The 369,297-nt window shown below is 43.5% G+C and carries 326 protein-coding genes and 2 tRNA genes (1 of these 328 running past the window's edge); 296 read left to right on the plus strand and 32 right to left on the minus strand.

Annotation, left to right across the window (positions count from 1 at the left end):
- The 3 genes from DW025_RS04805 to DW025_RS04810 all read right to left on the minus strand — a co-directional run.
- Window positions 1–1,661 carry the 5' portion of a hypothetical protein gene (locus DW025_RS04805; protein WP_119998986.1) on the minus strand. The gene continues 280 nt to the left of window position 1, outside the view, so 1,661 of the gene's 1,941 nt are visible here — the first part of the coding sequence; its start codon is at window positions 1,659–1,661; the stop codon falls past the left edge of the window.
- 92 nt (window positions 1,662–1,753) lie between these two features.
- Window positions 1,754–1,921 carry a hypothetical protein gene (locus tag DW025_RS14775; protein ID WP_165854747.1) on the minus strand — a complete coding sequence of 56 codons (168 nt, stop codon included), beginning with the start codon at window positions 1,919–1,921 and terminating at the stop codon, window positions 1,754–1,756.
- Window positions 1,922–1,969: 48 nt separating this feature from the next.
- The gene (locus tag DW025_RS04810) at window positions 1,970–2,254 is read right to left on the minus strand and encodes a hypothetical protein (RefSeq protein WP_119998988.1); all 285 of its coding nucleotides are present in this window, start codon (window positions 2,252–2,254) and stop codon (window positions 1,970–1,972) included.
- A gap of 385 nt (window positions 2,255–2,639) precedes the next feature.
- Here DW025_RS04810 and DW025_RS04815 point away from each other — a divergent pair, with 385 nt between their 5' ends.
- Both DW025_RS04815 and DW025_RS04820 read left to right on the plus strand, forming a co-directional pair.
- The gene (locus tag DW025_RS04815; RefSeq protein WP_119998990.1) at window positions 2,640–3,902 is read left to right on the plus strand and encodes a hypothetical protein; all 1,263 of its coding nucleotides are present in this window, start codon (window positions 2,640–2,642) and stop codon (window positions 3,900–3,902) included.
- A gap of 129 nt (window positions 3,903–4,031) precedes the next feature.
- Window positions 4,032–5,729, plus strand: a complete 1,698-nt coding sequence (locus DW025_RS04820) for a hypothetical protein (RefSeq protein WP_119998991.1) — start codon at window positions 4,032–4,034, stop codon at window positions 5,727–5,729.
- 353 nt (window positions 5,730–6,082) lie between these two features.
- Here DW025_RS04820 and DW025_RS15465 read toward each other — a convergent pair whose 3' ends face one another.
- On the minus strand, window positions 6,083–6,319 hold the full coding sequence (locus DW025_RS15465; RefSeq protein WP_442872060.1) for a helix-turn-helix domain-containing protein: 237 nt from the start codon (window positions 6,317–6,319) through the stop codon (window positions 6,083–6,085).
- A 101-nt stretch (window positions 6,320–6,420) separates the two neighbouring features.
- Between DW025_RS15465 and DW025_RS04830 the strand changes: the two genes are divergently transcribed.
- Genes DW025_RS04830 through DW025_RS15085 form a run of 3 tightly spaced genes read left to right on the plus strand, consistent with a single transcriptional unit; the run spans window position 6,421 to window position 8,569 of the window.
- Window positions 6,421–7,320, plus strand: a complete 900-nt coding sequence (locus DW025_RS04830; RefSeq protein ID WP_119998995.1) for a zinc ribbon domain-containing protein — start codon at window positions 6,421–6,423, stop codon at window positions 7,318–7,320.
- 24 nt (window positions 7,321–7,344) lie between these two features.
- Window positions 7,345–7,833: a zinc-ribbon domain-containing protein gene (locus tag DW025_RS04835; RefSeq protein ID WP_119998996.1), complete on the plus strand. Its 489-nt coding sequence runs from the start codon at window positions 7,345–7,347 to the stop codon at window positions 7,831–7,833.
- The gene (locus DW025_RS15085) at window positions 7,811–8,569 is read left to right on the plus strand and encodes an Ltp family lipoprotein (RefSeq protein ID WP_243104900.1); all 759 of its coding nucleotides are present in this window, start codon (window positions 7,811–7,813) and stop codon (window positions 8,567–8,569) included. Before DW025_RS04835 ends, DW025_RS15085 begins: the two co-directional genes overlap by 23 nt.
- Window positions 8,570–8,808: 239 nt before the next feature.
- Here DW025_RS15085 and DW025_RS14780 read toward each other — a convergent pair whose 3' ends face one another.
- On the minus strand, window positions 8,809–8,970 hold the full coding sequence (locus DW025_RS14780; RefSeq protein WP_165854748.1) for a hypothetical protein: 162 nt from the start codon (window positions 8,968–8,970) through the stop codon (window positions 8,809–8,811).
- Between the two features lie 62 nt (window positions 8,971–9,032).
- Window positions 9,033–9,545 carry a J domain-containing protein gene (locus DW025_RS04845; protein WP_119998998.1) on the minus strand — a complete coding sequence of 171 codons (513 nt, stop codon included), beginning with the start codon at window positions 9,543–9,545 and terminating at the stop codon, window positions 9,033–9,035.
- Window positions 9,546–9,923: 378 nt separating this feature from the next.
- Between DW025_RS04845 and DW025_RS04850 the strand changes: the two genes are divergently transcribed.
- The 61 genes from DW025_RS04850 to DW025_RS05130 all read left to right on the plus strand — a co-directional run bounded on the left by DW025_RS04850 (window position 9,924) and on the right by DW025_RS05130 (window position 71,980).
- Window positions 9,924–10,241, plus strand: a complete 318-nt coding sequence (locus DW025_RS04850; protein WP_119999000.1) for a hypothetical protein — start codon at window positions 9,924–9,926, stop codon at window positions 10,239–10,241.
- Window positions 10,242–10,320: 79 nt separating this feature from the next.
- On the plus strand, window positions 10,321–10,464 hold the full coding sequence (locus DW025_RS14785) for a hypothetical protein (RefSeq protein WP_165854749.1): 144 nt from the start codon (window positions 10,321–10,323) through the stop codon (window positions 10,462–10,464).
- Between the two features lie 95 nt (window positions 10,465–10,559).
- Window positions 10,560–11,132: a sigma-70 family RNA polymerase sigma factor gene (locus tag DW025_RS04855; RefSeq protein ID WP_165854750.1), complete on the plus strand. Its 573-nt coding sequence runs from the start codon at window positions 10,560–10,562 to the stop codon at window positions 11,130–11,132.
- A gap of 12 nt (window positions 11,133–11,144) precedes the next feature.
- On the plus strand, window positions 11,145–12,242 hold the full coding sequence (locus DW025_RS04860; RefSeq protein ID WP_119999004.1) for a DUF262 domain-containing protein: 1,098 nt from the start codon (window positions 11,145–11,147) through the stop codon (window positions 12,240–12,242).
- A 57-nt stretch (window positions 12,243–12,299) separates the two neighbouring features.
- Window positions 12,300–12,653, plus strand: a complete 354-nt coding sequence (locus tag DW025_RS04865; RefSeq protein ID WP_133302875.1) for a hypothetical protein — start codon at window positions 12,300–12,302, stop codon at window positions 12,651–12,653.
- Entirely contained in the window at window positions 12,654–12,980 is a 327-nt protein-coding gene (locus DW025_RS04870) for a hypothetical protein (protein ID WP_119999008.1), read from the plus strand.
- Window positions 12,981–13,149: 169 nt separating this feature from the next.
- Window positions 13,150–13,467, plus strand: coding sequence for a helix-turn-helix domain-containing protein (locus DW025_RS04875; protein ID WP_165854751.1), 318 nt, complete (start codon window positions 13,150–13,152; stop codon window positions 13,465–13,467).
- An 864-nt stretch (window positions 13,468–14,331) separates the two neighbouring features.
- On the plus strand, window positions 14,332–15,003 hold the full coding sequence (locus DW025_RS04885; RefSeq protein WP_119999013.1) for a recombinase family protein: 672 nt from the start codon (window positions 14,332–14,334) through the stop codon (window positions 15,001–15,003).
- Between the two features lie 32 nt (window positions 15,004–15,035).
- Window positions 15,036–15,218: a hypothetical protein gene (locus DW025_RS04890; RefSeq protein ID WP_133302876.1), complete on the plus strand. Its 183-nt coding sequence runs from the start codon at window positions 15,036–15,038 to the stop codon at window positions 15,216–15,218.
- Window positions 15,219–15,236: 18 nt separating this feature from the next.
- Window positions 15,237–15,401 (plus strand): hypothetical protein, encoded by a 165-nt coding sequence (locus DW025_RS14790; protein WP_165854752.1) that lies wholly within the window; start codon window positions 15,237–15,239, stop codon window positions 15,399–15,401.
- An 11-nt stretch (window positions 15,402–15,412) separates the two neighbouring features.
- Window positions 15,413–15,664: a hypothetical protein gene (locus tag DW025_RS04895; RefSeq protein WP_119999016.1), complete on the plus strand. Its 252-nt coding sequence runs from the start codon at window positions 15,413–15,415 to the stop codon at window positions 15,662–15,664.
- Between the two features lie 416 nt (window positions 15,665–16,080).
- Window positions 16,081–16,236, plus strand: a complete 156-nt coding sequence (locus DW025_RS14795) for a hypothetical protein (protein ID WP_165854753.1) — start codon at window positions 16,081–16,083, stop codon at window positions 16,234–16,236.
- A 516-nt stretch (window positions 16,237–16,752) separates the two neighbouring features.
- Window positions 16,753–17,265, plus strand: coding sequence for a hypothetical protein (locus DW025_RS04900; protein ID WP_119999018.1), 513 nt, complete (start codon window positions 16,753–16,755; stop codon window positions 17,263–17,265).
- A gap of 47 nt (window positions 17,266–17,312) precedes the next feature.
- Window positions 17,313–17,579 (plus strand): hypothetical protein, encoded by a 267-nt coding sequence (locus DW025_RS14945; RefSeq protein ID WP_207666801.1) that lies wholly within the window; start codon window positions 17,313–17,315, stop codon window positions 17,577–17,579.
- A gap of 82 nt (window positions 17,580–17,661) precedes the next feature.
- Window positions 17,662–17,940 carry a hypothetical protein gene (locus DW025_RS04910; RefSeq protein ID WP_133302877.1) on the plus strand — a complete coding sequence of 93 codons (279 nt, stop codon included), beginning with the start codon at window positions 17,662–17,664 and terminating at the stop codon, window positions 17,938–17,940.
- Between the two features lie 134 nt (window positions 17,941–18,074).
- Entirely contained in the window at window positions 18,075–18,983 is a 909-nt protein-coding gene (locus tag DW025_RS04915) for a hypothetical protein (protein ID WP_119999021.1), read from the plus strand.
- Window positions 18,984–19,069: 86 nt separating this feature from the next.
- Window positions 19,070–19,429 carry a hypothetical protein gene (locus DW025_RS04920; protein ID WP_119999023.1) on the plus strand — a complete coding sequence of 120 codons (360 nt, stop codon included), beginning with the start codon at window positions 19,070–19,072 and terminating at the stop codon, window positions 19,427–19,429.
- A gap of 104 nt (window positions 19,430–19,533) precedes the next feature.
- Window positions 19,534–20,049, plus strand: coding sequence for a hypothetical protein (locus tag DW025_RS04925; RefSeq protein WP_119999025.1), 516 nt, complete (start codon window positions 19,534–19,536; stop codon window positions 20,047–20,049).
- Window positions 20,050–20,544: 495 nt separating this feature from the next.
- A complete protein-coding gene (locus tag DW025_RS04930) occupies window positions 20,545–21,738 on the plus strand; it encodes a hypothetical protein (RefSeq protein ID WP_133302878.1) in 1,194 nt (397 codons plus the stop codon).
- A 646-nt stretch (window positions 21,739–22,384) separates the two neighbouring features.
- A complete protein-coding gene (locus DW025_RS04935; RefSeq protein WP_119999028.1) occupies window positions 22,385–22,960 on the plus strand; it encodes a hypothetical protein in 576 nt (191 codons plus the stop codon).
- The gene (locus DW025_RS04940; protein WP_119999030.1) at window positions 22,899–23,363 is read left to right on the plus strand and encodes a YkgJ family cysteine cluster protein; all 465 of its coding nucleotides are present in this window, start codon (window positions 22,899–22,901) and stop codon (window positions 23,361–23,363) included. The genes DW025_RS04935 and DW025_RS04940 overlap by 62 nt, the downstream gene beginning before the upstream one ends.
- Before the next feature lie 428 nt (window positions 23,364–23,791).
- The gene (locus DW025_RS04945; protein WP_119999032.1) at window positions 23,792–24,040 is read left to right on the plus strand and encodes a hypothetical protein; all 249 of its coding nucleotides are present in this window, start codon (window positions 23,792–23,794) and stop codon (window positions 24,038–24,040) included.
- 185 nt (window positions 24,041–24,225) lie between these two features.
- Complete coding sequence (locus tag DW025_RS04950; protein WP_243104902.1) at window positions 24,226–27,033, plus strand: hypothetical protein; 2,808 nt, start codon at window positions 24,226–24,228, stop codon at window positions 27,031–27,033.
- Window positions 27,034–27,345: 312 nt separating this feature from the next.
- Window positions 27,346–27,522: a hypothetical protein gene (locus DW025_RS14800; protein WP_165854755.1), complete on the plus strand. Its 177-nt coding sequence runs from the start codon at window positions 27,346–27,348 to the stop codon at window positions 27,520–27,522.
- Between the two features lie 79 nt (window positions 27,523–27,601).
- Entirely contained in the window at window positions 27,602–27,787 is a 186-nt protein-coding gene (locus tag DW025_RS04955; RefSeq protein WP_119999034.1) for a hypothetical protein, read from the plus strand.
- Entirely contained in the window at window positions 27,777–28,280 is a 504-nt protein-coding gene (locus tag DW025_RS04960) for a hypothetical protein (RefSeq protein ID WP_119999036.1), read from the plus strand. Before DW025_RS04955 ends, DW025_RS04960 begins: the two co-directional genes overlap by 11 nt.
- A 10-nt stretch (window positions 28,281–28,290) precedes the next feature.
- A complete protein-coding gene (locus tag DW025_RS04965) occupies window positions 28,291–35,802 on the plus strand; it encodes a phage tail tape measure protein (protein WP_119999038.1) in 7,512 nt (2,503 codons plus the stop codon).
- A 92-nt stretch (window positions 35,803–35,894) separates the two neighbouring features.
- Entirely contained in the window at window positions 35,895–36,104 is a 210-nt protein-coding gene (locus DW025_RS04970; RefSeq protein ID WP_119999215.1) for an excisionase, read from the plus strand.
- Between the two features lie 63 nt (window positions 36,105–36,167).
- On the plus strand, window positions 36,168–37,331 hold the full coding sequence (locus tag DW025_RS04975; RefSeq protein ID WP_119999040.1) for a tyrosine-type recombinase/integrase: 1,164 nt from the start codon (window positions 36,168–36,170) through the stop codon (window positions 37,329–37,331).
- A 76-nt stretch (window positions 37,332–37,407) separates the two neighbouring features.
- On the plus strand, window positions 37,408–38,505 hold the full coding sequence (gene ychF, locus DW025_RS04980) for a redox-regulated ATPase YchF (protein WP_055223899.1): 1,098 nt from the start codon (window positions 37,408–37,410) through the stop codon (window positions 38,503–38,505).
- Between the two features lie 85 nt (window positions 38,506–38,590).
- Window positions 38,591–39,700 carry a prolipoprotein diacylglyceryl transferase gene (gene lgt, locus DW025_RS04985; RefSeq protein WP_119999042.1) on the plus strand — a complete coding sequence of 370 codons (1,110 nt, stop codon included), beginning with the start codon at window positions 38,591–38,593 and terminating at the stop codon, window positions 39,698–39,700.
- 318 nt (window positions 39,701–40,018) lie between these two features.
- Window positions 40,019–40,471, plus strand: a complete 453-nt coding sequence (gene mraZ, locus DW025_RS04990; RefSeq protein WP_015533171.1) for a division/cell wall cluster transcriptional repressor MraZ — start codon at window positions 40,019–40,021, stop codon at window positions 40,469–40,471.
- Between the two features lie 19 nt (window positions 40,472–40,490).
- The gene (gene rsmH, locus DW025_RS04995) at window positions 40,491–41,426 is read left to right on the plus strand and encodes a 16S rRNA (cytosine(1402)-N(4))-methyltransferase RsmH (protein ID WP_015533170.1); all 936 of its coding nucleotides are present in this window, start codon (window positions 40,491–40,493) and stop codon (window positions 41,424–41,426) included.
- 27 nt (window positions 41,427–41,453) lie between these two features.
- A complete protein-coding gene (locus tag DW025_RS05000) occupies window positions 41,454–42,029 on the plus strand; it encodes a hypothetical protein (RefSeq protein WP_015533169.1) in 576 nt (191 codons plus the stop codon).
- A gap of 37 nt (window positions 42,030–42,066) precedes the next feature.
- Window positions 42,067–44,364 (plus strand): peptidoglycan D,D-transpeptidase FtsI family protein, encoded by a 2,298-nt coding sequence (locus tag DW025_RS05005; protein ID WP_119999043.1) that lies wholly within the window; start codon window positions 42,067–42,069, stop codon window positions 44,362–44,364.
- 189 nt (window positions 44,365–44,553) lie between these two features.
- Complete coding sequence (locus tag DW025_RS05010; RefSeq protein WP_119999217.1) at window positions 44,554–46,299, plus strand: peptidoglycan D,D-transpeptidase FtsI family protein; 1,746 nt, start codon at window positions 44,554–44,556, stop codon at window positions 46,297–46,299.
- 70 nt (window positions 46,300–46,369) lie between these two features.
- The gene (gene mraY / locus DW025_RS05015; RefSeq protein ID WP_022217211.1) at window positions 46,370–47,329 is read left to right on the plus strand and encodes a phospho-N-acetylmuramoyl-pentapeptide-transferase; all 960 of its coding nucleotides are present in this window, start codon (window positions 46,370–46,372) and stop codon (window positions 47,327–47,329) included.
- Window positions 47,330–47,375: 46 nt separating this feature from the next.
- A complete protein-coding gene (gene murD, locus DW025_RS05020; protein WP_119999045.1) occupies window positions 47,376–48,737 on the plus strand; it encodes a UDP-N-acetylmuramoyl-L-alanine--D-glutamate ligase in 1,362 nt (453 codons plus the stop codon).
- A 38-nt stretch (window positions 48,738–48,775) separates the two neighbouring features.
- Window positions 48,776–49,888 (plus strand): FtsW/RodA/SpoVE family cell cycle protein, encoded by a 1,113-nt coding sequence (locus DW025_RS05025; protein ID WP_242992592.1) that lies wholly within the window; start codon window positions 48,776–48,778, stop codon window positions 49,886–49,888.
- Window positions 49,889–49,912: 24 nt separating this feature from the next.
- On the plus strand, window positions 49,913–51,364 hold the full coding sequence (locus DW025_RS05030; RefSeq protein WP_119999047.1) for a cell division protein FtsQ/DivIB: 1,452 nt from the start codon (window positions 49,913–49,915) through the stop codon (window positions 51,362–51,364).
- Between the two features lie 125 nt (window positions 51,365–51,489).
- Complete coding sequence (gene ftsZ / locus DW025_RS05035; RefSeq protein WP_022217215.1) at window positions 51,490–52,779, plus strand: cell division protein FtsZ; 1,290 nt, start codon at window positions 51,490–51,492, stop codon at window positions 52,777–52,779.
- Window positions 52,780–52,867: 88 nt separating this feature from the next.
- Window positions 52,868–54,388, plus strand: a complete 1,521-nt coding sequence (locus DW025_RS05040) for an NAD(P)H-hydrate dehydratase (protein ID WP_119999049.1) — start codon at window positions 52,868–52,870, stop codon at window positions 54,386–54,388.
- Window positions 54,372–55,544 carry an alanine racemase gene (alr, locus tag DW025_RS05045; protein WP_330416291.1) on the plus strand — a complete coding sequence of 391 codons (1,173 nt, stop codon included), beginning with the start codon at window positions 54,372–54,374 and terminating at the stop codon, window positions 55,542–55,544. The genes DW025_RS05040 and alr overlap by 17 nt, the downstream gene beginning before the upstream one ends.
- Before the next feature lie 103 nt (window positions 55,545–55,647).
- A complete protein-coding gene (locus tag DW025_RS05050; protein WP_055144003.1) occupies window positions 55,648–55,992 on the plus strand; it encodes a type II toxin-antitoxin system PemK/MazF family toxin in 345 nt (114 codons plus the stop codon).
- A 30-nt stretch (window positions 55,993–56,022) separates the two neighbouring features.
- Window positions 56,023–56,823, plus strand: a complete 801-nt coding sequence (locus DW025_RS05055) for a hemolysin family protein (protein ID WP_117548715.1) — start codon at window positions 56,023–56,025, stop codon at window positions 56,821–56,823.
- Window positions 56,824–56,869: 46 nt separating this feature from the next.
- A complete protein-coding gene (locus DW025_RS05060) occupies window positions 56,870–57,619 on the plus strand; it encodes a YebC/PmpR family DNA-binding transcriptional regulator (RefSeq protein ID WP_015533161.1) in 750 nt (249 codons plus the stop codon).
- Between the two features lie 187 nt (window positions 57,620–57,806).
- Window positions 57,807–59,543, plus strand: coding sequence for an ABC transporter ATP-binding protein (locus DW025_RS05065; protein ID WP_119999051.1), 1,737 nt, complete (start codon window positions 57,807–57,809; stop codon window positions 59,541–59,543).
- Window positions 59,536–61,296, plus strand: coding sequence for an ABC transporter ATP-binding protein (locus tag DW025_RS05070; protein ID WP_117874700.1), 1,761 nt, complete (start codon window positions 59,536–59,538; stop codon window positions 61,294–61,296). Before DW025_RS05065 ends, DW025_RS05070 begins: the two co-directional genes overlap by 8 nt.
- Window positions 61,297–61,699: 403 nt before the next feature.
- Window positions 61,700–62,920 carry an aspartate aminotransferase family protein gene (locus DW025_RS05075; RefSeq protein ID WP_015533159.1) on the plus strand — a complete coding sequence of 407 codons (1,221 nt, stop codon included), beginning with the start codon at window positions 61,700–61,702 and terminating at the stop codon, window positions 62,918–62,920.
- Between the two features lie 59 nt (window positions 62,921–62,979).
- On the plus strand, window positions 62,980–63,474 hold the full coding sequence (gene queF / locus DW025_RS05080) for a preQ(1) synthase (RefSeq protein WP_015533158.1): 495 nt from the start codon (window positions 62,980–62,982) through the stop codon (window positions 63,472–63,474).
- 45 nt (window positions 63,475–63,519) lie between these two features.
- Window positions 63,520–64,818 carry a bifunctional folylpolyglutamate synthase/dihydrofolate synthase gene (locus tag DW025_RS05085; protein WP_015533157.1) on the plus strand — a complete coding sequence of 433 codons (1,299 nt, stop codon included), beginning with the start codon at window positions 63,520–63,522 and terminating at the stop codon, window positions 64,816–64,818.
- Window positions 64,805–64,951, plus strand: a complete 147-nt coding sequence (locus tag DW025_RS14805; RefSeq protein WP_015533156.1) for a hypothetical protein — start codon at window positions 64,805–64,807, stop codon at window positions 64,949–64,951. Before DW025_RS05085 ends, DW025_RS14805 begins: the two co-directional genes overlap by 14 nt.
- Window positions 64,952–64,980: 29 nt before the next feature.
- On the plus strand, window positions 64,981–66,591 hold the full coding sequence (locus DW025_RS05090; protein WP_119999053.1) for a tetratricopeptide repeat protein: 1,611 nt from the start codon (window positions 64,981–64,983) through the stop codon (window positions 66,589–66,591).
- 104 nt (window positions 66,592–66,695) lie between these two features.
- On the plus strand, window positions 66,696–67,043 hold the full coding sequence (locus DW025_RS05095) for an anti-sigma factor antagonist (protein ID WP_015533154.1): 348 nt from the start codon (window positions 66,696–66,698) through the stop codon (window positions 67,041–67,043).
- A 17-nt stretch (window positions 67,044–67,060) separates the two neighbouring features.
- Window positions 67,061–67,498 carry an anti-sigma F factor gene (spoIIAB, locus tag DW025_RS05100; protein ID WP_015533153.1) on the plus strand — a complete coding sequence of 146 codons (438 nt, stop codon included), beginning with the start codon at window positions 67,061–67,063 and terminating at the stop codon, window positions 67,496–67,498.
- Window positions 67,498–68,181 carry a sigma-70 family RNA polymerase sigma factor gene (locus DW025_RS05105; protein ID WP_119999055.1) on the plus strand — a complete coding sequence of 228 codons (684 nt, stop codon included), beginning with the start codon at window positions 67,498–67,500 and terminating at the stop codon, window positions 68,179–68,181. Before spoIIAB ends, DW025_RS05105 begins: the two co-directional genes overlap by 1 nt.
- Window positions 68,182–68,238: 57 nt before the next feature.
- Complete coding sequence (locus tag DW025_RS05110; protein WP_118649249.1) at window positions 68,239–68,862, plus strand: stage V sporulation protein AA; 624 nt, start codon at window positions 68,239–68,241, stop codon at window positions 68,860–68,862.
- On the plus strand, window positions 68,852–69,268 hold the full coding sequence (locus tag DW025_RS05115) for a stage V sporulation protein AB (RefSeq protein ID WP_119999057.1): 417 nt from the start codon (window positions 68,852–68,854) through the stop codon (window positions 69,266–69,268). Before DW025_RS05110 ends, DW025_RS05115 begins: the two co-directional genes overlap by 11 nt.
- A 40-nt stretch (window positions 69,269–69,308) precedes the next feature.
- A complete protein-coding gene (locus tag DW025_RS05120; RefSeq protein ID WP_117548724.1) occupies window positions 69,309–69,758 on the plus strand; it encodes a SpoVA/SpoVAEb family sporulation membrane protein in 450 nt (149 codons plus the stop codon).
- Window positions 69,759–69,877: 119 nt separating this feature from the next.
- A complete protein-coding gene (locus tag DW025_RS05125) occupies window positions 69,878–70,258 on the plus strand; it encodes a DUF3783 domain-containing protein (RefSeq protein ID WP_118016692.1) in 381 nt (126 codons plus the stop codon).
- Window positions 70,259–71,980 (plus strand): VanW family protein, encoded by a 1,722-nt coding sequence (locus DW025_RS05130; protein ID WP_119999059.1) that lies wholly within the window; start codon window positions 70,259–70,261, stop codon window positions 71,978–71,980.
- A gap of 26 nt (window positions 71,981–72,006) precedes the next feature.
- Here DW025_RS05130 and DW025_RS05135 read toward each other — a convergent pair whose 3' ends face one another.
- Window positions 72,007–73,362, minus strand: coding sequence for a chloride channel protein (locus DW025_RS05135; protein ID WP_330521922.1), 1,356 nt, complete (start codon window positions 73,360–73,362; stop codon window positions 72,007–72,009).
- Window positions 73,363–73,527: 165 nt separating this feature from the next.
- Between DW025_RS05135 and spoVAD the strand changes: the two genes are divergently transcribed.
- Together spoVAD and spoVAE are read left to right on the plus strand one after the other, a co-directional pair.
- A complete protein-coding gene (gene spoVAD, locus DW025_RS05140; protein ID WP_119999061.1) occupies window positions 73,528–74,553 on the plus strand; it encodes a stage V sporulation protein AD in 1,026 nt (341 codons plus the stop codon).
- Between the two features lie 6 nt (window positions 74,554–74,559).
- Window positions 74,560–74,916 carry a stage V sporulation protein AE gene (gene spoVAE / locus DW025_RS05145; protein ID WP_118016689.1) on the plus strand — a complete coding sequence of 119 codons (357 nt, stop codon included), beginning with the start codon at window positions 74,560–74,562 and terminating at the stop codon, window positions 74,914–74,916.
- 65 nt (window positions 74,917–74,981) lie between these two features.
- Here the strand turns inward: spoVAE and DW025_RS05150 are convergent, their stop codons facing one another.
- Window positions 74,982–77,705, minus strand: coding sequence for a transglycosylase domain-containing protein (locus DW025_RS05150; protein WP_119999063.1), 2,724 nt, complete (start codon window positions 77,703–77,705; stop codon window positions 74,982–74,984).
- Between the two features lie 261 nt (window positions 77,706–77,966).
- On the opposite strand from DW025_RS05150, the gene DW025_RS05155 reads away from it, so the two are divergent.
- From DW025_RS05155 to thiI, 13 genes are all read left to right on the plus strand, one after another.
- Window positions 77,967–78,278: a hypothetical protein gene (locus DW025_RS05155; RefSeq protein ID WP_015533142.1), complete on the plus strand. Its 312-nt coding sequence runs from the start codon at window positions 77,967–77,969 to the stop codon at window positions 78,276–78,278.
- A gap of 92 nt (window positions 78,279–78,370) precedes the next feature.
- Entirely contained in the window at window positions 78,371–79,273 is a 903-nt protein-coding gene (gene gpr, locus DW025_RS05160; RefSeq protein ID WP_118016688.1) for a GPR endopeptidase, read from the plus strand.
- Between the two features lie 92 nt (window positions 79,274–79,365).
- Complete coding sequence (locus tag DW025_RS05165; protein ID WP_118016687.1) at window positions 79,366–80,526, plus strand: stage II sporulation protein P; 1,161 nt, start codon at window positions 79,366–79,368, stop codon at window positions 80,524–80,526.
- 135 nt (window positions 80,527–80,661) lie between these two features.
- The gene (lepA, locus tag DW025_RS05170) at window positions 80,662–82,476 is read left to right on the plus strand and encodes a translation elongation factor 4 (protein WP_022217229.1); all 1,815 of its coding nucleotides are present in this window, start codon (window positions 80,662–80,664) and stop codon (window positions 82,474–82,476) included.
- 151 nt (window positions 82,477–82,627) lie between these two features.
- A complete protein-coding gene (hemW, locus tag DW025_RS05175) occupies window positions 82,628–83,926 on the plus strand; it encodes a radical SAM family heme chaperone HemW (RefSeq protein WP_119999065.1) in 1,299 nt (432 codons plus the stop codon).
- 153 nt (window positions 83,927–84,079) lie between these two features.
- Window positions 84,080–85,120, plus strand: a complete 1,041-nt coding sequence (hrcA, locus tag DW025_RS05180) for a heat-inducible transcriptional repressor HrcA (protein WP_117548732.1) — start codon at window positions 84,080–84,082, stop codon at window positions 85,118–85,120.
- Window positions 85,121–85,157: 37 nt separating this feature from the next.
- Window positions 85,158–85,823, plus strand: a complete 666-nt coding sequence (grpE, locus tag DW025_RS05185) for a nucleotide exchange factor GrpE (protein WP_119999066.1) — start codon at window positions 85,158–85,160, stop codon at window positions 85,821–85,823.
- A gap of 36 nt (window positions 85,824–85,859) precedes the next feature.
- On the plus strand, window positions 85,860–87,707 hold the full coding sequence (dnaK, locus tag DW025_RS05190) for a molecular chaperone DnaK (RefSeq protein WP_015533135.1): 1,848 nt from the start codon (window positions 85,860–85,862) through the stop codon (window positions 87,705–87,707).
- 26 nt (window positions 87,708–87,733) lie between these two features.
- Window positions 87,734–88,891 carry a molecular chaperone DnaJ gene (dnaJ, locus tag DW025_RS05195; protein WP_055144029.1) on the plus strand — a complete coding sequence of 386 codons (1,158 nt, stop codon included), beginning with the start codon at window positions 87,734–87,736 and terminating at the stop codon, window positions 88,889–88,891.
- Between the two features lie 11 nt (window positions 88,892–88,902).
- Complete coding sequence (gene prmA / locus DW025_RS05200; RefSeq protein ID WP_022217233.1) at window positions 88,903–89,865, plus strand: 50S ribosomal protein L11 methyltransferase; 963 nt, start codon at window positions 88,903–88,905, stop codon at window positions 89,863–89,865.
- A 28-nt stretch (window positions 89,866–89,893) separates the two neighbouring features.
- Complete coding sequence (locus tag DW025_RS05205; RefSeq protein ID WP_119999068.1) at window positions 89,894–90,652, plus strand: 16S rRNA (uracil(1498)-N(3))-methyltransferase; 759 nt, start codon at window positions 89,894–89,896, stop codon at window positions 90,650–90,652.
- A 77-nt stretch (window positions 90,653–90,729) separates the two neighbouring features.
- Window positions 90,730–91,875 carry a cysteine desulfurase family protein gene (locus DW025_RS05210; RefSeq protein ID WP_119999070.1) on the plus strand — a complete coding sequence of 382 codons (1,146 nt, stop codon included), beginning with the start codon at window positions 90,730–90,732 and terminating at the stop codon, window positions 91,873–91,875.
- 8 nt (window positions 91,876–91,883) lie between these two features.
- Window positions 91,884–93,071, plus strand: coding sequence for a tRNA uracil 4-sulfurtransferase ThiI (gene thiI / locus DW025_RS05215; protein ID WP_022217236.1), 1,188 nt, complete (start codon window positions 91,884–91,886; stop codon window positions 93,069–93,071).
- 101 nt (window positions 93,072–93,172) lie between these two features.
- Here thiI and DW025_RS05220 read toward each other — a convergent pair whose 3' ends face one another.
- Window positions 93,173–93,406 (minus strand): HPr family phosphocarrier protein, encoded by a 234-nt coding sequence (locus tag DW025_RS05220; RefSeq protein WP_015533130.1) that lies wholly within the window; start codon window positions 93,404–93,406, stop codon window positions 93,173–93,175.
- A 92-nt stretch (window positions 93,407–93,498) separates the two neighbouring features.
- Here DW025_RS05220 and mtaB point away from each other — a divergent pair, with 92 nt between their 5' ends.
- The 9 genes from mtaB to DW025_RS05265 all read left to right on the plus strand — a co-directional run bounded on the left by mtaB (window position 93,499) and on the right by DW025_RS05265 (window position 100,411).
- A complete protein-coding gene (gene mtaB, locus DW025_RS05225; RefSeq protein WP_022217237.1) occupies window positions 93,499–94,857 on the plus strand; it encodes a tRNA (N(6)-L-threonylcarbamoyladenosine(37)-C(2))-methylthiotransferase MtaB in 1,359 nt (452 codons plus the stop codon).
- A gap of 66 nt (window positions 94,858–94,923) precedes the next feature.
- On the plus strand, window positions 94,924–95,181 hold the full coding sequence (locus DW025_RS05230; RefSeq protein ID WP_022217238.1) for an IreB family regulatory phosphoprotein: 258 nt from the start codon (window positions 94,924–94,926) through the stop codon (window positions 95,179–95,181).
- Between the two features lie 14 nt (window positions 95,182–95,195).
- Window positions 95,196–95,645 carry a Holliday junction resolvase RuvX gene (gene ruvX, locus DW025_RS05235; protein ID WP_015533127.1) on the plus strand — a complete coding sequence of 150 codons (450 nt, stop codon included), beginning with the start codon at window positions 95,196–95,198 and terminating at the stop codon, window positions 95,643–95,645.
- A gap of 59 nt (window positions 95,646–95,704) precedes the next feature.
- The gene (locus tag DW025_RS05240; protein WP_015533126.1) at window positions 95,705–95,983 is read left to right on the plus strand and encodes a DUF1292 domain-containing protein; all 279 of its coding nucleotides are present in this window, start codon (window positions 95,705–95,707) and stop codon (window positions 95,981–95,983) included.
- Between the two features lie 5 nt (window positions 95,984–95,988).
- Window positions 95,989–97,653, plus strand: coding sequence for a ribonuclease J (locus DW025_RS05245; RefSeq protein WP_022217240.1), 1,665 nt, complete (start codon window positions 95,989–95,991; stop codon window positions 97,651–97,653).
- A gap of 12 nt (window positions 97,654–97,665) precedes the next feature.
- The gene (locus DW025_RS05250) at window positions 97,666–98,013 is read left to right on the plus strand and encodes a YlbF family regulator (RefSeq protein WP_015533125.1); all 348 of its coding nucleotides are present in this window, start codon (window positions 97,666–97,668) and stop codon (window positions 98,011–98,013) included.
- 45 nt (window positions 98,014–98,058) lie between these two features.
- Window positions 98,059–98,499: an endolytic transglycosylase MltG gene (locus DW025_RS05255; protein WP_022217242.1), complete on the plus strand. Its 441-nt coding sequence runs from the start codon at window positions 98,059–98,061 to the stop codon at window positions 98,497–98,499.
- 15 nt (window positions 98,500–98,514) lie between these two features.
- A complete protein-coding gene (locus DW025_RS05260; protein ID WP_117874710.1) occupies window positions 98,515–99,156 on the plus strand; it encodes an O-methyltransferase in 642 nt (213 codons plus the stop codon).
- Between the two features lie 25 nt (window positions 99,157–99,181).
- Entirely contained in the window at window positions 99,182–100,411 is a 1,230-nt protein-coding gene (locus tag DW025_RS05265; protein WP_022217244.1) for a peptidase U32 family protein, read from the plus strand.
- Window positions 100,412–100,430: 19 nt separating this feature from the next.
- Here DW025_RS05265 and sigK read toward each other — a convergent pair whose 3' ends face one another.
- On the minus strand, window positions 100,431–101,051 hold the full coding sequence (gene sigK, locus DW025_RS05270) for an RNA polymerase sporulation sigma factor SigK (protein ID WP_119999072.1): 621 nt from the start codon (window positions 101,049–101,051) through the stop codon (window positions 100,431–100,433).
- A 284-nt stretch (window positions 101,052–101,335) separates the two neighbouring features.
- On the opposite strand from sigK, the gene DW025_RS05275 reads away from it, so the two are divergent.
- From DW025_RS05275 to DW025_RS05480, 42 genes are all read left to right on the plus strand, one after another.
- The gene (locus DW025_RS05275) at window positions 101,336–103,078 is read left to right on the plus strand and encodes a GspE/PulE family protein (protein WP_119999073.1); all 1,743 of its coding nucleotides are present in this window, start codon (window positions 101,336–101,338) and stop codon (window positions 103,076–103,078) included.
- Between the two features lie 74 nt (window positions 103,079–103,152).
- Window positions 103,153–104,214 (plus strand): type IV pilus twitching motility protein PilT, encoded by a 1,062-nt coding sequence (locus DW025_RS05280; protein ID WP_117548741.1) that lies wholly within the window; start codon window positions 103,153–103,155, stop codon window positions 104,212–104,214.
- 220 nt (window positions 104,215–104,434) lie between these two features.
- Entirely contained in the window at window positions 104,435–105,643 is a 1,209-nt protein-coding gene (locus DW025_RS05285) for a type II secretion system F family protein (protein ID WP_119999075.1), read from the plus strand.
- Window positions 105,644–105,878: 235 nt separating this feature from the next.
- Window positions 105,879–106,298: a prepilin-type N-terminal cleavage/methylation domain-containing protein gene (locus DW025_RS05290; RefSeq protein ID WP_119999077.1), complete on the plus strand. Its 420-nt coding sequence runs from the start codon at window positions 105,879–105,881 to the stop codon at window positions 106,296–106,298.
- Window positions 106,299–106,836: 538 nt separating this feature from the next.
- A complete protein-coding gene (pilM, locus tag DW025_RS05295) occupies window positions 106,837–108,450 on the plus strand; it encodes a type IV pilus assembly protein PilM (protein ID WP_119999079.1) in 1,614 nt (537 codons plus the stop codon).
- A gap of 12 nt (window positions 108,451–108,462) precedes the next feature.
- Window positions 108,463–109,227, plus strand: a complete 765-nt coding sequence (locus DW025_RS05300) for a hypothetical protein (RefSeq protein WP_119999081.1) — start codon at window positions 108,463–108,465, stop codon at window positions 109,225–109,227.
- 31 nt (window positions 109,228–109,258) lie between these two features.
- The gene (locus DW025_RS05305) at window positions 109,259–110,581 is read left to right on the plus strand and encodes a prepilin-type N-terminal cleavage/methylation domain-containing protein (RefSeq protein WP_119999083.1); all 1,323 of its coding nucleotides are present in this window, start codon (window positions 109,259–109,261) and stop codon (window positions 110,579–110,581) included.
- 3 nt (window positions 110,582–110,584) lie between these two features.
- A complete protein-coding gene (locus tag DW025_RS05310; RefSeq protein WP_119999085.1) occupies window positions 110,585–113,401 on the plus strand; it encodes a hypothetical protein in 2,817 nt (938 codons plus the stop codon).
- 12 nt (window positions 113,402–113,413) lie between these two features.
- Window positions 113,414–113,938, plus strand: a complete 525-nt coding sequence (locus DW025_RS05315; RefSeq protein WP_119999087.1) for a prepilin-type N-terminal cleavage/methylation domain-containing protein — start codon at window positions 113,414–113,416, stop codon at window positions 113,936–113,938.
- A 12-nt stretch (window positions 113,939–113,950) separates the two neighbouring features.
- Window positions 113,951–114,823, plus strand: a complete 873-nt coding sequence (locus tag DW025_RS05320) for a prepilin-type N-terminal cleavage/methylation domain-containing protein (protein ID WP_119999088.1) — start codon at window positions 113,951–113,953, stop codon at window positions 114,821–114,823.
- Window positions 114,824–114,840: 17 nt separating this feature from the next.
- On the plus strand, window positions 114,841–121,134 hold the full coding sequence (locus DW025_RS05325) for a DUF5057 domain-containing protein (RefSeq protein ID WP_119999090.1): 6,294 nt from the start codon (window positions 114,841–114,843) through the stop codon (window positions 121,132–121,134).
- A gap of 119 nt (window positions 121,135–121,253) precedes the next feature.
- A complete protein-coding gene (locus tag DW025_RS05330) occupies window positions 121,254–122,639 on the plus strand; it encodes a shikimate kinase (protein WP_119999219.1) in 1,386 nt (461 codons plus the stop codon).
- Window positions 122,639–123,730 carry a M24 family metallopeptidase gene (locus DW025_RS05335; protein ID WP_118757625.1) on the plus strand — a complete coding sequence of 364 codons (1,092 nt, stop codon included), beginning with the start codon at window positions 122,639–122,641 and terminating at the stop codon, window positions 123,728–123,730. The genes DW025_RS05330 and DW025_RS05335 overlap by 1 nt, the downstream gene beginning before the upstream one ends.
- A 250-nt stretch (window positions 123,731–123,980) precedes the next feature.
- Entirely contained in the window at window positions 123,981–124,538 is a 558-nt protein-coding gene (gene efp / locus DW025_RS05340) for an elongation factor P (RefSeq protein WP_055144922.1), read from the plus strand.
- A gap of 195 nt (window positions 124,539–124,733) precedes the next feature.
- The gene (gene spoIIIAA, locus DW025_RS05345; RefSeq protein WP_119999092.1) at window positions 124,734–125,666 is read left to right on the plus strand and encodes a stage III sporulation protein AA; all 933 of its coding nucleotides are present in this window, start codon (window positions 124,734–124,736) and stop codon (window positions 125,664–125,666) included.
- A 14-nt stretch (window positions 125,667–125,680) separates the two neighbouring features.
- Window positions 125,681–126,199 (plus strand): stage III sporulation protein AB, encoded by a 519-nt coding sequence (locus DW025_RS05350; RefSeq protein ID WP_055272703.1) that lies wholly within the window; start codon window positions 125,681–125,683, stop codon window positions 126,197–126,199.
- A gap of 17 nt (window positions 126,200–126,216) precedes the next feature.
- The gene (gene spoIIIAC / locus DW025_RS05355; RefSeq protein WP_015533564.1) at window positions 126,217–126,417 is read left to right on the plus strand and encodes a stage III sporulation protein AC; all 201 of its coding nucleotides are present in this window, start codon (window positions 126,217–126,219) and stop codon (window positions 126,415–126,417) included.
- A 22-nt stretch (window positions 126,418–126,439) separates the two neighbouring features.
- Complete coding sequence (spoIIIAD, locus tag DW025_RS05360; protein WP_082418022.1) at window positions 126,440–126,832, plus strand: stage III sporulation protein AD; 393 nt, start codon at window positions 126,440–126,442, stop codon at window positions 126,830–126,832.
- Window positions 126,822–128,030 carry a stage III sporulation protein AE gene (locus tag DW025_RS05365; RefSeq protein WP_133302879.1) on the plus strand — a complete coding sequence of 403 codons (1,209 nt, stop codon included), beginning with the start codon at window positions 126,822–126,824 and terminating at the stop codon, window positions 128,028–128,030. Before spoIIIAD ends, DW025_RS05365 begins: the two co-directional genes overlap by 11 nt.
- Window positions 128,031–128,048: 18 nt before the next feature.
- Complete coding sequence (locus DW025_RS05370) at window positions 128,049–128,522, plus strand: stage III sporulation protein AF (protein WP_158547566.1); 474 nt, start codon at window positions 128,049–128,051, stop codon at window positions 128,520–128,522.
- Window positions 128,522–129,130, plus strand: coding sequence for a hypothetical protein (locus DW025_RS05375; protein ID WP_117548751.1), 609 nt, complete (start codon window positions 128,522–128,524; stop codon window positions 129,128–129,130). Before DW025_RS05370 ends, DW025_RS05375 begins: the two co-directional genes overlap by 1 nt.
- Before the next feature lie 12 nt (window positions 129,131–129,142).
- Window positions 129,143–129,775, plus strand: a complete 633-nt coding sequence (locus DW025_RS05380; protein WP_117548752.1) for a SpoIIIAH-like family protein — start codon at window positions 129,143–129,145, stop codon at window positions 129,773–129,775.
- A 100-nt stretch (window positions 129,776–129,875) separates the two neighbouring features.
- Complete coding sequence (locus DW025_RS05385; protein WP_015533560.1) at window positions 129,876–130,295, plus strand: Asp23/Gls24 family envelope stress response protein; 420 nt, start codon at window positions 129,876–129,878, stop codon at window positions 130,293–130,295.
- A 36-nt stretch (window positions 130,296–130,331) separates the two neighbouring features.
- Window positions 130,332–130,811 (plus strand): transcription antitermination factor NusB, encoded by a 480-nt coding sequence (gene nusB, locus DW025_RS05390; protein ID WP_117548753.1) that lies wholly within the window; start codon window positions 130,332–130,334, stop codon window positions 130,809–130,811.
- Window positions 130,795–132,075: an exodeoxyribonuclease VII large subunit gene (xseA, locus tag DW025_RS05395; RefSeq protein ID WP_158564570.1), complete on the plus strand. Its 1,281-nt coding sequence runs from the start codon at window positions 130,795–130,797 to the stop codon at window positions 132,073–132,075. The genes nusB and xseA overlap by 17 nt, the downstream gene beginning before the upstream one ends.
- A 2-nt stretch (window positions 132,076–132,077) precedes the next feature.
- Window positions 132,078–132,311, plus strand: a complete 234-nt coding sequence (gene xseB, locus DW025_RS05400; protein ID WP_015533558.1) for an exodeoxyribonuclease VII small subunit — start codon at window positions 132,078–132,080, stop codon at window positions 132,309–132,311.
- Complete coding sequence (locus tag DW025_RS05405; RefSeq protein ID WP_015533557.1) at window positions 132,308–133,192, plus strand: polyprenyl synthetase family protein; 885 nt, start codon at window positions 132,308–132,310, stop codon at window positions 133,190–133,192. The genes xseB and DW025_RS05405 overlap by 4 nt, the downstream gene beginning before the upstream one ends.
- Before the next feature lie 21 nt (window positions 133,193–133,213).
- Window positions 133,214–135,091: a 1-deoxy-D-xylulose-5-phosphate synthase gene (gene dxs / locus DW025_RS05410; RefSeq protein WP_117548756.1), complete on the plus strand. Its 1,878-nt coding sequence runs from the start codon at window positions 133,214–133,216 to the stop codon at window positions 135,089–135,091.
- 11 nt (window positions 135,092–135,102) lie between these two features.
- A complete protein-coding gene (locus DW025_RS05415; protein ID WP_119999094.1) occupies window positions 135,103–135,906 on the plus strand; it encodes a TlyA family RNA methyltransferase in 804 nt (267 codons plus the stop codon).
- A 10-nt stretch (window positions 135,907–135,916) separates the two neighbouring features.
- A complete protein-coding gene (locus DW025_RS05420) occupies window positions 135,917–136,771 on the plus strand; it encodes an NAD(+)/NADH kinase (RefSeq protein ID WP_117548757.1) in 855 nt (284 codons plus the stop codon).
- Window position 136,772: 1 nt separating this feature from the next.
- A complete protein-coding gene (locus DW025_RS05425) occupies window positions 136,773–137,222 on the plus strand; it encodes an arginine repressor (RefSeq protein ID WP_117548758.1) in 450 nt (149 codons plus the stop codon).
- A gap of 57 nt (window positions 137,223–137,279) precedes the next feature.
- Complete coding sequence (gene recN / locus DW025_RS05430; protein ID WP_119999096.1) at window positions 137,280–138,965, plus strand: DNA repair protein RecN; 1,686 nt, start codon at window positions 137,280–137,282, stop codon at window positions 138,963–138,965.
- A gap of 105 nt (window positions 138,966–139,070) precedes the next feature.
- Window positions 139,071–140,183, plus strand: coding sequence for a SpoIVB peptidase S55 domain-containing protein (locus DW025_RS05435; RefSeq protein ID WP_119999098.1), 1,113 nt, complete (start codon window positions 139,071–139,073; stop codon window positions 140,181–140,183).
- A 152-nt stretch (window positions 140,184–140,335) separates the two neighbouring features.
- A complete protein-coding gene (locus DW025_RS05440; RefSeq protein WP_201858974.1) occupies window positions 140,336–142,411 on the plus strand; it encodes a SulP family inorganic anion transporter in 2,076 nt (691 codons plus the stop codon).
- Window positions 142,412–142,656: 245 nt separating this feature from the next.
- The gene (gene spo0A / locus DW025_RS05445) at window positions 142,657–143,460 is read left to right on the plus strand and encodes a sporulation transcription factor Spo0A (RefSeq protein WP_015533551.1); all 804 of its coding nucleotides are present in this window, start codon (window positions 142,657–142,659) and stop codon (window positions 143,458–143,460) included.
- A 143-nt stretch (window positions 143,461–143,603) separates the two neighbouring features.
- Window positions 143,604–144,416 (plus strand): sporulation transcription factor Spo0A, encoded by an 813-nt coding sequence (spo0A, locus tag DW025_RS05450; protein WP_015533550.1) that lies wholly within the window; start codon window positions 143,604–143,606, stop codon window positions 144,414–144,416.
- 160 nt (window positions 144,417–144,576) lie between these two features.
- Window positions 144,577–145,515, plus strand: coding sequence for a M14 family metallopeptidase (locus DW025_RS05455; RefSeq protein ID WP_022216686.1), 939 nt, complete (start codon window positions 144,577–144,579; stop codon window positions 145,513–145,515).
- Entirely contained in the window at window positions 145,508–146,446 is a 939-nt protein-coding gene (locus DW025_RS05460; protein WP_015533548.1) for a M14 family metallopeptidase, read from the plus strand. Before DW025_RS05455 ends, DW025_RS05460 begins: the two co-directional genes overlap by 8 nt.
- A gap of 169 nt (window positions 146,447–146,615) precedes the next feature.
- Entirely contained in the window at window positions 146,616–150,368 is a 3,753-nt protein-coding gene (locus tag DW025_RS05465) for a phosphoribosylformylglycinamidine synthase (protein WP_015533547.1), read from the plus strand.
- Between the two features lie 208 nt (window positions 150,369–150,576).
- Window positions 150,577–152,241, plus strand: a complete 1,665-nt coding sequence (locus DW025_RS05470; protein ID WP_119999100.1) for a DUF6541 family protein — start codon at window positions 150,577–150,579, stop codon at window positions 152,239–152,241.
- A gap of 10 nt (window positions 152,242–152,251) precedes the next feature.
- Entirely contained in the window at window positions 152,252–154,942 is a 2,691-nt protein-coding gene (locus DW025_RS05475; protein ID WP_165854756.1) for a YfhO family protein, read from the plus strand.
- Between the two features lie 82 nt (window positions 154,943–155,024).
- Entirely contained in the window at window positions 155,025–157,592 is a 2,568-nt protein-coding gene (locus tag DW025_RS05480; protein WP_243104914.1) for a YfhO family protein, read from the plus strand.
- On the opposite strand, the gene DW025_RS05485 is transcribed toward DW025_RS05480, so the two are convergent.
- Window positions 157,570–158,667, minus strand: coding sequence for a LysR family transcriptional regulator (locus tag DW025_RS05485; protein ID WP_117548768.1), 1,098 nt, complete (start codon window positions 158,665–158,667; stop codon window positions 157,570–157,572). The genes DW025_RS05480 and DW025_RS05485 overlap by 23 nt on opposite strands.
- Window positions 158,668–158,785: 118 nt before the next feature.
- Between DW025_RS05485 and leuC the strand changes: the two genes are divergently transcribed.
- From leuC to DW025_RS05655, 32 genes are all read left to right on the plus strand, one after another.
- Window positions 158,786–160,051, plus strand: a complete 1,266-nt coding sequence (leuC, locus tag DW025_RS05490; RefSeq protein ID WP_022216079.1) for a 3-isopropylmalate dehydratase large subunit — start codon at window positions 158,786–158,788, stop codon at window positions 160,049–160,051.
- Between the two features lie 21 nt (window positions 160,052–160,072).
- Window positions 160,073–160,564 carry a 3-isopropylmalate dehydratase small subunit gene (gene leuD / locus DW025_RS05495; protein WP_022216080.1) on the plus strand — a complete coding sequence of 164 codons (492 nt, stop codon included), beginning with the start codon at window positions 160,073–160,075 and terminating at the stop codon, window positions 160,562–160,564.
- A 64-nt stretch (window positions 160,565–160,628) separates the two neighbouring features.
- Window positions 160,629–161,711 carry a 3-isopropylmalate dehydrogenase gene (gene leuB / locus DW025_RS05500; protein ID WP_119999106.1) on the plus strand — a complete coding sequence of 361 codons (1,083 nt, stop codon included), beginning with the start codon at window positions 160,629–160,631 and terminating at the stop codon, window positions 161,709–161,711.
- Between the two features lie 328 nt (window positions 161,712–162,039).
- Window positions 162,040–163,710 carry a dihydroxy-acid dehydratase gene (gene ilvD, locus DW025_RS05505; RefSeq protein WP_015533540.1) on the plus strand — a complete coding sequence of 557 codons (1,671 nt, stop codon included), beginning with the start codon at window positions 162,040–162,042 and terminating at the stop codon, window positions 163,708–163,710.
- Window positions 163,711–163,743: 33 nt separating this feature from the next.
- Window positions 163,744–165,417 carry a biosynthetic-type acetolactate synthase large subunit gene (ilvB, locus tag DW025_RS05510; protein WP_022216081.1) on the plus strand — a complete coding sequence of 558 codons (1,674 nt, stop codon included), beginning with the start codon at window positions 163,744–163,746 and terminating at the stop codon, window positions 165,415–165,417.
- 516 nt (window positions 165,418–165,933) lie between these two features.
- Window positions 165,934–167,016 carry a 3-phosphoserine/phosphohydroxythreonine transaminase gene (serC, locus tag DW025_RS05515; protein ID WP_119999108.1) on the plus strand — a complete coding sequence of 361 codons (1,083 nt, stop codon included), beginning with the start codon at window positions 165,934–165,936 and terminating at the stop codon, window positions 167,014–167,016.
- A gap of 30 nt (window positions 167,017–167,046) precedes the next feature.
- Window positions 167,047–168,213 carry a phosphoglycerate dehydrogenase gene (locus DW025_RS05520; RefSeq protein ID WP_015533538.1) on the plus strand — a complete coding sequence of 389 codons (1,167 nt, stop codon included), beginning with the start codon at window positions 167,047–167,049 and terminating at the stop codon, window positions 168,211–168,213.
- 26 nt (window positions 168,214–168,239) lie between these two features.
- Complete coding sequence (gene asd, locus DW025_RS05525) at window positions 168,240–169,331, plus strand: aspartate-semialdehyde dehydrogenase (protein WP_015533537.1); 1,092 nt, start codon at window positions 168,240–168,242, stop codon at window positions 169,329–169,331.
- Window positions 169,332–169,552: 221 nt separating this feature from the next.
- Complete coding sequence (locus DW025_RS05530) at window positions 169,553–173,812, plus strand: Ig-like domain-containing protein (RefSeq protein ID WP_119999110.1); 4,260 nt, start codon at window positions 169,553–169,555, stop codon at window positions 173,810–173,812.
- A gap of 192 nt (window positions 173,813–174,004) precedes the next feature.
- The gene (locus DW025_RS05535; RefSeq protein ID WP_015533536.1) at window positions 174,005–174,571 is read left to right on the plus strand and encodes an AAA family ATPase; all 567 of its coding nucleotides are present in this window, start codon (window positions 174,005–174,007) and stop codon (window positions 174,569–174,571) included.
- Window positions 174,572–174,612: 41 nt separating this feature from the next.
- Window positions 174,613–175,848 carry a DUF1015 domain-containing protein gene (locus DW025_RS05540; RefSeq protein ID WP_055223949.1) on the plus strand — a complete coding sequence of 412 codons (1,236 nt, stop codon included), beginning with the start codon at window positions 174,613–174,615 and terminating at the stop codon, window positions 175,846–175,848.
- Window positions 175,849–175,867: 19 nt separating this feature from the next.
- Window positions 175,868–177,751 (plus strand): GlgB N-terminal domain-containing protein, encoded by a 1,884-nt coding sequence (locus DW025_RS05545; protein ID WP_119999112.1) that lies wholly within the window; start codon window positions 175,868–175,870, stop codon window positions 177,749–177,751.
- Window positions 177,752–177,766: 15 nt separating this feature from the next.
- Window positions 177,767–178,678 carry a mechanosensitive ion channel family protein gene (locus DW025_RS05550; RefSeq protein WP_117548774.1) on the plus strand — a complete coding sequence of 304 codons (912 nt, stop codon included), beginning with the start codon at window positions 177,767–177,769 and terminating at the stop codon, window positions 178,676–178,678.
- Between the two features lie 134 nt (window positions 178,679–178,812).
- A complete protein-coding gene (locus DW025_RS05555; protein WP_119999114.1) occupies window positions 178,813–179,958 on the plus strand; it encodes a CobW family GTP-binding protein in 1,146 nt (381 codons plus the stop codon).
- 28 nt (window positions 179,959–179,986) lie between these two features.
- A complete protein-coding gene (locus DW025_RS05560; RefSeq protein WP_119999116.1) occupies window positions 179,987–180,949 on the plus strand; it encodes a TIGR03943 family putative permease subunit in 963 nt (320 codons plus the stop codon).
- Between the two features lie 180 nt (window positions 180,950–181,129).
- Window positions 181,130–183,439 carry a hypothetical protein gene (locus tag DW025_RS05565; protein WP_119999118.1) on the plus strand — a complete coding sequence of 770 codons (2,310 nt, stop codon included), beginning with the start codon at window positions 181,130–181,132 and terminating at the stop codon, window positions 183,437–183,439.
- Entirely contained in the window at window positions 183,439–184,404 is a 966-nt protein-coding gene (locus DW025_RS05570) for an ABC transporter ATP-binding protein (RefSeq protein ID WP_117548777.1), read from the plus strand. Before DW025_RS05565 ends, DW025_RS05570 begins: the two co-directional genes overlap by 1 nt.
- Window positions 184,382–185,272, plus strand: coding sequence for an ABC transporter permease (locus tag DW025_RS05575; RefSeq protein WP_119999120.1), 891 nt, complete (start codon window positions 184,382–184,384; stop codon window positions 185,270–185,272). The genes DW025_RS05570 and DW025_RS05575 overlap by 23 nt, the downstream gene beginning before the upstream one ends.
- Window positions 185,273–185,392: 120 nt before the next feature.
- Entirely contained in the window at window positions 185,393–186,925 is a 1,533-nt protein-coding gene (locus tag DW025_RS05580) for a YifB family Mg chelatase-like AAA ATPase (RefSeq protein ID WP_055279882.1), read from the plus strand.
- A 1-nt stretch (window position 186,926) separates the two neighbouring features.
- Window positions 186,927–188,006, plus strand: a complete 1,080-nt coding sequence (dprA, locus tag DW025_RS05585) for a DNA-processing protein DprA (protein ID WP_118757639.1) — start codon at window positions 186,927–186,929, stop codon at window positions 188,004–188,006.
- A gap of 77 nt (window positions 188,007–188,083) precedes the next feature.
- Entirely contained in the window at window positions 188,084–190,168 is a 2,085-nt protein-coding gene (topA, locus tag DW025_RS05590; protein ID WP_117549412.1) for a type I DNA topoisomerase, read from the plus strand.
- Between the two features lie 321 nt (window positions 190,169–190,489).
- Window positions 190,490–191,254, plus strand: coding sequence for a GTP-sensing pleiotropic transcriptional regulator CodY (gene codY / locus DW025_RS05595; protein WP_022216094.1), 765 nt, complete (start codon window positions 190,490–190,492; stop codon window positions 191,252–191,254).
- Window positions 191,255–191,292: 38 nt separating this feature from the next.
- Entirely contained in the window at window positions 191,293–192,447 is a 1,155-nt protein-coding gene (locus tag DW025_RS05600) for a DUF6115 domain-containing protein (RefSeq protein ID WP_119999122.1), read from the plus strand.
- Between the two features lie 19 nt (window positions 192,448–192,466).
- Window positions 192,467–193,213: a hypothetical protein gene (locus DW025_RS05605; RefSeq protein ID WP_119999124.1), complete on the plus strand. Its 747-nt coding sequence runs from the start codon at window positions 192,467–192,469 to the stop codon at window positions 193,211–193,213.
- Window positions 193,214–193,243: 30 nt separating this feature from the next.
- Entirely contained in the window at window positions 193,244–194,059 is an 816-nt protein-coding gene (locus DW025_RS05610) for a hypothetical protein (RefSeq protein ID WP_119999126.1), read from the plus strand.
- A gap of 208 nt (window positions 194,060–194,267) precedes the next feature.
- On the plus strand, window positions 194,268–195,002 hold the full coding sequence (gene rpsB / locus DW025_RS05615) for a 30S ribosomal protein S2 (protein ID WP_055144098.1): 735 nt from the start codon (window positions 194,268–194,270) through the stop codon (window positions 195,000–195,002).
- Window positions 195,003–195,032: 30 nt separating this feature from the next.
- Complete coding sequence (gene tsf / locus DW025_RS05620) at window positions 195,033–196,112, plus strand: translation elongation factor Ts (protein WP_022216097.1); 1,080 nt, start codon at window positions 195,033–195,035, stop codon at window positions 196,110–196,112.
- A gap of 72 nt (window positions 196,113–196,184) precedes the next feature.
- On the plus strand, window positions 196,185–196,964 hold the full coding sequence (locus tag DW025_RS05625; protein WP_119999128.1) for a sensor histidine kinase: 780 nt from the start codon (window positions 196,185–196,187) through the stop codon (window positions 196,962–196,964).
- 400 nt (window positions 196,965–197,364) lie between these two features.
- Entirely contained in the window at window positions 197,365–200,580 is a 3,216-nt protein-coding gene (locus tag DW025_RS15295) for a glycosyl hydrolase 53 family protein (RefSeq protein ID WP_165854757.1), read from the plus strand.
- A 198-nt stretch (window positions 200,581–200,778) separates the two neighbouring features.
- The gene (locus tag DW025_RS05645; RefSeq protein ID WP_117548786.1) at window positions 200,779–202,236 is read left to right on the plus strand and encodes an NCS2 family permease; all 1,458 of its coding nucleotides are present in this window, start codon (window positions 200,779–200,781) and stop codon (window positions 202,234–202,236) included.
- Between the two features lie 101 nt (window positions 202,237–202,337).
- A tRNA-Arg gene (locus tag DW025_RS05650) sits at window positions 202,338–202,409 on the plus strand.
- 47 nt (window positions 202,410–202,456) lie between these two features.
- Window positions 202,457–203,509, plus strand: a complete 1,053-nt coding sequence (locus tag DW025_RS05655; RefSeq protein ID WP_118649226.1) for a hypothetical protein — start codon at window positions 202,457–202,459, stop codon at window positions 203,507–203,509.
- A 48-nt stretch (window positions 203,510–203,557) separates the two neighbouring features.
- Here DW025_RS05655 and DW025_RS05660 read toward each other — a convergent pair whose 3' ends face one another.
- Window positions 203,558–204,022 (minus strand): Lrp/AsnC family transcriptional regulator, encoded by a 465-nt coding sequence (locus DW025_RS05660; RefSeq protein WP_118016656.1) that lies wholly within the window; start codon window positions 204,020–204,022, stop codon window positions 203,558–203,560.
- A 314-nt stretch (window positions 204,023–204,336) separates the two neighbouring features.
- On the opposite strand from DW025_RS05660, the gene DW025_RS05665 reads away from it, so the two are divergent.
- The 3 genes from DW025_RS05665 to metA all read left to right on the plus strand — a co-directional run bounded on the left by DW025_RS05665 (window position 204,337) and on the right by metA (window position 208,101).
- On the plus strand, window positions 204,337–205,041 hold the full coding sequence (locus DW025_RS05665; protein WP_022216102.1) for a pseudouridine synthase: 705 nt from the start codon (window positions 204,337–204,339) through the stop codon (window positions 205,039–205,041).
- 35 nt (window positions 205,042–205,076) lie between these two features.
- The gene (ligA, locus tag DW025_RS05670; RefSeq protein ID WP_119999130.1) at window positions 205,077–207,113 is read left to right on the plus strand and encodes an NAD-dependent DNA ligase LigA; all 2,037 of its coding nucleotides are present in this window, start codon (window positions 205,077–205,079) and stop codon (window positions 207,111–207,113) included.
- 79 nt (window positions 207,114–207,192) lie between these two features.
- Window positions 207,193–208,101, plus strand: coding sequence for a homoserine O-acetyltransferase MetA (metA, locus tag DW025_RS05675; RefSeq protein ID WP_055223972.1), 909 nt, complete (start codon window positions 207,193–207,195; stop codon window positions 208,099–208,101).
- 1,063 nt (window positions 208,102–209,164) lie between these two features.
- Here the strand turns inward: metA and DW025_RS05685 are convergent.
- Window positions 209,165–209,959: a helix-turn-helix domain-containing protein gene (locus DW025_RS05685; protein ID WP_055272761.1), complete on the minus strand. Its 795-nt coding sequence runs from the start codon at window positions 209,957–209,959 to the stop codon at window positions 209,165–209,167.
- 114 nt (window positions 209,960–210,073) lie between these two features.
- Between DW025_RS05685 and DW025_RS05690 the strand changes: the two genes are divergently transcribed.
- The 5 genes from DW025_RS05690 to DW025_RS05705 all read left to right on the plus strand — a co-directional run bounded on the left by DW025_RS05690 (window position 210,074) and on the right by DW025_RS05705 (window position 213,924).
- Window positions 210,074–211,543, plus strand: a complete 1,470-nt coding sequence (locus DW025_RS05690) for an alpha-N-arabinofuranosidase (RefSeq protein ID WP_119999132.1) — start codon at window positions 210,074–210,076, stop codon at window positions 211,541–211,543.
- Window positions 211,544–211,655: 112 nt separating this feature from the next.
- A complete protein-coding gene (locus DW025_RS14815; RefSeq protein ID WP_165854743.1) occupies window positions 211,656–211,814 on the plus strand; it encodes a hypothetical protein in 159 nt (52 codons plus the stop codon).
- Complete coding sequence (locus tag DW025_RS05695) at window positions 211,804–212,031, plus strand: hypothetical protein (protein ID WP_119999134.1); 228 nt, start codon at window positions 211,804–211,806, stop codon at window positions 212,029–212,031. The genes DW025_RS14815 and DW025_RS05695 overlap by 11 nt, the downstream gene beginning before the upstream one ends.
- 632 nt (window positions 212,032–212,663) lie before the next feature.
- Window positions 212,664–213,044: a DUF6674 family protein gene (locus DW025_RS05700; protein ID WP_119999136.1), complete on the plus strand. Its 381-nt coding sequence runs from the start codon at window positions 212,664–212,666 to the stop codon at window positions 213,042–213,044.
- Window positions 213,045–213,147: 103 nt separating this feature from the next.
- The gene (locus DW025_RS05705; RefSeq protein WP_119999137.1) at window positions 213,148–213,924 is read left to right on the plus strand and encodes a hypothetical protein; all 777 of its coding nucleotides are present in this window, start codon (window positions 213,148–213,150) and stop codon (window positions 213,922–213,924) included.
- Window positions 213,925–214,521: 597 nt separating this feature from the next.
- Here the strand turns inward: DW025_RS05705 and DW025_RS05710 are convergent.
- Window positions 214,522–214,980 carry a hypothetical protein gene (locus tag DW025_RS05710; protein ID WP_117483095.1) on the minus strand — a complete coding sequence of 153 codons (459 nt, stop codon included), beginning with the start codon at window positions 214,978–214,980 and terminating at the stop codon, window positions 214,522–214,524.
- Between the two features lie 203 nt (window positions 214,981–215,183).
- On the opposite strand from DW025_RS05710, the gene DW025_RS05715 reads away from it, so the two are divergent.
- Window positions 215,184–218,906 carry an AAA domain-containing protein gene (locus DW025_RS05715; RefSeq protein ID WP_119999139.1) on the plus strand — a complete coding sequence of 1,241 codons (3,723 nt, stop codon included), beginning with the start codon at window positions 215,184–215,186 and terminating at the stop codon, window positions 218,904–218,906.
- Between the two features lie 159 nt (window positions 218,907–219,065).
- Window positions 219,066–219,638 carry a helix-turn-helix domain-containing protein gene (locus DW025_RS05720; RefSeq protein WP_119999141.1) on the plus strand — a complete coding sequence of 191 codons (573 nt, stop codon included), beginning with the start codon at window positions 219,066–219,068 and terminating at the stop codon, window positions 219,636–219,638.
- Between the two features lie 56 nt (window positions 219,639–219,694).
- Here DW025_RS05720 and DW025_RS05725 read toward each other — a convergent pair whose 3' ends face one another.
- From DW025_RS05725 to DW025_RS05740, 4 genes are all read right to left on the minus strand, one after another.
- Entirely contained in the window at window positions 219,695–220,273 is a 579-nt protein-coding gene (locus tag DW025_RS05725) for a TetR/AcrR family transcriptional regulator (protein WP_119999142.1), read from the minus strand.
- Between the two features lie 94 nt (window positions 220,274–220,367).
- Window positions 220,368–221,927 (minus strand): AMP-binding protein, encoded by a 1,560-nt coding sequence (locus tag DW025_RS05730; protein ID WP_119999143.1) that lies wholly within the window; start codon window positions 221,925–221,927, stop codon window positions 220,368–220,370.
- 68 nt (window positions 221,928–221,995) lie between these two features.
- A complete protein-coding gene (locus DW025_RS05735; protein ID WP_015534183.1) occupies window positions 221,996–222,244 on the minus strand; it encodes an acyl carrier protein in 249 nt (82 codons plus the stop codon).
- 59 nt (window positions 222,245–222,303) lie between these two features.
- Entirely contained in the window at window positions 222,304–223,695 is a 1,392-nt protein-coding gene (locus DW025_RS05740) for a condensation domain-containing protein (RefSeq protein ID WP_119999145.1), read from the minus strand.
- A 745-nt stretch (window positions 223,696–224,440) separates the two neighbouring features.
- Here DW025_RS05740 and DW025_RS05745 point away from each other — a divergent pair.
- From DW025_RS05745 to DW025_RS05765, 5 genes are all read left to right on the plus strand, one after another.
- Window positions 224,441–224,887 (plus strand): LytTR family DNA-binding domain-containing protein, encoded by a 447-nt coding sequence (locus DW025_RS05745; protein ID WP_004853256.1) that lies wholly within the window; start codon window positions 224,441–224,443, stop codon window positions 224,885–224,887.
- A gap of 11 nt (window positions 224,888–224,898) precedes the next feature.
- Window positions 224,899–225,354: a DUF3021 domain-containing protein gene (locus DW025_RS05750; protein WP_004853253.1), complete on the plus strand. Its 456-nt coding sequence runs from the start codon at window positions 224,899–224,901 to the stop codon at window positions 225,352–225,354.
- A gap of 261 nt (window positions 225,355–225,615) precedes the next feature.
- On the plus strand, window positions 225,616–225,846 hold the full coding sequence (locus tag DW025_RS05755) for a type III toxin-antitoxin system ToxN/AbiQ family toxin (protein ID WP_015534180.1): 231 nt from the start codon (window positions 225,616–225,618) through the stop codon (window positions 225,844–225,846).
- Between the two features lie 185 nt (window positions 225,847–226,031).
- Complete coding sequence (locus DW025_RS05760) at window positions 226,032–226,592, plus strand: RNA polymerase sigma factor (RefSeq protein ID WP_044998344.1); 561 nt, start codon at window positions 226,032–226,034, stop codon at window positions 226,590–226,592.
- Window positions 226,589–227,281, plus strand: coding sequence for a hypothetical protein (locus tag DW025_RS05765; protein WP_004853247.1), 693 nt, complete (start codon window positions 226,589–226,591; stop codon window positions 227,279–227,281). Before DW025_RS05760 ends, DW025_RS05765 begins: the two co-directional genes overlap by 4 nt.
- Window positions 227,282–227,365: 84 nt before the next feature.
- Here DW025_RS05765 and DW025_RS05770 read toward each other — a convergent pair whose 3' ends face one another.
- Genes DW025_RS05770 through DW025_RS05790 form a run of 5 tightly spaced genes read right to left on the minus strand, consistent with a single transcriptional unit; the run spans window position 227,366 to window position 231,637 of the window.
- The gene (locus DW025_RS05770) at window positions 227,366–228,448 is read right to left on the minus strand and encodes an NTP transferase domain-containing protein (protein ID WP_242992594.1); all 1,083 of its coding nucleotides are present in this window, start codon (window positions 228,446–228,448) and stop codon (window positions 227,366–227,368) included.
- Window positions 228,381–228,716, minus strand: a complete 336-nt coding sequence (locus tag DW025_RS05775; RefSeq protein WP_022216050.1) for a winged helix-turn-helix domain-containing protein — start codon at window positions 228,714–228,716, stop codon at window positions 228,381–228,383. The genes DW025_RS05770 and DW025_RS05775 overlap by 68 nt, the downstream gene beginning before the upstream one ends.
- Complete coding sequence (locus DW025_RS05780) at window positions 228,713–229,537, minus strand: ABC transporter ATP-binding protein (protein ID WP_118757652.1); 825 nt, start codon at window positions 229,535–229,537, stop codon at window positions 228,713–228,715. Before DW025_RS05780 ends, DW025_RS05775 begins: the two co-directional genes overlap by 4 nt.
- Window positions 229,534–230,535 carry a FecCD family ABC transporter permease gene (locus DW025_RS05785; protein ID WP_119999147.1) on the minus strand — a complete coding sequence of 334 codons (1,002 nt, stop codon included), beginning with the start codon at window positions 230,533–230,535 and terminating at the stop codon, window positions 229,534–229,536. Before DW025_RS05785 ends, DW025_RS05780 begins: the two co-directional genes overlap by 4 nt.
- A complete protein-coding gene (locus DW025_RS05790) occupies window positions 230,519–231,637 on the minus strand; it encodes an ABC transporter substrate-binding protein (protein ID WP_119999149.1) in 1,119 nt (372 codons plus the stop codon). The genes DW025_RS05785 and DW025_RS05790 overlap by 17 nt, the downstream gene beginning before the upstream one ends.
- A 129-nt stretch (window positions 231,638–231,766) precedes the next feature.
- Here DW025_RS05790 and DW025_RS05795 point away from each other — a divergent pair, with 129 nt between their 5' ends.
- The 24 genes from DW025_RS05795 (at window position 231,767) to yihA (ending at window position 262,501) form a co-directional block, all read left to right on the plus strand.
- Complete coding sequence (locus DW025_RS05795) at window positions 231,767–232,567, plus strand: FAD binding domain-containing protein (protein WP_165852745.1); 801 nt, start codon at window positions 231,767–231,769, stop codon at window positions 232,565–232,567.
- The gene (locus tag DW025_RS05800) at window positions 232,558–233,028 is read left to right on the plus strand and encodes a (2Fe-2S)-binding protein (RefSeq protein ID WP_117548803.1); all 471 of its coding nucleotides are present in this window, start codon (window positions 232,558–232,560) and stop codon (window positions 233,026–233,028) included. The genes DW025_RS05795 and DW025_RS05800 overlap by 10 nt, the downstream gene beginning before the upstream one ends.
- Before the next feature lie 12 nt (window positions 233,029–233,040).
- A complete protein-coding gene (locus DW025_RS05805) occupies window positions 233,041–235,335 on the plus strand; it encodes a xanthine dehydrogenase family protein molybdopterin-binding subunit (RefSeq protein ID WP_117548804.1) in 2,295 nt (764 codons plus the stop codon).
- Window positions 235,336–235,404: 69 nt separating this feature from the next.
- Window positions 235,405–236,796 carry a uracil-xanthine permease family protein gene (locus tag DW025_RS05810; RefSeq protein WP_117548805.1) on the plus strand — a complete coding sequence of 464 codons (1,392 nt, stop codon included), beginning with the start codon at window positions 235,405–235,407 and terminating at the stop codon, window positions 236,794–236,796.
- 233 nt (window positions 236,797–237,029) lie between these two features.
- Window positions 237,030–238,025, plus strand: a complete 996-nt coding sequence (locus DW025_RS05815) for an ROK family protein (RefSeq protein WP_117548806.1) — start codon at window positions 237,030–237,032, stop codon at window positions 238,023–238,025.
- A 25-nt stretch (window positions 238,026–238,050) separates the two neighbouring features.
- Window positions 238,051–239,556 (plus strand): MATE family efflux transporter, encoded by a 1,506-nt coding sequence (locus tag DW025_RS05820; protein ID WP_119999151.1) that lies wholly within the window; start codon window positions 238,051–238,053, stop codon window positions 239,554–239,556.
- A 73-nt stretch (window positions 239,557–239,629) separates the two neighbouring features.
- Window positions 239,630–241,165: a Y-family DNA polymerase gene (locus DW025_RS05825; RefSeq protein ID WP_117548808.1), complete on the plus strand. Its 1,536-nt coding sequence runs from the start codon at window positions 239,630–239,632 to the stop codon at window positions 241,163–241,165.
- 9 nt (window positions 241,166–241,174) lie between these two features.
- Window positions 241,175–241,603: a hypothetical protein gene (locus DW025_RS05830; protein ID WP_117548809.1), complete on the plus strand. Its 429-nt coding sequence runs from the start codon at window positions 241,175–241,177 to the stop codon at window positions 241,601–241,603.
- Window positions 241,596–242,288: a glycerophosphodiester phosphodiesterase gene (locus DW025_RS05835; RefSeq protein ID WP_117548810.1), complete on the plus strand. Its 693-nt coding sequence runs from the start codon at window positions 241,596–241,598 to the stop codon at window positions 242,286–242,288. The genes DW025_RS05830 and DW025_RS05835 overlap by 8 nt, the downstream gene beginning before the upstream one ends.
- A 62-nt stretch (window positions 242,289–242,350) precedes the next feature.
- A complete protein-coding gene (locus DW025_RS05840; RefSeq protein ID WP_119999153.1) occupies window positions 242,351–244,279 on the plus strand; it encodes an EAL domain-containing protein in 1,929 nt (642 codons plus the stop codon).
- Between the two features lie 15 nt (window positions 244,280–244,294).
- Window positions 244,295–245,221 (plus strand): AAA family ATPase, encoded by a 927-nt coding sequence (locus tag DW025_RS05845; RefSeq protein ID WP_119999155.1) that lies wholly within the window; start codon window positions 244,295–244,297, stop codon window positions 245,219–245,221.
- Between the two features lie 41 nt (window positions 245,222–245,262).
- A complete protein-coding gene (locus tag DW025_RS05850; protein WP_119999157.1) occupies window positions 245,263–246,324 on the plus strand; it encodes a DUF58 domain-containing protein in 1,062 nt (353 codons plus the stop codon).
- Complete coding sequence (locus DW025_RS05855) at window positions 246,317–248,677, plus strand: transglutaminase-like domain-containing protein (protein ID WP_119999159.1); 2,361 nt, start codon at window positions 246,317–246,319, stop codon at window positions 248,675–248,677. The genes DW025_RS05850 and DW025_RS05855 overlap by 8 nt, the downstream gene beginning before the upstream one ends.
- 40 nt (window positions 248,678–248,717) lie before the next feature.
- A complete protein-coding gene (locus tag DW025_RS05860) occupies window positions 248,718–249,419 on the plus strand; it encodes a 5'-methylthioadenosine/adenosylhomocysteine nucleosidase (RefSeq protein ID WP_119999161.1) in 702 nt (233 codons plus the stop codon).
- Between the two features lie 2 nt (window positions 249,420–249,421).
- Complete coding sequence (locus DW025_RS05865) at window positions 249,422–249,904, plus strand: S-ribosylhomocysteine lyase (protein WP_015534167.1); 483 nt, start codon at window positions 249,422–249,424, stop codon at window positions 249,902–249,904.
- Window positions 249,905–250,139: 235 nt separating this feature from the next.
- On the plus strand, window positions 250,140–253,379 hold the full coding sequence (locus tag DW025_RS05870; protein ID WP_119999163.1) for a SpaA isopeptide-forming pilin-related protein: 3,240 nt from the start codon (window positions 250,140–250,142) through the stop codon (window positions 253,377–253,379).
- 103 nt (window positions 253,380–253,482) lie between these two features.
- Entirely contained in the window at window positions 253,483–254,403 is a 921-nt protein-coding gene (gene ptb, locus DW025_RS05875) for a phosphate butyryltransferase (protein ID WP_022216032.1), read from the plus strand.
- Between the two features lie 33 nt (window positions 254,404–254,436).
- The gene (gene buk / locus DW025_RS05880) at window positions 254,437–255,504 is read left to right on the plus strand and encodes a butyrate kinase (protein WP_015534166.1); all 1,068 of its coding nucleotides are present in this window, start codon (window positions 254,437–254,439) and stop codon (window positions 255,502–255,504) included.
- A 132-nt stretch (window positions 255,505–255,636) separates the two neighbouring features.
- Window positions 255,637–255,843: an alpha/beta-type small acid-soluble spore protein gene (locus DW025_RS05885; protein WP_015534165.1), complete on the plus strand. Its 207-nt coding sequence runs from the start codon at window positions 255,637–255,639 to the stop codon at window positions 255,841–255,843.
- Between the two features lie 267 nt (window positions 255,844–256,110).
- On the plus strand, window positions 256,111–257,397 hold the full coding sequence (tig, locus tag DW025_RS05890) for a trigger factor (protein ID WP_015534164.1): 1,287 nt from the start codon (window positions 256,111–256,113) through the stop codon (window positions 257,395–257,397).
- A 46-nt stretch (window positions 257,398–257,443) separates the two neighbouring features.
- Window positions 257,444–258,025: an ATP-dependent Clp endopeptidase proteolytic subunit ClpP gene (clpP, locus tag DW025_RS05895; RefSeq protein ID WP_015534163.1), complete on the plus strand. Its 582-nt coding sequence runs from the start codon at window positions 257,444–257,446 to the stop codon at window positions 258,023–258,025.
- Between the two features lie 136 nt (window positions 258,026–258,161).
- Complete coding sequence (clpX, locus tag DW025_RS05900; RefSeq protein WP_022216030.1) at window positions 258,162–259,472, plus strand: ATP-dependent Clp protease ATP-binding subunit ClpX; 1,311 nt, start codon at window positions 258,162–258,164, stop codon at window positions 259,470–259,472.
- Between the two features lie 118 nt (window positions 259,473–259,590).
- Complete coding sequence (gene lon, locus DW025_RS05905) at window positions 259,591–261,894, plus strand: endopeptidase La (protein WP_119999164.1); 2,304 nt, start codon at window positions 259,591–259,593, stop codon at window positions 261,892–261,894.
- Window positions 261,895–261,904: 10 nt separating this feature from the next.
- Window positions 261,905–262,501, plus strand: a complete 597-nt coding sequence (gene yihA / locus DW025_RS05910) for a ribosome biogenesis GTP-binding protein YihA/YsxC (protein WP_015534161.1) — start codon at window positions 261,905–261,907, stop codon at window positions 262,499–262,501.
- Window positions 262,502–262,602: 101 nt separating this feature from the next.
- On the opposite strand, the gene DW025_RS05915 is transcribed toward yihA, so the two are convergent.
- Complete coding sequence (locus DW025_RS05915; RefSeq protein ID WP_015534160.1) at window positions 262,603–263,136, minus strand: DUF4364 family protein; 534 nt, start codon at window positions 263,134–263,136, stop codon at window positions 262,603–262,605.
- Between the two features lie 277 nt (window positions 263,137–263,413).
- Between DW025_RS05915 and rho the strand changes: the two genes are divergently transcribed.
- From rho to DW025_RS05980, 13 genes are all read left to right on the plus strand, one after another.
- On the plus strand, window positions 263,414–264,988 hold the full coding sequence (gene rho, locus DW025_RS05920; protein ID WP_117548818.1) for a transcription termination factor Rho: 1,575 nt from the start codon (window positions 263,414–263,416) through the stop codon (window positions 264,986–264,988).
- A gap of 153 nt (window positions 264,989–265,141) precedes the next feature.
- On the plus strand, window positions 265,142–265,348 hold the full coding sequence (gene rpmE, locus DW025_RS05925; protein ID WP_004853176.1) for a 50S ribosomal protein L31: 207 nt from the start codon (window positions 265,142–265,144) through the stop codon (window positions 265,346–265,348).
- A gap of 87 nt (window positions 265,349–265,435) precedes the next feature.
- Window positions 265,436–266,392 (plus strand): DUF1385 domain-containing protein, encoded by a 957-nt coding sequence (locus tag DW025_RS05930; RefSeq protein ID WP_022216026.1) that lies wholly within the window; start codon window positions 265,436–265,438, stop codon window positions 266,390–266,392.
- Between the two features lie 15 nt (window positions 266,393–266,407).
- The gene (prmC, locus tag DW025_RS05935) at window positions 266,408–267,271 is read left to right on the plus strand and encodes a peptide chain release factor N(5)-glutamine methyltransferase (RefSeq protein ID WP_118016626.1); all 864 of its coding nucleotides are present in this window, start codon (window positions 266,408–266,410) and stop codon (window positions 267,269–267,271) included.
- A gap of 52 nt (window positions 267,272–267,323) precedes the next feature.
- On the plus strand, window positions 267,324–268,400 hold the full coding sequence (prfA, locus tag DW025_RS05940) for a peptide chain release factor 1 (protein ID WP_015534158.1): 1,077 nt from the start codon (window positions 267,324–267,326) through the stop codon (window positions 268,398–268,400).
- A 1-nt stretch (window position 268,401) separates the two neighbouring features.
- Complete coding sequence (gene hisC / locus DW025_RS05945) at window positions 268,402–269,457, plus strand: histidinol-phosphate transaminase (protein ID WP_118016625.1); 1,056 nt, start codon at window positions 268,402–268,404, stop codon at window positions 269,455–269,457.
- A gap of 213 nt (window positions 269,458–269,670) precedes the next feature.
- A complete protein-coding gene (locus DW025_RS05950) occupies window positions 269,671–270,570 on the plus strand; it encodes a DUF5688 family protein (RefSeq protein WP_117548820.1) in 900 nt (299 codons plus the stop codon).
- Window positions 270,571–270,653: 83 nt separating this feature from the next.
- Window positions 270,654–271,241 carry a TetR/AcrR family transcriptional regulator gene (locus DW025_RS05955; RefSeq protein ID WP_117548821.1) on the plus strand — a complete coding sequence of 196 codons (588 nt, stop codon included), beginning with the start codon at window positions 270,654–270,656 and terminating at the stop codon, window positions 271,239–271,241.
- Window positions 271,242–271,259: 18 nt separating this feature from the next.
- Entirely contained in the window at window positions 271,260–271,655 is a 396-nt protein-coding gene (locus tag DW025_RS05960) for a response regulator (RefSeq protein WP_015534155.1), read from the plus strand.
- Between the two features lie 96 nt (window positions 271,656–271,751).
- Window positions 271,752–273,068, plus strand: a complete 1,317-nt coding sequence (locus DW025_RS05965) for a replication-associated recombination protein A (protein WP_118016624.1) — start codon at window positions 271,752–271,754, stop codon at window positions 273,066–273,068.
- A gap of 1 nt (window position 273,069) precedes the next feature.
- Window positions 273,070–273,282, plus strand: a complete 213-nt coding sequence (locus tag DW025_RS05970; protein ID WP_015534154.1) for a hypothetical protein — start codon at window positions 273,070–273,072, stop codon at window positions 273,280–273,282.
- 81 nt (window positions 273,283–273,363) lie between these two features.
- Window positions 273,364–273,867, plus strand: a complete 504-nt coding sequence (locus tag DW025_RS05975; RefSeq protein ID WP_055144187.1) for an SEC-C metal-binding domain-containing protein — start codon at window positions 273,364–273,366, stop codon at window positions 273,865–273,867.
- 96 nt (window positions 273,868–273,963) lie between these two features.
- On the plus strand, window positions 273,964–275,961 hold the full coding sequence (locus tag DW025_RS05980) for an ATP-dependent helicase (protein ID WP_118016623.1): 1,998 nt from the start codon (window positions 273,964–273,966) through the stop codon (window positions 275,959–275,961).
- A gap of 11 nt (window positions 275,962–275,972) precedes the next feature.
- On the opposite strand, the gene DW025_RS05985 is transcribed toward DW025_RS05980, so the two are convergent.
- The gene (locus tag DW025_RS05985) at window positions 275,973–276,275 is read right to left on the minus strand and encodes a DUF1292 domain-containing protein (RefSeq protein WP_015534151.1); all 303 of its coding nucleotides are present in this window, start codon (window positions 276,273–276,275) and stop codon (window positions 275,973–275,975) included.
- A gap of 276 nt (window positions 276,276–276,551) precedes the next feature.
- On the opposite strand from DW025_RS05985, the gene cysS reads away from it, so the two are divergent.
- From cysS to DW025_RS06005, 4 genes are read left to right on the plus strand one after another with little or no spacing between them, the layout of a single operon-like run.
- Window positions 276,552–277,943, plus strand: a complete 1,392-nt coding sequence (gene cysS, locus DW025_RS05990) for a cysteine--tRNA ligase (protein WP_118016622.1) — start codon at window positions 276,552–276,554, stop codon at window positions 277,941–277,943.
- The gene (locus tag DW025_RS05995; protein ID WP_015534149.1) at window positions 277,928–278,485 is read left to right on the plus strand and encodes a Mini-ribonuclease 3; all 558 of its coding nucleotides are present in this window, start codon (window positions 277,928–277,930) and stop codon (window positions 278,483–278,485) included. The genes cysS and DW025_RS05995 overlap by 16 nt, the downstream gene beginning before the upstream one ends.
- The gene (gene rlmB, locus DW025_RS06000) at window positions 278,475–279,257 is read left to right on the plus strand and encodes a 23S rRNA (guanosine(2251)-2'-O)-methyltransferase RlmB (RefSeq protein WP_015534148.1); all 783 of its coding nucleotides are present in this window, start codon (window positions 278,475–278,477) and stop codon (window positions 279,255–279,257) included. Before DW025_RS05995 ends, rlmB begins: the two co-directional genes overlap by 11 nt.
- 11 nt (window positions 279,258–279,268) lie before the next feature.
- The gene (locus tag DW025_RS06005; RefSeq protein WP_117548824.1) at window positions 279,269–279,859 is read left to right on the plus strand and encodes a sigma-70 family RNA polymerase sigma factor; all 591 of its coding nucleotides are present in this window, start codon (window positions 279,269–279,271) and stop codon (window positions 279,857–279,859) included.
- 279 nt (window positions 279,860–280,138) lie between these two features.
- On the opposite strand, the gene DW025_RS06010 is transcribed toward DW025_RS06005, so the two are convergent.
- A tRNA-Thr gene (locus DW025_RS06010) sits at window positions 280,139–280,211 on the minus strand.
- A gap of 201 nt (window positions 280,212–280,412) precedes the next feature.
- On the opposite strand from DW025_RS06010, the gene DW025_RS06015 reads away from it, so the two are divergent.
- Complete coding sequence (locus tag DW025_RS06015) at window positions 280,413–282,089, plus strand: glutamine--tRNA ligase/YqeY domain fusion protein (RefSeq protein WP_055144198.1); 1,677 nt, start codon at window positions 280,413–280,415, stop codon at window positions 282,087–282,089.
- Between the two features lie 96 nt (window positions 282,090–282,185).
- The gene (locus DW025_RS06020; RefSeq protein WP_118016621.1) at window positions 282,186–282,833 is read left to right on the plus strand and encodes a hypothetical protein; all 648 of its coding nucleotides are present in this window, start codon (window positions 282,186–282,188) and stop codon (window positions 282,831–282,833) included.
- 54 nt (window positions 282,834–282,887) lie between these two features.
- Here the strand turns inward: DW025_RS06020 and DW025_RS06025 are convergent, their stop codons facing one another.
- Window positions 282,888–283,607, minus strand: coding sequence for a DUF6062 family protein (locus tag DW025_RS06025; protein WP_015534143.1), 720 nt, complete (start codon window positions 283,605–283,607; stop codon window positions 282,888–282,890).
- 147 nt (window positions 283,608–283,754) lie between these two features.
- Here DW025_RS06025 and DW025_RS06030 point away from each other — a divergent pair, with 147 nt between their 5' ends.
- The 8 genes from DW025_RS06030 (at window position 283,755) to recO (ending at window position 293,237) form a co-directional block, all read left to right on the plus strand.
- Window positions 283,755–284,630: a DNA-3-methyladenine glycosylase family protein gene (locus tag DW025_RS06030; RefSeq protein WP_118016620.1), complete on the plus strand. Its 876-nt coding sequence runs from the start codon at window positions 283,755–283,757 to the stop codon at window positions 284,628–284,630.
- 168 nt (window positions 284,631–284,798) lie between these two features.
- Window positions 284,799–285,086, plus strand: a complete 288-nt coding sequence (locus DW025_RS06035) for a co-chaperone GroES (RefSeq protein ID WP_118016619.1) — start codon at window positions 284,799–284,801, stop codon at window positions 285,084–285,086.
- Between the two features lie 90 nt (window positions 285,087–285,176).
- Window positions 285,177–286,808, plus strand: a complete 1,632-nt coding sequence (gene groL / locus DW025_RS06040) for a chaperonin GroEL (RefSeq protein WP_117548828.1) — start codon at window positions 285,177–285,179, stop codon at window positions 286,806–286,808.
- Window positions 286,809–286,971: 163 nt separating this feature from the next.
- Complete coding sequence (locus tag DW025_RS15300) at window positions 286,972–287,649, plus strand: DUF4190 domain-containing protein (RefSeq protein ID WP_270227137.1); 678 nt, start codon at window positions 286,972–286,974, stop codon at window positions 287,647–287,649.
- A gap of 185 nt (window positions 287,650–287,834) precedes the next feature.
- Window positions 287,835–288,338 carry a cytidine deaminase gene (locus tag DW025_RS06050; RefSeq protein WP_118016618.1) on the plus strand — a complete coding sequence of 168 codons (504 nt, stop codon included), beginning with the start codon at window positions 287,835–287,837 and terminating at the stop codon, window positions 288,336–288,338.
- Between the two features lie 108 nt (window positions 288,339–288,446).
- Window positions 288,447–291,356 carry an insulinase family protein gene (locus tag DW025_RS06055; RefSeq protein ID WP_119999166.1) on the plus strand — a complete coding sequence of 970 codons (2,910 nt, stop codon included), beginning with the start codon at window positions 288,447–288,449 and terminating at the stop codon, window positions 291,354–291,356.
- A 140-nt stretch (window positions 291,357–291,496) separates the two neighbouring features.
- Window positions 291,497–292,396 carry a GTPase Era gene (era, locus tag DW025_RS06060; protein WP_015534137.1) on the plus strand — a complete coding sequence of 300 codons (900 nt, stop codon included), beginning with the start codon at window positions 291,497–291,499 and terminating at the stop codon, window positions 292,394–292,396.
- Between the two features lie 97 nt (window positions 292,397–292,493).
- Window positions 292,494–293,237: a DNA repair protein RecO gene (gene recO / locus DW025_RS06065; protein WP_119999168.1), complete on the plus strand. Its 744-nt coding sequence runs from the start codon at window positions 292,494–292,496 to the stop codon at window positions 293,235–293,237.
- Window positions 293,238–293,327: 90 nt separating this feature from the next.
- Here recO and pdxR read toward each other — a convergent pair whose 3' ends face one another.
- Window positions 293,328–294,734, minus strand: coding sequence for a MocR-like pyridoxine biosynthesis transcription factor PdxR (pdxR, locus tag DW025_RS06070; RefSeq protein WP_119999170.1), 1,407 nt, complete (start codon window positions 294,732–294,734; stop codon window positions 293,328–293,330).
- 273 nt (window positions 294,735–295,007) lie between these two features.
- Here pdxR and DW025_RS06075 point away from each other — a divergent pair, with 273 nt between their 5' ends.
- From DW025_RS06075 to DW025_RS06225, 31 genes are all read left to right on the plus strand, one after another.
- Complete coding sequence (locus tag DW025_RS06075; RefSeq protein ID WP_119999171.1) at window positions 295,008–296,405, plus strand: glycine--tRNA ligase; 1,398 nt, start codon at window positions 295,008–295,010, stop codon at window positions 296,403–296,405.
- Window positions 296,406–296,458: 53 nt separating this feature from the next.
- Window positions 296,459–297,703: an aspartate aminotransferase family protein gene (locus tag DW025_RS06080; RefSeq protein WP_117548834.1), complete on the plus strand. Its 1,245-nt coding sequence runs from the start codon at window positions 296,459–296,461 to the stop codon at window positions 297,701–297,703.
- 436 nt (window positions 297,704–298,139) lie between these two features.
- Window positions 298,140–300,776 carry a pyruvate, phosphate dikinase gene (gene ppdK, locus DW025_RS06085; protein ID WP_119999173.1) on the plus strand — a complete coding sequence of 879 codons (2,637 nt, stop codon included), beginning with the start codon at window positions 298,140–298,142 and terminating at the stop codon, window positions 300,774–300,776.
- A gap of 252 nt (window positions 300,777–301,028) precedes the next feature.
- A complete protein-coding gene (locus tag DW025_RS06090) occupies window positions 301,029–301,208 on the plus strand; it encodes a hypothetical protein (RefSeq protein ID WP_025577639.1) in 180 nt (59 codons plus the stop codon).
- A gap of 125 nt (window positions 301,209–301,333) precedes the next feature.
- The gene (locus DW025_RS06095; RefSeq protein ID WP_025577641.1) at window positions 301,334–302,161 is read left to right on the plus strand and encodes a ParA family protein; all 828 of its coding nucleotides are present in this window, start codon (window positions 301,334–301,336) and stop codon (window positions 302,159–302,161) included.
- Window positions 302,115–303,062, plus strand: coding sequence for a ParB/RepB/Spo0J family partition protein (locus tag DW025_RS06100; protein WP_117822742.1), 948 nt, complete (start codon window positions 302,115–302,117; stop codon window positions 303,060–303,062). Before DW025_RS06095 ends, DW025_RS06100 begins: the two co-directional genes overlap by 47 nt.
- Window positions 303,063–303,251: 189 nt before the next feature.
- The gene (locus tag DW025_RS06105) at window positions 303,252–307,394 is read left to right on the plus strand and encodes a SpaA isopeptide-forming pilin-related protein (RefSeq protein ID WP_119999175.1); all 4,143 of its coding nucleotides are present in this window, start codon (window positions 303,252–303,254) and stop codon (window positions 307,392–307,394) included.
- Window positions 307,395–307,539: 145 nt separating this feature from the next.
- Complete coding sequence (locus DW025_RS06110) at window positions 307,540–307,842, plus strand: hypothetical protein (RefSeq protein ID WP_055156401.1); 303 nt, start codon at window positions 307,540–307,542, stop codon at window positions 307,840–307,842.
- A gap of 10 nt (window positions 307,843–307,852) precedes the next feature.
- A complete protein-coding gene (locus tag DW025_RS06115) occupies window positions 307,853–308,125 on the plus strand; it encodes a hypothetical protein (RefSeq protein WP_117889558.1) in 273 nt (90 codons plus the stop codon).
- A gap of 128 nt (window positions 308,126–308,253) precedes the next feature.
- On the plus strand, window positions 308,254–308,961 hold the full coding sequence (locus DW025_RS06125) for a hypothetical protein (protein ID WP_117889554.1): 708 nt from the start codon (window positions 308,254–308,256) through the stop codon (window positions 308,959–308,961).
- A 14-nt stretch (window positions 308,962–308,975) separates the two neighbouring features.
- Entirely contained in the window at window positions 308,976–309,182 is a 207-nt protein-coding gene (locus DW025_RS06130; protein WP_015560125.1) for a hypothetical protein, read from the plus strand.
- A gap of 885 nt (window positions 309,183–310,067) precedes the next feature.
- A complete protein-coding gene (locus DW025_RS15105; protein WP_243104907.1) occupies window positions 310,068–310,421 on the plus strand; it encodes a TnpV protein in 354 nt (117 codons plus the stop codon).
- 656 nt (window positions 310,422–311,077) lie between these two features.
- Window positions 311,078–316,993, plus strand: coding sequence for an LPD25 domain-containing protein (locus DW025_RS06135; protein WP_243104916.1), 5,916 nt, complete (start codon window positions 311,078–311,080; stop codon window positions 316,991–316,993).
- 77 nt (window positions 316,994–317,070) lie between these two features.
- The gene (locus tag DW025_RS06140; protein ID WP_025577656.1) at window positions 317,071–317,400 is read left to right on the plus strand and encodes a DUF6664 family protein; all 330 of its coding nucleotides are present in this window, start codon (window positions 317,071–317,073) and stop codon (window positions 317,398–317,400) included.
- Between the two features lie 112 nt (window positions 317,401–317,512).
- Entirely contained in the window at window positions 317,513–318,100 is a 588-nt protein-coding gene (locus DW025_RS06145) for a proteasome subunit (RefSeq protein ID WP_015560128.1), read from the plus strand.
- An 84-nt stretch (window positions 318,101–318,184) separates the two neighbouring features.
- A complete protein-coding gene (locus DW025_RS06150; protein ID WP_025577659.1) occupies window positions 318,185–319,174 on the plus strand; it encodes a DUF3991 and TOPRIM domain-containing protein in 990 nt (329 codons plus the stop codon).
- Window positions 319,175–319,248: 74 nt separating this feature from the next.
- The gene (locus tag DW025_RS06155) at window positions 319,249–319,542 is read left to right on the plus strand and encodes a hypothetical protein (RefSeq protein ID WP_025577661.1); all 294 of its coding nucleotides are present in this window, start codon (window positions 319,249–319,251) and stop codon (window positions 319,540–319,542) included.
- A 91-nt stretch (window positions 319,543–319,633) separates the two neighbouring features.
- Window positions 319,634–319,786, plus strand: coding sequence for a DUF3789 domain-containing protein (locus DW025_RS06160; protein WP_081703190.1), 153 nt, complete (start codon window positions 319,634–319,636; stop codon window positions 319,784–319,786).
- Complete coding sequence (locus DW025_RS06165) at window positions 319,746–320,075, plus strand: plasmid mobilization protein (protein ID WP_008703437.1); 330 nt, start codon at window positions 319,746–319,748, stop codon at window positions 320,073–320,075. Before DW025_RS06160 ends, DW025_RS06165 begins: the two co-directional genes overlap by 41 nt.
- The gene (locus DW025_RS06170) at window positions 320,075–321,481 is read left to right on the plus strand and encodes a relaxase/mobilization nuclease domain-containing protein (RefSeq protein ID WP_025577665.1); all 1,407 of its coding nucleotides are present in this window, start codon (window positions 320,075–320,077) and stop codon (window positions 321,479–321,481) included. Before DW025_RS06165 ends, DW025_RS06170 begins: the two co-directional genes overlap by 1 nt.
- Window positions 321,423–322,235, plus strand: coding sequence for a PcfB family protein (locus DW025_RS06175; protein ID WP_029676847.1), 813 nt, complete (start codon window positions 321,423–321,425; stop codon window positions 322,233–322,235). The genes DW025_RS06170 and DW025_RS06175 overlap by 59 nt, the downstream gene beginning before the upstream one ends.
- Window positions 322,236–322,241: 6 nt before the next feature.
- Window positions 322,242–323,105, plus strand: a complete 864-nt coding sequence (locus tag DW025_RS06180; protein ID WP_025577671.1) for a hypothetical protein — start codon at window positions 322,242–322,244, stop codon at window positions 323,103–323,105.
- A 15-nt stretch (window positions 323,106–323,120) separates the two neighbouring features.
- Complete coding sequence (locus DW025_RS06185; protein WP_025577673.1) at window positions 323,121–323,318, plus strand: hypothetical protein; 198 nt, start codon at window positions 323,121–323,123, stop codon at window positions 323,316–323,318.
- Window positions 323,305–325,095, plus strand: coding sequence for a VirD4-like conjugal transfer protein, CD1115 family (locus DW025_RS06190; protein WP_119999179.1), 1,791 nt, complete (start codon window positions 323,305–323,307; stop codon window positions 325,093–325,095). Before DW025_RS06185 ends, DW025_RS06190 begins: the two co-directional genes overlap by 14 nt.
- Window positions 325,096–325,109: 14 nt before the next feature.
- Complete coding sequence (locus tag DW025_RS06195; protein WP_015560134.1) at window positions 325,110–325,466, plus strand: hypothetical protein; 357 nt, start codon at window positions 325,110–325,112, stop codon at window positions 325,464–325,466.
- 91 nt (window positions 325,467–325,557) lie between these two features.
- Window positions 325,558–326,394 (plus strand): hypothetical protein, encoded by an 837-nt coding sequence (locus tag DW025_RS06200; RefSeq protein WP_008703427.1) that lies wholly within the window; start codon window positions 325,558–325,560, stop codon window positions 326,392–326,394.
- Window positions 326,395–326,408: 14 nt separating this feature from the next.
- Window positions 326,409–326,861: a PrgI family protein gene (locus DW025_RS06205; protein WP_119999181.1), complete on the plus strand. Its 453-nt coding sequence runs from the start codon at window positions 326,409–326,411 to the stop codon at window positions 326,859–326,861.
- Window positions 326,845–329,178, plus strand: a complete 2,334-nt coding sequence (locus DW025_RS06210) for a VirB4-like conjugal transfer ATPase, CD1110 family (protein ID WP_119999183.1) — start codon at window positions 326,845–326,847, stop codon at window positions 329,176–329,178. The genes DW025_RS06205 and DW025_RS06210 overlap by 17 nt, the downstream gene beginning before the upstream one ends.
- Window positions 329,179–329,193: 15 nt before the next feature.
- Window positions 329,194–329,598, plus strand: a complete 405-nt coding sequence (locus tag DW025_RS06215) for a DUF6075 family protein (protein WP_015560136.1) — start codon at window positions 329,194–329,196, stop codon at window positions 329,596–329,598.
- Between the two features lie 14 nt (window positions 329,599–329,612).
- Complete coding sequence (srtB, locus tag DW025_RS06220; RefSeq protein WP_117867392.1) at window positions 329,613–330,386, plus strand: class B sortase; 774 nt, start codon at window positions 329,613–329,615, stop codon at window positions 330,384–330,386.
- 35 nt (window positions 330,387–330,421) lie between these two features.
- Entirely contained in the window at window positions 330,422–332,197 is a 1,776-nt protein-coding gene (locus DW025_RS06225) for a lysozyme family protein (protein WP_119999185.1), read from the plus strand.
- Window positions 332,198–332,223: 26 nt separating this feature from the next.
- On the opposite strand, the gene DW025_RS06230 is transcribed toward DW025_RS06225, so the two are convergent.
- Window positions 332,224–332,583 carry a helix-turn-helix transcriptional regulator gene (locus tag DW025_RS06230; protein WP_119999187.1) on the minus strand — a complete coding sequence of 120 codons (360 nt, stop codon included), beginning with the start codon at window positions 332,581–332,583 and terminating at the stop codon, window positions 332,224–332,226.
- Window positions 332,584–332,831: 248 nt separating this feature from the next.
- Here DW025_RS06230 and DW025_RS06235 point away from each other — a divergent pair, with 248 nt between their 5' ends.
- From DW025_RS06235 to DW025_RS06245, 3 genes are read left to right on the plus strand one after another with little or no spacing between them, the layout of a single operon-like run.
- Window positions 332,832–333,698 carry an AraC family transcriptional regulator gene (locus DW025_RS06235; RefSeq protein ID WP_025577687.1) on the plus strand — a complete coding sequence of 289 codons (867 nt, stop codon included), beginning with the start codon at window positions 332,832–332,834 and terminating at the stop codon, window positions 333,696–333,698.
- A gap of 2 nt (window positions 333,699–333,700) precedes the next feature.
- Window positions 333,701–334,750 (plus strand): acyl-CoA--6-aminopenicillanic acid acyl-transferase, encoded by a 1,050-nt coding sequence (locus tag DW025_RS06240; RefSeq protein WP_025577688.1) that lies wholly within the window; start codon window positions 333,701–333,703, stop codon window positions 334,748–334,750.
- A gap of 1 nt (window position 334,751) precedes the next feature.
- Complete coding sequence (locus DW025_RS06245; protein ID WP_081703188.1) at window positions 334,752–334,946, plus strand: cysteine-rich KTR domain-containing protein; 195 nt, start codon at window positions 334,752–334,754, stop codon at window positions 334,944–334,946.
- A gap of 54 nt (window positions 334,947–335,000) precedes the next feature.
- Here DW025_RS06245 and DW025_RS06250 read toward each other — a convergent pair whose 3' ends face one another.
- Window positions 335,001–336,392 (minus strand): MATE family efflux transporter, encoded by a 1,392-nt coding sequence (locus DW025_RS06250; protein ID WP_025577690.1) that lies wholly within the window; start codon window positions 336,390–336,392, stop codon window positions 335,001–335,003.
- Window positions 336,393–336,520: 128 nt separating this feature from the next.
- Here DW025_RS06250 and DW025_RS06255 point away from each other — a divergent pair, with 128 nt between their 5' ends.
- From DW025_RS06255 to DW025_RS06320, 13 genes are all read left to right on the plus strand, one after another.
- A complete protein-coding gene (locus DW025_RS06255) occupies window positions 336,521–337,051 on the plus strand; it encodes a PadR family transcriptional regulator (RefSeq protein WP_009320282.1) in 531 nt (176 codons plus the stop codon).
- Between the two features lie 120 nt (window positions 337,052–337,171).
- A complete protein-coding gene (locus DW025_RS06260; RefSeq protein WP_009243486.1) occupies window positions 337,172–337,858 on the plus strand; it encodes an ABC transporter ATP-binding protein in 687 nt (228 codons plus the stop codon).
- Window positions 337,848–340,409 (plus strand): ABC transporter permease, encoded by a 2,562-nt coding sequence (locus DW025_RS06265; RefSeq protein ID WP_117824869.1) that lies wholly within the window; start codon window positions 337,848–337,850, stop codon window positions 340,407–340,409. Before DW025_RS06260 ends, DW025_RS06265 begins: the two co-directional genes overlap by 11 nt.
- 82 nt (window positions 340,410–340,491) lie before the next feature.
- Complete coding sequence (locus tag DW025_RS06270; protein WP_025577695.1) at window positions 340,492–341,157, plus strand: response regulator transcription factor; 666 nt, start codon at window positions 340,492–340,494, stop codon at window positions 341,155–341,157.
- A 2-nt stretch (window positions 341,158–341,159) separates the two neighbouring features.
- Window positions 341,160–342,176, plus strand: a complete 1,017-nt coding sequence (locus DW025_RS06275; protein ID WP_025577697.1) for a sensor histidine kinase — start codon at window positions 341,160–341,162, stop codon at window positions 342,174–342,176.
- A 104-nt stretch (window positions 342,177–342,280) separates the two neighbouring features.
- Entirely contained in the window at window positions 342,281–342,451 is a 171-nt protein-coding gene (locus tag DW025_RS06280) for a cysteine-rich KTR domain-containing protein (RefSeq protein ID WP_011527997.1), read from the plus strand.
- 490 nt (window positions 342,452–342,941) lie between these two features.
- Window positions 342,942–343,418: an RNA polymerase sigma factor gene (locus DW025_RS06290; RefSeq protein ID WP_025577699.1), complete on the plus strand. Its 477-nt coding sequence runs from the start codon at window positions 342,942–342,944 to the stop codon at window positions 343,416–343,418.
- Window positions 343,419–344,008: 590 nt separating this feature from the next.
- Window positions 344,009–344,374, plus strand: coding sequence for a type II toxin-antitoxin system PemK/MazF family toxin (locus DW025_RS06300; RefSeq protein WP_025577701.1), 366 nt, complete (start codon window positions 344,009–344,011; stop codon window positions 344,372–344,374).
- Window positions 344,367–344,504, plus strand: coding sequence for a hypothetical protein (locus DW025_RS14820; protein WP_158563395.1), 138 nt, complete (start codon window positions 344,367–344,369; stop codon window positions 344,502–344,504). The genes DW025_RS06300 and DW025_RS14820 overlap by 8 nt, the downstream gene beginning before the upstream one ends.
- A 45-nt stretch (window positions 344,505–344,549) precedes the next feature.
- Window positions 344,550–346,385: a recombinase family protein gene (locus tag DW025_RS06305; RefSeq protein ID WP_243104908.1), complete on the plus strand. Its 1,836-nt coding sequence runs from the start codon at window positions 344,550–344,552 to the stop codon at window positions 346,383–346,385.
- A gap of 171 nt (window positions 346,386–346,556) precedes the next feature.
- Entirely contained in the window at window positions 346,557–347,504 is a 948-nt protein-coding gene (locus DW025_RS06310) for a cation diffusion facilitator family transporter (protein ID WP_119202640.1), read from the plus strand.
- 48 nt (window positions 347,505–347,552) lie between these two features.
- On the plus strand, window positions 347,553–348,320 hold the full coding sequence (locus DW025_RS06315; RefSeq protein WP_022216329.1) for an alpha/beta fold hydrolase: 768 nt from the start codon (window positions 347,553–347,555) through the stop codon (window positions 348,318–348,320).
- A 75-nt stretch (window positions 348,321–348,395) separates the two neighbouring features.
- Window positions 348,396–348,953, plus strand: coding sequence for an HD domain-containing protein (locus DW025_RS06320; RefSeq protein ID WP_119999189.1), 558 nt, complete (start codon window positions 348,396–348,398; stop codon window positions 348,951–348,953).
- Between the two features lie 109 nt (window positions 348,954–349,062).
- On the opposite strand, the gene DW025_RS15305 is transcribed toward DW025_RS06320, so the two are convergent.
- Complete coding sequence (locus DW025_RS15305) at window positions 349,063–349,188, minus strand: hypothetical protein (RefSeq protein ID WP_279221685.1); 126 nt, start codon at window positions 349,186–349,188, stop codon at window positions 349,063–349,065.
- 125 nt (window positions 349,189–349,313) lie between these two features.
- On the opposite strand from DW025_RS15305, the gene DW025_RS06325 reads away from it, so the two are divergent.
- From DW025_RS06325 to ftsH, 5 genes are all read left to right on the plus strand, one after another.
- Window positions 349,314–350,168 (plus strand): hypothetical protein, encoded by an 855-nt coding sequence (locus DW025_RS06325; protein WP_119999191.1) that lies wholly within the window; start codon window positions 349,314–349,316, stop codon window positions 350,166–350,168.
- A gap of 21 nt (window positions 350,169–350,189) precedes the next feature.
- Window positions 350,190–350,411, plus strand: a complete 222-nt coding sequence (locus DW025_RS06330) for a helix-turn-helix domain-containing protein (protein WP_055222763.1) — start codon at window positions 350,190–350,192, stop codon at window positions 350,409–350,411.
- Between the two features lie 16 nt (window positions 350,412–350,427).
- A complete protein-coding gene (locus tag DW025_RS06335; RefSeq protein ID WP_119999193.1) occupies window positions 350,428–351,384 on the plus strand; it encodes a hypothetical protein in 957 nt (318 codons plus the stop codon).
- 167 nt (window positions 351,385–351,551) lie between these two features.
- A complete protein-coding gene (locus DW025_RS06340) occupies window positions 351,552–352,397 on the plus strand; it encodes a TIGR02452 family protein (RefSeq protein WP_118016608.1) in 846 nt (281 codons plus the stop codon).
- A gap of 274 nt (window positions 352,398–352,671) precedes the next feature.
- Entirely contained in the window at window positions 352,672–354,492 is a 1,821-nt protein-coding gene (gene ftsH, locus DW025_RS06345) for an ATP-dependent zinc metalloprotease FtsH (protein ID WP_119999195.1), read from the plus strand.
- A gap of 98 nt (window positions 354,493–354,590) precedes the next feature.
- Here ftsH and DW025_RS06350 read toward each other — a convergent pair whose 3' ends face one another.
- Complete coding sequence (locus DW025_RS06350; RefSeq protein ID WP_055222757.1) at window positions 354,591–355,286, minus strand: Crp/Fnr family transcriptional regulator; 696 nt, start codon at window positions 355,284–355,286, stop codon at window positions 354,591–354,593.
- Between the two features lie 403 nt (window positions 355,287–355,689).
- Between DW025_RS06350 and pflB the strand changes: the two genes are divergently transcribed.
- The 14 genes from pflB to DW025_RS14950 all read left to right on the plus strand — a co-directional run.
- The gene (gene pflB / locus DW025_RS06355; RefSeq protein ID WP_117548842.1) at window positions 355,690–357,966 is read left to right on the plus strand and encodes a formate C-acetyltransferase; all 2,277 of its coding nucleotides are present in this window, start codon (window positions 355,690–355,692) and stop codon (window positions 357,964–357,966) included.
- A gap of 210 nt (window positions 357,967–358,176) precedes the next feature.
- The gene (locus DW025_RS06360) at window positions 358,177–359,019 is read left to right on the plus strand and encodes a radical SAM protein (RefSeq protein WP_004854109.1); all 843 of its coding nucleotides are present in this window, start codon (window positions 358,177–358,179) and stop codon (window positions 359,017–359,019) included.
- A gap of 284 nt (window positions 359,020–359,303) precedes the next feature.
- Entirely contained in the window at window positions 359,304–360,521 is a 1,218-nt protein-coding gene (locus DW025_RS06365; RefSeq protein ID WP_119999196.1) for a 2-hydroxyacyl-CoA dehydratase, read from the plus strand.
- 235 nt (window positions 360,522–360,756) lie between these two features.
- A complete protein-coding gene (locus DW025_RS06370) occupies window positions 360,757–361,419 on the plus strand; it encodes a response regulator transcription factor (RefSeq protein ID WP_119999198.1) in 663 nt (220 codons plus the stop codon).
- Window positions 361,420–361,477: 58 nt separating this feature from the next.
- The gene (locus DW025_RS06375; protein WP_119999200.1) at window positions 361,478–362,503 is read left to right on the plus strand and encodes a sensor histidine kinase; all 1,026 of its coding nucleotides are present in this window, start codon (window positions 361,478–361,480) and stop codon (window positions 362,501–362,503) included.
- 211 nt (window positions 362,504–362,714) lie between these two features.
- Window positions 362,715–363,482: an ABC transporter ATP-binding protein gene (locus tag DW025_RS06380; protein ID WP_119999221.1), complete on the plus strand. Its 768-nt coding sequence runs from the start codon at window positions 362,715–362,717 to the stop codon at window positions 363,480–363,482.
- Entirely contained in the window at window positions 363,469–364,125 is a 657-nt protein-coding gene (locus DW025_RS15110; protein ID WP_243104909.1) for an FtsX-like permease family protein, read from the plus strand. The genes DW025_RS06380 and DW025_RS15110 overlap by 14 nt, the downstream gene beginning before the upstream one ends.
- Window positions 364,126–364,161: 36 nt before the next feature.
- The gene (locus DW025_RS06385) at window positions 364,162–365,559 is read left to right on the plus strand and encodes a hypothetical protein (RefSeq protein WP_243104911.1); all 1,398 of its coding nucleotides are present in this window, start codon (window positions 364,162–364,164) and stop codon (window positions 365,557–365,559) included.
- 260 nt (window positions 365,560–365,819) lie between these two features.
- Window positions 365,820–366,215, plus strand: a complete 396-nt coding sequence (locus DW025_RS06390; protein ID WP_119999202.1) for a C-GCAxxG-C-C family protein — start codon at window positions 365,820–365,822, stop codon at window positions 366,213–366,215.
- Window positions 366,208–366,447, plus strand: a complete 240-nt coding sequence (locus tag DW025_RS06395) for a GNAT family N-acetyltransferase (RefSeq protein ID WP_330521953.1) — start codon at window positions 366,208–366,210, stop codon at window positions 366,445–366,447. The genes DW025_RS06390 and DW025_RS06395 overlap by 8 nt, the downstream gene beginning before the upstream one ends.
- Window positions 366,448–366,654: 207 nt before the next feature.
- Window positions 366,655–367,086, plus strand: coding sequence for a hypothetical protein (locus DW025_RS06405; RefSeq protein ID WP_119999204.1), 432 nt, complete (start codon window positions 366,655–366,657; stop codon window positions 367,084–367,086).
- Between the two features lie 19 nt (window positions 367,087–367,105).
- Complete coding sequence (locus DW025_RS06410) at window positions 367,106–367,411, plus strand: TnpV protein (protein ID WP_119999206.1); 306 nt, start codon at window positions 367,106–367,108, stop codon at window positions 367,409–367,411.
- Between the two features lie 129 nt (window positions 367,412–367,540).
- Window positions 367,541–368,245, plus strand: a complete 705-nt coding sequence (locus DW025_RS06415) for a TetR/AcrR family transcriptional regulator (protein ID WP_243104912.1) — start codon at window positions 367,541–367,543, stop codon at window positions 368,243–368,245.
- The coding region (locus tag DW025_RS14950; protein ID WP_207666802.1) for a hypothetical protein at window positions 368,242–369,297 on the plus strand (1,056 nt) is incomplete at its 3' end. The genes DW025_RS06415 and DW025_RS14950, both read left to right, overlap by 4 nt.

The following is a 369,297-nucleotide window of genomic DNA, read 5'->3' on the forward strand; positions in this document are numbered from 1 at the left end:
TTACCGCCGTTACCGCCGTTACCGCCAGAGCCACCATTACCACCAGTTACATTAACTGTTATATTTATTACAGTCTTACCATCATCATTAGTCACTACCGATGAAACCCTTTTATCTTCTCCATCACCTGTAGTAGTGACCTTGGGAGATAACTCAGTTTTCTTCATAGTGCTAAAGTCCCATTTATATTGTTTAAAATCAGAAGAATACTCTGTCTCAGAACTAACTTTACGCAAACGTATATCCGCATAAATATAACAAGAGTCAACACTGGATAATTCACCAATATCAACACCTTTTAATGCAACAATATATTCAAGAACATTACTGTATACCAAAGTAGCAATTCTTCCGCTGGTAGAAGTTTGACCACTGCCACCATTTGACGGTTGGAATTTAATTTCATCACCCCGAATACTAAAACCGCTTTTATAATCATTCAAATTATAAAACATATAATTAGTACTCCAACTATCTTCTTGAATAACAGACGACCTCATTCTATATACAGTTCTCATCGTAAACTGAACAACTATTTGATAATTTTCAGGACTATACACCATCTTAGGAAATGTATCATAAGAATATTTTGCAGAAAAAATATACACATCCTTAGAATTATCGCCAGTTCCATCTTTACCAGGCAACAACGAACAATCAAAAGAAGTCCAACCAAAACTGTCACACCCCTCACCAGCTTCAGGAGTATTACCACCTACCGTATAACTCCCACTAGGATCTCCCACAAAAGCACTATCTTGATTGAGTGCCATGGAATCATCACCGCCAATGAAATCTCTTACATTCTCAAAATCATCATCATATTGACAGAGTGGGATATTAGTAAAACCCAGTGTACAAGTTCTTTTACCACCTGATAAACTATCAATAACTAACGAGCCATTACCATTTCCAATTGTTTTGTCATCAGTCCAGCCATATTTTTTATAACCTCTATTCCAATATCCCATTCCGCCGACTTCACCACTATAACCAGCACCCGAGTTATAACAACAATAATCTTTTGGTTGATTTGCATATTTACCAGTTTCGTACTTATACGAAAGACAGAAAACAGGGCAACCATCTTTTTCAGTTTTAAAAAAAACTGGAATTGTAGCTCCCGAATTAGATTGACCAAAGGTATCAATCTTTTTACAATTTAAATCTTTAGTAACAGTACATAACCGTGTTTTTTTAGGACAGATAAAATAATATGACCTTGTTCCAGTTCTAACATCTGGATTTGATGTATTCTCATTGTCATAAGTCCAGTTATCAATATACACATATACATCAAAATACTCATTGAATTTTGTCACCCTATAATCAGGGTAATATTTTTTAAATTCAACTATATAATTCGCAAAAGTAGTAGCAATACTAGAACTTCCATTATAAATATACTGCTCATTCATTTGCGCAAATGACGATGGTTGACAAGTTTCAAGGCAACCTATTTCCCACTCACCTGTACCAGCCCAAAAACCTGAACGATGAATCGCACGCCCCATATGTAAACCGCTATAATCTATAGCCCCAGACGAATTGACAGAAGATGAATCAGCCGCCCAGGACGTAAGCGGTATTAAAAAGCAGAGCAGTAATACCATGCACAGCACCACGGGCATGATTTTTTTAATATTTTTCCTAAATTTCATTAGTTCACCTCACATTTTAAATTTGGGTATAAAAAATAGGATGCATGCCCACACCCTAATTTTTTATTTACGAAAAACAACAAAGTGATCTGTTAGCCCTTAGCAGCCTTTACAAGCTTCTTGAATACGTATGCACCCGCTGCGATTACAGGACAAGCAAGAAGCACCATGAGAAGCGGATTGCCAGCGATTGTGTCAAGAACTGTAGACACAACAGAACCCATGTTTGTGATCGCAGTTGTTACTGCTGAAAACTCCATATCATTCACCCCCTTTACTTCATATTTATAAAACCCGCAAAGAGGGGATTATACATTACCTGTCTTTTCACTGGACTTACCAACCGAACCAGTAGCAGAAACAGCGTCCACCGCCTTCAGCTTCTTATCCACTATATCGAAGTACACTTTGCACTTCTGAAAGACACCGATAGTTACCAGATTGTTTTTCTCTCCACATGTCACATCGAAAGACTTACAGCCATTCGATAAACCAACAACATAGTATTTACTATCAGCCTCACCATTTTTACCTTTAATTATCCTCTCTTCCTGAGAAGTCTTAACAAGATCTAAGATAAACAAATAAGCCATAACAGCTACCTCCATATTTATAATGAACAACCAGTTATTTCCTATAGGCTCATGAGCATCTGAGCCTATAGGGTACAAACGAATGAGAGGGGAAGTACAAACTGCCTTTTGCACTTTTTACGAACACCCGTTTGTTACATTATTATTGTAAATTAACAAAACAGACAGGAAGTAAAAGAAAGTCTGTATCAGAGTTCAAGAAATATGTTAAAATATCATTTTCCCCTTTGTTCTGAAGGGTGTCTATTGTGCGGTTCAGCACATATTCCCAGTATATAAATATAAATCAACTGCTGCCTAAAGGTAGTAACAGTATATCAAGGTACGTCTAGTTTGGACGTGCCTTTTCTTGTCCTCTGATATAGCAAAATGGAGGACAGTAAATATGAGTAAAGAAGAAACACAAGTATGTAAATGGTGTGGGAGAGAATTTTCCATATTTGAATATGGAATTAGCAGCTACAATCAGAAAAGAAGGACAGTTTGTAAAGCGTGTTACAGTGAACGTAGAAGAGAAAAACAATTACAATTAAAACTTGCAGATGGATTAGAAAAATACAATAATGGTGAATTGGTAAAGATACGGAGAAAATACAAGAAGCCATATCATTTTCAAATATTATATAGGTCAGAATCAAGTATTGATTCTATTGCAAAAGATGAAGTATTTGTACGATTATTGGATTATAAATCCGCATGGATCTCAAATTATGGTAGATTGATTCAACAGTTGGATGACGGCACATATCAACTTGTAAAAGGGGTGCGTTCAAGAACGACAAAGGAATTAACTTATACACTTAACAGGAATGTTTATTTTAAATCCAAGGATAGGTGGGGATATAAGAAAGAGAGAGTTAATGCTTGTGATCTTGTAATTCAGATGTTCGTTGTCAATTATGATATGAAACATAATACGATGGTGTGGCATAAAAACAATGATACAAATGATAATTACTACAAGCATTTGTTCCCAGTAACAGATAAACAATACAGAGAGAGTTTGAGAGTACATGAACAGGATGGAGCAGTAACGAGTAAGCAGATTATAAATATTGTAAATGCTGTGGAGTTTAAGCCTGATGACTGGAAACCTTGGCACAATAAAAGAACCTATGAGGGTGTTGGTTATGTCGGTGCAGAGTCTTCAGATATAGATAGTGAATCATGTTCATTTATCAAGTGGAAGAATATGATTCAGAGGTGCTATAACAAAAAGGTTCACAAATTAAAGCCGTATTATATGGATAAAAATGTATGCGTGGAATGGCAGAACTACCAGAATTTCAAGATATGGTTTGATGCACATTACATTCCTGGAACTAAGGTTGATCTTGATAAAGATCTGCTCTGTAAGGAAAGTAATATGTACAGTCCAGAAACTTGTTCTTTTTTGACACATTATATAAATACTGTGTTTGAGGAGAGAGGGATAAAAAGTAGTATTACCCCAAATGGTAATAACATATATTCGGTGTCTATCTCAATATTGGATAAGAAGATAGATTTAGGAATATATGATACAGAAGAATCAGCAAAACAGGGATTGATTGACGGTAAAATCAAGTATATTAAGGAATTAGCAGAGAGTTGCAAGGGCAAAGTACAGGATTATGTATATGAGGCTATGCTAAGATATGAGATATAGTGATGTAATAGGGTATATTAGGTAGAAAATTATCTAATATACCCTATTTTTTACCCTTCACAAGTCTTATATGGTAAAATAGAGAAAGAATACTATAGGCATGTGCAATACAGTATTGGAGGAACGAAGATGAAATTAAATGAGGAACAGCGAAAAATCGGTATTAAATATAACGTTATGCAGTTGCTGATGACAGATATTCACAACAAACGATATGATGAGTTGCAAAAAATATATGAGGCTTTGAATTTGCGAAGCAATAATCAACTTGTGAATAAGTTATTAGAAGAAAGAAATGTTGGTGAATTATTTACACATACTGTTTATGCTGATGCGTTACTTGTAGTTGCGGATTATTTAGATAACAGATTAGAAGTAATAGATTTAGTCGATTTGCTGTATTCTAAGAGGTGTCCACGGATTAAGAATATGTTTACTGACTGGGAACATCAATACAAAAGTACCGGTACAATAAAAAACGCAAAGAAATTTGAAATGTCATATACTGAAAATTATTATTTGCATTTTTTATTTTATAGATCAGATGTATTTGAAGAACCAGATAAGGTTTTAAAAGGATTTGATTTTGAACAAGATAGATATATGCTGAATTATTGTTTTTATATGACAGATAAAAACCAGTTTGATAATGCACTTATATTTTGTACTACTAGTGAAGAATCAGAGGATTATTTGAAAGGTGTCAATAGAGAGAATAAAGAATATGTGCTGATGTCTAAATTCTTTGACAGATACCTTACAAAAAGAAGGATTGAGTTAGCAGATTATTTACATATAGAGGTGAATAAATTAGCTGAATATATCCACTCTGAAATGAAATCACAGAGTAAGAATGGTGAAGCACCTATTAGAGCTGGAATAGTTGGACAAATTGAGTTGTTTACAAAAGATATTATAGCGGATCACAATGGTGGGACATCTTGGTATAATGCTATGACAACAACAGCTAATGAAAAGTGGTATGGACAATCAGTTATGTATGTTCCAGATGTGGATAGATTGATAAGAAATTATTTTAAATCATTCGTTACAACAAAATATATTGAAATGGTTATGGAGAAGAAACAAGGATTTACGAAACTTACATTGTCGAGAGAGTGTATTCCAGACAATTATGAAATTGTATATCGGACAATTCTTTGTATGTATGAAATGGATGTATTATACAAGATGTTTGCAATTATGCAGAAACAATATTATACAGATTTTTCATGGGAAAAAATTACCAATCAAGACTTAGCCACACGATATGAGGATATTATATCTAATCTGGAACAGAATATTGTAGATAAAGAAAACAAAATAAATAGCTTATTACAAAAAAACAGAACATTATCATTACAAATTACAGCAGATAATTCTAAGCAGACAGCACCATTAGTAGCCGAAAATAATAAACTGTTAAAGGCTATAGAAAATAAGAATTCTGAAATTAACGATTTGAAGAAACAAATAGAATATCAAGAACAGTTTATTTCAGAATTGAATAAAACAGACAATGAAGGTACAAGCAATACATATGACTTAGAATTACTGCAAAATAAGAGATTTTTATTTGTGGGACATATAAGTGATGTATTACCAGAGATAAAGCATAAATTCCCTAATAGCATATTTATGGAATCGGAGACAAATAATATATCTGGAATAGAAGTTGACGCAGTTGTAATGCTTATAAAGTGGATGTCGCACAGTATGTTTTATAAGGTAAAATCGACAAGTGCATTATCACAGAAAAAAATAGTAATGTGTAATACGAAGAATATAGATACTATACTTCAAAAGGTGTATGAAGAAGTAATTTAGTTGTAGTCATAGTTTAACATACCCCCCCCTGCTGCCTTATCGTACATAATATCGTGGCAGTGAAAAAACGTTGATTTTGTGTTGATTTACATAATATTAAATCTGTATTGTGACGAAAAACTGAGTATTGTGCTATATCGTAAAAACGTAAGAAAATAAGGAATATCTGGGAATTGTATGCATTTTTTAAAAAATAGACACAATTTCAAACTGGACGGTGATACAAGGGCAAAATTTAGATTGTTTTTGGGGGATGTAGGTAATAGATGTTATCGTGAATATTATGTAACTACAAAACTACAATAGTATTTTCTCGAAAATAATTAGAGCAGGAGATCAGTTCTCTTGCTCTTTTATAATATCTGGTCATCATCCGATTTAACATATCTTACTATATCGCAAATATCACAGCCGAGAATACGGCACAAATCATTGAGTGTCTTGGTTGATACATCCATATTATGTTTTAGTCTATGCAGTGTGCTATGTGACATATGGTATTTGTTTGTGAGTGTATACCAGTTCTCACTTGATTTTTCAAGAGTATTCCAGAAAGGGGAATAATCAATCATCATAGCACCTCCATTCATAGCTTATGAATAAAGGATAAAAGATATTCTTATGATTGAATATCTTCGTTAAAACGAATATAATAGAAACATAATATTATTCATACAGAGGAGGAGAAGGTATGGCTATGATTAAGTGTCCTGAGTGTGGACAGGAAATTTCAGACAAGGCAAAGAAGTGTGTACACTGTGGAAAGATATTAATTGAGGATAAGCCAGATACTAAAATATGTAGCGACTGCGGAAAAGAAAATCCAATTGATGCTACAGAATGCGTACATTGTGGATGTCCATTTGAAGAAACTACTGTGGAGATACCAGTACAAACAGCAATAGCAGAAAAACCAAAGAAAAATCTGAAAAAGATTATAATTCCTGTTGTCGCAGCAGTTGTTGTAATTGTTGTAGGCTTGATTATTTATAATGTAAAAGTGGTTAAGCCGAAAAATACATACAATGAAGCTATGACACTTTTGGAAAAAGGTAAATATGATGAAGCTGATAAGTTGCTGGATTCTATTAGTGGATATAAAGATGTGGCAACGATTCAGGAACAGTTGAAATATGAATCCTATGCATATTCAACTATAAACGATTTAAAGAATTATCTTAAAAATCCAGATTCTTTTCAGCCATATGACATAACATTTTATGCTTCAATGGGTGGAGAAGAAGATTCAGAAAGTTCAGAAACAGAGGATAGCACAGAAGAAGTATCAGACAAGCATCCAGCTTGTATTATCCATTATGGAGCACAGAATGGTTTTGGAGGTAATACAACAAGTTATGTGCTAGGATATTATAATACTGAGGATAAGGCATATAAGGTTTTAGGTTCTTGTAACTCATTAGATGAGGATGATTATGATTCAGACGATGAAGACGATCTGTATGATTTGTTAATATGTAAATTAGTAAATCTTTATATTGATGGCGAAGATAAAGTAGGTGATGTTGATTTGGCAAGATTAAAAACAGTCCTTAAAAATGATGCGTATTCAACAATCAAGATTATCGAATAGATAATAACAAATGGGAGGGATTCGATGAAATGTCCTGAATGTGGAACTGAGGTAGCAGATAATGTAACTGTATGTCCTAGTTGTGGATATGAAATAGTTCAATCTGAAACTGAAGCAGTAGAAGATATCATAAATACAACAGCGACAGTGCCGGTATATAAGAACAAAAAATATATTGGAATTGCTCTTTGCGTGGTGGCTTGTATCATGCTGATTGTTGCCTTTACTAGAATTAACAATGATACATATTCTTTTTACAAACAGCACTATAAAGAGTGCATGGAAGGATATGCAGAAAATAGTGCGGATGCAAGAAATTATGGATCATGGTTTAGTGGTACATATAGATATATTGCATCTGAATATGAGGATATGGCAAAAGATGATAATAAGAAAATATGGGAATATCGCATACAAGCTATTGTATTATGTTTAGGTGGCATTGCCTGTGGAGTTGTAGGCTGTAAGTTTATCAAAGGGGAGAAAACAAATGGCATTAGTAAAGTGTCCTGAATGTGGCAGAGAAAATGTATCAAGTACAGCTAAGTCTTGCCCTGGATGTGGCTATAATGTAAAAGCATATTATGAAGCAGAACAGCAAAAAGAGGTTGTTCCAAATACTGCTGTACCAGCAAACAAAATCAATGTAAAGGCTATTATTGGTGTAGTTGTAGCATGTATTGTAATATTCTGGATATATTATTTTTCAACCAGATGTGCCTTTGATGGATGCACAGAAAAGAGAACAGATAATAGCAAATATTGTGCGTATCATTCCTTGTCATACTCTTATGGTTCAAGCTATGATTATACACCAAAGACAGGTAATGCTGGTGCAAAAGCAAAAGCAGAATCGTATCTTAATAGCTCTGCATTTTCCTATACTGGGTTAATACATCAATTAGAGTATGAAGGTTTTTCTACATCTGAAGCAACGTATGGAGCTGATAATTGTGGTGCTAATTGGAAAGAACAGGCATTGAAAAAGGCTAAGTCATATTTGAATAGTTCTGCGTTTTCATATAGTGGGCTACAACATCAACTTGAATATGAAGGGTTCACAGATGATGAAGTTCAATATGGAGTGGATAATTGCAATGCAGATTGGAACGATCAAGCATATAAAAAAGCAAAGTCTTATTTACATTCTTCACCAGATATGGGAAGAGATAGACTACTCCACCAGTTACAGTATGAAGGATTTAGCTATGAACAGGCAATGTATGGAGTAGATCAAGTGGGCTTGTAGTTTGAGTCAGTGTATAGATGTACCAGATACACCCCATAGCAGAAAATAAAACATGTTTTTTAGTTTTTGCCACCTCCCCCTAGTTCGTTGCTTGGTTCCTGGGCTGTATCGTGTGAATGGTACAGATACACCCACAGATGGACAGATGACAATATCACAAGATGTATACATACCCCTATGGGTATAATGAAAGGCTAGAGATTAAACACCTCTAGCCTATTTTTACACTATTTTATTGACTACATTCTATTAAGAATTTGCATTTTCTCCATTTCATAGAGCCATGAATAAAAGGTTGTGCCGTTTGCCTTTTGCTCATCATCAACGGCGATTGTGTAAAGCCTGTATACTTTTCTGGCTGATAGGGTTTCTATTTTCCCATTTTCATAATAATTAAACATGATAACCACCTCTTGTTATTCAGGGTATACCCACTTTGTATTAGTGGCTATACCCTTTTATATTAAGCCATTTTGAGCCGTTTCTTTTCGTCTGTCTTTACCTCTGTACTTCCATATAAATTTCTTATATCGTCCATAGATAACGATTTATGACTTCTTTTTCTGAATGCTTCAGTGTGAAAATACCACTTCTTTTTTTCTCTTGCCCATCTGAAGCCGAGACCCTTTAAAATGTCCTTGTGTGCGTATGTGTCACCATCAACCCAGATCCAACAACCTACAATTTCAATATTGATATTGTCCAGTGTGATAATATTCTGTATAACCTCTCTGAGCCTTATATCTTCTGTATAGTCATATTTCATATTGTTATATGATGCTTTATCCTCTGAATCGGTTGTTGCTCTGTTTTCGTGTCTGTTCTTTAATATATTGAACAGGCTTTCATATTCTGCATTGATTGACTGTGTGGCTTCTGTTGAGCCGTTGGGGTTGTCTGGATGAAACCTCTTTAATAATTCCTTATACTGTTTTCTTAATTCCTCTAATGATTCAACATTCTTGAAATATGTCATAATGTCCACCCCTTTTCTAATCTGTAACAAGTTCAACTCTTATATCGTCACAGTTGTTAATCTCTCTTACTTCCTCTGTACTGAATGTTTCAATACCTATTAACTGACCTTCAAAATAAATTTTGTACATTTTCATTACTGAAAACCTCCTTGATTGAATTGTTTTTGATTGATTTGTTATCTATAATATACACAAAAATGCGTGCATAGTCAATAAAAATATGCACATAAAAGCGTGTACATATTACACAAAAATGTTCACACATATTTGTGCATACTGCGAATAGACTATACACGTAAATTTGTGTATCATATAGGCATAGTCAACCGAATGACTTACAACAAATCAATCAAGTATCATTCAAGGAGGTAATTATTATGTGTATGACAGTTAAAGAAATGAATGAAGCAATGGAGCAGATTCAAGAGTGGAAAAGAATCAAGGAAGAAGCAGAGGACAACATCACAACTTTAAATTCAAAGGTTATGGAATTTCTTAATGAAACAGAAGAATGTGAAGCAGTTGATAACAAGGGTAAGCCAATCCGTAGATTTATCGGTAACATTTTCAAAGCTACACTTTCAAGTGTTGAGCGTGAAACAGTCAACAAAGATGAAGTAAAGAAATTACTTAGTAAAGATGATTATGCAAAGGTTAGTATGGTTAGCAAATATCAGTCTTTAAGAATCAACTAACAACAAACAATCAACAGGGCAGAGGGTGAGACAATCACCCAAAGCCGAGGTGATAAATAAATATATCGGAGGTTTAAACATGGATAAACAGACAACAGAGTTCTACATAAAGAAGTGCAACAATGAAATTGTAAGAGTTGGCAAAGGTGTTATAAACAAGCCAAAAATTGAATACAACGGCAAGGTTACAAAGTGGGCAGATGATAAGTACATAAAAAAGTGATAATTCAGGCGGTGACGGTTTAGCCGTGGGAGATTCAGTTCTCCGCTTGCCTATTCGGTAATATACCATAATCCAGCATGAAAGAAGGTGAGAAAATGACAGGCGCACAACTAAATGTAGAAGTGTTAGAGCCGTATTGTAAAAATAATATGCAGTTACTGAAGAAAATTTCAAGATCAATTTTTTTGAAACTGGGTGAGACGTTGTCAGAAACCGACTATGACGATTTTTACAGTATTGCAAATATGACATTATGGCAGGCTTACAACTCTTATAACTCAGATATGGGTATCAGTTTTGATATATTTCTTCATGGATGTATTAAGAGGAAATTCAAAACAGAGATAAGAGACAGACACAGAGCTAAAAGGGTTATCAATCAATTTACCTCATCATTAGATGATTCTGATGATAACGGCAATGATATATATAACCTCATACCATCCGACTTTGACACATTCGAGGAAGCAACAAACAACAATCAATTTCAGGACAAAGCACAACAGTATATTTCAAAATTATCTAGTCAACAGGTGAATATACTCAATCTTTTAATGGATGGGTACGAACCCAAAGATATACGGCAAATTTTAGAAATTTCATCAAAAGAATATGCCGAAAATATAAAGATTATGAGAAGTTTTGAAAATGTAAAGATTTTATTCTAGGAGGTAATCACCATGAAGAACATCAGAAAGCAGACGTACACATTAGAGCAGTATTTAAAGGACATGAAAGCGGAGAAAATCAGAACAGACCAGGAATGTCAGAGAAGATCAGGACAGTGGAATCCAAACATGGTAAACGAGCTTATAGCTTCAGTATTATCAGATGATTATATCCCACCCATTATTTTAGGTGAGGAAACCACAGCAAACGGAATTACCAGACAGTGGATAATTGATGGATTACAGCGAAGCAGTACATTGTCATTATTCAGATATGGAAACGCAAAAATAACAAAGAACCTTGATGAATATATGGTCACTTATCAGCGAAAAGTAACAGATGAAAATGGAAATATAAAGCGAGACGAACATGGCGAGGCTATTTGGAAAAATATAGAGTGTGATATTCGTAATAAAACTTATGAGCAGTTACCAGAGGAATTAAAAGAGAGATTCAATGGGTATCAGTTGGAGGTTGTAGTTCATCAGAATTGTGATACAACGCAAATATCTAAATTAGTACGCAAATTGAATAATTGCAAGCCTATGAACCAGGCTCAGAAAGCATTTACATATATTGATGCATTTGCTAGTGAAATAAGGGAAATTACAGAAAACAGATTCTTCAAGGATATGTACTCTTGCAATAACAGAGACAGAATCAACGGCACATTTGAGAGAACCATTGGAGATATGGCAATATTGTGTAACTATCCGGAACAGTACAGGAAAGATACAAAGGTAGGCTTCAAATGGTTAAATGAGAACGCAACCATATTTGATTTTAACAACTTGGATAATTTACTAACTAGGCTGGTTGATTCAACGGAAATAACAAGCGAAATTAGGAAGTTATTTAATAGGAAGAATGGGTATATATTTGTTGCAACATTCAAGGCATTTACAGAACTTGGAAGAAACGACAAAGATTTTGGAGAGTTCCTTCACTGGCTAATAGCTGATGGAAAATATACAGAGATAAATGGAAAAACATGGATAGATCTGGATATAGACAGATCAACAAGGGATAGTGGAACAGTACATGGAAAACTTGATTACCTTACAGCACTTGTTAAACAGTATTTTACAGTAATCAAGAATGTTGCATAAAGGAAACAGGGGGAGGAAAATCCTCCTCCTGGTATAAGAGAAATCGAGGTGATACAGATGTACACAATATCAGATATTCTAACAGATATTAACAGAGGATGCCTTGCTAATAATATGATAGAGGACTGTTTTACATACAGGATTATATACTTTGTGAATGACGGAAATAACGGCAGAAAATTTTATATAGATTGCTCATACAGAGATCTGAGAAAGTCACTGGAAAATATTATAAGAGGCAAGTTGACATTGACTAATAATATCGTCATAGCAGAAACAACAGTTATAAAAAATGGAAAATGTACTTGCTTACAGAGCAGATCATATTCATTCAGTTTGGAAGAGTATTTCAGAAGAGTAAAGGGAGAATGTAACAGCAGGAATAATCAGTATTGCAGGAATGCAGGATAGATGGAAAGGATGAAAAACATGGTAACATCAAAATTTTTCGATATGGGACAGATAGTTGTAACAAAGGGAATTAACGATATAATGGCAGCCAATAAAAAGTTTGCTACAGAGATTATGGTGTCATTGCAGAGATATGCAGTTAAAGATTGGGGTTGTCTTGATAATGAGGATAAAAAGACAAATGATGAAGCCTTGGACTACCCAGAAGATTTATATATTCTGGGTGCATATAAAACATCCAAAGGGAAAATATGGATCATAACCAACAGAATTTCAGAGGATTCGGGAATAAATGCAACAACAGTATGTTTCCCTGATGAACGATAGAGAAATAAGGAAATACATAGTGAAAGGACAGGGAAAATATCTCTGTCCTTATTAAAACTATAAAGGAAATTTTATAAAATTTTGCAAAAAAATGAAGATTACTTGAAATGAAAAAAATCATAAAATATAATATATGGAAAGGTCTAAAATAAAAATAATGGAGATTAAGATGATAAATTACAACAAGTTAATGGAAAAATTAAAAGAGAAAAAAATAACGACATATACAATACGTCAAAAATCATTGATTCCACAGGGAACACTAACAAAAATTAAAATGTGTACAGGGGATTCGATGGAAGAGATAGAGCAAAAACTTCAGGAATACAAAGACAAACATAATGGAAAAGAGTTTGTGTGCGATGTATCAACAAAAACGATTGAGGATTTATGTCAGCTTTTACAATGCCAGCCACGAGATATAATAGATTGGGAAATAGATTTGAAACCTGAATTATCTTATGAAAATAGGTTCAAACAGGAATAAATGAAAATGTGGTATTAAAAAGGGCACTTGAAAAAACAAATGCCCTAGTATATAATCTAATTAGAAAGGTAATCGGATGTAACTCCGATTTGCCCTCAGTAAAATGTAAACGTAAAGAATAGCATCTACTTTTGGACGAGTGGGATGCTATTTCTTTTTATTATTTATGATGATCTATGTAAGACAGAGCCGCAAAAATTACCAGCACCAAAGTTAAAACTTCAAGTGTGTTCATAGGGCATTCCCTCCTTTGTAAACTAGAGGGCATCTAATAATCGGAAATTACATCCTGCTTTCTATTAAATTATACTATATCAGTATATCATATTGAGAACATATGTTCAATGAATAAGAGCGAAATTTGTAAGATAATAGAATAAATAAAAGCAGTCAATCACCTATGGAAATAATTCTATAGGTGATTATTTTTTTGCTTGATGGAATCAACGGCATTGTTGAGATTTGCAGATCTCCATTTGTTCTGAATTATCTGATGTTGCAATTCTGAAATACGTTTATCCGTGTATCTGTTGAGCCAGCTAATCAATATAGATGGCAGCAGTTTATCAGGTAATCTCTGAATAATGGAAAATACAAAATCTTCGAGTTTTGAAAAAGTCTTCTTGAATATGTCTCTAAAGTGGTTTGGCTTCTGTATCTCTATATTTATATGTATCAACTCCCTTCATATTTAGTATATCGGTTAATTGGCGATGGAACAAGAGGTTTGGAAAACTGTCTATAAAGGTGTCATTTTACGGAGAATAGTTATTCTGTAAGGGAATGTATTTGTAAAGGTGTCAATTCTATTTACAGATATATTCATAAAGTGGCAGGTGTTTTACAGACAGAAAGGACGGAAAAATGGAAAACAATGAAGTATGGGGATATGCAAGAGTATCAACAACAGAGCAAAATCTTGCGAGACAGCTTGAGCAGTTAAAAGAGTTTAATATTCCAGACAGGAATATAAGATGTGATAAGGTAAGTGGAAAAACATTCAACAGAAGAGAGTACAACGCATTGGTTGGAACGACTGAGACGGCACCATTATTAAGGAAGGGAGATTTGCTGGTCATAGTCAGCCTTGACAGACTGGGAAGAAATTACACAGAAATCAGAGAACAATGGAACTATATCATCAATGACATTGGAGCAGATATTGTTGTGCTGGATATGCCTTTGCTTGATACAAGACAGTCTGATGATAATTTGGACAAGAAATTTATTGCAGACCTGGTATTGCAGATTCTTTCTTATGTTGCACAAAAAGAACTGGAAAACACAAGACGTAGGCAAAAACAGGGTATGGATGTTATGCCAGTTATAAATGGAAAGAAAACATCATTAAAGACAGGTAAGCCAGTAGGCAGACCTAACGCACAATTTCCTGATAAATGGAAAGAATACTATGAAAAATGGAGATGTGGAGAAGTCACAGCAGTTAAGTGCATGGATAGATTGAATTTAAAACGTTCAACATTTTACAAACTGGTGAAGATCTATGAAAAAGACATGGACAAAAGGGAGAATTAATATGCAAAGGAAAAATGATGGAGGTGGAAATTTTGAACAGTGAGCAGAAAGCAGATATTTTTTGTCTTGGTGTGATAACTGGAATCAATCTATATCAGCAAAAGGTTATTGCAGCACAGCAACATAATAAAGCACTCAGAATAAATGGAGAATTATATTATGTACAGAGTGCAAGGGAAAGATTACAGGATATGATGGATAAAATTTGTAGGTAGAAAGAGGGGTACAGCCAAATGACGCAGCCACAGTATAAATTGGAAGAATTGAAAATATTTGAAGATACTAAGGAGACAGTTGAAACATATTCAAATATATATGATGATGGAACTTTAGGAATATTTCTGAATAATGTTTCTGCAATGCCAGCATGTATCAAGGAATATGCGAGAACAGCATAAATAACTCACTCATGGAAAATTATAAGACAACAGGCAAGGTATATACAAAGGATAACTTTGAAATATCAATGACCATAGATTTGAATTTAAACAATGGTATACTAACAATCTGTACATATGTAGGTTACTGGGATTTGGATTTATCAGATATCATAAGTATTATAGATCATGATTGCTACGAGGAAATAAAAGAATTTTTCTTCTCTGAACTGAACAGGATTACAACAGAGCGATTAAATGAGATAAAAAGCAAGATGGCATAGAGAATTATAATATAGGGATTACATAGATACTCAATTTAATTCTGATAGATAAAATGGTTTGGGTATGTTATAATAATTGATGTTAAGGGCGTGATGAACCCTTAATATACAGTTTCAAGTTTGTAGGCTGATTACCTATAGATTGGAATTGATTGATTTGTTGCGAGAAAGTCATGGCTGTAATGGTCATGGCTTTTTTGTTACAATATGGTATTGACAACAAATAACAATATGTGATATAAAGAGAGTGTAAACGACAGGAAAATTTACAATATCCTTTTTGTTTGCATTATATTACACAAGATAAATTTAAAAACTACTTATTTTACCAAAGACAAACAGCTTATAAAAAGCGTATTTGAATATGTGGTAAAATAGGTAGTTTTTTTTAGTTTAGAAAGATAGGAGGTGAATATATGAAGTATGAATTTCTACATACGTTACTGCTTAAAGACAATCGTATGGTAATTGTTTTAGATGGAAAAGACGATAAATATTTAGTTTGTGAATTAGATAATGAAGAGAACATGTTTGGAATTACAGAAGATGACGTATTCATGGAAGTATTATAGTATGAATCATGAATTCAGATAAACCTTAACCAGTCATCCTTGGATGCTGCAATGTTTATTCAAGGAGGCTGGTTATTGATCTAGTTTGGTATTAAGTTCGGTAAAGTGAGCATTTACTTGATATTGCTGGATAGAGTCCCTTATACATACCAGTTCGAGAGTAGTTTCGTTATATTGAGAATTTTACAGCGTTATGTAAACTAAAACAAAGGCGATTTAACACTTTAACACAATAAAAGCAAAACTGCCGAACATAGGACATAATAAGCCTTATATATCCTACAAAATATGAGATTGTTAGGCGGTAATATACTATGTGTTCGGACGTTTGAAAAATAGCTGGCGTGTGAAGAGAAAAGTATTTATAATAGGTATTACATAGAAACACTCTAAATTTTTTTAGGAAAGGATATATATGTAATACCTATGTAGCGTTGATTAGTATACGCTTGATCTAAATTCGATGTAGAGGTTAGATTAGTATAATAGATATATGTATTACATATAAATGATATTATGATCAAGAATAAGATATCAGATTCACAGAAAGCAGCACAAAAAAGATATGATCAAAAAACAAAAATGGTATCAATAAAATATAATCTTTCTGAGATGGAAGAATACAAACAATTAAAATCATATCTGGAAAAAACAGATCAGAGTATGAATGGATTTGTAAAAGGTTTGATAAGAGATTATTTTGAAACAGGCGAAGGTAAAAACTTTGAAACTTCTATTGAGAATAAGTTGCACAATAAAAATAAATATAAAATTTTTGAAAATATTGATATAGATGACTTACAAACTTTTTCAGAATATTTCAGTAGAATGTTTACTTTAAGGTTACTGTCAAAATATGAAATATTGCTTGAAAATTTAGTCAATAATTCAAGAGAGAATTATGAAATTAAATTACTTATATTTATGGATGAATTAGAAAAACGAGCCAAGCAAGGGGAATTTGATGAGTTGGATGGGATAGAGAAATGGCATATAGTCGGCGATGAATTGGAACAATTATTTGAATAAATATGATATAGGTATTACATATAAGCGTTATATGAGGATTTTAAGATATGGATCTTCATATAACGCTTTTTATTTGCATAAAAACTTCAAATCCGAAAGTTTCGGAGTCTAAAAATCAAGAAGAACTAGCAAAAATGATTGGAATTTCAGTAGATACTCTTAATAATTACAAAAAACTCACAGAACTTATTCCTGAATTAGAGGATAAAGAAATTTTGCAAAAACTCATCTCAAAAATGGGGAATAAGTATATACAAGGCAGAAATGCTTATATATTTTTTCTCACAAGTAGCAATGTCAGATATATACCATGACAACAACACGTATATGTTTGGCGACATTCTAACCTGTATTAGAACAATGCTACCACATTATATGAAGAAAGGATTGGTTAAATTGAACAGAGAGACACAGTTGAATCGAATGGAATTTATCTTATTAGATACGCTTTATGCAAATGAGTGCAAAGACAGATTCCACTCAATGACATTATCTGAGATCAGCGAGGATAACGATGATTCCCTAGGTGTGGGGACAACACTTTATAGGAAGATGAAGAAGTTGGTCAAGCTTGGATATGTCAAGAAGGGATGTTTGGACAATCATGCAGACACATTTTATTTGACAGAAGAAGGAATAAGCGTTGTGGAGGAATGCAAGGAGGTAGACAGATGAATTTGAAGGACAAAGTTATATTTATAGGTATTGGTTGCTATTGAGGTAAACAGGTTAAAGAATTTGTTGAGAACTATGGATATAAAGGCATAGCAGTGAATGGTAGTGAACAGGACTTAAGAGCATTGGGCGGTATGAACAAGTATTACCTAAAAAATTTTGATGGGTTTGGCGGTCACAGGGAGAGAGCTTTAGAGTGTTTGGAACAAAATCCTGATTTTCTGGACTACATAAGCAGTATTGAGGAAGAGATTATTTTCCTTGTATTTGGCGGTGGTGGTTCTACTGGTTCAGGTAATGCCACCATAATAGCAGAAATGTTATTACAGGAAGATTCGGCAAATAAAAAAATTGTATGCCCTGTTATAGCGTTACCTTCATCAAGTGAGCCACTTATAAAGCACAGCAACGCATATTCAGCAGTTCAGGAACTTCAGGAATTACAGGATCTCGGACTAGGTGTGACTTTCTTCATTAATAATAATGTAGATAGTACATATAGTTGTATCAATAGCGCATTTGCAAAATTTCTTGATACGTTTCTTACAAATGATTCATATGGCGAGTTAAATAATTTTGATGAAGCTGAAAGAATAGAAATGCTGAAAGATAGTGGAGCTATGACAATGAGCCTTATGAAAGGTGGAACTGATTCGACGGTTATGTTGGACAAGCTGGCTAGAAATGGCATATTTGCACCTATAGAGAACAAGGTGTGTGAGCATGTGGCTATTATTCATGCTGGAAACGATAACAGAGATATTGAGGTAAGTTTAGTAATCTCAGAAGTGGGAAAACCGCAAAATGTATTTGAAGGGTACAACGGTAGAAGTACATTGATTGCTTGCAGTGGTCTTGATTATCCAGTTGAATACGTTACCAAACTTGCAGAGATGGCTAAAACAGCATTTGAGGAGCGTAAGAGGGAACGTAAGCAGGTTAAAAAGTTGGATGCGTTGGTATTATCTGATGAAAAAGAGGAAATTAAGCCTGTAAGAAAAACATCGAAGTTTGAGGTATTAAAAAAGAGAATGAATAGATAGGTACATATCATGCAACATCAAGACTATATCAAATATACATAAAATATATGTCTTGATAGAGACAAATACAAAGGGGAATAAACAATATGATGGAAAGATCGACAACAGCAAAAGACCTTCAGAAGCTTTTTAATGAGTATATGGTCATAGTAACAAGTGTAACAGTGACAAACAAGGACACCAATCAGAAAAACGAGGTAACACCTGAACAGTTTATGAATGATTTTGAGTGGTACATGGAATCTGGAATTTTTGCGGATTCGTTGGATTTTAAGTATGAGTTGGCTGGTAATAACAATATCAAGTTATTTATTGGATATGTAAGTGGGTATTGTGACAACTGTATTGATGTTGTGTTGCAATTTGCAAATGGGGCGACATTAGATCAGGTTGTAGATGGATTAAATGCAACATATACAGCATTTCTAGCATCATTATCAGCATAAAGAGAGAATGTATATATAGGTCGATTAGTCTAATCGGTAAAGAAAATTATAAGGATATACTTTGTTTCTACCTATTACATAATATTTTTAGGAGGAAAGAACAAATGGCAAAAGAAATCAAGAAAGAATGGCAGAAGTATTTATTGAACGAAAACAAGGAGTACACAACAGAAGAGTTGACTGAGAATTTTAAGAAAGCAGTGGATTATCTATTCTCAAAGCATGTTAGGCTTAGCTCAGATATGTTGGTTAATCCTCAGAGAGCAAGTGAGCAGTATCATTTATCAGAACAGGATCGGGCAGTCTATTTGGGAAAATTCCATCATGCGGGGTATGCAGTGAACGACAGTGAGAAGATGGTAGAGGTTATGGATGTATTGTACCATGTACTGAATATATCAAAGGATGAAGCAGGTGAATTTACTTTATATATTACTGAAAATCACATGACATTAACAGATGCTATCGAGAAGAGGTATGGAGTTTCTATGGATGATGTTTCTCAGTATATTGAGATGGTTTTAACACCATATGCTGATTATGCTATGAAAATGGCAATTAGAACAGGTAAAGAGTTATTAAGTATCTTATCAGAAGTATTTTCTGAAAGCGAGGTATAAGACAATGCACGCAGGCGGTGGAATGGCATTTCGAGTAAATTTGCCTACATAAAGGAGAATGATATATTACAGAGATATTTGTTATAGAATTATTTAGATTGATGTTTGTCTTTTGCAACCATGCGAGTAACACATTGAACTTTTTTAGATAGTTTAGGATGTTTACAAATTAGTATGCAGTGAGATGATGCAACCGACTGTTGAAGCGAACAGTTATTTTCAGAACGGATAGAAGTTTCCCCTTTCCTATGTAACTTTTCATATATTTATCAGTGAAGTTGCTGATTATACATAGTACGGAATAACAGGCACATTACCTTTATTGGTGATGTGCCTACATTAAATTGAAAGCGAGGTACGAAAATTGATTCAGATTGACAATATTGTAGATTATGAATCGACACAGCAGCAGTGTGACAGATGGAACGAAGAAGGATATGGGTTTTAAGATTGGAGGAATGAGTTATTAGTAAAATTACAGTGGTAGATTCCATTATGGGATCAGGAAAAACTAGTTGGAGCATCCAACATATTAACAGAGAGAAGTTTGATAATTTCCTTTATATAACACCATTTTTAGATGAGGTGGAACGTATTATTGAAAATACGAACAGAGAATTTAAGCAACCGATAAATAAGGGGAATGGTAAATTGGGAGCAATCAATGAGATGTTAGCTTGTCAGGACGATATAGCTTCAACACATGAGCTGTTCAAACACCTTGATGAAGAAAGTCGGGAAAATATCCAAAATGGTCACTATACATTGATCTTGGATGAGGTCTTAAATGTTGTTGAACCATATGACAATATCCGAAATGATGATATGAAACTACTGAAAGATAGTGGCTGTGTAACAGTGGACGAAGATGGTTTTGTTGTATGGAATAAAGAAAAGTTGAATTATGATACAAAATATAATGACATAAAAATTCTTGCGGACAATAGAAGCCTTATATATATTAATCAAAAATTGCTTTTATGGAGATATCCACCAGAAATATTTGAATTATTTGATAAGGTGTATATACTTACATATTTGTTTGAAGCAAGCATTTTGAAAAATTATTTTGACTTGTATAAAATTGATTATGAGCAAAAGAGTATTTTGGAAAATGATGGACAGTATGAGCTTACGAACTATTACATTCCAGATACATCAGTTTTTTTAGATAAGATTAATATTTATGATGGTAAACTGAATGATAATATATATCAAAAAATCAATGGTTTATCGGTCACTTGGTTTAAGGCAAGAATAAATCAAGATGGTATCAAGCAAATCAAAAAAAATCTATATAATTATTTCTCCAATATTGTCAATGCAAAATCGGATAACATTATGTGGACTACATTTAAAGACTATAAAGCAAAACTGAAGGGCAAGGGGTATTCAAGTCAATTTGTGAGTTATAATTGCCGTTCAACAAATAAATATGTAGATACATACAATTTGGCATATTGCGTAAATGTATATTTGCATCCAGGGATAACTCAATTTTTCCTGCAAAGAGGAATTAGCATAAATGAAGATTTATATGGATTATCAGAAATGATTCAGTGGATATGGAGAAGTAGAATACGAAAAGGGGAATCCATTAATATTTATATCCCAAGTATGCGAATGAGAAATTTGTTGATTGATTGGATGAATATGAATTTGCAATATCAGCATAAGAAGGTAAGTTAGGAAGTTGACCTTCCTAAAATTGGGAAAGAATGTAGTAAAATCAAGGCTTTAAGGGGTGTCTCCGTTAAAAGAAAATATGTAATAAAAAGAGATGATTTTTGCTTTGTTGGACTGGCATATTGCGAGCTGTGCGAAGCAATTGACAGGACACACAAGTGAAAAAGGCGGACAGGTTAGATTGACGCCCTTCTGGGCGGCAAGATAAGCTGGCTGACTAACAGGGGGTGGGATGTTCCCACTAATATATCCTACTTTCTTTGAAACCAACCTTTTCTACTAAGCTTCACGACGCAATCAAAGATTGCTGTTCCGCTAAGTGAAAAGCCTGCGCCAAAGAAAGATAGCAAAGAAAGCGCATGAATATGGAAATGCTATATAAAATCTCGATGTGTGTGTAGATAATATTATTTTAAATTTAAAAATATAGACTATCATTCATACGACAAAGAGAGTATAAATATGATTTATTATGAGGAAAATGCACATTGAAAATTGAAAATTGACGGTTAGTGTGTTACATTATTTTAAAACGAAAGGAGGAATTGGATGGCAGGAGCAGGATCACCAGAATATTTGGAGGATATTATAATAAGTATGTTGGAAGAAATTCGTTTAGAAAACAAAGAACAAAAAACAGAGGATTCTAATGAATGAAATAGTCAAAGAAATATTCAATGGCATTGTAGTTGCGTTTATAATATGGATATTAAAACAATTAGCACAAAAAATTATTGATAGTATATCAATACGTAGTCAAGGATTAGATTTGACAGGGTGTTGGTTTGCAGTGCATGGCAGTTATATTAATAAAAATATAGAAGCTATAGAAATAATATATATATGGCAGCAGGGCGAAAAGATTAAGTATCGTATGGAACAATATGTCAATTTTGAAGATATTAGAAGAGTCTTTGGTGGCAAAGGACTGATAAGAGCTGGTGTGATTTCATCATATTATTATGCAGTTGATAAAGCATCAAAACTGATAGGATGTATGAATCTGCAAATAAAAACCAAAAGTGCATCGAATATTTATTTGAGTGGTACATTTTATGAGATTGACGAACGAAAGAAAGGTTATTCTTTTGAGAACTATCCAGAAGATTATTACAAACTATATCGAATGGAACTTGATTCAAAAAGAAAAATACGTTTAAAATATGGGAAAAACGTATTTTGTTCTTTTATGGAGGTTGAAAAATACATTGAGCAATATAAATAATTTATTTCGATGTTATAAATGCGGAATATGTTGCGAAAATTTATTCCCTAATTCAATTGTTATATTTCCCTCTGACGTAATTAGAATTTGTGATGGAATGAATATGGAAAAAAAGGTGTTCCTAGCAAAATATTGTGTAGGTAAAGATATTCCATGTGGTGATAGTTCAATAAAAGTTTATTTTATGAAAGTAGGAAAAGATAGAAAGTGCGTATTTCTTAACAATAGCTTATGTACAATTTATAATATTAGACCAACACAATGTAAAAAAACACCATATGATTTTTTCGCTTATAAAAAATTATGGGGATATATGCCTTGCGTTAAAAGGGAGTATTATTCTGAACGAAAATCATATGATGAAGATATGGAATTGCTAAAAGAACTGTTACATGGGTATTAGCCAACCGTTGATATAAGACGGTTGGTTTTTTTATACCACAATTAGTATGGAGATATAAATTATAAAGACACTATTTTATTATAAGAACATAAGTAAGCGCTCCACAGTGAGTACCCCCACTATAATTAGCCGCTCGTCTGAGCGGTTTGAATCAGTAGTAATACTGGTCCTTTGATATGTTATTTCAGCAAGCTAATCCTTTGGTTTCATGCCGCTGTTCCTGCATTTCTGAATAATCGTAGTCCAAGTCTCTAGTTGTTTTTTCGAATAGCAAGGCGTGTTACCATAATAAACCTCCCGAATATTTGGATTTTTTGCTCTTATTTTCTAACTAGTTGAGTTAGTTATGGCAAAATGGGGGTAAGATGGGGAGGTATTGGCTATGGAGCATTTACGAATATAATGTAGAAATATAGGAGAAAGTAAAGATGGCAGAGAACATAACAGATATATCGTACCTGATGATATTAGACAAGATTTATACAGTAACAAATATATCATTTGCGGACATGACTATTACGGCTGAAGATGAGGGAATAAATAAAAAGGATATTCCTGAATGTGAAATATTTGGAATAGAGGATGTTGAAGAATTTAGCATTAAGCTGGTGAATAGGATTAACCCGGCTGAGATTATCGACTTTTTAGCATGGAAAATGAAAAAGAATGTCCAATGAAACTATCATTTCCTACTTGCCTAAAAGTGGTGTATACAAAGGCTTTAAATGCACGAAAACAGACCTATTTTGAACGATAGATATTAGACGATAATTTATACCTATGATGGGATAGAATTGGATTTGATATCAAGAATCGCATTGTAGTTACAACAAATGACATATAAATAAACATAGGATGGAGGTTGTTTTTAATAAAATATACAGATTCAAAGATTATAAAAGTAAGAAGTGTTCAGGCAGCAAGTGTCTACAGGGTAGCACATGGATATAAATTTTTAGTAAAAGATAAGAGTAGCATATCAGAGAAGTACGTTAATTCATTTGTAGACTATAAATCTGCAGTTATCAATAGGAGTATGTTTTCTGCCTATTTGCTGAAGCATGGTGTTACTCTGAGTAAAAAAGGTAATAGTTTAGATCTCATACTAATGAAGTTTGATTATGGTGTTGATGCGGATGGTTCAACTGGTGATGATTCAAGACCATCTGTATCAGCAAATGAGCTGAGAAAGTATTTTTATGAGAATAATGCAACTATTACATGGGTAACTTTTGATAAGAACAAGAAAGAAGTTCCAGAACTGACGAAAACTATCACGTATAAAATGCTGTGCAGGAATCCTGGTAAGGCTAAAAAGGGTGAGTGTTTCTTCATCAGAGAAGAATTATATACTAACGTCATAAGGTATATTACTATGGGACTTATTGATAAAATTCCTGATGGCAAAGGAGCCAAGATCGTTGAGTTATCAGCTTATGCACCATTGATAACTGCTACGGCAATGGACTTTATTCATATACCACTTAACAATATATTGGTTCTAAAGGATGAAAAGGCTTCATGTAGAAAACAGGCTTGTATTGTTGGTGTAGAGCAGCAGAAAAAGAAGGTACGAGACTTCAAGGCATTTGAGAAAATCTTGAATCCTATGGGGTATACAACATATAAGACAATATCAGAAGATTATCCTGAATATCGGTTGATAGGTAGGACAAAAAGAGAGCTGTTAGAACATGGTATAGATATAAATGATTGCCCAATTAAAGAAACTGATTTTTCTGATGGTAAGATTCATAACAAGTGTGTTGTAAAAAGAGACGAGAAAGAAATATCTAACATTCTATGGGATGGTATGGGTTTGATAGATTCGTCAATATTCCCGTCTGATATGAATGGTTTCATATATTGTAGAAGCCATTTTTTCAAGAGTTGCTTATTTAAGGGTAACATCCAGCAGTTTTTCCAAGATTATTACAGAGATGACTATGATAGTGCTTACATTGCCAGTGGAGTTGATATGTTTGGACGCAAGATGAAGGTGTCTGACATAAAGGTTATAGTCACTGACAATTCGCTGAAGTGGCTGAAGTTTACAGATTACATGAGTGAATCAGGTACACCCCAAGCTGCTTTTAAGGCATATAAAAAGATCATGAAGAATGATGGCTATACTTTTCAGATAGTGAAGACAGCGCATAGCAGCAAGTATGGTGATTTGCAGAGAACATCGTTTCAGATGAATAATACCTTGCTAACAACTGATGAAAATATATTGGAGAAGATAGCTTCTACCAGTATTGATTTTTGCAATAATTTGAAGCTTGATGATGGCGCATTCATAGACTATCTACAGGCTACATCAACAGAGAAGTACAGTATAAATAAGGTGATGGTGGCTTTGTACAATTGGAATAAAGATATTATCAATACGGAGTATTTCAAGAAGAAAAGGCGAGAGATGATTAGCAGTTTGAAGAGAGAAAGGTTACTCATTGGTAAACTGTTCCAAAATGGGGATAATTTAACCATCTGTGGAAACCCTATTGCCATGTTGATGAAGGTAACTGGACAGGATTTTTTACATGAAGGGTGTTTCTGTACACATGATGACAGGATAGAGTGTTACACAAAGAGATTCGCTGAAGGTGAGAGGTTGGCTGGTTTCAGGAATCCCCACAATTCACCCAACAATATAGTTTGTCTTGAAAATGTTTACCCCGAAGAGTTGGTAAAGTATTTCCCTGATCTTGGCAAAGAAATAATAGTTATCAATGGTATAGGTACAGATGTACAGGACAGACTTAATTCACAAGACCTTGACAGCGATACAATATATGCTACTAATCAGCCAGAAATGGCAGAACTGGCTCAAAAAGCGTATCTTGAATATCCTACGATAGTAAATGACATACCCAAAAGCACAAACAGCGATTATGATAAAAGTATGGTGTCATTCGCCGTCATGGACAATAAGATTGCAAATGCTCAGTCAGATACAGGTGTATCAAGTAACATTGCACAGTTGGCATTAAGTTACTGGTTTGATGGTGGCTGTGAGAGTACAGAACTGGAAGACATATTTATAATATGCTCAGTGCTTGCGCAGTGCAGTATTGATAGTGCGAAGAGAAATTTTGACATTGCGGTTGGTAAAGAACTATCCAGGATTCAAAAGCTGGAATGTATGAATCCACAGAAAAAATATCCGAAGTTCTATGCTGATGTACAAGAATTGAAGGACAGGAAGAAGAAAAGCAAAAAGAAAGAGATCGACACTAAAGAAGTAAAGTTATTCAATTGTCCTATGGATATACTGTATCAGATTATAGATGAGGGCATAATTGATCTCAGAGAGAACAAATATAAAGCATTTAGGGGTAAAGGAACAAGTTTGAGAAACTTTTTGATACCATTGAGCAAGGAAGATAGAAACAAGGCTAATAGGAAACAGCAGAATAGTATAATTGAGATAGTTGAGACTTATGATAAAGAAGTTAAGGGACTGGAAAAGGGTTCAGAGCATTACAGTAGTGACAAACAGGATATTTATGATGAATGTATGAGAAAGCTATCAGGAAGAAAGATCAACGAGTATACCATGCGTGCGTTGATTGGAAAAGCATTTGATAACCCTAAGATTAAGGATAGTTTATTTGTGACGTTGTATGACAGTAATCCAGAATTGTTTTTAAAAATGTTCAAAAATTAGCAAAATTGTCACACAGAACTAGGAAAAACACCTAGAAAATAATGCAAATTGTTTATTTGCCTATGAAGAGATGAAAGAACCGTAGGTCTAGTAGTCTCTTCATAATTGCTTTTTGCTGATTCAAACTAGGTGAAAAGTAATAGTATCGAGTGCGATATTCAAAATATGGTTGGTATAGGTGGACAGACTGCATCAAACACGGTCTGTCCATTTATGTCAAAAATCTTTAGCGGTAGTCTCCGCATTTTCCATATTATTTTTATAAGAAATATTGTTATTTCAATAAATATTAAGCAAAAAAGGAGGGCATATATGACACAGCAGGAATTAAGAGAACTTTACATTGATAGGCTTGAGAGAGAAAAGCAGGTATATATCTCTAAGACCACAGGGATAAGCACATCTATATTATCAAATTTCAAGAATGGTAAAATTGAGTTATATCCGCATCTTTTCGTTAAGCTGGAAAAGTATCTAACAAATTCATAATATTTTCTATTATTTATTCTAGGCTCAATGCCGTAGGTTGTTATTCAACATGAAAAATCCATAAAAAAGAAGTGATTACATGAAATTAAACATGGGAGATCTCATCAAGTATGATGGGGCAATTTATGAAGTGGTGGCTGTAGTATGGTCAACGCTTTATTTGCGTACTGTCAATTCAGACAGATACGATTACAAAATTGATAATTTAGGTAAGTTGTACAGGGACATTGAGTTCCTGGGAAAGGAAAAAATTTATGATATTTAATTACACATTAGAAGATCTAGCTAGGGCAATAGCCGGTCTTGAAGAACATGAACAGAATGTCATTATAGGTAATAATTTGATTAATATGCAATATTTGTTGAAACTGATGAATGACGATGACACTTGTAAAGACACAATCGAAAAGTTAGACGAGGGCATAGAGCAGTTGAATAATACTATAGAGCAGTATGAAAGACTTGCCGATGCGATACTGAGTTTGAAAGTGTCTATAAGTGAAAAGTGGGCTACACCAGACTCTGTTGTAGAAGATTATGCAGAACTAGACGAGGAAGAACAGAGAAAAGCAGTTGTTGACCTTCTTAATACAAATGGATTCCAGCAGAAATGTTCAGAGGTTCTAGTTGATGACTTGAAGAGAATCGTTGCTGATGATCCAACATTGCAGTTCATTGACAAAACATTCAATATCACAAATATACTAGGTGACATGATAACTCAGGGTATTGGTTGCGATCACCATTATAGAGGGTAGGTGAAATGTAATGGGTTCAATGAATGAGTTTTGGGTTAAAGTTCAAGCGCAACTTGAAGATACCAAATTCAAAAAGCAGATGGAACAGTTATCCAAAAAGAAATATAAGGTCGATGTAGATGTTTCAAATTCTGGCTCCAAGAAAGCAACTAGAGACTTGGAGCAGTTAGCTTACGAAGCCACTCATACACAGACAGTATTTGGTAAGCTAAAGAAGTCTGTAGGTGAGACGTTTTCAGGTAATAAGATGGCAGTAACGGCGTATCTTGCCACATTGAAAGCTGTTAAGAGTGCTGCAAGTGATGCAAAAACTGCTATTGTTGATATGGATAAGGCGGTCACCGATTTATCAGTTGCACAAGGACAGGGAAGAGATACAGCAGCTAATTATTTGAAACAATTGAATCTTCAAGCTCAGAGTATAGGTGCAACAACAAAAGAAGTTGCTCAGTCTGCTGATTCATGGCTCAGACAGGGCAAGTCAGTAAAAGAGACTGGTGATCTTGTATATGATTCAATGATACTGTCTAAACTTGGACAGATAGAGAGTGCAAAAGCCAGTGAATATTTAACATCTGCTCTTAACGGCTATAAGAAGAGTGCTTCTGAGGCTATTGATATAGTCGATAAATTAACAGCGGTTGACATGGAATCCGCTTCAGATGCTGGTGGTCTGGCTGAGTCAATGTCAAGAACCGCATCTGCTGCCTCAATGGCAGGAGTGAGCATGGACAAGCTTATTGGTATGATAAGTACAGTAAAAGAGGTAACTCAGGCAAGTGATGAGTCTGTCGGAAATATGTTTAAATCTGTTTTTTCTCGTATGAACCAGATTAAAGCTGGTAAATTCATTGACGAGGAAACAGGAGAAAGTCTAAATGATACCGAAAAAGTTTTAAATAAAATCGGTATATCTATGAGAGATACAAATGGTCAATTTCTAAGTAGTGAGAAAATCCTTGATGAAGTTGGTAGTAAGTGGAAGTCGTTTGATGGAGTAACACAAAGGGCTGTGGCTACTGCAATGGCAGGTACATATCAGTACAACAAATTGATTTCTCTTTTCGATAATTATTCCAAAGCATTACAATATACAGAGGTTTCAGCAAATAGTGCTGGAACTGCAATAGACAAGTTCAATAATTCATATAAGGAAAGTCTTGAAGCAAAAACAAATACTCTTCAAGCTTCGTTTGAGTCGATGGTGCTTGATTCAGACATGAGCAAAGTGTACAGCAGCATCATTGAAGCAACAACAGCACTTGTTAAATTCATAGACAAGACAGGAGCGTTAAAAGGTACACTATCTGGTCTTGGGGCTGTTATGGGTATAAAAGCCTTTGTGACTTTTAAGACAGGTATACATGAGGCGTATATTGAACTGAACAAGTTCAAGAACGCTATGGATATTGTGGGAAAAAGCAGAGTATCGGTCAAGAATTTTGACAAGCTATTACTTCTCACAAATGGATTATCCAAGAGTCAACTGAAAATGGTCGTGTCGTCCAAAGCATTGACTCAGGCGCAAAGACAGCAGTTATTGATGGCAAGTGGACTTTCACAAAAAGAAGCTGAATTGCAGTTAAAGACGTGGGGGCTTGCAAGGTCTACAACTGGTCTAACAGCATCAACAACGTCTGCAAAGAATGCGTTAGGTGGTCTATGGACAATTATCAAATCTAATCCTATAGGAATGATAGGGACTGCTGTATCTGCTGGTATGATGATATGGCAGAAATATAAGTCATCCGTGGAAGAACATGAGCAGAAGATGAAAGAAGCTTCTGAAGAATTAAATCAAACATGGAATGATGAAAAATCAGCTATTGATGATGCTATATCAAAATACGATGAATACAATAAAAAGTTACAGGATAATACATTATCAATATCTGAGGTTAATGATGTTAAATCTCAATTAAAAGATATTCAGGATAAGTTAATAGAGACATTTGGCAATGAAGCTGAAGGTATTGATCTTGTTAATGGCAAGTACGATGAACAGATTTCAAAGCTTGAAACAATATCTAAGCGTAAGGCTGAAGAGTACATTGCTAAACAAGCAAACAATGTTGAATCAGATAAGAATTATCTAAATGAGAAATTAACAGACTATGTGAGCTTTGGTGCAACACATAAGCCATGGGGAACTGGAAAAGCTGATTTGAATGATGGTGATATAGCTAACTCTAAGATTCCTGAATTATTGAAGAAATATGATAAATTGAATCTGATAGATGGTGATACATTTGGAATTCAGTTTAATCAGGGAACGAGAGAGGAGATATATAATCAGCTTGTAGATTTTTATACAGATCTTTCAAAAATAAAAGATGATCCAGCAGTCGAAAAATTCAAAGATGGTATTACAGAAACTATAAATTCTGATGATTTATTCGACCAGGATAAAATAGACAAAGCAAAAGAGAGTATCAAGAACTATACAGAGGCAGAAATACTCAAAGATGATAACACCAGAAAAGCATATAGTGATCTTACTGATGCAGTAGACAAATATAATCAAGCACTTGAAGATGGTACTGGCGTTGAGGGCGCTGAAAAAGATCTATTGACTGCGAAAAAGTCAGCCGAAGATTCAGCAGAAGGAATATCAAACGCTGGTGATGTATTCCAAGATGTATATAATCAGATAAGCGGTTCTGCTCCGATAGAGATAAGAGTGAAATTTGGCACGATTTCTGATGAAGAATTACAGCAGTATCAAGATGATATAAATGCTTTAAAGGAGCGATTAGGGTACAAATTAAACCCTTCAGGTGCAGAAGATGCAAAGAAAAATTCTACAGTGGATTCATTTGTCAATGGATTAAGTGACGATGATAGAACACTTCTAATTAACGCTAAACTTCCTGACGATGTGAAGACGTACACAAAGGAACAGTTAGCAGATCTATTAACTCAGTTACAAAATCAAGCTGATGAAAATTCCATAGATATAATACCAACCACCCTATCATCAGCATGGGAACAGCTCAAAGCGTCAACAGATGATGCGACAAAGGGTGTAGCAGATGACCTTCAAGACCTTGCAGATAAAGGCGAATTAACCATAGATACATTCAAAGCTACTGATGGTGCGGAGAATTACTTTGATGGACTAGGTGTTTCAGCAGAAAATGCCGTGAAGTACATCAATAGTTTGTCTGATAAAAACTCACAGCTTGGTGCAATGTCCAAAAATATCAAGTCAATAACTGATGCACTTGGTACAAAGGCTTCTGATGGATTAGTAAGCGTAGATGATTTATCAGGTTTTGACGCAACAATCAAAGGACTAAACACATGGGAGAAATTTTCTACTATTCTTGGCGATGCTTCATCATCAATGGAAGACTGCCAGAAAGTTGCCAATGAATTAGCCACGGAATACGTCAATAGTGAATCCGTGCTGTCTAATCTCAACGAGACAAATAGAGCATATTATGAGTCACAGCTTGATAACATGGGAGTGACTAATTCTGCCGCCGTTGTCGAAGCTGCTCTTGCAAAGAATTTGGGCGAAGAAAAGATAGCTACAGAGGAAGCTGTTAAGGCTGGTCTTAGTTTACATGGCACAAAGATTGATACTACCAATGCTACAGAATTATTCTCAAATGCGACTGCTGGTGAGATAATTCAGCTTGCAAACGAAGCAAATCAGTCAGGCGTAAGTTCACAGGCTCTTGCTTTACTTGCAGTGAAGAAATTAAATAACCCTACTCTTACAACTGATGGTGATATTAAGAACTTAATGGATTTGTGTAAAGGACTTGATCTTGCAACACAGGCTATTAAGACATTCCAGAGTATAAAAAATAGTGTAATGAATCCTGATGGTACATTTAAAGCTACAGGAACTGCGGGAGCTCAACAGTCAGAGGCTTTAAATAATGCATTTAATGCCATGAAGAGCCTTGTCAAAACTTCCGTTGGCGGTGCATCTGTTAATTCGCATGGTAGTTCAGGTGGTGGAACTTCAGGTGGTGGAGGTGGAGGCAGTTCATCCACTGCAAAGACTGCATTCGATAAACTCTCCGATTATGCATCTAAATTCTTCGATTGGATTGAAGTTCGCCTAGACAGACTCCAAAAGAAAATCGACTCCAATATATCCAAAGCGGAATCAAAACTAAATGATAAGCGATACTCTTCTGCTACAGTTAACTATATGTCTGCTGTGGGTAATACATACACAAAGATGTATACAGAGCAGAAAGGTAGAGATAAGTATCTTAATACGGCAAATAGTTATCTCAACAAAGCAATCAGTCTTGGTGCAATAAACAAGAAACTTGCCAAAGAGATTAAGACTCGTGTTTCTGATGGTTCAATCAATATTTCAAGATACAGCTCTGATATTCAGACAGTTATATCGACCTATAAAGATTGGATAGATAAGGCGAAAGACTGCACTACTGCTATGCAGACACTTCATGACTCTCTCAGAACATACGCTGAAGATCTCAAAAAGGTATCTGATGCACAGAGAGATGCTACAGTGTCTATCGCCGAGACAAAGCAGACTATTGCCACAGGCGGTGTACAAAATACGGCTACAGCCAAGAACTCATCGCTTGGATATAACAATTCTGTCCTAAATACAAAGAACAGTGCATATTATACGGCTGCCAAGTTAGCGAACAGTAATGTCAATAAATTTGCTAAGAGTGCTACTTCTGCCTTGAACAAGGGCAAGATTAAGAAGAATACAAAGTACAATGCTACACTTAACTCTATCAAGGGTTATATTAAGAAGCGTGTTGCTATTCCAGATTCATTACTTGCTATTGTGGCAAAGAAGAACTCTACTCTTTATAACAGACTGTACATGTATAATCTCAGCATTGAGAACCTTCAGACTGCTAGAGAAGAGTACACTACAGCATTTGCTGCAAATAATGCTGAAAAGTACAACAATATAGCAGATAAGTACAAAAATCTTGATGATGCTACAAATGATGCTATGGACTTTAATAGTACCAAGTCATCCAATGCAGTTTCGGCAAAGGATAAGAATAGCTATCTCGACAAGCAGAAGTCGGGATATGGTACTATTGTTACTCATGACAAAAATGAGCAAGACGCATATGATAAGGCTAGAAAATCAGCTAGAAGTAGTATGTCCAAGTCTGCTAAGGGCACAAGCTATAACAGTTTGTCTACAAAGAATCGTGCAACTGTAAACAAATATGTTAATGACGCAAGATCTTCGGCAAAAAACGGTAAGATTATAGCGGCTTCTACTATTGCTAAGTTATCAGAGTATTATAAGAAGGGTTATATTACTAGAACTTTCCTTGATTCTTGTATTAACTATAATAATGCTCTTGAATCATATAACCAGACTAAGGCACAAGCTGAGATAGATAAGCAGACACAGATTGCTCAGAGAGCAGAAATTGCTTCACAGAAGTTTTCTAACATCTCAACCGAGTATGACAATAAGCGTCATCAGTATGACCAGACTGCAACTGAGCTGAATAATAATATGTCTATACTTGAGGAACGTGGCAATGGTGCTTCTGCTACTTGGTATAGTAAATTAGTAAAGAATGAAGAGTCAAGTAGAAGTAATTTGATTCAGAAACGTACAGATCTCGTCAAGGAATTAAATAATGCAGTTAAGAATGGTGATGTTGCCTATAAGAGCGAAAAATGGTACGAAATGAGATCACAGATAGACGATGTGACCAATTCCATTGACGAAGCAACTAAATCGCTTGCTGAATATAATAATCAAATTATGCAAGTACACTGGGATAGAATTGATGAACAGGCAAATAAGGTTCAGAACCTGATAGATGAGAATAACTTCATTATTGATGAATTATCTCGTAGAGATTTGACTTCTGATGATACTGGTGGATTAACCTCTGAGGGTAATGCTGTCGCTGGACTTCATATATCCAACTACGAAGCATATAAGAAAAATGCGGAAACGTATTATGCCGAGATTGAGAGTATCAACAAGAAGTTGGCTAATGATCCATACAATCAGAAGCTAATTGACCAGAAAGAGAAATTGGTCAAGTCTTATCAGGACTGTGTGAAGGGTGCTGAAGACGAAAAGTGGGCGACCATTGATTTGATGAAATCGGGTTACGATGCCTTGAAAAATCACATCTCAGACCTTATTGATAAATTTAATGACCTTCTGGATTCAGAAAAAGATGCTTACGATTATGCAAATAATATTTCTGAAAAGACTAAGACTCTTTCAGATCTTCGTAAACAGTTGGTTGCTCTTTCAGGCGATACATCTGAAGAGACTAGAGCAAAAGCCCAGGAGCTTAACCAGTCTCTCAAGGATGCTGAAAAGGATCTCAAAGATACACAGTATGATAAGCTCATATCTTCAACGAAGGATATGCTCTCTGATTTCCAGACTGATTTGGATGACAGTATTCAGGATATAATCAAGAATTTGGACGATAATTTCAGCCAACTTATAGAAAACATTGATAGTCACTGGAACAATGAGACAATCACAAGTCTCATGGAAAAGATACAGTATGTCGCAACTGATTCATTCAACAATGTATCTGCTGATGGTAAAATATCTGAGAGCACTGGTAATGTTGTAAGTGATATTCAGAGTTTTATGGAGAGGGCTTGGGCTAAATACGATCGTGACGCTGAAACTACACAGCAGGACAAGATAGATGAAGCGACAAAAGAAGAAGTTAAGAATAATATTCTGAACAATTCTAATAGCGGTTCATCTTCTGGATCTTCTACAGATGTGAAAATTGATGCCAATAAATTAATTAGTCGAATTGATAATCCAACCAATAAGATTTCTCCTGCATACAATAATACCACAACCAATAAAAACAGCACAGCTCCTGTCGGTAAAGTATTATCAACTTCACAGAAAAAGTGGGTTAATGACTTTTTGAAGAAGAACATTGTTGTTGCGAAACAGGATGTTAGCAAGTATGGTAATTTGAATAAGGTACTCTACCGCAATTGGGGTAAGAAGATTCTTCCTACATCTAAGTGGACAGAGTTAGCTAAGAAGATTGGATTTAGTAACTTCTCATCTGCTACAAATTCTGCTTTTTATCAGACACTTCACAGGTCAGGTATCAAGGGGTTCAAGAAGGGTTCTGATAGTATTCCTTATGACATGATTGCCAACTTAGGTGAAAATGGTACAGAGTTACAGTATGATGTGTCTAAGGGTGTTCTGAAATCTGTTGGACAAGGTGATATGATATTCACTGCTGAACAGGCTAAAACTCTGATGGAATTTGCCCAAAATCCTATGGCATATAAGAATATGTATACTGGTACAGCGTTTAGTATGCCGAGTGTGCCTGTAAATAACAAGATGGATAATGATGTGAATATCTCTATTGGTGATATTAAGCTTGAGGGTGTTCAAGATCCAAAACAGCTTGCTAATGGAATAAAAGATATCATAAAAAACAATACAGGTGGAGTTCGTAGTATGATTAAGGAAGATACCATTGGTAGTCTCAGTAAGGGATATAACTCTCAGAGCGTGAAGAGATGGTAATTGGATAGATAATACATAGTAAAGATCAGGAAGATTTTATATCTGCCTGGTCTTTTCTTATGTTTCAAATAAATATAGGGGTAAAAAAATATATGACAAATGAAAAAAATTTAAAAATGCCATTTTGGCTAAAACTTAATATGACAATTAAAGAGGCAGCAGCATATTCAAATATAGGAATTAACAGAATTGAAGAGTTATTAAAACAACCGAAGTGCAATTTTGTACTTTATGTAGGAAATAAAAAATTGGTAAAGAGAAAAGAGTTTGAGCAGTATATATCAAAGAGCATTGAATTATAAAAATTTTGGTAGTTTCAAAATTGCAGAACTTATGATATAATAATAGATTGTATCAAACTCTTTATGCTTACACAGCAGAAAGGAGTTGATTTTACGGGCAAAGATTTAAAAGGAAGAGAGCTTGGTGTAGGAATATGCCAGCGAAAAGACGGATTATACACAGCTAGATTTGTCAGCAAACGTACAGGAAAATCCGTTCAGAGATATTTTCTAAAGTTACAAGAATGCCGTAATTGGTATGCAGACGCTAGGTTCGAGGATGAACATGGTGGAATCAATGCTTGTGGTGATATGACAGTCACAGCTTGGTTTGAGTATTGGCTTGAAAATATAAAAGGTGATAGTATCAGACCTAACACAATAAGAAATTATAGAGAAAGGTTTGAACACAACATTAAAGACTGTATAGGAAATATGATTTTATCAGATGTAAAACCGATGCATTGTCAAAATGTTCTGAATCAGATGAAGGATAATTATAGGACTTCAACAATCTATCAGACAAGAATTGCGTTGTATTGTATGTTTTCAGATGCAGTTGAGAACGATGTTATACTAAAGAACCCAGTAACAAAAGCAGTCAAGTACAATATTGGTAAAGAACCAAAGAAAGTAAGGGCGTTGACAGTAGAAGAACAGAAGAAGTTCTTGGAAGTAGCGAAAGACTGTAGCAATTACAATCAGTTTGCATTTGTATTACAGACTGGATTAAGAACAGGAGAAATGATTGGTCTTAAATGGTCTGATATTGATTTTGAGAAAAAGGTAGTACATATTCAAAGATCAATGGAGTATCGGCATTCTGTAGGTGAGTGGAGAATAGGTGAGCCAAAGAGCAAGTCTGGGTATCGAGATGTACCTTTGACAGAAGAAGCAATCCGATTATTAAAAGCACAGAAAGAAAAAGTGAGAAGTCTTAAAGTTATCAATATGGATTTTTCAGAGTTTGTGTTTTTGAATCGAAAAAGCGAACCTACAAAAAATTCCGCATATGATACCACACTATTTAAGTTATGTGATAAAGCTGGTATTCCTCGTTTCTCAATGCACGTATTAAGGCACACAATGGCTACAAGGTGTATCGAGGCGAATATGCGTCCTAAAACCTTGCAAGTAATATTAGGGCATTCTAATGTAGGAATTACCATGAATTTATATGTCCATGTGACAGAAGATGAAAAGGTAAAGGAAGTCGAAAAGATAGAAAAAGCCTTAAAAATTGTGTAGTAAATTGTGTAGTAAAATAACATAGAAAGGCGAAAACCCTTGAAAACAAAGGATTTTCGAATAGGTATATTAAGATATGAAATTAGGTATCGTAGGACTCCCAAACGTGGGAAAAAGTACACTTTTCAATTCACTTACAAAGGCAGGAGCGGAATCAGCTAACTATCCGTTCTGTACAATAGATCCAAACGTAGGAATCGTTGCAGTGCCGGATGAGAGGCTGGACAAGCTCACAGAGATGTACAACTCAGCCAAGACAACACCTGCTGTTATAGAATTTGTAGATATAGCGGGCCTTGTAAAGGGTGCATCAAAGGGTGAAGGACTTGGAAACCAGTTCCTTGCAAATATCAGAGAGGTTGATGCCATAGTTCACGTTGTAAGATGCTTTGAGGATACAAATGTCATCCACGTTGACGGTTCCGTAGACCCGATCAGAGATATAGAGACCATCAATCTGGAACTGATCTTCTCAGATATAGAGGTGCTCGACAGAAGGATCGCCAAGACCATCAGAGGTGCAAGAAATGACAAGATGCTTGCGAAGGAGCTTGACTTCCAGCAGAGGATCAAGGCTCACCTTGAGGATGGTAAGCTTGCAAAGACCATAGAGGTCGCAGATGAGGACGAGCAGGCGTGGATAGAGGAATATAACCTTCTCACATGGAAGCCTGTAATATTTGCCGCAAATGTAGGCGAGGAAGACATTGCGGACGATGGCGCTTCAAATGAGAACGTGCAGAAGGTAAAGGAATACGCAAAGGACTTCGATGCAGAGGTATTTGTAGTATGTGCACAGATAGAACAGGAGCTGGCAGAGCTTGATGATGAGGAGAAGAAGATGTTTCTCGAGGATCTTGGAGTAAAAGAGTCTGGTCTTGACAAGCTTATCAAGGCAAGCTACTCACTTCTTGGTCTTATCAGTTATCTGACAGCCGGAGAGACAGAGTCAAGGGCATGGACCATCAAGAAGGGAACGAAGGCACCTGGAGCAGCTGGCAAGATTCACTCAGACTTTGAGAGAGGATTTATCAAGGCGGAGGTTGTCAGCTACAAGGATCTCATGGACTGCGGAAGCATGCTTGCTGCCAAGGAGAAGGGCCTTGTAAGACAGGAAGGCAAGGAATATGTGGTTGAGGATGGAGATGTTATACTCTTCAAGTTTAATGTATAAAATAATCTTTGTGATGACACAGATGTAGTGCGGATAAGATCAGATTGCATCTGCTTCACAATAGAATATAGGAGGATGTAATAATATGTCTCAGATATCAGAATATTTTAGAAGCATATTCTTTCCGAACCTTGGGATAACCCTCAGAAACATAGGTGACCACATCAATATAGGAAGCTTTGAGGTGAGGTTCTACGGGATCATCATCATGATAGGATTCCTGCTGGCATATGTACTTGTCACCAACGAGGCAAAGAGAACAAGACAGAATCCGGAAATGTATCTGGATTTTATACTTATACTTATCATTCCGGCCATACTTGGAGCAAGACTTTACTACATTTTGTTCAGACTTGATCAGTATATAGTGCAGGGTGATGTGGGAGCCACTATCAAAGCCATGCTGAACATCAGAGGCGGTGGACTTGCCATATATGGTGGAATCATAGCGGGAGTCATCACGGCGGTAATATTCTGCAAGGTGAGAAAAGTCAGCTTTGTACTCATGGCGGATACAGCCACTTTTGGAATACTGATCGGACAGATACTTGGAAGATTTGGAAACTTCTTCAACAGAGAAGCATTTGGCGCATATACGAACAGTAAGATGGCCATGGCGATTCCGCTTGATTACTACAGATCTGATGGCAATCTTGACTATCTGGAGAGAACCGGTGTCATCACACAGAAGATGCTGGATAATGTGGTGAATATAGACGGCATGGATTGCATAACGGTCCATCCGACATTCCTGTATGAGTCCTTATGGAATCTTATGCTGCTTGTGTTCTTATTTATATATAGAAAGCACAAGAAATTCAAAGGAGAGTTCGCTCTTATATATGTGGGAGGATACGGACTCGGAAGATTTATCGTCGAAGGTCTCAGAAGTGATTCCCTGATGATCGGCAATACAGGGATCAAGGTATCCCAGGCGCTTGCACTTGTATGCTTTGTAACTGCCGTGGTACTGCTTGTCATAAATTATGTAAGATGTGCCAAGCGTGGCTGGCCTGCTGCAGTGATGGGAGACGCCGCTGGCACAGAAGTGAAGATTAGTGGCGAATGTGATCCTGCGGATACAGAAGTGGAGACCAGTGGTGAAGCAGACGCTGCCGGTACAGAAGTGGAGACCAGTGGTGGATCAGATGACGCTGGAGAAAAAAAGAAAGATGACAAAGATGCCACAAAATAGCATTTCAGCGCAGAAAAAGTGGCAATAAAAATAATATAACAGGGAGACAATACAGATAAATACCCACAAGGTGGAGATATCCCCCACGAAATGGGAAAAAACTGGGATTTGTCTCCACCATAAAAAGCCTGTAGGTTTGACAGTGAAAACTGTTAGATCTACAGGCTTTTTTGCGTATTTGCACACACTTTTTTCATATAACAGGGTTGCAATTTGGGGGGCTATAGTATAGAATAGTGGTTACAAGTGGCATTACTGTGCAACAAAGTGGTGGAAAGTGGTGATTGAACCGGAGTTATACGAAAGGAGGAGATCGGGATGTCCAGATGCTTATCAGGTGAATATGAACATAAGCTTGATGCAAAAGGAAGACTGATCATGCCATTAAAACTTCGTTCGGAACTCGGGGAGTCATTCATGGTAACCAAAGGAATCGACTGCTGTCTCTATGTATATGGAATGACAGAGTGGGAGGAGTTCGTTGAGAAGCTGAACAAGCTTCCTATGACCAACAGAACGGCCAGAGCCTTCAAGAGAGGTTTTCTTGCCGGAGCGGTCAAGTGTGAGCCGGATGCACAGGGAAGAATACTTCTATCTCCGAAGCAGAGAGAATATGCTCATATAGACAAGGATGTGTATGTCATCGGTAACGGTGAGAAAGCGGAGATCTGGAGCAAGGAAGAGTGGGATGGCCCTGAGAACATGAGTGATAATCAGGCCAGCATGGACGAGCTTGCAGATGAGCTTGATGCACTTGATTTTAGTTTTTAGAAGAGAATGGTAATTGATTATGGAATTTGCGCACAAGTCGGTCTTGCTTGAGGAGACCATCGACAACCTGAATATCAAGCCGGATGGCATCTATGTGGATGGCACATTAGGGGGAGCCGGACACTCAGAGCAGATTGTGAAGAGGCTTGGTGAGGGCGGCAGGCTTATAGGTATCGACCAGGATGAGGATGCCATAGCTGCAGCGTCGAAGAGACTTGAGCCGTATGGGGATAAGGTGACCATAGTCAGGGATAATTACCAGAATTTCAGAAGAATATTGGATGAACTGAACATACAGAAGGTGGACGGGATACTCCTTGATCTGGGAGTGTCTTCATATCAACTCGATAATGCGGATAGAGGATTCACATATCGGGTTGATGCTCCACTGGATATGAGGATGGACAACAGGCAGACAAAGACTGCAAAGGATATAGTCAATGATTATTCCGAGGCTGAGCTGTTCCGTATACTTAAGGATTACGGAGAGGAGAGATATGCAAAGAGTATTGCATACCACATTTGCAAGTACCGTGAGAACAAGGTGATAGAGACCACCGAAGAGCTCAACGATATAATCCGTGGCTCCATACCGGCAAAGGCGAGGAATGGACAGGGACATCCGTCCAAGCAGACATTTCAGGCGATCAGGATAGAGCTTAACAGAGAGCTTGATGTGCTCAGGGATTCAATAGACGGCATGATAGCAAGCCTGAATCCGGGAGGAAGATTGTGTATCATCACATTCCATTCCCTTGAGGACCGGATAGTGAAGCTAGCATTCAGGAAAAATGAAAATCCATGCATTTGTCCACCGAACTTTCCGGTGTGCACATGCGGAAGAAAGCCTCTCGGCAAGGTGATAACGAGGAAACCGATCATACCGGGAGAAAGGGAGCTTGAGGAGAATTCCAGATCAAAGAGCTCAAAGCTCAGAGTGTTTGAGGCAATTTGACAGATATAAATGAAAGAGGCGATATAGATGGCAGATAGAAGATACTACACAGAGGGTAGTTCTGCAAGACAACTGAATTATGATGACCGGGCTGGACGTAACAGATCCCGCGAAGCTGTAGTCAGAGGCTCAGCCGCTCCGGCGAGAAGACCACAGCCTTCAGTGAGACCTGAGAGAGCTCCACAGCCGGCGCGAAGAAAGAAACAGGGATCATCTCATCTGACTGACAGAGAGAGACGAGAGCTTGCAGCCAGAAAGGCACAGAGAAAGGCAGTTACAAATGCACAAATAAGATATACGGCGGGCATGGTTGCTGCGATAATCGTTGCGGTGGCGCTGTGCTGTTATCTTCTGAAACTTACATCAGATGTCAAGTCACAGAAGGAGTCAGTGGCAACGCTGAAGAGCCAGGTGGCAACACAGCTTGACGAGAATGCAAGCTACAGCGCAGGACTTGATTCCATGACAGATCTGGATGAGATATATAATATTGCAACTACTAAGCTCGGCATGGTATACTCACAGCCGGGACAAACATTATACTATTCACAGAATAATGATGATTACGTAGTACAGTACAAGGATGTCCCTAAGGCCAAGTAGTCTTAGGGATATTTAATTTTTAAGGTGGAAAGATAAAATGTCAAAGAGATCAAAGCTATTTTTAAAAGGAATGAGAAGAAAGACCAAGATCGCATATTTGCTGGTGGTGGGAGTTCTGGTGGCACTCACCATAAGAGTTGTGTACATCAACGTGGCAAATGGAAAGGAGTATTCGGAGGCTGTGGTTCTGCAGATGGACTACAATTCCACGGATATTCCGTATGAGAGAGGCGAGATACTGGACAGAAATGGAAATGTCCTTGCAAACAGTGAGAAGACCTACAGCCTGATACTTGAGCCTGTGAATATTCTGATCACGGAGAAGGGAAAGGCGGCAACAAGAGCTGCGGTGCTGGAGTATTTCGATGTGTCAGGAGACGATTTTGACAAGCACATTGCAAATGAGGATTCTTATTATGAGGTAGTCCTCAAGGATCTTCCATATACAAAGGTTAAGGCATTTGAGGATTACTGTAAGACCGATGAGGGCGCAGATGTCATAGGAGTGAGATTCGAGACGGTGTATAAGAGAAATTACCCAAATGGATCTCTGGCGTGTCACCTGCTCGGATACACCGCCAGCGGAAATGTTGGACAGGGTGGTATTGAGGGCTATTATAATGACTACTTAAACGGTGTGGATGGCAAGACTTACAGATATATGTCGGGATTAGGCGGCGTTGACTCGGAGACTGTGGCAGCCCAGAATGGTGAGACAGTAGTATCCACCATAGATATGAATATACAGAAGATTATAGAGGACAACATCACTGAGTATATGCAGAATACAGGTGCTAAGCAGATAGGTATCATAGCAATGGATCCAAACAATGGCGAGATACTTGGAATGGCAAGCTCACGTACCTACGATCCAAATGACCCGATGAACACACAGGCGCTCAGGAACATGACAGTCACCGTCACCCAGGAGGTTGAGATCGAGGGTGCAGATGAGAATGCGGACAGCCTGATAAGCGTTGAGAGTGCAAAGAAAAATACAACAGCAACAACGGAGAGCAGCGAGGATGGCACTACCACAGAATCATCCACAGAAGCGACCACCGAACAGAAGAATGTAAAGACTGAGGAAGTGGAATACGATTTCTCAAAGATGTCGGATGAAGAGTTCCATAGCACGATAGATGGATTTACATCAGACCAGTTATATGAGGCACTCAACTATGTATGGCAGAATTACTGTATAAGTGATGTGTTTGAGCCGGGTTCAACATACAAGGCATTTACCATAGCGGGAGCCATGGAGGATGGAGTGATCTCAGACGGAGATGAATTCCTCTGTGATGGTTCACAGGTCGTAGTCGAGGGAGAGAGCCCTATTTACTGTAGTTACAGAGCAGGACACGGAATGGTAGACGTCAAGAGAGCTCTGGCTGTTTCATGTAATGATGCATTGATGCAGATAGCGGACAAGGAGGGACCAGAGACATTTGACAAATATCAGGTGATATTTAACATTGGTTCCAAGACAGGAATAGATCTCGAAGGTGAGACGACAGGTATTAAGTACGATGTGGAGAATCTTAATCCTACAGAGCTTGCGACATCTTCATTTGGACAGGGTGTTACAACATCCATGATCCAGATGGCAGCGGGATTCTGTTCTGTAATAAACGGCGGAAATTATTATGTGCCACATGTTGTCAAGAGACTTCTGGATTCAGACGGAAATGTGGTTGAGAATATGGATCCGGTGCTTGTCAGAAAGACCATATCCAAGGAAGTGTCGGATTACATGAAGACATACCTCCAGGCGGTTGTTGAGGAAGGTACAGGATATGCGGCTGGAATAGAGGGCTACACCATCGGTGGTAAGACAGGTACAGCCGAGAAGCTTCCTCGAGGAAATGGAAAATACGTACTGTCATTCATAGGATTCACCCCTGTTGAGAATCCTCAGATCATGCTTTACGTTGTAGTTGATGAGCCTCATGTTGAGGATCAGTCAGGATCAGGAGCAGGAGCAAAGCTGTTCAATCAGGTTATGCAGGATCTCCTTCCATACCTGAATGTATACTCAACAAACGGAGATGATGTGGCTTATGACGGAACGGAGGAACCGCTATCATCAGCATTTGACACGGATACAGAGACTGCAGATACAGAGGCGGCAACAGAGGATGCGGCTGCTGAGGACACATCAGCGGAAGATACATCAGCGGATGATACATCGACCGACGACACATCGGCGGATGACACGTCGTATGACGATACGGCAGACGACAGTTATACGGCGGACGATACATGGGAGGATGACAGCGGAACAGGCTATGACACGGATACGTGGAGCGGTGACGAGGACTATTCCGGCGAATGATAATTTACACAGTAAACCAAAGCATCGAAGGTGCAGATACACCTCCGGTGCTTTTTTAATGCAGAGATGGATTTGTACACGAATAGGCGAATACATGAGGCATCCGGCTAATATGATAATAAAAAAGTCCGGGATCAAGAGTTGAAGGTATACAGTTATAACAGGCGGAGGATAAAGTTTGTGTTCGTTATGGCGGCCCTAGCGCTGGGAGTTATAGTTGGCCGTCTTGCATACATAATGCTCTACAGGGGAGAATACTATAGTGAGAAAGCAGATTCCCTGCATGAGAGGGAGAGAAGCATAAAAGCTCCCAGGGGAAGGATATACGACAGAAATGGCAATATCATAGCGGACAACAAGGCGGTGTGTTCAATATCCGTGATACACAGCCAGATAGAGGATGAGGCGGAGGTCACAGAGCTTCTTACAAGATATCTGGATAAGGATCCGGCAGACATCAGGAAGAAGGTGGAGAAGGTATCCTCAAGGGAGCTCATAGCGACAAATGTAGACAAGGAGACCGGAAAAAAGATCAAGGCGGCTGCTGTTCCGGGGATCAAGGTGGACGAGGATTACAAGCGCAGCTATCCATATGATACCCTTGCATCGAAGGTTATAGGCTTCACCGGTGCTGACAATCAGGGAATACTGGGCCTTGAGGTGACATATGACAGTGTGCTCACAGGGACAAATGGAAGCATAAATGCGGTCACGGATGCAAGGGGAATAGAGCTTGCGGAATATTCAGAAACCAGGACAGAGCCCATTTCCGGAAATGATCTCGTGACAACACTGGATCTCAATATACAGAGATATGTGACACAGGCTGCAGAGAAAGTCCTGATCGAGAAAAAAGCAAACAGGGTGTGTGCAATAACGATCAATCCCCAAAATGGCGAGGTATATGCCATGGTGGATGTGCCGGAATACAATCTGAACGAACCGTTCAAACTGGTTAAGCCAGAGAACGGTGGAGAGACAGACACAAGGGAAGATGCAGAGAGAAATAACAGCGCATCCGGGACATCCATGTTGCTGCCTACAGCCGGTAATATGGATGAGCTGAACAATATGTGGAGAAATTATCTGATAAGCGACACATATGAGCCGGGATCAACCGCCAAGATAATAACACTGACGGCAGCACTCGAGAAAGGAGCGGTCGACAGCAACTCAAACTTTTTCTGCCCGGGATATAAGATAGTTGAGGACAGAAGGATAAGGTGCAGCAAGACCACGGGCCATGGAAGCCAGAGCCTTAAGGAGGCGCTCATGAATTCCTGCAATCCGGCGTTTATGGAGATAGGAGAGAGAACAGGTGTGGATGGCATGTACGAGTATTATCACAAGCTGGGATTGTTCAGTCAGAGCGGAATAGACCTTCCCGGAGAGGCAAACTCCATCATGCATAAGAAGGAAAATGTCGGGCCGGTAGAGCTTGCCACCATGTCGTTTGGACAGTCATTCCAGGTGACTCCGATACAGTTCATATCTGCAGTGTGCACGGTTGTGAATGGAGGGCATACGGTAACTCCACATTTGGGAAAAAGGATAATAGACAGCAGTAAAGAAACTATTACAGCCATTGAATTTGACGAGCAGAGACAGGTTATAGATGAGGGGACATCACAGAAGATGCGGGAGATGCTTGAGGCAGTCGTTGCCGAGGGCGGCGGATCAAAGTGTGCCATAGAGGGCTGCAGGATAGGCGGAAAGACCGCCACGAGCGAGAAACTTCCCAGAGGAACAGGCAGATACATATCTTCTTTTATAGGATTTGCGCCGGCGGATGATCCTCAAGTCCTGACGGTCGTGCTAATAGATGAGCCCGAGGGCACATATTATGGAGGAACCATAGCGGCCCCTGTTGTGAGAGATATTTTTTTGAATATTCTTCCCTATTTGGGAATTGACAAAGCCACAAATGAGTATTAAATTTATCTCAGTCTGAAAACAGTTTAAGAAATACATAGTCCGCGGTGTGCGGGCAGGTAAGGAGTACAAAATGAATTTAGATTTAAAGATTGTTTTACCGGTAGTGATAGCATTCTGTATCAGCGTGGTGCTGTGCCCTATAGTTATACCGTTCCTGAAGAAGCTCAAGTTCGGTCAGTTTGTCAGGGATGACGGCCCACAGGCACATTTGAAGAAGGCCGGAACACCAACCATGGGTGGACTTATAATCCTTCTGTCACTTACGATCACGACGCTTATCTATATGAAGAAATATCCGGATGTCCTTCCGGTGCTTTTTGTGACACTTGGATTTGGACTTATCGGATTTATCGATGATTACATCAAAGTTGTTATGAAGAGATCAATGGGACTTCACGCATGGCAGAAGATGCTCGGACAGATTGTCGTTACGGGAGTATTTGCATATTATGTAGAGAAGTATTCAGATATCAACAATGAGCTTATAATACCATTCCTTGGCAAGACGGTTCAGCTCAACAGCACACTCTATGTGATACTGTTGTTCTTCATCGTGCTTGGAACAGTTAATGGTGCGAACTTCACAGATGGACTTGACGGACTTGCGTCATCAGTCACGGTTCTCATAGCCACATTCTTTGCGGTTGTAGCAGTGGGAACAGACTCAGGTGTTGCTCCGGTTGCCTGCGCAGCGGTTGGATGTCTTCTTGGCTTCCTTGTGTACAATGTGTACCCTGCAAAGGTATTCATGGGAGACACAGGTTCTCTGGCACTCGGTGGATTTGTTGCATCAACAGCGTATATGCTCAAGATGCCTATATTCATAGTTATAATAGCTTTCATATACTTCATTGAAGTATTATCAGTTATAATACAGGTTGTTTCATTCAAGCTTACAGGCAAGAGAGTGTTCAGAATGGCACCTATACATCATCATTTTGAGCTCGGGGGATGGCCTGAGTCAAAGGTCGTTGCTATATTTTCTATAGTGACTGCAGTCCTCTGTGTGGTAGGTTTACTGGCTCTGTAATGTAGAAAGGAGAAAATGGTGCAGTGGTGCACCATGGTGAAATGATATGGAGATCAATACAGCGATAGTAGCAGGAACAGGAAAGAGTGGAATCAGTGCAACCAAGCTTCTGGTAAATCATGGAGTAAAGGTTTATCTGTTCGATGAGAACAAGGACAGAGATATAGAGGCGATAAAGGAGAAGACAGGCGATTCAGAGCTTGTTCAGATAGAACTCGGTGAGCTTGGAGAGGATGCCCTCTCATCATCACAGCTCATGGTCATCAGTCCGGGAATCCCTGTTGATGCGCCATTTACAGATGTGGTGAGAAATGCGGGAATACCTATCTGGAGTGAGATAGAGCTGGCATACCATTATGGTAAGGGTAAGATAGCAGCCATAACAGGAACAAACGGCAAGACTACAACTACAGCCCTTGTGGGAGAGATAGTCAAGGCACACAATGCCAAGACCATCGTTGTGGGAAATATTGGAATACCTTACACAGAGCTGTGCGACACAACAGACGATGATTCAGATACAGTTGCAGAGATAAGCAGTTTCCAGCTTGAGACGGTTATAGATTTTCATCCGAATGTCAGTGCAATACTCAACCTGACTCCGGATCATCTGAACAGGCACTATACATTTGAGAATTATGGAAATGTAAAGTTTTCAATAACAAAGAATCAGACCATGGATGATGTGACAGTCATCAACTATGATGATGAGCATACACGCGCCATGGGAGAGAAGGCAAAGGATCATTGCCATGTAGTATATTTCAGCAGACTGGAGAAGCCGGCCGGTGGAGTATATGTAGAGGATGGGGATATCACCCTCGAGGATGGCGATAAGAAGATCAATGTACTTGCCATTAAGGATCTTAAGCTCATGGGAGCTCACAATGTTGAGAATGTTCTGGCAGCAGTTGGAATATCATATTATATGGGAGTCCCTGTTGATGTTATCAGAGATGTTGCAACATCATTCAAGGCTGTTGCTCATAGAATAGAATATGTTGACACCGTCGATGGTGTCGCATACTACAATGATTCAAAGGGAACAAACCCTGATGCAGCCATAAAGGGAATACAGGCCATGGTGGCTCCTACATTCCTCATAGGTGGAGGCTACGACAAGGGTTCTGAGTACGACGAGTGGATAGAGGCGTTTGACGGCAAGGTAAAGTGGCTTGTTCTCATAGGCCAGACTGCGCAGAAGATAGCTGACTGTGCAAAGAGACATGGATTTAACTCAATTATATTTGAGGAGAATCTTCAGGATGCGGTAGCATATTGCCATGAGAATGCGGTTGACGGAGATGCGGTGCTTCTCTCACCTGCATGTGCAAGCTGGGGACAGTTTGACAACTACGAGCAGAGAGGCGATATGTTCAAGGAGTATGTAAGAAGCTATAAGGAGTGATCTGATTGCATGGAGGTCCTGAGGTTTCAGAAGATAGAGTGAGAGATGCACGAAAACGGTGTCCGGGAGGATATGTGGATGTGACCATGCTCCTGGCGCTGGGGATGATTCTGATATTTGGGCTTGCCATGATATACAGTACGAGCAGTTACAGGGCGTACGACCTGTACGGAGATCAGATGTACTTTTTTAAAAGACAGGCACTTTATATGTTGCTGGCGATCCTCGCCATGTACATAGTGTCAAGATATGACTACAGGCGACTGCTCAGGCTGTCTGCGGTCATTTTGCTGTCATCACTTGTTCTTCAGGTGGTGGTGCTGATAATAGGAACGGCCAGCCATGGGTCAGCAAGATGGATATATATTGGACCTATAGGATTTCAGCCATCAGAATATGCCAAGACGGCGATCATAATCTACACCTCGGCGAGGACTGCCGTGGAGAGCAAAAATCTGTGCAGACCGGGCTGCCTTATAAAGGTAATGATCCTGCCCGTGATCACCATAGCCCTGATCGGTGTGGAGAATCTCAGCACGGCTATAATCTGTTTTGCAATCCTTTTTGTAATATTGTTTGTGGGAAGCCCCAGGGTCAGACATTTTGTTCTGATCGGTATATTTGGTGTTGTCGGGAGTGTGCTTTTCATAATGTTCGCAGGCTACAGGGCGAACAGAGTCAAGATATGGCTTGATCCTGAGAATTACGCAGATGGCTATCAGACGGTTCAGTCGTTATATGCCGTTGGTTCCGGTGGACTGTTTGGAGTGGGCTTTGGGAGAAGTGTCCAAAAGATGGGGTTTATTCCGGAGTCACATAATGATATGATATTCTCAGTTGTGTGTGAGGAGCTCGGAATTGTCGGAGCGGCATTTATACTTATCATTTTTCTTATATTACTTAGGCGGATGGCTGTGACGGCCATGAATGCCAGAGACAGATTTGGAAGCATGCTCACAGCGGGAGTGATGGCACATGTGGCGGTCCAACTGCTGATAAATGTGAGTGTTGTCACGAATACCATTCCGCCGACAGGTGTGCCGATGCCATTTGTCAGTTATGGCGGAAGTTCGATAATTTTCATTCTGATGGAGATGGGGATAGTGATGTCCGTATCCAGAGGAATTTCGTATGACGAAACAGACATATGACAGATCCTTTAAAGGAAGATTTGAATGGAAAACAACAATAGACGAAATGTTAATAAAAATAGAATGAGCAGAAATGTTGATGTTGCGCAGACCAGACGTGAAAGCGGCTATGTGGATGTCATGACCGGAAAACGCCTCGACGGAAGGGTGAAGGTTCCGGTTGATAAGAGAAGACAGCAGACAGACAGCCGCAATGGACAGCGGAGAGCAGACGGAGATATGCGCCGCAGGACGGATGAGCAGACACGAAGAAGGCCTGATGGGGAGCACCACAGAACAGGCGAACAGGCGCGCAGAAGACCAGACGGAGAGCGTCGCAGATCTGACGAGCAGGTGCGCAGAAGACCAGACGGAGAGCGCCGCAGATCTGACGAACAGGTGCGCAGGAGACCAGACGGAGAGCGCCGCAGATCTGACAAACAGGTGCGCAGGAGACCAGATGGAGAGCACCGCAGATCTGATGAGCAGGTGCGCAGGAGACCAGATGGAGAGCGTCGTAGATCTGATGAGCAGGTGCGCAGGAGACAGGATGGAGAGCGTCGCAGACCGGATGACCGGATGCGCAGAGAGGATGCAGAAAACCGCAGATCCGAGGAGAGACGCAGGCGTAAGCAAGATCAGGCGGTTGCTGCAAAAAAGAAGAACAAGAAAAAACGCAAAAAAGAGGGCAGAAAGCTTACCCCGGAGGAGATAGAGAGAAAGAAGAAGCTGCAGGCGGAGAAACTTGCCAGAAGAAAGGCGAGACGTGAGAAGGCGGCAAGGATATTCAAGATAGTTCTCAAGATACTTCTCATTCTGGTGGTGCTGTGTGCTATAGCGTTTGTATACATACGTACATGTTATAAATTGAAGTCCATAAAAGTGACCGGAACTGATCACTACACTGACCAACAGATGGTCGATATCGTGACCGGCGGTAAGGATTATGGCAATACGCTGCTGTTTATACTTGAGAGCAGACTGAATCCTGCCCAGGATGTAACCTTTATAGATAAGATAGACGTCACATATGTGAACAGGAATTCAGTAGAGATCACGGTGTACGAGAAGGCCATGGCGGGCTGCATAAAGTACAACGATCAGTATGCATATTTTGATGGCGATGGTATCGTGCTCGAGATATCCGATGCAAAGCTTGATGATGTTCCTTGTATAGAGGGACTTACAAGTGACAGCGTGGAGCAGGGAAAGAAGCTTGATGTCGGTGATTCGGGATTCTTCCAGGAGATACTGACTATGACACAGCTCATTTACAAGAGCGGAATACAGATAGACAAGATTACTTATGACACAGATCAGAATCTCATACTTCACAAGGATGGAATAAAGATCAGGATCGGCGACGGTGAAAACCTGGAGACGAAATTCATGAATCTTGAGAGCATACTTGAGAGCGTGAAGGGTAAAAAGGGAACTCTTGATATGTCGAATTACAGTGAATCGCAGAGGAACGTTATCTTTAAAGAAAATAAATAAAAAATTTCTTGCGTAATGATATAAAAAATCGTATTATATAGGTACTAATGCGATAAAACGGTCAGCTTTTGAGCAGATGACAATGATTGATGGATAAAGAATAAGTATATAAGGAGGATGCAACCGTGCTTGAGATAAAATCAAATGACGAGAGAACACCGGCAAGGATTCTTGTAATTGGTGTCGGCGGTGCAGGTAACAATGCTGTTAACAGAATGATCGATGAGAATGTTGAGGGAGTGGAACTTATCGCTATCAATACAGATAAGCAGGCTCTTTCACTCAGCAGAGCTACAACAAAGATCCAGATAGGTGAGAAACTTACCAAGGGTCTTGGTGCTGGTGCAAAGCCTGAGATCGGTGCCAGCGCTGTAGAGGAGAATAGAGAAGAGATCGTAGACATCATCAAGGACGCCAACATGGTATTCGTAACATGTGGTATGGGTGGTGGAACAGGAACAGGCGCTGCCCCTGTCGTTGCAGAGATGGCACGTAACCTTGGTATCCTCACAGTCGGAGTTGTCACAAAGCCATTTGGTTTTGAGGGCAAGCCTCGTATGAGAAACGCAATCGAAGGTATAGAGAGACTTAAGGAGAATGTGGATACACTTATTGTTATCCCTAACGACAAGCTCCTTCAGATCTGTGATAAGAGAACAAGTATTCCTGATGCGCTGAAGAAGGCAGATCAGGTACTGCAGCAGGGTGTTCAGGGTGTTACAGACCTTATCAATAAGCCGGGTCTTATCAACCTTGACTTTGCAGATATACAGACAGTTATGAGAGATAAGGGTATCGCTCATATCGGTATAGGTTCAGCAAGCGGAGAGAACAAGGCTGTTGACGCCATCAAGGAGGCTATGGATTCACCACTTCTTGAGACAACCGTTTCGGGTGCAACAGATATCATCGTAAACTTCTCAGGTAACATTGGTATCGTTGAGGCTTATGATGCTGTTACATATCTTACAGAGCAGGCTGGAGATGGAGTCAACATCATCTTCGGTACAGTTGACAATGACAACATGGGTGAGGATATAAGCATCACGATCATTGCTACAGGTCTTGAGAGATCAGGCGAGAGCGATGTCACCGCAAGATATGCAGGTACTGCATCTCCTATGGGAACAATGACCACACCTAAGCCAGCAGTTACAACAACACCTGCTGCAGAGCCAAAGACTGCTACATATGCAGGCCAGAGCCTTGGAACACACAGCACTCAGACAAGCACAAGACCATCGTTCCTCGGCGGTCAGACAACTGAGACTGCTCCGGCAGCAAAGCCAGCATACACAGCACCTGTGACACCAGCACAGCAGACACCTGTAACATCAACACCAGTTGAGCCGGCACATGTGTCAAGACCAAAGACAGAGAGTATCAAGATTCCTGATTTCCTCAAGAAGAGATAAGGAAGAGATCGGAAGATTTTTATAGGTAAGTATAAAACGGGTAATTTCGAGAGAAATTATCCGTTTTCTTCAATAAGGAGGCAGAAATATGTTTTATGTTGCAGACCGAACAGAGATGCAGGAGATAGACAGGCTGACCATAGAGGAAAAGGGTGTGCCAGGGATCCTGCTTATGGAGAGAGCTGCGATCACCGTGCTGGAGGAGATAAATTCCAGACTGAAGTCTATAAACGCGGACAGAAAATTAAAGTGCCTTGTGGTTGTTGAAGGCGGCAATAACGGCGGGGACGGACTGGCTCTTGCGAGACTTCTGTACCAGCAGGGAGATATGGTCCATGTCTGTTATATAAATGGAATATCGAGAGTAAGCGACAGCTTTTCATATCAGCTTGAAATAGCGAAAAAAATCGGCATACAGGTGACGGATCACATCATTGACAGTGATTACGATGTGGTTGTGGACGGAATATTTGGCGTCGGACTCAAGCGTGATGTGGCGGGAATATGGAGAGAGACCATAGAGACGATGAACGGACTTGTCGGCTTTAAGGTTGCCATAGATACCCCGTCAGGTGTGGATGCCAGCACGGGGCAGATCATGGGATGTGCATTCAGGGCAGGCATGACGGTCACATTTGGACTGAATAAAAGAGGGCTGATATTTTATCCCGGCTGCGAGATAAGCGGAGAGGTCGTTGTGAGAGACATAGGATTTGCACAGGCTGAAGTGGACAGAGTACACCCGGTGGCATATTCCTACAACAGAGACGATCTGTGCATGCTTCCGGGACGGAGTGATTCATCAAATAAGGGAACATATGGAAAGCTTGCGGTGATAGCTGGAAGCAGAGACATGTCCGGTGCCATGACATTTGCGGCGGAGGCTGCATACAGGATGGGAACAGGGCTTGTGAAGATATACACACATATCGACAACAAGGAGATAGCAGGAGTAAGAATTCCTGAGGCAGTGCTTATGTGCTATAGCAACAAAGATGAAGCGGAGCAGTGTGCAAGGGATGCCGTGGAGTGGTCGGATGCCATACTGATCGGTCCTGGTATAGGAAAAGGCGATGCGGCAAGGAGCATGGTGGAATATATTATGTGCGAGGCCGTGCAGACCGTGATCGCGGATGCGGATGCCTTGAACATAATATCCGAAAAGCCCGATATTCTTGGAAGACACAGAGGACCGGTGATCGTAACACCACATATAGGAGAGGTGTCAAGACTTACAGGCGTCGCCATACCGGATATAAAAAAGAATATATTAGAGGTGTGCAAAGACTTTTCGATGGAGTATAATGTTGTAAGTGCGCTGAAAGATGCCAGAACATGCGTAAGTGACGGCAGGGATGTGTACATAAACACATCCGGTAATAACGGTATGTCAACTGCGGGGGCAGGGGATGTGCTTGCCGGGATAATAGCTGGGCTTGTCTGCACCGGACTTGGTGCGTATGAGGCTGCGAAGCTGGGAGTATATATACATGGGTTGGCAGGAGATATGGCGGCAGAGCACAGAGGAAGAAATGCAATGATAGCCAGGGATATAGTGAGCGCTATATCGGAGGTTATAAAAGGAGCAGAACATGATGGACAACAGTAACTTTAACAGAGTGCAGGCTGTGATAAATCTTGACAATATAAGGGATAATATCACGGCTATGAAAAGGCTTATAGACGGTGATAAGAAGATGCTGGCGGTCATAAAGGCAGACGCCTATGGACACGGCGCTGTCGAGGTGGCAGAGGCACTTGATGATCTGGTGGATTTCTTTGCAGTGGCATTCATCGATGAGGCTTTGGAGCTCAGAAGAGCAAATATAGATAAGCCCATATTGATACTGGGCTACACAGATCCCTCGGATTACGAACTGATTATCAGATATGATGTTAGACCTGCCATGTATGAGGTGGACGATGCACAGAAGCTCTCGGATTTGGCGGTGAGCATGAATACAAAGGCAAAGATCCATATCAAGGTCGATACAGGCATGGGAAGAATCGGATTCACATGTGATGAAGATGGCGTGAAGAACATAGAAAAGATCAGTCAGATGCCGGGCATAGAGATAGAGGGGATATTTACCCATTACGCAAAGGCTGATGAACTCGACAAGACCGCTGCAAATGGTCAGCTTGAGAAGTTCAGGTGGATAAACAGCCAGCTTGAGGCACTTGGAATACACATACCTGTAAGGCATATATCTAACAGTGCGGGTATCATGGAGATGGACAATTCGGATTTTGATATGGTCAGATCGGGAATAGTCACATACGGACTTTATCCATCAGATGAAGTAGATAAGAATATAGCGGCTTTGAAACCTGCTATGAGACTTATGTCCAAGGTTATATTTGTGAAGGACGTAAAAGCCGGAACAGGTATAGGATATGGATGGTCCTATATAGCGGATCATGATATAAAGGTTGCGACGGTGTCGGCAGGATATGCCGATGGATACCCAAGAGCACAGTCCAATATAGGCAGAGTTATCATCCATGGAGAGTATGCTCCGATCATCGGAAGGGTGTGCATGGATCAGTTCATGGTTGACGTGAGCCACATTGATGGTGTAAAAGTAAGAGATGACGTAACTCTCATCGGACAGGATGGAGACAGAGAGGTAACTGTCGAGGAGGTGGCAGCGCCTGCCAACAGCTTTAATTACGAGCTGGTATGTAACATATCAAGACGAGTTCCGAGAACATACATAAGGGACGGCAGAGAGCTTGGACAGGTAAACTATCTTCTGGATTAACGAATAACCGGTACTGTCATGGGCAATACTTTTTTTAGAGTGGAATACATACTATATAAGTATATAGCCACATTCAATGAAAGTATTTGTGGGGTGAACAGAATTGGTGATCAGACGTGGGGATATTTATTACGCGGATCTAAGACCGGTGGTTGGATCGGAGCAGGGAGGCATACGACCTGTTATAGTAGTTCAGAATGAGGCTGGGAACAGACACAGTTCCACGGTCATAATAGCTGCGATAACCAGCAAGATGAAGAGGCCAAAACTTCCAACACATATCATGCTTGATTCTTCAAGCTGTGATATAGCGAAGGATTCCGTCATATTGTTGGAACAGCTCAGGACTATAGACAAACAGCGCCTGAAAGAAAAGGTGTGTCACGTTGACGCTGATGTGCTGAGGCGCGTTGATGAAGCTCTGAAGATAAGTCTTGAACTGGCATAAAATAATATATGAGGTGATACAGACAATTATATGAAGATTTTTAACAAAAAATCAGAAGAGGAAAAGGTAGAAGAAGAGATCATATCCATGGTGAACGAGGGAAATGAGCAGGGACTTATAGAGGACTCTGAGGCCCAGTTTATTACAAACATATTTGAGTTCACTGACAAGGAGAGCAGAGATGTGATGACGGCCAGATTGAACGTCATGGCTATAGACAAGAACTCTGATCTGGACGAAGTCATGGAGATAATGATAGAGAATAACTATTCAAGATATCCGGTGTATGACGGTGATCTTGACAACGTAGTTGGAATAATCTATTTCAAGGATTTTGTGAAGGAATATCTGCGAGATAAGACGAAATCACTGGCTGAGATCATGGTTGAGGCTACATTTGTACATCCTACGTACAACATAGCAAAATTGTTCCGCAGGATGCAGACAGCAAAGATACATATGGTCATAGTTGTGGATGAGTATGGTCAGACAGAGGGAATTGTGACCATGGAGGATATTCTGGAAGAGATAGTCGGTAACATACTTGACGAGTACGATGACGCCAGCGAGGATATCAAGAAGCGTGGCGATATGTACATAGTCAGTGGTAAGGCTGAACTGGATGAGCTGAGTGACGTTCTGGGGATAGAATTCCCGGACGAGGACTTCCAGACGCTGAACGGATTTCTGCTGTATGAGCTGGGAAGACTTCCATATGCGGATGAGGAGATAGAGATAGTGTATCAGAACTACAGATTCACTTCCCTGTCGGTAAATAACAACATGATCGGTGAGGTAAAGATCACAAAGGTTGAAAAAACACCGCAATAGTGATAATATACGTAACTAGTAATCAAGAGAAAGAGGAGAATTAACGATGTCAGGACATTCAAAATTTGCGAACATCAAGCACAAGAAGGAAAAGAACGATGCAGCAAAGGGTAAGATCTTCACAATCATTGGTAAGGAGATCGTGGTAGCAGTAAAGGAAGGCGGAGCAAATCCTGAGAACAACAGTAAGCTTCGTGATGTAATCGCCAAGGCAAAGGCAAACAACATGCCTAACGATACTATCAAGCGTGGTATCGAGAGAGCGGCAGGAGATGCAAACTCAGTAAACTATGTAGTGAATACATATGAAGGCTACGGTCCTAACGGTACCGCCATCATAGTAGACACTCTTACGGACAATAAGAACAGAACAGCAGCCAATGTGCGTAACTGCTTCACAAAGGGTGGCGGTAACGTAGGTACAACAGGCTGTGTATCATATATGTTTGATCACAAGGGACAGATCATCATTGCAAAGGAAGACTGTGATATAGATGCAGATGACCTCATGATGATGGCACTGGATGCAGGAGCTGAGGATTTCTCAGACGAGGATGACAGCTACGAGATCATCACAGCACCTGAGGATTTCTCGCAGGTAAGAGAGAGCCTTGAGAAGGAAGGCATAAAGATGGCTGAGGCTGAGCTCACAATGATACCTCAGAACTATGTTGATATAGACGATCCTGAGGTTGTCAAGAAGTTCACAAGGATTATAGATATGCTTGAGGAGGACGATGACGTTCAGGCAGTATATCACAATGCAAATCTTCCGGAAGAGGACGATGAGGACTGATATATAATTGCAAGGGATATGATAACATTGGTAACAGACAATTACTCAGATAATCAGCACCATTGCAGCATAGCTTGAAATAGAACTTCCGCACCTTATATATGGTGTGGAAGTTCTATTTGAGTAATGACGACATGGATGGTATCTGTGTCTGTTATATACGGAATGAGTATTGTTAGGAGAAGAGATGAAGGGAATACTTAGATATCTTAAGGACTATAAGAAAGAGTCCATACTTGCCCCGCTTTTTAAGATGTTGGAGGCAACATTTGAATTGCTTATCCCGATCGTCATGGCAAATGTAATCGATGTCGGTATAGCAGGGCGTGACATAAGCTACGTTGTGAAGATGTGTCTCGTCATGATACTTTTGGGAATTATCGGTCTGGTGTGTTCTATCACCGCCCAGTATTTTTCGGCAAAGGCTGCTACAGGATTTGGAACAGCACTTCGAAATGATCTGTTCAGGCATATTACATCACTTTCATACACAGAGATCGACAGCATAGGAACATCCACACTGCTCACGAGAATGACCAGTGACACGAACCAGGTACAGACAGGAGTCAACATGGTGCTCAGACTGTTCCTCCGTTCACCGTTCATAGTGTTCGGTGCCATGATCATGTCATTCACCATCGACGTGAAGTCGGCCATGACATTTGTGGTGACCATACCGGCACTTTCAATTGTTGTGTTCGGTGTTATGGCACTCAGCATACCTCTGTTCAAGAAGGTGCAGAACAGACTGGACAGAGTCACACTGCTCACCCGTGAGGGACTTGAGGGCGCGAGAGTTATCAGAGCCTTCAACAGACAGGACAAGGAATTTGAGGAGTTTGACAAGTCCACGGATGACCTGATGAAGTTCCAGCTCCTTGCAGGACGTATATCAGCGTTCATGAATCCTGTCACTTATGTGATAATCAATCTCTCAACCGCAGCTATAATCTGGATCGCAGCGGGACAGACAGATGCGGGAATCATCACACAGGGAAAGGTCGTCGCACTTGTCAACTATATGTCACAGATACTCGTCGAGCTCATCAAGCTCGCAAACCTTATCGTGACGATCACCAAGGCTGTTGCCTGCGCAAAGAGAATAAATGCGGTCATGGATCAGCAACCATCGATAACAGACGGAACAGGCAAGGCAGCAGGATCACCGGCAAATGCTGTAAAGGTAAGCTTTAGGGATGCAAATCTCAGATATGCTGGGGCCGGAGCAGATTCCCTGTCAGATATAACATTTGACGTGGCACCGGGCGAGACTGTGGGAATCATAGGCGGTACGGGTTCAGGAAAGAGTTCTCTTGTAAACATGATCCCAAGATTTTACGATGCCAGCCAGGGAAGCGTGTGCATAGACGGAGTTGACGTAAAGGACTACACCCTGGACGAGCTCAGGCATAAGGTCGGAGTGGTACCGCAGAAGGCTGTATTGTTTGCCGGAACAATAGCAGACAATATCAGGTGGGGCAAGCAGGATGCGACTGAAGCAGAGATAGACGAGGCGCTTGAGATAGCCCAGGCCAAGGAGTTTGTAGACGGCAAGGAGAATGGAATATACTTCAAGATCACCCAGGGGGGCAAGAACCTGTCGGGTGGACAGAAGCAGAGGCTTACCATAGCCAGAGCGGTCGTCAGAAAGCCTGAGATACTGATACTGGATGACAGCGCATCGGCGCTAGATTTTGCAACTGATGCGGCTCTCAGAAAAGCAATCAGGGAGAAGACAAAGGGCATGACTGTATTCCTTGTGTCACAGAGAGCGTCGACCATCATGAATTCGGATAAGATCATCGTCATGGATGATGGTCAGATAGCTGGGATAGGAACCCACAGACAGCTGCTTTCTAACTGTGAGATATACAGGGAGATATGTCAGTCACAGCTTTCGGAGGAGGAACTGTCTCATGAGTAAAGATAAAGGGAATAAATCAGTAAATAAAAAGACGATACTCAGAATACTGAAGTATATCAAGAGATACAGGTTCCTCGTGGTTCTGTCTCTCATATGTGCAGCCATATCGGTCGTGCTCACACTGTATGCACCTATCATCATGGGACATGCAGTTGACAGGGTCGTTGGACCGGGAAAAGTAGATTTTACAGGACTTAAAGGAATGCTTGCAAAGCTTGTGATTGTGGTAGTTATAACGGCTGTTGCACAGTGGGTCATGAACGTGCTCAACAACATGATCACATACAGGGTGGTTAATGATGTAAGAACAAAGGCATATGAGAAGCTTGGCAGCCTGCCGCTCTCATATGTGGATTCACATACACACGGAGACATAGTCAGCAGGATCATAGCTGACGTAGACCAGTTCTCAGACGGACTTTTGATGGGATTTACACAGCTATTTACAGGAGTTATGACTATAGTAGGAACACTGTGCTTCATGCTGTCGATCAACTGGATCATAGCCATTGTGGTCGTATGTATCACTCCGGTATCACTCTTTGTTGCGTCATTCATAGCAAAGAGAACATACAGTATGTTCAGGAAGCAGGCTGAGATCAAGGGTGAGCTCACATCCCTTGTAAATGAGATGGTTGAGAACCAGAAGGTAGTCACAGCATTCTCCATGGAGGATGAGACCTGCGACAGATTCCAGGAGGTCAATGGAAGACTTAATGTGGCAGGACTTCAGGCTACATTCTTCTCATCGATAACAAATCCTAGTACAAGATTTGTCAACAGCCTCGTGTACACAGGCGTTGGAATCATAGGTGCCATAACAGCTATAAAGGGCTTTATATCAGTTGGACAGCTCACAAGTTTCCTGAGCTATGCAAATCAGTATACAAAGCCGTTCAATGAGATATCAGGCGTTGTCACAGAGCTTCAGAACGCGCTGGCATCCGCTGCCAGAGTGTTTGAGCTTATAGACGAGGACCCAGAGGCTGCAGAGCCTGCTGGCGCACACGAGCTCACAGACGTTCACGGTGAGGTGGACCTTAAGAATGTTGACTTCTCATACAACAAAGATGTGGAGCTCATCAAGAACCTCAATCTGAACGTGAAGAACGGACAGAGAATAGCAATAGTGGGACCTACAGGCTGTGGTAAGAGTACAGTCATCAACCTGCTCATGAGATTCTACGATGTGGATGCTGGAAGCATATCCGTGGATGGATATGACATAAGAGAGGTCACAAGAAAGAGCCTCCGCGGCAACTACGGAATGGTGCTCCAGGAGACCTGGCTCAAGAGCGGTACGATAAGGGACAACATAGCATACGGAAGACCTGATGCCACAGACGAGGAGATCATCGAAGCTGCAAAGCAGTCTCATGCTCACAGCTTCATCAAGCGACTTCCTGACGGCTACAACACATATATAACCGAGGACGGAGGAAACCTGTCACAGGGACAGAAGCAGCTCCTCTGTATAACCAGAGTAATGCTGGATCTTCCACCTATGCTCATACTGGATGAGGCAACATCATCCATAGATACAAGAACTGAGATAAGGATACAGAGAGCATTTGCTAAGATGATGAAGGGCAGAACAAGCTTCGTGGTTGCACACAGACTGTCAACCATCAAGGAGTCAGATGTCATCCTAGTCATGAAGGACGGGCACATCATCGAACAGGGAAATCACGAGACACTGCTTGCAAAGGGCGGCTTCTACACGAATCTGTACAATTCCCAGTTTGCAAGATAATACAGAGAAATGCATAAATATAAAAGGGCTGTGCTTTGAGGTATACCTCACGGTACAGTCCTTTTTAACGGTGGTTAAAGCATTTATCTGTTATATTTCACGAACGCTTGCCAGTGGCGGGCTTTGTGTATATAATGTATGCGTGCGAGATGCGATACTCAGTGAAGTAGATTATAGGCAATTGCGAAATTCAAGAATTGAACATGCAAGAGGTGTTTAGCCGTACCAGATCAGGGGAATACGAAGTCGCCGGTACTTAGATGGCGCGTCAGCGGCATCTTTAGTACCGTTGCAGACTGAGTTAAGTGGAAACGACCCCTGATTGGTATGCTAAAGCACCTCTGCATATGTAATCATGTTTCGCAATTGCCTATAAAGTAGATAAAGGCAAAAGGAGAGAAAGATGAAGGTTAGTGAATCAGGTTATACAAGAGAAGAACTTTTAGAGATAGTAGATACATATCTGGCAGAGCAGTCCAGAAGATGGGAATTCATAGAGGAGAAGGGCGATGGCATGTATGTGTACGCTGAGAACGGCGACAGATACCTCGACTTCTTCGCAGGAATAGCGGTAAGCAGCGCAGGAAATGCCAACAAGAAGGTTGCAAAGGCCATAGCTGACCAGGCTGCAAATGTAATACATGCATCCAACTATGCATATACACTTCCAATGATACTCCTTGCAAAGAAGGTGTGTGACACCATAGGCATGGAGAAGATCGTGTTCCAGAACTCAGGAACAGAGGCAAATGAAGCCATGATCAAGATGGCTAGAAAGTACGGCGTGGACAATTACGGACCGGACAGATATAAGATCGTGACAGCGAAGAACAGCTTCCACGGAAGAACATACGGTGCACTGTCGGCAACAGGCCAGCCTGATTCGGCCTGCCACAAGGGATTTGCACCACTCCTTCCGGGATTCACATATGCAGAGTATAACAACCTTGAGGACTTCAAGAGCAAATGCGATGAGAACACCATAGGAATCATGGTAGAGCCTGTACAGGGCGAGGGTGGTGTATACCCTGCAGACCCTGAGTTCCTTAAAGGACTTCGTGAGTTCTGTGATGAGAAGAACATGCTCCTCATGTTCGACGAGGTTCAGACCGGATGGGGAAGAACCGGAGACATCATGGCATATATGACATATGGCGTAAAGCCTGACATGGTATCCATGGCAAAGGCCATCGGGGGCGGTATGCCTATAGGCGCGATGTGTACAAGCACCAAGATAGCAGCAGCATTTACACCTGGTGCCCACGGTTCAACATACGCAGCCAACCCTGTGTGTTGTGCAGCGGCGCTTGCAGAGATAGATGAGATACTGGATAACAAGCTCTACGAGAATGCAAAGGAAGTAGGAGCATACTTCATGGAGGAACTCAAGGCACTTCCTTGTGTCAAGGAGATCAGAGGACGTGGTCTTCTTATAGGCGTTGAGTTCAACAAGCCTATCGCATTTGAAGTAAAGCACAGAGCGTTTGAGAACAAGCTCCTCATAACAGCTGTAAGAGACAGCATCATAAGGATCGCACCTCCACTTATCGTTAAGAAGGAGCACTGTGACGAGGCTGTTAAGCTGCTCATCAAGTCTGTGACAGAAGCACTGCAGGAGCAGTAATACAGCGTGATCATATAGCAGAATAAGCATGAATCATAAAAGTAATATAGGAGACCATAATGGGAAGAAGTAAAGAAGAGATGGAGGGTGTGACCCTCCTTGGAAATAAAGACGTAAAGTACAGCATGGACTATGCACCTGAGATGCTCCAGACATTTGACAACAAGCATCCGGACAACGACTACTTTGTAAAGTTCAACTGTCCTGAGTTCACAAGCCTCTGTCCGATCACCGGACAGCCTGACTTCGCAACGGTGTACATATCATATGTGCCGGGCGAGAAGATGGTGGAGAGCAAGTCGCTGAAACTGTATCTGTTCAGCTTCAGAAATCACGGAGACTTCCATGAGGACTGTATGAACATCATCATGAAGGATCTCATAAAACTGATGGATCCAAAGTACATCGAGGTGTGGGGCAAGTTCACACCGAGGGGAGGAATCTCCATAGACCCGTACTGCAATTACGGCAGACCGGGAACAAAGTGGGAGGAGGTTGCCTGGAACCGTCTGGCAAACCACGACCTCTACCCTGAGAAAGTTGACAATAGATAATTGGGTCTGAGCAGCACGCACGGACGGATAGATAGGAGAATCATAATGGCGGATTACAGAGAGACTGTGGATTATATATTGGGTATTCCGCTTTTTGCACAGAAGATTGGCAAGGAGAACCTTTCCAGTCTTTTGTGCCGTTTGGGGAACCCTGAGAAGGCTGTTCCTGCGATACATGTGGCGGGAACCAACGGCAAGGGCAGCACATGCCGCGCTCTGGCGCAGATGCTTGCAGCCCGGGGATACAGAGTGGGATTGTTCATATCACCCCATCTCGTGTCCATAAACGAGAGAATACAGATAAATGGTACAAATATATCCGATGACGATTTTGTGTCGGCATTTGAGACCGTAAAGGGGCAGTTCATGGAGCACCCTTCGTTCTTCGAGGTCATGTTTGCCATGGCGGCGGTGTATTTCAGACAGCAGAAGTGTGACTTTGCCGTATACGAGACAGGAATGGGCGGAAGACTGGATGCGACAAATGTCCTGACGCCGGAGCTTACGATCATCACGTCGGTGGGAATGGATCACATGGAGTATCTTGGCGACACGATAGAGAAGATAGCTTATGAGAAGGCAGGCATCATCAAGCCGGGTGTTCCGGTGATATATTTCAGGCGGGATGAGGCGGCTGCGCGGGTCATAGAAGATACTGCCAAAGAGCGTGGAGCGGACATAATTCCGGTCGAAAAATCAGATTATATAATAAATCATTTGGGGAACAAAACCATTGATTTTTCATTGCATAATCGGTATTATAGTTATTGCAATTTACAGATACAGAAGACATCACTGTACCAGGTGGAGAATGTCAGCCTTGCCGTGACAGCATTCAGGATGCTCATGGAGAGGCGGAATGTACCGGAACAGGATATAGAGAAGACCGTGAGGAATGCACTCCTGCAGTTCTACTGGGAGGGCAGGATGGAGGAGATAGCTCCCCATATATATGTGGATGGTGCCCACAATGTGGAGGCTGTAAATGCATATATAGAGACCATGAACAGGCTTCATGGGGAATATGACAAGATACTGGTATTTGCGGCGGTGAAGGATAAGGAGTATGACTCCATGATACATTTGCTTGCCGGAAATATTACGTTTGGCAGGATAATAGTCACAAGCGTTGACAGCAGCAGAAAGGCGGATTCCGCAAAGCTGGCGGAGATATTCTCGGCGTGTACGGATACTCCGGTCATGGTCAGCGATGAGATTGACGATGCCATGGATATGGCAGTGGAGCTCAGAGGAGACAGAGAGAATACCAACATATACTGCGTTGGTTCCCTGTATCTGGTGGGCGGTGTCAAGAGATGGAGGAACAGACATGATCAATTTTGATGAAGAGATAAAGAGGTTTAAGCCGGCACTTGAACTTGACCAGGCAGAGGATGCAATATACAACAATGATCTCAAGGACATCATGGATGTCATGCAGGAGATGATGAGGGTTGCAAAGGAAGCAGAGAAGTAAAGAACACAGATTGGTCGGGAGATTAAGATATGGCAGATGTACTGAATTGTAAGCACTGCGGTGGAGCGATAGCCGTCACAGGCTACTGTACCAGGTGCGGACTGAAGATAGATTACGTGAACAAGGCTCTCAACTCGTCAAAGTACTATTACAACATAGGGCTTGATAAGGCGAGGGTCAGGGATATGTCAGGTGCGGAGGAGGCGCTCAAGCTGTCTCTGAAGTATGACAAGATGAATATAGATGCCCGGAACCTTCTTGGACTGGTGTACTATGAGACCGGAGAGATAGTTCAGGCGCTCAGCCACTGGGTAGTGAGTGTGAATTATTTTGACGGCAAGAATGTCGCCAAGAGATACATCAAGGAGATAAAATCCAACCCACACAGGCTGGAGGCGGTGAACAATGTAACCAGAAAGTATAATCAGGCGCTGGTATATGCGAAGCAGGGCAGCAAGGATCTTGCCTTTATACAGCTCAGAAAGGTACTTTCCGACAACAGCAGATTTATACAGGGATACCTGCTCCTTGCACTTCTGTTCATCGACGAGGGAAGATATGACAAGGCTCGCAAGGCACTCAAGCGTGTCATCAAGATAGACAGGACAAATCCAGTGGCGGTCAGATATTTCAATGAGATGGGCCACACTGATGAGGAGATCATGAACTTCAGGGATTATCCGCAGGAGGACTACGATGTGGATTCTCTGTTCGTGGATGACCAGAAGAAGCTCATAGCCGGCAACAGCGAGGTGGATTTTGATGGGGATCCGATTCCGGTTGGAAGATACAAGGACATCAATTTCTACAAATATTCCATCGCTTATATCATAGCGGGAGTTGTTCTGGGACTTGCGGCTATGTGGACGCTCATCATCCCGCACAGGGATAAGGTGGCTGACAATTCAGAGAGAGACCTGAAGGTTACATTCAGTCAGGAGATAGCGGATAAGAATGTGGCCATATCGGAGCTCCAGTCACAGGTGGACAGCATGACCACCAAGCTCACAAATGCTGAGACTGAGGCGAAGAACCTTCGGACACAGATAGATAAGTATGGCGATTACGCTTCACAGGTTCTGTCGGATGACAATAAGGCAAGGGTACAGTCAGCGATCTATAAGTACGAGGCCATGACATATGAGGCTGCCATAGATGATCTGAACAGAGTCCTTCAGGATACACCTAACAGCGATGTGGCACTGTTCTACAAGGCGATGTGTTATCTGAAGCTTTCTGATGATAACAATGCCACACTGGTATTTAACCAGCTTGTTGAGAACTGTCCGAACTCCGTATACTACACGGTTGCGTGTGATTATGCGGATGAAGATGCCATACAGGCGGGACTTGAAAAGAAAAATTCTGCAAGTACAGCCAGCACGAACACGGGCGACGGAACAGATACAACCGACAGCGCAAGCACAGGTGACGAAACAGGTACGACCGACAGCACGGACACAGGTGACGGAACAGATACAACCGACAGCTCGTATACAGGTGATGGAACGGATACGACCGACAACACGTATACGGATGATGGAACAGGCACCATCGACAATACGTATACAGGTGACGGAACAGACACGACCGACAGTTCGTATACAGGCGATGGAACAGATACAACTGACGGACAGTAACGAAAGACATATAAAAAGATTATAATTTATAGAAGGCACAAAAGAGACGGATAAGGATTAACCGTTTCTTTTGTGCCTTTTATTTTGTGACAGGGGGATTGAAGATGAATATCTACGAGAAAATGGGGGATACTATAATCGTATATATGCCCAGAGAGGTGGATGATTATGCGGCGGTGAAGATGACAGCAGGGATAGACGGAGTATTTGCCGAGGAGGTGGTGAGACATGCCATATTTGATTTTGGCAGGACAACGTTCATGGACAGCTCGGGGATAGGACTTATAACGAGAAGGTACAGACAGCTCCACGACAGAGGGGGAAGCGTTGGGGTGATAAATGTAAATGCGAGAATGGACAGGATACTGCTCATGTCCGGTATATACAGGATCGCGACAAGGCTGGACAGCGGTGTCCGGGATGAGGCTGAGGATTGGACAGATAAAATATAGATAACGAGGAGAATGGTATGGATAAGAACAGATTGATCATGGAATTTGGCTGTGATGCCCGGAATGAGGCTGTGGCGAGAGTCGTGGTGGCGGCTATGCTGACGAGGACAAATCCGACACTCAGTGAGGTGGAGGATGTCAAGACGGCGGTTTCGGAGGCTGTCACGAATTCGATAATACACGGATATGGATCCGGGGAGGGAAGCATAATCCTGGAGGCATACATAGAGGAGCGCACTCTGTACATAACGATCACAGATCACGGCTGCGGCATAGAGAATGTCGACAGGGCCATGGAGCCGCTTTACACCACTGTCACGGACGGAAGCAGATCGGGCATGGGATTTTCATTTATGGAGGCTTTCATGGATGAGCTAAAGGTAGAATCCCGCGTGGGTGAGGGAACCGTGGTAAATATGAAGAAGATAATAGGAAAAAGTCAGGAGATATATTGATGGCGGATAATCATCGTTTGCTTGAACTTGCAAAAGATGGAGACAGAGATGCCAGAGATAAACTTGTGACGGACAATATGGGACTGGTGGTCAGCGTTGCCAGAAGATATGTGGGGAGAGGACAGGAACTTGAGGACCTTATACAGATAGGGCTTATAGGCCTTGTAAAGGCCATAGACAGGTTTGATATGGACTATGAGGTAAAACTGTCAACGTATGCGGTTCCGCTCATTCAGGGGGAGATTAGACGCTTTCTCAGGGATGACGGAATGGTGAAGGTCAGCAGAAATCTTAAAACGATATACTACAGGGCAGACAGATACAGACATGAGGTCGAAAAAAACAGAGGGACTGAGCCGGGAATGGAGGAGATATGTGAGGCTATAGGAGCGACACCTGAAGAGCTTGTGATGGCGATGGACGCGGCATCGGATGTGACATGCATAGATGATCTTCACGCAGAGATATGCGGCACGGAAGATGGAGACCGCATCGTGGACAGGCTGTGTGTATCGCAGCTCCTGGACACGCTCACGCCGGACGAGAGAAAACTTGTGGTGCTGAGGTATTTTCAGGACAAGACGCAGGGACAGACAGGTCAGATCCTTGGCATGAGCCAGGTGCAGGTGAGCCGGCTTGAGAAAAAGATACTCGGAAGACTCAGATGGAAAATATTGGAGTAATATCAGCCATATACATGGACAGACTATTCTTAGAATATAAGAACAGGGGACATGTATATGGCTGAACTTTTGTATTTGAAACTGTCGGAGAGCTGCCTGGCGGAGAAGAGAAAGGTCAAAATAAAGGATGTGGCGACGGTGCTGAGTCCGAATCCCGATATAAAATACGGCGTTGAGAAGCTGGAGCTCATGAGCTTTTCCGGCAGCAGGGAGCAGCAGGTCATATCGGTGATGTACATTCTGCAGGTGATACAGGAGCACTACCCGGACTGCCAGACACAGACCATAGGGGCAACGGACGTGGTTGTGTATTACAGGACATATGACACCAGCGACAAAGTAAAGCAGTTCTTCAAATTTCTGATGATATGCTTCATCGCATTTTTCGGAGCAGGCTTTTCCATCATGTCGTACAACTCGGATGTCAATATGGTTGGACAGCTTGACGTCATGCACAACATATTTGTGGGGCAGGGCAGGGATGCCTATCCTGTGGCGGGAATAGCATATTCCCTGGGGCTCTTCATCGGTATAATCGTATTTTTCAATCACGGTGCAAAGAAAAAATTCTCAGATGATCCTACACCGCTTCAGGTTCAGATGAGACAGTATGAACAGGAGGTCAACCAGACAGTCATAACGGATGCCTCCAGAAAGAAGGCGGAGAGAGATGCTGATTAGATACGCTATGCTTGCCATCGCCTGCTTTGCCAGCGGTGTGGCCATATCGGGCGGGTATTTTGCATTTATATCCATGATAGGAATATTCCCCAAGCTCCTTGAGAATGTAAAGGGGGCAAGGCATTATCTGCTCATAGAGTGTCTGCTGGCATATGGTGCGGCACTGGCAAATCTGATATATGTATTCAAAATATCGGTTCCGGTGACATGGGTGGGATATACCATCATATGTCTGTTCGGAGGGATATTTGTGGGATGCCTGGCGGGGGCACTTACGGAGGTGTTGAATGTCATACCGATCGCGGCCAGAAGATTCAGTGTGAGAAGGAATCTCCCTTATGTCATATACGGCCTTGCTGCGGGAAAACTGGTGGGCTCGGTGCTGAGTGTCGTTTTGGGCATGTGATAAAGTCAAAATTATTTTGTGTGAAATGGAGGTATTTGCTATGAAATTTGAACCTACAGAGAGCGATTACAATGAATATGTGGAGCTTGTGACACCTACATCAAGCGTTCCGAGAAATTGCCTGTGGGCGTTTCTTGTGGGCGGTGTGATCTGTACGATAGGGCAGGGGATATTTGACCTGCTGGTACACTTTGATGTGAAGGAGGATGAGGCGTATGCGTATGTATCGCTGATACTCGTCCTCGCAAGTGTCATCCTCACAAGTCTGAATCTCTACAAGAAGATAGCAAAGTACGGCGGTGCCGGAGCACTTGTGCCGATCACAGGATTTGCAAATGGTGTGTGTGCGCCCATAGTGGAATTCCAGACTGAGGGTGAAGTGTTCGGAAAGGGCGTGAAGGCGTTCACCATAGCGGGGCCTGTTATACTGTACGGTATATTTACAAGCTGGCTGCTCGGTGTTATATATTGGATAGTCTCAATATGGTGAAATGGGGTTTATTAAATTAAAAATCAACATATTTTCCCCACATCGGTTGACAATATTTGAAAAAATAACATAATGGGTATAGATTTGGACAAAAGAAGAAAGACAGGAGAAATGCTGACATGAAGAGGCTTATGACAGTCAATCTGGCACCTGAGCAGAAGAGTGCAGTACAGGATATATGCAGTGCCATAGGTGCGGAGTGCGTTGACATTCAGAGAAAGCATTATGGTATGAAGGTCGGAAGTCTGTGCGACACGGCTGACATATCTGGCTGTGGAGATGAGACCGGACAGACGGAAGATCTCAGTATGGATATGCTCATATTTGACGGAGTGAGCAGCAAAGAACTTGATATATTTCTTGAAAGGTATAAGAAGACCGGGCTTCCGGCAGTAAGGCTGAAGTCGGTCGTGACACGGAGCAACAGGGAGTGGACTGTACAGCAGCTATACTCGGAGCTTGCAAAGGAATATCTATTCTACAGGATGAGGGGAATGTAGATGGCAGACGAAAGAAGAAACGGACATACAACTGAAAAGAGACTTGCGCAGAACAGGCAGAGAGCTTCAGGACGTTCAGGACGGCGTGCATCTGAGCAGCGTGGGAAGAGACAGCAGCGATACAGAGTGATAAGCTGGATACTCACGGCGGTGTTCATGGTGATATTTTATGCGCTAATATGTGCGTGTGTGGGTAACAGAAAGCTGTACAAAAAGACCACCATAAACGGATTAGACGTTGGCGGAATGAAAACTGCGGAGGCGGCAAAGAGCATAAATGACCAGTTCAGACGCGATTACAGCAGTGTGGGCATACAGGTGAAGCTGGATGATAAGATTTACACCCTGGATGTGTCGGCGGCGCTGGATATGGATTCTGAGAAGTCTGTGCAGAAGATACAGGATGACTCACACAGCTTCTGGAGAAGAGGCTATGGGCTTCTGGAATCATGGACACTTGGAAGCAGCTATGATATTTATCCATATATAGGCGACAGCGGCATCATAACGACCGCCATCGAGAGCAGTGATATGATGAAGGTTGATCTGGATATAGAGGATGGATACAGGATAGAGGACAAGAACCTCATTGTGACAAAGGGAAAGGGCAGCTACAGGATAGACACAGACAAGCTGGTAACCCGCATAAAGAAGCAGATAGCAAAAGGAGACTATGGCACTGTGGTGGAATGTCCTGTCGTGTCTGCTGACGTGGATCTGGACGAGGTATACAAAAAGGTACATTGTGAGCCGCAGAATCCAACGCTTGACCCGGACAAGAACTACGAGGTAGTTGAGGCCAAGGACGGTGTGGACTTTGATCTGGAGGCGGCAAAGAAGAGCCTTGAATCTGCCAAGAAGGGAACGGATGTGAGCATCCCGCTCACATACACCCCGGCGGATATGAGTACGGAAGGATACAGGAAGCTGCTGTTCAGAGACGAGATGAGTTCATACAGCACAGAGGTTGAGGGTTCGGAGAACAGAAAGACAAATGTCAAGCTGGCGGCGCAGTATTGCGATGGAACCATACTCATGCCGGGAGAGTCATTTTCATATAACCTCGGAGTCGGAGAGCTCACCGAGGAGAGAGGCTTCCTTCCGGGCCCATCATATGCTGACGGACAGTCAGTCATGGATATGGGCGGTGGAATATGTCAGGTGTCATCCACCATGTACATGGCGTGCCTGTATGCGAATCTCGAGATAGATGAGAGACATTGTCATCCATACCCTTCATCGTATGTTCCTGCGGGACTTGACGCCACTGTGGCGTGGGGCGGATGTGACTTTGTATTTACAAATGACACGGATTACCCGATAAAGATAAGCACAAGCTACGATGGATATTCCACATCATGTACGATATGGGGCACCATCACGGAGCCGTTCAGCGTGGAGCTCTACACGGAGACCGTTGAGACAGAGCCATATGAGACCAAGTATGAGCTGGACAAGAGTCTTGGCAAGGATGAGCAGGTGCTTGACACAGTGGGAATAGAGGGCCTTACAGTGCAGTCCTACAGAAGAGTGTATGACGGCGATGGAAATGTCCTATCGGACAATCCTGAGGCGATAAGCGTGTACTCTAAGCGTGACGAGGTGTACAAGGTAGGAAAGCTTCCAAAGGACAAGGACAAGGATAAAGACAAAGATAAGGATCAGAACAAAGATAAGAGTGACAGCTCAGACACAGATAAGAAGACGACTGAGTCTGAGTAAGATACTCAGGAAGAGTAGCCTGCCGGCTACTCCTCAATGTCGTCTGAGTCGTCCTCCCTGATCCTTATAAGGCCTTCCAGAAATCCCGGTTCCTTGGTCTTTATCTCCTGGTTGGTGTAGAGATTGACATAGTGAGGGCGGAGCTTGGAGTAGATGATCTTCTGCTCGTTGTACAGGCTGTAATAGCCGGACAGCATGTAGCTGACGGCACATCCTATGGTGAACAGAAGTATTCCGTGCGCTCCGAACAGCTCTATGCTCAGGAACAGAGATGTAAGAGGACAGTTTACCACGCCACAGAAGAAGCACACCATTCCGAGGGCAGCGGCAAAGCCCGGGTCGAGTCCCATGAGTCCACCCATGACGCATCCAAATGTGGCACCGACGAAGAACGATGGAACGATCTCACCGCCTCGGAATCCACAGCCTATTGTTATGGCGGTGAACAGCGCCTTGAGAAGGAAAGCCGTTGGTTTTGCCTCTCCGTTGAGCGCCTGGGCGATGATGTTCATACCGGTTCCGTTGTAGTCGGTGGTGTTGAGTATTATGTTGAGCAGGACGAGCATCACGCCTCCTGCGAATACGCGCACATACTGGTTCTTGAAATATTTGCGGAAAAGCTTGTGCACAATGTTCATGAATATACAGAACAGACTGCTGAGCACTGCGCACAGGATAGCCAGACCGATGACCTTGATCACCAAAGGCACATCCACGGATGTCGGCATGCCGGCTATATTGTAGTGGTCGTGTACAACGTGAAGCTTTTTCGTTATTGCGTATGCGATGACTGACGAGAACAGACAAGGCACAAATGCGCAGTAGTAGAGGATACCGATGCTTATGACCTCCATACTGAACAGCGCGGCAGTAATTGGGGTTCCAAACAGTGCTGAGAAGACAGCGCTCATGCCGCAAAGTGTGAGTATATGCTTGTCGCTGTCATCCAGCTTGAACAGCTTGCCTATAGAGACACCGATGCTTCCACCTATCTGAAGGGCGGCGCCCTCCCTTCCTGAGGAACCTCCGAAGAGATGTGTGATGACCGTCGATATAAAGATCAGTGGTGCCATACGGGAGGGAATCTCATCCTCCACGCTTCTTATGGAACCGATGACAAGATTGGTTCCCTTGGAATGTCTTATTCCACAGATCCTGTATATAAATACGATCACGATTCCCGCAAGCGGCAGAAAATATATTATCATATGATTGTTCTCACGGAAGCCGGTGGCGTACTCTACGCATATATGAAAAGCTGTTCCGACAAGCCCGCATATCGTTCCCATTATCAGTGAAAAAACTATCCATTTGAAAAAAGTCGTAGCATATCTGACACATCTGCTAAAACAGTTTATCCAGTATTCCTTTGTAAATTCCACGGCGATTCTCCATTCCTTTTTCTTTGTAAAGCAGCTTTAGTAATGTTAAAGCAAATAAATGAATTTGTCCAGTGCTGATGTTAACAAATACTACCATTATAATCTGCGGTGCATAAGGGAATTATAGTAACAGTTACATTTATCCATATAAGGGAGTTGCATGATATGAATGAGAAAAAAGGTAAACAGAGCATAAAATTTGGCAATCCCCCATATATACTGGGGGCAGCAGCGGTGGCGGGGCCGAAGGAGATAGACGGCCCCATGGCGAGATATTTTGACAGAGTGAGTGAGGATGCAACCTTCGGCAAGGATTCCTGGGAGGAAGGCGAGAGCGAGATGGTGCGTCAGGCCGTGAACCTTGCCATACAGAAGGCGGGAATAGTCAAGCAGGATATAAGGTATATATTTGCCGGGGATCTGCTGGGACAGCTCATAGCGTCGACATTTGGAATCAAGGATATGGAGATACCGGTGTTCGGTCTGTACGGCGCGTGCTCGACGTGCGGAGAAGCGCTGTCACTTGCATCCATGACTGTGGCGGCGGGATATGCGGACAACGTTATCGCAGAGGCGTCAAGCCACTATGGAAGTGCAGAGAAGCAGTTTCGTTTTCCCTTGGAATATGGAAATCAGCGTCCCCTGTCGGCTACCTGGACGGTTACGGGAAGTGGTGCCTTTGTGGTGTCAGACAGAGAGTCAGATGTGTGTATCCAGGGAGTAACCACAGGGCAGATAGTAGATTACGGAGTGAAGGATTCTCTCAATATGGGAGCGTGTATGGCACCCGCTGCGGCTGCTGTCATATATCAGAATCTTCAGGACTTTGGCATAAAGCCATCATACTATGACAGGATAATAACCGGTGATCTTGGCAAGGTAGGCAAGAAGATACTGGAGGATCTGCTGGGCATGAACAATGTGGATATATCCGCAAATCATATGGACTGCGGTATAGAGATATTTGACAATGAGGAGCAGGATACCCACTCTGGCGGTTCGGGCTGTGGCTGTTCAGCAACTGTTCTTGCCGGATATATATTGAAGAAGGTCAGCTCTGGAGAGTGGAAGAGAGTGCTGTTTGTTCCAACGGGAGCGCTGCTATCAACTGTGAGCTACAACGAGGGGCAGACCATACCCGGAATCGCCCATGCGGTCATGATAGAGCATCATGGCAGGAAAGGAGAGTAGATGTAAATGGATTATGTAAAAGCGTTTGTGGTTGGCGGAATAATATGTGTTCTTGCCCAGATATTGATGGACAAGACAAAGCTTCTTCCGGGAAGAATAATGGTCATACTTGTATGCACAGGTGTTGTACTTGGAGCGCTTGGAATATATAAGCCGCTTCTGGACTTCGCGCAGTGCGGAGCGTCGGTGCCGCTCACGGGATTTGGATATAATCTGTGGAAGGGCATAACTGAGGCGGTTGATAAGGATGGATTTATCGGACTGTTCCGCGGAGGCTTCCAGATGGCGGCGGTTGGAAGCTCGGCCGCACTGATATTTGGATATCTTGCATCGTTGATATTCAAGCCGAAGATGACAAAATAGAAATAGAAGACAGGCAGGATATAAAAAGCCCCATCATACATTGAATTGTATGATGGGGCTTTCCGTCATTGAGTTGTATCGGTTGAATCATCCGAGCTTGGTTCCTCGGTTGTGGTTATCTCCGTTGAAGAGGTAGGTTCCTCTGACGTAGGTTCCTCAGTTGTAGGTTCCTCAGTCGTTGTAGGCTCCTCGGTTGTTGTATCTTCTGATGTATCCTCCGATGTATCTTCGGTTGTCGTGGTTGCTTTGGTAGTCTTCTTTGTATCCTTCTTCTTGCCGTGGATGTTACAATGCTCCTTCAGAAGCGATTCATCCCAGGTGTATCCCTCAAGGACATACTCACCGTCATCGTTCAGCTTGTAGATGAAGGTTGTTGTCTCAGGACATTCCTTGTTGGCAAGCATGTGTGATTCGTTACATACCACTACCTTCTTGACACCTGGACAATACTTTGTAGGTATCTTTGTCGCATCGAAGTAATCCGTAACTGTTGGACATCCGTTCGATGGAAGAAGTCCGGTATCTGAACATACAGTTGCCTGAACGATTCCGTCCGGCATCTCAAATGTAGCCGATGTGTCAAGTCCCTTCTTCTCGATGACCTGATCCATGATATCTCTCCACATATAGCACTTGATAGAACCAGGGCTGTATGTGATGTTCGCATCATTTCCAAGCCATATAGAAGCTGTGTAGTATGGGTTATAACCACAGAACCAGTTATCAAAGTCTCCTGATGTGGTACCCGTCTTACCTGCTGTATACATACCTGTGTAAGAATTGGCACCTGAACCGGTACCTCCTGTTACAACGTCGTGCATGGCACTTGTGAGAAGCCATGCTGTCTGCTCTGATATGACACGTGTCTTCTCAGGCTTCCTGTTGTCTATCAGAAGATTGCCTTCATGGTCGTAAACTTCTGAGTAGAACACAGGCTTTATATAATTACCACCGTTGGCGATGGTTGCATATGCAGCTGTGATCTCCAGGTTGGTAATACCATTTGTCAGACCACCAAGTGCAAGTGACTGGTTGATATCTGACAGGATGAGACCATCGCTGTCTGTCTTTCTCTCAACAAGAGTTGTAAATCCAAGCTTCAGCAGATAGTCATATGCGAGCTGCGGAGTTACGTCTGTGATACACTTTACAGCTATGATATTCATAGACTCCATGATAGCATATCTTATAGTTTTAGGTCCCCAGTATCCGCCGTACCAGTTAAATACCTGATTACCATTCTCATAGTAGTAAGGTGCATCATCGTATACGGTGGCAAGAGACATGTTGCACGCTTCCAGTGCAGGAAGGTATGTGGCAACTATCTTGAAGCATGAACCAGGCTGTCTGGTCGCCTCAGTTGCACGGTTGAATGATCTGTTCTCAGTTTTCTCTCCACGGCCTCCGACAAGTGCCTTGACCTGACCGGTGTTCTGGTCCATGAGAGTGAATGATACCTGTGGCTGGATGACAAGCTTGAATGTCTCCATGAAGACTTCGTCGCCGGTCTCGGCAACCATGGCATCCTTGAACTCGTCAGCCGCTGCACGGGCTTCATCCTCACTGTAATATCTTGCACTATAATCGTAGCCCTGCTGTTCAGCAAACCAGCTCTCGAGATTCTCTACACTGTAGTTTGTCTGGACCTTTGTCTCCTTGTCAGCAAGAGTGAGAGCGTAGTTGAGCTGATATACAGGCTCAGGCCAGTAATCTGCATTGTTGACAACAGAATCCGCAATCTCCTGGATCTCAGGATCCTGACATACGATGACCTTGAGTCCGCCTGACCAGATCATGGCCTCGGCTTCGTCCTCAGAGTAACCCTTGGCGACGAGATCGGACTGAAGCTGATTGATAACCTCATCAGTGTAGTAGGAGTTGACCTCTGTCTTCTGCTGCTTTTCTTCCTTCTTAGATACGGAAGCGATACGCTTGTAAACGTTATCGTTTATAGCCTCGTCATACTGGGCCTGTGTTATATACTCAAGATCCAGCATGTATTTGAGAACCTGGGCCCTTCTGGTCTTGTTGTCGTCAGGATAGACAAGAGGATCAAATTTCGTAGGGTTCTGAGGAATTGCTGCGAGCACAGCGCACTCTGAAACTGTCAGCTGACTGAGCTCCTTACCGAAGTAAGTCTGGGCTGCGGTCTCAACTCCATAACATCCCTGACCGAGATATATGGTGTTCAGGTAATACTCAACGATTGACTTCTTGTCGATCTTTTTCTCCATATCAACTGCAAGATACTGCTCTTGAACCTTACGCTCAAGCCTGTCAAGGAAAGTTGTCTCATCAAGACCAACATTGAACACGTTGTTCTTGATAAGCTGCTGTGTAAGAGTGGAAGCACCCTCATCGAAGTCTCTGCTTTTGAGACCCTTTATAAATGCTCTGGCGATACCCTGTACATCGATTCCGTTGTGCTCCCAGAAACGTCTGTCCTCTATAGCGACAAATGCATTCACAAGATCCTCAGGAATAGAGTCGTAATACACATACTCTCGGTTGGAGTTGGAATTGGCAAGTGTCGTGATCTCCTTTCCATTCTGGTATACAAGAGTTGTCTTGTATCCCTTAGGTATGAGAGCGTCAGCGTTGATGTTCGGTGTGTCATCCAGAATACCCTTGAGGGCTCCAAATCCGGCTCCGACACCGACTATCACAATGGCGAGCACCAGCACCAGTATAGTCTTAAACACAGAAATGTTAAGCTTACGCCGGTTTCTTGGAAGCTTGGATACGAGCTCCTTCTGAGCTTTCACCGCTCCCTTCTTAGTAAAATCCATAAAAAGACCTCCTTAAAACTTGGGGGATAGATCCCCGCTATTTAATTGTAAAAGTAAATTCTAAATAAGGGCAGACTACTGCCGTTAATATACACTTCAAATCAGTATATCAAATAACAGTATAATAATAAAGAAAAAAATATTGCAACAAAACAAAAATTAATAAACGTGAACGAAAAAATCAGAAAGAGTAAATTGACAACGGCATGATTCAAAAGCATAATAAATAAGAAAAAGTGCAGAATAAACAGGAGAAGATATATGTTTGCATCAATAGACGAAGCGGTTGAATACTGGAAGGACGAGCTGTCATATGTGGACGACGCAAAGGTGACAGGATATGTGGGAGGATACCCGGTGGTGGAATTTACCATCAACAAAGCCGCCTGGGGACTTGTTAAGGACAAGAAGAAATTTGGAAGGATCGTAAGATCATCAGAGATGGAGGGCGGAATAGAAGTCGGTGTGTCGACATGCTTTTATCAGACGGCATCCCTGGAGTGGGAGCCACCTGTCCTCAGGGTGTGCGGATATCCTGAAGTGATCAACAGAATACTTGGCAAGGTAATGTAAGATTTACCATGGAATGCCCCGGCGGATACATAAAAATGCATCCGCCGGGGTATTTTATTATACATGTAATGGGTTATGTAAGGAGGACGCATATGAACAGGGAGATACGTACGGATCTTGCGATAGAGCTCAGAGAAAATGTAGCCGACAGGAGAAATATGCCTGGGGTAAAGGTGAAGACGGTGGTGAATGAGGACAGGAGCATCAAGACTACCACCATAAATGTGCTGGATGAGATAGGGGAGAAAAATCTTGGAAAGGCAAAGGGACAATATATAACGATAGAGTGTTCCAAGCTTAAGGAATATGAGGAGTCCATACATGAACCTCTGAGGGCGGAGCTTGAGGGCAGACTCAGGGAGCTCATGGGGCATGCGGGAAATATACTGGTGGTCGGACTTGGCAACAGGCAGGTCACCCCGGATTCCATAGGCCCGCTGGTCATAGACAATCTGTATGTGACAAGGCACCTGGACACTCCGGGAAAGCCAGATCTGGTCATGAGTGCCATATGTCCGGGAGTCATGGCACAGACCGGAATAGAGACTGTGGATATAGTCAGGGGAATATGCGATGAGATAGACGTGGAGATCGTGGTTGCAATAGACGCTCTGGCGGCCAGAAGCAGCAAGAGACTCGGATGCACCATCCAGCTCACGGATACAGGTATAAGCCCCGGCTCCGGTGTCGGCAACAACAGAAAGACACTGAGCTCAGACAACCTTGGCAGACGCGTGATCGCAGTCGGTGTTCCGACAGTCATCTCCGTTCCATCCATCATAGACGATTCGCTGGATGAGGTGGCTGATGCATTTAACGAGACCTACGGGCGCAGGATCATGAGGGAGTTCACGGAGAAGCAGAGATACCAGATAGCGTGCAATCTCCTGGACGAGGATATGGCGGATATGTTTGTGACCCCGAAAAATATAGACGAGCTAGTGCGCCGCATCAGCTTTACGATATCTGAGGCGATAAATGCCATAGCGATGTAGAGAAAAATACAGGGAATCATTTGGCACGTACACTCATATATTTGAATAATGGATAACAGAGGCCATAGCATATTCAAAAGGGGTGGAAATGTATGTCAGACAGAAAACTTCATGTGAAGACTGTGTATATACTGGCGTGGGTGATTCTGGTGTGTGCGGGTATACTGATAAGGACAGGGATAGCTGATGATGTGTGGAAGCTGGTGTACCGTGGGATATATGGTAGCTCTTCAGGAGATGCAGGCGGGAGCATATACAGCCCCGGTGCGGCTGAGCCGGATGTGTACTGTTACATGGATTATTGGGAATCCCAGGTCAGGGAGGTGTGCGAGGAGGGCAGGACATACCAGACGGAGGATGCGGATTCAGAAGGCGAGGCATCATCGCAGGCGGAGACTTCAGAGACTTCTGCGCCTGCCAGCACTGAGACCACAGAAGCTGCGCAGAGATCCGCTGATGCCAGGACTGTGTCGGCCATGGCGGATATAAAGAGCTCTTATATAGGTATGGACGCAGATACACTCCTTTCATATTGTTATAACGCCACATACCCTAAGTGCGTCAAAAAAGACGAGCTGGATGCGGAAAATCTGCTCGGCAAAGATCTGTCGCTGGATATGGACACGGGCGGATACAAAGTTCTGATATATCACACCCACGGCTCTGAGGCATTTGCGGACTCAAGACCGGGCGAGGTGGACGACACGGTGATAGGACTTGGCAACCGCCTGGCGGAGATACTCACGGATACATATGGCATACCGGTGTACCACGACACCACGGCATATGACATGATGACAGGGGTTCTTGACAGGAACGCTTCCTATGATTATTCGAGGGAAGGTGTGTCACAGATACTTAAAGACAATCCTGAGATAGAGGTCATCATAGATCTCCACAGGGATGGTGTGCCGGATGACACACATCTGGTTACAGATGTGGATGGAAAGCCCACAGCACAGATCATGCTGTTAAATGGCATGTGCCGTGACGAGGAAGGCAACGATGTGGACTATTGGAGCAATGACAACAAGGTCGACAACATGGCATTTGCACTTCAGACTTATCTGGCGGGCAGGGCAAATTACGGCGACATGATGCGCAAGATATACATAAGCACGAGCCGGTACAACATGGATCTCATGCCGCACGCCATGCTGGCTGAGATAGGCGCACAGACTAACACGGTGGAGGAGGAATACAACGCCATCGAACCATTTGCCGCAATGCTTGCAAAGGTGCTCCTGAAGTGAGGATTAAGTGGCATATTGCCACTTGCAGTTATATGCTCATACATGTTATATTAACGTCAAATGCGAGTAAGACAAGTATAAGAATAAAAGAGCCTGCACATACAAGGCGCGGGACATAGATAAGGATGTGAAGACATGGAGCATTTAGACCAGTCAAAGATAAGAAATTTCTGTATAATAGCGCATATAGACCACGGTAAATCAACACTTGCCGACAGGATCATAGAGAAGACCGGAACTCTGACCAGCAGGGAGATGCAGAATCAGGTTCTTGACAATATGGATCTTGAGAGGGAGCGTGGAATCACCATCAAGGCACAGTGTGTCAGGATCGTGTACAATGCCAATGATGGACAGGAGTACATATTCAATCTCATAGACACTCCGGGACATGTGGATTTCAATTATGAGGTATCTCGAAGTCTGGCAGCCTGTGAGGGAGCCATACTTGTGGTTGATGCCGCACAGGGCATAGAAGCGCAGACCCTGGCGAATGTATACCTGGCGCTGGATCATGACCTTGATGTCATGCCAGTCATCAACAAGATAGACCTCCCGTCAGCAGATCCGGAGAGGGTCGTGAACGAGATCGAGGATGTAATTGGAATAGAGGCACAGGATGCCCCAAGGATATCGGCAAAGAATGGAATTAATATAGAAGAAGTGCTTGAACAGATCGTGAAGAAGGTGCCGGCACCGCACGGTGACCCTGAGGCTCCACTCAAGGCACTTATATTCGACAGTCTGTATGACTCCTACAAGGGAGTTATCATATTCTGCCGATTATTTGACGGCTGCGTGAAGAAGGGAACCACCATAAGGATGATGGCCACCGGAGCTGAGGCTGAGGTGGTTGAGGTCGGAATATTTGGAGCGGGAAGATTTGTCCCATGTGATGAGCTGTCAGCCGGTATGGTTGGTTACATAACAGCCAGCCTTAAGAATGTACAGGATACCACAGTGGGAGATACAGTCACACAGGCGGACAGGCCATGTGACGAGGCACTTCCTGGATACAAGAAGGCACAGCCTATGGTATACTGCGGACTCTATCCTGCGGATGGAGCAAAGTATCCGGATCTCAGGGATGCCCTTGAGAAACTTCAGTTAAATGATGCGGCGCTCAGCTTTGAGCCGGAGACATCCATAGCACTGGGCTTTGGTTTCCGATGTGGTTTCCTTGGACTGCTTCACCTTGAGATAGTTCAGGAGCGACTGGAGAGGGAGTTCAATCTTGATCTGGTAACCACAGCGCCAGGCGTTGTATATAAGGTACATACCACAGATGGGAATGTGATAGAGCTCACCAATCCGTCGAATCTGCCGGATCCATCCACCATAGAGTACATGGAGGAGCCATTTGTCGATGCGGAGATCATGGTCACAACAGAGTATGTGGGTGCCATCATGCAGCTCTGCCAGGAGAGACGAGGCGTGTACAAGAGCATGGAGTACATGGAGGAGACAAGAGCGCTTCTCAAGTACGACCTCCCACTGAACGAGATCATATACGATTTCTTTGATGCACTTAAGTCGCGTTCAAGGGGCTATGCTTCATTTGACTATGAGATGAAGGGCTATGTCCGCTCAGAGCTTGTGAAGCTGGACATCCTTATCAATAAGGAAGAGGTCGATGCACTCTCATTTATCATACACAAGGATACAGCGTATGAAAGGGGCAGAAAGATGTGCGAGAAGCTCAAGGATGAGATCCCGAGACATCTGTTCGAGATCCCGATCCAGGCGGCCATAGGCGGCAAGGTAATAGCCCGCGAGACAGTCAAGGCCATGAGAAAGGATGTCCTTGCCAAGTGCTACGGCGGAGATATATCCAGAAAGAGAAAGCTCCTTGAAAAGCAGAAGGAAGGAAAGAAGCGAATGAGACAGGTGGGCAATGTGGAGATACCACAGAAGGCATTTATGTCTGTCCTGAAGCTTGATGAGGAATAGAAAAGACCGGGAACACAGTGACACGGTTATATCAAATAAGAAATAATAGAATCGTAGAAAAGCCGTTAATGAGAGCATTCTGACAGGAGCATTCTTAGTAGCGGCTTTTTTCATGCGGTGATGATATTTGAAATAAAAAGGAAGGATACTAATGATAGATATAATAAATACCGAAAATTCAGATCGGGATTTCGGCGATGCAAATAATGACGAAGTTTTAGAGTCATATGAGAAGAAGCCGCTCAGCATATACATACATATCCCATTCTGTGTGAAGAAATGTGCATACTGCGACTTCCTGTCATTTCCGGTGGGGGCAGCCTGCATGTCGGGATATGGAGTGTACCGTGAGAAATACATCGAAGCCCTGTGCGAGGAGCTGAAAAGCTACTCGTATTTGGCAGAGACCCACAAGGTCAGGACAATATACATAGGAGGCGGAACCCCATCCATACTGGAGCCGGACGAGATCACACTTGTAATGACGACGGTGAGGAAGCTGTTCGATGTCGCAGAGGATGCGGAGATAAGCATAGAGGTAAATCCGGGCACCCTGACCAGCCGTAAGGCAGCAGAGTATATAGCAAATGGAATAAACAGGATGAGCATAGGCCTTCAGTCCGCACAGAAAAATGAGCTGGAAGCTCTGGGCAGGATACACAATTATGACCAGTTCCTCGCCGCATTTGACATGGCTAGGGAGGCCGGATTTCGCAATATAAATATAGACCTGATGTCAGACATACCGGGACAGACCATGAGGTCATATCTGGACACCCTTGACAAGGTATTAAGGTGTAAGCCGGAGCACATATCGTCCTACAGCCTCATAGTGGAGGACGGAACTCCTCTGGCAGCAGATGAGAACCTGCTGTCACAGATCCCGGATGAGGACGTGGACAGGCAGATGTACGACATAACAAATAAGCTCTTAGGCACCGGCGGCTACCACAGATACGAGATATCCAATTACGCCAAAGCTGGCTACGAGTGCAGACATAACATAGTCTACTGGACCCTCGGGGAATACATAGGAATCGGAATCGGAGCAGCGTCCTTCCTGTACGGCAGACGCTACACCAACACATCCAGTCTGGAAGACTACATAGACGGCATGGCAAGACACAGGGAGCTCATGACATTCGGAGATCACGTCGCAAATTCGGGTAAGGCAAGAGATATAATAGAACACATGCGCAATGTGGAAGAAGAACTTGACGCAGACAGGCTGATGGAGGAATATATGTTCCTCGGACTGCGTATGATATCCGGTGTGAGTGCAGAAAAATTCAACGACTACTTTGGACACTCCATCTACGACATATACGGCCCCGTCATAGATAAATACAAGTCCACCGGCCACCTCGAAGATGACCACGGCCTGATCCGCCTCACAAAAAAAGGCATCGACGTAAGCAACACGATCCTGGCGGACTTCTTAATAGAATAATACTGGCACGACCGTCCTTCAAAACATAAAAAAAACACAAAAACATTCGTTATTTTGTTGACAAAAGGGGGCGGCGGTGTTAGATTATGTTTAGTGGTTAGCACTCGGATATGTTGAGTGCTAATAAAACTAAATGCAAAAAGGAATGAGAGTATGGAACTTGACGAGAGAAAAGTCAGAATTCTAAAAGCGATCGTTTCGAATTACCTGGAGACTGGAGAGCCCGTTGGATCGAGAACCATTTCCAAGTTGGCCGACATGAATGTCAGCCCGGCTACCATAAGAAATGAGATGTCAGATCTTGAGGATATGGGTTATATATGCCAGCCACATGCATCGGCAGGAAGAGTCCCAACAGATGCAGGTTACAGGTTTTATGTTGACAGCATCATGGCAGACAGGGATGAAGAGAAAGCAGAGGATCAGACAGAGCGAGAGAATCTGCTGAATAGAGTTGATAAGCTCGAGAAGCTTCTCAAGCAGGTGGCAAAGGTGCTTGCGGCGAACACACAGTACGCAACACTGGTTACGATGCCACAGTACAACAACACAGTAAAGTTCATCCAGTTGTCACAGGTTGATGAGGCCACATTGCTGGCGGTCATCATGGTTGATGGCAATATAGTCAAGAATAAGCTGATCAAGACGACGTACAGCCTGAAGAATGAAGATATTTTAAAATTTAATATTCTGCTAAATACCTTCCTTCAGGGCGCGGCACTTCAGGATATCAATCTTGAACTTATACAGACCATGAAGGTTCAGGCAGGTGAATATGCAGAGATCCTTGAGACGATATTTCAGGGAATCATGGAGGCGATCCATGAGGCCGATGATCTCAAGGTTTATACCAGTGGAGCAACGAATGTACTCAAGTACCCTGAGCTGGCGAACACGTCATCCGCAGAGAAGCTGCTCGGAACACTGGAAGACATAGAGGACAAAGAAGAATTTGCAAAACATGTGGAGGATGTGATCCAGCAGGACAGCGACATACAGATCCTGATAGGACAGGAGAACAGCGATGAAAACCTGAAGGATTGCTCCCTTGTAACAGCAACATACAAGATGCCGGAGGGCGCAAAAGGAACGATAGGAATAATCGGACCGAAGAGGATGGATTACAAGAAAGTTGTGAGCATGCTCAAGGAACTCACCGGGGAGCTTGATGACATATTTAACAACAATGGATAGACAGATAAGATTATAACGATGAATAGGAGGATATGTAATGGCTGATAGCAATAACAGTACTGCATCCGACAAGAAGGTTAAGACAGAGCAGACAGCAGCCGAGACCATAGTTGGAGATGCTTCAGCAGAGATAAAGGATGACGTTGAGTCAGAAGTCAAGGTCGGTGAGACCATTGACGTTCCGGAGGAGCAGGCAGAGGCTGCAAAGCCACAGCATGTTGCAAAGGAGAACAGACGTGGAGGCAAGGCTCTCCGTGAGGAGAACGAGAAGCTCAAGGAACGCTGCAAGGATGCAGAGACAAAGTACACAAGACTTCTTGCGGAGTGTGAGAACATCCGCCAGAGAAATGAAAAAGAGTCAGGCAAATTGTACGACATAGGTGCAAAGGGAGTTCTTGAGAAGCTCCTTCCTGTGGTAGACAATTTTGAGAGAGCAATGGCAGCCATTCCTGATGAGGATAAGGACAGACCATTCGAGTCGGGAGTTGCAAATATATATAAGCAGCTTATGACGTCATTGGAAAGCATAGGTGTAAAGCCTATGGATTGCGCCGGGGAACAGTTTGATCCTACATTCCACAATGCAGTGATGCATGTAGAGGATGACAACTACGAAGAGAATGTAATCGTTGAAGAGATGCAGAAGGGTTACATGTACAAGGATCAGGTGCTGAGATTCAGCATGGTAAAGGTTGCAAATTAAATCAATCATGAAATTTTTTTCTAGGAGGAAAAGACAATGGGTAAGATTATAGGTATTGACTTAGGTACAACAAATTCATGTGTAGCAGTTATGGAAGGTGGTAAGCCTGTAGTTATAGCTAACTCAGAGGGTATGAGAACAACACCTTCAGTAGTAGGATTCCTGAAGACAGGAGAGAGAGTAGTAGGTGAGCCTGCAAAGCGTCAGGCAGTTACAAACGCAGATAAGACAATTTCATCTATCAAGCGTCACATGGGATCAGATTACAGAGTAGAGATAGATGGCAAGAAGTATTCACCACAGGAGATTTCAGCAATGATCCTTCAGAAGCTGAAGTCAGATGCAGAGGGATACTTAGGAGAGAAGGTTACAGAGGCAGTTATCACAGTTCCTGCTTACTTCTCAGATGGACAGAGACAGGCAACAAAGGATGCCGGTAAGATCGCAGGTCTTGATGTAAAGCGTATCATCAACGAGCCTACAGCAGCAGCTCTTTCATATGGTCTTGACAACGAGCAGGAGCAGAGAATCATGGTTTACGATTTAGGTGGTGGTACATTCGATGTATCTATCATTGAGATCGGTGAGGGTGTCATCGAGGTTCTTGCAACAGCCGGCGATAACAAGCTCGGTGGTGATGACTTCGATAACGCAATTACACAGTATATGCTTGATGAATTCAAGAAGGCAGAGGGCATCGACCTTTCAGGCGATAAGATGGCTATGCAGAGATTAAAGGAAGCAGCAGAGAAGGCAAAGAAGGAGCTGTCATCAGCTACAACAACCAATATCAACCTTCCTTTCATCACAGCAAACCAGGATGGACCAAAGCATTTCGATATGAACCTTACAAGAGCTAAGTTCGATGAGCTTACAGCAGATCTTGTAGACAGAACAAAGGGCCCTGTTAACACAGCACTTGCTGATGCAGGACTTACAGCAGCAGACCTTGACAAGGTACTTCTTGTCGGTGGTTCAACCCGTATCATAGCAGTACAGGAAGAGGTTAAGAGACTTACAGGTAAGGAGCCATTCAAGGGAATCAACCCTGATGAGTGTGTTGCTATCGGTGCTTGTATCCAGGGTGGTAAGCTTGCCGGAGATGCCGGTGCAGGCGAGATCCTTCTTCTGGATGTTACACCACTTACACTTTCAATCGAGACAATGGGTGGTATAGCTACTCACCTTATCGAGAGAAATACAACAATCCCTACAAAGAAGAGCCAGATTTTCTCAACAGCACAGGATAATCAGGATGCAGTTGATATCAACGTAGTACAGGGTGAGAGACAGTTCGCAAAGGACAATAAGAGCCTTGGCAGATTCAGACTTGATGGTATCGCTCCAGCAAGACGTGGTGTTCCACAGATTGAGGTTACATTCGATATCGATGCAAATGGTATCGTAAATGTATCAGCAAAGGATCTCGGAACAGGAAGAGAGCAGCACATCACTATCACATCAGGAACATCACTTTCAGATGATGATATCGATAGAGCAGTTAAGGAAGCAGCAGAGTACGAGGCTCAGGATAAGAAGCGTAAGGAAGGCATCGAGGCAAGAAATGAGGCAGATGCACTTGCATTCCAGACAGAGAAGGCACTCGGCGAGGTAGGAGATAAGCTTTCAGATTCTGACAAGGCTGGCGTAAAGGCAGATCTTGACTCCTTAAGAGCAGCGATAGACAGCACAGATGCAGAGAACATGAGCGATGCAGATGTAGATAAGATCAAGGCAGCTAAGGATAAGCTGATGGAGAGCGCACAGAACCTGTTCTCAAAGCTCTATGAGCAGAACGGTCCTGGAGCAAACGCAGGAACAGGCGCAGGCACACCTGATTACTCAGATGGCGATGTTGTAGATGGAGATTTCACAGAGGTTTAATATATAGAGGATGAAAGGTAAAGGCTATGGCAGAGACAAAGACCGATTATTATGAAGTCCTTGGTGTAACCAAGGGAGCCTCTGAAGCCGAGATCAAAAGGGCATACCGAGTGGTAGCAAAAAAATACCACCCGGATATGAACCCTGGTGATGAAGAGGCTGCAGAGAAATTCAAAGAAGCAGCTGAAGCTTATTCAGTCCTCAGTGACCCTGAGAAACGTGCAAAGTATGATCAGTTTGGCCATGCAGCATTCGACCAGAACGGCGGCGGTGCCGGCGGATTTGGTGGATTTGACTTCGCGGACATGGGAGATATCTTTGGAGATATATTTGGAGATATGTTCGGTGGCGCAAGCCGTCAGAGAAATACAAATGGTCCTATGAAGGGCGCAAACATCAAGACAACCATCAGAGTAGCCTTTGAGGAGGCTATATTCGGAACCCAGAAGGAGCTTGAGCTCCCACTGAAGGATGAGTGTGATGTATGTAAGGGAACCGGTTCACAGCCGGGACACCAGCCTGAGGTCTGCGGCAAGTGCGGCGGTAAGGGCCAGATAGTGACAACACAGCAGTCACTTTTTGGAGTTGTACGTAATGTTCAGACATGTCCTGATTGTAGTGGATCTGGTAAGATCATCAGATACAAGTGCAGCAACTGTGCAGGAACAGGATATGTAAAGAGCAGAAAGAAGATACAGATAGCTATTCCACCAGGAGTAGACAATGGTACTAACATCCGAATCAAAGGAAAGGGTGAGCCTGGTATCAACGGTGGTGAGAGAGGAGATCTTACAGTTACCATACTTGTTGATCGTCATCCAAACTTCCAGAGACAGGAGTACAATCTGTATTCATCAGAGCCTATCACATTTACACAGGCAGCACTTGGTGGAGTTATCAAGATCAACACCATCGAAGGAGAGGTTGATTACACCATACCACCAGGAACACAGACAGATACACGTATAAAGCTGAAGGGCAAAGGAGTACCTAACCTCAAGAACCCAACTCAGCGAGGCGATCACTATGTAACACTTGTTGTACAGGTGCCGGAGAAGCTCACAGAGGAGCAGAAGAAGATCCTAAACCAGTATGAGCAGGCAACACTTGTAGAGACAAGACCTGCAACAGATTCAGCAGGACCATTTACATTTGGCGATCACAAGAGAAGAAAGAAAAAGTAGGTATAAAATATATGAAATGGACGAAGCTCACAATAGATACAACATGTGAAGCTGAAGACCTCATAAGCGCCTTCCTCGAAGAGGAAGGCGTTTTGGGTGTTCAGATAGAAGATAATATTCCCCTCACTGAGGAGGAGATGGAGACGATGTTTGTCGATCTCCTGCCGGATGATATGCCGGAAAATGATGGAACTGCAAAGGTGTCCTGTTTCCTTGACGATACATTTGACGTGCAGGAGATAAAGGATAAGGTGGCTGCAGAGATCAGGAGACTGTCAGAGTTCCTTCCTGTCGGAACGGGCAAGATAACCGAGAGTGAGACGAAGGAAGAGGACTGGAGAGACAACTGGAAGGCCTACTTCAAGCCATTCAGACTGTATGACAATATTATCATCAAGCCAACCTGGGAGGAAGTGCCGGAGGATGCAACGGACGAGGATATAGTTATTGAGATAGATCCCGGAACAGCATTTGGAACAGGTTCCCATGAGACAACGAGACTGTGCATAGGCCAGCTCAAGAAGTACATGAAGGATGGAGATGAGATACTCGATGCCGGAAGCGGAAGCGGTATCCTGTCATTTGTTTGCAATAAGCTGGGTGCAAAGCATGTTCTCGGTATAGACATAGATCCGATCGCTGTTGATGTGGCGGGAGAGAACAGAGATGTGAACCATATTCCTGCCGAGGCTGTGGAATTCAAGTGCGGAAATGTCCTTGAAGACCAGAAACTGGTAGAGTCAATAGGCGCAAATTATGATATAGTAGTTGCAAATATCCTTGCAGACGTTATAATTCCAATGTCGGCTGTAGTTCAGAAGTTTATGAAGGATGATGGTATTTTTATATCATCGGGCATTATAAACATAAAAGAGGATGAGGTCAGACAGGCTCTTCTTGACAATAACTTCGATATCGTAGATACTGTCTACATGAATGACTGGGTAAGCTTTGTCGCAAAAAAGCATGTATGAACCAGCGTGTGAGAGGAAATAATCATATATGAACAGATTCTTTGTAGACGTAGATGGCAGAGATATAGGAACAGATATAAGCATAACAGGCGGAGACGTTAACCATATAAAGAACGTTCTCCGCCTTAAAGTGGGTCAGGAGATAACTGTCAGTAACGGCAGAGGAAGAGATTATACGTGCAGTATATCGGAGCTTGGCAGAGACGAGGTTCTGTGCCGCGTCGAGGATGTGAATGATAACTTTGCAGAGCTTCCGGTGGAGGTTACCCTGTTTCAGGGATATCCGAAGTCGGATAAGATGGATCTTATAGTACAGAAGATGGTGGAGCTCGGTGTCTGCCGGATAGTTCCGGTATTCACTGCGCGCACCATAGTGAAGCTTGATGCGAAGAAGGCTGCAAAGAAGACCGAGAGATGCCGGATCATAGCGGAGTCTGCTGCAAAACAGTCCGGAAGGGGAATCGTCCCTGAGATCACGGAGCCGGTAACATTTGCACAGGCGATAGAGATGGCAAAGACTCTTGATATGAATATAATTCCATATGAGGAGGCGAAGGGACTTGCAAAGTCCAGACAGATCATCGCTGATGTGACAGCACCGTCCTCTGCCCGCAGAAGTCTGGGGGTATTCATAGGCCCGGAGGGTGGCTTTGCCAGGGAAGAAGTGGAACAGGCAATGGCGGCCGGGGCGGAATGTATAACTCTTGGACACAGGATACTGCGCACTGAGACGGCCGGACTGGCGGTTATGTCGATCATCATGTTCAGTGCCGACAGGGACAATTAGAACAATATTGTAGAGATTAGTGAAAGAAAGAAGCTTGAAGCCGGACGTATATCGGTTTCGGAATGGTGGAAGACAACATGGAAGCATATTTTGACAATTCAGCGACTACCCCGGTTTACCCGGAGGTGAGAGATCTTGTGGTAAAGCTAATGGAACAGGACTACGGCAATCCGTCATCACTGCACCAGAAGGGTGTGGATGCGGCCAGATACGTGAGCGATGCCAGGGATAAGATAGCCAGGCTGCTCAAGGTTCAGTCGAAGGAGATCGTGTTCACATCGGGAGGAACAGAATCCAACAACATGGCTCTGATAGGAGGAGCACTTGCCAACAGGAGAGCGGGCAACAAGATCATCACAACTGTAGTCGAGCATGCGTCAGTCGGCAGTCCGCTGACATTCCTTGAGGATATGGGCTTTGATGTTGTCAGGATCCCGACCGGAAGTGATGGCGTGGTAGATGTTGACCGGTTGGTAGATGAGGTAGATGACGATACGATCATAGTGTCAGTCATGTACGTCAACAATGAGATAGGTGCTGTCATGCCGGTGGAGGATATTGCCAGACGCATAAAGGAGAAGAATCCGAATGTACTCTTCCATGTGGATGCCATACAGGCATTTGGCAAATATGTGATATACCCGAAGCGTATGGGAATAGACATGATGTCCATAAGCAGCCATAAATTCCACGGACCAAAGGGCGTTGGAGCACTGTTCATAAAGGACAGAGTCAAGGTCAAGCCTGTGATATACGGCGGAGGCCAGCAGGGCGGAATGCGGTCAGGAACAGAGAATGTACCGGGAATAGCAGGAATGGCACTGGCTGCCGAGATGACCTACAGAGATCTCGATGCAAATGTAGCGCACATGAGAGAACTCAGGGAACATCTTATAGATGAACTCACACAGATAGACGATGTGTACAGTAATTCCGGGGATGCGCCCCATATAGCCAGCATAACCTTCAAGGGAGTGCGAAGTGAGGTCATGCTTCATGCTCTGGAAGAGAAGGGTATATATGTCTCATCCGGTTCAGCATGTTCATCGAATAAACATTCCACAAGCAACACGCTGAAAGCCATAGGCCTGCCGCCTGAGAAGCTTGAGTCCACGCTGAGATTTAGTTTTTCACCGGAGAATACAATGGAACAGATAGATTATGCAGTCGAGTGCTGCAAGGAGCTTTTACCGATACTCAGAAGATATGTGAGGAAGAAATAGGAGGAAATATGCAGTACAAGGCATTTATGATAAAGTATGCCGAGATAGGCACAAAGGGAAAGAACAGATATATATTTGAAGACATACTCTGCAAGAACATCAACAGAAAGCTGAAGCCTTACGGAGATTTCTATATCCGCAAGGAGCAGGGAAGAATATTTGTTGAGTGCAAGTCGGATTACGACTATGAGGATGTGGTAAATGCCCTTGGAAAGGTGTTTGGTATCGTTGGAATATGTCCTGTTGTGGTTGAGGAGAACACAGAGTTTGAGAACCTCAAGCAGAAGGTAATAGATTATGTTGAAAAGGCATACGACAGAAAAAACTTCACATTCAAGGTGTTCACCAGAAGAAATGACAAGACATATCCTATGACTTCCATGGAGGTAAGCGCCGAGCTTGGACATTTCCTCCTTGAGGCGTTCCCTGATCTTGCAGTGGATGTGCACTCACCTCAGGAGATAATCAATGTGGAGATCAGAAAGGTAGCATATATCTATTCGATCACCATACCTGGCCCGGGAGGACTGCCGGTTGGAACGAACGGCAGAGGAATGGCACTTCTGTCAGGCGGTATAGACAGCCCTGTTGCGGCGTATATGATAGCCAAGAGAGGAGTTGTTGTGGAGGCAGTATATTTCCACGCACCTCCGTTCACAAGCGAGAGAGCAAAGCAGAAGGTTATAGATCTGGCATGTCTTGTGGCCGACTACTCAGGAGCCATCAGACTCCATGTTGTCAACTTTGCCGATGTACAGATGGCAATATACGACAACTGTCCTCATGAGGAGCTTACGATCATCATGAAGAGATACATGATCAAGATAGCGGAGGAACTGGCTGAGAAGAATGACTGTCAGTGTACGATAACAGGAGAGAGCATAGGCCAGGTTTCAAGCCAGACTGTGTTCAGCCTGAACGTTATCAACCAGGTCAGCACCATGCCGGTGTTCAGACCATGTATAGGTATGGATAAGCAGGAGATAGTAGACATATCAGAGAAGATCGGAACATACGAGACATCTATACTGCCATACGAGGATTGCTGTACGACATTTGTTGCAAAGCATCCGGTTACACATCCGGTTCTCTCTGCGATAGAGAAGTCGGAGGCAAAGCTCACAGGAATCATCGAGCCATTGTACCGCAAGGCTGTAGATACGGCAGAGGTCGTTATGTGTCGCGCAAAGCAGTAAAACAATATAAAACAGTGATAAAAGACAACAAAAAAGAGATGCTTCATAATAAGCATCTCTTTGATTATCAGATCCATATAACATACGGGGCAGAATAGATATTATTCTGCGAGGTATGGCTTCAGAGTAGCCATGATCTCATCGATACCGCTCTCTGCATGAATGTTAAGTTCGATAGGCTTTGAGATATCAAGACTGAAAATACCCATGATTGACTTTGCATCAATTACGTAACGTCCTGATACGAGGTCGAATTCTGCGTCAAATTTTGCAATGTCATTGCAAAAGCTCTTGACCTTATCGATTGAGTTTAAAGAAATCTTAACTGCTGTCATAAATAGTCCTCCTAACCCTTGTAAGTTTTTTATGTACTGTCATTATTATATTTTTATAGAATACAAAAGTCAATATAAGGAGTGTAAAATACATGCTAAAAGGAATGTCTGTGGCTGCCACAACACTTGGCTGCAAAGTCAATCAGGCGGAGACTGACAGCATGCTCGACATGCTGAAGGCTGCCGGTGCAAATATAGTGGAATTTGACGAAAAAGCAGATATATATATAGTAAATACCTGTTCTGTGACCAATATTGCGGACAAAAAATCAAGGCAGATGCTTCACAGAGCCAGAAAGATGAATCCTGATGGAATAGTGATAGCCGCAGGATGCTATGTGCAGTCAGCCAGAGAGATTCTCGAGCAGGATGAAGCTATAGATATAGTAATAAGCAACAATAAGAAGAAAAGTATCACAGAAATAGTTAATGATTATATTAATGTGAGAAACAATGGAAAAAATGCCCCGGGTAAGGATCATGAAGCCATGGAATACTTCGTGGATATATCCAGAGAGACTGAGTACGAGGAGATGGGCGGCCATGTCCCTGTGGGACACACAAGGGCATATGTCAAGATCCAGGACGGCTGCAATCAGTTCTGCTCATACTGCATAATCCCGTATGTAAGAGGAAGGATAAGAAGCAGAAGCCAGGAGGCGATCCTTGCAGAAGTATCAGAGCTTGCGGAGGCAGGAATAAAAGAAGTTGTGCTTACCGGTATACACATATCGTCATATGGCAAAGATAAGAATAATGAGGGAGCACTTATAGAGCTTATAGAGGCTATCTCAAAAATCAAAGGAATCAAGAGAATAAGGCTTGGTTCACTTGAGCCGGGGATAATAACAGAGGAGTTTGTGGAGAGAATTTCATCCAATTCGAAAGTATGTCCACACTTCCATCTGAGCCTGCAGAGTGGCTGTGATTCAGTGCTCAAGAGAATGAACAGAAAGTATACTTGCAAGCAATACTTTGAAAAATGTGACATGCTGAGAAAGGCGTATAAGTCCCCAGCGCTCACCACGGATGTGATAGTGGGCTTCCCGGGAGAGACTGAGGAAGAATTTGCAGAGACTGTAAGATATCTGACGGAGCTCAATCTGTATGAGATGCATATATTCAAGTATTCTCCGAGAAAGGGAACAGTCGCTGCCGCCATGAAAGAGCAGGTTGCCCCTGAGATAAAGAATGAGCGAAGCGATGTGCTGCTTAAGCTTGCCCATGACAACAAGACCGCATATGAAGCCCAGTTTGAGGGCTGTGAGCTTGAAGTTCTGGTGGAAGAGGTTGTAAAAAAGGACAATAAGACATATCTCAGGGGACATACGGAGAGATACATGGATATACTCATAGATGTGGGCGACATATCCATGCCGGAGAGTTTTGTGAACAGCTTTGTGTATGTGACATATACCCAAAATGGGGGAAACCTTCCTTTACTTTTGTAGTTTTTTATATTAGAATAGGAATGTTAATTGGCTCATGAGATAATAACAAGATGAGGACGTGATTTGATGAATAACGAAAGTACACAGAATATTGTTCCAATCAAGGACGCGACAGTGGACGTACGCGAGATAATTGGAGAAGTATACGATGCACTTACCGAGAAAGGATATAATCCGGTAAGCCAGGTTGTTGGGTACATAATGAGCGGTGACCCGACATATATCACAAGCTACAAGAATGCGCGAAGCCTGATCATGAAGGTGGAGAGAGACGAGATCATTGAGGTTTTACTTGAGGACTACATCAAGAATAACCTCGTGTAAAGGAAAAGAATAGTATGAGAATATTGGGACTTGACTATGGAACCAAGACGGTGGGAGTTGCCGTGAGCGATCCGCTCAAGATGACTGCCCAGCCGCTGGAGACGATAGAGAGAAAGTCGGCGAACAAGCTGAGACAGACACTTGCCCGCATAGAGGCCATACTTGAAGAGTATGGAGCGGCAGGAGAGCGCGACCGCATAGAGCTGATAGTGCTTGGCTACCCGAAGAACATGAACAATTCAGAGGGAGACAGATGCGAGGCCACCCAGGCATTCAAGGAGGATCTTGAGCGCAGAACAGGACTTGAGGTTGTTCTGTGGGATGAGCGCCTTACCACTGTGGAGGCAGAGCGGATCCTTATGGACAGCGGAGTGAGAAGAGAGAACAGGAAGACGTACATAGACAAGATGGCGGCTGCGGTCATACTGCAGAACTATCTTGATGCGAAGTGCAGCAGTCTGTGATAGACACAGACCTTCTGCCTTTGTTTTGTGTACGCCTGAAGAAGTATTAAGAGGTTTATATGGCAGAGAACAGGAAGACGGACAACAGTATCATATTTGAAGCAGAAGATGGAACAGAAGTGGAATTCTCGGTTGTGGAGCAGACCACACTTGGCGGCGTGAATTATCTGTTCGTTATAGACAAGGCGGATGATGAATCATTCCTTATCCTTCGCGAGAACAACGGAGCTGATACGGAAGAGATGGCAGCATACGATATTGTGGAAGATGAAAATGAATTAGAGGCGGTCATCAAGATATTTGACGAGCTGCTTGAGGACGTAAATTTGGAGGTATAAGAAAATTGAATAAGAATAATAAAGAGACAGTGAAAATCATTCCTTTGGGCGGTCTGGAACAGATTGGAATGAATATCACTGCGATAGAGTATGAGGACTCTATCATAGTCATTGACTGCGGACTGGCATTCCCTGAGGACGACATGTTAGGAATCGATCTGGTAATTCCTGATGTCACCTATCTCAAGGAAAACGCGGACAAGGTCAGGGGACTCGTGGTTACCCATGGACATGAGGATCACATAGGAGCCATACCGTACATTGAGAAAGAATTAAACATGCCGATCTATGCGACCAAGCTGACCATGGGTCTTATAGAGAACAAACTGAAGGAACACAACCTTATGAACAACACCAGAAGAAAGGTTGTAAAGTATGGTCAGAATATAAATCTTGGGGCATTTAGAGTGGAATTCATCAGAACAAACCACTCCATAGCAGATTCGGCGGCCCTTGCCATATACACACCGGCCGGACTTATTGTCCACACCGGAGATTTCAAGATAGACTACACACCGGTATTTGGTGGAACCATAGATCTTCAGAGATTTGCTGAGCTCGGCAAGAAGGGTGTGCTTGCACTCATGGCTGACTCGACAAATGCTGAGAAGGAGGGCTTCACACAGTCAGAGAAGACAGTGGGAAGAACATTTGACAACCTGTTCAACGACAACAAGGATCACAGGATCATCATAGCGACATTTGCATCCAACGTTGACAGAGTACAGCAGATCATCAATTCAGCTTACAAGTATGGCAGAAAGGCTGTCATAGAGGGACGAAGCATGGTGAACATCATCACCACGGCGTCCGAGCTTGGATATATCAACATACCGGATAACACACTCATAGATATAAGCGAGATGAAGAACTACCCGGATGAGAAGGTTGTTCTCATCACCACGGGAAGTCAGGGAGAGAACATGGCTGCGCTGTCACGTATAGCTGCATCCATACACAATAAAGTAGCCATAAAGCCTGGTGATGTGGTCATTTTCAGCTCACATCCTATACCGGGAAATGAAAAGGCGGTATTCAAGGTTATAAATGAGCTCGAGGCGAAGGGGGCACACGTTATATTTGAGGATACACACGTATCCGGCCATGCCTGCCGTGAGGAGCTCAAGCTTATATATGCGCTCACAAGACCGAAATATGCAATACCTGTCCACGGTGAGTATAGACACCTCAAGAGACATGCAGAGCTTGCAGTTGAGATGGGAATCCCTAAGGAGAATGTCAAGATCATGACCACAGGCGATGTTCTTGAGATCGGTGAGGAGAAGTTCGACGTTGTCGGCAAGGTTCCTGCACAGGGAGTGTTTGTGGATGGACTTGGAGTTGGAGATGTTGGAAATATCGTCCTCAGAGACAGACAGCTTCTGTCACAGAATGGCCTCATAATCATAGTTGTGACCCTGGACAGATACAGCAACCAGCTTGTTGCAGGACCGGATATAGTGTCAAGAGGCTTCGTGTACGTCAGGGAGTCTGAGACACTTATGGAAGACTGCAGGATCACATGTCAGGAGGCTCTCGACAGATGCCTGAGCCGCGGCGTGACAGACTGGGGTAAGATCAAATCCGTGATAAAGGATGACATGGGAGAATTTCTCTGGAAGAGGACAAAGAGAAGCCCTATGATCCTTCCTATAATCACAGAGGTGTAGAAGGGTGAGAAAATGACAGATACATTGGAACTTAGCAGACAATTGAATGCGTGCATCAAGGATTCTGATGTCTACAAGAATTATCAGTATTGCAAGGATAAACTTAGACAGAAACCAGAAAAACTTCAGCAGCTCATGGAATTTCGTAAGAAAAATTATGAAATACAGAATAACGAAATGCTTGACAATCCATATGATGAAGTTAATAATCTATTCATGGAATATGACTCCATAGTCCATGATACTATAGTCAATGACTTTATCAGGGCGGAGCAGAAGCTGGTGAGAATGATGAAGCTTGTATATGAACAGATAGCGGACGATCTTGATTTCGATATCATAGATGAGGACGCCCGGTGATTCGCGCTGGCTGGGATGTATTTGTGAACAAGGAGAATAACGATTATGGCTTTAGATAGTGCTAGAAGTATGAAGAAGATTCTGAGGTTCCTTTTTGGACTATTCATCAATGTATGTATTTTATTTATATTGGTAAAGGCTTTCTCATACTCGTATGATTTTGCGTATCAGGTGTTTGCCACAAGGGCTGCGGATCCGGGCAGCAACCGTAAGGCAACTATACAGATAACTCAGGACGAGCCGCTTCTTGATGTGGCGGATTCCCTTAAGACGGCGGAGGTCATCAAGGACAAATACGCTTTTATACTGAAGGTCAGAATAGGCGGATATGCAGATGATATCCAGCCTGGTACATATCAGATAGCACCGAGCGATACAAATCAGGAGATAATAGAGATCATAACGGGAAATGGCAAGAGTTCCTCGGGGGATAGCAGCGGAGACAGCAGTGATGATTCCTCCGGTGAGGACAGTGCTGAGGAATAGACAGAGAGGATAATTATGGTATGTGATGAAAGACTTGCGTCATTTATCAATTCCTTCAATACAGACTACGATGAGGTTGTGACCTCGATCAGAAGAGAGGCAGAAGAGAACAGGGTACCTATCATAAGACGAGAGGCTGGAGAGTTCATCAAGATGTTGATTCTTATGAACAGGCCGAAGAAGATTCTTGAGATAGGTTCAGCCGTTGGCTTTTCTGCCATTTTTATGAGTAGATTTCTGGATGATGACGCACATATAACAACTATAGAGAATTATCAGCCGAGAATAGAAGAGGCGAAGAAGAATATAGTCAGAGCCGGGGCTTCAGACAAGATTACTCTGCTTGAGGGCGATGCACTGGAGATATTACCAGAGATGACAGAAAGCTATGACATGGTGTTCATGGATGCAGCTAAGGGTCAGTATGGCAATTTTTTCACGGAGGCTATACGGCTGCTTGCCCCAAAGGGGGTATTGCTCTGCGACAACGTGCTTCAGGACGGAGATGTCCTTGAGAGCAGATTTGCAGTTACCAGAAGAAACAGAACGATACATTCAAGGATGAGAGAATACCTGTACGAGCTCACCCACAATGAACATTTGGAGACGGCCATACTCAATATAGGGGATGGAATGAGCCTCAGTATCAGGAAATAAACGAAAAATGGTTGGAGGAAACGATATGAGAGATAAGAAACCAGAGCTTCTTGTCCCGGCGGGCGGACTGGACACGCTCAAGGTGGCCGTGGACTATGGAGCTGACGCAGTGTATATAGGCGGACAGGCATTTGGCCTCAGAGCGAAAGCAGACAACTTTTCCATAGAAGAGATGAAACAGGGCGTGGAATATGCCCATGCACATAATGCCAAGGTGTATGTGACAGCCAATATATTTGCACACAACTATGATCTGGATGGAATAAGAGCTTATTTTGGCGAGCTGAAAGATACAGGTGTGGACGCTGTTCTTGTATCCGATCCGGGCGTGTTTACCATAGCTCGGGAGACTATGCCGGATATGGAATTACACATAAGCACACAGGCCAACAACACGAACTACATGACATACAAGTTCTGGTATGACCACGGCATAAAGCGGGTTGTGTCTGCCAGAGAACTGTCCCTTGCGGAGATATCACAGATAAGAGCAAACATACCGGACGATATGGAGATAGAGTCATTTATCCATGGCGCTATGTGCATATCATATTCAGGAAGATGCCTTCTCAGCAACTACTTCACAGGCAGGGATGCAAATCATGGTGCGTGCACCCATCCGTGCAGATGGAAGTATTCCATCGTCGAGGAGACCAGACCGGGAGAGTATATGACTGTCAACGAGGACGACAGAGGAACATATATATTTAACTCCAAGGATCTGTGCATGATAGAGTACATCCCGGAGATGATGGAAGCCGGAATAGACAGTTTCAAGATAGAGGGGCGTATGAAGACTGCTCTGTATGTGGCGACCGTTGCCAGAACCTACAGAAAAGCCATAGATGATTATATGGAGTCAGAAGAGAAGTACAGAGCAAACATGGAATACTACAAGAGAGAGATAGCCAAATGCACATACAGGCAGTTCACAACGGGATTTTATTTCGGGAAGACAGACTCAGAATCACAGATATATGATAGCAACACATATGTAAAAAACTATACGTATATTGGAACTGTGAGAGAGGTTACCCCGGATGGCTGTGTATGCTTTGAGCAGAAGAATAAGTTTCTGGTGGGAGAGAAGCTTGAAGCCATGGGCTTTGATGGAACAAATATAGAGTGCGAGGTTCAGGCGATATACGACGAGGAAGAAAACAGCATGGACTCTGCGCCACATCCAAAGCAGAAATTGAGGGTGAAGCTTGATAAGGAGCTTGAGACCGGTATTATACTGAGAAGAAAAGAGTGATCATAAGGATGTCTGGATGTCAATCCAGGCATCCTCTTAATTTCCCGAGAGCCTTTTTCTCTATGCGCGATACATAAGATCTGGAGATTCCGAGCGTACAGGCGACCTCCTTCTGCGTGAGAGGTGACTGTCCGCCGAGACCATAGCGCATACATATGATCTCTCTTTCTCTGGAGGAGAGGAGCGATGATATGCAGGAGGGGAGCAGGCACAGGTGGTCATCCTGTATCATTTTGTCCAGAACGTTGACGTTCTCCGAACCTATGATGTCAAGGATGACGATCTCGTTACCCTCTTTATCAGTGCCGATGGGATCGTAGATCGAGACCTCACGCGCCTTCTTCTTCTCGTGGCGGAGAGTCATGAGAAGCTCGTTTTCGATACATTTGGCGGCGTATCCTGACAGTTTGCAACCTTTGTCGGGTCTGTAGCTGTCTATGGCTTTGATGAGACCTATCGTGCCTATGGACAGAAGATCCTCGGGATCCCTCACGGCGGAATTGTACTTTCTGGATATGTGGGCGACCAGACGGAGATTGTACTCTATCAGAATGCTGCGGGCAGCCTTGTCACCGGACAGGCACAGCGCAATATATTTTTTTTCTTCTTCGGGAGTTAGTGGGTTTTTAAACGCTTCCATATATTAACTGCTCCCGTAAATTGATTGTACCGGCTGCACATTTGTTGGACGGGCTATTTTACAATTAGTACAGTCAGCTTGCTTATATAATATGTTTATTGTGCAGAAATAGTGCTTATCCACCCTGTAAAATTGCCGAAATCTGATAAATGTGCAAAAAAATATATCAAAATATGTACAAAATGTTTAAAATGTGAAAATACTGTGATATAATACGCTTTAGGTATTTGGATAATTCTGCCTGTGCGCAGGATTGCGAGAGACGTGAGGAGGGTATTTAGAGAATGCGATTAAGCGTGGGACGTAAGAAGATCAGAATTGGAGATGTCCTTGTAGCAGCGGGGGCTATCACGGAGGAGCAGCTTCAGGAAGGACTTGCAAAGCAGAAGGAGACCGGCAGAAAGCTCGGTAACGCCCTGGTTGATCTGGGATTTATAAGTAACGACATGCTGATTACGGTACTTACAACCCAGTTGGGAATTGACTACATAGAGCTCAAGGGAGCTAAGATCGAGGAGAAGGTTATACACATGGTGCCTGAGAACATGGTCACCAAGTATCAGGCCATACCTATAGAGATAGATCCTGATAACCCGAACATCCTCAAGGTAGCCATGGCGGATCCTATGGATATCATGGCCATGGACGATATAGGACTTGTCACCAACCTTCAGGTTGAGCCGATGCTCGCCTCGGAGGAGGGTATAAAGAACGCTATAGATAAGTATTACGGAAGTGCTCAGGCTATGGAGGCGGCAGAGGCGTACAGGCAGGAGCAGGCGAGCGCCTTGGGCGGCGGTGACGAGGAAGAGGGCAATGAGGAGATTGACAACTCACCTATCGTTCTCCTTGTTAAGCAGATTATTGAAGGCGGAGTAAGACAGAGAGCGTCAGATATACATATAGAGGCTCTGGAGAACAGTGTCAGAGTCAGATACAGAATAGATGGTGCACTTAAGCAGGTTATGTCATATGACCTCAGCATACTGGCTGGTATCACAGCACGTATCAAGATCATAGGCGGTATGGATATAGCAGAGAAGAGAAAACCACAGGATGGTCGTATCACCATCATGGTTGACAGAAGAGAGTTTGATGTCCGTGTTTCTATCCTTCCAACAGTTTTCGGAGAGAAGACGGTTATGAGACTTACATCCAAGGACGGTCTTACAAAACCGAAGAGTGCCCTTGGTTTCGATGCAGAGCAGGAGAAGGTTTTCGATAACATCCTCAGCAACCCACATGGTATCATCCTTGTAACGGGACCTACAGGATCGGGAAAATCAACCACACTGTACACATCACTCAGTGAGCTGAATACAGAGGATGTTAACATCATCACCGTTGAGGACCCTGTCGAGGCGAACATCAATGGTATAAATCAGGTACAGGTTAACAACAAAGCGGACATGACCTTCGCGGCAGCCCTCAGATCTATCCTTCGTCAGGATCCGGATATCATCATGATAGGAGAGATCCGAGACGGTGAGACAGCAGGAATCGCCGTACAGGCCGCTATCACAGGACATTTGGTTGTGTCAACACTGCATACTAACTCAGCGGCTTCGACCATCACCCGTCTTATCGATATGGGTATTGAGTCATATATCGCCGGTGATGCTGTTGTTGGAGTTATTGCACAGAGACTTGTGCGAAGACTTTGTACCACATGTAAGCAGCCGAGACTTGTGGAGGATGAGGAGAGAGTTCAGCTCGGTGTTCCGGCTGACGAGGAGGATGTCATCATCTACGAGCCACAGGGATGCCCACTGTGTAACGACACAGGATACTCAGGACGTATCGGTGTGTATGAGATGATGCCTGTATCGAGAGCGCTTCAGGCGGTTATCGCATCAGGAGCCACAGCAGATGTCATCGAGAAGCAGGCTCTGAAGGAAGGAATGCTCACACTGAAGATGGGAGCTGCCAAGCACGTTCTTGACGGTATCACATCCATAGCTGAGATGAACAAGATCGTTCACAGCACAGTGACCGTGGCCGAGGGAGTGGACATGGGAGAGCTGTAAGATATAAACGATATATAATGAGATTATATATAAATTGTAATTATTAATGCAAAAGGGAAAGGAAGGGACAAGTTATGTTAGACATGAAGGAATTACTTGCCTTCTCTGTAGAAGCAAAGGCGTCAGATGTTCATATAGCTGTAGGTATACCACCTAAGCTCAGAATCAACGGTAAGCTCACCGAGGTTGAGGTTCCGGCACTGTCACCTGCTGATGCGGCAGAGGCAATTGGATCTACTATGAAGGACAGGCATAAGGCCATACTTCAGGACAGAGGAGAGGTCGATTTCTCATTCGATTCACCTGAGACCGGACGTTTCCGTGTCAATGTATTCATGGACAAGGGAAACATGGCAGCAGCGTACAGACGAGTTGAGACTCAGATTCCAAGACCTGACCAGCTTGGTATTCCAAGGGAGGTTGTTGAGCTTTACAAGAGAAAGAGAGGACTGGTTCTCGTAACAGGACCTACAGGTTCCGGTAAGTCAACCACGCTTGCTTCTATTATAAACAAGGCGAATGAGAATCTTACGGATCACATCATCACACTGGAGGATCCTATAGAGTACATTCACCATCACAATAAGGCGATAGTTAACCAGCGAGAGGTTGGTATGGATACACTCAGTTATGCCAATGCACTTCGTGCAGCACTCCGTGAGGATCCTGATATCATCCTCGTAGGAGAGATGCGAGACCTTGAGACTATCTCCACAGCCATAACTGCTGCAGAGACAGGACATCTGGTATTCTCCACACTGCATACCATCGGTGCGGCGTCAACCATCGATCGTATCATAGATATCTTCCCTACAAACCAGCAGCAGCAGGTAAGAGTTCAGCTTGCAATGGTTCTTGAGGGAGTTATCTCACAGTCACTTCTTCCTATAGCAAGCGGCAACGGACGAGTTGCAGCCTTCGAGGTAATGCTTGCATCGCCTGCTATACGAAGTCTGATACGAGAGGCCAAGACTCACCAGATTCAGTCAACTATTCAGACTAGTAGAGCTTTAGGTATGATTACCATGGATGATGCGCTGTATGATCTGTATGCTTCAGGAACCGTCACAAGAGAGGTTGCTATGACATACGCACAGGATCAGCAGTACCTGAGAAAGAAGATCAACGGACAGTAAGATATATGGAATAATCGATTGCCATATGGGAAAATGTGGTATAATAACCAAGTCGCATTGTGCACATCGTCTAAAAAATAACGTGCAAATAATTAAATGTTGATTAAATCTGTGTGGTATAGTAAGATATTTTACATATAATTTATGTTGCATTATTGCGCTTTTAAAGTGCAGTGGGAACAAAACGTAAGAATATTAAGATTGGGTCGGAGGAGAGACAATGGCAGTATTTAATTACAAGGTTGTTGACAGAGATGGTAAGAACAAAAAAGGTACCATCGAGGCCCCTAACAGAGACGGAGCTGAGAAGAAGCTGAAGTCGGAAGGCTACTCTATCATGAGCCTGACGGAGCAGAGCAGTCCGCTGGGGGGCATAGGATTTAAGAAGAAGGTCAAGTCGAGAGATCTGGGTGTATTCTGTAAACAGTTCTCAGCGGTCATCAAGGCCGGTGTTACCATCATATCCGCGCTGGAGCTGATGGGAGATCAGATCGAGAATAAGACGTTGCGAAAGGCTATAGCAGATGCCCGTACATATGTAGAGAAAGGTGGAACTCTGGCAGATGCACTCAGAGTTAACCCTGATGTATTCCCGCCTATCATGATCAACATGGTGGCAGCCGGTGAGATGTCTGGTAATCTTGAGGTCTGCTTGGACAGACTGGTAGAGCATTTCGAGAAGGACAATGCATTGTCATCCAAGATCAAGGGTGCCATGACATATCCTATCGTAGTTCTCTGTGTTATGGTTATAGTTATCATAGTAGTGTTGGTAGCGGTTATACCAAACTTCTCAAGTATGTTTGAAGAGATGGGAACTCAGCTTCCACTCGCAACTCGTATGATGATGGCTGCGGCAGATTTTGTCATGTATAAGTGGTGGCTGCTCATAATCATAGTTGCGGCGATAGTATTCGGTGTTAAGTTCTTCAAGAAGACGCCGTTTGGTGAACAGCTCTTTGCGAACATAGGACTTAAGGCACCTATATTTGGCAACCTGAATGTGAAGACGGCGTGTGCAAGATTTGCCAGGACCATGAGCACACTGATGGCGTCAGGTATATCCATGATAGATGCGGTTGAGCAGGTTGCGAAGATGATGGACAACAAGATTATCAGAGACGGCCTGATGGATGCTAAGGTTCAGGTGTCCAAGGGTGTACCGCTTTCAAAACCGCTCAAGGATATGACGATGCTTCCTTCTATGCTCTCGGCCATGACAAAGATTGGAGAGGAGACAGGAGATATAGAGGAGATGCTCAGCAAGGTTGCTGACTACTATGACGAAGAAGTTGAGGCGGCAACGAATGCGCTTACAGCAGCTATGGAACCTATGATTATGGTTCTTCTTGCAGGTGTTGTTGGTATGATAGTTGCAGCGGTATATGGACCGATTATGAGTATGTACAATGCTATGGATAATGTATAAGATGCTACGATAAGGTAAGTATGAGGTTTGTCATACAAAGAGTGTTAGGGGATTGCCTGAATAAGCATAATTAAATGGCATATATCTAACAAGTACACATGGATGGTGTCATGAATGACCTGCATGATCCGTCGCAATAAAGATTAATTCCGGTAGAACGAGGATGCCGGTTTAATATAGTGCATAGCACAAAACAACAAACAACAAACAACAATTAAAAAAGGAGAGTAATATTATGAAGAAAAACAACAAAGGTTTCTCACTTGTAGAGTTAATTATCGTTATTGCTATTATGGCAATCCTTGCTGGAGCGCTTGCACCAGCTCTTATCAAGTACATTGCAAAGTCAAGAAGATCAACTGATGTATCAAATGCACAGACAATTGCTACAGCAGTTACAAATGCCCTTTCAGTTGAGGCTGCATATGATGATTGTAATGCCACTACATATAATGTTGCAGATGATGGAACACAGCTTGGAAGTGGAGATGCTTTCACATCTGAGGTTACAAGTCAGCTTGGTGCAAGTAAGTTTAAGCCTAAGTATGATAAAGGCAATACATTTGACATAACGATCAATTCTGATAAGTCTACATTCACAATTAAAGTTAATAACTCAGAGCTTTATCCAGACGTATGCGCAGCATATAAGTAAACTCTTAGTGTTACTTATGTGAACTTATGGATTGTTAATGATAACAATAAATGATGTTGCATAAGTGCAGCATGGACGATGATTATGCAGACTGTATTCCTCGTACAGACAGTGTGTGTAATCATCTCCAGATGCTGCTGTGATCTACTTTTATATCTATAGTAACTGGGATTTCCCCAGTTGCTATATTTAATACAAGGAGTTGAATACGAAGGGATATGTGGTTTCTTTTGTACTCACTCTTTCTTTGCAGTCGGCGGTTTTGTTACATGCGGCAGGACTGGATGGCATTACTTATGGCGGCAACTGGCTTACCTAGTGAAGCTGGTACTTATTTTTCTCGGTAAACTTTCTACTATATAAAAGGGTCATTATATGAGAGAGTGAGCTAAAAAAAGGTGACAGAGTGTTGACCTTTATCCAGATATAATTTGTCTGGAAAAATATTTAGATGGGGTGAACAGCGGTAAGCTGGTACTCAATGCAATATGGGAGTAATCTCATACAAAACTACTGATTAGCGAGGGAGGCTATTAAAATGGCGAGTAATAACAAAGTTTTAACAATCGACATTACAAATGAAAGTATTACAATCGTTGAAGTTACACCTTCAAACAAAAAACAGTCGACGATCCATAATGCGATAATCTTCGAGACACCGGAAGATGCCTATGAGGATGGTGTGATCAGAGACAAGGAGAGAATAGCTGAGGCAATTAAGTCACAGTTATCAGCAAATGGAATAACAAACAAGAATGCAATATTCGTTCTTACCTCTACAAAGATTGTTAACAGAGAGGTTCTTGTACCTTTCGTTAAGGAAAACAAAATCAAAGGAATTATTAATGCGAACTCATCAGAGTATTTCCCTGTTAATATAGAGGATTACGTAGTGTCTCACACTGTACTTGAGACCGTTACTGATGAAGAGAATAACAAGCAGCTCAGAGTCCTTGCAGTTGCTGCGCCAGAGAATATGGTTAGATCATACTATGATCTCGCAGCGATGGCAGGACTGAAAGTAGTGGCACTTGATTATATTGGTAATGCGATGCTTCAGTTGATCAAGACTCAGACAACAGAAGCTATGACAACTATGGTAATCCAGTTAGGTAGTGAATCAACGGTACTTAACATCGTGAAAGGAGACACGCTTCTCCTTCAGAGAACAGTTCCATACGGAACAAATGTTGTTGTGAATGAAGTTATGGATGCGAAGGGCGTGGATGCAACAACAGCCATGACATTACTTCAGAATGAAAGACTTCTCACGGTAGATTTCGACGACAACGCAATAACAGGAGCGTTCAGATATCTCATCAACAACATCGGTCGAGTTATGGACTTCTTTACTTCGAAAAATCCTGATAAGCCTATCGATGATGTATTCCTCACAGGTGATGGAGCCCTTATAAAGGGAATCGATGGACTGTTCAAGGTTCAGCTCAATGTATCGACCAGAGTTATGGATACATTGTACAACATTAAATTTGACCCTAAAATTGATCTTAAGATTTATAATCCTGTATATCTCATGGTTCCAATTGGTGCGGCGTTTGATCCTATGGGATTTGAAATCAATGATGCTGGCAGCAAGGGAAGTTCGCAAAATGTTGACACGACACCTCTTGTTATTGCATTTATCATCATAGCAGTAATCGTTGCAGGTGGTGTTACAGCATACTCATTTATAGCTAAGAATAAGGCTCAGTCAAAACTTGATCAGGTGAATAGAGATATTGATTCAATCAAGGATATAGAGCAGATTGTTCAGGACTATGAAGATGCAGAGTCTGTATACATGGATGCTCAGAATATGTACAGCTACACAGAGAACCTCAATGAGAATGTTGGAACACTTATTGCGGAGCTTGAGGACAAGATGCCAAAGGGAATCAGTCTTACAGCGTTTGATTCATCTTCAACAGAGGTTAGTTTCACAGGTAACACGAAGTCGTACGAGGATATAGCTGCATTTGCAATAAACCTCAAGGATATAGAGTGCATAGACAATTCATTCGTTCAGTCTGTCACTGAGAATGTGGATCAGCAGAGCGGGGATACAACATACGACTTTACAGTTACATGTATCTACAAGGATGTAAATGCAGATGACACCGAGACTTCAACAGATGAAGTATCAGTTAATTAAGGAGGGACTATCATGGATTCAATCACAAAGGGCCAGAGAAATCTATTATTATTCATATTGGGAATTGCTATTTTAGTGCTTCCTATAAGATTCCTTGCCATGAGCAATTTTGATGACAAGAAGAGTTTTGAAAGTCAGTACAACGAGAGACAGACATATTATAACAGCCTGCTTGAGAAGGATGCGAACAGACAGCAGTACATAGCTGACACTGAGAAGTACAAGGCAGACTATGAGGCCGTTCTTGCAGAATTTCCATCAGAGCTGTATCAGGATAACACAATCATGTATTTACAGGGTGTAAAGGATAAGTATAAGTTCAACTTCCCTACTGTAACAATGGGGGAGGAGACACTTTTCTATACACTTGGCGCAGGCGCTGTGGGCGACGTTACCGTTGCTGATAATTCAAGTGCTTCAACAGATGCAGCAGCATCTGACGTGACTATAGATGAGTCAGCAGCTACAGCATCAGGTTACAACTGCTATTCAGCATCATTCCCTGTCACATACGAGGGAGACTACAAGGATATCAAGGATGTCATCGACTACATCAAGAATGGTGATTATAGAATGACTCTTGATAATGTGACAATAGCCTTCAACGATCAGACAGGAAAGTATGAGGGAGATATGACTATAACCTCATATGCAGTAAACGGTGATGACAGAACTACAGATCACGCAGATGTGAATGTACAGACAGGTACAAACAACATCTTTGGAAACCCAACAGTAAAGTCTACTACGACTACGACCACAACAACAGTCCAGTAGATGCATACACTTAAATGGAGTGAACAAATAAATGGTTAAATCAAACAATAAAGGATTTAGTTTAGTAGAGATTATAATCGCTGCTGCCATATTTGCCATTCTGATATATCCGATAACTAATGCATTGATCACAGCCACGAAGACTGGTACAAAATCTACCAAGAAACAGTATGCAGTTGAGAAGGCTGAGGAGATTATGGAAAACTTCAAGGTCGCTGATATTAATGGAAATGTAAATATCCCTGATGATAATGGAACAAAGACTTACTCATTTTCAAAGGGAACTTCAACCAGTAAGTCCATAACATTGCCAAACTCAAAAAAAGCAGTATATTCAGATACTACATATACATGCAATGATGTGTCCATAGGTAAGTCATTTGAGACATATACATGTCAGGTAGATGTGAACGATGCAGCGTATCAGGTTTTAAAGAATGGATATGTACTCACAGGTCTTGATGGTGGTGCGACATTTAAGAGTGACGGAAGTGGAGCTATACAGACCAATGCAACAGAGTCAGGAACAATCAGGAATCTTGACAGCAAACAGTCAGCCATAATCATAGGTGCAACCTATAATGTGGCTGCGACAGGCAGCAATCTTGACAACCTTGCATACCAGTATTTCTTGGATGCTAAGCTTGATGTTCTGAGAAAATATGATGTTCAGTATAACCATTATCTTTCAGGTGGTGGAACTTTCGATGAGGATCATTTTCAGAAGAATACCAAGATCAAGATATCAAAGCTGGGATCCACATATACAGTTGAGTGTTATGTGGAATACACAGATTATACAACGGTCTCAGTTATCAGATCAGAGTATGAGAGCTCAGGCAACAATGTATATAAGCCAACGACATTATATGGAGATGGAATAGTATACAAGCAGGAGTTTACCAATGGTTTACCTCCAATATATCTCCTGTATGTTCCTGCAATATATAATGGTTCATACTGTACAACTGATACTATAACTGTTGACAATTCAGGAATATCAGAGGATGCTAAGGTATATGTATTTGAGACAACAGCAGAACTCGGCGATACATACAAGAAGATCATACGTGAGCAGTTCAAAGTTAGCAATGTTGATGATCTTACATATACAAATGAAAGTAAGAATACCAAGATGTCAGATGTCAAAGTAAGACTTAAACTTGCTGCTGGAGCAAAGGCAACAAATCTTAATGTTTATGCTAACTTTGATTTCGACAATGAGAATTCTGATTATGCAGTGGAGCGTTTATCAGAAGATCAAAGTGACAGTGTATATATGTATGATATAACAGTTACTTTAACAGATAGTGAAGGAAACAAGACAACAGTTACTGGAACAAGGGGGAAGTAACAGATGATTGAGAGATTAAAGCGTAAGCTTAGGCATACTGATGATCACGGCTCAAGTTTCGTCCTTGTAATAGTTGCAACCACATTCATGTGCATTCTGGCTTCGGCAATACTCATGGGAGCAATGATGACATATAAGCTCAAGTATTACAAGCTGAATTCTCTTAACAACTTCTACGAGGTTGAGACTGCACTTGATGAGATGTATGCGGGAGTAGGCGCAGCCACCAACGAGCATCTGTATTCAGCTTATACAACTACGGCTGAATTGGTTGTTGTGTATGATACAAAGAATCAGGCATATACAACTCTTGATAATAAGTCTGCTAACGAGCTTTTCAAGAAGTTTTTTATGACAGGATTTGTTGCAGATACTAATTATAAGAATTTGAAGAGTGTAACAGATACACTCCAGTCGTTTATATCAAATGAGTATGATGCAACGGAAAACCCTGATGGTGTCAGACTTGATACTACGAACATGAAGCTGGTGTATACTGATGCTAATGGCAAGACAACAACACAGTATTATAACAACAATGGTGCCGTGAAGACTGCGAAGGAGTCAGGATATGATAATGATACAGTTGATACGATCACATTTAAGAACATATGTGTAAAGAGAAGTGTGGATTTGAAAGGCACGACAGCAGGAACATATGAGCAGTCGATCACAACTGATATAGTCCTTACAGAGCCTGAGTATAATGTATCCTTTGATACAAGCAGTGTGGCGAGCAATACATTATATGAGTATGCAATACTTGCAGATATGGGTGTTGAAGTTGGAGAGGATAATGATAATAAGACAACGGATGCACAGATAAAGGGTAACATCTACGCAGCAAGCGATTATTACAATAAGGATTACAACGATGTAGCCGAGACAAAGGTTACGAACAAATATGAGAGTAAGCCTAGTACAATGTGGGGAACAAAGGACAGCAGTGCTTATTCCGGAATATTTGTAAATGGAAAAAATACATCACTTACACTCAACTCTGATGTTGTTGTGTGTTCAGGTTCTCTTGCAGCATACAATGGAGCAGAGATAAACCTTTCAGGTCGTACACAGACTCTTTCAGAGCTTTGGGCAGACAATATTGTCATAGGTGGAAAGGATGGCGGTTCTCTTAAGGCTTCTGCTGATGCATACATATTTGATGATACAGAGCTTAACGCAGAGAAGGCGAGTCTTAAGTTTACTCAGGGTAGCTATTTTGGATATAGCTACAATGCTCAGGATACGAGAAGCCTGAATTATCTTAGACAGAAGGGATACCTGGCAACCGGATATAAGCTGAGATCACACTTCAGTGACAGTGCGATCATAGTAAATGGTAAGAATTCAACACTTGATCTTCAGGAACTTAATTCACTGTATATAGCAGGTAAGTCATACATTGAGTTCTCTAAGATTGCAGCGTCCAGTGTTCCTGAGGATGACGAGAATATAACAGTTGATGAGAATGCAGATTATGCATTCACCACACTGGAGGATTATTCCACAGGACAGTCTCTTGATGTGAAGACTAATCAGCTTATGTTCCTCACCCAGTGGTCTGTAGTGAACAACACTGAGAAGGTTGACCCTGACACAGGAATCACTACAGTTACACTTCAGTTCCCAAAGACATTTGAGGCGGATGCGAACATACTTGATCTGTATGATGATTTCCTCAATGATCTTGCTACAGAGGGAGATAAGGGTGTAACAGCAATTAAGCAGACTGTTTCAGGACATGATTATTACTATCTGTATATTGAGGATGGAAAAGATTCATCCAATGTAAGCAATGCAGAGAAGTTTGCAGAGAAATATTATAAGCTTCTTCAGGATTACGGCGATGAGATAAGCAGTAAACTCTATAATGTACAGAAATATGAGCAGTTCCAGGTTAAGCTGGTTCTTCCGGCAGAGGGCAAGATAAATGCAAGCGGTGCTGTCACAGATCAGAATAACGATGATTCGCTGTTTCTGAGAGCATCCACAACTACCACAATGGATGTGGCTACAGCGCTTGATAATGTTTCAACAGGCAAGGTGTTTACTAACATCCTTGGTAACAAGGGTTCAGACAACAATAAAAAGGTATTTAATGACCTCAAGGCGGATGCTGCAGAGCTTTCAGGAAGTTCAGTTGCAAATGATGAAGAGACTACAAGTAATTTCCTCTCATATATGTATATAAATATGAAGGATCATCTGTCAGTTCTCAACAAGAAGGATGAGGCAACTAAGCCTGATGTAAATGCGTGGGAGATTGCAGGCTATAGCAAGTCAGCAAGTGGATATACAAGTACATATAATAAGGATAAAGATGAATATTCATATGATTACAGTATCACTCCTTTAAATCACTATGTTGATTTTGCTTATGTATTTAGCAGGAACCTTTCAATAGAGAAGACGATTGGAAATGCGACAGATAATGAAGCTAAGTCTATAGTGATTAATTCAGGTGATGTTAAGCTTCAACCAAACAATGGTGATGGTTCATTCCAGGGAATTATAATAGCTGGTGGCAATGTAAGATTTGGTGAGAATGTTAAGAGTTTCAGAGGAATGATAATCACAGGATCAAAACTTATAATTGATCATAATATGTCAATATCTGCAGATGCTGCATTTGTTGCAAATCTTCTTGAACAGTGTTCAGAGAGCACAGACGAAAAGCTTAATACACTCACAACAAAGGTATTGAAGAACTATACATCATCTAAGAGTGAAGGTAACGCAGAGGTAACAGGGGCATCGATATCAGACATCTCATATGAAGATATTCTTGTATTCCAGAACTGGAAGAAGAACGTGGAATAGGAGGTGTGGTTGATGAAAAGCAAATTAAAATCAGATAGTGGATATACATTAGTTGAGATGATTATAGTAATTGCGATTATTGCAATTATGTCAGGTGCAGGTGCGTTAACCATATCATCAATCAGGGCCTCTCAGGCAACAGCTTCCATGCAGAAGTTTGATAGTGAGTTATCGACTCTTGAGATGCGTACAAAGACACAAAAAGCTGGAGAGGCAATCAGAATAGTACAGAATGGTGCTAATTATGACATTTTCTATGGTACATGTACCGATGGAAATCCTTCAACATTTACAGCTAATTCCACAACAGCAGATAAAGTTCTGGAGAGAGTTACAATATATTATGCTGAAAACTATGATGCAGATTCAGAGACAACCCCTCTTACAGATCAGGTTATTGTTATAAGAAAATCTGATGGACAGGTGCTGGCAGGATATGGAGAGTATCGTTTTTGCAAATACAATAGTGGCAGTAACACCGTGGGAAGGGTTTCTTTAAATCAGTATACAGGTGGACACACATATGGAAAGAATTAGGGGGTGTGAAGAATGATATTAAAAAATAGAAATAAAGGCTTCACATTCATAGAGCTTATACTGTACATGGCTATACTTGGAATATTTATGGTAGCTGTTATGTCAATTATAAGTACGACTGTAGCATCACATAAAAAGCAGTCGTCAAGGCAGAAGATTCAGACACAGGCAACGGAGACATATGATGCTATAGCAGATATAGTGATGGGTGCTAGTGATATAAAAATTGATGGGTCAGCGTATGTGCAGACAGGAACATCATATACTAAGGTTACAGGAAGCTTTATTGTTCCCGATGATACATATATTAAAACAAATGGAACAGGAAGTACTCTCCGTACAGCGGGAGGAGTTGCTGAAGTTGTTCAGAATATTGTATCAGGTAGTGGAGTGTTACAGAAGAAAAGTAAATGTTATGATATTGCTGATATAAAGACTTTTGGTGGTGTTGATGCATCAAAGGATGAGCAGACATTTATAGATGCAGATTACCTTTGGGTACAGTATTCATCTGAGCTTGATAAAACAGCATTTTGTACAATAAAATACAGCAAGACAGATAAGAAGCTGTATATATCAAGACAGGAGATGAGTGATGAAGACATTGCTAAAGCAAAGCAGGATCTCAAGAGCAGTGATCCAACAAAAGTAAATGCAGCGCAGGCAACACTTTCATCATGTACTCAGTATGTGGATTCAAGTTCTCAGAAGGGAACGGTTCTTGCGAATAATGTGGCAAGCTTTCAGCTTCAGGTAAATCCAGATGATAACAGTTTGGCTGTGATAATTGGATTTGAGGATGAAAAAACAAATGAAAAATATAAAGTAACAAGTGTAGTTGGACTCAGAAATTCATTCGTGCTCAAGAAGCATGAGTGGGATTAATAGAGGAGGAAAATACAGTGTTTAAGAATAAAAAAATAGTCTTATCATCTATAGCTATTATATTCGCACTTGTAGTCAGCTCTATATTTGTGAATTATACACTGGCTAACTCCGATTCACAGGCTTCCCTGAGTGATGCGAACGGCAGCGGAAGTACATCTACAAGTCTGACGGGATTGTCCAATATCGATTTGGCAGTTAAGAACTCCAACGATGCTGGCAAGAAACAGACAGGAGAGGACAAATTCAGAATCGTCCAGATAGTACCTGATTCATATAGTGGCAATGCAGATATGGATGAGAAGCTGAAGGAAACTGTCACTGATAGCAAGTTTTCAGGTGATGCGAAGAAGCTGACAGGATACGATTCAACAACATATCTTTGGAGATATGTATATGCAGGTGAGTATTTCAGACTTGCAGTGTTCAATGGATATAAGACGATAAGCGATAACATGGCTGCCGGTGCGGTGACTCTTACAACTTGTACAGTCAGCGAGCTGAACAGCATGGATACAACAGCCCAGGGAATCCTCAATCAGGCGGATTTCATATATATTTGGGCAAATGGTGCCAGTGATTATGCCAGCACATCAAATGATATAAGCGAGGATCTGTATAACTGGCTGGATGCGTATGCTACAGCAAACTCACATCCTATAGCATTGTGTACAGGAACTCTGTGTACATCAGAGCCAGAGCTTATAACAGGAAATAATGATGATTACAGAATGGGTGCACTTGCATACAAGCTGATCACCAAGGGTGCTGTGGCAAGATATGATAATGTCCTTGTTACAGAGCCGGATTTCTTTAAGACACTTTATCAGGAGGCAGATGATAACAAGACGACTCCTGATATAAACAAGACAACAAAGACGATCTCTGACTTTATTCTTCAGGCAGAGAGAAAAGCCAGCGAGGGTGGTAGCGATTACCTTAACTATGGAACATACTATAAGTGGTATGAGGGTGTATCAATACTTGATTTCCTTGATGGTAACATACCGGATAATATCAAGGATTCCACATATGATAAGGCTGGTTCAAGATCAGGTCTTACAGGAGACAGAAAGTCGTGGAACTTTGATAATGCCAAGATACTTGTGATTTCAGAGGACGGAGCCGGCAGTGCAATGTTCAGTGAAATCACAGAGAAGAATAGCAGTGCTACACGTGGAGACATGGCTTCTGCTGATTACACATTCAATGCGAAGACAAATACATGGGAATCTGTACAGAAGGCTCCAAACAGCGATCTGACAGGACATATGTATGCGAATGGTACTTCAAGCAGTGGTACAGGTCTTTCAAGATATGTGCCAAGTGGTGCTGATGTTTATCTCATTGACAGTGCCGATCTTGTAGAGGCGATGACCAATGGCGGTAAGGCATTTAAGAATGTCAACTTTGCAACATCATACTATAAGGATGTCAAGACAAAGTCAGTTTCCGGTACAGTGAGATGTACTGATGATGCAGGTGATGCAGTGGATCCAGCAGCAGATATGTATGCATATCTTGTAGTAGAAAATGGAACACAGCTTAATCTGGCAGGAACATCAGTAGATATTCTTATGAAGGCTCCTCTTGAGATGAAAGAGGTTCCGAAACTTGACGAGAATGGTCAGGAGATAAAGGATGCTGATGGCAACACAGTTATGGAGACTGTATACACATACAGCTTTGACAGACTCAGCCCTGAATATAGCTACAAGGTTGTAGTTGGAGGAGATGTCAGTGATGACCAGTTCTCTTATGATGATCTTGTGGTTGGAGTAGCTGATAATTCCGGTCTTGTTGACGGAAGTGATGCTGATTATCAGTATGATTTCAATATTAAGACAGTTGACGAGGACAATGTATCAGGATACACATACAGAATAGACGCAGCAGGAACAGAAGATGAGAATGTTGTAGTTACATATCAGGATTTCCAGGAGAATGTTGGTAATGCAGATCTCAATTATGAGTATAAGAGTGATCTTGTATATACTAATCTGGATTTCTCAGATGCGGCAAAGGTTGTTTCGTATGTTACTGGTCTGCATGACAAATATCTCGAAACCCAGGCAGTATTCATGAATGGTACTTATGATAAGCTTGATCTCTCAGAGTATGACTTTGTATTTATTGACAAGGGTACATATAACAAGGAGATAGGCACAGCGGTATTCAAGGATCTGTGCAGTGCAGTCGAGAGTGGACAGTATTTTATAGTTTCTTCTAAGGCCGGTGACGGAAAGGGCTCAGGAGATGGCAGTGGCGATGATTCAGATCCAACCATTCCGGTAGTTGATTCACCATCGGCAAAGGCAGTGGCTGATGTTATCAATGCCAGTGTGTATCGCGATGGTTCTGATAACAAGTTCAAGGTACTTGAGATTCAGCCGGATTATCCGATTGATCTTGAGGTGGCAGCACTTCAGGATACCGTAAGTACAGCTTATACAACAAGAAGTGATGGAACAACTAAAATAACAGGAAACTATTATACAGTTCCATCTGATGTAGTAAGTGGTAAGTCTAAACAGGAGCTTGCGGCCAGAACAGAGTATTATGATTTTGATCTTACCAAGGCGAAGATAGCGTATGCTATCGATGGAATATCCATTGGAGATATTCAGCTCACTCAGGTTTCGACCGAGCAGCTCATTGGTATGAAGGAAGATATAGCAGCGACATACGATCTGGTATATATCGGTGGCGATATAAGTGCTATGGATAGAAATCCAGCGGAGATGTACAAAGGACAGAATGATATCGGTAATGCTACGCCGGGTTACACATATCAGATATTCCCAACATTCATCATGTATTACCACACAGGTACACTCAGTCAGTTGATGAATGCATCTACATATAGCCCAGATACAGCACCTATATCAGGATCAACAAATATGCTTGCATCACCAAAGGTTGGTGACAAGTATTACACAACAACATATCTTGCAGAGAATGGTAACGACCTGACAAATACAAAGTATCAGGAGCTTCTCACATACATGGCATCAGGCAGACCGATGATCATAAGTGATGAGCTTACCAGCGTATATGAGAATATGCAGGGTACAAATGCAAATGGTGATAAGCTTTCACAGGCTGAGCTCCTTCAGGGATATTGGTATAAAGATGGAAAGCTTGAGAGAAAGAATTATTATCTCGATCCATCATCAAGAATGTATCAGTTGGTAGATACCCTCTATGCAAGACATACAGGAGCAAATGGATCAAATATTCTGTGGGGATTCGATAAGGATGCAACACAGTATATAAGTGATAAGGATGGAATATACGGTAACAGTTTATGGACAAAGCGTGTTCAGTCACTTGCTGGAGGTAAGTTCAAGGAAACTGATTATATGGACTCAGACGTACAGGATCAGTCATGGTATAAGCGTCCGGGAACAGATACTGTATATTATAATTACAAGGTAGTCTATGATGATGCAACTTCAGCATCTCTTAACAGACTGGTGACAGGAAGTGCACATAGAACAAGACTTACTATCACTACAAAACCAGTTACATATCAGCAGGGAATACAGCAGACTTATATCAAGTCCAACAGACTACAGTTTACATTCCAGGTTGATGGTGACAAGTCAGTATATAACTACAAGTTGTTTGTAGATGTTGATAAGAATACAAAGTTCGAGAAGGGCGGCGGTGATTATTGTCTTGAGGACAAGATCACAAATGGTCAGGAGAAATCACTGACAGTAGCGCTTGACTCAGAATTCTTTGGATCAGCAGCATGGTATCTTGAGATAACAGATGAGGATGGCAATATAGTTGCTTCTTCTACAGGTCTCAGCAAGATAGTAAACAATAATGTATCAAAGAGTGAGATAAATGTTCTTCAGGTTCAGACAATGGCAGAGGGACAGACGGCAACCTCATGGGGAGCAACTGATACACTTTACTTTGATATTGAGTCACAGACAGCTCACAAGATTGCAAAGTACAATGTATTTGCAAACATGGCAGAGCTTGATAACGCTTCAACTACTCAGTATGCAGTTCTTGGAAGACATGAAAACAGATTCGGCGTATATGAGTTTGATACAAACACAGATGCGGATGATTATTATTCGAATCTTGCAGATGAGCTTTCAGAGGATTATGACATAAATCTTGATCTTGTGGTTGCTTCAAGTGATAGAGCTTCATTCAAGACAGGAGATGGAGTAGATGCTCAGTATGATTGCCTTGATACTATGGTAGAAGAGGCTGAGAAGCTTGCCAAGGGTGAGAAGGTTGATGGACATAGTCAGGAAGAGTACGAGAGCCTTGCCGCTGTTGCACTTACAGAATATTCAGCAGCGTCAGCAAAGGTTGCAACGCCAAAGAAGATTCTTGATAACTATCTCAAGAATGCAATAGACTATATTGATGGTAAATATACAGGAACTACAAATTACAGTACATTTATCAATAATTTCAGGACAAGCAATGCAGAGACAAAGAAAGTCCTTCAGTATATGCAGGATACAGGCGATTATTATCTGATATTCTGGCCAAAGTACAACACAATGAATCACTGTGAGGGTGACTTCAAAGCAGGAAAGATGTCAGATGATTTCGGAGCTGATTTTGCTAAGTATTATTCAGATTATGTGACAGCAAAGAACGCAGAACTTGAGGCAAAGGATAAGTACAATACTTACCTCAGACGTTCATATGGTAAGAGCTTTATGAAGAACATGTACTCAATACTTGTTCTTGGACCATCGGATTCATTTGGTGGATTTAAGGTTGACTTCAAGAAGGAAACATGTCAGTACATACTTGACTATGTATCAGCAGGAGGAGATTTGTTCTTCTTCCATGATTCAATGTCACCATATGCAAATGCAGGTGCAGTTAACCTTACAAAGTCACTTTTATCAGTAGTAGGAATGAACAGATTCCATGTTGATATAACAGACAATGTTGTTAAGTATGACAATCCACTTAAGCTTGGTAAGTATAACGTTAAGAGTGTTTCTTACAGCAAGGCTTCTGTTAATACAAGTACACTGGAAGTTACATACACAGCAGATGGAACAGTTGATGATGTGACATATACATCACCGGATAGCAGCTTGTATTACCTGACACCATATGCAAATAATCCTACTGCAGGCGAAGGATTACTGAACAGTATGAATTCTAACATTATGGATGTATTTGTTGAGAAGAACGCATACTGGCAGCCATATCTTGGAAAAGATAAGAAGGTATATGTAAGTGCACTTGCAATGACAGCACTTTACTACAATGGTAATATGGCTGGTGCAACAACTACACTTCCATATGTATATGCACAGGAGTCATATAAGGCAGCAACAGCCTGGTCACAGGCTTCAAACCAGGATCAGTCAGCTTGTGCTGAGACAGTTAAGGCTACACAGCTTAACTCAGGTCTTGTAACATTGTATCCATACAACATAAGTTCATCACTGAACATATCGGGTACACATCAGCAGGCATTTGCACTTGATCTTGAGAGTGACAACATAACAGTATGGTATACTCTTGCAGGTTCAAATAACTCATCGAACAGTAAGATGCGTTCATCAAAGTATGCAGCGGATCCTGGAGATGCAATGGAGGCTTACTTCATCTACACTACAGCTTATGGCAGTGGTGCGATCACATATTGTGGTGCCGGACATTCATCAGTTACAGGTAGACGTACAAGAAACAATGATGAGAGAAAGCTGTTCATCAACGTTATTGTAAACAGTGCATCAGCAGTACCAGAGATGCCAACTATCAAGTGTTACGATCCAAAGCAGACATGGGCTGCAGAGGATGAGCTTCCAAAGGATGCAGAGGCACTTGCTTCATCAGGAAAGACTGTATATGTAAGTGAGGTTGACTCAAAGACAGATGATCCTGAGTTTGATTATAAGATTGGAATTCCGGAGAAGACAAAGGTAACAAAGGTTAACATTTACTATGATCTGGATTACGATGATTCCGATTACTCAATCAGACCAAGCTATACAGAGAATACTGATAAGATGATTAAGTCATACGATAAGATTGGTACAGCCAAGTTAACATCAATTGCAGGCGATATAAAGGATATTGTGAGAAATGGCAATGGTACAGCCCTTACACCTGATGATTCGTGTTATGCACCATATGGTGGAAATTACACATACATCGTTGTGGAGGTATATTACCAGGGCAAGACAGTTCCTGTATATACAATGATCAAGGTTAAGGCCGCAGATCCATTGTTCGACCTGACAGACAATACTATAGACGTTCCGGCACTTGGAGATTTCATTGCCGAGAAGAAGAATGTATTTGCATAATGCGTATATAGTATAAATAATAGCAATAAATATAGAAACCGGGGTGGTTATATACTCCGGTTTCTTTTTGTGTTATACTGACTCTGTTCAAAATAAGAGACTGAAGGATGGAGATACATATGGAGATAAATGGAAAGACAAGATTATTAGGTTTGCTTGGTGATCCGGTTCAGCACACCATGTCACCGCTTATACACAACACACTCAGCGATATATTGGAAATCAATGAAGTGTATGTGCCGTTCCACACCCATAAGGAGGGGCTGGCGGATGCTGTAAAGGGAGCGTTTGAACTGAATATATTGGGAATGAACGCCACTGTACCTCACAAGAATGAGATAATGGCTTCACTTGTGGATATAGATGAGGGGGCAGCGGCAATAGGTGCGATCAACACTCTTGTCAGGACTGCAAACGGTTATAAGGGATATAACACAGATATGATGGGGCTGTCCAGAGAACTGGAGTCCTACGGAGTGGAACTTGACGGTAAAAAGGTTATCATACTTGGCGCAGGCGGTGCAGCGAGAGCTGTGGCATATATGTGCATGAATAAGGGTGCGGATAAGGTATATATCCTTAACAGAACGATCGAGAAGGCACAGACGATAGCAGAGGACATGAATGGTCATTTTTGCAGAGAGACAATGACTGCCATGAGACTTGGTGATTATGGACAGTTACTGCAGGAAAATGTAGATAATAAGTTCGTGGTATTCCAGTCCACATCGATAGGTCTGGCACCGAAAAATGAGGCGGTAGTCATCGATGATCCACATTTTTACGACAGAGTCAGTGTGGGAATCGATCTCATATATAATCCGTTTGAGACAAAGTTTATGAAGCTTTGCAGACAGGCTGGAGCATTGGCGTACAATGGTTTGCGTATGCTCCTTTATCAGGGAATAATTGCATATGAGCTCTGGAATGATATATCCATATCAGAGGATGTTGCTGATATTGTGTACGACAGGTTGCTGCAGTCAATCAGAGAAAATGTGATCCTCATAGGATTTATGGGATGTGGTAAGACAACTGTCGGGGAAGCTCTTGCGAGAAAGCTGAACTTTGATCTGCTGGATGTGGATTCTTATATAGAGGACAAGGCTGGTTGCAGCATAAAGCAGATATTTGCCGACAAGGGGGAAGAGTATTTCAGACAGCTTGAGACAGATACTCTTAAGGAATTGAACAGCCGGCTGTCACATACGGTTATATCCACTGGAGGTGGACTTCCTATGAGACAGGCGAATGTGGATGAACTCAGGCGAATGGGAAGAATAATATATCTGGATGTTAAGCCTGAGGAGGTAGTCAGACGACTGGCGGGAGATACGACCAGACCTCTTCTGCAGGGAGAAAATGTAGATCAGAGAGTGAGGGAACTTATGGGACAGCGAGGACCGGTGTATGAAGCTGCCGCTGATATCATAGTTCCGGTTACAGGAATTGAAATAGATGAGATAGTACAGGAAATAAGTTCTTATATAGAAGGTGGGAGATGATGGTTATGGACACAGCAATTGCTTATGAAAAGGTCAGAAGGATAATAGATGAGATGAATCTTGATGCGATATTGATCACTGACAGGTACAACATGAGATATATAGCATCGTACCGCGGCGAGGGCATTATAGTTCTGGCAGGATCAGGTAAGACAGTCATAACGGATTCAAGATATACAGAGCAGGTTCAGCGCGAGTGTGAAGGATATGAATGTGCGGATATTGCTGGAAAAGGATATGTTGCGTGTATTTCATCTATTCTTGATGGACAGAGAAAAAATTCTGGGAATCTGAGAGTTGGATTTGAGAATCTTAGCATCAGCTATAGAGAGTATTCGGAATATTCGACAGGAATATCCGGTGTGGAATGGATAAGTCTTGATGGTAAGCTGGATTCCTTAAGAGAGATAAAGACAGATGAGGAGATCGAGAATATCCATACAGCGGAGTCGATAGGAGACAAGGCATTTTCACATATACTGGAATATCTCAGACCTGGCATTACAGAGAAGGATGTTGCGCTTGAACTGGAGTATCATATGAAGAAAAATGGTGCGGAAGGCTTGAGTTTTGACACCATAGCTGCATCTGGAATGAATTCATCCATGCCGCATGCTATTCCTACGGATAAGACTCTGAATAAGGGGGACTTCCTCACTATGGATTTTGGCTGTATATATGAGGGATATTGTTCAGATATGACCAGAACCGTAGCAATAGGAAAGGCATCTGATTCAATGAAATATGTGTATGATACGGTACTCAAGGCTCAGACGGAGTCTATGAACATGATAAAACCAGGAGTCAGATGTAACGATGTTGATGCTGTTGCTAGACGTATAATAGCCGATGCCGGATATGGAGATTGCTTTGGACATGGACTTGGACATTCGGTGGGATTGTTTATACACGAGAATCCGAGATTTTCACCTAAGTGTGATGACATATTGAAACCTGGCATGGTCATAACAGTTGAACCGGGAATCTATATTCCTGGACAGTTTGGTGTCAGGATAGAGGATCTGGTTGTTGTGACGGAGGATGGTTACAGGAATCTTACAGGATCAGAGAAGAAGCTGATAGAGATTTAGTAGTGGCGGCTATCACGATATAGAACTCAGGTATCATACCGCAGGTCTTATACCGGGAGTCATCGTGAGTGCTGTAGGAGTATGTGCGTTTGTATTGCTGTGTATATACGACAGTAGAAAGCGCAGAAACGTAGACTTACCTGATAAAGGTTGATGGTATGGTAAAAAATAGTTGAAAATTTATTTCATATATTATAAAATGTGACAAGAAGTTTATATCTTTAAGGAGGATAAGATAGTTATGGCAGAGATGATCTCAGCAGGCGATTTTAGAAACGGCGTTACAATCGAATTCGAAGGAAATATTTATCAGATTATAGAGTTCCAGCACGTTAAGCCAGGAAAGGGTGCAGCTTTCGTTAGAACAAAGCTTAAGAACATCAAGAGTGGCGGTGTTGTAGAGAAGTCATTCCGTCCAACAGAGAAGTGTGAGAAGGCTCACATCGAGAGAAAGGACATGCAGTATCTGTACAATGACGGAGATCTTTATTACTTCATGGATCCAGAGACATATGATCAGATTCCTATCAGCTCAGCAGCTATAGGTGATTCACTTAAGTTCGTTAAGGAGAACGAGATGTGTAAGATCTGTTCACACAATGGCAACGTATTTGCTGTAGAGCCACCTCTCTTCGTTGAGCTTGTTATCACAGAGTGCGAGCCAGGTGTTAAGGGTGATACAGCTACAGGTGCAACAAAGCCATGTACAGTTGAGACAGGCGCACAGGTATCAGTACCTCTCTTCGTTAACGAGGGTGACACGATCAAGATCGATACACGTACTGGCGAGTATCTTTCAAGAGTATAATAATTGTTACCAGCATTAGGATATAACTACCTACGATAACATATAAGAAGAATAAGAGTCCCGGTGATTCAGGATATTTGAATCGCCGGGACTTTTTTGCGCTGTAAGCAACCAAAGGTTCTAACCTATCCACCCTCTGAATATACTTTTTATGTAGCTGTACAGACAGTGTTATATAGAAGAAGGACGATACATATGTGTGGAGAAGATATATTGCATCTGCTTCCCATCAGGATCAGGTGCATGGTTGAGAAGCTGAGGCTTGATTATGGGAGACTGTGGGAGATACGTCTGAGGGTGAATAGTCCATTTATACTTAGATACGAGGACTCGGAGATATATGTTGATTCCTGCGGATCAAGAACCTGTAATATGAAGGATGCGTACATAGTGACTGCCAGGGATGTGAACGACACTCTGGAATGTATCTGCAATCATTCCCTGTATGCCTATGAGGATGAGATACGTCAGGGCTTTATCACCGTGTGCGGTGGACACAGGGTAGGAGTTGCGGGCAAGATCATACTCGATGGAACAAGGATCAAATGCATCAGACACATATCATTTCTTAATATCAGGGTGGCACATGAGATCAAGGGATGCAGCGGTGATGTCCTGCCATACATATACAATGATGGCAAGCTGATGAACACGCTCATAGTGTCCGCTCCGTGTCACGGCAAGACCACACTGCTCAGGGACATCATAAGAGTAGTGTCTGACGGAGGAATGACAGTTGGTGTGGTTGATGAGAGATCGGAGATAGCGGCGTGCTACAAGGGTGTTCCGCAGAATGATGTCGGAATGAGGACTGATGTTCTTGACTGCTGTCCAAAAGCTTCAGGAATGATGATGCTGGTTCGAACCATGGCGCCTGATCTCATAGCGGTCGATGAGATAGGAGGGCAGCAGGATGTCGATGCCATTTTCGGCGTGATAAACTGCGGCTGCCGTCTGCTTGCAACTGCACATGGCTATTCCATGGATGATGTGAGAGACAGGGCAGGGATAAGGCGTCTTGTGGAGAACAGGGTTTTTGAGAGGTATGTTGTGCTTGGAGGCGATAAGGCAGGACAGATCTCTGATATATTTGACGGCCAGGGCAACCGGCTGTGCTGGTACGATTAGATGGGAGGCAGGACATGGTTAAGGCGATAGGGGGATGTCTGATCGTATATGCCTCATTTATGGTGGGACATGCCATAGGGCAGTTGCATGGGCGCATGGTGAAGGAGATGGAGGAAATGCTGCTCTTCATACAACTGTTCAAGGGGCAGATCATGTATGCCGGATCGGAGCTCCCGGAGATACTTGCCGACAGTGCAAAGCGTCTTAAGGGAAATGTTGGTAAATGGGTGAACGGTCTGGCGGAGATGTCTGAGAAGAACAGGGATAGGCCATTTGCAGAATTGTGGACAGACTCACTGGCGATGCTGAGGCGGGACAGTGCCCTGAGCTTGGAGGTGCTGGCGGATGTGGACAGGCTTGGAAAGATAATGGGAGATATGGACGTTGAGGCACAGCTCTCAAGGATAAATCTTGTGGAAGATATAATTACGGACAGATACCAGCGGGAACGCGCCAGAAGTTCCGGGATAAAGAGGCTTGCCAATTCACTTGGGCTGCTTGGAGGCGTATTCATAGTTATATTGCTCATGTAGGTTAAGAGGGAGAGACGATGACGATCCAGATACTTCTAAAAATAGGTGCAGTGGGAATTCTGGTGGCACTGCTCAACCAGATACTAAAACATTCAGGCAAGGAGGAGCACGCCTATCTGCTCAATCTGGCGGGACTCATCATTGTGCTTTCCTGGGTTATCCCGTACATAAGTGACCTGTTCAACGAGATCATGGATATTGTAAATATAGGGCAATAAATGAGAGTAGATGTGGGGGTAAATGATGAATCTCATGGCGGTTTCTCTGGCTGCGGTGATCGTGGTTCTGATAGCGGTGAAGATAAAAGAACTGGATTCCGGGTACGGGATCGTGTTGTCCATAGCCGGGTGTGTGATGCTCATGTATTTTGTTGTGAGCAGGTTCAGACTTATAGCTTCGTACATAGACAGGCTGACTGCGTACGTGTCGGTGAATATTTCATATATAGACGTGATCCTGAAAATGATAGGTATAGCGTATATATGCCGATTTTCATCAGATATCTGCAAAGATGCCGGCTGCAATGCCATGGCATCCCAGGTGGAGATGGCGGGAAAGATAACTCTTATTCTGCTCAGTATGCCTATACTCATGGGAGTTATAGATCTGGTGGTGACCATAGTTGAGGGGTAATTTGATAGTGGTGGTGCTGATGCTCTTTATGGGGGTGTCAGTGCCTGATGCGGCAAATGTGTGTAATGAGAGTAAAGTTGAATCATATGATACAGATATCAAATATTGTCCAGAATTTTATGCTGAGAATGAAAAGGAAAATACCACGGAAAGTGACTCTGATATTAACTCAGATATATTGGAGGACGACTCCGTCATCGGAAGCCTCAATGAGATCACAAAAGACAAATCCGACGTGACCTTCTACGACATATACGAGTCCCTAAAGAGTGGTGACGTGGATTCCACCATAGACATGGCACTAAAAGTGTTTTCCGACAGTGTCATATACGAGGTCAGGACAAGCAGGGGGCTGGCGCTGCAGATCATAGCGGTGATCGTGCTCGGAAGTACATTTGCCCAGCTTGCGGGAAATATGGGCGAGTATGTATCCGCCCATGGTTTCATGGTTACATACATGGTGCTGTTATCGTTGCTGCTGGGGGATTTCGTCCTAGTGCAGTCCATCGTGCAGGACACCATAGGAGATGTCACGGAGTTCATGAAAGCGTTCTATCCAATGTACGCCTCGTCTGTGTTATATGTGAGCGGCCCGGAGAGTGCCGGATATTCACAGTCGGTCATAATCCTGGTGATATACATTTGCCAGAATGTGATAATAAGGTTCATACTCCCCCTCATCAAATGCGGCGGGCTCATAGCACTCATAAATAATCTTGGAAGCGAGGATTATTTCTCCCGGATGGCGGGGCTTATGAAGAGCCTGGCGGTGTGGGGAATGCGGACAATGTTTGCGGTGGTAACCGGGATAAATGTGGTCAAGAGCATGATAGCACCGTCCATGGACAGGCTTTCAAGAAATGGCATACTCAGGACATTGGGAAAAGGTGCAGGGATGTCCACGGTGAGCGCTGTCATAAGTGTGATGGTGAGCACAGGAGAGTTTATCAGGAATTGTATGGGGATGGCGTGCACTATCATGATAGTGATACTGGCCGCAGTGCCAATGATCAAGATAATCGTCATCATGTTCATATTAAGGTTCATCGCCGCGGTGGTGCAGCCGGTCGGAGACAAGAGATATGCCGAGGCAGCAGGCATCATGGCGGAGACAGTGGAGCTTATGCTGAGGGCGTGCGGAATAAGCGTGATGATGTTCATCATAAGCATAGCCCTGATGTCGGTGAACATATCATAGAACGGATGGAGGATGTGCATGCTTGCTGAGTGGCTGAAAAATATAGTTGTGTGCAGTATACTTTTTTCTGTCGTGCTGTATATTGCCCCGGATCCGAAGATGCGCAGATATGTCCAGGCGGCTGTGGGATTTGTCATGATGATGGTTGTGATAAATCCTGTAATAGGCTGGCTTGGGTATGCGGACAGGATAGAGTTCAATACATACAGTGAATCGCTTGGAATGGACGTGGCCGAGGGCGATGATGAGATGTATGTCAGGGCCATGGAGGAGGTAGTGGAGCGGTTTATATCTGACAATTGTAATGCCGATGCGGTGGTGCGTATAGTCACCGGGGAGGAGCTTGGGATAGACAGCATGGAGATATCCATACAGTCTGATAAAGTAGACACAGACGGGATAAGATCTGCGGTGTCAGAGGAATACGGCGTTGATGAGAACAGGATTACCATCAGGAGGGGCAATACAGATCATATGCAGGAGGGACTGTAGTGGAGGATTCTAAGAAAAAGGGAATATCGGGGATTATGAATATATTGAAGAGCAGCAACAACAGATTATACAAGTTGCTGCTCATTTTGCTGTCAGGGATATGTCTGATGATAGTTGTGTGGCCGGCAAATAACAGCAAGACTGATAAAAATGACCAAAAGAGCGGATGGACCGGACAGTCCGATGAGACAGACGCGGATGTGACCGGCGGAAATGACCGGAATATGTCAGGGGATACCACGGATTATGTGGAGTATATGGAGGAGAGACTCACATCAGTGCTTGAGCAGGTGGACGGAATATCAGATGTGAGAGTGATGATAACGGTCAAGGACAGCGGTGAGAACATAGCACTCAAGGACTCCGGAAGCAGTTCCAGTGAGAACGGCGACAGCAGCCAGAGAAGCGTGTCGGAGGAGACGGTCATGGTGAGTGAGGGCAGTGGGAGCTCGCCGTATGTGGTCAGGTACAGGGAGCCGGAGACCGAGGGTGTGGTTATCATTTGCAAGGGGGCGGAAAATGGCGATACAACGCTGAAGATAACGAATGCAGTGCAGGCATTATTTGACGTGCCGACGCATAAGATTGTGATATTAGAAGCAAATTAATGTGGAGGGACTATGAAGAAATTCAGTGGAAAGAACAGACTGGCGGTCATCGCACTTGCAGTTATGATAGGGGTGGCCGGTTACATGAGCTTTGCGGATGCAGGAAAGGACAAGAAGAAGGAAAAAGCTGACAAAAAACAGGTGGAGGTGATCAACTATGAGGATCTATCGTCCATGGCGGAAAATGAGAACTCACAGGCGGTGAAGGATGAGAATGGCCAGACCGAGGATGTGGAGCTCAATGGCCAGGAGGATGAGATCGGTGACGCTGTACTCACCAGTGCACAGGTGACAAGCAATATGGCCGCGGCAAAGCTGAACCGTGAGCAGAGCAGATCAAGGAGCAAGGAAGCTTTGATGGATGTGATAGGTGATGAGGCACTCAGCGATTCGGCAAAGAAGGAGGCGACAGATACATATGTGAAGCTGAACGATACCATAGAGAAGGAGACAGATGTCGAGACAGTTCTGGCGGCAAAGGGGTATAGCGATGCCATAGTGACGATAAGTGATGAGGCTGTTGACGTGTCGCTGAATGTGGAATCGCTGTCGGATACCGAGAGAGCACAGATAGAGGACATAGTTATCCGAAAAACAGGGTATGATATAAGCAGTGTTGCAATATCTGTCATGGGTGGCAAATAGACAGCGGAAGGATAAGCCGTGAATCGCATATACTTGCAAAATAGCTGCCTTCAGATTATAATAAGATTCAAATAACCCATACGAAACGGGAGGTATGACCATGAGTGATAAGTTGAATGATGATATCGTGATTGAAGGCAGCGCGGTTCAGGATAATTCTTACAATATAGAAGAGAGCAATTCTCTGGGCAAAGTCCAGATAGCGGATGACGTAGTGGCTATCATAGCAGGGCTTGCAGCCGGAGAGGTTGAAGGTGTATACAGACTTACAGGCAACCTTCCAAATGAGCTTGCCTCAAAGTTCGGAAAGAAGAACCCTGCAAAGGGCGTTAAGGTAGAGCTTCTTCCCGGCAAGGTAAAGGTTGATATTGCGATAGAGGTTCTGTACGAGTACAGCATACCATCAGTATCAGGCCAGGTTCAGGATAAGGTCAAGCAGGCTATAGAGACTATGACAGGACTGAGTGTTGAGGAAGTCAACATAAGGATAGCCGGTGTACGTGTTGGAGACGGCAGATAGGATACAGATAAAGCTTTATATAGTGGAGAGGAAGATATGACTAGAAGAGAGATAAGAGACAGGATATTCAAGATAGTATTTACACTGGAGTTCAATGACGCTGAGGGCATGCAGGATCAGCTTGATTTTGCATTTGACCCTGAGATGCCGGGAGATGAGGAGGACGATCCGCTTCTGTACGGAATAGTCAGCGATGAGGACAGAGATTATATAACCACCAAGGTTAAGAATATCATCTCTAAGAAAGCAGAGATAGATGAGATCATTTCACAGATATCAGAAGGCTGGAAGCTTCCTCGTATAGGCAAGGAGGAGCTGGCTATATTAAGGCTTGGTGTCTATGAAGTGAAGTACGATGAGAGCATACCGGAGAAGGTCGCCATCAATGAGGCGGTTGAGCTGGCAAAGAAGTATTGTGATGCATCGGCGAGCAAGTTCGTGAATGCACTTCTTGCAAAGCTTGTATCCGGTGATAAGGACAAGAAGGAGAGTGGCGCAGATGCCACAGCAGAATAACATATATACAGTCAAGGAACTCAATGAGAGGATACAGGAGTTGGTCAGCGGCGAGCCGTGGCTTGGCAGTCTGGGGGTTGAGGGAGAGATCACAGGACTCGGAACAGACAAGAGAGGTCATATGTATTTCAGTCTCAAGGATCCCAGCGGAGTTCTGGCGGCTGTTATGTTTGCGGGAAAACAGGTATATGGACTCAAGTTTGCTCCGAAGAACGGAGACAAGGTTCATGCATTTGGTCATATTGATGTCTTCGTGAGAGACGGAAAGTATCAGCTCTATGTAGACAGGCTGGTGCGTGTGGGTGACGGCGAGGTGAATGCCAAGCTGGAGAGACTCATAGCCAGACTGGACGGCATGGGGCTGTTTTCGCAGGAATACAAGAAGCCTATTCCCGCCTATCCGAGGCGTATTGGTATAGTGACGGCGGGGGCAAAGGCTGCGATAAGCGATATCCGTGCAGTGGCAAAACGGAGGGATCCGTATGCCCAGCTCTATTGTTATCCTGCGACCGTGCAGGGACAGTATGCGGCGGCGGATATATCCAGAGGAATCGAGATACTTGATTCCATGGGGCTCGACCTCATAATCGTTGGAAGAGGCGGAGGCTCCAAGGAGGATCTGTGGGCGTTCAATGAGGAGCAGGTGGCATGGGCCATATTCAATGCGGAGACGCCTATCATATCGGCTACGGGGCATGAGATAGACACCACAGTTGCGGACATGGTTGCGGACAGGAGAGAATCCAATCCGTCCACGGCTGTCATGCATGCGCTTCCGGTGGTGGCAGAGACAGTTGCCGGATTTGACAGGAGACTTGAACAGCTCACCATGCTGATATCCGGCAGGATAGACAGACTTGCGAGGAGTCTGGATGGTTATGACAGGCAGCTCAGACTTTTGAGTCCATCCGGAAGAATGGACAGTCAGAGGCAGCAGCTTGACAGAATAGAGAAGCAGATAAATGGGCTGATGGCGGATAAGATAGAGGATAGATCGGTGCACTGTGACAGGCTTCATGACAGGATGAAGAGCGCGATGGGCAGAAAGTACGACATGACAAGGAATGCCCTGGCGGTCATGACGGAGAGGATACATGGCCTTTCGCCTACAGCTAAGCTCATAAATGGATTTGGATATATTTCATCGGATGGTGAGCCTGTCAGATCTGTGTCAGGGATCACACCTGGGGATGATATAGAGATAACTCTTCATGATGGAAGAATACAGGCGGTCGTGGCTGACGTGACCGGGCAGGAGGAATAGATATGGCAGAAGATACACAGAATATGGATACAGCGGACACTCTTCAGGATGTGTCCATAGAGGAGGCTCTTGCCAGACTTGATGAGATAGCGGCTGCGCTTGAGAATACTGATACGGGGCTCAAGGAGTCCATGGAGCTTTATTCTGAGGGCGTCCAGCTCATAAACAGATGCAGGAATTACCTGTGCGATGTTGAGAAAGAGATGATAACACTTTCGGGTCAGGAGGAAGCATGATAGATAAACTTATAGCGGAGAAGGCGGCAAGGATCAACGATATAGTTGAGAGCTATCTGCCACCTGCAGACGGATTTAACAGGACAGTGTGTGAGGCCATGGCGTACTCGGTAGAGGCGGGTGGAAAGAGGCTTCGTCCCATGCTCATGGAGGAGACATACAGGCTGTTCGGCGGCAAGTCAGAGGTTATAAAGCCGTTCATGGCTGCGATAGAGATGATACATACATATTCACTCATACATGACGATCTTCCGGCTCTGGACAATGACGATTACAGGCGCGGAAGAAAGACATCCCATGTGGTATTTGGCGAGGCGATGGCCATTCTTGCGGGGGATGCGCTGCTCAATTATGCATATGAGACCGCATGTAAGGCATTTGGCATGGGTGAGGATATACATGCTGTGGCGTCTGCGATGTGTGTGCTTGCGCAGAAGCCGGGGATAAACGGCATGATAGGCGGTCAGGTTGTCGATGTGGAGATGACCGGCAAGGAGCTCTCAAAGGAGCAGCTTGAATATGTGTATGAGAACAAGACCGGAGCCCTCATAGAGGCATCCATGATGATAGGCGCGATACTTGCGGGGGCAGACGAGGCTAAGGTTGCGGCGGTACACAAGATAGCATCGGACGTCGGCATGGCATTCCAGATCCAGGACGATATTCTGGATGTCTGTGGAGACAGTGCGCTTCTTGGAAAGCCGACGCTGAGTGATGAGGAGAATGGCAAGGTTACATATGTCACGATACATGGAATTGATGAATCCAGACGTTATGTGACTGAGCTGTCGGAGAGAGCAGTAAGAGAATTGGAAGAGATAGGCGGGGACAATGAGTTTCTGAAGGAATTGGTCATCTGGCTGATAAACAGGGATAAATAGGACTCCTCTCGTGGTGTGCATATGAATATACTGGATAGAATAAATAAACCAAACGATATAAAGGATATAGACAGGGAAGATCTGCCGGAGCTGGCGGATGAGATCAGAGAATTTCTGGTGTCGCATGTGAGCGAGACCGGTGGACATTTGGCTCCGAATCTTGGATGCGTGGAACTTACCATGGCACTTCACAGGGTTTTGGATTTCCCTGAGGATAAGCTTATATGGGATGTGGGACATCAGTCCTATGTCCACAAGATACTGACGGGCAGGAAGAATGAGATGGGCACTCTCAGACAGTTTGGAGGAATGAGCGGTTTCCCGAAGACCAGTGAGAGCCCGTGCGATGCGTTCAATACAGGACACAGCTCAACATCCATTTCCGCTGCGCTTGGAATGGCGTGTGCCAGAAGTATCAAGGGTACAAATGAGAAGATTGCCGCAGTGATCGGAGATGGCTCCTTCACAGGTGGCATGGTATATGAGGCCATGAATAATATGGCGGATATCAAGACCGGCTGCCTTGTTGTGCTGAACGATAACAATATGTCCATCGATCAGAATGTTGGCGGCATGTCCACATATCTCAGCAAGATACGTGTTGGGCAGCAGTACAATGATTTTAAGGGCAATGTGGAGAAGATCCTCATGAAGATCCCTGTGGCTGGAGAACATCTTGCCAGAGGACTGAAGAAGTCAAAGGATTCCATCAAGCAGATATTTGTGCCGGGGATGTTCTTCGAGGAGCTGGGAGTCACATATATAGGACCTATAGACGGACACGATATAGATGTGATGGAGGCCACTTTCCGAAAGGCGCTTAAGCTTAACAGACCGATCCTTGTGCATGTGAAGACAGTGAAGGGCAAGGGGTATACCCATGCCGAGAGACACCCTAGCTATTTCCACGGCGTTGATCCGTTTGATATACAGACTGGAAAGGTTATTAAGGACCGGAAGGCCATGACAAACACAGGAGTGTTTGCCAGAAAGCTGGTGGAGCTTGGCAAGGCTGATCCAAGGATAACGGCCATAACGGCTGCCATGGGCAAGGGAACAGGAGTGTCGGCATTTGCTGCGGAGTTCCCGGACAGAGCTTTTGACGTTGGCATCGCGGAGGAACATGCGGTGACGTTTGCCGCGGGACTTGCTGCGTCGGGACTGGTGCCAGTGGTTGCGATATACTCGTCATTTTTGCAGAGGGCATATGATCAGATCTTACACGATGTGTGCCTGCAGAAGCTGCATGTCATATTTGCCATTGACAGGTCAGGGCTTGTCGGTGCAGATGGCGATACACATCAGGGCATATTTGACACTGCGTTTCTGTCACATATTCCGAACATGACCATCATTGCGCCGAAGAACAGATATGAGCTCACCAGAGCGATGGAGTGGGCTGTTGCTTACGATGGTCCGGTTGCGCTCAAGTATTCCAGAGGAGAGGCTTATTATGGACTTAAGGAATACAATGCGGATATTGAGTATGGCAGGAGCGAGATGATCCACAGGGGACAGAAGCTTGCCATAGTGGCTGTTGGCAACATGGTTCAGGAGGCCGAGAAGGTATATGACAGACTGCTGGCAGAGGGAACAAATGTCACATTTGTCAATGCAAGATTTCTGAAGCCGATAGATACTGATATGATAGATGAGCTCAGCAGGGATCATGAACATATAGTGGTTATTGAAGAAGAGATAAAGCATGGCGGATACGGATCTCTGGTCGAGGAGTATGTCATGGACAGACACCTTGATGTGGATGTGACAGTGTGTGCCATTGAGGATACATTTGTACAGCATGGAAGCGTGGATGAGCTCAGGAGGATGCTGAAGCTTGACGCGGATTCGCTGTATGACAGGATAAAACATATAATATCGACAGATTGTACAGAATAAGAGGAAGACAGATGAAGAAGAGACTTGATGTTCTCCTTGTAGAACAGGGACTGGCAGATTCACGAGAGAAGGCGAAAGCCATCATCATGTCAGGAATAGTGTATGTTGACAATAACAAAGAGGATAAGGCCGGCACGACATTTGACGAGACTGCTAAGATAGAGGTCAGGGGCAACACCCTCAAATACGTGAGCCGTGGAGGCCTGAAGCTTGAGAAGGCTATGGATCATTTCGGTGTGGAGCTTGCGGGTAAGGTGTGCATGGATGTAGGTGCTTCCACCGGCGGTTTTACCGACTGTATGCTGCAGAATGGTGCGGTGAAGGTGTATTCCGTTGACGTGGGTCATGGACAGCTTGCATGGAAGCTCAGAAATGACGAGAGAGTTGTCTGTATGGAGAAAACAAATATACGATATGTCACACCTGAGGATATTGACGATAAGATTGAATTTGCTTCGATAGATGTGTCATTTATATCTCTTACAAAGGTGCTTCCAGCGGTAAAGGAGCTGCTTACGGATAGTGGAGAGATCGTGTGCCTTATCAAGCCGCAGTTCGAGGCGGGAAGAGAGAAGGTCGGCAAGAAGGGCGTTGTCAGAGAGCTTTCAACCCATATTGAGGTTGTGGAGATGATAGTCGGTTATGCCAGAAGCATAGGATTCCGCACACTGCACCTCAGCTATTCACCTATAAAAGGACCTGAGGGCAACATAGAATATCTGCTCCACATATCAAAGGATGAGTCGAAGACGGATGAGAAATTCGACATAAAGGCTCTGGTGGAGGAGTCCCACAACGAACTGAACAAGTCATAGAGGATACGATATGAAGAATTTTTATATAGTATATAACCCGGATAAGGATGAGGATAATCGTATAACGTCGGAGCTCACAGCGTATATTGAATCGCAAAATGGTGCGTGTAAAGCCATGGACTGCTACAGCTTCAGTGCATGTGACAAGCAGCAGGTTACGGATGAGCTTGAGAGCTTTGACTGTATACTTGTTCTTGGAGGGGATGGAACACTCCTCAATGTGGCATCCAGTGCCAGCCATGTGGAGATTCCTCTGTTCGGGATAAATCTTGGAACGGTGGGATTCCTCACTGAGGGGGAGATCACCAACTGGCAGACCATCATAGACAGACTGCTTGCGGATGATTATTCCATGCAGGACAGAATGATGATCAGGGGAACAGTCAGAACAGGAGATGGCAAGGAGTGCAGGAAGAGGGCACTCAATGATATAGTTATCAGCAGGGCAGGATTTTCAAGACTTATAGGTCTTGATGTCTATGTAAATGGAAGCTTTCTGAATGCCTATGATGGAGATGGAATCATCATATCGACCCCCACTGGCTCCACGGGTTACAATCTCTCAGCCGGAGGTCCGATCGTGGATCCTATGGCAAGACTGATGATCATCACTCCGGTATGTCCACATTCGCTGACTTCGAAGAGTATTGTGCTTCCTAGTGATGCAAAGGTTTCAATAGAGATCGCCAAGAAGAGGAAGACGCAGGACACCGAGGCGATAGTTTCATTTGACGGTGGAAATGATTTCGAGCTGGCAGCAGGCGATATCCTTGATATATGCGTGTCAAAGAGAACCACGCAGCTCGTAAAGGCGAGTGATGTGAATTTCTACGAGATACTTAGAAACAAGCTTGGGGGAAAGTGATATGAAACAGAAGCGACAGGCGAAGATTTTGTCGATAATCGAACAATATGATATAGAGACTCAGGATGAACTGCTGGAGAAGCTGGCAGAGGCGGGCTTTTCCACGACCCAGGCCACCATATCGAGAGATATAAGAGAGATCAACCTCACCAAGGTTGCCGTGGCGGGTGGCAGGCAGAAGTACACTCTGGGAAAGTCGGCAACACATGAGTCCATAGAGTCGTACAGAAAGGTTCTCGGGGCTGGCATATTATCCATGGTGCCGGCGGAGAATCTGATAGTGATCAAGACAGTGTCGGGCATGGCGATGGCAGTTGCCGCAGCACTTGACAATGTGGAGATAAATGGACTCCTCGGAAGTATAGCCGGGGACGACACCATATTCCTGGCGGTCAGAAGCCGGGAGATGACCGATTCGGTCATGAAGACGATAGATAAGATGCAGAGATGACAGCTCTCTGTAATATGTTATGTGTAATAAAGTCTGTGCGTCAACAGGAGGATACAAATGTTACTTAATGTACATATCAAGAATATTGCACTCATAGACGATGCAAATGTTAATTTTACCGATAATCTCAACATACTTACCGGTGAGACCGGTGCGGGTAAGTCCATAATCATGGGAGCCCTGAAGATTGGTATGGGAGATAAGCTTCCGAAGGATATAGTCAGGGAGCCTGACAAGGAGGGCTTCTGTCAACTGCTTTTCCTGGTGGATGATCCCCAGGTGATTGAGCAGATCAGAGATCTGGGAGTGGAGCCATCGGAGGATGGCGAGATACTCATCACGCGGAGAATAAATAATTCCAGAACCATAAACACTATAAATGATATGGCGGTGACCGCCGCAAAGCTCAGGGAGGTATCTGCGCTTCTCATAGATATGCACACGCAGCACCAGCAGCAGACGCTCCTTAAGAAAGCGGAGCATATGAAGCTTCTGGATAAATATGGCAGAGCATCCATAGATCCCCTGAAGCAGAAGGTTGCAGAGTGTCACAGAGAGTACGTCAAACTCAGGCGTGAGATGGACGAGCTCTCGATGGATGAGGCGGAGCGGAGCAGAAAGGTAGAATTCCTCAAGTACCAGATTGCGGAGATCGAGTCAGCAAATATAAAGACTGGTGAGGACGAAGATGTTGAGCATCAGTACAACAGGATGGTCAATTCACGCGATATAGTTGCGGCAGCTTCGGATGTATACAGCGTTACAGGTTATGAATCTTCTTCATCTGCGGGAAATGAGATCGGCAGAGCTCTGGCATCGATGAAGGGTATAAAGGATCTCGACGGAGAGATAGACGGTCTGTATAGTCAGTTGGAAAATATTGACGCGCTGCTGAATGATTTTAACGTTGAATTAAATGATTACATGCAGAGCATGGACTTTGACGATTCTGAGTTTAGAAGTGTTGAGTCCAGGCTTGACGTCATCAATGATATAAAGGGAAAATATGGAAGCACCGTGGAAGAGGTGTTCAAATATCTGGAGGACAGCAGGAAGGAATATGAAAGGCTGTCTGAATATGACGAATATATAGCAGGACTTTCAGACAAAATAAAAAAGGCGGAGAAAGCCATGCTCAAGGCAGCAGATGCGCTTACTGCTGAGAGACAGAAGCAGGCTGAGAATCTGTGCAGAGACATCAGAGATGCACTTGCTGATCTGAGTTTCATGGAGGTTCGGTTCGACATGGTATTTGACAGGCTTCCGGAGTGTACGGCAAATGGAATCGATGACTGCTATTTTGTCATTTCGACAAATGTCGGCGAGAAGCTGAGACCGTTATATGACGTGGCTTCAGGCGGTGAGCTCTCAAGGATCATGCTGGCGATCAAATCCTGCATGGCGTCCGAGGACAATATCGGCACTCTTGTATTCGATGAGATCGATGTGGGAATAAGCGGCCGTGCAGCTCAGAAGGTTGCTGAAAAAATGGCAGTTATTTCCAGAAGCCATCAGGTTATAAGCATAACCCATCTTCCGCAGATCGCAGCGATGGCAGACAGTCATTATCTCATAGAAAAGTCTGCCGACGAGGGCAAGACAGTGACAAGGATCGTCCGATTAAGCGACGAGGAATCAACAGAGGAGATCGCAAGACTTCTCGGCGGCGTGACCATAACTGAGGCAGTCATGAGCAATGCCCGCGAGATGAAACAAATGGCAGAAAAGACAAAAAAATACTGATATAAAGTTATTCCTAACACAACATACTAAGAGTAACAGCCAAGGCTGTTACTCTTTTTTTATAAGCTATTAGTTGTTTTTAAGTATATGTAGGAGGAATAGATTATGAGGCGATATAAGAAAGTGATCATATGGGTGGCTGTGGCGGATCTGTTGCTCCTTGCAGCACTATTGGTTTTATGTGTGTTGGTGGACAGACGAGTGGATGTTGAAAGGTCAGAGAAGACAAGCTCAACACTTGATGGGGTAGTGTCAAGGGCGACCACGAAGGATGCGGAGTTTGGAAGTGATATATTTGACCGACCTGTAGTTCCGTCCGGCGAGGCGATGGGAATCTATATGAAGACGGATGGAGTTTTGGTGGTGGATGTATGCAGCTTTAAAAATGAAAATGGCGAGTCCTGTTGCCCTGCTGATGGAAAGGTCTGTACAGGGGATTATATTGTGAGTGTAGACGGTATGGAGATATCTAAGAGGTCGGAGCTGCTTGATATTGTTGCTGAAAGCCAGGGTGATAGCTTGTCCGTGAGATATATAAGGGATGGGGAGGAGAAGGTCTGTAGCATCACGCCGGAAAAAAACGAGAATGGCGCTTATCTGCTGGGCGCGTGGGTGAAGGATGATGTGTCGGGAATAGGCACGGTTACATTTGTCGACGGAACAAATTTCATGGCCCTTGGACACAGTGTGTCGGATATAGATACGGGAGTTATGATGCGGTGCAGCACCGGCGGTGTGTACACAACGGATATTACAAATATAAGCAAGTCGTACTCCTCGGAACCGGGCAGACTTCAGGGAAGCATTGCCTATAGAAGATCTTTGGTCGGCATTATTGACGGCAACAGTGCAAGTGGAATATATGGTCATCTGGACACAAGCTATTGCCAGGCAAAATACGGCGATGCGGAGCGTATGTATATAGCCAGAGGTCATGAAGTCCGCAAGGGGCAGGCTTATATATATTCCAGAATGAGCGGCGAGCTTGAGAAGTATGAGATAGACATAGAGTATGTGGACAGGAATTCATCCGACAAGAATATAGAATTCCACGTGACCGATGATGCTCTCATAGACCTGACGGGCGGAGTGGTACAGGGAATGTCCGGTTCCCCGATCATCCAGGATGGCAAGATAATCGGCGCAGTCACCCACGTATTCGTAGACGATCCAACCAGGGGGTATGGGATTTTTATTGAAAATATGCTGGAGGAGTGAAATTAATCCTGTTTAGTGATAAAATTAAGAACAGAAGTGCCGGACTTTAGCATAAGGCAGACCGGCACACACAAACATCCCAGGAGGGCAAGAAAATCAAGGTTTCAAAAATTTCACTATGTCATACACTAAAGAATTATAAAAAAGAGAATTTGCTTCCTGATCTTTTGACAGGAATTATCATAGCGGCGGTGTCCATACCGATATCGATGGGGTATGCACAGATAGCCGGGCTGCCGGCGGTATATGGATTGTATGGTTCGGTGTTCCCGATCATAATATTTGGATTGCTGTCCACGTCGAGGCAGTTCGTGTTCGGTGTGGATGCCGCGCCTGCGGCGCTGGTCGGAGCTGCACTGGTGACGCTTGGGGTTGCGCCGGGAACGGAGCAGGCGATGCAGGTTGTTCCAGTGATAACATTTTTCACGGCGCTGTGGCTGCTGGTATTCTTCCTGTTCAAGGCGGGCAAGCTTGTAAATTACATATCGACTCCTGTCATGGGCGGATTCATATCAGGAATATGCACCACCATCATACTAATGCAGGTGCCGAAGCTCTATGGAGCCGGAGCGGGAACAGGAGAGCTGTTCGAGCTTGTGGAGCACATAGCAGAGACGATAGGAGATGTAAATGTGCCGTCAATAATCATGGGATTTACGGCTCTTGCGGTACTGCTTGTTTCACGAAGATTAATACCAAAGTTTCCGATGGCGATATGCGTCATGACAGCGGGAGCGTTGCTGTCCTGCGTGATAGATATGGATGAATACGGAATAGTATGTCTGTCGGAGGTGAGCAGAGGACTTCCACAGATCGTTGTACCACAGATAGATGAGAGGATGCTTCCAAATATCATGACGGTCAGTCTGTCGATAGCAGTGGTAATCATGGCGGAGACGCTTCTGGCTGAGAACAATTTCGCCCAGAAGAACAGATATAAGATAGACGATAATCAGGAGCTTCTGGCATTTGGAATGGCAAATCTTGCAGCGGCATTCACAGGCTGCTGTCCGATAAACGGTTCCGTGTCCAGAACCACAATGAGTGAGCAGTATGGAGGCAGGACACAGCTCACTGGAATATTTGCAGGAGTAGTGATGATCGTGATCCTCGTGTGTGGAACGGGATTTATAGGTTATCTGCCTGTTCCGGTGCTCACGGCAATCGTCATCTCCGCACTCTACAGTGCTCTGGAATTTGATCTGGCGGCAAAGCTGTGGGAGGTGAGTAAGGTGGAATTCTACATATTCTGCGGAGCTTTCCTAGGTGTGCTGGTACTTGGAACGATAAATGGAGTTCTTATAGGAATCATACTCTCATTTGCCGCAGTCATAAGGAAGGCTGCGGACCCTCCGAGAAGCTTCCTTGGACTGGTACCTGGACATGAGGAATTCCTTGCGCTCGAGAGGTTCAAGCATGCATACCCGATACAGAATATAGTTATTTACAGATTCAGCAGTAATCTGTTCTTTGCAAATATAGCCATATTCCAGAAGGATATCATGGATGCGGTACAGGATGACACAAAGGCGGTCATAGTGGATGCGTCCGCCATGGGAAGCGTGGATGTGACGGCTGCCAAGGCCCTCAGGATCATGTATGATACGCTGAAAGAGAAGGGGGTGAAGCTCTATATCACGGAGCATATAGGCCAGCTCAACGCCCAGCTCAGAAAGCTTGGACTTGGCGACATGATAGAGGCAGGATGCGTGAGACAAACCATGGAGAGAGCACTGTCAGACTGCGGCCTTGAGAGTCCATATCCATTGGTTGGTGTACATAACAGCTATCATGACATCAGGAGAAAGAGAGCGGAGCACATGGCTCAGGAGCTTGTGTGGGCATTTGGCGATGATGCGGAAGATGTCATAGAGAAGCACATCCGCGAGTCCATAGGCAGTATGAAGAATGGAACCGGGGTTGAACAGCTCATGACCGGTTTCTGGAAGCAGATGGATATACAGGATGAGGAAGAATGGCTTGAGCATATGGAGGCCCACATAGAGGAGATCGTGAGGGCCACAGGCGAGGATGAGGACTCTGTTGCAGAGCGTATCGAGCGCAGGCGGAGCCAGCTTCTTCACAGGCTTGAGAGCGAGCATCCTGAATTTGTCGACAGATATAAGGCGAGAAGAAAACGAATGGATGAGCACCTGAAGGAGCACAATCCGGCGGCCTATGATGCGATCATAAGACTCAGAGAAAAAGAACATACAAAAGAGAAGTGATCATGCGCGGCATATCGACCCGAAAAGGGAAGATATGCCGCATTTTTTCATTAAATGTGCGTATGTGGTCTGCTGGTGTCAGTCGCAGTAGAAAAAATGTTTTCCGGAAGCTGATGCTGTCGTAACTTGCGAAGTTCTATATATTCCCAAGAAAACTACATTTATATATAATGTTCGTAGTGGAATAACAGGAATAAAAAAGTAAATATTGTTATTCCGTCACTATACTTGGGAAGGAGTATAACATGAGTCATGTTAAAGTTATGATGGTAAAACATGACAAAAGAGAAATTGAACAGCTAAAGCACGTATTTGAGGATATGCCTGATTATGAGTACATTGGATGTTGTGAGAAGGGTGACGAAGCTGTTAAGAAAATTGCAGAAGATAAGCCAGACATAGTGATCGCGGACGAGGTTATACCCGGTACGGATATCACGGATATGGTCGAGGGCGTATCTGGAAATAAGAACCTGAGAAATGTCAAATTTGTGCTCTGTTCATCGAAGCAGCACAGAAATTATCTGGACTTTGTATTTTCGACGATAGGTGACAAGGCAGTGGTGAGACTGCTTGAACAGCCATACGATGAGAAGAAGGTCAGAGGTGTGCTTGATGATGCATGTAAAGGTCGCGGAAGCAATACGACTCAGCTTCTGAAGATGGATGAAAATGAGCAGAAGACGGACGAGCTGGAGGCGGTGGTGACCAGGATAATCCACGAGATAGGCGTTCCGGCGCACATCAAAGGCTACCAGTATCTCCGAAGTGCGATAGTCATAGCAGTTGGGGATATGGACATTTTGAATTCCATAACAAAGCAGCTTTATCCGACGATCGCCCAGATGTACGGCACAACTGCATCAAGGGTAGAGAGAGCCATAAGACATGCCATAGAGGTGGCCTGGAGCAGAGGAAAGATAGAGACTATCAACGAACTGTTTGGTTACACCATAAGTGCGGGCAAAGGAAAGCCTACGAACTCAGAATTTGTCGCCCTCATTGCCGACAAGATAAGACTGGAAGCGAAGATGAGAAATGCAGGGTAATTTGTAGTAAAATGTTGTCATAATATGTGATATTAAAAATGATATTAAAAGCACTTGACAAATTATATCATATTTAATATTATTATAAAGTAGTTGGGATAAGCGCTTAATCCTGTAAATTTATACATAACAAGGGAGATACTATGGGAAACAAAGGGATCGAAATTGTAATTGCTGATGGCGACAGCACACAGATAGCAAAACAGATCGCCACATATGCATCAAAGGACGAGATGAGAGTAGTTGATATGGTCAGCACCGGGGATGAAGCGGTGGAATCAATAAAGCTTTACAAGCCGGATATAGTGATACTGGACATTTGCCTTTCGGGAATGGATGGCTTGGGAGTGATGGAGCATATGAGTGAACTGCCTGAATATCAGAATACGATATTTGTGGTACTCACATCGGTGTCATCACAGAGACTTATAAGATGTGCATTTGAGATGGGTGCGACATATTATATCCTGAAGCCATACAATCCGGTGCAGCTTGTGACAAGACTCAGACAGATGTATATGAAGAAGAAGGAGCTTGAGTCAGGGCTGAACGACAAGCTTACATGTCTCACAGAGAAGAGTATGGCACACAAGATAGAGAATACTATAGAGAGCGATGTGACGGATATCATCAGGGATATAGGTATTCCTGCAAATATAAAGGGCTACCAGTACATCCGTGAGGGCATCATCATGGCGGTCAACGATGTGAACATGCTGAACTACATAACAAAGCTTCTCTATCCGACGATAGCGAAGAAATATAAGACCACATCCTCCAGCGTAGAGAGAGCCATAAGACATGCCATAGAGGTGGCGTGGAACAGAGGTCAGATAGACACCATCAACGATTTGTTTGGATATACAGTGAATGCGGGAAAAGGCAAACCGACAAATTCCGAGTTTATCGCACTCATAGCGGACAAGCTCAGAATAGAGTATAAGAAAAGGGCATAACAGGCTCACAGAGTAGGCAACATACCTTGAAGAACTGACAGTTATCATGTATAATAACTTAGGTACAAGAAGCAGGATACGGCAAGTACCCTGCTTTTCTTTATGTACCGGGATAATTTGCAAAATTACTAACGAATAAATAATACAAGGTGGACAAAATATGATAGAAACTGTAGTATCAGCTAACATGCTGATCGGGGAAGTCATGAGGGTGAAGAAGAACCATCTGGCTCCGGATTTCCCAACTGGAAATGAAAAGAGGCTGTGTATTGTGTCCGGTATACATGGGGATGAGGTTGCCGGACAGTACATATGTTATGAACTGATCAGAAGGATCAAGAAGGATTTTGACAAGCTTACTGGAATCGTGGATGTATATCCATTTATCAATCCTATGGGACTTGAGGCTCAGTACAGGGATGTGCCTGTATTTGACATAGACATGAACACCCTGTTTCCGGGATCAAAGGACGGAACTGTGGGAGAGTATACAGCGGCAAAGGTCATGAAGGACATAGAGGGGGCGGACATTTGTGTTGATGTCCATTCCAGCAGTGTGTACATCAAGGAGATCCCACAGGTCAGGGTTAATTCTGACGTGGCATCGGATCTTGCTCCGTATGTTGCGTGCATGAATGTGGATGTTGTATGGATACATCCGTCGTCTACGGTCATGGAGGGAAGTCTTGCACATGCCCTCAACGAGATCGGAGTCAAGAGTATGGTAGTGGAGTCCGGAGTTGCCCTCAAGATAGATTACGATTACTCGAACCAGATAGTGGACGGACTGTTCTCTCTTATGAAGAAGATGGGAATATGGCAGGGCGAAGTCGAGACTGCACATAAGCCTAAATTTGCAAAAGACAAGGATGTTGTATTTGTAAATGCTGAGAGCAGCGGAATCTTCCTTCCTGTGGCAAAGCACTCAGAATATATACAGCAGGGAGAGATCATAGGAAGAATTGTAAATGTGCTCACGGGCTCGGTGGAGGAGACCATCAGGTCGCCGAGAAGCGGCATTGTGTTCTCACTGAGAGAATATCCGGTTATAGAAGAGGGGTCACTTGTGGCCAGAATTTTCGGAGGTGGCCATGAATAAAGAGATCATATATTCCATGAATACAGCCTACAGAGGAGAGTACGAGATACAGGGATTTTCCTATGGCAGCGGAGACAAGGCTGCATGCATAGTTGGTGCCATGAGAGGAAATGAATTTCAGCAGCTCTACATAAGCTCACTTCTGGCAAAGAAGCTTGGGGAGCTGGAGGCGAGGGGCGCCATAGTGTCGGGCAAGAAGATACTTCTGATACCATCAATCAATTACAGCTCGTTCAATGTGGGCAAGAAATACTGGATAACAGACAATTCAGATATAAACAGATCATTCCCAGGCAATCCTGAAGGTCAGGCGACAAGCCGTATTGCAGCGGCGGTGATGGAGAAGGTCACCGGCTACGCATACGGAATACAGTTTGCGAGCTTCTATATGGATGGTGAGTTTATCCCGCACGTCAGGATGATAGAGACAGGCAAGCAGAGCAACAGCCTTGCCAGCCAGTTCGGTATGCCGTATGTATTGACAGCGGAGCCTAGATCATATGATAAGGCAACGCTCAACTACAACTGGCAGATGCGCGGCACGGAGGCTTTCTCGGTATATTCGGGAGTTACCGACACCATCAATGGTGAGAGTGCCAATCAGGCGGTGTCCTCAGTGCTCAGATTCCTGACACGTATGGGCGTTATAAGATACAACTGCCATGCGGGATACATTTCCACCATCATGGACGAGGAGGATCTGCTCAGCATAAGGTCCGAGCATGCCGCCGGCTTCTTCAAGAAGCTTGTCCAGCCGGGAGACGAGGTTGTACGAGGCGACATAATTGCAAATATCATCAATCCGATGACGGGCGAGAATACGACGGACATATACGCACCGACGGACGGAATCATATTCTACTGTCAGAATTCACCTATGATATACCAGAATTCGGTGATATTTAAGATGATACGAAGACTGCATAACTAGCATGGAAAAGTTATGACATATTTGGTGAAAATGCAGGGTTAAGATACAATTTTATACTTAAATAAGCTGAAAATAGGCAAAAAGATAAAAACTACTACAAAAAAAACAAGATAAATGCTATTATTAAAGAATTGAAATAACAAAAACGCTTTTACTATGGAGGTATGACATGAGTAAGGTCAAGAGAGTGTATGTTGAGAAAAAGCCTGACTATGCGGTCAAGGCGAAGGAACTTCACGAAGAGATTAAGAACTATCTGGGTATCAAGGCTGAGTATGTGAGAGTGCTTGTCAGATATGATATTGAGAACATATCAGATGAGACATATGCAAAGGCTCTTGAGACAGTATTTGCTGAGCCGCCTGTAGATGTGATCTATGAGGGTGAGCCTGAGCTTGCTGCCACAGATAAGGTGTTCTCAGTAGAGGCACTTCCAGGTCAGTTCGATCAGAGAGCCGATTCAGCAGAGCAGTGTGTAAAGCTTCTTGCAGAGGATGAGGAGCCTGTTATCAAGACTGCCACAACATATGTACTTTCGGGCGACGTGACAGACGAGCAGATGAAGGCTGTCATGGACTACTGTGTAAACCCTGTTGATTCAAGAATATGCGGTATGGAGATTCCTGAGACTCTGGTTACAGAGTTCCCTGAGCCAGCCGATGTTCATATATTTGACGGATTCAAGGACATGGCAGAGGCAGATCTTAAGGAGCTTTATGACTCACTTGGACTTGCCATGACATTCAAGGATTTCCTTCACATCCAGAACTATTTCAAGGGTGAGGAGAAGAGAGATCCATCCATGACCGAGATCAGAGTTCTCGATACATACTGGTCAGATCACTGCCGTCATACAACATTCTCAACAGAGCTCACAGATGTAGAGTTCGACGATGGAGATTACAAGGATCTTCTTGAGAAGACATTTGACGCATACAGAGCAGAGATGAAGGAGATGTACAAGGACAGAGATGACAAGTTTGTATGTCTCATGGATATAGCCCTTATGGGTATGAAACAGCTCAAGGCAGCAGGCAAGCTCGATGATATGGAAGTGTCAGACGAGATCAATGCTTGCTCTATAGTTGTTCCTGTAGTTGTGGACGGAGTAGAGGAAGAGTGGCTCGTATTCTTCAAGAACGAGACACACAACCATCCTACAGAGATCGAGCCATTCGGTGGTGCTGCTACATGTCTTGGCGGTGCTATCAGAGATCCGCTCTCAGGAAGAGGTTACGTATACCAGGCTATGAGAGTTACCGGTGCAGCGGATCCTACAAAGTCTCTCAAGGACACAATGGAGGGCAAGCTTCCACAGCGTAAGATCGTGACAACAGCAGCCCATGGTTACAGCTCATATGGTAACCAGATCGGTCTTGCAACAGGCCTTGTAAATGAGATATATCATCCAGATTATGTTGCAAAGAGAATGGAGATCGGAGCAGTTATGGGTGCAGCTCCAAGACGTGCTGTAAAGCGTCTCACATCTGATCCGGGAGATGTAATCATCCTGCTCGGCGGACGTACAGGCCGTGATGGCTGTGGTGGAGCAACAGGTTCATCCAAGGCTCACACATCACACTCACTCGAGACATGTGGTGCTGAGGTTCAGAAGGGTAACCCACCTACAGAGAGAAAGATCCAGAGACTCTTCAGAAGAGAAGAGGTTTCATCTATTATAAAGAAGTGTAACGATTTTGGTGCCGGCGGTGTGTCAGTTGCCATCGGAGAGCTGGCAGACGGACTTGTGGTAGATCTTGACAAGGTGCCAAAGAAGTACGCAGGTCTTGACGGTACAGAGCTTGCAATATCAGAGTCCCAGGAGCGTATGGCTATAGTTGTCGATCCTAAGGATGTTGACACTATGCTCGGATACGCTGAGGAGGAGAACCTCGAGGCTGTAGTAGTTGCAAAGGTTACAGAGGAGCCTAGACTTATCCTCAAGTGGAGAGGCAAGGACATCGTGAACATCTCACGTGCATTCCTCAACACAAATGGTGCTCATCAGGAGACTCAGGTCAAGGTTGAAGTTCCAAGCAAGGCAGACAATTACTTTGCTTCAGTCAAGGAGCCTGAGGATGTCAAGAAGGCATGGCTCGATACACTGTCAGATCTGAATGTGTGCTCACAGAAAGGACTTGTGGAGATGTTCGACAGCTCTATCGGAGCAGGAACAGTCACAATGCCTTACGGTGGAAAGTATCAGCTCACACCTACACAGACAATGATCGCAAAGCTGCCTGTACTCAAGGGTAAGACAGACACTATCACCATGATGAGCTACGGATTTGACCCATATCTGTCAAGCTGGAGCCCATATCACGGTTCAGTATATGCGGTTGTTACATCAGCAGCCAAGATAGCTGCAGCAGGTGGAGATGTAAGCAAGATCAGACTTACATTCCAGGAATATTTCAAGAGACTTGGAACAGACCCATACAGATGGGGACAGCCACTGGCAGCACTCCTCGGAGCATATGATGTTCAGATAGGACTTGGACTTCCGTCTATCGGTGGAAAGGACAGTATGTCAGGTACATTCAATGATATAGATGTACCTCCAACACTTGTATCATTTGCAGTTGACGTGGCAAGCTACATGGACGTTGTGACACCTGAGCTCAAGAAGGCAGGCAATGTTCTTGTGGAGATGGATATAGAGAAGGACGAGAACGACATACCTGTATATGAGAATGTTCTGTACATGTATGACCTCCTGAACAAGAAGATCAAGGAGGGCAAGATCCAGTCTGCATACGCAGTTGGATTTGGCGGTATAATAGAGGCTGTCAGCAAGATGGCATTTGGAAATAAGCTCGGTGTTGAGCTTGAGGATACAGTGAGCAAGAAGGATCTCGTTGCCAAGAACTATGGCGCTATCATTCTTGAGGTTAAGGCAGCAGATCTTGATCAGCTCGGAATTCCTGTCAAGAAGATAGGTAAGGTTACAAAGGAGCCTGTATTTACATACAAGGATGTCACAATCACTATGGACGAGGCTCTTGCAGCATGGACAAAGACTCTTGAGAAGGTATTCCCAACAGAGTCAAATGTTCCACAGACAGAGATCAAGACTGGACTCTTTGATGCCAAGACAGTTTACACATCAAGGAACAAGGTTGCAAAGCCAAAGGTATTCATACCTGTATTCCCTGGTACAAACTGTGAGTACGACTCAGCAAAGGCATTTGAGAGAGCTGGTGCAGACGTACAGACGATAGTATTCAGAAATATGACAGCACAGGGAATCAGAGATTCTGTTGACGCATTTGCAAAGGCAATCAGCGATTCACAGATCATCATGTTCCCAGGCGGATTCTCAGCCGGTGATGAGCCAGACGGATCAGGTAAGTTCATCGCAACTGCGTTTCGTAATGCAAAGATCTCCGAGGAGGTCATGAAGCTCCTGAACGAGAGAGACGGACTTGCACTTGGTATCTGTAACGGATTCCAGGCACTCATCAAGCTCGGTCTTGTGCCTTACGGCGAGATCAGACCACAGACGGATGATTCACCTACACTGACAATGAACAGTATCGGACGTCATCAGTCCAAGATGGTATACACCAAGGTTGTAACAAACAAGAGTCCATGGCTGAAGAAGGCAGAGCTCGGCGGAGTATACACAATTCCTATTTCACACGGTGAGGGACGTTTCGTTGCAAGCAAGGAATGGTGCGAGAAGCTCTTTGCAAATGGACAGGTTGCAACACAGTATGTCGACATGAACGGCAACCCAACCATGGACGAGTACTACAACGTCAACGGTTCATACTATGCGATCGAGGGTATCACAAGCCCAGACGGACGTGTCCTTGGTAAGATGGGTCACTCAGAGCGTATCGGACAGGCTGTAGCTGTAAACGTATACGGCGACCAGAACCAGAAGATATTTGAGAGTGGTGTGGAGTACTTTAAGTAAGATGAAATCATGTCACACGGATTATATCCGGTGATATACCAATAAAAATAGCACAGATGTGCAGGAGTCATAAACAGTTTTAGATGACTGAGAATACGGGGACAGGTGAGAGTAGATTCCATACCTGTCCCCGTTTGTCTTTATATTTATGCGTACTGACTGCCGGGGATGATGTGGCAGAGCTTTGACGACCGGGAGGAGATTCTGCGTGAGAGAAAAAAAGAAAAACAGAATAGAGATTCTGGGAATTGCACTGCTGGTGCTTCTGATAAGCGGTGTATGTATGATCCCTTGTTTTAAGACAGGCCTGCCATACGGTGATGACCAGCAGGTTCATATGCTCAGGGTGGAGAGTATCCTCAAAGCGCTAAAGTCAGGGCAGGGATACCCTGTATATATATATCAGACTATGTTGGAAGGGTATGGCTACGGTATGGGAATATTTTACCCTGATTTGTTCTTGCTGCCAGCCGTTCTCTTCAGACTTCTGGGGGCATCACCGGAGATTGCAATGAAGATATATATATATGTACTGATGATATGTACGGGACTTACTGCGTATTATACAGGGCGGAGCATTGGCAGAAGCCGTTGCGCGGGTGTTGTCACTATGGTGCTTTACACAATGGGACATTATCATCTTGAGGATGTATATACCAGATTTGCACTTGGCGAAATTGCTGCCATGGTATTTATTCCACTGGCGTTTCTTGCTCTTTACGACCTGACTGAGATGGGACACAGTAGAAAAGGCCTTTTATGTGTATCATATTCGTGTCTTATGCTTTCACACACGATAAGCTTTGTATTATGTGTAGTAATGGGAATAATCTGGGTGTGTGCGAGGTGGAAAAGAATTGCGGCTGGCAGAAGACTTATTGGGGCTGTGTGTATGGAAGCTCTTGCGTGTGCAGTACTTACATGTTATTATTGGCTTCCTGTACTTGAACAATTTGCAGATGGAAGGTTCTATGTAAGCAATGAACCGGCATTTTACACACATGAGGAGACTCAGACACTGCTCGCGATAGTGAGTGGAAGGTATTCGGTTGCATTCATTGAGATTGGAATACTGGCACTTATGGTATTTGTCAGTATATATAAAAAAGTATATAATAAAAAGGCTTTGATGTGCCTTGTGACAGCGGCGGTGCTTCTTATATGCGAGACAAAGATTTTTCCATGGAAACTTATCGACAGAACTCCATTTGTCAGTATACAGTTTCCGTGGAGACTGAATATGTTCACAGAATTCTTTGTGGCACTTGGTCTTGCACTTCAGTCAGTGGATATAATAAAGCTGTTGCCATCATACAGAAGAAATGCGTGTTTATGTGCGGCTGGAAGCATACTTATCGGTATTTTTAGCCTGAATATGGTATGGAATATAGAGCTTGGCGGCTATGTGAACTATCCTGAAGGGTATGCGGATAATACAGGAAGTACAGACAGCATAGGGTTCTGGGAGTGGCTTCCTGCGGAAGGGGATCTTGCAACATCTGTTGGATCAGAAAACAGCGGGATGGTGAAGTGCGAAGATACTTACATACGGGGACGCTATGGATCAGACGGAAGCTATGAGTTTGATGCGGGTAAAACTGCGGGGGAGTGCATAGTTCCAAAGTATTATTATAAGGGATATGAAGCAATAATGGCTGATGGACGGAAACTGACGGTAAGCAAATGTCTAAATGATGGATTGGTAGAAATATCAGTTTCGCCAGAGGCAGGTAAAGTTGTTGTAAAATATAAGGGGACAAAGATTCAGCATTGGTCATGGAGAATAAGTATATCAGCGGTCTTGCTTATGTTATTGATACTTATAATGCAACATGCTGTCGAAAAAGGAAAAATACAAAGTTATATGGAGTGATGGAGTAATTATGGAAAAAAAGAAAATCAGGTCAAGAAAAATTGTTAAGTATGGAATGGCATTTCTGATTCCTATCATATGTATAGTGATACATATGATGATGACGGACTGTTATCCATTTGGAAAGAATACTATACTGCTTGGAGATTCTAATACCCAGTATTATGCGTTTTTTGTGGAATTATCAGGCAGGATAAGACAGGGAAAATCAATTTTTTTCAGTTGGGACATGGGACTAGGATATGATTTCTATACTAATTTCTTTTATTATCTGGCAAGTCCTGTCAATCTAATAGCAGTTTTGTTCGGCGGTTCACATATGGAGCTGGGAATGATCGTCAGTATGTGTATTCAGGTTGGACTTTGCGGAGTTACTATGACCTATTTCTTATCGCATACCAGCAGAAATAAAATGCAGCACGGATGGCTGAATGACATACTCTGTGTTGTGATGGGAATGGCTTATTCCATGTGCGATTATATGCTTGCATATCAGTATAATCTCATTTGGCTTATATGCCTTCTTCTCGTGCCTGTTATGATGCTTGGCGTTGAGAGACTTATTGAGGGCGGTGATGTGAGACTTTATTTTGTGATGCTTTTCATGTCATTTGTATTCAACTTCTATTTTTCGTGGTTTGTGGCTATGATAGCTGTGATATGGTTTATCGATGTGAAAAAGGATAGCTGGAAAATGTTTTGGAAGCGTGGAGTGAAGTTTGCACTCACATCTATAACGGCTGCACTCAGTGCATGTGTTGTACTTGTGCCGTGTTTCCTTGCGATAGTTGGAAGAGAAGGTGCAAGTTCACTCACAGAAGATATACCATTTAGCAAGTTTGGTAATTTTGCAAATTTGTTCCAGAGCTTTTTCTGGGGACATGATATAGATATAGCTGGAAGAACTCTGTATGCAAGGAATATGTATATGGGACTGTCTCTGCTTTTCCTTGCGGTTGTATATGTGTTTAACAGGAATATACAGCTTCGGGCAAGAGTTAAGAGACTGGTGGAGATAGCGCTGCTTGTTGCCTGTCTGAATCTGACAGGGGCACTGTATGTTCTTCATGGGTTCACATATCCACATCTATATTCTTACAGATATGCTTTTATTCTTGTCATACTTCTTATTGTTTCAGCTTTTGAGTGTGCTGTGAACTGGACGAAGCCGGGGGTTCGGGAGGTGATACTGACCGCAGTTGTATTTTTGGCTTTCTTTGGGGGCGTTTTTCTGGAAAATAATGAGGTGCAGAATGTAGTCTGCTATATGGTTACGATCCTGCTTATTATATATTTGTTTATGGTATTTGTATTACAGGCCAGAAACAGCATAAAGATAAATTCTCTGATTGTGAATTTTATAGTAATACTTTTTGCGGAGCTGATATCCAATGCCGTATATGTGAATACGGATGCATATACTACGGGCAAGGAGCATCTAGGCGGAACTGACGGATGGAGAGCCATATATAATGAAAAGGACAACAGTGATCTTAATAGAAAGACATCCTGGATTTTGTCACAAAATAATACAGTCTATTCAGACACTAATATATTCTCTTCAATCATAAATACAAAAGTGACATGGCTTTTTGATGCGCTTGGAATGGTATATCAGGATCACGGCGCTACATATGCATACAGAAATACTACACCGGTAACTGCGCTTATGTTCAATGTAAGAAATGTATTATCGGATGCAGATGCATATTATGGTGGGTATACAAAGGAGCAAAGATATAATCTGAAGAACGATGTGTATGATATAGACGATGAGATTGCATGGTATACAACAGACTATGCTGTGGGAGCGGGCTTTTCTACAGATGGCAGCATAAAAGATTGGAATGTGTCAGATGTAGTTCCGTTTGAGGTGCAGAATGAATTCGTGAAAGATGTGTCGGGAGTTGAAGGAGTGTTCACCCGTGTTTCACCGGATGAACTGACTGATTTTGATGTGAAATACAGAGGAAGCGCTCCAGATAGACAGATCTTGCCGGATGGAGTAACTTTGGAGAGAAAGACTGATAAAAATGCTTATACATACATGAATGTGTCACTTGATGAAGATTACCATGCCTCACAGATTTATACGTTTACAGCTCCGAGGGATATGCATCTGTATGTGAGCCTTGAGGATGCAAATAAGCTGTGTAATATTGTAACTGTAGATGGAAACGTGATAGCAGATATAAACGAGTATGACGCTTATCCTTCGCCAAAAGATGTACTTGATCTCGGTGAGCTGAAGAGTGGGCAGAAGGTCGAGATACAGGCAGTCAATCTGTCCACAGTCCTAAAAAAGGGAGTAACGTGTATAGATTTCTATGAATATCATGATGACAGGATGCAGGAATGCAAGGAATCAATTAAGGATAGGACGCTTTCACTTGACACAGTGACATCTACATATGTAAAGGGTACGGTGACAGCAAATGAGGATGGTATATTGTATACATCAATTCCTTATTACAGAGGCTTTACAGCGTATGTTGATGGAAAGAAGACTGATATAACAACACTGGCAAATGGTGCACTTGTGGGTCTGGAGCTGACTGCTGGAACACATACAATAGAATTCAGGTATGTAACATATGGATTCAAGCTTGGCCTTATATTATCTGCAGCAGGATGGCTCATAGCTGTCTTATACATGGTGAATCTTAGACGCAGCAGGAAAAAGAAGGTACAGGCTGCATAGAACAGATAGCGCAATAAATTAAGTGGGGATTGATATGGGTATAAAGCAAGGAGAAGTAAACAAACATAAAAAGAGCGGGATTATGTATGCTGCTGTATTCTTAGTTACAGTTCTGGTATATACAGTAATTTTGCTCCTGCAGAAAGCATACCCGTTTGGAGATAAAAGTTTTCTGACGTATGATGCATATGTGCAGTATAAGAATATGTTTCATATGTTATTTGAATGGATTTCGGGAGGTAGCAAAGGAAGCTTTATCTGGTCGATGGGAATGGGAATCGATGCTGTACAGGAGTTACTGTATTACTGCCTGAGCCCGTTCAATATCATCGTTCTGATGTTGGGAGAGAGCAGGCTGGAACTTTCCATGGTATTGCTTATCATCATAAAATCCGCCTGCCTGCCGGTCACGGCGCTTTACTTTTTCAGACATACCAATAAGAAAAATACAGAGAATGGGTACAGCCAGACAGTTGCAACGTTCATAGAGCTGGCATGCAGTATGGCATATGGACTGTCCGGGTATGTCCTTGCATATGGACATAATATTATGTGGCTTGATGGGCTTATTCTGCTTCCGATAGTGGCACTTGGCATAGAGCATCTGTCAGATGGAAAAGGATGGATGTTATACACGCTGTCTTTGGCAGCGTCGATCATATGCAATTTCTATTTCTCATTCTATATATGTGTGTTTGCCGTGATATATTTCTTGCTGGAAAAACGGGAAAATGTCAAAGATTTCCTACGCAGAGGACTTTCGTTTGCCGGCTGCTCGGTGCTGTCTGCTCTGCTCGCAGGAGTGGTTCTGGTTCCTGCCGGACTGGTGGTCATGAGAGCGGCGTCTTCGGTGACTGATATGGGGCTTGAAGGAACACAGATGTGGGGACAGTTTGGAGCGTATATATCTTCATTCTATCCGCTGAAGGATCTGGAATGTGTATCTATGTTCAGCAATAACAGTTATTGTGGAAGTATTGTTATATTTGCTGCCTGCATTTTTATTCTGTCTGATGTGTGCGACTGGAAGACGAGGGTGAAATACTGTATAGCCATGGCCCTGTTAGTGCTTGCCCTGAACTATCTTCCGCTCAATTACGTGTTCCATGGCATGACGATCACACATGGACTTGGAAACAGGTTTGCATTTATATTAACGTTTATATTAATTGCTGCAGCATATCGAATTCTCATGAATCTTGGTAAGCTGAGACTGAGGTATATTGCTGTAAGTACTGTGGTGGCAGGCGTAATATTTGTGGCAAGTCTTATTGACAGCAGAGAGATGAGTACCCCGCTTGGCTATGTTATATTTATGCTTATGCTGGCATTTGCAGCCATTCTGTGCGTGCTTTGCAGAAGAGGAAGCATAAAGCCGGGAGTGGCTGTGTGCATTATCTGTGGCTGCTGGATAGCTGAGATTATGGGAAATGCATTATATGTAATGCCGGGCAAGACGGAGGACTGTCTTCTGGCAGACGCTGTAAGACTAGATCAGTGGGAATCAGTATACAATTCCCTGGATACTGAAAATGGCACTAGAAAGAGCGCTATGGTTTATGAGAATTATGCGCCATATTCTCAGACAAACTGGTATTCATCCATGGCAAATGGAAATACGATCAGAGCGTTTTCCAGTATGGGACTTGCCCACTTTGACAATGTTGAATATATATATTCGGGAACTACACCGCTTACAGCGCTCATGTACAATGTCAGATATGTGCTGAGTCCGGAGAATGGTACTTACGCAGGATATAACCTTGTTGCTGAGAATGACGTATACAATCTGTATGAAGCAGAAACTCCTGAGATGATGGGATTTATGTTGGATGATGGTATCGTAGACTGGAAAGCAGACAGGACACCTCTTGAAAATCAGAATGATTTTATGAAGAGTGGCTGTGGTCTGTCGTCAGATGTATTTACAGAGATTGATATATCGGATTGGAGTACTTCTTATCTCAATCAGGACACACTTAAGGAATCAGTGGGTTATTGCATATACAGAACGTCAAATGCATTTGTGCCGATGACCCGGTATGAGTTTGATGCTGAATCTGATATGGATATGTATGTCTACAGTAAGGATAGCCGCGATCACTATGTGGAGATGATCGTGGACGGAGATCTCAGGGTATCGAATGGGTCATATGTTACAGAACAGCTGTCACATGTCGGCCTCGTAAAGAAAGGACAACATGTCAGGATAACTATAGGAGGTGCGACCAGCTCTAAAACAGGAAGTGTCGGAGAGCGATTTGTAAAGGTATACAATTACAATGCAGATGAATTTGAGAAAGCAGAAGAGAAGATACTTGATAGTCCGCTTGAGTGTACAGGATTTGTAAAAAATACTTTCTATGGAAGTGTGGATGTGAAAAATCCAGGTATCCTGTATATCGCATATCCATATAATGATGGGTTTAAGATATATGTGGATGGAGAGCCGGCAGAAAAAATTCGCCTTGGTAGAGGCAATATGGGTGTCCGGATATATGCGGGCAGTCACGATATAGAAATTGCATACAGAACACCTGGGCTTATGGCTGGCGCACTGGTTTCGCTGTTTGGAATATGCATCATGCTATTTATGCTGGGGTGGGACAGTAAACAGAAGCATGTAATCACACCCCTACCCACTCCATAAATTTCTTCATAGCCGTGCTCTGATTCTTCATTCCTGAGTAAGCGAAGCCGACACTCCTGCTCGGAATAGGAGTGTCAAGCGGAAGTTCGGTTATAACACCGGATGAGAGCTGTTCATGTGCGAATTCACGTACCACGCTGGCAACGCCCATGCCGATGGCGGCGAAGTCGATGAGAAGATCCATGTTGTTGATCTCAAGTACCTGGCTGCAGCTTATGCCCTGTGAGCGGAGATACTCGTCCACGTGGGTACGGGTTACATTTGCCTCCTCCAGAACCATGAGGTTGGAGCCTTCAAGGATGTTGACTGTTGATATATTGGACATACCTGAGTTGCTTGAGTTATGAATAGTGGTAGAAGCAGAGACGCCGGATGAATGTCCGTTATCTCTGCTTTTTTTATCCGCACCTTGATCTGTTGCATCGCCGTGTGTGGCAGAGGCTAAGCCTGAGTTTAGCAGCGGTATAATGTTACCCTTGATATTGCCTGAAAGCTCATCGGCAAAGCTGTATTGATCTCTGCCATTTGCGCGCTCGTAGAAATTATCCAGATATTCAGGGCTTGCCACAAATACGTCATGTATCTCCTTGACAGGAGAGTAGACTATCCCCTTTGGAAGCTCTGTGTTGCAAATCAGGCCTATATCAATATCTTCGTTTCTGAGAAGCTTGATGGTGTTCACGGTTGAGTGGCAGTCTATGCTGAACTTGATGTTTGGATTCTCCCTGATGAAGTCCTTCAGATAGTCCAGGAGTATGTGCTTGCACAGGGATGTGCTCACGCCGATTCTTATGTGACCGATTCCAAGCTCCTTGTAATTCTTCAGATTTTCCTCACCCATATTCAGAGAGTCAAATGCTCTCTCAACATATTCATAGAGAACCTGTCCCTCTTCAGTCAGAGTTACCCCTCTGGAACTTCTGTTAAAAAGCGCAGTGACGAGTTCTTCTTCAAGTTTGGAAATAGCCTTGCTTATCGCGGGCTGACTGATGTAGAGCTGATTTGCGGCCTTGCTGATGTTGCCGGCTTTGGCAACTGTATGAAAAATAACGTAATTGTTCAGATTACTTATCATGATATTCCTCCAGGTTATAATAACTATTCTTTTTATATATTGTAATTATACCTAGATGAGTGATATTATCAAGAGTAAGAATTTGTATTTAGAAACAAATGATAGGAGGACTATAAATATGGGTATGACCATGACTCAGAAGATTTTAGCTGCTCATGCAGGACTGCCATCAGTTGAAGCAGGACAGCTTATCGAGGCAGATTTGGATTTAGTATTAGGAAATGACGTAACAACTCCGGTCGCAATTCACGAGATGGAGAAGTTCAACAAGAAGGAAGTATTTGACAAGAAGAAGATAGCACTTGTCATGGATCACTTCACACCTAACAAGGATATCAAGAGTGCAGAGCACTGTAAGTGTGTAAGACAGTTCTCAGCGGCAAATGAGATCGAGAACTATTTCGATGTCGGAGCAATGGGTATCGAGCATGCGCTCCTTCCGGAGAAAGGACTTATCGTGGCTGGTGAGACATGTATCGGAGCAGACTCACATACATGTACATACGGAGCACTCGGTGCATTCTCAACAGGTGTCGGAAGTACAGATATGGCAGCAGGAATGGTGACAGGCAAGGCCTGGTTCAAGGTTCCATCAGCCATCAAGTTCAACATCGTTGGAGAGAAGGCAAAGTGGATCAGTGGTAAGGACGTCATCCTTCACATCATCGGTATGATCGGTGTTGACGGTGCGCTTTATAAGTCTATGGAGTTTGTTGGAGAGGGTATCAAGAACCTCACAATGGACGATAGATTTACAATTGCGAACATGGCCATCGAGGCAGGTGCCAAGAATGGTATCTTCCCTGTCGATGAGCTTACAGAGGAGTACATGAAGGAGCACAGCACAAAGTCATATACAAAGTATGAGGCAGACGAGGATGCTGTATACGATGCAGAGTACACCATCGACCTGTCACAGCTTAAGCCGACAGTTGCTTTCCCTCATCTCCCAGAGAATACAAAGACTATCGATGAGGTCGGTGACATCAAGATCGATCAGGTAGTCATCGGTTCATGTACAAATGGACGTATCTCAGATATGAGAATTGCAGCAGATATCATCAAGGGAAGAAAGGTTGCTGACGGTGTCAGAGTTATCGTCATCCCTGGAACACAGGATATCTACCTTCAGTGTATTGAGGAAGGCCTCATGACTATATTTGTCAAGGCTGGAGCAGTGGTTTCAACTCCTACATGCGGCCCATGTCTTGGAGGACATATGGGTGTTATGGCAGCGGGAGAGAGAGCTGTATCAACAACCAACCGTAACTTCGTAGGACGTATGGGTCACGTAGACTCAGAGGTGTATCTTGCCAGTCCTGCTGTTGCAGCAGCTTCAGCTATCACAGGTAAGATCAGCAGTCCTGATGAACTTGGATTATAAAAGAGATAAAGGAGATAGACTATGAAAGCACATGGAACAGTACACAAATACGGTGACAACGTAGATACAGATGTAATCATCCCTGCAAGATACCTGAATTCATCAGACCCTGCAGAGCTCGCAAAGAGCTGTATGGAAGATATAGATAAGGATTTCGTAAAGCGCGTAAAGCCGGGCGATATCATGGTGGCAAGAAAGAACTTCGGCTGTGGATCTTCAAGAGAGCATGCACCTATAGCCATCAAGGCTTCAGGAATAAGCTGCGTAATCGCAGAGACATTTGCCAGAATCTTCTATAGGAATGCCATCAATATCGGACTTCCGATCATCGAGTGCCCTGAGGCAGCAGAGGCTATCCAGGCAGGCGATGACGTGGAGATCGATTTCGACAGCGGTATGATCTATGACAGAACCCAGGGAACAGAATTTAAGGGACAGGCATTCCCTCCATTCATGCAGGAGATCATCAAGAGTGAGGGACTCATCAACTATATCAATAATAAAAATAAATAGAGTATGAGCATGTTTTGCCAGAGTGAAGATATATCATGAAAGGCAAAACAGGAAGGAGACAAAAATGCAGTGTAATTTAGCCGTAATAAAAGGTGACGGTATCGGCCCTGAGGTAGTTACAGAGGCTATGAAGGTACTTGACACAGTAGGAGAGAAGTTCGGACACACATTTGACTATGAGCAGATTCTCATGGGCGGATGTTCAATAGACGCAACTGGTGTGCCTCTCACAGACGAGGCTGTGGCAGTTGCAAAGTCAAAGGATGCTGTTCTCCTCGGTTCGATCGGAGGAAATACATCCACATCACCATGGTACAAGCTCCCTCCAAATCTCCGCCCGGAGGCAGGACTGTTAAAGATCAGAAAAGAGCTTGGCCTCTTCGCCAATCTTCGTCCTGCAAATCTTTATGATGAACTGAAGGAGGCATGTCCACTTAAGGCTGAGATCGCAGAGCGCGGATTTGATATGATGATGATGAGAGAGCTCACCGGTGGTCTCTACTTCGGCGAGAGACACACAGAGGAGGTTGACGGAGTTATGACAGCCGTTGATACCCTCACATACAACGAGAACGAGATCAGAAGAATAGCCATCAAGGCATTTGACATAGCTATGAAGAGAAGAAAGAAAGTCACATCCGTAGACAAGGCAAATGTACTTGATTCTTCAAGACTCTGGAGAAAGGTCGTTGAGGAAGTGGCAAAGGATTATCCAGAAGTTGAGCTTGAGCACATGCTCGTAGACAACTGCGCAATGCAGCTTGTGAAGGATCCTGCACAGTTCGATGTGGTTCTCACAGAGAACATGTTCGGAGACATCCTCTCAGACGAGGCATCCATGATCTCAGGTTCTATCGGAATGCTTTCATCAGCATCACTTAACGAGACAAAGTTCGGTATGTATGAGCCATCAGGCGGATCGGCACCTGACATAGCAGGCCAGAACAAGGCGAATCCGATAGCAACCATCCTGTCGGCGGCAATGATGCTCAGATACACATTTGACCTTGACAAAGAGGCAGATGCGGTTGAGAACGCTGTAAAGCAGGTACTCAAGGACGGATACAGAACAATAGATATCCACTCAGAGGGAACACAGCTCGTAAGCTGCTCCGAGATGGGTGATCTTGTCTGCGAGAGGATCTAACGACCAACAAGATATACCACAAGCGGACATACGTGAGAGAGCGCTCCGCGGTGGTAGACTGAAGATTATGTATATAAAAATATAAAATGTAGAAAATTGTAAAAGAATTTGACATTCACAGCGAGTGGTTCCGTAATATACAGAAAAGCAGAGTGTGTTTCAGATATACCACAAGCGGACATTTGAGCCCGCCGGTACTTGGCGATACGAAGTGAGCCTTAGTACCGCTGCAGGGCGAAACGAGCGGGAGCGCTCCGCGGTGGTATACTGAACACACGTTGCTTGTTCGGTACTAGAATCCACTCGCGTGATGGGAAAGGAAAAAAAGATGAAGAGTGATAATGTTAGGGTTGGAATGCAGCAGGCACCACACAGATCTCTGTTCAACGCACTGGGCATGACCAAGGAAGAGATGGAGAGACCTTTAGTAGGTATCGTATGTTCATACAACGAGATAGTTCCAGGTCACATGAACCTGGACAAGATAGCACAGGCAGTAAAGATGGGAGTTGCCATGGCAGGTGGTACACCTGTTATGTTCCCGGCGATCGCTGTGTGTGATGGTATAGCAATGGGACACATCGGAATGAAGTATTCACTGGTTACAAGAGATCTGATCGCAGACTCAACAGAGGCTATGGCTATAGCACATCAGTTTGACGCGCTCGTCATGATCCCTAACTGTGACAAGAACGTTCCAGGACTTCTCATGGCAGCAGCCAGAGTAAATGTCCCAACAGTATTTGTATCTGGCGGCCCTATGCTTGCCGGACACGTAAAGGGAAATAAGACAAGTCTTTCAAGTATGTTCGAGGCTGTAGGTTCATACGCAGCCGGAACCATGACTGAGGAGGATGTATACGAGTATGAGTGCAAGACATGTCCTACATGCGGATCATGTTCAGGTATGTACACAGCAAACTCTATGAACTGTCTGACAGAGGCTCTTGGAATGGGACTTCCTGGAAATGGAACAATCCCTGCAGTATATTCAGAGAGACTTAAGCTTGCAAAGCATGCAGGAATGGCAGTTATGGATATGTACAGAAAGGGCATCAAGCCTAGAGACATCATCACAAAGGAGTCAATCATCAACGCTCTTACAGTTGATATGGCACTTGGATGTTCAACCAACTCTATGCTCCACCTTCCAGCCATCGCACATGAGATCGGTTTCGACTTTGATATCTCATTTGCAAATGAGATCAGCGCAAAGACACCTAACCTGTGTCACCTTGCTCCTGCAGGCCACACATACATGGAGGATCTCAATGAGGCCGGTGGTGTGTATGCGGTTATCAAGCAGCTTGCAGATGCAGGACTCATCAACAAGGACTGCATGACAGTTACAGGCAAGACAATAGGAGAGGCTGTTGCCAATAGTGTAAACAAGAATCCTGAGGTCATCAGACCTATGGACAATCCATATACAGTTACAGGTGGTCTGGCTGTACTCAAGGGTAACCTTGCACCAGACGGCTCTGTAGTAAAGCGTTCAGCAGTTGTGCCTGAGATGCTGGCTCACAAGGGCCCTGCAAGGGTATTTGACTGTGAGGAGGACGCAATCGCAGCTATCAAGGGCGGCAAGATCGTAGAGGGTGACGTGGTAGTCATCAGATACGAGGGACCAAAGGGAGGCCCTGGTATGAGAGAGATGCTCAACCCTACATCAGCCATCGCTGGTATGGGACTTGGCTCATCAGTTGCCCTTATCACAGACGGAAGATTCTCAGGAGCAAGCCGTGGAGCGTCCATCGGACATGTATCACCTGAAGCTGCTGTGGGCGGACCTATCGCTCTTGTTGAGGAAGGCGATATGATCGAGATCGATATCAACAACCTCAGCATCAAGCTCGATGTCTCAGACGAGGAGCTTGCAAAGAGAAAGGCTGCATGGAAGCCAAGACAGCCAAAGGTTACAACAGGCTATCTTGCAAGATACGCAGCTATGGTTACATCAGGCAACAGAGGTGCTGTTCTTGAGGTGCCAAAGAATTAATTGATCACAATTAAGGGAAAAGGAGAAAGTAAGATGTCAAAGATATCAGGTTCTGAAATTGTTATAGAGTGCCTTAAAGAACAGGGCGTTGACACCGTGTTCGGTTATCCGGGAGGAACTATCCTCAACGTATATGATGCCCTCTACAAGCACCAGGATGAGATCAACCATGTGCTCACATCACATGAGCAGGGGGCTGCCCATGCGGCAGATGGATATGCCAGAGCTACAGGCAAGGTCGGAGTATGTATGGCCACATCAGGTCCGGGTGCCACCAACCTTGTAACAGGTATAGCTACAGCATACATGGATTCCATTCCTGTTGTGGCAATAACAGCAAATGTAGGTGTAAATATGCTTGGTAAGGACAGCTTCCAGGAGGTAGACATTGCAGGTGTCGTTATGCCTATCACCAAGCACAGCTTTATCGTGAAGCACATAGATGATCTTGCACCGACCATCAGACGTGCGTTCAAGATCGCAAAGAGCGGCAGACCTGGCCCGGTGCTTGTGGATATAACAAAGGATGTAACCGCAGCGGAGACAGAGTATATACCAGAGACACCGGAGGTCATCGAGAGAAAGACAGACACCATCCGCGAGGAGGATGTGAACAAAGTCCTTGAGATGATCAAGGTTTCAAGAAGACCATTTATCATGGCAGGTGGTGGATGTATCATCTCTGACGCATCAGCAGAGCTTGCAGAATTTGCAGATAAGGTGGATGCACCAGTGTGCGATACACTTATGGGCAAGGGCGCATTTGACGGAAGAAGCGAGAGATATACAGGCATGATCGGTATGCACGGAACAAAGGTGTCCAACCTCGGTGTGTCAAGGGCAGATCTTGTGATCGTTGTTGGTGCCAGATTCTCAGACCGAGTTATCGGAAATGCATCCAAGTTCGCGCCAAATGCAAAGATCATACATATAGATATAGATGCAGCTGAGATAGACAAGAACATCCCTACAAATGCCAGCATAGTCGGCGACGCAAAGGAGGTCCTGAAGCTCCTCAACAGCAAGCTTGCCGCCCAGTCCAACAAGACATGGATGTCTGAGATCGAAGACCTCAAGAAGCAGAATCCTGACGTGTACAGCTTTGACACACTGAACGGACCTGCAGCTATCAAGAAAATCTACGAGCTTACAGAGGGTGATGCGATCATCACAACAGATGTCGGACAGCATCAGATGTGGGCAGCCCAGAACTATACATTCAAGGAGCCTAGGACATTCCTGTCATCAGGCGGACTTGGAACCATGGGTTACGGTGTTGGCGCAGCTATCGGAGCAAAGTACGGCAGACCTGATAAGACAGTCATCAACATAGCCGGTGACGGATGCTTCAGAATGAATCTGAACGAGATAGCAACAGCTGCGAGATACAACGTGCCTATCATCCAGGTAGTCCTGAACAACCACGTACTTGGAATGGTAAGACAGTGGCAGACACTGTTCTATGACCACAGATATTCCAACACCGTGCTTGACGATTCGGTAGATTTCGTCAAGGTAGCAGAGGGACTTGGTGCCATGGGAATCAGAGCCAACACCCTTGATGAGTTCGAGGCAGCAATGAAGACAGCCCTGACAGCAGGCAGACCTGTGGTAATAGATGTAACAATAGCGGGAGACGACAAGGTATGGCCAATGGTAGCTCCGGGAGCAGCCATCGACACCTGTTTCTCAGAGGACGATATGTAATATATACGCCGGCACAAGATGAAAAGACACCATATTTGTGTGCATACATACATAAATATGGTGCCTTTATATATAATCCCCACTTGCCGACAGGCGAAAAGAGTGCTATAGTACAGGGATATAAGCGACAAACAAGTTTATTCACTTGAAAATATAAGATTTTAAGACAAAAAACTTGACAATCGCAAGCGGGATACACCAAAAGAACAAATATAAGTCAGAATTTTCACATAAATGGGAACGAAGGACATTTTTGTTAAGTAAAATATCTCGCACACATTTAATTAAGTCACAACAGATGATTTTGCCTTGAGCGAAGAACAAGATTGGAAATTGCTGTATTCCTTTCGCAGGGCATTTGAGGTCGCCGGTACTTGGCGATACAAAGTGAGCCTTAGTACCGCTGCAGACCGAAACGAGCGAGAGCGTCCCCAGAAAGGAATACAAGTATTGACAATCTGTTCGTCAGGAAGGAAAAATCATCGTCACAACTAAAAAGAAGGAGAGATAACAAAAATGGCAAGAGTGTACAACTTTTCAGCAGGCCCTTCAGTTCTTCCTGAGGTGGTATTAAAAGAGGCAGCAGAAGAAATGCTTGATTACAAGGGAACAGGCATGAGCGTAATGGAGATGAGCCATCGATCTAAGGCCTTCGACAATATCATCAAAGAGGCAGAGAAGGATCTCAGAGATCTCATGAACATACCTGACAACTACAAGGTGCTTTTCCTTCAGGGAGGAGCTTCTCAGCAGTTCGCAGCAATTCCAATGAATCTCATGAAGAATGGCGTAGCTGACTACATCATCACAGGTCAGTGGGCAAAGAAAGCATACGAAGAAGCAAAGAAATATGGAAAGGCAGTTGCAGTTGCATCATCAGCAGACAAGACTTTCTCATATATCCCAGATTGTTCAGATCTTCCAATAGATGACGATGCTGATTATGTATACATTTGTCATAACAACACTATATATGGAACAACATACCACACACTTCCTAACACAAAGGGCAAGATACTTGTTGCAGATATGTCATCAGACATTCTCTCACAGCCTGTAAATGTTGAGGATTACGGTATGATCTACTTCGGAGTTCAGAAGAACGTTGGTCCTGCAGGCGTAGTAGTGGCTATCATCCGTGAGGATCTTATCAGAGATGACGTAATGCCATTTACACCAACCATGCTCAAGTACAAGACTCAGGCAGATGCAGACTCACTCTACAACACACCTCCATGCTACGGCATCTATATCTGTGGCAAGGTATTCAAGTGGGTTAAGGAGATGGGCGGCCTTGAGGCTATGAAGGCTCACAACGAGAAAAAGGCCAAGATCCTCTATGATTTCCTCGACAGCTCAGAGTTCTTCAAGGGAACTGTAGTAAAGGAAGACCGTTCACTCATGAACGTACCATTTGTAACTGGTGACGCAGACCTTGATGCAAAGTTCGTCAAGGAGGCTACAGAGGCTGGATTTGTCAACCTCAAGGGTCACAGAACAGTAGGTGGTATGAGAGCATCTATCTACAACGCAATGCCTATCGAGGGTGTTGAGAAGCTTGTAGAGTTCATGAAGAAGTTCGAGGCAGAGAACAAGTAATATATAGTAATAGAAAAGGGAGAAAAAGACATGTCAGTAAAGATTAATTGCTTAAACCCTATCGCCAAGTGCGGTATGGAGCTTTTACCTGATACATATGAAGTAACAGACAATTTCGCAGATGCAGATGCAGTTCTGGTCAGAAGTGCATCCATGCATGATCTTGAGCTGTCAGACAACCTTCTGGCAGTAGCCCGTGCAGGTGCAGGTGTCAACAACATTCCACTTGATAAGTGCGCTGAGAAGGGTATCGTAGTATTTAACACACCAGGAGCAAATGCAAATGGTGTTAAGGAGCTTGTAGTAGCAGCACTCCTCATGGCTTCAAGAGATCTCGTTGGCGGTTACAACTGGGTCAAGGACAATGCCGCTGAGGCAGATATCGCCAAGATGGTGGAGAAGCAGAAGAAGAACTACGCAGGCAATGAGATCCTTGGCAAGAAGCTCGGTGTAATCGGACTTGGTGCCATTGGAGCAAAGGTTGCAAATGTTGCGCTTAAGCTCGGCATGCAGGTATACGGATATGATCCATATGTGTCAGTAGATGCAGCATGGGGACTTTCAAAGGATGTAAAGCACATCACAAATGTAGAGGATATCTACAGAGACTGTGATTATATAACAGTTCATGTTCCAGCTCTTGACAGCACAAAGGGAATGATCAATGCAGATGCATTTGCACTGATGAAGGACGGCGTGAAGATCCTCAACTTCGCAAGAGACGTACTGGTCAACGATGAGGATATGAAGGCGGCACTCGACTCAGGCAAGGTTGCAAAGTATATGACAGACTTCCCTAACCCAGCTATAGCAGGTTACAAGAACGTGGTAGCATTCCCACATCTTGGAGCTTCAACAGCAGAGTCAGAGGACAATTGTGCAGTTATGGCTTGTAAGGAGATCAAGGCATACATCAACGATGGAAACATCAAGAACTCTGTAAACTATCCAAACGTAAACATGGGACAGTGCAGTGATGTAGCCAGAGTTACTATCTGCCACAAGAACATCCCTAACATGCTCACCCAGTTCACAGGAGTATTCTCCAAGAAGGGCGGCAATGTATCAGGAATGATCAGCAAGGCAAAGGGCGATTACGCATATTCTATCCTTGATATCGGTGTAGAGCCAACAGCAGACGACATCGCAGAACTCTCAGCAATCGAGGGAGTTGTTAAGGTAAGAGTCATAAAGTAATAAAAGATAAATAGGAGAGAAGAAAAATGAGTGACAAGTTAAAGGTAGGTATCCTTGGCGCAACAGGTATGGTAGGTCAGAGATTTATCTCACTTCTTGAGAACCATCCTTGGTTCGAGGTCGTTACAGTTGCAGCCAGCCCAAGAAGCGCAGGCAAGACATACGAAGAGGCAGTTGGTGACAGATGGAAGATGGATACACCGATGCCAGAGGCAGTTAAGAAGCTTGTAGTATACAATGTCAATGAGGTAGAGAAGGTTGCTGCCACAGTTGATTTTGTATTCTCAGCAGTAGATATGACAAAGGATGAGATCAAGGCTATAGAGGAGGCTTATGCCAAGACAGAGACTCCTGTAGTTTCAAACAACTCAGCTCACAGATGGACTCCTGATGTTCCTATGATGGTTCCAGAGATCAATGCAGACCATGCAGAGGTTATCGAGTTCCAGAAGAAGAGACTTGGAACAGAGAGAGGATTTGTTGCAGTTAAGCCTAACTGCTCAATCCAGAGTTACGCACCTGTACTTACAGCATGGATGCCATTTGAGCCATACGAGGTTATCGTAAGCACATATCAGGCAATCTCAGGAGCAGGTAAGACATTCAAGGATTGGCCTGAGATGCTTGGCAACATCATCCCATATATCGGTGGTGAGGAAGAGAAGTCAGAGAAGGAGCCACTCAGAATCTGGGGTAAGGTAGACAAGGAGAATGGTGTGATCGTTCCTGCAGAGGGAATCACTATCACAAGCCAGTGTATCAGAGTCCCAGTTCTCAACGGACATACAGCAACTGTATTCGTAAAGTTCAGAAAGAACCCTACGAAGGAGCAGCTTATCGAGGCTATGACAAGCTTCAAGGGCGCGCCTCAGGAGCTTGGTCTTCCAAGTGCACCAAAGCAGTTTATCCAGTACCTTGAGGAGGACAACAGACCACAGGTTGCTCTGGACGTTGACTTCGAGAAAGGTATGGGTATCAGCGTTGGACGTCTCCGTGAGGATTCAGTATATGACTGGAAGTTCGTTGGCCTTTCACACAACACTGTAAGAGGTGCTGCAGGTGGTGCAGTTCTCTGTGCAGAGCTTCTGAAGGCTAAGGGATATATCACAAAGAAGTAATAAATTATATGGATATTTGAAGTGTCTGTGCTAACAATATCATAAAGATTTGCCGGGATAATGTTGCTGCTATGAATTGAACATGTTCCGGCAATTTTTTTGTTTTGCATGGCGTTATATTATGCAGTATTATTGATAACATTATGTTGACATTGCACAAACAGGTATACTAAAATTAGATTAATTGTAAATAAACCATGAATTACTAAGGGAGGTATTTTATGAGAAAAGGGAAGAGATGGCTGGCAGCGGCTGTGAGTGCAGCGATGATTGTCCAGTCACTGGCCAGTGTTGGCCCGGTTTATGCAGCGGATGATGGCGTATCCATAGCTGACACGTTTACGGATTCGTCGTTTAGAAGCTATGTGTCGAGTAATTTCGATACAGACAGTAATGGTTATCTGTCAGATGCGGAGATCTCGAATGTAACATCTATAGATGTTTCGAAGTGTTCTCCTGCTATATCAAGTTTGAATGGCGTAGAATTGTTCACCAATCTGTCAAAGCTGGATTGTAATGAGCAGTCTATAAGGAATCTTGATATAGAGAATCTTGAGAATCTTGAATATATAGATGTCTCAAGTAACAGAATAGACAGTCTGACATTGCCGGTAAGTGCAGAGAAACTTACATATCTTGATATAAGTGGAAACAAGATCACAAGCCTTACATCTCTGGCTGATTACAATAATCTTGTACTGCTCAATGCCAATTCAACAAACCTTTCATCGATAGATGTCAGCAATATGAAGGGGCTTAAGGTGCTTGGCGTAAGTGGAACCATCATATCAACACTTGATCTTGGCTCAAACATGGAGCTTACAACACTTTATTGTGACAGCATGCGTTCACTGCCTGTCCTTGATGTGTCAGGTCATGAGAAGCTTAAGAATCTTTATTGTGCTGGAGCAAAGAGCGACAGTGGAGTTGTTGTTCGTTCGTCAATTACCAAGCTTGACGTATCCGGTGATATAGTCCTTGGTTCGCTTGATTGTTCAAATAGCTATGTGGCTGAGCTGAACATAGACAATACCCCGGCGCTTACAACACTTGATTGTTCTAACACGAGACTTACATCAATAGATGTGTCAAAGAACACAAGTCTTAGCTACCTTGATGTCAGCAGCAATGTTCTGGGTGCGGTGGATTTTACTGCGAATACAGCACTTAGAGAGCTTTATGTCAAGGATACTGGCATAAATAAGCTTGATGTATCTACTCTCACCAATCTGGTTAATCTTGACGCATCATCAAATTCTCTTGCAGAGCTTGATATAGTATCAAACAGTTTATTGGAGAAGCTTTATATTTCAGACAATAATATCCAGGGTATAAAGCTTGATGGTCATCCTGACCTGAAAGAACTTGAGATTGACAACAACAATCTTGTGGCCATAGATATATCAGTGTGTCCTAAACTTTATGGCGATGATGGTGTGTTCAGTTGCAGTGGGAATAGCAGGGATATAACACTTGATACTACGAACTATGATTATGATTTTAGCGATTTTTCAAAAGACTATGGTTTGCATAAGGCGTGGTATGACTATGAACTTCCTGTTGCTGTAGATAACAACGGCAAGCCTTTAACAGATGATAATGGGGTTGAAATTCATAAACGAAACAAGAATACTACAGGATACGCAGGAATACAGGGCATAGATGCCAGCAATGAGGCGTCATCCGTGACCGGAGGACAGCTTGATGGATATATATTTACAGCGGAGCCGGATGCGGAGAAGATTACATACAATTACTATACAGGAGCAGGAATGGGGAAGGTCAAGTTCACACTCAACATTCTTAACCCGCTCAAGGTCACAGTATGGTATACAACTGATGGAAATGTTGTAAAGTCAGACAGTTCTACACTCAGCTTCAGAGTTGGTGATACGACTACACTTACAGCTACGGATGACGAAAAGAATCCACACAAGAACATAACATGGAGTTCGTCAAATGAAAGAGTTGCACAGATAGACAGGGAGACAGGAGAACTGACCTGTGTTTCGGCGGGAACAGCTCAGATTAACATTCTGCTGAATGATCGTGCTATAGGATATGTGAATATGGAGTGTCACAAGCCTGTTACCGGACTTTATCTTGTAGATCAGAACGAGAAGGATGATGCAGGCAACCAGATAACATACGAGAATGGCGCAGTCATCAACATGGACTGTGGAACATATCCAAGAAATGGCTCTAAGAAGCTGGATGTAAAGTGTGTTACCGAGGATGGTCTTGCGTCCAAAGAGATATCAGGATTCACTTGTAAGGTTACTGATGCGGATGGCAAAGAAAACAATAAGGTTTTGTCGTTTAATACATCAAGTAAGACTATAACAACAAGAGGTGCAGGAATCGCATTCCTTCATTTTACATCAACTGATAATCCTGATGTAGAGACAGTAATTCAGGTAAATGTTGAACAGAGAGTAAACAGCGTGACACTTTCACAGTCTAGAATGACGATCATTGCAGGTGGAAGCAGTAATCTCGTTGCTACGGTTTCTCCAAATACTGCAGTGGAGCAGAGCGTTGTATGGTCATCATCAAATGAGAGCATTGCTACGGTCGATGCCGAGGGAAATGTGAAGGCAGTCAATCCGGGAGAAGCTGATATCATATGTACATCTGTTGATACTGAGCAGGTGTACGGCAAGTGTCATGTGACTGTACAGCCGCCTGTAAAAGGTTTGACTCTCAATATGAACAGTGCAGAATTGCTGCTCGGAGCAGATACGGAAAGCAGAACAGTATCACTTGAGGCTGTTATCGATGCGGATGATGCAAGTATTTACAAGAATTTGAAGTGGACATCGTCAGATACAAACGTTGCTTCGGTGTCATATAGTTCAACAGATAAGACAAAGGCTACAGTTACTGCCAGATCAGCAGGAACTGCTGTTATCAGATTTTCAATTTCAGATGATGAGTATGCGGATTGCAACATTACAGTAAAGCAGAGAGTTACAAGCCTTAGAATAAACAGAGACAAGACAACAATATATGCTGGTGATACACTGCAGGTAACAAGCACTGCATCCCCTGCAACTGCATCGAATCAGGAAGTCATCTGGACATCATCAGATGAAAATGTTGCAACTATAGACCAGGATGGTCTCATAACTGCACTCGAAAGAGGACAGACAACAATCACTGCAACAGCAGTGGATGGAAGTGAGAAGACCAATTCGTTCACACTTACAGTAAAGAGGTATGTTGGTTCGATAGATTTAGACAAAGAAAGCCTTACTCTGTATGTAGGACAGAGAGATACTGTTAAGCAGACCGTACTTCCAGAAGATGCAAATGACAGAAATGTTATATGGCAGTCAAGTGATCCGGGTGTTGCAACAGTATCAAACGGAACAATAACAGGTGTTAAAGCCGGAACAACAACAATAACATGTACTGCAAGAGATGGAAGTGGAGTATCAAAAACATGTGAAGTTACAGTAGTCCAGCAGATATCATCAATAGTATTGGGTGAGAGCACTAAGACTGTGAATGTAGGTGATAAGTTTACCCCGAATGTGACTCTCAATCCGGAGAATGCTTCAAAAACAGAGCTGAAGTGGACAAGCTCGAGTGAAGCAGTAGCATCTGTAGATCAGAATGGAGAGGTAACAGCAAAATCCCGTGGTACAGCGACAATCACATGCGAGGCTGTCGAAGGCATTGAAGGAAGAAAGGCCAAGGCAGCTCTCAGACTTACAGTTAACCAGCCGGTTACAGGAATAAAACTTAATCAGACAAAACTGAATCTGTTTGTGGGTAAACAGGGCAGAATAACATCGACTGTAGCTCCTGCTAACGCAAATAACAGAAATGTTGAGTGGACAACTTCTAACAGCAAGGTAGCAACAGTAAACAATGGTACGATCAAAGCAGTATCAAAGGGAACAGCAGTTATCACATGTAAGGCTAAGGATGGAAGCGGCAAGCTTGCAAAGTGTACTGTTACGGTTTCACAGCCTGTAACATCCATCAAGCTCAATGCAACAAACAAGACTATCAAGAAGGGTGCTACATTCACACTCAAGGCAACTGTAGGTCCTGCAGCGGCAAACAATAAGGCGGTTACATGGTCATCATCGAACACCAAGGTTGCAACAGTTTCGTCAACAGGAGTTGTCAAGGCTGTTGGAAAGGGTTCGGCAGTTATCACATGTAAATCAAAGGACGGAAGCAATATTACTGCCAAGTGTACAATCAATTCAGTTATTATGGTTTCTTCGATCAAGTTAAACAAGAAGACAGCAACCATAAAGAGAAAGGGAAAGATAACACTCAGGGCAACAGTAGGTCCTGCAACTGCAAACAACAAGGCAGTTATCTGGGTTTCTTCAAATAAGAAGATAGCTACCGTAACAACAAGTGGAACAGTAGTAGGTAAGAAGAAGGGCCGTGTGGTAATTAAATGTAAGGCTAAGGATGGCAGTGGTAAGTACGCAAAGTGTACAATCATAGTAAAATAAAATATAACAACATATAGTTGGAATATATGATCTTAATCGTCAGGCCTGCAAAACAGGTCTGACGGTTTTTTACGTATATTGTTCTTTGCTGTTCTTTATTTTTATTTAACGTTAAAAAATGTTGTAAGCAAATAGCAATTGTGATAAACTATTAGAAAAATTGATTTCATTTACATGGAGGCATTTATAGATATGAAGAAGCTTATTTTAGTTACATCACCACCAGCATGTGGAAAGACATTTATTTCAAAGCAGGTTGCAAAGGCACTTCACAATTGTGTATACCTTGACAAGGATACACTTATCGTGCTTTCAAAGCAGATATTTGTAGTTGCCGGACAGGAGTACAACCGTTCATCAGATTTCTTCCAGAAGGAGATCAGAGATTACGAGTATTACTGTGTGCTGGATCTTGCATTTGAGGCATTGGATTACAATGATACAGTTCTCATCAATGCTCCGTTTACAGAGGAGATCAGAGATGATGAGTATCTTGACAATCTTCGCGCTAAGCTTGCAGAGAAAGATGCAGAGCTCTTCGTTATCTGGGTAAATACAAGAAAAGATGTATGTCATGAGAGAATGATCAAGAGAGCTTCAGACAGGGATACATGGAAGCTTGAGCACTGGGATGAGTACATCAACAGCCAGAACTTCAATCCGCCTACAAACATCAAGGATCTCTTCATTTTCGAGAACTCATCAGAGGAGGAATATGAGGATTCGATCAAGAAGGTTGTCAAGGCTGTAAGAGGTTAATTGGCACATACAATAAAATATTTATGACAGGAGTAGAGAATATGGCAACAATCAGAAGTTTTAGAGCCTATAGACCGAGACCAGATGTTGCAGGCAGAGTAGCTGCCTTGCCATACGATGTGTATAACCGTCAGGAAGCAGAGATAGAGGTCAAGCGCGAACCATTATCATTTTTGAAAGTGGACAGAGCAGAGACATCCTTTGGACCAGATGTGGATACATATGCTCCATGTGTATATGATAAGGCTGGTCAGCTGCTTCAGGGCATGATAGATGATGGAACATATATCATGGAGCGCAGACCAGTCTATTATATTTATGAGCTTATCATGGATGGCCGGCATCAGACAGGACTCGTGGCATGTTCTTCTATAGATGACTATATGAATGGAGTCATCAAGAAGCATGAGAATACCAGAGAGGACAAGGAGATAGACAGAATAAAGCATGTCGAGGCATGCGGAGCGCAGACGGGACCTATATTCCTTGCGTACAGAGCGATAGATAAGGTTGACGAGATCATCGATAGAGTGAAGAAGGGTGATAAGTTGTACGGCTTCACATCACCTGACGGGATCACTCACAACGTATGGATAATAGATGGCCAGGAAGATATAGACACCATCAGAGCTGCATTTGAAGGAGTGGACGATATCTATATAGCGGATGGACACCACAGGGCGGCATCGGCCGTCAAGGCGGGAATCCATATGAGAGAGAAGAATCCGGGATATACCGGGGATGAGGAATTCAATTATTTCCTCTCTGTACTTTTCCCTCATGACCAGCTTATGATCATGCCGTACAACAGAGTGGTAAAGGATCTCAACGGACATGACAAGCAGGAATTCATGGATGAGGTTTCAAAGATATTTGATGTGACAGCCAGTGATGTTCCGGTGGAACCACAGGTCAAAGGACAGGTGGGAATGTACATGGATGGAAGCTGGTACAGACTGGATGTCAGAGAAGGTATTGTTCCGGATGATGTCGTGGGCAGACTTGACGTATCGGTACTTCAGGATAATGTGCTTGCACCGATACTTGGAATACAGGATCCGAGAACTGATCAGAGGATCATGTTCGTAGGTGGAATCAGAGGACTTGCAGAGCTTGAGCGTCTGGTGGATGGAGGAATGGCGGTTGCATTCTCGATGTATCCGACATCCATCACTGAACTGTTCGACATTGCAGATGCGGGACTTCTCATGCCTCCAAAGTCAACGTGGTTTGAGCCAAAGCTCAGAAGCGGAATATTTATACACAAGATAGACTAACATTAGGAGAAGGGGTTTTATGGAGATATTTGTATTGAAATCAGATGAGGTTGCAGCGATAACAAGGGGTACGCATGGCAACCCTCATCATATTCTTGGTATGCACCAGTGTCTTAATGACTGCTATGTAAATGCATACCTTCCGAGGGCTACGGCTGCGTTTGTTCTCAGGATAAATGAAGAAACGGGCGAGCCGATATTAAAATATCCTATGACCGAGATAGGTTCACAGGGATTTTTTACAGTGAAGATCGAGGATAGCGGGGCATTTGCATATAAGCTCATAACAGAAGGCGAGCAGGCGGCTGAATTCTATGATCCGTATTCATTCGGATACAGCGTGGATCCGGTCAATGTCATGAAGGTGGTAAATGGAGACGATGGAATATTGTCGGATTTCCATGTAAAGGATCTGTTTGGAGCAAGACAGATCACGCTCGATGGTGTACAGGGTGTATCGTTCTGCATGAATATGCCGGGGGCAACCAGGGTCAGTGTGGTCGGAGATTTCAATGGATGGGATGGACGCGTGAATCCTATGAGAAGGATTGACTACACTGATATGTTTGAGCTGTTCATTCCGGGCGATCTCATGAATACCAGATACAAATTCGAGGCATTATACAGAGATGGAAATACAGATATATTTGCAGACCCTTACGCTGAGGTTTATGAGGTGGCACCGGGAAATGCGTCGGTACTTGCAAAGCTTGAGTATAGCTGGTCAGACTCTTCATATATGAAGAAGAGAGGCAGTGTATCTGCCCCGGTAAATATATATGAGGTCCACATGCCGACATGGAAGAGAAACTCAGATGGATATCCTCTTAACTATCTCGAATTTGGCAAAGAGGCTGCCATGTACGTGAAGAATATGGGATACAACTACATACAGTTTATGCCACTTATGGAATATAGAGATGACAATGGCTGGGGTTATGATACCGTGGGAATGTTCGCTCCGACATCGAGATTTGGATCACCTACGGAGTTCATGGCCATGGTCGATCATTTCCACAGCAAGGGAATAGGCGTTATCATGGATATGGTATCTGTGAGGGATGTAGATTGTATCTCATATTGGATAGATACATATCATCTGGACGGAGTAAGGCTGGAGGATGAGGAGCTTATAAGAGCGCTGAGAACAAACCTCGGTACTGCAGGTGATGATGTTATGACAGATCTCAGGTGGAATAATGAGGCTGTGTCCAGAGTGACAGATTTCATGATGATACCTCCTGTGAACAGAGGAAGCTTTACGGATTATACATGTGGTATACCATTTGATGAGAAGGATGATACCGTATGGGCGCTCAGCCATGATGAGGTTGCATATGAGCGTGGAAGTTACGCATCCAAGATGTCGGGTGGCTATGAGGACAAGTATGCTGATCTCAGACTTCTGTTTGGTCTCACCATGTCACTACCGGGAAGAAAGCTGACGTTTATGGGACAGGAATTAGGCGGATTTGCCGGGTTTGACGGAAGAACCCAGATCGACTGGTCGGTTCTTGAGTTCGATGCAAACAGCTATTTTCAGAAATATATAAAGGAACTCAACAAATTATACGATACAAAGAATGCTCTGTGCGGTGATGGCAGGGACCTTGCCGGCAGTGCACTTGATATACAGGAGAAGGGACAGGTAATATCATTTGTAAGACATGGTTTGGATGTCGCAGATGATGTGTATATTGTCTGCAACTTCGGACTTAAAAATGTGACAGGATATAAGCTTCCGGTTGAGACGGATGGAAAGTACAGAGAGATCTTCTCAAGTGATAACCTGAAATACGGAGGCGAGGGCAACAATAACAAAGGATATGAGATTGCTGCGGATGGCGTGATAGAAGTGAGTGCTCCTGCACTGTCATTTGCAGTGTTTGCCCATGTAAAATAGGAGGAATAGACATTTATGCTATTGATTGGTGATCTGTATAACATGGCGGCTGATACTGCGACCACAGAGAGTGTGGTCGGGGATGCTGTGAAGGAGGCAACGGATCAGGTGAGCATCATAGGACAATATATCCAGAAGCTTACAGACTGGTGCATGTCCAAGCTGGGCAGTATAGTAGTGGCGGTCATATTCATGGTTGTCTGCTTCAAGCTGGTGAAACTTCTGCTCAAGATACTCAGGAAGAGCTTCGAGAGATCAAAGCTTGATCCGAGTGTTGCAGGATTTTTCATATCGGCGGTCAAGATCGTCATGAATGTTTTGATCGTGCTCACTGCGGCGAGTATCGTGGGATTTCAGATCACATCATTCATAACCATACTCGGTACAGCAGGCGTTACCCTTGGACTTGCACTCCAGGGAAGTCTGTCAAATCTTGCGGGCGGGCTGCTGATACTCATACTGAAGCCATTCAGGGTCGGAGATTATATAGTGGAGAACAATACCCACTGTGAGGGAACAGTAGTGTCCATAGATATATTCTATACAAGACTTATAACCCTCGACAACAAATCAGTCGTCATACCGAATGGTAACATATCCAATACATCCCTTGTGAATGTGACTGAGCACGATATGAGGAGAGTGGAGATACCATTTTCCGTTGCGTATGACTCCGATATGGAGAAGGTCAAGAGAGTCACACTTGAGACCATAAAGGATGTTGACGGTTTCCTTAAGGATGAGCAGGTTCTCTTCTATATAGATGAATTTGCTGACAGCGGTATCAATATGTATGTGAAGTTCTATGCGACGATAGAGAAGTTTTTCGATGCCAAGTGGGATGCCATGTGGAAGCTCAAGAAGGCATTTGATGAGAACGGCATAGAGATTCCGTTCAATCAGGTGGATGTGCACATGAGACAATAGTTCATTAACACACATAAAATGCTTGATTTCTTGCAAAAATAAAGGCAATCGAGTATAATCATGTGGATGTAGGTATCAAAGACTGTGTATTTACTGCACAGTCTTAATATAAATTTGTTTAAGGAGTGATTGATATGACAAAGATTGATATTATCTCAGGCTTCCTTGGGGCCGGTAAGACAACGTTGATCAAGAAACTTATTGAGCAGGCATTTAAGGGCGAGAAGCTGGTTCTCATAGAGAACGAGTTTGGTGAGATAGGAATCGATGGCGGTTTCCTGAAGGATGCCGGCGTTCAGATCACAGAGATGAACTCAGGTTGTATCTGTTGTTCACTGGTCGGAGATTTTGGTACTGCACTCAAGCAGGTTATCACAGATTACACGCCTGACAGGATCATCATTGAGCCGTCAGGAGTTGGTAAGCTGTCTGATGTTATCAAGGCAGTAAAGGATGTATCAGGCAATCTTGATGTTGAGCTCGACAGCTACACAACAGTTGCCGATGTGTCAAAGGTTAAGATTTATATGAAGAACTTTGGCGAGTTCTTCAACAACCAGATCGAGAGTGCCAACACTATCATCCTGAGCAGAACACAGACAACCACACAGGATAAGATCGAGAAGGCTGTAGCCATGATCAGAGAGAAGAACGATCATGCAACCATCATCACAACTCCATGGGATGAGATCGATGGAGCAGCCATCAGAGAGGCTATGCAGAACTACAAGTCTCTTGAGGAGACAATGATGGATGAGGCTAAGAAGGGACATGATCATGACCACGACCACGGCGATGAGTGCACATGTGGCTGTCACGACCATGACCATCATCACGACCATGATGACGACCATGAGCATCATCACGACCACGATGAGCACGAGCATCACCACGATCACGACGAGCACGAGCATCACCACGACCACGATCATCATCATGATCACGACCATGGCGATGAGTGTACATGTGGCTGCCATGACCATGATCACCACCATCATCATGCAGATGAGGTATTTACAAGCTGGGGCAAGGAGACACCACACAAGTACAATGAGGACAAGCTCAGAGAGATCCTTGACACTCTGGCTGACACAGAGAAGTACGGTGTTATCCTCAGAGCAAAGGGTATCGTTCCTAGCGATGCAGGTGAGTGGCTGTACTTTGATCTTGTACCAGGCGAGTTCGAGATCAGAAAGGGCAAGGCTGACATCACTGGTAAGCTTTGCGTAATAGGAAGCAAGCTTAAGGAGGACGACCTTGCAGAACTGTTCGAGGTTTAAGCAGGTTGTTCTATGATAAGGAGTTAATATGATGGGACGTCAGAATAAAGAGATACCTGTATATGTGTTCATGGGATTCCTTGAGAGCGGTAAGACAACTTTTGCCAAGGAGACCCTGATGGACAGAGGCTTTACAGGTGGAGCCAAGACACTTCTTCTCGTCTGTGAGGACGGAGAGGAGGAGTATGATCTTGAGGCTCTGAAGAAGGCTAATATATATACAGAGTTCATAGAGGAAGATCAGCTCACCACAGACCATCTCCTTGACCTTCAGGACAAATACAATCCGGAACAGGTCATGATCGAGTACAATGGTATGTGGAAGCTCGATAAGATATTTGAGATAAGGGTTCCAAAGGGATGGACGGTTGTCCAGGTTATCTCATTTGTGAATGCGGAGACATACGATGTGTACTCACAGAACATGAAGGCAACCATGGTTGAGCAGTTCAACAGTGCGGATATGGTCATCTTCAACAGATGTGATGAGAATTCCAAGATTCCTGAGTGGAGAAGATCCATCAAGGCGGTGAACAGAAGAGCACAGATCATCTTTGAGATGAAAGATGGCTCCATTGCACCTGAGACAAATGAACCTGAGGATCTGCCATACGATGTGAGCGCAGATGTGATAGAACTGCCGGATGGCGATTTCGGTATCTGGTATGTGGATGCATCTGACATGAAAGAGAGATACGACGGCAAGAAGATCCACTTCAAGGCCATGGTGTTTAGACCTAAGCAGTACGGCAGCAATGCATTTGTTCCTGGAAGATTCGCCATGACATGCTGTGTTGAGGATATCCAGTTTGTCGGATTCAAGTGCTATTATCAGGGTGCTAAGAATCTTGTGGACAGACAGTGGGTTGATGTCATAGCCAAGATAGGCTACGAGTATTACCCAGATTTTGAAGGTGAAGGACCTGTTCTCACAGCAGAGAAGGTCACGCTCACAAGTGCGCCTGATGAAGAGGTAGTATATTTCAGTTAAGAGTTGAGCAGCTCCCTGAATACATGATATTTGATGTATCCGGGGAGCTTTTTTTGCGCGGCCGGAGAATGCCGGAAGAGCTTTGACGTGTCCTTACGAAAGTGTAAGTTGCGTTATTTACCGGCAGAATTTATTATAAGTTTAGTGTAAAAAATAAAGTCAAATTGGAAGGAAAGACTTATGATCAGATCGGCGAAACTTGCGTGTGGCGGTGCGGTTGCACTTATGCTGCTTGGAGGTATGATCTGTCCAGCTATGGCGGAAACGAACACAGATAGTGCATATGGACGGGTTGAACAGAGGATAATTGAAAATAACCCTGATTTTGATATACAGCTAAAGTATGGACTCAATGGATATGCGGTAAATGACAGAGGCAGTGTTATCAGGCTGGATATTGTGTGTGACACAGATTTTGCGGGAAATGTGTCTGTGCAGACGAGCTATTCCGAGGGTTTTGGCACAAAGAATATGACATATGCCAAAGATGTGGAATTCAAGGCGGGTGAAAATACAACGCTGGAATTCTGTGTCGACAATATGGGCTCCGGCATAGCAAAGGTTGAGATCAAGGACAGCGACGGAGTGCTGGTGTACTCAGAGCGGGATTCGCTGAGTATAGAGGGCAATGATATGGTAGCCGCAGTGGGAGTGATTAGTGACAGACAGGATGCCATGTCTTATATAGAGGATGTTTCCATGGACAATGTGTATGATAATGCAAAGGTAGAGACGGTTGCATTGTCACCTTCAGATATTCCTGAGTCCGAGGAGGGAATGGAGGCTATAGAGTATCTGTTGGTGGATGATTATGATCTGTCGGGCTTGTCAGAGAAGCAGAGTGCTGCCATAAAACAATGGGTGTACAGTGGTGGAGCTATGATACTGGCAAAATCGTCAGGTGAAAATGAACTCAGCAGCTTTGACGGGGACTTTGTCTCCGCTGTTAATGACACACAAAAGGTACATGAGCTGGACGGCTCAGATGGGTACTATCTGAATATGGGACATGGCAGGATCGTGGTGCTCCCATATTCACTTGCACAGACTGATGAGAAGGATAAGACTGCCCAGGCGCAGGCTGCTCTGGAGGCGGGCTTTACGGATATGACACATAACTGGATCGATGGAGGCTGGTATTATGGAGGCACATATTATGGATATGATGTGGCAAATGCAGCAAACAAGAGAAAGACCCCGTCACCTGTTGTCATTATGATCGTGCTGATCATATATATCATTGTGTGTGGCCCTGTGGCGTACATCGTCCTCAGCAGGCTCAAAAAGAAGGAGCTCATATGGGGAGTTATCCCGGTATGTGCAATTATCGGTACAGGTGCCATATATATGGTAAGCCTCAAGTACAGAGTTACAAAGCCTATCGGACTTACATTTGTGGCTGCGGATATAAGCGGTGATACCAAGCGGGAGGATGCATATTCATATATAATAGGCGGCAGATCAGGCCAATACAAGATAGACATCAACAGCAAATATTCCAACATCGAGATGGATGATTCCATGGGATCCAGCTTTTATGACAATCTCAATGCGGTAAAAAATGATGGAAAAGATGGCGTTACACTGAATTATTACAGCAATCGTTCATTTGGCACTATATCAGCTAATGCAAGCTTTGCTGGAAGCAACGATATTGGAAGGATTCGGAAGAATTTGACATTATATACAGATGGCTTTGAGGGAACATTGACAAATGACACCTCGTACGATGTGGAGAATCTTGTGGTCATGTCCGAGGGATATTATTACGTTGCTGATGTCCTGAGAGCGGGAGATACCATACGGATAAGCAGGAAGAATACCCACAAATTTGACGGCGGCTCCATACTTGACGGAATGAGATCATATTACACGAAGAAGTATGGTGAGGATTATTTCGGAGATGAAGAATCGTCGACGGAATGGTCCGGAAATTATTACATGCAGCTCCGGCTTGCCCAGTACAGTAGACTCGCTGCAGATGACGGCGTTGTGGCTGTGTGGGGAACCATACAGCGGGATCCGGATATGATGAGTGATGCCGATACGGAAAATTATGGCAGCTATATGGTATACGACATAGATACCCTTAAATATGAGGATGTGGATGGAGTTTATTATTACAGCATTTATGACAGGGATGAGAATGGAATCGGCGGATCAGATTATGGTGATGACGATCTGTTGATGTATTCTGAAACCGTGGACGTTAACATCAGATTTGGCAAGAATGATGATATAACGGAACTGATATACGATAAGACCCAGGCGGGAAGCGGCAAGAACAAGGTCGTAGTGCAGATGCTCAACAGAGAGACCGACGAATATGACACGGTATTTGCCGATGGACAGACGATCATAAAGGGGCAGGAACTTGACAAATATATGTCGGACGGATGCCTGGCTATGAGATTTATATCTCCTCAGCAGGGAGATTATTATGTGGACAGTTACCTTCCACATATCAGTGCGAGGGGAGGTGTCCGGTAATGGTTGATATAGAAGAACTCACCAAGAGATATGGAAAGTTTGTTGCGCTCGATCATATGAACCTTCATATTGATAAGGGCGAGATATTCGGATTTGTCGGACCAAATGGTGCCGGTAAGACGACAACCATGAGGATCATGTGCGGACTCCTTAAAGCCACATCGGGAAAGGTCACCATAGACGGTGTAGACGCACTTGGCAGACCTGCGGATGTGAAACGGAAGATAGGATATGTTCCTGACTTTTTCGGTGTGTACGACAATCTGAAGGTCATGGAGTACATGGATTTTTATGGCTCCATGTACGGCATGAGCAAGCGGGAAGTGGAGAAGGTCGCAGATAAATATCTGGAGCTTGTCGCCATTCAGGATAAAAAGGACGAGTTCGTCGACAGCCTTTCAAGAGGTATGAAGCAGAGACTTTGTGTAGCAAGAGCGCTCATACATGATCCCGAGCTTCTGGTGCTCGATGAGCCGAGTTCGGGTCTGGATCCAAGGTCAAGACATGATATGAAGAATATACTGCGTGATCTGAAGGAGATGGGCAAGACCATCGTGATAAGCTCGCATATTCTGCCGGAGCTTTCAGAGATGTGTACGAGTATAGGTGTCATAGACCACGGAAAGATAGTGGCCAGCGGAAGCGTGGATGAGATTGTAAATGGTGATAAGAACATGCCTCCTGTAAGGATAAAGGGATATATGTTGGGACTTGATGCGGAGGCCTCAGCCAACAGGATATCTGTCATTGTGAAGGAAAGATTCAATGTGGATCGCATAAGTATACAAGATGGAGAAATTCTTGTCTATTATTCAGGCACGAGGGAGTCTGACGCCGAGCTTCTCAGAAGTCTTGTGGACAACGGTGTGCACGTTCATCAGTTTTTCAGGGAGAAGGAAGATCTGGAATCCCTGTTCCTTAAGATTACGGGAGGTGAGAATCGTGGCGCGAAGAACAATTATTAATCCCATATTGAAGAAGGATATTCTGGTAAATGCGAGAAGTGCCAGAATGGTCGTGACGATAACAGTCATCAACTGCTTGTTTGCGCTGGTTGTCGGAATGCTCTTCATGACGAGCAGAGGCTCAGCATATCAGGTATATTATTCAAATATTGCACAGATGTTTCCTGTGCTTGCGGTGTGTGAGCTGTGCATAATAGGACTCATAGTTCCGATAATCACATCCACCTCGATATCCGGTGAGAGGGAGAGACAGACGCTTGAGATCATGCTGACGACTCCGGTAAGACCTATATCGATAGTTGCCGGAAAGCTCCTGTCGGCAGTTGCCACCACGGCAATGTATGTCATAGCAACTCTTCCGTTTATGGCGGTTGCATTCATAGTTGGAGGAATGGGCTGGGACGAACTGTTCAAATACCTTGGAATGGTTCTCTTTATAGATATATACGTTGGTAGTATCGGAATATTTTACTCCTGCGTGAAGAGAACTTCTGTGTCGGCGGCCATATCAACCATAGTGACTATAGCGGCTGTTGTGTTTTTATCATATGCGATAGGAAAAGTTTTTGAATCCATGATGTATATGTCGGACGGTTCAAGAAGCAGTTATGCTGCTTATATGATGGGAAAGGCAGTGTGCTATGCAGTCAATCCTGCCATATGGATAGCAGAAAATTTCGTCAGATTGCTCGAGGATGAATCTGTGGTGGAAACCATGACGGGATACGGTAAATACACGAATTTCGTGGTGGATCATATGGCCGTGATCTCAGTGTGTGTGAATCTCGCAGCATCATTTGTGCTGCTTAAGGTGGCTTCGGTGAAGCTGATTAAGGGCGGCAGAAAAAGGAAAAAGTCAAGGATATGATATTCCAAACAGGTATACAAAATGGAGTTTGACTTGTGTTTGATTATGGGATATCCTTTTTAGTGTAATATGTGCTCCGATGGAGAGGCTGCTCGGCAGAGCGGGAAGGAGCACTTGCTTATGTATAGTAAAGTATTAAGTGGACTTGTACAGGGAATCGACGGGACGCTCATATCAGTGGAGACGGATATACACGATGGGCTTCCCGTTATGAATATGGTCGGATACCTGTCCTCCTGCGTGAAGGAAGCAGGAGAACGGGTCCGGACTGCACTGCGCAATTCCGGTTTCAACATTCCTCCGAAGAGAATAACGATCAATCTCTTTCCGGCGGATATCAGAAAGGAAGGCACTGCCTTCGATCTGCCCATCGCAGCGGGTATGCTGGCGTCCATGGGCGTTATTCCAACAGACAATATAAAGAACATACTTATCCTTGGAGAGCTGGGGCTTGACGGACATGTGAATACGGTGAGCGGTGTGCTGTCCATAGTTCACTCTGCGTACAGCGAAGGTGTGAGGAGCTGTATAGTGCCGGCGGGGAATTCCAGGGAGGCCGCCATTATACGTGGGATGACTGTTATACCGGTCACAAGTATAGGAGAGCTGGTCGATCACTTGAGTGGTATACAGACCATAGAGCCTGAATATGTTGATGTAGAAGCCATGCTGGATACGTCAGGGGATGAAGCTGAAGTGGATTTCTCTGAGGTAATGGGGCATGAATCCCTTAAACGTGGAGTGGAGATAGCCGCGGCGGGAATGCACAACATACTCATGACAGGCCCCGCCGGGGCAGGCAAATCCATGATAGCCAGACGTATCCCGACGATACTTCCGAGACTCAGCCTTGAGGAGAGTATAGAGATAACGAAGGTGTACAGTGTGGCGGGGCTTCTGGATGAATCCTGTCATATAATAAACCGCCGTCCATTCCGGGCACCTCATCATACGATATCCCTGCATGCCCTGTCCGGCGGCGGGCATAATCCGAGACCAGGAGAGATCAGTCTTGCACACGGTGGTGTGCTGTTTCTCGATGAGCTGCCGGAGTTTAACCGGAACGTGCTCGAGGTCATGAGACAGCCCCTTGAGGACGGTGAGGTCAGTATATCAAGGCTTGGTGGAATATACAGATTTCCTGCGGACTTCATGCTGGTTGCGGCGAGAAATCCATGCCCCTGCGGACAGTACCCGGATATGAACAGGTGTACATGCACGGTCAGGCAGATCAGAAATTATAATGCCAGGATAAGCAAGCCTCTGCTTGACAGGATAGATATAAATGTGGATGTTAGGAAGGTGGACTGCAGACAGTTATTTGGTGGCCGGACAGGGAAGAATTCAGCAGAAATGAGGGAGAGTGTGCTGAGAGCCCAGAGGATACAGAGTGAAAGGTTCAGCGGTGAAAATATACGGTTCAATTCCCAGATGGATTCGGCATTATGTAGTAAATATGTAGTGCTTGACGGCGAGGCAAAGAATTTCATGGAGGACTGTTTTGCTGATATGGATATGACTGCGAGAGGAGCATACAGGGTACTCAAGATAGCCAGGACTATTGCGGATCTCGATGGAGATCCTGAGGTCGGGATAAAACACCTGAGAGAAGCGGTGTTCTTCAGAAATGCGGACATTCAGGGAGGTGTGTGACATGACGGAGGAATTACTTTATCTCTGGTTTGGGATGATAAGCAGAATGACTCACACTGTGAAGATGAACGTTGCCATGAAATACGGAGGTATAAGAGGACTGTGGAACACTTCTGAGGAACAGCTTCGGGATGAACTCACACAGGCTCAGGCTGACGGATTCCTTGAACACAGGGATGCCGGGAAAGTTGCGGCATATGCAGAGGAGCTTCGAAGAAATGACATTACATATATTTATCCGGGACATAAGCTGTATCCCGGGAAGCTGTATGATATACCGGATCCCCCTATGCTTCTGTTTGCAGCAGGGGATGTGGATGTGCTGGCGGATCTGGACCCTGCGGTTGCGGTGGTAGGGGCAAGAAAGGCCTCTGTGTACGGAAGGGAAGCTGCCGACAGGCTGTCGGGGGAGCTTGCAGCATCAGGGGTTACTATAGTCAGTGGAATGGCACTGGGAATAGATGGTGCTGCGCACAGAGCTGCCATGAAGGCCGGAGGAAAGACTGTGGCTGTGCTCGGAAGTGGTATAAATGTTCCGTATCCGAGGGAGAACTATGATATATATCACGACATAAGAAATGGCGGCGGAGTAGTGCTGTCGGAATGTGGGCTTGACATAAGACCGGATGCTTTCAGATTCCCGTACAGGAACAGGATAATCAGTGGACTTTCGTCCGGTGTGCTCGTCGTTGAGGCGAGGGAAAAAAGCGGTTCTCTGATCACTGCGGACCAGGCGCTGGAGCAGGGGCGGGAAGTGTATGCTGTTCCCGGGAGGATCACGGATTCGGGCAGCAGAGGCTGTAACGGACTTATCAGAATGGGGGCGGTGTGTGTCACACAGGTGGAGGATATACTTGATGAAATGGGCATAAACCGAGCTGAATCAAAGGCGTTTAACAAAAATTTACTTGCGCCTGCAGAGAAAAAAGTGTATAGTTGTGTACGTTTGGAATCAAGGCATATAGATGATATATGCTTCGAGACTGGGATTTCAGTGTCTGAGGTGACTCAGATATTGTATGAATTAGAACAGAAAAGATTGATAAAACAGTTGGTAAGAAATTATTATGTCAGAGCCTGACCATGAAAATGAACACTGCCGGAAGATGCTCTGGGATGATAAGAATTACAGGAAACCTACAGAAAGGACAGATAGCTATGGCAAAAAATCTTGTTATTGTTGAGTCTCCGGCTAAAGCTAAGACAATAAAAAAGTTTCTTGGATCAAACTATGAGGTGATTGCTTCGAATGGCCATGTGAGAGATCTGCCAAAGAGTCAGATGGGAATAGACGTCGATAATGATTTCGAGCCCAAATATATCACTATAAGGGGTAAAGGTGATATCCTTGCCGCTCTGAGAAAAGCGGTTAAGAAGGCCGACAAGATCTATCTCGCAACTGACCCGGACCGTGAGGGAGAGGCTATATCCTATCATTTGATGAAAGCACTTAAGCTGGAGAATAAGGATTACAAGAGAATTACGTTCAATGAGATCACAAAGAATGCGGTAAAGAATTCTATAAAGCAGGCAAGGGACATAGACATGAACCTTGTGGATGCCCAGCAGGCGAGACGAGTGCTCGACAGACTTGTTGGTTACAAGATCAGCCCGGTTCTCTGGGCAAAGATCAAGAGAGGTCTTTCTGCCGGACGTGTACAGTCTGTTGCACTCAAGCTCGTGTGTGACAGGGAGAAGGAGATAAATGATTTTATCCCGCAGGAATACTGGACACTGGACGCGAATCTGACTGGCGGCAAGCTCAAGAAGCCTATCACGTTCAAGTTTACCGGAGATGGTAAGAATAAGGAAGAGATATCAGGCAGAGCGGCACTCGATGAGATACTCAGCGGTCTTCAAGATGGAGAGTACGTTGTAAAGTCCATAAAAGAGAGTGAGAGAAACAAGAAGGCACCGCTGCCATTTACAACAAGTACGCTGCAGCAGGAGGCTTCATCGAAGCTCAATTTTGCGACATCCAAGACGATGAGAATCGCACAGCAGCTCTATGAGGGAGTTGATATCAAGGGCCGTGGAACGATAGGTCTCATAACATACCTGAGAACAGATTCCACTAGAATATCAGAGGAAGCAGTTGCTGCTGCTGACAAATATATAACGGACAATTTCGGTGAGATATATATTGGCGATTCAAATGGACGCGCCAAGACAGACAAGAAGATACAGGATGCTCATGAGGCTATCAGACCTACAGATGTGACTCTGTCACCGGTCATGGTAAAGGAACAGCTCTCAAGGGATCAGTTCAGACTGTATCAGCTCATATATAATCGTTTCCTTGCAAGCCAGATGGCGGGGGCGGTATATTCTGTCAAGAGTGTAAAGGTAAGCTGCGGCGATGCGACATTCCAGACATCTGCATCAAAGATAGCATTTGACGGATTCCTTGCTGTATACAATCTGGACAATGACAGAGGAGAGACAGTTGCGGGAATCAACAATCTTGCTGAGGGCGATGTGCTGGAGCTTGACGGCTTTGAGGAGAAACAGCATTTTACACAGCCGCCTGCAAGATATACAGAGGCATTGCTTGTCAAGACATTGGAGGAGCTTGGAATTGGAAGACCAAGTACCTATGCTCCAACCATATCGACCATACTTGCGAGAAGATATATAACGAAGGAACAGAAGAAGTTATATGTGACAGCCATAGGTGATGCGGTTAACCAGAGCATGGAGCAGGCGTTCCCGGTTATCATAGATGTGAATTTCACGGCTAACATGGAGTCCCTTCTCGATAAGATAGGAGAGGGAACCGTGGACTGGAAAGTGGTTGTCCGCAATTTCTATCCGGATCTCGACGAGGCGGTGAAGAAGGCGGAGGCAGAACTTGAGTCCATCAAGATAGAGGATGAGGTGTCCGAGGAAGTGTGTGACGTGTGCGGACGAAACATGGTCATCAAGTATGGTCCTCACGGCAAATTCCTGGCGTGTCCTGGATTCCCTGAGTGCAGATTTACAAAGCCGTTCTACGAGAAGATAGGTGTTACCTGTCCTAAGTGTGGCGGAGACGTGGTCATCAAGACGACGAGAAAGGGCAGAAGATACTATGGATGTATCAATGCACCTGAGTGTGATTTCATGTCATGGGCAATGCCAAGCAATGAGAAATGTCCTGAGTGTGGAAAGTACATGATAGTAAAGGGCAATAAGCTGGTATGCTCAGATCAGGAGTGTGGTTATACCTGCAACAACAAGGCGGCGGAGACTGCTGATAAATAATTAAGATATAAGATATGTGACAGACAGATTCCTAATTGGAGACAATTAGTGAATTTGTCTGTTTTTTTGTTGAATTGTAGAAAAATTAAAAGAAGTGTATGGTTGTCATAATTATTAAAATTGTGTCGAAAAAAAGACTGACCACTATATGTTGTGGCTGAAAAATCCAGTAAAATCAACACTTTCTTAAATCTTTGTTTTTAGGACAACTTTACATAAAATATAGTTGTTATGTCAATCTTGTTGTGGTAGAATCACAAATAGTCATAATATTTCGAGCAAAAGATACTTTTTGTTACATAAAAAAATGGAGGATAACTTATGAGTGTACAATTGTTAGATAAAACACGAAAAATCAACAAGTTATTGCACAATAACAATTCACATAAGGTTGTTTTTAATGACATTTGTGATGTGCTCAGCGACATTCTTGCTTCAAACGTGATGGTAATAAGCAAGAAGGGCAAGATACTCGGACTCAAGAACAGAGAGGATATTCCGGAGATCCATGAGCTCATTGAGGGTAAGGTAGGAAGTCTCATAGACAACATGCTCAACGAGCGTCTTCTTCTCGTCCTGTCCACTAAGGAGAATGTTAATCTGACGACACTTGGATTTGATGGAAAGGATATAGACAAGTATCATGGTCTGCTCCTTCCTATTGATATAGCAGGAGAGAGACTTGGAACTCTGTTTCTGTACAGACTTCAGACTGAGTACGATATAGATGACATCATTCTTGGCGAATATGGAACCACCGTTGTGGGACTTGAGATGATGCGGGCGCTCAATGAGGAGAATGCTGAGGAAAACCGCAAGCTGGCCATAGTGAGATCAGCAATCAACACTCTGTCGTTTTCAGAGCTGCAGGCGATCAAACACATTTTTTCCGAGCTTGACGGCGAAGAGGGAATACTGGTGGCAAGCAAGGTCGCAGACAGGGTAGGCATAACAAGATCGGTTATAGTGAACGCACTCAGAAAGTTTGAGAGCGCAGGTGTTATCGAGGCGAGATCATCGGGAATGAAGGGCACGTACATAAAAGTGCTGAATGATGTGGTGTTTGATGAACTGAAGAATGCCTGAGAACAGAATTATAAATACATCGAAAAGGAGAGACGTATATGATACCGGCAATAGTGACATTGATAGTAGGTGTAGCGATAGTGATAGTAAGCTTTTTCCTCACTGACGGTCCAAAAGAGAATACAGAGAATTCTGTGATGGATGAGAGCAGGGAGAATCTGGAGAAGAAGCTTGATGAGTATTGCGACAGCCTTGTAGAGAAGAAGAAGAATGAGCTGAAGAAACAGGGCGAAGCTGTGAAATCAGACATGAAAAAGGGCCTTGATGAGGTCAGGGAGTCATCGAAAAAAGAGCTTGCTGAGATGAGAGAGAGTTCAAAGAAGGAAATGAGTGAGCTCATGGACAGCACAAGGAAGGAGCTGGATGAATTCAGAGCCGGCACAGTCAAGGCAAATGAGACAGCCCAGGCTGATACCCAGAAGAAGATAGATGATGCAGTCAAAGCATACGAGGAGGGTATAGAGGCTGCAAAGAAGAAGATGCAGACAGAGCTTGAGGCTTGTGAGAAACAGTTGTCAGAGAAGGCCAAGAAGCAGATGATAGATTACATCAACCAGAGCCTTAAGGATGCATACGAGGCATATGATCCGGATGACACCAGCGAGAAAGAGCCTGTGACATACGATGAGCCTGAGACTGTAGAGACTTCCGAGTCAGAGCCTGCGGAGGCAGATAACGGATCAGAGAAGACTGAGCCGGATGCAGAGAAAGCTCAGTCAGAAAATGATTCCCAGGCAGCAGATAAGACAGAGACAGCAGATGGAGCTGAGACTAAAGCTGATGCTGAAGCAGAAGATGACGTAAAGACAGAGAATACCGAGTCAGAGAGCAGCACTGAGGCTGCTGCAGATGCAGAGGCTGCCGAGAAAGCAGTCAGTGTGGAGGATGCACCGGTAACAGACAGTGCATTTACAGTGGTAGAGGCTGAAAATCCTGAGAAGGCAGCCGCAGCGATCGCTGAGAATAACAATGCTGCCAGATCTAGAAACAATCGTTCAAAGAAGAGAAAAAAGAAGAAAGCCGCTCAGAACAAGGTTGTTGATATATGGGATGAAGGCACAGATGTAGAGTCACAGGTTGCAGACCTGCACAAGAAGGGACTCAGCATCATGGAGATCGCAAACAAACTTGGAATAGGAGTTGGAGAGACTAAGGTTATGATAGACAAGATCAATGAGGCTGACAAACAGTAATCAGTCCGGGAGGTAAGCTATGTATAAAAAAAGTTATTTCAGAGGCCTTGGTACAGGGCTGGTGATAGGAGCACTTACCATGACTGTTGCGTTTAATTTTGGAAATGCCGGAAAAACTGATTCAGGTCAGGGCAAGACGGCGGTCGTAAGTCAGCAGCAGGATAAGAGCACAGAGGATTCTTCCACAGAGACGACAACAGAGAAGAAGACCGAGGATAAGACGACAGAAAAGACAACGACAGAGAAAGTAACCACGGAAAAGAATGCCAATGCCGATAAGACTACAACAGAGACAGGCAAGTCAGAAAATGGCAAGAGCGATGCAGAGAGCGGCAGTGGAAGCAACAGTGGTACGACCGGAAGCTCCGACAAGTCAAATGGAACCGGCACAACAGATAACAACGGAGGCCTTTCTGATAAGACAGAGAGAGTTCCATCTGCCAAGGACAACGGCTATACAGAGGATAAGAATTCGCAGACCGGTTCAGGAAGCAGCACAAATAAGACTACCGAGGCGGCGACAGAGGCTGTGAAAGCGAGTGCCATCAAGTATGACAATGGCGGCGGAGAGATCACATTTGGATCTGGAACATCTGCATACGAGATATGTCAGCTCCTGGCACAGATAGGGATAAGGGATGCGGATGAGTATTATGACTGGCTGCTCAGGTCAGGATATTCAGGCAGTCTTGTGCCTGGAACATATACATTCACCGGCAATGAGACAAATGGCGGAATAGTATGGATACTATTAGGTAATCAGTAAAGATACGAGAAAAGGGAGGAGTAATCAATTATGGGAGACAATATGAATAATGAGGAGATGGGATATCCGGGACAGCGTTTCAGTGCGGGTAGTGGTAGTAGTAGTATGGATCCGTTTGCGCCAAATCCGGCAGCCTTGCAGTATGTACCGAATGAATTTGGAATAACTCACAGTGAGACCAGTCCTATGTACCGGTATAACAATCCGGCTGAACCGGATAGTGGAGCTGCCTCACAGACGGACAACTATTATCCGGGACAGCAGTATGGTCAGAATCATCAGTATGGCCAGAACCAGATGTATGGTCAGAATCCACAGTATGGACAGAACCAGATGTATGGACAGAGTCAGCCATATGGCCAGGGCTACGATCAGGAGACTATGAATCCACAGGGGAAAAAAGCAAAGGGTTCCGGATCAAATGTTCTGGCAGGACTGGTAGGAGCGTTTCTTGGATCACTGGTCGGAGTTGTGCTCTGGCTTGTTGTGTATAAGCTTGGTTATATCGCAGGCATATCAGGAGCGGTTATGGTCATATGTGCCATGATGGGGTACAACAAGTTTGGAAAGAAACTTGACCTGAAGGGCATAATAATCTGCGTAGTGTTGTGTATAGGAATGATATACATTTCAGAGAGACTGAGTGTCAGCATGGAATTATATCAGGAATTTAGTGATTATGGATATGATGTGAGCTTCTTTGACTGTTATAAGAGTATGTATGATGTGCTGGATGCTGCAGATACTATGAGTTCATTCTGGGGTGAGCTTGCGGTCGGTTATCTTCTGTTTGTTGTAGCCAGTGTTTCATATATAATAAACAGCATCAGGACAAGAGCAAAATAGAACACGGACCGGCAGACAGAATACTTCTTATAAAACATATATTTTCAGAAAAAAGTGCTTGAATGCACTTTTTTTTTGTGTTACAATGTCGATTGCGTGAGTGCGCATAACAAATATACATGCTGGTTGATAGTTGGCGTGGTGCCTGTGCTCGGGTGGTCCAAAGAGTTGATGCCGGCAGAAGATTTTAACCATGGAGGTAGAAAAAATGAGCGTTATTTCAATGAAGCAGTTATTAGAGGCAGGTGTACATTTCGGACACCAGACAAGAAGATGGAACCCTAAGATGAAGCCATACATCTACACAGAGCGTAATGGTATCTACATCATCGATCTTCAGAAGTCAGTAGGAATGGTTGACGATGCTTACAATGCAATCGGCGATTGTGTTGCAAACGGCGGAACAATCCTTTTTGTTGGTACAAAGAAGCAGGCTCAGGACTCAATCAAGAGCGAGGCAGAGCGTTGCGGTATGTACTATGTAAATGAGAGATGGCTTGGAGGTATGCTTACAAACTTCAAGACTATCCAGACAAGAATCGCTACTCTTAAGAAGTACGAGGAGATGGAGCAGGACGGTACATTTGACGTTCTCCCTAAGAAGGAAGTTATCCAGATCAAGAAGGAGATGGAGAAGCTTGAGAAGAACCTTGGCGGTATCAAGAACATGAAGAGAATACCAGACATGATCTTCGTTGTTGATCCTAAGAAGGAGAGAATCTGTATTCAGGAGGCTCAGTCACTTGGAATTAAGCTTGTTGGTATCGCTGATACAAACTGTGATCCAGAGGAGCTTGATTATGTAATCCCTGGTAACGACGACGCTATCAGAGCTGTAAAGCTTATCGTTTCAAAGATGGCAGACGCTGTTATCGAGGCTCAGCAGGGTGTTGACGCTGATTCAGTAGATGAGGCAGAGGCTGAGGAGACTACAGAGGAGTAATTATAACAAATATTCGGAGGTAGAAATAAAATGGCAATCACAGCAGCTCAGGTTAAAGAGTTAAGAGAGCTCACAGGTGCCGGTATGATGGATTGCAAGAAGGCACTTGCAGAGACTGATGGTAATATGGAAGCAGCAGTAGATGTACTTCGTAAGAGCGGTGCAGTTAAGGCTGAGAAGAAGGCAAGCAGAATCGCAGCAGAGGGTATCTGCCGTGCAGCAGTTAATGGTACAACAGGTGTTGTTGTAGAGGTTAACTCAGAGACAGACTTCGTTGCTAAGAACGAGATATTCCAGACATTTGTTCAGCAGATCGCTGATCAGGCACTTGCTTCATCACTTGTTGGTGGCAAGGATGGTGAGGATGTTGAGGCACTTCTCGGAGAGAATGGTCTTAAGGAAGCCCTTGTTGACAAGACAGCAACAATCGGAGAGAAGTTATCATTCCGTAGATTCCAGAAGCTTTCAGGCGATGTAGTAGTTGACTACTTACACGGCAATGGAAGAATCGGTGTTATCGTAGCTGGTAACGGCGCAAGCGATGATGCTGCTAAGGAAGCGCTCAAGAACGTAGCTATGCAGATCGCAGCTATGAACCCACAGTACATCAGCAGAGCTGATATCTCAGCAGACGCTATGGCTAAGCTTAAGGAGATCACAGTTGACAGTGCACTTAATGCACCTGATACACTTCCAAAGCCAATCCTTAACAAGCTTATCGCAAAGGCTGTTGACGGCGTATGGAGCGCAGAGGATGTAGCTATCTACGAAGAGAAGAAGAGCAACATGAACTTCTTATTCAACTTCCTTTCAAAGGAGGCAAAGGCACAGCTTGCAGAGCTTGCTATCGCTGATAAGGATGTTATCGTTGCAGATAAGATCTTCAATGGTCTTGTTGAGGGACGTATCTCAAAGCAGGTTAAGGAGATCAGCCTTCTTGATCAGGTATACGTTAAGGCTGAGGATGGCAAGCAGACAGTTGCCAAGTACCTTGAGTCAGTTAACAAGGATCTCAAGATCGCCAGCTTCGTTCGTTTCGAGGTTGGAGAGGGAATGGAGAAGAAGAACGAGGACTTCGCAGCCGAGGTTGCTAAGCAGATGAACGTTTAATCATATCCCGTATCTGAATATATGAATAATTGCCTTGCGGTTGGCTTTTGAGCTGGCCGTGGGGCTTTTTTATTGTCTGTTTCTGTTGATATCCAGCACTGTATAAAATATAATCTATGTAATTGCGGTTCAGACAGTGGATTTACGGATATATACAGATACAGGGTAGCGGACTGTGAGGATGGAACCAGGATAATATTTGTCGACTGCCGTCAGGAGCTGGAGTCGTTCAGAAATACGTTGGTATACAGTGTAGGAGTGTCACTTCTGGGATTCCTTGCGGTGTTCATGCTGGTGCTGTTCTGGTCAAAGAAGATATTCAAGCCGGTGGCTGAGAGTTATGCCAAGCAGAAGCGGTTTATCACCGATGCAAGCCATGAGATCAAGACACCCCTAACCATCATAGATGCAAATACCGAGGTCATAGAGATGGTGAACGGTGAGAGTGAATGGACGAAGAACACCAGGGATCAGGTCAAGAGACTGACAGCGCTCACAAATCAGATGGTGGCTCTCTCCAGACTGGATGAGAATTCCATCAGGCAGCTCATAAGCATACTGGTGGATAACGCCATGAAGTATGCTGTTGAATCAGCGGATATAAGTATATCCTTGAAGCGTGATGGCAGAAAGGTGAAGTTTGTTCTCAAAAACCTCACAGATGGCATGGAAGAGGGCTCTCAGGATATATTGTTTGAGAGATTCTATAGACCTGACAGCTCAAGAAATTCGGAGACCGGAGGTTCGGGAATAGGACTTTCTCTCGCCAAATCGATAGTTGAGTCTCACAAGGGCAGGATAACAGCAAGATGTGACGGGGATGGATACATCACATTCCAAGTTACATTATAGAATAATACAGTGTGTATACGTTAAAACGCTCTGTTCATGATATGAAGTTTACATAACATATCATGGACAGGGCGTTTTCTTTGTATAAGCGTTGGGATTTATTGTGCATATTTGAAAATACATAACATAATATTATCTTGTTGCGCACAAATTTGCAAATAGATTGCGCTTGAGTTGCGCTTTGATGTATACAAAATGCACAATTAATTCTTAAAAACATTGTCTACAAGCGACATGGTAACCAGAACTCAAATATGTTAATATATCAGTATGAGGACAAACGGTTGCGCAACTGTTGATCAACATTATTATTGCAAGGAGGAATCCTTGTGATAATGCAAACGCCGCGCGGAGCGCATTGGGATGCGTCTGCGTAATAATACTTATTAGGAGGGCATATATGAGAAGAAAGAGAATTGTAAAGCAGATTGGCTGTGCAGTTCTTGCAGGAGCGCTTATGGTAGGGCAGATCTTTGGATCTGGAGCTTCACTGATAACAGCGAAGGCTGCGGAGAGCTGGGTGGACACACTCAAGGTTGCAAATGGCGATTTTGAAACAGGTGACAGCAGTAACTGGACTATAGAGAGTGAATCGGGAGCTGAGCTTGTTGTAAAAAACGGTGGAAGTAATGTAAACTCCACATATTATCTTAATATCTGGGCTTCAGATGCGGCTGATGTCAGCATCACACAGACTGTAGTGGCTGTTCCTGCGGGAACATACAAGCTGGAGTATGATGTCGAGGGCGATGCACAGGATACAGGACTCACAGTATCTGTCGCTGATAAGTCACAGGCTGTTGGAGCCACGACCGGATGGGATGCATGGGCGACAAATGAGACAGTAGAGTTCGTTCTTGAGGATACAACTGATGTCAGCATTTCATTCAAGGGCAGTCTTGCCAAGGGATATTGGGGCAAGATAGACAATGTAAAGCTCTGCAAGCTTACAGACGAGGAAGATGTAGTTGAGCCCGTGGAGGCTGGAATATATGTGGACCGCGTGAGTGATCTCACATACACAGATCTGAACGGAGAGAAGCAGTCATTTATCGAGGGTGTAGACGTATCATCCTATGTGTCACTGAAGAACAGTGGAGTTAAGTATTATGACTTCGATGGCAATGAGCTTGACGATATCGGATACTTCAAGTTCCTTGCTTCATGTGGAATAAATTATGTGCGTGTCCGTGTATGGAATGATCCATATGATGCAGACAAAAACGGTTACGGCGGCGGTAACAATGATTTGGAGACAGCCAAGAAGATCGGACAGTATGCAACAGCAGCCGGAATAAAGCTTCTTGTGGATTTCCATTATTCAGATTTCTGGGCTGATCCAGGTAAGCAGCAGGTGCCAAAGGCTTGGGCTGACTTTACTCTTGACGAGAAGGTAGCTGCAGTTAAGTCATACACATCGGAGAGCCTTAAGACTCTGCTCGATGCTGGCGTTGATGTGGGTATGGTTCAGATCGGAAATGAGACGACCAACGGAATATGCGGTGAGACATCAAAGAACTGGGAAAACATGGCAAAGATCTTCAGTGCCGGAAGCGAGGCGGTGAGAGCCATCGACAAGAATATCCTTGTTGCCATCCATTTCACCAATCCTGAGAGAAGTGGCAATTACGCAAATTTTGCAAAGAGACTTAATACATACAATGTAGACTACGATGTATTTGCATCATCATACTATCCTGTATGGCATGGCACACTTGACAACCTCACATCAGTTCTCAAGAATGTGGCAGACACATACGGAAAGCTGGTCATGGTAGCAGAGACATCATGGGCATACACTCTCGATGATGGTGACGGTCATGACAACACAGTCAGAAAGGGTGTAAACGACTCGACAACTTATGATATATCAGTTCAGGGACAGGCAAATGAGATCAGCTCAGTTATCAAGGCTGTAAAGAATACAGGTTCATCAGGAATCGGTGTATTCTACTGGGAGCCTGCATGGCTTCCTGTAAATGTGTATGATTCATCTGCAGAGAATGCAGCAGACGTCCTTGCAGCCAACAAGGAGGCATGGGAGAAGTACGGTTCAGGCTGGGCTTCATCATACGCAGGAGAGTACGACGCAGCAGACGCCGGCAAGTGGTACGGCGGTTCAGCAGTTGACAACCAGGCACTGTTTGACTTCACAGGACACCCACTTGAGTCGCTCAAGACATTTGCCTATGTTCATACAGGAACAAAGACAAAGAGAGAGGTAGTCTCAATAACAGTTGATGATGTTGAAATCGAGATAACAGATATTGCAAATGTAGCTCTGCCGACTGCAGCAACAGTAGCTTACAATGATGGCAATTCAGAGAGCGCAGACATCACCTGGGAGGATGGAGCACTTGAGAAGGTAAAGAACTACGGTGCAGGAACATGTACTGTAAAGGGAACTGTGACAGTAAATGATGAGACTGTCGAGGTTCAGTGCAATGTAACAATATTAAAGGAGAACATCCTTGTAAATCCTGGATTTGAGTCAGGAAACGAGGGATGGACCATCGCTGATACAAGCAAGGGATTTGCAATCAAGACAAAGGAAGATTTTAGAAACGGTGCATATTGTGGTCACTACTACAATTCATCAGATTTTGCATATGATGTATATCAGACCATCACACTTGAGCCGGGAGAGTATGTGTTCAGCGCATATCTTCAGGGCGGTGCAAATGGAGATAACGATGTGTATGAGGTGTATGCAAAAGCTGGAGATACAGAACTTGCATCCGCACCTGCAGTCCCACAGGGCTGGAAAATCTGGCAGCATCCTGAGATTAGATTTACAGTGGAAGAGACAACAGAGGTTGTTGTCGGAATGAGAGCAACCGCATCAGGTAAGGCATGGGGAACATGGGATGACGCATATCTCTACAAGGATGCGGATATCACACCGACACCAGATCCAAATCCAGATCCAACACCTGATCCAGATCCAACACCGGACCCAGATCCGACACCGGACCCGGATCCAACACCAGATCCAATACCAACACCTGATCCAGATCCAACACCAGACCCAACTCCTTCTATTGATACAAGCAAGAATGGTCTTGTGAAGGAGAATGGAAAGACCTACTTCTATAAGAAGGGCGTGGTTCAGGAGAATTACACAGGATTTGTCAAGAGTGCCGGAGTCAACTACTATGTTGTAAATGGCGTGGTAAAGACAGGATACAAGGGACTTGTAAAGAGCCCTAAGACGGGAAAAACATATCTTGTAAAGAATGGCAAGATTTATACAGCATACACAGGTTTCTACAGAAATTCAAAGGGACAGCAGTGTCTCATAATAAAGGGCAAATTTGCAGAGAGCAAGACAGCCCTTGTCAGAAGCACTAAGAATAAGAAGTATTACTATGTAAAGAAAGGTATAATCCAGTCAGGTTATACAGGCTTCTTCAAGAGTACCACAACAGGTGCTAAATGCTATATCTACAAGGGTGTATTCCAGTCAGGCAAGACGGGAATAGTAAAGAGTCCTAAGAATCACAAGAACTACTATGTGAAGAAGGGCAAGATCGCCACAGAAGTTACCGGTATAGTTAAGATATCAGGTTCAAGATATAAAGTAGTGAGAGGTCTTGTTGTCAAAAAAGTAAAATAGTACAGAGTAATACATATATACGATAGTCCGATTGGGGAATACCCGGCCGGACTATTTTATTATTTGTTTATATGTTATTTAATTTTTGTAAGAAACATTAAGAAATTATTTAAAAGTAGTTGAAAAAGTATCATTAAGTGATATAGAATGGATAAGTATTTGTTTATATTATACTAAAACGAGAAAAGGAGAGTAATCATGGACAAATTCTTCAAAATCTCAGAGCGTGGGTCTACAATCAAGACCGAGATCATGGCAGGACTTACAACATTCTTCGCCATGGCATACATCGTTCTGGTCAATCCAAATCAGGTTGCAGGAGAAGGCAGCAATGGCTGGCTGGCAGGGGCAGTTCCAGACATGGCTGGTGAGCTTGGTACAGTATGGAATGCTGTATTCATCGCATCTATTCTTGTTGCAATAGTGGGAACACTTCTCATGGCGTTCCTCGCGGACATGCCATTTGCACAGGCCTGCGGAATGGGACTTAACTCATTCTTCTGTACTATCTTTGTAGCTGGTGCAGCATTTGCAGGTGTGAGTGTTATCAGAGGTTATCAGGCAGGTCTGGTAATAGTATTGATATCAGGTCTTGTATTCCTGATCCTTTCAGTGACAGGACTCAGAAAGTACATTGCAGTTGCAATGCCTGAGTGCCTTAAGAAGTCAATTCCGGCAGGTATTGGTCTGTTCATAGCTCTTATCGGACTGAAGAATGCAACACTTATCCAGGACAACCCATATACATTTGTTCAGTTCTTTGATTTCCACGGTGTGATCACAAGCGCTGGCAGCACAAAGGAGGCTATTGCACAGATCGCACCTCCTATAGTAGCATTTGTAGGATTTATAATAATTGCGATCCTTGCAAAGCTTAATGTAAAGGGTAACATTATCATAGGTATCCTTGTATCTACAGTATTATATTATGTTATGATGCTTCAGGCACCTAACTTTGATTTCTCATCGATCGGACAGTCATTCAAGGATTTCGGTTCAGTCGGATTCCTCGGAGTGTTCCAGGGACAGGCATGGAAGGATGCATTCTCTGCTGAGTATATCGGCGGTGTGTTCTCAGCAATCATGCTTGTTGTCAGCTTCTGTCTGGTAGATATGTTTGATACCATCGGAACTCTCTATGGTGCAGCTTCCCAGGCTAATATGCTTGACGAGAAGGGTGACCCAATGAAACTTGACGAGTGTATGATGTGTGACTCTATAGGTACTGTATCAGGAGCTCTTCTCGGTACATCAACATGTACAACATTTGTAGAGTCAGCTTCAGGTATCGCTGCAGGTGGTAGAACAGGTCTTACAAGTTTGGTTACAGCACTCTGCTTTGCAGTATGTCTGTTCCTCAGCCCTGTTGCCAACATCATTCCATCATGTGCAACAGCACCAGCACTTATCTTCGTAGGTGTACTTATGGCTAAGAACTTTGCAAAGGTTGATATGGAGGATATGCGTTCAGCAGTTCCTGCATTCGTGACATTCCTTATGATGCCGCTGACATACTCTATTTCAAATGGTATCGGTCTTGGCGCTATCACATATGTTCTTATCACACTGTTCACAGGCAAGTATAAGAAGCAGGATATCGTAGTGACAATTATTGCACTCTTATTCATAGTAAAATTCGTTTCGGTAACTATGTAATTATTTAGTGACACAAGAGAATTCAAAGCGTTCCCGCATATAAGTGCGGGGACGTTTTTTTATTTGCCAAAGTGAGTTTTTTGTAGTATCATACCAACTGTGTACCAGTAGCCAATCGGATACGGCAATGGCCTCCGGAGCCATGACGGGCGGTTCGACTCCGCCCTGGTACGCTTTTTTATACTCTGATATTTATTTCGTAAAAGGATGATATGCAGTGATGAAGAAGAAAAAGAATTTGGAAGCGGAAGAACAGAATATAGAAAATGAAGAGCCGGAGTTGGATGGGAAATCAGAGATCGGTGGAGATTCAGAGACAGATGATGACTTAGATGACGGTGAAGATCCGGAGTCAGACGATGAATCGGATGACAGTGGAGACTCGGGATTAGATGATGACTTAGATGACAGTGAAGATTCGGAGCTGGCTGATAACTCAGAGCCCGGCGGAGCTTCAGAGGTTGAGGAGACCCCGGCGAGACAGAAAAGGCCGTATGAGGATTATGTCATAGAAGATCCTGAGGATATGGATGATGCACCGGATACCGGAGATATGTTCGATGATGAAGAGCTGTATGGCGATGACGATTATTTTGCCGAAGAGAAGGCAAAGACGCGGAAAGGCCGAAGAAGATCCAGACATGGCGGGATCTCTGGTGGCGTTCTTGTCTTGCTGTGGGCGGTATTTCTGATACTTGTCGGAGTCTATGTGTATGTATTTTTTATAAACGATAAGCTGTTCACAGAGGACATAACCGGAAGAGATAATACGGTGAGACTGGAGATACCTGACGGAGCAAATTACAGGCTGTGTACGATCGATGAGATAAATCAGCTAGTGAACAATTACCTTTTGGCGAGAACAAAGGCAGATCAGACGACACTTCAGAGACTGGTCACAGATCCGTCGGAATTTGACGACATGAAGAGCATTGAGATAGCAGCGGAGTATATAACGGCGTACAACAAGACCACCTGTTATATAGCCAACGGATATACTGCAGATTCGTATATCGTGTACGAATTATCCAATCTGATGATAAAGGATGTCAACTCGGAACCGCTCGATATAAGGTCGTTATATGTGACGAAACAGTCAGATGGAAGCTACAAGATCAACAATTCGGCTTTGTCTGACAAGGAGAGCTCGTATATCAACACCATCAACTCATCTGGTGATATACAGGCGATATATGAACATGTAAAAGAAAACAATGATTATCTGCTTAGAACGGATGAGACATTTAGAAAGTTCCAGAATATGTATAATTAAAGAAAACGCAGGCTTTATGCCTGCGTTTTCTGCTGAACAGCTATTTTGTTACATAGCCTCTGAAGAGTCTACAGTATCTGTGTCGATCAAAACCCCTCTGGTAGGAACCGGTGTGGAGAATACTATCTGTGTCTCTGTGCTGCCAAATCTCTGGAGCTGTCCGATAAATGAGTCGAGATCCATGGTATTAGGAAAGCAGACCTTCATGAGCATGGAGTGCGCACCGGTCACACAGTTGCATTCCAGTACATTTGGACATGCTTCAACAAATGGATAGAAGGTTGGCTTCTGTTTTGGATCAAGAGCCATGTGTATAAATGCTGTGATGTGATATCCGAGAGCCTCATGGTTGATGCTTGCGTGATATCCGGTCAGTATTCCTGCTTTCTCAAGTCTCTCTATTCTTGCTGAAACTGCCGGCGAAGAAAGGAAGACTTTGTTGGCCAGATACTTGAGTGGGGTTCTGGCGTTGCCCTGTAAAAGATGAATGATTTTTCTGTCGATGTTATCCATAATATGCACTTCCTTTTCCTAAAATAAAAAAAGGTGCGTTTCCGAAGAAACACACCTTTGCGTTTGCTTAAATATACATTAATTGATAAAAAAAATCAAGGACTTTTACAAAATTAATTTAACTGAATCTTTGCTGTGGGTTATACATGGTGTGATGAATGGTTCACAAAATGAAAAATAAATGGTATGATGGTTCTGCATATTGGTTAGAATTTACTGGCCTTGGTCTGGCTGATACATGGTGTATGCTGACCAGAAATTAGAATGTGAGATATGTATTAACAATATAGGAAAATAATAACAGAGGAAAGATTATGGCGGATGGAATAAGACTTAACAAATATCTCAGCGAGGCAGGCGTGTGCTCAAGGCGCGCTGCGGATACACATATAGAGAATGGAAAGGTTACGATCAACGGAGAGACTGCAGTCATGGGTCAGAAGGTCATGCCCGGGGATGTGGTGACATTCATGGGCAGGAAGGTTCAGCAGAAGGATAGGACAGTGATCCTGGCATATAATAAGCCGATAGGACTTACCTGTACAGCGAGTAAGGCTGATCCAGACAATATATTTGATCACATAGATTATCCGATCAGACTTCAGTACGTGGGAAGGCTGGACAAGGACTCCCAGGGTCTACTTCTTCTGACAAATGATGGTGACCTGTCAAATGCCATCCAGAAGTCGGTGAACAACCATGAGAAGGAATACAGAGTGCGGGTGAACCGTGAGATAACAGAGGACTTCATCAGGAAGATGTCGGAAGGAGTGCCTATACTTGATACAGTGACAAAGAAATGTAAGGTGCGAAAGATAGATGACAGGTCATTCATGATAGTGCTGACACAGGGGCTCAACAGGCAGATCAGACGAATGTGTGATGCATTGGGCTACAGGGTAGTGAACCTGAAGAGAGTCAGGGTCTGCAACGTGAAGCTTGGCAATATGAGACCTGGAGAGTTAAGGGAGCTCAGCCGCGAGGAAGAGGCAGAGCTGAGACGGATAGTGGGGATGTAGTAGAGAGTGTATATAGGATTTTTTGTGGGGTGTGTATGGAAGATATTAGTAGAAATACCAGTGAAAATATTAAAGAAAATAATGACATTAGTGGCAATAACGATAATGGCAAGATAGCCAGAATTAAAGAACTTGTAAAGCAGCTCAACGATGCTGCAAAGAAATATTATATGGAAGATACAGAGATCATGAGCAATCTGGAATATGATGCTCTGTACGATGAGCTGAGTGCCCTGGAGAAAGAGACCGGGATGGTCATGAGCAACAGCCCGACGGTCAAGGTAGGATATGAGGTCGTCAGTGAGCTCCCGAAGGAGGCTCACGAGCATCCAATGCTTTCTCTTGACAAGACAAAGGATGTAGGTGCTCTTGCGTCATGGCTTGGCGGTCAGAAGGGCGTAATATCCTGGAAGATGGACGGACTCACAGTTGTTCTCACATATGAGAACGGAGAGATGATAAAAGCGGTTACCCGTGGAAATGGTGAGATAGGCGAGGTCATCACGAACAATGCGAAGGTATTTGCAAATGTACCTCATCACATCCCGTACAAGGGCAAGCTGACGATCAGAGGCGAGGCGGTCATCAAATACTCGGATTTCAATGCGATAAATGAGAAGATAACGGATGCGGAATCTAAGTACAAGAACCCGCGAAATCTGTGCAGCGGCTCAGTGAGACAGCTCGATAACAAGATAACAAAAGAGAGAAATGTACATTTCTTCGCTTTTAATTTAGTGGACGGTGAGGATGTGGACTTCCACAATTCATTCAAATATCAGCTTGACTGGTTGGAGCAGCAGGGATTTACCGTGGTAGAACACTACCTGACAGACTCGTCGGCACTTCCTGATAAGGTGAGGGAATTTTCAGAGAAGATAACGGATAATGACTTCCCATCGGATGGTCTGGTACTCATGCTGGATGATTTGGCATACGGAAGGAGCCTGGGAACCACAGCCAAGTTCCCGCGAAATGCCATGGCGTTCAAATGGGCGGATGAGGAGGCAATCACCCACCTCCGTTATGTGGAGTGGAGTCCATCAAGAACTGGACTCATCAACCCGGTTGCTGTATTTGACCCGGTGGAGCTCGAGGGAACAACAGTAAGCCGTGCCAGCATACACAACGTCAGCATACTTAAGTCATTGGCGCTTGGCGAAGGTGATGAGATTGCAGTGTACAAGGCGAATATGATCATTCCGCAAATTGCAAGGAATCTAACCATGAGCGGTAACGTGGTCATACCGGCTGCGTGTCCTGCATGCGGAGGAGAGACTGAGATAGTGAGGGAGGAAGGCGGTGCAGCGTCAGGAGTTGAGACTCTGTACTGCACAAACCAGTTCTGCCCTGCGAAGAAACTCAAGTCATTTTCACACTACGTGTCCAGAAATGCGTTGAATATAGATGGACTCTCAGAGGCGACCATAGAGAAGTTCATAGACGAGAAGATCCTCGAGGAGCTTCCTGATCTGTATAAGCTTGCGGCTCACAGAGAACATATAGTTGAACTTGAGGGATTTGGCGAGAAGTCGTACAACAAGCTTGTGGCTGCGGTGGACGCATCCAGACAGACGAACATGTGGCGTCTTGTCAATGGCCTTGGCATTGCAAATGTCGGAGAGGCGACAGCCAAGCTCATGGCAAAGCATTTTGCAAATGATATGGATGCCATGAAGGAGGCAGATGTGTCAGCCTACGTTGAGATAGACGGAATCGGTCAGGTTATAGCAGAGGATATAGTCAGATACTTTGAAAATGAGAAGAATTGTGCTATCATAGATAGGTTGATGGCTGAGCTTACGTTTGTGGATGAGGTTTCTGATACGGAGCAGGATCTGGCGGGCAAGGTGTTCGTCATAACCGGTTCGCTCACCCATTTTGACAACAGAAACCAGCTCAAGGAACTGATAGAGAGCAGAGGAGGTCAGGTTACAGGTTCTGTATCTGCCAAGACCTCATATCTTATAAATAACGATGTGAATTCCACATCATCCAAGAACAAGAAGGCGAAAAGCCTTGATGTTCCTATCATATCTGAGGAGGATTTCTTAGAATTGATTGGACAGTAGGGTAACTGCGGTAGATTACTTGGTGTGTGCTGCTGCATGTTTGCTTGGATAAGCAGTAAATGGAAAGGAATGAATAGAGATGCCGATAAGAATAGATGATGATCTGCCGGTTAAGAAAACATTAGAGGACGAGAACATATTTGTCATGGGAACAGGAAGGGCGCACAGCCAGGACATAAGACCCCTTGACATTCTGATACTCAACCTCATGCCGCTGAAGGAGGATACAGAGCTGCAGCTCATGCGAAGCCTGTCAAACACCCCACTTCAGGTGAACATCACGCTTCTTAGAACCATGTCCTACGAGTCCAAGAACGTGACAAAGGGACACCTTGACAGATTCTACGAGGATTTTGACAGCGTAAAGAACCGCAAATGGGACGGTTTCATCATAACCGGAGCACCTGTTGAAAAGATGGAATTTGAGAATGTTGACTACTGGGATGAACTCCGCGAGATCATGGATTGGTCCGAGACAAATGTCACATCGACCATGCACATCTGTTGGGGCGCCCAGGCGGGACTCTACTACAGATACGGTGTGCAGAAGTTCGATCTTCCTCAGAAGCTGTCCGGCATATACGAACATCACACCTTCCACAAGAGAACACCGCTTGTCCGTGGCTTTGACGATGTATTTTACGTGCCACATTCAAGATACACGGGCGTATCCAAGGAGGACATTGTAAACAATGAGCACCTTGAGATCGTAGCCGAGTCAGACGTGGCTGGCCCGTACCTCATAATCGGTGACGGCGGTAAGAACATATTTGTCACAGGACATCCTGAGTACGACGTGCTGACCCTCGACCAGGAGTACCACAGAGACCTCGCCAAGGGACTTAATCCACAGATCCCGGTGAATTATTACCCGGACAACGACCCGGAAAAGAAACCAGTGAAGAAGTGGAGATGCCACGCGAATACTTTGTATGCGAATTGGTTGAACTACTATGTTTATCAGCTCACACCTTATAAGTGGGAGTAGCATAGGGGACCGAGTAGCATAGGGGACGTTCCTTTTGTAACGAGGAGTGTCCCCGTGTCACGATTAAGACACGGGGGAATCTCCTATACAGAAAATGTATTTTAAGCAAAAGGTGCTACATATCAATGATAAATGTATGCAAAAATGATGTGATTTTCTATATTTTAATACTTTGTGGCTATTAATTGGAGCTTTTTCAAAATTCAGATGGTGTTTTTTAAAATGGAATTAGTTGGGGAATACATAAGATATAAAATTGGGGTACAGCAACTATATGGCTGATAATTTAGGCTGATTTTGGAGCAGATTGGAGTCAAAATGGGGTCAAAATAAGACATAAAATGGGGTCAAAAAATCGTTCTTAAAATTTAAAAATTAAAAAAAATATTACTATGTGAAAAAGATAGGGATTGAATTCATTAAAATAAGCTGATGTATGTTGCAATACACCAGCTTATTTTTTTTACTTTCGGGGGCGCGAGATGCCACTTGTCATCGGCTACGTAGATGAAGGGGTGAGAAAACCTCTTTGATACGTACCTTTGACAAGTAAATAGGACAGGCATATCAGACTAACATATTTCGCCATATAGGTGGCAACATCCCCATACGAGCCAGGATAATTCTCGAAGCAATTGCGGGAGCCCAAGATTAGGAACCGAGGGTGAGTCATGCTGATAGCAACAGATAAAAATGAAATATGTAGTACGCCCTGCTGAAGCATATATTGACAGCAGGAGAGTGGTTTCTTGCGGATCAGCTATAGATAGGCATGAGCGAACGCAGTGAGGATGGCTGATCCTTGATGTGCTAACCCGGTTGGGGGATAAATTGCTTTTCGATGAAAGCAGCTTGGATAATTGTAGATGTATGAATTCGAAGCTGTTTTCATGGGAAAAATTCCTGTCGGAGCTTTTCGGGGACAGCCGCTGTACGCCCAAGCCTTAATATCTGCAGGAGAGCCGACGATATATGTTTCCGTATCTTCCGCAAAATCAACTATTATGCCAACCGAAGCAATATCTGCGCAATGTTCAAAAAATTCATCATAAAAGTTTATTCTTTACCATATAAAGTTGTTTTTCAAATTATCATTCTTGGAAATTTTCCTGTACTCACTCGGTGTGATCCCTGTTCTTTTTTTGAATATCTTCATAAAGCATATCTCATTTCCGTATCCGCAGAGGTCGGATATTTCCTTAACGGTCATATCGGTGGTCGAAAGATAATATTGTCCTGTCTTGATCTTTGCGGATAAAATATCTTCATAGCAGCTTATCCCGAATTTCCGTTTGTATATTGCCTGAAGATATGACGGACTCAGATTCATTTTTTCAGCAAGCTGATATATATTGCTGTAGCTCCCTGCATTGCTGTAAATATCGGTGCGGAGCATTTCAAGAGCGGAAATGCGGCTTTTATCGCTGTCAGGATTTATGCTGCTTTCGGATATTTTCATAAGTATCATCTGCATAAGCATATTTTCGTATTGTTTTCTGTTGGTCGAACCGGCTACATTTTCACGGCATAATATCGTAAGCAGCTCTTCAATTGCAGGAATATCCGCCGAGGTGATAAGCGTGTCAGTTTTTATCCCATTCATAAGCTCGGTATCGTCCGTATCAAAATGGACAAAGTGATTAACATAACTTCCGCACAGAGTTTTGTAATGCTGCATTGTTCCCTTGCTGTATAAAATGAGGCTGTCGGGAGAAACGGTTATTTCTTCACCGTTTTGTATCAGAACAGCGGAGGTCTTGAAGATAACAAGAAGATCATCTCCCGAACCATCCGGTCTGCATATTTCAAAATTCCCTTTGTGTCTTACGTTCTGACAGACTGTGTTTATACTTATCATATCATCACCTCAAAGTACGAACGGTTAGTATAATAATATTATAAGTCATTGCAATACCAAGGTCAATGACTTATATAGATAATATAATAATTCAGTATGCGACGGAGGTATAATATGAAAAAAATATCAATAGTAATAAATGCAGACGACAGGCTCGGACATATCTCTCCCGAGATATACGGACATTTTTCCGAGCATCTCGGAAGATGTATCTACAACGGTATATATGTGGGTGAAAATTCACCTATTCCGAATACAGACGGAATAAGGAATGATATCATCGAGGCGTTCAGAAATATAAAAGCTCCCGTTTTCCGCTGGCCCGGCGGCTGCTTTGCGGAAGAATATCACTGGCAGGACGGTATCGGTGAAAAAGCCTTGCGCCGAAAGATCGTGAACACGAACTGGGGCGGAGTTACGGAGGATAATTCTTTCGGTACACACGAATTTATGCGCTTCTGTGAGCTTGTTGGCTGCAAGCCTTATATAAACGGCAATGTTGGCAGCGGCAGTGTTCGTGAAATGTCCGAATGGATAGAATATATGACCTCAGATGTGGAATCGCCTCTCACAGAGCAGAGAAAGAAGAACGGCAGAGCCGAGCCGTGGAAACTCGAATACCTCGGTGTCGGCAATGAAAACTGGGGCTGCGGAGGAAATATGCGTCCCGAATATTACGCCGACGTTTATAAAAGGTATCAGACGTTCTGCCGCAATTATTCGGGAAATAGACTTTATAGAATAGCCTGCGGTCCAAGCTCTGCCGACTATAACTGGACAGAAGTCATGATGAAAAATCTTGACAGCAATAATGTTGATGCTATCGACCTGCATTATTATACGATGCCCGTATGGCCCGAAATGGAATCAGCCACCGATTTTGACGATGAGCTTTATTATAAAACTATCGCTGCAGCGAACTTTTCCGATGAGCTTATCACAAGACATTCGGAGATAATGAATCGCTATGATCCCGAAAAGAAAATAGGACTTGTAATAGGCGAGTGGGGCTGTTGGCATAAGGTAGAAGAGGGTACGACCCCGGGATTTTTATATCAGCAGAATACTATGCGTGATGCTATCGTTGCTGCAATAGAGCTGAATGTTTTTAACAGACACAGCGACCGTGTTGTAATGGCAAACCTTGCACAGGCGGTGAATGTTCTCCAATCGGTCATTCTTACAGAGGGCGGTAAGATGATAAAAACGCCTACATATCACGTTTTCGACCTTTTTAAAACACACCAAAACAACGAGGCAGTTTACTGCTATACGCAGAACGAAAATATGTCGGAAGGCAAAAATGCTCCGATGATCTCGGTTTCCGCATCGGTGAACGAAAAGAGTATGACCGTTACCGCCGCAAACTGTTCGCTTACGGAAGAGGCTGCTGTTGAATGCAGCATTTTCGGATTTAAAGCATCATCGGTTTCGTGCAGGATACTTACAAACGAGGCGCACAGCTATAACGACTTCGACTGTCCCGACAGGGTGAGCATTACCGAGCATACGGCAGTCATCAAGGATAATGTTTTAAAGCTGAATATTCCGCCTTGTGCTGTTGTGGAATGTGTTGTTGACTAAATATTGGGGCATATTCACAGTGCATTTCGTCTTTAAAATAAAAATATAAGCATAAGAGCTGCGTTTCATTAAAGAAGCGCAGCTCTTTGTTTTATAAAGCCATAAGGTGTATGTGGATGTATTAGCAGTATTCACGAAAGATGGTGTGCTTCTGCCCAAGAAATTTATGTGGGAAGATGGAAGTGAATATGAGATTACACGTGTAACTGATATACGCCGGGCAGCTTCTCTCAAAGCTGGAGGTGTAGGTGAGAGAAGATATGGAGATTAGATTATATTATGTTACTTGTCCGGGCTGTGGCAAGTTCCTGTGTAAGTGCAGCAATTCAAATATGGAACATAAATGTGAGAGGTGTGGTGCAGAATATAATATACAGATACAGGATGGCCTTTTGATGATGAGACCAAAAGATAAAAATGATAAAAAGGCAGGCTGCAAGGTCATGAAGAAGATGAATGATAATAAACCTGCAGTTCAGGCTGTGTAGCCTGACAAACAATTTAATATTACGGACATATATCCGTTGAGCCATGAATCTGCCACAGAGCAAAATGATGGTTGTGATATTGTCTGGTGTTTGTGATTAGCTGTAAATGAGTAGCATAGGGGACGTTCCTTTTGTAACGATGAGTGTCCCCGTGTCACGATTAAGACACGGGGAAATCTCCTATACAGAAAATGTATTTTAAGCAAAAGGTGCTACATATCAATGATAAATGTATGCAAAAATGATGCGATTTTCTATATTTTAATACTTTGTGGCTATTAATTGGAGCTTTTTCAAAATGCAGATGGTGTTTTTAAAACGGAATTAGTTGGGAAATACATAAGATATAAAATTGGGGAACAGCACTATATAGTTGATAATTTAGGCTGATTTCGGAGCGAATTGTGGGCAAAATGGGGTCAAAAAATCGTTCTTAAAATTTAAAAATTAAAAAAATATTACTATGTGAAACAGATAGGGATTGAATTCATTAAAATAAGCTGATGTATGTTGCAATACACCGGCTTATTTTTTGCTTTCGGGGTGCGAGATGCCACTTGTCATCGGCTACGTAGATGAAGGGGTGAGAAAACCTCTTTGATACGTACCTTTGACAAGTAAATAGGACAGGCATGAAGAATAAAGCTACAGAGATCGTGAATGAAATAAAAAGCAGAGGCAAAGAGGCCTTGAGTAAGGTTATGGAGTTTTGGGGAGTGAAGCAAAAACTTGAAAATATCCGGGACAAGATTAGAGGTGGTATTTCAGAGACAAATGAGACTTTGGCAAGAATCGAGGGATTTGCGGAGGGCATGACAGCTTCTAACGATATGTTTGTAAATAGCTTCCGGATGCTTATGGGAAAAGAACGGAAGAACTATAAAGACAATATGTTTGTCAAAATTGATTCATCTGTACTGAAAGGTCCATGGGAGTGGCAGAAGAAAGTATATCAGAGTCTTGAACACCATATAGACGTGGCTATTGATAAGTTGCGTCCCCTTTTTGCGTAGTAAGAATGCAGGTAATGAATGTACTGAAAAACGGACATGACATTTTGTAGTATGTAGATATCTAGAAAGTAAAAATTCAGACGAAGATAGAGGAGGAACAGACATGACAGATAATGTAAAAAAAGAATTGGAACTTCATGTAAGAGAACTACAGCATTCTATAGATAATATAGTTCCCTACGCAGATACTACGGAAGATGTTGTTAAGATGAATTTTGAATCAATTAGATTGTTAGTTGATTATTGTGAAGGATTGAAAAATGAAAAATCGAATGAAAGCTCATTGTGCTTTAGATTATCAAATTTTAAAGGCGGAATGCAAGTTCAGAAAGAAAAAGTTTTGGAGGCTTTATCAAATAAAGAATGTGGATATTTTTATGAGACAAATCAGAAGGATTTTATACAAATTCCAGGAGCGCCTATTGCATATTGGATTAGTGATAATATGAAAGTTGTGTTTTTAAATAGTGTTTCTCTTGAAAAAATTGGTAAACCAGAACAAGGTATGGCGACAGCTGACAATGGGAGATTTGTGCGTTGCTGGTATGAAGTAAATAATAGAAAAATTTCAATATTTGAGAGTATGCAAGCTAAATGGTATCCGTATAATAACGGCGGGGGTTTTAGAAAATGGTATGGTTTTAATATTGATGTTGTAAACTGGGAAAACGATGGAAGAGAAATAAAAGCATTTCCAAAAGCATATGTACGCAATGAAAGAGATTACTTTAAGTCTGGAATTACATGGAATGCAATAACAAGTAGCGATGTATCTGTCAGATTCTTTGAAGAAGGTTTCATCTTCTCAAATGCAGGAATGGCAATATTCACAAGCGAAAAGTATGAGTGTTATGACAACGAAGGGGAAGAGAAATGTTAGAATTCAGCATATACCAAATGAGAAACTAGGGATATGTTGGGTTAGGATAAAATAATGGAGGGGATACTCTATGTGGCATACAACTGAATTAATAGGTGCTTTTAAGGATATAACAAATAGATATGGGTATGGCATTTACCAAAATAGAAAGTTGTGATGTACTCTGTAAAGGGTGGTTTCTGCCACCTGAATACATAACGGCTGGCGGCTCATTTGTGGTGAATGTATGCAGCCGAAAGGCGGTGGTCAATCAATAGAATCCAGTATTTTCTTGATGGGCACACAGTACAGAGTATGAAAAAGCTGCTGAAACTCTCCTTTTCTGGATTGTTCAGCAGCTTTTTATGTAAAATCCTTTGCAAATATATCTGCCCCCACGCAGGGTTCCTTGTGCTGAGCAAATCTGTTAGAATAATCGGAATAAGTCGAACAGAATTATTCTATTCTCACATCAACCTTTTCGATATGGACATAAACCATTGGTAGAGTAACGATTATTTGGTTTCTCGGCTTTCGGGTGTTCTCAACGTAATAGCATACACTGTTTCCGCTTTTCCATCGGTTATGTTTCCACCGTATCGGAATAGTTCTGGCACTTTAATCGGGGCTGAACTCCTTATCAGTGATAACATAATTAAATTCATTTGTGCCGAAGATTTCTTTATCTAAATCTGTAATGGTAAATGTAGTTCCATCAAATTTCATATTTCCGCTGGTGCTATCAATGGTTGTATCGTTTTCCACAGTATTCAGATAAGCAATCCGGTCTCTGCCATGCAGTTCATAGGCTTGCCAACCATCCACCCCCTGAAAATAGGCTGTAACCTTGGCAAATGGTTCATCATTCTCCTTTTTGCAAACGAGATAACTGCTGCTATCCTCAGATACCCATGTAGCAGTCATTCCCCAAGGACCTTCCTTGCTGACATATTCTCCGAATTCATGATTGTTTGTCCAGGTAATTCCCAGGTAAGTCATAAATCCTACAACTACCAAGACAGCTACCAGAGCTACTGCAAGGATAACACCAATTACAGTCTTAGTTTTCTTTTTCATCTGAATCACTCCTTCTTAAATTTGTCTGTTAAGAAATTTTTGATTTAGCTTACGCTCACATTATATCAATATTCAAAAGGATAGTCAATTTAATCCGTCTAAGGGCGCACTTACTCACCACTCAAAAGTGGGCGGTGCTACTGCCTGCGGCAGTCGTGCGCTCTCCGAGGGGGGGACGGTTGCCTTCTTCGGCAGGTAGCACTATGCAGCCAAGAGGGGTTGACACCCCTCTGTTTTTACAAAGCCGTATTGCAATGCGAAATATCCCCTTGACAAATCGACTCCTGAGTGTGGCTGTTTGCAACGATTTGCTTGCCGAATATGATACAGAAAAGAATATTGTTCAGATGCTTTTTCAAGCCGGACTAGGAGAAACATTTATAGGAGTTCCGTATAAAAACGAACAAGAATTAAAAATAGGACTTTCTCGTGTAGAAAAATTTTTGATGGACCAGGCGATAGAAAGCGGTGTAAGAGAGGGTATTCTCGATGTTGTTAGTAGTGTATTTTCAGATGCATTACTTAGTGATACTGGAGAAAAATACAAACCAGATGTAACTAGATCCTTTTCCAATTTGCACTTCAAAATGAATTTACCTGTAATCAAAGAGTTTGCAGATAGGATAGAAGTAACCTCAAAATTTATATATACACATTCGGATACTGATGTGGAGACTATTCTCGAAAGATGTGTAATTACTGATAGATTTGGATCTGAGTTTACATCACACATGGATTACACATTGCTGAAACATGGAAAATCAAAGACGATGTCCACCACTATTCCAATGAATGATAAGAAGATATTTACTGCAAAGGCGGACATATCATTTGTATTTTTGTGCAGTAACCGTAAAAAAATAATTACTTCATATAAGATTAGTAGTTCTGGAACAACTGCATTAACTTCTGTCACTATTTATAATATGGGTGATTTGGAATATGAGAGAACTTCAGATTTAGTTCGATTACTTATGAAAGTTTCTGGAGAAGCTATAAGTCAGGAAATTGTAGATAGAGATAGTGTAATGGATCCAACGACAAATCCTGTAGTAGCACCAGTATATACATCATCAGATATTAGGGAATATTCAGATGGGTTGCATAAGGAGATTTTGTATTTAAAGCAGGGAAAGGGTAAGAGATACAAGATTGTTAATGGATCAAAACTGAATAAAAGCGATAATGGTGTTTATACGTATTCATTTGAAATGGAAACGGAGATACATTTGCCTGATGATGCACCGGTCGTTGTTGAATTAAGTGGAGGAGTCAGAGCTGTTGGAACTGTGCTGTCATGTGAAGACTTTCAGTTAATGCTTATGCTGGATAGAGATATAGGAGACCGTGTTGGTTCTGCCAGAATGATGGTTGAACCTTGGAAACTATTGGAAGCCTTGGATAAGCGGATGAATTCATTAAATCCTAATGTTAATAAATTGGCAATTAGGCTTATGGAGGAAGGCCCCAAGCTTACAAGCTCTAAAGATATAAACAAAGTTCCCAAAGGTCAAGAAGCAGCCATAAAAATGCTTCAACAAGAAGACATTGTGTCAATATGGGGACCGCCGGGAACAGGAAAAACTCATACGATGGCAGAAATTGCAAAAGATTATATATATCAGGGAAAATCGGTTTTGATAGTTTCACATAGCAATGTATCAGTTGATGGCGTTATAAAACAGATTATAAAGAACCCTGATGACAGGATGAAAGATTATTTAAAGCATGGGAAAATACTCAGATTTGGGTATGTCAGAGATAATGAGCTTGCAAAACATCCATATGCAACATCGTTTACTTACACATTAAGTATGTGTAATAGTTATGCCACTGAACTTGATAGATTATTGATACAAAGAGATGATTTTAGAGTAAGGAATAAAACTCACACAGATGAATATAACAAGCTGGAATTGAAGATAAAACAGCTTAGAAGCGATATAAGAAAGGAAGAGCGCAGATATGTTGATAAGGCGCAGCTGATAGGTACTACGATATCCAGAGCAACTGTGGATCCGATGTTTGAGCAAAGACAGTTTGACTTGGTGATGTTTGATGAGGTTTCAATGGCTTATGTTCCTCAGGTAATAGCTGCAGCTACTTTGGCCAGAGATAAATTCCTGTTTGTTGGAGATTTTAGACAGCTCGCACCTATATCCCAGAATCCGTCTGCAAAAATTTTGCAAGTTGATATATTCTCATATTTAAAGATAGTAGATGCAAATGGTGATATGTATTATCATCCATATACAACAGGTGGAATGATGAATAAAGCATTAACACAGGAACAAGCCAAGATAATAGATTTTATAAGAAAATATCCGGATTCAATAACGGATCGCAGAAGGTTTGCCGCCTTAATCGCAGATATAATACCAGATAACAAGCCGTTAAAAAATGCTATCATTTCGGCATACGAAGAAAATATTATAGAAGAAATACGTTGTGGGGATAATTATTTGCAGGTAATGTATAGATGTAGCCGCATATTGGAAAATAGTACAGGATTATCTCCAAATTATGTAAAACAGGCAGTGGAAATTTTGATTTGCCTATTTGGTAAAGAAGAATGGTTTAATGATAGCATAGATCAGAATACCGATGCATGCCAGGATTTTTCGATAGATTTAGAGAGTGTAAAGAAAAAGGTATGTCAAACTGGGATTATAGAGTACGTAGAATTAAAAGGGAAAATACATATACTTAATATTGTCTGCAGTAATAATAATCTGTCAAAAAGCATTGTTCTAATTCCTGAGCGAATTGACGGATGTGAAGTGGTTGGATTATTCCCAAATTCATTGAATAGTTTAAGGTATAATAAATGTAAGTATATGGTTGTACCTAACACAGTTGTTATGATTGGTGATATCAGGGATGGATTATATTCCTCATTTGATAAATCAAAGGGGAATAGTGGTCGGATAAAGATATATTGGTCAAAATATAATTATTCAAATTATGGAGATGATTATGAATTTTATAGTGCTTTGGCTGATAATATATCTGATGAGATAGCTATCAGAGAAATGACTTCCGAAATTGTAGATTATTTGAATTCAAATAAATTTATGCTTATAAATAATTATCAGAATAAGTTTGGTTATTGGTCATATCCCCAAAATGGTATGTGGATATATAAGGACTCACTTATGTTTTATTCTGGGGACAATGAAGTGATAAATGTAAATTGCTGCAAAAAGGTTTGTAGGGGAGCGATTGCACACAATGCGGTAAAAGAAATTGTGTTTGGAGCTACTGTAACTAGATTTGAAACAAAAATGATAACAGATTGTGGACAACTAGAAAAAATAACTTTTGAGGCAGATGTTAGGTGTAATTTTAGTGAATTGGCAATTTTAAATTGTAAAGAGCTTAAATGTGTAAATTGGCCAGATATTTTTGATTTTGAGCAAATATCAATATATGCAGAATGTCCGAAACTCGGAAATATGATCAGATATAACAGGTTGTTAACATACCAAAGTAATGAGAAAGTAATAATTGTGCCACCAGAGATAGAAGTAGTGAATAATAAAGCATTTTGTTCATGTAAAAAGGCTGAGATAGTAATAATTCCTTCAGGTGTCGAAAGGGTAGAGTATGAGGCGTTTGATGAGACATCTATTAGTCACGTAATTATTGAGGGACAATATACTCAATGGGATGCACACGCACAGTGTGATTCAGTTTTATATGTATTTTCGAAAAAGGATTCAAATGTCATGCATTCTGTTTCTCCATTCAAGAAATATCCTGGATTGTATATGAAAAATATATCTTGTATGGAACCTTATATATCGGATAAATATGACACAGTAGGGATATTATCAAAATGCCAGAATAGTTGTGACGGTAAAAGTGATGATGAAATGTTAGTTAAACCATATTCATGGGAAAAAGAAATTTATTATAAAAATTAGACATTATTTATGTAAGAAAGAAATTTTTCACAATCAATGAATGTATATGTATATAAAATACCATTTGGACACATGTGTCATGTGTGAATATTCTTGCTTTGTGTCATGTATTTGCTTAAACAACAATAGTAAGATCGAAATTGAAAGGAGGGCATAATAATGCAACAAGAAAAAATGGGATGCTTGCTTCGGGAATTGCGCAAAGAAAAAGGAATGACGCAAGAGCAATTGGCAGAACAGCTCGGTGTATCAAACCGATCCGTGTCACGCTGGGAAAATGGAATTAATATGCCTGATATTTCAATTTTAGTGGAAATATCAGAATTTTTTGAAGTAGGGATCCTGGAACTAATTGAAGGCGAAAGGAAACAGGAAGAAATGGATAGTAATGATTTAAAAAAAATAGCAAATTATTCTGATGAACAGAAACGTCATATTTTGAACAAAATAAATAAGAAGGATGTTGTTGGCTTAGTTTTTAGTTTTATTGCAGCATTTAGTGTATCAGCATATACGGAGTATAAATATAATATATTTTTATTGTTAACTTCGTTTGGAATAGCAACTGCTATAGCCATGCAATTTGCGAATATAGCATATACTACAGGTTTGTCTGATAAAGGGTGTCAATTTAGAAAGAGACATCCGTATATTCTTTATGCAGAGATTGTTTTGCTGATTATTCTGTTAATTTCATTGGCAATGGATATAATGAAATTTTTAGCCATTTAATTGTGTAGTGCTTGTATTATGTGAGTAATATGGGAGAGATTCCCATGATGGGGGACCTACACCCCCAAATACGGTCTCATACCATCCAGAAATGCTTCTGTCAGGAAAGCAGACATCTTGTCGCTGCTTTCCTGGCAGTTATCCACCGCAAACTTGTGCAGTATACCAACCACGCCGCCTATTGCGTATGCTACGGCGTATGAGTATTTCTCCTGGGCCAGGCCGGTCTTGCTGGATTTTTCCAGAATTGATCGCACGTATATGTGGAACATTGTCAGTGCCTTTTCCACGAAATCATAAGCCTCAGGTGTGGCAATGATGATCATGAGAAATTTATTTGCTTTCATGTATTCGCATAGAGACCTGAAGAACTGGTGGCAGATCTCAAGATTGCCTTCTGGTTTGAAGCTATTCATGATCTGAAATATTTCATCGACGATGCGGTCTTCCATGGCATTGATGAAAGCAGGCATGTCTTCGTAGTGGTTGTAAAATGTGCTTCTGGTCACACCTGTGAGTTTGGTTATCTCGGACACGCTTATTTTGTTCAGAGCCTTTTGACCTGCAAGTATCTTGAATGCATCTAGAAGGTCACTTTCAGTTCTATCATATCGGGGATCGGTTGAGTTGATCATGGCTGTCTCCTTTATCTGCTGCCTGGCTTGGTGCTGCAGTTTTGTCGCTATCTAATACAGCAATGTTACAACAATAATGCGTGTGAGTCTATTGTTATACGAGATTTCTTTTGATCTTTTTTGTCGAACTCTTTTCAAACGGCTCTTTTCTTATATCCAGTGCCGAGATCCTTTTGTATGTTGGCTGGTTTTTGTTGAAGGTATCAATAATTTTTTGCAATTTTTCAGAAGTCCTGGCTGCATCCATATGTTTCTTATCTACAAAATCCTGATCTGGATATATGTGAGCAGTGAGATGGTTGCCGTCGCCGGTAATGACTATTTCTGAAATAAGGGGCTCTATAGAAAGCTTTCCTTCCAGTTCCTCAGGGGATATGTTTTCACCATTTGCCAGGATGATGAGGTTCTTTTTCCTTCCGGTTATATACATGAAACCATCGGAGTCGAGATAACCAAGATCTCCGGTGCAGAGCCAGCCGTCTTGAAAAGCTTCTGCGGTCTCGTCTGGCATGTCGTAGTATCCGGACATGACGCTTGTGCCTTTTACCTGAATTTCCTCATCGACAAAACGAACAGCACAGTTGTCCAGGAGTTTGCCAACGGATCCGGGCCTGTTGTATCTGTGATTGTTGGAGCAAATTACAGGGGAGCATTCAGTCATGCCGTATCCCTGGAGTATGTCTATTCCGTATTTTTTGAATTCGGTAACATACATAGGATCCAGATATGCCCCTCCGCAGAATATATATTCCAGTTTACCGCCAAATGCTTCCTTGGCAACCAGCTTTTTAGGAAGGAGAGGGTTGACGTCTTTGAGTTTTTTGTAAATGGTTTCTACCATGAGAGGAACCATCAGCATGCCGACCGGCTGGAACCGTTTCATGTTTTTCAGCATGTGGAGCAACGAGTCATTGATGCAGATAGTGGCGCCCAGCGAAATGCCCTTCATCCATTCCATTGTCAGGCAGAATGCGTGATGTATAGGCAGAACGCTCAGAATAGTTACACCAGGTTCCAGATTTATATATACATTTTCAACATTTTGTGCGAGATTGAATTGAGACAGCATGACGCCTTTGCTTTTGCCTGTTGTTCCAGAGGTATACATAAGCGTACACATTTTATCCTTATCCTGATCGGCAAATGCAAAGTCATCCGGTATGGTAATTTCGCTGCGGAGCTGTTCAAATGACAAAATTGCTAATTGTGGATTTGAATCTGCACCCTCCAGATGCTCTATATCGACTTTCTTTTCCATGGTGAATACAACATTCATTCTAGGACAATCTGCTGTCAGTTCTGTTATCACATCCTTTCTGGATGCCCCGCAGAATAATGCAGTTGATCCTGATCTATTCAGAAGTTCATGTAATTCTGACGCTGACAGGTTGGCATCCAGCGGTACAGCAGTATTTCCCGTGAAAAGTATAGCCATGTAGGCGCAGATCCATTCATAAGAGCTGCTTCCCACCAGTGCAATATGTGTTCCGCAGAGGCCATTATTTCGCAAAATGACAGCAGTTTTGCGAATGTCATCCCACAGATCTCCGTAGCTCTTTTCGACAATCTCTCTGTGAGACAGATATTTAACAGCTATTACATCTCTATGTATCCGACAGTTATTTTCAACAATTTCCAGAATATTTTCTTCCATATATCATATCTCCATTTCTATTATGTGAGGCAAAATGGGACATACTCCGTCGTCCCAGATTTTTAATGTTAAACCGATGCAGAAGAGCTTGTCAGGTTGTCAAGGTACTTGATGGCGTCTTCTATAGTGTGAATATTGATGATCTCATCTTCATCGATTTCCACGTCAAATGTATCTTCAAGGTCGCCGAGAAAAGTCATGAAATCAAGGGAGCTAAAGCCCAAATCTTCTATGAATCGCATATCATTAGTGATCTCATCAGCTGGTGTATTGCAGTATTCGGCAACAATGTTCAAAAAAGTTATATTAGTATTCATATTAAAAATCTCCTTATTGAATTAATTAAAAGGGACAGGAACCTCCGTCCCCAAAATGGTCAGATGCATTCGATGATTTCGCCCACAGTCATTTCTGGCTCGGCAATGCCTTTGAAGATTATCTTCATAAGGTAGTAGTAGAACAGTTCAATGTCCTGTTCGGAGAGGCTTGCGGTCTGGTATCTGAAATAGAAATTCAGGCCCAGATCATTTGCACTGTGCATGACGGTGAGATAGATCTTTTGTTTTGATGTACCATTTGGAATCCACATGCTCCTTACGGAAATGTCTTCGAGATGCGGATTTTTAAGCCTGATAGGAAGAGGCTGGTAAGTAAGCCCCACGCTCTCATAAGTAGTGTGTGGAGGAGTGTGGAACATTTCTTTCATCTGGTCAGACAAAAGTTCCGGGTCATAATTGCAGTGTCGGTATACATGATTCTGAACATCCTGAATCATGAAAACTGCATCCAGAAATTCTGTGTCCGGATCAATGATGGTTCTGCAAGGGTATGCCATTGCGCGAGAGCCACCTGATACCCACTCGGCATGTGTGGAACGTCTTGAAACATAATTCCTTATGGAAATGTCGGTCTGTCCGCCATTTGCCTTGGAGAGATAAGTTCGTATTCCCATGAGAATGAGGTTGGTCATGGATATGTGATTGTTCATACAAAAATCCAGAAGATTCTGGGTTGGCTCAGCATCCAGATGATAGTTCTTTGTAGCGACAGACAGGTTGTTAATTTCCTGATCTGCAGCGCGGAGTGACTTGTCATTGTGAAGGCGTCTGCTTTCCTGAAGTATCCGTTGTCCCTGTATATCGGAGTAAATAGGTTCTCCATTTTCCTCCAGCACATTTTGCCAGTACATGCGGTCTTTTGAGACACGTTTTTCGTCTGTGCTTTTTTTAAGATCACGTTCGACCATGTCAGTGAAACTTGCCATGTCCTCAGGATAAGGCGTGCCAAATTTGTAATGACAGTACAGTTCCATGATGTCATTCACCATGATGATAGCTCCACATGAATCCATGAGTCTGTGATCGATCTTGATGTACAGCCCATTGTAGCCACCCGGAAGCGAGATCATTTTTATCACATTCATTGGAATATTGTCCCCGTCAAACGGAATTCTGGACCATTCTTCCATGCGGTGATAAGCGTCATCACCGGAAAGCCATGAAAGGTTTTCGTAATCAATATCTCTGTCATCGTGAGAAACAACATATTGCCGTACCTCTCCATTTGGGTCAACTTTTGTAAAACGGATTCGCAGGCATTCGTATCTCTCGTATTCCAGTTGTATGCATTTTTTCAGCAGACCAAAATCAAGCGGCGCCTGCAGAGTCATACAAATGCTTATATTTGCGACTTGCTGAGTGCCAAATTCAATAATTGGTTTGAAATGTATCTTTTGTGAAGGTGTTAATGGATAATATTTTCTTGGCATAATTTACTCCTCCTGATGTTCTGATACGCTGTGGGAAAAGTTATCATAAGAAAGATGAGGATTCAATATGCCGGATCCGCTAATGGACACTTTAGATGAAATTGACCGGAAATCGGGGACGTTCCTTCTGTCACCAAGAGTGTCCCCCTGTAACGAATAAGACAGAGGGACACTCTTGGTGACAGAAGGAACGTCCCTACATGTATTCAAAACAGGTGGTGATCTGGATAAAAAATAAAGTATATGATTGTTGAAACCTAAAATAAATGATAAACTATTCATAGCAGTTGATGTAATTGTGTAGTTTGTTAAGGTAGGGGTATCTCAACAATACTATATAAATACAAAAACTGCTATCTTTTTAAAAAAGTGGTGATTTTCACGTAACTGGGGCGAGCCGTCGCGCTAGCGACTTGGTACAATGCATTAAAATCAGAGCGATAAATTTGAATTCTCACTTGAGGTATTTTAAGAAATTTAATAACTGTTATATTTGGTTATAGAAATCTCGGCAAACCCTTGAAAATACTAAAATTTTCGTGGGTGTCCTCCCCGTCACATCTTGTATTGTGTTATATCGTTTTACCCTTGTTTATGAACCCTCATAAGGGAAAAAACAAGGGAAGGAATCAACTGCGAAAACATTGTTTTTGACCAGTTAGGTAGAAAAAATTACCACCTATTGATAAAGTATAGATAATAATCCTAATCCAGATATACTACAAAGCAAGAAAGGAGGAAAATCATGAAACTGAATATTAATATCGATGCGGAAGCTAAAGAACCTGAAATTATGATTACAACAGCACAGATGACGGAAGAAGTTAACAGAGTTGTTGATTTTGTAAGCAGATTAGATGATGCTCCAACAATTATTTCCGGTATCAGAGAGGATAAGGTCGAACTATTAGATCCGGATCACATAGTAAAGATTTACGCAGAAGACAGTAAAGTTTTTACCCAAACAGACAATGGTACGTATCAAATTAGATTGAGACTATATGAAGCGGAAGAAAGATTGGATAACAGTAAGTTTGTAAGGATATCAAATTCAGAAATTGTGAATCTTAAGAAGGTTAAAAGCCTTGATTTAAGCTTTGTAGGAACAATTTGTATGGAATTATCGAATGGGACTGTAAGTTATGTTTCCAGAAGATATGTTTCAAAGATCAAAAAAGTATTAGGATTATGAGGTGACTAAAAATGAAAAAAGAATTATTTTCTAGAATATTTGTTGGATTATTGGGTGGAATTGTAATTAGTTATTTGATTACAATTGGAATTTCACTTGCAATCGGTGATGGTAGTTACTATTCATGTGTTCCGAGTTTGATTGAACGATTTGGCAATGAGGTAACAGCGATTATCATACAGACTGTTTTAAGTGCCGTTCTTGGAGCAGGATTTGCAGGAGCATCTGTTATCTGGGAAATAGATAAGTGGAGTTTATTAAAACAAACAAGCATTTATTTTGGAATTGTATCTGTACTTATGATGACAGTTGCATATATTTGCGAATGGATGGAGCATTCTGTTAAAGGTGTATTAAGCTATTTTGCTATTTTTGTTGCAATATTTGTTGTAGTTTGGATAGTACAATATTTGATTTGGAAGATACGTATTTATAAGATAAAAGAAGGCATTCAAAAGAATAATTAGTCGAAATACACAGAGTACAAATCGAAGATTTGTGCGGTGGGTGTATTTCGCTCTACGAGGCTGAAAAATGATTTGTGCTAAATATAAAAAGATTATGAATTTTTAGAAATTCATTGACAAAAGAATGGCATTTGGTTCAATAATATTGAAGGAGGGTCCTGCCGATAAGTGGACGTTCAAAAAGCGTTAGGGTCGCTACGGTGACACTACATTCAAGGACTATGGAAACATAGTCCTTGAAATATTTTAAAGAAGAAATGAATGATTCAAGCACCATTAGAAGTATATCGTATTGATATGAAATACATCAGAAACTTACATAATATAGATGACAGAGTTTTATCGGTATCTCCTCAGATTGGTAAGGACGAGCGACCTTTTCTTGGAGTGCTTGTTATTTGTAATGAACATAAGTATTGTGTTCCCTTATCTAAGCCAAAGGAAAAGCATGAAAAAATGAGGGATAAAATTGATTTCAAAAAGATTGTATGAATTGTAATTTTCCGCATTGAATATTAAGAGACTTGTTGGTGTATGTCTTTTGCTGTTTTATTATATTCTTTCAAAAAATGAAAGCTAATCTTTGAATAAATATCTTTTGAATTTAAGTGACGCTTGACACATTTTCCCCGTCTATTAGAGTGAAAGGCCTTAATACAAAGGAGGAGGAGAAGCCTATGGATGATAAGCAGATATTAGATTTATATTGGGAGCGCTCCGAAGCTGCTATATCCGAAACTTCAAAAAAATACGGAAAGTATTGCAGATACATAGCCTTTAATATTCTTCACAATGACGAAGACAGCGAGGAATGTGTAAATGATACTTATTTAAGAGCTTGGAACAGCATACCGCCTAACCGTCCATCTGTCCTAAAAACTTTTTTAGGGAAGATTACTCGCAACTTATCTTTGGACAGGTACGAACTGCTCAATGCAAAGAAACGTAATGGCGGGCAAATGCCATTGATTCTTGATGAAATACAAGAGTGCATACCATCGTTGGATAGTACAGAAAACATTGTTGAAGAAATTGCTCTAACGGATATTCTCAACCGCTTTCTTTCTTCCCTGTCATTAGAACAGCGAAAAATCTTTATGAGAAGATATTGGTACTTATCGCCCATTAAAGAAATTGCAACGGAATATGATATGAGCGAGAGCAAAATCAAGATGTCATTATTTCGTTCAAGGAACGAACTTAAAAAATTGTTAGAGAAAGAAGGTATCTCTGTATGAAAGAAAAGAAACTTTTAAGGGCATTGGGAAATGTCGATAATCAGTATATTAAGGAGGCTGAACCTATGAAAAAAACAAGTAAAATAACTAATCGGCAAAAATGGGTGTCTGTTGCTGCTTGCTTCGTACTCGTTGCTGTGATTGGAGTGGGAGTTTTTCAAAGCAATCTGTTTGGTACAAAAAACGATATTGCCACGCTGGATGGTGGAGAAACAATTACTTTTGTTAAAAATGACTTATCACAATCTTCAATTAACTTAAATGTAACAACAAGGCCCTTGAGCGATGCTGAGATTGAAATGCTTTTTGCAGACTTGCCTGTTACCGCAGATGCTTACTTTGATGCTGACAATCATAATATTCTGGGTCTTGAGGGAAAAATTGGTGATACAAGAATGGTAGTATCTAAACAGGGTGTAAATCTATTAGATACTATCATTGATGGAAATACAATCACTTCAAGTGTAGACGGCGTTGATATCAATGCAGGATATTTCGTAACAAAGTCAAATAGTCAAGGTATCAAAACCGTAATATATTATGCAACCTTTGATATGGGAGAGAACACTATTTATGTAGAGTATTCTGGCGTTGAAAATGAAAGTGAAACTGTAAAAAACAACTTGGTAGACACAATTTTGAAGTTGATTGAGAACGGTGCATTTGATTTGAGTCAAATCCAAGAATAATCAGGGACGTTCCTTCTGTCACCAAGAGTGTCCCCCTGTAACGAATAAGACAGAGGGACACTCTTGGTGACAGAAGGAACGTCCCTACAGCCGCGCCATATCTGCTGGTGTGTCAATGTCCATCAATTCAGTTTTGTTGGTGACGGGTAGCTGCATTACCTGAGATTCGTGACTGTGGACAACGACATTCCCGCCTTTTCCCTGTGGGAGAGACATAAGCTCATCAAAATATTCTTTTGGAAATATCACAGGTGATCCTGGAGTTTTGTCATAACACGTTCTCCATATATATGATGTCTCATTTTTTGCACATAATAATAGTGATGCTATAGATTCCGTCTTTATGAGTGGCTGATCGGAAGGAATAAAAGCACAGCGGTCAATATAGGAACCAATTGTATCCAGACCAAGACGGATCATATCATTCCGATATGGTGAGGAGTGAAGGATTACCGGTATACTATATTCTGTGCAAAGCTTTTCAATATCCTGGTGTATGGTGACAACGAGTCGCCTGGAAAACAAATCTTTTGTTATATCAAGTATCCACTTTATGAGCGGCTGTCCGTGATATTCAGCCATGAGCTTATTGCTGCCAAAGCGTTTTCCCTGCCCTGAAGCCATGATGATACATCCGGAATTGCCAAATGGTCTGTCAAGGTCAACAAGGAACACATCCTTATGGCTGCACAGCCGGTTCAGAAATGAGAGATCCTGTTTTCGAACAACCATAATGATCCGCTTTTTATTCATGAGCCTTTCGAAAGCTTTTTGATAATCGTATGATGTGTTTTCAAGATATCCAATTTCGTCTACAGTAATCCATGGTGCTGTTGTGTCTGCTAGGCTTTCTAAAAATGCAATACATGTGCTGTTAAAGGCATCTTTAATGGGTTGCATGAGGTTCTCGCAACCTGTGGCATCAGAGCAGAATTTGCCGATACGTACAACTTCACCGCTAGAGTTATTTTTCATGTACACGCCTTCTTTTGGGACGGCCCATGATGTAATTCCGGGCATTTGTCTGTCGAAAAGTGAAGAGAGAAGTGTTGATTTGCCACTTTTCCTGTCACCGGTAATAACGATATGTTTCTTTTTGCTAGTCAGAAAAGATCTCCATATACAATTTGCTTCCGGCCTGAATACAGGCTTCTCTATATTGTTCATATTTTTTCAGCCATTCCTTTCCCTCTGGTGTTATCGTGCTCCCCCCACCTGACCTGCCACCTGCTTGGCGGCTTGTAAGTGAAAATCCCAGCGCCTCTTCAGCGTTTTTTATCATGCGGAATGCTTTGCTGTAGGCAAGCCCCATTGACTGGGATGCGGAGCGGAGAGAACCGGTTTTTTCTATAGCCAAAAGAAGGCGGTATGGACCTTCACCAAAGAATTTCTCATCATTATCATCAAAAAATGTTATTTTAATAGCAGCTCTCAATGCATATCATCCTCCTTCATCATGACAAGCTGGCGCTTTCCCTGACGGTTGCGAAGTTCTCTGATACTGATTGTACCATAAACTTTGGACAGAAGCATTTCCATTTCCTCAATGGGTGTTTTATCAGGATATATTTCACCGATCAGTTTGGATTCAGATAAAACCAGAAGAGTGTTGCAGTAATTTAATGCAAGTGATGAATCGTGAAGCGTTACCAGAGACACCGCGAGGTTTTGTTCAACATAGCTGCACAGAAGGTTCATGATCTGGTAACGCAGCCTGAAGTCCAGTGCACTTTCCGGTTCGTCCAGGAGTAAAAGCTTCCGTTTTGCCACAAATGTACGTGCCAGCAGGGCAAGCTGTTTTTGACCCTCACTCAATGTCTGAAAATTATCGTTTATCCGTGAATCAAGTCCGACCATTGCAAGAACTTTATAAGCCTTTTCTTTCATGGCCTCAGTATGGGGTTGAAGAAGCTTAAGCTCTGGGTTAAATCCCATCATGACAACATCTAAGAGAGATATGTCTATGGATATGCCGCTTTTTTGAGGGATATATCCACATAGCTGTGCTAGTTTTTTGTGAGGCATATGTTCCAGCTGGAGATTATCTAACTCGCAGCAGCCACTATGCGGAATCAAATTGGCGATTGCTTTGATAAGGGTTGTTTTGCCACAGCCATTCTCGCCAAGTATACCAACAATTGTACCTTCTTCTGCAGAAAAGCTGATATTATTTATCACATTTTGCACATCTGTGGTGCTGGTGCGGCTGCTGTGGTGGTAGCCGGCTGACAGATTGCGTATGTTTAATATACTCATTTTACAGGTTTCCTCCTTATGCATAGATAGATAAGAAATGGTGCTCCTATGATACTTGTGAATATACTGACCGGTAGTTCTGTGGAACATACACTGCGGGCAAGTATATCACCGAAAGTGAGAAGGCATCCACCTATAAGACCACTTAGAAGCATAGTTGATAAGCGGTTATTTTTGAGCAGCATTCTGGCTCCGTGCGGAGCAAGCAGAGAGATAAAGCTGATAAGTCCCGTCATGCTGATCACACTTGAAGTTGCCAGGGTTGCGATCAAAAGAACCAGCATTCGTATCTGGTTAACATTCACACCAAGCATTTTGCCCTCTGCGTCATCAAGGGAGAGCATTATGATCTGCCTGTACAATAGGAACATTATCAGCAGGCAGACAGCGCACAGTATTACATTTGAACCAATGGAATATATACTTATGCCATTAAGGCTTCCCATGATCCAGTATTCAATTGATGATAATTGTTTTTCAGGGTCGGCAGTCAGCTTCAGACATACAAGAGCGGTCTGGGCAAGACTGTGTACTGCTATGCCTGCCAGTACTATGCTTTTTCCATCACGCTCATATGTCAGCGATGACAGAAGCAGAACCAGTATCACACAGCATATGGCTCCGGCAAAAGCAGATATGGTTACAGACATTGTCCCGGACAAAAACAGAATGCCAAATGCGGCACCGGCGCTTGCACCTGAGGATACACCTATGATGTCTGGAGAAGCCAATGGGTTCTTAAAGACAGTCTGATATACAAATCCTGCTATGCCGAGAACAAATCCCCCTATACAGCCGATGATTCCGCGGCTTGCGCGAAGCGTGAGAAATACACGCCACTGCATGTCATCACCTTGCAGCAATCCATTAAGTGTAAGAGGATATTTTCCGACAAAAAAAGAAAATATACTGAGAGCTGCCAGAATGACAGCTCCCAGTATAATAGTTATTGTTGCTTTGTTTTTATTTTTACGTTTGTTATTAGTTGTTGATTCCATAGAATGTTTCATAATAATTTGTCATTTCAGTTGTATATGTGTCAGCTGATACCTGATCAGGATGAAGGATCCCTGCAAGCCATACAGATGCCAGAATTCCTGCAGGTACCGGGCTATCCAATGCTTCCACGTCTCCAGGAATAGCATATACGTGGCTGTTTTTTACAGCAGTGCATTCTGCAAGGTTTGGATCGTTCATTACGTCATCTACTGTATATTCGGCATCCGATGCGATTATTATATAAGAAGGATCCCATGCAAGAAGCTGCTCATAGCTTATCTCGGCCCAGTAGGTGTCTGTGATAGAATCAGCTGCATTTTTTCCACCGGCAAGCTCTATGATGCTTGACTGATACATAGAAGGACCGGCAGTAGACAAGAATGATGAGTTGCCGGCAAGGTATACACTTTCAGGTTCTACGCCAGACAGAGCTGAAGTAAGCATATCCTTCTGAGAATCTATATATGCGAGCAGCTTTGCAGCCTCTGAGTTGGTGTTAGTTGCCGTAGCTATGGTGTTGATCATTTCTGTCAGAAGATCCTGACTTTCAGGATTGACGAGCAGTACTGTTATACCGAGGTCTGTCAGGCTCTGGGCTGCATCCTTCAGCTTCATTGGCAGAATAACCAGATCAGGTGAAAGAGCAGCACATGTCTCAAGGTTGAATTCTTTGGCAGTTCCAACATTCGGCAGCTCAGTCAGTTCTGGTGCAGCAAGCTTATAAATAGGGCGCTTGTCTGCTTTTGCTTCAATACCGACAACCTTATCCTTGAGACCAAGAGCGATCAGAAGGCTTGAAGAAATATAGTAGCCGCTCACGATAGAAGATGGCTCTTTTTCAATTGTAACTTCACGGCCGGCCTGGTCAGTAACTGTTACAGGGTAGACAGTCTGTTCAGCATTTGCTTCAGTGGAAGACTCTTCAGAAGATAATTCTTCAGATACTTCTTCACTGGAAGCTGATTCGGATACTGAAGCAGCTGTGGTGCTTTCCGTAGTACTCTGTGTTGTCGTAGCACTGTCTGTACCACAGGCTGTAAGTACTGCCAGCATAGTACAGATAAGGATGATAGATAGTTGCTTTTTAAAAGTTGTTTTCATGAATTCAATGTTCCTTTCGTTATTCTTGAAATAATACAACGGTATTGTAACAAAGCATCTTTTCAAAGACAAGCTGTTTTAATATAATATATTTTGAAAAATTGTGTTTATATGTTAAAAGGAGCTTTTATGGTAACAATACAGAATTATGTACGCGCACAAAGTATTGATGAGGCATATGAACTGAATCAGAAAAAGGGAAGCTGTATTATCGGAGGAATGCTCTGGACAAAAATGCAGGATCGCCTGATACAGACAGCCATAGATATGTGTGATCTGGGACTTGATAAGATTGAAGAAAAAGAAGACGAATTCATTATTGGTGCAATGACATCACTCCGTCAGATAGAGCTGCATGACGGATTAAACAAATATACACATGGTGCAGTATGCGAAGCGGTGAAGGATATTGTGGGAGTTCAGTTCCGAAATCTCGCAACGATTGGCGGAAGCATATGGGGACGTTTCGGGTTTTCAGACATTCTGACAGTTTTTTTAGCTATGGATGCATTTGTAGAGCTTTATCATGGTGGTATGATTCCTCTCAGGGAATTTGTTGGCATGAAACAGGACAGGGACGTGATTGTACATCTGATCATCAGGAAAACTCCCGGAGTTTTTGCTTATGCATCAGTCCGCAATCAGAGAACAGATTTTCCTGTCATTGCATGTTCGGCATCATGCGTGGATGGAGAATACCGTTTGGCTGTGGGAGCAAGGCCTGGAAGGGCGATGCTTGTTCTGGATGAAGAAGGCTTGCTCACAGGGGGACTTTCTGATGATACAGAGAAAGCATTTGCCAGTTGGGTTTCTGACAAGATCCCGGTTGGAAGCAATCATCGTGCTGGCGCAGAATACAGAAGCCGTCTGATACGTGTGCTTGGACAGAGATTATTGAAAAAGATTGAGGAGGAGCAGCAGTGGAAATAAAAGTTAAATTAAATGGGAAATTCGTCTCGGGAAATATAGCTCCTGATATGCTCCTTATAGATTTTCTGCGTGATCATGGCTGTTATAGTGTGAAACGCGGCTGTGAGACGTCAAATTGTGGTCTGTGTACAGTGCTTATGGATCAGACTCCTGTCCTTTCCTGTTCGATGCTTGCTGCCAGGGCAGATGGACACGAGGTGCAGACCCTTGAGGGCCTTCAGGATGAGGCAGCAGAATTTGCCGGGTTCATTGCTGATCAGGGTGCTGATCAATGTGGTTTCTGCAACCCGGGTTTTGTGATGAATACAATAGCTCTTCTCAGAGAAAATCCTGATCCATCGGATGATGAGATCAGGGCATATCTTGCCGGAAATTTGTGCAGATGTTCCGGATATGAGGGACAACTGAGAGGAATCCGAAATTACTTAGACAGTAGAATTTCTGCAGATGACAGACGGTAAAGGGGTGAACTCATGGAACATAAAAAATATAATGTAGTTAATAAATCCGTTAGAAAAAAAGATTCTATGCAGTTACTTCTTGGCAAACCGGTATATGTGGATGATATCACTCCCGGTGATGCACTTGTTGTGAAACTGCTTCGCAGTCCACATGCGAATGCTATTGTGGAGGATATAAATGTCTCCATAGCAAAAAAAATACCTGGAATAGTAGATATTTACACATGGCAGGATGTGCCAAATAGCCGGTTTGCAATAGCAGGACAGACATATCCTGAGCCGTCACCGTATGACAGACTCATTATGGACCGCCATGTGAGGTGTGTGGGCGATGTGGTTGCAATCATAGCAGCTGAGGATGAAAAGTCAGCAATTAAGGCTATGAAACTCATAAAGGTTAAATATAAAATCTTGGAGCCTGTTCTGGATTTCCACAAGGCAAAGGATAATGAAATATTGGTTCATCCTGAGGACGACTGGTTTCCGCCAGTTCAGGTAGGAGGCGATCCGAAACGCAACCTGATAGCAAGCGATGTAGGCGGTGATGGCGATGTTGATGCTGTTATAGCTGACTGCGATGAGGTGCTGGAGAACAGATATCATATGAGAGCCTTTAACCAAGCTATGATGGAGACTTTTCGAACGTATACACACCTTGACCGTTATGGAAGGCTTCATGTAATTTCTTCTACACAGATCGTGTTTCATGTACGTCGTATTCTGTCAAGAGCGCTTGGCATTCCAAAGAGCAGGATCAGAGTGGAAAAACCACGTATAGGAGGCGGATTTGGAGCAAAGCAGACAGCGGTAAGTGAGGTGTATCCTGCATTTGTGACCATGAAGACCGGGCGTGCGGCTAAGATAATATTTACGAGACAGGAAAGTCAGATCGCAGGTTCACCGCGCCATGAGATGGAGGTGAGAGTCCGTCTGGGAGCAGACCGCGATGGACATATAAGAGGACTTGATCTGTATACTCTGTCCAACACTGGAGCGTATGGGGAGCATGGACCTACAACAGTCGGACTTAGCGGGCATAAGTCCATCCCGTTATATACAGGAGGCCTTGAGGCATATAGGTTTGGATATGATGTTGTATATACGAACACTATGGCGGCTGGTGCATACAGAGGATATGGGGCTACACAGGGAATCTTTGCGCTTGAGTCTGCGGTGAATGAACTTGCGGAGAAACTGGGGATAGATCCGACCGTGATCCGTGAGCAGAATATGCTGCGCGAGGGAATGAAGATGCCTGCGTATTATGGCGAGACGGCAAATGCGTGTGCTCTTGACAGATGTATGGCCAGATGCAAGGAGATATTTAACTGGGATGATAAATACCCTGTCAGGAACATGGGAAACGGAAAAGTCAGGGCTGCAGGAGTAGCAATGGCCATGCAGGGTTCTTGTATATCGAATGTGGATGTAGGATCTGCAACGGTCAAGCTTGCGGATGATGGTACATTTAACCTGATAATCGGTGCTGCAGATATGGGAACCGGATGTGATACTATCCTTGCACAGATGGTTGCGGAGTGTATGGATTGCTCGGTTGATGACGTGGCGGTATTTGGAGCAGACACAGATGCTTCACCATATGATTCCGGCTCGTATGCTTCATCCACTACGTATGTAACAGGAAAGGCTGTGGAGCTTGCCTGTGATAAATTGAAGAAGAAGCTGTGCGCAATTGCAGCAGGAATGCTTGGATGTGAACAGGATGAAATGTATTTCGAAAATGGCAGGGCATATCGGACAGGAACAGATCAAAGCGTTTCTTTGGCTGATATAAGTGTTAAGGATCAGGTCGCAAATGATATTGCCGCTGTAGCTACAGTCTCTCATTCGTCTCCGGTTTCGCCTCCTCCATATATGGTCGGAATGGTTGAGATAGAACTTGACAGATATACAGGAGAAGTGAAGATACTGGATTATGCTGCAGTCGTGGATTGTGGCATAGCCATAAACCCGGCACTGGCACGTGTTCAGGCTGAGGGAGGCATAGTCCAGGGAATAGGACACACTCTGTTTGAGAACATCACCTACAATGCGAAGGGATGCCCGATAGAGTCGAGTTTCATGCAATACAAGATACCAACCCGTCTTGATATGGGGCATTTGAGAGTGGAATTTGAAAACAGCTATGAGCCTACAGGTCCTTTTGGAGCCAAATCGATAGGAGAAATAGTTATCAACACTCCGGCACCTGCTATTGCACATGCCATATATAGGGCGACAGGTGTATGGCACAGAGAACTGCCGATCACACCGGAGAAGATTCTTATGTCCATGCCGGAAGAGTAATTGGAGATAACATAAGCAGAATAACAGAATCTGTAATATGAAAATAAAATATACAGGAGAAAACAACAGATGAAAAATAAGTTTAAACTTTCAGAAACAGCATTCCAGCTTGATGGAAGGATGCCTCTTTCCCAGGCGATACCTCTTGGACTTCAGCATGTCCTTGCAATGTTTGTCGGAAATTTGACACCGTTATTAATTATCACAGGAGCATGCGGACTGGTCGGTGGTGAATTTGCTGATCTTCAGCTTTCGCTGCTTCAGAACGCAATGCTTATCGCGGGAGTTGTCACCCTGATACAGCTTTTCTCAATAGGTCCTGTTGGAGGAAAGGTACCGATCATTATGGGTACATCTTCAGGTTTTATAGGAGTATTCAACAGCGTAGCGGCAACCATGGGCGGTGGAGTGCTTGCGTATGGTGCGATTATGGGTGCATCCATTATCGGTGGCTTGTTTGAGACTGTGCTTGGTTTCTTCCTGAAACCTCTGCGCAGGTTTTTCCCGGCTGTTGTAACAGGTACAGTAGTTTTATCAATTGGACTCAGCCTTATATCGGTGGGAATAAATTCGTTTGGAGGTGGAAATAATGCCGCAGACTTTGGCTCCATGGAGAACCTTCTGCTTGCATTATTTGTCCTTGTGGTTATTCTTTTCTTTAAGCACTGGACAAAAGGATTTTTAAGCTCGTCATCTATTCTTTTTGGAATAATCGCAGGTTATATCGCGGCGATCATAATGGGACTTGTCCTTCCGAGAACAGGTATAACTGCTGATGGTGTGGAATATACAAAAGCCTGGGTGTTGAACTGGGACAAGGTGAAAGATGCTTCCTGGTTTGCGATTCCACAGCTCATGCCTGTAAAACCGGTGTTTGATATGCGTGCAATACTTCCCGTTCTCATAATGTTTATTGTAACAGCGGTGGAAACTGTCGGTGATATATCAGGTGTTATGGAAGGTGGCCTTGGAAGGGAAGCCACAGATAAGGAACTTTCAGGTGGTGTGATGTGTGACGGTCTGGGTTCATCTCTTGCAGCGGTGTTTGGAGTCCTTCCAAATACATCATTCAGCCAGAATGTGGGACTTGTAGCCATGACTAAGGTCGTCAACAGATTTGCGCTTGCAACAGGAGCGATATTTCTGATATTATGTGGCCTTTGCCCTAAACTTGCAGCACTGGTATCGATCATGCCTCAGTCAGTGCTTGGCGGAGCTGCGGTTATGATGTTCTCTTCGATAGTTATCAGTGGTATTCAGCTCATAACAAAGGAACCATTAAGCGCACGCAACCTGTCTATAGTTTCAGTAGCACTGGGCGTAGGCTATGGAATGGGAGCCAATCCTGGTATCCTAGCAAATGCCCCTCAGCTGCTCCAGCTTGTTTTTGGAGGCTCAGGAATTGTTCCTGCGGCAATGGTTGCAATTCTGCTTAATATTATCCTGCCTAAAGAAAAGTAGTAATCAGGGACACTCCTCGTTACAGAAGGAACGTCCCTGTGGCGTACACAACTTGTTGTTATGCTACAAAAGTAGTTGTTGATAACAAAAAAATATGCTAACATAAAAATAGTGGTTTTCGAATGTGTGTTCGATATAGTATAATATATACTGTATATACATTTGAGACTGCTATTTTTTAGCTTGAAGAAAAATATATAGTAATAAAACCTATTCGGTATGGAGGAGAAGATATGTACATTGTGATAGACGTAGGCGGAACATTTATAAAACACTGTGTGATGGACAGAGAAGCTGAGATAATGGAGAAGAATAAATTCCCTACACCTGGAAGATTTGGAAATGGACTGGAGAACATACAACAGGGGCTGGATGCATTCCTTGATGCAATTCAGTCGATATATGATGGATATAAGGAAAGATATGATATACAAGGAATAGCAATATCACTTCCTGGACAGGTGGACGTGGACAACGGAATATGTTATGCCGGCGGAGCCTTGCCTTACCTTGACAAAGCACATATAGGCGAGCTTGTAAGCGAGAGATGCGATGGACTTAAGGTAGCGCTTGAGAACGACGGCAAATGTGCAGCATTGTCGGAGATATGGCAGGGAAATGCAAAGGACTATAGCAGCGCAGTTGTATTGGTATTTGGCACAGGTGTCGGTGGAGGAATAGTCATAGACAGAAAGATACTCCACGGCAGAGGTATGGTTGCCGGTGAGATGTCGTACCTGTTTGAGGATGTGAACAGGGATAATATAGACAAACTTGTACCGCTTGAGGCGAATCTCAAGAATACAAAGAAACATGTAAAACTTCCGGACAATGTCACCTGGACGATGCAGGCATCGGTAAGCTCACTCAGAAGAGAGGTGGCAGCAGTCAAGGGCATGAGGGAAGATGAAGTGTCAGGTGAGATGATATATGAGTGGGAGGCTGCCGGTGATAAGGCGGTCATAGATGTGCTTGAGGACTGGTATCTGAATATTGCCAAGCACTGTATGAACATGCATGTTCTGCTGGCACCGGACATCATACTCCTTGGCGGTGGAATCAGTGCGGAACCAAGATTTATACAGGGCGTGAAGAAGTATGTGGATAAACTGGCGAAATTTTCAGTGATTTATAATGAGATGCAGGTGGGCCTGTGCAAATTTGGTAACGATTCCAATCTCATAGGAGCACTATTCAACTATCTTCAGAAGTATGAGGGTGCTCACTAGATAAGAAAACGGAGATCATATCAGGATGAAACACAATGACGGAAAAGAGACGGACATCAGAATGAGCGCAGAAAAGAGTAAAGAAAGAAGCATAGAAAAAAGCAAAGAAAAAGGCAAAGAAACGAATACAGAAAAGAACACCGATTATAGAAAAAAATCGCACGAGATGGATATGTTAAATGGTTCACTGGCGATTAAGATGCTTATATTTGCAATGCCGCTGGCGGCCAGCAGTATATTGCAGCAGCTTTTCAATTCGGCTGATGTGGCTGTGGCAGGAAGATTTGCGGGAAGTGATGCACTGGCAGCAGTTGGAAGTAATGCTGCAGTCGTTGCTCTATTTGTGAATGTATTTGTGGGACTTTCTGTCGGTGTGAATGTTCTTGTGGCGCATTATATAGGCCAGAATAAGAAGGATTCAATAAGCAAATGTGTCCATACCAGCGTGAAGTTCGCCCTTATATGCGGAATAGCTATGCTTGTGGTTGGAATGTTTGTGGCAAGACCTATACTTGAGGCTATTGATACTCCTGCCAAGGTGCTTGACCAGGCTGTGCTGTACCTTAGAATTTATTTCGTAGGTATGCCTTTTATCATACTGTATAATTTTGGAGCGGCTGTGCTCAGAGCTATAGGTGATACAAGGCGTCCGCTTTACTGCCTGATAGTTTCAGGCGTACTCAATGTTGTACTCAACCTGTTCTTCGTGTGTGTGTGTAAACTTGGAGTGGCAGGCGTCGGCATGGCAACGGTCATATCAAATGTTGTCAGTACGGGAATAGTCATGTATATATTGATGCATGAGGAAGGTCCACTCAGACTCGATATAAAGAATATACGAATAGATAAAGTGTGCCTGGGAAAGATACTCAGGATAGGAGCTCCATCAGCGATACAGACGGCAGTTTTCTCATTGTCAAATGTGCTGATACAGGGCGGAATCAACAGCTTTGGTCCTGATGCTGTGGCAGGCTCATCCACGGGTCTTAATTTTGAATATTTTGCATATTTTGTCATATCCGCATACGCACAGGCAGCAGTGACATTTGTGAGCCAGAATTATGGTGCAGGTGAGAAGGAGAGATGCAGAAAAGCTCTCAGGATTGCCATGTTAGAGGGCATGCTTATGACGGCTGTGTTCAGCAGTGTCATGATGCTTTCAGGGGATTTTCTTGTGAGATTTTATACAACAGATACAGAGGTTATAAAGTATGCACTTATAAGAATGAAGCATGTCATGCTCCTTGAGGCGATGACAGGAACATATGAGATGACAGCTGCGGCACTCAGAGGCCTTGGCAGATCCATGCTGCCGGCTATTATAACAGTTGTGGGTTCAGTAGTGTTCAGGATCATATGGATATATACGGTGTTTGCGCGATATCATTCTTTTGGCATGCTTTTGAACGTGTATATAGTTTCATGGATAATAACAGGTACGGCGATGATAATCGCATACATACTCGTATCGAGGAAAGTGCTGGGGCATACACGGACCGGTGGGAAGGGTGCTGAGACGGCTGCTGTATAGTATGTGACCCAAGGCACATAAGCATCAGAAAGAGAAGATTAAGACTGAGCATGAAGTGACAGGGGGATTGGCTGTGGATAGGGATAAGAAAGATAGAACGTATATTGCGATAGATCTGAAATCCTTCTTTGCATCGGTTGAATGTGTTGAGCGCGGACTTGATCCGCTGACCACCAATCTGGTTGTGGCAGATGCGTCGAGAACAGAGAAGACTATATGCCTTGCTGTTTCCCCGTCGCTGAAGAGCTATGGTATACCTGGAAGAGCCAGACTGTTCGAGGTGGTGCAGAGGCTTAAGGAGGTCAATGCCAGCAGGAGAACACTTTCACCCGGTGGAAACTTTTCCGGGGAGAGCTGCGATTCCAATGAGCTTGCGGAGCATAATGAATTTGCGGTTTCGTATATAGCCGCTCCGCCACGTATGGCATATTACATGAAGTATAGTACGGATATATATAACATCTATCTGAAGTATGTAGCACCAGAGGATATGCATGTGTATTCCATAGATGAGGTGTTCATGGATGTGACGGATTATCTTGGGATATATAAGATGAGTCCGCACGATCTTGCCATGACGATCATACAGGATGTGCTTGCACAGACCGGTATAACAGCAACAGCAGGGATAGGAACGAACCTCTACCTGTGTAAGATAGCGATGGATGTTGAGGCAAAGCATATAGCCCCGGATAAGGATGGAGTCAGGATAGCAAGTCTTGATGAAATGTCGTACAGACAGAAGCTGTGGAATCACAGACCGCTCACAGATTTCTGGAGAGTGGGAAAAGGATATGCGAGAAAACTTGAGAGTCATGGACTTTATACAATGGGAGATATCGCCAGATGCTCACTGGGACATGACGATGAGTATTACAACGAAGATCTGCTGTACAGATTATTTGGTATAAATGCAGAGCTGCTCATAGATCATGCATGGGGCTGGGAGCCTTGTACCATTGCTGATATCAAGGCTTACAAGCCGGAGAGGAACAGCATAGGTTCAGGACAGGTGTTGTCATGCCCATACGAATATGAAAAAGCCAGACTTATTATCCGTGAGATGACGGATCTGCTCGTGCTGGATCTTGTGGATAAAAATGTCAAGACAGATCAGATGGTCATAACAGTGGGGTATGATATAGATAATCTCAAAAAGAACGCCGCGGGAGCAAAATTTTCCGGAGAGATACAGACAGATATGTATGGGAGGAAAATACCGAAAAGTGCCCATGGAACGGTGAATCTTGGAGAGTATACATCATCTACACAGGTCATCATGGATGCGGTGACCGGATTGTTTGAAGAGATCGTAGATCCTTTATTGTATGTCAGAAGGATATATGTCACGGCGAACAATATCATATCGAATACTGCGGCACATGAGAAACAGTCATCAAGGCAGCTCAGTCTGTTTGATGATTTTGGAGACGGGGCAGCAGAGACGGAGAAAAAGCAGCAGGATATGAAGCGGGAGCAGAGCATGCAGAAAGCGATGATAGAGCTCAAGAAGAAATTTGGCAAAAATGCAGTCCTTAAGGGAATGAATCTTGAGGAGGGCGGTACGACGATAGAGAGGAACGGACAGATAGGCGGTCACAAGGCTTAGGAGGGGCTTATGGAAGATAATTACGATGACATAATACAGCTTCCACATCACGTGTCCTCTGTTCATCCGCACATGTCTATCCATGACAGAGCAGCACAGTTTGCCCCATTTGCCGCACTCACAGGACATGGAGCAGCCATAGCGGAGACTGCAAGGCTCACCGATGAGAAGTTGGAGCTGGATGAGAGTCAGAAAATGGTTCTTGATCAGAAACTGTTGAATATAATGCATAATGCAGACAAAAAATGTGTGAGTATAGAGTATTTTGTAAAGGATGACAGAAAAGCCGGTGGAAGATACGAACATGTGTCGGGATATATACGCAATGTTGACGTATATGGGAAAAAGATAGTTATGGAAGACAGAACCGAGATACCGATAGATGATATATATGATTTAGATATTGATCAGAATGGAGATGTATATTTGCATGAATAGAGAGACTATGGTGATAGCACACAGAGGAGCGAGTGCCCTTGCGCCTCATGAGAATACACTTGAAGCGTTTCAGATAGCTATAGATCTGAAGGCGGATATGGCGGAGTTCGATGTGAGGAAAACCAGTGATAATATACTCATAGTATTTCATGATGGAACTATAGACGGCAGAAAGATAGGAGATATGACATACAACAGAATCAATGATATTGCATCAAAAGAAGGCTACAGAGTGCCTACGCTTGACGAAGTCCTGGAACTCTGCAGCGGAAAGATATGTCTTGATATAGAATTAAAGGAGAGCGGATACGAGAGGCGTGTCATAGATCTTGTCAAGGGGAGATTTGGATACGGTGAGTTCTCGATAAAATCCTTCAAGGACAAAGTGTCGTACAATGTGAAGGCCATAGACCCGAGGATAAAGACCGGACTGCTTGTCGGTAAGAAAAAGGCTAAGCTCGGTGTCAGATTGAATGAGTATTTTCCTGAGAGAAGAATGAGACGGTGTAAAGCGGATTTTATATCGCCGAATTATCTTCTATGCACGAAGGAATTTGTGAAGAGAATGAAGCGCAAGCACATACCGGTATATGTGTGGACTGTGAATGATCCACACTGGATGAGACGTATGTGTAGACTGGGCGTAGATGCAGTGATAACAGACCGCCCGGATATAATGCGTTGAAAGACCTAGAAATATTTGTTATATTATTCTATAGGTGGAGGAGTTGTACATAGGAGGATAATATGAGCAAAGTACTATACTTTGATTACGCGGCATTCTGCGTGTTTACTCTTATCATGGTCTCAGTCATCATGAAGAAGATGACCAGAGGCAAATTAAACAGGCAGTTTCAATTTGTTCTGACCATTGCAATGGTTGCCACAGCGTTTGATATAGGCGCCATCGCATTTGACAATATGGGTGAAAGGCATGTAGTTACCCAATACATATTCCATACGGGATATCTCTTTTTCCATGTCGTTTCATCGGCTATGTATGCCACTTATGTGATGAACATAGTGGATGCCATACACATATTCAGAGGTAAAGTGAAGAGTTTCATACTGGTACTTCCAACGTTGCTGTGCATAATCATGCTCGGAGTTAATTTTTTCACTCCGTGTGTATTCAGTATAGGCGGACAGGGAGAGTACAGAAGAGAGTTTTTCATGACATTTCTGTATGTTGCCGGAATATTTTATATGATTCTGGGCTTCATGGTTGTTACGAGATACCACAGGAGACTTACAAGAGGAAGATTTGTATCAACCATAGCGATATTCCCATTGGTTGTTGTTGCGGCCGTATTTCAGATGTTTAACCCGGATATTCCGATTGAGATGTTTGCAAATGCGATTGGATTACTGTTCGTTGCGTTGCTGATACAGAGTCCGGAGCAGTTTATAAGCAGTGCCACGGGCCTGAACAAGATCACAAGATACATGGACGACGTGAGAAATTCTCTGGATAATGGCCTTGATATAACGATAGTTATGATAACTATGGAGAATGACAAGACTCTTCGCGGGATTCTGGGAGTTGAGGAATATCATAAGCTGATCAGGGAGATCTCTGAAGACTTTTTAGAGTGGAGCAGACCATACGGATATGATGTTGAGTGGTATTATCTGGGAAACGGAATGTTCAGATGTGTCATGAACCAGCGTATCAAGGATCAGGCTGAGGATTTTGCGGAGTGGATAAATGAGAAGCTGAAGAAGGGATATAAGTATAATGATATGTTTATAAATCTATTGCCGATAATATGTATCACCAGATGTCCTCAGGATATAGGGGATGTTGACAGTGTGATGCGGTTTGGCGATGAGCTTGCTGAGCACGAGTATACAGGCCGTGTTCTCTATGCCAGAGATATCTATAACAAGGAAAGATATGATCTGATGCGGGACATGGACATGATACTTGAGAAGGCATTTGCCGAGAACAGGTTTGAGGTTTACTATCAGCCTATATACAGCATAGATTCTGGAAAATATAACAGTGCTGAGGCACTTCTGAGATTAAATGATGATATGTATGGATACATTTCGCCGGAGATATTTATCCCTGCTGCGGAGGAGAATGGAATGATCCATAAGATAGGTAAGTTCGTTCTTGAAGAGGTGTGCCGTTTCATAGCTGGAGAGAAATTCAAGAATCTCGGACTGGAATATGTTGAGGTGAATCTGTCGGTCATCCAGTGCATGAGCAGTGAGTTATCAGAAGACGTGCGGGCAGTGATGGAGCGTTACGGAGTCAGCAATGAGCAGATAAATCTTGAGATTACTGAGACTGCGGCTGCCTATGCTCAGACGACAATGATGGACAATATCAACAGTCTCACAGATGATGGTATTGCATTCTCACTTGACGATTTTGGAACGGGTTATTCCAATATGAAGAGGATAGCATCCATGCCGTTTTCGATAGTTAAGCTGGACAAGACATTTGCGGATATAGACACAGATGACAAGATGATTAAGGTTGTCAAGAACACCATAAGCATGGTTAAGGATATGAATATGAAGATCGTAGTGGAAGGCGTGGAGACGGAGAAATCCCTCAGGAAGTTCAGCAATCTTGGAGTGGATTACATTCAGGGCTATTATTTCTCAAGACCATTGCCACAGGATAAGTTCATATCAGAGGTGAAGAGAGTTAACCAAGGCTAAGAGAAAGGACGGCGTATGACAGATATAGAGAACCGGGTCGTTGATGAGGTAGAGAAGGCCGTAAAGGGAAAAAGAGATATAATAATCAAGGTCTATGCTGCCATACTTGCGGGTGGACATATACTTCTTGAGGATATCCCGGGTGTGGGCAAGACCACTCTTGCAACGGCATTTGCCAGAACTCTGGATATGAAATATAACAGAGTCCAGTTTACACCGGATGTTCTGCCGAGTGACATAATGGGATTTTCCATGTACAATGCAAAAAGCGGTGAGTTTGAGTACAAAGAGGGTTCAGCGTTCTGTAATCTGTTCCTTGCGGATGAGATAAACCGAACATCGCCTAAGACTCAGTCGGCACTCCTTGAGAGCATGGAGGAAAAACATGTGACAGTCGATGCTGTTACAAGGAAACTTCCACAGCCTTTCACGGTCATTGCAACCCAGAATCCGGTTGGTTCGTCGGGAACGCAGATGCTTCCGGAGTCCCAGCTTGACAGATTCATGGTGAGACTTTCCATGGGATACCCATCCCACGAGGCTGCGGTGCAGATACTTAAAGGTCAGGAATTTGTACCTATGGACAGTGTAGAGAGAATAGTGACGAGAGATGAACTGATAGGTCTTCAGGATAAGGCGAGAACTTTGAGTGTGCATGATTCAATATTTGATTACATAGTGACTCTGGTTGAGGCTACCAGGGAGAGTGAGCTCTTCTCGATGGGAGCAAGTCCGCGAGGCGCAAATGCACTTCTGCGGATGAGCAGAGCAATGGCGGTGCTCTCTGGAAGAGAATATGTTGTGCCGGGAGATATAGCAGAGGTGTTCAACGACGTGCTTGGGCACAGGGTAAAGCTTGCAGCCCGTGCCAGAGCTAATGGAATGACTGTCGCAGAGGCTCTGGATGAAGTGAGAAGTCAGGTTAAGGTTCCAAGGACTTAGAACGGAGAACATAAGAGATATAAGTAAAGGAGGATCAGCGGATGAAGTACGCATGGCATGTATTCAAATACATTCTCGTGTTTGTTATAAATCTGTTGATTCTTCTTTTTGTGCATTCATATTTTAATTTCATAGTTATGATACTGATGATAGTTCTGCCGGTCGTGTCAATAGTATGCGCCTTTGTGCTTTCAAGGCATTTGACTGTAAAGTTTGGCGGCGGGGAGCAGAACCTTACGGTGGACTCGCCATTTCTCGTATCGGTTGTGCTCGACAACAGCAGCATTATTCCGAATATGAACACAGAGATAGAGATAAGCATGGAGAATGATCTTTTCCATACAAATGGCAGGCATACGCTGTGCATACCTGCATATTCGCGCAGTGCGAATGTGGTGGACTACCAGATAGCCCAGTCGTATGTAGGTGCACTGGAGGTGAAAGCGGACAGAATATGTGTTACTGACTGGCTTGGATTTGTGAGGATAAAGAGCAAATGCAACTCGGTAAAAGAGTACAAGGTTTTCCCTTCCGGAAAGGTTGATGTGGAGGCGGATATGACCGCGGTTTCACAGGGGATGAACGAGGCTGAGGAGAGCCGGAAAAAAGGTCATGATTTCTCCGAGGTTGTGGATGTGAGAGAATACCAGCCGGGGGATAAGCTTCAGAATATACATTGGAAGCTGTCAGCAAAAAAAGACGTGCTGATGGTAAAGGACAGAGAGAGCATGTCGTCAAGCCAGCTCATGATATTGGTAGAGCTTGCCGATGATGAGACACATATATTGAATGATGTACTGAAATCCGCCTACGGCATGGCTGTAAGTCTGTTGGATGAACAACTGCCGTTTACATTCTATTACTGGAGCGGCGCGCAGGGCGATATAGTCAGGACTTCGATAGACAGCAGGGATGATCTCGCTGAATGGATGGAGAAGATCTTTTATGAGCAGGCGTATGCAGATTTTGGCTATGGGTTATCGATGCTTGAGAAGAATCTGGATTCTGACAGAAGGATCATAGTTGTTTCCGGCGATATGAGAGCGGATGGCAATGTAGTGTTTACATATGGAGATCGTGTGAAAGGATACATAATTGGGTAGAATCTTTGGTAGAAAAAAGAAAACTGAAGACAGGAAAACGGTAGAATTCTGTGAAGGTGTAAGGCTGCTCAACGATCCGGAGATCACAGATGGAGGCAGAGAAGGCGCGGATTACAGAAAAAGAAAGCTGCGCAGAAGAAAATCGGACAGCAGAGGTATCGCTGCAAAATGCCTGCTGGAGATATTTATCATAGGCGGTTCAATGTGCGGCTTTTTGTCGTGTATAGATATGGCGTATGGTGTTCCCGTTATATTTCTGGCGTATGCGCTGCTGGCCATGTACTTCTGTGGTCTGTTCAAATCAGGCAAGGTGTGGGTGAGAGATGTTGGATATATCATATTTCTTGTCGCTTTTGTCCTGTTCATCATGCTCCTCAGACGTTATATAAACAGTGGATTCTATGCTATCGTAAATGAGTTTCTGGATCATGTGACTGATTATTATGGAGCCCAGGAGGTTAAGGTATTCTCCGAGACTTTGTCCAACAGGGCGCTCACTGTTCCTGTGGCAGCCATCGCTATAGGCTGTGTAGAGATAATAATCCTCAACATTTTCCTTAACACGAATATGAGTGTGTTCTGGGCAGTGTGGTTTTCACTTCCTGTGTTTATATTACCATTGTTTTTCAGGCTTGAGCCGGATGTTATTTACATGTTCATGGTATCCACAGGACTTTTGGGAGTTATCTGCCTTAAGGGAAATGGTCACTTCCGTATAACTGACAAGGACAGTACGTTTGAATATGATGAGAAGAAGCGAAGATTCAGTTACAGGCATAGTGACAGGGCGTCTCTGCAGCTTGCGGCCGGTGTGGCGGCTGTATGTATATTGGTGGGAAGTGCGGTTATTCTTGTCAAGCCGCAGCAGACTTATCTGTACAGGTATCGTGATAGCTCGGCGAAGAACAAGATCGAAGGCCCGCTTGGAAACCTCATCATGTATGGATTTGAATCCCTAAGGAATTCGGCGAATACCGGAGGACTGGCAAATGGAAAGCTTGGAGGCGTGTCGGATGTCACACTTGATGGACAGACGGATCTGGTAATCACATTTGCACCATATAGCACAAACAGGATCTATCTGAAAGCGTTCGTTGGTGATGAGTATAGATGGGATCATTGGGACAGAGATAAGGATGGCGACTATCTGTCACCGGTCAATTCTGAAGGACATGCCAGAGGACGAATGGATATACAGATCATAGATGGCGCCGGAGATCTAAAATATTACCCTTACTACACTGATATAGAAGCCATGAATACTTACAAAGAGGGCGATTCATTGTACAGTGTGGAGTACAGTCCATCCGCTCTGGCTGAGCCGGTTATGTCGTCGGTGGATGACAAGTATCTTGAGATTCCAGAGGAGAATATGGATTCAATACGAAGATTCTGTGAGAGCGCAGGAATCACGGAAAAAGACAGTGTGGATAATGTGCTGCAGAAGGTGTATATATACTTCCTGGAGAATTATCCGTACACACTGCATCCGGGAGCCACGCCGATGGATGAGGATTATGTCAATTATTTCCTTGATACTACGAAGAAGGGCCTGTGTGCCAATTATGCCACTGCGGGGGCGCTGATCCTGAGATACATGGGGATACCCACAAGATATGTGGAGGGGTATGCCGTGGATTACACCGAGATCCTTGACGGAACAATGCTCGATGAAGAACAGTTCAGTTACGATGATTATTATTCAGGCTCATCAGAGCTTGGAAGAACGGCTGTTGTTCAGGTGGATGTGGACGATGGCGGAGCTCATGCGTGGATAGAGGCGTTCATACGTGGCAGATGGCAGGTCGTGGAGCTGACACCTCCGTCGAGTGAAGATGAGGATGAGACCCAGGATGATTTCTGGTCCAGATTTGGAAGATGGCTCGTAGGTGATGACAGCGGAGATACCGGAACAGATACGACCGGCACAGCATTTTCACTTGGAAATGCCGTGTGGATAATATATGTTCTGGCGGGATGTATAGCATTTGCTGTGCTCTTGTTTGTGGGGCGTACAGCAGTCAGGAAGATAGTTCGTTTTGTGGGTTATCACAGGAGAGATAAGACTGGAAATGTGATAGCTTACTATAGGTATATGTGTGATTATGCAAGACTTGCGTCGGATGATTTTTCGAGGGCGGGAAATCACAGGCAGCAGCTTGAATATTTCTGTAAGGGCGCAGATCCGGCGGAGACTGAGGACCTTGCGGCATATATGGAAGGCATAAGCTATGGCGGCGAGGTGTCCGGGGACGAATATGTACAGCGTATGGGAGAACTTCGGGTGCTGTTCAGGAGCTTTAGGAGACAGGTTCCTTTTATGAAGAGGATATACATATTCCGAATGTTGTAGTATAGTTGACAGGTAGCAATGGATAATGGAGGTATAAGAGATGCTTGGAATCATAGGTGCGATGGACGAGGAAGTCGCAAGATTGAAAGAGATGATAGATGGGCTCCATGTCACAGACAAGTGTGGCATGAGCTTCTACAAAGGACAGATAGAAGGAACGGATGTCGTGGTCGTAAAGTGCGGTGTCGGCAAGGTCAATGCGGCCATGTGTACCCAGTCGCTGATCGACATGTATGGAGTGTCAGCTATCATCAACACCGGAATAGCCGGATCACTGGATGCTGACATAGATATAGGAGACATCGTTCTGGCTACGGATACCGTGGAGCACGATATGGATGTATCCGCCCTTGGATATGAGCCGGGTGTGATCCCTGATACAGAGCTGAGCGTGTTCAAGACCAGCGATGAGCTGCTTAAGATAGCACAGGACTCAGTGGATGCAGCAAATATAGGAGTCAAGGTGTTCACTGGAAGAGTGGTGAGCGGCGATCAGTTTATCTGGAGCAAGGACAAGAAGAAATGGCTTGTGGAGACATTTGGTGGAAGATGTGCAGAGATGGAGGGCGCGGCCATAGGACATGTTGCAGTGCTGAATAAGGTTCCGTACCTTGTTGTCCGGGCCATATCGGACAAGGCTGATGACAGTGCAGAGATGGATTATCCTACATTTGCGGCAAAGGCTATAGAGAACAGTGTAAACATGATGACAGAGATAATAAAGAGATATGAGGTGAAGTAGACATGGATAAGATAGCAAGTTTTCAGATAAATCATCTTCTCCTGAATCCGGGCATTTATGTGTCGAGAAAGGATAAGGCTGGGGATCAGATCCTCACAACATTTGACATAAGGATGACAAAGCCGAATTATGAGCCGGTTATGAACACTGCGGAGGTTCATACTATAGAGCATCTCGGTGCGACATTCTTGAGAAATAATGAAGAGTATAAGGATAGGGTCATATACTTTGGACCTATGGGCTGCAGGACGGGATTTTATCTCATACTCGCAGGTGATTATGAGTCGAAGGATATAGTGGAGCTTATGATATCAATGTTCGAATTCATAAGACATTATCACGATCCGATCCCTGGAGCAAATCCAAGAGAGTGCGGCAATTACCTGGATATGAATCTCGGTATGGCGAACTATCTTGCAGAGAAATTCCTGTCACAGGTTCTGTATGATATAGATGACAGCAGACTTAATTATCCAGAGGGTTAAATTCCAATTTACAAATGGGATCAAAATATACAGACCATGTAAAAAACGGGTGATTTTCAGTGGAAATTCGCTTTGTTGAGGAATGTTTGCCATTCTATTGACAATGAAGCTTGCGTGCTTTTTAATGCACGTAAGCTTTTTTTGTGCACATAAAACAGCTAAACAGATTCATGAAGACGGCTCTTACCGGATACGGTTATGAATGGGCTGAAACTCAAACAGAAAGGAAGAGATTATGAAAAGATTGTATGTATATAAGATTCTGCTGGCTGTTCTTCTGGCCGTATGTGTGGCCGGTGTGGTTTTTTATCATAGGTTCAGTACAAGGTCAAGTGCTGACGAACTGTATGCCGGGGAGAAAAGCAGGCATACTGATGTTATGGCCACCTCAACGGATGGAATTGCGGATATGGCCGGATATGAGATAAGTTATGAAGATGTGGACTGCATCCTAAGCGGCGATGTGGTGTTTTACAATGGGATGCCATACACGAGGCATTACACGGTGCATAAGGACGGTGTAGAGTACAGGGCATACTGCGGCGATCATAAGAAAAATGAAGTTAAGAGCACGGACAAGGTGGCATTTTCCGTGACAAATGACAGACTGCTTCAGAAAGCGTTTCTGTATGGACCGGGAAGTGAATATGCGTGGTCTGGTTTTAAGGGGGTGTCCGCAGATCACAGACAGCTCATCATGACACTGACTTTGAATTATATAAGACATGGACAGTATTTTGACGTTATAGACGAATTCTATAAATACATATCGGAGACAAAGCGAGATGAGATCATCCTTCAGGGAGATCAGGCAGATATAGAGATAATAGATGATGGAAGCAAAGAGAATTACGGTAATTATGTAAGTCTTAAGGATTATACCGGTTATGTGGACAAGAAGACTGGTGAGAAGAGAAGAAGAACCAGGATAATGAGGTGTAAGGCAGATGCTGAGAATGGAGTGAGGATCTCGGTACCGGCGGATACATGGCTCCATATCAGGAAAAGCGGAGAAAAGGAGTTCACCATCCACAAGACAGGTAAGGTAACTATAATGGGAGGCGACAGATTCTTTTTCAGTGCTGAGAAGGCTCATAAGGGAACGGGCACAGTAAAGTCTGGTAAAGGGATCCCCGGAGTTACAGTGTATACTGTAGATTCCACTCAGGTAGATGATGACCAGCAGTTGTTATTTGGAACGGTAGCTTCAAGCAGTATTTCTATGGATATTGAATGGACGGGAGAGAAGCCTGTTCTTGGAAAGTTCAGTCTGCACAAGACCGACAGAGATTCCGGCGCCGGTGTGGGAGAAGCTCTGTACAATATTGAGATGGAAGTGAAAAACGGCACACAGAGTCTGCGCACTCTGGTGGCTCAGATAGAGACTGATGAGAATGGACATGGTATAGTTGTGATGTCAGAATATGGGGGACTTGGAACCTATGAGATCACAGATATGCCGTTCGGAACATACAGGATATATGAGGAAAGGGCTCCGTACAACTATGAGAGAAACAGTGCTGTGGCACAGCTCGTTATAAACGAAGAAGGAGAATTTCTGTCCGTGGATGGCAAGGAGGTCAGTACATCCACGGAGCTTGAAATAAGCTGGGAGACTTGGGACAAGGTGATCTCAGGCAAGATTGATCTGAGCATATACAAACAGGATGCGGAGACGGGAGATAAATCTCAGGGAGATGCTGTCTTGTCAGGGGCTGAGTTTACAGTCAATTATTACAGGAATTTTTATAATTCCGTGGACGAGCTTCCAGAGAAGCCGGATCAGAGCTGGACGCTTAAGACGGATGACAGCGGTAAGTGCGGCCTTGAGGATGTGGTTTTGCAGACGGGAACAATCACGGTTCAGGAGACAAAAGCCCCAGAAGGGTACACGCTTGTGAATTCAATATTTAAAAGCGCAAAGGATGGCAATATTATAAAGGATAGTTCAGATGGAATATATCTGGACAGAATAGAACAGGATGGCGACACTGTTCGTCTGGTAAATGGCTACGAGCTTGTGGTCGGGAACCATGTCGTAAGAGGTGACTTCAAATTCAAAAAAGTGGATGCCGAGGATGGGACAGCGATCGCAAATGTGAGATTCCTCGTCGAGAACTCCGATGGCACCCAGTCTGCGGAGATAACAACTGATGCCAATGGCGAATACTCCAGTTCTGCGGATGATATCTGGTTTGGGGATGGAAAGCCGGACAAGACCAAAGGGTCACTGCCGTACGGAGAGTACACATTGACAGAGCTTCGTTGTGATGCAAATAAGGGAAAGTATAAGAGCATTGCTCCGATAAAATTCAAAATAGATTCAGATGAGTGCGTGTTTGATCTTGGGGACATAGTTGATGAGAGGATGCCGGAGATAGAATCTGTGGCGAAGAACAGTGAAGACGGATCGAAGTTCATTGATCCGGATGCGGAAACTGCAGATATCACGGACACGGTGAGTATGAAAGGGCTGGATATCGGGCACAGATACAAACTGAGCGGAAGCGTTGTCTCACAGGAGTCGGGCAGACCGCTTGGGGCAGATGGATCAACGTCAGAGAAATGTTTTACCGCAGATGCAGAGGAGATGACTGTGGATGTGAATTTCAGGTTTTCGGCTGACAGCATAAGTGGTTCGGCTCTTGTCTGCTATGAGGTGCTTACGGATGAGGATTATGAGGGAGAGGTCGTAGCTTCACATGAGGATGTGAACCTTGCTTCACAGACAGTTTATACAAAAGAAAAAGAGAAGATCAGAGGGAGCATAAGTGTCCACAAGACGGATGATATTCTGGAGACACCTCTTGCGGATGCGGAGTTCACATTGTACAGGGCATCTGATCATGAAAAGCTCATGACAAAAAAGACTGACAAAGCCGGCAGTGTAGAATTCACCGGACTCGAGCCGGGAGAGTATTATATAAAGGAGACCAGAACTCCCAAGGGTTATATTGCCGACCCGGGGGTAAATTCCATACCGGTGAGCGTGCCGGAGAGTGCAGATGAGCCACCGGTGATAAATGTCAAAAATCACTATGGCATGGTGCATATACTCAAGACGGATCAGGAGGATGGCAGTCCGCTTGCCGGGGCTGTGTTTGGCATATATGATGACCGGGGTGCTCTGATCGCAAAAGCTGAATCGGAAGAAAATGGACAGGCTGTATTTTACGGACTTGCCAGAGGCACGTATAGCATAGAGGAGTTAGCTGCCCCGGAGGGTTACGAAAAAACAGACAAAAAAATTCAGATAGACACATCAAAAAATGAATATACCATGGATGATCCGGTGATCATAACAAATCAGAAAATAAAAGAACATCCATCACCCGACACGCCAAACACTCCTGATACGCCGGACACCGGAGATCGGGATCCTGTTTCGAAGGTCATACTGCTTATGTGCTTTGCCGTAGTTTCGGTTGCGGGAATCGTATTTTACAGGAAAAAATTTACCGGAGAATCAAAATGACAGTAATAATAACATGGGACAATGTGGTTGACCTTTAGATTTATAAGTGATAACATACAAAATGGACTTGTATAAATAATAAATATCACGTGAGGTGCGAAAGATGAGTAAAAGTTTTGATGATTTATTGGCAAAGGTTTCACAGTGCAGCAGAAAGACAGTTTCAGTTGCAGTAGCACAGGATGCGCCTATTCTTGAGGCTGTAAAGGCTGCAAAGGAGAAGGGAATCGCAGATGCTATACTTGTGGGTGACGAGGCAAAGATCAGAGAGGTCGCAGATCAGATCGGTATGGATCTTACAGGTTATGAGATCGTAAATGAGCCAGATGATATAGAGGCTTCACTTAAGGCAGTGAAACTTGTTCATGATCATAAGGCTGACATGTATATGAAGGGACTTCTCTCAACAAAGGATTTCCTGAAGAGTGTCCTCAACAAAGAGGTTGGTCTCAGAAATGGTAAGCCACTTTCACATGTATGTGTATTTGAGATCCCTGGTATTGACAGACTCCTGTACCTTACAGATGTTGCGTTCATGACTTATCCTTCACTTGAGGAGAAGAAGTCGATCATAGAGAACTCTGTAGAGGTTGCTCATGCGTGCGGAATACCTTGTCCAAAGGTTGCTCCACTTGCAGCAGTAGAGGTTGTAAATCCTAAGATGCCTGTAACAGTAGAGGCTGCTGAGCTCACAAAGATGAACGAGAACGGTGAGATCACAGGCTGTATCGTTGACGGACCTCTTTCAATGGATCTTGCGATCGAGCCAGAGGCAGCTATCCATAAGGGAGCTACAGACAGAAAGATCGTTGGAGATGCCGATATCCTTCTGTTCCCAGACATACATGCAGGTAACCTTGTATACAAGACACTTGTTCATACAACAAAGTGTAAGAACGGATGTATCATAACAGGTACAGATGCTCCTGTAATCCTTACATCAAGATCAGATACATTTGAGGTTAAGCTCAACTCAATAGCACTTGCAGCAGTTGTTGCAGAGTCACTTAAGGCAAACAAATAAGCCATACATAAAAAACATTTGGAGGTTTAAAAAATGTCATATAAGATTCTTATAATAAACCCAGGTTCAACATCGACAAAGATCGGTGTGTTCGAGGACGAGACACTTCTGTTTGAGGAGACACTCAGACATACAACAGAGGAGCTTGCAGGCTTCAATATGATAGTAGATCAGAAGGACTTCAGAAAGAAGGTTATTCTTGATGTCCTTGCTGAGAAGAACTTTGACATCAAGACACTTGATGTATGTGTAGGACGTGGCGGAATGCTCAAGCCAATCCCAGGCGGTACATACGCAGTAAGCGATGACCTTCTTGAGGATCTTAAGATCGGTAAGCAGGGCCAGCATGCATCAAACCTTGGTGGTATCCTCGCAAGAGAGATCGGTGATGAGCTCGGAGTTCCTTCATACATCGTAGATCCAGTCGTTGTTGATGAGCTTATGCCATCATCAAGACTTTCAGGAGTACCTGAGCTTCCAAGAATAAGCGTGTTCCATGCACTCAACCAGAAGGCAGTAGCCAAGAGATATGCAAAGGAAGTTGGCAAGAAGTACACAGACCTGAACCTCATCGTAGTACATATGGGTGGCGGTGTATCAGTTGGTGCCCATGATCACGGTAAGGTAGTAGATGTATACAACGCACTTGACGGTGACGGTGCATTCTCACCAGAGAGAGCAGGTGGCGTTCCTTCAGGAGCACTTGTAAAGATGTGCTTCTCAGGCGAGTATACACAGGCTGAGGTTATGAAGAAGCTCGTTGGAAAGGGCGGCTTCAACGCTTACATCGGAAGCAACGATGCAAGAGATCTTGAGAAGCTTGTCAATGAGGGCGATGAGCATGCAAAGCTTGTTCAGGATGCATTCTATCAGCAGGTTGCCAAGGATATAGGTGGTATGGCAACAGTTCTCAGAGGAAAGGTTGATCAGATCATCCTCACAGGTGGAATCGCATATTCAAAGCACACATGCGAAGAGCTTGAGAAGAGAGCAGGATTTATTGCTCCATTTACAGTATATGCAGGAGAGGATGAGCTTCTTGCACTTGCTCAGGGCGCACTCAGAGTCATGAATGGCGAAGAGGAGCCAATGAAGTATTAAGAGAAAAGTGATTTTCAGATAAAAAGTTCATGGCATATAACAGAAATTGCCATTATAACATAAGCCGTATTGTTAATAATACTAACAAGACGAAAGTCTTAAATAATTATTTCAATATGGAGGTACAGGGTTATGGCAAGTTCAAACTCTAACAAGACAAGTGTTCCAGAGGCAAAGAGTGCTATGAACAAGTTCAAGATGGAGGTAGCCAAGGAGATCGGTGTTGATCTTAAGGATGGCTACAATGGAGATTTAACATCAGCTCAGTCAGGTTCAATCGGTGGCGAGATGGTTCGTCAGATGATCAAGAGACAGGAAGAGCAGATGTCAGGAAGATAAGCCTGGCTTATAATCTCCGTTAGATCTACGAACAAAAAGAAGACCTGGTGTATGATCCATACATCAGGTCTTTTGTGTCGTGAAAACTTTGTAGTATAATAATAGTATAATGGACTGGACAATCATTTGCACATTATGATATAATCGATGATTGATGTGGACTTTGTCCACACATATAAACAAGAAAAAGATAAATGGATGCTATCTGAGTGCCTTAATTGTAGGGCTTAAGGCACCATTTGCACATTTCAAGGAGGAAATAAAAAGATGAGTTTCACAGTAGAAAAGCTTGAGCACAGCATGGCAAAGCTTACAATCACAGTACCTGCAGCAGATTTTGACAAGGCAATGACAGCAGCTTACAACAAGACAAAGAACAGATTCAATGTTCCAGGCTTCCGTAAGGGCAAGGTGCCAATGGCATTCATCGAGAAGATGTATGGCCCGGAAGTATTCTATGAGGATGCTGCAAATGCAATGATCAACGAGTATTATCCAAAAGAGGCTGTAGCTTCAGAGCTTGAGATCGCATCACAGCCAGTTATTGACGTAATAGAGATGGGCAAGGGCAAGGATTTCGTATTCACAGCAGAGGTTGCTGTAAAGCCTGAGGTTACACTTGGCGATTACAAGGGAATCGAAGTTGAGAAGATCGACGTTGAAGTAACAGATGACGAGGTTCTTGAGGACATCAAGAAGGAGCAGCTTCAGAACGCAAGAAAGGTACTCGTAGAGGGAAGAGCAGCACAGCTTGACGACGAGGTTACTCTTGACTTCGAGGGATTTGTTGATGGTGTTCCATTTGATGGTGGAAAGGGTGAGAACTACAAGCTCGTTCTTGGCTCACATTCATTCATCGATACATTTGAGGATCAGCTTGTTGGTAAGAATATCGGAGAGGATGTTGAGGTTAACGTAACATTCCCAGAGGATTACCAGGCTGAGGAGCTTGCAGGAAAGCCGGCAGTATTCAAGTGCAAGATCAACTCTATCACAGAGTCACAGCTTCCAGAGCTCAATGATGAGTTCGCAAGCGAGGTAGGCGGATGCGATACACTTGACCAGTACAAGGAAGAGGTAAAGCAGAAGATACTTGCAAAGAAGAACAGAGACGCTGCAAACGAGAAGGAAGCAAAGGTTCTTGACAAGGTTATCGAGAACGCAACTATGGATATTGCAGATGCACAGGTTGAGGATATGCAGAAGAGAATGAAGGATGAGTTCGCTCAGACACTTCAGTATCAGGGAATCAGCCTTGAGCAGTATATGCAGATCGTAAACGTTACAGAGGAGTCTCTCATGGAGAGAATCAAGCCAGACGCACTCAAGAGAATCCAGCAGAGAGCAGTTCTTGAGGCTGTAGTAAAGGCTGAGAACATTGAGGCTACTGACGAGGAAGTTGACGAGGAGCTTTCAAAGATGGCAGCTCAGTACCAGATGAAGCTTGAGGATATCAAGGGATTCATGGGCGACGCAGAGAAGGACAGCATCAAGAAGGATGTAGCAGTTAAGAAGGCTGCAAAGCTTCTTGTAGATGAGTCAAAGGAAGTTTAATATTTTAACAGACAGATTGGCTTGATATGTATTGGAGGTAGATAACATGGCATTGGTACCATACGTTGTAGAACAGACTAGCCGCGGAGAGCGAACATACGATATTTATTCTAGATTGCTGAAAGACAGAATCATCTTTCTTGGAGATGAGGTCAATGATGCAACTGCAAGCCTTGTTATAGCACAGTTGTTATTCCTTGAGTCAGAGGATCCTTCAAAGGATATCTCATTATATATCAACAGCCCGGGTGGATCAGTTACAGCCGGAATGGGAATATATGACACAATGAGATATATCAAGTGTGATGTTTCAACAATATGCTGTGGAATGGCAGCGAGCATGGGAGCATTCCTTCTTGCAGGAGGAACAAAGGGCAAGAGATATGCGCTTCCAAACTCGGAGATCATGATACATCAGCCACTTGGTGGAACTCAGGGACAGGCAACAGAGATAGAGATCGCAGCCAGACATATATTAAAGACAAAAGAGAAACTCAACAAAATGCTGAGTGAGAATACAGGAAAACCGCTTGATGTTATAGCGGCAGATACAGATCGTGATAACTGGATGACTGCTGAGGAGGCTTGTGCATACGGCCTTATCGACAGCGTTATAACAAACAGATAATACAGATAGAGATATCTGATATGTAGAAGATGTATCAGTTGGTTGGAGCCAGCCTGCAGAACCGGCGGTGTATTCGCAGATTCTGGAAAAGACTGGCTCCAGACAATTATAAATAGTGAATAATCGAGGTATTGTAATGGCAGATCGTAGTGACGAGAGAAAACAGCTCAGATGTTCTTTCTGTAATAAGACACAGGATCAGGTTAGAAAACTCATAGCCGGACCTGGGGCTTACATATGTGATGAATGCGTAGAGATATGCTCAGAGATAATAGAAGAAGAACTGGTTGACGCAGGACTTGATTCAGATGGTGATATCAATCTGTTAAAGCCAAAGGAAATAAAAGAATTTCTTGATGAGTATGTAATAGGTCAGGAAGAGGCAAAAAAGGTACTGGCGGTTGCCGTGTACAACCATTATAAGAGAATACTTGCGCAGAAGGATTTTGAGGTTGAATTACAGAAGAGTAATATCCTCATGGTTGGTCCAACGGGATCAGGTAAGACATATCTTGCCCAGACCCTTGCAAAATTGTTAAACGTTCCTTTTGCAATAGCAGATGCTACAACTCTCACAGAGGCCGGATATGTAGGAGAGGATGTTGAGAACATTCTCCTGAAGCTTATACAGGCCGCTGATTATGACATAGAGAGAGCTGAGCATGGAATAATCTATATTGATGAGATAGACAAGATCACAAAGAAGAGCGAGAACGTATCCATAACCAGAGACGTGTCGGGTGAGGGCGTTCAGCAGGCTTTGTTAAAGATAATAGAGGGCACTGTGGCTTCAGTTCCACCTCAGGGCGGAAGAAAGCATCCACATCAGGAGCTTATCCAGATCGATACGACCAACATATTATTCATATGTGGTGGTGCGTTCGAGGGACTGGAGAAGATCATAGAGAACAGAGTCGGCCAGAAGTCAATTGGCTTTAATGCAGAGGTTATAGAGCAGTCAGAGCAGGACGTTGGACAGCTCCTCAAACAGGTTATGCCACATGACTTTGTAAAGTATGGACTTATCCCTGAATTTGTGGGAAGAGTTCCTGTTGCAGTGACTCTGGATCTTCTGGATGAGGATGCACTTGTGAGAATACTGACAGAGCCAAAGAGTGCAATATGCAAGCAGTATAAGAAGCTTTTTGAGCTTGATGGAGTTCAGCTTGAGATAGAGGATGATGCGCTCAGAGAGATAGCAAAGGAAGCTATGGAGCGTAAGACCGGAGCTAGAGGACTTCGAGCTATCATGGAGAATGCTACACTTAATCTTATGTACGAGATCCCTTCAGACCCAACTATAGAGAAGTGTGTTATTACCAAGGGTGTCATAACAGGCGATGAAGAACCTGTACTGACTTACAGAGATCCATCAGAGGATACAGACCTTCCTAAGAAAAAGGTAAGGAAGAAAAAGGCAAATACAGATAACGGCGAGAGTGCATAGTCATTATTGCCGAAATGAGACGTTATAACGCTGACATACATTTGCGCCCTTATAAGCCCTTAAATGTGCAGTGTTGATAACGTCTTATTTTTTAATGATATATACGGAGATAACAGGTATGAATGAGAAAATGTTAGAGATGACAATGATTAGTCTTGACGATGGCGTGGTTATGCCGGAATTGTCCTTCTATCTTGATGCGACAACGCGTGAAGCCTGCGAGGCGGTGGGACATGCAGTCAAGAATGAGGAATGTATATTTCTGGCAAATCCTGTTCATAAGAACGGCGATAAGACAGTTTCGTTTTATGAGATAGGTGTCATAGCCAGGATAAAGCAGTTTGTCAGACTTCAGAACAAAGGCATGAGAGTTCTCATACAGACTGAGAAGAGAGCGCGCCTTGTGGATTACAGCAAGGATAAATATTATGTGTGCCACGTGACAGATGTGGAGGAGACTAACGACCTCAGCGAGGATGAGGAGAAGGCTATACAGAGCATACTCAAGGAAAAGCTTAAGGAAGCATTTGACGAGGGTATAGTGAAGAACAACGTTCTGTACAGGGAGATACGTTCATTCAAGTCTGTCAGAAAGCTGGTTGACAGCATGGCCGACTATGTGAATATATCTGATGACAACAGGCAGGAGCTTCTGGAGATGCTAGATGTCAGAAGTCGCGCTATGAGGTTGATACAGATAATGGAGGAAGTTCTCGGAATCGGCAAGATCAAGAAAGAAATCATGGAAAAGGTCAATCAGGAGACCGCTGAGAATCAGAGAAAGTATGTGCTCAGAGAGCAGATGTCCGTTATCCGTAAGGAGCTTGGTGACGACGGCGTAGATGCAAATGTCAGAGAATTCCAGAAGAGACTCGATGAGGCGGGCTGCAGCCAGGAAGTATACGATAAGATAGAAAAAGAGATAAATTACTATAAGGGCATACCTCAGAATGCAGTGGAGAGCAGTGTGTCGGCAAACTATATCGATGTGATGCTCAGCTATCCGTGGAATGTGTCAACGGAAGATAATAATGATCTGCAGTCAGCCATAGACATACTTGACAAAGATCACTATGGCCTTGAGGAGGTCAAAGAGAGGATCGTTGATTATCTTGCTGTTCATATATTGAGCAATAAGGGGGACCTTCCGATCATTTGTCTTGTGGGACCTCCGGGAACAGGAAAGACATCCATAGCAAGGTCGATAGCCCGTGCAACATCGAGGAAATATGTCCGCTTATCACTGGGCGGAGTCCACGATGAGGCGGAGATCCGAGGTCACAGGAAAACATATGTGGGAGCTATGCCTGGAAAGATTGTACAATCCATGATAAAGGCAAAGACGAACAACCCGCTCATGCTTCTCGATGAGATAGACAAGGTGAGCAGTGATTACAAGGGGGACGTGTCATCGGCACTTCTCGAGGTGCTTGATGGTGAGCAGAACAAAGAGTTCAATGATCACTATTTTGGAGTGCCGGTGGATCTGAGCAATGTGCTGTTCATAGCAACGGCGAACGACATCTCCGGTATACCGGGGCCGCTCCTCGACAGAATGGAAGTCATAAATATATCGGGATACACGGAGAATGAGAAGTATCATATAGCAAAGCTGTACCTTGTGGAGAAGACCCGTGAGAAGAACGGACTGACAAAATCTCAGTTCAAGATAGATGCCGGTGCCATAAGGGAGATCATAAGCCACTACACGAGAGAGGCGGGAGTCAGAAGTCTTGAGAGAAATATAGACAAGGTGTGTCGGAAGGCCTGCCGCAAGATACTCACCGGTGAGATGGATGTGGTCAAAGTCACAAAGAAGAATATCCAGGATTTCCTTGGCCCATACAAATATAAAGATGAGAATGGAAATCTGAAGAATAAAATTGGCGCTGTCAGAGGCCTTGCTTGGACGGCGGTTGGCGGTGTCACTCTGGAGATAGAGGTCAATGTGCTTCCGGGGACAGGAACTCTTCAGCTCACAGGTAAGATGGGCGATGTTATGAAGGAATCCGCTTATGCGGGAATGAGTTATATCAGATCCCTCAAGGAATCACTGGCGCTTGGAGACGATTACTTTGCAAAGCACGATTTCCATATCCATATACCGGAGGGGGCAGTTCCAAAGGATGGTCCGTCTGCCGGAATAACCATGGCGACAGCGTTGTATTCAGCCATATTTAACGTGCCGGTTAATGGCAGAATAGCGATGACAGGAGAGATAACTCTCAGAGGAGAGGTGCTTCCTATTGGAGGCCTGAAGGAGAAGCTCCTTGCAGCCAAGATGATCGGTGTTAAAGATATACTGATACCGGCGAAAAATGAGAGCGATTATCTGGAGCTGGATGAAGAGATAACATCTGGAGTCAATATTCATTTAGTGGAAGACATGAGGCAGGTGCTTGACCTTGCCCTTGTCAGATAAGGAGAAGTATATGATAGTAAAGAGCGCTGAGCTTGAGACTGTGTGTGGAATTACAAGTAAATTACCTGATAACGATCTCCCGGAGATCGCATTTGCCGGCAAGTCAAATGTAGGAAAATCATCTCTGATAAATGGATTACTTAACAGGAAGTCGCTTGCCAGAACATCCGCGCAGCCAGGTAAGACACAGACGATCAATTTCTATAATGTAAATAAAAATCTGTACTTTGTGGATCTGCCGGGATATGGATATGCAAAAGTATCGGTGGAGATAAGAGCAAAATGGGGCAAGATGATCGAGAGATACCTTCACGGTTCCCCGCAGCTCAAAAAGGTATTCCTGCTGATAGACATAAGACATGTGCCATCGGAGAATGACTGCATGATGTATGACTGGATCGTGGACAATGGCTATGAGCCGGTGATCATTTGCACAAAACTGGACAAGATCAAGAGAAGCCAGGTTCAGAAGAACTTGAAGCTCATACGTGAGAAACTGGATCTTGTTCCTGGAACAACGATGATACCGTTCTCCGCACAGACAAAGCAGGGAAGAGATGAGATCTGGAATCTCATAGAGGAGACACTGGCACAGGAGCAGCAGTAAAGTAACATGAACATATAGTCAGATAAATAGACAAAAAAATGACTGAGAATATCGAGGAGTATAATTCTTTTCGGTATGCTCAGTCATTTTTTATGCTGATATTAGCTGGATGTGTTGGATGCCCATAACTGTTTTACGAGTATATCATATATCTCAGTGCTTTTCTGACGCCAGTTGTCACATATGGCAACAGCCACGGCCTGGGTAGGCACGCTGAACTTTATATCCAGCAGCGGCTCGTTCCTGTCGTTGATGACGCAGGAGACGGTATATTCATTGGAATCGTTGAGGTAGTAGTCAGACTGTATCTCAGTTTCCTTTTTGAGGTTGATCTGCTGTTTCTCAAAGAAATCCAGTATATCCTGTTTGATGGCATATGGGATCCTGTTCTCGAACATGCTCAAGGCTTCCTCACCTTTGTAGGTTATCTTATAATGGGATGCGCCTCTTATGCTTGATACATATACAAATTCGCTTTCTATAAGTCCGTTTATGGCTTCCTGAAGAGTGAAATAATTGGTGTAGCCCTTCTCCAGAACAAAGTCTGAAATCTGTGAATTGGTCAGAGTGAAGTTAACTCTGTCAAGCATATAGAGCACTATGAGTTTATATAATACAATAGATTCGGTTCCCATATCGTGTATCCTTTGTTAAAATGTTTGTCCGTGCTGATGAACGGACAACATTCATATGATAACATTAGTAAAATTTAAAATCAATATATTTACAATTGTTCTATTTATGTTATAATAAGCGAGAATAATATGCGTGCTTAGCGCATTTTTATTTTTTTACCGTAATTGAATTTGATGTATCATTGAGAGACACTACTTATTTCTTAGAGTGTTTATATTCCCATAATACTTAATTTATTTGTTGATCATTGGTTTCAGTGAAAGGAGACAATTATATATGGATTTTAGTAAAGCTTCTCTTGCAGAGCTGCGTCAGTTTACCAAGGATAATGGTATAAAAGGCTGCTCGGGAATGAAGAAGGCGGAGCTTGCGCAGTTCCTCATAAAATATGTGGAGGAGCATGTGACAGCGGTTTCAGTGGAAAATAAGAAAAATGTGTCAGAGCCTAAGACCGAGCATGTGGTCAGAGAGACAGCTGGAGACACAGAATACAGAAAAAACAGGATAGTACATCACTCTGAGGGCTCAAGAGATGATGATTCCAGGGAGAACAACGGACAGAGACGTATGAGAAGAATGGCTACATATCAGGATCGCAGCCAGAATCAGGAGAGATACCAGGATAGAGGTCAGAATCAGGACAGAAACCAGGAAAGGTATCAGGACAGAGTCCAGTCAAATCAGGCGGCACAGAACGTGAACGAGTATCTGCCGGAGCTCGACAGTGGAAGACAGGCTCACGGAATACTTGAGGTCATGCCTGAGGGATATGGCTTCATAAGAAGTGCAAACTATCTTCCGGGAGATCAGGATATATATGTGTCACCGGCACAGATCAGAAGATTTGGTCTCAAGACAGGAGATATAGTCACAGGTAATATAAGAAACAAGACACAGGGAGAAAAGTTCAGTGCCCTTTTATATGTGGCAAGCGTGAACGATGAGGATCCTGCGGTCATAGCGGCCCGCAAGAGCTTTGAGGAGATGACCCCTATCTTCCCTAATGAGAGGATAGAGCTTGACGGAGACGGTGCTCCTATCCCTATCAGGATGATCAATCTTCTTGCCCCTATAGGTAAGGGACAGAGAGGCATGATCGTTTCACCACCTAAGACAGGAAAGACGACTCTTCTCAAGCAGATCGCAAAGCAGATCAGCAGAAGATATGAGGATATGCACCTGCTCGTCCTTCTCATAGATGAGAGACCTGAGGAGGTAACAGACATAAGAGAGTCCATAGAGGGCCCTAATGTGGAGGTTATCTATTCAACATTTGATGAGCTTCCAGAGCATCATAAGAGAGTGTCAGAGATGGTCATTGAGAGAGCAAAGAGACTTGTGGAGTCCAAGAAGGATGTTGTGATCCTGCTCGACAGTATCACACGTCTGGCAAGAGCGTATAACCTCACGGTCGCTCCTAGCGGAAGAACTCTGTCAGGTGGTCTTGATCCTGCAGCGCTTCACATGCCAAAGAGATTCTTTGGTGCCGCCAGAAACATGCGTGAGGGAGGAAGCCTTACGATCCTTGCCACAGCGCTGGTCGACACGGGCAGCAAGATGGATGACGTTGTATTTGAGGAGTTCAAGGGAACCGGTAACATGGAGCTTGTGCTTGACAGAAAGCTCTCAGAGAAGAGGATATTCCCTGCCATAGATATAGCAAAATCCGGCACCAGAAGAGATGATCTTCTTCTCAACAAGGAAGAGCAGGAGGTTGTCACAGCCATTCACAAGGAGCTCATGGGAAGTAAATCAGAGGATATTCTTGAGGATGTCAGAAAGCTGTTTGTTCGTACCAGAAACAACAAAGAATTTATCCACTATGTAAAGCAGTCACTTCTCAGAAAATAACAGCAGGATTGTTGAGATGATTTTGTCAAAAAAATCAAAAAACTGCTTGCATTGTACTGGTCACTATGTTAGAATACAGAAGTTGTGTTATGAAGAACCCTGGCTTTATGCCTGTTCTCATATATAAATATATATGTAAAGAGGTGAAAAAGAATGCGTAAAGGAATACATCCAGATTACTATCAGGCAAAGGTTGTATGTAACTGTGGTAACGAGTTCGTTACAGGATCAACAAAGGAAGAGATTCACGTAGAAATTTGCTCAAAGTGTCATTCATTCTACACAGGTCAGCAGAAGGCAATCAAAGCACGTGGTAGAATTGATATGTTTAATAAGAAGTATGGCGTTCAGGCCAACTAATAAAAACGTTGATAGCTTGAGGTTATTTTACAATAATCTCAAGCTGTTTTTTTATTATCCAGTTAAATATACCGATAGGAGATTGGCGTGAAGAGAGTAAGAATAGGCGGTCAGGCTGTCATGGAAGGTGTCATGATGAAAAATGGCGACAGATATGCGGTGGCAGTCAGAAAACCGGATAAAGATATAGAAGTGAAAGTTGTGGATTATGTGTCCATGGCATCGAGAAGTGTATTTTTCAGAGTTCCTATAATCAGGGGAGTTGTCAATTTCGTGGAATCTCTTGTGATAGGAGTGAAGACCCTCACATACTCAGCATCGTTTTACGATGACGAGGAGCCTGAGAAGGCGGAGAAAGAGAAAAAAGAAAAGAAAAAAGAGAGGACACCTGAGCAGCAGAAAAGAGCGGACGATGCGGCGATGATAGGTACAGTGTTATTTTCACTTGTATTTGCCATCGCGTTATTCATGATGCTTCCTGCATTTATCGGGGAACTCATAGACAAGGTTATAGATAACAGGATCATAATGTCTGCCATAGAGGGAGTTATAAGACTTGGAATATTCCTGGGATATGTGGCACTCATATCGCTTATGAAGGATATACAGAGAGTATTCATGTACCATGGGGCAGAGCACAAGACGATCAACTGTTTTGAGGCTGGGGTGCCACTGACTCCGGAGAACGTGAAGAAGTATTCAAGATATCATAAGAGATGCGGAACAAGCTTTCTGTTCATCGTAATGATAATAAGCATAATTGTTTTCATGTTTATAAGCGCAGATACGGCATGGCTCAGACTTGTCATAAGACTGCTGCTGGTTCCGGTAATCGCCGGTATATCATACGAATTTATAATGTTTGCTGGCAAGAGTGATTCAAAGCTTGCAAATGCGCTGTCAGTTCCGGGAATGTGGGTTCAGAGACTCACCACAAGGGAGCCGGATCTTGACATGATAGCAGTTGCGATAAAGTCCGTGGAGGCAGTTATAGACTGGGAGGCATACCAGGACGCCATGCACAAGGGCGAGATAGAAGATTAAAGGATTTCGATAGAGATGAAGCTGTGTGAACTTTTGAGAATGGGACGGGACAGGCTGGAGAAAAGTGATGTTCCTGATGCGGATATAGACGCTGATATATTGTGGCAGTACCTGTCGGGTATGAACCGTATGGATATGATCATGGCCAGAGAAGATGACGTGGATGATGATAAATCGGAAGCCTACATGAAGCTCATAGAAAAGAGGAGCACAAGGATTCCGCTTCAGTATATCACAGGTGAGCAGAATTTCATGGGATATGATTTTGATACCGCAGAAGATGTGCTCATTCCAAGGATGGATACAGAGACTCTTGTTGAGACGGCATTGAAGCTTGTAAAGGACGCTAACCATAACGTTGATGTTCTGGACATGTGCTGCGGTTCGGGCTGCATAGGAGTATCGTTTGGACTCTGGAATAAGAACAGCAGGATCGTACTTGCCGATGTATCTGAGGCAGCGATCGGTCTTGCAAGGAGAAATGTAGCAAAACTGTGTGCAGGGGATGATAGATTTGAAGTGGTCAGGACGGATCTCTTTGAGCAGATATCCGGGAAATATGACCTCATACTGTCGAATCCTCCATATATAAGAAGTGATGTCATAGAGACACTCATGCCGGAGGTCAGGGAGCATGAACCACATCTGGCACTTGACGGAACGGCGGATGGATTGTATTTTTATAGAATAATAGCCGATAAGGCGAGAGAATATATAAAGGATGAAGGATATGTTGTATTCGAGATTGGCAATGATCAGGCAGAAGATGTACAGTACCTCCTTGTAGATTCAGGTTATGACGATATACATGTTGTACAGGATCTGAGTGGTAATGACCGGGTGGTGTACGGCAGATATGACAGAGAAGATAACCGGTAGATTTAACGCTGCAGGAGACAGCGTGACAGAATGAATATAGAGAGGTATAGATATGTTTGACAGATTAGAAGAACTTGTAGATAAGCTTGATACGATAAATAATCAGCTCACCGATCCTGATGTTGTGTCAGATCAGAACAAATTCAGAAAGCTCATGAAGGAGCAGAGCGATCTCTCACCTATAGTTGAGAAGTACCATGAGTACAAGGATGCAAAGACTACCATAGAGGACAGTCTTGAGATTCTTGAGGAGGAGAGCGACGAGGAGCTCCGCGAGATGGCAAAGGAAGAGATGAATGAGGCAAAGGCGAATCTCGAGACCATAGAGCAGGAACTCAAGATTCTTCTGCTTCCAAAGGATCCTAACGATTCCAAGAACGTAATCGTGGAGATCCGCGCCGGTGCAGGCGGAGATGAGGCTGCTCTGTTCGCATATGAGGTGTACAGAATGTACCAGAAATATGTCGACCAGTTCAAGTGGAAGGTTGAACTTATGAGTGTCAACGAGAACGGTATCGGAGGATTCAAGGAGGCTGTGTTCATGATCACCGGAGACGGTGCGTACTCCAAGATGAAGTACGAGAGTGGTGTACACAGAGTACAGCGTATACCTAAGACAGAGTCAGGCGGAAGAATCCATACATCGACCATAACAGTTGCGGTTATGCCTGAGGCTGAGGAAGTTGATGTAGAGATAAATGAGAATGATATAAGGATAGATGTAATGCGAGCATCAGGAAACGGTGGACAGTGTGTCAATACAACCGATTCGGCAGTACGTCTTACACATATACCTACAGGAATAGTGATCTACAGCCAGACAGAGAAATCACAGCTCCAGAACAAGGCAAAGGCATTTGCCCTTCTGAGATCAAAGCTGTACGACATGGAGCTCCAGAAGCAGCATGACGCAGAGGCTGCGGACAGAAGAAGCCAGATAGGAACAGGAGACAGATCAGAGAAGATCAGAACATACAATTTCCCTGAGGGAAGAGTTACAGATCACAGGATCAAGCTCACATTATACAAGCTTGACCAGATCATGAACGGAGATCTGAATGAACTTATAGACAGTCTTATAGCGGCTGACCAGACAGCAAAGCTGGCACAGGTGAATGAGGAGGAATAATATGGCAGCGTGGAGTGACAATATAAGAAAAGTAGAACCTTATGTTCCGGGTGAACAGCCTAAGGATACAGATGTGATAAAGTTAAATACGAATGAGAATCCGTACGGCCCGTCACAGAGAGTGAAGAATGCAATGATGGATATTGATACACTCAGATTATATCCGGATCCAACAGCATCGGCACTTGTCGATGTGCTTGCAGAGTATCACGGAGTTGATCCTTCACAGGTATTTGTGGGAGTGGGTTCGGATGATGTGCTTGCCATGTCGTTTCTTACATTTTTCAACTCTGACAAACCAATATTGTTCCCTGACATTACATATTCCTTCTATGATGTGTGGGCAGAGCTTTTCAGTATCCCTTACGAGAGACCGGCACTTGACGAAAACTTCAGGCTGGTGAAGGAGAGTTACTACAGAGAGAACGGGGGAATCGTATTCCCTAATCCAAATGCCCCTACAGGAATATACGAGGACATAAAGAATGTGGAGGATATAGTCAGCCACAACAAAGATTCGATAGTCATAGTAGACGAGGCGTATATAGATTTCGGCGGCGAGTCGGCACTTGGTCTTATAGACAAATATGACAATCTTGTGGTTGTAAGAACGTTCTCAAAGTCGAGATCCATGGCGGGACTCAGGATAGGATATGCAATAAGCAACCCGGTTCTGATAAAGGCCCTCAATGACGTAAAGTATTCATACAACTCATATACAATGAACAGACCATCACTGGTAATGGGAACAGAGTCAGTTAAGGACGATGAGTATTTTAAGGAGACTGTTTCAAAGGTGGTCGCCACGAGAGAGAGATTCGTGGAAGCTATAAAGCCACTTGATTTTACATGTCTTCCTTCGTCTGCAAACTTTGTATTTGCAACGCATAAGGATATTCCGGCAAAGGAGATATTCCAGGCTGCGAAGGATGCCCATATATATGTCAGATATTTTGACAAACCACGTATAGACAATTATCTGAGGATATCCATTGGTACGGATGAAGAGATGGATAAATTCACAGAGTTCCTTACAAATTATATACAGGAGAGATAATAAACAGACCGCTGTGCCAAAGGCATGGCGGTTTTTTCTTGATATGGCGGCAACAACTGTGCCAGGATTCCACTATAAAGCGCAGGATTCCACTATAAAGCGCACCAAAACTATTGAATTTGGCAGAGTTTTTCTATAGAATTCACCCATGAAATATTTCAGGAAAAAATATCGGGACGTTTCGTTTGATTTTGTTTGTAAAAGGAGAATTGAATGAATTTTGATGAATTTATAGCCAGAGTAGTGGATGAAATGAGAAGCAGACTTCTCAGACAGGGAGATGGATCAGACATCCGGGTCAATAAGGTTTTGAAGAATAATGGGGTGGAGCTCACTGCGATGAATGTGTGCAAGAGCTCTGAAGAGGTGTGTCCTACGATATATCTTGATCCGTTTTACAGGGATTATGAGCAGGGGATGGATTTTGATGTTGTCATGGAAGATATATGCAGGCTCAGAGAGGCGAACTGCAGGTGCAGGAAGCTTGATATACGCGATGTGGTGGATGAGACGAAGGTTATGGACAACATAATAGTGCGGCTTGTCAACAGGGAGCGAAATAGCCGGCTGCTTGAGAGTGCACCATTTATAGAGTTTAATGATCTTGCGATAACTTTCAGAAGGGTGCTGAGTCTGGATAACGACGGCCTGGCAACCACGATAGTCAACAATAATGATGTGAAGAGGTGGAGAGTCAGTCTGGATACATTGTATAAGAATGCACTTAAGAACACCCAGAGAATGTTTCCGTGTGTAAGGCAGAACCTTTTTGATGCGCTGAAGGGCAGATATGAAGGGATAGATTTCGATGACGACTGTGACAATGTGGACGAACTGTACATGTTGTCAAACACGCACGGTATCAATGGGGCCACGGCCGTACTGTATGATGGAATGCTTGAGGAGTGTGCGAATATGGTGGGTGATGACATATATATCCTGCCATCCAGTGTGCATGAGCTGCTGTTTATCAGGGCAAGTGCGGATTACACAGAGGATTATTACAAGGATCTCATAAGAGAGGCGAACAAGGTAACAGTGCCTGCCATGGATTATCTGTCTGACAGTCTGTATATGTACAGCAGGGAAAAAGGAAAACTCTTGATAGTCTAAAATGTTGACAAAATATATCCCATGACATAGAATAAAACCAGTGTTCTAAGGGCAAAAATTATGTTTAATGGGAGGAACAGACATTGGAGGATAGTTATATTTCGTGCAGAGATAAAATTGTCGCTTCAGCTATCGAACTAATTGGAGATTTGGGATTACATGCTCTTACACCGAAGAACCTTGCACGAAAGCAGAATATATCTGATACGCTGATATATAAGTATTTTGGGGGTATAGATGAGGTACTTATAGCGGTTGTGAACGAATATGCGGCATTTGATGTCAATATCCAGAGGACTGTTGAGAGACTTGACGGGACATACCTGGATAAGATCAAGTATTATGCAGATACATATGCAACATATTATGATAACTATATTGGTATGGGTGCGATAATGCTGCATTATGAAGAATTGCTTCACATGTCAGAGACGAGAGAGATCATCTCTGAGTGTATGTTGAAGCGTAATGATTTTGTGTGCACATTATTTCAGAGTGCGATTGACAGCAAGGAGATACGAGCGGTTTTCTCACCGAAGGAACTTACGCTCATGTTCAACGGAATTTTTACAGAGGGATTGCTTGAACGGAGAAACCAATACTCAAGGAAGAGTTTCAGGGTTGAGATCAAGGAGATGCTCAGTCATCTTGAGAAAGTACTTAGGTTGTAAAATTAGGGAGGAATTGTCATGAAAATATTAATAGCTGAGGATGATGTTGCAAATGCAAAATTTTTATCCAAGTATTTGAGTAAGTTTGGTGATGTGGTCATAACACCTGATGGAATCGCAGCGGTTGATGAATTTGTAAATGCTCTTGAGAAGGGCGAACTGTTCGAGCTAGTGTGTCTTGATATCATGATGCCAAAGATAGATGGGTATAAAGTTCTGGCATCCATAAGAAGTGCAGAGAGAAAGCACGGAGTGTCAAGGATGCTCAGATCGAAGGTCATAATGACCAGCGCACTTGACGAGGCAAGCTTTGACAGCAATCTTGCCAGCGATGATTATGATGATTACATATGTAAGCCGATTGATATCATGAAGTTTAATGACATGCTGAAGAAACTGGACATTATCAAGTAGATGATATGATATTGATACATGCGAAGCCCGTTATTGTAAGATATCGGGCTTCGAAGTGTCTTATGACACTGAATATTAGATGGCAGGGACATAAAGATGGATTTATTTGAGTATATGAGGGAGAATTTCTCGGAAGATGATTCTCCTCTGGCAAAAAGAATGAGACCGACCAGCCTTGATGACGTGGTTGGCCAGGAACATATTATAGGCAAGGACAAGCTTCTGTACAGGGCGATAAAAGCGGATAAGATAAGTTCGCTTATATTTTATGGCCCTCCGGGAACCGGCAAGACTACGCTTGCCATGGTCATAGCCAATACAACCAAGGCGGAGTTCAGACAGCTCAACGCCACAACGGCGGGCAAGAAGGACATGGAAAAGGTTGTGGAAGAGGCGAAGAATACCAAGGCTATGTATGGCAGACGGACTATACTGTTCATCGATGAGATCCACAGATTCAACAAGTCACAGCAGGATTATCTCCTGCCATTTGTTGAGGATGGAACGGTGGTGCTCATAGGAGCGACCACGGAGAATCCTTATTTTGAGGTTAACGGAGCTCTCATATCCAGATCTCATATATTTCAGCTCAATCCATTGTCCAGGGAGGACATCAAGAAGCTCATCCACAAGGCAGTGTACTCAGAAAATGGCATGGGTGCATTTGATGCAGACATTGATGAGGATGCCGAGGACTTCCTTGCAGACATGGCGTCGGGAGATGCGAGAAGTGCGTTAAATGCCATAGAGCTCGGAGTTCTGTCGACGGAGAGAAGCGAGGATGGCAGGATACACATAACGCTTGAAGTGGCGGAGGAATGTATCCAGAAGAGAGCTATAAGATATGACAAGGACGGAGATAATCATTATGATATAATATCCGCATTTATAAAGAGCATGCGTGGATCAGATCCTGATGCGGCAATATTCTACCTTGCAAAGATGCTTTACGGAGGTGAGGATATAAAGTTTATTGCCAGAAGGATCATGATATGTGCCAGTGAGGATGTGGGCAATGCTGATCCGAATGCTATCGTGGTGGCGTCGGCATGTGCACAGGCTGTGGAGAGAGTCGGAATGCCTGAGGCACAGATAATACTTGCCCATGCGGCTTCCTACGTTGCGTGTGCACCGAAGAGCAATTCTGTGGTGAATGCGATATTTGCGGCTATGGATGCGGTAAAGCATGAGGACACGGGTCAGGTTCCGGTGTATCTCAGAGATGCACATTACGGCGGTGCAGCAAAGCTTGGACACTCAGGATACAAATACGCTCATGATTATCCGAATAATTACGTTGAACAGCAGTATCTTCCTGATAAGATTGCAGGCAGGGTATTCTATGAGCCGTCGGACAATGGTTATGAGAGAGATATCAAGGCGTATTTTGATAAGATAAAGAAGAGAGATTGATATGGATATATTGAAGAGAATTGGAGCTATAGTGCTTGTACTTGTGCTCATCGGAATGTATGTTGCGACATTTATAATGGGAATAACCGGAAGTGATAATCTGATGGGTATGATATTCCTTGATGTGGTCATTCCTGTTGTGTGCTGGGGAATATGGCTCATCGCCAGGGTGCTCAGACGCAAGGGCGAAGATATGAGAGATCAGAACAAGTAGAACAGTACAAATATGTTGAAAAAAATTACATAATTTGATATACTCTTTAAAGTTCAAAAAAATACTTAAGAGGTAGATGAAATGAGTTTATTAAAAGAATGGCGTGATTACGCATACGGATTAGATGACAGAACACCTGAGGGAAAGGAATTCTGGGTTAGTTATTTCCAGGCAGAGAAGGGCGTATATGAGCAGCTTCTTGCTAATCCTCTTGCAGACCCTGTACATGGAACTGTAAAAGAGCTTGCTGAGAAGTACGGACTCACTATTCAGTATATGATCGGATTCCTCGACGGAATAGATGACAGTCTTGCAGAATCAAACAATCTTGATGATGTGACAGAGGACTCAGAGGTTAAGCTTCCTATAGATTATGAGAAGCTTTATATGAACATGGTTGAGTGCAATGCAGAGTGGCTCTACACTCTTCCTCAGTGGGATGGAATATTCTCCAAGGCAAAGAGAGACGAGCTCTACAAGATACAGAAGTCATCTAAGACTATCATCAAGGCACCAAAGGTTGGAAGAAACGATCCATGTCCATGTGGAAGCGGACTTAAGTACAAGAAGTGCTGCGGTAAGTAATGATATATATCATGCTGATATAACTGGCAGATATGAGAAGGCGGTTAAAGGGTAAACTTTTGACCGCCTTTTATATTTGCGTGAAAGGATATACAGATGGAATTTAATGAATCCCAGAAGAGAGCGGTGAGACACTGCGATGGGCCGATGCTGCTGCTAGCGGGGCCTGGTTCAGGTAAGACTACGGTCATCACCCACAGGATAAAATACATTACAGAAGAACATGGTGTGAGACCTGACAATATTCTGGTCATAACCTTCACGAAGGCTGCGGCAAATGAGATGAAGGGGCGGTTTCAGGAGCTGTGTCCGGGCGTCCGCGGGGTAACCTTTGGCACGTTTCACTCTGTATTTTTCTGGATGCTCAGAAATGCATATAATTACACAGCGGCGAATATCGTCACGGATTCAGAAAAGTATGGAGTCATAAGGGACAGCATAGACAGGCACGGCTTTAGGTATGACAGTCAGGAGGATTTTGCCAAGAATGTTGTCGGGGAGATAGGCAATGTCAAGAGCGGGAGAGTGAGTCTTGAGAACTATGAGAGCACAACGATGAAGCCTGAGGATTTCCGAGTTGTGTACGATGAGTATGAGAATTTCCTGAGAAGATGCGGGAAGATAGATTTTGACGATATGCTGGTGTTCACATATGAGCTATTGTCGGAGAGACCAGACATACTTAAGATGTGGCAGAACAAGTTTCGGTACATACTCATAGATGAGTTCCAGGATATAAATATGATCCAGTATGACATTGTGAAGCTGCTGGCCGGAGAGGACCAGAACGTATTTGCCGTGGGTGACGATGATCAGTCGGTGTATGGCTTCAGGGGGGCTGCTCCGGCTATAATGAAGAAGTTCCCGGGGGATTTCCATGGTACGGTCATAGAATACCTGAATGTCAATTACCGCTGCAGCTACGATATAGTTGAGTGCTCGAAGCGGATAATACAGAACAACCGGGACAGATATGAGAAGCAGCTCAGGTCGGCATTTGCCGCGGGACAGAGCGACAGAGTCCATATAGTTAAGACGGACAGCATGACGGAGCAGAATAAGAAGATTATAGACAGGATAGCAGAGCTTAACCGGGCTGGTATTCCATACCGTGAAATGGCGATCATATTCAGGACGAATACCGAGCCGAGGGCGCTGGCTTCAAAGCTCATGGAAAATGGCATACCATTTTTGATGAAGGATAACATACCAAATATCTTCACGCACTTCCTAGCTGAGAACATATTTGACTATATAAGGCTTGCAAGGGGCAGCAGGGACAGGAGAACGGTCCTCAGGATCATCAATAAGCCGAACAGGTATATAAGCAGGGATGCATTTGATTCGCCGGTGGTGAACTTTGAGGAGCTGAGGCAGAATTATAAGGATAAGTATAGGATAGTCAACAACATAAATGTCCTTGAGAACGATCTGGAGAGGATAAGCAGACTTGCACCGTACGCGGCTGTGAATTATATAAGGAAAGCGGTTGGACTGGATGCGTATGTGAGGGAATATGCTGAGTACAGGGGCGTGAGTGAGGATGATTATATTGATATCCTGGAGGAGATACAGGACAGTGCAAAAGACTTCCTGAGCTTCGACGGCTGGATGGAGTATATAGACGAATACACAAAACAGCTCAGAGAGCAGAGCAGGCAGGGCAGTGTGGCGGGTGATACAGTCACACTTTCGACTATGCACTGTTCAAAGGGACTTGAGTATTCATATGTATTCATAATGGATGCTGTTGAGGACATAACGCCTCATAAGAAATCGGTTGGAGATGGAAATATAGAGGAGGAACGCAGGTTGTTCTATGTGGCAGTCACGAGGGCTAAGTATGGACTGTATGTGTATGTTCCCCAGAAAATGTATGGAAGAAAAGCGGTGACCTCGAGATTTGTCCAGGAAATGCTTGTGGACAGGTCTCTGATAAAAACAGGAAACACCATAATCCACAAGCGGTATGGACGCGGAGTCATCACATATGTAGATGACAGAAAGCTGTGTGTCCACTTCGATGATATACATGAAACAAAGACGCTCAGCCTTGAATACACGATAAATAACGAGCTTATAGAAAACGCATAGATGTACGGATATTATTCCTCGTCATCTGAATTGAATTCCAGATCGTCCAGGATCTCGTCGAGGGCGTCAGCGACATCGTTGAACTCAGCCTCGTCGGTGATCTCGTCGAGGGTGACATCGTCTCCCTGCTCGCTGTATCTGTACACGATGATATCGGCATCCTCGTCATCTGCAGGAAGCAGAGCGGCATAAGAGATGTCATTTACCTCGAATTTGGCAATGATCTCACATGTGCAGGATGTTCCATCCTCGTATGTTATATCGATCATCTCGATATCCATTTCGTCGGTTTCGTTATTGTTTATATCTGACATATAGGTATCCTCCTGATTGTTTTATTCAGTTTATTCTAGTAAATAATTGGTGCTATGTCCAGTACAATTATAAAATGAAATTATTGACAAAGCCTGCACCCGCACATATACTAGACACAAAAGGCGAAGAACAGGAATTGTAGTATTTAATACAATCAGAGTGGAACCGCGGAGATAATACTTCGTCTCTATATGCATATCATATGTATATTGGGACGAAGTTTTTTGTTTGCTTACAGATATATTATCGACCAATATAGAAAGGACATTATATTTATGAAGATTTTAAACACGCTCACAAGAAGAAAAGAAGAGTTTGTGCCTATCAACGAGGGTAAGGTGGGAATATATGTATGTGGTCCTACTGTATATGATTATATCCATATAGGAAATGCCAGACCAATGATAGTATTTGATACGCTCAGAAGATATCTGGAGTACAAGGGCTATGATGTCAATTATGTATCGAATTTTACTGATGTCGATGACAAGATCATAAAGCGTGCAAATGAGGAGGGGGTGGATGCCAGCGTTATATCAGAGAGATATATCGCAGAGGTCAAGAAGGATATGGCGGCTCTCAATGTGCGTGAGGCGACAACACATCCAAAGGCAACAGAAGAGATACCGGATATGATTGAGATGGTAAAGACTCTTATAGAGAAGGGATACGCTTACGAGGTGAATGGAACCGTATACTTCAGAACCAGAAAGTTCAAGGACTACGGCAAGCTGTCCAAGAAAAATATCGATGACCTCCGTTCAGGTAACAGAGACCTTCTTGTATCAGGTGTTGATGAGAAAGAGGATCCGCTTGATTTCGTTCTCTGGAAGCCAAAGAAGGAGGGCGAGCCATCATGGCCATCACCATGGGGCGATGGAAGACCAGGCTGGCATCTTGAGTGCTCGGTTATGTCCAAGAAATATATCGGAGATGTAATAGATATACATGCGGGTGGAGAGGATCTTATATTCCCACACCATGAGAACGAGATAGCACAGAGTGAGGCTGCAAATGGCACAGAGTTCGCAAGATACTGGATGCACAACGGCTTCCTCAAGATCAACAATGAGAAGATGTCCAAGTCACTTGGCAACTTCTTCACAGTCAGAGAGATAGCAGAGAAGTACCCTCTTCAGGTCATCAGATTCTTCATGCTGTCAGCCCATTATAGAAGTCCGCTCAACTTCTCAGCAGACCTTGTTGAGGCTTCAAAGAACGGCCTTGAGAGAATCCTTACAGCAGTTGACAGACTGAAGTCTATAAGCGGAACAGAAGGAGAAGTAGATAAGGCAGTTGCAGACGAGATGGATGCATTTGTGAAGAAATACGAGGCAGCCATGGATGACGACCTCAACACTGCAGATGCGATCTCAGTTATATTTGAGCTCGTAAAATATGCAAATGTAAATGTGACAGAGGATTCAACAAAGTCTACTGTGAAGCTTGTGCTCAATACAGTGACAAAGCTCTGCGACATACTTGGAATCATCACAGAGAAGAAGGAAGAGATACTTGATTCAGATATAGAGGCTCTTATTGAAGAGAGACAGGCTGCAAGAAGGGCAAAGAACTTTGCTAGGGCAGATGAGATCCGTGACCAGCTCAGTGATATGGGAATTATCCTTGAGGATACCAGAGAGGGCGTAAAATGGAAAAGAGCATAGACAGTTACTTTACTGAGATACTCGGGGTGACATACACTAATCCAAGGGAGTATTCACCGCTTTCACTTGCATATATAGGTGACAGCGTGTTTGATCTTCTCATAAAGACCCTTGCTGTCACAAAGGATAACAAGCAGGCATACAAATACCACAAAGAGGTGAGCCAGCTTGTGAAGGCGGAGGCTCAGGCGGGATATATAATGTATCTTCTGGACAACGGACTGCTCACAGAGGAGGAAGAGTGGATATACAAGAGAGGCAGGAACACCAAGACTCATTCAACAGCCAAGAATGCGACTGTGGGACAGTACCGAATGGCAACGGGCTTTGAGTGCCTTATAGGCTTTCTGTATCTTGATAAGCAGTATGACAGGATGTTTGAGATCACGAGGATCATACTGAACCATGATCCAGTTGAAACGGACAGGGCAGAACAGCAGCACAAGGATCCGGGCAAAGCAGCACAGGAAGATACAATAGAGGATACCTCAACACTTGAAAAGAGTACAGAGAGTACAGATGGAGAAAAAGATGCAGAATAGAGAATTTGAGAATAACATTAAGACAGAGAGCGATGAGGAAGCATTTGTCATAGAGGGAAGAAATGCAGTCCTCGAGGCTTTCAGATCAGGCAAGACCATAGATAAGCTGTATGTCCTTGACGGATGCAGGGATGGGATCGTGAACAGCATAGTCAGGGAGGCGAAGAAGCAGGATACAGTGATAAACTACCTCTCAAAGGAAAAGTTAAACCAGATGTCACAGGCTGGCAAGCATCAGGGAGTGATTGCACATGCAGCGGCATATAAGTACGCAGAGATAGAGGATATGTTTGCACTGGCTGAGAGCAGAGGAGAGGATCCATTTTTCTTCATACTTGATGAGATAGAGGATCCACACAATCTTGGTGCGATCATCAGAACAGCGAATCTCTGTGGTGCCCACGGTGTAATCATACCTAAGAGGCGTGCAGTCGGAATCACAGCTACAGTTGTAAAGGCATCAGCGGGAGCTATCAATTATACACCTGTTGCAAAGGTGACAAATATCAGCAAGACCATAGAGGAGCTGAAAGATAGAGGCATGTGGTTCGCCTGTGCGGATATGGACGGAGAACTCATGTACAAGTGTAACCTCACAGGTTCCCTTGGACTTGTCATAGGTAATGAGGGAAGCGGCGTCAGCAGACTGGTCAAGGAGAAGTGTGATTATGTCGTATCTGTTCCTATGAAGGGAGACATAGACTCACTCAACGCGTCAGTTGCTGCCGGAGTTCTGGCTTATGAGGTCGTAAGACAGAGGATGAACAAGTAAAGGTAGAGTATATGTATTCGGAATTATCAGATAATGAACTGCTGGAGCTTATAAATGAACAAAAGGATAACGATGCTATGGAGACACTTATCAAGCGCTATGGCCCAATGATAACGGGACAGAGCAGAAGCCTTTATATCATAGGTGCTGATGAGGAGGATCTTATACAGGAGGGCATGATCGGACTGGTCAAGGCTGTGAATAATTACAGACCTGACAAGGGCGCGACATTCAAGACCTTTGCGTTCATGTGCGTGAGAAGGCAGCTCATTACCGCGGTGAACAATTCAAACAACAAGAAAAACGGACCGTTGAACTACTATATATCGATCTATGGCGATGGCGGGGGAGATTACTCCAGCCCGCTTGATGAGATAGATTCGGGTGTCATAACTAATCCTGAGGATATCATGATGGCGAAGCTGCGTGAGTCAGATCTTATAAAGCTCATCGACAGTAAGCTTTCTAAGTTTGAGAAGCATGTTCTTGACGAATATCTAACAGGCGCTTCTTATGAAGTGATAGGGGAGAGACTCTGCAAACCGGCAAAATCCATAGACAATGCGGTTCAGAGGATCAGAGCTAAGCTCAGGGATGTGTAATTAGAATAATAAAATTTTAAGTTGTTTAATCAAAGACAGGAAGCGGCATAGTGCCGCTTCCTTTTTTGCAAAAAATTAGCTAATCATCGGATTAAGGAGTGGTGACATGAGAGCGGAGAGCAAAGCTAAAAAAGGTAACGATGTCATGAGTGAGTGGAATAAGAAGTGGGCTGATGGAATATATGAAGCTGAGACTGCGGGCGGAAAGTAAGTGATCCGGTCTGCGGTGGATAAAAATAAAGCCGCTCAGGGCGGCGTAAATACGGACAAAAAAATAAAAGCTACTAACGGGAGTCGGACCCGTGACCTCAACATTACCAATGTTGCGCTCTACCACCTGAGCTATAGTAGCTTGCTTTTCAAAAGCAATAATAACTATAACAAAATGGACATCAAAAATCAAGTAAAATATTTACATTTGTGCGAAAAATAATGACAAATCAAAAGATAATTGTGGTACAAGCAGTAAAAGTATGGTAAACTAACTGTAATCGTGTGCAAATTCGGTTGCAGACATTTAGAATTATCAAAAAAAGCGGGAGGCAGTTTGGAAATGGCTGAAGAGATGACAGGTAAGAATTTCATTGAACAGATAATTGAGAAAGATATCGCAGAGGGTAAGGTGCCGAAGATCGTTACCAGATTCCCACCAGAGCCAAATGGATATTTACATATAGGACATGCCAAGTCAATACTTTTGAATTACGGACTGGCACAGCAGTATGGCGGACAGTTTAATCTCAGATTTGACGATACCAACCCTACAAAGGAGAAGACAGAGTTCGTAGAGTCAATACTTGCAGATGTCAAGTGGCTGGGAGCAGACTTTGGAGACAGAGTGTTCTTTGCATCAAATTACTTTGACCAGATGTACGAGGCTGCCATAAAGCTCATCAAGAAGGGCAAGGCATATGTGTGTGACCTCACAGCAGATGAAATCAGAGAGTACAGAGGAACTCTCACTGAGCCGGGCAAGAACAGCCCATACAGAGACAGAAGCATAGAGGAGAATCTTGATCTATTCGAGAGAATGAAGAACGGTGAGTTCCCTGACGGAAGTAAGGTACTCCGTGCAAAGATAGATATGGCAAGCCCTAACATCAACATGAGAGATCCTATTATCTACAGAATAGCGAGAATGAACCACCACAACACAGGTGACAAGTGGTGCATTTACCCTATGTATGACTTTGCACATCCTATCGAGGATGCCATCGAGGGTGTTACACATTCTATATGTACACTTGAGTTTGAGGATCACAGACCTCTGTATGACTGGGTGGTTATGGAGCTCGGTTACAAGGATTCACCTGAGGGCACACCAAAGCAGATAGAGTTCGCAAAGCTTTACCTGACAAATGTCATAACAGGTAAGAGATACATCAAGAAGCTTGTCGAGGACGGAATAGTAGACGGATGGGATGACCCACGTCTTGTAAGTATTGCAGCCCTCAGAAGAAGAGGCTTCACACCATCAGCTATTAAGAAGTTCATGGAGCTGGTTGGAATATCCAAGAGCCAGTCGTCTGTTGATTACGCTATGCTTGAGTATTGCGTGAGAGACGATCTGAAGCTCACAGCCAAGAGATACATGGCAGTTGTTGATCCTGTAAAGCTTGTCATCGACAACTATCCTGAGGATCAGGTTGAGTACCTCGATGTCGAGAACAATCAGGAGAACGAGGAGCTCGGAAGCAGAAAGGTAGCATTCAGCAAGTATCTGTATATAGAGAGAGAGGACTTCATGGAGGAGCCTCCTAAGAAGTATTTCAGACTGTTCCCTGGCAACGAGGTTCGTCTTAAGAATGCATATTTCGTAAAGTGCGTGGGATTTGAGAAGGACGAGGACGGCAATGTCACAACAGTACATTGTACATATGACCCAGAGACAAGAAGCGGTTCAGGCTTTGAGGGACGCAAGGTCAAGGGAACCATTCACTGGGTATCGGCAGAGAGCGCAATAGATGCAGAGGTTCGTCTGTATGAGAATATCATCGATGAGGAGAAGGGGAAGCTCAACGACGATGGTACATTGAATCTCAATCCAAACTCACTTGTTATCAAACAGGGATGTAAGCTTGAGAAGGCATTTGAGGAGGCTCAGCCGGGAGAGGCATTCCAGTTCCTGAGAAATGGTTTCTTCTGTGTTGACTCAAAGGATTCTACAGCGGAGCATCCTGTATACAACAGGATCGTGTCACTCAAGAGTTCTTACAAGCCGGGCAAGTAATTACCGGGGATGCGTTTATAATTTATGATGTGGGGATTGGCGCTTATCCTGTGGGGGGATATGCGTACATCAAAATAGGTGATTGGAAACAAAAATATGAAAGATGAGAGTAAGAAGGTATACATACTTTTGTCAAAGACAAAAACAGTTCTTTCAAATCTCATAAAGCTTATGACCAGAGAGCCGTATTGTCACACATCTCTGGCACTGGACATAAGTCTTGATGAGATGTACAGTTTTGCAAGGAAAGGTGTATACAATCCATTTAACAGTGGATTTATCAGTGAGAACATAGAAAAGGGAATATTTGGAAAGCACAAGGGAACCAGATGCGCTGTGTATGAGCTGAAGGTCACGAGTAAGCAGTATGACAGGATACAGCAGGAGCTCGCCAGATTCAAGAAGCATCCGGACAGATACGGATATAACTTCATGGGTGTATTCAGCGTATTTTTCCATCTTGCGTATGAGAGGGAATACAATTTCTTCTGTTCACAGTTCGTGGCATCGGTGTTGAAAAATGCCGGTGTGGATATATTCCACAAGAAACCGGGACTTGTCAAGCCGGGGGATTTCAGAAGGTGCCCTGAGCTCAGACCGATATTTACCGGGCTTCTCACAGAATACAGAGCATATCTCCATGAGAGAATGAGACAGGCTCATGGCATAGAGAACACAGGCAGCAGGCCTGGCATGATAAAGCCGGCGCTTCCGGATGGTCTCATTGCATGGAGAGTCAGTTAAAATAAGCCGCTTTACAGATATGTAAGGCGGCTTTTATTTATTGTCATGTGTTTATTATTCTACAAATGTGTGGCCAATCTTGATGATCCCTCTCGGGAGGGCGTCCTTGGAATTCTTCCATGGCTCGTTCTTGTATCTGTAGTCAAACTTGTCTATGAACCAGCTCAGGTCACCATTGACACGTTCCATATTGTCAAAGTATACCTTGTTGAGGATTTCGATGAACTGCGCATACTGTTCCTTGCTCAGTTTGTTCTGGCCTGTCTTGTATAGTATTCCGTAGTGATATGTACAGAAGCCTTTGCTCGTAGCAAATTTGTCCCTGAACTCGGAATCTCTTTTCCACATATGGAAGATAGTGTCTACATAGCGTACGAACATGTCATCCATACGTCCACAAATGAAGCAGCTTTTCTCCATATTCTCTATATAATCGACAACAGGTGCATTGGGTGTGTTCTTGCCGAACAGACCGGCTTTGGCGGCGGGACCTTTGGCAGCCAGCGCCCTCATATCTTGTATAGTCTTATTCATATGGGTGTTCATCATGAGTGCCAGACCCAGACGATTCTTTTCCTGATAGAGCATTCTCAGATGATGACTGCAAAAACCAAGCTTGTCAGTCATGGCACGGTTGTCGTCCTCCATGTAGCTTGGCCCCATCGTATATTCAATTGCATTTCGTTCAAGATCCTTCTGCATCTGGCACATAGGGCATTCGCAGCCGCTGTCAAATGCATCGTTTACTGGTATAGTGTATATCTGTTCAGCCATAGATCCTCCTGTTTGTGATAGTGTCAGTTTTTGCCACACTGCTTATGTGACATTGAAAATAATATACAGGTATTATACAATAGCCTGGAGAAATTTATAAGACAAAAAGCACAATTATACAAATATGAAATGGCAGGTGTACGGAAGATGAATGTAAGTTGTGATGGCAATATAGTTACGGTAGACGGAGTGAAGGATTTCAGACTTTCTCAGATACTTGAGTGTGGTCAGTGCTTTCATTTTGACAAGCTTGATGATGAAGTGTATGAGGTCATAGCATTTGGCAGGGCTGTGAAGATGGAACAGTCAGGCGGCGTGCTCAGGATATATGGTTCATCCATGGAAGACTATGAAGGAATATGGCGCCCTTATCTGGATATGGACAATGATTACGGCCTCATCAAGGAGAGTGTCATAAAGGCGGACAGCGCACTTCAGACGGCTGTGAATGAGAAGGATGGAATACGAATACTCAATCAGGACTTCTTTGAGACGCTTATATCATTTATCATATCCCAGAACAAGAATATCCCTCAGATAAAACAGTGTGTAAAAAATATATCGCATAGATTTGGTGATGAGGTCATAGGATATAATGGCGAGGCATTTTATGTGTTTCCTGATGTAGACAGACTTCATGAGGTCACAGAGGATGAGCTCAGGGAGTGCAAGGTCGGATTCCGTGCTCCATACATAATGAATGCGACGGAGGCGGTGTACTCGGGAAATGTCACAAAGGAGAAGCTTGATGCACTTGACATAGAACATGCAAGGGAACTTCTCATGACGATCAAGGGAGTAGGGGAGAAGGTTGCAAACTGTGTCCTGCTCTTTGGACTTGGAAGACGTGAGGCTTTCCCTGTGGATGTGTGGATGAAGAGGATCATGGAGAGCATGTACTTTGATGGCAAGGACACAAAAAAGCCGGAGATAGAGGCATTTGCCGTGAAAAAGTTCGGAAATCTCGGGGGATATGCGCAGCAGTATCTGTTTGACTATGCAAGAACGAATCTTTTTAAGTGATATGTATTACGGTAGATGACAGACATATTTTTATATATTTTTTAGAAAATAAGGGTTGATTTTTTTATAGAAATGGATAGAATATAAAACAGTGTTAGCACTCACATAAATTGAGTGCTAAAAACAAGAATCAGAAATATAATAAAAATAAATCAGGAGGTATATATCATGAAGTTAAGACCACTTGGAGACAGAGTAGTATTAAAGCAGTCAGTAGCAGAGGAGACAACAAAGTCAGGAATCGTATTACCAGGCCAGGCAAAGGAGAAGCCACAGTATGCAGAGGTTGTAGAGGTTGGCCCTGGAGCAGTTGTTGATGGCAAGCTGGTTCCTATGGACGTTAAGGTTGGAGATACAGTTATATATCAGAAGTTCGCTGGTTCAGAGGTTAAGCTTGACGACGAAGAGTACATAGTTATCAAGCAGGACAGCATCCTTGCAATCGTTGAGAAGTAAAAGCCATATATCCAGACAGCGTGAGCTGCGGGAGACATATGCGGATGATATATGGATAATATATGTAATATAACATGGAGGTAGATAGAAATGGCAAAGGAAATTAAGTACGGTGCTGAGGCTAGAAAGGCACTTGAGGCAGGAGTTAATCAGTTAGCAGATACAGTAAGAGTTACACTTGGACCTAAAGGAAGAAACGTTGTACTTGCAAAGTCATACGGTTCACCACTCATCACAAATGATGGTGTTACAATAGCAAAGGACATAGAGCTTGAGGATGCATTTGAGAACATGGGTGCTCAGATCGTCAAGGAAGTTGCAACAAAGACAAACGATGTTGCAGGTGATGGTACTACAACAGCTACAGTTCTTGCACAGGCTATGATCAATGAAGGAATGAAGAATCTGGCAGCAGGTGCTAATCCTATCGTTCTCAGAAAGGGAATGAAGAAGGCTTGCGACAAGGCAGTTGAGGCTATTCTTGATATGAGTGAGACTATCAGCGGAAAGGATCAGATCGCAAGAGTTGCATCTATCTCAGCTGGTGACGATGAGGTTGGACAGATGGTTGCCGACGCTATGGAGAAAGTGTCAAAGGATGGAGTCATCACAATCGAAGAGTCAAAGTCAATGAAGACAGAGCTCGACCTTGTAGAAGGTATGCAGTTCGACAGAGGTTATATTTCAGCTTACATGGCAACAGATATGGAGAAGATGGTTGCAGAGCTTGATAACCCATATATACTTATTACAGATAAGAAGATCTCAAATATTCAGGAGATCCTTCCACTTCTTGAGCAGATCGTTCAGAGCGGTTCAAAGCTACTGATCATCGCTGAGGATATCGAGGGCGAGGCTCTCACAACACTTATCGTCAACAAGCTGCGTGGTACATTCCAGGTAGTAGCTGTAAAGGCTCCTGGTTATGGCGACAGAAGAAAAGAGATGCTTCAGGATATCGCTATTCTTACAGGCGGTAAGGTTATATCTGAGGAGCTTGGATACGAGCTCAAGGATGCTACTCTTGATGACCTTGGCCGTGCAAAGAGCGCTAAGATCACAAAGGAGAACACAGTTATCGTTGACGGCATGGGCGCTAAGGAAGATATCGCAGGCCGTGTAAATGTCATCAAGGCTCAGCTTGAGGAGACAACATCAGAGTTCGACAAGGAGAAGCTTCAGGAGAGACTTGCAAAGCTTGCCGGTGGTGTTGCAGTTATCAGAGTTGGTGCAGCTACAGAGACAGAGATGAAGGAAGCTAAGCTCCGTATGGAGGATGCCCTCAATGCCACAAGAGCAGCAGTTGAAGAGGGAATCATCTCAGGTGGTGGTTCAGCATACATCCACGCTGCAAAGAAGGTTGCAGAGCTTGTAAAGAATCTTGAGGGTGACGAGAAGACAGGTGCTAAGGTGGTTCTCAAGGCTATGGAGGCTCCACTGTTCCACATCGCAGCAAATGCAGGACTTGAGGGATCAGTCATCATCAACAAGATCAAAGAGTCTGAGGTTGGTGTCGGATTTGATGCGTACAATGAGACATATGTCAACATGATCGAGGCAGGAATCATCGATCCTGTTAAGGTTACAAGAAGTGCACTTCAGAATGCTACATCAGTTGCTTCAACAATGCTTACAACAGAGTCAGTTGTAGCTGATATCAAGGAAGATACTCCAGCAATGCCGGCAGGCGGAGCAGGAATGGGCGGCGGAATGGGCTTCTAAGGAATAGAGTCTGACACGATTTCGCAGTAAAATGCAATGACTAAAATAAAAAAGATCACATCATCCGTAACCGGGTGGTGTGTTTCTTTTTTATACAGGTTAATTGACACTAATCGGCATGTGTGAGATAATCAAAACAGATATTTTTCGACTAAGGGAAAGTATGGGCTACAAAAAAGTTATAAAAGAAAGGCAGGAAGAGATGGGAGAAGATAACAACAGCTTTGGTGGCTATCAGCCAACAGAAGACAACGGACAGGTGGGACAGCAGAATCCATATGAAGGTGCGCCTCAGTATGGACAGAACGATCAGAACTATGGTCAGCCAGGTGGCCAGTATGGACAGAATTATGGTCAGCCGGGTGGACAGTATGATCAGAATTATGGCCAGCCGAATGGACAGTACGATCAGAACTATGGGCAGTACGGCCAGCCAAATGGACAGTATGGCCAGGGCTATGGACAGCCGGGAGATCCATACGGACAGAATTATGCGAATCAGAATCTGAACATGGGTGGGGGCCCTGCATATCCACAGAACAACATGCCACAGGAGAGCAAGGGTGTATCCATAGCATCTATGGTGCTTGGTATTTTCTCACTTACATTTGGATGTTGTATCACATATGTGGGAATTGCCACAGCCATTGCGGGACTGATAACAGGTATCATAAGTCTTAAGGATAAGAAGCCTGGCAAGGGAATGGCTATCGCAGGAATTATAATGAGCGCAATAGCACTTGTGTTCCTGGTGTTCTGTATTATCCTGGTTCTTACATCGGACACATATCAGGATATGGTGGATGAAATACTCAGACAGATACAGTCAGGAAGCTATTAAGAAAAGTCGTACATCTGAATACAGATAAGGACTGGAGAGGTCGCCGGATTTCAGGCGGCCTCTTGTCATGTGTGTCAAGCTGATAATATTTGAACGTTTAATACTGTGTGGGTGATTGAATCTAAAGGCCTGTTAGTGTTATTATTATGAGAGTGCGAAGATATCAGTATGGAGGATATGTAATTATGGAGAATGATTATATTATTGGAGATACAGACATCAAGCGTCTTATCGTGAAGGCGTTGGAGGCAAGAGAGAGGGCATATGCCAGGTATTCACAGTTTAAGGTCGGAGCAGCACTCCTGGCAGGTCGTGAGAATTATTCGGATGAAGCGGAATGTGTTGGCGGAGAATCGGACAACAACGATAAAAACGCGAACGGATACAGGGTATTTACAGGCTGTAATATAGAGAACTCCTCATACGGTGCAACCATATGCGCAGAGCGCGCGGCGGTGTGCAATGCAGTGAGCAGTGGCTATAAAGATTTCAAAGCGATTGCTATTGTCGGCGGCCTGAATAGTACAGGGATAAACGGAATAACATATCCATGTGGGATATGCAGACAGGTGCTCTCAGAATTTTCTGCGGATATGTATGTTATCGCAGCACGATCAGAGGATGATTACGACATGAGAAGATTGTCAGAGTTTCTACCAGCTTCATTTGGTGCCGGACAGATGGAATAATGAAGTACGCTGATGTGTGCATGTCATCACGCAAATTCATGGCGATATAAAAGCGTATATCGAAAAAATATATAATGATATAAAAAAGATATAGAAGGAGAATATGAATTGGGAAATATCAAGGATGTAAAGGCTTACAGAATAGTTGAGGAGAAGGATCTCCCGGAGGTACATGGCAAGGGCTATGTGCTGGAGCATATAAAGACAAAGGCAAGGGTTCTCATCATTGAGAATGACGATGTGAACAAGGTGTTCAATATAGGCTTTAGAACACCTCCATATGACGATTCAGGAATACCTCACATAATCGAGCATTCAGTGCTCTGTGGTTCAAAGAAGTATCCGGTCAAGGATCCATTTGTCGAGCTGGCAAAGGGCTCACTGAACACCTTCTTGAATGCCATGACATATTCGGACAAGACGGTATACCCTATAGCGAGCTTCAATCAGAAGGATTTCGAGAATATCATGAGTGTGTATCTGGATGCTGTGTTCTATCCGGATATTTATATACATGATGAGATCATGAAGCAGGAGGGCTGGCATTATGAGCTTGACTCTGTGGATGGAGATCTGAAGTATAACGGAGTTGTGTACAATGAGATGAAGGGCGTGTATTCAAGTCCTGAGTCTATCATGTACAGGGGTATAGAGTCATCGCTCATGCCGGACACTCCATATGGCAATGATTCAGGTGGTAATCCAGAGTTTATACCTACACTTACCCTTGAGAGATTCAGGGACTTCCACAGGACGTATTATCATCCATCGAACAGTTATATCTATCTGTACGGCGACTGTGATATGGCAAAGGAGCTGGAGTTTATAGATGAGGAGTATCTGTCACATTACGATTACAAGGAGATTGATTCAGCGATACCTCTTCAGAAGCCATTTGACGAGATGAAGGACATCACCATGGATTACTCCATAGCTGACACTGATCCTGAGGAGAACAATTCCATACTCACATACAGCAAGATAACAGGACTCAGCACCGAGAAGAAGAAGGTTACAGCCCTTGAAATACTTGAGTACGTACTCATGGATGCGCCGGGTGCGGTTTTGAAGAAAGCACTGACTGATGCGGGAATAGGTGAGGAGGTCTACAGCTCATTTGACAATGGCTGTCAGCAGACCACATTCTCCATCATAGCAAGAGGCGCTGATAATAATGACAAGGACAGATTTATAAAGGTTATAGATGACACATTTGAAGAGCTCAGCCATGGTGTAGATAAAGCAGCTATTGAGGCAGCAATCAACAAGTTTGAGTTCAAGCACAAGGAGGCCAACTTTGGAAGGTTTCCTAAGGGACTCATGTACGGACTGGATGCGTTCAACAGTTGGCTGTATGACGACACCAAAGCACTCATGTTCTTCGAGATGAATGATGTGTACAAGGAGCTGAGAGAGGATCTTCAGAACGGATACTTTGAGCAGCTTATAAAGGAATGTTTTATAGATAATACATTTGGTCTGTATCTCACTATGAATCCAAAGAAAGGCCTTGATCAGGAGAATGAGAAGAAGATCGCTGATGAGCTTGCTGCATACAAGGCTACGCTCAGCCGTGAGGAGCTCGAGAAGATCGTGGAGGATACAAAGGCGCTCAAGGAGTATCAGGCGACTCCTTCATCCGCAGAGGATCTTGCCAAGGTTCCGCTTCTGGCGATAGATGACATTGACAAAGAGGCTGAGAAGCTCAAGAATGTTGAGTCTGAGATCGGCGGACTTCCGGTTGTAAGCCACGATATATTTACAAATGGTATAGGATATCTGAGATTCTATTTCAACATCAACGATATAGATAATGACCTTGTGCCATACCTTGCTACACTGACATGTTTGTTCAAATATATTGATACAGAGAAGCACACCTATGGACAGCTCTCAAATGAGATAGACAGCAATATCGGCGGAATAGAGTTTGACATGGTTGGATATGCCAGCGACACTGATATCAAGAAGTTTTTCTATGTATCAATGAAGGCGCTCTATGAGAAGCTTCCGTATGCTGTAGAGCTCATGAAGGAGATACTGTTCTCGTCTAAGATTGATGACAGGAAGAGACTGAAGGAGCTCCTGACGGAGGAGAAGTCGAGCATGAAGAATGGCATGGCTGCTTCCGGCCATGTGACCGCATACACAAGAGCCATGTCATATATAGATGAGGGGGCAAGATTCACGGATGAGACATGTGGAATTGCTTATTATGAATTCCTGTGCGACATAGTGGATCACTTCGACGAGAAGTATGACGACTTCATTGAGAAGCTTCAGTATGCTCTTGCAGAGGTCCTCAGAAAGGGTGCGCTTACGGTTTCATATACAGGAGATGAGGATGTGACAGATCTGCTTGAGGAATCATTTGCCGACTTTGGCATGGCACTCTCCACAAGACCTGCACATAAGGATGTGAAAGTATTTGAGAAGGAGCTTAAGAATGAAGGCTTCAAGACTGCAAGCCAGGTTCAGTATGTTGCTATAGCGGGTAATTTTGAGGATGCCGGTTACAAGTACGACAGCTCACTGAGCGTTCTCAAGATCATATTCTCATATGGTTATCTGTGGGAGAATGTCCGTGTGAAGGGCGGCGCATATGGTGCCATGTGCTCATTCCTAAGGAATGGAACATGTTATATGAGTTCATACAGGGATCCAAACCTCATGGAGACATATGACATATTCAAGAATGCGTATAAGTTCGTGGAGAACTTTGAGTGCTCAGACAGGGATATGACAAAGTATATCATTGGAACCATGGCTCAGATAGATGCACCTACAACACCTGTAGCAGAGGGCATAAGCCACATGGCGAGATACTTTATGGGTGTTACAGATGAGCAGATTCAGAGCGAGCGAGACAAGATCCTCTCCACAGACAGAGATGCCATCAGAGCTCTTGCTCCACTCGTAAAGGCTGTTACAGATTCAGGAATCATCTGTGCCATCGGCGGTGAGAGCAGGATAGAGGAGAATAAGGACAACTTCAAGGATGTACTTGCAATTTTCTAGGTATAGCCGACAGTCGATATAATGAGCGCAAGTGAGTGGGCGTGCTTGCATGACTTGCGAGCGGCGAATTAGGGTCATGACATAGTAAAGCTAGATGCGTATGCGTAGGTTAGCTTTCGCATGCAGGATGAAGGAGATATATGAATAAAGAATACAAATCAGGCTTCGTGTCCATCATAGGCAGACCAAACGTTGGAAAGTCGACACTTATGAACAGACTGATAGGACAGAAGATAGCGATAACAAGCAACAAGGCACAGACCACGAGAAACAGGATACAGACTGTGTACACAAGTGATAAGGGACAGATCATTTTCCTGGATACACCGGGAATCAACAGGGCGAAGAACAAGCTTGGAGAGTACATGCTCAAGGTTGCCGAGAGTACACTGGATGAGGTCGATGTGGTTCTCTGGATAGTTGAGGCCACAACATTTATCGGTGCGGGAGAGCGTTACATTATAGAGCAGCTCCAGCATGTGAAGACTCCGATCATTGTGGTTGTGAACAAGATAGATAATGTGGAGGAGAGCAAGGTATTTGAGGCGATAAATACCTACAAGGATGCCTGTGATTTTGCGGAGATAGTTCCTGTGTCAGCCCTCAAGGGCAAGAATACGGATGAGCTTATAGATACCATCATGAAGTATCTTCCGTACGGACCGCAGTATTACGATGAGGATACGATCACTGACCAGCCGGAGAGACAGATCGTTGCCGAACTCATCAGAGAGCAGGCACTTCGTCAGCTTGACAAGGAGGTTCCTCACGGAATTGCGGTGGTCATTGACTCCATGAAGGAGAGACCAGATGGCGGACTGATCGATATTGATGCCACTATCATATGTGAGAGGGATTCTCACAAGGGAATCATCATAGGAAAGCAGGGCGTCATGCTGAAGAAGATCGGTACTCATGCGAGATATGGAATAGAGAGACTTCTCGACACCAAGGTCAATCTGAAGCTTTGGGTAAAGGTCAAGAAGGACTGGAGAGATACAGATACATTGCTAAGGAACTTTGGGTTTAGAGACGAGTAGTGTGTGCAAACAGGATCGGTGAATGTGCAGTCGCTGCGGGCAGTGCACAGTTTGCCGATCTTGTCATGTTAAATTTGTTATGGAGGTGGATATACAATTGAGAGAAGAAGTAACATTGCATGGAATTGTACTGTCCAGCAGCCTCCAGAGCGAATATGACAGGAGAATGGTGGCCCTCACCAAAGAACGGGGCAGGATCACAGTATTTGCAACAGGTGTGAGGAGAGGAACGAATCCGCTCCAGTCCAAGACACAGATGTTTGTCATGGGAAGTTTTACATTGATCCCGGGGCGGGATTCATACAGGCTTGTGAATATAGATGTGGATGAATATTTCCATCAGCTCACCATGGACATAGATGCATACTGTTATGCATCGTACTTCTGTGAGGTCATGGGATTCATGACCCATGAGGGTGACAGGGCAGCAGATTATCTCAATCTGTTATACGTTAGTTTGAAAGCTCTTGAGAAAGGGCAGATGCCGGCAAAGCTCATCAGGTGCGTGTACGAGATAAAGCTTATGGATGTGTTCGGACAGGGGATACAGAGCTTCCACTGTCCGGTATGTGGCAAGGCTGAGGTGTCAAATGTATTCGATGCAGCATCGGGTGGACTTCTCTGCGATGGATGCAGAGGCAGGGCAAAGCATCCACTTCATCTGTCAGACGATGCAGTATACACGATACAGTACATAAATGGTGCGCCACTTGGCAAGATGTACAACTTCAATGTGTCTGATCCTGTACTGGCGGAGATACAGCTTGTGTCAAAGCAGTTTATGGATATGTATGTGGACAGAAAGTTCAAGTCGGTGGAGATCATAGACTCATTGCCGTGACATAATGTAATTATAGGAAAAGAAGAGAATCACATCACAACAAGTAAGATTCTCTTCTTTTTGTTAATAGCCGGCCTGAAGATGTCAATATTAAAGAGTGTGTACTATTTTGGAAAATGTATCCATAGCACCGGGAAGCTTTTCGTACGGTATAGCACTGAAACCAAACAGAAGCTGGTTCTCCGGACAGAGATTTTTCCTTATCCAGAATGGTTCGGTGGAGAAGATTCGTATGCCTTTCTGCTCAAAAGTTGATATGAGCTCTGTCTGTGTAAGCTTTGAGTTCTTAACCTCTGCCACAAAGTGGAGACCGGCTCCGGCACCATACATGATCACATCATCTTCAAGATTCTGTTTCACATAATTCAATATATAATCATGCTTCTTTTTATAGTGATTCTTCATGGCGCCTATATGGCGCTGATAATTACCACTCTGTATAAATTCAATAAGTGCAAGCTGCAGAACCGTTGGAACTGTGCAGTTGGTGTGTGAATATCTGGATTCATATGCCTTCATCAGATCTGCAGGAAGCACCATATATGATATTCGAAGATCTGGTGACATGGATTTGGAAAATGTACCGAGATATATAGTGTGATCACTGTTATCGATGGACTGCAGGGATGGGATCGGTCTGCTCTGGTATCTGAGTTCGCTGTCGTAATCATCCTCGATGATATAACTTCCAGATTGAGCCGCCCACTCTATGAGCTCCAGTCTCTTACTTATCGGTAGTATGCTTCCCATCGGAAACTGGTGGGATGGCGTTACATACAGCAGAGTGTCCCTGAGACGCTGGATGTGTTCTATGGACACACCGTCGTCCTCAAGCGGTATTGGAATGATCCTGAAAGGACTCTGGCTGACGATCTCCCATGTTCCGTTGTAGCCAGGGTCCTCTATGGCAAATGAATAGTCTGACGGACTGAATATATGGGTGATTATGTCTATGGATCTCTGGTGGCCGCTTGTGAGGATGATCTGCTCAGGAGTGCAGTTGACACCTCTGGACATGTACAGATATTCGGTGATAAGACTGCGGAGGGTGTAGCTTCCCTGCGACATCTGGTAGGAGGCGGTATCGGCCATGGATATCATGTCCCAGGCGTTCATGAGGCATTTGCGCCAGGCCCTGGAGTGATAGCAGTTATAGTCCAGATTGCCGTAGCTTAATGTGTAGTCAAATGTCTTTCCAGCCTGCCTGCAAGAATGTTGTATATTGTGGCTTTGTCTTGTTTTTCTGTCCGGGGTAAATGCAGTGATGTTCTCAACGTAGTAGCCGGAGCCTGTCACGGAGCGTATATATCCTTCAAGTTCAAGCTGGTTGTAAGCAGATACTACTGTGTTGCGGCTCAGCTTATGTTCGGCGGCGAGCTGCCTTGTTGCAGGGAGCTTTTCACCTGCAGCATAGTGCTCATTAAGTATCTCGGATTTCATTTGTTCATATAATTGTTCATATAGAGACTTGTTAGAAGTTTTGTCTATTGAAATCATTCTGGTGTTCCTTTCTGGTGCAAATTGGTTCTATAAAAATACTTGAAATTGGAACTTTAGAAAGAACCAATCTGGTGCTATTATACAAGAGTCATAACGAGTAAGCAATAAGAAGAAGTCATAAGGTGATGTCTGACGGCACAAATTATAGTAGCTTTGTATAAATAATATTACAAAATATGCCGTGAACCTTGCAAAAATATTTGAATGAGTATAAAATAAGGCGGATAGAGCGAAAAAAATGCAAATTCGAATATGATTTGGAGGATTACGATGGAAAAGACATTAGACAAGATCGTTGCATTGGCAAAGAGCAGAGGATTTGTTTATCCAGGTTCAGAGATTTACGGTGGTCTCGCAAATACATGGGACTATGGTAATCTCGGAGTTGAACTCAAGAACAACGTAAAGAAAGCATGGTGGAAGAAATTCATCCAGGAGAACCCTTACAATGTAGGAGTTGACTGTGCTATCCTTATGAACCCACAGACATGGGTTGCTTCAGGCCACCTTGGAGGATTTGCTGATCCTCTTATGGATTGCAAAGAGTGTCATGAGAGATTCCGTGCAGATAAACTTATAGAGGACTTTATGGCTGAAAACGGAGTTGTTCCAGAGGGCGCGGTAGACGGATGGAGCAACGAGCAGATGGAAGAGTACGTTGAGAAGAACAATATCTGCTGTCCAACATGTGGTAAGCATAACTTCACAGGCATCAGACAGTTCAACCTTATGTTCAAGACATTCCAGGGTGTAACTGAGGATGCCAAGAACACTGTATACCTGAGACCGGAGACTGCACAGGGTATATTTGTCAACTTCAAGAATGTACAGAGAACTTCAAGAAAGAAGGTTCCATTTGGAATTGGCCAGATAGGAAAGTCATTTAGAAATGAGATAACACCTGGTAACTTCACATTCAGAACAAGAGAGTTCGAGCAGATGGAGCTTGAGTTCTTCTGTAAGCCGGGTACAGATATGGAGTGGTTTGAGTACTGGAGAAGCTTTTGTATCAACTGGCTCAAGGATCTCGGAATCAAGGATGATGAGATGAGAGCCCGTGACCATTCACCTGAGGAGCTGTGTTTCTACTCCAAGGGAACAACTGATATCGAGTATTTATTCCCATTTGGATGGGGAGAGCTCTGGGGAATCGCTGACAGAACAGATTACGATCTGACACAGCACCAGAACACATCAGGAGAGTCAATGGAGTACTTCGATGACGAGACAAAGGAGAAGTACATTCCATATGTAATCGAGCCATCACTTGGTGCTGACCGTGTTACACTGGCATTCCTGTGCGCTGCATACGATGAGGAGAATATCGGAACAGAGGAGAAGCCTGATGTTCGTACAGTGCTTCATTTCCACCCACAGCTTGCACCGGTTAAGATCGGAGTGCTTCCACTTTCCAAGAAGCTCAACGAGGGTGCAGAGAAGATTTATGCAGAGCTTTCAAAGTACTATAACTGTGAGTTCGATGACAGAGGCAACATAGGTAAGAGATATAGAAGACAGGATGAGATAGGAACACCGTTCTGTGTAACATATGATTTCGATTCTGTTGAGGATGGAGCAGTCACAGTTCGTGACAGAGATACCATGGAGCAGGAGAGAGTCAAGATTGAAGATCTGAAGGCTTACTTTGAGAAGAAATTTGAATATTAATTGATGGTGTGACCGGAGATAATACGGGACACTGAATTACAGGAGGCATTAAGATGCATAGTAAAGAGTTATTTTCAGAATACGAGGCAAATGTAAGATCGTACAGCAGAAGTTTCCCAGAGATATTTACAAAGGCCAAGGGAGCCAAGATGTATGACGAGAATGGTAAGGAGTATATAGACTTCTTCGCAGGAGCAGGCGCGCTGAACTATGGTCATAACAATGATTATATAAAGGAGAAGGTTATCGATTACATCCAGAGCGATGGAATCATGCATTCTCTTGACATGATGACAGCACCAAAGGCTGAATTCATCGAGTTCTTCGAGAAAAAGGTCCTTGAGCCTAGAGGACTTGATTACAAGATCATGTTCGCAGGTCCTACAGGAACAAATGCAGTTGAGTCACTCTTAAAGCTTGCACGTAAGGTCAAGAAGAGAGAGATGATCTGGGCGTACATGGGATGCTTCCATGGTATGACACTCGGTTCAATATCACTTACAAGTGATGCTGCAAGCCGTGCAGGAGCAGGTGTTGGACTTGACAACGTATATCACATTCCAGCTCCATACATGTTCCCGGAGCTTGATACGATCAAGTTCATGCAGACACTTCTTGATGACGATCACTCAGGTGTTGAGAAGCCTGCAGCAATCTTTATCGAGACAGTACAGGCAGATGGTGGTGTAAATGTATTCTCAGTAGAGTACCTCAAGGCACTCCGTGAGTTCTGTGATAAGAACGACATCCTTATGGTTGTTGATGACGTACAGGTTGGTTGTGCAAGAACAGGTACATTCTTCTCATTTGAGAGAGCAGGAATCAAGCCTGATATGTTCTCACTTTCAAAGTCAATCGGCGGATACCCATTCCCAATGGGACTTGCAATGTTCAAGCCGGAGTATGATCTCTGGAAGCCGGGTGAGCATTCGGGTACATTCCGTGGAATTCAGCTCTCAATGGTAGCAGCAAAGGCAGGACTTGAGTTCATGCTTGACAACAACATCGAGGCAGAGACAAGACGTAAGGGCGAGATAGTTAGAGAGTATCTTGAGAAGAATATAGACGGTGATCCGAATGTAATTGCAACACGTGGTATCGGACTCCTCTGGGGTGTAGAGGTTAAGGACGATGCAACAGCAGGTGCCATCACAGCAAGAGCTTTCAAGAAGGGCCTTGTAATAGAGAGAGCTGGCCGTGACAACGCGGTCATTAAGATCATGCCACCACTTATCATCTCAGATGAGGATCTTATTGCAGGTCTTGATATTCTTAAGGAAGCTATTGACGGCGAGTAAGTTGTAATAAAATGTGCATTGTGACAGCCGCACTTGTGTAGGACTGGTATAATGTGAATATCCACATGGAGCCTGCAGGCGACATGATATAAAGTTAAACATAGGCTGCGGAGTTTTCCGCAGCCTATGTTTTTTACGGGATGAATAGGGCTGTGCGGGCAGTTTGCCAATTTGGAAATTTTTGAATACTGGTCAGCGAAGATCAGTTGCCAGTCTGTTTCAGGTCGGCACACAAATGTTGCTGTAATTAAGCGTAATATAATGGAATATACATATAATTCAACTATATGTAAAAATGGACTGGTTTATACACAAAATATAGAAAAAAGAGTTTGCTAATGTTGACATATATGTTATAATCAGTCTAGCGCGTGTGGAGACTTCACGGGGACTTCACACCATGAAATATAAAGTTTACGTAGGAGGTAACAAACAAATGGCAAACAAGTGGGTTTATATGTTTAGCGAAGGCGACATGACCATGCGTAATCTTCTCGGTGGTAAGGGTGCAAACCTTGCAGAGATGACAGCAATTGGTCTTCCAGTTCCACAGGGTTTCACAATTACAACAGAGGCTTGTACTCAGTACTATGAGGATGGCCGTAAGATTAATGACGAGATCATGGCTCAGGCTATGGATGGCGTTAAGAAGATGGAGGAGATCAACGGCAAGAAGTTCGGAGATCTTGAGAATCCATTACTTGTATCAGTTCGTTCAGGTGCAAGAGCATCTATGCCAGGTATGATGGATACAATCCTTAACCTTGGTCTTAACGATGACGTTGTTGCTGCTATGATAGCACACAACCCAGATCCAGCATTCGAGCGTTTCGTATACGATTCATACAGACGTTTCATCCAGATGTTCTCAGACGTTGTTATGGAAGTTGGTAAGAAGTACTTCGAGCAGCTCATCGACAAGATGAAGGAAGAGAAGGGTGTTAAGTTCGATGTAGAGCTTACAGCACAGGATCTCAAGACACTTGCTGAGCAGTTCAAGGCAGAGTACAAGAACCAGTTAGGAACAGATTTCCCTTCAGACCCAGTTGAGCAGTTAAAGTTAGCTATCGAGGCTGTATTCCGTTCATGGGATAACCCACGTGCGAACGTATACAGAAGAGACAACGATATCCCTTATTCATGGGGTACAGCAGTTAACGTAATGCCTATGGTATTCGGTAACCTGAACAATGAGTCTGGTACAGGTGTTGCATTTACTCGTGACCCTGCAACAGGTGAGAAGAAGCTTATGGGTGAGTTCCTTATCAATGCACAGGGCGAGGACGTTGTTGCCGGTGTTCGTACACCAATGCCAATCGCTCAGATGGAGCAGGAGTTCCCAGATGCTTATGCAGAGTTCATCAAGGTTTGTGAGACTCTTGAGAATCACTACCATGATATGCAGGATATGGAGTTCACAGTTGAGAACAAGAAGCTTTACATGCTTCAGTGTAGAAATGGTAAGAGAACAGCTCAGGCAGCTCTTCAGATCGCTTGTGACCTTGTTGATGAGGGACATAAGACAGAGGAAGAGGCAGTTGCAATGATCGATCCTCGTAACCTTGATACACTTCTTCACCCACAGTTTGATGCAGCAGCTCTTAAGGCAGCTACACCAATGGGCAAGGGACTTGGCGCTTCACCAGGTGCTGCTTGTGGTAAGATCGTATTCACAGCTGACGATGCTGAGGCATGGGCAGCTAGAGGCGAGAAGGTAGTTCTTGTACGTCTTGAGACATCACCTGAGGATATCACAGGTATGAAGTCAGCACAGGGTATTCTTACAGTTCGTGGTGGTATGACATCACACGCTGCAGTTGTTGCCCGTGGTATGGGTACATGCTGTGTATCAGGTTGTGGCGATATCGTTATGGACGAGGAGAACAAGAAGTTCACGCTCGCTGGCAAGGAATTCCATGAGGGAGATTACATCTCAATCGATGGTACAACAGGTAATATTTACGATGGAGTTATCAAGACAGTTGATGCTCAGATCGCAGGAACATTCGGCCGTGTTATGGCATGGGCTGATAAGTATAGAACACTTAAGGTTAGAACAAATGCAGATACACCAGCAGATGCTAAGAAGGCACGTGAGCTTGGTGCAGAAGGTATCGGTCTTTGCCGTACAGAGCATATGTTCTTTGATCCAGAGAGAATCGCAGCATTCCGTGAGATGATCTGCTCTGATACAGTAGAAGAGAGAGAGGAAGCTCTTAATAAGATCCTTCCATATCAGCAGGGAGACTTCAAGGCTCTTTATGAGGCACTTGAGGGTAACCCAGTTACTATCAGATTCCTGGATCCACCTCTTCATGAGTTCGTTCCAACAGAGGAGGCTGACATTGAGAAGCTTGCTGCTGCTAAGAACAAGAGCGTTGAGGAGATTAAGGCACTTTGCAACTCACTCCATGAGTTCAACCCTATGATGGGTCACAGAGGATGCCGTCTTGCTGTAACATACCCAGAGATCGCTAAGATGCAGACAAAGGCTGTTATCCGTGCAGCAATCGAGGTTCAGAAGGAGCATCCAGATTGGACAGTTGAGCCAGAGATCATGATCCCACTTGTATGTGAGGTTAAGGAGCTTAAGTACGTTAAGAAGGTAGTTGTTGAGACAGCTGACGCTGAGATCGCTGCTGCTGGCGTAGATCTTAAGTATGAGGTTGGTACAATGATCGAGATCCCAAGAGCAGCTCTTACAGCTGATGAGATCGCTAAGGAAGCTGACTTCTTCTGCTTCGGTACAAACGACCTTACACAGATGACATTCGGATTCTCAAGAGATGATGCTGGTAAGTTCTTAAATGCTTACTATGATGCTAAGATCTTCGAGAACGATCCATTTGCTAAGCTTGATCAGACAGGTGTTGGTAAGCTCATGGATATGGCAGTTAAGCTTGGTAAGCCAGTTAATCCAAAGCTTCACATCGGTATCTGTGGTGAGCACGGTGGAGATCCTTCATCAGTTGAGTTCTGCCACAAGATTGGTCTTGATTATGTATCATGTTCACCATTCAGAGTACCTATCGCTAGACTTGCTGCTGCTCAGGCTGCTATTGCAAATAGGTAGGAGTTCTCTTTCCTTTGAATTGCCGCTTAGTTTCGAGCAGGCAGCAGCCTATCGAAAGGCTAACGGACAGTATGTAAGGAAAAATCAGTGGAGAGATACCACTGTAAGGGTATTCATAGACCTTGATTAACAGTTAAATACGATAAGCGTATCATTAGAAATAGTGGTACGCTTATTTTTTGTCCCTTTTTGCAGATTTGTCCTTTCCCCTACTTTCCAATATAATGAAGCTAAAGAAGTGGAGGTGTGCTTATGAGAGAGAAATTTAATCATCTGTATTTGGATAGCCACGAAAGAAAACTTTTGATACATAGCCTTGTAGAGTTAAAAAATCAGCTCATTCAGCAAGGCAGATATACGGATTGTGTTGACGAGCTTATTTTTAAGGTCATAAATGCACCGACCAAGAGAATGAAAATTGAATATGTCTAAGGCAAATTACAAAGCCGCTTATTCTTATTGATTTTAAGAGTAGGCGGCTTTTTTGCGTTCTCTGGTACTGTTTACATAGCCACCTTGACAAAGTGGCTAAATCTATGCGAAAGGAGGACGCATCTATGTCAAATTGCAAAGTGATTGCTCTGACTAACCAGAAAGGCGGTGTCGGAAAAACAACCACAGCGGTCAATCTGGGTGTAAGTCTGGTGCAGCAGGGTAAAAAAGTCCTGCTGATTGATGCCGATGCACAGGCAAATCTCACGATGGCTCTGGGTTATAACAGACCAGACGATATTCCCATAACGCTTTCTACTGTGATGCAGAACATCATAGACGATAAAACGCTTGATGTTTCACAGGGTATTATCCACCATAGCGAGGGCGTCGACCTGCTTCCGTCAAACATTGAGATGTCGGGCTTTGAAGTAAGGCTAATCAATGCAATGAGCCGTGAGCGTGTGCTGAAAACCTATGTCAATGAGGTTAAAAAGAATTACGACTATGTGCTTATTGATTGTATGCCGAGTTTAGGCATGATAACCATCAATGCTCTGGCGGCGGCTGACAGCGTGATTATCCCGACACAGCCCCACTATCTCTCGGCTAAAGGTCTGGAGCTTTTGCTTCGCTCCGTATCAATGGTCAAGCGGCAAATCAACCCAAAGCTGCGGATAGACGGTATCTTAATGACTATGGTAATGCCCCGTACCAACATTTCTAAGGAAATTACGGCAACGGTCAAAAGTGCATACGGTAAGAAAATCAAGGTATTTGATACCGAGATACCTCATTCTATCCGTGCGGTGGAAGCTACCGCAGAAGGCAAAAGTATTTTTGCTTACGACAAAAGCGGCAAGGTTGCCGCAGCCTATGAGCAGTTAGGAAAGGAGGTGGCAGAGATTGGCGAGAAGCAGAGAAACCAAAATCGAGCTGACCGCATACGATGACCTTTTTCAGACGGACGAAAGCCGTGAGGAAGCAAAGCTAAGCAAGATACGGGATATTCCCATATCGGAGATTGACGAGTTTCCAGACCACCCGTTCAAGGTTTTGATGGACGAAGATATGGAACAACTTGTTGAGAGTATCAAGCGAAACGGTGTAATGACCCCTGCGACAGTTCGCTTAAAAGAGGACGGACGGTATGAGCTTATCAGTGGTCACAGGCGAAAAAAGGCTTGTGAACTTGCAGGACTTGAAACGCTGAAATGCGAGGTCAAAGAGCTTACCCGTGATGAAGCCATTATTGTTATGGTGGAAAGTAATCTCCAACGCTCTGTTATTTTGCCGAGTGAGAAAGCGTTTGCGTATAAAATGCGGTTGGAAGCTATGAAACGACAGGCAGGCAGACCCCCAAAAGAAAATGCGTCGCCATTGGCGACTAATTTATCAAAAGGGCGTTCTGATGAGGAATTAGGAGAACTTGTTGGAGAAAGCAAAGACCAGATACGCCGCTATATCCGTCTAACGGAGCTTGTTCCCGAAATCCTGCAAATGGTAGATGAAAGGCAGATTGCTTTTCGTCCTGCGGTTGAGGTTTCTTATCTGACCGAGGAACAGCAATACACCCTGCTTGAAGCAATGGAGTACAACGATGCTACCCCGTCATTGGCACAGGCTATCAAAATGAAGAAGTATAACCAAGATGGCAAGCTCACTTCCGAGGTTATCCAGTCCATTATGGAGGAAGAAAAGCCCAATCAGAAGGAAAAACCTGCTTTCCGTGACGAGAGGATAACCAAGCTCATTCCAAAGACTGTTCCCAGAGGGCAGGAAACGAATTTTGTTGTCAAGGCGTTGGAGTTTTATAACCGACACTTGCAGCGGAACAAGGCTCACGAGAGATAGCCACACACCGAGGGCGAGGTCTGCCCATTTGAGTGGATAGCCATTATTGTGGCTTCCCCCTCTCCACACCTCACCCCCTAACTACTGCCAGTAACTATCCGAGAAAAGAAATACTTTAGGCTGTCCATAACGGGCAGCTTTTTTCGGTCAGTAAGGCAAAATATTCAATCCAAATTACAGGAGGTAACTATGAAAATCCCTAAATTGTTCAAAAAGGCTGCGGCTTTTGTAATGGCTGCGGTCACGGCATTATCCATAATGCCTGCGACGGCGTTTGCTGCGGGTGACATCGGGACGATTTCCTTTTCCCACACCTATGACAGCAACGGTAATGCGATGAGGTACAATTCCAGTGCGAATATCGGCGGCTATACCGCAGGCGGAACGGGAAATTATAAGTACCGTATGTTTGTAGACGGTGAGAATGCGTTTTGTATTCAGCCGGGAGTACCGCTGAAAACAGGAAATACCTTGAAAAAGGCTTCCTCCGATACTTGGAACGCCCTTTCAGCCAATCAGAAAAAGGCGGTTGGGCTTGCCCTGCTCTATGGGTATCAGGGCAACCGAAATAATCTGTCGGGAAGTGATGATGAAAAATGGCTTGCCACGCAGACACTCGTTTGGGAGTTTGTCACAGGCTGCCGTGAAGCCACAGGCTCATATAACCAGACAAGCACTACCGTTTACAGCCTGCACTTCGGTTCAAATTATGCCAACAGCGGAGCAAGGGCAGTGTATGACCAGATTGTTGCGATGCTGCGTGAGCATAACACCATTCCGAGCTTTATGTCGGGTGGTAAGAATGACATCACAAAGGAACTTGCCTATAAGGATGGAAAGTACAGCATCACATTGACGGACAACAACGGCGTCCTTTCCGATTACAGCTTTGCAAGCTCTGACAGTAATGTGAGCGTGTCAAAGTCTGGAAATAAGTTGACAATCAGCTCCACCGTAGCTATCAGCGGTTCTGTCCGCATTACGGCAAAGAGGAACAATGTGCCGACGGTCAGCAGCAGTGCAAAGCTCATTGCCTATGGCGACCCGAACTTGCAGGACTTGGTAACAGGTGTGGAAAATGCTGATACCGTGTCAGCATATATCAATATCGAAACGCCGACAGGCACGATTGCCCTCAAAAAGACTTCTGAGGACGGAGTTGTGGAAGGCATCTCTTTTACAATCAAAGGTGATAACTTCAATAAAACAGTTAAGACAGGAAAGGACGGCTCTGTCTCCGTGGAGGGATTATTCCCTGGCACTTATACGGTCACAGAACAGTCCATTGACCGTTATGAGCCACAGAAAACCCAGACCGTGACCCTTATCGGAGGGAAAACCTCTACTGTGACCTTCAGCAACACTTTGAAGCGTGGCAGTCTGGAAATCGTCAAGACTTCTGAGGACAATCTGGTGGAGGGAATGAAATTCCACCTTTATGGCACATCTTTAAGCGGCTTGCCTGTTGACGAGTATGCCGTGACTGATAAAAACGGTCTGGCAAAGTTTGAAAATGTCCTTATCAGCGGCGATACCCCGTATGTGGTTGAGGAAGTGGATACCGCAGTCCGCTATGTCGTTCCTGCTTCCCAGACAGCTCCGATTGAATGGAACAAGGTCACAAAACGCAGCTTCGACAATGTGTTGAAGAAATTCCAAGTGACTGTGACAAAGACCGATGCAGAAACAGGTTCTCCGCAGGGCGACGCTTCCCTTGCAGGTGCGGTTTACGGCATCTATAAGGGTGAGGAACTGATTGACACCTACACGACTGATGAAAACGGTCAGTTTACGACCAAGTATTATATCTGTGACAATGATTGGACTGTCCGAGAAATCAGTCCGTCCGAGGGGTATCTTCTGGATACCGCACTCCACAAGGTAGGTGCAGAACCAGAGCTTTACACGGTAGAGCTGAACAGTACCTCAAACGCTGTGAATGAACAGGTCATCAAAGGCAATATCGCAATCATCAAGCATACGGATAACGGGGAAACCCAGATTGAAACACCCGAAGAAGGTGCGGTATTTGAAGTGTTCCTCAAATCCGCAGGCAGCTATGAAAATGCAAAGGAAACCGAGCGTGATGTGCTGACCTGTGACGAGAACGGTTTTGCCCAGACAAAGGATATGCCGTATGGCATTTATACCGTCCGTCAGACCTCTGGTTGGGAGGGGCGTGAGCTGATGAAAGACTTTGATGTGTTTATTAGCAAGGACGGTCAGACCTACCGCTACCTTATCAACAACGCTAACTTTGAGAGCTATATCAAAATCGTAAAGAAAGATGCGGAAACAGGCAATACAATCCCGTATGCAGGTGCAGGCTTCCAGATTTACGACCCGAATGGAAACCTTGTGACTATGACTTTCACTTATCCCGAAGTGACAACCATTGACACCTTCTATACTACGGCAGATGGCGACCTTATCACACCGCAGACGCTGGAATACGGCAAAGGCTATTCCCTTGTGGAAGTGCAAGCCCCGTATGGATATGTCTTAAATTCCGAGCCTGTTTATTTTGATGTGGTGCAGGAAAATTCCGAGGAAGAAAGTGGCATTACCGTTATTGAGGTAGTACGCTCCAATATGGCACAGAAAGGTACAATTACAGCAGAAAAGTCTGGCGAGGTATTTAGCTCCGTGGCAGGCGATAAGGGATTGTATCAGCCGATTTTCTCTGTCAGCGGTCTTGAGGGTGCAGTCTATGAGATTACCGCAGCCGAGGATATTGTCACTCTGGACGGAACGGTCAGAGCAAACAAGGGCGAGGTTGTGGACACCGTTACTACAGAAAAGGACGGTACAGCAAAATCCAAAGAACTGTATCTCGGAAAATATGAGGTTAAGGAAATCACAGCTCCGTATGGAATGGTACTGAATGAGGAAGTCCATTCTGTTGAGCTTGTGTATGCAGGACAGAATGTTGATGTAACGGAAACGGCTACTTCTTTCTATAATGAAAGACAGCGTGTTGAAATCGACCTTATCAAAAGCCTTGCCATTGATGAAGCCTTCGGCATTGGAAAGAACGGGGAAATCTTTGATGTGACCTTTGGCTTGTATGCCGCAGAGGAACTCACAGCCGCAGATGGAAAGACCATTCCTGCGGACGGTCTGATTGAGGTCATTTCCCTTGATGAAAGCGGTCACGGGAAAGCAATCAGTGATCTGCCGATGGGCAGCTATTATGTGCAGGAAATCTCAACCAACTCCGCATATATTGTCAGCGATGCAAAATACCCAGTTATTTTTGAATACGCAGGACAGGATACCGAAACTGTCCGCATCACAGCCAACGAGGGCGAAGCTATCACAAATGACATTATTTACGGCTCTGTAAGCGGTAAGAAATCTGATGAGGACGGAAAGGCTCTGGGCGGTGCAGTTATCGGTATCTTCAAGACAGGAACTACCGAGTTTACAAAGGAAAATGTGATTGCAGCTACCACATCTAAAGATGATGGTAGTTTTTCTTTTGCCAAAGTGCCGTATGGAACTTGGATAATCCGTGAAATCGAAAGCCCGAAGGGATATGTACTCTCCGAGGAAGAAATCGCCGTGACTATCGGCAAGGTGGACGAAGTTGTGGAAATCGAACTGGTCAACTACTTCATTAAGGGCAATATCGCTTTGACAAAGGTTGATGAGGATTATCCCGACAACAAGCTGTCTGGTGCGGTATTTGAGGTTTACTCCGATACTAATGGCGATGGGAAACTGGATAAAGACGATACGCTGCTTGGCGAAATGAAAGAACTTGACGGTGGCGCTTACCAGATGAGTGAACTCCGCTACGGCAAATATCTGGTAAAGGAAACCAAAGCTCCGACAGGCTTTGTGCTGGATGAAAATGTGTATGCCGTATCCGTTGAGGAGAACGGCAAGACCTACACCGTGGAAAATAAGGCGGGTGTGGGCTTTATCAATGCAGCACAGAAAGGCTCTCTTAAAATCGTAAAGACTTCCTCTGACGGTAAGGTGGAGGGCTTCTCTTTCCGTGTGACAGGCGTGGACTATGACCAGACCTTTAAGACAGATAAGAACGGAGAAATCGTGATTGAGGGCTTGCGGATTGGTGACTATACCGTATCCGAAGTAAGCGACAAGGCTTCCGCAGGATATATCCTGCCTGCCGATAAACAGGCAACGGTCAAGGTGGACGCTACGACTATCGTGCAGATGCACAATGAGTTCAGGGATACCCCGAAAACAGGCGATGACTTCAATCTGGGCTTATGGGTAAGCCTTGCGGCTCTGTCTGTTGTCGGTGCGGGCGTTCTCGGATTTGTCAGCTATAAGAACAGAAAGAAGAAAAAGGAGGACTAATTGATGGACGCTAAAACCATTATCGCAATCGTGCTTGTCGTGTTCATTGTGGGTGCGGCGGTATGGCTGAATATCCGTAACAGAAAGAATAAGTAAGTGGTTGGGGCGGCTGAAAGATGCCGCCCTTTCCTTTATGGAGGTAAAGATGAGAAACCTAAAAACCATTGAAAAGAAAGTCAGAGCTGTTCTGGAAAAGAATGAAGATGCCAGAAATGACGATATGGTGCTGTATCTTGCACTTTGTAATGCCTGTCTGAAGGATGCAGGGGCAATGCCGCTTGCAGAGATAATGACGCAGCACAAATATCTCGGTCTGCCGAGTTTTGAGAGCGTCAGCAGGACACGCCGCAAGCTGCAGGCACAGCATCCAGAGCTTGCAGGGAGTCACCCTGTGCAAAAAATGAGAGCCACGGGCGAAAAAGCCTATCGGCGTTATGCCAAAGAATAGAGAGGTGCTTATGGACGAAGAAAAACGCTCCAATCAGAACTATGAAATCATCGAGAGCTGTACTATCGGGAGTACAGAGCTTGTCATCGGTCACAATCCCAACGCACCCAATCCTTATGTGTGTTGGTACTGCAAGGGCGGCTCAAATTATTTCTGGGGTTATTACACGAATGAGCTTGATGCTGCACGGCAAAAGCTGAATGAACGATACCAGTCAGAGTGCCGTATGCCCTATAATCAGCCTTCCCAGAAGGAGAAAAACGGTGATGACCGTGAGCGATAAAATAAAATATGACTGCACGACCTGTCCTTATCCCCGATATAAGGATGGGTCAGTTATTTTCTGCGATGTCTGTATTCGCAAGATTTTAGACGAGCAGAAAGAGAAAAAGGAAAGAAAGGAGCAGCCGAATGAGTAATGAAATAAAGACAAGACCTTTAACCCCGACAGAACAGAAATACACCTATGCCCAAAGTATGCAGCTTGAGGGGCAGACAGGCACTATCGGGCATCTGCGTGGAGACTTTGCCACGACGGGCTATGGCTTTTACACCACTTGGTTTGATACTAGACCACAATGGAAATCTGACGAATTTAAGGCAGACCTTGATACGGTCATCAATGCTTTACGGGAGGATAAAGGGCTTTTGCATAACCGCTATGATATGAGTGCGTTTGCAAGGCATTTTCCCGAAAGTGCTATCAAGGGTAACTATTGTACGGAGTACGGTTTCCGTGTGGATACGGAGAAACACGCTTTTCTGCTTCGGTGCAATCCCGCCAAAGGCGACTATAATTTTTACTGCTATTGTTATGTGAAGGAATGGCTTGATAAGCATATCCAGAAAGCAGAACAAGGTATCCGATTTATTGACCCTCAATATAAAGAACTGTTCCGTATCCCAGACGGCGGAAAGGTCATTGTCACAACCTCTTGGGGAGAGAAACGGGAGTATCCCTGCCGCTTCATTGATGAATACCATACCGAAGTCGGCAGCAATCTGTACCACATCTGCGAGTTTGCCGAGCGTATGCAGAAAAACGGGGCGACCTATGAGCCGAAACCTGCGGAACAAACGTCGCAGAAAACACCGAAGCACAAGGATTTAGAACGATAAGGAGGATTTAGAATATGGCTGTTAATCAGAAAGCCGTCAAGGTCTTGAATAAGGTCTTGGAAGCAGGTTTTACCGATGAAAAGGCGATTGCCGCTATGACTATGGACGATATTCTTTCTATGCAGGGCATCACGGTTGGGGATATTACCCTCATCAATGACCTGCAAAAGAGCATTAAATCGAACAAGATCATTTCTTTTCTTGGCGGTGATGCGGAGTGAGTAAACAGAAATATTTGAAACAGAAACGATAAGGAGGTGTAGGTTGAATGGCTGCGAAGTATCAGCTAATCACAGAGCTGTATCGGCGTACAGGCGTTGCGGTTGCAAAAAATCCGCAGGCGTGGCAGGGCTTTCTGTCCTCTGCCTGCCGCAACTATAAATGCCGTTATGACGAACAGCTTTTAATATACGCCCAACGCCCCGATGCTGTCGCCGTTGCGAAGCTCGAAACTTGGAACAGGCAGTTCAAGCGTTGGGTCAATAAGGACAGCAAGGGTATTGCCGTATTTGACCCGAAAGGTCGCATGAATACGCTGAAATACTATTTTGATGTGTCCGACACCCACGAGGGCTATTATGGCAGCCGCCCTGTTCCGATATGGCAGATGGATGAGCGATACGAGCAGGCTGTTATGGAAAGGCTCTCGGACAGGTTTGGAGATGTGGAAAGCACTGACCTTGCTTCTGCCCTAATGGAAACGGCAAAGAACGCCGTGGAGGACAATCTGCAAGACTATTTTTCTCAGTTAAAGGACTGCACGAAAGACAGCTTTTTGGAAGAACTGGACGACTTTAATATAGAAGTCATTTACAGGCGGCTGGCAGCAAACAGCGTTGCTTTTATGCTGATCAGCCGCTGCGGTCTGGATACGAATGAGTTTTTTGACCGAGATGATTTTGCGGATATTGTAAATTTCAATACCCCTGCAACGATAAACGCCATCGGCGTTGCCACGAGCGATATTGCGGAAATGGCGTTACGGGAAATCTCACAGTCTATCCGAAATGTGCAAATGGCGGAAAAAGACCAGAATCGCACCTTTGCACAAAGAACGCAGGCTCAGTATGATAAAGGCAGACAACAACCCGAAAGGAGCGAATACAATGAGCAAAATCACTTACAGCAGACAGGGGGATTATCTTATTCCCGACCTAACATTACCGACAGAGCCAGAGCTTCCGCTTGGCAGGTACGCTTTGATGCACAGGGATTATCTGGAGAAGCACAAGCGAGTGACCTATCTCAATCTGCTGACATCGGGCAGGCTGAACGGGCATCTGCACGAGGTAGAGCAGACAGCACTCCAGAGTTTGGAGCTTCTGACGAAGCAGCTCTCAGCCGAGCAGGGCGTGACAGAGGAACTGAAAGAGAAAGCACCGATGCAGTGGGTCGGACTGATGAACAACATCCGCAGCCAAGCGGAGGAAGTGATACTGACCGAACTGATTTACAAGTAAGCGTTGCCAAAGAGGATGAGGTTAGGGTCAATCTTCCAACCGTAGATGAACAAATCGAAATGATAGCAAAAGCAGAGGACGAAAATGCCTCTGCTTTTGCTATTTCCAAAGAAGATATTGACTCCGTGCTTCAGAAAGGCAGTGGCGTTGCGGACGGAAAATACCGCATCTACCGCCAATTCCAAAAGGGCGAGGACAGACAGAAAAATATTGAATTCCTTAAAAATGAGTATGGAACGGGCGGCGGTACGCACATCTTCCCCGATGGTTTCAGCGGTCATTCTTGGCATGACAGCAAAGGTCTTGCCATTGACCGAAACGGCACTTATACCAATCACGACCTTGTGTTGAAATGGTCACAGGTTGAAAAGCGTCTGCGTGAGCTGATTAAGGATAACCGCTATCTTAATCCGAAAGAAAAAGACCATTATGCCGATTATCTGGAGAGCGTGTCAGCTCCCCAATATGAGATTGACACCCAGAGGAAAATAGCAAGGCAGCGTTTTATTGACGCCCACCGTGACTTGCCGCTTGCCGACAAACGGGATACCCTTGCTTTGCGGCTATCTGACTTTATCCGTGACTTGGACAGGTACGAAAAAGACCTGTTATCTGTTGTGGGACGAGGCGACCTTGCAGATGTTACCGCCGAGCAAATGGAACAGCACTTATCCGACCCCTCAACTGTTCAACAGCTCATAGACTTTCTTGCACAGGTACAATGGAAAACGACCTCAGTTTTCAGCCGTAGTAATGGGTGGAAGTTTACCGAGGAATTAAGGGAGCTGTACCCACTTTGCTACCTCTACAATGAGAGCGATGTGGTGTATATCGGTGCGGATAAATATGAGATTGCAACACTTACCGAGGAAAAGGTCTATCTGCAAAATGCCGAGTTCCCTATCTTGGGGCAGGAATACAGCCGAGCCGACTTTGAAGAAAAGCTAACGGAAAATCCTGCAAACGACCATCTGAAGGTGGTCGTAACCGAGAAACAGAGGACAGAAGCACCGTCCGAGAAAAAGCAGGACGGAATACAGTTTTCTATCGGTTTTTCCGAACACCCTGCCTTTTATGACAGACAGCTTAATGACCGCTATACGGATTTGAGCTTTGCTCTGGGTAATAAGTTGCTTGGTATTTTGGACGAGAAACAGCACCGTGAGCGTGAGGGCGATAAAAATATCGGGTGGTATCACAAGACAGATTTTGTTATCAAGGCTGTTATCGGCGGCGAGGAATTTAACTATGAAGGGCGGTTTGATATTGGCGATGGTGAGGGCGATTTAATTGCCCACATTAAGAATTTTTACGATTATGCCTTATCGCCAAAGGGCGAACAGCTATATGGAGATGACCGAGAAAGCTTGCTCCGTGGCAGAGATGAGTTTATCCCATTCTTGGAACAGCACACCGAGCTGACCCAAGAGGACGAGAAGCTCCTTGATGAGATTATGGCTACCGAAAGTGATTGGTACAGGACAGCCGAGGAAGCCGAAGAAAAACCACAGGTGTATGCCGATAAACTGAATGGCTCAGAAGCTCCTGCCATTGAAACGGAGCAATCCACAGACGACCTCATAGGCAGGGAAATCATCATAGACAACCGTAAATATCTTATTGAGAGCATCGGGAAAATCAGCGGCGATGTGTCCCTGCGTGACATCACATTCCAGAACAATGTGGGTTTTCCGATAAACCGAGTGGAGAAAATCGAATATATCCAAAAGCTATTGGAACAGGAAAAAACCGAATTACCACCCGAAGAAAAAACAGAAGCTCCTGCCACAGACCGTCATAATTTCCGTATTACCGATGACGCCATCGGTGTCGGCGGAGCAAAAGAAAAGTTCCGTAACAATATGGCGGCAATCAACCTGCTGCACGAGCTTGAAATAGAAAACCGCCTTGCCACACCCAAAGAACAGGAAGTCCTGTCTCGGTATGTCGGTTGGGGCGGTCTTTCTATGGCATTTGATGAACACAATGCAGCGTGGGCGGAGGAATTTAAGGAGCTATATGCCAGCCTATCCCCAGAGGAATACCGTGCCGCTATGGAGTCAACGCTGACCGCTTTTTATACGCCGCCTGTTGTTATCAAGGCGATGTATGACGCACTTGACCGCCTGGGCTTTTCACAGGGAAATATCTTGGAGCCGTCCTGCGGGACAGGCAATTTCTTTGGTCTGCTTCCTGATAGTATGCAAAACAGCAAGCTCCACGGTGTGGAAATCGACTCTCTTACAGGCAGGATTGCAAAGCAGCTCTACCAAAAAGCGAACATTGCCATTGAGGGCTTTGAGAAAACGAATCTCCCAGACGACCATTTTGATGTAGTCATCGGCAATGTGCCGTTTGGGGAGATAAGGGTCAATGACAGCCGATACAACGCCCAGAAGTTCCTCATACACGACTACTTTTTCGCAAAGGCTCTGGATAAAGTCCGTGCCGGCGGCGTTGTGATGTTCATTACCTCAAAGGGTACGATGGATAAAGCAAGTCCAGAGGTACGCAAGTATATCGCCCAGAGAGCCGAGCTTTTAGGTGCTATCCGTCTGCCTGACAACACCTTTAAGGCAAACGCAGGCACGGAGGTCACGAGCGATATTCTTATCCTGCAAAAGCGTGACCGAGTGATAGATATAGAGCCAGACTGGGTACACCTTGATACGGACGAAAACGGTGTTACGATGAACAGATATTTTGTCGAACACCCCGATATGGTGTTGGGCGAAATAAAGATGGAAAGCACACGCTTTGGTACTTTTGAGCCTGTCTGTAAAGCCCGTAAGGATATACCACTTTCCGAGCTTCTGTCCAATGCAGTTCAGAGGATAAACGGCGAAATCCCAGAGCTTGATAATGGGGTTGATGAAATCTCCGATGAGCAGGAGTTTTCCGTTCCTGCTGACCCGAATGTGCGTAATTTCTCTTTTACTCTGGTGGACGGCAAGGTTTATTTCCGAGAGAACGACCGTATGCAACCTGCTTCTGTGTCGATGACCGCAGAAAACCGTATCAAAGGGCTTATCCAAATCCGTGACTGTGTGCGTAAGCTCATTGAGTATCAGACCGAGGATTACCCAGAGGAAATGATACGCACCGAGCAGGAAAACCTCAACCGTCTGTATGATGTTTATACCGCAAAATACGATCTAATCAACAGCCGAGGAAACTATCTTGCTTTTGCTTCAGATGAGAGCTACTTCCTTTTATGTTCTCTGGAGGTGCTTGATGATGAGGGCAACTTCAAACGGAAGGCAGATATGTTTACGAAGCGGACTATCAAACCTCACCGAGAAGTAACTTCGGTTGAAACTGCAAGCGAAGCCCTTGCCCTCTCTATCGGAGAGAAAGCCCGTGTTGATTTGCCTTATATGGAGCAGCTCACAGGCAAAACGCAGGCTGAGCTTGTGCAGGATTTACAAGGTGTTATCTTCAAAGTACCGAACTGTGAGCCTGTTTCCTATGTAGCCGCAGACGAGTATCTGTCGGGAAATGTCCGAAACAAGCTGACGGTTGCGGAGCTTGCTTCCAAGAATGACCCAGAGCTTGCAGTTAATGTGGAAGCCTTGAAAAAGGTCATTCCCAAAGACCTATCGGCGGCGGAAATCTTTGTCCGTCTGGGTGCGACTTGGATACCGCAGGAAGATATACAGCGGTTTGTGATGGAGCTTTTAACTCCGTCAAGTTATGCCGCAGGAAGATTAAAGGTACGATACACCCCGATAAACGGTGACTGGTTCATAGAGAATAAAAGCTCCGATATGGGGAATGTAAAGGCGGACAGCACCTATGGTACGAAAAGGGCTTCCGCCTATCGTATTATTGAGGACACCTTAAACCTGCGTGACACCCGTATCTTTGATTATGTGTATGACGAACACGGCAATAAAAAAGCGGTGTTCAATGCAAAGGAAACCACGGCGGCACAGGCGAAGCAGGAAGTCATCAAGCAGGCGTTTCAGGATTGGATATGGAAAGACCCAGAACGGCGAAACCGCCTTGTCCGTTATTACAACGACACTTTTAACTCTGTGCGACCCCGTGAATATGACGGAAGCCATATCACTTTCGGAGGTATCAGCCCAGAAATCACACTAAGACCCCATCAAGTCAATGCCATCGCCCATATCCTTTATGGCGGCAATACGCTCCTTGCCCATAAGGTGGGAGCAGGCAAAACCTTTGAAATGGTAGCCGCCGCACAGGAAAGCAAATGGCTCGGCTTATGCCAGAAATCCATGTTTGTTGTGCCAAATCATCTTGTCGGTCAGTGGGCTTCCGAGTATCTGCGGCTCTATCCGAGTGCAAATATACTTGTGACAACAAAGCGGGATTTTGAAACGGGAAACCGCAAGACGTTCTGCGGCAGGATTGCCACAGGCGACTATGACGCAGTCATTATCGGGCATTCGCAGTTTGAAAAAATCCCGATGAGCATAGAACGCCAGAGGGAGCAGTTGGAAAAGCAGCTTGATGATATTGAGCGTGGCATTGACGATGTGCAGGCTTCCAAAGGAGAGCAGTTCACGGTCAAACAGCTAATGAAAACCCGAAAGGCAATCAAGACGAAGCTCGAAAAACTCAACGACACCAAGCGTAAGGATACGGTTATCGACTTTGAACAGCTCGGCGTTGACAGGCTTTTCATTGATGAGAGCCATTTTTATAAGAATTTGTACCTCTACACCAAGATGCGGAATATAGGCGGTATCGCCCAGACCGAAGCCCAGAAATCAAGCGACCTCTTTATGAAGTGCCGCTATTTGGACGAAATCACGGGCAACCGTGGCACGGTTTTCGCAACGGGTACGCCTGTTAGCAATTCAATGGTTGAGCTGTACTCCGTTCAGAGGTACTTGCAGTATGACACCCTTGCACAGAACGGTTTGCAGCATTTTGACAGTTGGGCTTCTACCTTTGGAGAAACGGTTACAGCTCTGGAATTAGCACCCGAAGGCACGAATTACCGAGCCAAGACGAGGTTTGCCAAGTTCTATAACCTGCCAGAGCTGATGCAGATGTTCCGTGAGGTGGCGGATATTCAGACCGCCGATATGCTAAAGCTCCCCGTGCCAAAAGTCAATTACCACAATATTAAGACCAAGCCGAGCGAGATACAGACCGAGATGGTAGCTTCCCTTGCGAAGCGGGCTGAGAAAGTCAGGGCAAGGCTTGTCGAGCCGAACATCGACAATATGCTCAAGATAACCAATGACGGGCGGAAACTGGCTCTTGACCAGAGAATGATTGACCCGATGCTGCCAGATGACCCAGAAAGTAAAGTCAATGCCTGCGTGGATAATGTGTACCGTATCTGGGAGGAACACGCCGATACCAAAGCGACACAGCTTGTGTTCTGCGACCTGTCCACCCCGAAAAATGACGGTACTTTCAATGTCTACGACGATATGAGGGAGAAGCTGATAGCCCGTGGTATCCCTGCGGAGCAGGTACGCTTTATTCACGAAGCGACCACCGATGCACAGAAAAAAGAGTTGTTCGGCAAGGTCAGAAGCGGCGAAGTTCGTGTGCTGTTCGGCTCTACTCCGAAGATGGGAGCAGGTACGAACGTGCAGGACAGGCTCATAGCAATCCATAACCTTGATTGTCCATGGCGTCCTTCCGACCTTGAACAAAGGCAGGGGCGTATCGAACGGCAGGGCAATATGTTCCCAGAGGTGGAGGTTTACCGCTATGTGACCGAGCAGACTTTTGATGCCTACCTCTATCAGTTGGTGGAGAGCAAACAGAAATTTATCAGCCAGATAATGACGAGTAAAAGCCCTGTCCGCTCTGCCGAAGATGTGGACGAGGTTGCCCTGTCCTTTGCGGAGGTTAAAATGCTTGCTACAGGCGATGCCCGTTTTAAGGAAAAGATGGATTTGGATATACAGGTTTCCAAGCTCCGAGTGTTAAAGCAGAGTTATCTTTCCGAGCATTACGACCTTGAGGATAGAGTGCTGAAATACTATCCTCAGACCATTAAGGAGTATGAGGGACGCATTGCAGGCTATGAAAATGATGTAGCTCTTGCCGAGCAGCACAAGCCGCAGGGCGAGGATAAGTTCTGCCCGATGACTCTAAAAGGCGTGACCTACACCGAAAAGGCAGACGCAGGCGAAATGCTTCTTGCAATCTGCAAGGATTATCCGATGTCCGCACCTACCGAAATCGGCAGCTACCGAGGTTTCCGAATGGAGATTTATTATGATACCGTCAATGCCCATTACTGTATGAACCTCTGCGGAAAGGCAAAGCATAAGATGGATTTAGGTGTTGATGCCCTCGGAAATCTGACCCGAATTGAGAACGAGCTGTCAAAGCTCCCCGCCAGACTGGAAGCTGCCAAGACCAAAAAGGCGGAAACTATCGCACAGCTTGAAACCGCAAAGGAGGAAATCAAGAAGCCCTTTGCCTTTGAAGATGAGCTGAAAGAAAAAACAGAACGGCTGAACGCTCTTAACATTGAGCTGAATCTGAATGAAAAAGATACTTCCGTTATGGATACCGAGCCAGAGCAGGCAGAAGAACAGCCCGAAAGAAAATGTGCAAGTCGGGAGAGATAATGTGGTTTGCATATTTGTATTGCTGATTTCTGGGAAGTATAATAGGTGTAGATTAGTAAATGTCGGAGGTGAAAGGTGTGCTTGATAATTTCAGATTTGAAACCTTTGTTGATGTGCATAGCAACATCTTTGCTGAATATCTAAGCTCCGTTATCGCAAAGCTGCCCAAAGAAAATCCAGAATACCGTTCCACAGAGGAAAGGATAGAGGAACTCTACAAGGAGTATCCCAAAGTGATGGCAGTTTTGGATACGGAAAAGCCGAGTGATTTATCCGAGCAGGAGTGTAAGGCTTTGATAGAAGTTTTGGAGCTTCGGAACAGGCTCAGCGATATGCAGCAGGAAGCAATCTATTTCAGAGGGTGCTATGACAGCGTTGGGTATCTCAAAAAGGCAGGAATTTTATAACCGAGAACGGCGGCATTGGCGTGGAGCTGATGCCGCTTTTACATAGCCGCAGAGGTGGAAAAATTCATAAAAATGTGGTATGATTTTTAAATCAGTAAGGAGGTGACAGTTTATGAGTGTTATCTTTGGAATAAAAGAAAATAACCGTATAATTATTGCAGGCGATAAGCGAGGGTCAAGTATTGACGGGAAAACTTTGTCAGATGATTTAGACAAAGTCCTTATGATAAATGACCATTTAGCTTTTTCAAGTGCAGGTAACGCAGCTATTGAAAAGGCTATTTCAATAGATTTGAACAAGGCGACAAATAAAGATTGCCTAACTACCGATGATTTACTTGATATTATAAAAGCATTTTATAAGCGAGTAGCCGATACAAATTGTGATGCTATATTAGCTTTGCCGTTCTATTTTCTCATAGCAGGTAAAGGGCGTGACGGTAATGCAAGCCTAATATCGGGAGGTAATATCAAGGGTCGTTTAGATGCAAAAGATGTTCCAATGGCTCTTTTTCCACCTGCCGATGCAAAAATGCAGGAGTGCTGCGATTGCTTTGCAAAAAATTATAAGTTGCATAATTCAGAGTTTGTAGAAAAAACAATTAAGGAAATTGCGAATATTAGTAATTTGGTAAGCCCTACGGGTAACAAATGGATTTATAATATCGCAACAGAAAAAGGGATGCTTTTTTCATTCTAAAAGAACTATATTTTACATAGCCGAGAGGTTTTCATTTGACGAAATCCCCTCGGCTTTTTCTATTTCTGGAGGTGATTTTATCCATTGAGAACTAACCGACCCTATGTGCAGATTGACCCAGATGTGCTTGAACGGGTACGCCAGATTGACCTGTTATCCTATCTGCGTGAGTTTGAGCCGAGCAATCTCGTTAAGGTCAAAGGCACAAGCAATGTGTACTGTACCGCAGAACACGACAGCTTGAAGATTTCCAACGGCAAATGGTATTGGTGGTCGAGAGGTTTCGGCGGCTATTCTGCCCTCGACTATCTCATCAAGGTCAAGGAATATGACTTCGTAGAAGCCGTGGAAATTCTCACGGGACAGACGATGGCGGACTGGAAGCCACCCCCTGCTCCCAAGAAAGATAAACCGAAAGTCCTGCTCCTGCCGCCAAAAAATAAGGATTGTAACCGAGTGATACAGTATCTTTTCGGGCGTGGTATTGACTATCAGCTCATACAGGAGTGTATCTCAGACGGCACGCTTTATGAGAGTGCCGATTATCACAATGCTGTTTTTATCGGCAAAGATGAAAGCGGAACACCGAAATATGCTGCCCTGCGAGGCACTCTCGGCAGCACTTTCAAGCAGGACGCATCGGGCAGCGACAAGCAGTATTCGTTCCGACTTCTGGCAAAGAAGCCTGCGGATACCGTGCATTTATTTGAAGCCGCCATTGATTTACTGTCCTACGCCACCTATCTAAAGTGTGAGGGAAAGGACTATAAATCGGAAAATCTGCTTTCTTTATCGGGCGTGTATCAGCCAAAGAAAGAGATGAAGGACAGCAAAATCCCCATAGCTCTCACAACTTTTTTGAGTGCCAATCCACAAATTAAGACCATAGTTCTGCATCTGGATAATGATAAGGTAGGCAGGCTTTGTACCGCTACTTTGAAGGAACTGTTGCAGAAAGACTACAAAATCGTTGATGATCCTCCGCCTGTCGGCAAGGACTTCAACGATTTTTTGTTGTCCTATCTGAAAATTGCAAGACCAAAGCTTAAGCGTGAAAGGAGTGATGTCCGTTGATTGTGTAGCAGTTTTTGCCCAGAAAGACACCGAAACCAAATCAAAATTTAATGCTGAAAGCGAGGAATGAACTATTGAAAAAGTATGATGTAACCCTTACTGCCCATTACCGAAAGACCGTTTCCGTCTATGCGGAAAGCCCCGAACAGGCAAAGGAAAAGACAAAAATTATCCTGTTCGATACCGACCTTATCAACTTTACCGATGATGGTTTTGTCTGCGGCGAAGCCGATATTACCGAGCAGAGCGAGGACGGTCTTGACGGTGCGGGCGAGAATACACTACAGGAAAATACGGATTGTTCGGACTGTCCGTACTTCTGCCCCGTGTGCGGTGAGTGTATGTATGAGGAGGACTGCGAAGAATGAGATGTCTTACCAAGCACTGAATTTGGTTAGCCAAATTCGCTTGTTAGGGGTCAGCCCCTAATACCCCGTGAGAACAGAAAGGAGTTTAAAAATGAGTGAGTTCTTATTTTTCATTATTGGCACAATGCTCGGCGGTCTGTTCGGTGTTGCGTGTATGTGTTGCTTGCAGATAAGCAGACTTTCCGAGAGAAAGGAAGTGGACAATGCGAAAAAGAAATGTGCAGATACTTTTCCGTCTGACTGAGGAGGAAGCCGAACACCTTAATGAGCTTGTGCGGAAATCGGGTCGCTCAAAAGAAGCCTTTTTAAGAGAAATGGTAAGGGGCTATCAGCTCTGCGAAAAGCCCGACCCAGAGTTCTATAAAATGATGCGTGAGCTGTCCGCCATTGGCAACCGTATCAATCAGCTTGCGGTTAAGGCAAACGCCCTCGGCTTTGTGGATACCCCGATGCTCCGTGAGGAAGCAAGGAAATGGCACGAGTTTCAGATTGACATTCGCAAAAGGTATCTGCTTCCACGCAGGTCATCGTAATGGCGGTCTGCGAGATATGGGATGTGCGTGGCAGGCTCGACCATCCAATCGACTATGCCGAAAATCCCGAAAAGACCGCCAACCCCAAATACACCGAAGACGACCTGCAGGCGATGGTCGATGTAATGGAGTACGCTACTAATAAGGATAAGACCGAGCAGCGTTTCTTTGTCACAGGTGTAAATTGTGACCCGACCACCGCCAGAGATGAAATGATGATTACCAAAGCGGGATGGAGCGACACGAGTGAGATTGTCTGCTATCACGGCTTCCAGAGCTTCAAGCACGGTGAGGTTACGCCAGAGCAGGCTCACGAGGTCGGCGTTAAACTTGCCGAGCGAATGTGGGGCGACAGATTTCAAGTCATCGTTGCCACTCACCTAAATACCGATTGCCTGCATAATCACTTTGTCGTGAACTCTGTTTCTTTTGCGGACGGTATGCACTACCACGACAACAAAGCAAATCTGCGGCTGCTCCGTCAGCGTTCCGATGAGCTTTGCCGTGAGTATGCTCTGTCTGTCATCGAACACCCAAGCGGTAAGAAAAAGCCCTACGCCCTTTACCAAGCCGAAAAGCAGGGGCGACCCACGAGGGATAATGTTGCCAGACAGGCGGTGGATGAAGCTATCAGCAAATCATTTACGCTGAAAGACTTTGACCGCCAGTTGGCAGAAATGGGCTATCGCATAAACTTTGACCCCAACCGCAAGTATTGGACGATTATAGGCAAGGGCTGGCAAAGACCCAAGCGGCTTTATAAGCTCGGAGAGGAATACACCAATGACAGGATTATGGAGCGTATCAGCGAAAATTCCTATGCTGTCAAATTCCAGAGCTTCTCAGAGCCACAGGTCAAGGTCTATCGGGTCAAAGGCTCATTGAAGAATGCCAGGAAAATCGGCGGCTTGCGTGGGCTGTATCTCCATTACTGCTACAAGCTCGGTATCCTGCCAAAAGGCAGAAAACAAAATTATGCACGGCTTCATTATCTCTTAAAGGACGACCTTATGAAGATGGAAGCCATCACACAGGAAACAAGGCTGCTTTGCCGCAATCACATTGATACGGCGGAGCAGCTTTGTTCATATAAAGGCTCTCTGGAAACGGAGATGTCTGCCCTGCTTCAGAAGCGAAAGGAGCTTTACTCCAAATCCCGCAGGACAAGCGGCGAAGAAAAGGAAGCGGTCAAGGCAGAGCTTTCCGATATTTCGGGGCGGCTGAAAATTATCCGAAAGGAGGTCAGACTGTGCGAGGGCATCGCCGCCCGTAGTGATACCCTCAAGGAAAAATTGCAGACGATACGGGCAGACGAACACGAACAGCAAAGAAAGGAGCTGATGAAGAATGAACACAGGCGGCGAAGCGGCAGAACAAATCGTCCGAATGAGCTTGGAGGGCTTTGAGGTCGCTGCCAAAATTACAGGTGCAGGTGCGAAGAACATCGCTATCCTGTTGTATTCCATTCTCAAAGAAGAAAAGAAAACCAAAGGCAAAGCAAGGCTGACGAGTATGCTCCGTTCTGGTAAGGAGCTGAAAGTCTTTACCGTCAAAAACGGCGACTTAAAGAAGTTCACGCAGGAAGCGAAAAAATACGGTGTGCTTTACTGTGTCCTCACGGACAGGAAAAACAAAGACCCCAATGCGGAGGTCGATGTCATCGCCCGTGCCGAGGACGCATCGAAAATCAGTCGTATCGTGGAACGCTTTAATCTTGCTTCGGTGGATACCGCTTCTATTGTGACGGAAGCCGAGAAATCCAAAGATGCAAAGGACGGTCAGCCAGAGCCAGATATTGGTGTGCAAGAAAAGGCGGAGAAAGACAAGCTGCTTGACGAGCTTATGGGCAAGCCTGTCCAGAAGGAGGAAAACGCCCCAAACCCCTCGGTGGCAAAGACAGAAAAATCCCCTCAGTCCGAGCCTACCTTAGAGCAGCCAAAGAAGTCCGCAGAGGGGGCTACTATGACTAAGGAGAAACCTTCTGTCAGAGAGGAACTGCGGAAAATCAAGGAGAGCCGCAAGGAGCAGGAAGCAGAGATTGGCACTTCCGACCTGGACAAAAGCGGTGCTTCCGACAGGGCGAAAAGTGCTAACAGGAAAACGGAGCATAAACAGCCCACAAGAAAGAAAAAGAAACCAAAATCCAAAGAAACGAGGTAAACAGCTATGAGTATTTACGATGTATTCAGCGGCGGCAACAGACCTTTTGATAAAGAGGAATGGGCTGCCGCAAAGCAGGCACAGCGGAAAGAAGCCTATGAGCTGATTGACAATACCTGCTCTGAAATGGTGGCAAGCGGCGACAGCTTCCGTCAGTATCTTGATGTGCAGGGTCGCTTTGACCGTTACTCCGTGGCTAACGCTATTCTGGTATCAGCACAGATGCCCGAAGCAACGCAGCTTAAAGAGTACAGCAAATGGAAAGCGAACCGTGTCTATGTGAACAAGGACGCACAGAAAATCATTATCCTTGAGCCGAGCAAGGAATACACCCGTGAGGACGGGACAAAGGGCGTCTCTTACAATGCCAAAGTGGTTTATGATATTTCCGAAACCTCGGCAAAGGACAGGCAGCAGGAACAGGAGCCGAAATCCATGCGTGAGCTTGTGTCGGCTCTGATTGATGCAAGCCCTGTACCCTGTGTTCCTGTCGGTGAGCTTGAACTGCCTGCCTATTATGACAGCTCTCAGCAGACCATTTTTGTCAAGAAGGGGCTTTCCGAGGAAGTGCTGTTCGTGAGTATGGCAAAAGAAGTGTCGGCGGCGGTCTATGACTTTAAGCACAACGAGAGCCGTGATGCTTCCGATTTCAAATCCTTCTGCGTTGCCTATATGGTAAGCTCCCGTTATGGCGTGGATACCAGAGGTTTTGACTTTTCCAGACTTCCCAGAGAGTATGCGGAAATGGATACACAGGCATTCAAAGGAGAGCTTGGCACGATGCGTGATGTTCTGGGCGAAATCCAGAGCGATATGTATAAGAGTATGGAGAAGAACAAGCCTGCAAAGAACAAAGAGCAGGAACGCTAATCGGAGGTGCAGACTATGAGAGAGAAACGATACCATATCGCACTTGATAAGTACGATAAGAATATCGTCATCAACGCCTTAAACACCCTGCGTACAAGGCAGTTACAGGAGGAACGCCCCACCGAGCCTGTTGACGAGCTGATAAGCAAGGTGGCACACGCTCCGACAAAAAAGGTTAAGGTCGTGCATTGCAGGTGCAATGAGGAACGATGACCAGAAAACGAGCCTAATCCTTTCTGTCTGCGGCATACTTCCTGTCGTATGGCTTGCCCTGCTGACAGCACCCTATGTCAGCGGCGGTCTTGTAGAGATTATCCGAGGTCTGCCCGTGGCGATGGGCAATCCGTTTGAAATAATGGTGTGTGAGGACAGCGTAAAGACTGTCCTTATTTTTTTACTTGCCTACGCTATGGGCATCGGCGTTTATTTCTCTACACGCAGGAATTACCGCAGGCGTGAGGAACACGGCTCTGCGAAATGGGGCAACGCAGGTGCTTTGAATAAGAAGTACCGAGATAAAGACCCGTCAGCCAATAAGCTCTTGACCCAGAATGTCCGTATCGGGTTGGACGGGAAAAAGCACCGTAGGAATCTGAATATTTTAGTCTGCGGCGGCTCTGGTGCGGGAAAAACGAGGTTTTTCTGCAAGCCAAATGCTATGCAGTGCAACACATCTTTTGTAATACTCGACCCAAAGGGCGAAATCGTCCGTGACATCGGCGGTCTGTTGGAAAACAAAGGCTATGAGGTGCGTGTGCTTGACCTTATTAATATGCACCGCAGCCATTGTTACAATCCCTTTGTCTATCTGCGGAACGATAACGATGTTCAGAGGTTGGTAACGAATCTGTTTAAGGCGACCACGCCGAAAGGCTCACAGTCGCAAGACCCGTTCTGGGATACGGCGGCGAGTATGCTGCTTCTGGCTCTGGTGTTCTATCTGAAATATGAAGCACCGCCAGACGAACAGAATTTCCCGATGGTTATGGAGCTGCTCCGTGCAGGCGAAGTCCGAGAGGACGATGACAGCTATGTAAGCCCTCTGGATGAGCTGTTTGACCGTCTGGAAATGGTAAACCCAGAGCATATCGCCCTAAAGTATTACAGGGATTATCACAGTGGTAGTGCAAAGACCTTAAAGAGTATCCAGATAACCCTTGCCGCAAGGCTTGAAAAATTCAATCTGGAGAGCCTTGCAGGGCTTACCGCCACCGATGAGCTTGACCTGCCAAGTCTGGGAGAAAAGAAGGTCGCTCTGTTCGCTCTGATACCAGACAACGACACGAGCTTTAACTTCCTTGTCAGTATCCTTTATACCCAGCTCTTTCAACAGCTTTTTTATCTGGCAGACCACAAGTATGGCGGAAGCCTGCCTGTGCATTGCCATTTCATAATGGACGAATTTGCGAATGTTTCATTGCCTGATGACTTTGATAAAATCCTGTCCGTTATGCGTTCCAGAGGGGTATCGGTATCCATTATCCTGCAAAATCTGGCACAGCTCAAAGCCCTTTTTGAAAAGCAATGGGAAAGCATTGTCGGCAACTGCGATGAGTTTCTGTATCTGGGCGGCAACGAGCAAAGCACCCACAAATATGTGTCAGATCTTTTGGGCAAGGAAACCATTGATACCAACACCTACGGGAAAAGCTCTGGGCGAAGTGGTAACTATTCAACAAATTATCAGATTTCGGGGCGTGAACTGATGACCCCAGACGAAGTGCGTATGCTTGATAACCGTTACGCACTTCTTTTTGTGCGTGGGGAACGCCCCGTTATGGACTTCAAGTATGACATCTTGAAGCACCCGAATGTGAAGCTGACGGCTGACGGAGGGCAACCGCCGTATATCCACGGAGAGCCTACGCAGGCTGTCGCAACTCTTGTGTTTGACAGTGATATTCCAGATAACGCCGTGAGCGTGACAGCTGTCAGCACTTCCTATGAGCTTCTGTCTGATGAGGACTTGGAAGAAATATTCAATTTATAAGGAGGATTTACCATATGAAACTTTTTAAGAAGAATGAGAACAAGAAAACCACGAAGCTGCCGATGACTGGAAAGGTTAAGAAAGGCTTCCGCTATTACTGTATGGCTGTTATGGCAATGACCTTTGTGCTTGGTACTTCCGTAACCGCCTTTGCTGCCAATGATCCTATTCAGGTAGTCAACAATCTGTCCGATTTCATTTTCGGTCTGGTGAGGGCTGTCGGTATGATTATGCTCGGCTTTGGTATCGTGCAGATTGGTCTTTCCCTCAAATCCCACGACCCGTCCCAGAGAGCTAACGGATTTTTGACCCTTGCAGGCGGCGTTGTCATTACCTTCGCAAAGGAAATCTTGACTCTTATCACAGGCTAAGATAACAGACTGACACAAAAAGATAACGGGAGCAGATCCGCCGAGTGCGGAACTCGCTCCCGTTATCTAATATCATCAAGGAGGTGGTCAAATGTCTGATAACTGGGTGGTACAGAATTTAGAGAACGCCCTAAACACTTGGAATGAGAAATTAGCCGAGATATGGCAGCTCATTACTCAATCCCCAGAGAATTTTAAGGGCGGCACGATATGGAATGTCATCGTGGATATTCACGGGGCAGTGCAGGCTATCGGACTTGCCCTGCTCGTGCTGTTCTTTGTTGTGGGTGTAATGAGAACCTGTGGAAATTTTGCAGAAGTCAAGCGACCAGAGCAGGCGTTGAAACTGTTTATCCGCTTTGCCATTGCCAAAGGTGCAGTGACCTATGGATTAGAACTGATGATGGCACTGTTTAAGATTGTGCAAGGTATGATTTCCACGATTATGAATGCCGCAGGATTTGGCTCGGCACAGCAGACGGTGTTGCCGCAGGAAATCGTGACAGCCGTTGAAGACTGCGGATTTTTTGAGAGTATCCCGCTATGGGCGGTCACGCTGATAGGCGGGCTGTTTATTACAGTGCTGTCATTCATTATGATTATGTCGGTATACGGCAGGTTTTTCAAGCTGTATATCTATACTGCCATTGCACCCGTACCCCTTTCCGCTTTTGCGGGAGAGCCGAGCCAGAGCGTTGGCAAGAGCTTCATTAAGAGCTATGCCGCCGTGTGTCTTGAAGGTGCGGTTATCGTGCTTGCCTGCATTATCTTTTCCCTGTTTGCTTCTTCTCCGCCTGTGGTCAATCCTGATGCTGCGGCGGTTACAATGGTATGGAGCTATATCGGGGAGCTTGTGTTCAATATGCTCGTCCTTGTCGGTGCGGTCAAAATGGCAGACCGTGTTGTAAGAGAAATGATGGGCTTGTAAGGGAGGTGCTATGATTGGAAGTCAAGATAAATAAGGAAATCCGTAATTATACGGAGAGTATGTTTTTTGGACTGTCCCTCAGACAGTTCATTTTTTCTGTCCTTGCCTGCGGCGTGGCGGTGGGTTTGTATTTCCTTCTCCGCCCACGGTTTGGTACGGAAACCCTCAGTTGGGTTTGTATCTTAGGTGCGTTCCCCTTTGCGGCTATGGGCTTTATCAAATACAACGGTATGACCGCAGAGCAGTTTGTCTGGGCGTGGATTAAATCGGAATTTCTGATGCCGAAAAAGCTGATGTTTCTGCCAGATAATCTCTATTACGAAACGATGAAGCCAACCATTGAAGCCTATGAAAAAGGGTTGACGACAGTACGGAAAAAGCAGAAAGGCAGGACACCGAAACCAAAGAAAACGAAAAAGAAAAAAGCGAAACGCAGCAAGGAGGTAAACAATGCTGAGAACTCTTAAAAATTTGTTCAAGCAGGACAGGGAAAAGTTTGTTGTGCCGAAGTCGGTACAGAATGTTATCCCGATTAAGACAATCTGGGAGGACGGCATATTCCTTGTAGGCAGGAACAAGTACGCAAAGACCTTTAAGTTTGAGGATATAAATTATGCCGTGGCAAGCCGTGAAGATAAGGAAACGATGTTCCTTGAGTACTCGGAGCTTCTTAATTCTCTTGACAGCGGTGCGACCACGAAAATCACTATCAACAACCGTCGCTTGAACAAAGCTGATTTTGAACAGACCATTTTAATCCCAATGGCTGATGACGGTCTGGATAAGTACCGCAAGGAATACAACAAAATGCTTCTGGATAAGGCGACAGGGGCTAATTCCATCGTACAGGATAAGTATGTAACTGTATCTGTCTGCAAGAAGAATATCGAGGAAGCCCGAAACTACTTTGCCCGTGTGGGGGCTGACCTTATCACCCACTTTAACCGTCTGGGGTCGAAGTGTGTGGAACTGGACGCAGGCGACAAGCTGCGTATCTTCCACGACTTCTACCGTACAGGAGAAGAAACAGCGTTCCACTTCGATATTACCCAGACGATGCGGAAAGGTCACGATTTCAAGGATTTTATCTGCCCCGATACCTTTGAATTTGAGAGCGACTGCTTCAGAATGGGTGACAGATATGGGCGTGTAATTTTTCTCAGAGAGTATGCGGCATATATCAAGGACAGTATGGTGGCAGAGCTTTGTGAGCTGAACAGGAATATGATGCTGTCCGTTGACATTATCCCCGTTCCCACAGATGAAGCCGTGCGGGAGGTGGAAAACCGTCTGCTTGGTGTGGAAACTAACATTACGAATTGGCAGAGGAAGCAGAACCAGAACAACAATTTTTCTGCCGTTATCCCATATGATTTGGAACAGCAGAGAAAAGAAAGCAAGGAATTTCTGGACGATTTGACGACCCGTGACCAGAGAATGATGTTTGCCGTGCTGACGATGGTGCATACGGCAGATTCCAAAGAGCAGCTCGACAATGATACAGAAGCTCTCTTGACTACCGCAAGAAAGCATTTGTGCCAGTTTGCGGTGCTGAAATATCAGCAGATGGACGGATTGAATACAGCTCTGCCATTTGGTGTACGGAAGATAGATGCCCTGCGTACCCTCACAACAGAGAGCCTTGCAGTGTTTATCCCATTCCGAGTGCAGGAAATCTACCACGAAAATGGTGTGTATTACGGTCAGAATGTCATCAGCAAAAATATGATTATCGCCAACCGCAGGCAGCTTCTTAACGGCAATTCCTTTATTCTCGGTGTGTCGGGTGCAGGAAAATCTTTTACTGCAAAGGAAGAAATGACGAATATCATTCTGACCGACCCTAATGCCGATATAATCATCATTGACCCAGAGCGTGAATATTCCCCGCTTGTTAAAGCAATGCAGGGAGAGGTTATTCATATCTCTGCGACAAGTGAAAATCACATCAATGCTATGGATATGAACTCCGATTACGGTGACGGTGCAAATCCTGTCATTCTGAAATCCGAGTTTATTTTATCCCTTTGCGAACAGCTCATTGGCGGCACGAACTTGGGAGCAAAGCAGAAATCCATTATTGACCGATGTACGGCAAGCGTGTACCGCTACTATCAGCAGGGCAACTATATGGGAACGCCGCCCACCTTGCAGGACTTCCGTGAGGAGCTGTTAAAGCAGAATGAGCCAGAAGCACAGGAAATCGCCCTTGCTATCGAATTATTTACAGATGGCTCTCTCAACACCTTTGCCAAGCATACCAATGTGGATACCCACAGCCGCCTTATCTGCTATGACATTCTGGATTTGGGTAAGCAGTTACAGCCTATCGGTATGCTTGTGGTGCTTGACAGTATCTTAAATCGTATCACGCAGAACAGAGCCAAAGGCAGAAATACCTTTATTTTCATTGATGAAATCTATTTGCTCTTTCAGCACGAATACTCTGCAAACTTCCTCTTTACCCTCTGGAAGCGTGTGCGTAAATACGGTGCGTACTGTACGGGTATTACGCAGAATGTAGACGACCTTTTGCAGAGCCATACGGCAAGGACGATGCTTGCTAACAGCGAATTTATCATTATGCTTAACCAAGCATCTACGGACAGACTTGAGCTTGCCAAGCTCCTTAATATCTCCGACCTTCAGATGAGTTATATCACGAATGTCGGTGCAGGACAGGGATTACTCAAAGTTGGCAGCTCCCTTGTGCCGTTTGTAAACAAGTTCCCACGCAATACCGAGCTTTACAAGTTGATGACGACCAAGTTCGGTGAGGTCTAAGAAAGGAGGTCTTTTATGGCTGATATTAAATTCCGTGATACGGCTCACCGTGATTTCTTTCTGGAAAATATGATGAAATGCAGAGTGAACGACTGTTATCACAGGGCATTTTTCTATGTGATGGGTATCGCTTCGGAAACGAGGGCGAACATCAACCAGATGTTCAATTTCAAGGAGGACTGCATCGAGCCAGAGGGTATGCACGGCGGCTGGCAGACAAGCGGAACAGTCAAGGTCTGCCATCTTGCTTTTAACCTTTGGAACGGGTATGCAGAGGAAGGGCGGGAACGGTATTTCACGCCAGAGGAGTTGTTTTGCTGTGAGTTTGCTCCCTACTTTATGGAGGGTATCAAGGTCAGATACCCCGAATATTGCAGGGAGCTTCCTGCTCCCAGAAAACAGACGGAAATTTCAAGATAAGAAAGGAAAAGCCTATGAAGAATTATAAATCTATTATCTGTGTTGCCGCCGCCGTGTGCCTGTTAGGTACGGCGGCTTTTTGCGGCTTCCGTATTTACCATCACTATGCACAGGTGGACGAACAGACGGAAGCCTTTGAGGAGATTGCCAAAATAGTAGAGCAAGCTCCCACGGAGGAAACCATGCCAGACGATATCCCCATTAGCGAGGGAGAAGATGTGCTTGCCAAGTATCAGGAATTGTATTTACAGAATGAGGATATGGTCGGTTGGATTTCCATTGCCGGCACGACAATCAATTATCCTGTGATGCAGAGCAGGAACAATCCGAATTTCTATCTGAAGCACAATTTTGAAAAAGAGTACAGCGACTTAGGTACGCCTTATGTGCAGGAGAATTGTGATATTGCCGAAAGTGACAATCTGGTTATCTACGGTCATCACATCAAGGGTGGCAAGATGTTTGGAGCATTGGAGGATTACAAGTCCAAGAGCTTTTATGAGGAACACAAGAGTGTTCAGTTTGATACCCTTACAGAGCAGGCAGAGTATGAAATCGTCGCTGTATTTAAGACTGTGGCGTACAGTTCTGATGGCTTTCGATACTACGACTTTGTTGATGCAGAGAATGAGGAAGAATTTAATTCCTATGTCGGGAAGTGCAAGGAACTTGCTTTGTATGATACAGGTGTGACCGCTGAATACGGCGACAGGCTCATTACCCTTTCCACCTGCGAATACTCCGCACAGAACGGCAGGCTCGTTGTAGTGGCAAAAATGGTCGGCTGATTTGAACGCAAATTCTCTGGGAAAGGAGGTTTTCTATGGCTGATATTAAAACCAGAGATGCGGTTAAAGGCACGATAAAGACCATAGATAAAGCCGCCATAGCCAGTGAGCGTATGAAGTCTGCCTATGTAGGGATAAAGGAAAAAGCGGAACAGGGATATTACGCTGATGAAAACTCTGCCACAGAATATGCTGCGGATAGGATTTCTTATGCGGCAGACCGTGTAAAAGACGAAGGTATCCACCAGTTCAATAAGCAGGGGCAAAAGGCAGTCAAGACAACGCAGAAGAATATCGGTAAGGCAAAAGATAAAATAAGCGATTTCAAGAAAAGTCGGGCTGTCAAAGCCGCAGAACAGAAAGCAGCACAGAATATGTCAGAACAACACGGCTTGCAGATCCGTCACGGGGCTGCAAGCCGTTCTTCTGCCCCCGATGTTTCCCAGACAGCAAAATCGCAGTTGATAAAGACCCGACAGCAGGGGCAAAAAATGATTAAGACCACAGCCCGAAATACAGAAAAAGCGGTGAAAGCAACTGCTAAGGGAACGGTCAAGACAACCGAAAAGGGAATTAAAACCGCACAGGCAACTTCTAAGGCGGCAATCAAAACGACGGAAACCTCGGTAAAAACAGCACAGGCAGCGGCAAAGGCTTCTGCGAAAACTGTTCAAAAGGCGGCACAGGCGGCAAAAGCCACCGCAAAGGCAACCGCCGAAGCAACCAAAGCGACGGTCAGAGCCACCATAGCTGCGGTCAAGGCGATTATTGCAGGAACAAAAGCTCTGATTTCCGCTTTAATTGCAGGTGGTTGGATTACAGTTGTGATTATTCTCATTGTTGTCCTGCTCGGCTGTGCTGTTTCCCTGTTTGGCGGCGGAAGCGGGAGCAACGCCTATACCCCTGTCAGTGCAGAGGTGGAAGCCTATGAGCCTTTGATACAGAAATATGCCAAACAGTATGGTATTCCCGAATATGTGGAGCTTATCAAGGCAGTAATGATGCAGGAATCTGGCGGGCGTGGACTTGACCCGATGCAGGCGGCGGAAGGCAGCTTTAACACAAGGTATCCACACGAGCCGAATGGGATACAAGACCCAGAATATTCGATTGAGTGCGGGGTGCAGGAATTAAAGGCTGCCCTTATCTCTGCCGAGGTGGAAAATCCGATTGATATGGAGCATATTAAATTTGCCTTGCAAGGTTACAATTTCGGTAATGGCTATATCTCGTGGGCTAAGACCAACTATGGCGGCTATTCCTATGCCAATGCGGTGGAGTTTTCTACCATGCAGGCGTCACGGTTAGGTTGGGACAGCTATGGCGACACGCAGTATCCTGCCCATGTGCTGCGGTATTATCCATACGGGCGGGCGTTCACAAGTGGCGGCAACCAGGCGATTGTGGAGGTCGCCTTGACACAGCTCGGAAATGAGGGCGGGCAGCCTTATTGGAGTTGGTACGGCTTTGAGGGGCGTGTGGAATGGTGTGCCTGCTTTGTATCTTGGTGTGCCGACCAGTGTGGTTATATCGAAAGCGGGATTATCCCGAAATTCGCAGGCTGCGTGGATGGTGCAAATTGGTTTAAGGGTAACGGACAATGGCAAGACAGAAACTACGAGCCGCAGGCAGGCGATATTATTTTCTTTGATTGGGAAGGCGACGGAGAAACCGACCATGTAGGCATTGTGGAGAAATGCGAAAACGGTGTCGTTTACACCGTGGAGGGTAATTCTGGCGATGCTTGCAGACAAAAGCAATATACGGTTGGAAGCAGCTCCATCTATGGTTACGGTGTTCCTGCCTATTAAAAATGGGCAAAAGAAAAACCAGAGGTTTATTCCTCTGGCTCTTTTGCCTTACATAGTCCGCTGACAGTTGCTTCAACTATGGACAGCTCTTTATCGTTTAGTTTGTCGAGTTCTGCGTCTAAGCGTCTGCGGACGGAACTTCTTTTGACCTCATTATCTGGGAATATGTATTCATCAACCGATACACCGAACATTGTCACAAGCTGAATGAGCAGCTCCAGACTTGGCTTTTGTCCCTCATTTTCAATCGCTTGAAGATGTCTTGGGTCATAATCTACAATACGAGCAAGCTGCTCTCTGGTCATACCTTTTGCTGTCCTTGCTTTCTTGATTGCCTGTCCTATCGGTGTAAAATCGAAGTCAAAATTATTGTTCCTTTCGTCCATTAGCTCACCACCTATTCTCTGAAAATTTTACTCTTATATTTTACAGAGATGCGGCTTCCAGTTAAACGATGTGAAATCTCTTGGCATAGGAAGTTTAATCTCTTGTAACAAGAGATTAAAGCACGCTTGACATACTTGAAACTAATTTTTTATTCGGATAAACTATAGATAAGTTTACAAAAGCGGACATGAAAAGCGAGGAAAATATGCTCGTATTCTTGTATGCTTATATATGAGGAGGTAAGTAAATGGAATGGTTGAAAAGACTTGGAGCAGCCATTGATTACATAGAGGAAAACTTAGACAAGGAAATATCCTATGATGAAGCAGCTCATATAGCTTGTTGTTCAACATATTATTTTCAACGGATTTTTTCTTATGTATCAGGAGTGTCACTATCAGAGTACATACGCCGCCGTAAAATGACACAGGCTGCATTTGAGTTACAAAGAACAGATAATAAGGTTATTGATGTTGCTCACAAATACGGGTATTCATCTCCAACATCCTTTAACCGTGCTTTTCAAAGCGTACACGGGATAGCACCTATAGCGGCAAAAAGTATGGGATGTACCTTGTGTGCATATCCATCAATCCAATTTTCTATAATAGTTTTGGGAGGCAGTGCAATGGCATATCACATTGAAGAAAAGAAAAGTATTCGCATTATAGGAATTAGAATACCTCTTGTTGAAGATGCAGAGGAAAATATGCGGAATGTTCCTGCGTTCTGGAAAAAGGCAGTATTGGATGGCAGTATCTCCAAATTAGCAGAGCTATCAAACAAAAATCCAGACGGCATTTTAGGAGTCAGCGTTTATAATAATCCAGAGGATATATATTATTATATCGCTGTTTCGAGCAACATTCCCGTGCCAGAGGGAATGGTAGAATACATGATACCAGAGGGTATGTGGGTTGTTTTTGAAAACGACGGAGTATTTAAGGAAGATGTGCAGAGTGTTTTTCGCAGATTTTTGACAGAATTTCTACCGTTTTCTGGTTATGAATATGCAGGACTTCCAGATGTTGAAATATATCCAGTCTGCAAAGGACAGCCATCCAAAGGACATTCCGAGGTGTGGATTGCAATCAAAAAAGCAAAGGAGATTTAAGTATGTATCATTTAAGATTAAAAGGCGACCATTATCAGATGGGCGTAAAAAGAGGAAACATATTTCAAAAAGCTCATATTTCCTTTCCACTCCAGTTGGATAATTTTCAATTGGAACACGGGAAACAAAGCGAAGAAATTTTAAGAAAGTTTTTCCCAGAGATATGTGAGGAAGTAAGAGGCGTAAGTGACGCCATTGGCACAGATTATCTACACTTCATTTCTTGGATGTTGTGTATGGGCTGCTGTATGTATAACTTGGAGAACAACATCCCCGTTGAGGTTAGGGGCTGTACTGCTTTTGCATATTCAAGCAATGGCAGAACAATATACGGTAGAAATAATGACTTACCACCTTATCTGCGTGAAGGAAGCAAAAGTGAAATCTATGCACCGAAAAATGGAAACAGGTTCAATATCACTACTTCCTCTTTCATTAACGGCGAAGAAGGAGTGAATGAACACGGATTTGCTGTAGCAATGACTTTTGTAATGACCGACCTTGAAAAGATAAAAGCAGGTTTCAATTCTTGCTTTATTGTAAGATATTTGCTTGAAAAGGCAGATAATACCGAACAGGCGGTTTCCCTTCTTATGGGCTTGCCAGTATCTTCTAACTGCAATATTTTACTTGCAGATAAAAAAGGCAATATGGTAGTGGTTGAATGTACGCCAATTCTCAAAAAAGTTCGGGCGGCAGAAATTTTTGAAAATGGCAGTATTGTTTGTACTGTTAATAGTTTTACATCTGATGAGATGAAACCATATGACGATGCAAAAGGAAATGATTATGACTCGCACAGGCGTTACAGGACAGTATTAGACAGCTTTTCTTCGGAACGCATAAAAGATGAATACATTGAAACTACCGAACATCTCTTAAAAGGTGATTATGGGTTTATGTGCCAATATGATGATGAGCCAGATTTTGAAACAGTTTGGAGTTCAATATTTGATTTAGACAGCTTAGTAATCTATCGTGCAGAGGGTGACCCCAGAAAAAAGAAATTTGTTACAGATAATCGGTTACATGACCTTATAAGGCGAGGATAATATGCTGAGTATAAATTCCCAATGGATTTTATGTCCTCTTTGTGGGAACAAAACCCGAAACAAAATCAGAGAAGACACAGTTTTGAAAAACTATCCTCTTTACTGCCCGAAATGTAGACAGGAAACTTTAATTGAAGTCGAGAATTTACAAGTAACCGTCATCAAAGAGCCAGACGCACAGACGCAGAGCCGATGAACTTGAGAAAGCTTTCACAGTTCATCGGCTCTGTTACTACTTTTATGCTTGATTTTATTGCCTGTCACAGGGGATAGAAGCTGTTATCTTCATTTTCTGTTCGGCAACAGCTAAACTTCTATGCAAAGGGATTGCCATAAATACTGTAATAAGTGCAGAGAGAACATCGGCAATCGGCTGTGCATATAAAATACCGTTTAATCCCCATATAAATGGAAAAATTAAGATAACGGGAATGAAGCAGATACCTTGTCGGCAAGCTCCAAGAATAAACCCTTCTTTTCCTTTTCCAAGAGCAAGGAATAAAGAGGAATATACCGTGTAGTATCCAAACAGCATAAATGTAATACCGTTTACTCTTAAAGAGGAAGCTCCAATGTGAATCATTTCTGTGTTTCCAGTTGTAAACTGTGAAACAATGGTCGTAGAAAACAGACTGAATAATAAACCTACGATCACACAAAAAATAGTTGACCATAAGATGGAAATTTTGATTGCAGTACGCAGACGATCAAATTTTTTCGCCCCATAACTGTAACCTGCAATCGGTTGAAAACCTTTGATAAAACCAAATACTGTTAAGCTGCCCATAGATATAAGACGGGTAACAACGCCCATTCCCGCTATGGCTGAATCGCCGTAATTACCAGCGGCATTGTTTATTAGAGAGATAGAAATACTTGTTAATAATTGAAATACAAGTGTCGGAACGCCAATTTTGAAAATTTCAGATAGAATTTCTTTAGAAAAGGTACAGTCCTTTATTCTAAACTGAAAAGCACTTTTTTGTCTGAAAATATAAAACAGATACACAAGAGTAGATACTACCTGAGAAATTGCTGTGGCAATAGCAGCTCCTGCAACACCAAAATTAAAAGTGTATATAAATAATGGATCTAACCCGATATTGAGGACTGCACCTAACAACAAGGCACACATTGTAGTTTTTGCTGCTCCTTCACTTGTCACGATATTGTTCATTGTGACATTAAAAACATTGAAAATGCAAGAAACAATGTAAATACCGGCATAGGTAGCCGCATAAGGAAGGACACTTTCTGTTGCACCTAAAAGTCTTAGAATGGGGTTCAAAAAGAGGATTGATAAAACAATCATAATTGCACCGACAACAAGACTGCTATATAGTGCAGTGCTTGCCACTTTGTTTGCCTGATCCTTATTTCTTTGTCCTAACAGTCGAGAAATGTAGGATGCTGCCCCATTGCCAAAAAGTAATCCTAAGCCGACGACTACTTGACCGAGAGGATACACAACCGAGATGGCAGCCATTTGACTTTCGCCTAAGCCACCTACAAAATAGGCATCAACAAGATTGTACAAGGCGTTGATGAGCATACCAATCATTGTTGGAATACCCATAGCTAAAAGGGCTTTTGGAATTGGAGCATTGCCCAATAACTCCAATTTTCTGTTTTGATTGTCCATAGTGTTCTTTCTCCTTTCACTTGACAAATAGAATAAAATATACTACTATAAATTATAGCAGTTGAAACGCAAGTGGTATTCTACTATAATTTATAGTAGTTGTCAAGAGAGTAAAGGAGGAAATTGATATGGCGACCATTGACTTAATTGTTTTGGGAATGTTAAAGAAAGAACCTCTGAGTGCGTATGACCTTCAAAAGTTGGTAGAGTACCGCAATATTTCAAAATGGGTAAAAATTAGTACCCCGTCTATTTATAAAAAGGTTATCCAGTTGGAGGAAAAAGGATATATTTCAAGTCATATAGAAAAAGAGGGTAAAATGCCAGAAAAATCAGTGTATTCTTTAACTGAAAAAGGGAAACAGCAGTTTGAAAAATTGATGCTTGAAATATCCTGTAAGCCGATAAACATTTTTTTGGATTTTAATGCTGTCATTGTAAATCTGGACAGTATGTCCAGAGAAAGACAGCAAGAATGTCTGGATAATATTGAGAGCAGTATGGAGGTATTGAAAAAATATCTGGAAGAAAATATTGCTTTGAAAAAGAGTAAAGAAGATATTCCTGTTACGGGTATGGCAGTTTTACGGCAACAATACACATTGGCAGAGGCAATAGAGGAGTGGATTGCTTCATTAAAAAAAGAAATCAATTCGTAAAAGTGCATGGTAGGAACAAAAGAAATGCTGTTATTTTTTAGTTTGGATTGTAATGAGATTGTAAGAAGTGGTTGCTATACTGAATTTACAAAATAAAAACAGAAATTTGGAGGTTTTAATATGGCAATACTTGAAACAAAAGATTTACGAAAGATATACGGAAGCGGAGAAAACGAAGTCCATGCTTTGGATGGGGTATCCATTTCCGTAGAGGAAGGCGAATTTGTTGCTGTTATCGGTACATCGGGCAGCGGTAAATCTACACTACTCAACATGATTGGTGGGTTAGACCGTCCTACTTCTGGTAGTGTTACTATCCGAGGAAAAGAACTGTTGAAAATGAAAGACGAGGAACTGACGATTTTTAGGCGTCGAAACATTGGCTTTGTTTTTCAGAATTATAATCTGCTTCCTGTTCTTAATGTGTATGAGAACATTGTGTACCCTATTGAGATCGATGGTGGCAAGACCGATACAAGATTTGTAAAAGAGATTATCCATACTCTTGGCTTGGAACAAAAGCTTAAGAATATGCCGAATAATCTTTCAGGTGGTCAGCAGCAGAGGGTTGCGATTGCCCGTGCCCTTGCGACAAAGCCTGCCATTATCCTTGCCGATGAGCCGACTGGAAATTTGGACTCAAAAACAAGTATGGATGTTATTTTGCTGATGCAGTCGATTAGCCGTCAGTTCCACCAAACCACCATTATGATCACGCACAATGAGGAAATCGCTCAAATGGCAGACCGCACAATCCGCATTGAGGATGGCAAGGTTGTTTCGGGAGGTGTCAGATATGCACGCTAACCGAAATAAAAAAGCAGTTAAGCGAGTAGAAAAGGGAATGATGAAAGCAAACCGTATTCGTAACCTGTTTGCGGTGTTTGCGATCGTTCTCACTACATTTATGATTACTACCGTGTTTAGTTTGGGCATTAACTATATGGAAAATATGAAGTTAATGCAGGTGCGTACCGCAGGCACGACCGCTAATGCTTCCCTTGCGATGCCGACAGAAAAGCAGGAACAGCAGATTAAGAATTTGGAATATGTTAAAACCGTCGGTACGCAGTATATGGTCGGCTCGGTTGCCGAGAAGAACGATGAGGGGCGTGATCTTTCTATCGCACTTTCGTATTACGACACTACTGAATGGGATAAACACTATAAAGAAACAATCAAAGATATAGAAGGGAAATATCCCTCAAATGAAAATGAAATTATGCTGTCAAAGGATGCTCTTTCACAGCTTGGAATGAAAGAGCCGAAGCTGAATATGGAAATCCCTCTGTCCTATTATGATAAAAACGGTCAGCAGGAAAAAAATTTCACTTTAAGCGGATGGTTTCATTCCTATACAGGCACGGGAATGGGCTTTGTTTCCGAAGCGTATTGCAAAAATGCAGGCTATACAATGGCAGAGGACGGCGTTCTTTCTTTGTCGTTGAATAAAATGCCTGATGATTTTTATCGTATTCAAAAAGATGTGGAGCTTAACGAAAATCAATCTTTCGGCGGTGCGGTTTCCATGAAATCATCAAGCGGTTCAGTGATTGCAATGGTAATCCTATTGGTATTCTTTATTATTGGCAGCGGGTATCTCCTTATTTACAATGTTTTGTATATATCCATTTCAAATGATACCCGTTTTTACGGTTTGATGAAAACGCTTGGAACAACGCAAAAACAGATTAAATCACTGGTAAAAAATCAGGCAGTTAAGTTTGCTTGCATTGGTATCCCGATTGGTATTTTGTTAGCCACCGCTGTTTCCTTTGGAATTGTTCCATTTGTGTTGAACGAGGGTTTTGAACAGGGCAAGTCGATGATGGATGCCGAAGTGTTTTTCCATCCATCTATCTATATTTTGTCCGTAATCTTTTCAGCAGTAACCGTTTGGATTGCCTGCAATGCTCCTGCAAAAGCGGCTGCAAAAATTTCGCCAATAGAAGCATTGAAGTTTCAGAATTTTGCACCGAAGAAAACAAAAAGCAGAAATTCCACCAATGGTGGCAAGCTGCATGTGATGGCATTTCATAATGTATTCCGTGACAAAAAGCGTGCTGCCCTTGTGTTTATGTCCTTGTTTATGGGAATTACTATGATTTTAGGCGTAAATGGGGTTATAAGCAGTATGTCGGCTGAGAACTTTATTAAGGAATATATGGACTATAACTTTGAATACACTGATATTCAGTTTGAACAGTATGAACAGCTCAATAAAGAAGTACCGCAGTTTGACGAACACTTTGTAGAACAAATCAAGCAGCTTGACGGTATTAAAAATATAGATGTTCAAAAAACAGTCTGGGCAGGTATTGACTTTAATGAAAACGATTTAGAAGGCTTTATGAAAATCAAATATGAGGACAGCAAATATAAAGCAAAGGGGCAGTCCTATGAACAGACGATAGAAACACTGAAAGGGTACGCTGAATCTGGTGACTATGGCTGCTATATTACAACGCTTCCAGACGACAGGGTACTGGAAGAATACAATGCAGAGCATCCTGATACGCCTATTGACATGGAAGCATTTAAGCGTGGCGAAACAGCGATTGCAGGAAAAGATACCGAATATAACGCTCCTAATACCGCTTTAGTGGGTGAAACATTGACACTAACTGCCGACAGTACAGACGGCAAGGCAACTGATTTCAAAATTGGCGGAGCTTTTTACTATGACGATTATGATAATACTCTTTCAGAAGGTATTGGCAGACGCAAAGAAATAAATATGGTGCCAGATGTTATCTTTGTCAGCGAAGCGGGTATGGAACGCCTGACAAAAGAACCAATAATTTCCGCAATCGGCGTTGACATTAAGAATTTCAACGATTTAGAGCGAATTGACAGCGAATTACAGGCGATCAACAGTACCTTGACCACATCGGAGTGGCAGATGAAATCTTCCGTGAATCAGAAAGAACTATATAACCAGATGAACTACTCTTTGAGCTTGCTGGGAAACGGTGCTGCAATTCTGCTCATTGTCATCGGCTTGATTAACTTTGTAAATGTTATGTTGACGGGTGTGGTGGCAAGGAAAAATGAATTTGCCATTATGGAAAGTATCGGAACAACGAAAAAGCAGATCAGGAAGATATTGACCTTAGAAGGCGGTATTTATGCTCTGATTTCTACTCTGCTGATTATGACTTTTGGTAATGCGTTCCTAATGTTGGTGGCAGATGCAGTTCCGCATATGGCAAACTATGCAGTATTTAAATACCCTGTTGCACTTGTCATCGGTTTGATCGCAGCAATCTTTGTAATTTGCTTAAGCGTTCCTGCCATTGTTTACAAGGCAACTTCTGATGAAACGGTCATTGAAAGACTGCACAATTTTGATAGTTAAATGAGGTTGTGGGACGGACGCAGCATTGCTGCGTCTGTTCCTGCAATTTTGTATATTGAGGAAGGTGGTGCGTTTTGCGGCTATGGCAAATATTTTTCTACTTGAAGATGACAAAATTCTGAGCAAGGGTATTTCTATCGCCCTAAAAAAAGACGAGCATATGGTCACAGCAGTCTATGGGTATTTGGAAGCATTGAAGCAATACCAAAAACAAAAGTATGATTTGTTTCTGCTTGATATTAACCTGCCTGACGGCAATGGTTTGGAATTTTGTGAAAAAATTCGTGAAACATCGGAAACACCCGTATTATTTCTAACTGCTAATGATACGGAAGAAGATATGTTGGAAGGGTTTGGCGTGGGTTGTGATGATTATATATCAAAGCCTTTTTCTATCGAAGTTTTACGGAAAAAAGTATTGGCAGTTCTAAAACGAAGTGGCGTAGGAAAATTTCGTATGAAATACAGAGATTTAGAGTTAGATAAAGAAAAGTGTCTTGTTTTGATGAAGGGACAGGAAATACATTTGACCTCAACAGAATACAAATTGCTCCTTTATCTAATGGAAAACAGGGGAAGGGTTGTTACAAAGGCAATGCTTTTGGAACAGCTTTGGGATATAGATGGAAACTTTGTTGATGATAATACCGTGCGTGTGAATATTAAGCGGCTAAGGCAGAAACTGAATGATGAAAAGCAGGAATACATTGTAACAGTTTTTGGCATGGGCTACTCTTTTGGAGAATGACGATGAAGCATTTTGTGATTTATAGAAAACTGATTTTAATTATAGGTACTGCTACAGCGGTGGTATCTGTTGGTGTGTTCTTTTTTATGGAGGACATCCTTTTCCGTACGCTTTTTATCTCTTTTGCATTTGTATTTTTTGGGGGTCTGTTGTTCCTGCTGGACTTTCTGCACAACCGCTATAATGATAATCTGTTAGAGGAGATTACGCTGCTCATTGAAGCATTGGTAGAACAGCAGGAACGGACGGTCTTTTCAGAAGCTGAGGATACCCTGACCGCACGGCTGCAGCATCAACTTCTAAAACTCCGCAATATTTTAAAGGCACAGAATCAAATGCTGACACAGGAGAAAGAACAGATTAAAACTTTAATCTCCGATATTTCGCATCAAATTAAAACGCCCGTAGCAGCGGCAAACACCTTTGCACAGTTATTAGGTGATACAGGGTTATCCGATGAGGAGAGAAGGGAATATATTGCCACCTTGCAGATGTCCCTTGAAAAGCTGACTTTTTTGACAAACAGTTTGATTAAAATGTCCCGTTTGGAAAGTGGCATTATCCGATTAAAACCTGAACAAAGCAGTTTAAATGATATTGTTATGCAAGCGGTAAAAACGGTTTATGCCAAAGCAAGGGATAAAAATATTACGATTACCTTTGATTGTGGGCAGACCTTTGAAGCCCTGCTTGATTTTAACTGGACGGCAGAAGCTGTTACCAATGTACTTGACAATGCTGTGAAATATACACCAAGCGGAGGAGTTGTGGACTTGAAAATCACCGAATATCCATCGTATTTGCGATTGGATGTATCCGATAACGGAATTGGCATTCCTGAAGAAGAACAGGCAAAAATCTTCGGCAGATTTTACCGTGGAAAGCAGTCAGCAGGAGTTGACGGTGTAGGGATCGGTTTATATCTTACCCGTGATATTGTGAATAAGCAGAACGGGTATATCAAGGTGGCATCCGATGAAAAAGGTACGATATTTTCTTTATTCTTGAAAAAAGTTTAGAGAATAATAGTAATTCCAGATAAGTGTACGATATGAATTTGTCAAGATAGTAAATATAAAATAGAAAGATTAAATAAAACATGATAAATGGAGATGGATAATTTATGATTTCAGAATGGATAATTTGCCCGATTTGTGGCAACAAAACCCGTGATAGAGTTAGAGAAGATACTGTTTTAAAGAATTATCCTCTTTACTGTCCGAAATGTAAGAAAGAAACTTTAATAAATGCAAAGAAATTACATATAACCGTCATCAAAGAGCCAGACGCATAGACGCAGAGCCGATGAACTTGTGAGATAACCTCATAAGTCATCGGCTCTTTTTTTACATGAATATAGAATTTGACAAGTCCGCCAAATAAAAAAAACGGTGTTTTGGTGGGCAATTTTGTCATGCTCAGATGGCTATTTTATCCCTCCAGACCTGTTTCAAGTTTGGAGGGATTTCTTATGTGTTGGTCTGATAACACTGTGCTGCTGATTTTAAGCAGCAGTTATTTACATACCGTTCGATAGAGATGAGAATAATCTGTTAAAAAAATTCTTATCTCCATTTGGGGAAATTATGTTCCAAAAGTAGATGTTAAATATCTATATAATAGAATTGTTATTTCTTATAACCGTAAGGGTTTGACAGCCTTTGCGGTTTTTCTTTTGTCGTTTTTTGTTGAATTAAGTCGTAAGCCTGTTTGTGGCGTAGGGTGTCGTTCACCGCCGATCAATCTGAAATTTCAAAAATTCAGATTGATTGGAGGAACAAAGAATGAATGAAAAACATCCTAACCGAAAAAAGGACAAGCATAACCCTTATACGCTGATGATTGTAGAGGGCAGATATTACCTCTCTTTTAAAGATGGGCGGGGTGTTATGCAAAATATTGAAATAGAGAAAGTGCTGTATGACCTGTTTAACCGTTTTGAGCTTGAGGATATTTCCTATCTTAATCGGGTGAGCAGGCACATTGAACACTCCGAGTTGACAGAAAACTCCTTGAATGACCGAGTTTTTTATAAGGAAGAAAGTCTTGAGGAAACCGTTTCAAGGTGCATCGAATACGAACTGCTACATAAGGCAATATCAAAACTGCCCGAAACACAAAGACGCAGGCTGCTGTTGTACTTTTTCGGAGAGTTGTCCTATGAGCAGATTGCCAAGTTGGAGGGATGCACCAAAATGGCGGTTAAAGGAAGCGTTGACATTGCACTAAAGAAGTTAAAAAAACTTTTTGAAAAATTTTAATTTTAGCCTATACGAAACCGCTTTTAAGTGAGCAAACAGGTGAGAGGGATTAAATTCCTTCCACCTGTTTTGCTTTGTGTGGCGAAAACGGGAGTGATCCTTGACAACCGAATATCCATTCGCCAAATACTTCCTCTTTGTGATTGTGATGAGCATAAGCGTGTGCAGCGGTACGCCAAGACCTGTTAAGAAGCAGCGAGCGATGAAAGGGGGTGATCTCATTCATTACCGACTGAAAATATCGGATTGCTTCCGATTTCGCCATAACCCACAAAGAGAATAATGGTACTCCCGTCCAGTCACAGTCCGAGCGTGATAAAACCGTCGCAGGCAATGAGGGCGGCTCTGGCAGACCGTCAGAGGGGTGGAACTCCCGTGGTGTCAGTTCGCTACTGACCGTTTGGCGACTTCCCATAGCATTTCGGGGTGTCGAGGACAAATTGAAATGCTCCTATCATAAAGCCAGATAAAAGGTAGTCATAGGAACAGAGATTTTGCTTATACTCTCCCGACCTTAAATACTTCCTTTTGTTTGGCTGCCTACATAGGCAGAACATACCTGCCTAAATAAATCTGGGAGGTCAAACATAATGGAAAGAAAAATCAAGCGTGGAGATATTTACTACGCAAATCTAAATCCTGTTATCGGCTCGGAGCAAGGCGGAACAAGACCTGTACTTATCATTTCAAACGATGTCGGCAATAAGCATAGCCCTACGGTCATTGTCGCACCCATCACAAGCCGAATACACACTAAAGCAAAATTGCCGACACACACTTTAATCAATGATTTTGAAGGTTTGGATAAGAACTCAATTATCCTGTTTGAACAAATCCGCACCATAGACAAACAACGCCTGCGTAAATATGTTGGTATGCTATCCACAGTCATAATGGCAAGAGCCGATAAAGCTCTTGCCATTAGTATTTCTTTGAGGGAGGTCAATAATGAATGAAATTAAGGTAGATAAAAATGTAGCGGCTCTGAAACTCATTGAGATACTTCTTGAAAAAGGAATGATAAATCAAGCCACATATACAAATATCGTGAAACACGCAAATTCGCACATTTCACAGGCGGCTTGATAATCAGTACAATATATTCAGAAAAATGAATTGGAGGTATGCTTAATGAACACAGCAGTAAATGAATATAATTACAGATTTAAGCTCACAGATTATTCTCTGTTTGACAGAAACAGAGCCAGAAAAGTTGCTATTTATGGTCGTGTTTCAACAGAACACGAAGCACAGTTATCTGCATTGGAAAATCAGTTACAATGGTATGATGACCAAGTAAAATATCATCCGAACTGGACGGTCTGTGAACGATATATTGATGAAGGTATCACGGGAACACAGGCAAAAAAACGCCCTGCCTTTTTGAAAATGATTGAAGATGCCAAGCAAGGTAAATTTGATTTAATTGTTACCAGAGAGGTATGCCGTTTTGCACGAAATGTTGTGGATACCCTTGTTGTTACAAGAGAGTTAAAAGGCATAGGCGTTGAGGTGTTTTTTATCGACGATAATATTTGGACAATGGACGGAGATGGAGAACTGCGGCTATCTCTTATGGCAACATTGGCACAGGAAGAAAGTCGCAAGACTTCCGAGCGTGTAAAAGCAGGTCAGAAAATCAGCCGTGATAATGGTGTTCTCTATGGAAACGGTAATATTTTAGGTTATGACCGTGTTGGAGATACCTATGTTATCAATGAGGAACAGGCAGAAACGGTCAGAATGATATATGATTTGTATCTGCAAGGTTATGGCTCGATGAAAATCGCAAAGATTTTGACGGAGCGAAAAAGGAAAACAGCTTCTGGACTTATAAAGTGGAGCGTTTCAAATATTATGAGAGCGATTAAAAATGCCACTTACACAGGAACAAAGTGTTACAACAAATCCAGAAGCAATAACTTTTTAGAGCAGAAGCGAATAAACAATCTTGATATGTCCACTTATGAATATGTTGAGGGTGATTTCCCTTCTATTATTTCTCAAGAGATATGGGATAAAGCACAGGCGATAAGGGAAAGTAGAGTAAAACCGGTATGTGTATCGGCAGGGAAAAACACACATAGTAAGCGTGATTCACGAGATATATGGGTCAATAAGCTACGTTGTTCCTGCGGCTCATCATACCGTAAAAATAAATGGCATACGAAATTGGACGGAAAAACCTCTTACGGTTATCAATGCTACAATCAGCTTAACAACGGAATTAAACGGAAAAGAGCTGAAATCGGTTTAGATACTGAGGGATATTGTGACAGCAGAATGATAACCGATTGGAAACTCGATTTTATGGCAAAAGCTTTGTTAGAGCATCTCTGGACGGAGAGAAAAGAGTCTGTACTGATTGCGTTAGACCTTATTAAGTATTATTATAAGGAAGAAAAATCTAACGAAACTCAATCCGATACGGTAACGATACAGGCGAAATTGGATAAGGCAAATAGCAGACTGACTAACTTGATTGCTATGAGAGCTGATGGAGAGATTTCCAAGGACGAGTATCAAGCAATGAGAAGTCCTGTCGATGAAGAAATCAAGAAACTTCAAAAAGCACTTGATGAAATTCCACAGGAAAAAAGCAATCCGAAAGGATTGGATATAGAGGGTATCCGTTCCACTCTGAACAGCTTTATTGATTTTAGTGGTAGCACTATCAGCCACGATGTTGTCAATCAGTTTGTATATCTGATAACACCGACATCGGATACTACATTTGATTGGTATGTTAATCTGAATGGGACAGCAGATGTGAAAGCAACCTTTACAGCGGAAGGCAGAAAGAAAAACTGCATTATCAAATTGGAGGAAATCGAAAAGATTTCCTCGGTACATAGGGAAAAGAATGAGGACAATGCTCATTTCATTAAAAACCCCCATATTTTTACCTATCTGCACAGGCTGCAATCGCTAACAAGTAGGATTCGGACGAACAGAACTTGTAAGTAATTAGCTTAATAAAGACAATATGAGTCCCTGTAATTGCCATGAGGTGGTTACAGGGACTTTTTTGTAAAAAAATATGCATATCAAAAAGGAGAAATCAATAGCCGATACTTGATTATATTATGTACTGATGATATTGTGGTCTATGGAAATTAAACATAGGAAGAATATATAATGAATGAAAGAGATGTAGAAATTAGTAAAAGAGAAGCTAAGAAGAAGGAACGTAGGTCGAGAAAGGACAAGCTTGCCATAGAGAAGAGAATACTTCGTCTGTCCTTTATGGGAAGTGTCTTCTTCATACTTGCGGAGGGCGTGATGGCATGGTATACCCATTCACATTCGCTTTGGACGGACTGCCTGTTCGACTCCGCAGATCTGGTCATGATAGGACCATTTATGGTGCTTGTTCCGCTTCTGTATAAACCGGTGACAGAGAAACATCCATATGGCTATGCCCAGGTGGAATCGCTTTTTCTCCTTGTGAAGTACAGTGTATTACTTGCACTCACATGTAATCTCATGGTTGAGAATATAAAGCTGTTGTTTCATGGGGGACATGATGTAGATGCGGGGAGCATAGCGGTATTTGAATTTCTTGTATGTGTATGCTGTGCGGTTATGTATGCGATACTTGGCCATTACAGTAAGAAATATGAGTCTACAACTATCAAAGCGGAGCTGTATATGTGGAAGCTTGACGTAATAAGCAGTATGGGAGTTGCTATAGCATTTGCGGTACAGACTGCTCTTTTGCATACAAGTCTGCGTTTTATGACCCCTTATATTGATCCGGCTGTAGCGGTGGTTATGGCACTTCTTCTCATAAAAGAGCCGGTGTGCGAGATATTTCAGAGTATCAAGAATCTTATTCTTTTTGCTCCGGAGGAAGAGACGCTTAGTCAGATACGAGCCATAGTGGATCAGCATATGAAGGATTACCCATATGAGGTCACTTTTCTGGATGTCATCCAGACCGGGCGGAAGCTTTGGGTTGAGGTATATATAGGAAATCAGACGGATGTGATACATATAAGTATCATTCATAAGGTGAGAGACGAGATAAAACAGGAGCTTAGGGATAAGTATGATCAGGTGTATATAGAGGTCATACCAGATTGATAGTAAAGCTGTAATACAAAATATAAATGATCAAGGGGATGCAGGGATATGTTACATTATGAAGTTTTTGAAAGCTCATGTGATACCGATAGATATATAGTTCTGCTTCATGGATTTGGAGGGAACAACAGGGTATGGAAGAATCAGATTCCCTTGCTTCAGAAGAAGTTTAATGTTCTGGCGATAACTCTGCCAAGTCATGGAGACAGTGAACTGAAATTGTCCAAGATGGGAAGTACGCTGGATGTTGTCGTGGGTGAGATAACGCAGGTGCTTGATGAGCGGGGAATACAGCGAGCTGTTTTTATGGGCGTATCACTTGGAACTATATTTATCAAATATATGGAGATGAGATGCGGAAGTTACATAGATAAAGCAATACTTGTGGGTGCGCTTGGCACGGTTGGAAAACCACTCAGGCGTGCTGTCAATGTCTTTGCTAAGATAGGTGACAAACTTCCATTTCCTGTCGTCTACAGAATAATGGCAAAACTCTTTATGCCATGGAAAGTCAGCAAGACAAGCAGGAAGGTATTCTGCAAATGTGCCAAGGCATTAAACAGTCAGGAATTTAAGGCGTATATGAATATTTTTATTGAGCATTTTTCACTTTGTGACGAGTTCGTGAGCAGATTACACGAGGAGAATGTATATATTTCCGGGCGTGGTGATCTGTGTTTTATAAATGGAATCGTGGAGGAAGCTGATCTGACAGATGCGGAGCTGATAATAATAGAGCATTGCGGTCACGTGTGCAACATAGATCAGAGCAGGCAATTCAATGATATTATTTCTGAATTGCTTGACATTGAATGAATTAAAAGTGGAATATGATACGACAAGGATATACTATCTTAAAATGCTGATAAATAAGGATAAGGAGACTGTGATATGGCAACGATGGACACGTATAAGGGGAACAAAATAGATCCGATGAATATGACAGCTTCAGACATATCAATACAGGATATTGCGCATGCGTTAAGCCTCACGTGCCGCGGCGGAGGGCATGTGTCATATTTCTTTTCTGTGGCACAGCACTCCATCAACTGTATGAATGAGGCGAAGTCAAGGGGATGGTCAGAGCGGCTACAGCTTGCCTGTCTGTTGCACGATGCCAGCGAGGCGTATATATCAGACATAATCAGACCGGTAAAAGCACATTTGTCCAATTATCTTGAGATTGAGAGTTCGATCATGAACGTTATATTTGCGCGATTTGGACTTGCTGATCTGAGCGAAGAAGAGAATGCTATGTGGAAACAGATAGATGATGAGATGATGAATTTCGAACTTAAGAATCTGATGAAAGGCGAGGAGTACAGGAATACGGACAACCTTAGTTCAGTCCCTGCTGTGGCCGAAAGACCATGGCGAGAAGTGGAAGGTGAATTTGAGGCTGAATGTAAGAAACTTGCAGAGAAAATGCCAGATCAGACCGGCAAGTAGTCGATAGTGAATAGTTATTTTTAATTACAAAAATGTATGATAATACCTCCCAGGCGGATGATGGAAATATAACAATCTGCCCGGGAGGTATTTGTTTTGACAATTATGATCAGATGTTGTCAAAGTATCCGACATAGTCGACCTTGTATGTCCCATCTGGGAAAAGGTATTCATACAGATCTATGAAATAGTCATCGGTCATGCTGGCGATGAAGTCGAATATACGGAGACACATTTTGTATCAACTGAAATTAATTATCGAAAAACGATAATAATTATTGACAAACGATAATCATGTGGTACTATACAAGTAAGATAATTATCGAAAAACAATAATTTACTTGGCGATTGGAGGATTTTATGGTAAATGGTGTTTTAAATGCATTTGCATACATAGCAAAGTGGCTCAGGGAGATGTCTCTTGCGGGCGGAGCACATAATGTCCTTGCAATATGTATGTTCTGTCTGATAGGCTGTGTGCCACTTGCTGGATTCATCGTGCTCTGTATAAGAAATAGAAAAATTGATGCTGACTACCTGTTGCTGGGACTTTCAGCAGTGCTTTTCATAGGAATATATATGATGATAAATCCAGGGTATGTCATAGATGGAAATGCTCTGGTAACTTCAGATATGCTGAATCTTGCAATAAGCTCAGTGATATGGTCGGTGCTGGCATGCTATGCTGTGCTCAGGATCGTGGAGAGTATAGACAAGGCGGATAGCACTCAGATAGTAGAAATCATCAAGAAGATAATATGTGTGATAGTGGTGTTCACAGCTTTTGTGATTGTCTGTGTGTCACTGCCGGAGCTTGTCAGAACAAATCGGACAAATGCCGGTGCTATGCCTGGTGATGCCGGATGGGCAGTGATCCTGTTTATTTTCCAGCTTGTAAATGCTGCTCTTGTCATATGGGTTCTGATCAGGGGATACAGGCTTTGCAACAGCATAATAGAAAATGAGTATTCGGATGAAACAATCCATATGGCAGAGAGACTTTCAAAGACGAGCAAGAGTGCGATATCAGTCATGGTGATTCTTGAACTCTCGAAGAATGTGCTTCAGCTTTTTATCATGACGACTCTTTCAAATGCCGATTTTAAGATATCACTTCCATTATATGAGCTGATAATACTCGTCGTTGTGTATATGGGTGTCAGAAACCTTGCTAAGACAAAAGCGATAAAAGAAGAAAATGATTCATATATATAGAATTTGAGGTGACGTGCAGGTATGGCGATCAAAGTAACGCTGGACAGAGTTTTAAAAGAGAATAATATGACATCGAAGGAACTTTGCAAACTAGTGGGGATAACAGAGGCAAATCTGTCGGTTCTCAGAAGCGGGAAAGCAAAGGGTGTGCGGTTTACCACGATCAACAAGATATGCTATTACCTGCACTGCGATGTTGGAGACATATTGACATTCGATGGTGAGCTTATAGAAGAAGACTAAGGAGGCGGGAGCTGTGATGAAAGTTATCAGGGGTAAGAAAACAGACAGGAAATCAGGTGAGACACATAGAGTGATACGAAAGAGTGATCTGGTTGCCATGGGTATTATTGGATTACTTGGAATATGTATGCTCTCAGGCTGCTCGCTTGCGGATAAAACAAAAGTTGAACCTGCTGAAAATGATTCTCTGGTTGGAGTGTTTGTAACAACAGAAAGGCTTGGGACAGTTACCGATGTTCCGTGCGAAATCGATATTGATGCAGGTACACTTAAGATAACAGATGAAGACATTGATGTTGACGGATGTTATATGATCTATGCCAGATCAGGCGAGGGGGAAGATATGTACGAGACTCTGGTATCTGATGGTATAAGTGTTGGAACAAACAATGTTGGGTATAATGAGAATGCAGATGGAAGTGTCACCAGAAGCCGGACAGTGAACGGATGTGTGTACTATGATCTGGACAATAAGGATAGCTATGCAGACTCAGATGGTGATGTGGGAATAATCCTCAATAAGGTATATGAGAAAACAGATGGAACATATTATATAACGAGTGGCAGCTCAATGGGGTGTGCGGCCACGGATCAGACTGCAGAGAACGGCTCAGGTGCAATGGATATAAAAGAGTCGTATAAGACGACTTCGTTCTCGGGTAGTGAAAGTTTATCAGGCGATGAAAATGAGATGACTATACACGTGGAATGGAAGTTTGAACGTGCGGGAGAAAAGTATACATTTACAGCCATGTCTGAGGATAATAAAGAGCTGGATGCCAAAACCTATGATGTTGGGGATATACCAGATACAATAAAGTTTGACTGTGACTGGCAGTATGTGATCGTGTCCTATGCGGATGTGACTGGTAAGATGCACAGTTCATTCGTGGATAAAGAAGATTCAGCGTATGAATATAGTGTGAGCACAGGCAAATTCTTCCTGGATACAGGCGTAGTTGAGATAGAATAACAGGCGAATATTAATTTAAGATTAAACCACAGGGATATGGTAAATTGGTTCCCTGTGGTTTAAAATTATGACTAGAGAAAATGAATGAAATTGAAAAACGAGAACATTTAGCGTGGGCATATTATCATAATTTCATGTATGACAGTGAGAATTAAGGAGGATTACAGATGGATCGCAAAGAGATGAACAAAATTATATTTCAGAATACAGAGTATATGTGCAAGACGGATGCTGCATTGTCAGATGCTACAAAGAAATCGGTGTCAGGGCAGCGATTTATTGCAGAAAGTGAGAAGATTCCGGGACTTAATCTTAATATTTATAAGAAACAGACCAGGATTGTGGTATCCAGAAAGAGAACATATGAGGCAGCAGCATATTATAAGGGACAGCATGTTGCTGTGCATAACTTTGCATCGGCGGTAAATCCGGGTGGCGGAGTTGTATATGGAGCGAGTGCACAGGAGGAATGTCTCTGCAGATGTTCTAATCTGTATTTCTGTTTGAACACTCCTGATATGTGGGGAATGTTCTATACTCCTCACAGAGCGGCAAAAGATCCTATACACAATGATGACATTATATATACACCTGGTATAGTGGTGTTTAAGACGGATACAGATCTGCCGGAACTCATGGAGCGAAAGGATTGGTATAAAGTGGATGTGATCACATGTGCTGCGCCGAATCTACGGGAAATTCCAGGAAATATATATAACTGCGAGAATGGTGCAAGCGCAGCGGGAGTAAGCAATTATGACCTTCAGATTATTCATGAGAAAAGACTCAGAAGGATACTTGACAGCGCCGTTATGAACCATGCGGACACAGTGATACTCGGGGCATTTGGCTGTGGTGCATTCCGCAACGATCCTCATGCGGTGGCATCGGCTGCTGCAAATGTTCTAAGTGATTATATACACGCATTTGAGAATATCGAGTTTGCTGTGTACTGCAGACCAAATGATGATTTCAATTACAGGGTGTTTAACAGCGTATTAAGTTCATTGTAAAGGAAATTTGTGCCTATGGTGCATACCATCATGCTATGAGGGCGGCGATGTAGATATAAGAAGATGAGCAGGAAATGACAAGAGTCTTGATTACAGGATTAGTGTCAATGAGAAAATAGTGAAAGATTATTAAAAGAATTATACAAATTTTAGAAATAATTAATTGAATAAATCCTCCTTGTGATATAAGGTTAGAATAATATATATGATAATGGCGTTTCTATATTGTGTCAGACATATATATCCTAAAAAATATCACAAGGAGGATTTTTATATGAAAGAAGTAAAACAGCCAAAGAAGCCGCTGATATTTTATTATCTGATAGTGCTTATCATAATAATGGTTCTCAATTTCATATTTGTCCCATGGTTTACTGAGAGAAGTATAGAGGAGGTGGACTATGGTACATTCATATCCATGACAGAGGACAAGAAGATCGATGAGGTAGATATTGAAGCACAGTCAAATATTATCTATTTTACAGGTAAAGATGACAAGAAGGTGTACAAGACTGCTATGGTGAGTGATGAGAACTTAACCGAGAGACTTTACAAGTCAGGAGCCAAGTTTTCAGGTCAGGAGATCAAACAGACATCGCCTATACTCAGCTTTATACTCAGCTGGATCATACCGATACTTATATTTACGCTGCTTGGAAGAATGCTTGCCAATCAGATGATGAAGCACGCCGGAGGCGGCAAGAATTCCATGATGTTTGGAATGGGCAAGAGCAATGCAAAGATATATGTTAATTCTACAGAGGGAATCAAATTTACTGATGTTGCAGGAGAGGATGAGGCGAAGGAGAATCTGACAGAGATCGTTGAGTATCTTCACAATCCTGGAAAGTACAAGGAAATTGGTGCTTCCATGCCTAAGGGTATTCTTCTTGTGGGCCCTCCGGGAACAGGTAAGACCATGCTTGCCAAGGCTGTAGCCGGAGAGGCAAATGTACCATTTTTCTCAATGTCCGGTTCAGAGTTCGTTGAGATGTTCGTAGGTATGGGAGCCTCAAAGGTGAGAGATCTGTTTCAGCAGGCAAAGGAAAAGGCTCCATGTATAGTGTTCATCGATGAGATAGATGCCATAGGTAAGAAGAGAGACGGACAGATAGGAGGCAATGACGAGCGTGAGCAGACACTTAACCAGCTTCTCACCGAGATGGATGGATTCGAGGGCAACAATGGTGTCATCATCCTTGCTGCAACCAACAGACCGGATTCACTTGATCCGGCACTGCTCAGACCGGGAAGATTTGACAGACGAGTACCTGTTGAACTTCCGGATCTCAAGGGACGTGAGGATATACTCAAGGTTCATGCAAAGAAGGTCAAGATAGGAGATAATGTAGACTTCAATAAGATAGCCAGAATGGCATCAGGTGCATCCGGTGCCGAGCTTGCCAATATTGTAAATGAGGCTGCACTCAGGGCTGTCAGGGCAGGCAGAGGCTTCGTGACACAGGCCGATATGGAAGAGAGTATAGAGGTCGTAATCGCAGGTTATCAGAGAAAGAATGCGATACTTACAGACAAGGAGAAGCTTGTCGTGTCATACCATGAGATCGGACATGCACTTGTGGCTGCAAAGCAGACTGATTCAGCACCTGTTCAGAAGATAACCATAGTTCCTAGAACTTCAGGAGCACTTGGTTACACCATGCAGGTGGATGAGGGCAACCATTACCTTATGACCAAGGAAGAGATTGAGAATAAGATCGCCACACTTACAGGTGGAAGAGCTGCGGAGGAGATAGTATTTGGATCTGTTACAACCGGAGCATCCAATGATATAGAACAGGCGACAAAGCTTGCAAGAGCTATGATCACCAAATACGGAATGAGCAAAGAGTTTGATATGGTAGCCATGGAGGTAGAGACTAACAAATACCTTGGCGGCGATTCATCACTTTCGTGCTCGGCAGAGACGCAGACACTTATAGACAAGAAGGTTGTGGAGCTTATAAGAAAGCAGCATGAGAAGGCGGCAACCATTATCCTCGAGAACAGAGCGAAGCTTGATGAGCTTTCAAACTATCTGTACCAGAAGGAGACTATCACAGGCGAGGAGTTTATGAAGATATTGAATTCATGATTCTCTTAGATATAATTTCAGTTACCGGGTGCTGGCATTTTACAATTCCGCACCCGGTAACCATAAGATAGACTTGTACTGGATTCAGAATAGTAGTATTACGTCAATTCCTCGTGGTCAAGCTCCAACAGTTTGAAATGATTCTTTTTGAACTCTATAAGTCCCTCACTCTGCATGTTGGACAGCTCCTTTGACAGTGCGGTTCTGTCGACATTCAGGTAGTCGGCAAACTGTTCCCTGTTAAATGGGATATCGAACTCAGTTGTTCCAAGAGAGCTGGCAAGTCCTGAGAGATAATAGCTGACACGCTCACGTATCTTCTTTGGCTTTATATAGAAGATATGAAGAGAGAGTGTGAGACTTCTTCTCGATGATAGGAGAAGAAGATTCTTCAGCATTTGCAGATGCCACGGATAACTGTTGTATTTGCCGGACATGATATCCTGTGCGTTGAGCAGGAATACTATGGTAGGCTCTGTTGCTCTTGCATCGATCATGAGTTTGTGTCCAGACAGGGCGTATGTTTCACCGAACACCTTTCCAGGAAGTGCTGAACTCAGGATACTTTTGGAGCCCCAGTAGTCAACATTCTCAACAATCACCCGGCCTTTGATGACTATTCCAAGCTCCTCGGTTATTTCGCCGGCTTTGAATATAGTGGAGTTGTATCTGTAATAGTGTTCGCGCAGGATCCCGAGATCCATCATGGTTTTGATATCGGCTTCCGAGATTCCTTTAAATGCCATCATGTTGAGTACTTCAGACAATTGATATTGAGGAATTTTAAGTTTCATACATAACCTCCATCTTATTATTTATTTCTATGCAGAGCAGCAGTCTGCAGCGTAGTATATTATAGTGACAAGGTGTCATGATGCAGGGGTGCAATCAGGCTTTCAGCTATAGAATGTATATTTTTTCAAAACACAGTATATTGTATATGTGTAATAAATTATCCCTTGTCCATACACAATATATATTATTCATATATTTTCTCAAATTTTTTCAAAAAAAAGTTGTTTAAATCTTTATTACGTGGTTATAACAACCGAATTTATGAGTAAAGTATAATATACTTACAAATGAAAAGCAAGGAATGTGATAAGCATTATTGAATTATAGAAGATTATTCTGTATAATAAGTAAATAGTGTGTCACATTTTCACATATTAAAACACTGAAAGGAGAAATTTTATCATGTTACAGAACCAGGAATGGGAATCATTCACAGGTAGACTCTGGAAGGAAGAGTGTAATGTAAGAGACTTCATCCAGAACAACTACACACAGTACGATGGAGACGAGAGTTTCCTTGCAGCCCCAACAGATGCTACTAACAAGCTTTGGGATAAGCTTCAGGCACTTCAGAAGGCTGAGAGAGATAACGGTGGAGTTTTAAAGGAGGATGCTGATGTTGTATCAAGCATCACATCTTATGGCCCAGGCTACATTGATCCAGAGACAAAGGATCTTGAGCAGATTGTAGGTCTTCAGACAGATGAGCCACTTAAGAGAGCATTTATGCCTTATGGTGGTATCAAGATGGCTGAGGAAGCTCTTCAGATGTATGGATATACTCCAAACGAGAACTTCCACAAGATCTTCACTGAGTATCACAAGACACACAACCAGGCAGTATTTGATGCTTACACACCAGAGATGATGGCAGCTCGTCATACACATATCGTAACAGGACTTCCTGACACATATGGTCGTGGACGTATCGTAGGTGACTACAGAAGAGTTGCTCTTTACGGTATTGATCAGCTTATCGCTTGGAAGGAAGAGGATAAGGCTAACTGTGGCGATGGCAACATGTTTGATGATGTCATCCGTCAGAGAGAAGAGCTTTCAGAGCAGATCAAGCGTCTCAAAGAGATGAAGGTTATGGCTCAGTCATACGGATATGATATTTCAAAGCCAGCTTCAAACGCTAAAGAGGCTGTTCAGTGGTTATACTTCGGATACCTTGCAGCTATCAAGACTCAGAACGGTGCAGCTATGTCAGTTGGACGTGTATCTACATTCCTTGATATCTATATTGAGAGAGATATTAAGGCTGGTAAGCTTACAGAGGCTGAGGCTCAGGAGCTTATCGATCATTTCACAATGAAGCTTCGTATGGTTAAGTTCGCAAGAATTAAGTCATACAACGAGCTGTTCTCAGGAGATCCTGTATGGGCTACTCTTGAGGTTGGTGGTATCGGTGTTGACGGACGTTCAATGGTTACAAAGAACGATTACAGATTCCTTCATACACTTGAGAACATGGGACCAGCTCCAGAGCCAAACCTTACAGTTCTTTACTCATCAGCTCTTCAGGATACATTCAAGAAGTATGCTGCTAAGATTTCTGTAAGAACAAGCTCAATCCAGTATGAGAACGATGATGTAATGAAGCCAATCTGGGGCGATGATTACTCAATCTGCTGCTGTGTATCAGCTACACAGACTGGTAAGGAGATGCAGTTCTTCGGAGCTCGTGCAAACCTTGCTAAGTGTCTTCTTTACGCTATCAATGGTGGTAAGGATGAGAAGTTCCTTGACAAGAAGACTGGTAAGCCAATGCAGGTAGGTCCAGAGTACTCACCTATCACATCAGAGTACCTTGACTATGATGAAGTACTTGCTAAGTACAAGAAGATGCTTGACTGGTTAGCAGGACTTTATGTAAATATTCTTAACCTCATCCAGTACATGCATGACAAGTACTACTATGAGTCAGCTGAGATGGCACTTATCGATACAGATGTACGTCGTACATTTGCAACAGGTATCGCTGGATTCTCACACGTAATCGACTCACTGTCAGCAATCAAGTACGCTAAGGTTAAGGTTATCCGTAACGCAGAGACAGGACTTGCTGAGGACTTCGAGATCGAAGGCGAGTTCCCTAAGTATGGTAACGATGACGACAGAGCTGATAACATCGGTGTATGGCTTCTTCATGAGTTCCTTACAGACATCAAGAAGAGACACACATATCGTAATTCAGAGCCTACAACATCTATCCTTACAATCACATCTAACGTAGTTTATGGTAAGTACACAGGTAACCTTCCAGATGGAAGACGTGCTTGGACACCATTTGCACCAGGTGCTAACCCAAGCTACGGCGCTGAGACATCAGGACTTCTTGCATCACTTAACTCTGTTGCAAAGATTCCTTATGAGTGGTCACTGGATGGTATCTCAAATACACAGACAATGAACCCATCAGCACTTGGACATGATGAGGAAGAGAGAGCTACAAAGCTTGTAAGCGCAATGGATGGATACTTCGATCAGGGCGCTCATCATCTGAACGTAAACGTATTTGGTAAGGATAAGCTCCTTGATGCTATGGAGAATCCAGATAAGCCAGAGTACGCTAACTTCACAATCCGTGTATCAGGATATGCTGTTAAGTTCATATCACTTACACGTGAGCAGCAGCTCGATGTTATCAACAGAACATTCCATGACTCACTTTAATTCTTAGCTGACGCTGGATTTTCAGTGAAGTTATAGATGCTTTGTCAGATATAACAAGAACCATGGTCCCGGGGATAACCTCTCCGGGACTTTTTTTAAGAATATGCATTTATATCATTTTTATAAGAGATAATAGACATGTAGTTTTGTTTGTAATTACTTTCATTAATTGAGAGTTGTATTTGAATAGGAAGAACTTAGAGGTGAAATATGTCTGAAAAGAAACAGGTTTTAGGATATGTCCATTCGACAGAGAGCTTTGGAGCAGTAGATGGTCCAGGTATAAGATTTGTAGTTTTTTTACAGGGCTGCAAGATGAGATGTAAATATTGTCACAACCCAGAGACATGGAATCTTGTGACAGACTATAGTAAGCTTTACTCAGATGAAACAAGCGATGCTGAGAGAGAAGAACTTGAGAAGAAGATAGAAGAGAATACAAAGCTGCTGAAGGATAAGGGCGTCAAGATCGAGGCGAGGACCCCTGAGGACCTGTTAAAGCAGGCGCTCCGCTATAAGCCATATTGGAAAAACGGTGGTGGTATAACAGTGAGCGGTGGTGAGGCGCTGCTTCAGATGGATTTCCTCATCGAGTTTTTCAAGCTTGCAAAGGCTGAAGGTATTCATACAACAATAGATACAGCCGGCAATCCATTTACAAGGGAGGAGCCATTCTTCTCCAAGTTCAATGAGCTGATGAACCTCACAGATTTGTTCCTGCTTGATATCAAGCAGATCAATGATGACAAGCATAGAGATCTCACAGGATTCTCCAACAGCAATATACTTGATCTTGCACAGTATCTGTCAGATCAGGGTAAGCATATGTGGATCAGACACGTACTGGTACCAACCATCACAACTGATGAGGATGATCTGAGAAAGACTAAGGAGTTCATAGACACTCTTAAGACTGTAGATAAAGTTGAGGTACTTCCATATCACAAGCTCGGAATCCCTGAGTGGGAGAGACTTGGAATACCATATAAGCTTGAGGGAATCGACCCGCCTACTGATGAGGAGCAGAAGCTTGCAAAGAGTATTCTGGAATAAACTTAAGAACAAGAACCGGGAAAATCATCGATAGTTCAGTTCCCAGCCTATGCTCTAGCAGTCTATAAAAATATTTGCGTTGAGACACAGGTGCTATATAAGATGTTAAAACCATTGTAACGGGTGTGACATTTTATATAGTACCTGTGTTTTGTTATATCAAAAAATAAGTTTAACATAATTAATTAGTAAACAGTGGCTAGGTGCATGCAAAAGAAGTTATAATATATAATTAAAGTGCTACAAACACGTTATATCACTGCAAAGTATATGGGGAGTAAATTATGTATAAGATAGACGAGAACGCATGGAATGAAAAATATATATTGCTGATCCCAGCCATGCTGGATGCGCATTTTCCTCTGATAAAATACGCCTTTTATTCAAAGGATTATCATCCGGTCATACTGTCAAATGAGGATCATATCACGGATGTGGGACTTAAGTATGTGAACAATGATATGTGTTATCCGATTGTGTTAAATGCCGGGCAGATGATAGATGCACTGCAGTCAGGCAAGTATGACATCAACCGGACAAGACTTCTCATGCCGACGGCGGGGGATGCATGCAGGGGAGCCAACTACTTACATGTGTTAAAGGAGTCGGTGAGAAAGGCAGGATTTGACAGGGTAAAGATATTGTCTCTGAATGTTAAGGGGCTGGAGAAGGAATGCCAGATGCGCGTGCAGCCATTCATGGTGTGGAGAGCCCTGTTCGGACTCTTCTACGGAGATATACTCATGCTGCTCCTCAATCAGACAAGGCCAAATGAGGTGAAAAAGGGGCAGTCGCAAAAGGTTTGGCAGAAGTGGATAGATATCCTGTCCAGAGATCTGAAAGATGGAAAGAATCTGACTCTCGGCAGGATGAAACGAAACTTTGTCAGTATAGCCAGGGATTTTTCAAGGATAAAGCTGCATGATAAGAGGAAACAGCGAGTGGGGATAGTGGGAGAGCTGTACATAAAGTATTGCCACTTGGGCAACTGGGATATGATAAAGTTCCTCGAGTCAAATGGATGTGAGAGCCATACAAATGGGCTTTCTTGGTATGCCATGTACTATATGGATTCACATCTCACAGACAATATGACATTTGAATCTCTGCTTTACAAGGCGGGGCTGAAGTTCTTCGGCAGCCTGCAGAGAGCGATGATAGAGGCGCTTAGAAAATATGGGTTCTATACCATGGAGGATTTCTTCACGATGAAGCGTGAGGCTGAAGGATATGTGAGCTGGGGATATAAAACAGGAGATGGCTGGCTCATCGGCGCGGAGATAACGGGACACATACTCCATGAGTGTCCAAAGGTTCTGGCGGTTCAGCCATTTGGCTGTATGCCTAATCACACATGTGGAAGAGGTTTGTACCCTTCACTTCAGAAGAAGCTGCCGCAGGGCATGATAGTGAGCTGTGATGTGGATTCCAGTGGTTCAAAGCTGAATGTCTACAACAGGGCGAGGATGCTGGTGGACATGCCACTTAAAATGGGGAAATAGGCAATTGCGAAACTTAAATACGCTGAATGTGCAAGAGATGTTTTAGCATACCAATCAGGGGTCGCTCTCGCTTAACTTAGTCTGCAACGGTACTAAAGATGTCACTAACGTGCCATCTAAGTACCGGCGACTTCGTATTCCCCTGATTTGGTAATGCTAAACATCTTCTTGCATGTTGAATAGATTAAGGGTTTCGTAATTGCCTAAATGGAAAATAGAAAATGGAGAAATAAAGATGAAAAAGATATTTGTTGTTGAAGATGACGAGAGCATCTGTGATGAGCTAGTGCAGATACTTGAGAATGAGGGCTATGAGGCTGAGAGTCTTAAGAGCTTTGACAATACAAAGGACGATATATTGAAAGCGGCACCAAATCTGGTGCTCATGGATATCAATATTCCGGGGATAAACGGCAGAAACTTAGTGAAGGAGATAAGAAAGGAATCTGATGTGCCTATCATCATGGTCACAAGCAGGACTTCCGAGATGGATGAGGTGCTGTCCATGAGTTATGGCGCGGATGATTATATAACAAAGCCATACAATCCAACGATACTTCTGCTTAGGATAGCGGCGGTGCTCAAGCGCATGGAGGGCAGCCAGAATACGGCATCATACAGAGATGCGGAGGTCAACTTCAGCAAGGGGACAATCAGCAAAGGTGATCAGGAGATGGTTCTCACCAAGAATGAGATGATCATATTCCAGCTGCTGCTTGCCAACAGGGAAAAGATAGTGTCGAGAGATGAGATCATGACAGACCTGTGGGATAATGATGAGTTTGTAAATGACAATGCACTCACGGTGAACATCAGCAGGCTCAGAGGAAAACTGGCGGATCTTGGATATGATGATGCCATAGAGACCAGGAAGAAGCAGGGATACCGACTTGTATGACAGGTAAGTGGGATTGTATATCATTTACAGTGACAAAAGATTGGAGTAATTTTGTAAAATGAAATTTGGCTTGTATATAAAGGATAAACTTGGAATAATTGCGGGATATGCGGGATTTGTGATATTTGTGATATTCACATATCTGCTCATGATGGCATTTCACTCACAGTTACAGATGAGAATTATGTTCGTCATAGTGGCTGTGATATTTGTCGTCTCGGTTATCGCTTTCGATTATCTGAGAAAATATAAGTTCTACAACAGTCTGGTTGGACATCTGGATGAACTGGATCAGAAGTATCTCATACTTGACACTTTGGACGAGCCTGACTTCTACGAGGGAAAGCTGGTGTATTCAGCTATGTACGACATCAACAAGTCCATGACTGAGAATGTGAGAAAGTACAGGGACAGCGTGGAGGATTTCAAGGACTTTATTGAGATCTGGGTTCACGAGATCAAGCTTCCTATAGCCAGTCTGGTGCTCATGTGCCACAACAACAGGGATGTGATCCCGAGAAAATATGTGGATCAGGTCGCAAGGCTTGACGCGTATGCGGATCAGGTCCTCTACTATGTGAGGGCGGAGCATGCATCGGCAGATTACAGATTTGCCGAGACAAATCTTAAGAGTGTCATCGGAAGGGTGGCTGTGAAGAACAAGGATATGCTGCTTGATGGTGACATATCGTTGAATGTTCATGATGTGGATGAATGTGTTGTGACAGATTCAAAATGGCTTGAATTTATGGTAAATCAGATCGTGAGCAACAGTATCAAGTATATAGACCGAGGACAGGAAAAGACTATAGAGATCTGGACTGAACCGTTGGGTGACGGCAAGGCTCTACACATAAGGGACAATGGAATAGGTATACCACAGTCTGATATTCCACTTGTGTGCAAGAAATCATTTACCGGGGAAAATGGCCGGAAACATGCGAAATCCACAGGTATGGGACTTTATATAATAGACAATCTGTGCAGGCAGCTGGGACATAAGCTGAATATAGCGTCAAAGGTGGATGAATACACAGATGTGAGCATAGTATTTGGACATAATGATATATACAAGATTGGATGATATAAAAATTGCGTTTTTCGATAGTGGGATACCGGATCGGGTGAGCGTCCCCAAGGTTACAGAATTGTAATGTTAGGTAATAATGGAAAAAGGACAATTGCTTTCAAAATGTGTAAACTGCAAATATGTTCAATGGTGAGAGCAGTAATAAACAAACATTTGAGGAGGCATTTCAATGGAAAATCCAATGGGAAATTCAATGGAAAATTCAATGGAAACAATATTAAAGATTGACAACATTGAGAAATATTATGGAAACAAATCCAATATGACAAAGGCCATAGATGGAATATCATTCGATGTGGAGGCAGGAGAGTTCGTTGCTATCATGGGTGCATCGGGAAGCGGTAAGACGACACTGCTTAACTGCGTTTCAACTATAGATAAGGTTAGCAGTGGACACATATATGTGGGCGGAAAGGATATCACCACGTTAAAGGGCAACAAGCTAAATGCATTCAGACGTGAGGAGCTCGGTTTCATATTCCAGGACTTTAATCTTCTTGACACACTCACGGCGTATGAGAACGTAGCATTGGCGCTCTCCATACAGAACGTTTCTGCAAAGCAGATAGACGAGAAGGTCAGAGCTGTTGCAAAGCAGCTTGAGATAGAGAGCGTGCTTAAAAAATATCCTTATCAGATGTCTGGCGGACAGAAACAGAGAGTGGCATCGGCCAGAGCTATCATAACTGATCCAAAGCTTGTGCTCGCCGACGAGCCTACAGGAGCACTTGATTCGAAATCAGCAAAGCTTTTGCTCGAGAGACTCAAGGCTCTGAACGAGAACCTGAACACCACCATACTTATGGTCACACACGATTCATTTACAGCAAGCTATGCAAAGCGAATACTGTTCATCAAGGATGGCAAGGTGTTCCATGAGCTCAGAAGAGGCGGAGATACCAGAAAAGAATTCTTCAATAAGATCATAGATGTCGTGACACTGCTTGGAGGTGATCTGAATGACGCTCTTTAAGCTTTCCGCATCAAATATGAAGAAGAGTATAAAGGACTATGCCATATATTTCTTCACTTTGGTACTCGGTGTTGCAATCTTCTATGTGTTCAATGCCATAGAGACGCAGACCGCCATGCTCCGGATATCGGCTGACACAAGACAGGTCGTGCAGCTCATGAGCAAGATAATCGCGGGCGTCAGCGTGTTCATCGCATTTGTGCTCGGATTCCTCATCATATATGCAAGCCGTTTCCTGATGAAGAGGCGTAACAAAGAATTTGGTCTGTACCTCATCCTGGGAATGGGAAAACGCAAGGTGTCCACAATGCTTTTCATAGAGACACTTATCATCGGACTTGTATCACTTGTGGTAGGACTTCTTGCCGGAATAGGAATCTCACAGCTCACAAGTGTACTTGTTGCAAACATGTTCGATGCAGATATGTCATCATACAGCTTTGTATTCTCCGGCAGCGCATTTGCCAAGACCTGTCTGTATTTTGCAATCATATATGTGGTGGTTATAATCTTCAACACTTTTATCATCAGCAAATGTAAGCTCATCGACCTTTTCCAGAATGGAAGAAAGTCTGAGAACGTCAAGATCAAGAATCCATGGGTATCAGTTATCGTGTTCCTGATATCAGCTGTATCACTTTGATATGCTTATCATGCGGTAATTACCGATATAAATGACATGTACATGAAAGATCTCTACAAGTGGATCGTGGTCGGATGCGTTGCAACGGTGCTTTTCTTCTGGTCAGTGTCCGGAATGCTCTTCAGGATCGTGTCATCCATGAAGAATGTGTACTATAAGGGACTCAATACATTTGTCGTCAGACAGATGAGCAGCCGTGTAAATACAAATGTACTTTCAATATCAGTCATCTGTCTGATGCTTTTTGTGACAATATGCGTGCTTTCATCAGCGCTTGCAGTGAAGAATTCCTTAAATGAGGGCATTGCAAAGTACGCAAGAGCGGATGTGAGTATATCGAAAACCCAGAGCAGTGATTCAATCTATTATGACGAGGACGAGATGGGTAATGACAGCGAGACAAATGATCTTTTGAAGAAACTTGAGGTGACTGATGGAAAGAGCATAGAAGATGTATATAGTGAAAATAATGTGGATCTTGGATCATACTTCTCAGATTACGTTGACGTACACACATATACATGTCCTGCACTTACAATCAGAAACTATCTGGGAGATGAGGCTTTGATTGATTCTCTTGGAATAGATGTAAACGCTTTGTCTAGATTTGAGGGAACGGAGGAGATCATATCACAGTCTGACTACAACAAGGTGGCAAAGATTTATGACAAAGCGGAGATCCAGCTTGCCGATGACGAGTATGCAATCCTGGCAAATTATAGAATATTCGTTAAGATCCGTGATGAGAGACTTCAGGAGGGAAAAGAGATAGAGGTATATGGCAACAAGCTTAAACCGGTTATCTCGTATTGTATAGATGGTGATATAGAGCTTGCCACTCAGCCCCTCAACACAGGTGTGTTTATCGTGCCGGATTCAGTCGTTGAAGGTGCACAGTTCGCGAAAGAGTATTTCATCGGAAAGTATGCCGATCAGGACATAGATGCCATACAGGATAGCGATACGATTATAAATAAGGTATCGAATAAGGATGTGACCTGCGGACTTATCACAGTAAACACTAAAGATAGTATTAAGGCAGCCAGCGTGGGAGTTGGAGCTATCGCATCATTTATAGGTATGTATATCGGACTCATATTCCTCATATCCGGTGCAGCCATCCTCGCACTCAAAGAGCTCTCAGAGAGTACAGACAACATAGAGAGATACAAGATGCTCAGAAAGCTTGGCGTGGATCAGCACATGATCAACAAGGCCCTTTTCTCACAGATGGGACTATTCTTCGTATTCCCACTTGCTCTCGCCATAGTCCATTCGGTATTTGGAATGATGGTCAGCACGAAGATTCTTGACACTATGGGAGCGTATGATATAGCAGGTGCTATCGGAATCACGGCTGCCATCGTGGTAATCATATATGGCGGATATTTCCTTATAACGTATCTGTGCAGCAGGAAGATTATCAGTGAGTGAGGATATAACTATTATTGAAAATAATTGCACTTTTTATTGAATGAATAACATAATTATGTTATCATCAACATACGATATAAATGTGACGTGTCACATTGTCTGGGCTGGTCGTAAGACCCAGGTCCAACCTAATTAGGCGGGGAGACTCCCCGCCATTTTTTATATAGAGTTGTAATGGGGAAATTCCTCAAAGGGATACATAAAAAGGAATTTTGATGGTTAACAAATGATTATTTGTATATGGATTGGAGGAAGTCATAATGAACAAACACGTAGAAAAAGCTATGGAGATAAGAAACGAGACACCGATGGTCAATAACTGTGCGCAGACCATCCTGCGGGCTTACGCGGACGAGCTCGGAATAACAGGAGATATGGCGGCAAAGCTCAGTGCTAATTTCGGTGGTGGCATGAAGTGCGGCTTGACATGCGGTGCGATCACAGGAGGACTTATGGTACTTGGCGCTCTGGGCATTGAGAATCCATACGTGATAAATCAGTTCAGGCGCAGGATAGCAGATAACCACAATGGCATGACCGATTGTGTCGATCTGTTAAAGGCAAATGCACAAAAGGGCGGAATCAAGAAAGTGCACTGTGACGGCATGATCAGGGAGGCTATAGAGCTGATAGATGAACTGGTGAAGAGTGAATAAATATAACAAGAACAACGTGTTTACCTATCCTGGAGGAAAAAGGGCTTCGGGAATGGAGGATGCAAGTAATGGAAGAAAGGGCATTGCAAAGGAACTGTTATCCCGTGTTGTAAATGATGCAAGGGATTATGGATGTGGAACGATACAGATCACGGCATCTGACATGGGTGTTAAATTGTATACGGATTTCGGATTTGTTCATAATGGTAATTTCATGCAGTATAAGCTGTAGTATATATGATGATGGAGCAAAAGTTACATTTAGAGATTGCCTTGCCTATCACAGTGGAAGATAACGTCTGGATCGGAATGAATGTTTCGGTGCTGCCGGGAGTTACTTATTTTAGGGCGAAGTTATAAGTAATTAGTATTGACACAGCAATAAACTCCTTTATAACAAATACTACAAATGTAATATTTATTATAAAGGAGTTTTGATATGATGAACTTATATTTTTTTATCTTGAAATACTACGTGTGTAATATATACAAGAAGTTATATTGTTGGCTACTTTTGGTTGGAAAAACCAAGGCGGAACGCTGGGCGGCGAATGACGGTCATAAGTACCTGAAGCGTATCTGCGAACAGTGCGGCAAAGAGTTTTATCCGAACAGCATAAGGCAGAGGTTTTGCAACACCGACTGTACAAAAGCCCATCAGCAAGCCGAAAAAGAAAAGAAACGCTTTGCCGAAAAGGGAGAGCACACCTTCCGTCAAAAGGTCTGCGAGATTTGTGGTAAGCCCTTCTGGCCGTCCAACGGTCAGGAGGTGCTATGCTCCGAGGAATGCAAAACCATCAACCGCAGGCGGAAACAGCTTGCCTATTATCACCGTAAGCAATCCGGGCAGAAAGCCGGAGAAGCAATATAAAACCAAGGAGGACGACACTATGGAGAAATTCATCACAGACGAAAGGACAGGCTTGCAGTATGAGCTTGTCGGGGACTACTATTTGATTGCCGGAGAGGACGAGCCGGAGAGCAGACCCATCGGCATATGGGGACAGCGGCATTTGCGGTATCTGAAACAGCACCGCAAGGCACTCTATTCCGAGCTGCTGACCACCGGCAAGCTGAACGATTACCTTGCAGACTTCGACGAGCAGGCAGAAGCAATGTTTTCTTGGCTGCTGTCAAGCGACGGTGGCTTTTCCTTTGCGGGCAGTATTCAAGAAGTCATAAAGTTCCGTAAGTAATGGAAGAAGCCAGCGTTTGCGGAAATGTCACAATTTACGGAGGTAAAGTTTCAAATTCCAATTGCCTTTTTGCACTTGTTATGATATTATTAGTATGCGTACTAAAACGTTTAAAGAGAGGCGATATATTTGCGGAGAGACAGCAGTGAAACAAAGAGGAAAATACTGACCGTGTGCGTCCGTCTCTTTCTGGAACAGGGGTATAAAAACACCTCTGTCAGTCAGATTGTGGATGAAGCAGGTGTTGCAAGGGGAAGCTATTTGAATCTGTTTCCTACCAAGGACAGAGTTTTGCTGGAATTGACCGAAACGATGTTCGGCGGACAGTTCGGCGTGGCAAGAAGCATTGCAGACAGCAAGCTGCCGCCGGTTTATGCCTATGCGGTGGAAACGGCGATCCAACTGACACTGACTGAACTGAATGAGAACCTGCGAGAAATCTACATTGAAGCCTATTCCCTGCCCGACACGTCGGAATATATTTACCTGCATACCACAGCAGAGCTGAAGCAGATTTTTGGTGAAAATTTTCCCGATGATACCGAGAGCGACTTTTATGAGATGGAAATTGGCACGGCGGGATTGATGCGCAGCTATATGGCGAGAAAATGTGATATTCATTTTCCGTTGGAACGCAAGCTCAGCCGTTTTTTGACGGCAGCAATGAGAGTATATCGTGTGCCAGAGGAAGAACAGGCAAAGGTGCTTGCCTTTATTCAATCACTGGATATTGAAGCAATTGCTACAGAGGTTATGTATAAGCTGTTTGCAATGCTGGAAATGAAATACGATTTTAAGCTGTCAAAGGACAGCAAAGGAGAGGAAACTATATGAATAAGAAAATTTTGAGCGTTGTGCTCATACTGTGCGTGATGCTGGCTGTTATGCCTATGACGGCATATGCGGCGGGTACTGCGTTTTGTACTAAATGCAACCGGATACAAACGGTAAGGCTGACTTATCGATACACAGATAATAATTGGCACCAATGCTATGTTACATGCACGGTGTGTCATAATATATGGGATTACGGAATGTCACACGAATGGAGCGGAACGGCGACTTGCACAAGCGGAAGGACATGCACGGAATGCGGCGGATCTTCCGAACCGCTTGGGCACGACTGGGGCACTTGGACGCAGAACAGCGATGAAAAGACCCACACCCGAATCTGTAAGCGTGACACCAGCCATACAGAAACCGAGAATTGCCACGGCGGCACGGCGACCTGCACCGCAAAGGCTGTCTGCACGGTCTGCGGCGGCGAATACGGCGAGATGGCGGCACACAGCTTCACTGCCGAAAAAGCAGAGGCGCAGTATTTGAAGTCTGCTGCAACCTGTACCGAAAAGGCGGTCTACTACAAGTCCTGCGCAGTCTGCGGTCTGAGCTCCGAGGGCACGGCGGATGAGGCGACCTTCTTCTCCGGCAATGCGCTGGATCACGACTGGGGCGCTTGGACGTCCAACGAAGACGGCACCCATACCCGCACCTGCAAGCGCGATGCCTCGCACACCGAGACTAATAACTGCACCGGCGGCACGGCGACCTGCACCGCAAAAGCCGTCTGCGAGGTATGCAAGTCTGAGTATGGCGAAAAGCTGCCCCACGACTTCACGGCGGAGACCGTGGATGCAAAGTACCTGAAATCCGCCGCCACCTGCACGGGAAAGGCGATCTATTACAAGTCCTGCGCAGTCTGCGGTCTGAGCTCCGAGGGCACGGCGGATGAGGTGACCTTCTTCTCCGGCAATGTGCTGGATCACAACTGGGGCGCTTGGACGTCCAACGAAGACGGCACCCATACCCGCACCTGCACTGTTGACGGATGCTCTGCAGGCACGCAAACGGAGAATTGCATCGATGCAAACAAAGATCACAAATGT

This window comes from Coprococcus sp. AF38-1 (genome assembly GCF_003603945.1).
Lineage (GTDB): Bacteria > Bacillota > Clostridia > Lachnospirales > Lachnospiraceae > Coprococcus > Coprococcus aceti.

Coding starts and splice junctions, on each gene's coding strand:
- DW025_RS05480 (WP_243104914.1), top strand. CDS start 155,025: ATGTATGCTGCTGTATTCTTAGTTACAGTTCTGGTATATACAGTAATT.
- DW025_RS05130 (WP_119999059.1), top strand. CDS start 70,259: ATGGCAGACGAAAGAAGAAACGGACATACAACTGAAAAGAGACTTGCG.
- spo0A (WP_015533551.1), top strand. CDS start 142,657: ATGAGTCATGTTAAAGTTATGATGGTAAAACATGACAAAAGAGAAATT.
- DW025_RS05210 (WP_119999070.1), top strand. CDS start 90,730: ATGGAAGCATATTTTGACAATTCAGCGACTACCCCGGTTTACCCGGAG.
- DW025_RS06050 (WP_118016618.1), top strand. CDS start 287,835: ATGGAGAATGATTATATTATTGGAGATACAGACATCAAGCGTCTTATC.
- prmC (WP_118016626.1), top strand. CDS start 266,408: ATGAAGCTGTGTGAACTTTTGAGAATGGGACGGGACAGGCTGGAGAAA.
- xseB (WP_015533558.1), top strand. CDS start 132,078: ATGGCAGAAGATACACAGAATATGGATACAGCGGACACTCTTCAGGAT.
- DW025_RS04955 (WP_119999034.1), top strand. CDS start 27,602: ATGAAATTAAACATGGGAGATCTCATCAAGTATGATGGGGCAATTTAT.
- DW025_RS05610 (WP_119999126.1), top strand. CDS start 193,244: ATGGGAGACAATATGAATAATGAGGAGATGGGATATCCGGGACAGCGT.
- DW025_RS05995 (WP_015534149.1), top strand. CDS start 277,928: ATGGAAAAGAGCATAGACAGTTACTTTACTGAGATACTCGGGGTGACA.
- DW025_RS05605 (WP_119999124.1), top strand. CDS start 192,467: ATGTATAAAAAAAGTTATTTCAGAGGCCTTGGTACAGGGCTGGTGATA.
- leuB (WP_119999106.1), top strand. CDS start 160,629: ATGCAGTGTAATTTAGCCGTAATAAAAGGTGACGGTATCGGCCCTGAG.
- DW025_RS05030 (WP_119999047.1), top strand. CDS start 49,913: ATGGAAAACAACAATAGACGAAATGTTAATAAAAATAGAATGAGCAGA.
- DW025_RS06160 (WP_081703190.1), top strand. CDS start 319,634: ATGAGTGAGTTCTTATTTTTCATTATTGGCACAATGCTCGGCGGTCTG.
- DW025_RS05660 (WP_118016656.1), bottom strand. CDS start 204,022: ATGGATAACATCGACAGAAAAATCATTCATCTTTTACAGGGCAACGCC.
- spoVAE (WP_118016689.1), top strand. CDS start 74,560: ATGGATTATGTAAAAGCGTTTGTGGTTGGCGGAATAATATGTGTTCTT.
- rho (WP_117548818.1), top strand. CDS start 263,414: ATGGATTTTAGTAAAGCTTCTCTTGCAGAGCTGCGTCAGTTTACCAAG.
- DW025_RS05980 (WP_118016623.1), top strand. CDS start 273,964: ATGGAATTTAATGAATCCCAGAAGAGAGCGGTGAGACACTGCGATGGG.
- queF (WP_015533158.1), top strand. CDS start 62,980: ATGGGAAGAAGTAAAGAAGAGATGGAGGGTGTGACCCTCCTTGGAAAT.
- DW025_RS05285 (WP_119999075.1), top strand. CDS start 104,435: ATGGCAGTATTTAATTACAAGGTTGTTGACAGAGATGGTAAGAACAAA.
- DW025_RS04870 (WP_119999008.1), top strand. CDS start 12,654: ATGGAAAGGATGAAAAACATGGTAACATCAAAATTTTTCGATATGGGA.
- DW025_RS06080 (WP_117548834.1), top strand. CDS start 296,459: ATGCATAGTAAAGAGTTATTTTCAGAATACGAGGCAAATGTAAGATCG.
- DW025_RS05655 (WP_118649226.1), top strand. CDS start 202,457: ATGAAGAAGAAAAAGAATTTGGAAGCGGAAGAACAGAATATAGAAAAT.
- DW025_RS04960 (WP_119999036.1), top strand. CDS start 27,777: ATGATATTTAATTACACATTAGAAGATCTAGCTAGGGCAATAGCCGGT.
- DW025_RS06130 (WP_015560125.1), top strand. CDS start 308,976: ATGGCTGTTAATCAGAAAGCCGTCAAGGTCTTGAATAAGGTCTTGGAA.
- DW025_RS04975 (WP_119999040.1), top strand. CDS start 36,168: ATGCTTACACAGCAGAAAGGAGTTGATTTTACGGGCAAAGATTTAAAA.
- DW025_RS04865 (WP_133302875.1), top strand. CDS start 12,300: ATGTACACAATATCAGATATTCTAACAGATATTAACAGAGGATGCCTT.
- DW025_RS06375 (WP_119999200.1), top strand. CDS start 361,478: ATGAAATTTGGCTTGTATATAAAGGATAAACTTGGAATAATTGCGGGA.
- DW025_RS14785 (WP_165854749.1), top strand. CDS start 10,321: ATGGATAAACAGACAACAGAGTTCTACATAAAGAAGTGCAACAATGAA.
- DW025_RS04925 (WP_119999025.1), top strand. CDS start 19,534: ATGGCAAAAGAAATCAAGAAAGAATGGCAGAAGTATTTATTGAACGAA.
- DW025_RS05730 (WP_119999143.1), bottom strand. CDS start 221,927: ATGGAAGAAAATATTCTGGAAATTGTTGAAAATAACTGTCGGATACAT.
- DW025_RS06245 (WP_081703188.1), top strand. CDS start 334,752: ATGCTGAGTATAAATTCCCAATGGATTTTATGTCCTCTTTGTGGGAAC.
- DW025_RS05460 (WP_015533548.1), top strand. CDS start 145,508: ATGAATAAAGAGATCATATATTCCATGAATACAGCCTACAGAGGAGAG.
- DW025_RS06385 (WP_243104911.1), top strand. CDS start 364,162: ATGTACATGAAAGATCTCTACAAGTGGATCGTGGTCGGATGCGTTGCA.
- DW025_RS06185 (WP_025577673.1), top strand. CDS start 323,121: ATGAGAGAGAAACGATACCATATCGCACTTGATAAGTACGATAAGAAT.
- DW025_RS05715 (WP_119999139.1), top strand. CDS start 215,184: ATGCAGCCAAGAGGGGTTGACACCCCTCTGTTTTTACAAAGCCGTATT.
- DW025_RS04820 (WP_119998991.1), top strand. CDS start 4,032: ATGAAATTAAATGAGGAACAGCGAAAAATCGGTATTAAATATAACGTT.
- DW025_RS15465 (WP_442872060.1), bottom strand. CDS start 6,319: ATGAATGGAGGTGCTATGATGATTGATTATTCCCCTTTCTGGAATACT.
- codY (WP_022216094.1), top strand. CDS start 190,490: ATGAGTGTACAATTGTTAGATAAAACACGAAAAATCAACAAGTTATTG.
- DW025_RS05810 (WP_117548805.1), top strand. CDS start 235,405: ATGAAAAATAAGTTTAAACTTTCAGAAACAGCATTCCAGCTTGATGGA.
- DW025_RS04920 (WP_119999023.1), top strand. CDS start 19,070: ATGATGGAAAGATCGACAACAGCAAAAGACCTTCAGAAGCTTTTTAAT.
- DW025_RS05830 (WP_117548809.1), top strand. CDS start 241,175: ATGGAAGATAATTACGATGACATAATACAGCTTCCACATCACGTGTCC.
- DW025_RS05840 (WP_119999153.1), top strand. CDS start 242,351: ATGAGCAAAGTACTATACTTTGATTACGCGGCATTCTGCGTGTTTACT.
- srtB (WP_117867392.1), top strand. CDS start 329,613: ATGAAGAATTATAAATCTATTATCTGTGTTGCCGCCGCCGTGTGCCTG.
- DW025_RS06340 (WP_118016608.1), top strand. CDS start 351,552: ATGGATCGCAAAGAGATGAACAAAATTATATTTCAGAATACAGAGTAT.
- DW025_RS15295 (WP_165854757.1), top strand. CDS start 197,365: ATGAGAAGAAAGAGAATTGTAAAGCAGATTGGCTGTGCAGTTCTTGCA.
- DW025_RS06370 (WP_119999198.1), top strand. CDS start 360,757: ATGAAAAAGATATTTGTTGTTGAAGATGACGAGAGCATCTGTGATGAG.
- DW025_RS05665 (WP_022216102.1), top strand. CDS start 204,337: ATGGCGGATGGAATAAGACTTAACAAATATCTCAGCGAGGCAGGCGTG.
- DW025_RS05405 (WP_015533557.1), top strand. CDS start 132,308: ATGATAGATAAACTTATAGCGGAGAAGGCGGCAAGGATCAACGATATA.
- nusB (WP_117548753.1), top strand. CDS start 130,332: ATGACTAGAAGAGAGATAAGAGACAGGATATTCAAGATAGTATTTACA.
- DW025_RS04885 (WP_119999013.1), top strand. CDS start 14,332: ATGGAAAACAATGAAGTATGGGGATATGCAAGAGTATCAACAACAGAG.
- gpr (WP_118016688.1), top strand. CDS start 78,371: ATGAACAGGGAGATACGTACGGATCTTGCGATAGAGCTCAGAGAAAAT.
- DW025_RS06025 (WP_015534143.1), bottom strand. CDS start 283,607: ATGGCTGAACAGATATACACTATACCAGTAAACGATGCATTTGACAGC.
- lon (WP_119999164.1), top strand. CDS start 259,591: ATGAATGAGAAAATGTTAGAGATGACAATGATTAGTCTTGACGATGGC.
- asd (WP_015533537.1), top strand. CDS start 168,240: ATGAGTGACAAGTTAAAGGTAGGTATCCTTGGCGCAACAGGTATGGTA.
- DW025_RS06110 (WP_055156401.1), top strand. CDS start 307,540: ATGAGAAACCTAAAAACCATTGAAAAGAAAGTCAGAGCTGTTCTGGAA.
- DW025_RS04900 (WP_119999018.1), top strand. CDS start 16,753: ATGATCAAGAATAAGATATCAGATTCACAGAAAGCAGCACAAAAAAGA.
- DW025_RS05820 (WP_119999151.1), top strand. CDS start 238,051: ATGAAACACAATGACGGAAAAGAGACGGACATCAGAATGAGCGCAGAA.
- DW025_RS05780 (WP_118757652.1), bottom strand. CDS start 229,537: ATGAGTATATTAAACATACGCAATCTGTCAGCCGGCTACCACCACAGC.
- DW025_RS05055 (WP_117548715.1), top strand. CDS start 56,023: ATGAAGATTTTTAACAAAAAATCAGAAGAGGAAAAGGTAGAAGAAGAG.
- clpP (WP_015534163.1), top strand. CDS start 257,444: ATGGCATTGGTACCATACGTTGTAGAACAGACTAGCCGCGGAGAGCGA.
- hemW (WP_119999065.1), top strand. CDS start 82,628: ATGATAGATATAATAAATACCGAAAATTCAGATCGGGATTTCGGCGAT.
- DW025_RS05085 (WP_015533157.1), top strand. CDS start 63,520: ATGGCGGATTACAGAGAGACTGTGGATTATATATTGGGTATTCCGCTT.
- DW025_RS06290 (WP_025577699.1), top strand. CDS start 342,942: ATGAATGAAAAACATCCTAACCGAAAAAAGGACAAGCATAACCCTTAT.
- topA (WP_117549412.1), top strand. CDS start 188,084: ATGGCAAAAAATCTTGTTATTGTTGAGTCTCCGGCTAAAGCTAAGACA.
- spoIIIAA (WP_119999092.1), top strand. CDS start 124,734: ATGTGTGGAGAAGATATATTGCATCTGCTTCCCATCAGGATCAGGTGC.
- DW025_RS06230 (WP_119999187.1), bottom strand. CDS start 332,583: ATGGACGAAAGGAACAATAATTTTGACTTCGATTTTACACCGATAGGA.
- DW025_RS05565 (WP_119999118.1), top strand. CDS start 181,130: ATGATCAGATCGGCGAAACTTGCGTGTGGCGGTGCGGTTGCACTTATG.
- DW025_RS04935 (WP_119999028.1), top strand. CDS start 22,385: ATGAATGAAATAGTCAAAGAAATATTCAATGGCATTGTAGTTGCGTTT.
- DW025_RS05315 (WP_119999087.1), top strand. CDS start 113,414: ATGAAAAGCAAATTAAAATCAGATAGTGGATATACATTAGTTGAGATG.
- DW025_RS05115 (WP_119999057.1), top strand. CDS start 68,852: ATGCTGATTAGATACGCTATGCTTGCCATCGCCTGCTTTGCCAGCGGT.
- DW025_RS05545 (WP_119999112.1), top strand. CDS start 175,868: ATGGAGATATTTGTATTGAAATCAGATGAGGTTGCAGCGATAACAAGG.
- DW025_RS05560 (WP_119999116.1), top strand. CDS start 179,987: ATGATGGGACGTCAGAATAAAGAGATACCTGTATATGTGTTCATGGGA.
- sigK (WP_119999072.1), bottom strand. CDS start 101,051: ATGGAAGCGTTTAAAAACCCACTAACTCCCGAAGAAGAAAAAAAATAT.
- DW025_RS04855 (WP_165854750.1), top strand. CDS start 10,560: ATGACAGGCGCACAACTAAATGTAGAAGTGTTAGAGCCGTATTGTAAA.
- DW025_RS05095 (WP_015533154.1), top strand. CDS start 66,696: ATGAATATCTACGAGAAAATGGGGGATACTATAATCGTATATATGCCC.
- DW025_RS05465 (WP_015533547.1), top strand. CDS start 146,616: ATGAGTAAGGTCAAGAGAGTGTATGTTGAGAAAAAGCCTGACTATGCG.
- leuD (WP_022216080.1), top strand. CDS start 160,073: ATGAAAGCACATGGAACAGTACACAAATACGGTGACAACGTAGATACA.
- dxs (WP_117548756.1), top strand. CDS start 133,214: ATGAATATACTGGATAGAATAAATAAACCAAACGATATAAAGGATATA.
- leuC (WP_022216079.1), top strand. CDS start 158,786: ATGGGTATGACCATGACTCAGAAGATTTTAGCTGCTCATGCAGGACTG.
- DW025_RS05040 (WP_119999049.1), top strand. CDS start 52,868: ATGTTTTATGTTGCAGACCGAACAGAGATGCAGGAGATAGACAGGCTG.
- DW025_RS05120 (WP_117548724.1), top strand. CDS start 69,309: ATGAAATTTGAACCTACAGAGAGCGATTACAATGAATATGTGGAGCTT.
- DW025_RS05760 (WP_044998344.1), top strand. CDS start 226,032: ATGGATGATAAGCAGATATTAGATTTATATTGGGAGCGCTCCGAAGCT.
- DW025_RS06405 (WP_119999204.1), top strand. CDS start 366,655: ATGATGAACTTATATTTTTTTATCTTGAAATACTACGTGTGTAATATA.
- ftsH (WP_119999195.1), top strand. CDS start 352,672: ATGAAAGAAGTAAAACAGCCAAAGAAGCCGCTGATATTTTATTATCTG.
- DW025_RS05735 (WP_015534183.1), bottom strand. CDS start 222,244: ATGAATACTAATATAACTTTTTTGAACATTGTTGCCGAATACTGCAAT.
- DW025_RS06170 (WP_025577665.1), top strand. CDS start 320,075: ATGGCGGTCTGCGAGATATGGGATGTGCGTGGCAGGCTCGACCATCCA.
- DW025_RS06145 (WP_015560128.1), top strand. CDS start 317,513: ATGAGTGTTATCTTTGGAATAAAAGAAAATAACCGTATAATTATTGCA.
- thiI (WP_022217236.1), top strand. CDS start 91,884: ATGCAGTACAAGGCATTTATGATAAAGTATGCCGAGATAGGCACAAAG.
- pilM (WP_119999079.1), top strand. CDS start 106,837: ATGGCGAGTAATAACAAAGTTTTAACAATCGACATTACAAATGAAAGT.
- DW025_RS05555 (WP_119999114.1), top strand. CDS start 178,813: ATGACAAAGATTGATATTATCTCAGGCTTCCTTGGGGCCGGTAAGACA.
- pflB (WP_117548842.1), top strand. CDS start 355,690: ATGTTACAGAACCAGGAATGGGAATCATTCACAGGTAGACTCTGGAAG.
- DW025_RS05540 (WP_055223949.1), top strand. CDS start 174,613: ATGGCAACAATCAGAAGTTTTAGAGCCTATAGACCGAGACCAGATGTT.
- DW025_RS14800 (WP_165854755.1), top strand. CDS start 27,346: ATGACACAGCAGGAATTAAGAGAACTTTACATTGATAGGCTTGAGAGA.
- DW025_RS06195 (WP_015560134.1), top strand. CDS start 325,110: ATGAAACTTTTTAAGAAGAATGAGAACAAGAAAACCACGAAGCTGCCG.
- DW025_RS06280 (WP_011527997.1), top strand. CDS start 342,281: ATGATTTCAGAATGGATAATTTGCCCGATTTGTGGCAACAAAACCCGT.
- xseA (WP_158564570.1), top strand. CDS start 130,795: ATGCCACAGCAGAATAACATATATACAGTCAAGGAACTCAATGAGAGG.
- dnaK (WP_015533135.1), top strand. CDS start 85,860: ATGGGTAAGATTATAGGTATTGACTTAGGTACAACAAATTCATGTGTA.
- DW025_RS06260 (WP_009243486.1), top strand. CDS start 337,172: ATGGCAATACTTGAAACAAAAGATTTACGAAAGATATACGGAAGCGGA.
- DW025_RS06005 (WP_117548824.1), top strand. CDS start 279,269: ATGTATTCGGAATTATCAGATAATGAACTGCTGGAGCTTATAAATGAA.
- DW025_RS06365 (WP_119999196.1), top strand. CDS start 359,304: ATGTATAAGATAGACGAGAACGCATGGAATGAAAAATATATATTGCTG.
- DW025_RS06330 (WP_055222763.1), top strand. CDS start 350,190: ATGGCGATCAAAGTAACGCTGGACAGAGTTTTAAAAGAGAATAATATG.
- DW025_RS06315 (WP_022216329.1), top strand. CDS start 347,553: ATGTTACATTATGAAGTTTTTGAAAGCTCATGTGATACCGATAGATAT.
- murD (WP_119999045.1), top strand. CDS start 47,376: ATGGAGATCAATACAGCGATAGTAGCAGGAACAGGAAAGAGTGGAATC.
- mraY (WP_022217211.1), top strand. CDS start 46,370: ATGAATTTAGATTTAAAGATTGTTTTACCGGTAGTGATAGCATTCTGT.
- DW025_RS05950 (WP_117548820.1), top strand. CDS start 269,671: ATGAATTTTGATGAATTTATAGCCAGAGTAGTGGATGAAATGAGAAGC.
- DW025_RS05520 (WP_015533538.1), top strand. CDS start 167,047: ATGTCAGTAAAGATTAATTGCTTAAACCCTATCGCCAAGTGCGGTATG.
- DW025_RS05425 (WP_117548758.1), top strand. CDS start 136,773: ATGAAACAGAAGCGACAGGCGAAGATTTTGTCGATAATCGAACAATAT.
- DW025_RS06125 (WP_117889554.1), top strand. CDS start 308,254: ATGAGTAATGAAATAAAGACAAGACCTTTAACCCCGACAGAACAGAAA.
- spo0A (WP_015533550.1), top strand. CDS start 143,604: ATGGGAAACAAAGGGATCGAAATTGTAATTGCTGATGGCGACAGCACA.
- spoIIIAD (WP_082418022.1), top strand. CDS start 126,440: ATGATGAATCTCATGGCGGTTTCTCTGGCTGCGGTGATCGTGGTTCTG.
- DW025_RS14775 (WP_165854747.1), bottom strand. CDS start 1,921: ATGGAGTTTTCAGCAGTAACAACTGCGATCACAAACATGGGTTCTGTT.
- DW025_RS05125 (WP_118016692.1), top strand. CDS start 69,878: ATGAAGAGGCTTATGACAGTCAATCTGGCACCTGAGCAGAAGAGTGCA.
- DW025_RS05335 (WP_118757625.1), top strand. CDS start 122,639: ATGGTTATGGACACAGCAATTGCTTATGAAAAGGTCAGAAGGATAATA.
- alr (WP_330416291.1), top strand. CDS start 54,372: ATGATGGACAACAGTAACTTTAACAGAGTGCAGGCTGTGATAAATCTT.
- tig (WP_015534164.1), top strand. CDS start 256,111: ATGAGTTTCACAGTAGAAAAGCTTGAGCACAGCATGGCAAAGCTTACA.
- DW025_RS05550 (WP_117548774.1), top strand. CDS start 177,767: ATGCTATTGATTGGTGATCTGTATAACATGGCGGCTGATACTGCGACC.
- ppdK (WP_119999173.1), top strand. CDS start 298,140: ATGGCAAACAAGTGGGTTTATATGTTTAGCGAAGGCGACATGACCATG.
- DW025_RS05330 (WP_119999219.1), top strand. CDS start 121,254: ATGGAGATAAATGGAAAGACAAGATTATTAGGTTTGCTTGGTGATCCG.
- serC (WP_119999108.1), top strand. CDS start 165,934: ATGGCAAGAGTGTACAACTTTTCAGCAGGCCCTTCAGTTCTTCCTGAG.
- DW025_RS04860 (WP_119999004.1), top strand. CDS start 11,145: ATGAAGAACATCAGAAAGCAGACGTACACATTAGAGCAGTATTTAAAG.
- DW025_RS05815 (WP_117548806.1), top strand. CDS start 237,030: ATGTACATTGTGATAGACGTAGGCGGAACATTTATAAAACACTGTGTG.
- hisC (WP_118016625.1), top strand. CDS start 268,402: ATGGCAGCGTGGAGTGACAATATAAGAAAAGTAGAACCTTATGTTCCG.
- rpmE (WP_004853176.1), top strand. CDS start 265,142: ATGCGTAAAGGAATACATCCAGATTACTATCAGGCAAAGGTTGTATGT.
- ychF (WP_055223899.1), top strand. CDS start 37,408: ATGAAATTAGGTATCGTAGGACTCCCAAACGTGGGAAAAAGTACACTT.
- DW025_RS05260 (WP_117874710.1), top strand. CDS start 98,515: ATGGTATGTGATGAAAGACTTGCGTCATTTATCAATTCCTTCAATACA.
- DW025_RS06095 (WP_025577641.1), top strand. CDS start 301,334: ATGTCAAATTGCAAAGTGATTGCTCTGACTAACCAGAAAGGCGGTGTC.
- DW025_RS05485 (WP_117548768.1), bottom strand. CDS start 158,667: ATGATAAGTAATCTGAACAATTACGTTATTTTTCATACAGTTGCCAAA.
- grpE (WP_119999066.1), top strand. CDS start 85,158: ATGGCTGATAGCAATAACAGTACTGCATCCGACAAGAAGGTTAAGACA.
- DW025_RS05870 (WP_119999163.1), top strand. CDS start 250,140: ATGAAAAGATTGTATGTATATAAGATTCTGCTGGCTGTTCTTCTGGCC.
- DW025_RS04830 (WP_119998995.1), top strand. CDS start 6,421: ATGGCTATGATTAAGTGTCCTGAGTGTGGACAGGAAATTTCAGACAAG.
- pdxR (WP_119999170.1), bottom strand. CDS start 294,734: ATGATTTCAATAGACAAAACTTCTAACAAGTCTCTATATGAACAATTA.
- DW025_RS05740 (WP_119999145.1), bottom strand. CDS start 223,695: ATGCCAAGAAAATATTATCCATTAACACCTTCACAAAAGATACATTTC.
- ruvX (WP_015533127.1), top strand. CDS start 95,196: ATGAGAATATTGGGACTTGACTATGGAACCAAGACGGTGGGAGTTGCC.
- DW025_RS14790 (WP_165854752.1), top strand. CDS start 15,237: ATGACGCAGCCACAGTATAAATTGGAAGAATTGAAAATATTTGAAGAT.
- DW025_RS04965 (WP_119999038.1), top strand. CDS start 28,291: ATGGGTTCAATGAATGAGTTTTGGGTTAAAGTTCAAGCGCAACTTGAA.
- DW025_RS05275 (WP_119999073.1), top strand. CDS start 101,336: ATGCGATTAAGCGTGGGACGTAAGAAGATCAGAATTGGAGATGTCCTT.
- DW025_RS05745 (WP_004853256.1), top strand. CDS start 224,441: ATGAAACTGAATATTAATATCGATGCGGAAGCTAAAGAACCTGAAATT.
- recN (WP_119999096.1), top strand. CDS start 137,280: ATGTTACTTAATGTACATATCAAGAATATTGCACTCATAGACGATGCA.
- clpX (WP_022216030.1), top strand. CDS start 258,162: ATGGCAGATCGTAGTGACGAGAGAAAACAGCTCAGATGTTCTTTCTGT.
- DW025_RS05690 (WP_119999132.1), top strand. CDS start 210,074: ATGAAAAAAATATCAATAGTAATAAATGCAGACGACAGGCTCGGACAT.
- mtaB (WP_022217237.1), top strand. CDS start 93,499: ATGCTAAAAGGAATGTCTGTGGCTGCCACAACACTTGGCTGCAAAGTC.
- DW025_RS06360 (WP_004854109.1), top strand. CDS start 358,177: ATGTCTGAAAAGAAACAGGTTTTAGGATATGTCCATTCGACAGAGAGC.
- DW025_RS06030 (WP_118016620.1), top strand. CDS start 283,755: ATGAATGTAAGTTGTGATGGCAATATAGTTACGGTAGACGGAGTGAAG.
- DW025_RS05720 (WP_119999141.1), top strand. CDS start 219,066: ATGCAACAAGAAAAAATGGGATGCTTGCTTCGGGAATTGCGCAAAGAA.
- DW025_RS14945 (WP_207666801.1), top strand. CDS start 17,313: ATGGATCTTCATATAACGCTTTTTATTTGCATAAAAACTTCAAATCCG.
- DW025_RS05380 (WP_117548752.1), top strand. CDS start 129,143: ATGAAGAAATTCAGTGGAAAGAACAGACTGGCGGTCATCGCACTTGCA.
- DW025_RS06305 (WP_243104908.1), top strand. CDS start 344,550: ATGAACACAGCAGTAAATGAATATAATTACAGATTTAAGCTCACAGAT.
- DW025_RS05065 (WP_119999051.1), top strand. CDS start 57,807: ATGAAGGGAATACTTAGATATCTTAAGGACTATAAGAAAGAGTCCATA.
- yihA (WP_015534161.1), top strand. CDS start 261,905: ATGATAGTAAAGAGCGCTGAGCTTGAGACTGTGTGTGGAATTACAAGT.
- ligA (WP_119999130.1), top strand. CDS start 205,077: ATGGAAGATATTAGTAGAAATACCAGTGAAAATATTAAAGAAAATAAT.
- DW025_RS05070 (WP_117874700.1), top strand. CDS start 59,536: ATGAGTAAAGATAAAGGGAATAAATCAGTAAATAAAAAGACGATACTC.
- DW025_RS05535 (WP_015533536.1), top strand. CDS start 174,005: ATGAAGAAGCTTATTTTAGTTACATCACCACCAGCATGTGGAAAGACA.
- DW025_RS05435 (WP_119999098.1), top strand. CDS start 139,071: ATGAGGCGATATAAGAAAGTGATCATATGGGTGGCTGTGGCGGATCTG.
- lgt (WP_119999042.1), top strand. CDS start 38,591: ATGTCTCAGATATCAGAATATTTTAGAAGCATATTCTTTCCGAACCTT.
- DW025_RS05700 (WP_119999136.1), top strand. CDS start 212,664: ATGAAGAATAAAGCTACAGAGATCGTGAATGAAATAAAAAGCAGAGGC.
- DW025_RS06310 (WP_119202640.1), top strand. CDS start 346,557: ATGAATGAAAGAGATGTAGAAATTAGTAAAAGAGAAGCTAAGAAGAAG.
- DW025_RS05165 (WP_118016687.1), top strand. CDS start 79,366: ATGTCAGACAGAAAACTTCATGTGAAGACTGTGTATATACTGGCGTGG.
- ilvD (WP_015533540.1), top strand. CDS start 162,040: ATGAAGAGTGATAATGTTAGGGTTGGAATGCAGCAGGCACCACACAGA.
- DW025_RS05455 (WP_022216686.1), top strand. CDS start 144,577: ATGATAGAAACTGTAGTATCAGCTAACATGCTGATCGGGGAAGTCATG.
- DW025_RS05005 (WP_119999043.1), top strand. CDS start 42,067: ATGTCAAAGAGATCAAAGCTATTTTTAAAAGGAATGAGAAGAAAGACC.
- dprA (WP_118757639.1), top strand. CDS start 186,927: ATGACGGAGGAATTACTTTATCTCTGGTTTGGGATGATAAGCAGAATG.
- DW025_RS05385 (WP_015533560.1), top strand. CDS start 129,876: ATGAGTGATAAGTTGAATGATGATATCGTGATTGAAGGCAGCGCGGTT.
- DW025_RS05580 (WP_055279882.1), top strand. CDS start 185,393: ATGTATAGTAAAGTATTAAGTGGACTTGTACAGGGAATCGACGGGACG.
- DW025_RS04835 (WP_119998996.1), top strand. CDS start 7,345: ATGAAATGTCCTGAATGTGGAACTGAGGTAGCAGATAATGTAACTGTA.
- DW025_RS05300 (WP_119999081.1), top strand. CDS start 108,463: ATGGATTCAATCACAAAGGGCCAGAGAAATCTATTATTATTCATATTG.
- DW025_RS06380 (WP_119999221.1), top strand. CDS start 362,715: ATGGAAACAATATTAAAGATTGACAACATTGAGAAATATTATGGAAAC.
- DW025_RS06165 (WP_008703437.1), top strand. CDS start 319,746: ATGCGAAAAAGAAATGTGCAGATACTTTTCCGTCTGACTGAGGAGGAA.
- DW025_RS06300 (WP_025577701.1), top strand. CDS start 344,009: ATGGAAAGAAAAATCAAGCGTGGAGATATTTACTACGCAAATCTAAAT.
- DW025_RS15110 (WP_243104909.1), top strand. CDS start 363,469: ATGACGCTCTTTAAGCTTTCCGCATCAAATATGAAGAAGAGTATAAAG.
- DW025_RS06180 (WP_025577671.1), top strand. CDS start 322,242: ATGAGTATTTACGATGTATTCAGCGGCGGCAACAGACCTTTTGATAAA.
- DW025_RS05645 (WP_117548786.1), top strand. CDS start 200,779: ATGGACAAATTCTTCAAAATCTCAGAGCGTGGGTCTACAATCAAGACC.
- DW025_RS05845 (WP_119999155.1), top strand. CDS start 244,295: ATGACAGATATAGAGAACCGGGTCGTTGATGAGGTAGAGAAGGCCGTA.
- DW025_RS05010 (WP_119999217.1), top strand. CDS start 44,554: ATGGCGGCCCTAGCGCTGGGAGTTATAGTTGGCCGTCTTGCATACATA.
- DW025_RS05230 (WP_022217238.1), top strand. CDS start 94,924: ATGAATAACGAAAGTACACAGAATATTGTTCCAATCAAGGACGCGACA.
- DW025_RS05965 (WP_118016624.1), top strand. CDS start 271,752: ATGGATTTATTTGAGTATATGAGGGAGAATTTCTCGGAAGATGATTCT.
- DW025_RS06335 (WP_119999193.1), top strand. CDS start 350,428: ATGAAAGTTATCAGGGGTAAGAAAACAGACAGGAAATCAGGTGAGACA.
- DW025_RS04845 (WP_119998998.1), bottom strand. CDS start 9,545: ATGACATATTTCAAGAATGTTGAATCATTAGAGGAATTAAGAAAACAG.
- DW025_RS05695 (WP_119999134.1), top strand. CDS start 211,804: ATGGAGATTAGATTATATTATGTTACTTGTCCGGGCTGTGGCAAGTTC.
- DW025_RS05865 (WP_015534167.1), top strand. CDS start 249,422: ATGGATAAGATAGCAAGTTTTCAGATAAATCATCTTCTCCTGAATCCG.
- DW025_RS06320 (WP_119999189.1), top strand. CDS start 348,396: ATGGCAACGATGGACACGTATAAGGGGAACAAAATAGATCCGATGAAT.
- DW025_RS05305 (WP_119999083.1), top strand. CDS start 109,259: ATGGTTAAATCAAACAATAAAGGATTTAGTTTAGTAGAGATTATAATC.
- groL (WP_117548828.1), top strand. CDS start 285,177: ATGGCAAAGGAAATTAAGTACGGTGCTGAGGCTAGAAAGGCACTTGAG.
- DW025_RS06235 (WP_025577687.1), top strand. CDS start 332,832: ATGGAATGGTTGAAAAGACTTGGAGCAGCCATTGATTACATAGAGGAA.
- DW025_RS04940 (WP_119999030.1), top strand. CDS start 22,899: ATGGGAAAAACGTATTTTGTTCTTTTATGGAGGTTGAAAAATACATTG.
- DW025_RS05105 (WP_119999055.1), top strand. CDS start 67,498: ATGGCGGATAATCATCGTTTGCTTGAACTTGCAAAAGATGGAGACAGA.
- DW025_RS15085 (WP_243104900.1), top strand. CDS start 7,811: ATGGCATTAGTAAAGTGTCCTGAATGTGGCAGAGAAAATGTATCAAGT.
- tsf (WP_022216097.1), top strand. CDS start 195,033: ATGGCAATCACAGCAGCTCAGGTTAAAGAGTTAAGAGAGCTCACAGGT.
- DW025_RS14820 (WP_158563395.1), top strand. CDS start 344,367: ATGAATGAAATTAAGGTAGATAAAAATGTAGCGGCTCTGAAACTCATT.
- DW025_RS04970 (WP_119999215.1), top strand. CDS start 35,895: ATGACAAATGAAAAAAATTTAAAAATGCCATTTTGGCTAAAACTTAAT.
- DW025_RS05885 (WP_015534165.1), top strand. CDS start 255,637: ATGGCAAGTTCAAACTCTAACAAGACAAGTGTTCCAGAGGCAAAGAGT.
- DW025_RS14795 (WP_165854753.1), top strand. CDS start 16,081: ATGAAGTATGAATTTCTACATACGTTACTGCTTAAAGACAATCGTATG.
- DW025_RS05420 (WP_117548757.1), top strand. CDS start 135,917: ATGAAGAATTTTTATATAGTATATAACCCGGATAAGGATGAGGATAAT.
- era (WP_015534137.1), top strand. CDS start 291,497: ATGAATAAAGAATACAAATCAGGCTTCGTGTCCATCATAGGCAGACCA.
- DW025_RS05600 (WP_119999122.1), top strand. CDS start 191,293: ATGATACCGGCAATAGTGACATTGATAGTAGGTGTAGCGATAGTGATA.
- DW025_RS05755 (WP_015534180.1), top strand. CDS start 225,616: ATGATTCAAGCACCATTAGAAGTATATCGTATTGATATGAAATACATC.
- prfA (WP_015534158.1), top strand. CDS start 267,324: ATGTTTGACAGATTAGAAGAACTTGTAGATAAGCTTGATACGATAAAT.
- rpsB (WP_055144098.1), top strand. CDS start 194,268: ATGAGCGTTATTTCAATGAAGCAGTTATTAGAGGCAGGTGTACATTTC.
- mraZ (WP_015533171.1), top strand. CDS start 40,019: ATGTCCAGATGCTTATCAGGTGAATATGAACATAAGCTTGATGCAAAA.
- DW025_RS05370 (WP_158547566.1), top strand. CDS start 128,049: ATGCTTGCTGAGTGGCTGAAAAATATAGTTGTGTGCAGTATACTTTTT.
- DW025_RS14805 (WP_015533156.1), top strand. CDS start 64,805: ATGATCAATTTTGATGAAGAGATAAAGAGGTTTAAGCCGGCACTTGAA.
- DW025_RS04810 (WP_119998988.1), bottom strand. CDS start 2,254: ATGGCTTATTTGTTTATCTTAGATCTTGTTAAGACTTCTCAGGAAGAG.
- DW025_RS06020 (WP_118016621.1), top strand. CDS start 282,186: ATGAAAGATGAGAGTAAGAAGGTATACATACTTTTGTCAAAGACAAAA.
- cysS (WP_118016622.1), top strand. CDS start 276,552: ATGAAGATTTTAAACACGCTCACAAGAAGAAAAGAAGAGTTTGTGCCT.
- DW025_RS06275 (WP_025577697.1), top strand. CDS start 341,160: ATGAAGCATTTTGTGATTTATAGAAAACTGATTTTAATTATAGGTACT.
- DW025_RS05960 (WP_015534155.1), top strand. CDS start 271,260: ATGAAAATATTAATAGCTGAGGATGATGTTGCAAATGCAAAATTTTTA.
- DW025_RS05310 (WP_119999085.1), top strand. CDS start 110,585: ATGATTGAGAGATTAAAGCGTAAGCTTAGGCATACTGATGATCACGGC.
- DW025_RS05860 (WP_119999161.1), top strand. CDS start 248,718: ATGCTTGGAATCATAGGTGCGATGGACGAGGAAGTCGCAAGATTGAAA.
- DW025_RS06200 (WP_008703427.1), top strand. CDS start 325,558: ATGTCTGATAACTGGGTGGTACAGAATTTAGAGAACGCCCTAAACACT.
- DW025_RS06035 (WP_118016619.1), top strand. CDS start 284,799: ATGAAGTTAAGACCACTTGGAGACAGAGTAGTATTAAAGCAGTCAGTA.
- DW025_RS05320 (WP_119999088.1), top strand. CDS start 113,951: ATGATATTAAAAAATAGAAATAAAGGCTTCACATTCATAGAGCTTATA.
- DW025_RS04895 (WP_119999016.1), top strand. CDS start 15,413: ATGGAAAATTATAAGACAACAGGCAAGGTATATACAAAGGATAACTTT.
- DW025_RS06105 (WP_119999175.1), top strand. CDS start 303,252: ATGAAAATCCCTAAATTGTTCAAAAAGGCTGCGGCTTTTGTAATGGCT.
- spoIIIAC (WP_015533564.1), top strand. CDS start 126,217: ATGACGATCCAGATACTTCTAAAAATAGGTGCAGTGGGAATTCTGGTG.
- DW025_RS06210 (WP_119999183.1), top strand. CDS start 326,845: ATGCTGAGAACTCTTAAAAATTTGTTCAAGCAGGACAGGGAAAAGTTT.
- DW025_RS06115 (WP_117889558.1), top strand. CDS start 307,853: ATGGACGAAGAAAAACGCTCCAATCAGAACTATGAAATCATCGAGAGC.
- DW025_RS06390 (WP_119999202.1), top strand. CDS start 365,820: ATGAACAAACACGTAGAAAAAGCTATGGAGATAAGAAACGAGACACCG.
- DW025_RS05685 (WP_055272761.1), bottom strand. CDS start 209,959: ATGATAAGTATAAACACAGTCTGTCAGAACGTAAGACACAAAGGGAAT.
- DW025_RS04875 (WP_165854751.1), top strand. CDS start 13,150: ATGATAAATTACAACAAGTTAATGGAAAAATTAAAAGAGAAAAAAATA.
- ilvB (WP_022216081.1), top strand. CDS start 163,744: ATGTCAAAGATATCAGGTTCTGAAATTGTTATAGAGTGCCTTAAAGAA.
- DW025_RS05155 (WP_015533142.1), top strand. CDS start 77,967: ATGTTTGCATCAATAGACGAAGCGGTTGAATACTGGAAGGACGAGCTG.
- DW025_RS05795 (WP_165852745.1), top strand. CDS start 231,767: ATGGTAACAATACAGAATTATGTACGCGCACAAAGTATTGATGAGGCA.
- DW025_RS04915 (WP_119999021.1), top strand. CDS start 18,075: ATGAACAAGTATTACCTAAAAAATTTTGATGGGTTTGGCGGTCACAGG.
- efp (WP_055144922.1), top strand. CDS start 123,981: ATGATCTCAGCAGGCGATTTTAGAAACGGCGTTACAATCGAATTCGAA.
- DW025_RS05290 (WP_119999077.1), top strand. CDS start 105,879: ATGAAGAAAAACAACAAAGGTTTCTCACTTGTAGAGTTAATTATCGTT.
- DW025_RS05280 (WP_117548741.1), top strand. CDS start 103,153: ATGTTAGACATGAAGGAATTACTTGCCTTCTCTGTAGAAGCAAAGGCG.
- DW025_RS14780 (WP_165854748.1), bottom strand. CDS start 8,970: ATGTTTAATTATTATGAAAATGGGAAAATAGAAACCCTATCAGCCAGA.
- DW025_RS05475 (WP_165854756.1), top strand. CDS start 152,252: ATGGAAAAAAAGAAAATCAGGTCAAGAAAAATTGTTAAGTATGGAATG.
- DW025_RS05060 (WP_015533161.1), top strand. CDS start 56,870: ATGTCAGGACATTCAAAATTTGCGAACATCAAGCACAAGAAGGAAAAG.
- DW025_RS05985 (WP_015534151.1), bottom strand. CDS start 276,275: ATGTCAGATATAAACAATAACGAAACCGACGAAATGGATATCGAGATG.
- DW025_RS05705 (WP_119999137.1), top strand. CDS start 213,148: ATGACAGATAATGTAAAAAAAGAATTGGAACTTCATGTAAGAGAACTA.
- DW025_RS05785 (WP_119999147.1), bottom strand. CDS start 230,535: ATGGAATCAACAACTAATAACAAACGTAAAAATAAAAACAAAGCAACA.
- metA (WP_055223972.1), top strand. CDS start 207,193: ATGCCGATAAGAATAGATGATGATCTGCCGGTTAAGAAAACATTAGAG.
- lepA (WP_022217229.1), top strand. CDS start 80,662: ATGGAGCATTTAGACCAGTCAAAGATAAGAAATTTCTGTATAATAGCG.
- DW025_RS04945 (WP_119999032.1), top strand. CDS start 23,792: ATGGCAGAGAACATAACAGATATATCGTACCTGATGATATTAGACAAG.
- DW025_RS04930 (WP_133302878.1), top strand. CDS start 20,545: ATGGGATCAGGAAAAACTAGTTGGAGCATCCAACATATTAACAGAGAG.
- DW025_RS05205 (WP_119999068.1), top strand. CDS start 89,894: ATGAACAGATTCTTTGTAGACGTAGATGGCAGAGATATAGGAACAGAT.
- spoVAD (WP_119999061.1), top strand. CDS start 73,528: ATGAATGAGAAAAAAGGTAAACAGAGCATAAAATTTGGCAATCCCCCA.
- DW025_RS05255 (WP_022217242.1), top strand. CDS start 98,059: ATGGCTTTAGATAGTGCTAGAAGTATGAAGAAGATTCTGAGGTTCCTT.
- DW025_RS06075 (WP_119999171.1), top strand. CDS start 295,008: ATGGAAAAGACATTAGACAAGATCGTTGCATTGGCAAAGAGCAGAGGA.
- DW025_RS05000 (WP_015533169.1), top strand. CDS start 41,454: ATGGCAGATAGAAGATACTACACAGAGGGTAGTTCTGCAAGACAACTG.
- DW025_RS15305 (WP_279221685.1), bottom strand. CDS start 349,188: ATGTGTCTCCGTATATTCGACTTCATCGCCAGCATGACCGATGACTAT.
- DW025_RS06090 (WP_025577639.1), top strand. CDS start 301,029: ATGAGAGAGAAATTTAATCATCTGTATTTGGATAGCCACGAAAGAAAA.
- hrcA (WP_117548732.1), top strand. CDS start 84,080: ATGGAACTTGACGAGAGAAAAGTCAGAATTCTAAAAGCGATCGTTTCG.
- DW025_RS05530 (WP_119999110.1), top strand. CDS start 169,553: ATGAGAAAAGGGAAGAGATGGCTGGCAGCGGCTGTGAGTGCAGCGATG.
- DW025_RS05835 (WP_117548810.1), top strand. CDS start 241,596: ATGAATAGAGAGACTATGGTGATAGCACACAGAGGAGCGAGTGCCCTT.
- DW025_RS06215 (WP_015560136.1), top strand. CDS start 329,194: ATGGCTGATATTAAATTCCGTGATACGGCTCACCGTGATTTCTTTCTG.
- DW025_RS05350 (WP_055272703.1), top strand. CDS start 125,681: ATGGTTAAGGCGATAGGGGGATGTCTGATCGTATATGCCTCATTTATG.
- DW025_RS06250 (WP_025577690.1), bottom strand. CDS start 336,392: ATGGACAATCAAAACAGAAAATTGGAGTTATTGGGCAATGCTCCAATT.
- DW025_RS06265 (WP_117824869.1), top strand. CDS start 337,848: ATGCACGCTAACCGAAATAAAAAAGCAGTTAAGCGAGTAGAAAAGGGA.
- DW025_RS05415 (WP_119999094.1), top strand. CDS start 135,103: ATGAAGAAGAGACTTGATGTTCTCCTTGTAGAACAGGGACTGGCAGAT.
- DW025_RS06015 (WP_055144198.1), top strand. CDS start 280,413: ATGGCTGAAGAGATGACAGGTAAGAATTTCATTGAACAGATAATTGAG.
- DW025_RS06410 (WP_119999206.1), top strand. CDS start 367,106: ATGGAGAAATTCATCACAGACGAAAGGACAGGCTTGCAGTATGAGCTT.
- DW025_RS06190 (WP_119999179.1), top strand. CDS start 323,305: ATGAGGAACGATGACCAGAAAACGAGCCTAATCCTTTCTGTCTGCGGC.
- DW025_RS05750 (WP_004853253.1), top strand. CDS start 224,899: ATGAAAAAAGAATTATTTTCTAGAATATTTGTTGGATTATTGGGTGGA.
- DW025_RS06240 (WP_025577688.1), top strand. CDS start 333,701: ATGTATCATTTAAGATTAAAAGGCGACCATTATCAGATGGGCGTAAAA.
- buk (WP_015534166.1), top strand. CDS start 254,437: ATGTCATATAAGATTCTTATAATAAACCCAGGTTCAACATCGACAAAG.
- DW025_RS06175 (WP_029676847.1), top strand. CDS start 321,423: ATGAACACAGGCGGCGAAGCGGCAGAACAAATCGTCCGAATGAGCTTG.
- DW025_RS05240 (WP_015533126.1), top strand. CDS start 95,705: ATGGCAGAGAACAGGAAGACGGACAACAGTATCATATTTGAAGCAGAA.
- spoIIAB (WP_015533153.1), top strand. CDS start 67,061: ATGGATAAGAACAGATTGATCATGGAATTTGGCTGTGATGCCCGGAAT.
- DW025_RS05250 (WP_015533125.1), top strand. CDS start 97,666: ATGACAGATACATTGGAACTTAGCAGACAATTGAATGCGTGCATCAAG.
- DW025_RS05150 (WP_119999063.1), bottom strand. CDS start 77,705: ATGGATTTTACTAAGAAGGGAGCGGTGAAAGCTCAGAAGGAGCTCGTA.
- DW025_RS05090 (WP_119999053.1), top strand. CDS start 64,981: ATGGCAGATGTACTGAATTGTAAGCACTGCGGTGGAGCGATAGCCGTC.
- DW025_RS05805 (WP_117548804.1), top strand. CDS start 233,041: ATGGAACATAAAAAATATAATGTAGTTAATAAATCCGTTAGAAAAAAA.
- DW025_RS05725 (WP_119999142.1), bottom strand. CDS start 220,273: ATGATCAACTCAACCGATCCCCGATATGATAGAACTGAAAGTGACCTT.
- DW025_RS05765 (WP_004853247.1), top strand. CDS start 226,589: ATGAAAGAAAAGAAACTTTTAAGGGCATTGGGAAATGTCGATAATCAG.
- DW025_RS06255 (WP_009320282.1), top strand. CDS start 336,521: ATGGCGACCATTGACTTAATTGTTTTGGGAATGTTAAAGAAAGAACCT.
- DW025_RS04815 (WP_119998990.1), top strand. CDS start 2,640: ATGAGTAAAGAAGAAACACAAGTATGTAAATGGTGTGGGAGAGAATTT.
- DW025_RS04850 (WP_119999000.1), top strand. CDS start 9,924: ATGTGTATGACAGTTAAAGAAATGAATGAAGCAATGGAGCAGATTCAA.
- DW025_RS05220 (WP_015533130.1), bottom strand. CDS start 93,406: ATGACAGCAGTTAAGATTTCTTTAAACTCAATCGATAAGGTCAAGAGC.
- DW025_RS06350 (WP_055222757.1), bottom strand. CDS start 355,286: ATGAAACTTAAAATTCCTCAATATCAATTGTCTGAAGTACTCAACATG.
- DW025_RS06325 (WP_119999191.1), top strand. CDS start 349,314: ATGGTAAATGGTGTTTTAAATGCATTTGCATACATAGCAAAGTGGCTC.
- prmA (WP_022217233.1), top strand. CDS start 88,903: ATGAAATGGACGAAGCTCACAATAGATACAACATGTGAAGCTGAAGAC.
- rlmB (WP_015534148.1), top strand. CDS start 278,475: ATGCAGAATAGAGAATTTGAGAATAACATTAAGACAGAGAGCGATGAG.
- DW025_RS06225 (WP_119999185.1), top strand. CDS start 330,422: ATGGCTGATATTAAAACCAGAGATGCGGTTAAAGGCACGATAAAGACC.
- DW025_RS06135 (WP_243104916.1), top strand. CDS start 311,078: ATGGAACAGCACTTATCCGACCCCTCAACTGTTCAACAGCTCATAGAC.
- DW025_RS05770 (WP_242992594.1), bottom strand. CDS start 228,448: ATGAACAATATAGAGAAGCCTGTATTCAGGCCGGAAGCAAATTGTATA.
- rsmH (WP_015533170.1), top strand. CDS start 40,491: ATGGAATTTGCGCACAAGTCGGTCTTGCTTGAGGAGACCATCGACAAC.
- DW025_RS05790 (WP_119999149.1), bottom strand. CDS start 231,637: ATGAAAACAACTTTTAAAAAGCAACTATCTATCATCCTTATCTGTACT.
- DW025_RS06270 (WP_025577695.1), top strand. CDS start 340,492: ATGGCAAATATTTTTCTACTTGAAGATGACAAAATTCTGAGCAAGGGT.
- DW025_RS05850 (WP_119999157.1), top strand. CDS start 245,263: ATGAAGTACGCATGGCATGTATTCAAATACATTCTCGTGTTTGTTATA.
- DW025_RS15105 (WP_243104907.1), top strand. CDS start 310,068: ATGAGCAAAATCACTTACAGCAGACAGGGGGATTATCTTATTCCCGAC.
- dnaJ (WP_055144029.1), top strand. CDS start 87,734: ATGGCAGAGACAAAGACCGATTATTATGAAGTCCTTGGTGTAACCAAG.
- DW025_RS15300 (WP_270227137.1), top strand. CDS start 286,972: ATGGGCTACAAAAAAGTTATAAAAGAAAGGCAGGAAGAGATGGGAGAA.
- DW025_RS05570 (WP_117548777.1), top strand. CDS start 183,439: ATGGTTGATATAGAAGAACTCACCAAGAGATATGGAAAGTTTGTTGCG.
- ptb (WP_022216032.1), top strand. CDS start 253,483: ATGAGTAAAAGTTTTGATGATTTATTGGCAAAGGTTTCACAGTGCAGC.
- DW025_RS05975 (WP_055144187.1), top strand. CDS start 273,364: ATGAGTTTATTAAAAGAATGGCGTGATTACGCATACGGATTAGATGAC.
- DW025_RS05970 (WP_015534154.1), top strand. CDS start 273,070: ATGGATATATTGAAGAGAATTGGAGCTATAGTGCTTGTACTTGTGCTC.
- DW025_RS05710 (WP_117483095.1), bottom strand. CDS start 214,980: ATGAAAAAGAAAACTAAGACTGTAATTGGTGTTATCCTTGCAGTAGCT.
- DW025_RS05110 (WP_118649249.1), top strand. CDS start 68,239: ATGGCTGAACTTTTGTATTTGAAACTGTCGGAGAGCTGCCTGGCGGAG.
- DW025_RS05075 (WP_015533159.1), top strand. CDS start 61,700: ATGAAGGTTAGTGAATCAGGTTATACAAGAGAAGAACTTTTAGAGATA.
- DW025_RS05265 (WP_022217244.1), top strand. CDS start 99,182: ATGAGAGATAAGAAACCAGAGCTTCTTGTCCCGGCGGGCGGACTGGAC.
- DW025_RS05915 (WP_015534160.1), bottom strand. CDS start 263,136: ATGGGAACCGAATCTATTGTATTATATAAACTCATAGTGCTCTATATG.